This window comes from Pseudazoarcus sp. NS20 (genome assembly GCF_059703745.1).
Map to the genome: position 1 here is coordinate 1 of NZ_BAAKIY010000003.1, position 454479 is coordinate 454479.

Annotated in this window: 415 protein-coding genes, 10 tRNA genes, 2 rRNA genes, 1 other RNA gene and 2 pseudogenes (1 of these 430 only partly in view); 249 read left to right on the plus strand and 181 right to left on the minus strand. The window is 63.1% G+C overall.

The window, feature by feature from the left end:
- The 7 genes from AC6H0W_RS08680 to AC6H0W_RS08710 all read left to right on the plus strand — a co-directional run.
- Window positions 1–91: ribosomal RNA gene (locus tag AC6H0W_RS08680) — 23S ribosomal RNA — on the plus strand; the annotation flags it as partial.
- Between the two features lie 89 nt (window positions 92–180).
- Window positions 181–293 (plus strand): 5S ribosomal RNA (gene rrf, locus AC6H0W_RS08685).
- Between the two features lie 197 nt (window positions 294–490).
- Entirely contained in the window at window positions 491–859 is a 369-nt protein-coding gene (locus AC6H0W_RS08690) for a diacylglycerol kinase (protein ID WP_497577330.1), read from the plus strand.
- A gap of 68 nt (window positions 860–927) precedes the next feature.
- A complete protein-coding gene (locus AC6H0W_RS08695) occupies window positions 928–2142 on the plus strand; it encodes a glycosyltransferase family 4 protein (protein WP_497576771.1) in 1215 nt (404 codons plus the stop codon).
- On the plus strand, window positions 2139–2972 hold the full coding sequence (locus AC6H0W_RS08700; protein WP_497576772.1) for a UDP-2,3-diacylglucosamine diphosphatase: 834 nt from the start codon (window positions 2139–2141) through the stop codon (window positions 2970–2972). Before AC6H0W_RS08695 ends, AC6H0W_RS08700 begins: the two co-directional genes overlap by 4 nt.
- A 72-nt stretch (window positions 2973–3044) precedes the next feature.
- Entirely contained in the window at window positions 3045–4208 is a 1164-nt protein-coding gene (locus AC6H0W_RS08705) for a UbiH/UbiF family hydroxylase (RefSeq protein ID WP_497576773.1), read from the plus strand.
- A 13-nt stretch (window positions 4209–4221) separates the two neighbouring features.
- A complete protein-coding gene (locus AC6H0W_RS08710; protein ID WP_497576774.1) occupies window positions 4222–4935 on the plus strand; it encodes a DsbC family protein in 714 nt (237 codons plus the stop codon).
- A gap of 33 nt (window positions 4936–4968) precedes the next feature.
- On the opposite strand, the gene mltA is transcribed toward AC6H0W_RS08710, so the two are convergent.
- Entirely contained in the window at window positions 4969–6183 is a 1215-nt protein-coding gene (gene mltA, locus AC6H0W_RS08715) for a murein transglycosylase A (RefSeq protein ID WP_497576775.1), read from the minus strand.
- Between the two features lie 180 nt (window positions 6184–6363).
- Here mltA and AC6H0W_RS08720 point away from each other — a divergent pair, with 180 nt between their 5' ends.
- Both AC6H0W_RS08720 and AC6H0W_RS08725 read left to right on the plus strand, forming a co-directional pair.
- Complete coding sequence (locus tag AC6H0W_RS08720) at window positions 6364–7230, plus strand: ATP-binding protein (RefSeq protein ID WP_497576776.1); 867 nt, start codon at window positions 6364–6366, stop codon at window positions 7228–7230.
- Window positions 7199–8173, plus strand: a complete 975-nt coding sequence (locus AC6H0W_RS08725) for a Nudix family hydrolase (RefSeq protein WP_497576777.1) — start codon at window positions 7199–7201, stop codon at window positions 8171–8173. Before AC6H0W_RS08720 ends, AC6H0W_RS08725 begins: the two co-directional genes overlap by 32 nt.
- Here the strand turns inward: AC6H0W_RS08725 and AC6H0W_RS08730 are convergent.
- The 11 genes from AC6H0W_RS08730 to AC6H0W_RS08780 all read right to left on the minus strand — a co-directional run bounded on the left by AC6H0W_RS08730 (window position 8170) and on the right by AC6H0W_RS08780 (window position 18352).
- Entirely contained in the window at window positions 8170–8364 is a 195-nt protein-coding gene (locus AC6H0W_RS08730) for a DNA gyrase inhibitor YacG (RefSeq protein WP_497576778.1), read from the minus strand. The two genes, AC6H0W_RS08725 and AC6H0W_RS08730, sit on opposite strands and share 4 nt — an antisense overlap.
- 5 nt (window positions 8365–8369) lie before the next feature.
- Window positions 8370–9125, minus strand: a complete 756-nt coding sequence (gene zapD, locus AC6H0W_RS08735) for a cell division protein ZapD (protein WP_497576779.1) — start codon at window positions 9123–9125, stop codon at window positions 8370–8372.
- A gap of 97 nt (window positions 9126–9222) precedes the next feature.
- Window positions 9223–9840 carry a dephospho-CoA kinase gene (coaE, locus tag AC6H0W_RS08740; RefSeq protein ID WP_497576780.1) on the minus strand — a complete coding sequence of 206 codons (618 nt, stop codon included), beginning with the start codon at window positions 9838–9840 and terminating at the stop codon, window positions 9223–9225.
- Window positions 9837–10550, minus strand: coding sequence for an SPOR domain-containing protein (locus tag AC6H0W_RS08745; RefSeq protein WP_497576781.1), 714 nt, complete (start codon window positions 10548–10550; stop codon window positions 9837–9839). The genes coaE and AC6H0W_RS08745 overlap by 4 nt, the downstream gene beginning before the upstream one ends.
- 67 nt (window positions 10551–10617) lie before the next feature.
- Window positions 10618–11337 carry a type III pantothenate kinase gene (locus AC6H0W_RS08750; RefSeq protein ID WP_497576782.1) on the minus strand — a complete coding sequence of 240 codons (720 nt, stop codon included), beginning with the start codon at window positions 11335–11337 and terminating at the stop codon, window positions 10618–10620.
- Window positions 11334–12125 (minus strand): biotin--[acetyl-CoA-carboxylase] ligase, encoded by a 792-nt coding sequence (locus tag AC6H0W_RS08755; protein WP_497576783.1) that lies wholly within the window; start codon window positions 12123–12125, stop codon window positions 11334–11336. The genes AC6H0W_RS08750 and AC6H0W_RS08755 overlap by 4 nt, the downstream gene beginning before the upstream one ends.
- Window positions 12126–12199: 74 nt before the next feature.
- A complete protein-coding gene (gene ntrC / locus AC6H0W_RS08760) occupies window positions 12200–13627 on the minus strand; it encodes a nitrogen regulation protein NR(I) (RefSeq protein ID WP_497576784.1) in 1428 nt (475 codons plus the stop codon).
- 36 nt (window positions 13628–13663) lie between these two features.
- Window positions 13664–14734 carry a nitrogen regulation protein NR(II) gene (gene glnL / locus AC6H0W_RS08765; RefSeq protein ID WP_497576785.1) on the minus strand — a complete coding sequence of 357 codons (1071 nt, stop codon included), beginning with the start codon at window positions 14732–14734 and terminating at the stop codon, window positions 13664–13666.
- A 57-nt stretch (window positions 14735–14791) separates the two neighbouring features.
- Window positions 14792–15328 carry a DUF4124 domain-containing protein gene (locus AC6H0W_RS08770; protein WP_497576786.1) on the minus strand — a complete coding sequence of 179 codons (537 nt, stop codon included), beginning with the start codon at window positions 15326–15328 and terminating at the stop codon, window positions 14792–14794.
- Window positions 15329–15498: 170 nt separating this feature from the next.
- Window positions 15499–16908, minus strand: a complete 1410-nt coding sequence (gene glnA / locus AC6H0W_RS08775) for a type I glutamate--ammonia ligase (RefSeq protein WP_497576787.1) — start codon at window positions 16906–16908, stop codon at window positions 15499–15501.
- A 265-nt stretch (window positions 16909–17173) separates the two neighbouring features.
- Window positions 17174–18352 carry a cation diffusion facilitator family transporter gene (locus tag AC6H0W_RS08780; RefSeq protein WP_497576788.1) on the minus strand — a complete coding sequence of 393 codons (1179 nt, stop codon included), beginning with the start codon at window positions 18350–18352 and terminating at the stop codon, window positions 17174–17176.
- Between the two features lie 53 nt (window positions 18353–18405).
- On the opposite strand from AC6H0W_RS08780, the gene AC6H0W_RS08785 reads away from it, so the two are divergent.
- From AC6H0W_RS08785 to clsB, 4 genes are read left to right on the plus strand one after another with little or no spacing between them, the layout of a single operon-like run.
- Window positions 18406–18858: a rhodanese-like domain-containing protein gene (locus AC6H0W_RS08785; RefSeq protein ID WP_497576789.1), complete on the plus strand. Its 453-nt coding sequence runs from the start codon at window positions 18406–18408 to the stop codon at window positions 18856–18858.
- Between the two features lie 25 nt (window positions 18859–18883).
- Window positions 18884–19984, plus strand: coding sequence for a quinolinate synthase NadA (nadA, locus tag AC6H0W_RS08790; RefSeq protein ID WP_497576790.1), 1101 nt, complete (start codon window positions 18884–18886; stop codon window positions 19982–19984).
- Window positions 19985–20027: 43 nt separating this feature from the next.
- Window positions 20028–20774 (plus strand): endonuclease/exonuclease/phosphatase family protein, encoded by a 747-nt coding sequence (locus tag AC6H0W_RS08795; protein ID WP_497576791.1) that lies wholly within the window; start codon window positions 20028–20030, stop codon window positions 20772–20774.
- Window positions 20771–21928: a cardiolipin synthase ClsB gene (clsB, locus tag AC6H0W_RS08800; protein ID WP_497576792.1), complete on the plus strand. Its 1158-nt coding sequence runs from the start codon at window positions 20771–20773 to the stop codon at window positions 21926–21928. The genes AC6H0W_RS08795 and clsB overlap by 4 nt, the downstream gene beginning before the upstream one ends.
- A 14-nt stretch (window positions 21929–21942) precedes the next feature.
- Here clsB and AC6H0W_RS08805 read toward each other — a convergent pair whose 3' ends face one another.
- The gene (locus AC6H0W_RS08805; protein ID WP_497576793.1) at window positions 21943–22362 is read right to left on the minus strand and encodes a CoA-binding protein; all 420 of its coding nucleotides are present in this window, start codon (window positions 22360–22362) and stop codon (window positions 21943–21945) included.
- Window positions 22363–22388: 26 nt separating this feature from the next.
- Complete coding sequence (gene gluQRS / locus AC6H0W_RS08810; protein ID WP_497576794.1) at window positions 22389–23306, minus strand: tRNA glutamyl-Q(34) synthetase GluQRS; 918 nt, start codon at window positions 23304–23306, stop codon at window positions 22389–22391.
- Between the two features lie 204 nt (window positions 23307–23510).
- Between gluQRS and AC6H0W_RS08815 the strand changes: the two genes are divergently transcribed.
- The 5 genes from AC6H0W_RS08815 to AC6H0W_RS08835 all read left to right on the plus strand — a co-directional run bounded on the left by AC6H0W_RS08815 (window position 23511) and on the right by AC6H0W_RS08835 (window position 40034).
- Complete coding sequence (locus AC6H0W_RS08815) at window positions 23511–25130, plus strand: FecR family protein (RefSeq protein WP_497576795.1); 1620 nt, start codon at window positions 23511–23513, stop codon at window positions 25128–25130.
- Between the two features lie 26 nt (window positions 25131–25156).
- Window positions 25157–27076 (plus strand): CHASE2 domain-containing protein, encoded by a 1920-nt coding sequence (locus AC6H0W_RS08820; protein ID WP_497576796.1) that lies wholly within the window; start codon window positions 25157–25159, stop codon window positions 27074–27076.
- Window positions 27077–27089: 13 nt separating this feature from the next.
- Window positions 27090–27854, plus strand: a complete 765-nt coding sequence (locus AC6H0W_RS08825; protein WP_497576797.1) for a response regulator transcription factor — start codon at window positions 27090–27092, stop codon at window positions 27852–27854.
- A gap of 415 nt (window positions 27855–28269) precedes the next feature.
- Window positions 28270–35916, plus strand: a complete 7647-nt coding sequence (locus tag AC6H0W_RS08830) for a DUF7933 domain-containing protein (protein ID WP_497576798.1) — start codon at window positions 28270–28272, stop codon at window positions 35914–35916.
- The gene (locus AC6H0W_RS08835) at window positions 35913–40034 is read left to right on the plus strand and encodes an OmpA family protein (protein WP_497576799.1); all 4122 of its coding nucleotides are present in this window, start codon (window positions 35913–35915) and stop codon (window positions 40032–40034) included. The genes AC6H0W_RS08830 and AC6H0W_RS08835 overlap by 4 nt, the downstream gene beginning before the upstream one ends.
- Before the next feature lie 97 nt (window positions 40035–40131).
- On the opposite strand, the gene AC6H0W_RS08840 is transcribed toward AC6H0W_RS08835, so the two are convergent.
- The 9 genes from AC6H0W_RS08840 to AC6H0W_RS08880 all read right to left on the minus strand — a co-directional run bounded on the left by AC6H0W_RS08840 (window position 40132) and on the right by AC6H0W_RS08880 (window position 47463).
- Window positions 40132–40548, minus strand: a complete 417-nt coding sequence (locus AC6H0W_RS08840; protein WP_497576800.1) for a C40 family peptidase — start codon at window positions 40546–40548, stop codon at window positions 40132–40134.
- Between the two features lie 237 nt (window positions 40549–40785).
- Window positions 40786–41877 carry a redox-regulated ATPase YchF gene (ychF, locus tag AC6H0W_RS08845; protein WP_497576801.1) on the minus strand — a complete coding sequence of 364 codons (1092 nt, stop codon included), beginning with the start codon at window positions 41875–41877 and terminating at the stop codon, window positions 40786–40788.
- Window positions 41874–42482: an aminoacyl-tRNA hydrolase gene (pth, locus tag AC6H0W_RS08850; protein ID WP_497576802.1), complete on the minus strand. Its 609-nt coding sequence runs from the start codon at window positions 42480–42482 to the stop codon at window positions 41874–41876. The genes ychF and pth overlap by 4 nt, the downstream gene beginning before the upstream one ends.
- A 20-nt stretch (window positions 42483–42502) precedes the next feature.
- Window positions 42503–43117 (minus strand): 50S ribosomal protein L25/general stress protein Ctc, encoded by a 615-nt coding sequence (locus AC6H0W_RS08855; RefSeq protein WP_497576803.1) that lies wholly within the window; start codon window positions 43115–43117, stop codon window positions 42503–42505.
- An 81-nt stretch (window positions 43118–43198) separates the two neighbouring features.
- Entirely contained in the window at window positions 43199–44149 is a 951-nt protein-coding gene (locus AC6H0W_RS08860; RefSeq protein WP_497576804.1) for a ribose-phosphate pyrophosphokinase, read from the minus strand.
- Between the two features lie 83 nt (window positions 44150–44232).
- A tRNA-Gln gene (locus AC6H0W_RS08865) sits at window positions 44233–44309 on the minus strand.
- Between the two features lie 18 nt (window positions 44310–44327).
- Window positions 44328–45182 (minus strand): 4-(cytidine 5'-diphospho)-2-C-methyl-D-erythritol kinase, encoded by an 855-nt coding sequence (gene ispE / locus AC6H0W_RS08870; RefSeq protein WP_497576805.1) that lies wholly within the window; start codon window positions 45180–45182, stop codon window positions 44328–44330.
- On the minus strand, window positions 45164–45748 hold the full coding sequence (gene lolB, locus AC6H0W_RS08875) for a lipoprotein insertase outer membrane protein LolB (protein ID WP_497576806.1): 585 nt from the start codon (window positions 45746–45748) through the stop codon (window positions 45164–45166). The genes ispE and lolB overlap by 19 nt, the downstream gene beginning before the upstream one ends.
- On the minus strand, window positions 45745–47463 hold the full coding sequence (locus AC6H0W_RS08880; protein ID WP_497576807.1) for a tetratricopeptide repeat protein: 1719 nt from the start codon (window positions 47461–47463) through the stop codon (window positions 45745–45747). The genes lolB and AC6H0W_RS08880 overlap by 4 nt, the downstream gene beginning before the upstream one ends.
- A 114-nt stretch (window positions 47464–47577) precedes the next feature.
- Between AC6H0W_RS08880 and mutM the strand changes: the two genes are divergently transcribed.
- Together mutM and AC6H0W_RS08890 are read left to right on the plus strand one after the other, a co-directional pair.
- A complete protein-coding gene (gene mutM / locus AC6H0W_RS08885; RefSeq protein ID WP_497576808.1) occupies window positions 47578–48417 on the plus strand; it encodes a bifunctional DNA-formamidopyrimidine glycosylase/DNA-(apurinic or apyrimidinic site) lyase in 840 nt (279 codons plus the stop codon).
- A gap of 129 nt (window positions 48418–48546) precedes the next feature.
- Window positions 48547–50508 carry a dynamin family protein gene (locus AC6H0W_RS08890; protein ID WP_497576809.1) on the plus strand — a complete coding sequence of 654 codons (1962 nt, stop codon included), beginning with the start codon at window positions 48547–48549 and terminating at the stop codon, window positions 50506–50508.
- Window positions 50509–50514: 6 nt separating this feature from the next.
- Here the strand turns inward: AC6H0W_RS08890 and AC6H0W_RS08895 are convergent, their stop codons facing one another.
- Genes AC6H0W_RS08895 through AC6H0W_RS08915 form a run of 5 tightly spaced genes read right to left on the minus strand, consistent with a single transcriptional unit; the run spans window position 50515 to window position 54512 of the window.
- Window positions 50515–50769 carry a YfhL family 4Fe-4S dicluster ferredoxin gene (locus AC6H0W_RS08895; protein WP_497576810.1) on the minus strand — a complete coding sequence of 85 codons (255 nt, stop codon included), beginning with the start codon at window positions 50767–50769 and terminating at the stop codon, window positions 50515–50517.
- 17 nt (window positions 50770–50786) lie between these two features.
- Window positions 50787–51278, minus strand: a complete 492-nt coding sequence (gene coaD, locus AC6H0W_RS08900) for a pantetheine-phosphate adenylyltransferase (RefSeq protein ID WP_497576811.1) — start codon at window positions 51276–51278, stop codon at window positions 50787–50789.
- Window positions 51275–51814 (minus strand): 16S rRNA (guanine(966)-N(2))-methyltransferase RsmD, encoded by a 540-nt coding sequence (gene rsmD, locus AC6H0W_RS08905; RefSeq protein ID WP_497576812.1) that lies wholly within the window; start codon window positions 51812–51814, stop codon window positions 51275–51277. The genes coaD and rsmD overlap by 4 nt, the downstream gene beginning before the upstream one ends.
- A complete protein-coding gene (locus AC6H0W_RS08910; RefSeq protein ID WP_497576813.1) occupies window positions 51811–53151 on the minus strand; it encodes a M16 family metallopeptidase in 1341 nt (446 codons plus the stop codon). The genes rsmD and AC6H0W_RS08910 overlap by 4 nt, the downstream gene beginning before the upstream one ends.
- A complete protein-coding gene (locus AC6H0W_RS08915) occupies window positions 53148–54512 on the minus strand; it encodes a M16 family metallopeptidase (RefSeq protein ID WP_497576814.1) in 1365 nt (454 codons plus the stop codon). Before AC6H0W_RS08915 ends, AC6H0W_RS08910 begins: the two co-directional genes overlap by 4 nt.
- A gap of 139 nt (window positions 54513–54651) precedes the next feature.
- Here AC6H0W_RS08915 and ftsY point away from each other — a divergent pair, with 139 nt between their 5' ends.
- Genes ftsY through ftsX form a run of 3 tightly spaced genes read left to right on the plus strand, consistent with a single transcriptional unit; the run spans window position 54652 to window position 57310 of the window.
- A complete protein-coding gene (gene ftsY, locus AC6H0W_RS08920) occupies window positions 54652–55746 on the plus strand; it encodes a signal recognition particle-docking protein FtsY (RefSeq protein WP_497576815.1) in 1095 nt (364 codons plus the stop codon).
- Entirely contained in the window at window positions 55743–56411 is a 669-nt protein-coding gene (locus AC6H0W_RS08925) for a cell division ATP-binding protein FtsE (protein WP_497576816.1), read from the plus strand. The genes ftsY and AC6H0W_RS08925 overlap by 4 nt, the downstream gene beginning before the upstream one ends.
- Window positions 56408–57310 (plus strand): permease-like cell division protein FtsX, encoded by a 903-nt coding sequence (gene ftsX / locus AC6H0W_RS08930; RefSeq protein ID WP_497576817.1) that lies wholly within the window; start codon window positions 56408–56410, stop codon window positions 57308–57310. The genes AC6H0W_RS08925 and ftsX overlap by 4 nt, the downstream gene beginning before the upstream one ends.
- Window positions 57311–57337: 27 nt before the next feature.
- On the opposite strand, the gene AC6H0W_RS08935 is transcribed toward ftsX, so the two are convergent.
- Complete coding sequence (locus AC6H0W_RS08935; protein ID WP_497576818.1) at window positions 57338–58123, minus strand: ion transporter; 786 nt, start codon at window positions 58121–58123, stop codon at window positions 57338–57340.
- A gap of 200 nt (window positions 58124–58323) precedes the next feature.
- On the opposite strand from AC6H0W_RS08935, the gene tadA reads away from it, so the two are divergent.
- Genes tadA through AC6H0W_RS08950 form a run of 3 tightly spaced genes read left to right on the plus strand, consistent with a single transcriptional unit; the run spans window position 58324 to window position 59697 of the window.
- Entirely contained in the window at window positions 58324–58791 is a 468-nt protein-coding gene (tadA, locus tag AC6H0W_RS08940; protein ID WP_497576819.1) for a tRNA adenosine(34) deaminase TadA, read from the plus strand.
- Window positions 58791–59270, plus strand: a complete 480-nt coding sequence (locus AC6H0W_RS08945) for a L,D-transpeptidase family protein (protein ID WP_497576820.1) — start codon at window positions 58791–58793, stop codon at window positions 59268–59270. Before tadA ends, AC6H0W_RS08945 begins: the two co-directional genes overlap by 1 nt.
- Window positions 59263–59697 (plus strand): GNAT family N-acetyltransferase, encoded by a 435-nt coding sequence (locus AC6H0W_RS08950; protein WP_497576821.1) that lies wholly within the window; start codon window positions 59263–59265, stop codon window positions 59695–59697. Before AC6H0W_RS08945 ends, AC6H0W_RS08950 begins: the two co-directional genes overlap by 8 nt.
- A gap of 12 nt (window positions 59698–59709) precedes the next feature.
- Here AC6H0W_RS08950 and AC6H0W_RS08955 read toward each other — a convergent pair whose 3' ends face one another.
- Genes AC6H0W_RS08955 through ygfZ form a run of 3 tightly spaced genes read right to left on the minus strand, consistent with a single transcriptional unit; the run spans window position 59710 to window position 61816 of the window.
- Window positions 59710–60519 (minus strand): NRDE family protein, encoded by an 810-nt coding sequence (locus AC6H0W_RS08955; protein WP_497576822.1) that lies wholly within the window; start codon window positions 60517–60519, stop codon window positions 59710–59712.
- Window positions 60510–60809, minus strand: coding sequence for a DUF4936 family protein (locus AC6H0W_RS08960; RefSeq protein WP_497576823.1), 300 nt, complete (start codon window positions 60807–60809; stop codon window positions 60510–60512). Before AC6H0W_RS08960 ends, AC6H0W_RS08955 begins: the two co-directional genes overlap by 10 nt.
- Window positions 60806–61816, minus strand: a complete 1011-nt coding sequence (gene ygfZ / locus AC6H0W_RS08965; RefSeq protein WP_497576824.1) for a CAF17-like 4Fe-4S cluster assembly/insertion protein YgfZ — start codon at window positions 61814–61816, stop codon at window positions 60806–60808. Before ygfZ ends, AC6H0W_RS08960 begins: the two co-directional genes overlap by 4 nt.
- Window positions 61817–61909: 93 nt before the next feature.
- On the opposite strand from ygfZ, the gene mltG reads away from it, so the two are divergent.
- The 11 genes from mltG (at window position 61910) to AC6H0W_RS09020 (ending at window position 78171) form a co-directional block, all read left to right on the plus strand.
- Complete coding sequence (gene mltG / locus AC6H0W_RS08970; protein WP_497576825.1) at window positions 61910–62908, plus strand: endolytic transglycosylase MltG; 999 nt, start codon at window positions 61910–61912, stop codon at window positions 62906–62908.
- Window positions 62905–63531 carry a dTMP kinase gene (tmk, locus tag AC6H0W_RS08975; protein ID WP_497576826.1) on the plus strand — a complete coding sequence of 209 codons (627 nt, stop codon included), beginning with the start codon at window positions 62905–62907 and terminating at the stop codon, window positions 63529–63531. Before mltG ends, tmk begins: the two co-directional genes overlap by 4 nt.
- The gene (gene holB, locus AC6H0W_RS08980; protein WP_497576827.1) at window positions 63528–64547 is read left to right on the plus strand and encodes a DNA polymerase III subunit delta'; all 1020 of its coding nucleotides are present in this window, start codon (window positions 63528–63530) and stop codon (window positions 64545–64547) included. The genes tmk and holB overlap by 4 nt, the downstream gene beginning before the upstream one ends.
- Window positions 64544–64909, plus strand: a complete 366-nt coding sequence (locus AC6H0W_RS08985; RefSeq protein ID WP_497576828.1) for a PilZ domain-containing protein — start codon at window positions 64544–64546, stop codon at window positions 64907–64909. Before holB ends, AC6H0W_RS08985 begins: the two co-directional genes overlap by 4 nt.
- A gap of 22 nt (window positions 64910–64931) precedes the next feature.
- Entirely contained in the window at window positions 64932–65705 is a 774-nt protein-coding gene (locus AC6H0W_RS08990; RefSeq protein ID WP_497576830.1) for a TatD family hydrolase, read from the plus strand.
- A complete protein-coding gene (locus AC6H0W_RS08995) occupies window positions 65689–66366 on the plus strand; it encodes an ankyrin repeat domain-containing protein (protein ID WP_497576831.1) in 678 nt (225 codons plus the stop codon). Before AC6H0W_RS08990 ends, AC6H0W_RS08995 begins: the two co-directional genes overlap by 17 nt.
- Window positions 66367–66434: 68 nt before the next feature.
- On the plus strand, window positions 66435–67604 hold the full coding sequence (locus tag AC6H0W_RS09000) for a M20 aminoacylase family protein (RefSeq protein ID WP_497576832.1): 1170 nt from the start codon (window positions 66435–66437) through the stop codon (window positions 67602–67604).
- A 41-nt stretch (window positions 67605–67645) separates the two neighbouring features.
- Entirely contained in the window at window positions 67646–70144 is a 2499-nt protein-coding gene (locus tag AC6H0W_RS09005) for an ABC transporter permease (RefSeq protein ID WP_497576833.1), read from the plus strand.
- A 105-nt stretch (window positions 70145–70249) separates the two neighbouring features.
- Window positions 70250–73159 carry an HD domain-containing phosphohydrolase gene (locus AC6H0W_RS09010; RefSeq protein WP_497576834.1) on the plus strand — a complete coding sequence of 970 codons (2910 nt, stop codon included), beginning with the start codon at window positions 70250–70252 and terminating at the stop codon, window positions 73157–73159.
- Between the two features lie 183 nt (window positions 73160–73342).
- Window positions 73343–76744, plus strand: a complete 3402-nt coding sequence (gene amt, locus AC6H0W_RS09015) for an ammonium transporter (protein ID WP_497576835.1) — start codon at window positions 73343–73345, stop codon at window positions 76742–76744.
- Between the two features lie 53 nt (window positions 76745–76797).
- A complete protein-coding gene (locus AC6H0W_RS09020) occupies window positions 76798–78171 on the plus strand; it encodes a DNA recombination protein RmuC (protein ID WP_497576836.1) in 1374 nt (457 codons plus the stop codon).
- Between the two features lie 65 nt (window positions 78172–78236).
- On the opposite strand, the gene moaA is transcribed toward AC6H0W_RS09020, so the two are convergent.
- Complete coding sequence (gene moaA, locus AC6H0W_RS09025; protein ID WP_497577331.1) at window positions 78237–79313, minus strand: GTP 3',8-cyclase MoaA; 1077 nt, start codon at window positions 79311–79313, stop codon at window positions 78237–78239.
- Between the two features lie 182 nt (window positions 79314–79495).
- On the opposite strand from moaA, the gene AC6H0W_RS09030 reads away from it, so the two are divergent.
- Complete coding sequence (locus AC6H0W_RS09030) at window positions 79496–81919, plus strand: Lon protease family protein (RefSeq protein ID WP_497576837.1); 2424 nt, start codon at window positions 79496–79498, stop codon at window positions 81917–81919.
- Window positions 81920–81923: 4 nt separating this feature from the next.
- On the opposite strand, the gene infA is transcribed toward AC6H0W_RS09030, so the two are convergent.
- The 5 genes from infA to AC6H0W_RS09055 all read right to left on the minus strand — a co-directional run bounded on the left by infA (window position 81924) and on the right by AC6H0W_RS09055 (window position 87312).
- Window positions 81924–82193, minus strand: a complete 270-nt coding sequence (infA, locus tag AC6H0W_RS09035; RefSeq protein ID WP_497576838.1) for a translation initiation factor IF-1 — start codon at window positions 82191–82193, stop codon at window positions 81924–81926.
- Window positions 82194–82444: 251 nt separating this feature from the next.
- Window positions 82445–83455, minus strand: coding sequence for a lytic murein transglycosylase B (mltB, locus tag AC6H0W_RS09040; RefSeq protein WP_497576839.1), 1011 nt, complete (start codon window positions 83453–83455; stop codon window positions 82445–82447).
- Window positions 83452–85413 (minus strand): transglutaminase TgpA family protein, encoded by a 1962-nt coding sequence (locus AC6H0W_RS09045; protein WP_497576840.1) that lies wholly within the window; start codon window positions 85411–85413, stop codon window positions 83452–83454. Before AC6H0W_RS09045 ends, mltB begins: the two co-directional genes overlap by 4 nt.
- Entirely contained in the window at window positions 85400–86377 is a 978-nt protein-coding gene (locus AC6H0W_RS09050) for a DUF58 domain-containing protein (protein WP_497576841.1), read from the minus strand. Before AC6H0W_RS09050 ends, AC6H0W_RS09045 begins: the two co-directional genes overlap by 14 nt.
- Window positions 86374–87312, minus strand: coding sequence for an AAA family ATPase (locus AC6H0W_RS09055; protein WP_497577332.1), 939 nt, complete (start codon window positions 87310–87312; stop codon window positions 86374–86376). Before AC6H0W_RS09055 ends, AC6H0W_RS09050 begins: the two co-directional genes overlap by 4 nt.
- 50 nt (window positions 87313–87362) lie before the next feature.
- Between AC6H0W_RS09055 and AC6H0W_RS09060 the strand changes: the two genes are divergently transcribed.
- The 3 genes from AC6H0W_RS09060 to bamC all read left to right on the plus strand — a co-directional run bounded on the left by AC6H0W_RS09060 (window position 87363) and on the right by bamC (window position 90444).
- Window positions 87363–88286, plus strand: a complete 924-nt coding sequence (locus AC6H0W_RS09060) for a histone deacetylase family protein (protein WP_497576842.1) — start codon at window positions 87363–87365, stop codon at window positions 88284–88286.
- Between the two features lie 108 nt (window positions 88287–88394).
- The gene (gene dapA / locus AC6H0W_RS09065; protein WP_497576843.1) at window positions 88395–89273 is read left to right on the plus strand and encodes a 4-hydroxy-tetrahydrodipicolinate synthase; all 879 of its coding nucleotides are present in this window, start codon (window positions 88395–88397) and stop codon (window positions 89271–89273) included.
- Window positions 89274–89295: 22 nt separating this feature from the next.
- Window positions 89296–90444 (plus strand): NlpB/DapX family lipoprotein, encoded by a 1149-nt coding sequence (bamC, locus tag AC6H0W_RS09070; RefSeq protein WP_497576844.1) that lies wholly within the window; start codon window positions 89296–89298, stop codon window positions 90442–90444.
- Between the two features lie 121 nt (window positions 90445–90565).
- On the opposite strand, the gene AC6H0W_RS09075 is transcribed toward bamC, so the two are convergent.
- Entirely contained in the window at window positions 90566–91696 is a 1131-nt protein-coding gene (locus AC6H0W_RS09075) for a JmjC domain-containing protein (protein WP_497576845.1), read from the minus strand.
- Between the two features lie 50 nt (window positions 91697–91746).
- Between AC6H0W_RS09075 and rlmD the strand changes: the two genes are divergently transcribed.
- From rlmD to motD, 13 genes are all read left to right on the plus strand, one after another.
- The gene (gene rlmD / locus AC6H0W_RS09080) at window positions 91747–93123 is read left to right on the plus strand and encodes a 23S rRNA (uracil(1939)-C(5))-methyltransferase RlmD (RefSeq protein ID WP_497576846.1); all 1377 of its coding nucleotides are present in this window, start codon (window positions 91747–91749) and stop codon (window positions 93121–93123) included.
- 78 nt (window positions 93124–93201) lie between these two features.
- A tRNA-Ser gene (locus AC6H0W_RS09085) sits at window positions 93202–93291 on the plus strand.
- Window positions 93292–93460: 169 nt separating this feature from the next.
- Complete coding sequence (locus AC6H0W_RS09090; RefSeq protein WP_497576847.1) at window positions 93461–94090, plus strand: class I SAM-dependent methyltransferase; 630 nt, start codon at window positions 93461–93463, stop codon at window positions 94088–94090.
- Window positions 94091–94226: 136 nt separating this feature from the next.
- Entirely contained in the window at window positions 94227–94643 is a 417-nt protein-coding gene (locus AC6H0W_RS09095) for a DUF2721 domain-containing protein (protein ID WP_497576848.1), read from the plus strand.
- A 3-nt stretch (window positions 94644–94646) separates the two neighbouring features.
- Complete coding sequence (locus AC6H0W_RS09100; protein ID WP_497576849.1) at window positions 94647–95213, plus strand: pseudouridine synthase; 567 nt, start codon at window positions 94647–94649, stop codon at window positions 95211–95213.
- Between the two features lie 58 nt (window positions 95214–95271).
- Window positions 95272–95715 carry a DUF192 domain-containing protein gene (locus tag AC6H0W_RS09105; protein ID WP_497576850.1) on the plus strand — a complete coding sequence of 148 codons (444 nt, stop codon included), beginning with the start codon at window positions 95272–95274 and terminating at the stop codon, window positions 95713–95715.
- Window positions 95716–95880: 165 nt separating this feature from the next.
- Window positions 95881–97020, plus strand: a complete 1140-nt coding sequence (gene flhB, locus AC6H0W_RS09110; protein ID WP_497576851.1) for a flagellar biosynthesis protein FlhB — start codon at window positions 95881–95883, stop codon at window positions 97018–97020.
- 31 nt (window positions 97021–97051) lie between these two features.
- The gene (gene flhA, locus AC6H0W_RS09115; protein WP_497576852.1) at window positions 97052–99160 is read left to right on the plus strand and encodes a flagellar biosynthesis protein FlhA; all 2109 of its coding nucleotides are present in this window, start codon (window positions 97052–97054) and stop codon (window positions 99158–99160) included.
- 123 nt (window positions 99161–99283) lie between these two features.
- Complete coding sequence (gene flhF / locus AC6H0W_RS09120) at window positions 99284–100750, plus strand: flagellar biosynthesis GTPase FlhF (RefSeq protein ID WP_497576853.1); 1467 nt, start codon at window positions 99284–99286, stop codon at window positions 100748–100750.
- Window positions 100751–100831: 81 nt separating this feature from the next.
- On the plus strand, window positions 100832–101635 hold the full coding sequence (locus AC6H0W_RS09125) for a MinD/ParA family ATP-binding protein (protein WP_497576854.1): 804 nt from the start codon (window positions 100832–100834) through the stop codon (window positions 101633–101635).
- A gap of 124 nt (window positions 101636–101759) precedes the next feature.
- A complete protein-coding gene (locus AC6H0W_RS09130; RefSeq protein WP_497577333.1) occupies window positions 101760–102524 on the plus strand; it encodes an RNA polymerase sigma factor FliA in 765 nt (254 codons plus the stop codon).
- An 11-nt stretch (window positions 102525–102535) separates the two neighbouring features.
- Window positions 102536–103276 (plus strand): flagellar motor protein, encoded by a 741-nt coding sequence (locus AC6H0W_RS09135; protein ID WP_497576855.1) that lies wholly within the window; start codon window positions 102536–102538, stop codon window positions 103274–103276.
- Between the two features lie 7 nt (window positions 103277–103283).
- The gene (gene motD, locus AC6H0W_RS09140) at window positions 103284–104093 is read left to right on the plus strand and encodes a flagellar motor protein MotD (protein ID WP_497576856.1); all 810 of its coding nucleotides are present in this window, start codon (window positions 103284–103286) and stop codon (window positions 104091–104093) included.
- Window positions 104094–104167: 74 nt separating this feature from the next.
- Here the strand turns inward: motD and AC6H0W_RS09145 are convergent, their stop codons facing one another.
- Together AC6H0W_RS09145 and AC6H0W_RS09150 are read right to left on the minus strand one after the other, a co-directional pair.
- Complete coding sequence (locus tag AC6H0W_RS09145; protein ID WP_497576857.1) at window positions 104168–105265, minus strand: hypothetical protein; 1098 nt, start codon at window positions 105263–105265, stop codon at window positions 104168–104170.
- Window positions 105266–105666: 401 nt separating this feature from the next.
- Complete coding sequence (locus tag AC6H0W_RS09150) at window positions 105667–106827, minus strand: LLM class oxidoreductase (protein WP_497576858.1); 1161 nt, start codon at window positions 106825–106827, stop codon at window positions 105667–105669.
- A 169-nt stretch (window positions 106828–106996) separates the two neighbouring features.
- On the opposite strand from AC6H0W_RS09150, the gene AC6H0W_RS09155 reads away from it, so the two are divergent.
- The 5 genes from AC6H0W_RS09155 (at window position 106997) to AC6H0W_RS09175 (ending at window position 116444) form a co-directional block, all read left to right on the plus strand.
- Complete coding sequence (locus AC6H0W_RS09155) at window positions 106997–108094, plus strand: alkene reductase (RefSeq protein WP_497576859.1); 1098 nt, start codon at window positions 106997–106999, stop codon at window positions 108092–108094.
- Window positions 108095–108216: 122 nt separating this feature from the next.
- Window positions 108217–110244 (plus strand): hypothetical protein, encoded by a 2028-nt coding sequence (locus AC6H0W_RS09160; RefSeq protein ID WP_497576860.1) that lies wholly within the window; start codon window positions 108217–108219, stop codon window positions 110242–110244.
- A 354-nt stretch (window positions 110245–110598) separates the two neighbouring features.
- Complete coding sequence (locus tag AC6H0W_RS09165) at window positions 110599–111822, plus strand: ATP-grasp domain-containing protein (protein ID WP_497576861.1); 1224 nt, start codon at window positions 110599–110601, stop codon at window positions 111820–111822.
- A gap of 309 nt (window positions 111823–112131) precedes the next feature.
- Window positions 112132–115449, plus strand: a complete 3318-nt coding sequence (locus AC6H0W_RS09170) for a PAS domain S-box protein (protein ID WP_497576862.1) — start codon at window positions 112132–112134, stop codon at window positions 115447–115449.
- Complete coding sequence (locus AC6H0W_RS09175; protein ID WP_497576863.1) at window positions 115446–116444, plus strand: HD domain-containing phosphohydrolase; 999 nt, start codon at window positions 115446–115448, stop codon at window positions 116442–116444. Before AC6H0W_RS09170 ends, AC6H0W_RS09175 begins: the two co-directional genes overlap by 4 nt.
- 6 nt (window positions 116445–116450) lie before the next feature.
- Here AC6H0W_RS09175 and msrB read toward each other — a convergent pair whose 3' ends face one another.
- The 7 genes from msrB to gcl form a co-directional block, all read right to left on the minus strand.
- Window positions 116451–116939, minus strand: coding sequence for a peptide-methionine (R)-S-oxide reductase MsrB (msrB, locus tag AC6H0W_RS09180; protein WP_497576864.1), 489 nt, complete (start codon window positions 116937–116939; stop codon window positions 116451–116453).
- Between the two features lie 17 nt (window positions 116940–116956).
- A complete protein-coding gene (msrA, locus tag AC6H0W_RS09185; protein WP_497576865.1) occupies window positions 116957–117574 on the minus strand; it encodes a peptide-methionine (S)-S-oxide reductase MsrA in 618 nt (205 codons plus the stop codon).
- Window positions 117575–117725: 151 nt separating this feature from the next.
- Window positions 117726–118586, minus strand: coding sequence for an HDOD domain-containing protein (locus tag AC6H0W_RS09190; protein ID WP_497576866.1), 861 nt, complete (start codon window positions 118584–118586; stop codon window positions 117726–117728).
- Between the two features lie 44 nt (window positions 118587–118630).
- A complete protein-coding gene (locus tag AC6H0W_RS09195) occupies window positions 118631–119044 on the minus strand; it encodes a GlcG/HbpS family heme-binding protein (protein ID WP_497576867.1) in 414 nt (137 codons plus the stop codon).
- A 22-nt stretch (window positions 119045–119066) separates the two neighbouring features.
- Window positions 119067–120326 (minus strand): glycerate kinase type-2 family protein, encoded by a 1260-nt coding sequence (locus tag AC6H0W_RS09200; protein WP_497576868.1) that lies wholly within the window; start codon window positions 120324–120326, stop codon window positions 119067–119069.
- 118 nt (window positions 120327–120444) lie between these two features.
- A complete protein-coding gene (gene hyi / locus AC6H0W_RS09205; protein ID WP_497576869.1) occupies window positions 120445–121224 on the minus strand; it encodes a hydroxypyruvate isomerase in 780 nt (259 codons plus the stop codon).
- 133 nt (window positions 121225–121357) lie between these two features.
- Window positions 121358–123130: a glyoxylate carboligase gene (gene gcl, locus AC6H0W_RS09210; protein ID WP_497576870.1), complete on the minus strand. Its 1773-nt coding sequence runs from the start codon at window positions 123128–123130 to the stop codon at window positions 121358–121360.
- 127 nt (window positions 123131–123257) lie between these two features.
- On the opposite strand from gcl, the gene AC6H0W_RS09215 reads away from it, so the two are divergent.
- The 3 genes from AC6H0W_RS09215 (at window position 123258) to AC6H0W_RS09225 (ending at window position 126506) form a co-directional block, all read left to right on the plus strand.
- The gene (locus AC6H0W_RS09215) at window positions 123258–124178 is read left to right on the plus strand and encodes a LysR family transcriptional regulator (protein ID WP_497576871.1); all 921 of its coding nucleotides are present in this window, start codon (window positions 123258–123260) and stop codon (window positions 124176–124178) included.
- Window positions 124175–124381, plus strand: a complete 207-nt coding sequence (locus AC6H0W_RS09220; protein ID WP_497576872.1) for a hypothetical protein — start codon at window positions 124175–124177, stop codon at window positions 124379–124381. The genes AC6H0W_RS09215 and AC6H0W_RS09220 overlap by 4 nt, the downstream gene beginning before the upstream one ends.
- A gap of 76 nt (window positions 124382–124457) precedes the next feature.
- Complete coding sequence (locus AC6H0W_RS09225) at window positions 124458–126506, plus strand: cation:proton antiporter domain-containing protein (protein ID WP_497576873.1); 2049 nt, start codon at window positions 124458–124460, stop codon at window positions 126504–126506.
- On the opposite strand, the gene AC6H0W_RS09230 is transcribed toward AC6H0W_RS09225, so the two are convergent.
- Window positions 126495–126977 carry a tellurite resistance TerB family protein gene (locus AC6H0W_RS09230; protein ID WP_497576874.1) on the minus strand — a complete coding sequence of 161 codons (483 nt, stop codon included), beginning with the start codon at window positions 126975–126977 and terminating at the stop codon, window positions 126495–126497. The two genes, AC6H0W_RS09225 and AC6H0W_RS09230, sit on opposite strands and share 12 nt — an antisense overlap.
- A gap of 43 nt (window positions 126978–127020) precedes the next feature.
- Here AC6H0W_RS09230 and AC6H0W_RS09235 point away from each other — a divergent pair, with 43 nt between their 5' ends.
- The gene (locus AC6H0W_RS09235) at window positions 127021–127902 is read left to right on the plus strand and encodes a DMT family transporter (protein ID WP_497576875.1); all 882 of its coding nucleotides are present in this window, start codon (window positions 127021–127023) and stop codon (window positions 127900–127902) included.
- A gap of 74 nt (window positions 127903–127976) precedes the next feature.
- Here AC6H0W_RS09235 and AC6H0W_RS09240 read toward each other — a convergent pair.
- Window positions 127977–128053, minus strand: a tRNA-Met gene (locus tag AC6H0W_RS09240).
- A gap of 58 nt (window positions 128054–128111) precedes the next feature.
- Here AC6H0W_RS09240 and miaB point away from each other — a divergent pair.
- From miaB to AC6H0W_RS09285, 9 genes are all read left to right on the plus strand, one after another.
- Window positions 128112–129449: a tRNA (N6-isopentenyl adenosine(37)-C2)-methylthiotransferase MiaB gene (gene miaB / locus AC6H0W_RS09245; protein ID WP_497576876.1), complete on the plus strand. Its 1338-nt coding sequence runs from the start codon at window positions 128112–128114 to the stop codon at window positions 129447–129449.
- Entirely contained in the window at window positions 129449–130435 is a 987-nt protein-coding gene (locus AC6H0W_RS09250) for a PhoH family protein (protein ID WP_497576877.1), read from the plus strand. Before miaB ends, AC6H0W_RS09250 begins: the two co-directional genes overlap by 1 nt.
- An 8-nt stretch (window positions 130436–130443) precedes the next feature.
- Window positions 130444–130920 (plus strand): rRNA maturation RNase YbeY, encoded by a 477-nt coding sequence (gene ybeY, locus AC6H0W_RS09255; protein WP_497576878.1) that lies wholly within the window; start codon window positions 130444–130446, stop codon window positions 130918–130920.
- A 65-nt stretch (window positions 130921–130985) separates the two neighbouring features.
- Window positions 130986–131837: a CorC family transporter gene (locus AC6H0W_RS09260; protein ID WP_497576879.1), complete on the plus strand. Its 852-nt coding sequence runs from the start codon at window positions 130986–130988 to the stop codon at window positions 131835–131837.
- A 23-nt stretch (window positions 131838–131860) separates the two neighbouring features.
- The gene (gene lnt / locus AC6H0W_RS09265; protein ID WP_497577334.1) at window positions 131861–133339 is read left to right on the plus strand and encodes an apolipoprotein N-acyltransferase; all 1479 of its coding nucleotides are present in this window, start codon (window positions 131861–131863) and stop codon (window positions 133337–133339) included.
- Between the two features lie 92 nt (window positions 133340–133431).
- Window positions 133432–134358, plus strand: a complete 927-nt coding sequence (gene glyQ, locus AC6H0W_RS09270) for a glycine--tRNA ligase subunit alpha (protein WP_497576880.1) — start codon at window positions 133432–133434, stop codon at window positions 134356–134358.
- Window positions 134358–136460: a glycine--tRNA ligase subunit beta gene (glyS, locus tag AC6H0W_RS09275; RefSeq protein ID WP_497577335.1), complete on the plus strand. Its 2103-nt coding sequence runs from the start codon at window positions 134358–134360 to the stop codon at window positions 136458–136460. The genes glyQ and glyS overlap by 1 nt, the downstream gene beginning before the upstream one ends.
- Before the next feature lie 16 nt (window positions 136461–136476).
- Window positions 136477–137016 (plus strand): D-glycero-beta-D-manno-heptose 1,7-bisphosphate 7-phosphatase, encoded by a 540-nt coding sequence (gene gmhB, locus AC6H0W_RS09280; protein WP_497576881.1) that lies wholly within the window; start codon window positions 136477–136479, stop codon window positions 137014–137016.
- Entirely contained in the window at window positions 137013–137753 is a 741-nt protein-coding gene (locus AC6H0W_RS09285) for a lysophospholipid acyltransferase family protein (protein WP_497576882.1), read from the plus strand. Before gmhB ends, AC6H0W_RS09285 begins: the two co-directional genes overlap by 4 nt.
- 68 nt (window positions 137754–137821) lie before the next feature.
- On the opposite strand, the gene AC6H0W_RS09290 is transcribed toward AC6H0W_RS09285, so the two are convergent.
- The 6 genes from AC6H0W_RS09290 to AC6H0W_RS09315 all read right to left on the minus strand — a co-directional run bounded on the left by AC6H0W_RS09290 (window position 137822) and on the right by AC6H0W_RS09315 (window position 142044).
- Window positions 137822–138391 (minus strand): phasin family protein, encoded by a 570-nt coding sequence (locus AC6H0W_RS09290; RefSeq protein WP_497576883.1) that lies wholly within the window; start codon window positions 138389–138391, stop codon window positions 137822–137824.
- Window positions 138392–138649: 258 nt separating this feature from the next.
- On the minus strand, window positions 138650–139426 hold the full coding sequence (locus AC6H0W_RS09295) for an enoyl-CoA hydratase (RefSeq protein ID WP_497576884.1): 777 nt from the start codon (window positions 139424–139426) through the stop codon (window positions 138650–138652).
- A 15-nt stretch (window positions 139427–139441) separates the two neighbouring features.
- Window positions 139442–139975, minus strand: a complete 534-nt coding sequence (gene lptA / locus AC6H0W_RS09300; RefSeq protein ID WP_497576885.1) for a lipopolysaccharide transport periplasmic protein LptA — start codon at window positions 139973–139975, stop codon at window positions 139442–139444.
- A complete protein-coding gene (gene lptC / locus AC6H0W_RS09305) occupies window positions 139972–140541 on the minus strand; it encodes an LPS export ABC transporter periplasmic protein LptC (RefSeq protein WP_497576886.1) in 570 nt (189 codons plus the stop codon). Before lptC ends, lptA begins: the two co-directional genes overlap by 4 nt.
- Window positions 140542–140554: 13 nt before the next feature.
- Entirely contained in the window at window positions 140555–141079 is a 525-nt protein-coding gene (locus AC6H0W_RS09310; protein WP_497576887.1) for a KdsC family phosphatase, read from the minus strand.
- Window positions 141079–142044: a KpsF/GutQ family sugar-phosphate isomerase gene (locus tag AC6H0W_RS09315; protein ID WP_497576888.1), complete on the minus strand. Its 966-nt coding sequence runs from the start codon at window positions 142042–142044 to the stop codon at window positions 141079–141081. The genes AC6H0W_RS09310 and AC6H0W_RS09315 overlap by 1 nt, the downstream gene beginning before the upstream one ends.
- Before the next feature lie 194 nt (window positions 142045–142238).
- Here AC6H0W_RS09315 and AC6H0W_RS09320 point away from each other — a divergent pair, with 194 nt between their 5' ends.
- The 10 genes from AC6H0W_RS09320 (at window position 142239) to murA (ending at window position 149395) form a co-directional block, all read left to right on the plus strand.
- Window positions 142239–143057, plus strand: a complete 819-nt coding sequence (locus tag AC6H0W_RS09320; protein ID WP_497576889.1) for an ABC transporter ATP-binding protein — start codon at window positions 142239–142241, stop codon at window positions 143055–143057.
- Window positions 143054–143848 carry a lipid asymmetry maintenance ABC transporter permease subunit MlaE gene (mlaE, locus tag AC6H0W_RS09325; protein ID WP_497576890.1) on the plus strand — a complete coding sequence of 265 codons (795 nt, stop codon included), beginning with the start codon at window positions 143054–143056 and terminating at the stop codon, window positions 143846–143848. Before AC6H0W_RS09320 ends, mlaE begins: the two co-directional genes overlap by 4 nt.
- Complete coding sequence (gene mlaD, locus AC6H0W_RS09330; RefSeq protein WP_497576891.1) at window positions 143845–144309, plus strand: outer membrane lipid asymmetry maintenance protein MlaD; 465 nt, start codon at window positions 143845–143847, stop codon at window positions 144307–144309. Before mlaE ends, mlaD begins: the two co-directional genes overlap by 4 nt.
- A 76-nt stretch (window positions 144310–144385) precedes the next feature.
- On the plus strand, window positions 144386–145234 hold the full coding sequence (locus AC6H0W_RS09335; protein WP_497576892.1) for an MlaA family lipoprotein: 849 nt from the start codon (window positions 144386–144388) through the stop codon (window positions 145232–145234).
- A gap of 3 nt (window positions 145235–145237) precedes the next feature.
- Window positions 145238–145876, plus strand: coding sequence for an MlaC/ttg2D family ABC transporter substrate-binding protein (locus AC6H0W_RS09340; protein WP_497576893.1), 639 nt, complete (start codon window positions 145238–145240; stop codon window positions 145874–145876).
- Window positions 145873–146172 (plus strand): STAS domain-containing protein, encoded by a 300-nt coding sequence (locus AC6H0W_RS09345; protein WP_497576894.1) that lies wholly within the window; start codon window positions 145873–145875, stop codon window positions 146170–146172. Before AC6H0W_RS09340 ends, AC6H0W_RS09345 begins: the two co-directional genes overlap by 4 nt.
- Window positions 146172–147068, plus strand: coding sequence for an ABC transporter ATP-binding protein (locus AC6H0W_RS09350; protein WP_497576895.1), 897 nt, complete (start codon window positions 146172–146174; stop codon window positions 147066–147068). Before AC6H0W_RS09345 ends, AC6H0W_RS09350 begins: the two co-directional genes overlap by 1 nt.
- A 46-nt stretch (window positions 147069–147114) precedes the next feature.
- Complete coding sequence (locus AC6H0W_RS09355) at window positions 147115–147852, plus strand: ABC transporter permease (protein WP_497576896.1); 738 nt, start codon at window positions 147115–147117, stop codon at window positions 147850–147852.
- Window positions 147853–147877: 25 nt separating this feature from the next.
- Complete coding sequence (locus tag AC6H0W_RS09360; protein ID WP_497576897.1) at window positions 147878–148138, plus strand: BolA family protein; 261 nt, start codon at window positions 147878–147880, stop codon at window positions 148136–148138.
- A gap of 6 nt (window positions 148139–148144) precedes the next feature.
- The gene (gene murA, locus AC6H0W_RS09365) at window positions 148145–149395 is read left to right on the plus strand and encodes a UDP-N-acetylglucosamine 1-carboxyvinyltransferase (protein WP_497576898.1); all 1251 of its coding nucleotides are present in this window, start codon (window positions 148145–148147) and stop codon (window positions 149393–149395) included.
- Here murA and rnk read toward each other — a convergent pair whose 3' ends face one another.
- Entirely contained in the window at window positions 149396–149794 is a 399-nt protein-coding gene (rnk, locus tag AC6H0W_RS09370) for a nucleoside diphosphate kinase regulator (RefSeq protein WP_497576899.1), read from the minus strand.
- 141 nt (window positions 149795–149935) lie between these two features.
- Here rnk and hisG point away from each other — a divergent pair, with 141 nt between their 5' ends.
- Complete coding sequence (hisG, locus tag AC6H0W_RS09375; RefSeq protein WP_497576900.1) at window positions 149936–150592, plus strand: ATP phosphoribosyltransferase; 657 nt, start codon at window positions 149936–149938, stop codon at window positions 150590–150592.
- The gene (hisD, locus tag AC6H0W_RS09380; RefSeq protein ID WP_497576901.1) at window positions 150589–151887 is read left to right on the plus strand and encodes a histidinol dehydrogenase; all 1299 of its coding nucleotides are present in this window, start codon (window positions 150589–150591) and stop codon (window positions 151885–151887) included. The genes hisG and hisD overlap by 4 nt, the downstream gene beginning before the upstream one ends.
- 62 nt (window positions 151888–151949) lie before the next feature.
- Here hisD and hisC (AC6H0W_RS09385) read toward each other — a convergent pair whose 3' ends face one another.
- The gene (gene hisC, locus AC6H0W_RS09385; RefSeq protein WP_497576902.1) at window positions 151950–153020 is read right to left on the minus strand and encodes a histidinol-phosphate transaminase; all 1071 of its coding nucleotides are present in this window, start codon (window positions 153018–153020) and stop codon (window positions 151950–151952) included.
- Between the two features lie 145 nt (window positions 153021–153165).
- Here hisC (AC6H0W_RS09385) and hisB point away from each other — a divergent pair, with 145 nt between their 5' ends.
- From hisB to tatC, 10 genes are all read left to right on the plus strand, one after another.
- Window positions 153166–153753, plus strand: a complete 588-nt coding sequence (gene hisB, locus AC6H0W_RS09390; protein WP_497577336.1) for an imidazoleglycerol-phosphate dehydratase HisB — start codon at window positions 153166–153168, stop codon at window positions 153751–153753.
- Between the two features lie 39 nt (window positions 153754–153792).
- A complete protein-coding gene (gene hisH, locus AC6H0W_RS09395) occupies window positions 153793–154437 on the plus strand; it encodes an imidazole glycerol phosphate synthase subunit HisH (protein WP_497576903.1) in 645 nt (214 codons plus the stop codon).
- A gap of 43 nt (window positions 154438–154480) precedes the next feature.
- The gene (hisA, locus tag AC6H0W_RS09400; protein WP_497576904.1) at window positions 154481–155230 is read left to right on the plus strand and encodes a 1-(5-phosphoribosyl)-5-[(5-phosphoribosylamino)methylideneamino]imidazole-4-carboxamide isomerase; all 750 of its coding nucleotides are present in this window, start codon (window positions 154481–154483) and stop codon (window positions 155228–155230) included.
- Window positions 155230–155988 carry an imidazole glycerol phosphate synthase subunit HisF gene (gene hisF, locus AC6H0W_RS09405; RefSeq protein WP_497576905.1) on the plus strand — a complete coding sequence of 253 codons (759 nt, stop codon included), beginning with the start codon at window positions 155230–155232 and terminating at the stop codon, window positions 155986–155988. The genes hisA and hisF overlap by 1 nt, the downstream gene beginning before the upstream one ends.
- Window positions 155985–156374, plus strand: coding sequence for a phosphoribosyl-AMP cyclohydrolase (hisI, locus tag AC6H0W_RS09410; RefSeq protein ID WP_497576906.1), 390 nt, complete (start codon window positions 155985–155987; stop codon window positions 156372–156374). Before hisF ends, hisI begins: the two co-directional genes overlap by 4 nt.
- Entirely contained in the window at window positions 156371–156697 is a 327-nt protein-coding gene (locus AC6H0W_RS09415) for a phosphoribosyl-ATP diphosphatase (RefSeq protein ID WP_497576907.1), read from the plus strand. Before hisI ends, AC6H0W_RS09415 begins: the two co-directional genes overlap by 4 nt.
- A gap of 11 nt (window positions 156698–156708) precedes the next feature.
- Window positions 156709–157056 carry a histidine triad nucleotide-binding protein gene (locus AC6H0W_RS09420; RefSeq protein ID WP_497577337.1) on the plus strand — a complete coding sequence of 116 codons (348 nt, stop codon included), beginning with the start codon at window positions 156709–156711 and terminating at the stop codon, window positions 157054–157056.
- Between the two features lie 10 nt (window positions 157057–157066).
- Complete coding sequence (tatA, locus tag AC6H0W_RS09425; protein ID WP_497576908.1) at window positions 157067–157300, plus strand: Sec-independent protein translocase subunit TatA; 234 nt, start codon at window positions 157067–157069, stop codon at window positions 157298–157300.
- Window positions 157301–157380: 80 nt separating this feature from the next.
- Entirely contained in the window at window positions 157381–157857 is a 477-nt protein-coding gene (gene tatB, locus AC6H0W_RS09430) for a Sec-independent protein translocase protein TatB (protein ID WP_497577338.1), read from the plus strand.
- On the plus strand, window positions 157854–158678 hold the full coding sequence (gene tatC, locus AC6H0W_RS09435; protein ID WP_497577339.1) for a twin-arginine translocase subunit TatC: 825 nt from the start codon (window positions 157854–157856) through the stop codon (window positions 158676–158678). Before tatB ends, tatC begins: the two co-directional genes overlap by 4 nt.
- A 29-nt stretch (window positions 158679–158707) precedes the next feature.
- Here the strand turns inward: tatC and AC6H0W_RS09440 are convergent, their stop codons facing one another.
- Window positions 158708–159889 carry a trypsin-like peptidase domain-containing protein gene (locus AC6H0W_RS09440; RefSeq protein ID WP_497576909.1) on the minus strand — a complete coding sequence of 394 codons (1182 nt, stop codon included), beginning with the start codon at window positions 159887–159889 and terminating at the stop codon, window positions 158708–158710.
- Between the two features lie 98 nt (window positions 159890–159987).
- Here AC6H0W_RS09440 and AC6H0W_RS09445 point away from each other — a divergent pair, with 98 nt between their 5' ends.
- The 13 genes from AC6H0W_RS09445 to msrA (AC6H0W_RS09505) all read left to right on the plus strand — a co-directional run bounded on the left by AC6H0W_RS09445 (window position 159988) and on the right by msrA (AC6H0W_RS09505) (window position 174624).
- Window positions 159988–160737 carry a Nif3-like dinuclear metal center hexameric protein gene (locus AC6H0W_RS09445; protein ID WP_497576910.1) on the plus strand — a complete coding sequence of 250 codons (750 nt, stop codon included), beginning with the start codon at window positions 159988–159990 and terminating at the stop codon, window positions 160735–160737.
- Window positions 160738–160996: 259 nt separating this feature from the next.
- The gene (sucC, locus tag AC6H0W_RS09450; protein ID WP_497576911.1) at window positions 160997–162163 is read left to right on the plus strand and encodes an ADP-forming succinate--CoA ligase subunit beta; all 1167 of its coding nucleotides are present in this window, start codon (window positions 160997–160999) and stop codon (window positions 162161–162163) included.
- Window positions 162164–162175: 12 nt separating this feature from the next.
- Entirely contained in the window at window positions 162176–163069 is an 894-nt protein-coding gene (gene sucD, locus AC6H0W_RS09455) for a succinate--CoA ligase subunit alpha (RefSeq protein WP_497576912.1), read from the plus strand.
- 131 nt (window positions 163070–163200) lie between these two features.
- Complete coding sequence (locus AC6H0W_RS09460) at window positions 163201–163860, plus strand: FHA domain-containing protein (RefSeq protein WP_497576913.1); 660 nt, start codon at window positions 163201–163203, stop codon at window positions 163858–163860.
- 31 nt (window positions 163861–163891) lie between these two features.
- On the plus strand, window positions 163892–164656 hold the full coding sequence (locus AC6H0W_RS09465) for a 3',5'-cyclic-nucleotide phosphodiesterase (RefSeq protein WP_497576914.1): 765 nt from the start codon (window positions 163892–163894) through the stop codon (window positions 164654–164656).
- A 99-nt stretch (window positions 164657–164755) separates the two neighbouring features.
- Window positions 164756–165451, plus strand: coding sequence for a ribulose-phosphate 3-epimerase (gene rpe, locus AC6H0W_RS09470; protein WP_497576915.1), 696 nt, complete (start codon window positions 164756–164758; stop codon window positions 165449–165451).
- Window positions 165448–166119: a phosphoglycolate phosphatase gene (locus AC6H0W_RS09475; RefSeq protein ID WP_497576916.1), complete on the plus strand. Its 672-nt coding sequence runs from the start codon at window positions 165448–165450 to the stop codon at window positions 166117–166119. Before rpe ends, AC6H0W_RS09475 begins: the two co-directional genes overlap by 4 nt.
- A 204-nt stretch (window positions 166120–166323) precedes the next feature.
- Window positions 166324–167811 carry an anthranilate synthase component I gene (gene trpE, locus AC6H0W_RS09480; protein WP_497576917.1) on the plus strand — a complete coding sequence of 496 codons (1488 nt, stop codon included), beginning with the start codon at window positions 166324–166326 and terminating at the stop codon, window positions 167809–167811.
- Between the two features lie 115 nt (window positions 167812–167926).
- Window positions 167927–168502 carry an aminodeoxychorismate/anthranilate synthase component II gene (locus AC6H0W_RS09485; protein WP_497576918.1) on the plus strand — a complete coding sequence of 192 codons (576 nt, stop codon included), beginning with the start codon at window positions 167927–167929 and terminating at the stop codon, window positions 168500–168502.
- A gap of 38 nt (window positions 168503–168540) precedes the next feature.
- Window positions 168541–169584 (plus strand): anthranilate phosphoribosyltransferase, encoded by a 1044-nt coding sequence (trpD, locus tag AC6H0W_RS09490; protein ID WP_497576919.1) that lies wholly within the window; start codon window positions 168541–168543, stop codon window positions 169582–169584.
- Complete coding sequence (gene trpC / locus AC6H0W_RS09495; protein WP_497576920.1) at window positions 169581–170378, plus strand: indole-3-glycerol phosphate synthase TrpC; 798 nt, start codon at window positions 169581–169583, stop codon at window positions 170376–170378. The genes trpD and trpC overlap by 4 nt, the downstream gene beginning before the upstream one ends.
- Window positions 170375–174025, plus strand: coding sequence for a translocation/assembly module TamB domain-containing protein (locus AC6H0W_RS09500; RefSeq protein WP_497576921.1), 3651 nt, complete (start codon window positions 170375–170377; stop codon window positions 174023–174025). The genes trpC and AC6H0W_RS09500 overlap by 4 nt, the downstream gene beginning before the upstream one ends.
- Window positions 174026–174066: 41 nt before the next feature.
- Entirely contained in the window at window positions 174067–174624 is a 558-nt protein-coding gene (msrA, locus tag AC6H0W_RS09505; RefSeq protein ID WP_497576922.1) for a peptide-methionine (S)-S-oxide reductase MsrA, read from the plus strand.
- Here msrA (AC6H0W_RS09505) and AC6H0W_RS09510 read toward each other — a convergent pair whose 3' ends face one another.
- Both AC6H0W_RS09510 and recQ read right to left on the minus strand, forming a co-directional pair.
- A complete protein-coding gene (locus AC6H0W_RS09510) occupies window positions 174625–175968 on the minus strand; it encodes a sodium-dependent transporter (RefSeq protein WP_497576923.1) in 1344 nt (447 codons plus the stop codon).
- Window positions 175969–175998: 30 nt separating this feature from the next.
- Window positions 175999–177831: a DNA helicase RecQ gene (recQ, locus tag AC6H0W_RS09515; RefSeq protein ID WP_497576924.1), complete on the minus strand. Its 1833-nt coding sequence runs from the start codon at window positions 177829–177831 to the stop codon at window positions 175999–176001.
- A gap of 116 nt (window positions 177832–177947) precedes the next feature.
- On the opposite strand from recQ, the gene AC6H0W_RS09520 reads away from it, so the two are divergent.
- Window positions 177948–178226, plus strand: a complete 279-nt coding sequence (locus tag AC6H0W_RS09520) for a hypothetical protein (protein WP_497576925.1) — start codon at window positions 177948–177950, stop codon at window positions 178224–178226.
- Window positions 178227–178264: 38 nt separating this feature from the next.
- Here the strand turns inward: AC6H0W_RS09520 and rfaE2 are convergent, their stop codons facing one another.
- A complete protein-coding gene (gene rfaE2 / locus AC6H0W_RS09525) occupies window positions 178265–178750 on the minus strand; it encodes a D-glycero-beta-D-manno-heptose 1-phosphate adenylyltransferase (RefSeq protein WP_497576926.1) in 486 nt (161 codons plus the stop codon).
- A 66-nt stretch (window positions 178751–178816) separates the two neighbouring features.
- Complete coding sequence (locus tag AC6H0W_RS09530; RefSeq protein WP_497576927.1) at window positions 178817–179839, minus strand: MerR family transcriptional regulator; 1023 nt, start codon at window positions 179837–179839, stop codon at window positions 178817–178819.
- On the opposite strand from AC6H0W_RS09530, the gene AC6H0W_RS09535 reads away from it, so the two are divergent.
- The 14 genes from AC6H0W_RS09535 (at window position 179832) to AC6H0W_RS09600 (ending at window position 192222) form a co-directional block, all read left to right on the plus strand.
- Window positions 179832–180068, plus strand: a complete 237-nt coding sequence (locus AC6H0W_RS09535; RefSeq protein WP_497576928.1) for a hypothetical protein — start codon at window positions 179832–179834, stop codon at window positions 180066–180068. The genes AC6H0W_RS09530 and AC6H0W_RS09535 overlap by 8 nt on opposite strands.
- Before the next feature lie 119 nt (window positions 180069–180187).
- Complete coding sequence (locus tag AC6H0W_RS09540; RefSeq protein ID WP_497577340.1) at window positions 180188–181507, plus strand: NAD(P)/FAD-dependent oxidoreductase; 1320 nt, start codon at window positions 180188–180190, stop codon at window positions 181505–181507.
- Window positions 181504–182277: a DUF1365 domain-containing protein gene (locus AC6H0W_RS09545; RefSeq protein WP_497576929.1), complete on the plus strand. Its 774-nt coding sequence runs from the start codon at window positions 181504–181506 to the stop codon at window positions 182275–182277. Before AC6H0W_RS09540 ends, AC6H0W_RS09545 begins: the two co-directional genes overlap by 4 nt.
- An 83-nt stretch (window positions 182278–182360) precedes the next feature.
- Window positions 182361–183497, plus strand: coding sequence for a class I SAM-dependent methyltransferase (locus tag AC6H0W_RS09550; RefSeq protein WP_497576930.1), 1137 nt, complete (start codon window positions 182361–182363; stop codon window positions 183495–183497).
- Window positions 183490–184047 carry a chalcone isomerase family protein gene (locus tag AC6H0W_RS09555; RefSeq protein WP_497576931.1) on the plus strand — a complete coding sequence of 186 codons (558 nt, stop codon included), beginning with the start codon at window positions 183490–183492 and terminating at the stop codon, window positions 184045–184047. The genes AC6H0W_RS09550 and AC6H0W_RS09555 overlap by 8 nt, the downstream gene beginning before the upstream one ends.
- A 43-nt stretch (window positions 184048–184090) precedes the next feature.
- Entirely contained in the window at window positions 184091–185326 is a 1236-nt protein-coding gene (locus AC6H0W_RS09560; RefSeq protein WP_497576932.1) for an MFS transporter, read from the plus strand.
- Window positions 185323–185853 carry a DUF3833 domain-containing protein gene (locus AC6H0W_RS09565; protein ID WP_497576933.1) on the plus strand — a complete coding sequence of 177 codons (531 nt, stop codon included), beginning with the start codon at window positions 185323–185325 and terminating at the stop codon, window positions 185851–185853. The genes AC6H0W_RS09560 and AC6H0W_RS09565 overlap by 4 nt, the downstream gene beginning before the upstream one ends.
- Complete coding sequence (locus AC6H0W_RS09570; RefSeq protein WP_497576934.1) at window positions 185853–186626, plus strand: SDR family NAD(P)-dependent oxidoreductase; 774 nt, start codon at window positions 185853–185855, stop codon at window positions 186624–186626. Before AC6H0W_RS09565 ends, AC6H0W_RS09570 begins: the two co-directional genes overlap by 1 nt.
- Entirely contained in the window at window positions 186623–187048 is a 426-nt protein-coding gene (locus AC6H0W_RS09575; RefSeq protein WP_497576935.1) for a nuclear transport factor 2 family protein, read from the plus strand. The genes AC6H0W_RS09570 and AC6H0W_RS09575 overlap by 4 nt, the downstream gene beginning before the upstream one ends.
- Before the next feature lie 393 nt (window positions 187049–187441).
- A complete protein-coding gene (gene coxB / locus AC6H0W_RS09580; RefSeq protein ID WP_497577341.1) occupies window positions 187442–188572 on the plus strand; it encodes a cytochrome c oxidase subunit II in 1131 nt (376 codons plus the stop codon).
- Window positions 188573–188690: 118 nt separating this feature from the next.
- Entirely contained in the window at window positions 188691–190280 is a 1590-nt protein-coding gene (gene ctaD, locus AC6H0W_RS09585) for a cytochrome c oxidase subunit I (RefSeq protein WP_497576936.1), read from the plus strand.
- 171 nt (window positions 190281–190451) lie between these two features.
- On the plus strand, window positions 190452–191018 hold the full coding sequence (locus tag AC6H0W_RS09590) for a cytochrome c oxidase assembly protein (protein ID WP_497576937.1): 567 nt from the start codon (window positions 190452–190454) through the stop codon (window positions 191016–191018).
- 16 nt (window positions 191019–191034) lie between these two features.
- A complete protein-coding gene (locus AC6H0W_RS09595) occupies window positions 191035–191232 on the plus strand; it encodes a DUF2970 domain-containing protein (protein WP_497576938.1) in 198 nt (65 codons plus the stop codon).
- Between the two features lie 135 nt (window positions 191233–191367).
- Window positions 191368–192222: a cytochrome c oxidase subunit 3 gene (locus tag AC6H0W_RS09600; protein WP_497576939.1), complete on the plus strand. Its 855-nt coding sequence runs from the start codon at window positions 191368–191370 to the stop codon at window positions 192220–192222.
- On the opposite strand, the gene AC6H0W_RS09605 is transcribed toward AC6H0W_RS09600, so the two are convergent.
- Window positions 192217–192411: a twin transmembrane helix small protein gene (locus AC6H0W_RS09605; protein ID WP_497576940.1), complete on the minus strand. Its 195-nt coding sequence runs from the start codon at window positions 192409–192411 to the stop codon at window positions 192217–192219. The genes AC6H0W_RS09600 and AC6H0W_RS09605 overlap by 6 nt on opposite strands.
- Window positions 192412–192531: 120 nt before the next feature.
- Between AC6H0W_RS09605 and AC6H0W_RS09610 the strand changes: the two genes are divergently transcribed.
- From AC6H0W_RS09610 to AC6H0W_RS09630, 5 genes are read left to right on the plus strand one after another with little or no spacing between them, the layout of a single operon-like run.
- Window positions 192532–193221 (plus strand): SURF1 family protein, encoded by a 690-nt coding sequence (locus AC6H0W_RS09610; RefSeq protein WP_497577342.1) that lies wholly within the window; start codon window positions 192532–192534, stop codon window positions 193219–193221.
- On the plus strand, window positions 193211–193744 hold the full coding sequence (locus tag AC6H0W_RS09615; protein ID WP_497576941.1) for a redox-active disulfide-containing membrane protein: 534 nt from the start codon (window positions 193211–193213) through the stop codon (window positions 193742–193744). The genes AC6H0W_RS09610 and AC6H0W_RS09615 overlap by 11 nt, the downstream gene beginning before the upstream one ends.
- A gap of 1 nt (window position 193745) precedes the next feature.
- On the plus strand, window positions 193746–194780 hold the full coding sequence (locus AC6H0W_RS09620) for a COX15/CtaA family protein (protein WP_497576942.1): 1035 nt from the start codon (window positions 193746–193748) through the stop codon (window positions 194778–194780).
- On the plus strand, window positions 194746–195660 hold the full coding sequence (cyoE, locus tag AC6H0W_RS09625) for a heme o synthase (protein ID WP_497576943.1): 915 nt from the start codon (window positions 194746–194748) through the stop codon (window positions 195658–195660). The genes AC6H0W_RS09620 and cyoE overlap by 35 nt, the downstream gene beginning before the upstream one ends.
- Entirely contained in the window at window positions 195660–196259 is a 600-nt protein-coding gene (locus AC6H0W_RS09630; RefSeq protein WP_497576944.1) for an SCO family protein, read from the plus strand. Before cyoE ends, AC6H0W_RS09630 begins: the two co-directional genes overlap by 1 nt.
- Window positions 196260–196305: 46 nt before the next feature.
- On the opposite strand, the gene ssrA is transcribed toward AC6H0W_RS09630, so the two are convergent.
- The 5 genes from ssrA to AC6H0W_RS09655 all read right to left on the minus strand — a co-directional run bounded on the left by ssrA (window position 196306) and on the right by AC6H0W_RS09655 (window position 200307).
- Window positions 196306–196683: a transfer-messenger RNA gene (gene ssrA, locus AC6H0W_RS09635) on the minus strand.
- Window positions 196684–196723: 40 nt separating this feature from the next.
- Entirely contained in the window at window positions 196724–197407 is a 684-nt protein-coding gene (locus AC6H0W_RS09640; RefSeq protein WP_497576945.1) for an HAD family hydrolase, read from the minus strand.
- Complete coding sequence (ubiG, locus tag AC6H0W_RS09645) at window positions 197400–198101, minus strand: bifunctional 2-polyprenyl-6-hydroxyphenol methylase/3-demethylubiquinol 3-O-methyltransferase UbiG (protein ID WP_497576946.1); 702 nt, start codon at window positions 198099–198101, stop codon at window positions 197400–197402. The genes AC6H0W_RS09640 and ubiG overlap by 8 nt, the downstream gene beginning before the upstream one ends.
- A 95-nt stretch (window positions 198102–198196) precedes the next feature.
- Complete coding sequence (locus AC6H0W_RS09650) at window positions 198197–198907, minus strand: OmpA family protein (protein WP_497576947.1); 711 nt, start codon at window positions 198905–198907, stop codon at window positions 198197–198199.
- A 77-nt stretch (window positions 198908–198984) separates the two neighbouring features.
- A complete protein-coding gene (locus AC6H0W_RS09655; RefSeq protein ID WP_497576948.1) occupies window positions 198985–200307 on the minus strand; it encodes a TRZ/ATZ family hydrolase in 1323 nt (440 codons plus the stop codon).
- Between the two features lie 167 nt (window positions 200308–200474).
- On the opposite strand from AC6H0W_RS09655, the gene gyrA reads away from it, so the two are divergent.
- The 32 genes and pseudogenes from gyrA to AC6H0W_RS09815 all read left to right on the plus strand — a co-directional run bounded on the left by gyrA (window position 200475) and on the right by AC6H0W_RS09815 (window position 231364).
- Complete coding sequence (gyrA, locus tag AC6H0W_RS09660) at window positions 200475–203060, plus strand: DNA gyrase subunit A (RefSeq protein ID WP_497576949.1); 2586 nt, start codon at window positions 200475–200477, stop codon at window positions 203058–203060.
- A 19-nt stretch (window positions 203061–203079) separates the two neighbouring features.
- Window positions 203080–204180, plus strand: a complete 1101-nt coding sequence (gene serC, locus AC6H0W_RS09665; RefSeq protein WP_497576950.1) for a 3-phosphoserine/phosphohydroxythreonine transaminase — start codon at window positions 203080–203082, stop codon at window positions 204178–204180.
- Window positions 204181–204192: 12 nt separating this feature from the next.
- Window positions 204193–205257 (plus strand): prephenate dehydratase, encoded by a 1065-nt coding sequence (gene pheA, locus AC6H0W_RS09670; protein ID WP_497576951.1) that lies wholly within the window; start codon window positions 204193–204195, stop codon window positions 205255–205257.
- A gap of 7 nt (window positions 205258–205264) precedes the next feature.
- The gene (gene hisC, locus AC6H0W_RS09675) at window positions 205265–206401 is read left to right on the plus strand and encodes a histidinol-phosphate transaminase (protein ID WP_497576952.1); all 1137 of its coding nucleotides are present in this window, start codon (window positions 205265–205267) and stop codon (window positions 206399–206401) included.
- Complete coding sequence (locus tag AC6H0W_RS09680) at window positions 206401–207294, plus strand: prephenate dehydrogenase (RefSeq protein ID WP_497576953.1); 894 nt, start codon at window positions 206401–206403, stop codon at window positions 207292–207294. The genes hisC (AC6H0W_RS09675) and AC6H0W_RS09680 overlap by 1 nt, the downstream gene beginning before the upstream one ends.
- 2 nt (window positions 207295–207296) lie before the next feature.
- Window positions 207297–209246, plus strand: coding sequence for a bifunctional 3-phosphoshikimate 1-carboxyvinyltransferase/cytidylate kinase (locus AC6H0W_RS09685; RefSeq protein ID WP_497576954.1), 1950 nt, complete (start codon window positions 207297–207299; stop codon window positions 209244–209246).
- An 82-nt stretch (window positions 209247–209328) separates the two neighbouring features.
- On the plus strand, window positions 209329–211032 hold the full coding sequence (gene rpsA / locus AC6H0W_RS09690; protein WP_497576955.1) for a 30S ribosomal protein S1: 1704 nt from the start codon (window positions 209329–209331) through the stop codon (window positions 211030–211032).
- A gap of 13 nt (window positions 211033–211045) precedes the next feature.
- A complete protein-coding gene (locus AC6H0W_RS09695) occupies window positions 211046–211330 on the plus strand; it encodes an integration host factor subunit beta (protein ID WP_497576956.1) in 285 nt (94 codons plus the stop codon).
- A gap of 84 nt (window positions 211331–211414) precedes the next feature.
- Entirely contained in the window at window positions 211415–211681 is a 267-nt protein-coding gene (locus AC6H0W_RS09700; protein WP_497576957.1) for a LapA family protein, read from the plus strand.
- Between the two features lie 4 nt (window positions 211682–211685).
- Window positions 211686–212861 carry a lipopolysaccharide assembly protein LapB gene (gene lapB, locus AC6H0W_RS09705; protein WP_497576958.1) on the plus strand — a complete coding sequence of 392 codons (1176 nt, stop codon included), beginning with the start codon at window positions 211686–211688 and terminating at the stop codon, window positions 212859–212861.
- Between the two features lie 84 nt (window positions 212862–212945).
- Entirely contained in the window at window positions 212946–213836 is an 891-nt protein-coding gene (cysM, locus tag AC6H0W_RS09710; RefSeq protein WP_497576959.1) for a cysteine synthase CysM, read from the plus strand.
- 52 nt (window positions 213837–213888) lie between these two features.
- Entirely contained in the window at window positions 213889–215820 is a 1932-nt protein-coding gene (locus AC6H0W_RS09715) for a hypothetical protein (protein ID WP_497576960.1), read from the plus strand.
- Between the two features lie 19 nt (window positions 215821–215839).
- Entirely contained in the window at window positions 215840–216028 is a 189-nt protein-coding gene (locus AC6H0W_RS09720) for a hypothetical protein (RefSeq protein WP_497576961.1), read from the plus strand.
- Window positions 216025–216447: a YdbL family probable chaperone protein gene (locus AC6H0W_RS09725; RefSeq protein ID WP_497576962.1), complete on the plus strand. Its 423-nt coding sequence runs from the start codon at window positions 216025–216027 to the stop codon at window positions 216445–216447. The genes AC6H0W_RS09720 and AC6H0W_RS09725 overlap by 4 nt, the downstream gene beginning before the upstream one ends.
- Window positions 216444–217241, plus strand: coding sequence for a 3'-5' exonuclease (locus AC6H0W_RS09730; protein ID WP_497576963.1), 798 nt, complete (start codon window positions 216444–216446; stop codon window positions 217239–217241). Before AC6H0W_RS09725 ends, AC6H0W_RS09730 begins: the two co-directional genes overlap by 4 nt.
- Window positions 217242–217279: 38 nt before the next feature.
- Window positions 217280–217356, plus strand: a tRNA-Val gene (locus AC6H0W_RS09735).
- A gap of 159 nt (window positions 217357–217515) precedes the next feature.
- Entirely contained in the window at window positions 217516–219432 is a 1917-nt protein-coding gene (gene thrS, locus AC6H0W_RS09740; RefSeq protein ID WP_497576964.1) for a threonine--tRNA ligase, read from the plus strand.
- A 25-nt stretch (window positions 219433–219457) separates the two neighbouring features.
- Window positions 219458–219979 (plus strand): translation initiation factor IF-3, encoded by a 522-nt coding sequence (infC, locus tag AC6H0W_RS09745; protein ID WP_497577343.1) that lies wholly within the window; start codon window positions 219458–219460, stop codon window positions 219977–219979.
- A gap of 141 nt (window positions 219980–220120) precedes the next feature.
- A complete protein-coding gene (rpmI, locus tag AC6H0W_RS09750) occupies window positions 220121–220318 on the plus strand; it encodes a 50S ribosomal protein L35 (protein ID WP_497576965.1) in 198 nt (65 codons plus the stop codon).
- Window positions 220319–220330: 12 nt separating this feature from the next.
- Window positions 220331–220690 (plus strand): 50S ribosomal protein L20, encoded by a 360-nt coding sequence (rplT, locus tag AC6H0W_RS09755; protein WP_497576966.1) that lies wholly within the window; start codon window positions 220331–220333, stop codon window positions 220688–220690.
- A gap of 69 nt (window positions 220691–220759) precedes the next feature.
- Entirely contained in the window at window positions 220760–221791 is a 1032-nt protein-coding gene (gene pheS / locus AC6H0W_RS09760; RefSeq protein WP_497576967.1) for a phenylalanine--tRNA ligase subunit alpha, read from the plus strand.
- A gap of 21 nt (window positions 221792–221812) precedes the next feature.
- Complete coding sequence (gene pheT / locus AC6H0W_RS09765) at window positions 221813–224191, plus strand: phenylalanine--tRNA ligase subunit beta (RefSeq protein ID WP_497576968.1); 2379 nt, start codon at window positions 221813–221815, stop codon at window positions 224189–224191.
- Between the two features lie 5 nt (window positions 224192–224196).
- Complete coding sequence (locus tag AC6H0W_RS09770; protein WP_497576969.1) at window positions 224197–224508, plus strand: integration host factor subunit alpha; 312 nt, start codon at window positions 224197–224199, stop codon at window positions 224506–224508.
- Complete coding sequence (locus tag AC6H0W_RS09775) at window positions 224489–224869, plus strand: MerR family transcriptional regulator (protein ID WP_497576970.1); 381 nt, start codon at window positions 224489–224491, stop codon at window positions 224867–224869. Before AC6H0W_RS09770 ends, AC6H0W_RS09775 begins: the two co-directional genes overlap by 20 nt.
- Window positions 224870–224919: 50 nt before the next feature.
- Window positions 224920–224996, plus strand: a tRNA-Pro gene (locus tag AC6H0W_RS09780).
- Window positions 224997–225169: 173 nt separating this feature from the next.
- Entirely contained in the window at window positions 225170–225796 is a 627-nt protein-coding gene (locus AC6H0W_RS09785) for a formyltransferase family protein (protein ID WP_497576971.1), read from the plus strand.
- Window positions 225789–227411, plus strand: a complete 1623-nt coding sequence (locus AC6H0W_RS09790; RefSeq protein ID WP_497576972.1) for a transporter substrate-binding domain-containing protein — start codon at window positions 225789–225791, stop codon at window positions 227409–227411. Before AC6H0W_RS09785 ends, AC6H0W_RS09790 begins: the two co-directional genes overlap by 8 nt.
- Window positions 227408–228034 (plus strand): ABC transporter permease subunit, encoded by a 627-nt coding sequence (locus tag AC6H0W_RS09795; RefSeq protein ID WP_497576973.1) that lies wholly within the window; start codon window positions 227408–227410, stop codon window positions 228032–228034. Before AC6H0W_RS09790 ends, AC6H0W_RS09795 begins: the two co-directional genes overlap by 4 nt.
- A gap of 60 nt (window positions 228035–228094) precedes the next feature.
- Complete coding sequence (locus AC6H0W_RS09800) at window positions 228095–229477, plus strand: TAXI family TRAP transporter solute-binding subunit (protein WP_497576974.1); 1383 nt, start codon at window positions 228095–228097, stop codon at window positions 229475–229477.
- A 305-nt stretch (window positions 229478–229782) separates the two neighbouring features.
- Window positions 229783–230556: pseudogene (locus AC6H0W_RS09805) on the plus strand (PAS domain-containing protein); the annotation flags it as partial.
- Window positions 230557–230760: 204 nt separating this feature from the next.
- Window positions 230761–231084, plus strand: a pseudogene (locus AC6H0W_RS09810) (methyl-accepting chemotaxis protein); the annotation flags it as partial.
- Between the two features lie 76 nt (window positions 231085–231160).
- Window positions 231161–231364, plus strand: a complete 204-nt coding sequence (locus tag AC6H0W_RS09815) for a hypothetical protein (RefSeq protein WP_497576975.1) — start codon at window positions 231161–231163, stop codon at window positions 231362–231364.
- A 53-nt stretch (window positions 231365–231417) separates the two neighbouring features.
- Here AC6H0W_RS09815 and AC6H0W_RS09820 read toward each other — a convergent pair whose 3' ends face one another.
- Window positions 231418–232077, minus strand: coding sequence for a DUF2238 domain-containing protein (locus tag AC6H0W_RS09820; RefSeq protein WP_497576976.1), 660 nt, complete (start codon window positions 232075–232077; stop codon window positions 231418–231420).
- Between the two features lie 143 nt (window positions 232078–232220).
- Between AC6H0W_RS09820 and AC6H0W_RS09825 the strand changes: the two genes are divergently transcribed.
- Window positions 232221–232874 carry a TetR/AcrR family transcriptional regulator gene (locus AC6H0W_RS09825; protein WP_497576977.1) on the plus strand — a complete coding sequence of 218 codons (654 nt, stop codon included), beginning with the start codon at window positions 232221–232223 and terminating at the stop codon, window positions 232872–232874.
- Between the two features lie 63 nt (window positions 232875–232937).
- Here the strand turns inward: AC6H0W_RS09825 and AC6H0W_RS09830 are convergent.
- Window positions 232938–233013 (minus strand) — tRNA-Thr (locus tag AC6H0W_RS09830).
- A 23-nt stretch (window positions 233014–233036) separates the two neighbouring features.
- Window positions 233037–234569, minus strand: a complete 1533-nt coding sequence (locus tag AC6H0W_RS09835) for a fumarate hydratase (RefSeq protein WP_497576978.1) — start codon at window positions 234567–234569, stop codon at window positions 233037–233039.
- A gap of 209 nt (window positions 234570–234778) precedes the next feature.
- Here AC6H0W_RS09835 and acs point away from each other — a divergent pair, with 209 nt between their 5' ends.
- The 8 genes from acs (at window position 234779) to ggt (ending at window position 248907) form a co-directional block, all read left to right on the plus strand.
- A complete protein-coding gene (acs, locus tag AC6H0W_RS09840; RefSeq protein WP_497576979.1) occupies window positions 234779–236749 on the plus strand; it encodes an acetate--CoA ligase in 1971 nt (656 codons plus the stop codon).
- Between the two features lie 381 nt (window positions 236750–237130).
- Window positions 237131–239263 (plus strand): 3'-5' exonuclease, encoded by a 2133-nt coding sequence (locus AC6H0W_RS09845; protein WP_497576980.1) that lies wholly within the window; start codon window positions 237131–237133, stop codon window positions 239261–239263.
- Window positions 239263–241317: a sodium:solute symporter family protein gene (locus AC6H0W_RS09850; RefSeq protein WP_497576981.1), complete on the plus strand. Its 2055-nt coding sequence runs from the start codon at window positions 239263–239265 to the stop codon at window positions 241315–241317. The genes AC6H0W_RS09845 and AC6H0W_RS09850 overlap by 1 nt, the downstream gene beginning before the upstream one ends.
- Window positions 241318–241372: 55 nt before the next feature.
- Window positions 241373–241463, plus strand: a tRNA-Ser gene (locus AC6H0W_RS09855).
- A 487-nt stretch (window positions 241464–241950) separates the two neighbouring features.
- Window positions 241951–242922: a sensor histidine kinase gene (locus AC6H0W_RS09860; protein WP_497577344.1), complete on the plus strand. Its 972-nt coding sequence runs from the start codon at window positions 241951–241953 to the stop codon at window positions 242920–242922.
- Window positions 242919–243350 (plus strand): response regulator, encoded by a 432-nt coding sequence (locus tag AC6H0W_RS09865; protein ID WP_497576982.1) that lies wholly within the window; start codon window positions 242919–242921, stop codon window positions 243348–243350. Before AC6H0W_RS09860 ends, AC6H0W_RS09865 begins: the two co-directional genes overlap by 4 nt.
- Before the next feature lie 6 nt (window positions 243351–243356).
- Window positions 243357–247181 carry a two-component system response regulator gene (locus AC6H0W_RS09870; RefSeq protein WP_497576983.1) on the plus strand — a complete coding sequence of 1275 codons (3825 nt, stop codon included), beginning with the start codon at window positions 243357–243359 and terminating at the stop codon, window positions 247179–247181.
- The gene (gene ggt / locus AC6H0W_RS09875; RefSeq protein WP_497576984.1) at window positions 247174–248907 is read left to right on the plus strand and encodes a gamma-glutamyltransferase; all 1734 of its coding nucleotides are present in this window, start codon (window positions 247174–247176) and stop codon (window positions 248905–248907) included. The genes AC6H0W_RS09870 and ggt overlap by 8 nt, the downstream gene beginning before the upstream one ends.
- Here the strand turns inward: ggt and AC6H0W_RS09880 are convergent.
- Entirely contained in the window at window positions 248897–249526 is a 630-nt protein-coding gene (locus AC6H0W_RS09880) for a YbhB/YbcL family Raf kinase inhibitor-like protein (RefSeq protein WP_497576985.1), read from the minus strand. The genes ggt and AC6H0W_RS09880 overlap by 11 nt on opposite strands.
- Before the next feature lie 13 nt (window positions 249527–249539).
- Window positions 249540–251174, minus strand: a complete 1635-nt coding sequence (locus tag AC6H0W_RS09885; RefSeq protein WP_497576986.1) for an electron transfer flavoprotein-ubiquinone oxidoreductase — start codon at window positions 251172–251174, stop codon at window positions 249540–249542.
- Window positions 251175–251308: 134 nt separating this feature from the next.
- Here AC6H0W_RS09885 and AC6H0W_RS09890 point away from each other — a divergent pair, with 134 nt between their 5' ends.
- The gene (locus tag AC6H0W_RS09890) at window positions 251309–251866 is read left to right on the plus strand and encodes a hydrolase (protein ID WP_497576987.1); all 558 of its coding nucleotides are present in this window, start codon (window positions 251309–251311) and stop codon (window positions 251864–251866) included.
- 11 nt (window positions 251867–251877) lie between these two features.
- On the opposite strand, the gene AC6H0W_RS09895 is transcribed toward AC6H0W_RS09890, so the two are convergent.
- Window positions 251878–252372 (minus strand): SgcJ/EcaC family oxidoreductase, encoded by a 495-nt coding sequence (locus AC6H0W_RS09895; RefSeq protein ID WP_497576988.1) that lies wholly within the window; start codon window positions 252370–252372, stop codon window positions 251878–251880.
- A 281-nt stretch (window positions 252373–252653) separates the two neighbouring features.
- The gene (locus tag AC6H0W_RS09900) at window positions 252654–253445 is read right to left on the minus strand and encodes a hypothetical protein (protein ID WP_497576989.1); all 792 of its coding nucleotides are present in this window, start codon (window positions 253443–253445) and stop codon (window positions 252654–252656) included.
- Between the two features lie 141 nt (window positions 253446–253586).
- Between AC6H0W_RS09900 and pyrG the strand changes: the two genes are divergently transcribed.
- The 4 genes from pyrG to ftsB all read left to right on the plus strand — a co-directional run bounded on the left by pyrG (window position 253587) and on the right by ftsB (window position 257792).
- Window positions 253587–255224, plus strand: coding sequence for a CTP synthase (gene pyrG / locus AC6H0W_RS09905; protein ID WP_497576990.1), 1638 nt, complete (start codon window positions 253587–253589; stop codon window positions 255222–255224).
- Window positions 255224–256066, plus strand: coding sequence for a 3-deoxy-8-phosphooctulonate synthase (gene kdsA / locus AC6H0W_RS09910; RefSeq protein WP_497576991.1), 843 nt, complete (start codon window positions 255224–255226; stop codon window positions 256064–256066). Before pyrG ends, kdsA begins: the two co-directional genes overlap by 1 nt.
- Window positions 256067–256151: 85 nt before the next feature.
- Window positions 256152–257441 carry a phosphopyruvate hydratase gene (gene eno, locus AC6H0W_RS09915; RefSeq protein ID WP_497576992.1) on the plus strand — a complete coding sequence of 430 codons (1290 nt, stop codon included), beginning with the start codon at window positions 256152–256154 and terminating at the stop codon, window positions 257439–257441.
- 75 nt (window positions 257442–257516) lie between these two features.
- On the plus strand, window positions 257517–257792 hold the full coding sequence (gene ftsB / locus AC6H0W_RS09920; protein WP_497576993.1) for a cell division protein FtsB: 276 nt from the start codon (window positions 257517–257519) through the stop codon (window positions 257790–257792).
- A 17-nt stretch (window positions 257793–257809) separates the two neighbouring features.
- Here the strand turns inward: ftsB and dtd are convergent, their stop codons facing one another.
- The 4 genes from dtd to AC6H0W_RS09940 are packed head-to-tail and all read right to left on the minus strand — an operon-like array spanning window position 257810 to window position 259927.
- Window positions 257810–258247 (minus strand): D-aminoacyl-tRNA deacylase, encoded by a 438-nt coding sequence (gene dtd, locus AC6H0W_RS09925; RefSeq protein WP_497576994.1) that lies wholly within the window; start codon window positions 258245–258247, stop codon window positions 257810–257812.
- On the minus strand, window positions 258244–258564 hold the full coding sequence (locus tag AC6H0W_RS09930) for an MliC family protein (protein WP_497576995.1): 321 nt from the start codon (window positions 258562–258564) through the stop codon (window positions 258244–258246). Before AC6H0W_RS09930 ends, dtd begins: the two co-directional genes overlap by 4 nt.
- Window positions 258565–258585: 21 nt before the next feature.
- Window positions 258586–259329: an SIMPL domain-containing protein gene (locus AC6H0W_RS09935; protein WP_497576996.1), complete on the minus strand. Its 744-nt coding sequence runs from the start codon at window positions 259327–259329 to the stop codon at window positions 258586–258588.
- Window positions 259330–259384: 55 nt separating this feature from the next.
- Complete coding sequence (locus AC6H0W_RS09940; protein ID WP_497576997.1) at window positions 259385–259927, minus strand: gamma carbonic anhydrase family protein; 543 nt, start codon at window positions 259925–259927, stop codon at window positions 259385–259387.
- Between the two features lie 149 nt (window positions 259928–260076).
- Between AC6H0W_RS09940 and AC6H0W_RS09945 the strand changes: the two genes are divergently transcribed.
- The 4 genes from AC6H0W_RS09945 to AC6H0W_RS09960 all read left to right on the plus strand — a co-directional run bounded on the left by AC6H0W_RS09945 (window position 260077) and on the right by AC6H0W_RS09960 (window position 263347).
- The gene (locus AC6H0W_RS09945) at window positions 260077–260925 is read left to right on the plus strand and encodes a 23S rRNA (adenine(2030)-N(6))-methyltransferase RlmJ (RefSeq protein ID WP_497576998.1); all 849 of its coding nucleotides are present in this window, start codon (window positions 260077–260079) and stop codon (window positions 260923–260925) included.
- A 20-nt stretch (window positions 260926–260945) separates the two neighbouring features.
- Window positions 260946–261275 (plus strand): nucleotide pyrophosphohydrolase, encoded by a 330-nt coding sequence (locus AC6H0W_RS09950; RefSeq protein ID WP_497577345.1) that lies wholly within the window; start codon window positions 260946–260948, stop codon window positions 261273–261275.
- Between the two features lie 116 nt (window positions 261276–261391).
- Window positions 261392–262972 (plus strand): inorganic phosphate transporter, encoded by a 1581-nt coding sequence (locus tag AC6H0W_RS09955; RefSeq protein ID WP_497576999.1) that lies wholly within the window; start codon window positions 261392–261394, stop codon window positions 262970–262972.
- Window positions 262973–263017: 45 nt separating this feature from the next.
- A complete protein-coding gene (locus tag AC6H0W_RS09960; RefSeq protein WP_497577000.1) occupies window positions 263018–263347 on the plus strand; it encodes a DUF3301 domain-containing protein in 330 nt (109 codons plus the stop codon).
- 18 nt (window positions 263348–263365) lie between these two features.
- Here AC6H0W_RS09960 and folE read toward each other — a convergent pair whose 3' ends face one another.
- Both folE and AC6H0W_RS09970 read right to left on the minus strand, forming a co-directional pair.
- Window positions 263366–264001 (minus strand): GTP cyclohydrolase I FolE, encoded by a 636-nt coding sequence (gene folE / locus AC6H0W_RS09965; RefSeq protein ID WP_497577001.1) that lies wholly within the window; start codon window positions 263999–264001, stop codon window positions 263366–263368.
- 30 nt (window positions 264002–264031) lie between these two features.
- Complete coding sequence (locus AC6H0W_RS09970) at window positions 264032–265033, minus strand: serine/threonine protein kinase (protein ID WP_497577002.1); 1002 nt, start codon at window positions 265031–265033, stop codon at window positions 264032–264034.
- A gap of 195 nt (window positions 265034–265228) precedes the next feature.
- On the opposite strand from AC6H0W_RS09970, the gene AC6H0W_RS09975 reads away from it, so the two are divergent.
- From AC6H0W_RS09975 to paeA, 4 genes are all read left to right on the plus strand, one after another.
- On the plus strand, window positions 265229–265903 hold the full coding sequence (locus AC6H0W_RS09975) for a PA4824 family protein (protein WP_497577003.1): 675 nt from the start codon (window positions 265229–265231) through the stop codon (window positions 265901–265903).
- Between the two features lie 122 nt (window positions 265904–266025).
- A complete protein-coding gene (locus AC6H0W_RS09980) occupies window positions 266026–266802 on the plus strand; it encodes a hypothetical protein (protein ID WP_497577004.1) in 777 nt (258 codons plus the stop codon).
- A 10-nt stretch (window positions 266803–266812) separates the two neighbouring features.
- A complete protein-coding gene (locus tag AC6H0W_RS09985) occupies window positions 266813–267358 on the plus strand; it encodes a YaeQ family protein (RefSeq protein ID WP_497577005.1) in 546 nt (181 codons plus the stop codon).
- A gap of 108 nt (window positions 267359–267466) precedes the next feature.
- Window positions 267467–268777 carry a polyamine export protein PaeA gene (gene paeA, locus AC6H0W_RS09990; protein ID WP_497577006.1) on the plus strand — a complete coding sequence of 437 codons (1311 nt, stop codon included), beginning with the start codon at window positions 267467–267469 and terminating at the stop codon, window positions 268775–268777.
- Here paeA and AC6H0W_RS09995 read toward each other — a convergent pair.
- The 3 genes from AC6H0W_RS09995 to AC6H0W_RS10005 are packed head-to-tail and all read right to left on the minus strand — an operon-like array spanning window position 268761 to window position 270806.
- Window positions 268761–269366, minus strand: coding sequence for a DUF938 domain-containing protein (locus AC6H0W_RS09995; RefSeq protein ID WP_497577007.1), 606 nt, complete (start codon window positions 269364–269366; stop codon window positions 268761–268763). The two genes, paeA and AC6H0W_RS09995, sit on opposite strands and share 17 nt — an antisense overlap.
- Window positions 269367–269373: 7 nt before the next feature.
- Window positions 269374–270234, minus strand: coding sequence for a class I SAM-dependent methyltransferase (locus AC6H0W_RS10000; protein ID WP_497577008.1), 861 nt, complete (start codon window positions 270232–270234; stop codon window positions 269374–269376).
- Complete coding sequence (locus AC6H0W_RS10005; protein WP_497577009.1) at window positions 270231–270806, minus strand: DUF1415 domain-containing protein; 576 nt, start codon at window positions 270804–270806, stop codon at window positions 270231–270233. Before AC6H0W_RS10005 ends, AC6H0W_RS10000 begins: the two co-directional genes overlap by 4 nt.
- 86 nt (window positions 270807–270892) lie before the next feature.
- Between AC6H0W_RS10005 and ylqF the strand changes: the two genes are divergently transcribed.
- Window positions 270893–271801: a ribosome biogenesis GTPase YlqF gene (ylqF, locus tag AC6H0W_RS10010; RefSeq protein WP_497577010.1), complete on the plus strand. Its 909-nt coding sequence runs from the start codon at window positions 270893–270895 to the stop codon at window positions 271799–271801.
- A gap of 93 nt (window positions 271802–271894) precedes the next feature.
- On the opposite strand, the gene AC6H0W_RS10015 is transcribed toward ylqF, so the two are convergent.
- Window positions 271895–272911 carry a Fe(3+) ABC transporter substrate-binding protein gene (locus AC6H0W_RS10015; RefSeq protein WP_497577011.1) on the minus strand — a complete coding sequence of 339 codons (1017 nt, stop codon included), beginning with the start codon at window positions 272909–272911 and terminating at the stop codon, window positions 271895–271897.
- Between the two features lie 122 nt (window positions 272912–273033).
- On the opposite strand from AC6H0W_RS10015, the gene AC6H0W_RS10020 reads away from it, so the two are divergent.
- A complete protein-coding gene (locus AC6H0W_RS10020) occupies window positions 273034–273363 on the plus strand; it encodes a DUF2325 domain-containing protein (protein ID WP_497577012.1) in 330 nt (109 codons plus the stop codon).
- Between the two features lie 131 nt (window positions 273364–273494).
- On the plus strand, window positions 273495–275606 hold the full coding sequence (gene katE / locus AC6H0W_RS10025) for a catalase (protein ID WP_497577013.1): 2112 nt from the start codon (window positions 273495–273497) through the stop codon (window positions 275604–275606).
- A 45-nt stretch (window positions 275607–275651) separates the two neighbouring features.
- On the opposite strand, the gene AC6H0W_RS10030 is transcribed toward katE, so the two are convergent.
- The 4 genes from AC6H0W_RS10030 to AC6H0W_RS10045 are packed head-to-tail and all read right to left on the minus strand — an operon-like array spanning window position 275652 to window position 280067.
- The gene (locus AC6H0W_RS10030; protein WP_497577014.1) at window positions 275652–276239 is read right to left on the minus strand and encodes a 3'-5' exonuclease; all 588 of its coding nucleotides are present in this window, start codon (window positions 276237–276239) and stop codon (window positions 275652–275654) included.
- Entirely contained in the window at window positions 276236–278131 is a 1896-nt protein-coding gene (locus tag AC6H0W_RS10035; protein WP_497577015.1) for a DUF294 nucleotidyltransferase-like domain-containing protein, read from the minus strand. The genes AC6H0W_RS10030 and AC6H0W_RS10035 overlap by 4 nt, the downstream gene beginning before the upstream one ends.
- 24 nt (window positions 278132–278155) lie before the next feature.
- Complete coding sequence (locus AC6H0W_RS10040) at window positions 278156–279568, minus strand: PhoH family protein (RefSeq protein WP_497577016.1); 1413 nt, start codon at window positions 279566–279568, stop codon at window positions 278156–278158.
- A 40-nt stretch (window positions 279569–279608) separates the two neighbouring features.
- Entirely contained in the window at window positions 279609–280067 is a 459-nt protein-coding gene (locus AC6H0W_RS10045) for a peroxiredoxin (protein WP_497577017.1), read from the minus strand.
- A gap of 147 nt (window positions 280068–280214) precedes the next feature.
- Here AC6H0W_RS10045 and AC6H0W_RS10050 point away from each other — a divergent pair, with 147 nt between their 5' ends.
- The 6 genes from AC6H0W_RS10050 to thrC all read left to right on the plus strand — a co-directional run bounded on the left by AC6H0W_RS10050 (window position 280215) and on the right by thrC (window position 289416).
- Window positions 280215–281009: an undecaprenyl-diphosphate phosphatase gene (locus AC6H0W_RS10050; protein ID WP_497577018.1), complete on the plus strand. Its 795-nt coding sequence runs from the start codon at window positions 280215–280217 to the stop codon at window positions 281007–281009.
- A gap of 194 nt (window positions 281010–281203) precedes the next feature.
- Complete coding sequence (locus AC6H0W_RS10055) at window positions 281204–282505, plus strand: pyridoxal phosphate-dependent aminotransferase (RefSeq protein ID WP_497577019.1); 1302 nt, start codon at window positions 281204–281206, stop codon at window positions 282503–282505.
- 46 nt (window positions 282506–282551) lie between these two features.
- Window positions 282552–283862 (plus strand): homoserine dehydrogenase, encoded by a 1311-nt coding sequence (locus AC6H0W_RS10060; RefSeq protein ID WP_497577020.1) that lies wholly within the window; start codon window positions 282552–282554, stop codon window positions 283860–283862.
- 314 nt (window positions 283863–284176) lie between these two features.
- Window positions 284177–286762, plus strand: a complete 2586-nt coding sequence (locus AC6H0W_RS10065) for a putative bifunctional diguanylate cyclase/phosphodiesterase (protein WP_497577021.1) — start codon at window positions 284177–284179, stop codon at window positions 286760–286762.
- Between the two features lie 41 nt (window positions 286763–286803).
- A complete protein-coding gene (locus AC6H0W_RS10070) occupies window positions 286804–287889 on the plus strand; it encodes a DUF3080 family protein (protein WP_497577022.1) in 1086 nt (361 codons plus the stop codon).
- A 93-nt stretch (window positions 287890–287982) separates the two neighbouring features.
- A complete protein-coding gene (gene thrC / locus AC6H0W_RS10075; RefSeq protein WP_497577023.1) occupies window positions 287983–289416 on the plus strand; it encodes a threonine synthase in 1434 nt (477 codons plus the stop codon).
- A gap of 79 nt (window positions 289417–289495) precedes the next feature.
- Here thrC and nadC read toward each other — a convergent pair whose 3' ends face one another.
- Together nadC and AC6H0W_RS10085 are read right to left on the minus strand one after the other, a co-directional pair.
- Entirely contained in the window at window positions 289496–290344 is an 849-nt protein-coding gene (gene nadC, locus AC6H0W_RS10080; protein ID WP_497577024.1) for a carboxylating nicotinate-nucleotide diphosphorylase, read from the minus strand.
- 51 nt (window positions 290345–290395) lie between these two features.
- Window positions 290396–291913, minus strand: coding sequence for an NAD(P)H-hydrate dehydratase (locus tag AC6H0W_RS10085; RefSeq protein WP_497577025.1), 1518 nt, complete (start codon window positions 291911–291913; stop codon window positions 290396–290398).
- A gap of 212 nt (window positions 291914–292125) precedes the next feature.
- Here AC6H0W_RS10085 and tig point away from each other — a divergent pair, with 212 nt between their 5' ends.
- From tig to AC6H0W_RS10120, 7 genes are all read left to right on the plus strand, one after another.
- Window positions 292126–293433 (plus strand): trigger factor, encoded by a 1308-nt coding sequence (gene tig, locus AC6H0W_RS10090; RefSeq protein ID WP_497577026.1) that lies wholly within the window; start codon window positions 292126–292128, stop codon window positions 293431–293433.
- A gap of 23 nt (window positions 293434–293456) precedes the next feature.
- Window positions 293457–294092, plus strand: coding sequence for an ATP-dependent Clp endopeptidase proteolytic subunit ClpP (gene clpP, locus AC6H0W_RS10095; RefSeq protein WP_497577027.1), 636 nt, complete (start codon window positions 293457–293459; stop codon window positions 294090–294092).
- A gap of 17 nt (window positions 294093–294109) precedes the next feature.
- Window positions 294110–295378 (plus strand): ATP-dependent Clp protease ATP-binding subunit ClpX, encoded by a 1269-nt coding sequence (gene clpX / locus AC6H0W_RS10100; RefSeq protein WP_497577028.1) that lies wholly within the window; start codon window positions 294110–294112, stop codon window positions 295376–295378.
- 206 nt (window positions 295379–295584) lie between these two features.
- Window positions 295585–298002, plus strand: a complete 2418-nt coding sequence (gene lon, locus AC6H0W_RS10105; RefSeq protein ID WP_497577029.1) for an endopeptidase La — start codon at window positions 295585–295587, stop codon at window positions 298000–298002.
- Between the two features lie 204 nt (window positions 298003–298206).
- The gene (locus AC6H0W_RS10110; RefSeq protein ID WP_497577030.1) at window positions 298207–298479 is read left to right on the plus strand and encodes an HU family DNA-binding protein; all 273 of its coding nucleotides are present in this window, start codon (window positions 298207–298209) and stop codon (window positions 298477–298479) included.
- 40 nt (window positions 298480–298519) lie between these two features.
- Window positions 298520–298595, plus strand: a tRNA-Val gene (locus AC6H0W_RS10115).
- 106 nt (window positions 298596–298701) lie between these two features.
- Window positions 298702–298893 (plus strand): YjfB family protein, encoded by a 192-nt coding sequence (locus AC6H0W_RS10120; protein ID WP_497577031.1) that lies wholly within the window; start codon window positions 298702–298704, stop codon window positions 298891–298893.
- Window positions 298894–298901: 8 nt separating this feature from the next.
- Here AC6H0W_RS10120 and AC6H0W_RS10125 read toward each other — a convergent pair whose 3' ends face one another.
- The 3 genes from AC6H0W_RS10125 to AC6H0W_RS10135 are packed head-to-tail and all read right to left on the minus strand — an operon-like array spanning window position 298902 to window position 301107.
- A complete protein-coding gene (locus AC6H0W_RS10125) occupies window positions 298902–299432 on the minus strand; it encodes a lipocalin family protein (protein WP_497577032.1) in 531 nt (176 codons plus the stop codon).
- The gene (locus tag AC6H0W_RS10130) at window positions 299432–300967 is read right to left on the minus strand and encodes a cryptochrome/photolyase family protein (protein ID WP_497577033.1); all 1536 of its coding nucleotides are present in this window, start codon (window positions 300965–300967) and stop codon (window positions 299432–299434) included. Before AC6H0W_RS10130 ends, AC6H0W_RS10125 begins: the two co-directional genes overlap by 1 nt.
- Window positions 300964–301107: a DUF2256 domain-containing protein gene (locus tag AC6H0W_RS10135; RefSeq protein WP_497577034.1), complete on the minus strand. Its 144-nt coding sequence runs from the start codon at window positions 301105–301107 to the stop codon at window positions 300964–300966. Before AC6H0W_RS10135 ends, AC6H0W_RS10130 begins: the two co-directional genes overlap by 4 nt.
- A gap of 92 nt (window positions 301108–301199) precedes the next feature.
- On the opposite strand from AC6H0W_RS10135, the gene AC6H0W_RS10140 reads away from it, so the two are divergent.
- Window positions 301200–301274, plus strand: a tRNA-Val gene (locus AC6H0W_RS10140).
- Between the two features lie 74 nt (window positions 301275–301348).
- On the plus strand, window positions 301349–302743 hold the full coding sequence (gene gltX, locus AC6H0W_RS10145; protein ID WP_497577035.1) for a glutamate--tRNA ligase: 1395 nt from the start codon (window positions 301349–301351) through the stop codon (window positions 302741–302743).
- Between the two features lie 128 nt (window positions 302744–302871).
- Here gltX and mnmC read toward each other — a convergent pair whose 3' ends face one another.
- Window positions 302872–304764 (minus strand): bifunctional tRNA (5-methylaminomethyl-2-thiouridine)(34)-methyltransferase MnmC2/FAD-dependent 5-carboxymethylaminomethyl-2-thiouridine(34) oxidoreductase MnmC1, encoded by a 1893-nt coding sequence (gene mnmC / locus AC6H0W_RS10150; protein ID WP_497577036.1) that lies wholly within the window; start codon window positions 304762–304764, stop codon window positions 302872–302874.
- 95 nt (window positions 304765–304859) lie between these two features.
- A complete protein-coding gene (gene lysS, locus AC6H0W_RS10155) occupies window positions 304860–306365 on the minus strand; it encodes a lysine--tRNA ligase (RefSeq protein WP_497577037.1) in 1506 nt (501 codons plus the stop codon).
- A gap of 186 nt (window positions 306366–306551) precedes the next feature.
- Between lysS and AC6H0W_RS10160 the strand changes: the two genes are divergently transcribed.
- Complete coding sequence (locus tag AC6H0W_RS10160; RefSeq protein ID WP_497577038.1) at window positions 306552–307838, plus strand: methyl-accepting chemotaxis protein; 1287 nt, start codon at window positions 306552–306554, stop codon at window positions 307836–307838.
- A gap of 20 nt (window positions 307839–307858) precedes the next feature.
- Here the strand turns inward: AC6H0W_RS10160 and minE are convergent, their stop codons facing one another.
- From minE to AC6H0W_RS10200, 8 genes are all read right to left on the minus strand, one after another.
- Entirely contained in the window at window positions 307859–308125 is a 267-nt protein-coding gene (gene minE, locus AC6H0W_RS10165; RefSeq protein WP_497577039.1) for a cell division topological specificity factor MinE, read from the minus strand.
- Window position 308126: 1 nt separating this feature from the next.
- Complete coding sequence (gene minD, locus AC6H0W_RS10170; RefSeq protein ID WP_497577040.1) at window positions 308127–308942, minus strand: septum site-determining protein MinD; 816 nt, start codon at window positions 308940–308942, stop codon at window positions 308127–308129.
- A gap of 28 nt (window positions 308943–308970) precedes the next feature.
- Entirely contained in the window at window positions 308971–309747 is a 777-nt protein-coding gene (minC, locus tag AC6H0W_RS10175; RefSeq protein WP_497577041.1) for a septum site-determining protein MinC, read from the minus strand.
- An 89-nt stretch (window positions 309748–309836) separates the two neighbouring features.
- Window positions 309837–310706: an Hsp33 family molecular chaperone HslO gene (gene hslO, locus AC6H0W_RS10180; protein ID WP_497577042.1), complete on the minus strand. Its 870-nt coding sequence runs from the start codon at window positions 310704–310706 to the stop codon at window positions 309837–309839.
- A 2-nt stretch (window positions 310707–310708) separates the two neighbouring features.
- Window positions 310709–311074 (minus strand): ArsC family reductase, encoded by a 366-nt coding sequence (locus AC6H0W_RS10185; RefSeq protein WP_497577043.1) that lies wholly within the window; start codon window positions 311072–311074, stop codon window positions 310709–310711.
- Window positions 311075–311102: 28 nt separating this feature from the next.
- Window positions 311103–313460, minus strand: coding sequence for a Tex family protein (locus AC6H0W_RS10190; protein WP_497577044.1), 2358 nt, complete (start codon window positions 313458–313460; stop codon window positions 311103–311105).
- A 121-nt stretch (window positions 313461–313581) separates the two neighbouring features.
- Complete coding sequence (locus tag AC6H0W_RS10195; protein WP_497577045.1) at window positions 313582–314430, minus strand: D-hexose-6-phosphate mutarotase; 849 nt, start codon at window positions 314428–314430, stop codon at window positions 313582–313584.
- Window positions 314431–314541: 111 nt separating this feature from the next.
- Window positions 314542–317226 carry a bifunctional acetate--CoA ligase family protein/GNAT family N-acetyltransferase gene (locus AC6H0W_RS10200; RefSeq protein ID WP_497577046.1) on the minus strand — a complete coding sequence of 895 codons (2685 nt, stop codon included), beginning with the start codon at window positions 317224–317226 and terminating at the stop codon, window positions 314542–314544.
- A 179-nt stretch (window positions 317227–317405) separates the two neighbouring features.
- On the opposite strand from AC6H0W_RS10200, the gene AC6H0W_RS10205 reads away from it, so the two are divergent.
- The 3 genes from AC6H0W_RS10205 (at window position 317406) to AC6H0W_RS10215 (ending at window position 319914) form a co-directional block, all read left to right on the plus strand.
- A complete protein-coding gene (locus AC6H0W_RS10205) occupies window positions 317406–318863 on the plus strand; it encodes an NAD-dependent succinate-semialdehyde dehydrogenase (RefSeq protein WP_497577047.1) in 1458 nt (485 codons plus the stop codon).
- Window positions 318860–319417, plus strand: a complete 558-nt coding sequence (locus AC6H0W_RS10210; protein WP_497577048.1) for a class I SAM-dependent methyltransferase — start codon at window positions 318860–318862, stop codon at window positions 319415–319417. The genes AC6H0W_RS10205 and AC6H0W_RS10210 overlap by 4 nt, the downstream gene beginning before the upstream one ends.
- Before the next feature lie 155 nt (window positions 319418–319572).
- The gene (locus AC6H0W_RS10215; RefSeq protein ID WP_497577049.1) at window positions 319573–319914 is read left to right on the plus strand and encodes an HNH endonuclease signature motif containing protein; all 342 of its coding nucleotides are present in this window, start codon (window positions 319573–319575) and stop codon (window positions 319912–319914) included.
- A 62-nt stretch (window positions 319915–319976) separates the two neighbouring features.
- Here AC6H0W_RS10215 and mnmH read toward each other — a convergent pair whose 3' ends face one another.
- Window positions 319977–321020 carry a tRNA 2-selenouridine(34) synthase MnmH gene (gene mnmH, locus AC6H0W_RS10220; RefSeq protein ID WP_497577050.1) on the minus strand — a complete coding sequence of 348 codons (1044 nt, stop codon included), beginning with the start codon at window positions 321018–321020 and terminating at the stop codon, window positions 319977–319979.
- 86 nt (window positions 321021–321106) lie between these two features.
- Window positions 321107–321712, minus strand: coding sequence for an arylesterase (locus AC6H0W_RS10225; protein ID WP_497577051.1), 606 nt, complete (start codon window positions 321710–321712; stop codon window positions 321107–321109).
- Between AC6H0W_RS10225 and AC6H0W_RS10230 the strand changes: the two genes are divergently transcribed.
- Window positions 321696–322421 carry an ABC transporter ATP-binding protein gene (locus AC6H0W_RS10230; RefSeq protein ID WP_497577052.1) on the plus strand — a complete coding sequence of 242 codons (726 nt, stop codon included), beginning with the start codon at window positions 321696–321698 and terminating at the stop codon, window positions 322419–322421. The two genes, AC6H0W_RS10225 and AC6H0W_RS10230, sit on opposite strands and share 17 nt — an antisense overlap.
- Window positions 322422–322438: 17 nt before the next feature.
- Complete coding sequence (gene copM, locus AC6H0W_RS10235) at window positions 322439–322804, plus strand: CopM family metallochaperone (RefSeq protein ID WP_497577053.1); 366 nt, start codon at window positions 322439–322441, stop codon at window positions 322802–322804.
- Between the two features lie 106 nt (window positions 322805–322910).
- Here the strand turns inward: copM and AC6H0W_RS10240 are convergent, their stop codons facing one another.
- Genes AC6H0W_RS10240 through hpnC form a run of 5 tightly spaced genes read right to left on the minus strand, consistent with a single transcriptional unit; the run spans window position 322911 to window position 326725 of the window.
- Window positions 322911–323267, minus strand: a complete 357-nt coding sequence (locus AC6H0W_RS10240) for a YybH family protein (RefSeq protein ID WP_497577054.1) — start codon at window positions 323265–323267, stop codon at window positions 322911–322913.
- Between the two features lie 20 nt (window positions 323268–323287).
- On the minus strand, window positions 323288–323737 hold the full coding sequence (locus AC6H0W_RS10245) for an OsmC family protein (RefSeq protein ID WP_497577055.1): 450 nt from the start codon (window positions 323735–323737) through the stop codon (window positions 323288–323290).
- Window positions 323737–325080: a hydroxysqualene dehydroxylase HpnE gene (gene hpnE / locus AC6H0W_RS10250; protein ID WP_497577056.1), complete on the minus strand. Its 1344-nt coding sequence runs from the start codon at window positions 325078–325080 to the stop codon at window positions 323737–323739. The genes AC6H0W_RS10245 and hpnE overlap by 1 nt, the downstream gene beginning before the upstream one ends.
- Window positions 325065–325898: a presqualene diphosphate synthase HpnD gene (gene hpnD, locus AC6H0W_RS10255; protein ID WP_497577057.1), complete on the minus strand. Its 834-nt coding sequence runs from the start codon at window positions 325896–325898 to the stop codon at window positions 325065–325067. The genes hpnE and hpnD overlap by 16 nt, the downstream gene beginning before the upstream one ends.
- Window positions 325895–326725, minus strand: coding sequence for a squalene synthase HpnC (gene hpnC, locus AC6H0W_RS10260; protein ID WP_497577346.1), 831 nt, complete (start codon window positions 326723–326725; stop codon window positions 325895–325897). The genes hpnD and hpnC overlap by 4 nt, the downstream gene beginning before the upstream one ends.
- 185 nt (window positions 326726–326910) lie before the next feature.
- Between hpnC and AC6H0W_RS10265 the strand changes: the two genes are divergently transcribed.
- The 4 genes from AC6H0W_RS10265 to AC6H0W_RS10280 all read left to right on the plus strand — a co-directional run bounded on the left by AC6H0W_RS10265 (window position 326911) and on the right by AC6H0W_RS10280 (window position 328983).
- Window positions 326911–327297, plus strand: a complete 387-nt coding sequence (locus AC6H0W_RS10265; protein WP_497577058.1) for a SirB2 family protein — start codon at window positions 326911–326913, stop codon at window positions 327295–327297.
- A complete protein-coding gene (locus AC6H0W_RS10270; RefSeq protein ID WP_497577059.1) occupies window positions 327294–327845 on the plus strand; it encodes a hemerythrin domain-containing protein in 552 nt (183 codons plus the stop codon). Before AC6H0W_RS10265 ends, AC6H0W_RS10270 begins: the two co-directional genes overlap by 4 nt.
- A 61-nt stretch (window positions 327846–327906) precedes the next feature.
- Window positions 327907–328440, plus strand: coding sequence for a hypothetical protein (locus AC6H0W_RS10275; RefSeq protein WP_497577060.1), 534 nt, complete (start codon window positions 327907–327909; stop codon window positions 328438–328440).
- A 90-nt stretch (window positions 328441–328530) separates the two neighbouring features.
- The gene (locus tag AC6H0W_RS10280) at window positions 328531–328983 is read left to right on the plus strand and encodes a MarR family winged helix-turn-helix transcriptional regulator (RefSeq protein WP_497577061.1); all 453 of its coding nucleotides are present in this window, start codon (window positions 328531–328533) and stop codon (window positions 328981–328983) included.
- A gap of 136 nt (window positions 328984–329119) precedes the next feature.
- Here the strand turns inward: AC6H0W_RS10280 and AC6H0W_RS10285 are convergent, their stop codons facing one another.
- A complete protein-coding gene (locus tag AC6H0W_RS10285; RefSeq protein ID WP_497577062.1) occupies window positions 329120–329695 on the minus strand; it encodes a YIP1 family protein in 576 nt (191 codons plus the stop codon).
- Between the two features lie 364 nt (window positions 329696–330059).
- On the opposite strand from AC6H0W_RS10285, the gene AC6H0W_RS10290 reads away from it, so the two are divergent.
- A complete protein-coding gene (locus tag AC6H0W_RS10290) occupies window positions 330060–331214 on the plus strand; it encodes an NAD(P)/FAD-dependent oxidoreductase (protein ID WP_497577063.1) in 1155 nt (384 codons plus the stop codon).
- 264 nt (window positions 331215–331478) lie between these two features.
- Here AC6H0W_RS10290 and AC6H0W_RS10295 read toward each other — a convergent pair.
- The 4 genes from AC6H0W_RS10295 to AC6H0W_RS10310 all read right to left on the minus strand — a co-directional run bounded on the left by AC6H0W_RS10295 (window position 331479) and on the right by AC6H0W_RS10310 (window position 333794).
- Window positions 331479–331563 (minus strand) — tRNA-Leu (locus tag AC6H0W_RS10295).
- Between the two features lie 157 nt (window positions 331564–331720).
- Entirely contained in the window at window positions 331721–332167 is a 447-nt protein-coding gene (locus AC6H0W_RS10300; protein WP_497577064.1) for a DUF6306 domain-containing protein, read from the minus strand.
- A gap of 20 nt (window positions 332168–332187) precedes the next feature.
- Entirely contained in the window at window positions 332188–333342 is a 1155-nt protein-coding gene (locus tag AC6H0W_RS10305) for an HPP family protein (protein ID WP_497577065.1), read from the minus strand.
- Window positions 333339–333794, minus strand: a complete 456-nt coding sequence (locus AC6H0W_RS10310) for an RrF2 family transcriptional regulator (protein WP_497577066.1) — start codon at window positions 333792–333794, stop codon at window positions 333339–333341. Before AC6H0W_RS10310 ends, AC6H0W_RS10305 begins: the two co-directional genes overlap by 4 nt.
- A gap of 143 nt (window positions 333795–333937) precedes the next feature.
- On the opposite strand from AC6H0W_RS10310, the gene asd reads away from it, so the two are divergent.
- Window positions 333938–334807, plus strand: coding sequence for an archaetidylserine decarboxylase (gene asd, locus AC6H0W_RS10315; protein WP_497577067.1), 870 nt, complete (start codon window positions 333938–333940; stop codon window positions 334805–334807).
- 9 nt (window positions 334808–334816) lie between these two features.
- On the opposite strand, the gene AC6H0W_RS10320 is transcribed toward asd, so the two are convergent.
- The 6 genes from AC6H0W_RS10320 to AC6H0W_RS10345 form a co-directional block, all read right to left on the minus strand.
- Entirely contained in the window at window positions 334817–337012 is a 2196-nt protein-coding gene (locus AC6H0W_RS10320; RefSeq protein WP_497577068.1) for an EAL domain-containing response regulator, read from the minus strand.
- Window positions 337009–340263 (minus strand): response regulator, encoded by a 3255-nt coding sequence (locus tag AC6H0W_RS10325; RefSeq protein ID WP_497577069.1) that lies wholly within the window; start codon window positions 340261–340263, stop codon window positions 337009–337011. Before AC6H0W_RS10325 ends, AC6H0W_RS10320 begins: the two co-directional genes overlap by 4 nt.
- Before the next feature lie 174 nt (window positions 340264–340437).
- Complete coding sequence (locus AC6H0W_RS10330; RefSeq protein ID WP_497577070.1) at window positions 340438–341379, minus strand: GGDEF domain-containing protein; 942 nt, start codon at window positions 341377–341379, stop codon at window positions 340438–340440.
- Window positions 341380–341501: 122 nt separating this feature from the next.
- Window positions 341502–342314, minus strand: coding sequence for an SAM-dependent methyltransferase (locus AC6H0W_RS10335; protein ID WP_497577071.1), 813 nt, complete (start codon window positions 342312–342314; stop codon window positions 341502–341504).
- A gap of 117 nt (window positions 342315–342431) precedes the next feature.
- Window positions 342432–343178, minus strand: coding sequence for an SDR family oxidoreductase (locus AC6H0W_RS10340; protein ID WP_497577072.1), 747 nt, complete (start codon window positions 343176–343178; stop codon window positions 342432–342434).
- Window positions 343179–343198: 20 nt separating this feature from the next.
- Window positions 343199–343399, minus strand: coding sequence for a SlyX family protein (locus AC6H0W_RS10345; protein ID WP_497577073.1), 201 nt, complete (start codon window positions 343397–343399; stop codon window positions 343199–343201).
- Between the two features lie 101 nt (window positions 343400–343500).
- On the opposite strand from AC6H0W_RS10345, the gene AC6H0W_RS10350 reads away from it, so the two are divergent.
- Window positions 343501–345369, plus strand: a complete 1869-nt coding sequence (locus AC6H0W_RS10350) for an SLC13 family permease (RefSeq protein ID WP_497577074.1) — start codon at window positions 343501–343503, stop codon at window positions 345367–345369.
- Window positions 345370–345393: 24 nt separating this feature from the next.
- On the opposite strand, the gene AC6H0W_RS10355 is transcribed toward AC6H0W_RS10350, so the two are convergent.
- From AC6H0W_RS10355 to AC6H0W_RS10380, 6 genes are all read right to left on the minus strand, one after another.
- Entirely contained in the window at window positions 345394–346944 is a 1551-nt protein-coding gene (locus AC6H0W_RS10355; RefSeq protein WP_497577075.1) for an ABC transporter substrate-binding protein, read from the minus strand.
- A 259-nt stretch (window positions 346945–347203) separates the two neighbouring features.
- Window positions 347204–347698 carry a GNAT family N-acetyltransferase gene (locus AC6H0W_RS10360; protein WP_497577076.1) on the minus strand — a complete coding sequence of 165 codons (495 nt, stop codon included), beginning with the start codon at window positions 347696–347698 and terminating at the stop codon, window positions 347204–347206.
- Between the two features lie 108 nt (window positions 347699–347806).
- Window positions 347807–350704, minus strand: coding sequence for an adenosylcobalamin-dependent ribonucleoside-diphosphate reductase (locus AC6H0W_RS10365; RefSeq protein ID WP_497577077.1), 2898 nt, complete (start codon window positions 350702–350704; stop codon window positions 347807–347809).
- Between the two features lie 289 nt (window positions 350705–350993).
- Window positions 350994–351854, minus strand: a complete 861-nt coding sequence (locus tag AC6H0W_RS10370; protein ID WP_497577078.1) for a cation diffusion facilitator family transporter — start codon at window positions 351852–351854, stop codon at window positions 350994–350996.
- A 376-nt stretch (window positions 351855–352230) separates the two neighbouring features.
- A complete protein-coding gene (locus AC6H0W_RS10375; protein ID WP_497577079.1) occupies window positions 352231–353034 on the minus strand; it encodes a DUF2189 domain-containing protein in 804 nt (267 codons plus the stop codon).
- A gap of 72 nt (window positions 353035–353106) precedes the next feature.
- Complete coding sequence (locus AC6H0W_RS10380) at window positions 353107–353454, minus strand: YdcH family protein (protein ID WP_497577080.1); 348 nt, start codon at window positions 353452–353454, stop codon at window positions 353107–353109.
- A 41-nt stretch (window positions 353455–353495) separates the two neighbouring features.
- On the opposite strand from AC6H0W_RS10380, the gene AC6H0W_RS10385 reads away from it, so the two are divergent.
- From AC6H0W_RS10385 to htpG, 3 genes are all read left to right on the plus strand, one after another.
- On the plus strand, window positions 353496–353729 hold the full coding sequence (locus AC6H0W_RS10385; protein ID WP_497577081.1) for a DUF3567 family protein: 234 nt from the start codon (window positions 353496–353498) through the stop codon (window positions 353727–353729).
- Window positions 353730–353757: 28 nt separating this feature from the next.
- Entirely contained in the window at window positions 353758–354312 is a 555-nt protein-coding gene (gene greB / locus AC6H0W_RS10390) for a transcription elongation factor GreB (RefSeq protein ID WP_497577082.1), read from the plus strand.
- A 63-nt stretch (window positions 354313–354375) separates the two neighbouring features.
- Window positions 354376–356304, plus strand: coding sequence for a molecular chaperone HtpG (htpG, locus tag AC6H0W_RS10395; protein ID WP_497577083.1), 1929 nt, complete (start codon window positions 354376–354378; stop codon window positions 356302–356304).
- A gap of 50 nt (window positions 356305–356354) precedes the next feature.
- Here the strand turns inward: htpG and AC6H0W_RS10400 are convergent, their stop codons facing one another.
- Window positions 356355–357830: a chloride channel protein gene (locus AC6H0W_RS10400; protein ID WP_497577084.1), complete on the minus strand. Its 1476-nt coding sequence runs from the start codon at window positions 357828–357830 to the stop codon at window positions 356355–356357.
- A 140-nt stretch (window positions 357831–357970) separates the two neighbouring features.
- Here AC6H0W_RS10400 and AC6H0W_RS10405 point away from each other — a divergent pair, with 140 nt between their 5' ends.
- Window positions 357971–358489: a MarR family winged helix-turn-helix transcriptional regulator gene (locus AC6H0W_RS10405; RefSeq protein WP_497577085.1), complete on the plus strand. Its 519-nt coding sequence runs from the start codon at window positions 357971–357973 to the stop codon at window positions 358487–358489.
- Here the strand turns inward: AC6H0W_RS10405 and AC6H0W_RS10410 are convergent, their stop codons facing one another.
- The gene (locus AC6H0W_RS10410; RefSeq protein ID WP_497577086.1) at window positions 358490–359845 is read right to left on the minus strand and encodes an EAL and HDOD domain-containing protein; all 1356 of its coding nucleotides are present in this window, start codon (window positions 359843–359845) and stop codon (window positions 358490–358492) included.
- A 247-nt stretch (window positions 359846–360092) separates the two neighbouring features.
- Between AC6H0W_RS10410 and AC6H0W_RS10415 the strand changes: the two genes are divergently transcribed.
- Window positions 360093–360416 carry a c-type cytochrome gene (locus AC6H0W_RS10415; protein WP_497577087.1) on the plus strand — a complete coding sequence of 108 codons (324 nt, stop codon included), beginning with the start codon at window positions 360093–360095 and terminating at the stop codon, window positions 360414–360416.
- A gap of 43 nt (window positions 360417–360459) precedes the next feature.
- Complete coding sequence (locus AC6H0W_RS10420; protein ID WP_497577088.1) at window positions 360460–360747, plus strand: c-type cytochrome; 288 nt, start codon at window positions 360460–360462, stop codon at window positions 360745–360747.
- 51 nt (window positions 360748–360798) lie between these two features.
- On the opposite strand, the gene AC6H0W_RS10425 is transcribed toward AC6H0W_RS10420, so the two are convergent.
- From AC6H0W_RS10425 to AC6H0W_RS10445, 5 genes are all read right to left on the minus strand, one after another.
- Complete coding sequence (locus AC6H0W_RS10425) at window positions 360799–362640, minus strand: M48 family metallopeptidase (RefSeq protein WP_497577089.1); 1842 nt, start codon at window positions 362638–362640, stop codon at window positions 360799–360801.
- A gap of 7 nt (window positions 362641–362647) precedes the next feature.
- Complete coding sequence (locus AC6H0W_RS10430; RefSeq protein WP_497577090.1) at window positions 362648–363238, minus strand: LemA family protein; 591 nt, start codon at window positions 363236–363238, stop codon at window positions 362648–362650.
- A gap of 123 nt (window positions 363239–363361) precedes the next feature.
- Window positions 363362–363790 (minus strand): host attachment protein, encoded by a 429-nt coding sequence (locus tag AC6H0W_RS10435; RefSeq protein WP_497577091.1) that lies wholly within the window; start codon window positions 363788–363790, stop codon window positions 363362–363364.
- Between the two features lie 291 nt (window positions 363791–364081).
- Entirely contained in the window at window positions 364082–364864 is a 783-nt protein-coding gene (locus AC6H0W_RS10440) for a M90 family metallopeptidase (RefSeq protein WP_497577092.1), read from the minus strand.
- Complete coding sequence (locus AC6H0W_RS10445) at window positions 364857–365747, minus strand: DMT family transporter (RefSeq protein WP_497577093.1); 891 nt, start codon at window positions 365745–365747, stop codon at window positions 364857–364859. The genes AC6H0W_RS10440 and AC6H0W_RS10445 overlap by 8 nt, the downstream gene beginning before the upstream one ends.
- A 112-nt stretch (window positions 365748–365859) precedes the next feature.
- Between AC6H0W_RS10445 and AC6H0W_RS10450 the strand changes: the two genes are divergently transcribed.
- On the plus strand, window positions 365860–368064 hold the full coding sequence (locus AC6H0W_RS10450) for a RelA/SpoT family protein (RefSeq protein WP_497577094.1): 2205 nt from the start codon (window positions 365860–365862) through the stop codon (window positions 368062–368064).
- 60 nt (window positions 368065–368124) lie between these two features.
- Here AC6H0W_RS10450 and ppk1 read toward each other — a convergent pair whose 3' ends face one another.
- The gene (gene ppk1, locus AC6H0W_RS10455) at window positions 368125–370203 is read right to left on the minus strand and encodes a polyphosphate kinase 1 (RefSeq protein ID WP_497577095.1); all 2079 of its coding nucleotides are present in this window, start codon (window positions 370201–370203) and stop codon (window positions 368125–368127) included.
- A gap of 199 nt (window positions 370204–370402) precedes the next feature.
- Between ppk1 and ppx the strand changes: the two genes are divergently transcribed.
- Genes ppx through AC6H0W_RS10485 form a run of 6 tightly spaced genes read left to right on the plus strand, consistent with a single transcriptional unit; the run spans window position 370403 to window position 375872 of the window.
- Window positions 370403–371917, plus strand: coding sequence for an exopolyphosphatase (gene ppx, locus AC6H0W_RS10460; protein WP_497577096.1), 1515 nt, complete (start codon window positions 370403–370405; stop codon window positions 371915–371917).
- A 5-nt stretch (window positions 371918–371922) separates the two neighbouring features.
- A complete protein-coding gene (locus tag AC6H0W_RS10465; RefSeq protein WP_497577097.1) occupies window positions 371923–372684 on the plus strand; it encodes an enoyl-CoA hydratase-related protein in 762 nt (253 codons plus the stop codon).
- A 2-nt stretch (window positions 372685–372686) separates the two neighbouring features.
- On the plus strand, window positions 372687–373463 hold the full coding sequence (locus AC6H0W_RS10470) for a TatD family hydrolase (RefSeq protein ID WP_497577098.1): 777 nt from the start codon (window positions 372687–372689) through the stop codon (window positions 373461–373463).
- Window positions 373464–373509: 46 nt separating this feature from the next.
- On the plus strand, window positions 373510–374262 hold the full coding sequence (locus AC6H0W_RS10475; RefSeq protein ID WP_497577099.1) for an electron transfer flavoprotein subunit beta/FixA family protein: 753 nt from the start codon (window positions 373510–373512) through the stop codon (window positions 374260–374262).
- Window positions 374259–375197 carry an electron transfer flavoprotein subunit alpha/FixB family protein gene (locus AC6H0W_RS10480; protein WP_497577100.1) on the plus strand — a complete coding sequence of 313 codons (939 nt, stop codon included), beginning with the start codon at window positions 374259–374261 and terminating at the stop codon, window positions 375195–375197. Before AC6H0W_RS10475 ends, AC6H0W_RS10480 begins: the two co-directional genes overlap by 4 nt.
- Window positions 375198–375206: 9 nt before the next feature.
- On the plus strand, window positions 375207–375872 hold the full coding sequence (locus tag AC6H0W_RS10485; protein WP_497577101.1) for an energy-coupling factor ABC transporter permease: 666 nt from the start codon (window positions 375207–375209) through the stop codon (window positions 375870–375872).
- Window positions 375873–375928: 56 nt separating this feature from the next.
- Here the strand turns inward: AC6H0W_RS10485 and AC6H0W_RS10490 are convergent, their stop codons facing one another.
- Genes AC6H0W_RS10490 through ompR form a run of 6 tightly spaced genes read right to left on the minus strand, consistent with a single transcriptional unit; the run spans window position 375929 to window position 379953 of the window.
- Window positions 375929–376711, minus strand: coding sequence for a peptidylprolyl isomerase (locus tag AC6H0W_RS10490; protein WP_497577102.1), 783 nt, complete (start codon window positions 376709–376711; stop codon window positions 375929–375931).
- Between the two features lie 10 nt (window positions 376712–376721).
- Entirely contained in the window at window positions 376722–377003 is a 282-nt protein-coding gene (locus AC6H0W_RS10495) for a BolA family protein (RefSeq protein ID WP_497577103.1), read from the minus strand.
- Entirely contained in the window at window positions 377000–377299 is a 300-nt protein-coding gene (locus AC6H0W_RS10500) for a YciI family protein (protein WP_497577104.1), read from the minus strand. Before AC6H0W_RS10500 ends, AC6H0W_RS10495 begins: the two co-directional genes overlap by 4 nt.
- A gap of 56 nt (window positions 377300–377355) precedes the next feature.
- A complete protein-coding gene (locus AC6H0W_RS10505; RefSeq protein WP_497577105.1) occupies window positions 377356–377754 on the minus strand; it encodes a group II truncated hemoglobin in 399 nt (132 codons plus the stop codon).
- A gap of 32 nt (window positions 377755–377786) precedes the next feature.
- Window positions 377787–379166 (minus strand): ATP-binding protein, encoded by a 1380-nt coding sequence (locus AC6H0W_RS10510; protein WP_497577106.1) that lies wholly within the window; start codon window positions 379164–379166, stop codon window positions 377787–377789.
- A 43-nt stretch (window positions 379167–379209) separates the two neighbouring features.
- A complete protein-coding gene (gene ompR / locus AC6H0W_RS10515; RefSeq protein WP_497577107.1) occupies window positions 379210–379953 on the minus strand; it encodes an osmolarity response regulator transcription factor OmpR in 744 nt (247 codons plus the stop codon).
- A 212-nt stretch (window positions 379954–380165) separates the two neighbouring features.
- Between ompR and AC6H0W_RS10520 the strand changes: the two genes are divergently transcribed.
- The 6 genes from AC6H0W_RS10520 to radA all read left to right on the plus strand — a co-directional run bounded on the left by AC6H0W_RS10520 (window position 380166) and on the right by radA (window position 384885).
- On the plus strand, window positions 380166–380519 hold the full coding sequence (locus AC6H0W_RS10520) for a hypothetical protein (protein WP_497577108.1): 354 nt from the start codon (window positions 380166–380168) through the stop codon (window positions 380517–380519).
- 46 nt (window positions 380520–380565) lie between these two features.
- A complete protein-coding gene (tsaB, locus tag AC6H0W_RS10525) occupies window positions 380566–381249 on the plus strand; it encodes a tRNA (adenosine(37)-N6)-threonylcarbamoyltransferase complex dimerization subunit type 1 TsaB (RefSeq protein WP_497577109.1) in 684 nt (227 codons plus the stop codon).
- Entirely contained in the window at window positions 381246–381698 is a 453-nt protein-coding gene (gene rimI / locus AC6H0W_RS10530) for a ribosomal protein S18-alanine N-acetyltransferase (protein ID WP_497577110.1), read from the plus strand. The genes tsaB and rimI overlap by 4 nt, the downstream gene beginning before the upstream one ends.
- Window positions 381695–382495, plus strand: coding sequence for a uracil-DNA glycosylase (locus AC6H0W_RS10535; RefSeq protein WP_497577111.1), 801 nt, complete (start codon window positions 381695–381697; stop codon window positions 382493–382495). Before rimI ends, AC6H0W_RS10535 begins: the two co-directional genes overlap by 4 nt.
- A gap of 90 nt (window positions 382496–382585) precedes the next feature.
- On the plus strand, window positions 382586–383509 hold the full coding sequence (locus tag AC6H0W_RS10540) for a LysR family transcriptional regulator (protein WP_497577112.1): 924 nt from the start codon (window positions 382586–382588) through the stop codon (window positions 383507–383509).
- Window positions 383509–384885, plus strand: a complete 1377-nt coding sequence (gene radA, locus AC6H0W_RS10545) for a DNA repair protein RadA (protein WP_497577113.1) — start codon at window positions 383509–383511, stop codon at window positions 384883–384885. The genes AC6H0W_RS10540 and radA overlap by 1 nt, the downstream gene beginning before the upstream one ends.
- Window positions 384886–385611: 726 nt before the next feature.
- Here radA and AC6H0W_RS10550 read toward each other — a convergent pair.
- Both AC6H0W_RS10550 and AC6H0W_RS10555 read right to left on the minus strand, forming a co-directional pair.
- Complete coding sequence (locus AC6H0W_RS10550) at window positions 385612–386640, minus strand: TerC family protein (protein WP_497577114.1); 1029 nt, start codon at window positions 386638–386640, stop codon at window positions 385612–385614.
- Between the two features lie 243 nt (window positions 386641–386883).
- Window positions 386884–387621, minus strand: a complete 738-nt coding sequence (locus AC6H0W_RS10555; protein WP_497577115.1) for an S-methyl-5'-thioinosine phosphorylase — start codon at window positions 387619–387621, stop codon at window positions 386884–386886.
- Between the two features lie 143 nt (window positions 387622–387764).
- Here AC6H0W_RS10555 and typA point away from each other — a divergent pair, with 143 nt between their 5' ends.
- Together typA and AC6H0W_RS10565 are read left to right on the plus strand one after the other, a co-directional pair.
- A complete protein-coding gene (gene typA / locus AC6H0W_RS10560) occupies window positions 387765–389579 on the plus strand; it encodes a translational GTPase TypA (RefSeq protein WP_497577116.1) in 1815 nt (604 codons plus the stop codon).
- A gap of 76 nt (window positions 389580–389655) precedes the next feature.
- Window positions 389656–389988: an SMR family transporter gene (locus tag AC6H0W_RS10565; protein ID WP_497577117.1), complete on the plus strand. Its 333-nt coding sequence runs from the start codon at window positions 389656–389658 to the stop codon at window positions 389986–389988.
- Between the two features lie 3 nt (window positions 389989–389991).
- On the opposite strand, the gene galU is transcribed toward AC6H0W_RS10565, so the two are convergent.
- From galU to smc, 4 genes are all read right to left on the minus strand, one after another.
- Window positions 389992–390867, minus strand: a complete 876-nt coding sequence (galU, locus tag AC6H0W_RS10570) for a UTP--glucose-1-phosphate uridylyltransferase GalU (RefSeq protein WP_497577118.1) — start codon at window positions 390865–390867, stop codon at window positions 389992–389994.
- Window positions 390868–390891: 24 nt separating this feature from the next.
- Window positions 390892–393249: an NAD-dependent DNA ligase LigA gene (gene ligA, locus AC6H0W_RS10575; RefSeq protein ID WP_497577119.1), complete on the minus strand. Its 2358-nt coding sequence runs from the start codon at window positions 393247–393249 to the stop codon at window positions 390892–390894.
- Between the two features lie 11 nt (window positions 393250–393260).
- Window positions 393261–394415 carry a cell division protein ZipA gene (locus AC6H0W_RS10580; RefSeq protein WP_497577120.1) on the minus strand — a complete coding sequence of 385 codons (1155 nt, stop codon included), beginning with the start codon at window positions 394413–394415 and terminating at the stop codon, window positions 393261–393263.
- A 101-nt stretch (window positions 394416–394516) separates the two neighbouring features.
- On the minus strand, window positions 394517–398044 hold the full coding sequence (smc, locus tag AC6H0W_RS10585) for a chromosome segregation protein SMC (RefSeq protein ID WP_497577121.1): 3528 nt from the start codon (window positions 398042–398044) through the stop codon (window positions 394517–394519).
- A gap of 104 nt (window positions 398045–398148) precedes the next feature.
- On the opposite strand from smc, the gene dapC reads away from it, so the two are divergent.
- From dapC to prmB, 5 genes are all read left to right on the plus strand, one after another.
- Window positions 398149–399354: a succinyldiaminopimelate transaminase gene (gene dapC / locus AC6H0W_RS10590; RefSeq protein ID WP_497577122.1), complete on the plus strand. Its 1206-nt coding sequence runs from the start codon at window positions 398149–398151 to the stop codon at window positions 399352–399354.
- A 20-nt stretch (window positions 399355–399374) separates the two neighbouring features.
- A complete protein-coding gene (dapD, locus tag AC6H0W_RS10595) occupies window positions 399375–400199 on the plus strand; it encodes a 2,3,4,5-tetrahydropyridine-2,6-dicarboxylate N-succinyltransferase (RefSeq protein ID WP_497577123.1) in 825 nt (274 codons plus the stop codon).
- Window positions 400200–400267: 68 nt separating this feature from the next.
- Complete coding sequence (locus AC6H0W_RS10600; RefSeq protein ID WP_497577124.1) at window positions 400268–401428, plus strand: PilT/PilU family type 4a pilus ATPase; 1161 nt, start codon at window positions 400268–400270, stop codon at window positions 401426–401428.
- 53 nt (window positions 401429–401481) lie between these two features.
- Complete coding sequence (dapE, locus tag AC6H0W_RS10605; protein ID WP_497577125.1) at window positions 401482–402630, plus strand: succinyl-diaminopimelate desuccinylase; 1149 nt, start codon at window positions 401482–401484, stop codon at window positions 402628–402630.
- 1 nt (window position 402631) lies between these two features.
- The gene (gene prmB, locus AC6H0W_RS10610; RefSeq protein ID WP_497577126.1) at window positions 402632–403588 is read left to right on the plus strand and encodes a 50S ribosomal protein L3 N(5)-glutamine methyltransferase; all 957 of its coding nucleotides are present in this window, start codon (window positions 402632–402634) and stop codon (window positions 403586–403588) included.
- A 52-nt stretch (window positions 403589–403640) separates the two neighbouring features.
- Here prmB and iscX read toward each other — a convergent pair whose 3' ends face one another.
- The 11 genes from iscX to AC6H0W_RS10665 form a co-directional block, all read right to left on the minus strand.
- Entirely contained in the window at window positions 403641–403835 is a 195-nt protein-coding gene (gene iscX, locus AC6H0W_RS10615; protein ID WP_497577127.1) for a Fe-S cluster assembly protein IscX, read from the minus strand.
- The gene (gene fdx / locus AC6H0W_RS10620) at window positions 403835–404173 is read right to left on the minus strand and encodes an ISC system 2Fe-2S type ferredoxin (protein ID WP_497577128.1); all 339 of its coding nucleotides are present in this window, start codon (window positions 404171–404173) and stop codon (window positions 403835–403837) included. The genes iscX and fdx overlap by 1 nt, the downstream gene beginning before the upstream one ends.
- Window positions 404170–406038 (minus strand): Fe-S protein assembly chaperone HscA, encoded by a 1869-nt coding sequence (gene hscA, locus AC6H0W_RS10625; RefSeq protein WP_497577129.1) that lies wholly within the window; start codon window positions 406036–406038, stop codon window positions 404170–404172. Before hscA ends, fdx begins: the two co-directional genes overlap by 4 nt.
- On the minus strand, window positions 406038–406571 hold the full coding sequence (gene hscB / locus AC6H0W_RS10630) for a Fe-S protein assembly co-chaperone HscB (RefSeq protein WP_497577130.1): 534 nt from the start codon (window positions 406569–406571) through the stop codon (window positions 406038–406040). Before hscB ends, hscA begins: the two co-directional genes overlap by 1 nt.
- A 3-nt stretch (window positions 406572–406574) precedes the next feature.
- A complete protein-coding gene (gene iscA / locus AC6H0W_RS10635) occupies window positions 406575–406898 on the minus strand; it encodes an iron-sulfur cluster assembly protein IscA (protein ID WP_497577131.1) in 324 nt (107 codons plus the stop codon).
- A 17-nt stretch (window positions 406899–406915) separates the two neighbouring features.
- The gene (gene iscU / locus AC6H0W_RS10640) at window positions 406916–407299 is read right to left on the minus strand and encodes a Fe-S cluster assembly scaffold IscU (RefSeq protein ID WP_497577132.1); all 384 of its coding nucleotides are present in this window, start codon (window positions 407297–407299) and stop codon (window positions 406916–406918) included.
- A 28-nt stretch (window positions 407300–407327) separates the two neighbouring features.
- The gene (locus AC6H0W_RS10645) at window positions 407328–408539 is read right to left on the minus strand and encodes an IscS subfamily cysteine desulfurase (RefSeq protein WP_497577133.1); all 1212 of its coding nucleotides are present in this window, start codon (window positions 408537–408539) and stop codon (window positions 407328–407330) included.
- Between the two features lie 32 nt (window positions 408540–408571).
- Window positions 408572–409720 carry a cysteine desulfurase family protein gene (locus AC6H0W_RS10650; RefSeq protein ID WP_497577134.1) on the minus strand — a complete coding sequence of 383 codons (1149 nt, stop codon included), beginning with the start codon at window positions 409718–409720 and terminating at the stop codon, window positions 408572–408574.
- An 8-nt stretch (window positions 409721–409728) separates the two neighbouring features.
- Window positions 409729–410214, minus strand: coding sequence for a Fe-S cluster assembly transcription factor (locus tag AC6H0W_RS10655; RefSeq protein WP_497577135.1), 486 nt, complete (start codon window positions 410212–410214; stop codon window positions 409729–409731).
- A 98-nt stretch (window positions 410215–410312) separates the two neighbouring features.
- Window positions 410313–411122, minus strand: coding sequence for a serine O-acetyltransferase (gene cysE / locus AC6H0W_RS10660; RefSeq protein WP_497577347.1), 810 nt, complete (start codon window positions 411120–411122; stop codon window positions 410313–410315).
- Window positions 411123–411176: 54 nt separating this feature from the next.
- Window positions 411177–411905, minus strand: a complete 729-nt coding sequence (locus tag AC6H0W_RS10665) for an RNA methyltransferase (protein WP_497577136.1) — start codon at window positions 411903–411905, stop codon at window positions 411177–411179.
- A 137-nt stretch (window positions 411906–412042) separates the two neighbouring features.
- On the opposite strand from AC6H0W_RS10665, the gene AC6H0W_RS10670 reads away from it, so the two are divergent.
- Together AC6H0W_RS10670 and AC6H0W_RS10675 are read left to right on the plus strand one after the other, a co-directional pair.
- Window positions 412043–412831, plus strand: coding sequence for an inositol monophosphatase family protein (locus AC6H0W_RS10670; protein ID WP_497577137.1), 789 nt, complete (start codon window positions 412043–412045; stop codon window positions 412829–412831).
- A gap of 564 nt (window positions 412832–413395) precedes the next feature.
- The gene (locus AC6H0W_RS10675; RefSeq protein ID WP_497577138.1) at window positions 413396–414967 is read left to right on the plus strand and encodes a DNA cytosine methyltransferase; all 1572 of its coding nucleotides are present in this window, start codon (window positions 413396–413398) and stop codon (window positions 414965–414967) included.
- Here AC6H0W_RS10675 and AC6H0W_RS10680 read toward each other — a convergent pair.
- The 7 genes from AC6H0W_RS10680 to AC6H0W_RS10710 all read right to left on the minus strand — a co-directional run bounded on the left by AC6H0W_RS10680 (window position 414930) and on the right by AC6H0W_RS10710 (window position 425833).
- Window positions 414930–415391, minus strand: coding sequence for a very short patch repair endonuclease (locus AC6H0W_RS10680; protein ID WP_497577139.1), 462 nt, complete (start codon window positions 415389–415391; stop codon window positions 414930–414932). The genes AC6H0W_RS10675 and AC6H0W_RS10680 overlap by 38 nt on opposite strands.
- A 4-nt stretch (window positions 415392–415395) precedes the next feature.
- On the minus strand, window positions 415396–417174 hold the full coding sequence (locus tag AC6H0W_RS10685; protein WP_497577140.1) for an AIPR family protein: 1779 nt from the start codon (window positions 417172–417174) through the stop codon (window positions 415396–415398).
- On the minus strand, window positions 417171–418184 hold the full coding sequence (locus AC6H0W_RS10690; protein WP_497577141.1) for a PD-(D/E)XK motif protein: 1014 nt from the start codon (window positions 418182–418184) through the stop codon (window positions 417171–417173). Before AC6H0W_RS10690 ends, AC6H0W_RS10685 begins: the two co-directional genes overlap by 4 nt.
- A complete protein-coding gene (locus AC6H0W_RS10695; RefSeq protein ID WP_497577142.1) occupies window positions 418168–421077 on the minus strand; it encodes a Z1 domain-containing protein in 2910 nt (969 codons plus the stop codon). The genes AC6H0W_RS10690 and AC6H0W_RS10695 overlap by 17 nt, the downstream gene beginning before the upstream one ends.
- Entirely contained in the window at window positions 421074–422528 is a 1455-nt protein-coding gene (locus AC6H0W_RS10700) for an ATP-binding protein (protein WP_497577143.1), read from the minus strand. Before AC6H0W_RS10700 ends, AC6H0W_RS10695 begins: the two co-directional genes overlap by 4 nt.
- Window positions 422529–422670: 142 nt before the next feature.
- On the minus strand, window positions 422671–424935 hold the full coding sequence (locus tag AC6H0W_RS10705) for a sigma-70 family RNA polymerase sigma factor (protein ID WP_497577144.1): 2265 nt from the start codon (window positions 424933–424935) through the stop codon (window positions 422671–422673).
- A gap of 4 nt (window positions 424936–424939) precedes the next feature.
- Window positions 424940–425833, minus strand: coding sequence for a helix-turn-helix transcriptional regulator (locus AC6H0W_RS10710; RefSeq protein WP_497577145.1), 894 nt, complete (start codon window positions 425831–425833; stop codon window positions 424940–424942).
- A 264-nt stretch (window positions 425834–426097) separates the two neighbouring features.
- On the opposite strand from AC6H0W_RS10710, the gene mutS reads away from it, so the two are divergent.
- Together mutS and AC6H0W_RS10720 are read left to right on the plus strand one after the other, a co-directional pair.
- Entirely contained in the window at window positions 426098–428686 is a 2589-nt protein-coding gene (mutS, locus tag AC6H0W_RS10715) for a DNA mismatch repair protein MutS (protein ID WP_497577146.1), read from the plus strand.
- Between the two features lie 4 nt (window positions 428687–428690).
- The gene (locus AC6H0W_RS10720; RefSeq protein WP_497577147.1) at window positions 428691–429443 is read left to right on the plus strand and encodes a spermine/spermidine synthase domain-containing protein; all 753 of its coding nucleotides are present in this window, start codon (window positions 428691–428693) and stop codon (window positions 429441–429443) included.
- A gap of 1 nt (window position 429444) precedes the next feature.
- On the opposite strand, the gene dnaQ is transcribed toward AC6H0W_RS10720, so the two are convergent.
- The 3 genes from dnaQ to AC6H0W_RS10735 are packed head-to-tail and all read right to left on the minus strand — an operon-like array spanning window position 429445 to window position 431369.
- Complete coding sequence (dnaQ, locus tag AC6H0W_RS10725; protein WP_497577148.1) at window positions 429445–430164, minus strand: DNA polymerase III subunit epsilon; 720 nt, start codon at window positions 430162–430164, stop codon at window positions 429445–429447.
- Between the two features lie 13 nt (window positions 430165–430177).
- Window positions 430178–430621 carry a ribonuclease HI gene (gene rnhA, locus AC6H0W_RS10730; protein WP_497577149.1) on the minus strand — a complete coding sequence of 148 codons (444 nt, stop codon included), beginning with the start codon at window positions 430619–430621 and terminating at the stop codon, window positions 430178–430180.
- Window positions 430622–430631: 10 nt separating this feature from the next.
- Entirely contained in the window at window positions 430632–431369 is a 738-nt protein-coding gene (locus AC6H0W_RS10735; RefSeq protein WP_497577150.1) for a class I SAM-dependent methyltransferase, read from the minus strand.
- Between AC6H0W_RS10735 and gloB the strand changes: the two genes are divergently transcribed.
- Window positions 431368–432159, plus strand: coding sequence for a hydroxyacylglutathione hydrolase (gloB, locus tag AC6H0W_RS10740; RefSeq protein ID WP_497577151.1), 792 nt, complete (start codon window positions 431368–431370; stop codon window positions 432157–432159). The two genes, AC6H0W_RS10735 and gloB, sit on opposite strands and share 2 nt — an antisense overlap.
- 37 nt (window positions 432160–432196) lie before the next feature.
- On the opposite strand, the gene AC6H0W_RS10745 is transcribed toward gloB, so the two are convergent.
- The 3 genes from AC6H0W_RS10745 to AC6H0W_RS10755 form a co-directional block, all read right to left on the minus strand.
- On the minus strand, window positions 432197–433141 hold the full coding sequence (locus tag AC6H0W_RS10745) for a diguanylate cyclase (RefSeq protein ID WP_497577152.1): 945 nt from the start codon (window positions 433139–433141) through the stop codon (window positions 432197–432199).
- A gap of 184 nt (window positions 433142–433325) precedes the next feature.
- Window positions 433326–433805, minus strand: coding sequence for an FKBP-type peptidyl-prolyl cis-trans isomerase (locus tag AC6H0W_RS10750; RefSeq protein WP_497577153.1), 480 nt, complete (start codon window positions 433803–433805; stop codon window positions 433326–433328).
- 13 nt (window positions 433806–433818) lie between these two features.
- Window positions 433819–434364, minus strand: a complete 546-nt coding sequence (locus tag AC6H0W_RS10755; protein ID WP_497577154.1) for a peroxiredoxin — start codon at window positions 434362–434364, stop codon at window positions 433819–433821.
- Window positions 434365–434509: 145 nt separating this feature from the next.
- Between AC6H0W_RS10755 and lexA the strand changes: the two genes are divergently transcribed.
- Genes lexA through AC6H0W_RS10775 form a run of 4 tightly spaced genes read left to right on the plus strand, consistent with a single transcriptional unit; the run spans window position 434510 to window position 437786 of the window.
- The gene (gene lexA, locus AC6H0W_RS10760) at window positions 434510–435124 is read left to right on the plus strand and encodes a transcriptional repressor LexA (RefSeq protein ID WP_497577155.1); all 615 of its coding nucleotides are present in this window, start codon (window positions 434510–434512) and stop codon (window positions 435122–435124) included.
- Window positions 435125–435139: 15 nt separating this feature from the next.
- Entirely contained in the window at window positions 435140–435835 is a 696-nt protein-coding gene (gene imuA, locus AC6H0W_RS10765; protein ID WP_497577156.1) for a translesion DNA synthesis-associated protein ImuA, read from the plus strand.
- The gene (locus tag AC6H0W_RS10770) at window positions 435771–437201 is read left to right on the plus strand and encodes a Y-family DNA polymerase (protein ID WP_497577157.1); all 1431 of its coding nucleotides are present in this window, start codon (window positions 435771–435773) and stop codon (window positions 437199–437201) included. The genes imuA and AC6H0W_RS10770 overlap by 65 nt, the downstream gene beginning before the upstream one ends.
- Before the next feature lie 30 nt (window positions 437202–437231).
- On the plus strand, window positions 437232–437786 hold the full coding sequence (locus AC6H0W_RS10775; protein WP_497577158.1) for a hypothetical protein: 555 nt from the start codon (window positions 437232–437234) through the stop codon (window positions 437784–437786).
- Window positions 437787–438081: 295 nt separating this feature from the next.
- On the opposite strand, the gene AC6H0W_RS10780 is transcribed toward AC6H0W_RS10775, so the two are convergent.
- The 6 genes from AC6H0W_RS10780 to ada form a co-directional block, all read right to left on the minus strand.
- The gene (locus tag AC6H0W_RS10780) at window positions 438082–438798 is read right to left on the minus strand and encodes a DUF4145 domain-containing protein (protein ID WP_497577159.1); all 717 of its coding nucleotides are present in this window, start codon (window positions 438796–438798) and stop codon (window positions 438082–438084) included.
- A 114-nt stretch (window positions 438799–438912) separates the two neighbouring features.
- Window positions 438913–439395 (minus strand): hypothetical protein, encoded by a 483-nt coding sequence (locus AC6H0W_RS10785; RefSeq protein WP_497577160.1) that lies wholly within the window; start codon window positions 439393–439395, stop codon window positions 438913–438915.
- Between the two features lie 71 nt (window positions 439396–439466).
- Window positions 439467–440138 (minus strand): hypothetical protein, encoded by a 672-nt coding sequence (locus AC6H0W_RS10790; protein ID WP_497577161.1) that lies wholly within the window; start codon window positions 440136–440138, stop codon window positions 439467–439469.
- Between the two features lie 304 nt (window positions 440139–440442).
- The gene (locus AC6H0W_RS10795) at window positions 440443–441315 is read right to left on the minus strand and encodes a hypothetical protein (RefSeq protein ID WP_497577162.1); all 873 of its coding nucleotides are present in this window, start codon (window positions 441313–441315) and stop codon (window positions 440443–440445) included.
- A gap of 329 nt (window positions 441316–441644) precedes the next feature.
- The gene (locus AC6H0W_RS10800; RefSeq protein ID WP_497577163.1) at window positions 441645–443447 is read right to left on the minus strand and encodes a M61 family metallopeptidase; all 1803 of its coding nucleotides are present in this window, start codon (window positions 443445–443447) and stop codon (window positions 441645–441647) included.
- Complete coding sequence (gene ada, locus AC6H0W_RS10805) at window positions 443444–444553, minus strand: bifunctional DNA-binding transcriptional regulator/O6-methylguanine-DNA methyltransferase Ada (RefSeq protein ID WP_497577164.1); 1110 nt, start codon at window positions 444551–444553, stop codon at window positions 443444–443446. Before ada ends, AC6H0W_RS10800 begins: the two co-directional genes overlap by 4 nt.
- Window positions 444554–444718: 165 nt before the next feature.
- On the opposite strand from ada, the gene AC6H0W_RS10810 reads away from it, so the two are divergent.
- On the plus strand, window positions 444719–447913 hold the full coding sequence (locus AC6H0W_RS10810; protein ID WP_497577165.1) for an error-prone DNA polymerase: 3195 nt from the start codon (window positions 444719–444721) through the stop codon (window positions 447911–447913).
- A 15-nt stretch (window positions 447914–447928) separates the two neighbouring features.
- Here AC6H0W_RS10810 and AC6H0W_RS10815 read toward each other — a convergent pair whose 3' ends face one another.
- Both AC6H0W_RS10815 and AC6H0W_RS10820 read right to left on the minus strand, forming a co-directional pair.
- Entirely contained in the window at window positions 447929–450082 is a 2154-nt protein-coding gene (locus tag AC6H0W_RS10815; RefSeq protein ID WP_497577166.1) for an EAL domain-containing protein, read from the minus strand.
- Window positions 450083–450111: 29 nt separating this feature from the next.
- Window positions 450112–453054, minus strand: coding sequence for an ATP-binding protein (locus AC6H0W_RS10820; protein WP_497577167.1), 2943 nt, complete (start codon window positions 453052–453054; stop codon window positions 450112–450114).
- 105 nt (window positions 453055–453159) lie between these two features.
- On the opposite strand from AC6H0W_RS10820, the gene pabB reads away from it, so the two are divergent.
- Window positions 453160–454479: the 5' portion of an aminodeoxychorismate synthase component I gene (gene pabB, locus AC6H0W_RS10825; protein WP_497577168.1), read on the plus strand. 483 nt of this gene lie beyond the right edge of the window; only the first 1320 of its 1803 coding nucleotides appear in the window; the start codon lies at window positions 453160–453162; its stop codon lies off the right edge, out of view.

Here is a 454479-nt window from a genome sequence, read left to right on the forward strand (position 1 = left end):
TCGTTGAAGACCACAACGTTGATAGGTCGGGTGTGTAAGCGCAGTAATGTGCTCAGCTAACCGATACTAATTGCCCGTGAGGCTTGATCCTATAACCATGCATCAACACGCGAAGACAAAATACAGTCACGCACCCAATATACACACACTACACTCTCCCACTTTGTTACCCCGTCATAGTCTGACGACCATAGCAGCCTGGAACCACTCCTTCCCATCCCGAACAGGAACGTGAAACGGGCCCGCGCCGATGATAGTGCAGATACCTGTGTGAAAGTAGGTCATCGTCAGACTAACCCCATATGCAAAAAGCCCGCTACTAAAAGTAGCGGGCTTTTTTGCGTTTGTGCCTCTGCGCGTCTGTGCGGGTGAGAGAAAAGATCCGATCAATTGCACAACCGGATCAAGCTATAGGAGCACGCGAGAATCGTGTGTGCGTGAAGCTCAAAACTGGCATTATCCGAGGCTCTTTCGGAGCCTCTCTGCGATGATTGAAAGTCCTCACAAGGGCAAGTCCGGTCTGCGTCGGATCTGGAATGCCTTTCACTACTCACTCGATGGTCTGCGTGCCGCGCTACGCCATGAGGACGCGTTTCGTCAGGAGTTGATGCTGGCCATGGTTCTAGTGCCGCTCGGCTTGTGGTTAGGCGCGGGGGGGGTGGAAAAGGCGCTGCTGCTCGGTAGCGTATTCATGGTGTTGGTGGTTGAACTCATCAACTCCGCAATTGAAGCGACGGTTGATCGGATTTCCCTGGAAGATCACGCGCTTGCCAAACGGGCCAAGGATATTGGCAGTGCTGCCGTCTTTCTTGCGCTGATCACCTTGGGTTTGACCTGGATTCTGGTGCTCTTCTTCTGACCGGCCGTCATCTGTCGGTCATCTAGTCGTCACAGCCGTGTCTTTTGTGCAGCCTATGCTCCCGGGCCATGAACTCGGACAATCTGGCTGCAGAAGAACTCTGGACGTCCCCCGGCTTGCGTATCGCGCTGGTCACGGAAACCTACCCGCCCGAAATCAACGGTGTGGCGATGACCCTGAAGTGGATGGTCGAAGGTCTCGTCGAGCGGGGGCATCGGGTGCAATTGATCCGCCCTCGGCAGGCTTGCGATGAGTCCGCACAGGGCGGCAAGCCCTACACCGAGATGCTGGCAAGAGGTTGCAAGGTGCCGCGCTACGAAGGTCTGCACTTCGGCTTGCCGGCACGTACTTGGTTGCAGAAACATTGGCAGCGTCAGCGTCCCGATCTGGTGCATGTAGCGACGGAGGGGCCGTTGGGCTGGAGTGCGGTTTCGGCAGCGCGAAAGCTTCGCATCCCGGTCACTTCGGACTTTCATACCAATTTCGATCACTACAGCCGGCATTACGGCATCGGTTGGCTCCGAAAGCCGCTCTCGGCGTATCTGCGCAGTTTTCACAATCGCACGCTTCGAACCTTCGTGCCGACAGTAGCGCTGTGCAAAGACCTGAAGGGCCAAGGCTATCGTGACGTTGACGTGGTCGCACGCGGCGTCGACACGGTTTTGTTTGATCCAGCGCGTCGTGATCCGTTATTGCGTGCCGGGTGGAGAGCGACGGATGAATCGCCGGTCTTGCTGTACGTGGGAAGGCTGGCTGCCGAGAAAAACATCGGGCTTGCGTTACGTACGTTTGAAGCGATCAAGTTCTTTCGTCCGGATGCGCGCTGTGTGCTGGTCGGGGATGGCCCGTTGCGTCACGAGCTTGAGAGCGCACACCCTGACTGCGTTTTTGCAGGGATGCTTACCGGGGCGCAACTGGCAGCGCACTATGCTTCGGCGGACGTCTTCCTATTTCCGAGCCTCACCGAAACCTTCGGCAATGTCACGCTGGAGGCTATGGCCAGCGGCCTTGGCGTAGTGGCCTTTGAGTATGCAGCGGCGTCGGATCTCATCCAGTCTGGAGCGAATGGGTTGCTCGCGCCGTTCGGAGATGAAACGCGCTTCATTCAAGCTGCCGTGGATTTGATTCGGCATAGGACGTGCCTTCCGGAGTTCGCTGCCGCCGCGCGGGAAACTGCGCTGAAGCAGAGCTGGAGTGCGATCAATGATTGCTTCGCGGCCTCGCTGCTTGAGGTGTGGGAGGGCAATCAAGTGCACGCCTCAGTTCAGGAGGTGATGTCATGACCCGGGTGCGGGCGCTCTTCATCTCGGACGTGCATCTGGGCACGCGTGCGTGTCAGGCAGAGCGGTTGCTGGAGTTCTTGAGAGCGTACGAATCCGAATACATCTATCTGCTCGGTGACATCGTCGATTTCTGGGCAATGAACCGCAGCATCCAATGGACGCGTGCCCACAATACCGTCGTTCAAAAGCTGTTGCGCAAGGCGCGGCACGGAACCCAGGTGATCTTCATTCCGGGCAATCATGATGAAGTCCTGCGTGAGTACGCCGGGGTGTCGTTCGGGGATATCCGTGTCGAGAGTGAGTGGGTGCATGTGGCCGCAGACGGCCGCCGGTACTGGCTGATCCACGGCGATGAATATGATCAGGTGACACGCCATCACCGCTGGGTGGCGGTGCTGGGCGACGTGGCCTACAACGCGCTGGTGCGCATCAATCTGTTCATCTCCCGCTTGCGGCGCTTGTTCCGGATGCCTGGATACTGGTCGTTGGCGGGGTACGCCAAGCAGAAGGTGAAGAAGGCGGCCAGCTTCATTTTCGATTTCGAAGACGCCATCGTGCATGCGGCGCGCCAGCGTGGCATGGATGGGGTCATGTGCGGCCACATTCATTGGGCATCGGATCGTGACGTGGATGGCGTGCGCTATCTAAATTGCGGGGACTGGGTGGATACTTGCAGCGGTATCGTCGAGCACCTCGACGGGCGCATCGAGGTGGTGCGTTGGGAAGATATGGAGATCGCTGCGGAGGCACCGGAAGGCACGGCCGTGCCAGTGATGCCGATCGCTCAAGCGGCACGTGCCCGACCGGAAGAGGAGAAGTCGGCGGCCTGAGGCTAAGCGCGTCAGTGACTTCGCTGCGGTGCTGGGGCAGAATGGCTCGGTTTATCGCAGTGGTGTCCGAGCATGGATGTTGATGTCCTGATTGTGGGTGGGGGTCTGGCCGGGGCGAGCCTTGCAGTGGCCCTGCGCGACACTCGCCTGCGTATTGCACTCGTCGAGGCCCATGCGCCGGAGCGGCCGCAGGGTTGGGATCAGCGCATCTATGCGGTCAGCCCGGCGAGTCGCGGCTTTCTCCAGCGTATCGGAGCCTGGAACCATCTCGATGCATCGCGCATGGTCGCTGTCGAGGCCATGCAAATTCGGGGGGATGCCGGCGGCGAGTTGAATTTCTCGGCGTATGAGGCGGGCCTCGGTGAGCTGGCCTGGATTGTCGAATCCTCCCTGATGCACGTCGAGTTGTGGGAAACCGTGAGACGGCAACACAACGTGAAGTTGCTGTGCCCCGCACGCCCCGCCCAACTGGATGTCGATGACTCCGGTGCTGGTTTGCGCCTGGAAGATGGTCGAAAGTTGCGGGCACGCCTGGTCGTCGCTGCCGACGGCGCGAATTCATGGGTGCGGGAACAGGTCGGCATTCAGGCCAAGGTTTCGCCATATGGCGAGCTGGGCGTGGTGGCCAACTTCAGCTGCGAGAAGCCGCATCACAACATTGCCCGTCAGTGGTTTCGCGCCGACGGCGTGCTGGCGTGGTTGCCGCTGCCGGATAACCGTGTTTCGATCGTGTGGTCCACGCCGGAAGAGCATGCGCAGACCCTGCTGGCGCTGGAGCCCGAAGCGTTGAGCGCGCGCGTGGCAGAGGCGGGCGGGTACGGCCTCGGAGCCATGCAGCTGGAAACTGCGGCAGCGGCGTTTCCGTTGCGGCTGTTGCGTGTCGCGGAAACGGTTCGCCCCAGGTTGGCCTTGATCGGCGACGCCGCGCACGCCATTCACCCGTTGTCGGGACATGGCATCAATCTCGGGTTCAGCGATGCCGCTGCGTTGGCCGAGCGCCTCAAGGCCTTGCCGGAATGGCGTGACCCCGGGGAGCACGCCGTGCTGCGTGCGTATGCACGCGAGCGTGCCGAGGAGCCCGCCTTGTTGCAGGGCGTCACGCACGCGCTGAATCGCCTGTTCATGACCGATAATCCTGCCTTGCGATTCCTGCGCAACCGCGGCATGAACCTCACCGCGAGCGTACCGGTCTTAGCCAACGCGCTTGTCCGCTATGCGACAAACGGAAAATTCTGAAACGGAGAAATCGATGTTAACCACCATGCTGCGCACCGCGCTGTGCGTTTCGGCCCTGTTCGGGGTGTCGCTTGTCCATGCCAATGAAGACGCCGTGAAGAAGGGCATGAACGAGTTCATCGGTGCAGAAGCGGTGGAAGCCGTGAACAAGACATCGTATGCGGGCTTGTACGAAGTGGTGCTCAAGAGCGGGGAGTTGCTCTACACCGATGCCAAGGTAGGGTTCATCTTCGATGGCCGCATCATCGATACTGCCAAACGTTCAGACGTGACGCAGGAGCGTCGCAATCAGTTGTCAGCCATCGACTTTTCCAGCCTGCCGCTGAAAAACGCCATCAAGCAAGTGCGTGGCGACGGCAAGCGAATCATCGCCACTTTCGAGGACCCCAACTGCGGGTATTGCAAGCGCCTCGGGGCTGATCTGGCCATGATGGACAACGTCACCATCTACACCTTCCTGTACCCGGTGCTGGGCCAGGATTCGGACACCAAGTCGCGCAACATCTGGTGCGCGAAAGATCAAGCCAAGGCCTGGAACGACTGGATTCTCGATAACCGTGCTCCGCCCTCTGCAAAGTGTGATTCCAAGGCTGTTGACGAGAACATCGCGCTTGGCCGCAAGCTGCGTGTCGAGGGTACCCCGACCTTGTTCTTTGCCGATGGCCGTCGAGTCGGTGGTTACCTGAGGGGGAGCCAGATCGAAGAAGTGTTTGCCGAAGTGAAGTAAGCAAAAGGCCGGCGAAAGCCGGCCTTTTTGTTTTCAGGGCTTCATGCCCTCAGGTTTCATGCCTTTTGGCAGCAGCGCCCACATGCGACCTTGCTGACGCATGCGGCCGGCCTGTTCCCCGGCTTCAGGGCCACTGCCCCAGTAGAAGTCGGCGCGTACCGAACCGCGGATCGCACTGCCGGTATCCTGCGCCATCATCAGCCGCCGCAAGGGGCGTTCCGAGAGCGGGTGTGTGGTGTCGAGAAACACCGGCGCACCCAACGGAATGAAGCGCGGGTCGGCCGCGATGCTGCGGCCCGGCGTGAGCGGAACCCCCAGCGCGCCGATCGGGCCGTCCCCGGTGAGCGGCAATTCACGGAAAAACACATAGCTCGGGTTGGCATTGAGCAGTTCGTTGAGTCGAGCAGGGTTCTCCTGCGCCCACTGCTTGATTCCCTGCATCGAGGCTTGATGCAGCTCGAGCTCGCCACGATCGATCAGCCAGCGTCCGATCGAGGTGTATGGATGGCCATTCTGGTCGGCGTAGCCGATGCGCACGCGCGTGCCGTCGCCCAACTCCATCTGGCCGGAGCCTTGCACCTGCATGAAAAACAAGTCGAGCGCATCGGCCGCCCAGAACAGGGTTTCGGCAGGGAATGCATCCCCCATGGCCGAGATTTCGCCGCGCGTCCAATACGGCACCAGACGATTGCCGACCAGCCGCCCGCGCAGGCGCATGTGGCGCAATTCGGGCTGGTGCTCGCCGAGCGCCACGGAGATCATGTCGGCCGGCGGAGCATGGACAGGCCAGTTGTTCTTGGCCGAGCGTTGCCGGCTGCCCTGGATGACGGGTTCGTAGTAGCCGGTGACCATGCCCTCGCGGGTGCTGTCCGGGTTAACGGCTTTCCAGGGGACAAAGTGTTTTTCGAAGAACGCACGCACATTGCGATTGGAGGGCGAGCGGCCGAGGCTTTGGGCCGCACTGCAGACCTCCTGCCAGGCAGGGCGCTGCCCGATGGCAGAGCAGGTTTGCTGCAAGGCAGGCCACGCTTCCTGATGCTGATCGGCGCTCCAGCCCGGAAGCTCAGACCAGTCGCCGGGTTGGAGAGGTGGAGCGTCGGGTTTCTTGGGCTGCTCGGCGCCCGGACAGACGGGACAGACAGGGCAGGCCGGAGCGACCGGTGGTGCAGGGCATTGATTCGCGGATGCTGTGAAGACGGAGCCAAGCAGCAAGGCTGCCAGCAGGGCGCGCAGGGGGAGTGGATTCATGTGGGCTTCGGGTAAACTCGGTGAATCGTGCAGCGACAGTATACGGGGCACCCCGTGCCCGGGGGGCGAACATGTGGGTGATTATTCTCGAAGCAGCGATTGCGTTGATTCTGCTTCTGGTCATCGTGCTGGCGACTCTTCCCAGACGACGCAAAGACAAGCAACAGGACAAAGAAAACAATGAATGAACTCGCAAGTTTCCTAACGCGTGCCGAGCAACTGCTCGAGCGGGTCGAGCGTTTGCTGCCGTCCGCCACGCAGGAGCCGGACTGGAAATCCGCGGTGGCCTTTCGCTGGCGTCGTCGTGAAGGCCGTACCTGGTTGCAGCCGGTTACGCACCCGCATGGCATTCGCTTGAAGGACTTGTGCGACATCGACGAGCAGAAAGAGCGAATCGACCGCAATACCCGGCAGTTCGTCGAGGGGCGCTATGCCAACAACGTGCTGCTGACCGGAGCGCGTGGTACCGGCAAGTCGTCGCTGATCAAGGGGCTGTTGAATGCCTACTCGAAGAAGGGCCTGCGTCTGATCGAGATCGACAAGGATGATCTCATCGACCTGCCTGACCTCATCGAGATGGTGCAGGGGCGCCCGGAGCGCTTCATCGTGTTCTGCGATGACATGTCGTTCGAGGAGGCAGAAGCCGGCTACAAGGCACTGAAAAGCGTTCTCGACGGCTCGGTGGCAGCACTGCCTGACAATGTCCTGATCTACGCCACGTCGAACCGGCGTCACCTGATGCCTGAGTACCACGACGAAAACCTGCAAACCCGGCATGTCGGCGGAGAGATCCATCCGGGCGAGGCTGTCGAAGAGAAAGTGTCTCTGTCCGAGCGTTTCGGTATGTGGATTTCGTTCTATCCGTTCAGTCAGGACGAATACCTGAAGATCGTCGGGCACTGGCTCAAGACATACGGCCTGGATCGCAAGACTATCGAGGCCGCGCGTGGCGAAGCCTTGCAATGGGCGCTTCAGCGTGGCTCGCGCTCGGGGCGTGTCGCCTCGCAGTTTGCCCGTGACTACGCCGGCCGCGCCGGATTGGTGTGATGCCGTGGTGAAGCGTGTGGAAGTGGCTGCGGGCGTGATCGTTCGTGGCGATGGGGCGTTTCTGCTAGGGCGCCGTGCGCCGGGCACGTTTTACCCCGGCTATTGGGAGTTTCCCGGCGGCAAGGTCGAGGCCGGCGAGGATGCGGCGGCTGCGTTGGTGCGAGAGCTTGATGAAGAGCTTGGCATTCGCGTGCGCACGCTGGAGCCGTGGATCGTGCGGCGCCATGACTACGAACACGCGAGCGTGACCTTGCGCTTTTTCCGGGTGACGCAGTGGGAGGGCGAGCCTGACGGTCGCGTGCATGACGCGCTTTCCTGGCAGTTTGCGCAGACGAGCGAAGTGGGGCCGATGTTGCCCGCCAACGGGCCCGTGATGAAGGCCTTGAGCCTGCCTGCTTTCATGGGCATCACCCATGCGTTCGAGATCGGTGCTGCAGCGCAATTGACCGGGTTGGAACGGGCCTTGGAGGCAGGCTTGCGTCTAGTTCAGATTCGGGAGTCGGGCTTGGGGCGGGAGGCCGTGCTGTCGCTGGCCCGCGAGGTGCTCGCTCGGGCCAAGGCTTACGGTGCCATCGTTGTCCTCAACGGCACTGCCGAACTCGCGCGCGCAGCCGGCGTGCACGGCGTGCACCTGAAGAGTGTCGCGCTGGCCGGAATGACGTCGAGGCCGGATTTCGAATGGGTGGGCGCGTCGTGTCATGACCGCAGCGAGCTGGAGCGGGCGGCTGCGCTTGGCCTTGATTACGCCTTGCTGGGTCCGGTCAAGCCGACCCTGACGCACCCCGATGCGAAAGGCATGGGCTGGGCTCGTTTTGCTGAATTGGCGCACGATCTGCCGATGCCGGTGTTCGCTTTGGGAGGGCTGGGGCAAGCTGATCTGCAAGAGGCGCGTGCGCAGGGCGCACACGGCGTCGCTAGCATTCGTTCAGCCTGGCTTGTTTAGCTGTCGCGAGGGGGTTCGCTGTCGTCGGGCGGTGCGTCCGCCGCCACGCGATACTCTTCGGATGCCCAGGCGCCCAGATCGATCTGACGGCATCTCTGGGAACAGAACGGACGCCACGTGCTTCCAGGCCCCCATTCTACTGGTGTGCCGCATTGCGGGCATTTGACCGTCAGGTTTTTGCTTGCGCTCATGCGGGTCAGATGCTGCAGAAAGTCAGGGCGAAACGCACGTCACGTTCGGTGGGGCGGGGGCGTGCCAGGGTTTCGGGGCACAGGAAGCGAATGTTCAGCGCGAACTTGTTGGCGCTGATCTCGGGGACGACCTGATTTCCGCCCTCGACCGCGATGCGCACCAGCTGGGAGCTACGGCCCGTCATCGTGAGCTGATGGGAGCCATGGTGAGCCACCAGCGCCTCGGTGTGGCCACTGGCACGCAGAAGGCGCAGCACGATGGTGATGCCCTCGCGGATCGGCAGCATCGGGGTGGTCCATGTGGTCAGGTCATGGCGCCGAGCGGCGGCGTCGCGGCTCAACCAGTAGTGGTACGAAGGCAAGTCGAACTGGCAGACACCGCCAGGGATGGCAGCGCGGCTGCGGATGGCCATCAGCCATTCGTTTTCCCGCAGGTACTGGCCGATCTTGCCGGCCATGGCCTGCAACGAAGACGAGGCCTGCTCGATTTCGTATAGAGCGCCATTGAGGGCATCTTCGGAAATCTCGGGGTTGTTGCGGAAGCTCATCAGGATCTGGCGCTGACGCTCAAGCTCCTGCATGAGGTCGACCTTGAGTTCGGTGCGGCCGGCGACTTCGAGCACGTCGAACAACGTAAGCAGCGCGCAATGGTGCTCTGAGGCGCCATCGCTGCGGCAGAAGTGCGCCAGACGGGCGTACAGGTCTTCTAGCCGCAGCAAGGTGCGAATGCGTTCGTTCAACGGGTATTCGTAACTGATCACTGCTTCGTGCCCGATCCGTTGTTGGGCGGCATTGGCTTGCCGTATGCAATTAGCGGTCGATGATAGCACAGCGAAAACCCGCGCCCGCCGTGTGCCTTCAGCAGTTTGCTAACAAGATGTAGCGTGCGTGAAGGGCGTCGATCTGACGCCGTAGCGAGCCGATGTCATGGCTGTTGTCGACAACATCGTCGGCGGCCGCCAAGCGTGTTTCACGGCTGGCCTGAGTGGCCATGATGGCGCGCACCTGCGCCTCTTCGAGGCCGCTGCGCTCCATGACGCGCTGCAGTTGCAGGGCTTCCGGGCAGTCGATGACGCACACGCGGTCGCAGCGTTGTTGCCAGTGGCCCGATTCGATCAGCAACGGCACTGCCAGTACCACGTAGGGTGCGGTCGAAAGGCTGCAGCGGCGCGCGCTCTCGGCGCGGATCATGGGGTGGAGGATGGCCTCCAGCTGCTTGCGTGCGGCAGGGTCGCCAAACACGCGTTGGCGCATGGCGGCACGGTCGAGTGCGCCGACGTGGTTGATCACTTCGGCGCCGAAGACGGCACGGATAGGCTCGATGGCGGGGCCGCTCGCTGTCGTCAGCTCGTGCGCAATGGCATCGGTATCGATCACCTCGGCGCCAAGCTCGGCGAAGCGCTCGGCGGCCGCGCTCTTGCCGCTGCCGATTCCACCGGTCAAGCCGATGATGAAGGGGCGTTCGCGAGCGCTCACTGCGAGCAGGCGCGCCGGGCATCGGCGCCGAGGCTGGCTTCAATTCGCGCGGCGACGTCTTCCAGCGCCTCGGCCGGCCCGCGAAACTCGATTTCGTGGCGTGTAGGCGTACCTGGCACGACCTCGGCATTGCTGACGCCTTGCTCGCGCAGGCTGGCCAGACGTTGTCGTGCAGAGGATTCCGACGAATACAAACCCAGCGATATCGACCATTGGCTGGGGCCTTCGCTGCGCACCAGATACACATCCTGGATGTTGCGGCCCTGAAGGTTCTTGAGGCGTTGCTCGGCGGCACTCTGATTGGGGGCCGGCGGGATGCGAACGCGCCAATTGGTCGATTCCTCCAGCACTTCGTGAGTCAGGCGTACTTGCCCTTGTGTGGTTTCGGCCAGTGCGGTGGCTTGAGCAAGGCCTGCGGGCCCTTGAACGACGTAGGCGGCGCAGTGAGTCGTGGAGGCGTCGGGGGCTTGATGCGCGACAGGTTCGGGTGGTTCCGGCGTAACAGGAATGACCTGAGTGACCGGCGCCGGCGTCGGACTGACCCGCGCAGGCGCGTGCGCGCCTAAATCAAGCGCGTCGGGCCGGATCTGATTGGTGAGACGTTCCGGCTCTCCACGCATGCTGGAGCCGCCGAGCCAGCCCATGCGCCCTCCGGTGAAGGCGACGATATTGAGCAGCAACAGGACGATCAGCAGCGTTCGAAGCGACATGCGGGCACTTTAACGCAAGCGGTGCGGGTTGCGGAGCATGGGGCGGTGGGCATGATGATGCGCGGCCTCAAGAGGGATCGGAGGCGATGGCCAAACCTCGCAGCACGAGGTTTTCCACATGCCGATGCGGGATGCCAAGCAAGGGGGCGATGCGTGGAGCACTGCCGCCCGAGAGCAGACACAGCGCCTGGGGGTCGGACGTTGCACGCGTGAAAAAACGCTCGATGGCGCCTGCCTGGGCATACAGACAGCCGGTGACGATGGCGTCGACGGTCGAACGGGGTGGGTCGCTGGGGTCGCCGTCTGCGAGCGGCAAACGGGCGGTGTCGCGCGCCAGGGACTGGCGCATCAGATGTTCGCCGGGAAGGATCAGCCCGCCCTGGAACTGACCGGTGGCGTCAAGCAGATCCACTGTGGTGGCGGTTCCGGCGCAGACGACGACGCACGTTGCGGCGTGCATGCTGCGTGCACCGATCAGTGCCGCCCAGCGGTCAGCCCCAAGCTGCGCCGGGTCGGCGTACAGGTTGGTGACGCCGCAGCGGTAAGCGGAGGACGTAAGCCAGCTCAGGGTAACGCCACGCGCTTTCACGCATGTTTCCAGGCGGGCGCCCAATGCTTCGCCGGCGACATTGAGCCCGAGCGCGGACTGCAGCGCTGGGTGACGGTCGAGAATGCAGCCGAGGCTGTCGGCCTCGGCATGCTCGAGGGCGCCGTCGCCGATCCAGGCGCCGTCGTGCATCAAGGCCCATTTGATTCGCGTGTTGCCAGCGTCAATCAGCAGTTTCATGTCGAGACCCTGAGCGAGACATCGCCCGAAAGGATGCGTTTTTGCGCACCGCTTGAGGTGCGGAGTAACAGCGCTCCATCGTGATCAACCCCCTCGCATGTGCCTTCGCAGTCGGTGCCTTCGCCGCTGATCCGTACCGATCTTGCCGCAAATGCATCGTTGGCCTGCCACGCGTCGCGCATGCACGCAAAGCCACCGTCGGCGAAGTCTTGCAGGCGCGCGTGCAACCGCAAGAGTATGCGTGCGAGGATGGCCTCATCCGGGGGCGGTGTGTCCATGTGTGCGTGCAAGGCGGTGGCGGTGAAAGGCAGTTCGCCGGGCGCAGAGCGCAGATTGAGGCCGATGCCGATGATCACGCTGCGTGTGCGGTGCTGCCCGGAGGCCAGCTCGATCAAGATGCCCGCAAGCTTCGCGCCGTTCGCCAGAAGGTCGTTAGGCCACTTCAGGGCAATGCCCCGAGCGCCCAGCGATTGCAGCGCTTCCGCGACGGCCAGCCCGACGCTCAGCGACAGGCCGCTCAACGTTGGTGCGTGCTCGGGCGGCGTCCATCGGCATGAAAAAGTCAGCCCTTGGCCAGGCTGTGCAAGCCAGCTGCGGCCGCGTCGGCCACGGCCGGCGGTCTGCCGTTGCGCCAGCAAGACTTCCATCGCGTTCTTTACGGGCGGGCGGGCGCTCAGGCTGTCGTTGGTGGAGGCGCAGTGTTCGACGAAATCGAGCGTGAACTGCGTCGCGGCGTTGCCAAGGCAAGCCAGGGTACGTTCAATCGAAAGCGGTGGGTGTTCGGACAAACGTGCAGGCTCCCGGTGCGGAAGCCCGCATTATCTTGCAAGCCCAGGCGCCGGGCTAGCCGGCTCCGCGGTTTTCAGTCGCCGTGTTCCGCCTCGATAGGCGAGTGGCGCACGTCCTCGATGTCGAGATCCTGGATCTTGCGCGTGATGGTGTTGCGGCCGATACCCAACAATTGGGCGGCTTCGATCTTGCGCCCTCCGGTTGCGACCAGCGCGCGGCGGATCAGCGTGCGCTCGAAAACCTGTGAAAGCTGCTCGAACACTTCTCCGGGCGAACTGGCCAGCAGGCGGTCTACATCGCGCGACAGGCTGTCGGTCCAGTCGGTCGAGGGCTGCGAGGCCGGTTGATCGCGCAGTTCGGGGGGGAGGTCGGCGAGCTCGACGACCTGGCCGGGTGCCATGACAGTAAGCCAGTGGCAGACGTTCTCAAGCTGGCGCACATTGCCGGGGAAAGAATAGCTCTGCAGGTGCCGCAGAGCGCTTTCCGAGATGCGTTTGGCGTCGACGCTCAAATCTTGTGCGCTCTTCTGCAGGAAGTGGCGCACCAAAATGGGGATGTCCTCCATGCGCTCGCGCAGCGGCGGCAGACGCAAACGGATCACGTTTAGGCGGTGAAAGAGATCCTCGCGGAACAGCCCCTGCCGCACGCGCTCTTCCAGGTCCTGGTGAGTGGCAGCGATGACGCGTACGTTGGCGCGAATCGGCTGTTGCCCGCCGACGCGGTAGAAGTGGCCGTCCGACAGCACGCGCAGCAGGCGGGTCTGCAGTTCGGCCGGCATGTCGCCGATTTCATCGAGAAACAGCGTGCCGCCCTCGGCTTGCTCGAAACGCCCGCGGCGCTGTGCCGCCGCGCCGGTAAAGGCCCCGCGCTCGTGGCCGAAAAGCTCCGACTCGAGCAGGTCGCGTGGAATCGCGGCGGTGTTGATGGCGATGAAGGGCGCGTCGCGGCGCGGGCTGTGACGGTGCAGGGCGCGCGCAACGAGTTCTTTACCCGCGCCGGACTCGCCGTTGATCAGCACCGTGGCGTGCGATTGGGCGAGGCGGCCGATGGCGCGAAAGACCTCTTGCATGGCCGGCGCTTGCCCGAGGATTTCAGGGGCGACAGGGGATTCCACTTCGGCACCATTCTGGTGCGTGCTCTGTTCGAGTGCGCGTTGGACCAGCGCCACGGCCTGATCCACGTCGAACGGTTTGGGCAGGTATTCGAACGCACCACCCTGAAAGGCAGAGACCGCGCTGTCGAGATCGGAGTAGGCCGTCATGATGATGACGGGCACGCTGGGGTGCAGCGTCTTCACCCGCTGCAGCAGTTCCAGGCCAGAGCGGCCGGGCATGCGGATATCCGAAATCAACACGCTGGGCGGCGTCGGGACGTCTTCCAGCGCGGCGATCGCATCGGTTGCCGACGTGAAGCTCTCGTAGGCAATCTCTTCACGCGAGAGTGCTTTTTCCAGCACCCAGCGGATGGAGCGGTCATCATCAACGATCCAGACGGTATTCATAGTCTATGCACTATCCTGGTGCGCCTGGGCAAAGGCTCAGGCGCGGTTTGAAATCGGCAGGAGGATGGTGAAGCACGTATGGCCCGGGTGGCTCTGTACGTCGATCATCCCCTGATGCTGCTCCACGAAGCTCTGTGCTATGGACAGGCCCAGACCGCTGCCGCCCTCGCGTCCCGACACCAGCGGATAGAAGATCTTGTCGAGGATCTCGTCCGGTATGCCGGGGCCGTTGTCGATTACTTGCAATTCCAATGCCAGTTTGAAGCGGCGCTTGGCCAGCGTCACCTGACGTGCAACCCGCGTGCGCAGTTTGATCTCGCCTTCGCCCATCATGGCCTGCGCGGCGTTGCGGGTGATGTTGAGGATGGCCTGGATCAGCTGCTCCCGATCGGCGGTCAACTCCGGCAGGCTGGTGTCGTAATCGCGACGCACGGACACCTGCGGAAACTCGGCGAGGATGAGGCGGCGCACACGCTCCAGCACGTCATGCATGTTGATTTGCGCCGGACGCATGATGCTGTGCGCGGACAGCAGGCGATTCATCAGGTCTTGCAGGCGGTCGGCCTCGGCGATGATGACTTCGGTGTACTCGCGCAGCACCGGGTCGGTCAGCTCGCGCTCAAGCAACTGCGCAGAGCCGCGGATGCCACCGAGCGGGTTCTTGATTTCGTGGGCCAGGTTGCGGATGAGTTCGCGGTTGGCTTGTTGCTGCTGCAGCAGTTGCTCTTCGCGAGCCACGCGCAGTTGCGCGTCAATCGGGCGGAACTCGAGCAGCAGGGCGACGCCATCGGCATCGGCCGGAGTAACCGTGCAGTCCAGCCGCAAGGCTTCGCCGTCGGGGCGGGGGACTTTGATGTCCTGACCGGTATAGCTCCAGTTGAGCTTCAGCGCATTGTCGAGCGCGCCGTCGAGCGCCGCGGATTTGCCAAGCAGCTTGTGCAGCGGCATGCCGACGAGCTTGCGATGGCTGATGGCGAAGAGGTTTTCTGCGCCGGCATTGAGGTAACGGATGATGCGCCGGTCGTCGGTCAGCACGACAGCCGAAGAAAGCAGATCGAGGCCGGAAAACGGGCCATCGGGGCGTGGGCTTGATTGGGGGTTCGGCATGGTTCCTCGCCAGATGTTTTGCTCAGTCAAAGCAAAATCCAGGCCACGTGCCGAATTTCAGCGCAGACGGGACATCTCCCGCTTCAAGGCTTCGACGTTGCGTTGATGCAGTTCGACCTGGCCGATGTAGGGTTCGAGACGGGCATTGCGTTTCGCGGCATTGATGCCCGCTGCTCCGGTTACCTTGCCCTCGGCGTTTCTCGGAGGTGCGTTGCGCTCTTCCGGAGGGTAGAGGTCTTCCTGGGCTTTCAGCGCAGCCTGGGCGCTTTGCAGGCTGGCCTCTTCGCTCTTGAGTTCGGATTCGAGGATGGCGCGGCGGTCGTTGTCGCGCGAACGTTGCTGCTCTTGCGAGACGCTGGGGAAGCTGTTTGGCGTATTCGAGCCTGATGGTTTTGCCGCGGGCGTTGTGGGTGCGATCGGAGCGACAGACGAAACCGGCTGGTCGGTGCGCATGGATTGGCAGTTGCGTGCCTGCGCGCGGTCGTTGGTGTAGGTCACGCGGCCGCGATCGTCCACGCATTTGAACACCGTGCCCTGAGCGTAAGCCGGTGAGGTCAGCAGTATGCCCAGCAGGAGAAGGGTGGATCTGGTCATGTCGGGTCCGGATATATGCCGAGGTAAGCGTCGCGTGTGCCTTGAGGTATAGGCGACAAGGCTTGGATGTACCCCGGGCTCGCGTCGTTCCATGCATGCCGATTAAAACCCATAAAAAAGGGACGGGCAATGCCCGTCCCTTGTTGCTTACCGCCAGGAGCGCGAAAAGCTCACAGGCTGTAATACATGTCGAACTCGACCGGGTGGGTCGTGACGCGCAGGCGGTTGACGTCTTCGGACTTCAGTTCGATGTAGGCATCGATGAAGTCGTTGGAGAACACGCCGCCACGGGTCAGGAACTCGCGGTCCTTGTCCAGCTCGGCCAGCGCCTGATCCAGGCTGAAGCAGACGGTCGGGATCTTCGCGTCTTCTTCCGGCGGCAGGTCGTACAGGTTCTTGTCGGCCGGATCGCCCGGGTGGATCTTGTTCTGGATGCCGTCCAGGCCAGCCATCATCAGTGCTGCGAAGCACAGATACGGGTTGGCTGCGGGGTCCGGGAAGCGCGACTCGATACGACGGCCTTTCGGGTTGGCGACGTACGGAATGCGGATCGAAGCCGAGCGGTTACGTGCGGAGTAGGCCAGCTTGATCGGCGCTTCGTAGTGCGGTACCAGACGCTTGTACGAGTTGGTCGACGGGTTGGTGATGGCGTTCAGGGCCTTGGCGTGCTTGATGATGCCGCCGATGTAGTACAGGGCCGTTTCGGACAGGCCGGCGTAGCCGTTGCCCGCGAACAGGTTCTGACCGTCTTTCCAGATCGACTGGTGCACGTGCATGCCCGAACCGTTGTCGCCAACGATCGGCTTCGGCATGAAGGTGGCCGTCTTGCCGTACTGGTGGGCAACGTTGTGCACGACGTACTTGAGCGCTTGCGTCCAGTCGGCGCGCTGGGTCAGCGTGCTGAACTTGGTGCCGATTTCGCACTGACCGGCGTTGGCAACTTCGTGGTGATGCACTTCAACCGGGATGCCGACCGACTCAAGCGCCAGGCACATGGCGGCGCGCACGTCGTTGAGCGAATCAACCGGCGGGACCGGGAAGTAGCCGCCCTTGACCTTCGGACGGTGGCCGGTGTTGCCGCCTTCGAATTTCTCGGCGGTGGACCAGGCAGCCTCTTCCGAGATGACCTTGCTGTACACGCCGGACATGTCGACCGACCATTCAACGGCGTCGAAGACGAAGAATTCGGGTTCCGGGCCGAAATAGGCCGTGTCGCCGATGCCGGTGCTCTTCAGGTAGGCTTCGGCGCGCTTGGCGATCGAGCGCGGGTCGCGGTCGTAGCCTTTGCCATCGGACGGCTCGATGACGTCGCAGGTCAGTACCAGCGTGGTTTCGTCAAAGAACGGGTCGATGTAGGCGGAGCTGGCGTCCGGCATCAGGATCATGTCCGAAGCCTGAATGCCCTTCCAGCCGGCGATCGACGAGCCGTCGAACGGGTGGCCGTGCTCGAAGTGCTCTTCTTCGAATGCGGACACCGGCAGGCCGACGTGCTGCTCCTTGCCGCGGGTATCGGTGAAACGGAGGTCGACGAAGCGGACTTCGTTTTCCTGAATCAGCTTCATGACTTCTTGAGAATTCATATCCACTCCTGGTGAAAAGATGCGAATCAGTGGGCGCGTAAAACTTCCCCGGGTGCAACAAAGCAGTTTGCGTGCCAGATTCTAAGGTGAAGTGATTGCAATGCCCAGCGATCTCGGCGCAGACGGCGTTACCCGGCGGAGTCGATCTGCTGTGGCAGTTTTACGCAAGGCAGGATGCAGGTGTTACTTGTCCATGTCGGCACTGGCCCATGCGCGCCCGTACCACAAATGCACCAAAACGATGCAATATAACCAAAAGTGTGCATCAATGTGGTGCGCTCTGCACGAAAAAGGTGATTGAGCGGTACGCGGGATGCTCCTTCAGCCAGATTTCGGTGCGGCATTTCAGTGCGCGGTGATCCAGGCGTGCCCCGGTCGAAGCGTCGAGAAGAACCTCGACTTCCACTTTTCCGCCCAGGTAATGCAGCAAGATGCGCGGCTCGGCGACGGGGTGGTCTGCCAGCAGTTCGGCGAGGCTGCGGGTGACTTCGGCGCGATCGGGCAGTGTATCCGCGGGGGGCGGCAACCCATGATCGTCTTCCACGTCTACATGTACCAGCACGTCGCGCACCTCAGGGTGGACAGCGCGTATCGCCTTGTGGATTCGGTTGGCGATGCGGTGGCCCTCCGAAACGGAGATGCGCGGTGCCACCAATACATGTGTGTCGCACAGCACGCGGTCTGCCATGCGGCGAGTTCGCAGATCGTGGCTGTCGATGACGCCGGGCGTGGCAAGCACGGTCTTGCGGATGCGTGCCACGTCGTCTGCCGGCAGGCCGGTGTCGATCAGTTCGCGGACCGCACGCCACCCCAGGCCTGTGCCGACACGAACGATCAGGAAGCCCACGACTGCAGCAGCCAGTGGCTCGAGAAACGGATAGCCGGCCAGGCTTCCGGCAATGCCGATGGCCACCACCAGCGATGACGCCGCGTCCGAGCGCGCATGCCATGCGTTGGCCTCCAGCACGGGCGCGCGCAGACGCTTGCTGGCTTTCAGCGTGAAGCGGAACAGCAACTCCTTGGCAAGCAATGTGGCGACGGCCATGTACAGCGCGGCGGTATGCAGCGCCGGTGCCTGGTCCATATGCTGCAGACGGTTGCCCGAGGCCAGCAGAAAGCCTATGCCGACGGCGCACAGGGTGGCGCCGAGAAACAGCGTGGCGATGGTTTCGATGCGTGCGTGTCCGTAGGGGTGGTCGGCGTCGGCCGGGCTGGCGCCGTGTTTGCCCGCGAAGAGCACGAGCAAGTCGGTGAACAAGTCCGAAATGGTGTGGGCCGCATCGGCTACCAGGCTGAATGCGTTGGCCGCCAAGCCCACGACGATTTGCCCCAACGCGAGGCTGGCGTTGGTGAAGATCGCCACCAGTGCAGTGCGCCGGATGCCACGCGAGCGCTGCTCGGCCGGCGTGGTGGAGGAGCTGTCTTGAGGGGTGCTGCGGGCCATGCAGAACTCTTCCGCGTATAATCGTCGGTTTCGATTCTAGTCGGATCGTGACCATGGGCAAATTGAACGAAATCCTCGGTTTGGCACGTGAGCGTGCCGAGCGACTGGGGCTTCCGTATGCGGGAGCCTTGACGCCGTCCGAAGCGTGGGAAGTGCTGCAGCATGCCCCGGGCGCAAAACTGGTCGATGTGCGCACGCGCGCCGAGTGGGATTGGGTCGGGCGCGTGCCGGGTGCGGTCGAGATCGAGTGGCTGAGTTATCCAGGCAACACCCCGAATGCCGCCTTTGCGCAGCAGCTCGCGCGGGAGGTCGATTCCGAAGCTCTGGTGATGTTCATGTGTCGGTCCGGCGTTCGTTCCGACAAGGCCACGCGGGCTGCCGCCGAAGCGGGGTTCAGCGAGGCCTACAACGTTCTCGAAGGGTTCGAAGGCGATCGTGACGCCAACGGACAGCGCAACCGCGTCGGCGGTTGGCGCCACGCCGGCCTGCCCTGGACGCAGGGCTGATCAACGCGAGCAAAGCAATCACACCATGACGCAAGCCATCATCCGTTTCGACCGTTTCAACCAGCTGCAGGACGACGAAGCTCAACAGCGCATTCTTGCCGCACGGGCCCGCCTGGGTGATCGTGCCGTGCTGCTGTGTCATCACTACCAACGCGCCGATGTGTACCGCCACGCGGATCTCACCGGTGATTCGCTTCGCCTGTCCAAGCTCGCCTCACAGACTGATGCGGAATACATCGTGTTCTGCGGCGTGCACTTCATGGCCGAGGTGGCGGACATTTTGTCGAAGCCTCACCAGATGGCGATCCTGCCTGATCTGGCGGCCGGGTGTTCGATGGCCGACATGGCCAACCTCGCCAAGGTCGAGCGCTGCTGGCGCGAGCTCACCGAAGTGCTGGGCACGCCAGACGAGCTGATCACGCCGGTCACCTACATCAACTCGGCTGCCGACCTGAAAGCCTTCTGCGGCGAACATGGCGGCATCGTGTGCACATCCACCAACGCCCCCAAGATTCTCGATTGGGCGTTTGCTCGCCGCGAGAAGGTGCTGTTCTTCCCGGATCAGCATCTGGGCCGCTGGACAGGTCACAACAAGGGTATCCCGGCCGACGAAATGCTGGTGTGGGACCCCGACCTCGAATACGGCGGCCTGACGCCTGACGAAATCCGCAAGGCCAAAGTGCTGCTGTGGAAAGGCCACTGCTCGGTGCACCAGATGTTCCAGGAGAGTCACATCCGCCGCTGGCGCATGCAGCACCCGGACGGCTTCGTCATCTCGCACCCCGAGAGCAACCTTGATGTGTGCCTGAATTCCGATTACGTCGGTTCCACCGAGTACATCATCAACACCATCCACGCCGCACCGCAAGGCACGAAGTGGCTGGTGGGGACCGAGTTGAACCTCGTCAATCGCCTGGCCGAAGAGATGCGTCCGCAGGGCAAGACGGTGCAGTTCATGGCGCCGACCGTGTGCATGTGCTCGACCATGCAGCGCATTGATCCGCAACATCTGGCGTGGGCGCTGGAGAACCTTGCGGACGGTAACGTCGTCAACCGCATCAGCGTGCCCGAGCACGAAGCGGAACTGGCCCGCCTCGCGCTCGATCGTATGCTGGAGGCGTCCTGATCTACCCGTTCAGCGACTTCACCCTCGTTGCACGGAATCTGAAATGACGATCAAGGTCTGCACGTACAACATCCACAAGGGGTTTTCCCAGTTCAACCGTCGCATGGTCATCCACGAGTTGCGCGACCGCCTGCGCACTCTGGATGCCGACGTGGTTTTCCTGCAGGAAGTGCAGGGCATGAATCTGCGTCATGAGACGGTTCACGCCAACTGGCCGTCGGGCTCTCAGCACGAGTTTCTGGCGCACGATCACTGGCATCAGAGCGCCTATGGTCAGAATGCCCTGTATGACCACGGTCATCACGGCAACGCCATCCTGAGCCGCTTTGACATCGTTTCGTCGTACAACCAGGACGTCTCGGATCACCGTTTCGAGCGACGTGGTCTGCTGCATTGCGAAGTGGATCTGCCCGGCGGGCCGGAAACCGCGCATTGCTTCTGCGTGCATCTGGGGCTTACCGGCGGTGGCCGGCGCCGTCAGATGGAAGCCTTGGCCGATCGCGTGGAAAGCATCGTGCCGCCCGGCGCGCCGCTGATCATCGCCGGTGATTTCAACGACTGGCTCAACCGTGCCGAGCCGCTGCTGGCCTCACGCCTGAATCTGGTTGAAGTGTTCCGCAGTCAGGGCCGGCCGGCGCGCAGCTTCCCGTGCCGCATGCCCGTGCTGGCGCTGGATCGCATCTACGTGCGGGGCTTCGAGGTGAAATCGGCCGAGGTGCACTCCGGCGCGCTGTGGGGCCAGATTTCCGACCATGCACCGCTCACCGCCTCGCTGGAGCTGTCTGCGTGAATTCGCTGGTCAGCGGCAACGCACTGGTGCTGCTGGAGAACGGTGAAGCGTATTTCCCCGATGTGCTCGCGGCCATTCATGCGGCCACGCATCACGTGCACCTCGAAACCTACCTGTTCGAAAACGACACGATCGGGCGTCTGATGGCGGATGCCTTGCGCAGTGCCGCCTTGCGTGGCGTCACGGTGCGGGTCATGGTGGATGGTTTCGGCGCCCGGCCGTTCGTCGATCATTTCATGAGCGCTCTGGTGGCCGACGGGGTGCAGGTCCTGGTGTTCCGGCCCGAGGTGGGACGTTGGCGCATCCGCCGTCAGCGCCTGCGGCGCCTGCATCGCAAGATCGTCACGGTGGATGGGCGCATGGCCTGGGTCGGGGGCATCAACGTCATTGATGACATCGAAGAGGCCGGCCCTCCGCATCCGCGGTTCGATTACGCGGTGCGTGTCGAAGGCCCGCTGGTCGGCGACATCGAGCACGCCGTGAAGCGTTTGTGGTGGGTGGTGTCGTGGGCGCATCTGCGCCAACGCAACGCCGTGCCGCGGTTGACGGCGCAGCGGCCGAAGCCGGCGGGGCGCGTGCGTGCGGCATTTGTCGTGCGCGATACCTTGGGACACCGCCGCGATATCGAAGAGGCCTATCTCGAGGCCATCAACGGCGCGGCGGGTGAAATCGTGATCGCCTGCGCGTACTTCTTCCCCGGCGGTGCGTTCCGACAGGCGCTGGTGGATGCATCCAGGCGCGGGGTGAAAGTGATCCTGCTGCTGCAAGGCATTTCGGATCACCCGACGCTGGCCCATGCCACGCGCGCTTTGTACCCGTATTTTCTAGAGCACGGCATCCGCCTGTTCGAGTATCACCGCAGTTATCTGCACGCCAAAGTCGCGGTGGTGGATGGCCGCTGGGCGACGGTGGGGTCGAGCAACATCGACCCCTTCAGCTTGATGCTCGCGCGCGAAGCCAACGTGGTCGTCGAGGATGCCGAGTTTGCGTGCCGCCTGCGCGAGAGTCTTGCGCGCGCCATGGAGTCCGGCGCGCGCGAACTCAAGTCCGACGATTGGGAAAAACTGCCGCGGGTGCGGCGCATGGTTTCGTGGCTTGCCTACGCCTTCGTGCGCTGGGCGGTCGGGCTTGCCGGTTTTCGCGGCAAGCATTGATCCGACGGCCCGCTTCAGTCTTGCGCTGCGTCGAACAGGCGCGCGTATTCAACCTTCACGCACAGATCCATCACCACATCCAGCCCGCCGGCTTCAGCGATGCGGGCGGCTTCGTCGCTGACCAGACCCAGCTGGATCCACAGGCTCTTGGCGCCAATGGCCACAGCGTCTTCGGCGATCGGCGGAATGTCGTCCGGGCGGCGGAATACATTCACCATATCCACCGGCACCGGAATGTCACGCAGGCTGGCATAGCAGGTCAGGCCGTCGATCTCCGTGCACTGCGGATTCACCGGAATGATGGTGTAGCCATGGTTGCGCATGAACTGCGCCACGTAATGGCTGGGGCGGTCGGGCTTGTCGGACATTCCGACGACGGCGATGGTGCGCGTGCGCTGCAGCAGCGCGTGCAATTGCTGATCGGTGTTGAGCATGCTTGAGCCTGTTGTGAGTGGATGGATCATTGTGCCGTGAACGCAGCCGGGGCAGGGCCGACGGGCGAGCGCGGCACGGCTTCCAGGCGCCAGTGGGCGATGCCCCAGTCGTGCACTTGCGCGAGCGAGGCACGAGCCAGTTCGGGCGGTGGATTCTGCCCGAGAAAGCATAGCGCGGCATGCAGCGTCTGCTCGGCCGGGTAGGCGGCAATCGCACGTGCCAGCGTCTGCTTGGAGAGCTTCTCTCCCGCGGCATTGACGGCCACCGGGACGTGCGCATAGTGCGGCGTGGCAATGCCCAGCAGACGTTGCAGAAAGACCTGACGTGAAGTCGAGGCCAGCAGATCAGCGCCACGCACGATGTCGCTGACGTCGGCCTCGGCGTCGTCCACGACGACCGCAAGCTGATAGGCAAACAGCCCGTCGGCGCGCAGCACCACGAAGTCTCCGACATCACGCTGCATGTCCTCGCGCTGGGGCCCCTGAATCGCGTCATCGAACACGACCGAGCCGCTCACGCGCACGCGCCAAGCGCGCGCTTCGCGCCCCGCCGGCAGGCCATCGCGGCAGGTGCCGGGATATACGTGCGATCCATCCGCCGCCAGGGCTGAGTCGGCCAGTTCCTTGCGGCTGCACGCACAGGGAAACACCAGGTCGGCCGCTTTGAGTTGCTCGAACGCCGCGCGGTAGGCCTCGGTGCGGCGGCTTTGCCATACGGGAGGTTCGTCGGCTTCGAAGCCGAAGCGCGCCAGCGTGGCGAGGATTTCTTCGGCCGCGCCCGGCACGCTGCGCGTGGTGTCGACGTCGTCGATGCGCAGCAGCCACCGCCCGCCGCGCGCACGCGCGTCGAACCAACTCGCCGCTGCAGCCACCAGTGAGCCGAAGTGGAGCGGCCCCGTGGGGGAGGGGGCGAAGCGGCCGGTGAGAGGAGGCGTTGCCGTCATGCGTGAGTGAAGTGTGCGGGGCTGAGTAGCAGCAGTCTTATTTGTTTTGCATATAACGCGCGAGAAACCCGCCTCGAAGCGCAACTACGTCGCGATACGGTGCGTTTTGGTGAGGAAGTCGTGAGCTTCTCCTTGATAGGATCGGCGATTTGCCTGCGCTGGCGAAATGCGCGGGTGCAGCCCAAACCTTGCGGGAAGCCTGCTTTGAAGCCCTTCATTCGTTGTCTTGCGTTGATCATGCTGTCGTGCTGGTGCGCGATCGGCGTGGCAGCCGATTGGCAGTACGTCGTCAAATCCGGGGATACGCTGATCGGCATTGCCGACCAGTACCTTCAGCGACAGAGCCACTGGCGTCAATTGCAGACCTTGAATCAGGTCGAAAACCCCAAGCGGCTCCAGCCTGGTGAGCGTATACGAATTCCGCTGCATCTGCTGCGCGTGGAGGCTGCTTCGGCCATCGTGATCCATGTGCGAGGCAAGGCGACGCGCCATCTCGATGGCGCCACGCGTGAAGTCGCGGTGGGCGACACGCTGCATGCCGGAGAAGCTTTGATTACCGAGGCCGACAGCAACGTCAGTCTGCGTTTCGTCGATGGCTCACGGCTGTTGGTGGCCGAGCGCAGCCGGCTCGTCTTCTCGCGGCTCAACCAGTATCGCGGCACCGGCATGGCGGAGACCGTCATCCGCCTGGACGAGGGCGACGTGGAGAGCCGCGTCGAGCGCCAAAGCACGCCAGGCGGGCGTTACCGCATTGAGACGCAGGCGCTCAATCTGGGCGTGCGCGGCACGCGTTTCCATGTGGAGGTCGCCGAGGATGGCGTCGCGCGCAGCGGCGTGCTCGATGGCAGCGTGGCGGCTTCGGGCAGTCAGGCCGGCAGGCCGATCGTGCTCGGTGCCGGCTTCGGCACCGTGGCTCGGCCTGGGCGGGCGCCCGCGGCGCCGCTCAAACTGGCGCCGGCACCGGATCTGAGCGGACTGCCCGGAAAGATCGAGTATTTGCCGGTGCGTCTGGCATGGCCGCGTTCGGCCGAGGCGGTGAAATGGCGTGCCCAGATCTTCCCGATCGATGACGAAGACGCGCTGCTGCTGGATGCCGTGCTCGACGAGCCCTCCACACGCTGGGCGGATCTGCCCGACGGCCACTATCGACTGCGCGTGCGCGGCGTAATGGACAACGGTCTGGAGGGTCTCGAGAGCCTGCACGACTTTGAACTGGCCGCGCGCCCCGAGGCGCCGTTGGCGCTCGCGCCTCGTGCCGGGCAGCGGGTGCGGGGTGACGGCGTGACGATGCGCTGGGCGCGACCTCAAGGCGTGGTCGGCTACCGATTGCAGTTGGCCGATAATGCTCAATTCGCGCCTCTGCTGATGGATCAAGCGGATCTTGCCGAGGCCGAGAAGCGCCTGGACCTGCCCCCCGGAACATACTTCTGGCGACTGGCCAGCATCGACGCGACGGGCAAGCAAGGGCCGGTAGGCCCGACGCTTGCGTTCGAGCAGATGGAATTGCCGGAAAGTCCCGCCTTGTCCGAGCCTGAAATGCAGGACGATGCATTCGTGCTGCAATGGCATGCTGGCGAGCCCGGCCTGTCCTGGAGGGTGCAGGTTGCCCGCGATGCGGAATTCAACCGGCTGCTTGCCGATGAGCGGGTGACGGAGCCGAGCTATAGCCTCGATTTGCAGGGGCCCAGTGTCGTGCACGTGCGGGTTCAGGCCATCGACGCGGACGGCGTTGCGGGGCCGTTCGGGGTGCCGCAGCAGATCGACATGCCGTCTGATTTTCCGCAGTGGCTGTTGCTTGTCCTGCCTGCGCTGATGCTGCTGTGAACACGCCGGGAATGCTCCCCCGACGCATGTTGCGAAGCCCGCTGTTGATGCTGGCGGCGCCCGTCATGGTGGCGCTGCTGGCTGCCAGCAGCATGTTGTTCACGCGCATCGACGGGTGGTTGCAGGATTCGGTGCAGGAGCTGGTGCTGCCTCGTGCATCGTTCGATGATGTGTTGCTGGTGGCCATCGATGATGCCTCTCTCGTCGAACTCAAGCCTTATCTCGGCAACTGGCCCTATCCGCGCAGCATGTACGCCGCCTTGCTCGATTACCTGGGCGAACTGCAGGTGGGGACGGTGTTCTTCAACATCCGGTACGCCGACGACCGTGATGGCGATGAGCTTTTCAGTGAGGCGCTGCGCCGTAACCCGTCCGTAGTTCTGGGCGCCGCGGCCCGGCGCGAGACGGCTGCAATGAACGACATGCAGGATTTGCCCCTCGGGAATTTCTGGGCGCGTAGCGGTATGCCAGCCTTGCCCGCGATGGAGTGGGGAGGCTTCAGCCTGCCGGCCCCTGTGCTGCGGGGTGAGGCTTCGGCTACTTCAGCGCGGTTGGGGGTGTTGTCGGTGGAATATGACCCGGACGGTCTGTTGCGCCGAGTGCCGTTGCTGCACCGCATGCATGATCACTATCTGCCCTCCGTCGTGCTGGCGACGCTGCACGGCCGAGCCGAGGCTCCGCGATTGCAGCCGGCCGCAGGCGGTGTGCATGTGGATGACGTGTACTGGCCGGTAGACGATGACGGGACGATTCGCCTCGTTCTTCCACCCAATCTCGACGCTGTTCAGGTGCTTCCGTTCGCGGCGCTGGTGAAAGCCATGTTGGGCGAGCCGGCCACGGTGCTCAATCCCGCGTGGCTGCAAGGCAAGACGATTTTCGTCGGCAAGACGGCGTTGTTCGAAGACCGTGTGAATACCCCGCGCGGGGTCATCAGTGGCACGCACTACTGGGCACTTGCACACGGGGCTCTGAGCAACCGGCAGTTCCTCGCGCCGCCCTCGATGGTGTGGAACAACGTATTGCTGCTGTGCGGATTGTTGCCCTTCGGGCTGATTCCGCTGTGTCGCGAGTCTTCGCGAAACCACTGGTGCTGTGTCTTGATCGGCACCTTGGCAGCAGGTGCGATCGTGGTCGGCATGCATGTGGCGTTGATGTTCAATCAGCAGGCGAGCTGGGTGGCTGCTCCCTTGCTTGTGGTGCTCGTGTCGTCCCTGCTGGCGGTGTATTACCTGCTGCATCATCGTGTGCGCCGTGCTGTGGCGGCGGAGCAGGAGAGTGAGCAGCAGCGCGAACTCCTCGGCCTGGTTTCGCATGAACTCAAGTCCCCGCTGGCGGCCATCGACCTGACCTTGCAGAACCTTGCCCGTCTGGAGGGCGTGCCACCAGAAATTCACGCCCGCCACCTGCGTCTGCACAGGGCCAGCCGGCGGTTGCAGAGCCTGATCGACGAATATCTGGACGCCGAGCGATTGGCTGGCACCGAAGTCAAGACCGGCGAGCGTTTCGACCTGCGCGTGGTGGTGGGTGAAGCCGTTGAGATGGCAATCGAGCTGTCCGGCGCCGCGAACATCGTGACCGACCTGACCGCCGTGCCGGCGATGATGCGTGGTGACCGCAAGTTCGTGCTTACCGCAGTGAGCAACCTCATCGACAACGCCATAAAGTATTCGCCGCCGCACGCGCCCATTCATATCGACCTGGTGCGCGATGGCGCTGACTGGCTGCTCAGCGTTCACGACCAGGGCGACGGTATTTCCGACCAGGATCAATTGCGGATTTTCGAACCCTATTACCGTGTCGTGGGGGTGAGGCAGCCCGGCACCGGTCTGGGGCTGGCCTTGGTGCGTCAGATCGTCACGGCGCATGGCGGTAACGTAGGGGTTCGCAGCGCAGACGGGCTGGGGACGAGTTTCATGATCCGCGTCCCGATGGACGGGACGATTTGATGGGGGGCCGAGCATGAGTACGGATGAGCGTTCATTTGCGGAATCGGCCGATGGCGTGCCGGCACCGTCGAAGCCGGGGGCAGGCATTCGCGTATGCGTCGTCGAGGACGACGAGGATTTGCGCGAGGAACTGGTGGCGGGCCTGGGAGACTTCGGTTTCGAGGTGCGTGGCTTCCACGATTCACTGGGCTTGTATCGAGGCTTGCTGGCGGCGCCGTGCGAGCTGGTGGTTCTGGATGTCGGTCTGCCACATGAAGACGGCTTTGCGGTGGCGGCTTCGCTGCGCGAGTTTGCCAACGTTGGAATCATCTTTTTCACCGGCAGAGGTGCAACCGAGGATCGCGTGCGCGGCTTGATGGAGGGGGGGGATGCCTATCTCGTCAAACCGGTCGATCTGCGCGAGCTGGTTGCCACCCTGGTGAGTGTGCGTCGCCGCATGATGGGTACCTGCGAAGTGCTGCCGCCCGACGCGCCTGCGGCCGCCTCGGGCGGAAACTGGGCTCTGACGCCGGATGGCTGGTCGCTGCTGGCGCCGACCCGCGTGGTGGTTGCGCTGACCTCGATGGAGCGCAGCCTCATGCAGTACCTGTTCGAGCACGCCGGTGAGGTGGCCTCGCGCGCGAGTCTCGTGCAGGCACTCGGGCACAGGCTGGACTATTACGACAACCATCGTCTCGACGTATTGGTAAGCCGTTTGCGCCGCAAGGTGAAGAGCGAGGCCGGTTGCGTGTTACCCCTGCGCGCCGTGCGCGGACACGGGTTCATTCTTTCGCTTTAGCCTGGGGGAGTCCGCAGCCGCCCTGGTGTGTGTATCAGCCTTTTTGGTCATGCGGCTGTCGTGTTAGTGCGACAAATGCATGGCCTTTTTCATGCTCATCAGGCGCTCGTGTGACGTGATTTACGCCGTTCGGTGAGTTGGCGGTTGGTAATGAGAGGTTTGGCGAGGATTCGTCTGTGAACGTGACGGAACGGAATAGCACGAGTTCATAAACTCCGCGCTGCTTCCGGGGGCCGTCGCTTTCGCCACGTGCGGATCAAGACAAGCGTAAGGCGCCATCGGACGCCGTGACCAGCAGGTCACGGCGTTTTTTTTGTTTGTTCACGCCACGCGAGTCGCCATGAGACACGAACACCCTCCGTCCTCGAATCCGAACACGAGCAAGGGCTGCAGCCCAAGCGCGTGGCGAAGCTTGATGCAGACTGCGCGCGGCAAGCTGCCCGCAGCATTGCTGGCGATGACGTTGGGTACGGTCGCGCCGGCTGTCTTGGCCGAGGTTTCGCTGACCACTGCCTACACCGATGCCTCCACCGCATACTTCGGCGATGTGCGCAGGTTTCGCATCACCGTCACCAACTCGGCCGAGATTCCGGTTACCGACGGCGTTTTGAGCGTGCCGGGCGGCAGTTTCGTGCTGCCGTCGAACTTCGAGATCGCCACTCCGCCCAACCCGCAGAGCACATGCGGAGCACCGGTAGTGAATGCCGGCGGTCGCAACGTGCAGTTCAGTGGTGCGACCATTCCCCCAGCGAGCGGCGGCGTGAATGGCACCTGCTCGGTGGAAGTCGATGTACGCATCGCTGCCAGCCCGAGCTCCACGACTTCGTACACCTCGGCCGTGAATGCCGGTTGGTTCACCGGTAGCGAGGGTGCGACCCCCGTAAGCAATGCCGGCAATGCCGAAATCGGCCTGACCGTCGGGCCGATCGGAACCTTGTCGGTGACCAAGGCATTCAGCCCCGCGACCATTCGCATGGGTGATGCGAGCACCATCACCATCACCATCACCAACCCGGCGGGGCGGCCCAGGGCCGCGGTGATCAGCAGCCTGCTGGAGAACCTGCCGGGCAACGTCACAGCGACCGGCACGGTGACCGGCGGCACCTGCGGCGCCGGTACCGCCAGCGGCACCTCGGGCAACGCCGCGATCACGCTGGGTGTGGCGCGAACGCTGAACCCCGGAGAGTCATGCACGGTTACCTGGCAAGTGCGCGGCAATGCGGCCAACGGCAATACCTCGACGAACACCAACACCGTGCCCGCCAACTCGGTCGCGAACGACCGCAGCATGGGTCATGCCGCCGGCACGGCAAACATCACCGTGCAGTCGCCGGTGACTCTCGGCAAGAACTTCGAATTCGAGAGCGTGCGCCCGAACGAACCGGTGCGCATGCGCATCACGCTGCCCAACCGCTCGGGGGCTGACGCAACCGTGAGCTTCACCGACAACCTGCCCGCGGGCATGGTGGTGTCGACCCCCAGCGGATTGAACGTGCAGCAATGCGGGGCTGGGGCGGTGAGTGCGGTGCCGGGTGGCAATCTGGTGAGCTTGAGCAATGGCACGAGTGCCGCGGGCGAGACCTGCGCCGTCGAGGTCAATGTCGAGGCTGCAAACCCCAACACCGCTGCCGGAGAGATCGTTCCCTATACCAACACCATCCCGCACGCGGACTGGTCGCAGACGCTGCCGGGTGTTGGCAACATCGCCGGTCAGACTGCGTCGGCCAGTGATGACGTGACGGTGTTCAACGAGTTCACCATTCACAAGAGCTTCGTCGGGCCGCAGGGCCAGTCACTGAGTTCTGTCGGGCCGGTGCCCGGTGATCTGGTGCGTTTCCGCGTGGAGCTGCGCAACTACTCGGCGGCCCTGGTGGAGGGTGTCAGCGTTACCGACGTGTTGCCGCAAGCTGGCGGCGCGCAGTTGCGCGTGGCGACGGCGGCTTCGCCCGGCGGGGTGGATCCGACGACGACCTGCGCCGGTGTGCCGGGATTCCCTTCGGCCGGCGACAGTACGGCGGTGTTCACTGGGCTGACAGTGCCTGCAGGGGCTGGAGCGCAGAACGGGACGTGCCATGTGGAGTTTCATGCCCTGGTGCCAGCCGACTGGCCTGCGGGCACCAGCATCAGCAATGACCTGAGCACCCAACCCAATGCCGGCATCACCTGCACCTCGGGTAACTGCACGGTGCAAGTGGGTGGGCAGAGGCCGTCGGAGCTGGTGGCCTCGGCCGCCAGTGCCCAGCATTTGCGGGTTACCAAGGGATTCACGCCGACTCCGGTCACGCAGGGCCAGGCCTCGGTGATGACCATCACCTTGCTGAACAACGGCTTCTGGGATCTGAATGCCGTCAGCGTGGTGGACGCCTTGCCGCAGGACAACACGCCCGGCGGCACCGGGCAACTCGTCGTGGCGCCGATTCCGGGTGCCGCCACCACCTGCGGTGGCACGCCGGTGTATGCCTATCCTGACGGTCGCCGCGAATTCAATGTCAGCGGCCTGACCGTGCCGGCGCGCGGCGCCTGCCGGGTGTCGGTGAACGTGGTGGGTGCGCTGGCGGGAAGCTACCCCAACGTCATTCCTCCCGAAAATGTCGCAGCCACCGACGCGCGTGATGGCCGCGCGGTGGTGCCTGATCAAGCGGCCCAGGCCACGCTCGTGGTGACCCCGACCTTCAGTGTGGACAAAAGCTTCTCGCCGGCCACCGTGGCACCGACGGGTGGGCAGTCGCGCGTCACCATCACGGTAACCAACAACGGCACGGCAGCGCTGACCGGCATGAGCGTGACCGACCCGCTTGCCGGCACAGGCCTGGAAGTGGCACAGACCCCTGCAGCCAGCACCACCTGCGCAGGGCCGACGGTGATGACGGCTGCAGCCGGCACCACCGAGGCCCGGCTGGAGGGCGCGCAAGTGCCGGCCGGCACGTCGTGCACCTTCTCGTTCAATGTCGTCACGGATGGTTCGCTGGGCAACAGCCCGAGCGTGAACACCTTGCCGCCGGGCGCCGTGCGTGCGGACGGCGGCCTGGAGACGAACACGGCCACGGTTGCCCAACTCAACAAGCTGGGCGGGGCCGGCGTGCCCTTCGTGCAGAAGGGGTTTGCACCGAACACGCTGACCACCCTGGGCGAAACCTCGCTGCTGACCATCACCCTCAACAACAACGAGCCGGGTGCCGTGGCGCTGACCGGAGTGGGGCTGGTGGATGACATGCCGGAGGCCATCGAGGTGGCTACGCCGTTGCAGGCCAGCACGACCTGCCCGGGCGGCGTGGTCAGCGCGATTCCGGGCGGCAATCGCGTGGCTCTGTCGGATGCCAGCCTCGCCGCTGGCGGCAGTTGCGAGATTCGCGTGAATGTCAGCCTCAACCGTTCCGGCACGCACACCAACACCGTGCAACCGGGTTGGCTGACCAATGACCAGAACGTCACCAACACCAATACCTTCCCGGCCAACCTCGGTACCGTCGCGCGCGCCGGCGTCGACAAGTCGTTCTCGCCGGCCAGCGTGGCTCCGGGCGAGGCGTCGTTGATGACCATCCGCGTCATCAACCGCAGCTCGATTCGCCTCTCCAACCTGAACATTCTCGACGACCTGACGCTGGTGCCGGGTCTCGTTCCCGCCAGCCCGAACAATGCCAGCACCACATGTGGTGGTGTGCTCTCGGTGACGCCGACGCGCATCGAGCTGACCGGCGGTACGGTGCCTGCCAACTCGACTTGCCTGCTCAATGTGGAGATGACCGCTGCAGCGGCCGGCACCTACACCAACCGACTGCCCCCGGGCTCGGTGACGGTGGAAGAGGAGGTTCTGATTCCCCCGGGTGATCCGGTGACGGGCACCTTGGAAGTGCACGACCCGCTGACGATCGCCAAAAGCTTCGCCAACCCGTTGCGCCAGGTGAACGAATCCAACCGCATGACCATCACGGTGAGCAACCCGAATGCGTCTGCAGTCACCAATGTCAGCCTGACCGACAGCTATCCGCAAGGCATGTTCAACACCACCACCCCCAACCCGGTGGTGAGTTGCACCAGCGGTACCAATGGTGTGGTGAGCGCAGCGCCCTCGGGCAGCTTCGTGCGCCTCACCGGTGCCACGCTGGCGCCCAACGGTAGCTGCACCATCGAGGTGGATGTGCTCAGCAACACGTCGGGCACCTTCATCAACACCATCCCCGCAGCGGCTGTGAGCAGCACCGAAGGCGTGACCAATGCCAATCCGGCGCAGGATCAGTTCGTGGTGCCCGAGCCGCCGACGCTGGGCAAATCGTTCAACCCCGTGCAGATCGCAGCGGGTGGCTCCTCCGCCCTGAGCATCGTACTGGGCAACGAGAACGCCACGCCGATCACGCTCACGGCCCATCTCGATGATGACCTGCCCCAGACGCCCGGTGCCATGACCGCGACCGGCATCAACGCCGCTGCCACCACCTGCGCTGTCGGCTCGGTGTCGTTGCTCGATTCCGGTGCCGGCGCCAATACGCGCGTCCGTTATGCCAGCGGCGCGGCCATTCCGGCTGGCGGCTGCGTCATCGTTGTGAACGTCACGGCTACGGCGCCGGGGCAGTACAACAACCAGATCCCCGCCGGGGCTCTGGAGACCAACGTCGGCGCCAACCCCGAGCCGGGCAATGCGGTGCTGGCCATCAGCACCCAGCATGCGCTGAGCGGCACGGTGTACATGGATGACAACGACAACGGCTTGGTCGAGGCCGGTGAGCCGGGGATTTCCGGCCAGGTCGTCGAACTGTGGCGCCATGACGGTGCGCAATACGTGCTGCAGGAAAGTACCGTCACCGACAGTCTGGGCAACTACGCTTTTCTCGAGTTGCCGGACGGTCGTTACCAAGTGCGCCAGCCCAACCAGCCGCCCAACACGCTGAATGGCCGTACCACCGCCGGCAGTGCAGGCGGTACGGCCACGGCCGTTGCCACCGTGCCCAGTGCCATTACCGACATCGAGTTGAGCGGTGCGGGCGTCACGCCAATGCTGTCCACCGGCAACAACTTCGGTGAGCTGGCCTACGCCCGTATCGGCGGCAAGGTGTTCGTCGATACCAACAACGATGGTGTGCAGAACGGCACCGAAGAGCCGCTGCCGGGCGAAGTCATCCGCCTGCAACGACTCGATGGCGGCAGTTGGGTGGACGCCGGTGAAACCGTCACCGCCGCCGATGGCAGCTACGAGTTCCGCGACCTGGTGCCCGGCACCTATCGCGTGGTCCAGCCGGACCAACCGGCCGGCACCGCCAATGGTCAGACGATCCCGGGTACCGGCAGCACCACCGCCGGAACGCCTAGCAACCCGAACGCGCCGGGCCAGATGAGCCAGATCGAGGGCATCGTGCTGGGTTCGGGGCAGGCGTCCACTGGCAATGACTTTGCCGAAACGCCTTCCACGCGCACGGTGAGCGGCCGGGTCTTCCTGGACTATGACGACAACGATGTGCTCGACGGCTCCGATCACGGCATCGGCGGCCTTGAAGTCACGCTGAGCGGTAACGACATCAACGGCAACCCGGTGTCGCTCACCACCACCACCCAGCCGGACGGCAGCTACGCCTTCACCGGCGTGCCCGAAGGCAAGAACTACACCATCACCCAGCCAGGGCAGCCGAGCGGCGCAGCCAACAAGGATCCGGTGGCCGGCAGCACCGGTGGGGCGGTGAGCCACTCCGCGGCATCGAGCCAGATCACCGGCGTGGATCTGTCCGGTGTGCAGCGCGTGTCTTCGGAGAACAATTTCCCGAAGGTGCCGGACGCCAATGCGCCTGACCTGACGATCAGCAAATCGCATTCGCCGGCGACGTTCAGCGCTGGCTCGACCAGCGGCTACTACACCATCGTGCCCAGCAACGTGGGCCTGGCCGATACCAGCGGCACGATCACCGTGGTGGACACCTTGCCGGACAGCATTACGGCGCTGGATACGCCGACCGGTAACGGCTGGAACTGCGGTGTCGCCGGTCAGACCGTGACCTGCGTGACCGAGGCTGTGATCGCCGCCGGCCAGGCGGGTGAGACGATCACGCTGCGCGTGGCCGTGGCCGACGATGCCAGCGAAGAGATGCTGCTCAACACGGTCACCATCTCGGGCGGCGGCGAGCCGGACGATTTCACCAGCAACAACACGGCCGAAGACCCCACGCGCGTGCTCATCAACGCCAGCGCATCCGTGGCCGGCCGCGTCTGGCGCGACCGTGACCACGACCGGGTATTCACCCCCGGCGAACCGGTGGTGCCCGACTGGATGGTGGAACTGTGGCTCGATGGCGTGCGCGTTGCCACCACCACCACCGACGAGAACGGTGCCTACCTGTTCGACAACCTCGCGCCGGGGGATGGATACGAAATCCGTTTCCGCGAGCCGAGCACCGGCATGACGATGGGTCGCCCGGTGCCCAACGAGCAAGGGGCCGGCTTCACCCCCGGCGTGGTAGACCCGGTCACCAACCCCGGCGGCGCCGACAACACCCGTGGCTCGCTCAGCGGCTTCACGCTGCAGCCGGGCGCCAATGTCGTCGAGCAGAGCCTGCCGCTCGATCCGGCCGGTGTGGTGTATGACGCGGTGACGCGCGCGCCGGTGCAGGGTGCCGTGGTGGCCATCGACGGCCCCGCCGGTTTCGATCCCGCCACGCATCTGGTGGGCGGCTCTCCGGCACAGAGTTTCGTGACCGGTCCGTCGGGCTTCTATCAGTTCCTGCTCACGCCCACGGCGCCGGCCGGCACCTACAACCTGACGGTGACTTCGCCGCCGAGCTACGTGCCGGGCCCGTCCACGCTCATTCCAGTGTGCGATGCCACGGTTGCGGTGGGCGCCGTGCCCGATCCGGCTCTGGTGCAGATCAGCGACGAGGCTCCGGGCATCGGCGTGCCGCAGCATGACCCGCTGGCGTGCCAGGGCATCGTGGGTGGCGGTGCGCCGACGACGCAGTACTACTTCAGCTTCAACCTGGATCCGCTGAACTCGGCGGATGTGCTGAACAACCACATCCCGCTCGATCCGATCCTGGGTGGCGCCATCCGCATCGTGAAGACCTCGCCGCTGGTGAATGTCACCAAGGGTCAGGCCGTGCCGTACACCATCACGGCCACCAACACGCTGGCGGCCAGTCTGGCGGATTTGGACATCGTCGATCAGATTCCGGCGGGCTTCCGTTATCGCACTGGCAGTGCCTCGGTGCGGCAGGGTGGCTCGTCGGTGTTCGTTCCGACCGAACCGACGGTCGCCGGCCGCAGCATGACCTGGTCGGGCCAGGACTTCGCTGCGGGCGAGACCAAGACCTACCGCCTGGTGCTGATGGTGGGTGCCGGTGTGGGTGAGGGCGAGTACACCAACCTCGCCTGGGCCCACAACCCGCTGGCCGGAGCGCGTGTGTCGAACGTCGGTGAAGCCACGGTGCGCATCATTCCCGACCCGCTGTTCGACTGCTCCGAGATCATCGGCACGGTGTTCGATGACCGCAATGCCAACGGCTATCAGGACCAAGGCGAGCCCGGTATCCCCAATGCCCGCGTGGTGACCGCGCGTGGCTTGCTGGTGACCACCGATGCCGAAGGGCGCTTCCATGTGAAGTGCGCGGACATCCCCAACGCTGATCGCGGCAGCAACTTCGTCATGAAGCTCGACGAGCGCACGCTGCCCTCGGGCTTCCGCGTGACCAGCGAGAACCCGCGAGACGTGCGCGTGACGCGCGGCAAGATGGTCAAGCTGAACTTCGGCGCAACCATCCACAAGGTGGTTCGCATCGAGGTCGATGGGCGTGCCTTCGTGCAGGGTGAAGACGCTCTGCAGTCGGAATGGGCGAGCAGCCTGCAGCAACTGGTGCCGGCGCTGCTCGAACAGCCCAGCGTGGCACGCTTGGCCTACGTAGCGGATGCCGACGGTGAGGCCGTGGCCAAGCAAAGGCTCAAGGCGCTGGAGAAGGAACTGCTGCGCCTGTACCGCGAGCACGAGCGCGACAAGGAAAAGGACAAGGAGGATCGCAAGCGACCACCGTTGATCGTTGAACACGAAATCATGGGCGCTGTGCTGAGCGCCGAAGGAGCCCAGCAATGAAGCGCCCGGCGATGAACCTCAAACGCTCGGTGGCTGCAACGCTGGCCGCCCTCGGAACCCTCGCATCGGTCCAGGCTTTTGCCTCCGATGAGATGGATGGCAAGCGCGCCGACAACGGCCGCGTGGAAGTGCGCCCGGTGTCGGCGCCCGGCGAATGGCAACCGGTGACGGCGTATGAATTGCCGTCCAGCGTGTCGCACGGCGATGCGCAGGCCATGTTGTCGGCAACCTCGCCCGAGGCGCCGCCGCAGATGGACGAGATGCTGTCCGAAAGCGGCGTGGGCGCCTTGTTCGAGTCCGGCCAGGCCGACTTGCTGCCGGCCGCACGTGAGACGTTGGATGCGCTGGCCGAGGGCCTGCGTGGTCAGCCGTCGCTGCGCCTGCGCGTACTCGGCCATGCCGACACGCAGCGCCCCAGTGCGCGCACCCGCGCACGCTTCGGCAGCAACCAGGGCTTGTCGGAAGCGCGCGCACTGGTGGTGGCGCAGTATCTGCGCCAGCGCCTCGATCTGCCTGCGACGGCGGTTGAAGTGCGTGGCTACGGCGATGAGCGCCCGGTGGCCAGCAATGCCGACAAACAGGGCATGGCGCAAAACCGCCGTGTGGAAGTGGCCGCGTGGTTCACGCCGGTGGCTGCACCGGTAGCGGCCGGCCCCTGCGCAGCCCTCGGGCAGAGTGATTTGCCGTTCCGCGTAACGGTGGATGGCCAGCCGATGAATGTCGGCGAATCCGTCAATGAAGCGGACCGACAGCGCTGCGTCGACGTGGCCCTGGCGGGTGCCGACATTCAGGTGAAATATGACGGTCTGGCGGATAACCCGGCCCTCAACGTGTGGACCGAGCGCGAAGTGGCGCAGCAGGGCGACACGGTGCTTTTCGCCGGCTGGACCAACTATGCGGCCTGGGTTCGCAGGGCTGAAGTGCGGATCTTCGAGCATGACGCGTCGATCACGGCCAGCCCGCTGGCGGTGATGCCGCTGACCTGGGGTGAAGGGGCGGAGTGGACCGTGCCGAAGGGCTCCACCGAAGGCTACCGCTACCTGCTGCGTGTCTATGACGAGCAAGGCCGCTTCGACGAGACGGCGGTGAAAACGCTCAACGTGGTGGCGCGTTTGCGTCCGCACGACGATGTCGACCTCGCGCGGCGTGAAGCGCTGGTGGGCTGGGGAGAGAACGCGCTGTCCCTGCGCAACATCCCGGTACGCGGCGGCACCATCACCGTCAGCGGTCGTGATCTTGCGCCAGGCAGCACTGTGCGCGCACTGGGCATGACCGTGCCGCTGGGTGACAACGGCCGCTTCGTCGAACGCCAGATCCTGCCGACCGGCCCGCAGGGCGTGGAAGTGCAGGTGACCGGCCCGGACGGCGACGTGGCGAGCTTCCGTCGCAACGTGTCGATTCCCACCGACGACTGGTTCTATATCGCCATTGCCGATCTCACCGTGGGGCGCAACGTAGTGGATCACCGCGATCGCGCGGAAGCCGTGACGGGGGACGACCGCAATTACCGCAACGAAACCTACATCGACGGTCGCGGTGCGTTTTACCTTAAGGGCAAGATCAAGGGCGAATGGTTGCTGACGGCCTCCGCGGACACCCGCGAGCAGCCGCTGGAACACCTGTTCACCAACTTCACCTCGAAAGACCCGCGCTACCTGCTGCGCAACATCGACCCGGATGCCTACTACCCGGTGTATGGCGACGACAGTACCACCGTCGACGACGCACCCACACAGGGCAAGTTCTACGTGCGCCTTGACCGCGGTGATTCGCAGGTCATGTGGGGTAACTTCCAGACCGCGTGGACCGGCAGCGAGCTGGTGCAGTATTCGCGTGGCCTGTACGGTGCGCGCGGCCGTTACGTGTCGGAGACCGCCACGAGCTTCGGCGAGCGCCACACGCGTGCGGAAGTCTTCGCGGCCGACCCCGGCACGCTGGGCACACGCCAGGAATTCCGTGGCACGGGCGGCTCGCTGTACTACCTGCGCAATCAGGATGTCACGCAGGGTTCCGAACGGGTGTGGGTCGAGGTGCGTGACCGCGACTCCGGCCTGGTGATCGAACGGCGTCAGCTCACGCCGGCGCTCGACTACGACATCAACTACCTGCAAGGCCGCATCCTGCTCAGCCAGCCGCTGTCCTCCACCGGCAGCGCCAGCGGGGTGGTGCAGACTTCGGCGGTCAGCGGCAACCCACTGTACCTGGTGGTCACCTATGAGTACGTGCCGGGCTTCGAGCGCGTGACCAACCTCACCACCGGTCTGCGTGCGACGCACTGGGTGAATGACTGGATGCGCCTGGGCCTCACCGGCTTCCGCCAGGGCGAGGACGATACCCGCCAGACGTTGGGTGGCGTGGATGTGTTGCTGCGCGCGGGCGAGGGCAGTTCGCTGGCGGTCGAGCTGGCGCGTTCGAACGGTGCGGGCAGTCAGACGCTGCTGTCATCCGACGGGGGCTTCGGCTTCAACGAGCTCAACAGCGCCGGCGGGCAAGCTGACGCCAAGCGCATCGAGGGCCACCTTGATCTGGCCGATGTCACCGAAGATCAGCGCGGCCGTCTCAGCGGTTACTGGCAGCGCAAGGAAGCCGGCTTCAGCGGCCCCGGCCACATCGGGCTGGGCGCCGGCGGCGAGGGCATCACGCAGTCCGGCGTTGCGGCTAGCGTAGAAGTGAGCGAGCGTGGCGAAGTACAGGTGAAAGCCGATCACAGCGACAGCGATCTGCAATTGCGTTCCACCGCCGAGGCCAGCTACCGCCATCAGGTGGACGAAGAGTGGGCCGTCACCGGCGCGGTGCGCCACGACGAGCGCGACCTGCGCACGCAAGGCGTCATCATCAGCCGCGAGTTGTCGGAAGAGGGCGCACGCACCGACGTTGCCGTGCGGGTCGACTACCAGCCGCTGAAGGAAGATGGCGAGCCCGGCGAGCGTGAGGACTGGGAAGCTTACGGCTTCGTGCAGGGCACGGCTGCCAAGTCCGGCGAACGGCGCGACAACAACCGCGCCGGCCTGGGCGGGCGCTGGCAGGCCACCGACCGTATCGGCCTGCGTGCGGAGGCCTCCGGTGGTGACGGCGGCGCGGGCGGCTTGCTGGGGGCGGACTACCGCCTCTCGGACCGTAGCAACGCCTACATGAACTACGAACTGGAAACCGAAGGCACCGATTACGGCTGGCGTGGCCGCACCGGCAGCCTGGTGACCGGCGCGGACTACCGAGTCAGCGAGCAGACGCGGGTGTACGGCGAAAACCGCCGCGTGCATGGTGCCGGGCCGCAGGGCCTGACACAGGCCTTCGGCGTGGATCTGGCGCCGAACGACCGCTGGACGTACGGCGCCAAGATCGAGTTCGGCCGCATCAGCGAGCCGCTTTCAAGCGATGTGCGCCGCCGTGCCGTCGGACTGTCGATCGCGTACAAGGATGACCGCACCAAGTACGCGGGCAGCCTGGAGTTCCGCCAGGACAGCAACTCCAGTGGTACCGGCCGCACGTGGTTGATGCGCAACACCGTTGGTCATCAGGTCGACCCGGCATGGCGCCTGCTCGGCAAAGCCAACGTCTCGCGCAGCAGCGGTTCGCGCGGCATGTTCTGGGACGGCGATTTCCACGAGATCGTCATCGGCGCGGCCTACCGCCCGGTGGACAACGACCGCTGGAACACGCTGTTCAAGTACACCAACTTCCACAACGTGCCTTCGTCAGGGCAGTTGTCGGCCAGTGGCCGCGACGCCGACTACTCGCAGCGCAGCCAGGTGTTCTCCATCGACACCATCTGGGACGCCAAGCCGTGGCTGTCGCTTGGCGCCAAGTACGGCCTGCGCATCGGCGACATCAAGTTCACCAACCCGGACAGCGAGTGGTTCCGCAGCCGCGCAGACCTGATGGTGTTGCGCGCCGACTGGCACGTGGTGCGCGAATGGGATGCGGTGGTGGAGTGGCGCAACCTGCGCGCGAAAGAAGCCAAGGATGCACGTGCCGGCGCGCTGCTGGCGGTGTACCGCCACGTGGGTCAGAACGTGAAGATGGGCGTGGGCTACAACTTCACCACCTATTCGGATGATCTGACCGATCTGTCGTACCGCAGCAAGGGCTGGTTCTTCAACGTGCTGGCCACGTTCTGAGCCTGGCACGCCGTCGCGTGGCGGCATGATCGAAGGGCGACGAAGCCATATGGCTTCGTCGCCCTTCGTGTTTGGTGGCGCAGTGACGCGTGGGAGCTCAGGGGCGGCGGAAGCTCTGCGGCTGTCTCGACCAATAGTGGGACTGCAGGCTGTCGAGGCGCACCGTGCCGCCGGAGGACGGTGCATGCACGAAGCGCCCATCCCCCACGTAGATGCCCGCGTGCGTGGGGCGGCCGTGGCCGAACACCACCAGGTCGCCTGTGCGCAGTTCCTGCGGGCCGACCGGTTTGCCGAAGCGGCTCAGTTCGGCCACGGTACGCGGCGGCGCCACGCCGGTGTGGCTCAGATACACGTAGCCGATCAGCCCGCTGCAGTCGAAGCCGCTGGCAGGCGTGTTGCCGCCGTAGCGGTACGGCGTGCCCACCAAGCCCAGGGCGTGCATCGTGATGTCACGCGCTTGTTCTGCCGACAGGCGGGAATGCGTGGTGGCCTGCGATGGCGGTGACGACGGCATCGAGCTGCAGCCGGCGAGGAGTGCCGCGACAGAGACAAGCAAGCAGGGTAGGGCGATGGGGCGCATGGCGGTCGAGGGTATCACCGGTGCGTGGTTTGAGGACGGCCGTTGCGCTTTGAAACACGGCTGCGAGCGCGTTGGCCCATGGCAGCGTCAGCGCGCATAAAAAAGCCCCGCGATCAGGGATCGAGGGGCTTCTGCAATCTGCAGGCGTGGCGCCTGCAGCATTGTCATGGGTCAGACGTTGAACAGGAAGTTCAGCACGTCCCCGTCCTTGACCACGTAGTCCTTGCCTTCGGCGCGCATCTTGCCGGCTTCCTTGGCGCCCGATTCGCCCTTGAACTGGATGTAATCATCGAAGGCGATGGTCTGCGCGCGGATGAAGCCGCGTTCAAAGTCGGTGTGGATCACGCCGGCCGCCTGGGGGGCGGTGTCGCCGACGTGGATGGTCCATGCGCGCACTTCTTTCACGCCAGCGGTGAAATAGGTCTGCAGGCCGAGCAGCTTGTAGCCCGCGCGGATCAGGCGATCCAGGCCGGGCTCTTCGAGGCCCATGGACTCGAGGAAGTCTTTCTTGTCCGCGTCCTCGAGATCGGCGATTTCGGCTTCGATGGCGGCGCACAGCGACACCACCTCTGCACCCTCGGCAGCTGCGTGTTCGCGCACGGCATCCAGATGCGGGTTGTTCTGGAAGCCGTCTTCGGCCACGTTGGCGGCGTACAGCACCGGCTTGGCGGTGATCAGGCAGAAGGGCTTGATCGCGGCCCAATCCTCTTTCGACAGATCGAGCGCGCGCACCGGCTTGCCGGCGTCGAGTTGTGCCAGGCATTTTTCGAGCACGGCGACCAGCAGCTTGGCCTCTTTGTCACCCGAGGCGGCGGGGCGCTTGTAGCGGTTGATGGCCTTGTCGACGGTGGCGAGGTCAGCCAACGCAAGTTCGGTGTCAATGACCTCGATGTCGCGAATCGGGTTCACCGAGCCGGAAACGTGCACCACGTTGTCGTCGGCGAAGCAACGCACCACATGCACGATGGCGTCGGTTTCACGGATATTGGCCAAGAACTGGTTGCCCAGACCTTCGCCCTTGGATGCGCCCGCCACCAGACCTGCGATGTCGACAAACTCGACGATGGCCGGCTGGATTTTCTGCGGCTTGACGATTTCCGACAGGGCGGCGAGGCGCGGGTCGGGCACTTCGACGATGCCGACGTTCGGCTCGATGGTGCAGAACGGGTAATTGGCCGCTTCGATGCCGGCTTTGGTCAGCGCGTTGAAGAGGGTCGACTTGCCGACGTTGGGCAGGCCGACGATGCCGCATTTGAGGCTCATTGGGGTTCTTCCTTGTTCTTCGCCGGCTTCGGGCGGGTATTGAGTCGGGTGGTCGCGGCCGTCCAGTTGCCGTCGGCAATCAGCGGCCACGCACCCAGCGCGCGTTCGAGCGCAGCGTCGATTTCGGCCTGTTCCTCGCGGCGCGGCGGCTTGAGCACGAAGTTGGCCACTTCGTTGCGATCACCGGGGTGGCCGATGCCGATGCGCAGGCGCCAGTAATCGTTGGTGCCCAGATGGCTGGAGGTGTTTTTCAGGCCGTTGTGACCGCCCAGACCGCCACCGAATTTCAGCCGCAACTGGCCCGGCGGGATGTCGAGTTCGTCATGCACCACGAGGATTTCGTTCGGCTGGATGCGATAAAAGCGTGCCAATGCACCGACCGACTGGCCCGAGCGGTTCATGTAGGTCTGCGGCATCAGCAGCCACACGCTTGCGGCGCGGGCGTTGGCCGCGAAACCGTGAAAGCGGGATTCTGGAGAGAAGCGCACGCCCAGCTCATCCGCCAGGCGCTCACAAAACCAAAACCCGGCGTTGTGCCGGGTTTCGGTGTATTCGGCCCCGGGGTTACCGAGGCCGACGACGAGGCGCACAGGGGCGGAGCTCATCGTGTAGCGTGCTTTTCCGCTCAGGCCTCGGCCGCTTCGTCGCCGTCTTCGGCTGCGTCGTCGGCGCCCCCGCCGGTCTTCAGCGCGGTGGCGATCACCGGGTTGCTGTCACCGTGGTGGACGATCTCGACGCCTTTCGGCAGCTTGATGTCGGAAACGTGCAGGGACTGCTCGGACTCGAGGGCCGACAGGTCGACTTCGATGAATTCCGGCAGGTCTTTCGGCAGGCAGGCCACATCCACTTCGTTGATGACGTGGGTGACGATCTGACCGGCGAGCTTCACGGCGGGGCTGACTTCTGCGTTGATGAAGTGCAGCGGCACCTTGATGTGCAGCTTCTCGGAGGCGTTCACACGCTGGAAGTCGATGTGCAGCACTTGCTGCTTGTACGGGTGCCACTGGGTGTCACGCAGGATCACGGTCTGCTTCTTGCCTTCAACGACGACGTTGAGGATGGAAGAGTGGAACGCTTCCTTGCGCAGCAGGTGATACAGCTCGTTGTGGTCGAGCGTGATCGACTCGGCGTCCTTGTTGGCGCCGTAGATGATGCCCGGCAGCTGGCCGGCGCGACGCAGGCGGCGGCTCGCACCCGTGCCCTGATCCACGCGCTTGGTGGCCTTGAATTCGATGTTCATTGCAGTACTCCAGGTTGAAGGTGATCCGCCCGCGACCAGACGGATCGTAAAAGGCCCGCAGCAAACGCTGCAGGCCGAAAATCATTCCATGAACAGAGAGCTGACCGACTCTTCGTTGCTGATACGCAGCATGGTGTCGGCCAGCAGGGATGCAACCGAAACCTGGCGGATCTTCGGACACTCGCGCGCGTCTTCGCGCAGCGGAATGGTGTCGGTCACGACCAGTTCGTCCAGATCGGAGTCCATGATGCGCGCTGCCGCAGCGCCCGACAGTACGGCGTGCGTGCAGTAAGCCAGAACGCGACGGGCACCGTTTTCTTTCAGTGCAGTGGCGGCCTTGCACAGCGTGCCGGCGGTGTCGACGATGTCGTCCATGATCACGCAGGTGCGGTCCTTGACCTCACCGATGATGTTCATGACTTCAGCAACGTTGGCTTTCGGGCGGCGCTTGTCGATGATGGCCAGATCGCATTCCAGACGTTTGGCGAAGGCGCGTGCGCGCACCACACCGCCGACGTCCGGCGAAACCACCATCAGATCATCGTACTTTTGCTTGTCCAGATCGTTCAGCAGCACCGGCGCGGCGTAGACGTTGTCTACCGGCACGTCGAAGAAGCCCTGGATCTGGTCGGCATGCAGGTCCATGGTCAGCAGGCGTTGCACGCCCACGGCCTGCAGCATGTTGGCAACCACCTTGGCCGTGATCGGCACACGCGCCGAGCGCGGGCGACGATCCTGACGGGCATAGCCGAAATACGGGATGGCAGCGGTGATGCGGCCGGCCGACGCGCGCTTGAGCGCATCGACGAGCACCAGCATTTCCATCAGATTGTCGTTCGTCGGCTGACAGGTGGGTTGCAGGACGAAGACGTCCTTGCCCCGCACGTTCTCGAGCAGTTCGACGTTAACTTCACCGTCAGAAAACCTTCCAACGGTCGCCGAACCCAGAGTGATGCCCAGACGGCGAACGACGTCTGCAGCAAGTTTGGGATTGGCGTTGCCGGTGAAGACCATCAGGCTGCCACGGGGCATGACCGATTCTCCAGTGCCGAAATTGATAATCGCGGAGGCCGGAAGCGAGTCGGGCAGGCGCGTGGCCTGCCCGGTTCGTCGTCTGGCTGGGGAGGAAGGATTCGAACCCTCGAATGCCGGAATCAAAATCCGGTGCCTTAACCGACTTGGCGACTCCCCAAAAACCTGTTCACTTCATTCAATCGAGCCAGCCGTAGAGCGGATGCCGCGCCAGGCTTCGGGCCTTCCATGCACGCCACTGAGGCGGGCAGGCGGCAATGATATCCGAAGCCGCATTTTCGGAGTCAAGCTCTGCGAATATGCAGGCGCCCGACCCGGTCATGCGCGCGGGAGCTAACCGCTCCAGCCATTCGATCGCCGCAGCAATCTCCGGGTAATGACGACTGGCTACTGCCTGCAAGTCATTTCGGGTTGCGCGTAAAGCGAAGTCCGCAATTCTGATGCGTTCGGAGTTCCTCGTCAAGAGCGGCGAGCGGAAAATTTCTTCGGTCGCAGAATGAACCCCGGGAGAGACGACTACGTACCACCTTGGTGGTAGCTCGACGGCCGTCAAGGTTTCGCCGATTCCTTCCACGAAAGCATCGTGACCGCCAATGAAAAATGGCACGTCCGCGCCCAGTTGCAGGCCCAGTGCAGCAAGCGCCGCACGATCAAGATCGATGCCCCACAGGCGGTTCAGCGCGATGAGCGTGGTGGCGGCATCGGAAGAGCCGCCCCCCAGGCCGCCCCCCATTGGCAGTTGTTTGTGCAACGTGATGTCGGCGCCGAGGGTCGTGCCGCTGGCGGTTTGCAGCAAGCGCGCAGCACGCACGACGAGGTCGTTGTCTGGCGGTACGCCGCTCACGTTGTTGCAGCGGCGTATCTGCCCGTCGTCACGCAGGTCGAAGTCGAGTGTGTCGGACCAGTCGAGCAGGCGGAAAATCGACTGCAACAAGTGATAGCCGTCGGCGCGGCGGCCGACGACATGCAGGAAGAGATTGATCTTGGCCGGCGCAGGGCAGCCGGTCAGGCGTTTCAGTCGCGCGGCGTCCATTTGTCCACCACGATGCGCAGGCGCGCGTCGCCCCATTGGGCCAGCAGGCGGCGCGGGTTGGCTTGCGCGCTGTCGTCGGAATATTCGAGGTAGTCGATGATCCACCCGCTGTCCGAGATGCGCGTGGGCCGGCCGATTTCGTCGGTGCCCAGCACTTGTGCGCCCGGAGCGGGGATGGCCTGAATCCAGTCCGCCAGATGGTCGGCCGGCGCGTTCACGCCGAGCACGTGGGGCAGCAGCGTGGCGGTGTCCTTGGCGAGCATCCGCTGCCCGTCGGCCGTGCGCAGCATGGCGCCTTCGGTCGTTCCGATGACTTGCGCCACGATCTGGCCAAGGGGGCTGAGCACCACCCAGTCATCGCCCTGCGGGCGGTGTTCCCAGCGCAGGCGACCATTGGCGGCGCGTTCCCCGTCGCTTGCGGCGATGCGCCCTTCAAGGTCGAAGGCCTGGACGGCATGGCGCTCGACGAGCGGGGCCTGCTCGCGTTGCAAGGGGTGCAGCGCGCACCCCGAAGCGAGCAGGGCGAATGTCGCCAGCGCAGCGATGCGTTTGATGCCGGTGCTCATTGGCCGCGCAGTCGCTGCACGGTTTCAGTCAGCACCGCGTTGTCCGGGTGGGCGAGCAGGGCCTGAGCCCAGATGTCGATGGCTTCCTGTCGGCGGTCGAGCGCCCACAGCACTTCACCCAGGTGCGCAGCGATCTCGGGATCGCTGCGGATGCCGAAGGCGCGTTGCAGATAGGTCAGTGCGGCTTCGGCGTCGTTCTGGCGGAAGCGCACCCAGCCCATGCTGTCGAGGATGAACGGGTCATCCGGCGCGAGCTCAAGTGCGCGCACGATCAGATTCTCGGCTTCCTGCAGGCGTTCGCCGCGTTCGGCCAGGGTGTAGCCGAGGGCGTTGTAGGCGTGGGCATGATCCGGCTCGATCTCGATGACCATTCGCATGTAATGCTCCATGCGCGGCATCTGGTCGAGTGCTTCGGCGAGCATGCCGGCCTCGTACAGCATGTCGGGGTCGTCCGGGGTGTCGAGCAGGGCCTCTTCGACCACGCGCAGAGCCTCTTCCTTCTGACCGGCATTGCGAAGCAGCATGACTTCAGTAAAGACCAGACGGCGGCGGCCGTCCGGCTCGATGTCGACGCCGTGCAATTGGGCGCGGGCAGCTTCGAGGTTGCCGTCCTCGGCCAGCATGTGGGCGATGCGAATCTGCGCATCCAGATAATGCGGCCCGTTCTGCACCTGACGGTAAAGCTGCAGGGCGTCGCCGCGTCGGCCTTCGCGCTCGGCAATGGTCGCCAGATTGAACTGGATGCTGCCGCGCTCGGGGTGACCGCCGTTCAGCGCGCGTTCGAAGTGCGCCTTCGCCAAGGTGAAATCACCGGTTTGCGCGGCGATCACCGCGACGGCATAGACAAGATCGAGGTCGTTCGGCTCGAGCGCCAGCAGGCGGCGGAACTCGGTCAGCGCAGCGGGGTAATCCTGTGCGGAAACCAGGCTGCGCGCGTAGGCCACACCGGCGCCACGGCTGTCGGGATGGCGGGTCAAGTAATCACGCAGCAGGTCGACGGCGTCCTGCACGGCATTGAGCTGCACGAGCAGTTGCGACTTGAGAATGACGGCCGGCTCCCAGTCCGTTCGCAGGCGCAGGGCTTGTTCGATGGCGGCAAGCGCACTGAGGTCATCGCCGTCCGAAGCCTGTGCCTGGGCGCGGGCATAATGCGCCGGCGCGAGGTGCAGGTAGGGTTCGGTCAGGCGATGGATGATCTCGTTGACCAGCGGTCGGTCTTGAATGGGGCCCAGTGCGCGATTCAGGCCGAGCAGGTTCTGTTCGAGCCGCTCGCCGTCGGAATTGGCCAGAATGCGCGCCAGTTCGATCTGCACTTCATTCATCTGGTCGCCGCGTGCAGCAAGTATGCCGGCCAGCATGCGGCGGGCTTCTTGCGAGGCGGGTTCGACGTTGAGCCAGATGCGCGCTGCCAGTGCCGCTGTGTCCATGTCGCGGGAAACCAGGGCGATTTCCGTGGCACGCCGAGCGATGCGCGGGTCTTGCGTCTGCCGCGCGGCATGCAGATAGGCCTCGGCCGAAATCGGCAGATCCCCGCGACTGCCGGCGATCTCACCCAGCAGGATCAGGAACAGCACATCGGCCGTAAGCTCCTGAGAGGGCAGGGGTTCGTTGGTGGCGGCCGTCGTGCGCCCGCCCGGTGCGGCGTGGGCGGGAGACCCCGCCAGCGCCAGAGTGAGCGCCATGCTGGCGACGAACGGGGTGAGCTTGTGCTTCATAATCGGGTCCAGTAAGGCCGGGTCCGCGCTGCTCGCGAAGTGTCCGATGTTATGCAGTTTCGTGCTGCGCGGGCAAGCGTGCGATGGTGAATATGCTTGATTCAGGAAAGATCGATGCCCGAATTGCCGGAAGTTGAAACCACCCGCAGGGGTATCCAGCCAGTATTGACCGGCAGAGTCGCCAGCGGTTGCATCATTCGTAACGGGCGCTTGCGGCTGCCGGTGCCCGAGGATCTCGGCGCGTGCATTGCCGGCCGCAATTTGCTGGCAGTCGAGCGGCGCGCGAAGTACCTGCTGCTACGTTTCGGCAGCGGCACGATCGTCGTGCATCTGGGCATGTCGGGCAGTCTGCGCGTGGTGGATGCGCTGGCGCCGGTCGGCAAACATGATCACGTCGACCTGTTGTTCGGCGATACGGCGCTGCGTCTGCGCGATCCGCGTCGTTTCGGCCTGATGGTGTGGCATGGCGATGCGACGACGCAGCACCCCTTGCTGGCGCGCCTGGGCCTGGAGCCGTTGGAGCCCGAGTTCGACGGCGATTGGCTGTTCGAGGCGCTGCGCGGCGTGAGCACGCCGATCAAGCTGGCCATCATGGATGGCCATCGTCTGGTCGGCGTAGGCAACATCTATGCGTCGGAGAGCCTGTTTCGTGCGCGCATCCATCCGATGACGCCGGCCGGCAGTGTCAGCCGCGCGCGTTGCCATCGGCTCGCGCAGGCGATACGCGAGACCTTGCTGGCGGCCATCGAGGCCGGCGGAAGCACCTTGCGCGACTTCGTCGGAGGGGATGGCAAGTCCGGTTATTTCCAGCAGCAGTATTTCGTTTATGGCCGCGATGGCGAGACCTGTCATGTATGCGGCAACACGGTGCGGCGTTCAGTGATGGGGCAGCGTTCGACATTCTGGTGCGCGCGCTGCCAACCGCTGCGCAAGACCACGGCAAAAGCGAGCTGAGTGGCCGGCGTTGATCCGGTCGAGGCCGCCGCCGGTCGGCCGGCGTGAAGATGACATTGGCAGCTTCACGCACGGGCGCTATGCTCGTTGGAATTCAACCAGCGCCTGCCTTGAGGCCCGGAGAGTGCGATGAACAGCTTGGTCGATGAGTTTTCTGCGTACGGTAACTGGCGAGAGCATGGCGAGGCTGCGATCGGCAGGTTGCGCGCCTGGTTGAACCGCAACGAAGTGGGCGACGCGCAGACCGATTTGCGGCTGCAGCATGTGCTCATGCGCATGCAGGAGGACCGACTCACGATCGCCTTCGTCGCCGAGTTCTCGCGCGGCAAATCCGAGCTCATCAACGCGGTGTTCTTCTCTGGCTACGGCGATCGCATCCTGCCGTCGAGCGCGGGGCGCACCACCATGTGTCCGACCGAATTGTGCTGGGAGCCCAGTGCCAGCCCGCAGATCCGCTTGCTGCCCATCGAGACACGCCGCAGCGGTGAGGTGGTGGCGGGATTGCGCTTGCAGCCGGACGCCTGGCACGTCGAACCGCTTGATGCAACGTCGGCACAGAGCTTGCAGCAGGCTCTGACACGTGTCGGCGAAACCGTTCTGGTCAGTCCGGAAGAGGCGCAGGCGCTCGGCTTTCAGGTCGGCGCTGCCGGCGCCGAAGGCGTGCTGGTGCCCAATGCCGAGGGCAAGGTCGAGGTCTCCCGCTGGCGTCACGCCATCATCCAGTTTCCGCATCCTTTGCTCGAGCAGGGCTTGGTGGTGCTGGATACCCCGGGGCTCAATGCCATCGGTGCCGAGCCCGAGTTGACCATGTCCATGTTGCCCAATGCGCATGCGGTGGTCTTCGTGCTGGCGGCGGATACCGGTGTCACGCAGAGCGATCTGGCGGTGTGGCGCGAGTATGTCAGCGCTGGCCGTGGCAGTGCGCACGGATGCATGGTGGTGCTGAACAAGATCGACGGGCTGTGGGACGGCCTGCGTGATGAGGCTCGCATCGAGGCCGAGCTCTGCGAGCAGGTAGCCTCCGTCGCCCGCACCCTGGGCGTGCCGGCCGCGCGCGTTTTTCCGGTGTCGGCGCAAAAGGGCTTGGTGGGGCGCATCCAGGGTGATGAAGCGCTGGTGCAGCGCAGCCGCCTGGAAGCGTTCGAGCAGGCGCTCTCGTCCGAAGTCTTGCCCGCGCGTCAGCGCATCGTGCGCGAGAACAGCCTGGCCGAGGTGAATGAAGTCGTGCTGCAGTCGCGCGAGCTGCTCGGCGCGCGTCTTGCGGGCGTGCATGAGCAGTTGCGCGAACTGGCCGACCTGCGCGGCAAGAATCAAAGCGTCATCGAATACATGATGCGCAAGGTCGCCAGCGAGAAGGCGGAGTTCGAAGAGGGGCTGAAGAAGTATTACGCCGTGCGCTCGGTGTTCGCCACGCTCACCAACAACCTGTTGCAGCACATGGGGCTCGACGCCTTGCGCCAGGAGACGCGGCGCACGCGCGAGGCCATGCTGGAGTCGTCGTTCACCACTGGCCTGCGTGAGGCGATGGAAGGGTTTTTCGGGCGTTTGCGCGGCAATCTTGCGCAGTCTGATGCCGAGATCACCGAAATTTCATCGATGCTGGCGTCGATGTACAAGCGCTTCAGCGTCGAGCATGGTTTGCGCCTGGCACAGCCCGCGGGCTTTTCCACCAAGCGTTACCTGAGCGAAATCGATCGTCTTGAAGAGGTCTTCAATCGTCAGATCAACACCACGTTGACCTTGATGACGACCGAGAAGCACAAGCTCACGCAGAAATTCTTCGACACCGTCACGGTGCAGGCGCGACGTACCTTCGAGGTGGCAAACCGTGACGTCGATCAGTGGCTGCGCGCGGTGATGGCGCCGCTGGAGACGCAGGTGCGGGAGTATCAAATTCAGCTCAAGCGCCGGTTGGAAAGCATCAAGCGTATCCATCAGGCGACGGATACGCTTGAAGACCGGGTCGATGAGCTGCGCCATGCCGAAGACGGTTTGCAAGCTCAGCTTACTGAACTGGACGAGATGCTGGCCGACGTGGCGACGGCACTGGGCGCGGACGAGGCGGATGAACTTGCCGCCCGAGCGGCCTGATGTAGATCAGGCCGGGGTGTTGGTCAGACGAACGAACTTTTCCATCAGCTGATCTTTGGTTTCGACGACATCCGGGTTGAGCGGGATGCAGTCGACCGGACAGACCTGCTGGCACTGCGGCTCATCGAAGTGGCCGACGCACTCGGTGCATTTGCCCGGGTCGATCTCGTAGATTTCGTCGCCCTGGTAGATCGCCCCGTTGGGGCATTCCGGTTCGCACACATCACAGTTGATGCATTCATCGGTAATCATCAGCGCCATGCTGTAATCCTTTTCTCTTACTTGTCCGGCGTGAATTTGTGCTGCAGGCGCCGGGTGACCTGCGGCTGAACGAATTTCTCGATGTCGCCGCCCAGGCGCGCGATTTCGCGCACCATGGTGGCCGAGATGAACATGTACTCGTCGCCCGGCGTGAGGAACACCGTTTCGACTTCGGGATAAAGCTTGCGGTTCATGCCCGCCATCTGGAATTCGTATTCGAAGTCGGACACCGCGCGCAGGCCACGCAGGATCACGCGGGCGTCGTTGGCCTTGAGGAAGTTCATCAGCAGGCCCTCGAAGCCCATGACTTCGACGTTGGGGAAGGGCGCGCACACCTCACGGGCGATCTCGATGCGCTCTTCGAGTTCGAACAGCGGCATCTTGCCGCGAGAACGCGCGATGCCGACGATGAGGCGGTCGAACAGCCTGGACCCGCGACGCACGAGGTCTTCGTGACCGCGCGTGAAGGGGTCGAAAGTGCCGGGGTACACCGCAACGGTTTCCCTCATTCGCTGTTACCTCGCATCAGGTGAAAATGAACCTGGCCGGCGCGACCCTCGCGGATCGTCGTCCAACGGCCAAGTTGCTTGATTGGATGCTCGCTTTCGGCATACAGCCAGCCATCCGGCGCCAGCAGGCGCTCAAGGGCGGGTTCGACTTTTTCGAGCAGGCCCTTGTGGTAGGGCGGGTCGAGAAACACCAGATCGAACGTGCGCGTCGTCGAGAGTGCGAATTCTACCGCATCGCCGCGCAGCACCTCTACCTGCGCGGCATCAAGCCCTTGTGCAGTACTGCGCAGCGCTGCGGCTGCGCGCGGGTCACGCTCCACCAGCGTCACCGCTGCCGCGCCGCGTGAGGCGGCCTCGAAGCCAAGCACGCCGGTGCCGGCAAAGAGGTCGAGGCAGCGCCAGCCGTCGAGGTCCTGCCCCAGCCAGTTGAACAGCGTCTCGCGCACGCGATCGGGCGTGGGTCGCAGGCCGGGCAGCTTGGGCACGTCAATCATGCGGGAGCGCCACTGCCCGCCGACGATGCGAACGCGGCTCAAGGCTTGGCGGCCTCCGTGTCGCCATCGCCACCTGCCACGATGGTGACGAAATGGCTCGGCTGCACCCGGCGCGCGAAGGCGTCGCGAATGCCGTCGGCCGTGACCTTGGCAACGTGGTCGGTGTAGGTGTCGAGCCAGTCGAGCGGCAGGCCGTAGAAACCCACCATGGCGACCCAGTCGAGAATCTTGCTGTTCGAATCCAGACGCAGGCCGAAGCCGTTGATGAGGTTGGACTTGGCCGCCTCCAGCTCTTCCTCGGTGGGGCCTTTGGCGATGAAATCCTTCAGCACGTCGTCCACCACCTTGAGGGCGGCATCGGTCTGACTGCCGCGGGTTTGCAGCCCGATCTGGAAGGGGCCGGCCACGGCTTGCGGCGAGAAGTAGCTGTACACGCTGTAGGCGAAGCCGCGCGCATCGCGCACTTCGCGCGTCAAGCGCGACACCAGGCCGCTGCCGCCGAGGATGTGGTTGCCCACCAACAGCGTGTAGTAGTCCGCGTCTTCGCGTGCCATGCCGGGCATGCCCACCAGGATGTGCGCTTGCGAGGACGGATGGGCGATGCGTTCGACCGTACCTTGCGGTAGCGTCGGTGCGGCCAGCGGCGGCATCGGCTCGCCGGTGGGCAGTTCGCGCGTGAGCGTCTGGGCAATGCGTTCGGCCTCTGCGCGGGTCGCGTTGCCGACGATGGTGACGGTGGCGTTGCGGGCGGTGTAGTGCTTGCGGTGGAAGGCAAACAGCGCACTGCGGTTGATGGCGGCGATCGATTCGAAGCTCGCCTGCGTGCCATAGGGATGCTGTCCGAACACTTTGGCCTCGAAGGCCCGGTCGGCTAGTGTGCCGGGGCGGGTGAGTGCCTCGCGCAGGCCCGCGGTGGCGCGGGCTTTCTCCCGTGCCAATACGGCTTCCGGGTAGGTGGGGTGTGCAATCAGGCGGGCGGCCAAGGCGATGGCCGCATCGCGCTCGGCGGTGCTGGACAACGTGCGCACGGTGAAGCCGGCGCGGTCGCTGTCGGTGCCACCGCCGAAGTTCGCGCCGCTGTCGGCGCTGGCGTCGGAGATGGCTTGTTCGTCCATGCCCTCGGTGCCGGCTTCGAGCAGGCCGCGCGTCATGGAGGCCAGGCCGGCTTGCTCGCGTGGTTCGTAGGCCGAGCCGGCGGCGAAGTCGACGCGCACGTCGAGCATCGGCAGCGAGTCGCCCGGCACGAAGTACACGCGTGCTCCCGTGTCAGAAACCCAGTGCTGGATGGCCGGGCCGGCCAAGGCAAGCGGCGCGGCGGTGAGAAAGGCGAGGGTGGTCACGAGCCGCCCCATGGCGGCGGGCAGGCGGATGGCTGTCATTGCTTGCGCTCCAGCGGACGGGTGGCAGAGGTGGGAAGCGACTGCGGCTCGAGAATGGCTCGGGTCATCGTGGCGTCGCCGAAATAGCGTCCAGCGACGTCGCGCACTTCGTCCGCCGTCACGCGGCGGATACCCTCGAGCAGGGCTTCTTCGTCGCGCCAGGACAGGCCGGAGCCCTCCAGCACGCCGATTTCGATGGCCTGGCCCATCAGTGAATCGCGTTTGTACACCTCGGCGGCCAGCGTCTGCGTGAGCACGCGGCGCAATTCGGCCTGATCGATGCCTTCGCGTGCGATGCGCGCGATCTCCTCGCGCAGGGCGCTTTCCATCTCGGCGATGGTCCGGCCGGGGGCCGGGGTGGCACTGACGGTGAACATCGACGGGCCGCGTGCGATGCCGCCGTAGCTCGCATCCACGGCCACCGCGCTTTGTTCCTCGCGCACCATGCGGCGCGGCAGGCGCGCACCGTCGTAGCCGTCGAGTACGGCAGCGAGCACTTGCAGCGCATACACGTCGCGATCGGCGTTCACGTCGCGCAGCGTCGGCGCGTGCCACGCCAGGGTGACGGCCGGCAGTTCGGCCGGTGCCTGCACAGTGACCTGGCGTGTGCCGCGCTGCTGCGGTTCGCGCGAAATGCGGCGCTCGGGTAGCGGCTTGGCTGCAATCGGGCCGAAATGGCGGGCGGCCATTTCAAACACTTCGCGGTGGTCGACATCGCCCACCACCACCATGCGAGCGTTGTTGGGGGCGTACCACTGCTCATGCCAGCGGCGCGCGTCTTCGACGGTGTAATCCTCGATGTCGGTCATCCAGCCGATGATCGGGCGGCGATAGGGGTGAGCGGTGTAGGCCGTGGCCATCAGTTGCTCCCACACCAGCGCACGCGGGTTGTCGTCGGTGCGCATGCGGCGCTCTTCGGCGACGACATTGCGCTCCGGCAGGAAGACCTTGTCGTTGATGACCAGGTTGGCCATGCGGTCCGCCTCAAGCTCCATCATCTCGTCGAGATGGGCGGGCGGAATCTGCTGGAAGTACGCCGTGTAGTCGCGCGCGGTGAACGCGTTGTCACGGCCGCCCACGGCCGCAACGCGGCGATTGAATTCGCCCGGTGCGAGTTTCTCGGTGCCCTTGAACATCATGTGCTCGAGCATGTGGGCGATGCCCGAAACGCCATCCGGTTCGTCCATTGAGCCGATGCCGTACCACACCATGTTCACGACCGACGGGGCGCGTCGGTCCTCCTTGACGATGATGTGCATGCCGTTGGGCAGCGTGGTCTCGTACGGGTTGGCCAGCGCGGGCGCCGAAACGGCGAGGGCAGTCAGCGAGAGGGCGACCGCCGGCAGTGCGTTACGAAGCATTGGGGGGTTCCTGCATCTGTTAGAATCGAGCCTCGATTTGAGGCCTGCCTGAGCAGGCCACGAGACCGGTGCGGCGCAGCATCTTAGCGCCATCGTGGCCGGCGTGCCTGCCAACAGCCCCTACAGACTCGACTCCCTCATGTTTGGTTTCCTCAAGAAGTCGCCGCGACCGCAAGAGCCGGTCGCTCCCTCTCCGGAAAATGAGCCGGAGCAGCCCCAGGCTGTCGAAGAGACGCTTCCCGCGGTAGTTGAAAGTGCTCCGGCGCCGGCTCTCGAGCCCGTCGTCGAAGCCGTTCCGGCGCCGATGCCTGCCACGGCGCTCCGGCCGTCGTGGGGTGAGCGGCTCAAGGCGGGGCTGTCCCGCACGCGCGGCAACCTGGCGGGCATGTTCGGTCTGCGCAAGATCGACGAAGAGCTGCTCGAAGACCTCGAGTCGACCCTGCTCATGGCCGATTGCGGTGTCGATGCCACGCAGTACCTGATCGACGAATTGCGCCGTCGCTGGAAGCGCGACCACCTTGAAACCGCCGAGCAGTTGCAGGGCGTGCTGGCGGAGCTGCTGCGTGATCTGTTGAAGCCGCTCGAGGCACCGCTGGACGTGTCCGGAAAGTCTCCCTTCGTGATCATGATTGCCGGCGTCAACGGTGCCGGCAAAACCACCTCCATCGGCAAGCTGGCCAAGCACTTTCAGGCGCAGGGCAAGAGCGTGCTGCTGGCGGCCGGTGACACCTTCCGCGCAGCGGCGCGCGAACAACTGCTGACCTGGGGCGAGCGCAACCGCGTGACCGTGATCGCCCCCGAGCAAGGTGATTCCGCCGCGGTCATCTTCGACGCGGTGAACGCGGCGCGTGCGCGCGGCATCGACGTGGTGCTGGCCGACACCGCCGGCCGTCTGCCCACGCAGCTGCATCTGATGGAAGAAATTGCCAAAGTCCGCCGCGTCATTGCCAAGGCGCTGCCTGAAGCACCGCACGAAGTGCTGCTGGTGCTGGACGGCAACATCGGCCAGAACGCGCTGACGCAGGTGAAAGCCTTCGATGCCTCCATAGGTGTGACCGGCCTTGTGCTGACCAAGCTCGACGGCACGGCCAAGGGCGGCATCGTGGCCGCAATCGCGCGTCAGCACCCCAAGCCGCTGCGGTTCATCGGGGTGGGTGAGGGCATTGACGATCTGCAGCCGTTCCGCGTCGCGGAATTCGTCGAAGCGCTGTTCTCGCGTGGTCCCAAGGCATGATCGTCTTCAATGAGGTGGTCAAGCGCTACCCGGGCGATTACGTCGGTCTGAACGGCGTCAGCTTCACCATCCGCCATGGCGAGCTGGTGGTGTTGTCGGGGCATTCCGGCGCCGGCAAGAGCACGCTGCTGAAAATGATTCCAGCCATCGAGCGGCCTACTTCGGGCGTGGTCAGCATCAACGGGCAGGATGTCTCGCGGCTGCGCGCATCGGCCATTCCCTATCTGCGCCGCAATCTCGGCCTGGTGCTGCAGGAGAGCCGCCTGCTGTACGACCGCAACGTGTTCGACAACGTGATGTTGCCGTTGGTGATCACTGGTGGCCATCCGTCGCGCGATGCGGCCCGCCGGGTGGCGGCTGCGCTGGAGCGGGTGGGGCTGGCCGGACGCGAACGCGAAATGCCGGCGGGCCTATCTGGCGGTGAGCAACAACGCGTGGCGATTGCCCGTGCCATCGTCAACCGCCCGTCGATCCTGATTGCCGACGAGCCGACGGCTCACCTTGATGCAGCTTACGCGCGCGAGATCGCCGGCCTCTTCAAATCCTTCAACGAGGCCGGCGTGACCATCATCGTATCGACCCACGATGAGCGCTTGTTCATGGAATGGCGCCCACGCCGACTGGTGCTGGGCAAGGGGACGCTGTTGAGGGATCTGGCAGCATGAAGAACTGGCTTTATCTGCATTCACACGCCATCGGCATCGCAGTGCGTCGCCTCGTGCGTCAGCCGGTGGGCACCTTGCTATCGGCCCTGGTGGTGGGCATCGCGCTATCGCTGCCGGCAGCCGGCCATCTGCTGCTCGACAACATCGCTTCGCTGGCGCGCGGCGTATCCGGCTCGCCGGAAATCAGCATCTTCCTGGCGGGTGACGCCGAGCGGACCGACATCGCGGCCATGGACACACAGTTGGGCAGCGACGACGACATCGCCAGCTACGTGTTCGTCTCGCGTGACGATGCCATGCGCCAGCTCGAACGCAGCGGGTTGGGCGACGTGCTGGGGGGGCTGGCCGACAACCCGTTGCCCGATGCCTTCGTGGTCACGCCGGCTGCTGCCGATCCCGCGCTCTATCAAAGCCTGCTGGCGCGTTTCGGGGAGTGGAACAAGGTCGAGCATGTGCAGCTCGATTCGGCCTGGGTCGAGCGACTGCATGCACTGCTGCAACTGAGCAAGTCGGCCGTGCTGCTGTTGGCCTTGTTGCTGGGCCTGGCGCTGATCATCGTGACCTTCAACACCATCCGGCTGCAGATCCTCACGCAGCGCCACGAGATCGATGTGAGCCGTCTGCTCGGCGCCACCGACCCCTTCATCCGCCGCCCGTTCTACTGGTTCGGCAGCCTGCAGGGGCTGCTCGGCGGCGTGGTGGCGCTGATCACCGTATGGCTGGCGGTGCATGCGCTGGCGGGGCCGGTCGAAGGGCTGGCGGCCACCTACGGTGCGGTGTTCGCACTCACCGGCCCGGGGCTGCGCGACAGCCTCGCCTTGCTGGCTTTCGCCGCGTTGCTCGGCTGGTGCGGCAGCGAGATTTCAGTGCGCCGCCACTTGCGCGAGAAACTCAGCTAAGTCTGTATTCGGCACGGCGCTTGGGCTTCATCCGCGCTCTTTGCGCAGCGCTGCGACCTCGTCACGTAGCGCCCGCATCTGCGCCATCATCTCGTCGTGGTCTGCCTTGACTACGGCGCGCGTGTGCTCCCCCTCCGTATGATCAGTGGTGTTCATGGCGTCGACGATGATGGCGATGAACAGGTTGAGCACCGCGAATGTGGTGAGCAAAATGAACACCACGAAGAAGATCCACGCCAACGGGTACACCTCCATCACCGGCCGCACGATACCCATCGACCACGACTCGAGCGTCATCACCTGGAACAGTGTGTAGAACGACGCGCCGATGCTGCCGAACCATTCCGGGAAGCTGCTGGCGAAGAGCTTGGTGGACATCACCGCGCCCACGTAGAACACCAGCAGCAGCAGGGTCAGCACGGAAGTCATGCCGGGGATGGCCCTGAGCAGCGCGTTGACCACCTTGCGCATGGAAGGCACCACCGACACCAGTCGCAGCGCACGCAGGATACGCAGCGCACGCAGCACCGAAACGCCCTCACTGGTTGGCAGCAGGGTGATGGCAACCACCGCGAAGTCGAAATTGTTCCAGCCGCTGCGGAAGAAGTTGTGGCGATAGACGATCAGCTTGAGCGCCAACTCGACCACGAACACGCCCAGCGCGGCGCGATCCAGCACATACAGCAGGCCCCCTGCGGAGGCGACCACGGTGGATGAGGTTTCCAAGCCGAGCGTGATCGCGTTGATCACGATGACTGTGATGACGAAGTTCTGGAATGCGTTCGATTCAATGAAGCGTTGCAGGGCGTTCATGATGTCCGATGGGAGAGGTGTTGCGGAACGGGATGCGATTCTATGTCAGGCCGACGCGGAAATTTGCAAGAGCCGGGTGTACATGCTCCCGAGCGTGGCACGTCGGGCTCTTTGGTGCGTCGTAGAGGTGCTGTGGCAGGGTGTGCCAAGGCCATGATGCGCCGGACAGCCGCTACACTTATGGGCTCGGGAGGAATTCAATGAGCAGTGACGAAGACTTCATGCAACTCGCGCTGGAGCAGGCCCGGCTGGCGGGTGCCTGCGGTGAGGTGCCGGTGGGCGCGGTGGTGGTGCTGGACGGCGAGGTGGTCGGCTGCGGCTACAATCAGCCCATTCGCGGCCACGACCCCACGGCGCACGCGGAAGTCATGGCGCTGCGCGATGCGGGCGCGCGCCTGGGCAATTACCGCCTTCCGGGCTGCACGCTGTACGTCACGCTGGAACCATGCGCGATGTGCTCGGGCGCAATCATGCACGCACGCGTGGCGCGCGTGGTGTTCGGCGCGCGCGACCCCAAGACTGGGGTGGCCGGCAGCGTCATTGACCTGTACGCTGAAAAGCGCCTCAATCACCATGCACAGATCGTCGGTGGCGTACTGGCCGATGAATGCGGACAACTGCTGAGCAGCTTCTTCGCGGCGCGGCGCAACAAGACACTACTGGCCTGATGCAGATACAGATCAATCTTTCCGAGCAGACGTTGCGCCTCTTCGACGAGGGTGGCACGTGTCTGCGCACCTATTCCGTTTCAACCGCCGCCAACGGTCCCGGCGAGCAGGAAGGCAGTGGATGCACGCCGCGCGGGCGCCATGTGATTCGCGCCAAGATCGGCGGCGGCGCTCCGGCGGCCGCGGTGTTCCGCGGCCGACGGCCGACCGGCGAAGTGTGGTCGCCCGAACTGGCCGCAGCTTTTCCCGAGCGTGACTGGATTCTGTCGCGCATCCTGTGGCTGTCGGGGCTTGAGCCGGGGCGCAACCGGCTGGGGCTGGTGGATTCGATGCGCCGCTTCATCTACATCCACGGCACGCCGAATGATCAACCCATGGGCGTGCCGTTGTCGCATGGCTGCGTGCGCATGACCAACGCCGACGTGATCGAGCTGTACGACTTGGCGCCGGCCGGCACCGAAGTCACCATCGATGAGTGAAGCGTTTGCACTGCGCCTGACCGATTGGCGCAATGCCGAAGCCGTGGTGATGCCGCTGCGCGTTGCAGTGTTCGTGATCGAGCAGGGTGTACCGCCCGACATGGAGCAGGACGAGTTCGATGCGGTGTCGCTGCACGCGGTGTGCGAGACGCCGGAGGGGCGGGTGATCGGCACCGGCCGCCTGCTGCCCGATGGTCACATTGGCCGTCTGGCAGTCGCGCCAGACTGGCGTGGCCGGGGCTGTGGCGGTCAGATGCTGGATGCCCTGGTGTGCGAAGCGCAGCGTCGCGGTTTGTGCGAGGCGGTGCTGCACGCTCAGGTGCAGGCCGAGGCGTTTTACACCCGGCGCGGTTTCGTGCCGGAAGGCGCGGTGTTCGAAGAAGCGGGCATTTCGCACCGGCTGATGCGCCGGGCTATGACGCGCTGAGCGGCGGCCCGTTCAGGCCTTGCCGCTGTCGGCGTCGGCGTCAGTGTTCTCACGGTGCGGCGCGGTCAGCTGGAATTCCTGCGTCGTCTCGCCCGTTTGCTCGGCGTTGGCATTCCATGTCCATTCACGCACGCGGGCAGCTCCGTCCTTGCGAATCCATAGCAAGGTCGAAGAGCGTGTGCCGTAGCCGGGTGCTCGCACGAACACCGGCGACAACAACCGCTCCCATTCGAGGCTCACCCCGGTCGCAGGCAAACGATGGTCAGGCGCGGGGCGGTCATCACGCATCAGCGCGAGAAAGGCGTCTCCGGCCAAGGGGTTGGCCAGCGCGGCCTCGAAGCGCTGCCGCGCCAGTTCGACCTTGGGCCACGGCGTGTCGAGCAGGTGATTGGACAGCGCATACACCCCGGCGTCGAGCATGCGCGTGCGGTTTGCGGCGCTCTCGTAGATTCCCAGGCTTGTTCCGTCGCTGACGAACAGATTGAAGTCGGCGTAATGCTGGGCGACGCTCGCCGTGTGTGCCAGCACGGATTGCGTGCGCGCGATGCTGGTGAGGCTGTCGCGTACCAGAAGGCCGCGAGATGGCGCCTGATCGCGGCGCATGGCGGGATTGCGGTAGTTGGTCAGCGCCGCGAAGCGTCCGGTGCGCGTGATACCCATCCAGGTGCCGTGCGCAACGAGATCGCGACCAGCGAGCACGCTCGGTTCGTCGTCCCACCAATGCACGCCCGCCGTGGGGCGTTCGAAATGCTCATCGCGGTTGGCCGCGACCACCAGCGGATAGTCCGGGTGGGCGTGCCATGCGGCGATGATCAGGCACATACGAACCGTTCGGTGTGACGCGTCATGCCTTCCGAAATGAGCTCTTCCAGCTCATGCGCCGTGACTTGCTGCGCCAGCGCGTCCTCGAACGCCACCACATCGGTCACGCAGGGGTAGATTTCCATCAGCGTGGTGTCGTCGTTGCAGCTACGCATCAGCCGGCCATGGATGCCGGTCTTGGCGGCAAGCTTGGCTTGCATGGCCTGGACGCTGGCGACGGCCGTTACCGTATCTTCGACGCGGTAGTAGATGTAGATGTCGATGGGCAGGGGAGCGATGTGATCAGTCATGCGAGCGGGTACGGTAGTTGGAGAAACTGTACGGGAGTGCCTTGCGGCCCTCCCAGGCGTGCTTCGCCGGCTTCGGCACAGCCGGTCTGCATCACGGCCAGCGCTTCGAACCCGCCCTGCGGTGCGCGCGCCACATTCACCACCTTGCCGGCCGATTGCTCGCCGAATTCCGGGGTGAAAACGTCGTCGCCAATGCTCGGGCCGTGGTCGGCGGGCACATGAATGCGATACATGCGCTTCTTGAGTTTGCCCAGATACTGCGTGCGGGCAACGATTTCCTGTCCAGGGTAGCAGCCCTTGTTGAAGCTCACGCCGCCGATCAGCTCGAAGTTGAGCATCTGCGGCACGAACTCCTCCTGCGTGGAGGCGGTGATCAGCGGCAGCCCGGCACGAATCATGGCGAGATGCCAGGCTTCGCTGCCGCCGGCCTGGGCGCCGCTCGACCGCAGCCGCTGCCACAGGGCCGGAGCGTTGTCGGCTTCGGTGATCAGCACATAGTTGTCAGCGGGCAAATGCACGCAGCGCACGCCGTCAGCAATGCTTTGTCGCATGGCTTCACCCGGCACGGCGATGCCGGCGGCGGCAAGCACGGCGGCCGTGTCGGCCCCGCACAGGCCGATCAGCGCCACATTGGCGATGTTCAGTTTGGCCTTGCTGCGCAGCAGATACATCGACAAGCGTTTGTGGATCGCCGCCGTGATGTCTGCAGAGAGCACGATGCCGTAGCCGTCGAGGTCGCGATGGATCAGCATGCTCGCCAGCATGCGGCCCTTCGGCGTGTTGAAGCTGTTCCATGCGGCGCCGTCGGCAGTCAGGTGCTTGACGTCGTTGGAGAGCAGGTTCTGCAAAAACTCGGCGGCGTCCGGCCCGCTGCAATCAATGCGTGCGAGATGCACGAGGGGCACAGCGCGACACGCGTCCGCAGCGGCCGTGTCAGCGAAGCGCGCGGAAAGGTCGGTGATCTCGGCGCCCTCGTGTGAGAGGAATTCTGTCCAGGCTTGGGTCATGGCTCGGTCGAGTGGTGGAACTTCGATGAAGTATTATACGGGCCGCCGCTCAGCGCCAAGGCGTGCGGACTTTTGAGTTCATTCTAGGCCCTGATGAAAGCATTCCTGATCCGATTGTTCCTGCTGTGTGTGCTCAGCGTGGTGGCGGTGGCCGCTGCGGCGTGGTGGTACGTGCAACGCCCCTTGCCAATCACCACCTCGATCGATTTCGAAGTCGAGCGTGGCTTCACCATGCGGCAGGCCGCACGCGCGGCCGACGCGGCCGGTCTGCCCATTGACCCGGACGTGCTGTATTGGGTGGCGCGTCTGAGCGGCAAAGCCGGGCGGATTGTTGCAGGTGGTTACGAGATCACGCCGGACATGTCGTTGTGGGGCCTCATCGACAAGCTGCACCGCGGCGACGTCACCTATGCCGAACTGCGGCTGATCGACGGCTGGAATTTCCGGCAGGTGCGAGAGGCCCTGGAAAACCATCCGTGGGTCGAGCAGGACACCGTGGGGCTTTCCGAGGCCGACCTGCTGGCCGCGGCCGGCATTGACGAGGCGCATCCCGAGGGCTTGTTCTTCCCCGACACCTATCGCTTCCCGCGGTATTCCAACGCCACGACGGTGCTGCGCACGGCGTACACCGCGATGCAGCGCCATCTGAATGAAGCCTGGGCCGCGCGCGACCCGGATGTGCCGCTGCGCTCGCCGTATGAGGCCTTGATTCTCGCCTCGATCATCGAGAAGGAAACCGGCCGGCCGGACGAGCGCGGCCTAGTGGCCTCCGTTTTCACCAACCGCCTGCGCATCGGCATGCGCCTGCAGACCGACCCGACTGTGATCTACGGCTACGGCGAGTCCTTCGAAGGGCGTTTGCGCCGGCGTCATCTGGATACCGACCACGAGTACAACACCTACACGCGTGCCGGCCTGCCGCCGACGCCGATCGCCATGCCGGGGCTGGCGTCGCTGCAAGCGGCGGTGAGACCGGATGACTCCGAGTATTTCTATTTCGTTGCGCGCGGCGATGGCACCAGCCAGTTCTCGCGTACGCTGGCCGAGCACAATCGTGCGGTCAATATCCACATCAGGGGGCTGAGCCAGTGAGTGCAGCGACGCGCGGGCGTTTCATCACCTTCGAGGGCATCGACGGGGCGGGCAAAAGCACGCAGATTGCCGCTGTAGTCGCCTTGCTGCAGGCGCGTGGTTTGCGTGTCGAGCAGACGCGCGAGCCCGGTGGCACGCCCTTGGGCGAGCGCTTGCGCGAGCTCGTATTGCACGAGCCGATGAACCTCGAGACTGAAGCCATGCTGATGTTTGCCGGGCGCCGCGAGCACCTAGCCGCCCGCATCGTGCCGGCACTCGAAGCCGGCACCTGGGTGGTGTGTGACCGCTTCACCGACGCCACCTACGCCTATCAGGTAGGGGGGCGGGGCCTCGACCCGGCCAAGTTCGCCGCGCTCGAACAGTGGGTGCATCCGGGCCTGCAGCCCGACCTCACGCTGGTCTTCGATCTCGATCCGGCCGTTGCCGCTTCGCGCGTGGCATCTACCGGCGTGGCGCCTGACCGTTTCGAGCGCGAGCAGAGCGCGTTCTTCGCCCGCGTGCGTAATGCGTATCTGGAGCGGGCCAAGGCCGCGCCGCAACGCATTTGCGTGATCGCAGCCGATCGCTCGCCGGAAGCCATCCGTGCCGAGGTCGAGGCCGTCGTGGCGGAGCGCCTGCTGTGATCCACCCTTGGCTGAACGAAACCTGGCAGCGTCTGGTGGGGCTCGGTGAGCGCCTGCCGCACGCCTTGCTGTTCGTCGGCCCGCCGGGGGTGGGCAAGCGCGATCTGGCCGAAGCGCTTGCCGCGCGGCTGTTGTGCCGCGCGCCGCGTGCCGACGGCCACGCCTGCGGCGAATGTGCTGGCTGCATGCTGCGCCTGTCGGGCAACCACCCGGATCTGATGCGCGTCGAGCCGGCTGACGCCACCGCCGGGGAGGACGCCGAGCCGGACGCCAAGGGGCGCAAGTCATCGCAGATCGTCATCGACCAGATCCGAGAGGTGCAGGAGGCGCTGACCGTCACCGGCCACCAGAGCGCTCGCCGCGTGGTGATTGTTGACCCGGCCGAGGCCATGAATACCTTCACTGCCAATGCCTTGCTCAAGGTACTCGAAGAGCCGCCCGAAGGCTGCGCACTGATTCTGGTTTCGTCGGCGCCGCGCCGCCTGTTGCCGACCATTCGCAGCCGATGCCAGCAATGGCCGTTCGCACGCCCTGCGCTGGAATACGTGGCCGCGCGTGGCGTGGATGCCGATCTGCTGGCCGTGACCGGCGGCTTGCCGTTGGCCGCAGAGCGGCTGGCAGCAAAAGGCGTGGGCGACATGCTGGCGCGCTTCGTGCGCGACGTCTCGCGTTTGCCCGACAGTGATCCGCTGACGCTGGCCGGGCAATGGGAGAGCTGGCTGCGCAGCAAGGAGGCGCTGTCCGCGGGATTTGACATCGTGCTGCTCACCGACTGGATGCAGCGCTGGGTCAGCGACTTGTCGGCCATCAGTCTGGGTGGCCGTCTGCGCTTCTTCCCGGCCCATGAGAAACGCCTGCAGCAGCTTGCCGCGCGGGCCGGCATTGCGGCTTCTTCGAACTGCTACAATGAGTTCGCGCGCATCCGCCGGGTGGCGCAGCATCCGCTGAACATGCGGCTGATGCTCGAAGACATGCTATTGCGCTATGCGCGCGTCGTGAGCGGAGCAGGGTCATGAGCGACCAGGGAATTCCCGCGGGAGTACGCCCCAGCGTACTGTCGATGAACATCAACTCGAAGTCGGCGCTGTACGCGGCCTACATCCCGTTCTTCAACAATGGCGGCATCTTCGTGCCGACGCCTAAAAGCTACAAGCTCGGCGACGAGGTCTTCGTGCTGTTGCAGTTGATGGACGACCCCACCAAGCACGCTGTCGCCGCCACCGTCGGGTGGGTCACGCCGGCAGGTGCGCAGGGCGGCAAGATCCAGGGCGTCGGCCTGCACTTCGCCGGTGATGATGCCGGCAAGGGGCTGCGCAGCCGCATCGAGACCATTCTGGCCGGGCTATCCGGTTCCAACCGCCCGACTCACACCCTCTGACTCATTCCTTCTGCGGTACCCGATGTTCGTTGATTCCCATTGCCATCTCGATTTCCCCGAACTTGCCGAGCGCGAAGACGACATCGTCGCCGCCATGCAGGCCAACCAGGTGCGCCAAGCCTTGTGCATCTCGGTCACGCTGGAGAACTTCCCCCGCGTGCTCGCAGTGGCCGAGCGGCATGAGGGCTTCTACGCCACGGTGGGGGTGCATCCCGATAATCTCGACGTAGACGAGCCGGATGTGGCCCGCCTGGTGGAACTTGCCGATCATCCCAAGGTCGTGGCTATTGGTGAGACCGGTCTGGATTACCACTGGCACAAGGATGAGCCGGAGTGGCAACGTGAGCGTTTCCGCACCCATATCCGCGCTGCACGCGAGTGCGGCAAGCCCTTGGTGATTCATACCCGCTCGTCGGCGCCCGACACCTTGCGGTTGATGCGTGAGGAGAAGGCCGACGAGGTGAGCGGCGTGATGCACTGTTTCACCGAATCGCGCGAGGTGGCCGCGGCAGCACTCGATCTGGGCTTCTACATATCGTTCTCGGGCATCGTCACGTTCAAGAACGCGGTGGAACTCAAAGAGGTGGCCCGCATGGTGCCGATCGATCGCATGTTGATCGAGACGGATTCACCTTATCTGGCGCCGGTTCCGCATCGGGGGCGTACCAACGAGCCCGCCTGGGTGGTGCATGTGGCCGAAGAGATCGCACGTTTGCGCGATGAGCCGGTCGAACACATCGCCAATGCAACCCGTGACAACTTTTTCAGGCTTTTCAATCATGCAAAACCGCTCTAGTTCCCGTCGTTTCGGCCTCGTACTCGCCGCCAGCCTGCTGCTGGGCAGCGCCGATGCGCTGGCCGGCAGCTACGAAGAGTCGCTCGCGGCAGCGCAGCACGGCCGTACATCCCAACTCACCAATCTGCTTGACCGCGGCATCGACCTGAATACCGTGGATTCCTTCAACAACAGCCTGCTGATCATCGCCACGCGCGAGAATCATCCCGACGTCGTCGAGATGCTGGTGGAGCGTGGCGCTGATGTCTCGTATCGCAACGAGGCGGGCGATTCGGCGCTCATGCTGGCGTCCCTCAAGGGCAACCGCGGTATCGTCACACGCTTGCTCGAAGCCGGTGCCGAGATCGATCACGAAGGCTGGACGCCGCTGATGTATGCGGCGTTCGAAGGGCATCTGGAGATCGTCGATCAGCTCATCAAGGCGGGCGCCGACGTCAACGCGCCTGCGCCGAACAACGCCAACGCCATCATGTTCGCGGCGCGCAACGGGCACATCGATGTTGTCCGACGTCTGCTCGAGACGCGGGTGGACCTCACCCGCCGCACGGACCGCGGCTTCACCGCCGTGAGCTGGGCCGAGGACAACAACCACACCAATATTGCCGAGCTGCTGCGCACGGCAATGGCCGAGCGCGGCCAGAAGCTCTCTGGCGGGCGCTGAGGCTTTTCCTCTGACGGGGCCTGCCGGATGCCGGTGGGCGCCCGTTCAAACATTTCCGGAGTGTCCTGATGAGTGCTGTCGAAGCACTGCGTGGCAGCCATGCCCGCTATGTCGAAATTCGCCGTGACATCCATGCTCACCCCGAACTTGCGTATGCCGAGCACCGCACCGCCGACGTGGTGGCGCGCCACCTCGAATCGCTGGGTATAGAAACGCATCGCGGTATCGGTGGCACTGGCGTGGTCGGTGTCATCCGCCGCGGCACGGGCTCCCGCGCCATCGGCTTGCGGGCCGACATGGACGCCTTGCCCATGCAGGAGCGCAATGAGTTCGCCCACCGTTCCACGCACGAAGGCTGCATGCATGCCTGTGGGCACGACGGCCACACCACCATGCTGCTGGCGGCCGCCGAGGCGCTGGCCAAGGCGGAGTTCGACGGCACCGTGCATCTGGTCTTCCAGCCGGCCGAAGAAGGCATGGCTGGCGCCAAGGCGATGATCGACGACGGTATTTTCGAGCGTTTCCCGATGGAATCGATCTTCGGTCTGCACAACTGGCCGGGGATGGAGAGCGGCAGCTTCGCCGTGCACGCCGGCCCGGTGATGGCTGCGGCTGACCGTTTCGAAATCGAGGTCACCGGTATCGGCTGCCACGCCGCGATGCCGCATCTGGGCGTCGACCCGGTGGTGGCTTCTGCGGCGCTGGTGCAGGCCTTCCAGAGCATCGCTGCACGCACGGTCGACCCGTTGGATGCGGCGGTGGTGTCGACCACCATTTTCCGCGCCGGCAAGGCGCAGAACGTCATCCCGGATCGCGTTCAACTCGGTGGCACCGTGCGTACCTTCCGTGAAGAGGTGCGTGCCACGGTGCGCCGTCGCATGCAGGAAATCTGTGACGGCATCGGCGCTGCCCACGGCGTGAAGATCGCGCTGGATTATCAGGCCGGCTACCCGGCCACCGTGAATTCGCAGGCCGAAGCCGCCTTGTGCGCGGAGGTGGCCAGTGGGCTGGTCGGAGCCGACAAGGTCACCACCGAAATGCGCCCCAGCATGGGGGCCGAAGATTTCGCCTTCTTCCTGCAGCAGAAGCCGGGTTGTTATGTCTGGCTGGGCAACGGGCCGGGCGAGGGTGGTTGCCTACTGCACAACCCCAATTACGACTTCAATGACGATCTGATTCCGGTGGGCGGTGCCTACTGGGTGGAGCTGGTGCGTCGACTTCTGGCGCCGCACGCATGAACGGCCACATCGGCCGCAACGCGCGCAGGTACTGACCCGTCATGAAAACCCTGCGCCTTGCCCTTCGCATGATGCTGCGTAACCTGCGCGCAGGTGAATTGCACCTTCTCGGCCTGGCCATCGTCATCGCGGTGGCCAGCCTCACCAGTGTCGGTTTTCTGGCCGACCGCGTTTCGCACGGGCTCGACCGTGAGGCCAATCAACTGCTCGGCGGCGATTTGTTGCTGCGCGCGGACAGCCCGTGGGCGGACGAGGTACGTGAGGCCGCACACAGCCGTGGGCTCGAAGTCACCGACACGGTGCTGTTCACCAGCATGGTCAGCACCGAGGAAGAGGCCGAGCTGGCGGGCGTCAAGGTGGTGGGTGACGGCTATCCGCTGCGGGGCGTGATCCGCATTGCGCCCGGGCCGAATCAGACGGATGCCGTGGCCACCGGCATGCCTGCCCGAGGCGAGGTGTGGCTGGACGAGCGGCTCTATGCCACCTTGGGCGTGAGCACCGGTGATCTGGTCGGGCTTGGGATGCTCGAGTTCCGGGTGGCCGGCATGGTGACCTTCGAATCCGACCGTGGCGCCAATTTCTTCAGCCTGCTGCCGCGCGCCATCTTCAACCTTCAGGATCTGGCCGGCAGCGGCTTGATCGTGACCGGCAGCCGGGCGGTGTATCGCTTGCATGTAGCAGGCAACGCGCCCGATGTGGACGATTTCGAAGCCTGGGTGACGCCGCGCCTGGAGCGCGGGCAGCGCCTGGAAACCATCGAGAATGCTCGTCCGGAAGTGCGCTCTGCGCTGGATCAGGCACAGCGCTTCCTGCGGCTCGCGGCCTTGCTGGCGGTGATCCTCGCCGCCGTGGCCGTCGGCCTGTCGGCGCGCCGCTTCATGCGCCGCCATCTGGATGCGTGCGCGGTGATGCGCTGCCTGGGGGCGCGTCAGTCCAGCGTGCTGTCGATCTTCGTTGGCGAATTCGTTGTGTTCGGCGTGGTGGCCTCGCTGGCCGGTGCCGTATTGGGGTGGGTGGTGCAGGCTTCGCTCGGGGGCGTGCTGACCGGGTTGCTGCAGGTGCGGCTGCCCGCTCCGTCTTTGTTGCCGTTTGCGCATGGAATTGCGGTGGGTCTCGCGCTGCTGGTCGGCTTTGTGCTCCCGCAGTTGCTGCGCTTGCGCCGCGTGCCAACCTTGCGCGTGCTGCGCCGCGAGCTCGGCGGCATTGAGGCGGCCAGCGGTTCGGCCTGGTTGGCTGGCGCCGCGGTATTGCTCGGTCTGATCTTCTGGATCGCGGCCGATCTGCGGCTCGGTGTACTGGTGGCTCTGGGTTTCGTCGTGGCCTTCGGTGTATTCGCGCTGGCGGCATGGGGCGTGCTGCGTTTGCTCGGCAGACTGCGCGGCAGTGGTCGTTTGACGGGGGGCGGTTGGCGCTACGGGCTGGCTTCGTTGAACCGCCGCATGGGGGCGAGCGTGATTCAGGCCGCTTCGCTTGGCCTGGGGATCACGGCCTTGCTGCTGCTGACGCTGATACGCGGCGACCTGCTGGAAAACTGGCAGCAGAAGACCCCCGAGAATGCGCCCAATCGCTTCGTGATCAACATCCAGCCCGATCAGCAGGCCGGTGTCGTGCAGTATTTCGTCGACAACGGCATGCCCGAGCCGGAGATTCTGCCGATGATTCGTGGCCGCTTGGTGGCCATCAACGGCGAAGCGATCAATCCCGAAGTGTACGAGGATGATCGCGCCCAGCGTCTGGCCACGCGCGAGTTCAATCTCAGCTTCGCAAGCCGCCTGAACGAAGGCGTGTCGATTCCATCTGGCCGCTGGCATGGCGATTCGCGCGAGCCGCAGTGGTCGGTGGAGGAGGGCTTGATGCGCACGCTTGGCCTCGCAATGGGTGATGTACTGCGTTTCGACATCTCCGGGCGCATCGTCGAAGCGCCAATCACCAGCGTGCGCAAACTCGATTGGGATTCGATGCGCGTCAATTTCTTCGTGATCGCGGCCGAAGGCATGCTCGATGGCGACCCGGCGAGTCTTGTCACCTCTTTTCACTTGCCCGAAGCCAATGCGCATGCTTTCACGGCGGGCTTGGTGAATACCTTCCCGAACCTTTCCGTGATCGACGTGGCCGCAGTGCTGGCGCAAGTGCAGGAAGTGACCGGCAAGCTCTCGCTGATCGTGCAGTTCGTGTTCGGTTTTGCCTTGTTGGCGGGGCTTGTGGTGCTGCACGCTGCCTTGCAATCCACCCATGACGAGCGTGAGTACGAGCTCGCCATTCTACGCACGCTGGGGGCACGCAATGCCCAGTTGCGGCAGGCCTTGTTGGCCGAATTCGCGGTGCTCGGGGGTGTTGCGGGGGCGCTGGCCGGCATCGCGGCGAGCGTGATCGGCTGGGTGCTGGCGCAGTTCGTGTTCCGCATGACCTACGTTCCCGACCCCACCGCGGTGCTGCTGGCGACGCTGCTCGGGGCGCTTGGCGTACTGCTGGGCGGGTGGTTGGGTACGCGCGGTTTGCTCAAGCGCCCGCCGTTGATGAGTCTGCGCGCTCTGGCGTGACCACGCCTGCGTGTTTGCCGCTGGTGCAAGCACACGAATTTGGATAGTCTGACTGAAGTTTGCCATCGGCATCTTCAAGCAGTTTCCTGCAGTGGCGGGGTCGGCATGAGAAAAGCTCCACGTAGCTTCTTGCCTTACACCATCCATGTTCCATTGAACGTGGCGGTGATCGTCACGGTAACGGTGCTGGTGGCATGCATCGTCGGCGCGCTGAGCTTCAATGCCTACCGCAGTGCGCAGCAGCTGTTGTCCACCGCCACGGCCGATGCCATCCGGCAGGCCGCCACCTTGCTCGACGAGCGCATCGGCCGCATTTTCGAGCCGGCCGACAACCAGCTCCGCCTGCTTTCCTTCAGCGACATGGCAAAGGCCGAGACGCTCGACGAGCGCTTGGCCTTGCAACCGCTGGCGCGCGAGGTTCTGGCTGGCAACCCGCTCGTGCAGGCCGTGTACGCGGGCTATCCCAACGGTGATTTCGTGCTTTTCCGGCCCTTGCCGACGATTGCGCTGGCGGCCCGCTTTGACGCGCCGGCCAAGGCCGATCTGCTGGTGCAGACCATCACGCTTCGCGATGATCGGCGGCTCGGCGAGTATCGCTTTTATGCGGGAGACGGCTCCTTGCTGGAGCAGCGAAGCATGCCCGAGTACGACTACGATCCGCGCACCAGGCCGTGGTTCGCGCAGGCCTCAGGCAGCGACGGCACGGTGTTGACCGCGCCGTATCTGTTTTTCACCACGCGGGTGCCGGGCGTGACCCTGGCGCGCCGTGGCCCTGAAACCGGGGCCGTCGTCGGGCTGGATGCCGAGTTCGCTACGCTGGCCGAACAGGTCAACGAGCTGCGTCTGACGCCTTCCAGTGAATTGGCCATCGTCGACGGGGAGGGCACGGTGGTGGCCCACCACGATCCGATGTCGATGCTGATACCGGACGGTGGCGACAATTTCAGGCTGGCCAAGGTCAATGACCTGCCGCGGCCCTTGCTGGCGGCAGCGTTTCGCATGCCTGGTGGCGCCGTCATCGGCCAGACCGACGAATCTGTGGCGCGTGACTGGCACTTGCTGCGGGTGCCGCTGAGCGAGGTCGGATCGCTCGAGCTTTTTGCCTTGCTGGCGATTCCCGAGGACGAGATGTTTGCCGGCGCACGGCGCATCGTTGTCGATCAGTTGCTCGTGGCCTTGCTGATCTTTGCGGTAAGCGTTCCGTTCTGTCTGTGGCTCACCCGGCATTCGGTCAAGGCGCTGCGCACGCTGGCCGACGAGACGCGCGCGCTGGAGGCTTTCGACTTTCTCGAGCGTCCGCCGCTGCGCTCGCACATCGGTGAAATCGATCAGCTCGCGGTTGCCATGGACCGAATGCGCCAGACCATGTCGGATTTTCTCGATACCAGCGTCGCGCTCGGGGCCGAGCGTGACGTCGAGGCCTTGCTGGAAACCATTCTGCGCACCGTCATCGAAACCGCTCGCGCGCAGGGGGGTGCCATTTATCGGGCCAGGGTCGACGGCGGTTTCGAGCGCGTACGGGTGCGTGCGGGGGCGGACTTGCAGGCAGACTTGCCAATTTCGGTTGCGCTGGGCGATGGCAGCCTGATTGCCGACGCCCTCGAGCGGCGGCTGACGCGCATCCACGAGGTGGCCGGCAGCGTGCGGGTGGCCGTGCCATTGATCACGCGTGACGGGGCGCTGGTGGGCGCGATCGCCGTGTGGCTGTCGGCTCGGGCCGAGCGGGGCGGGCGGCGTGATTCGCGTGTCGGTTTCATCGAGGCCCTGGCTTCCACCGCCGCGGTGGCGATTGAAACGCGCGAGCTCATCGATGCGCAGAAGCAGCTGCTTGAATCCTTCATCGAGCTGATTGCTGCCGCCATCGACGCCAAGAGCCCCTACACCGGCGGACACTGCCAGCGGGTGCCGGCACTTGCCAAGATGCTCGCCGAGGCCGCCGATACGTCCTCCAGCGCCGAATGGCGCGACTTCAAACTGTCCGAGACTGACCGCGAGGCCTTGCACGTAGCCGCCTGGCTGCACGATTGCGGCAAGATCACGACCCCCGAGCACGTGGTGGACAAGGCCACCAAGCTTGAGGGCATCCATGATCGCATTCACGAGATTCGCATGCGCTTCGAGGTGCTCAAGCGTGATGCGCGCATCGCTGCGCTGGAGGCGCAATTGGGCGGGGAAGCGAGCGACAAGGTGGTGCAGACCCTTGACGAGGCGTTGCGCACGCTGGACGCGGAGTTCGCCTTCGTCGCGAGCTGCAACCTGGGGGGTGAAGAGATGGATGAGGCCGCGATGCAACGGCTGCGAGACATCGGTGCCCGCAGCTGGTTGCGCACGCTCGACGACCGCCTAGGTATTTCGCGTGATGAAGCCTTGTTGCGAGCGCCCTATCCCAGTCCGCCGCTTCCCACGCTTGAGCCGTTGCTGGCTGACAAGCCGTGGCACCGCATCGAGAGGCCGTCGAGTGAATGCTTCGACGCCGACAACCCATGGGGTTTCGCGATGGATGTGCCGGGCTGGAAATACGACCGTGGGGAACTGCACAACCTCACGATCCGGCGCGGCACGCTTACCGCCGAAGAGCGCTACATCATCAATGAGCACATGATCCAGACGATCAAGATGCTGTCGCGCCTGCCGTTCCCGCCGCAACTTGCGGCAGTGCCCGAAATCGCCGGTGGGCACCATGAGCGGATGGACGGCATGGGCTACCCGCGACGCCTCAAGCGCGAAGACATGAGCGTGCTGGCGCGGGTGATGGCCGTGGCCGATGTGTTCGAAGCGCTGACCGCGTCGGACCGCCCATACAAACCGCCAAAGACCTTGTCCGAGTCCATCGCCATCATGGCGCAGATGGTTGCGGGGCGGCATCTCGATGGAGAACTGTTCCGGCTCTTTCTCGAGTCGGATGTGTATCTGGCCTACGCCAAGCGCTTTCTCGATGCCTCGCAGATGGACGGCGTCGACATCGATGCAATGCTGGAAATTGCCGGTCTGACAAAACCTTCCGACGCCGCTTGAACGCTCAAGGCCGAGCACCGAATTGGTGCGTGTTTGGCTTGTGACGAACCTCCAAAGTGCTCATATTGGGCGCAAAGTGGCTGCAGCCATGGGTTTCCGCCATGGCATGTGGCTTGCTAATCCTTCCTCCGCATGAATGCAGTCCGTCCCGGCCGGTTGCCGGGCCTGCGTGGTGAGGGCGCAATGACGCAAGCCGAGTCGATCGACATTCTCTGGATACTGGTGTGTGCCGGCCTCGTCTTCGTGATGCAGGCCGGCTTTCTTTGTCTCGAGTCCGGGCTGACGCGCGCCAAGAACGCGATCAACGTGGCGGTCAAGAACATCGCGGATTTCGCGGTGGCGTCCATCCTCTTCTGGCTGTTCGGTTTTGGCCTGATGTTCGGGGACAGCGTCAGTGGAGTCTTCGGTACCGGCTATTTCGCCATCAACGGCGAACACAACGCCACCACCTGGCTGATGGCGTTCGTGCTCTTCCAGATGATGTTCTGCGCAACGGCCGCGACCATCGTGTCTGGCGCTGTTGCCGAGCGCATGCACTTCCCGGCGTACATCATTCTTTCGGCTGTGGTGGCGGGGCTGATCTACCCCGTATTCGGCCATTGGGCGTGGGGCGGAGCCTTGGGCAATGGCGGAGAAGGCTGGCTGGTGCAGATGGGGTTTGTCGATTTCGCCGGTTCCACCGTAGTTCATAGCCTGGGTGGCTGGGTGGCCCTGGCCGGGGTGATCATCCTGGGGCCGCGTGAAGGGCGCTTCGTGGCGGGGGAGGAGCCGCGCGTGATTCCCGCCGGCAACCTGCCGGTGGCCATGCTCGGCGGCCTGCTACTGTTCTTCGGGTGGTTCGGTTTCAATGGCGGCAGCACGCTCGGCATGACCGAGAACGTCCCGGCCATCATGGCGCACACCGCATTGGCAGCAGCAGCGGGCGTACTGGCCGGCATTCTGATTGGCTGGAAGCTGCACGGCTATTGTGAGGTCATGTATGCCCTGAACGGCGCGCTCGCCGGTCTGGTGGCCATCACCGCAAACGCCCACGTGGTGAGCGGGCTGGATGCCATCGTGATCGGCGCAATCGGCAGCGTGATCATGGTCGGGGCCAACGAGTGGTTGTTGGCGCGGCGCATCGACGACGCCGTGGGCGCCATTCCGGCTCACCTCGCCGCGGGTGCGTGGGGCACGCTGGCGGTGGCATTGTTCGGCGATCTCGACAGAATCGGCACCGGCCTGTCTCGGCTCGAGCAACTCGGGGTGCAGACCATAGGCGTCATCGCCTGCGGCGTGTGGGCTTTCGGCGTGGCGTGGCTGTTGCTGAAAGGCATGAGCCGCCTGCGGCCGCTGCGTGTCAGCCCGGAAGACGAGCGGGTGGGGCTCAACGTCTCCGAGCACGGCGCACGCACCGAGCTCGTGCTGCTCATGGAAACCATGGAAGAGCACAGCCGCACCGGAACCACGACCACGCGCGTGCCGGAGGAGCCCTTCACCGAAGTCGGTCAGATCGCCTCCGCATATAACCGCGTGATCGACGCGCTGGATGAGGCCACCGAGCAGACGCGCGCCATCATCCGTGATGTGCGCGACGGCATCATCACCTTCACGCGCGAGGGCGTGCTGACCAGTTTGAACCCGGGCGCGGAGAAGCTTTTCGGCGTTGCCGCGGCGGGCGTCATCGGTGGCCCGGTTCAAAAGCTGATGTCCCCCGAGAACGGCGCTCAGTCGTCGCGTCTGGAGCGCTTGTTCGTGCCGGGCGAGAAGCTTGAGCTGCGCTTCGGAGCGCCGCCCGAACGCCGCGTGCTGGAAGTCTCCATCAGCGAAAACCGTGTCGGTCACGTGGCTCAACTGACCGGCATGGTGCGTGACATCAGCGAGCGCAAGCAGGTCGAATCGCAACTGCACAAAGAGCGCGATCTGGCGCAGGTCACCCTGGCGTCCATCGGCGACGGCGTCATTACCACCGACGAAACCGGGTGCGTGCAGTACATGAACCCGGTGGCCGAGCGCCTGACCGGCTGGCGCTCGCATGAAGCGCGCGGCAACCCGGTCAGCATGGTGTACCGGCTGGTGGATGAAAAATCCGGCACGGCTTTGGAGAACCCGGTGCGCACCGCGCTTAACCGCGGGCAGGTCATGCCGCGGCTGGAGCATGCCCTGCTGCGTCGGCGCGACGGCGAGAACGTGCCGGTGCTCGATACGTCTGCACCCATCCGCTCGCGCGACGGCTTCCTCATCGGCGCGGTGCTGGTGTTCCATGACGTCACCGTCACCTTGAACCTCGCGCGCGAGTTGTCGCATCAAGCCAGCCATGACGCGCTCACCGGCGTGCCCAACCGGCGCGAGTTCGAGCGCCGGCTGTCGGAACTGCTGTCCCGTCCCTTCGAGGCGGGTGAAACCCATTTCCTGTGCTACCTCGATCTTGACCAGTTCAAGGTCGTCAATGACACCTGCGGCCACGTGGCAGGCGACGAATTACTGCGCCAGGTGACATCGCTCCTGCGCACCCATCTGCGCGCGTCGGACGTGCTGGCGCGGCTGGGCGGTGACGAATTCGGCCTGATCCTGCAAGGCTGCCCGCGTGAGCGCGCGATGGAGCTTGCCGAGACCTTCCGCGAGGCCATTCAGGAGTTCCGCTTCGGTTGGGAGACCAAGGTGTTCTCGATCGGCGTGTCGATTGGCGTGGTCGAACTCGACAGTCACGAGCGTGACATCGGCAGCGTGCTGTCTTCCGCCGATGCCGCCTGTTACGCGGCGAAAGAGGGCGGGCGTAACCGCGTGCATCTGTATCAGCCCGATGATGACCGCCTGCTCGAGCAGCACGGTCAGATGCAGTGGGTCACGCGCCTGCAGGCTGCGCTGGATCAGGACCGGCTACGGCTGTACGTGCAGCCCATCGTTCCGCTCAACGCGCCGGACCGTAACCGCATGCACTTCGAGATCCTCGTGCGCCTCGAAGAGAACGGCAAGATCATCCAGCCCGGCGCCTTCCTGCCGGCCGCCGAGCGCTACGGTCTGATGCCGCGCATCGACCAGTGGGTGGTGAACAACACGCTGGCGTGGCTGGGCGACCGCTATCGCCGCCATGGCCGGCTGGATGGCGTGTACTGCATCAACCTGTCAGGTGCGTCACTTTCCGACGAACGCTTCCGCCAGACTGTACGCACCACGCTGGAGCAATCCGGCCTGCCGGGTGGTTCGATCTGCTTCGAGATCACCGAGACGGCGGCAGTGGCCAACCTGTCAAAGGTGGTGCACTTCATCCGCGAGGTGAAGCAACTCGGCTGCGCCTTCTCGCTCGACGATTTCGGTTGCGGCCTGTCTTCGTTTGCCTACCTCAAGACGTTGCCGGTGGATTTCCTCAAGATCGACGGCAGCTTCATCAAGGACATCGAGCGCGACCCCATCGACATGGCGATGGTGCAGGCCATCAACACCATCGGCCACACCATGGGGCTGCAGACCATCGCCGAATTCGTCGAAACCGAAAGCGTCATGAATCGCCTCGTAGAGCTCGGCCTGGACTATGCCCAAGGCTATCTACTCGGTGAGCCACGCCCTCTGGGCGAGGGCGATCAGGTGCGCATGATGCCGCGTTGATCCGCGCGCACTGCGTACAATCCCTGCATCGCAACAGCAGGGAATGAACGCGGATGCCGTGGATTGAATGGGTGCGTGCGCACGCGCCGGAGCTCACGCTCGGCGCGGTCGCCGCCATGCTCTTGGTATTGGTGTGGCTCGCCGCGCGACTGCTGCGCAGCGAGCGCCGGCTGGCCGAAGTCATGGCCGAGTCGGTGGAAGTGCGCTTCGACGAGGCATCCGACCACTGGCACGCGGCGCTGGAGCGCCACAGCGAGCGCCTCGGCGCACGTGCCGACCTCAACGCCGAGCGCACACGCGAGACGCTTGAACGCGAGTTGCGTGTGCTGCGTGAATCCTTTCATGCCTTCGATTCGGCCATGCAGGCACGCCTGGCCGAGCAGCGCGAGCTCTCTGCGCAGCGCTTCGCCGAGGCGGCCGGCGCGTCGGCTTCGGCCCACGAACGTCTGCGTGCAGAGTTGCTGGAGCAGGTGTTGACCCGGTTGGCCGAGCAGGCGCGGGCTGAACGTGAGCTGTTGCAAGGCGGCCTTTCAGGCGTGTCGCGCACGCTCGACGAGCGCCTCGAATCCATCGCCGGCCACGTCAATCAGCGCCTCGACGAGGGCTTTCGCAAGACCAACGAGACCTTCACCAATGTCATGGCACGCCTCGCCACCATCGACGAGGCGCAGAAGAAGATCGACGGGCTTACCACCAGCGTCGTCAGTCTGCAGGATCTGCTCGGCGACAAGCGTGCGCGTGGCGCCTTTGGTGAAGTGCAGCTCGAAGGCCTGGTGCGCAACCTGCTGCCGCCCGACAGCTACCACTTTCAACACACGCTGCCCAACGGCACCCGCGTCGATTGCGCTCTGCGCCTGCCCGAGCCGACCGGAATGGTGTGCGTGGATGCCAAGTTCCCGCTTGAAAACTACCGTCGCATGCTCGATTCGGACGCCCCCGAGGTCGACCGCAAACTCGCGCAGACCGCCTTCCGCACCGACGTGAAACGCCATATCGAGGCCATCGCCAGCAAATACATCGAGCCGGGCGTGACCTCCGACGGCGCGGTGATGTTCGTGCCGGCCGAGGCGGTGTTCGCCGAGATCCACGCCTGGCACCCGGAACTGATCGCGTTCGCGTTGGCGCGTCGCGTGTGGGTGGTGTCCCCGACCACGTTGATGGCGGTGCTCAACACTGCTCGCGCCGTGCTCAAGGACGTCGAGACGCGCAAGCACATCCACATCATCAAGGACGCACTGGGCAAGCTCGCAAAGGATTTCCACCGCTTCGACGAGCGCATGAACGCGCTAGCCCGCCACATCGATCAGGCCAACCGCGACGTGCAGGACGTGCAGGTCAGCTCACGCAAGATCACCGCGCATTTCGAGAAGATCGAATCGACGCAACTCGATGAATTGCCGGGGCCTGCAGACGAAAGTAGGTCGTGATGAGCGGAACGAATTGCGACGCGGCGCTGTAATCGCCTGTAACGCAGGGCGCCGGCGGCCAGCGCTTAGCCGCCGATATACGACATCTCGATCTTGCGCTGCTTGGCGGTGTTGGCCGTGCGGATTTCCGAGTAACGATCGCTGCGCGCCAGCCACACGCGGGCGATCGCCTCATCCAGTTCGGCGTTGGAGGCACCGCTGCGCAGCAAGTCGCGCAGGTCGTGGCCGGATTGGGCGAACAGGCAGGTGAACAGCTTGCCTTCGGTGGACAGGCGGATGCGCGTACAGGTGGAGCAGAAGGCCTGCGTGACTGATGAAATGACGCCGATCTCGCCCGAGCCATCGGCATAACGCCAGCGCTCGGCGACTTCGCCGGTGTAGTTGGGGTCGGCCGCCTCCAGCGGGAACACGGCGGAGATGCGGTCGACGATCTCGCGCGAGGGGACCACGGTGGCCATGTCCCAGCCGTTCGAGCTGCCGACATCCATGAATTCGATGAAGCGCACGATGTGTCCGCTGCCGCGGAAGTGGCGGGCCATGTCGACCACGCCGTCATCGTTTTCGCCGCGTTTGACGACCATGTTGACCTTGATCGGGCCGAGGCCGACATCGGCCGCTGCAGCGATGCCTTCGAGCACGGATTCCACCGGGAAGTCAGCGTCGTTCATGCGGCGGAAGGTGGGGTCATCCAGTGAATCGAGGCTTACCGTGACGCGGTGCAGGCCGGCGTCTTTCAGTCGCCGCGCCATGCGCGGCAGCAGCACGCCGTTGGTGGTCAGCGTGATTTCGACATCGGGGATGCGCGCAAGCCGTTCGATGAGCTCATCGACGTTCTTGCGCAGCAGCGGCTCGCCGCCGGTGATGCGCAGTTTGCGCACGCCACGGTCGGCGAAAACGCGCGCGACGCGCTCGATCTCTTCGAACGACAGCAGGTCGTTGCGCGGCAGGAACTTGTAATCCTTGTCGAACACTTCGCGCGGCATGCAGTAGGTGCAGCGGAAGTTGCAGCGATCGGTCACCGAGATGCGCAGGTCGCGCACCTCCCGCCCCATGCGGTCGGCAAGCGGACCGGATGCGGGAATCGTGCCCTCGAATTCAGGCAGCGCATTCTGGAGCTCTGCGCGGATGGGGATGATCTTCATGTTCATTGGCTGATCGTGCACGCCCTTGTGCATGGGGATGGAGTGTCGGCAAGCTGCGGCGGTTCAATTTGCCGGGCGCGGCTGCGCTGTGGTCGGGCGTGTCATGCAACAATGCACATTGTAGCCTTGGCGTGCCGATCGCGGCCGGTGCGCGAGCAAGGAAACGAACCGAGGATGAATTGATGACGCACTCCCGCATTGCCGCGGAACGCCTGCGCACCCGCTGCGAACCCGAATCCCTTGAATTTGAGACCACCGCCGAGTTGGCTGACCTGCCCGACGGTCTGGAACAGGCGCGCGCCGATGAAGCGCTGCGCTTCGGCTTGGCCATGCAGCACCCCGGCTACAACGTGTACGTGCTGGGCGAGTCCGGCACCGGGCGGCACGCCATCGTCAACCGTTTGCTGGCCGAGCTTGCCGCCAAGGGTGACGTGCCGCTCGACCTTTGCTACGTCTACAACTTCGAAGACCCGCAGCGGCCGAATCTGCTGGCGCTGCCGCCGGGTTGGGGTGTCCAGCTGCGCAACGACATGCAGGCCTTCGTGCGCGATCTTGCGCCGGCCATCGATGCCGCGCTGGAGAGCGAAGCCCACGAGGAGCGCGTGGAAGCCCTGCAGGACGCCCATAAAGAGCGCGAGGAAGGTGCCTTGCAGGAGCTCGGTGAAGCCTGCGCGAAAGACAATCTCTCGCTGCTGACCACGCCGGAAGGTTTCGTGTTTGCGCCGACTGTGAATGGCGAGGCGATCTCGCCCGAGGTTTTCGAAGCCTTGCCCGAGGCCGAGCGCGACGCCATCGAAGAAAAGGTGGGGGACTGGAGCGACCGCCTCGCCGATCTGCTGGAAGAATTCCCCGGCTGGCGCAAGGGCCTGCGCGAAGCCGTATGCCGCGCCGAGCGCGACGCGCTGGCGCCTACCTTTGCTCACCTGTCGCGTGAGTTGCGCGAGCGCTACAAGGACATCGAAGCCGTACAGCACTTTCTGGATTCGGTGCAAAAGGATCTGCTCGATGGCGGCATCGAGTGGGGCAGCGGGCTGGATGATGAGGAAGAGGCCGAGGACAACACCGGGCGCTTCCAGCGTTATCTGGTGAAGCTGGTGGTCGACAATTCCGAGACCAAGGGCGCACCCATCGTCTATGAAGACAACCCGGGTTTCGGCAACCTGATCGGCCGCATCGAGCACCTCGTGCACATGGGCAATCAGGTGTCGAACTTCCAGATGATCCGTGCGGGCTCTCTGCACCGCGCCAACGGTGGCTATCTGATTCTCGACGCCGAGCGCCTGTTCGCACAGCCGTATGCATGGGACGGCCTCAAGCGCGCGCTGCGCAGCGGCGAAATCCGCATCGAGCCGCCGGCCGAGGCGCAAGGCTGGAGTGCGCCGATCACGCTCGAACCGCAGCCCGTGCCGTGCAAGGTCAAGGTGGTGCTGATCGGCAGTCGCGAGCTGTTCTACCTGCTCAATGATCACGACCCCGATTTTGCCGAGCTTTTCAAGGTAGCGGCGGATTTCGACGACCAGATGGCTCGTACGCCACAGAACGTGCGTTATTACGCTCACCTGCTGGCCATGCTCGGCCGCAATGCCAAGCTGATGCCGTTCCGCCGCGACGCCGTGGCGCGCCTGATCGAGCAGGGGGCAAGGCTGGCCGAAGATGCGGCCAAGCTGTCGTTGTACACGCGGCGTGTGGCCGATCTGATGCGTGAGGCCGATTTTCACGCGCGCGAGGCCGGCCTGGAGGCCGTCGGGCGCGAGCACGTGGATTGGGCAATCGCCGCGCGTGCGCGCCGCTTCGGCCGCTACGCCGAGCGTGTCATCGAATCCATCGTGGAAGGCTCCACGCTGATCTCCACCGACGGCGTGCGCGCCGGACAGGTGAATGGCCTCGTGGTGGTCGAGCTGGCCGGTGAGCATTTCGGCCACCCGGTGCGCATCACCGCCACGGCTCGCTTGGGCGATGGCGAGGTGACCGACATCGAGCGCGAGACCGAGCTGGGCGGCGCGATTCACACCAAGGGCGTGATGATCCTCACCGCCTTCCTGGCGGCGCGCTATGCGCGCAACCGCCCGCTGTCGGTGTCGGCCAGCCTGGTGTTCGAGCAGAGTTACGGGATGGTCGAGGGCGATTCGGCATCGATGGCCGAGCTGTGCGCCTTGCTTTCGGCGCTGTCCGACGTGCCGCTGAAGCAGAATCTGGCGATCACCGGGTCGGTGAACCAGTTCGGCGAGGCGCAGGTGATCGGTGGTGTGAACGAGAAGATCGAAGGCTTCTTCGATCTGTGCGCCATGCGCGGCCTGACCGGGGAGCAGGGGGTGTTGATTCCGGCGGCCAGCGTGCGTCACCTGATGCTGCGTGAAGACATCGTGGAGTCAGTGCGCCGCGGCACTTTCCACATCCACACCATCGAGACGGTGGACGACGCCATGACGCTGCTGACCGGCCTGGAGGCCGGTGAGCCGGATACCAAAGGGGTGCTTGCGAAAGGCACGATCAACCACAAGGTGGCGCTCGCTTTGGAAGCCATGGCCGCCTCGCAAAGCGCCTGGCAGAGTGGCCAGGGCGCAGACGGTCAGGACGTGCGCCGGGTCCGGCGCGGCAGCCGCTGAGAAATCAGCGGCGGCGTTTTTGCGGGGCTGCCCCGGTGGTGCCAGGGGGGCGGCCCGGCAGGTGACGGAAGGTGATGCGACCTTTCGTCAGGTCATACGGCGACATCTCGAGCGAGACGTTGTCGCCGGCGATGATGCGGATGTGGTGCTTGCGCATCTTGCCGCCCGAGTAGGCGATCAGGTTGTGACCGTTGTCCAGCGTGACGCGATAGCGTCCATCCGGCAGGACTTCGGTGACAGAGCCTTGCATTTCAATCAGTTCTTCCTTGGCCATGTAACTTCCTCATATGGTCTGCGGCCGTGGCTGCAGACGGATGGGCCTGCCCGCGCGAAATGCGTTCGGGGAAGCCCTGAATCGAGCCGCAAAGGCGGATCGAACCTTGTTTTCAGATGCGAGCGGAGCGCTGTGGAGCTGCTCCGAGAAGGGCGGGCCGGGGCTTTGCCGTGGTTTCGGCTGAAGGCGGCGCGAATGATGCAAGTCGGCAATTATAGCACGTGCGGGGTTTGCCAGCCTCGCACGTGTTCTCAGCGACTGGTGACGGCGAGATCGCCCACGCGGTTGCGCAGGGCTTCCGCCAGCTCGAACACCGCCATGGCGTAGAAGCTGCTGCGGTTGTAGCGAGTGATGACGTAAAAATTGCGGTAGCCGACCCAGTATTGCGTGTCGGCGTCAGGCGTCGGCAGATCGAATACCGTGGCGAGATCGGGGTGGAACTCGCCCGAAATCGGGCCGACGCCCTGGCGCGCGAGATCGGCCGTGGGGATCGAGGGCTCAATGCCGGCCTCGATCAAGGGCGTGGGGTCGAGGCCTGGCGGCAGGTAGATGCGCTTGGCCACCGGCTCGCCGGTGCGCCAGCCGTGCTGGGCGAAATAGTTGGCAATGCTGCCGATGGCGTCGACCGGGTCGCTGTCGAAATCGATGCGCCCGTCGCCGTCGAAATCCACCGCATAGGCGCGAATGCTGCTGGGCAGGAACTGCGGGTAGCCCAGCGCGCCGGCGTAGGAGCCGTAGTAGCTGAACGGGTCGCGGTTCTGCTCGCGGGCGAGCAGCAGCAGGTTCTCAAGTTCGCGGCGGAACAGCGGTGCGCGCGGCGGGTAGTCGAAGGCCAGCGTGGCCAGCGCTGAGAAGGTCTCGAAATTGCCGGTGAAGCGGCCGTAGTTGGTTTCGATGCCGACGATGGAGACGATGAACTCCGGTGCCACGCCGTATTGCTTGCTGGCGGCTTCGATGGCGGCGCGGTGTTCGCGCCAGAAGCTTGCCCCTTGTTCGATGCGGCTGTCGGTCAGGAAGCGCGAGCGGTAGTTTTCCCATGAGCGCTGCCCGCGCTGGGCAGGCGGGCGGATGAGTTCGATGACACGCTCGACGCGGTTGGCCTTGTCGAGCTGCGATTTCAGTTCCGCTTCCGTGAAACCGTGCTTTTCCTGCATTTCAAGCATGAAGCTGCGGGCCTCTTCGTGTTCGGCGTACGAAGCATGTGCGGCGACTGGCAGCAGGGCGCTCAAGGCGAGCAGGGCGAAGCGGAGGCGAAGCGTCATTGAGGGGAAAACTCCCGGATGCGTTGAGTCAGTTCGCGCGTGCGGGCCGGGGTGTCCGGCCCGCACGCGCCGTAGCGAAGTCGTGCGTAGCGGTGGGCGATGTCGCGGGCCGCTGCGGCACTCGCGGGCAGGGCCTGTGCGACGCGTTCAGCGTAATCGATGGGCCCTTCGGATGGCAAACGAGCCATCCCGCGCCGCGCCAGTTTGGCGCAGAACACGCGCCATTGGCGGTCCAGCGCATCACCCGACGGCCGTCTGAGCATTGCCCAGGTCAGCAAGGCCCCCATCAACATCAGCACTGCACCCGTCACCGCCAGCGCCAGTGTGCGCGTGTCGGCATTCTTGAGCCCCAGGCGCGCCATAAGTTCCAGTTGAAACTCTTGATCAAAGGCCAGCACGTTGCGGTTCCATGAGTTCGACAGCGCATCCCAGCGATCGCGCATGCTGCGCAGCCACTCCACGGCGCGCCCGTCGCGCATCAGCAAGGGGCGCGGGTCGCCCGCCGGCAGCGCCGATGCAAGGCCGCCTGCGACACGCGACGGCGCAGCCAGGGCGGTGGGGTCGACGCGTACCCAGCCGCGGCCATCGAGCCATACTTCGGCCCAGGCGTGGGCGTCGGACTGGCGTACCACCATGCTGCCGTCGAAGCTGTTGATGGTGCCGCCGAGGTAACCCGTGACCACCCGTGCCGGCACGCCGGCGGCCCGCATCATGAAGACGAAGGCCGAACTGAAGTGCTCGCAGAAGCCCAGTCGGGTGTCGAAGAGGAACTCATCGACGGGTTGGTCGCCCAGCACTGGGGGCGACAAGGTATAGGTCAGGCGGCTTTGCATCAGAAAGCTGGTGACGAGGTCGAGCGTCTGCTGGTCCGACGAGGTATTGGCGATCAGCTGGGCCACCATTGCACGGGTGCGCGGGCTCGATTCTTCCGGGATGCGCAGGGCCTGCCGCAGCGTGGCGGAATCCTCCGCGAGGCCGTATGGGGTCTCCGGGTAGGCGCTCAGTTGCAAGCGCGTGCGTTCGCGCAGCACCGTGTCCGAGCGCAACTGCAGATCGGTGGTGAAGCGCGTGTTCGGGCGCTCGACAGCACCGGGGAGGTCAAGCGCCAGCAGCCAGCGCCGGTCGTGTGCCTCGAGGGTGGCGATGTAGTCGTAGCGCCGCCCTTGCGGCTCGTAAGGCAGCTCGGATGCGAACTGCGTGCGCGCAGCACGCCATGTCAGGCCGTCGAACTCGGTCAGCACCGGGCCGCGCCAATAGCGTTGCGACGGTGGAGGCGGTTCACCATCGAACTGCGCGCGCAAGGCAATTTCATCCGACAGGCTTAGCTCGCCGATGGAGCCGGGTGCCATTTCTTCCGACAGGCCGGTGCGGGCGCTTTGTGCGTCTGCGGGCAAGCCCCACAGCTGGGGAATACGCGGGAAAAGCACGAACAGCACCAGCAGGAAGGGAATCGCCTGCAACATCAGCACGCCGCTGCTGCGCAGCGCCCGGGTGGGCAGGGCGGTCGGGTCTTCGATGAGGAACATCGTTCCGGTGGCCAATAGCACGCCCAGCAGGGTCAGCGCAGCCACCGGAAGTTCCTGGTTGTTGAAGAACAGCCCGAGTTGCAGGAACAGCGCCAACAGAACCGCCACGCGCAGGTCGCGTGCCGAACGCCCCTCAAGCAGTTTGAGGCACAGCAAGGCAGCCAGCATGGCAATGCCGGGGTCTTTGCCAAAGAAGTAGCCGAACTGCAGGCGCACGCCGCCGGCAATGGCTGCGGCGAGCAACAGGATCAGGACGCGAAACGCCCAGCCGCCTGGAGCGTGCCGCCGCCACGCGCGGCCGGCCTGCCATGCCAGCAGGGCTGCGCAGCACAGCGACACCCACAGCGGCACGTACGCCGCGTGCGGCGCAATCGTGACGACTGCGGTGATCAGCGCCAGCAGCGCTGCGGGGCGGGTGTCAGCGAGATTCATAGGGGCTCCGCGCCAGCGCGAGTCGGCTAAGGCAGTTGCGCAGATGATGCGGGCCGCAATCGGCCTCCAGGGTGCCTTCGGGGGTGCGCAGCGCGTAACGCAGCTTGCGCCCCTCGGCGGCGAGCACCCAGGCACTCAGGCGTGCAGCACGGGCGTCATCATCCAGCCCGTGCAGGCTGTGCCAGTCGAGCAGCAGGCTGGCGCCTTCCTGCGCGGCAAACTCCTTGGTCAGCAACGGGCCGCCGGAAGCTGCGATCTTCCATGCCACGTGACGGGGGGAGTCGGTGAGGCGGTGCGGGCGCAGTCCCGCGAAGTCGTCATCGCCGGATCGCTGTACCAGCGCGCCGTCCGGCCGTGTGGCGGTGCCGCCGGGTAGGGGCGGCGGCGTGCTTTCGGGCGTGGCATACACAAGGCACGCGAGCTCCGGGCGCAGTACGCTCCAGACGCGCACGAGACCGAGCGGCCACGTGGTGGCAATGCGGATGTGTTCGATCTTCATCCAGCCACGCTGCGTAGTGGGTATGCCGAGCACGAACGTGGCAGTGCTGGCGGGCTGGAGATCGCTGCGGGTTTCAGCACGCCCGCATCTCAGGCGCACGGCGGCGCGACGATGGTTGGCAGGGTTCTCGAGCAAAACGTGCAGTTGGGCAGGCTCACCGGCGAACACCGGGTCGATGCGCAGCGCCGCGACACGGAGTCCGAGCAGGTTGCGAAAGCCTTGGAAGGTGGCCGCAACGCCGATGCCGAAGAGCAGGAAGACCAGCGCATGACCCAGGCTCAGGCCGTAGTTGATGGCGCCGACGAGCAGCACCAGCAAGGCCAGCGCGAACGCCAGCCCGGCGCCGGAGGGCAGCACGTAGATGCGTCGTTGGGTCAGTTTGAACGGCAACGGGTGAGGGGAGTGGCCGCCCAGCCAGCCGGCCACGCGGTCGGGCATGCGTTCGAGGCGGTCGGCCAGCCTCATCCGCCTACGGCAACGGAGGCGAGCAGCCGGGTGATGAGGGCTGGCGGCGCGGTGCGGCCGTCGCTGGCCAGGTGCAGGCGATGGCCGGCGACATGCGGGAAGACCGCCTGCACGTCTTCGGGCAACACGTGGTCGCGCTCGTCGATCAGCGCCCAGGCGCGTGCTGCGGCCAGCAGGCCGAGGCCGGCACGGGGGCTCAGGCCGCCGGCCAGTTCGCTGTCGTTGCGGGTGGCGGAAAGCAAAGCCTGGACGTAGTCGATCAGCCGCGGGGAAACCGTGATTGCGCGCGCTGCGCGCTGCAAGGCGAGCAGATCGTCGGGGGTGATGGCGGGGGGCGTGCGTTCGAGCAGATCACGGCGGTTCTCGCCCATCAGCAGGGCTCGTTCGGCCTCGCGTCCGGGAAAGCCGAGGTGAATGCGCATCAGGAAGCGGTCAAGCTGGCTCTCGGGCAGCGGGAAGGTGCCGATCTGGCTGGCCGGGTTCTGTGTGGCGATGACGAAGAAGGGCTCGGGCAGCAGGTGCGTTTCGCCGTCGGCCGTGACCTGGTGTTCTTCCATGGCCTCCAGCAGCGCGCTTTGCGTCTTGGGCGTGGCGCGATTGACCTCGTCGGCGAGAATCAACTGAGCGAACAGCGGGCCGGGGTGAAAGCGAAAGGTGCTGGTTTCGCGGTCGAAGATGGATACCCCGGTGATGTCGGCGGGCAGCAGATCGCTGGTGAATTGCACACGGCTGAAATGCAGTCCGATCAGGCGGGCGAAAACATGGGCGAGGGTGGTTTTTCCTACACCGGGGAGGTCTTCGATCAGCAAATGCCCGCGGGCGATGAGGCAGGCCAACGTTAGCCGCAGGGGCTGCGGCTTGCCGAGAATGATGTCGTTGGCGGCGGTGAGCAGGCGACGGATGCTCTCGGCGGGCGATTGGCTGTGGGTCTGCATGGCGCGATAATAGACCACCTAAGGTCCAGAACGGTTCAGGAGCAACACGCATGGCGGTAGCATTCATCTCTCACCCGGATTGCGCGCTCCATGAGGTGGGCGCTCATCACCCGGAGTGTCCAGCCCGCCTGAGCGCCATCAATGATCGGCTGATCGCTTCGGGCATCGACGCCTACCTGGATTTCCACGAAGCTCCGGCCGCCAACGACGAACAGATCCTGCGTGCCCACAACGCGTCCTACCTCGCCGAACTGCGTGCCGGCGTGCCTGCGCAGGGGGTGTTCCATCTGGATGCCGACACCGTGCTCGGGCCGCATTCGCTGCAGGCCGCCGTGCATGCGGCCGGCGCCGGCGTGCTGGCCACCGATCTGGTCATCGGCGGGGGTGCCGACAGCGCGTTCTGTGCCGTGCGCCCGCCGGGGCATCACGCCACCCGCTCCCGCGCGATGGGCTTCTGCCTGCTCAACAACATCGCCATCGCCGCGCTGCATGCCTTGGAGGCGCACGGCCTGCAGCGCGTGGCAGTGGTGGATTTCGACGTGCATCACGGCAACGGCACTGAAGACATTCTCGGGGACGAGCCCCGCGTGATGATGGCGAGCATTTTCCAGCACCCGTTCTACCCGTACAGCGGCACCGAAGGCGTGCCCGGGCACTGGGTCAACGTGCCGGTCAAGGCCGGGCTGCGCGGAGCGGAGTTTCGCGACATCGTCAGCACTCGGTGGTTGCCGGCGCTTGAAGCCTTCGCGCCCGAGATGCTGTTCATCTCGGCCGGTTTCGACGCGCACTACGAAGACGACATGGCGTCCTGCGGTCTGGTGGAGGCCGACTATGCGTGGGTGACCGAGCAGTTGCGTGCCTTCGCCGTGCGCCACTGCCAGGGGCGAATTGTTTCGATGCTTGAAGGCGGCTATGCCTTGTCGGCGCTCGGGCGGGCTGCCGTGGCGCATGTGCGGGCACTGGCTGATCTTTAGTCGCCAGCGGTGTTTGCCCGCATCGCGCGGTGAAAAGTCGGATGGCGGGGCTGGTCGTGTCGTTTGCTTCAGGTAGAATCGCGACTTTGGTCCACGCTCTGGCACTTCATGATTACCGGTTCCCTGGTCGCAATCGTCACCCCCATGCTTGAAGACGGCCGTCTCGATTTCGAGCGGCTCAAGTCGCTTGTCGACTGGCACATCGAACAGGGCACGGACGGCATCGTCATCGTCGGCACCTCCGGCGAGTCGCCCACCGTCGACATGGATGAGCACTGTGAGCTGATTCGCGTCACCGTGGAGCACGCCGCCGGGCGTATTCCGGTGATTGCCGGCACCGGCGCCAATTCCACCACCGAAGCCATCGAGCTGGCCCAGTACGCCGCCAAGGTCGGCGCTGTCGCGCACCTTTCCGTGGTGCCGTACTACAACAAGCCCACGCAGGAAGGCCTGTACCGTCACTTCCGCAGCATTGCGGAAGCCGTCGAGCTGCCGATGATCCTGTACAACGTGCCGGGTCGCACGGTGGCCGACATGGCCAACGACACGACGCTGCGTCTGGCTGAAATTCCGAACATCATCGGTATCAAGGACGCCTCCGGCAGCATCGACCGCGCCTGCGACCTGATCGAGCGTGCGCCGAGTGAATTCGCGCTGTATACCGGCGATGACATGACCACCGCGGCCTTCCTGCTGTTGGGTGGGCATGGCGCAATCTCGGTCACGGCCAACGTCGCGCCACGTCTGATGCATGAAATGTGCACTGCGGCGCTGGCGTCCGATGCCGCGACCGCGCGCGACCTCAACCGGCAGTTGTTGTGGTTGCACCGTAACCTGTTCTGCGAGGCTAACCCGATCCCGGTAAAGTGGGCCGTGCAGCAGATGGGGCTGATCGAGGGCGGTATCCGCCTTCCGCTGACGCCGCTTTCCGACGCTTTCCACGAGCGCGTGCGCGAATCCATGCGCCGCGCCGGAATCAAGCTCTGACACGCTAGGAATTTTCACGCTCATGAACGCAAAGCTTCTCAGCTCGGTATCGGTTCTGGCGCTGGTGGTCGGCCTTTCCGGTTGTTCTTCCACCAACGGCCTGATGGAAGGCAAGAAAATCGACTACAAGAGTGCTCGCCCGGTAGGCAACACGCTTGAAGTGCCGCCCGACCTCACCGCGCCCACGCGTGATGATCGCTACGCCGTGCCGGATGTCTCGCCGCGCGGTGTCGCCACGTTCTCGGCCTACCAGGGTGATCGCGATGCCGCAGCGGTTTCGCGCAACGAGGAAGTGCTCTCGCCGGTCGACAACATGCGCATCGAGCGCGCCGGCTCGCAGCGCTGGCTGGTGATCCGTGGCAACCCGGATGACCTGTGGCCGCAGATCCGCGAGTTCTGGGGTGAAGTCGGCTTCATCCTCAACGTCGATCAACCCACCATCGGCATCATGGAGACCGACTGGGCCGAAGATCGCGCGCAGATCCCGCAGGATTTCATCCGTCGCACCATCGGGCGGGTTTTCGACAGCGTGTTCTCCACCGGCACGCGTGACAAGTTCCGCACGCGCCTCGAGGCAGGCTCGGAGCCGGGCACGGTCGAGATCTTCATCAGCCACCGTGGTGCCGAAGAGGTGTATTCCAATACCCAGCAAGACAGCACCATGTGGCAGCCGCGCGAGCCGAACCCCGAGCTCGAAGTCGAAATGCTGCGTCGCCTGATGGTCTATCTGGGCGCCGAAGAAACGCGTGCCACGGCGGTATTGCAGGCCGAGCAGGTTGCTCCGCGCGCTACCTTGGGTCTGCCCGATGGCCGCATGGGTGTGGCGATGGATGAGTCCTTCGATCGGGCCTGGCGTCGTGTCGGTCTGGCGCTTGACCGTATCGGCTTCACCGTTGAAGACCGTGACCGCTCGCAAGGCCTGTTCTACGTGCGCTACATCGATCCCGACGCGGAGGCACGCGCCAAGCAGGGCCAGAAGCAAGGCTTCTTCTCCCGCATGCTGTCGTTCGGTGGCTCGAAGAAAGCGGCCGAGGACGGGTCCGAGTACCGCATTCTGGTCGAGGGCGACAGCAGCGCATCGCGCGTTACCGTGCTGTCCCGCGAGGGGGGTACCGAAACCGGTGCCACGGCGCGCAACATCCTCACGCTGCTGCAAGAGCAGCTGCGCTGAGCTCACGAGCGCAGTCAAAAAAGGCGCCCCGAGGGGCGCCTTTTTTTGTCGTTGGGCCGTCCGAGACAAAAATCCCTCCCTCAGGCGGGCACCGCGACGCAGTGACAAGCGCGGGGGCTTTTCAGGTGTCGGGAAAGTCCGGTTGGCCCAGTCCGTCGCAGTACAGACGGTGGAGCAGGGTCAGTGTGTCGTCCGACAGGCCGGCTCCGGCTTCGAGGCGGCGTGCATGTGCCAGAGCGGACAGCGTGGCGATGTCCGCTCCGCAGGTTTCCAGCGCTTCGCCATTGAGGTGGAATTCGCCATCGCGCAGCAGCAAAAGCGCACCGGGATCGAGCATGAAGCCATTCTTGGCGACTGCCGTTGCGAAACGCTTGGCGGACAGCGGCTCATCAGGTGGCACGAAGAACACCGAGGGTTTGGGCTCGCTCAGGTAGTGCCCGAGAAAGGCGGCGACATCGTCCCGACTCCAGCGGATGCCGTTGAGCATCTCGGTGACCTTGTCGACCATGGCGTCGCTGATTTCCGCCGAGTTGGTTTGCAGCGTCAGATCGGGGTCGGTGTACATGCCGGGCAGGTCGATGCGCTCACTCATCCAGCCGAGAAACTCGCTGCCCAGCTCCTGCGCTTTGGGCGCGCGGAAGCCGATGGAGTAGGTGGTGCATTCACCGATGGCCGTGCCTTCGTGCGCATAGCGCGGGGGCAGGTAGAGCATGTCGCCGGGCTCCAGCACCCACTCTTCGGTGGGCTTGAAGTCGGCAATCAGTTTGAGCGGGGCGCCTTCGACCAGCTTGTGCTCGGTCTGGTCGCCGATGCGCCACAGGCGCTTGCCCGTACCTTGCAGCAGGAATACGTCGTAGCTGTCAAAATGCGCGCCGATACCGCCCTGGTCGGTGGCGTAGCTCACCATCAGATCGTCCAGACGCGCCTGGGGGATGAAGTCGAAGCGGTGCAACAACTCGTCGGCCTCGCGTACCCACAGGTTGAGGCCCTGCACCAGCACCGTCCAGGGTTGCTTGCGCCCCTTCAGCGCCGACGCTTTCTGCGGGCCACGCGTGACCTGCCAGCCCTTGGCTGCGTCGTTGCGGATCAGGCGCGATTCCACGTCGTCGTCACAGGCGAGCTCGAACAGCTCTTCGAGCTCGACGACGCCGTTGAAACCCGGGATGGCCTGACGGATGAGCAGCGGCTTCTTCTGCCAGTACTCGGCGAGGAATTGTTGGGGCGTGATGCCCCCGAGAAGTTGGGTAGTCATGGCCGAATTATCCCCGATCCGCCGTGTTCGAGGCGCGGCGAGCCAGTAAAATGTCCGGCTGCGCGACGCGCCCTGCGGTGTCGTTGCGGCGCGCACACCTCAACTCATCTGCGGAACCAAGCATGCAAGTAGCCACCATCGAGTCGCTGGATCACGAAGGCCGAGGCGTGACCCACGTGGATGGCAAGGCCGTGTTCATCGAGGGTGCGTTGCCGGGCGAGCAGGTGGAGTACGCCGTGCATCGCTCGCGCCCGAGTTACGAGTTGGCTGATCTCGTTCGCGTCATTACGCCGAGTGCGCAGCGCGTGCAGCCGCGTTGCCCGCTTTACGGCACCTGTGGCGGCTGTTCGATGCAGCATCTGGATTCGACGGCACAGGCCGCGGTGAAGCAGCGCGTGCTCGAGGACGCGCTGTGGCACGTCGGCAAGGTGCGCGCCGAGAGTATCTTCCCGGCCATTCATGGGCCGAGTTGGGGGTATCGCTTCCGCGCCCGTATCGGTGTCCGTCATGTGCCGAACAAGGGCGGCGTGCTGGTGGGGTTTCGCGAACGCAACAGCAGTCATCTGGTGAACATGTCGAGCTGCGACGTGTTGCCGCCACACGTCTCAAGGCTGTTGCCCAAGCTGCGCGAGCTGATCGGGAACCTGTCGATTCCCGACCGCATTCCACAGATCGAACTGGCCATGGGGGATGACGACGTTACGGTTTTCGTCTTTCGCCACCTCGAACCGCTCAACGCGACGGACATCTCCAGGCTCACCAACTTCGGCAAGGGCTTTGGCGTGCAGGTGGCGCTGCAACCCAAAGGGCCGGACAGCATTCACCGCGTGTATCCCAAAGATGCGCCGGGGCTCACTTACGGCCTGCCGGAATTCGACGTGAAGCTGCATTTCCGGCCGACCGATTTCACGCAGGTGAACGTGCAGCTCAACCAGTTGCTGATGCGCCGGGCCATGCAACTGCTCGACCCGCAACCGGGCGAGCGTATCGCCGACCTGTTCTGTGGGCTCGGCAACTTCAGCTTGCCGATTGCGCGCAGCGGTGCGCGAGTGATGGGCATCGAAGGCAGCGACACGCTGGTTGCGCGTGCCTTTGAGAACGCCCGCGCCAACGGCCTTGAGGCCAACAGCGAATTCCACGCGGCCAACCTGTTCGAGGTCACCGACGACAGCCTGGCGGCGCTGGGCACCTTCGACAAGATGCTCATCGACCCGCCGCGCGATGGCGCGATTGCGGTGGTCAAGGCCTTCGGCGCCGACGCCCCGCAGCGCATCGTGTATGTGTCCTGCAACCCGGCCACCCTGGCGCGCGACGCAGCAGTGCTGGTGCGCGAGAAGGGCTATGTGTTGCGTGGCGCCGGCATCGCCAACATGTTCCCGCAGACTTCGCACGTCGAATCCATCGCATTGTTTGAACGCAAGGCCTGACGCGGGCCGGGGCGACGCGGTATACTCCGCGGCGCGCCTGCAACGGCGCGGGCCATGCGGCCCGATCCAAGTCAAAACGGAAGCGTGGCAGAGTGGTTGAATGCAACGGTCTTGAAAACCGTCAGGGGTTTGCGCCCCTCGTGAGTTCGAATCTCACCGCTTCCGCCAATCAATCCGGCTGTCAGCACGGCCGGTCAGCAGCAAACCATCCAAAGCCGCGTACCCTCGCGGCTTTGTGGTTTTCAGGCCCTCAGCAGGCCTTGGTGCGGTGGTCTTGCTCCATTCTGCGCTGCGTTGCGCGAGACGGGCGTTTCATTCGGGGATATCCAAGGGCTTCATGGCACAGAACGTCGAACCAACGTCCCTGGTCGTCGATTTCGTCGGCGGCGCAGTGGGGCATCGCTTTCGCTCGGGTGAGGGGCGTGGACAGCCGCTGGCGAAGGCCGCGGGGTTCGCGAGTGGCGTCACGCCGGATGTGGTCGATGCAACTGCCGGCCTGGGGCGTGACGCCTTCTTTCTGGCGTCGCTGGGTGCGCGCGTGACCTTGATCGAGCGCTCCGCGCAGATGTACGCGCTGCTGCTCGAAGGGCTTGAGCGCGCACGCGCCGAGGGCGGACGCCATGCCGAAACCGTGGCGCGCATGACCTTGTTGCATGGCGATTCGTGCCTGTTGCTGCCGGAGCTGAAACCGCAGGTGGTGCTGGTGGACCCGATGCACCCACCGCGCGGCAACACCGCGCTGGTAAAGAAGGAAATGCGCCAGATTCGCGAGATCGTCGGTGTGGATGCGGATTCGACGCAACTGATGCAGGTGGCCCTGGAGGCGGCGCAATGCCGCGTGGTGTTGAAGTGGCCCTTGCGTGCCGAGCCCATGGCCGGAGTGCGCAAGCCCTCGCATCAGATCATCGGCAAAAGCACGCGCTACGACGTTTTCGTGAAGGCCAAGATCGCGCCAGACGCAAAGTAGGTCGCGCCGCGGTGTCTTGAAGCGCAAGCGTGCTCACCGGATGGTCGGGACGCCGCGTTATCATCACCGCACCCGCTGCAGCAAATCGCGTGCCGTCACGCCACACGCTGCAGCCGTCCGAACCCGAGAGAGCCGCATGGACATCACCACCCCTGCCTTGTTGTTCCCCGCAATCTCCTTGCTGATGCTGGCGTACACCAACCGCTTTCTGACCCTGGCGACGGTGATTCGCGGCCTGCATGCCTCGCGCGACCCGCACGCGCCCATCGTGTTGCGGCAGATTCCGGGGCTGAAGCACCGCATCGTGTTGATCAAGTACATGCAGGGCTTCGGCGTGCTGAGCTTTCTGCTGTGCGCGCTGTCGATGTTCGGCCTGTATCTGAACGAGGTTCAGGCGGGCAAATGGATGTTCGGCGCGAGTCTGCTGGCTCTGGTGATCTCGTTGCTTATGTCGCTGGCCGAGGTGCTGATCTCGACCAATGCGCTGTCCATCGTGGTGGAAGACATCGAGGCCGAAGTGTCTTCCGACACGGGCGCAGAGCCGCGGGCCTGAGCCGTGACGCGTGTCGTGGTCTTCAACAAGCCGTATGGCGTGATCTGTCAGTTTTCCGGCGACGGTGCGCGCCCGACGCTGAAGGATTTCATTCCGGTGCAGGGGGTGTATGCCGCCGGGCGTCTGGACACCGACAGCGAAGGTTTGCTGGTGCTCACCGACGACGGCAGCCTGCAGCATCGCATTGCCGACCCGGGCACCAAGCAGCCTAAAACCTATCTGGTGCAGGTTGAGGGCGAGCCCGACGAGGTCGCGCTGGCCGCCTTGCGCGCGGGCGGACTCGATCTGGGCGACTTCCGCACGCAGCGCTGTGAAGCGCGCAGCGTGCCCGAGCCGGATTGGCTGTGGCCGCGTGACCCGCCGGTGCGCTTCCGCAAGAGCGTGCCGACGTCATGGGTCGAGATCGTGTTGCGCGAGGGCAAGAACCGGCAGGTGCGGCGCATGACGGCCAAGGTGGGTTTCCCGACCTTGCGGCTGGTGCGCACGGCCATCGGCCCGTGGTCGCTCGACGGACTGTCGCCGGGGCAGTGGCGCGAGGCGTCCGCCGCCGGCTTGCGCGGGCCGAAGTGAGCGCCAGGCGCCGCTGCGTGCGTTTAGAATCCAACCAGCCACTTGTTCCGGACTAACGATGACTTTCCGCCGCTTTTTCGTTCTGCTGTCGTTTGTGTTTTTCGTGCCGGTTGCGTTCGCGCAGCAGATGCCGCTGGTGCAGCTCACCGCCGGCATGTACCGCATCACGGCCGAACTGGCCAGTACGCCGGATACGCGGCAGGTGGGGCTGATGCACCGGCAGAGCATGGCGGAGAACCGCGGCATGGTGTTTGCCTTCGAGTTCGACGCCACGCATTGCATGTGGATGCGCAATACGCTGATTCCGCTGTCGGTGGCCTTTCTGGATGCCGATGGCACCATCATCAACATCGAAGACATGCAGCCGCAGACAGAGACCAACCATTGCGCGGCCAAGCCGGCGCGCTATGCGCTGGAAATGAACCTGGGCTGGTTTGCGCAGCGCGGCATCGCCGCCGGAGACCACATCGGCGGCGCCAGCAGCCTGCGCCCGGCGCGCTGAGCGCCTCGTTGCGCTGAGCATCCCTCCGCGCGTTCCGGCACAAGTGCCGAATTAGGGCAAAAACCCCGTCTTTATCCACCGGCAAATCTTGCCGCCCCCTCACCATAATTGCCGCACGTGGTCGTCTGTCCGCAGTTTTGCGGGGCGATCCACGCTGGAGCGGCAATGGCCGATGAAAGCGATCTAGAGAAGACAGAACAACCAACCGGACGGCGAATAGAGCAGGCCCGGGAGGAAGGGCAGGTTCCGCAGTCGCGCGAGCTGTCGACGTTCTTCGTGCTGATCGCGGGCGTCACCGGCCTGTGGATGATGGGCGGATGGGTCAGTCAGCGCATCACCGATACCTTGCGGCACGGCTTTTCGTTCGAGCGTGCGGCGGTGTTCGACACGGTCTTGATGCTGCGCACCTTCAATCTGGTCTTCACCGAGGTGCTGATCACCATGCTGCCGCTGTTTGCGGTGCTGATGGTGGCGGCGCTGGCAGCGCCGATCGCGCTTGGCGGCTTCGTGTTCTCCAGCAAGGTACTGGCGCTGAAACCAGAGCGCATGAACCCGCTCAAGGGGCTGGGCCGCATGTTCTCGGTGCATGGCCTGGCCGAGTTGGTGAAGTCGGTGCTCAAGACGGTGGTCATCGGCTCGCTCGCCGTCTTCGCTGTGTGGCGCGAGCGCGAGCACGTGTTTGCGCTGATGAATCGCTCGCTGCAGCAAGCCATTCCCGAGTTCTTTCAAACGCTGTTGTTTGCCTCGCTCATTATCGTTTTGGGGCTGGCCATCATCGCCATGATGGATGTGCCCTTCCAGCTATGGCAGTACCACCGCCGCCTGCGCATGACGCGCGACGAAGTGAAGCGCGAAAACAAGGAGCAGGAGGGCGACCCGCATCTCAAAGCGCGCATCCGCAGCATCCAGCGCGAGATGGCACGCCGCCGCATGATGGCCGAGGTGCCCAAGGCCGACGTGGTGGTGACCAACCCGACGCACTTTTCGGTGGCGCTGAAATACGACAGCGGCAAGATGGGCGCGCCGGTGGTGGTCGCCAAGGGGGTGGGTGCGGTGGCACTGAAGATTCGCGAGATTGCCGCCGAGCACGATGTGCCGCTGCTCGAGGCGCCGCCGCTGGCGCGCGCGCTCAACGCCCATTGCGAGCTGGGCCAGGCCGTGCCGGCGCAGCTCTACACCGCCGTGGCCGAGGTCATGGCCTACGTCTATCAACTCAACACGTGGTTGTCACGCGGCGGGCGCAAGCCCGTCGTGCCGACCGATCTGGACGTGCCGGAAGGCATGGACCCGGGCGCGGTTGCCTGAGCATGGCGAGCCTGCCGAACGAGGCCGATGAATGAATAACGCACTGAACCTGCGCGCCATCGCGCGACCGGAAAACCTGGCTCTGCTGGGGGCGCCGATCTTCATCATCATGGTGTTGTCGATGATGGTGCTGCCGCTGCCGCCGTTCGCGCTGGACCTGTTCTTCACCTTCAACATCGCACTGGCGGTAATGGTGTTGCTGGTGGCGATGTACACCAAGAAGCCGCTGGATTTCTCGGTGTTCCCCACGGTGTTGCTGGTCACCACGCTGCTGCGGCTGGCGCTCAACGTGGCGTCCACCCGCATCGTGCTGCTTGAGGGGCACAACGGCCCGGACGCCGCCGGCAAGGTCATCGAGGCCTTTGGCTACTTCCTGGTGGGGGGCAACACAGCCATCGGTCTGGTGGTGTTCGGGATTCTGGTGCTGATCAACTTCGTGGTGATCACCAAGGGCGCCGGCCGTATCGCCGAAGTGAGCGCGCGCTTTGCCCTGGACGCCATGCCGGGCAAACAGATGGCCATCGACGCCGACCTCAACGCCGGCCTGATCAACGAGGACGAAGCCAAGCGCCGCCGCAAGGAAGTGTCGCAGGAGTCCGATTTCTTCGGCGCCATGGACGGTGCCTCGAAGTTCGTGCGCGGCGACGCCATCGCCGGCATCCTGATTCTGCTCATCAACATCATCGGCGGTCTGGTGGTGGGCGTGGTGCAGCACGACATGAGCATGGGTGCCGCAGTCGAGACCTACACGCTGCTGACCATCGGCGACGGCCTGGTGGCGCAGATTCCGGCACTCATCGTGTCGGTGGCAGCGGGCTTGGTGGTGTCGCGCGTGGGCGGTGACGATTCGGAAGACATCGGCGGCCAGGTGATCGGCCAGGTGTTCGCCAAGCCGCAGGTGATGATGTTGAGCGGCGGCATCATCGGCGTGCTGGGCCTGATTCCGGGCATGCCCAACCTGGTGTTCATCCTGATTGCGTCTGGCCTCTTCGGTCTGGCATGGCATCGCCAGCAGAGTCTGGAGCGCGCGAGTCTGGCGGCCGAGGAGAGCGCAGCTTCCGCCGAGCCGCAACCCGCTGCTGCGCAGGAAGCGCAAGAGGCGAGCTGGAACGACGTGCAGCCGGTGGACGTGCTGGGGCTGGAAGTCGGCTACCGCCTGATACCGCTGGTGGACAAGGGGCAGGGCGGCGAGCTGCTCAAGCGCATTCGTGGCCTGCGCAAGAAGTTTGCGCAAGAGGTGGGCTTTCTGCCTGCGTCGGTGCATATCCGCGACAACCTCGAACTCAAGCCCAACGCCTACCGCATTTCGCTCAAGGGCGTCGAAGTCGGCGCGGGCGAAGCGTGGCCGGGGCAGTATCTGGCGATCAACCCAGGCCATGTTGCCGGGCCGCTGGCGGGGCGCGAGACGCGCGACCCGGCGTTCGATCTGCCGGCCGTCTGGATCGATCCGGCGCAGCGCGAACAGGCGCATGCGCTGGGCTACACAGTGGTGGATGCCGGCACGGTAGTGGCGACCCACCTCAATCACCTGATTCTCAATCACGCTGCCGAACTGCTCGGCCGGCAGGAAACCCAGCAGCTCATCGACCACATCGCCAAGGATTCGCCGAAGCTGGTCGAAGACCTGGTGCCGGGTCAGTTGCCCTTGTCGGTGGTGCAGCGCGTGCTGCAGCAACTGCTCGAAGAGGGCGTCAACATCCGCGACATGCGCAGCATCATCGAGGTGCTGGCCGAGAGCGCGCCGCGCATCCAGGATCCGGTCGAGCTCACCGCCCGAGTGCGCGAGACGCTGGGCCGCTCGATTTTGCAGAGCTTGTTCCCCGGCAACGGCGAGGTGCAGGTCATCGCCCTCGAGCCGACACTCGAGCGCATCCTCACGCAAGCCATGGGCGCGCAAGCAGGCAATGGCGGCGCCATCGAGCCGGGGCTGGCCGACAGCATGCTGCGCCAGACCGCCGATGCCGCGCAGCGCATGGAAGATGCTGGCGTGCCGCCGGTGCTGCTGGTGCCGCCGCAACTGCGTCTGCTGTTGTCGCGCTTCCTGCGCCGTGCGGTGCCGTCGCTAAAAGTCATCGCCAATACCGAAGTGCCGGAGTCGCGCACCGTGCGCGTTACCTCGATGGTGGGCGGAGCGGCCTGAGCCGGCATTTGAAGAACGGATTAAGCGGGAACATTCCCGTTTATTCCGCCGTCGCCCAAGCCGGGTGGGCGGGAATAATGGGCTCATGCTGCGCTACAGGCGCGGACTGTCTGGAGAACCGGAATGAACGTCAAGCGCTACTTTGCCGCCACTGCCCGCGAGGCGCTGCGCGCCCTCAAGGCTGAATTGGGCGCCGACGCCATCGTGCTGTCGAACCGCGCCGTTGAAGGTGGCGTGGAGATCCTCGCGTTGCCGGCGGATGCGGTGGGTGCAGTGACCACGCCGCCGCGCAAGGAAGAGGCGCCGGCTCCGGTTGCATCGTTTGCCGACGAAGACGAGGATTGCCGCGTGAGTCTGGGTGGCCCGCGCACGCAGCCAGCCGCCCAGCCGGCCCCGCAGCGCATCCGCCCCTTCGAGCCGCCGCGCATGGAAACCCCCGATTACCTGATCCGCAAGCGTGGCTACGAGAATGTCGAGGCTCCGGCTCAGCCGTCGCAGCGCCCCGCAGCCCAGCCGCGCGCCGAAGCCGCGTCGGCTCGTGCGGAAGCGCGCACGCCTGAGCAGGCGCTGACGACCGAGCCCCCGATTGCCCGCGCGCCCGAGCCCAAGGCGCAGGCGCCGCGCGCCGCTGAAGATCCGCGCATTGCCGAACTGCAGCAAGCCAACGCCCGCCTGATGGCCGAGCTGGGCGGCATCCGCGGCATGATCGAACGCCAGCTTGCAGCCTTCGCCTGGGGCGACACGCGCCGCAACGCGCCGGGGCGTGCCGAAGTGCTGGGTGAATTGCTCGATGCCGGTTTTGCCACGCGCCTCGCACGCAAGCTGGTGGAGTCGGTGGATGAAGCGCACAGCGCTGACGAGGCTCGCCTTGCCGTGCGCAACACGCTGGCGCGCGATCTGCGCGCGATGTCGTCGGACGCCGACCTGATCGACCGCGGCGGGGTGTTCGCGCTGGTCGGCCCGACCGGCGTCGGCAAGACCACCACCACAGCCAAGATCGCTGCGCGCTGCGTGGTACGCCACGGCGCCGACAAGATCGCGCTGATCACCACCGACGGCTACCGCATCGGGGCGCAGGAGCAACTGCGCATCTACGGCCGCATTCTGGGTGTGCCGGTGTTTCCGGTGCGCGACGCGTCCGACCTGCGCCAGACCATTGCCGAGCTGCGCGGCAAGCACATGGTGTTGATCGACACGGTGGGCATGAGCCAGCGCGACGAGATGGTGGTCAAGCAAGCCGCCATGCTGTCGGGCGCGGGCAACGTGCACCGCCTGTTGCTGCTCAATGCCACGGCCAGCGGCGAGACCCTGGATGACGTGATCGAGGCCTATCGCGGGTCGGATCTGGCCGGCTGCGTGATGACCAAGGTGGACGAAGCCGTGTCGCTGGCGCCGGCCGTAGGCGCCGCCATCTCGCACGGGCTGGAAGTGTTTTACGTCACCAATGGCCAGCGCGTGCCGGAAGACCTGCATCTGCCCAACCGTGCTTACCTGCTGCACCGCAGCCTCAATGCCCGCGTGCGTGACAGCTCGTGGAAGCTCGATGCCGATGAGGCGGCCCTGAAATTCGCAGCCGGCGCGGGAGCCTGACATGAACTGCAGCATGCTCGCCACGCGTCTGAAAGCGCCGTGGATGGCCTGCGCTTTCGCGCGTGAATCGGGAGGACAGGCATGATCGACCATCACGAAGATCAGGCGGCCGGTCTGCGCAGACTTTTCCGCCGTGCCCCGCCCACGGTGGTGGCGCTGTATGCCACCGGGCGCGACCGCGCCGTCACCGCCGTGCGCACGGCGTTCCGCCTGGCAGCGCGTGCCGAGCGCGTATTGATTCTGGATGAGGCGCGTGGTGAGCAATCGCTGGTCGGTGCGCTCGGCTTGGACGAGGGCGTGGATCTGCTCGGCGTGTTGGGTGCCCAGGTGGATGTGCGCACGCTTGTGCAGCCGGTGCCCGGTCTGGTTGGCCGCGTGCCGGTCAGCGCGGCGGCGCTGGCCTTGCCTCTGCTCGATGAAGAGCGGCGTACCAGTCTGATCGAAGCGCTGCGTTCGCTGTATCGCCATGCCGGCTTCGTGCTGGTGCACGCCAGTGCCGAAGAGGCGGCTGACCCGTCGCCGTTCGTGGTGGCCGCGCCGCGCCGCCTGTTGGTGGCCGAGGCCAGTCGCACTGGTGCCCTGGAAGCCTATGCCGTCATCAAGGGGCTGGCCGGCGCCGGCGCCGGCTCGATGCATGTGGCGGTTTCGGGGGCGCGCACGCGCGAAGAGGCCGCGGCGTTCTTCAACAGTCTCGATACGCTGGTGCGCAATCACGTCGGCGTGCCTTTGGCGTGGCTGGGTGAAGTCGGGCGTGACGATCTGGCCGGCGGGCTATCGGCCGAGGCCGGGCAGTCGTCCCCCCGCGAGCCGGAGGCGGCTTTTCTGCGCAGGCTTGCGGCACTGAGTGGCGGACGCCTGGTCGCGTCACGTCGCGCCGCGAGCTGAGGAATCATTGCGCATGTTCATCCTCACTCGAAAAGTCGAAGCTGCAGCAGGCCATTCCCGCTCGGGTGGCGTGCATAATGTCGGCAAAGGGCGAGTGGCGTCCCGCAATACCCGGGCACTGTGGATGTACGATTCAGAAGGCAACCCTGACAAGGCACACCTCGTCGAGCTGTACGCACCGCTGGTCAAGCGCATCGCCTATCACCTGATGGCGAAGCTGCCGGCCAGCGTGCATGTCGACGATGTCATGCAGAACGGCATGATCGGTCTGCTCGACGCCGTCTCGCGCTACGAAGACGGCCTCGGTGCGCAGTTCGAAACCTACGCGGCCCAGCGCATCCGCGGCGCCATGCTCGATGGCCTGCGCGAAGACGACTGGATGCCGCGCAGCCTGCGCCGCGACATGCGACGTGTCGAATCGGCCGTGCAAAAGCTCGAACAGACCCTCGGGCGTCCCCCCTCCGAAACCGAACTGGCCGAAGCGGTCGGCGTGCCGCTCAACGAATACCAGCAGATCCTGCAGGATGCACGCGGTCACCAACTGGTGTATTTCGAGGATTTCAGCGGCGCCGAGGATGAAGACTTTCTCGACCGCCACATCGTCGCCGAAGACACCAACCCGCTGGGCCTGATCGAAGATGCCGATCTGCGTCGCACGCTGGTGCAGGCCATCGAAGACTTGCCCGAGCGCGAGCAGCTGGTGATGAGCCTGTATTACGAAGAAGATCTCAACCTGCGCGAAATCGGCGAGGTGCTGGGTGTCACCGAATCACGCGTATGTCAGTTGCACAGTCAGGCGGTGGCGCGACTGCGCTCGCGCGTGTTCTCCGATGGCGCGCCTGCGGCCGCGCCCAAACGCCGTGGCCGTCCGCCGCGCGTTAAATCCTGAGCGGTGACTTCATGGATCGGATAAGCGTTTTCGGTCTGATTCTGGGCATTGCCGCCATCGTGGCCGGGCAGATGCTCGAAGGCGGTCACGTCACTTCGCTGCTGCAGCCCACGGCGTTGATGATCGTCATCGGTGGCACCCTCGGCGCAGTGATGCTGCAAAGCCCGCTGCGCGTGTTTGTGGACGGTATGCGCATGACGCGCTGGGTGTTCGTGCCGCCGCCCGACCGTGGTGAACAGCTCATTGGTCTGGTGACGCACTGGGGGGCTACGGCGCGACGCGACGGATTGCTGGCGCTCGAGCCTCGCATCCAGGAGCAGCGCGACCCGTTTTTGCAGCGCGGGCTGCAGTTTCTGGTCGATGGCATCGAGCCGGATCGCCTGCGTGAGCTGATGCATGTGGAGATCGACGCCTCTGAAGCGCAGATGAAGCTCGGCGCCCGTGTGTGGGAATCCGCCGGTGGCTATTCCCCGACCATCGGCATCCTCGGCGCCGTGCTGGGGCTGATTCACGTCATGGAAAACCTCACCGAGCCCTCACGCCTCGGGGCCGGCATTGCGGTGGCCTTCGTCGCCACGATCTACGGCGTGGGCTTCGCCAACCTGGTCTTCCTGCCGTTCGCCAAGAAACTGCAGGCGCACATCGCGCGCATCTCCGCCGAGCGCGAGATGATCGTCGATGCGCTGGTGGGCATCGGCAACGGTGAAAACCCGCGCATCATCGAAGCCCGCATGCGCGGCTATCTGGTGTGACGCCGGCATGCCGCGCCGCCGACGCCGCGAGGAACACCACGAGAATCACGAGCGTTGGCTGGTTTCGTACGCGGATTTCATCACGCTGCTGTTCGCCTTTTTCGTCGTCATGTATGCGCTGTCGTCGGTCAACGAAGGCAAGTACCGCATTCTTTCGGATTCGCTGCTGACGGCGTTTCGCAGTGTCACGGTGAATCAGGAGAGCGAGCAGCTGGCGGTGGCGCCCATTGTGGTGCCGATTCGCCCGGCGCCGCCGGTCAGCCAGACGGAGCGCAATGCCAGCGGGCAGGGCGATCAGATGGTGCATATCCGCCGCATGAGCGAGAGCATCCGCCGCTCGCTCGAGCCCCTGACCCGCACCGGCCAAGTGAATATCTCGGAGGGGGCGCACGGCATCACGGTCGAGATCAACGCCAGTCTGCTGTTCTCGTCAGGTGAATCGGCGCTGCAGATCGGTGCGCAGTCGCCGTTGCGTGCGATTGCGCAGGTGTTCGCAGCGGGTGATTTTCCGGTGGTGGTCGAAGGGCATACCGACAACACACCGATCAGCACGGCACGCTTCCCGTCGAACTGGGAGCTTTCTTCCGCTCGTGCTTCATCCATCGTGCGCGTGTTTGCCGACGCGGGCATTCCGCCGGCACGCCTGTCCGCCGTCGGATATGCCGATCAGCGCCCGATTGCCGAAAACCTCACCGAAGAGGGGCGCGCACGCAACCGCCGCGTGACGATCCGCCTCGACGCCATGTACAACGATCCGCCGCCGCTGGCGCCGGGCAACATCCGCCAGAGCGACCCGCTTCACACCTTGCTGCCCTGAGCAAATGTCTTTGGCTCTCAGCCCTAGCCAGTTGCGCCGTGTTGCGTCGCGGCCGATACGCGGCGCATATAGCGTTACTGCATTTCGATGGACTGCTTCACGAGCTGCAACTCCATGATCTCGCGCGCGACTTCGCCGAGCACGCGCTTGCGCAATTCGTCCATCGACTCGCCGACGTCGCTGCGGCAGCGTGCGGCGAGGTCGTGGTTTGCGTGGAAACCAGTCAGGTAGCTCCCGTATCCGTACTGCATGCGTGGGCCGTCGCAGCGACGCTCTTCGCTTTTGACCGAGCCTTGCACGGTGCCTCGGTGCGTCTGCACTCCACCCGTATGCACGGTCACCACGTAGCTGTACTCAATCTCCCGTCCGCCGTGAACGATGTCTACGACATAGGTTGAATGCGGCGAAAACCGACGATGAGCGTAGAACGGGTCGATGTCGTAAGCCGGATAAAGCAGCGTCTGCGCGCGTTGCGGGAGACTGCGTTCCTCGTGGCGGATGCGCTTGACGGTGACCGTCTGCAACCGCGGGTCGGGCTCTTCAGACCACTCGATGCCGGGAGTCTGCGGGGCGATCATGCCGAGCAGGTCGGCCCGCATGAAGTGATCGGCGCCCTCGACGACAAGCACGGCATGCGTCGTCAACTCTGAGCGGCGACGGGCGGCAAAGGTCTGCGCGATCGGTGCGACGAGATCGATCTCGCTGCGGCGCACGTTCATCTGCGGCAGCAGGGCGACGAGTTCGCGACCCTCGGCGCTGTCGGCCCCGACGTGCTGCACGTACTGAACGAAACCGCGAAGCGGCCGGCCCCCGCCATTGACGAGTTGTTCAACGGTGCGCGCGACGACAAGGCGATGCGGTTCGCCGTGCTGCAGCATCGGCAATTCGTCGAGGGGGTCATCGAGCGTGAAGGGCAGCGCACCGCTGCGGTTGGCTTCAACGATCGCGCGCTCGGACTGCGCTTCGAGCGCGGCGACGCGCGCTGCGGGCAGCACGTCAGCGGCACGCAGCTTGCGCAGCGTTGCAAGGTGATGGGGGGCCGCTCTGGGAGTCGCGAGCACGGTGGCGCCAGGCTCCAGATACGATGCGAGCACTTCGGACGCCTGCGGGCGGGCGGCGAACAGCTCGCGCAGCCGTGCGTCGCCGGTCGCGCGCTCCAGCGCAGCGACCATCTGTCGTCCGGCCAGGGCCGTATCGTTGCGGTCGAGTGCGCGACTTGCTTCTGCGACGTGCCAAGTCGCTTGCGCGCTTGGGTCACTCGGATATCCGCCAAACGACGCGCAGGCGGCAAGCGTTGCGCACAGCAGAACAATGAGGGCGAAGTGGAGCGGGGAACGGCACGAGGTGGTCATCGGCATGCGGGCTGTCCGGCTGGCACGCGACGGCGGTCGCGCGGTGTGCATCATCGGCGGTGTCGAGCTCGCGCCATCATCTTGAAGACTCTGGCGCGGCGGCGAATTTCATCCACGATACCCCCAAGCGCAACATCCGTGGGGGCACCTCCGGCGAAGCGCTGCCTGCCGGGTGAGCAAAGCGGTTTCCGCGCGTTCGCTCAATGACTTGCGTTGCTTGCTCAGGGCCTGTCCCCAAGCCTATCCACAGGATCTGTGGATAGTGGGTCGCAGCGAGACGAGTGACTTGGAAAATGCGGCAGCACCTCTTGGGCGACCTCTTCCATGACCTCGTCAGCCGGCCGTTGGCCGCGTTTGAAGCCGAGGGCAACATGATTGACTCCGACCCCGCGCAGTCGTTCGAGCAATTCAATCATCAGATTGCGGCCCAGGCGGTAGCCCGAGCGAATCGGTTCGAGCTCGGCGTTGGGGTCTTCCGCGAGGTCGATGTGCAGGGGTTGGGCGAAGGGCTTGAAATCCGCGCCACTTTGCTCGACCGCGTCACGCCAGTTCTGCATGACGATGCTCTGCGTGTTCGGGCTGTTGGAATACATGATCCATGCGTCGCAGTTGGCGGCGATCCACGGCGGGTCCTGTCGGCAATGGCCGGTGATGCCGATGGGAATGCGTTTGTACAGCGGCTTTGGGATCAGGTCGGCCTTGGCCAGCGTGCCCAGAGGTGAATTGATGTTGGGGTAGCTCTCGTACAGCAGGCGGTTGAAGTAACCCAGCGTCTCGCGAAAGATCTCGCCGCGCTTTTCGATGTCGAGCCCGAAGGCGGGGAACTCCACCGCCCGGTCGCCCGAGGCGATACCCAGAAACAAGCGGCCGCCCGACAGCTGATCGACCGAAGCGGCGGCCTTGGCGAGCGTGATCGGGTGGTTGAGCGGAAACACGATGGAGCCGGTGGCCAGCGTGATGTTGCGCGTGTGCCCGGTGATCAGCCCCAGCCACACCCACGGGTCGTAGATCTGCCCGGTGTCGCCGAAGCTCGGGTCGCGCAGCGGCACGTCGCGCGTCCATAGGGCGGCATAGCCCAGCTCGTCGGCGCGCTTGGCCAGCTCCAACTGACGGCTCATGTCGGGCAGGTCGTCGGTGTAGTTGTCGATCGCGAAAAACAGCCCGAGCGTGAGTTTGTCGCGCGCGAACATGCGGCGGTAGCCCGGTGAGTCGGGCGGCACGTACGGCTCCGGCGGCGCCTCGGCAGCGGGCTTGCGGAATGACCCCGCTGCCTTCTTAGGCGCCACGAAAGGTTTGCGTCCGAGGTGGTCGTCGGGGGAGGGGCCGAGAATCAGCTTGCGCAATTGCTTGCGCCAAGGCGCTGCGGGGCGGTCGGAGGACAATCGGGACTCCTGTCGGGTGAGGACGCCGAAGGACGATTCTAGCCTGCCCGAGGCGCACGCTGCGCCATCATGAAGGTGTGCCGGGCTGGCCAGTCCTGTGGTGCGAGAACGTTTGCGACAGTGGCGGCTCCAAGCCAATCCTTCCGAACACCCCGTTGCAAAGGATCCCATGACCACCTTGTTCGACCCCATCCGCATCGGTGACATCGAGCTCGCCAACCGCATCGTGATGGCACCGCTGACGCGCAACCGCGCCCACAATCAAACGCCCGACGACCAGACCGTGGAGTATTACCGCCAACGCGCCACCGCCGGCCTGATCATCACCGAGGCTACCCAGATCAGCCCGATGGGTCAGGGCTACCTCGACACGCCGGGCATCTACAGCGCCGAGCAGGTGGCGGCGTGGAGAAAAGTCACCGATGCCGTGCATGCCGCCAGCGGGCGCATCGTGATCCAGTTGTGGCATGTCGGCCGCATTTCACACTCCTCGCTGCTGCCGGACGGCGCCCAGCCAGTGTCGTCGACCGCCCGCCGCCCGAATGCCAAGACCTTCACCGCCGAAGGTTTCGTGGATACGTCTGCGCCGCGTGCGCTGCGCGACGATGAACTCCCCGCGCTGGTGGAGGACTACCGCCGTGCCGCACGCAATGCCGTGGCGGCGGGTTTCGACGGCATCGAAGTCCACGCCGCGAACACCTATCTGCTCGAACAGTTTCTGCGCGACAGCGTGAACGACCGCAGCGGCCCGTACGGCGGCAGCATCGAGAACCGTGCGCGTCTTCTGATCGAGATCATGCAGGCCGTATGCAGCGAGATCGGCGCAGGGCGCGTCGGCATCCGGCTGAGCCCGCTGACGACGTTCAACGACACCCCGCTCGACAGCGCTCCGCAGGCGCTTTATGGCTATGTGGTGGAGCAGCTCTCGCCGCTCGGGCTGGCTTACACTCATGTCATTGAGGGCGAGACCGGCGGAGCGCGTGAGCCCGAGGGGGCTCCGCAATTCGACTATGCGGCACTGCGCAACGCCTTCCCCGGCGCCTGGCTGGTGAATAACGGTTATGACCGGGGCACGGCCATGCAGGCGGTTGGTAGCGGCGCTGCAGATCTGGTGGCTTTCGGTGTGCCGTTTCTCGCCAACCCGGATCTGGTGCGCCGCCTGCGTGAAGGAGCCGGTCTTAATCAGCCGGATACCCGCACCTTCTACGGCGGCGGGGCCAAGGGCTACATCGATTACCCCACGCTGGACCAGATCAGGCAGGCTTGAGTGGCGGGCCGGGCGACGGCTCGGACTGCGCTGGTGTATCCTCGGGACGGAAGACGCCTTTGCCGTGTTCCGTCCTTGAGGCGGCACACGGCGTACATTTCTCCGCCCGACTTCTCATCTGGATGCCCCAAGACTCCGCTTCAACCGCTACCCCTGACCGTCTCAATACCTTGCTCGACCGCTTCGAGCGCTGTTTCAAGCGCCTCGGACAGGCGAGCGATTTTGCGCGCCCCGCCCATGCCGCAGAGGTGCTGGATGCGGCGCGTCCCTTGTTGTGTCTGCCGGGCGGGGTGGCCGCGTTGTACGAGCGGGCAGGGGCTTTGCAGGTGGCGGGGGTATTCGCCGGAAGTGATTGGGAGTATCCCGAGCGCCTGCAGCCGCAACTCGTTCCCGGGACGCTGAAGTTCGCCGAAGTGCGCGTGGTGACGCTGGAGTGCCTGAGCCTGCTGCGTTGGCTGGCGATTGCCGAGGGCCGCGCCACACACCCGGGCATTGCGGCCGAGCAGGCTGTGCACTTCCTGCGCGAGGTGCTGGCGGTCAATCTGGATTTCGTTTTTGATCGCGCCACCGAGCTGTCGCGCGAGCGCCGCACCGAGGGGGCACGCCAGGTGTTTGCTTTTTTGGCGGAGCACATCGGCTATGACTCCATGCTCGAACAACTGGTCGAGGAAGTCTGGCGCATCATGCGTCAGCGGCCGGTCAAGGTCGATGGCGTCAAGACCATGATCACCAAACTGGCGGTGTATCTGGACGACCCGCAAACCGGCGTGAATGGCTTGCGCGGGGCGGACCGATTGATCAGTGCGCTGTTCGGGCCGACCCAGGGCACGCATTACGACCCCGGTGTGGAGGCGTACCGCGAGGCGCTGGCGCACATGGACGTGCAGACGCTCAAGCAGGAGGCCAGCGGGTTTGCGCGGGCAATGGCGGACACCGGCCTGGTGTCGGTGTACCACCCGGTGCTGATGCGCTGGTTGCTCGAACAGCAGCCCGACCTGATTCCGGTGGCTTTGGGCCTGAGCACCACCGGCACCGAGAGCTATCTGAACTTCAACGAACTCGTTCGCGAACTCATTGACCGCACGGCTCACCCCGAGACCTGTCAGGCGATCTACGGCCTGTCGTGCCTGCTCGAACGCGGCATCCTGTTCTCCCCGCCGCTGGTGCCGGCACTGTGGCGCCAGATCCGTCTGCCTTTGCACGCGCGCACCGCCGAGATGCTGACCCGTGTGTTCGGCCCCGGGCTGTCGCCCGAAGCGCACCTGCTGGCAGGTTTGCTCAATGTGCTCGGGCAGCCGTTCGGCGTGGGGCAGGGGCATAACCCCACGTGCCAGGCCGCACGCGCCATTTCGATGTGGGCATGGAACGACCCGGATTACCTGATGCAACTGGTGGCCTGGGCAGCACGTGACGGCGCCATCACCATGCATTTCGAGGGGCAGCCGCTCGATTCGTCGCTGCTGCCCGCGGGGCTGGTGGATGTGCTCAACCTCGATCTCGACCCGGTTTCCCTGCTGCTGGTGCCACATCTGGACCGCATCTATTTCGGCATGGGGCGCCTCGCGGCAGGGCGTGGTGAAGACCCGCACAAATGGGTCAACCCCGAGTTTCACGGTTGGTGGGTGGTGCGTGGTTTTGCCATCGCGGTGGACGTCGCCAGCGGGCTGCTCGAACGCTACGACGAATTCGTGCGTGATTTTCACGCCTCGTACCACCCGCACTACAACGGCAATCACGTACAGATCCACCCGCAGCCGGCCGGTGTGGCGGTGACCGATTCGGGCGGGCGCTTTGTCGGCTGGCATGCCATTACGCTGATTCGTACTGCGCCCGATCTGCGCGGCGAGATGCGCGCCTATTTCTACAACCCCAACAACGACGGCGGGCAGGACTGGGGTTGTGGCGTGGTGGTGTCCACCGAAGGCAACGGGGAGCACTTCGGCGAATCCTCGCTGCCGTTCGCGCAACTGGCCTCGCGCGTGTACATCTTCCACTTCGACCCGCAGGACCACGGCAACCCCACGGTGGTGCCCGAGGAGGCCGTTGCCAATGTGCGTGCGATGGCCGTCGAAAGCTGGGCGCGCGAGCGCGTACCCGCTGCATCGAACGCCGATTCGGCAGCGACGGGCGGGGCGACCGGAGCGCTCTGACCCGCGCAGGTTTGGGGCCGTCGGGTTGACAGCCCCTTGGTATGGCGGGCATGGTGGGGCCTCGAAGCGGGGGTTGGACCACCTCGCGCGCAGCAGGCTGCGCGCACCCGCGACGTTCTCAGTCCGTTGATCACGGACGTCTGGTATTTCCCGGCCGCGGCCGATCGCTTTGCCCCTCGCAGTGTTGCTGCACCCTCGCAATGCTCCATCGCCGCGCGTCCCCTTCGTCGTCACGCAGTGCTGTGTGACGACGGCAAATTGCATCGACTTGATGCACGTCGTCTGCCTCGCGCAAATGCGAACGTCCGTTCCATTGCCCGATTTGCAGTGCGGCACTCCGCAAAGGAATCGCTGATGGAAAAGAATCCCGAGAAAGGCTATGTGGCATTGCTGGGCTGGAGCCTGAATGCCGTGGATGCACTGGAGCGTTTCGACCGCCGCTACGTGGTGGTTGCGCCGCCGTGGGCCGAGGCCTATTGCAAGGAGCATGGCATCCCCTACATGTCGTGGGATTTCGAACGCATCAACGACCGCTCGATGGAAATAGCGCAGAAGCTCAAGGACGAGGGCGTGGATGTGGCGATCCCTCTGTTCGAGGAAACCGTGGAATGGGCCGGAGCGATCAATTCGGTGTTGATGAACAACCCGCGCCTGTTCGGGCAATCGATCCTGTTCCGGGACAAGGCGTTGATGAAGCGCCGCGCCCAGTTGGGTGGCATACGCGTGGGCATCTTCGAAGAGGCGCACGACAAGAGCGACGTGGTGCGCTTCCTCAAGCGTGTCAATCAGACCTTGCTCAAGCTCGACGGCGACCCCAACGACCCCATCCACCTCAAGGCCTTCGACAAGGCGGGGTGCCTGGGGCACCGCGTGATCCGCACGCCGGACGAGATCGATGCGATTCCCGACGAGGAATTCCCGGTGCTGATGGAAAGCCATCTGGATGGCTGGGAGTTCGCCGTCGAGGCGTGGGTGCATGGCGGCAAGATCATGTTCCTCAACCTGTCGGAATACGTGACGCTGGGCTACTCGGTATTCGTGCCCGGTACGCCCGAACTTGAGAAGCTGCGGCCGTTGGTGGAGAAACAGATCGAGAAGCTCATCAAGACCTTCGAGATCGATTTCGGCTTCATCCACCCCGAGTACTTCGTGACCAGCGACAACGAGATGTACTTGGGTGAAGTGGCGTACCGTCCGCCGGGTTTCAAGGTCTTCGAGCTGCTTGAACGAGCGTACGGCTTCAACGCCTATCAGGGGCTGGTGCTGGCCTTTGACCCGAAGACCACGCAGGACGAGATCAAGGCTTTCTTCCCGCGCGAAGTGGTCGACGCCAAGGGGCATGCGGGTTGTTTCGGCGTGTACCCGCGCCGCCGCGTAGTGAGCAAGCTCGAGATTCCCCCGGAAACCGAGGATCACGCCTATTTCGAGTCGCACGAACTCACGCCGCCGCTGGAAGAGATCGTAACCAAGCGCACGGCTTTCGGCACGCACTGGGGGCTGGTGTATTTCTTCGGTCCGGATCCCCACGTGCTGCGTGACTTGCTCAAGCATCAGGAGTCGTTGGACTACTACGTTTGAGACGCTCGCATCGAGTCTGCAGAACCGCCCGCTGGGCGGTTTTTTCGTATGTGGATGCGGTGCGCTGTGCAAATCCGCACGCACGCCCCGAGGATCGCGGCGCACGCCAAATCAGCTGAGGTAGCATGAGCTTAACCGCCGTGTTACTTGGGTTTGTTTGGTGATTCAACCAAATTTCGGGGCGAATGCCTCCGTTGATGATGCGTGGCGAGTCGAGTCGAGATGAGGCCGGAAAGCTCATGCATCGGTGTATGAACTAGGTCAGTGCGTTGCCTGCTTCGCGCAGGCGTTAAAGGTGCGGCGGCATCCATGTTGAATTTCACCATTTTCGGCCTTGACGGCGTCGATCCGGCGCTCGTGCTGCACACGCATCACCACCATGGCCTGATGCTGTTGTCGCTGGTGATTGCAGTGGTGGCATCCACCATGGCCTTGCAGGTGGGCGGGGTGGCGCGCAAGGCCCGGCAGCCGTTCGCAAGGCGTTTTGCGCTGTTCTCCGGCGCGTTGGCGCTGGCGGGGGGCGTTTGGGCAATGCATTTCGTCGGCATGCTTGCGCTTGATGCCGGAATCGAGATCCGCTATGACCCCGGCTTGACAGCGCTCTCCATCCTTCCAGCCTTTTTCGCTGCGTGGATCGCGCTGCAACTGCTCTCCAGCTCCAGCGTGAGCCGTCGGCAACTCGTGGTGGGCGGCACCTACGTGGGCGTCGGCATCGGCGCCATGCACTACTGCGGCATGGCGGCCATGCAGATGGATGCCGAGATGCGGCTCGATTCGCTGTGGTTTCTGGCTTCGCTGGTGGTCGCGGTGGTGTTCGCCATCGCCGCGCTGCGCATCCGTTTTGGCTTGATGGGTCACAATTTCATCAGCGAAGGGCCTGCGGTCCTCTTGGGTGGCACGGTGCTGGGTCTGGCGATTGCGTCCATGCACTACACCGGCATGGCGGCAGCGGTGTTCATCGGCACGCCGGACGTTGCCGAAGTGGGTGTCGGCAATACCGGACTTGGAATCGGAATCGCGGGCGTCAGTCTGGTACTGGTCTTCTTGGTCGGGGTTTCGAATGCCTTGATTCGGGTGCACGCCTTGTATCGCCGTGCGCAAGACAACGAGTCGCGCTTGCGCGCCGTGGTGGATACCGCCATCGACGGCATCATCACCATCGACGAGCGTGGCCGAATCGTGGGCTTCAATGCGGCGGCGGAGCGGATGTTCGGCTGGCGCGCCGCCGAGGTGGCGGGACGCAACGTCAGCATGTTGATGCCCGACCCGGACGCCAGCGCGCATGATTCTTATCTGAACAACTATCGCAACGGCGGAGCCCCGCGCATCATCGGCGTGGGCCGAGAGGTGAGCGGTTTGCGCAAGGACGGCAGCGCGATGCGTCTGCGCCTTGCCATCGGCGAGGCGCGCATCGCCGACGGGCGCATGTTCGTCGGCTACGTTACCGACATTACCGCGCGCAAGGCCATGGAAGAATCCTTGCGCGAGCGCGAGCAGCAGTACGCCTCGCTGATTCGCAACATCCCGGGGGCGGCTTTCCGATGTCTGCCGAGCCGGCAGTGGGAAGTGCTGTTCGTCAGCGACGCCATCGAGCAGATCAGTGGTTGGCCGGCCAGTGCCTTCGGCGCCAACGGCATGGATCTGGCGGCCATCATTCACGAGGACGACCGCGAGCAGGTCTTCGAGGAGGTCATGGCGGCGCTCGACGCGCGCAAGGGCTACGTCATCGAATACCGCGTGCAGTGCCGTGACGGCAGCTTGCGTTGGGTGTGGGAGAGCGGTGGCGGCATTGTGGATGAGCAGGGCGCAATACGCTGGATCGATGGCGTGATCGTCGACATCAGCGCGCGCCGCGGCATGGAGATGGATCTGCGCGAGGCCAAGGATCGTGCCGAGCAAGCGGCCGAGGCGCGCAGTGCGTTTCTGGCCAACATGAGTCACGAAATCCGCACGCCGATGAACGCCATCATCGGTTTCAGCGAAATCCTGCTCGACACGTCGCTCGGCAAGGAGCAGCGGCGCTACCTCACCACCGTGCACGGCTCGGCGCGTTCGCTGCTGGGGCTGCTCAATGACATCCTCGATACCGCCAAGCTCGAACGCGGTGCGGTGCTGCTGGAAACCCAGGATTTCTCGCTGCGCGACCTGTGCAGTCAGATGCTCGAGATGTTCGCCTTGCAAGTGCGGCGCAAGGGCATCGAGATGGTGCTCGTTTACTCCGCGGCGGGCGAGTTCTTTCGCGGTGACGTGCTGCGTGTGCGCCAGGTGCTGACCAATCTGCTTGGCAACGCCGTGAAGTTCACCGAGCAAGGGCAGGTTACCTTGCGCGTTACGGAGGAGCGCGGCGGCGTGATGCTGTCGATTCGCGATACCGGCATCGGTATTCCGCCAGAGCGGCTGGCGGCCATTTTCGAGCCCTTCACGCAGGCAGATGCCTCGATGAGCCGTCGTTTCGGCGGCACCGGGCTGGGCACCACCATTGCCCGTCAGCTCGTCGACCTGATGGGCGGTGAATTGCGCGCGGAAAGCATCGAGGGGGCAGGGACCACGTTCCGTGTGTGGCTTCCGTTGGCCCCGGGGCATGGTGTGCTTACCGCCTCGGCTGCGGCGCTCAATCTGCCGCCGCTCAGCGTTCTGATCGCTGACGACGTGACCGAGAACCTCGAATTGATGAAAGTCACGCTGGGGGCGGCCGGCCACCGCGTGCACTGCGCCTTGAACGGTGAAGAAGCGTTCACCCTGTATTGCCGTGGCAAATACGACCTCGTGCTGATGGACGTGCAGATGCCCGAGGTCGACGGTCTGCAAGCCACCCGCATGATCCGCGATTATGAACGCGTCTCAGGGCGGCCTCCGACTCCGGTGATCGCCCTCACGGCCACCGTGATGGAGCGCGACCGAGAGGCGGCTACGGAGGCCGGCATGAACGGCTTTGCCACCAAGCCGGTGGAGTGGCCCTTGCTGCAGCGTGAAATGGCCAGGGTATTGGGCTTCGTCGACGCGCAGCCTTGCAGCATCAGCGCTCATGCGTCCTCGCACGCCGACGAGCCGGTGGATTGGTCCGAGGGTGAGCGTCGCTGGGGTGATGCGCAGGTGTTCCAGCGTGCCCTGCAGCGCTTTGTCGAGCATGCCTCGGGGAGCCTCGAGACCTTGCGCAATGCCGTTGCCTCCGACGACTTCGGCGCCGCCGCTGCCACCGCGCACCGCTTGCGTGGCGCCGCGGGCAATCTGGCCATGCCGAACGTGAGCAGAACTGCCGCCGAGCTCGAGCGGCTGCTGGGCAGCCGGGCCCCGATCGCCCCGGTGCTTGATGCGCTGACTGCGCTCGATACGGATTTCGCAGCGGTGAAGGCCGTGATCGGCCGTCATGTGGAGCCCGCGGCTTCTCCGGAGACGCAGGTTTTCGAGCATGCCGACGAGTTTGCCGAGCGCGTCCGCGCGTTGCTGAGCTTGTTGCGTCATGGACGAGTGGACGAGGCCATGGTGGCCTCGCTTGCAGAGGTGATGCAGCCCGGCAGCTATCGCCGGATGCGTGAATCGATTGACCAGTTTGATCTGGAGCTCGCGGCGCTTTGCCTCGAGACCGAACTGGAGCGCCTGTGTGGTGAAACGGGAGAAGCAGGATGAGTGCGCTTGAAGCCGCCGATCGGCGGCCGTTGCTGATGCTGGTGGATGACGAGCCTTCGAACCTGCATGTGTTGCGCGAGATACTGCAACAGGATTACCGCTTGCTCTTCGCACGTGACGGCGAGCGCGCGCTCAAGCTGGCCGAGAGCGAGCGGCCCGATCTGATCCTGCTCGATGTGATGATGCCGGGACTGACGGGCTACGACGTGTGCGCGGCGCTGAAGGCCTCGACGCGAACGGCGATGATTCCCGTGCTGTTCGTGACTGCGCTGGGCGACAGCCTCGACGAAGCGCGCGGTTTTGACGTCGGTGCGGTCGACTACCTGACCAAGCCGGTCAGTCCGTCGGTGGTGCGCGCACGGGTGCGCACTCACCTGCGTCTGGTGAGTGTCGAGATATTGCGCGAGACGCGCCTGCAGATCGTGCAATGCCTGGGCGTTGCGGCCGAGTTCAAGGACAACGAAACCGGCATGCACGTGATCCGCATGAGCCATTATTCGCAGATCATCGCCCTCGGGGCAGGGCTGGCTGAATCGGAGGCCGAGAATCTGCTGCACGCCGCGCCCATGCACGACGTCGGCAAGATCGGCATTCCAGACGCCATCCTCCGCAAGCCCGGACGCCTGGACCCGGACGAGTGGAAGGTGATGGCGAGCCACGCGGAGATCGGCGTTCGCATTCTCGGCGAGCACGATTCCGACCTTCTGCAGATGGCCAGTCGCATTGCGTTGAGCCACCACGAGAAATGGGATGGCAGCGGTTATCCGCACGGTATCTCCGGTGAAGAGATTCCCATCGAGGCGCGCATCGTGGCGATTGCCGACGTGTTCGACGCGCTCACCAGCGAGCGCCCCTACAAGAAGGCCTGGTCCATCGACGATGCCGTTAAGCTGATTCGTGACGAAAGCGGCAAGCACTTCGACCCGCGGCTGGTCGAGGTCTTCCTGGAGAAATTGCCCGAGATCCTCGTGATCCGCAGCCGCTGGATGGATTGAACGTGCTCAGCCGGCGTCGGGCACGAAGCGCAGCGCCACGCCGTTGTTGCACCAACGCTCGCCGGTCGGCTTGGGCCCGTCCTTGAAGACGTGGCCGTGGTGGCCTCCGCAGCGTGCGCAATGGTATTCGGTGCGCGGAATGATCAGCTTGAAGTCACGTTTGGTCTTGAACGCGCCCGGAAGGTGCGTGTAGAAGCTTGGCCAGCCGGTGCCCGAGTCGTACTTCATCTCGGACGTGAACAGCGCCAGACCGCAGGCCACGCACTCGTAGGTGCCCTTGCGCTTTTCATTGTTGAGCGGGCTCGAATGCGGGCGTTCCGTTCCCTCTCGGCGCAGTACGTCGAATTGCTCTTTGGTCAGCAGGCGCTGCCACTCTTCTTCACTGCGTTGCAGCGTTGCGGTTTCGGCTGCGTTCGTGTCTTTGGCCGCCAGTGCGGGTGTCAGCGGGGCGGCAGCCAGCGTGGCCAGACTGCCGAGAAAAGTGCGTCGTTGCATGGTCGTTTCTCCGTCGGTCAGGGTTTGCTGCCCCACAATTCCTGCAGGCGCTTGTCACGGCCGCAGGAGTGGCGGTAGTACTTGTAGCGGATCGGATTGCGCAGGTAGTAGTCCTGGTGATATTCCTCCGCCGCATAGAACGTACTCGCGGCCACCACCGGGGTGGCAATGTCGGCCGCGAACGGTTTGTTCTTTTGCAGCTCGGCCTTGGAGCGTTCGGCCACTTCGCGTTGCGCTTCGTCGTGATAGAACAGCGTCGGCCGGTATTGCAGCCCGCGGTCGCAGAACTGGCCGCGATCATCGGTCGGGTCGATGTTCTTCCAGAACACCTCCACCAGTTTTTCAAAGCTCACCTTGCTCGGGTCGTACACCACCTGCACGGCCTCGGTGTGGCCGGTGCGCCCGCTCGATACCTGCTCGTAGGTGGGGTTGGGGGTGCGACCGTCGGTGTAGCCCGAGGTCGTCGAGAGCACGCCATCGAGTGCATCGAAGGGGGGCTCCATGCACCAGAAGCATCCGCCGGCGAACGTGGCGACGGCCTGGCCGTCGGTGCGTTCCGGCGCAGCATGCGCGGAGAGCGGAGCGAGCGCCAACAACGTGGCGCACAACAGATAGCGGAAAATCGTGGTGTGCATGATTGAATCCTCCGACGCGTTTGAGTGGTGTGCCTGAAGCGAGTTCGCGCGCAGACGTGTGAGGCTTGGACGTGGTGAGCGCCCATTCCTTACGGCGGGGATTCAATTTTTTGCGGCGATCTGCCGGCAGCGCGTTGCGGGGTGTTGAGGTTCAGCCGCAGAGGGAGGCAATCAACTGACGGCGGCTGGTCTGGGCCGAGTCGATCATGCTCTGCAGGGCGCTGCTATCCACCTGACTGGTGGCCATGGCTTCGGTCAGCGAAGGTGCGTTGCGGCCGAGCAGGTTGTCGAAGGGGTTGGGCGATTCGCTGAGAATGCGCGATACCTGAAGCGTCTCGGCGAGGTCGCGCGGCGGCCAGGCGGCGATCTGGCGTGGCGGCTCGCGGAACGCCACGAGAATGCTTTCCGGCAGCCCGAATACTTCGAGAATGGCACGGCCGACCGGGGCGTTCCAGGTGCTGACGAACTCGGCGAAGCGGTCCATGTCCTGCTCCAGCGCCGGGTACTCGGTGGCGCGGGCAAGCAGGAAGAAATGGCCGATGTCGACCATCATGCCGGCGAACATCGCACCGTCGGGGTTGGCTGAGCGCGTCTCGCGTGCGATGACGCTCGACCAGCAGGCCACGTCCACCGTGTGCATCCACAGGCCGGTGGCGATGAGCTTTAGGGTGTGCGAGCGGAAATCCTGCGCGACCTGTTCGGCCGCCACGGCAAAGGCCAGGCTGCGCAGGGAGTCGAGGCCGATGCGGCGCACAGCGTCGCCGATGTTGGTGACAGCGGCACCGTACGGATTCATCACCACCGCATTGGCCAGTCGGACTGCCTTGGCGGAGAGTACGGGCTCGGCGCGTGCGATGGCAGCGATGTCGTCGAGCGACGAATCCGGGTCGTCGGCGACCGTCTTGATACGCAGCGACAGGTCGAGCACGGTGGGGAAGTTGAGGCGCCCCTCGACCATTTCCTGTTCGATACGCTCACCGAACGCTTTCAGCTGCGCGTCGAAGTCGGTCATTTTTTGCTCCGCGTGGCGGTTGAATGGCGCAAAGGCCGAAGGTCTCAGAGGGTGCAGCTGGCGCCGATGGCCGCGACGCCCGCGCGGGCGATCTGCGCATCTTCGAAAGCCTTCACGCCCGATACGCCGACCGCGCCGAGGATCTCGCCGTCGACGACGATCATCTCACCGCCTTCAATGCACTGGATGGGCAGGTGCAGGCCGGCATAGCGTCCGCCATTGACCATGTCTTCCAGTGCCTTGCTCGGGCGGCGCGCGAAGACACTGGCGCGCGCCTTCTCGGGCGCGACTTCAACGCTCATAAGCTGGGCGCCATCAAGGCGCTGCAACCACATCAGGTGGCCCCCTTCGTCGCATACGGCAATCACGACGTTCCAGTTGTTGCGCAGGGCTTCGGCTTCAGCGGCTGCGGCAATCTTGCGGGCGTCGTCGAGGGTCAGGACCTTGCGTGTGCGCATCGGAGGGCTCCTTGGTGAGGGGTCAGGGCAGCAGTATGGCGCGGAAGTCGTTCACGTTGGTGAGGGTGGGGCCGGTGATCACCGCGTCGCCGAGAGCCTCGAAGAAACCGTGGCCGTCGTTGTTCGCCAGTGAGTCACGCGGACGGATGCCGGCGGCCCAGGCGCGTTGCAGCGTGTCCGGGGTGGCGATGGCGCCTGCGGTCTCTTCAAGCCCGTCCACGCCGTCGGTGTCGCCGGCCAGCGCCCACACGCCTTCCTTGCCATTGAGCTCGATGGCAAGCGACAGCAGGAATTCGACGTTGCGGCCACCACGGCCGTCGCCCTTGACGGTGACAGTGGTTTCACCGCCCGACAGCAACACGCAGGGGCGCGCAAAGGGCTGATTGCGCGTGGCGATCTGGTGCGTGATGCCGGCGAACACCTTGCCGACATCCTTGGCTTCGCCCTCGATGGTGTCGCCCAGCAGCACCGGCGTTACGCCTGCGGCCTTGGCCACTTCCGCGGCTGCTTCGAGGGCCATTTGCGGCGTGGCGATCATGTGCGTTTCGAGGCCGGCCAGACGCGGGTCGTTGGGTTTGATGCTCTCGCCTTCATCCGATTCCATGAAGGCGCGCGCAGCGGCGGGCAGTTGGATGCCGTAGCGGCGCAGGATGTCGAGCGCGTCCTGACGCGTGGTGGGGTCGCCGACGGTCGGGCCCGAGGCGATGTCCATCGGGTTGTCGCCCGGCACATCGGAGATCAGCAGGTTCACGACACGCGCGGGGTGGCAGGCTGCGGCCAGACGGCCGCCCTTGATGCGCGAGAGGTGACGGCGCACGCAGTTCATCTCGGCGATGTTGGCGCCCGAGCGCAGCAGATCGCGGCTGATCGCCTGCTTGTCTTCCAGCGTGATGCCTTTGCCCGGCAGCGGCAGCAGGGCAGAGCCACCGCCCGAGATCAGGCAGATCACCATGTCGTCTTCGGTCAGCCCCTGAACCGTCTGCAGAATGCGTTCGGCGGCATCCAGCCCGGCTTGGTCGGGCACCGGGTGGGCGGCTTCGAGAATCTCGATCTTCTCGCACGGCACGGCATAGCCGTAGCGCGTCACGACCACGCCCGACAGTTCTCCGGGCCAGTGCTTCTCCAGCGCGCGCGCCATTTCGGCGGAGGCTTTGCCGGCACCGATGACGATGGTGCGGCCCTTGGGCGGGGCCGGCATGAAGCGCGGAATGCAGTGTTCCGGCTGGGCGGCGAGGATGGCGGCGTCAAACATCTGGCGCAGCAACTGACGGGGAGCGGACATGTTGCGAATTCCTGTTTGCGTATGACGTGCGACACGCGCCGGCCTGGGGCGCGGCGCGTGTCGGGATTGTTGCACGGCATTCCCGGCACGTGTGCGCGGAAATGCCGTCAGGGCAGTATTACTTGGTCAGCGCTTCGCGCCAGCCGAGGCCAGCCGAGGTGTTGCCGGCCGGCTTGTACTCGCAACCGATCCAGCCATCGAAGCCGGTGCCGTCGATGTACTTGAACAGGAACGGGTAGTTGATCTCGCCCGTGCCCGGCTCGTTGCGGCCAGGGTTGTCGGCCAACTGGATGTGCGCGATGCGCGGCAGGTTGGTCTTGATGGTGTTGGCCAGTTCGCCTTCCATGCGCTGGGCGTGGTAGATGTCGTACTGGATGAACAGGTTGTCGGAACCGACTTCGTCGATGATCGCGGCGGCCTGAGCGGTGTAGTTCAGGAAGAAGCCCGGGATGTCGAAAGTGTTGATCGGCTCGATCAGCAGCGGGATGCCGGCAGCCTTGAGCTTGTCGGCAGCGTACTTGAGGTTCGACACGAAGGTGGCGTGCGCCTGCTCTTTGCTGACACCGGCCGGAATCTTGCCGGCGAGGCAGTTGATGCGCTCGGTGCCCAGCACCTTGGCGTATTCGATGGCGGTGTCGACGCCTTTCTTGAATTCTTCGACACGGCTCGGATCGACGGCGATGCCGCGCTCGCCTGCAGCCCAGTCACCGGCCGGCAGGTTGTGCAGCACCTGGGTCAGGCCGAATTCCTTCAGCTTGGCGGCCAGGTCGGCGGCCGGGTAGGCGTAGGGGAAGAGGTACTCGACGCCCTTGAAGCCGTCGTCGGCAGCGGCCTTGAAGCGATCCATGAAATCGACTTCGTTGTAGAGCATGGTGAGGTTAGCGGCGAATTTCGGCATTGCGGTTCTCCGTGTGCGTGTTCGTTGCAGGAAAGTCAAAAGGATGGATCACCGTTGTTACGCGGAGTCCATCCTCTCGTCGCCCGTGCCAGCACGGGCGAAACGCCCCGCCGGAGCGGGGCGCAGGGTGCTATCAGGCGTTGGCGGTCGGCGCGTCTTCGGCCTTCTCGGCAACCGGCTCGAACTCGTTGACTGCGTCGATTTCGAGACCCATCGGGATGTTGGTGACGCGCTCGAGGATGACCTCGATGACGACCGGCACCTGGAACTCGGCCATCCACTTGCGGGCCTGTTCCACGGCCGGGCCGAATTCCTTCGGCTCGCGAACGCGGATGGCCTTGACGCCCAGACCTTCAACCACGGCAACGTGATCAACACCGTAGCCAGCCAGTTCCGGGGCGTTGATGTTGTCGAAGGACAGCTGCACGCAGAAGTCCATCTCGAAGCCACGCTGCGCCTGACGGATCAGGCCGAGGTAGGAGTTGTTCACCAGCACGTGGATGTACGGCAGCTTGAACTGCGCAGCCACGGCCAGCTCTTCGATCAGGAACTGGAAGTCGTAGTCGCCGGAGATGGCGACGACTTCACGGCTGGCGTCGGCAGCAACCACGCCGATGGCGGCCGGGATGGTCCAGCCCAGCGGGCCGGCCTGGCCGCAGTTGATCCAGTTGCGTGCCTTGTACACGTGCAGGTGCTGAGCGGCAGCGATCTGCGACAGACCGATGGTGGTCACGTAGCAGGTTTCTTTGCCGAAGACCTTGTTCATTTCTTCGTATACGCGCTGCGGCTTCATCGGCACGTCGTCGAAGTGGGTCTTGCGCTGCATGGCCACGTCCAGCTTGCGGTCCAGGCATTCCTTGGCCCATGCGGAGCGGTCTTTCAGCTTGCCGGCGGCCTTCATTTCCTTGGCGACAGCGATGAACTGCTGCAGCGCGGCCTTGGCGCACGACGGGATGCCCAGATCCGGGCCGAACACGCGACCGATCTGGGTCGGCTCGACGTCGACGTGGATGAACTTGCGGCCCTTGGTGAAGACCGGGATGGAGCCGGTGTGACGGTTGGCCCAACGGTTGCCGATACCGAACACGAAGTCCGAAGCCAGCATCGTGGCGTTGCCGTAGCGGTGCGAGGTCTGCAGGCCCACCATGCCGGCCATCAGCTTGTGGTCGTCGGGAATGGTGCCCCAGCCCATCAGCGTCGGCACGACCGGCACGCCGGTCAGCTCGGCGAACTCGACCAGCAGGTCGGCCGCGTCGGCGTTGATCACGCCACCGCCGGAAACGATCAGCGGACGCTCGGCTTCGTTGAGCATGGCGATGGCTTTTTCAGCCTGGGCGCGCGAGCAAGCGGGCTTGTAGACCGGCAGCGACTCGTAGGTGTCGATGTCGAATTCGATTTCGGCCATCTGCACGTCGATCGGCAGATCGATCAGCACCGGACCCGGACGGCCCGAACGCATGATGTGGAAAGCCTGCTGGAACACGCGCGGCACCAGAGCGGCTTCACGCACGGTGACGGCCCACTTGGTGACCGGCTTGGCGATGGATTCGATATCCACGGCCTGGAAGTCTTCCTTGTACAGACGGGCCAGCGGGGCTTGGCCGGTGATGCACAGGATCGGCAGCGAGTCGGCGGAAGCCGAGTACAGGCCGGTGATCATGTCGGTGCCGGCGGGGCCGGAGGTGCCGATGCACACACCGATGTTGCCCGGGTTGGCGCGGGTGTAGCCCTCGGCCATGTGCGAAGCGGCTTCGACGTGACGGCCGAGGATGTGGCGGATGCTGCCATCCTTGCGCATGGCGGAATACAGGGGGTTGATTGCTGCGCCGGGAATACCGAACGCGGTGTCGATGCCTTCCTTGCGCATAACGGCAATAGCGGCATCTACGGCTCTCATGCGGGCCATGACGAACTCCTTGATGGAAATGTTGGAAAACGGGCGAAAATACTGACGAATGGCAGCAAGGATAAGGGCTTGGGTAGCGCCCCGCAACTGCCGCATAATTCAAGACTGTCGATATCAGGAGTATCGAGTGGACCGCTATACCGAGTTTCGAAGCTTCGTTCTGGTCGCCGAAAAAGGCACCTTCGCCGCCGCTGCGCTGGTCGAGGGGGTGACGCCGGTCGTGATGGGGCGCCGGCTGGATGCGCTGGAGCGCCGGCTGGGTGTGAAACTCATGCACCGCTCCACCCGTGGCCTGTCGCTGACTGACCTGGGCGAACAGTTCCTGGAGCGTGCGCGCACTTTGCTGCGCGAGTTCGACGAGGCCGAGGCCAGCATCACGGCCGACCGGAAGACGGTACGTGGTCACCTGGTGGTATCGGCCCCGGCCGCCTTCGGTCGGCGCCACGTTGCGCCCCACGCGCCGGCCTTCCGCGCGCTGCACCCTGATCTGAAGCTTTCGTTCAACCTGACTGACAGTGTGGTGGATCTGGTGCGCGAGGGTTACGACATGGCGATCCGCATCGGCGAGGTGACCGATCCTAACTACGTGGCCATGCGTTTGTTCCCCAACCGCCGGGTGATCTGCGCCACGCCTGAATACTTTGCTCGCCACGGCGAGCCGAAGGCGGTGGAAGACCTCGCGCACCATAATTGCCTGGCTTTCAACCTGCAGGGCGGCCAGCAGCGCGGTTGGACCTTCCTGCGTGACGGCAAGTTGGTGGCGGTGAAGGTTTCCGGGGATCTTGACTGCAACGACGGTGAGCTGTTGTTCAACTGGGTCAAGCAGGGGCTGGGCGTCGGCTGGCGTTCGATGTGGGAAATCCAGGCCGAGCTCAAGCGCGGCGAGCTGGTGACCGTGCTCGACAAGTACGCCATGCCCAATTACGACATTCAGGCCGTTTACCCGCAGCAGCGTTATCTGCCTGCCAAGGTCAGGCTGTTCATTGAGCATCTGCGCGAAATCTACAACGCGCCGGGTTATTGGGAAGGGGAGGCGGCGCTGCCATGATCCGGCTCTCACGCATCGTGCGCCCGCGCCATCCACTGTTCTGGGTGCTGGTTGCCTTGCAGGCTTTGTCCACCGTGTTTCTTAACGTGCTGGTGCGTTACGAGCCCGGTACGGGCGTAACCCTGGTGCTGAGCGCTCTGGTGATCGCGAATGCCACGGCGAGCGCCTTGATCATCTGGCGCCTGCTGCGCGAAGCGCCCTGAACGTACGAAGCGTACGACGACGTAATGGCTTGTCGGGTATCCTCCGCCGGCTGTGCTGCCCCGGACTGAATGAAGAATGCCCGCCGTCCTCCCCGTAGAAAACCCGGTTGTCGTCTTTGCCATCGTCGCGCTGCTGATCCTGCTGGCGCCGGTGGTGATGGCGCGCTGGCGGCTTCCCGGCACCGTCGGGCTGCTGCTGGCCGGCGCGCTGCTGGGGCCGCATGCCTTCGGCGTGCTGGCGCGCGATCAGTCCTTCGTGCTGTTCGGTACGGTGGGGCTGCTGTACATCATGTTTACCGCGGCGCTGGAAATCGATCTGGCGGTGCTCAAGCGCTACCGTGCGCACAGCCTGGTGTTTGGCTTGCTGACCTTTGCCATTCCGCAGGGGGTCGGGCTGCTGGTGGCGCGCTACATTCTCGGTTTTGACTGGATGGCGGCCATCTTGCTGGCCAGCCTGTTTGCTTCGCACACGCTGATTGCCTATCCGGTGGCGAGCCGTCTGGGGCTGGCCCGCAATCAGGCGGTGACGACGGCCGTAGGCGGCACGATCGTCACCGATACCCTGGCGCTGCTGGTGCTGGCGGTCATCGCCGGTGCAACGCGCGGCACGGTGGATGAGGGCTTCTGGCTGCGCCTTGGCGGCGCGCTGACGCTGTATTTCGCGGCCATTCTGATCGGTCTGCCAATGCTCGGCCGCTGGTTCTTCCGCAAGGTGCGGCACGACGGAGTGGCCGAGTTCGTGTTCGTGCTGGCCGCGGTGTTCGGTTGTGCCAGCCTGGCGCACCTGTTCGGCTCCGAGCCTGTCGTTGGCGCCTTTCTGGCCGGGCTTGCGCTGAACCGGCTGATTCCGCAGAACGGCGCGCTGATGAATCGCATCCGTTTCACCGGTGACGCCATCTTCATCCCGTTTTTTTTGCTGTGGGTGGGCATGCTGCTCGACGTCAGCGTGTTCGCCGCCGATCTGCGCGCATGGGCGATTGCGATCGGCATGGTCGGCACCGTGACGCTCACCAAGTGGCTGGCCGCGCAAGCCACTCGTCCGTTGCTGGGGTACGGCGAGGCGCAGGCCAAGGTGGTGTTCGGCCTCAGCGTGGCGCAGGCGGCAGGCACCTTGGCGGCGACGATGGTCGGTTACCAGATCGGTTTGTTCGACGATGCGGTGGTCAATGGCGCGATCCTGATGATTCTGCTGACGTGCATCATTGCCCCGTGGCAGGTGCATCGTCACGGGCGCGAGCTGGCGCTGGCTGCCGAGAATGAGACCGAAGCGCTGGAGGTGCCTTCGCAACGCGTGCTGGTAGCGCTGTCCGACCGTACGCCGGCCGACCCCTTGATCGAGCTTGCTTTGCTGGTGCGTGACCCGTCTGCCCAGCAACCGATCTTTCCCGTGACCGTCGTCGAGGACGGATCGAGCGTCAGCCGCCGTATCCGCCGCGCCGAGTCAAAGCTGGCCGCGGCGGTCGACCTCATCTCTGCGGCGGACGTCGGCGCCCGGCCGTTGACGCGAATCGACCTCAACCTGGCCTCGGGCATCTTGCGGGCGCGGCGCGAACTGCGCGGCACCGACATCATCATGGGCTGGAGTGCCCGCACCATCACGCGAGATTTCTTTTTCGGCTCGGTGCTGGAGAGCATGCTCGACGAGCGTGCCTACACGCTGATGCTGGCCCGCCTGACGGTGCCATTGGCGAGTTGCGGTCGGGTGCTGTTCGTCGTGCCCCCCAGCGCCGAGCACGAGCCGGGCTTTGCCGCTGCCGTGCGCACGGTTAGGCGTTTGTCGCATCAGCTCGGTGCAGGTCTGTGCGTGGTCGCGGAAGAGGGCGGCGAGGCGGTGGTGCGGCGGCGCATGCGCGCCGCTGGCGCCTTGCTCGATGTGCAGTATCAGAGCCTGCCGCGCTGGTCGGGTGTCATGCGTGCGATCGGTGCCGAGTTGCGGGTCGACGATGTGGTGGTGTTGTACGGCGTGCGTGTCGGGGGCGTGGCGTGGCGCCCGGCTATCGGCAGTCTGCGTACTCGCCTGGCGGCACACTTCCCGGCTCACAACTTCATCGTGGTGTATCCACCGGCCGAGGACGACAGCACCTTGCTGAGCAGCGAGACCGATGCCGTGCCTTCAGCGCCCTGAGGTCGGGCCGGAATCCGCTGCGCGCTGGGCGCGCATCTTGGCGGCGATGTAGTCGCCGTGTGACAGGTAGAGCAGGTCGGCGATCTTGCGCATCAGATGGTGCTCATGCGCGCAAAGTTTGCCGTCGGCCAGCGCCACCTGCCACATGTACTCGATGATGCGCACGCGGCGCGAGATGTCGCAGCGGCGGTTGATTTCGGAAGTGAAGCGCTGAAAGTCGTATGCTGCGTCCGACGCGCCGTAGGCCAGTTCCATCAATTGGGCGACTTCGTCATCGCTCAGGCCGAAGGTCTCGCTGAGCGCCGTGATCACCGTCTTGCGTTCGGCCTCGTCGATCTCGTGATCGGCCCGCATCACCTCCACCAGCAGCACCGCCGTGGCCAATTGCAGGCTGTGCTCGCCTGCGGTGCTGGGCAGATTCATGCCGGGGTTGAGGGCGTTGTCGAATAAATCCTTCAGGGTTTTCAGCATGTTGAGTCGTGATTCGGTCAGTGATTAATCAAATGAGCGTGCAATGAACGAGTCTCGTCGCCTGTGGCCGGCCGTTGCGGCCCTGATCGTGTTGTCGATGATCTGGGGCTACAACTGGGTCGTCATGAAGAAAGTGCTGCATTTCGTCGACCCCGTGGACTTTACCGCGCTGCGAGTATTGTTCGGCGCCTTGTCGCTGTTTGCATTGATGGCCTTTCGTCGCTCTTCGTTCCGTCTGGAAGCGCCGGGGCCGACGATTCTGCTCGGGTTGCTGCAGTGCGGGGCATTCAGCACCCTGATCCAGCTTGCGTTGGTCAATGGCGGGGCGGGCAAGACGTCGGTGCTGGTGTATGTCATGCCGTTCTGGCTTCTGCCGTTGGCCTGGCTGATGCTGGGTGAGCGGGTGCGCGGAGTACAGTGGGTAGCCATCGCGTTGGCTGCGGTCGGACTGGTCTTCGTGCTCGAGCCGTGGTCGCTGGCGTCAAGTTACGTGAGCAGCGCTCTGGCCTTGCTGGCGAGTCTGCTGTGGGCGATCAGTGCCATCGTGGCCAAGCGGCTGCGCGCCAGTCGCAAGCTCGACCTCATCGCACTCACGGCCTGGCAGATGCTGTTCGGTTCTGTGCTGGTATGCGCGGTGGCGCTGGTGTTGCCCTCGCGCGAGATCGAGCCTTCCGCCTACTTTTTTGGCGCTCTGGCCTTCAATGCGTTGCTCGCCACAGGCCTGGCGTGGCTGTTGTGGTTGTTTGTTCTTGACCGCCTGCCGGCGGGGGTGGCCGGTCTTTCGTCGCTGGCGGTGCCGGTGGTCGGCGTACTGGCTGCGTGGATCGAACTCGGCGAACGCCCCAGCCCGGCCGAAGGCGCTGGCATGCTGCTCATCGCCGCGGCACTCGGTTTGTTGAGTTTGCTGGCCTTGCGCCGCCGCTGAAGGCGCCGTGCCGCTTGGTTGCGAGAGTAAAGAAAAAGCCGCAAATCCTTGCAGATTTGCGGCTTCGAAAATACTGGTGGTGATGGGCAGAATCGAACTGCCGACCTATGGGTTATGAATCCATCGCTCTAACCGTCTGAGCTACATCACCATCAAGCCTGCTAATATAGCCGCTCTCGAAACTCAGCGTCAAGCGGCACAATCAACTGATGAAAAAGCTCTACATTCGCACCTTCGGTTGTCAGATGAACGAGTACGACTCGGACAAGATGGCCGATGTGCTCGGCGCCGGCGAAGGCCTGGTAAAAACCGATACTCCCGAAGACGCGGATGTGATCCTGTTCAACACCTGTTCGGTGCGTGAAAAGGCGCAGGAGCGGGTGTTTCACGATCTGGGTCGGGTACGTTTGCTCAAGCAGGAGCGGCCGGACCTGATCATCGGTGTGGGTGGCTGCGTGGCCAGCCAGGAAGGCGAAGCGATTGTTGCGCGTGCGCCGTACGTGGACGTCGTGTTTGGCCCGCAGACGTTGCACCGCCTGCCGCAGTTGATTGCCGAGCGCCGCCGCAGCGGGCGCTCGCAGGTGGATATTTCCTTCCCCGAGATCGAGAAGTTCGACCACCTGCCGCCGGCTCGCGTGGAGGGCGCGAGCGCCTTCGTGTCGATCATGGAGGGGTGCTCGAAGTACTGCACGTTCTGCGTGGTGCCCTATACGCGTGGCGAAGAAGTATCGCGTCCGCTCGACGACATCCTCGCCGAGGTGGCGGGACTGGCGCAGCAGGGCGTGAAGGAAGTGACGCTGCTGGGGCAGAACGTGAATGCCTGGCGCGGCCCGATGGCGGCGGGCAGCGACGAGATGGGTGATTTCGCCTTCCTGCTCGAATGCGTTGCCGAGATTCCGGGCATCGAGCGCATGCGCTACACCACCTCACACCCGCGCGAGATGACCCAGCGCGTGGTCGATGCTTACGCAAAAATTCCCAAGCTGGTAAGCCATCTGCATTTGCCGGTGCAGTCCGGTTCGGACCGCGTGCTGGCGGCGATGAAGCGCGGCTACACGGTGCTCGAGTACAAGGCGCTGATCCGTAAGCTGCGCGCGGTGCGTCCGGATCTGTCGCTGTCGTCGGATTTCATCGTCGGCTTTCCGGGCGAGACGGAAGAGGATTTCGATAAGACCATGAAGCTCATTGAAGACGTCGGTTTCGATGCGTCGTTCAGCTTCGTGTACAGCGCACGCCCCGGCACGCCCGCGGCCGATCTTGAAGATACGGTGCCTCAGGCCACCAAGCTGAAGTGGCTGGCGCGCCTGCAGAAGCGCATCGAAGAGCAGGCGCAGGTCATCAGCGAGGCGATGGTCGGCAGCGTGCAGCGCATTCTGGTGGAAGGGCCGGCCAAGAAAGGCGTGGGTGAGCTTGCCGGGCGTACCGGTAACAACCGTGTGGTTAACTTTCCGGGCAACGAACGCCTCATCGGCCAGTTCGTGGATGTGACGATCACCGCGGCCTTGCCGCACAGTCTGCGCGGCGAGATCGTCGTGCGGGAGTCTTGATGACAGATTTCGTGGAAGTGGTGTTCGAGCCGGTCGACAATCTTCGGTTGGCCAACCTGTGTGGCTCGCTGGATGAAAATCTGCGGCAGATCGCATCGGCGTTCGACGTGAGCATTTCGCGGCGCGGCGAGCGTTTCAACGTGAGCGGCGCCAGGGCGCCGTTGGCGGCGCAGGCCTTGCGCAGGTTTTACGATGCGGCGGACGAGCACCTGTCGCTCGACGACATTCAGTTGGGGCTGGTCGAAGTGTCGGCGCGCCGCGAGCCGCAAGCGCAGCCTCCGCTCACGCCCAAGCTGCTGACGCGCAAGGCCGAGCTGCAGGGGCGCACGCCGCGTCAGGTCGAGTACCTCAACAACATCCAGGGCCACGACATCACCTTCGGTATCGGCCCGGCCGGCACCGGCAAAACCTATCTCGCCGTGGCCAGTGCCGTGGATGCCTTTGAGCGCGAGTTGGTCGAGCGCATCATCCTCACCCGGCCGGCGGTCGAGGCGGGCGAGCGGCTGGGCTTCCTGCCGGGTGATCTGGCACAGAAGGTAGATCCCTACCTGCGGCCGCTATACGACGCGCTGTATGACCTGATGGGCTTCGACCGCGTGGCCAAGCTCTTCGAGCGCGGCAGCATCGAGATCGCTCCGCTGGCGTTCATGCGCGGCCGTACGCTCAATCACGCCTTCATCATTCTCGACGAAGCGCAGAACACCACGCCCGAGCAGATGAAGATGTTCCTCACGCGAATCGGCATAGGCGGGCGTGCAGTCGTTACCGGCGACGTCACGCAGGTCGACCTGCCGCGTGGGCAGAAGAGCGGGCTGCGCGAAGCCTGCGACATTCTGGCCGGTGTGCGCGGCATTGCCTTCACCCAGTTCGGGCGTGAAGACGTGGTGCGTCACCCGCTGGTGGCACGCATCGTCGAGGCCTACGACCGGGTGCAGGCCGAGCGCGAGGCGGCCGAGAAGGCGCGTCGCGACGCGCCGGCAGAATGAGCGTTGACATGTCCGTGCAATCCGGCCGCCCCACACTCCACCTCAACGTGCAGCGTGCCTTGAAACTTGCCGAGCGGGCGCATGCCCCGCGTGCGCCCGATCTTCGCCGCTGGGCGCGGGCCGCGCTGCGCGAACGTGATATTGAAGTGGCCGTCCGTCTGGTCGGCGAGGACGAAGGGCGCGAGCTCAATCGCGAGTACCGCGGCCGCGACTACCCCACCAACGTGCTGACCTTTGTGTATGGCGACGAGATGCCGCTTGAAGGCATGCCGCTGTATGGCGATCTGGTGCTGTGCGTACCGGTGGTGGTGCGCGAAGCGGCGGAGCAGGGCAAGGCCGTTGAAGCTCACTTCGCCCACCTGATGGTGCATGGTATGCTGCATTTACAGGGTTTCGACCACGAAGAGCCGGCGGAAGCGGAAGTCATGGAAGCACTTGAAACCGAGATTCTCGCCGGGCTGGGCATCGCAGACCCGTATGCATGATGTGGTGAAGGCCGAGGATTTGGGTTCGACGGACCCAAATCCTCGTTTTTCACCTGTACAGGAAAATGGACAGTTCCTCAGACAAACCCTCCTTACTGGAGCGACTTTCGGCCCTTCTTTCGCGCGAGCCGGAAGATCGCGATGACCTTCTCGCGCGACTGCGCTCCGCTTGCGATCGCAACCTGATCGATCCGGACGCGCTTTCCATCATCGAAGGCGCCCTGCAAATGACCGACATGCAGGTGCGCGAAGTGATGATTCCAAGAGCCCAGATGGACGTGATCCATCTCGACGACCCGATTGAAAAGATCGCCGGCTTCGTCGTCGATACCGCGCACTCGCGTTTCCCTGCCGTCGGCGACAACAAGGACGACGTGGTCGGCATCCTGCTCGCCAAGGATCTGCTGCATTACTATGCCGGGCGCGAGTTCGACCTGCGCGGCATGCTGCGGCCGGCCGTCTTCGTGCCCGAATCCAAGCGCCTCAACATTCTGCTGCGTGAATTCCGCGTCAGCCGCAATCACATGGCCATCGTGGTGGATGAGTACGGCGGCGTGGCCGGGCTGGTGACCATCGAGGATGTGCTCGAGCAGATCGTCGGTGACATCGAGGACGAATACGATTTCGATGAAGTGGCCGACAGCATCCGTCTCGACCAGAGCGGCCGATATCGCGTCAAGGCCACCACCGAGATCGTCGATTTCAACCATGCTTTCGAGACAAGCTTTTCGGATGACGAGGTCGATACCATCGGTGGTCTGGTGATTCGCCATCTTGGCCGTCTGCCCACGCGCGGCGAAGTCATCGAGCTCGAGGGCGTGCGCATTCAGGTCATGCGGGCGGACAGCCGTCGCGTGTACACCCTTCTGGTTGAACCCGTCCCGACGCCGGAGCCCTCCGCGTCCGACGCGGAGTGACGGCGGTCGTGCCTCCCCGGCGCATGCCGGGGCGTCTTGTGGCGTGCGCGCTGGCTTTGTGCGCTGGCGCGTTGTCGGTCTTCGGCTTCGCTCCCTTTGAAGTGTTTCCGGTAGCTGTGCTGTGCATGGCGGCGTTGGCTTATCTGCTGGCGCAGGCCGAGCGCACGCGCGACGGCTTCTGGCTGGGTTTCGCCTGGGGGCTGGGTGCTTTTCTGGCCGGCATCTCATGGTTGTTCGTGGCTTTGAACCGCTACGGCGGCATGCCGGTGCCGCTGGCCGCGCTGGCCATTTTTCTTTTCAGCGCCTATCTCGCGGTGTATCCCGCCTTGGCGGGCGCCGTGTTCGTGCGTCTGCGCACCGCCGGCGTGCTCACGCGCGCCGCCTTGTTCGCTGCCCTGTGGGTGGCGGCGGAGGGGCTGCGTGGCTGGGTGTTCACCGGTTTCCCGTGGCTGTCGATCGGCTATTCGCAGACGCCGCCGAGCCCTCTGGCGGGCTGGATGCCGGTGCTTGGCGTGTACGGCGTGGGCGGTGTGCTGGCCTTCGTCGCGGCCTTGCTGGTGTTCACGCCGTGGCGCGCGATGGTGGCTGCGCGGGTCAGTGCCGTCGTGATCGTCGCCGTGCTGGTGGCGGGTGTCGGCCTCGGCCGCGTGTCATGGACGCATCCCGAGGGTGAGCCTTACCGCGTGGCACTGGTGCAGACCAATATTGCACAGGAGCTGAAATGGGAAGCGAGCCACGTAGACGAGTGGCTTGAGCTGAACATGAACATGTCCGACGTGCCGGACGCCGATCTGGTGGTCTTGCCGGAGTCCACGCTGCCCATGCTGGCCGAGCATCTGCCCGCGGAGTATGTGGAACGCCTGGCTTCAAGGGCTTTCGATGCAGGCGCTGATCTGCTGTTCGGCATCTTTCTGCGAGATCAGGCGGGCCAGGTCTTCAATGCCACGGCAAGTCTCGGAGCGTCGCCGTCGCAGTCGTATGCAAAGCGGCATCTGGTGCCGTTCGGCGAGTATTCGCCTCCGTTTTTTGGCTGGTTCTACGCGTTGGCGAACATCCCCATGTCGGACCAGACGCCGGGCCCGGCCGCTCAGCCGCCGCTGCAATTGGGCGCGCAGCGTGTGGCGGTGAACATCTGCTACGAGGATCTTTTCGGGCGCGAATTGCTGCATGCGGTGCCCGAAGCAACGCTGATGCTCAATGTGTCCAACCTGGCGTGGTACGGCCGCTCGCTGGCGCAGCCGCAGCACCTGCAGATTGCGCGGGTACGCGCCCTGGAAGCCGGGCGGCCGATGCTGCGCTCCACCAACACCGGCATGACGGCGGTGATCCAGCCCGATGGCTCGGTCACCGGTGTGCTGCCGCAGTTCGAGCGCGGCGTGTTGCACGCCGAGGTGTTGGGCTATACCGGCCTGACACCCTATGCCCGCTGGGGCGATGCGCTGGCGTTCGTGCTGGCGGGGCTGGGCGTGCTGATCGCTTTCGTCGTGCGCCGTCGCGCCTGAACGCGCGATTTGCGTCGCGACCGCGCTGCAAGCTTCGACCCGCCGCTCGAAAGCCAGTAAAATCCCCGCTTTTGTTTGGCCTCCACCGGACCATGTCAGTGAGCAAACCGACTTTTCAGCAGATCATCCAGACGCTCGGCCAGTTCTGGGGCGAGCGCGGCTGTGCCTTGTTGCAGCCCCTCGACCTTGAAGTCGGCGCCGGCACCTCGCACCCCGCCACTTGCCTGCGCGCGCTCGGCCCGGAGCCCTGGAACGCGGCCTACGTGCAGCCTTCGCGCCGCCCCAAGGATGGCCGCTACGGCGAAAACCCCAACCGTCTGCAGCATTACTACCAGTATCAGGTCGTGCTCAAGCCGTCGCCGCCGAACATCCAGGAGCTGTATCTGGACAGCCTGCGCGCCCTCGGCATCGACCCGATGGAGCACGACATCCGCTTCGTCGAAGACGACTGGGAAAACCCCACGCTGGGCGCCTGGGGCCTGGGCTGGGAGGTCTGGCTCGACGGCATGGAGGTGACGCAGTTCACCTACTTCCAGCAGGTCGGCGGCCTGGATTGCAAGCCGGTGCTGGGTGAAATCACGTACGGCATCGAGCGCCTCGCCATGTACCTTCAGGGCGTGGAGAACGTCTATGATCTGGTGTGGACCGTGTACCCCGACGGCATGCCGGTGACCTACGGCGATGTCTATCACCAGAACGAAGTCGAGCAGTCGCGCTACAACTTCGAGCACGCGAATGTGGATTTCCTGTTCTCGCTGTTCGGCAACTACGAATCCGAAGCCAAGCGCCTGATCGAAACCGGGCTGGCGCTGCCGGCCTACGAAATGGTGCTCAAGGCCGGCCACACCTTCAACATGCTGGACGCGCGTGGCGCCATTTCGGTGACCGAACGCGCGGCCTACATCGGCCGCATCCGCAACCTCTCGCGTGCCGTGGCGCAGGCGTATTACGAATCACGCGAGGCGCTCGGTTTCCCGATGCTGGCCCGCAGTCAGGCGCTGCGTGGGGAGGCAGCATGATGTCGAACGCTCATCTGCTCATCGAACTGGTTACCGAAGAACTGCCGCCGAAGGCTCTGCCGCGGCTGGGCGAGGCCTTTGCCAACGCCATCGTCGAAGGTCTGCGCTCGCGCGGGCTGGCTGCGGCCGAGGGCGACTTCCGCGGTTTTGCCGCGCCGCGCCGTCTGGCCGTGTTGGTGCGTGATGTCGCGGCTCAGGCCGCCGCACAGGAAGTCACCGAGAAGATCATGCCGGTGCAGGTTGCCCTCGACGCCGACGGCAAACCCACACAGGCACTGCTGAAGAAACTCGCGGCGCGAGGCATCGGCGAAGAGGCCGTCGCCGGTTTCGAACGCCGCATGGATGGCAAGGCCGAGGCGCTGTTCTACACCCGTACCGAGGCCGGAGCATCGCTCGACGCCGTGCTGGCCGAGATCGTCAGTGCCGCCTTGCGTTCGTTGCCGATTCCGAAAGTCATGCGTTGGGGCGCGAACGAAGTGCAGTTCGTGCGGCCGGTGCACCGTCTGGTGATGCTGCATGGTGAGCGGGTGGTGCCGGGCAGCGTGCTCGGCCTGGAGTCGGGCCGCACCAGCATGGGCCACCGCTTCATGAGCCGTGGCGCCATCGACATCGCCAGCGCCGAGGCGTGGGAGCCCACGCTGCTGGCCGAAGGCAAGGTGGTGCCGCATTTTGGCGAGCGCCGTGCCGACATCGAGCGTCAGTTGAGCGAGGCGGCTGCGCGCGAGAAGGCGTCGCTGGGCGAATACGCCGATCTGCTCGATGAAGTCACCGCACTGGTCGAGCACCCCAGCGTGTATGTGGGCGAGTTCGAGGCGGAGTTCCTGTCCGTGCCGCAGGAATGCCTGATCCTCACGATGCGTGCCAACCAGAAGTATTTCCCGTTGTTCGACGCATCGGGCAAGCTGCTCAACCGCTTCCTGATCGTGTCCAACATGCGGGTCAGCGACCCGTCGAAGATCGTCACCGGCAACCAGCGTGTGGTGCGCCCGCGTCTGGCCGACGCGCGCTTCTTCTTCGAGCAGGACAGCAAGAAGCCGCTTGCCTCGCGCGCAGAGGGGCTGGCGAAGGTCGTCTATCACAACAAGCTTGGCTCGCAGGGTGAGCGCGCTCGGCGTGTCGAGGCCATCGCCCGCGCCATCGCCGGCAAACTCGGCGTCGATACGGCTCAGGTGGAGCAGGCGGCACGCCTTGCCAAGGCGGATCTGCTCACCGATATGGTCGGCGAATTCCCCGAGTTGCAAGGCACCATGGGGCGCTACTACGCGCTGCAGGAAGGCCTGCCCGCCGGTGTGGCCGACGCCATCGAAGATCATTACAAGCCGCGTTTTGCCGGCGACGAACTGCCGCGTAACGACATCGGTCTGGTGCTCGCACTGGCCGATAAACTCGAAACCTTGGTGGGCCTGTTCGGCATTGGGCAGTTGCCGACTGGCGACAAGGACCCGTTCGCGCTGCGGCGTCACGCGCTGGGCGTGATCCGTATGCTGGTGGAAAAAGATCTGGCGCTCGATCTGCCGGATCTGCTCGCCGAAGCCTTTGCCGTGCTGGCCAATGACGGCTCGCAGCGTGCCTTGAGTGCCGAGGCGCCCGCCGCGTTGAGCGGCTTCATCTATGACCGCCTCGCTGGCGCCTTGCGCGAGCAGGGCTACAGCGCTCAGGAAGTGGAGGCCGTGCTGGCGCTGCAGCCGCGTCGCCTCGCGGATGTGGGGCAGCGGCTTGCCGCGGTGCGCGCTTTCGCGGCGCTGCCTGAAGCGCCGGCGCTGGCCGCCGCCAACAAGCGTGTCGGCAACATCCTCAAGAAGGTCGAAGGGGGTGTGCAAGCGCGGGTCGACGCCGCGTTGTTCCAGGAGCCGGCCGAGCAGAGTCTTGGCAGCGTGCTGGGCAGCGTGGGCGCACAGGCCGATGCCGCCTTCGAGCAAGGCGACTACACTGCTTCATTGCAGGCACTGGCTGCGCTGAAGGAGCCGGTCGATGCCTTCTTCGACGGGGTGATGGTGAATGCCGAAGACCCGGCGCTGCGCAATAATCGCCTGGGTTTGCTGGCATCCCTGCATCAGGCCATGAACCGCGTGGCCGATCTTTCGCGCCTGTCGGTTCAGTGATTTCCGGAGCCATCCGATGAAGCTGATCATTCTCGACCGGGACGGCGTCATCAACTATGACTCCGACCTGTTCATCAAGTCGCCGGATGAATGGAAGCCGATTCCAGGGTCGCTCGAAGCCATCGCGCGCCTCAACCAGTACGGCTGGCGTGTGGTGGTGGCGTCGAACCAGTCCGGCGTGGGGCGTGGTCTGTTCGGCATGGATACGCTCAACGCCATCCACGACAAGATGGTGAAAAGCCTTTCTGCCGTCGGTGGCCGGCTCGACGCCATCTTCTTCTGTCCGCACGCAGCCGATTCGACCTGTGACTGCCGCAAGCCCAAGCCGGGCATGTACCGCGACATCGGCGAACGTCTGAACTTCGATCTCACCACTGTTCCGGTGGTGGGTGACAGCCTGCGTGACCTGGAGGCCGCCGTGGCCGTGGGCGCAACGCCGTATCTGGTGCTCACGGGCAAGGGCGGGCGCACGCTGGACGAGGGCGCTCTGCCGGCGGGCACGCGCATCTTCCCGGATCTGGCCGCTGTCGTGGCCGAACTTACGGCGGACAAATGAACGCTCTTCGCTCTTTGCTGTTCGCGCTCGGGCTGGTGGTCACCATCCCGCCATACGCCTTGTTTTCGTTTCTGACGTTTCCCTTCAGCGCGCTGACGCGGTACCGCATCATTGGCTCCTGGACGCGCATTGCGGTGTGGATGGCGCGTTACATTCTGGGCATCCGTTATCGCGTCATCGGGCGTGAAAACCTGCCGAGCGAGCCTGCCGTGATTCTCGCCAAGCATCAGTCGGCATGGGAAACGCTGGCGTTCCAGAGCATTTTCCCGCCGCTGTGTTTTGTGCTGAAGCGCGAACTGCTGCGCATCCCTTTTTTCGGCTGGGGGCTTGCCCAGATGCCTGTGGTGGCGATTGATCGTGCTGCCGGCAAGGATGCCTTGGCACAAGTGGTGGAGCAGGGCGGAGCACGCTTGAGAGAAGGCTTCTGGGTGGTGGTGTTCCCCGAGGGAACACGCATGCCCATCGGGAAATCGGCTCGCTACAAGATCGGTGGCGCGTGGTTGGCAACGCACGTTGGCTCGAAGGTGGTTCCGGTCGCCCACAACGCCGGCGAGTTCTGGCCCAAGAATGCCTTGATCAAACGTCCTGGCGAGATCGTGGTGAGCATCGGGCCGGCGATCGACGCTGCCGGGCGCACGCCGGAAGACGTCAACGCCGAGGTGCATGCCTGGGTCGAGGCCGAGATGCGCAGGCTGTTTCCGCATCATTACCGTACAGATGCGCCGACTGGTGAGTGAGAATTGGATGGACGAAAACAAAAAACCCCGCCTTGGCGGGGTTTTTTGTTGAGTGCAGCCTTCGAAGATCAGGCGGCTGCTTTTTTTGCGGCTGCCGGAGCCTTGCTTGCCGCGCCAACGGCTTTGACCGTGGCGTCGGTGGCGGCGCTCACATTGGCTTCGGTCAGCTCGGTCACTTGCTTGGCAACCTTGTTGACGCTGTCGTAGGCGCTGTTGGCCGCGGCGAGAGCCGACTTCATGGCCGCGAAGGCCACGTCCGAGCCCGCCGGTGCAGACTGGGCGGCTTTGTCGATCAAGCCCGAGAAGGTCTTGTTCAGCTCGGCCACTTGCGCTTCGAACAGCTTGGTCATCTGCTCCTGGTTGCCGGAGGCGATGTCGTAGAGGCTACGGTTGTAGGAAACCGCTTTCTCCAGCATCGGCTTGCTCAGGCTGCTCTGAATGGCGAACAGCTCTTGAGGGTCTTTGGCGCTGGTGAGCGAACGCGTGCTGGTAATGCTGTCTTCGACCAGGCCGCGCGCCAGGCTGAGGTTCAGCGCGGTGATTTTCTCGGCGTTGGCAAACGCGGCGTTGGCCACGCTGACCAGTGCCTCGAGATTGGCTTTGTTGGCAGCCGCGATTTGTTCGGGAGTCGCAAACATGGTGAGTCTCCTTGACATCAATGAAATCCGAGGGCCGCGGGGCACGGTCGTTTGTGCGTTGCAGCATGGTCTCTAGTATAGAGTTGTCATCGACGATGTCAAGCAAAAATATTGCAGTGCACAAAATCCGGTGTGCCGTGTCGATCCGGAGATTAAAGTCATTTAAAACAATCTTTTGAGTTCGGCATCCATCGGTCGAAGCATTGCGCGAGGAGTGAGTTTGGTGCTGCGCAGAGGCGAAATGTGTGGGCGAAGGCCTCAGCGGTGCCGGAAGCGCGCTTTGCGCTTTTCCAGAAAAGCCGTCATGCCTTCCTTTTGATCATCCAGCGCGAAGGCTGCGTGGAAGTTGCGCCGCTCGAACAGCAAGCCTTCGCTGAGGGAACCCTCGAACGCCCGATTGATCGACTCCTTGATCATCATGAGCACCGGCAGCGAATAGCCGGCCATGGTTTCAGCAATCTTCAAGGCTTCGTCGAGTACCGACTCGTCCGGCACCACGCGTGATACCAGACCTGCGCGCTCGGCCTCTTGAGCACCCATGCTGCGAGCGGTCAGGCACAGATCCATGGCCTTGGCTTTGCCGACGGCTCGCGGCAGGCGCTGCGTGCCACCCGCGCCCGGTGGGATGCCCAGACGCACCTCGGGTTGGCCGAACGTTGCGTTCTCGCCCGCCACGATGATGTCGCACATCATTGCCAACTCGCAGCCGCCACCCAAGGCGTAGCCACGCACCGCAGCGATGACCGGTTTGCGGCAGCTGCGGATGCGTTCCCAGTTGCGCGTGATGTAGTCACCGCGATAGGTGTCCATCCACGACAGGCCGACCATTGCCGAGATGTCCGCGCCGGCGGCAAAGGCCTTGTCGGAGCCGGTCAGGAGAATGGAAACGATGCCGTCGTCTGCTTCGAAGCGATCCAGTGCGTCGCTCAGTTCGTCCATCAGCGTGTCGCTGAGGGTGTTGAGTGCAGCGGGGCGGTCAAGCGTGACGAGGCCGCAAGAGCCTCGTTGTTCGGTACGGATGCAGGTGTAGGTCACCGGCCGCGCACGAGATCAGTTGCTGCCGGTTTTCGGTTGGATGGTCATGCGGATGCGCGACTCATCCTGGCCAGCGGAACCCTTGGCGGGCGCTCGAAACGCCGTGTAATTCTCGGTGCGGGCGTCGTACTCGACCACATCGCCGGTCAGCACGTCGTTGCCGGCCTGCACGCGGGCTCGGCCGAACAGCTTGGCGGTCTCGTTGCGGCTGTCGTACTCGATGCGCTCGGCCTGGCCGTCGATGAAGTCCTTGGTGGCTTCGCGCCGTTGGCGGAAGGTCGCAAGCTGTTTGGCGGTGCCGGTGACCACCCCGGTCTGGAAGCCGTCTGCGGCCTGAATCACCACCATCCTGTTGCCGCGCAGTACCAAGGTGCCCTGCGTGAGGACCACATTGCCGATGAAGGTGTGGGTTCTGCTGCGCTCATCGACCGTGACCTTGTCCGCTTCGATGTTGATCGGCTGCTCACGGTCTGCATTTTGGGCGAGGGCGTTCAACGAATGGCTGGAAAGTACGGCACAGAAAAGCAGCGGAATGAGAGGCTTGATCATGGTCGGTTCCGGGGTGAGCTGGGCAGTTGCACGCGTGCTGCACCGACAAGATCCAGGGTGCCTGCGATGTTGTCGGCACGCATGCCATCACCGTGAGCGGTGATGTTACCGCGTTTGAGTACGACGGGTGAGTCGGTCGAGGCCTGCTGCGAATCGGGTCGCAGAGTGAGTGTTTCACTCTCGATCGTCACATCGTCGCTGCCGCGGCTGGAGCTTCGAACCACAACCTTGCCGCGCAGCTCGACGACCTCGCTCTTGGACGTCGTTTCGCCGTGCTGGGCCACCGCAGTAGTGAGGCCGTTGGCACTGTGGTAACGGAAATTCGGCTTGGCGAATTCAGTGACGTCCGAGGCCGGGAAGTGGGTGATTCGCTCCGCGTCGAGCTCATAGGAGAGCTTTCCGGCTTGATCGAAGCTGACGACGCGGACGCTTTCCCCGATGAAGTCGGGGTCGGTGCGCTCAATGCGCTGCACTTCCTCGGGCGCGCGCGTCAGGCGCTCCAGCCAGATCGTGACGGCAGCCAGCATGGCGAGTGCGATGATGGGGTAAAGGCGATCGACGTTCATTGTGGAAAGAGTCTCAGCGCAGATAGGCTGCGTGCATGCCTTCGAGTTTGCCCTGTGCCAGCAGCAGCAGGTCACAGACTTCTCGAGCGGCGCCTCGGCCGGCCGGGCGGGTGCCGGTGAAAACCACGTGTTCCTTCACGAAATCATGGCCATCCACGGGGGTGGCCGAGAAGCCGCAAAGCCGCAAAATCGGAAGGTCCACGACATCGTCCCCCATATAGCCCGCTTGTTGGGTATGGAGTTTGCGCTCGTTCAATATTGACTGCATCAAACTGCGCTTGTCGGAAACGCCCATGTGCAATTCGCGGATGCCCAGATTGGCCGCGCGCAGTTCCAGCGCGCGCGAGCTGCGTCCGCTGATGATCACGACTTCGATGTCGGCTTCCATCAACATGCGCAGGCCGTGGCCATCGAGGCTGGAAAAGGCCTTGATCTCATCACCGTTCGGGGTGAAGTAGAGGCTTCCATCGGTCAGTACGCCGTCTACATCGAAGCCCATCAGGCGGACTTGCGCGGCGCGTTCGAGTGCGTTTTTCATCAAATGACTTTGGCCTGCATGAGGTCGTGCGTGTTCAGGGCCCCGGCGAGGGTGTCATCGGCGCCCACGACCAGCAATTGGCTGATGCGCAGGCGCTCCATCATTTCCGCCGCCTCAACCGCCAGGGCTTCCGGCCGGATGCGCTGAGGGTCGCGCGTCATGACCTCGCCGATGCTGGCGTTACGGATGTCAGCGCCGCGTTCGAGTGCGCGACGTAAGTCGCCATCGGTGAAAATGCCTTCGATCAAGCCGCTTGCTTGCGTGACGACGGTCATGCCGAGTCCGCCGCGAGTCATTGCCAGCAGCGCCTCGACTACCGGAGCATCAGGCCGCACCTGGGGGACATGCTCCGCGCTGCGCATGACATCGCGCACATGCGTCAGCAGGCGCCGGCCGAGTGCGCCGCCGGGGTGCGCGTTGGCGAAATCCGAAGCGCTGAAGCCTCGTGCTTCAAGCAGCGCGACGGCCAACGCATCGCCCAAGGCCAGCGCGGCAGTAGTGCTGGCGGTGGGGGCAAGATTCAGCGGGCAGGCTTCTTCCGCAACGGCCGCGTCGAGATGAACATCGGCTTCGCGTGCGAGCACCGAGTCGGGGCGTCCCGTCATCGCGATCAGGCTTGCACCGCGGCGCTTTACCTGCGGCACGATGGTGAGAATTTCTTCGCTGCTGCCGGAGTTGGAAAGCGCGATCACGACGTCTTCGGGGGTGATCATGCCGAGATCGCCGTGCGCGGCCTCTGCCGCGTGAACGAAGTACGCCGGGGTGCCGGTGCTGGCCAGCGTGGCGGCAATCTTGCGCCCGACGTGCCCGGACTTTCCGATGCCGGTCACCACCACGCGCCCGGTGCGGGCCAGAATGAGCGCTACCGCACGCTCGAAGTCGAGATCGATGCGGTCGATCAAGGCCGCTACGGCGTCTGCTTCGATGCGCAAAACGCGTTTTGCAATGTCGCGGGCGCTGCTCATGTCATTCGGTTTCCGGCGTTTCGGAGCGGGTTGCAGAGTATACCAGAGCGTTCTGCTGGCGATTTCCTCGCAGCCAGCGGCCGGAGCGGCTCGTCAAGCGTGCCTCGGGGCCTTGCCGTGTTGTGCCAATGCGACGTTCCGGGGCGGGTTGTGTGGTAGATTTGCACCCCTCTGACTCCCCCCGGTTTCAAGCTTTGGCCCTTAATCAGGATTCCCCTCTTGTCGAGTTGCAGGATGTCCGTTTCGCCTATGGCGATCGCGAGATCCTCAAAGGCGTGAACCTCACGGTGCCGCGCGGCAAGGTCGTCGCCATCATGGGTGGCAGCGGCTGTGGCAAGACCACGCTGCTTCGCCTGATCGGCGGCCAACTGCGAGCCAGCGCCGGATCCGTCGTCGTCGATGGCGAGAATCTGGGCAATGTCGGACGAGATCGCATGTACGCCATGCGCCGCCGCATGGGCATGCTGTTCCAGTTCGGGGCGCTCTTCACCGACATGTCAGTGTTCGAGAACGTGGCTTTCCCCATGCGCGAACACACCGATCTGCCTGCGGAGCTCATCGAAAGCCTGGTGTTGATGAAGCTCAATGCGGTCGGTTTGCGCGGCGCGGCGCGGTTGCAGCCTTCCGAGCTTTCCGGGGGGATGGCGCGCCGTGTGGCCTTGGCGCGCACGATTGCACTCGATCCGATGCTGGTGCTGTACGACGAGCCGTTTGCGGGTCTGGATCCGATCTCGTTGGGCATCATCGGGCAATTGATTCGCAAGTTGAATGATGCGTTGGGCGCCAGCACCGTCATGGTCACCCATGACGTGCACGAATCGTTGTCAATCGTGGACTACGTTTATTTCGTTTCGGACGGCGGCATCGTCGCCGAAGGTACACCCGACGAGATTCGTGCATCCAAGGACCCCTTCGTGCATCAGTTCATTCACGCCGAGGCCGACGGGCCGGTGCCGTTCCACATGTCGGCTCCGCCGATCGGCGAAGCTCTGCTGGGAGGGCGCAGCGCATGAGCGGTCCGGTATCTGCCGTGCGTCGCATCGGCAACATGGTCACCGAAGGGGTGTGGCGTCTGGGGTTTGCGACGCGCTTCCTGTTCCTGATTCTGTTGTATTCCGGCCAGTCCCTGCGTCGGCTGCATTTGACGATTCGCGAGATCTACTTCAGCGGTGTGTTGTCGCTGCTGATCATCGTCGTCTCCGGCCTCTTCGTAGGCCTGGTGCTTGGCCTGCAGGGGTACGAGACGCTGCAGCGCTTCGGCTCTGGCGACGCGCTGGGTGTGCTGGTGGCCTTGTCGCTCACGCGTGAGTTGGGGCCGGTGGTGGCAGGGCTGTTGTTTGCCAGCCGGGCAGGCTCTGCAGTGACGGCCGAAGTGGGACTGATGAAAACCACCGAGCAGTTGAAAGCCATGGACATGATGGCAGTGAACCCGATCGCGCGCGTGGTTGCGCCGCGCTTCTGGGGCGGCGTGATTACAATGCCCTTGCTGGCAGCCATTTTCACCGCGATGGGTATTTTGGGAGGGTGGTTGATCGGCGTCGTGGTGATCGGCGTTGATTCCGGGGCCTTCTGGTCGCAGATGCAGGCAGCGGTCGATTTCCGCTATGACATCCTGAACGGTGTCATCAAGAGCGTCGTGTTCGGCGTGGCGGTGTCATTGATTGCGGTGTTCGAGGGCTACGACTGCCATCCCACTGCCGAAGGTATTTCGCGCGCCATCACGCGCACCGTGGTGAGTTCGGCACTGGCCATTCTCGCCATCGATTTCATATTGACTTCATTCATGTTCCGGGGGGCGTCATGAGCCGTACCACGCTTGACCTGTGGGTCGGGATTTTCGTCGTCATCGGCGTTGGCGCGCTGTTCTTTCTGGCGCTGCGCGTAGGTAATGTTTCGAGCGTCGACCTCTCCGAGGCGTATACCGTACGCGGCCAGTTCGACAACATCGGTGGCCTCAAGGTGCGTGCGCCGGTTAAAAGTGCCGGCGTAACGGTAGGGCGCGTCAATACCATCCGTTTTGATACGCACAGCTACCGTGCCGTGGTTGAAATGAGCATTTCGCGTGATTTCGATTTCCCGAAAGACACCATCGGCTCGATTCTGACCTCCGGTCTGCTGGGTGAGCAGTACATTGGCCTGGATGCGGGCGGCGATGTCGAGAATCTCGAAAATGGCGACACCTTGCAGATCACGCAGTCGGCCATCGTGTTGGAAAAACTGATCGGGCAGTTCCTGTTCGATCGCGCAGGAGCGGGCGCCGAGTAAGTCGTCCGGGCGTGTTCCCCGCGCTGTGTGACAGGGTGGGGTCAGATCAATCATCAAGAAAAACAGAGAAACCATCATGGCCACGCAATCCTTTACTCGCGTATTCGTGCTGCTGTTGGCATTTGCGATGCTCGTGCTGACGGGGTGTGCATCGAATCCGCGCAACCCTGATGACCCGCTCGAGGGCTACAACCGGGCAATGTTCAGCTTCAACGATGGCGTTGATCGGGCAATCCTCCGGCCTACGGCCAAGGCATACGAGACGGTGGTGCCGCAAATGGTGCGCACTGGCATCGGCAACGTGTTCAGCAATATCGGTGATGTCTGGATCGGCATCAATAACCTGCTGCAGGGCAAAGTGGGTGACGGCATGTCCGACCTGATGCGCTTCGCCGTAAACTCGACCTTCGGCATTCTCGGCATTTTCGATGTCGCGACCGAGATGGGCATGCACAAGAATGACGAGGACTTCGGTCAGACGCTCGCGGTCTGGGGGGTTGGCGAAGGCCCGTATTTCGTGATGCCGCTGCTCGGGCCTCGCACCATCCGTGATGCGGCAGCGACTCCGGTCGACATGTATGGCAGCGGCTGGTCCCAGGTCGACCATGTGCGCACGCGCAATGCCATTCTGGCGGTCCGCGTGATTCATACGCGCTCCCTGCTGCTGCGGGCAGACCGCGCTGTAGAAGGGCAGATCGACAAGTACGCGTTCGTGCGTGACGCTTATCTTCAGTCGCGCCGCTACAAGGTCTACGACGGCAATCCGCCGGTCGAATACGAAGATTTCGACGCCAAGAGCAGTCGCTCGCGCGACCTGTTGTATCAGACTGACGCAGATATTGTGGCGATCGCTGCGGTCGGGCGGATGGAATTTGTTGATCCGGTCGCGGTCGATGGTGCGTCCGATACTGTTTTCACGAGGTAATTCATGAAGAAGTTTTTGCTCGCACTTTGCCTGACGGTCGGCTCGACGCTGGCCACTGCATCGGTTCCGACTGACAAGCCCGACGAGCTGGTCAAGGCGCTGACGGAGGAGGTGCTCTCCATCCTGCGCTCCGACGACAATCTCAAAAAGGGTGACGTCAGCCGCGCGGTCGACAGCATTGAGCAAGTCGTCCTGCCGCATTTCAACCTGCGCCGCATGACCATGCTGGCCGTGGGTCGCGACTGGCGTGACACCACCGAGGCTCAGCAAAAGCGCCTGGTGGATGCTTTCTATGAAATGCTTGTTCGCACCTATTCGAATGCCCTGACCGAGTTTCGCAATCAGACCGTTGCCTATCGCCCGCTGCGCATGAGCCCGGAAGATCGTACGGCGCGCGTGCAGACCGAGGTGCGGCAGCCCGGCGGCCAGCCCATCCCGGTCGATTACGTCCTGGAGAAGGACGGCGATGCCTGGAAAGTGTTCGATGTCGTGGTGGCTGGCGTGAGTCTTGTCACCAACTACCGCAGCACCTTCGCCCAAGAGATTCGCTCGGGTGGCATCGACGGCTTGATCAATGCGCTGGAGACGCGCGGCTCGGACATCGCCAAGCGTGCCGAGCAGAACGCGAGCAAAGCCCAGTGAGTGTTCAGGCAGAGCAGGTCCTCGTGCTGGAAGGCGCTTTGACCATGGAGACGGTAGCCTCTCGGGTCGCCGAGGGTCGGCGCCTGGCGAGTTCTGGGAACCTGCTGCTTGATCTCTCGGCCGTTACCGATTCGGATTCGGCGGCACTGGCCTTGATGCTCGATTGGATCAGGACCGCACGAGCCGCGGGTCATGACGTGGCTGTGCAGGGCATGCCGGCAGGCATCTCGAGTCTGGCCGAGTTGTACGGGGTAGCCGAACTACTGCCTTTGAATGAGGCTGCTGCGAGCGTTTGATGCCGGTTTCTGCAATCAATATCCAGGAGGTCACCAAGCAGTATGGTGGCCTCCATGCACTTTCAGGCGTCAGTCTGGAAGTGGAGCAAGGCGAGTTCTTCGGCTTGCTCGGGCCCAATGGTGCGGGCAAGACCACCTTGATCTCGGTTTTGGCCGGCCTGGTTCGTCCCACATCGGGCAGCTTGGCCATCATGGGCTACGACGTTGTGCGCGATTACCGGGAGGCGCGCATGCGCTTGGGCGTTGTACCCCAGGAACTGGTGTTCGACCCCTTCTTTTCGGTGCGCGAACTGCTGCGTATCCAGTCGGGTTATTTCGGTATTGCCAACAACGATGCCTGGATCGACGAGATCCTGCACCATCTCGACCTGTTGCCGAAGGCGGATGCGAACATGCGCACCCTGTCGGGCGGGATGAAGCGGCGGGTGCTGGTGGCTCAGGCGCTGGTTCATCGTCCGCCCGTCATCGTGCTGGACGAACCCACGGCCGGCGTGGACGTCGAGTTGCGCCAGGGCCTTTGGGAGTTCATTCGCAAACTCAATCGCGATGGTCACACCATCGTGTTGACCACGCATTACCTCGAAGAGGCCGAGACGTTGTGCGAGCGCATCGCGATGCTCAAGGGCGGGCGCATCGTCGCCCTGGATCGCACACGTGATCTGCTTGAGCGCTTCGCCACGCACACCTTGTCGGTACGCATGCCGGATGCGCAGATCGGCATCGCGATGGGCGGCAGTGCCACGGAAGACGGCTGGGTGAATTTTGGCTTCGACTCATACGCCGAAGTCGAGCCCTTGCTGACGCGTCTGCGCGAGGCAGGTGCTCGGGTCGAAGAGATGCGCATCGGTGAGCCGGATCTCGAGGACGTGTTCGTGGAGGTGATGCAGCGTGCCTGAATTCGCCCCCCGCCCGCCGGTTTCACGCTGGACGGGTTTCCGCACCTTGCTCTACAAGGAAGTGCTGCGCTTCTGGAAGGTTTCTTTCCAGACTGTGGCCGCCCCGGTGCTGAGTTCGGTGCTGTTCCTGCTGATTTTTTCGCACGTGCTGGACCGGCATGTGACGGTCTACGGCGACGTCGGTTACACGACCTTCCTCGTGCCGGGGTTGGTGATGATGTCGCTGCTGCAGAACGCCTTTGCCAACACTTCGTCTTCGCTGATCCAGAGCAAGATCACCGGCAACATCGTGTTCGTGCTGCTCCCGCCGATCTCGTATCTGGAGTTCTACGCCGCCTACGTGGTGGCGGCAATGCTGCGCGGCCTGTTGGTCGGTGCGGGTGTCTGGCTGGTATCCATACCCTTCGTCGATCTGCCGCTGCAACAGCCTCTGTGGGTGCTCACCTTTGCGCTGGCTGGCGGGGCCATTCTCGGCTCGCTCGGCATCATCGCGGGCGTGGTTGCCGAGAAGTTCGACCAGCTCGCAGCGTTTCAAAACTTTTTGATCATGCCGCTGACCATGCTTTCCGGCGTATTCTATTCAATCAATTCGTTGCCCTCGCTGTGGCAGGATGTCTCCCATGCGAACCCGTTCTTCTTCATGATCGACGGCTTCCGCTACGGTTTTTTCGGCCAGTCGGATGTTTCTCCCTGGCTCAGTCTCCTGGTGGTCGGTATCAGTCTTGCGATGCTCGCGACGCTTACGCTCGCGTTGCTGGCGCGTGGCTATAAATTACGCAGTTAACAGAGCAATAAGGGAAGTGCAGAGAATGTTTCAAGCGTCGGAAGTCGAGCGGTTGATCGCAGCAGGGCTGGACTGTGAGTTCGTCGAAGTGAAGGGTGAGGATGGCGTGCATTTCAGCGCTATCGTCGTGAGCCCGCTGTTCGAGGGCGTGTCATTGCCGGATCAGCACCGGATGGTGAAGGCAGCCTTGGGTAACCGCATCGACAGTGGCGAAATCCACGCTCTTGGTCTGAAGACCTACACGCCGGCGCGGTGGGTCACCGTGCGCTCGACGCTGGGCTACTGAGTTTCCATGGACAAGCTCCGAATCGAAGGCGGTACGCGCCTCAGCGGTGAAGTAGACATCTCCGGCGCCAAGAATGCAGCCTTGCCGATCCTGTGCGCGGCTTTGCTCACGCGTGATCCGCTGGTGCTGCACAACGTTCCGCGTCTGAATGACATCGATACCCTGTTGCGCTTGCTGGGGAGCATGGGCGTGAAGTCCGAGCGCGATGGCGATGTGGTCACGCTGGATGCTTCGGAGATATCCGAAGCGGTCGCGCCGTACGAGATGGTCAAGACCATGCGCGCCTCGATCCTGGTGCTGGGGCCGTTGGTGGCTCGCTGTGGCGAGGCGCGGGTTTCGTTGCCCGGGGGCTGTGCAATCGGAGCTCGCCCTGTCGATCAGCATATCCGCGGCCTGCAAGCCATGGGGGCGGAAGTCACGGTGGAGCATGGCTATGTGCACGCGGTGGCAAAGCGCCTCAAGGGTGTGAGCTTGGTGACCGATATGGTGACTGTGACCGGCACTGCCAACCTGATGATGGCTGCCACGCTTGCGGAAGGCGAGACGGTCATCGAGAACGCCGCGCGTGAGCCTGAAATCGTCGATCTGGCCAATTGCCTGATTGCGATGGGCGCACGTATTCGTGGCGCCGGTACCGACGTGATCCACGTGCAGGGGGTCGAGCGTCTGCACGGCACCACGCATTCGGTGATGCCGGATCGTATTGAAACCGGCACCTATCTGTGTGCGATTGCCGCAACCGGTGGGGAGGGGCGGCTTACCCGTACCTCGGCAAGCTACCTCGATGCAGTGGTCGACAAACTCATCGAAGCGGGTTGCAGCGTTACCGCGGAAGAGAATGCCATTCACTTGCGAGCGCCGGTACGACTACGTTCGATTGATCTGCGCACTGCGCCGTATCCTGCATTCCCGACCGACATGCAGGCGCAGTTCATGGCCATCAACACGATTGCCGAAGGCAGCGCCGTCATTCGCGAGACGATCTTCGAGAACCGCTTCATGCATGCGGTGGAGTTGCAGCGTCTGGGTGCGGACATTGCCATCGATGGCAATACGGCGGTGGTGCGTGGTGTGCGTAAGCTGGAGGGTGCGACGGTCATGGCGACCGATTTGCGCGCTTCGGCGAGTCTGGTGATTGCCGGCCTGGTGGCCGAGGACGAAACCACGATCGAGCGTATCTATCACCTCGACCGTGGTTATGAGCGCCTCGAAGCCAAGCTCGGGGCTCTGGGCGCGCGCGTCTGCAGGGTCAAATAATCAGGCGGCGTTCTCGGCTGGTTGCGACACAACCTCGAGCACTTCGAGCCGTACGGTGTGACCGTCGACGGTGGGCCAGTCGATGCTCTGACCTGTAGACAAGCCGAGCAGCGCGCTGCCCGCCGGCGTGAATACCGAAATGCCGTTTTCGCCATGGCTGCGGTCGCCCGGCCACGTCAAGGTCAGCTCGCGTTCGCGTTTGGCGGGCAACTCGCGGATGCGCACGCAGCTGTTCATCGTGACCACATCCGTCGGCATGTCACCCGGCTCGCGGATTTCGGCCCGCTCGAGTTCAGCGCGTAGCCCGTCCAGATCGGCGCGCTGGCGTGCGGCCGGTGTAGCGAGCAGGCCCTCCAGGCGGTCGAGGTCGGGCGAGGAAACGATGATTTCGGGCTTCATGTCCTGATTTCCGTTAAACAAGAGTCGTAAAAGGAAAATGGCCGATTCGCGCCATAGCGCGGCTCAGCCATTTCGAAGGCAGGTTAACACTTCGCCTCGCGGGTTACAATCCTGCCCTTACTGATCGTCGAGGCTTTGTCTGTGTCCAGCATCACCATCGCCCTGTCCAAGGGGCGAATCTTCGAGGAAACCTTGCCGTTGCTTGCCGCTGCAGGCATCGAGCCGACGGATAATCCCGAGAGTTCGCGCAAACTGATCATCGGCACCAACCGCCCGGAAGTGCGGCTGGTGATTGTGCGTGCCACCGATACCCCGACCTACGTACAGCATGGTGCGGCGGATCTGGGGATTGCCGGCAAGGATGTGCTGATCGAACACGGCGGGGACGGCCTGTATCAGCCGCTCGATCTCGAAATCGCGCGCTGCAGGCTGAGTGTGGCGACCCGTGAGGGCTTCGATTACGCCGCAGCCTCGCGCCCCGGTGGCCGCATCCGTGTGGCCACCAAGTACATCGAGAGTGCCAAGGCCCACTTTGCGGAGAAGGGCGTGCACGTCGACCTGATCAAGCTGTATGGCTCGATGGAGCTGGCGCCGCTGGTCGGCCTGGCTGATGCCATCGTCGATCTGGTGTCCACCGGCGGCACTTTGCGCGCCAACGGTCTGGCGGAGGTCGAGCACATTCGCGACATCAGCTCGCGTCTGGTGGTCAATCAAGCCTCGCTGAAACTCAAGCACGCCTTGATTCAACCGATGCTCGAAGCTTTTTCCGGCGCCATCGTCAAAGGGAGAGAGGCATGAGCATTCGCCGCATGGACAGCCGCACTCCGGGGTTTTTGGCGGAGCTCGACGCACTGCTTGCTTTCGAAGGCGGGGCAGACGCGCGTATCAACGACGCTGTCGGCGAGATCCTCGCGGCGGTGCGCAACACGGGTGACGATGCCGTCATCGAGTACACCCGTCGGTTCGATCGTCTGGAGGTGTCCAGCATGGCCGAGCTCGAGTTGCCGCACGCCGAGCTCAAGGCAGCGCTCGACGGTCTTTCCGTCGAGCAGCGCGAGGCGCTGCGTGAGGCTGCGGATCGGGTTCGCCGCTATCACGAACGTCAGACGGCCGAGTCCTGGGAGTACACCGAGGAAGATGGCACGCGTCTTGGCCAGAAGGTGACGCCGCTGGATCGCGTGGGCCTGTATGTGCCGGGAGGGCGGGCTTCGTACCCGAGCTCGGTGCTGATGAATGCCATCCCGGCCAAGGTTGCCGGCGTCAAAGAACTGATCATGGTGGTGCCGACACCCGGTGGCGAGAAGAACCCCTTGGTGCTCGCCGCGGCCGCGATCACCGGGGTGGATCGGGTGTTCACCATCGGCGGAGCCCAGGCCGTGGCAGCGCTGGCGTATGGCACACAGACTTTGCCGCAAGTGGACAAGATTGTCGGCCCAGGCAACGCTTATGTGGCCGAAGCCAAGCGCCGCGTGTTCGGTACAGTCGGCATCGACATGGTGGCCGGGCCGTCCGAAGTGCTGATCATTTCGGATGGCAGCGGCAACCCCGACTGGGTGGCGATGGATCTCTTCGCGCAGGCGGAGCACGACGAGCTGGCGCAGTCCATCCTGCTGTGCACCGACGCTGACTTCATCGAGTCGGTTGCGGCCAGCATCGAGCGTTTGTTGCCGAGCATGCCGCGGCGTGAAACCATCGCGACTTCGCTGAAGAACCGCGGTGCCTTGATCAAGGTGGAGTCGCTCGAGCAAGCGTGTTCGATCGCCAACCGCATTGCCCCCGAACACCTTGAGCTTTCACTTGAGGATGCCGCGCAATGGATCGACCACATTCGCCATGCCGGTGCGATCTTCGTCGGTCACTGGTCGGTGGAAGCGCTGGGTGATTACTGCGCAGGCCCCAACCACGTTCTGCCGACCATGCGCAGCGCGCGTTTTTCGTCGCCGCTGGGGGTGTATGACTTCCAGAAGCGCACCAGCATCATCGAAATTTCGGAAGCCGGTGCGCAAAAGCTGGGCAAGGTCGCTTCCATCCTCGCGCATGGCGAGGGGCTGCAGGCCCACGCACGCTCGGCCGAGATGCGTTTGCGCAACTGATTGATGGGCGTGTCGAAGGCGGGCCGGGCAGGGGAGATCCTCTTGCCCGGCCCGTTTTGCATTCAGCCGAGAATTTCGCGCAGCGCAGACACCAGGGTCGTGCACTGCTCGTTCGTGCCAACGGTGATGCGCAGGTAATGCTCAAGGCGCGGCTTGGCGAAGTGGCGCACCAGAATGGCGCGATCCCGCAGCGCCTTGGCCAGCGCTGCCGCGTCGTGCTGCGGATGGTGGGCGAAGACGAAGTTGGTGGCGGACGGCATTACCTCGAAGCCCAGTTCGCCCAGCTCGACCGTAAGCCGGTCGCGGCTGCCGATGACGCGCCGGCAGGTGTCCTGGAAATAGGCCTCGTCCTCGACCGAGGCAATGGCCCCGGCCAGGGCGATGCGGTCGATGGGGTACGAGTTGAAGCAGTTCTTGACGCGCTCAAGGCCGTCGATCAGGTCACGGTGCCCCATCGCGTAGCCCACGCGCAGGCCGGCCAGTGCGCGCGACTTCGAGAAGGTTTGCACAACCAGCAGGTTGGGGTGCCGATCGATCAGCGTTACAGCACTCTCGCCACCGAAGTCCACGTAGGCTTCGTCCACCACGACCACGCATTGCGGGTTGGCGGCAACGATGCGCTCGACGTCCTTCAACGGCAGTGGTCGGCCAGTGGGTGCATTGGGGTTGGCGAAAATGATGGCGCCCGCGCGCGCGTCTTCGCGCGGCAGATAATCCTCGGCGACGATGCGGTAATCCTCGTCGAGCGGGATGGCCTCGTAGTCGATGCCGTAAAGGCCGCAATACACTGGGTAGAAGCTGTAGGTGATGTCCGGCATCCACAGCGCTCGATCGTGCTTGAGCAGGCCCTGGAAAACATGTGCGAGCACTTCGTCGGAACCGTTGCCGATGAAAAGCTGCTCCGGCTTGAGCCCGAAGCGTGCGGCGAGTGCTTCGCACAGCCCTTGGCCGCGCGGGTCAGGGTACAGCCGCAGTGCGTCACCTGCAGCCAAGTGGATCGCTTCGAGCGTCTTTGGGGAAGGGCCGTACGGGCTTTCGTTGGTGTTCAGCTTGATCAGGTTTTCGACGCGGGGTTGCTCGCCCGGAACGTAGGGGTCAAGTCCGTGGACGATGGGGCTCCAGTAGCGGCTCATCTGGCTTCCAGTTTTGGGGCTTTGATTCGGGGTTTCTCGCGGCACGAATGCCACGACGGCTTGCTGCCTGATTGCGTCGCGATGGTATCATGGCGTGTCCATGGCACTGCCATGGCACCCTATTCACAACCCCGAACGGATACTCATGCGGCAGGCTGAAGTCACCCGCGACACGCTCGAAACCCGTATTACCGTCAAGATCAATCTGGACGGCAGCGGCACTTCGAGCTTCGCGACCGGCGTACCCTTTCTCGATCACATGCTCGACCAGATCTCGCGCCATGGCGTGATCGATCTCGACGTGAAGGCAGAGGGCGACGTCCACATCGATGATCACCATACCGTTGAGGATGTCGGTATCACGCTGGGGCAAGCTTTTGCCAAGGCGCTGGGCGACAAGAAGGGCATCCGTCGCTACGGCCACTCGTATGTGCCGCTGGACGAGGCGCTGTCGCGCGTGGTGGTCGATTTCTCCGGCCGTCCGGGGCTGCATTATTTCGTCGATTACACGCGTGCCCGCATTGGCAGTTTCGATGTGGATCTGGCGCGCGAATTCTTCCAGGGTTTCGTCAACCACGCGGCGGTCACCTTGCACATCGATAATCTGCGTGGCGACAATGCGCATCACCAGTGCGAAACCATCTTCAAGGCATTCGGCCGCGCCTTGCGCATGGCCGCCGAGCGCGATGAGCGCATTGCCGGCAGCGTGCCTTCGACCAAGGGTGCTCTCTGACTCTTGCCGTTCTCCGTTCAAGTTGCGAGTGAATTCCCGATGACGGATATCGCCATCATCGACTACGGCATGGGCAACCTGCGTTCGGTTGCCAAGGCCGTCGAACATGTTGCACCCGGCTGTACCATTGCCGTGACCTCCGACCCCCGAGTGGTGGCTGCCGCTTCGCGCGTGATTTTCCCCGGCCAGGGCGCGATGCCCGACTGCATGCGCGAGCTCGAAGCGCGCGGCGTGCGGGAGGCTGTGGTGTCGGCTGCTGCGAGCAAGCCCTTTCTGGGGATCTGCATCGGTGAGCAGATGCTGTTCGAGCACAGTGAAGAGGGCGATGTGCCCGGGCTCGGGATCCTGTCCGGCCGTGTCGTGCGCTTCCCTGAAGCGGCGAGCATGAAGACCGCTGATGGTGGCCACCTGAAGGTGCCGCACATGGGCTGGAATGAGGTTCATCAAGCCGATCCGGGCCACCCCATGTGGGACGGCATCGACGATGGCGAGCGCTTTTACTTCGTGCACAGCTACTACGTCGCGCCGTCGGGTGATTCATTGAGTGCTGCTGAAACCACTTATGGCCTTCGGTTTACCAGTGCCGTGGGGCGGGATAATATTTTTGCGGCGCAGTTCCACCCCGAGAAGAGCGCGCGCGCCGGTCTGCAACTGCTTTCAAACTTCGTCCGCTGGAATCCCTGAGCGCGGGCTTTTTCGAACCACTTTTCCTTAGCAAGACACTCCCATGCTGCTGATTCCCGCCATCGACCTCAAGGACGGCCACTGTGTGCGCCTCAAGCAGGGCGAAATGGACGACGCCACCGTCTTCTCCGATGACCCCGCGGCCATGGCCCGCCATTGGGTCGATCTCGGCGCCCGTCGCCTGCATCTGGTCGACCTGAACGGCGCCTTCGCCGGCAAGCCGAAGAACGAGGCGGCCATTCGCGCCATCGTCAAGGAAGTGGGCGATGATCTGCCGGTACAACTGGGTGGCGGCATTCGTGATCTCGATACCATCGAGGCCTATCTGGACAGCGGCATCAGTTACGTCATCATCGGCACGGCCGCGGTGAAGAATCCCGGGTTCCTGCACGACGCCTGCACGGCCTTCCCCGGGCATGTCATCGTCGGGCTCGACGCCAAGGACGGCAAGGTCGCGACCGATGGCTGGTCGAAGATCACCGGTCACGATGTCATCGACCTTGCCAAGAAGTACGAAGATTACGGCGTGGAAGGCGTGATCTACACCGATATCGGGCGTGACGGCATGCTCTCCGGCGTGAACATCGAGGCCACCGTGCGCCTCGCGCAGGCACTGCGCATTCCGGTCATCGCCAGCGGTGGCATCACCGACCTGTCGGATATCGACCGTCTTTGCGCCGTCGAAGAAGAGGGCGTCATGGGCGCCATTACCGGCCGGGCCATTTACGAAGGTACGCTGGATTTCGCCGCAGCTCAGGCCCGCGCCGATGAGCTCAACGGCGGCGACGCCTGATGCTTGCCAAGCGCATCATCCCCTGCCTCGACGTCAATGCCGGACGCGTCGTGAAGGGCGTGAATTTCGTCGAGCTGCGTGATGCCGGCGACCCCATTGAGATCGCCCGCCGCTACGACGAGCAAGGTGCCGACGAACTGACCTTTCTCGACATCACCGCAAGTTCGGACGCGCGCGACATCATCCTGCACGTGGTTGAAGAGGTCGCCAATCAGGTATTCATTCCGCTGACCGTGGGCGGTGGTGTGCGCAGTGTCGAGGATGTGCGCCGCCTGCTCAATGCCGGTGCCGACAAGGTCAGCATGAACACCGCGGCGGTGACCAACCCGCAGCTCGTTGCCGAAGCATCGGGCAAGGTGGGCAGTCAGTGCATCGTCGTGGCCATCGATGCCAAGGCGGTCGGGCCGGGGCGCTGGAACGTTTTCACTCACGGCGGTCGTAACGATACCGGCTTGGATGCCGTCGAGTGGGCCAAGCAAGTGGTTGCGCTCGGCGCGGGGGAAATCCTGCTGACCAGCATGGACCGTGATGGCACCAAGTCCGGCTTCGATCTTCAATTGACCCGCGCCGTCTCCGATGCGGTGTCGGTACCGGTGATTGCCAGCGGTGGGGTCGGGAACCTCGACCACCTCGCCGATGGCGTGTCGCTCGGTCATGCCGACGCCGTGTTGGCCGCCAGCATTTTCCACTTCGGGCAGCACACCGTGCGCGAAGCCAAGGAGTTGATGCGGGCGCGCGGCATAGAGGTGCGACTGTGAGTGAAGCGTGGCTTGAGCAAGTGCAGTGGGATGAAAACGGCTTGGTGCCGGTGATCGCCCAGGAAGCATCGAGTGGCGATGTGCTGATGTTCGCCTGGATGAACCGCGAGGCGCTGTTGCGCACGGCTGAATTGGGCGAAGCCGTCTATTGGTCACGTTCGCGTAGCAAGCTGTGGCACAAGGGTGAAGAGTCTGGCCATACGCAGCGCGTGATCGACATGCGCATCGACTGCGACAACGACGTGGTCTTGCTGAAGATTGAGCAGGTGGGTGGTATTGCCTGCCACACCGGACGCCATAGTTGCTTCTTCCAGCGCCGCATGCAGGATGGTCGCTGGGAAGCGGTTGAGCCGGTGCTCAAGTCGCCGAAGGATATCTACAAATGATCGACCTTGAAGTGCTGCGCCGCGTCTCGGCCACGTTGGAAGTCCGCAAGGCGGCGAGCCCCGACGCCTCCTACGTCTCCAGCCTGTACGCCAAGGGCAACGATGCGATCTGCAAGAAGGTCGCTGAAGAGGCTGCGGAAACCATCATGGCGGCGAAGGATGCCGACCGCTTGCATCTCGTGCATGAGGTTGCAGATCTGTGGTTTCATTCGCTGGTGCTGCTGTCGCACCACGGGCTCGGTGTAGATGACGTGGCTGCGGAGTTTCGCCGTCGCGAAGGCATTTCGGGCATTGAGGAAAAGAATTCCCGCAACAAGGCATGAGGCAGATGAAGGTGAGCGACTGCATTTTCTGCAAGATCGTCGCGGGCGACATCCCGGCGAAGAAGTTGTACGAAGACGACGATTGTGTCGCGTTTCACGACATCAATCCGGCGGCGCCGGTGCATTTTCTGGTGATTCCGAAACAGCACATTCCGACCATGCTCGACGTCGAGCCCGAGCATGCGGCGGTGATGGGCAAGATCATGACTGTCGCGGCGCAGCTTGCCCGCGAACAGGGATTGAACGACGGTTTCCGCACCATCATCAACGCGGGAAAGGTCGGCAGGCAGGAGGTGTATCATCTCCACGTCCATGTACTTGGTGGTCCGGACGTGTTGCCGGCCATGTTGAAGCATTGAGGAGAGCGTAATGGGTTCTTTCAGCATCTGGCACTGGCTGGTCGTCCTGGTGATCGTCCTGCTGGTTTTCGGTACCAAGAAGCTGCGCAACGTCGGGTCTGATCTCGGTGGCGCAGTGAAAGGCTTCAAGGACGGCATGAAAGAGGCTGACAAGCCTGCCGACGATACGACGCAAAGCCGTATCGCCGATGCCGACACCCTTGATGCCGAAGTCAAGGAAAAGTCCGACAAGGTCAATTCCTGAGCGCTTCCGCGCCGTAGCCGCGCTGTAGCGCGGCTTTTGGCGTGGTCGTTGCCTTCACCGGTTTCACGGAACTCCAGCCAATGTTTGATTTCGGTTTTTCCGAGATGCTCCTTGTCGCGGTCGTGGCCCTCATCGTCGTGGGCCCGAAGCGTCTTCCGACGGTGGCGCGCACGATCGGGCACTTGCTCGGACGCATGCAACGCTATGTAGCCGAGGTGAAATCAGACGTGTCGCGAGAGATGCAGCTTGATGAACTGAAGAAGCTGCAGCAGCAGGTGCAAGAGCAGGCCCGCGATCTCGAGTCTTCGATCCGCAAGCAGGCGGACGGTATCGAGTCGAGCGTGCGTGATACCGCTCAGGACGTTGAGCAGGCGGTGGCGCCGAATGATTCGATTGCGCCGCCGATGAATCCCCCTCCGATGGCGCCGGTGAGCGATGCCGAGGTGCGCACGCCGCAGCCGCTGCCGGCCGAACCGGAAGATGAATCCCAGCTGAAACTTGGTCTGGGTGAGGGTGCACAGGCTGAGCCGCAGCGTTCGCCAGAGTCAAAGGGCTGAACGCCGTGGAAGAAACCTTCATTTCTCATCTGGTCGAACTGCGTGATCGGCTGTTGCGCGCCATCATCGCGATCATCGTATTGTTCGTGGTCTTGATGCCATGGGCTGGCGACATCTACGACATCCTCGCGATGCCCATGATGAACACGCTGCCCGAAGGCACGAACATGATCGCCACGGGCGTCGTCACGCCCTTCTTCGTGCCAGTCAAGGTCACGTTGATGGTGGCTTTCCTGCTCGCCTTGCCCTATGTACTGCACCAAGCCTGGGCTTTCATTGCGCCGGGTCTGTATTCCCACGAAAAGCGCATCGGTCTGCCGCTCGTGATCGGCACCACGCTGCTGTTCCTTGCGGGCATGGCGTTTTGCTACTTTTTCGTATTCCAGACGGTCTTCAAGTTCATTTACGAGTTCGCGCCCAAGAGCATCATGGTGGCGCCGGACATCGAGCAGTACCTGTCTTTCGTGATGACTTTGTTCATCGCCTTCGGCTTGACCTTCGAGGTGCCGGTAGTGGTGATCCTGCTGGCCAAGGTGGGTGTGGTAGACGTGCAAAAACTGCGCGAAGCCCGCCCGTATGTAATCGTCGGCGCCTTCGTCATTGCTGCGATCATCACGCCGCCCGACGTCATCTCGCAGTTCATGCTGGCCGTGCCGATGATCACGCTGTACGAGGTGGGCATTCTGCTGGTTCGCATGATGAGCAAGCGAAAGGTCGAGCAGGAAGATGTGGGGGGGGCTGAAGGCGCTTATGTCGCTCCCGATGAATCGGACCTTGATCGCGAGCTGGATCAGATCGAGCAGTCAGAGCGCAAGCCCTGATGCAGGCAAGCCGCTGATGCCGTGAGCGTTCAGCGGCTGCCGTTCTGAGGTGTGGGGCGGCGTCCGATCTCCACCGTCATCTGCAATTCCTGGCGATCGCGCCACAAATTTACCGTGGCCCGTTGCCCCGGGCGCAGCGCGGCTACGCTCTCGAGCACTTCGCGTGCGCTCCGAATCGGGCGGCCTTCAACGCTGATCAGCACATCACCCGGTCGTAGCCCGTCACGTTCGGCCGGGCCACCGCGCAGCACGCCGGCAATGAGCGCGCCTCCGCCCCCCGGCAAGCCGAACGATTCGCCCAGCTCGGCCGAAACCTCCTGAATTTCAACGCCGATCCAACCCCGCGTTACCTGACCGTCTGCAACGATCTGGCGAAAGACGTCTAGCGCCAGCGACGCCGGAATGGCGAATCCGATGCCAAGTGATCCGCCCGAGTTGGAGTAGATCGCGGTGTTCATGCCGACGAGGTTTCCCTGGCTATCTACCAGGGCGCCGCCGGAGTTGCCGGGGTTGATCGCAGCATCGGTCTGGATGTAGTTCTCGAAGGTATTGATGCCCAGACGAGAGCGGCCGAGGCCTGAAACGATGCCCATGGTGACGGTCTGGCCGACTCCGAAGGGGTTGCCGATGGCCAGAACAACATCACCGACCCGGAGGGATTCGTTGGGGGCGAAGGTGATCGGCTGGAGTTCGCCCGTGCCGTTGATGCGCAGCACGGCCAGGTCCGATTCGGGATCTCGTCCCACGACTTCGGCCGGGAACTTGCGGCCATCGTTGAGGGCAACTTCGATCTTGTCTGCACCCTCGATGACATGGTTGTTGGTCAGGATGAAACCGTCGGCACTGACGATGACGCCGGAGCCCAGCCCCGAAGATTCTTCACGCGGGCCATTGTCTTGCGGCATGCCGAAAAAGCGTCGGAACAGGGGGTCGTTCAGCAGCGGGTGAGCTTGCTGGGCGGGCGCAGCACTGCGAGTGAAGATATGCACCACCGCCGGCATCGAGATCGCGGCCGCGTCGGCATATGAATTGCGTAGTGCCGGTGGGGTGGCTGCCTCGGCCAGTTCGCCGGCAGAGAGGGCTTCGCGCACGGTGACCACGGTGGCCTGGGTGACAGGGCCAAGCCAGTCGGGCTTGAGCGTGCTCAGCACGAACAGGGCTGCGACAGTAACCGTTACAGCCTGCGCAAAAATCAACCAGAGGCGATGCATGCAGTGCGATCCGCAGAGTGTGTGCAGATGTTGGTCGCTTCCGGCCGCTTCGCCTCCCTCCGGTATCATCGGGAAAGACGTTTTGGCGTGGAGGAAAAATGCGACTGAACGAACTGCGGGAATATGTGGACGGACTGCTCGAAATTTCGAGCTACCGCGATTATTGCCCAAACGGATTGCAAGTGGAAGGACGCCCGGACGTGCTCTCCGTGCTGTGCGGTGTCACGGCGAGCCAGGCTTTGCTGGATGAGGCGGTGAAGGGGGAGTATGACGCGATATTCGTCCATCACGGCTACTTCTGGCGCGGCGAGGACGGTCGAGTGACGGGCATTCGCAAGCAGCGCCTGGCGACGCTTCTCAAGCACGACATCAGCTTGTTTGGTTATCACCTGCCGTTGGATGCACATCCTGAGCTTGGTAACAACGCACAGCTTGCGCAGATGGCGGGTTGGGTGCCGGATGGAGCTCGCTTCGGAGAGCAGAGGCTGGGGTGGCTGGGTGCGCCGGAGCAGGAATGCTCGGCCGGAGCGCTGGCGAAGAGTCTTGCGCTGGCCTTGAATCGTGAGCCTCAGCTGGTGGGTGACGAGAACCGCGCAGTGAAGCGCATCGCGTGGTGCACGGGTGCCGCTCAGGGTTTTTTCGAGCAAGCAATCGAGGCGGGAGCCGACGTGTTCGTTTCCGGGGAAATTTCGGAGCCTACCGTTCATCTGGCGCGCGAATCAGGCGTGCCTTACGTCTCGGCGGGCCACCATGCCACAGAGCGCTACGGCATCCAAGCCTTGGGGGAGTATCTGGCGCAAAAACTGGAGTTGCGCGTCGATTTCGTGGATATCGACAATCCGGTGTGAGCCACCGGGGTGTAATGGTGCACCGCGCAAAGTGGTGTACGGGATTTCCACAACGCGACAACGAGTTATACTGCCGGGTTCTTGGCATCAGAGCTCCTGACCGGGGGGCGAGCACGAGATCGGGTAGTGCCTACCAGGCGAGACCTCTGGAAGACATCGGTACAAGGTAGATGTCGTCCGCCATACAACCAAAAAATTTGATCGTCCCATCAACCGTTCGCGGCCCGTCAGAGGTCGCAACTTCGATCGAAGGGCAACCATGAAAATTCATGAGTACCAGGCAAAAGAAGTTCTGAGGAAGTTCGGCATCGTCACGCCGAAAGGCGTTCCGTGTTTCTCCGTCGATGAAGCCGTCAAAGCGGCCGAGAGCCTCGGTGGCAAGATCTGGGTCGTCAAGGCGCAGATTCACGCCGGTGGCCGTGGCAAGGGCGGTGGCGTCAAGCTCGCCAAGTCGCTCGACGAAGTGCGTAGCCACGCCGATTCCATCCTCGGCATGCAGCTCGTTACGCACCAGACCGGCCCCGAAGGCCAGAAGGTCCGTCGTCTTATGGTCGAGGAAGGCGCTGACATCCAGCACGAGTACTACGTCGCTGCGCTGACCGACCGTGCCACGCAGAAGGTCGTTCTGATGGCCTCGTCGGAAGGCGGCATGGACATCGAGGAAGTCGCCGAAAAGACTCCCGAGAAGATCATCAAGGTGTTCGTCGATGCGCTGACCGGTCTGACCGACGCCCAAGCCGGCGAACTCGCCGACGGCATCGGCATGCCGGCAGAAGCCCGTGCCAACGCCATCGACGCGTTCAAGAAGCTGTACACCTGCTACATGGAAACCGACGCTTCGTTGGCCGAGATCAACCCGCTGATCCGCGAGGGCAACGGCACGGTCAAGGCGCTCGACGCCAAGTTCGATTTCGACTCCAACGCGTTGTTCCGTCACGAAGACATCGTCGCCTACCGCGATACCGATGAAGAAGACGAGCAGGAAATCGAAGCTTCCAAATACGACCTCGCCTACATCAGCCTCGATGGCGATATCGGCTGCATGGTGAACGGTGCCGGTCTGGCCATGGCCACCATGGACACCATCAAGCTGTTCGGCGGCGAGCCGGCCAACTTCCTCGACGTCGGCGGCGGTGCCACGACCGAGAAGGTTACGGCGGCTTTCACGATCATGCTCAAGAACCCGAAGGTCAAGGGCATTCTGGTGAACATCTTCGGTGGCATCATGCGCTGCGACACGATCGCCAACGGTGTCGTTACCGCTGCTCGCGAAGTCAAGCTCAGCGTGCCGCTGGTCGTGCGCATGAAGGGCACGAACGAAGAAGTCGGCAAGAAGATCCTGGCTGAATCCGGCCTGCCGATCATTGCTGCGGACACCATGGCTGAAGCTGCGACCGCGATTGTCAACGCGGTCAAGGGCAAGTAAAGGAGCAAGCGAATGTCGATTCTCATCAACAAGGACACCAAGGTCATTACCCAGGGCATGACTGGCAAGACCGGTCAGTTCCACACCGAGAAGTGCATCGAGTACGCGAACGGCAAGAACTGCTTCGTTGCCGGCGTGAACCCGAAGAAAGCCGGTGAGTCGCTCCTGGATGTGCCCATCTTCGCAACTGTTGCCGATGCCAAGTCGGCTACCGGTGCCACGGCTTCGGTGATCTACGTGCCGCCCGCAGGCGCGGCTGCCGCCATTCAGGAAGCCGTTGATGCCGATCTCGATCTCGTGATCTGCATCACCGAAGGCATTCCGGTTCGCGACATGCTCGAACTGCGCACCCGCATGCGTGCCAAGGAAGCAGCCGGTGGCAAGCGCACCCTGCTGATCGGGCCGAACTGCTCGGGCGTGATTACGCCGGAAGAAATCAAGATCGGCATCATGCCTGGCCACATCCACAAGAAAGGCCGGATCGGTGTTGTGTCGCGCTCCGGCACGCTGACCTATGAATCCGCCTCGCAGCTGTCCGACGTCGGTCTGGGTCAGTCCACCGTGGTGAACATCGGTGGTGACCCGATCAACGGTCTGAAGCACATCGACGTGATGAAGATGTTCAACGACGATCCGGATACCGACGCCGTCATCATGATCGGCGAGATCGGTGGCCCGGACGAGGCTACGGCCGCTCGTTGGTGCAAGGACAACATGAAGAAGCCGGTTGTCGGCTTCATCGCCGGTGTGACCGCACCCGCAGGCAAGCGCATGGGCCACGCCGGTGCGCTGATCTCGGGCGGCGAAGACACCGCTGATGCCAAGCTCGCCATCATGGAAGAGTCTGGCTTCAAGATCACGCGTGATCCGTCCGTCATGGGCAAGCTGCTGAAGTCGCTGCTGTAAGAGCAACTTCCGCATGAAAAAGCGCCGGCTTCGTCCGGCGCTTTTTTGTTTACGGGCCCTCTACGCGCAGTTCGGTCGTATCCGGCTAGAATCGCAACCATGAACTATTTCATGAATCGTCCTCGATACGCATGAGCGTAGTCCCCCGTCTGATACTAAGCATGGATGGTCTCGTGTTGCGCGAGATCGTGCTCGATCGCGAGCGTCTGAGCATCGGGCGCAAAGGCGTCAATGAGATCCAGATCGAGGATCTCGCGATCAGTGGTGAGCATGCCCGCATCACCACCATTCTCGGTGATTCGTTTCTCGAAGATCTCGATAGCACCAACGGAACGAACGTAAATGGCAAACCTGTCACACGCAGGGCTCTGTTGGATGGTGACGTCATTACCTTGGGCAAGTATCGTCTCAAATTCCTGGCAGCCAAGATGACGCAGGAAGAGGAGGCGCAGCGCTTGCGTGCCTCGACGGTCGTGCCGTTGGGCGAGCGTGCGGATTCGGCGCCTCAGCAGCACGAGCAGCCCAGGTCGCGCACCGCCGTGGTCAAGGTGTTGAGCGGCCCTCATGCGGGGCGTGAAGTCGTATTGACCAAGGCGCGCACGATGCTCGGCAGTCCCGGAGGGCAGGTGGCGGCGATCACGCGCAAGCCGGGTGGCTTCCACCTGGTTGCCGTGGAGGGAGAGCGCCCTCGGATCAATGGCCAGGTCATTGCGGAAGAGGGGCTGGACTTGGGCGAACGGGCGGTGTTCGAGCTGTCCGGAATTTGCATGGAGTTCGATTTGCGCGGCTGATCTCGCCTCGAAGTCGAACCAAGGGGCGAACATGAAGCTGGCAGTGCTCGGCTGCAGTGGCGGGATCGGTGGGGGCGAACGTCGCACGACGTCGTTTCTGGTCGACGACGACATCCTGCTCGATTGCGGTACGGGGGTGGGCGATTTGCCGCTCGAGGCATTGGTGCGCATCGATCACGTGTTCTTGACCCACGCGCATTTCGATCACATTGCGTTCTTGCCTTTGCTGGCGGACTCGGTGGCCGAGTGGCGCAACGCCCCGGTCACCGTTCATGCCTTGCCTGGCACTTTGGAAGCCTTGCGCAGGCATGTCTTCAACACCACGATGTGGCCTGATTTCACGGTGTTGCCAGAGGGTAACCCGATGCTGCGTTTCAAGGCTGTCGAGGTCGGTGACTGCGTCGAGTTGAATGGGCGTCGCATCCAGGCATTGCCGGCCTTTCACAGTGTGCCGGCGCTGGCATGGTGTCTCGACAGCGGGGCGGGCAAGTTGGTGTTCAGTGGCGATACGCGGTTTGATCCGGGTTTCGTGGCGGCGCTGAATGCACTCGGCCCCTTGCAGCATCTGTTGATCGAAACGGCCTTCACCGATGAGCAGCGAGACCTCGCCGAGGCGTCCAGTCATCTGCATCCACAATCGTTGATCTGCTTGCTGAGCGGAATTCGCAGCAATCCGCAGGTCCATATCAGCCATCTCAAACCGGGGCAGGAATTTCGCGTGACCGAGCAGATCGAAGCCGGCGCCGGTCGCCTGCGTCCATCGATGTTGTTGCGTGGTGAAGTGCTGGAGTTCTGAGCGTCGCGGGTCTGGGCGCCTGGCTGCGGTAGAATCGCGCCTTTGCAATGCCCGTTTCGGGCTGCCCGCGCCGTTACCAGACCGCTCCAGGAGTTTTCGATGTTCCGCATCGCCCCCAGTATTCTTTCCGCCGACTTCGCTCGCCTTGGTGAAGAAGTTCGTGACGTCGTCGCGTCCGGAGCCGACTGGATACATTTCGACGTGATGGACAACCACTATGTGCCCAACCTCACGGTAGGCCCGCTGGTGTGCGAGGCCATTCGTCCGCACACAACGGCGCCGATCGATGTGCACCTGATGGTGCGTCCGGTGGACCGCATCATTCCCGACTTTGCCAAAGCCGGCGCAAACATCATCACCTTTCATCCCGAGGCTTCAGATCACGTCGATCGCAGTCTGGCGTTGATCCGCGAGCACGGCTGCCAGGCTGGACTGGTGTTCAACCCGGGCACGCCGCTGCATTACCTCGATCACGTCATGGATCGCATCGACGTGGTGCTGCTGATGAGTGTGAACCCCGGGTTCGGTGGGCAGAAGTTCATCCCCGGCACGCTCGACAAGCTGCGCCAGACGCGCGCACGGCTGGATGCCTATGAGCAGCAAAGCGGTCGGCGCATCCTGCTGGAGGTCGATGGTGGCGTGAAGATCGACAACATCGCCGAGATCGCCAAGGCGGGCGCGGATACCTTCGTTGCGGGTTCTGCGGTGTTTGGCGCTGCTTCGACTGCTGATCCCAACCGATACGACAGCGTGATTTCCAGTTTGCGCGCCGAGCTCGCCAAGGCCGCAGCGTGAGCGCAGGGCGCTTTGATGTCGAGGCGGTGTTGTTCGACCTCGACGGCACTCTGATCGATACCGTGGATGACATTGCGTTGGCAGCCAATCGCATGCTCGCAGAGCTGGGTCGGCCGGTGCGCGAGGTGGCACAGATCCGCACCTTTGTCGGCAAGGGCATTCCCAATCTTGTCACGCGCTGCATGACTGAAGGCGCCACGGCGTCGCAAGACCAGATCGCGGCGGCGGTCGCGGTATTCCTGCGCCATTACGCCGACGTCAATGGCTTGCATGCCACGGTATACCCGACGGTGCGCGAGACGCTTGCCACACTGAGGAAAATGGGCATCAAGCTCGCCTGCGTCACCAACAAGGCCGAGGCGTACACCTTGGCTTTGCTCGAGCGTGTCGGGCTCGCCGACTTTTTCGATGTGGTCGTGAGTGGTGACACCTTGCCGGTGAAAAAGCCCGACCCGGCGATGCTGCACCATGCTTGCGAAGCCCTCGGCGTGCGCCGCGCATTGATGGTGGGTGATTCGGCGAATGACGCTCTGGCGGCGCGAGCGGCAGGCATGCCGGTGCTGCTGGTGACCTACGGTTACAGCGAGGGTGTGCCGGTGGACACCATCGAATGCGATGGGCTACTATCGAACGCATCCGAGGCGCTTGACCGCATTCAGCGGCACTGAAAGCGCAGCGGTTTTTTTGACCACTCTCCGATTTCGATCATCGTGACTCTCAATCAACGGGTACTCCACGGGGAACACGCCTTTCACGCCGCAGCGCAATGCCGCTGGCGGGGCTGGCGCTGGCCTTCCGGCCTCTGATACTCGCTTCAATCGCGGGCGTTTGCCTGCGGCCCCGTTCTGATACACCGTGTTTGTGGAGTCCCCATGCTTGAGCAGGAATTCAATCGACTCGCCGCCGAGGGTTACAACCGTATTCCGGTTACGCTCGAAACCTTCGCCGATCTCGATACACCGCTTTCGATCTACCTGAAACTGGCCAACGCGCCTCATACCTATCTGCTTGAATCCGTGCAGGGTGGAGAGCGTTTCGGTCGTTATTCCATCATCGGCCTAGCGGCGACCAAGCGCATCGAAGTGCGTGGCCGCTCGCTGCAAGTCATCGGCGGTAGCGAAGTGGTCGATGCGCATGAAGACATCGACCCGCTGCAATACATCACTGAGTTCATGGCCGCCATTCACGTGCCGCCCCGTGACGGTTTGCCGCGGTTTGCCGGCGGCCTGGTGGGCTGCTTCGGCTACGACACGGTGCGCTACATCGAGCCGCGCCTGGGCCCGTGCTCCAAGCCCGACGCGCTCGATACGCCGGATATCGTGCTTCTGCTGTCCGAAGAAATCGCCATCGTCGACAACCTGTCGGGCAAGCTCACCCTGGTGGTTTATGCCGACCCGACGAGCGAGGGCGCATACGCAGCAGCGCGCACTCGCATTGCGCAGTTGCTCGCACGCCTGCGAGAGCCGGTGACGATTCCGTCGGAAATGGCGACCACATCGCAACCTGCCGTATCGAGTTTTGGCGAAGAGGGCTTCAAGGATGCCGTGCGCCGCACCAAGCAATACATCGTCGATGGCGATGTGATGCAGGTCGTGCTGTCGCAGCGCATGAGCAAGCCGTATTCGGCCAGCCCGTTGGCGCTGTACCGCGCCATTCGCTCGCTCAACCCGTCGCCGTACATGTTCTATTTCGATCTGGGCGACTTCCACGTGGTCGGGGCCTCGCCGGAAATTCTGGTGCGGTTGGATGATGAGCCGGGTGGAAGCCGCGTGACCGTCCGCCCGATTGCAGGCACGCGCCGACGTGGTGCCACACCCGAGGAAGACCTCGCACTCGAACGTGAACTGCTGTCCGACCAGAAAGAGCTCGCCGAGCATCTGCAGCTGCTCGATCTGGGGCGTAACGACGCCGGCAGGGTGGCCGAGATCGGTACCGTCAAGGTGACCGAGCGCTTCACCATCGAGCGTTATTCGCACGTGATGCACATCGTCTCCAACGTCGAAGGTGCGCTGCGCAAGGATCTCAATGCGATGGCCGTGCTGCGCGCGACCTTCCCGGCGGGCACGGTTTCGGGCGCGCCCAAGGTGCGTGCGATGGAAATCATCGACGAGATGGAGCCGGTCAAACGCGGCATCTACTCCGGTTCGGTGGGTTACCTGGGTTTTCATGGCGAAATGGATCTGGCCATCGCGATCCGCACGGCGGTCATCAAGGATGGTCAGATTCACGTGCAGGCCGGTGCCGGCATCGTGGCCGATTCCAATCCCGATGCCGAATGGCAGGAAACGCAGAGCAAGGCGCGCGCCATGCTCAGGGCGGCCGAGATGGCCGAGGCAGGGCTCGACACGCAGGCGGACTGATCATGACTGCGAGTTGCCCCACACAGATTTCCCCCGTATTGACGCCACAGCATGCAATGGCGAGCGCTCTCGCTTGCCTGCGTTCGTGCCTGCTTAGTTTCCAAGGAGCTTGATCATGCTGCTGATGATCGACAACTACGACAGCTTCACCTACAACCTCGTGCAGTACTTTGGCGAGCTGGGCGCGAACGTGCGGGTGTTTCGCAATGACGAGATCGATCTGGCCGGCATCGCCCAGCTGGCTCCCGAGCAACTGGTGATTTCGCCGGGGCCGTGTTCGCCGGCGGAGGCCGGTGTCTCGGTCGCGGCGATTCGCGAGTTCGCAGGCAAGATTCCGTTGCTCGGCGTATGCCTGGGGCATCAGAGCATCGGCGCTGCTTTTGGCGGCAAGATCGTGCATGCGCAGCAACTGATGCACGGCAAGACCTCGCCTGTGCACCACCACGGCCTGGGCGTTTTTCGTGGCCTGCCCAATCCGCTGACCTGCACACGCTATCACTCGCTCGCGATCGAGCGAGCCAGCTTGCCCGACTGCCTCGAGATCACGGCATGGACGGATGACGGCGAGATCATGGGCGTTCGTCACAAGACACTGGCCGTCGAAGGGGTGCAGTTTCACCCCGAATCGATCCTGACCGAGCAGGGCCATGCGCTACTGAAGAATTTTCTGGATGAACACGTTCCGGCCTGATGGCCCGGCTGGAATGTTTTCCTCACCGGAGTGAGACCATGAGCATTACCGCGCAGGAAGCCCTGCAACGCACCATCGATCACCGCGAAATCTTTTACGACGAGATGCTGTCGCTGATGCGCCAGATCATGGCCGGCGAAATTTCGCCGGTGATGACCGCCGCCATTCTCACCGGCCTGCGCGTCAAGAAAGAAACCATCGGTGAAATCACCGCTGCCGCGACGGTGATGCGCGAGATGTCGACCAAAGTCGTGGTGCCGGCGCCGCACGAGCATTTTCTCGACGTGGTGGGTACCGGCGGTGATGGCTCGCAGACCTTCAATATCTCGACGGCCACGATCTTCGTCGCTGCAGCAGCCGGTGCGCGCGTAGCCAAGCACGGCGGACGCAGCGTTTCGTCCAAATCCGGCGCGGCCGACGTTCTGGAGGCGCTTGGCGCCAATCTGGCGCTGTCACCTGAGCAGGTCGCAGCGTGTGTCGAAGCGACCGGTGTGGGCTTCATGTTCGCGCCGAATCACCACAGCGCCATGAAGAACGTTGCGCCGGTGCGCCGCGAGATGGGCGTACGCACCATCTTCAATATCCTCGGCCCGCTGACCAACCCGGCGGGGGCGCCAAACACGCTGATGGGCGTGTTCCATGCCGATCTGGTGGGCATTCAGGTGCGCGTGATGCAGCGTCTGGGCGCGAATCACGTGCTCGTCGTGCATGGGCTGGACGGCATGGATGAGGTCAGTCTCGGCTCCGCCACGCGCGTGGGCGAGCTGAAGAACGGTGAGGTCACCGAGTACGAGATTCACCCCGAGGATTTCGGCATTGCCATGTCGGGCACGCGCAACATCCAGGTGGCGGACGCCGATGCGTCGCGCGAGATGTTGCTCGGGGCGCTCGACAACCGGGAGGGCCCCGCGCGCGAGATCGTCGTCTTCAATGCCGGCGTGGCCCTGTATACGGCCAACCTGGTGCCGGACATCGGCGCAGGTATCAAGCGCGCGCGCGAAGTGCTGGTCAGTGGCGCTGCCCGCGCCAAGCTTGACTCCTTCGTGCGCTTCACCCAGTCGTGCGCAAAGGCCAAAGCATGAGCGACATTCTCGAACGCATTCTGGCCGTCAAACGCGAGGAGGTGGCGCACGGCAAGCAAGTCATTTCGCTCGCCAAGCAGCGCGACCTGGCCGCCTCTGCCGTGCCCGTGCGCGGCTTTGTGGCCTCGATGAGGGCGCGTATCGAGGCAGGGGATTCCGCGGTGATCGCCGAGATCAAGAAGGCGAGCCCGTCCAAGGGCGTGATTCGTGCCGATTTTCATCCGGCGGAAATCGCGGCGAATTATGAGGCCGCCGGTGCGGCGTGCCTGTCGGTGTTGACCGATCGCGATTTCTTCCAGGGTGCCACCGAGTATTTGCAACAGGCACGCGCGGCTTGTGCCTTGCCGGTGCTGCGCAAGGATTTCCTGGTGGATGTGTGGCAGGTGTATGAGGCGCGTGCCATGGGTGCCGACGCCATTCTGTTGATCGCGGCAGCGCTCGATCTGGATCAAATGCGCGAGTTCGAATCGATCGCGCATGATCTTGGCATGGGTGTGCTGGTGGAAGTTCACGATGGCGCGGAACTTGAGCTGGCCCTACAACTGTCTACCCCGCTCATTGGCATCAACAACCGCAATCTGCGCACTTTCGACGTGACTCTGCAAACCACTCTCGAATTGCTCGACCGTATCCCGGACGAGCGCATCGTCGTCACGGAATCCGGCATTCTCGCGCCGGGCGACGTTGCGCAGATGCGTTCGCACGACGTGCATGCCTTTCTCGTGGGCGAGGCCTTCATGCGCGCTGATGATCCCGGCACGGCGCTGCGCGCGCTGTTCGGCCGGGGTGAATGACGGTCGCCAAACGCTCAACCCCCTCCATCAGCGTACGGCGTGTTCTCGTCGGCACGCTGCTTGCCCTCATCGCGTTGCCGGTGGTGTTCGGCGCTTGGCTGCTGACGACGCAGTCGGGTGCGTTGCTGGCGCTTGATCTGGCACGTCGTACAACGGGCATCGCGCTGCAGGTGGATGGCCTCACCGGGCGCCTGATCGGCCCTCTGTCGTTCGAGCGTCTGTCCGTCGATATGCCTGACTTGCGGGTGGAAACCGGCCCGGTCGGCATCGACTGGAGCCCGTTGAGCCTGATCCGCGGCCGCGTGCAGATCGATTCGCTCACGGTCGAGACGGTAAGCGTGGCCATGCGCCCAACCGAGCCCAGCGAGCCTGAGCCGCTGGAAATGCCCAATATCCAGTTGCCCATGTATGTGCAGGGCGAGCTTGCGGTGGGTAGTGTCGTCATCGTGCCGTGGGATGAGCAGGACGAGCGCAGCCCCCTTGGTTTTTCGGGCATCCGCGCGGGCCTGTCCGGCGAATCGGGTGTTCAGCGCATTGACCGCTTCGAGATCACTACGCCATGGGCCGAGGCCGGTCTTTCCGCAAGCTTCGACACCAACCCTTTCCCGCACGCGTTGTTGGCGCAAGGCACTGTCAGTGCCCAAGTCGACGGACGCGACTTCCGTGCGGCATTCGACGTCGATGGCGATCTGGGGCGGCTGAATGCACGGCTCAATGGTGAAGGTGCCGAACTGACCGGCAGCGCCGAGGCTGTGCTCACCCCGTTTGACGCTTTCCCCTTGCACACGCTGCAACTTGCGCTAGACGGGCTGGATCCGTCGGCCTTTGCCGCTGGCGCCCCGACTGCCACCCTCGGTCTGAATGCGCAACTGGCCACGGGTAGCGATGGCGTGCTGGGCGGCGATGTGCAGGTGCGCAATGCGCGGCCATTGCGCGTGGATGAAAACGGCGTGCCGGTCCAAGCGCTGAGCACTCGCGTCAGAGCTTCCGAAGAGTTCGTCGAGCTCGAAGAGCTTGAGGTGCAGTTGTTTGGCGGCGGCACGTTGACCGGTACGCTGTCGGCGCAATTGCATGAAGCCGGGCAATTGCCGTCGGTGGTGGCTGCGCTGGCGGCTACGGCCATCGACCCGTCCAAGCTGCATGCCGAGGCACCGCAGGGCAGCGTCCAGCTCGACCTGAATGCCGATTTCCGTGACGACGATCAACTCCAATTGGCGTGGACGTTCGGCAAGAGCCGGTTGTATGGCATGGCGCTGGCGGGCAAGGGGCGGGTGCGGGCGGACGGCATGCATGTGCCCGACGCGGATGTCGATGTCTCGCTCGGCCCGAGCCGTCTGACCGCGCGCGGTGCATGGGGTAAGGCCGGCGACGCACTGAATCTGACGCTGGTGGCACGCCGCATCGAGCAACTCCGCCTTGGTATCTCCGGCAATGCCGATGTGAAAGCCACGCTGCGTGGTACGCCGGATGCTCCGGCCGGGCAATTCACCGCACGCGCCGAAAGCCTGCGCCTGCAGGATGGTGTTGGCGCGCAACGCATTACGGCCGAGGGCTCGTTGGCGACGGGTATCGGTGATCCACTCAAGCTTGTCGTCGAGGTGACTGGGGTTGGCGACAGGGAGTCACGATGGGTTGAGCAGGCGCGGGCGCAACTCTCCGGTTCACGCCTAGCCCACACCTTCTCGCTGGATGCTGCGACGCCGGAAGGTGATCGTCTGCAGGTGGGGCTCGAAGGCGGTCAGCCCAAGGACGGCGCGCTGGCATGGAGAGGCGAACTGCAGCGTTTTCAGCTCAATGGTCGCTTGCCGTTGCGGCTTGAAGCCCCCGTTTCGCTGACGGCTTCGCCACAGCGCGCGGCCTTGGCGGCAGCGCGTTTCGTAGCCGGCAAGGAAGGTCGCGTTGTGCTGGATGAAACCAGCTGGTCGCCCGAGCGAATCCGTGCAGTGGGTCACCTCACCGGGCTGGCCATCATTGAAGAGGTTTCCGGCACTCCAAGCCGCTGGGCCGACCCGCTTACCCTTGGCGCTGAGTGGGAGATCGAACTGACCAGTCAGGCCGAGGGCCAATTGCGGGTGTATCGCGAGTCGGGCGACATCACCATCCCGGGCGAGTTGAGCACGCGCGTCGGGTTGCAGCACCTCGAAGCGGTGATCGTGGCGTCCGGTGAGCGATTGGCGGCATCGCTCGACGCCAGCGGTACCGAGATGGGCACGCTCAGCGGCTCGGCCACTGCCTTGCTTGAACGAGATTCTGAAGCGGGTTGGCGTCTCGCGCCCAACGGTGATCTGCTCGGTTCGGTGCAATTCGACATGCCGTCCATTTCCTGGTTGTCGCGTCTGATGCAGCAGGAGACGGTGCTTGACGGCGCATTGAGTGCGCAATTTTCCGTAGTGGGGACCCCGGCAGAGCCGCAAGCCAGCGGACGTATCACCGGTGAAGGCTTGTCCATGACGCTCGTGGAGCATGGCGCGCAGTTGTCAGGCGGCGAATTGCTCGCTGAGTTTGATCGTGATCGGCTGTATTTGCGCCGCTTGGAATTCGTATCCGCCAATCGGGTGCGCCCGCCCGATCGACGTGTGCCGTTCGAGGCCCTGACTCGCGAGCCCGGCAGGCTGACTGCGTCCGGCGAAGTGGCTCTCGACAGCGGTGAAGGACGGTTCTCGTTCGAAGCCGATCGCCTGCCGATCCTGCAGCGCACGGATCGCTGGTTGTTGATGTCGGGTTCGGGTTCCGCTGTCAGTACGTGGACCTCGCTGTCGCTGGAAGCCTTTTTCCGCGCCGATGCGGGCTACATTGAGTTTTCCGAATCGCCGCCGCCGAGCCTGTCTGAAGACGTCGTCATTCTGGGCACCGAGGAGCCGGCGGGCGAAGGCTTGCAAGTCAGTGCCGCGGTAACCGTGTCGCTGGGCGATGCCCTGTATTTGTCCGCTCTTGGTCTGGATACGCGTCTGGCCGGGGATCTGCAACTGCGCTTGCGGCCCGGTGATGCCCTCTCGGCGACGGGCACCATCTCTACTGAAGGTGGGGTGTATCGCGGGTATGGTCAGAGTTTGTCGATCGACCGTGGCGTCATCAACTTCCAGGGGGCGCTCGATAATCCGGGGCTTAACGTCGTGGCTCTACGCAAGGGGTTGGCGGTGGAGGCGGGTGTGGCCGTCACCGGCAGCGCGCGTCGTCCGGTGGTCAGGCTGGTGTCGGAGCCCGAAGTGCCCGACCCCGACAAGCTTTCATGGATCGTGCTGGGCCGGGGGCCGACTGCAGGGGGCGGTGCCGATTTGAGTCTGCTGCTGCCTGCGGCACAGGCCTTGCTGGGAGGGCCGGGCGGCGGCATGACCGAGCAGCTTCAACGCAGTCTCGGGCTCGACGAGTTCGGTATCGGCCAGTCCACGTCAGGCATCGGTCGCGTGCAGACCAGCCGAGTGGTTGGAAGCGGGACCACCGTGACTGGTGAGAGCGACCTGAGCGGCCAGGTGCTGACTTTGGGGCGCCGGGTAGGTGAAGATTTGAATGTTTCCTTCGAGCAAAGTCTCAGCGGAGCCGAAAGTCTGGTTTTCCTGACGTATCAACTTACACGACGAATTGCGGTGGTAGCCCGTGGCGGCAGCGATAATGCCGCGGACCTGTATTACACAATCACCTTCCGCTAGATACAGAGATGTGCAGGCCGGAGGTCAAAGGGAGAACTGCAATGAGCAATGCAACGGAAGCCGGTCGCATCCAGATGGCCATCTTGGGCGGGGGGTGCTTCTGGTGTACCGACGCGGTGTTTCGCGAAGTGGAGGGGGTGAGCAAGGTCGAGCCGGGCTACTGTGGCGGCAAGACCGAGCACCCGACGTATCGCGAGATCTGCGAAGGCGACAGCGGCCACGCCGAGGTCGTGCGCATCAGCTTCGACCCGGATGTGGTCTCATACCGTGATCTGCTCGAAATCTTCTTCGCCACCCACGACCCTACAACGCTCAACCGTCAGGGCAATGACGTGGGTACCCAGTACCGTTCGGCGATCTTCCCGATGAGCGAAGATCAACTGCATGACGCGGCGGCGATCATGGCCGAGCTGGAGGCCGAAGGCGTGTTTCCCTCGTCTGTGGTGACGAGCATCGAACTGCCGGCGCCGTTCTGGCCGGCGGAGGATTATCACTTCGACTTCTTCGCCAACAATCCGGATCAGCCGTATTGCCAGTATGTCGTGGCGCCGAAGCTGGCGAAGTTCCGCGCCAAATTCGCCGACCGTCGCAAGCGTTGATCAAAGGCTTGCGACGAACACCACCAACACGCCCAGCGGCGTGCCATAGCGCGTCATCACCTCCCACAGACCAAAGCGTGCCGGGCTCAGTCCGAGCTCTTTGCGCACGCTTTGGCGCTCCAGACACCAGGCCATGAACACGATCGCGCCGAGGCCGGTGAGGGGCAGCAGGAATTTGCTGGTGAAGTAGTCCAGCAAATCGAAAATGTTCAGGCCGCCAAGTTGCACGCCTTGCCACAGGTTGAACGACAGCAGCGCGGCGATACCCAGCAGCCACGTTGCCACACCAATCGTGATGGTGGCTTGGGGACGGTTGAGTCGTGTGCGTTCTTCAGTGAATTCGACCACTGGTTCGATCAGCGAGATGGCCGAGGTCAGCGCGGCAAAGGACAGCAAAAGGAAGAACGCGGTGGCGAGCAGATCCCCGCCGGCGATGGCCCCAAAGCCAACGGGCAGGGTGATGAACAGCAGTCCGGGGCCGGAGTCGGGGGCCAGACCGTGGGAAAACACCACGGGGAAGATCACGAAGCCCGCTGCCAGCGCAAAGACCGTGTCGAGCACGATGACGCTTCGCGCAGTGGAAAGCAGATCGACCTCGCGGCCAAGGTACGACCCGTAGGCCATCATGATCCCCATGCCCAGCGACAGCGTGAAGAAAGCATGCCCCAGTGCGGCGATGACTACATCTGTGTCGAGCTTGCTCCAGTCCGGGTGGAACATGTAGCGGATGGTCGGGGCAAAGCCCTCGGTGCTCATGCCATGCGCCACCAGCCCGATGAGCAGCACCGCCAATGCGGGCATCAGCAACTTCGCGGCACGCTCGATGCCTCGGGTAACGCCGAAGGCGACGATCCCCACGGTCAGCGCCATGAACACCGTGTGCCAGCCCAGCAGCGTTGCCACGGATGCCAGCATGCCCTCGAAGTTCGCTTGTGACGCGGCGGGCGCGAGGCCCGTGAAACTGCCGCTGGCTGCGCCGAAGATATACGCCAGCGACCAGCCGCCAATGACGCTGTAGAACGAAAGAATCAGAAAAGCGGCGATGACGCCCGCCACGCCGACGGCTACCCATGCGCGAGAGCGCCCGTTGACGTGTGCAAGATGGCTCATGGTGCTGACCGGGTTGCGCTGCCCGCGACGCCCCAGCAGCCACTCGGCCGTGAGAATGGGCAGGCCGATGATCAGGATGCACAGCAGATACACCAGCACGAACGCTGCACCGCCGCTCTGGCCCACCATGTAGGGAAACTTCCAGATGTTTCCGAGGCCGACGGCGGAGCCGGTAGCGGCGAGGATGAATCCTATGCGGGAGCTCCATTGTGCGTGTGCGGTGATCGCGGACATCGCTTCGGCCTTATGGAAGTGGAGTCAGGGTCAGGTGGTGGATTCGACGATATCGAGAATCGCGCTTCCGTAGGCTTCGAGTTTGCGGTCGCCAATGCCTGAGATCGAGCCCAGCGCCGACAGCGATTCGGGCCGCGCAATGGCGATTTCGCGCAGCGTTGCGTCCTGGAAGATCACGTAGGCCGGCACGTTGCGTTCGCGCGCGGTCTCCGCCCGCCATGCGCGTAGGCGGTCGAACAAGGTTTGTGGCACGCCGTCGGGAATGTCCAGCACGCGGCGGCGGGTTGAGCGGGCGCGCTTCTTTTCGGGAGGAATACGCAGTTCGAAGCCAGCTTCGCCACGCAACACCGGCCGGGCGTCATCGGTCAAGATCAGCGCGTTGTGGCGGTCATGGTCGACGGCCAGCAAGCCACGGGCAACCAGCTGGCGGAACAGCGTGCGCCAGGTCTTCTCGTCGAGTTCAGCGCCGATTCCGAAGGTGCTGACTGCGTGATGTTCCCATTCGGCGACCTTCTCGGTGCGCTCGCCGCGCAGCACGTCGATCAGGTGGCCGGCGCCAAAACGTTGCCCTGTGCGGAACACGCAGGACAGCGCCTTGCGCGCCGATTCGGTGGCATCCCAGGTACGCGGCGGGCTCAGGCAGTTGTCGCAGTTGCCGCAGGGGGCGGAATCCTCGCCGAAATGCGCCAGCAGATGCTGCCGTCGGCAGGTCACGGATTCGACCAGCCCCACGAGGGCATCCAGCCTTGCCCGGGCACGTCGTTTGAAGTCTTCGCCGCCTTCCGACTCGTCGATCATGCGGCGTTGCTGCACGACATCCTGTGCCCCCCAGGCCATCCAGGTTTCGGCCGGCAAACCATCGCGGCCGGCGCGGCCGGTCTCCTGGTAATAGCCCTCGATGGAGCGGGGCAGATCGAGGTGGGCGACAAAACGCACGTCGGGTTTGTCGACCCCCATGCCGAAGGCAATGGTCGCCACCATCACGATGCCGTCCTCTCGCAGAAAGCGCGTCTGGTTGGCGGCACGCACTTCGGTGCCCAGGCCGGCGTGATAGGGCATTGCATCGATGCCCTGTTCGGCGAGCCAAGCGGCGGTTTCTTCCACCTTGCGACGCGACAGGCAATACACGATGCCCGATTCGCCTTGATGGTCGTTGCGGATGAAGTGCAGCAACTGGTTGCGTGGGTTGTCCTTGTCGTCGATGCGATAGCGGATGTTCGGGCGGTCGAAGCTGGAAATGAAGCGCCGTGCTTCGCCAAGCTGCAGGCGCGCGACGATCTCCTCGCGGGTTTCCGGGTCGGCCGTTGCCGTCAGTGCGATGCGGGGTACGCCGGGAAAACGCTCGTGGAGCACCGAGAGCTGGAGGTACTCGGGGCGAAAGTCATGCCCCCACTGGGATACGCAATGCGCTTCGTCGATGGCGAACAGCGCGATGCGCTCCTCGCGATGCATGCGCTCGAACGTGCCCAGCATGCGGCCGCTCAGCAGGCGTTCGGGTGCCACGTACAGCAAATTCAGCTCGCCAGCCAACAGTTGCTGGCTGACCTGATTCATTTCGTCCAGCGACTGGCTCGAGTTGAGGTAAGCCGCTGCAACGCCGGCCTCCTGCAAGGCGCTGACCTGATCCTGCATCAACGCGATCAACGGCGACACCACGATGGCCGTGCCCGTGCGCAGCAGGGCGGGTACCTGGTAGCACAGCGATTTGCCGCCGCCGGTCGGCATCAGGACAAGTGCATCCCCGCCGTGGCTCACATGTTCAATGATTGACTGCTGAGCGCCGCGAAAGGCGGTGTAGCCGAACACGTGTTCGAGGATGTGAAGCGGGGAGGGGGGCGTGCTGGATATCATATAGGGCGCCATTTTACGCCCTTCGTGAGATTGCACCGGCGTACATCTTGTCCATTGTTGACGACATGACGGAGTTGGAAGATAGTGCCCCGTAAGTTGCGATTAAGTTACTCAAGAGTCATGGAAGCATGGATTCCAAACGCACAACCGACGCCACCGCCTTTTTCGCTGCCTACCCGCACCTCGCACGAATCGACGAGATGTGGGGCACCGCGCAATGCCGCAAGCTGCTGCTGGAGCTGCTGAGCGATTCGCGTGACGGTGCGCGCAAGGGCTTCGAGCCAGAGCACGCTTCGACGATCTTCCGCATGCTCAACGAGCATGACGAGAAGTTCAATCATCTCGACAACCCGGACACCGTGACTTGGTGGCAGGACAACCCCGGTGGCGGTGGCGGCCTTCGGTGAGCCGCGTTCGCTCCAGTCAGACTTGTGCAGGGCCGCTTTCAGGCGGCCCTGATCTTTTTCAGCAAGGCCGTGGTCGAGCGCTCATGCTCGAACGGGATGGAGTGCACCTGCCCACCCCATGCAAGCACTTCGGGGGCGCCGACGATATCTGTGGGGGCCCAGTCTCCTCCTTTTGCCAGCACTTCAGGTCGCAGTTCGAGGATGCGCTGGATCGGGGTGTCCTCGTCGAACCAGGTGACCAGATCCACGCACTCCAGTGACGCCATCAGCGCCATCCGGTCTTCGAGCACATTCACCGGACGATCATCGCCTTTCCCCAGGCGCTTTACCGAGGCATCGGTGTTCAACGCGACGACCAAGGATCGGCCGAGCGACTTGGCGCGGGCAAGGTAGGTCACGTGGCCGCGATGAAGAATGTCGAAACAGCCGTTGGTAAACACCAGCGGCCGTGCCAAAGACGCCGCCTGCAGCGCAAGATCGGACGGGGAGCAGAGTTTGCGTTCGAATGACGGGGGGGCAGACATGGCGGGCATAGAAGGTTGAGCAGCCGGCAGTGTAACGGCAGCAAGCTCGGCGCGCGATGCTGCTGGTCAATGCATCGCGGGCACGCCCGCTTCGTCACGCCACTCACGCATTGCCACTACCGTGTCGTCGAGGGAGCTGAACATACGAATTCCCTCGAGTTGAGGCGGTTTTTTCGGGAAAGCGCTGCCGCCAGCCCAAAGCGATACCGGGCTGGGCAGACGGCTGCGCAGTGAGTTCAACCCCTCAATGGCCTGTCGTAGCGGGTAAGCGCTGCTGAACGACAATGCGACGATGTCGAAGCGTCCCTCGGCAGCTGCTTTGCAGATTCCGTTCAGCGGCGTTTGAGTACCCAGCGACACGCAGCTGGCGCCTTCGGGCACCAGCATGGCTTCAACCATCAACAGCCCCAAGCCGTGCAGTTCGTCGGGGAAGGTCGTGAGCAACACGCGGGGGCGGGCTGCGGTGTCCGGTTGCGAGCTGATGATTGCATTTCGCAGCACATTCTGTACTTGTTCGGCGTACATGTGCTCTTGCGGCACATCAATATCGCCCCGCATCCATGCGTTGCCGATGGTGACGTTCAGAATACTCAGCGTCTCCGAAACGAAGCGCTGCAGGCCGAGTTTAAGCAAGAGTTGTTGCATCGTTGCGCGCAATTCGAGATGACGATGCATGCGCACCAGTTCGAGAAAAGCGGCTTCATCGATGTTCAGGGCCGGCGGCTCAGTCCGCGGGGCGTTCTGTTCCAGTTGGCGCAACAGTTCATCCATCGATGCGTGGATGAGCCCTGCGGGGCGGCGGCCTTGGTCGAGCAGTCGACGGATGGCCCGCAACTTCTCGACGTCGAGACTGCTGTACAGGCGGTTGCCATGTTCGTCGCGCACTGGCGCGGGAAAGCCGTAACGACGTTCCCATACCCTCAGGGTGTCCTTCGGGAGGCCCGTATCGCGCTCAACCGCTGCGATGTTAAGCAGTGTTGGTTGTTCTGTTTCGTTCTTCATTTTGTCCTGGACAAACGCTTGACTTATGTTTCCAGTGCCCATATCTTGGCGGCATGTACCCGATTTGTCCAGGACAAAAATGACCACCCTGAAAACTTCGAATCTGCGGTCAATGCTGGTGCTTGCTCTAGGGATACTGCTCAGTAGCGCTGCTCTGTGGCTTTCCGAAGGCTCCGCTGGAGCTTCGGAAGGCAACTCGCCTGCTGTTGCTTCCTACGAAAGTGTACAGGACAGAACTGAAGTCTTGGATTTGGACACCCAGATATTTCTGCATCGTCATGGCCTTGGCGCCATGAACGCTCAAGGTTCTCGTTGAAGTGGTGCAGCCATGGCCGGGCGACAACCGCCGACTCGCTGGTTTCGGCGGTCATGGAGAGGCCTTTCAGGGTGAGTGCATCGACGTGAAGTGTTCGTTGCGGGAGAGCAATCGTGGACATGGGTGAGATCGGCCGCAGCGGCGTTGCAGGTCAGCGCATCGCGGTCATCGGGTCGGGTATAGCGGGGCTGGCTTCTGCCTGGCTGTTGTCTCGCCAAGCACGCGTCACGCTTTTTGAGGCGGGAGATTACTTCGGCGGGCATTCAAATACTGTCGAAGCCGAGGTGGACGGTGCCAAGTTCGGCGTCGATACCGGCTTTCTCGTGTTCAACGAGCGAACCTACCCGAACCTGTGTGCCTTGTTCGATGCGTTGGAGGTTCCGATAGCGCGTTCGGAGATGTCGTTCAGCGTGAGCTTGCAGTCACCTGATGTAGAGTGGGCCGGCTCCGATCTGAGTACCGTATTCGCGCAGCTTGGCAATCTTGTGCGGCCGGCGATGTGGCGAATGCTGACGGACATCCTGCGCTTCAATCGTAAAGCCACCGCTATGGCCATCGGCGCTGACGCGCCGGACATGACGCTCGGCGAGTATTTGCGTAGAGCTCGCTACAGCGAAGAATTCCGTGATTGGTATTTGCTGCCCATGGCGGCCTCGATCTGGTCTTGCCCGACGCAGGCGATGCAAGACTACCCCTTGAAAACCTTCGTCCGGTTTTGCCACAACCACGGCCTGCTCCAGGTCTTCAATCGACCGCAATGGCTGACGGTGGCCGGAGGTTCGCGCGAGTATGTGCGACGCATGCTGCAAGGCATCCCGGATGCACGATTGAATCAGCCGGTCGACCGCGTGATACGTGATGCCGACGGAGTGTGGCTATTCTCGAAAGGCGAGCGAGAGCGTTTCGATCAGGTGATTTTCGCGTGCCACTCCGATCAGGCGCTTTCGATTCTGGGGGACGGGGCCACACAAGCCGAGCGCGAAGTTCTGGGGGCCGTGCGCTATCAGCGCAACAAAGCCGTCTTGCACACGGACATCAGCCTGCTGCCGCGGCGCCGTAGCGTCTGGTCGGCGTGGAATTACCTTTCCGGCAAAGGGCTCCACGGCGAGCGCCCGGTTTCCGTGAGCTATCTGCTCAATCTCCTGCAACCCTTGCCCTGTCACTCGCCGGTAGTGGTTTCACTAAACCCGTTTGATGAGCCCGCAGAAGCCAATCGCATCGCGAGCTTTGAGTACGCTCACCCGGTTTTCGATCCAGCCGCCATCGCGGCTCAGCAGGTCCTCCCGGCGTTGCAAGGCAAGCATCACAGTTGGTTTGCCGGCGCCTGGACTGGTTACGGTTTCCATGAAGACGGTTTGAAGTCCGCTCTGCGGGTGGCAGAGGCGCTCGGTGTCGCTGCGCCGTGGGCCCCTCAGCATGCACCCACGGTGAGCGCATGACGTCCGCACTGCAGCCGAGCGTGTTCTTCGGTGCCGTGATGCACGAGCGCCGGCTTCCGGCCGTAAATCGATTCGTTTATCGGATGGCGTGGCTACGCATGCCGTTGTCGAAGCTCGACACGTGTGCGAACGCCTTGCTGGGCATTGATCGGAGAGCTGTCTTCTCTCTGCGCAGCGCAGACTACGGCCCTCGTGACGGTTCTGCCTTGCTGCCCTGGATTCGCGGGCTGCTGGCCTCGCATGGGCTGGCTTCTCAAACGGGCGGTGAGGTGGTTCTTCAAACCATGCCGCGCCTGTTCGGATACGTCTTCAACCCCGTGAGCTTCTGGTTCTGCCACGACCCGGCAGGGGAGCTCCGTGTGGTGTTGGCTGAGGTCAACAACACCTTTGGCGAGCGGCATAACTACTTGATTCATCACCCGGACGTCCGGCCGATCCAAAACGGTGACGAGTTGTTTGCGCGCAAGGTTTTTCACGTGTCTCCCTTCTTCGATGTCAGCGGTGAGTACCGCTTCGGCTTTGGATCACGCGAGGCCTTGCGGTATGTGACGATCGATTACTTCGTCGACGGCGAATTGCAGCTTGCAACCCGCATCGCCGGTGCCGGTCAGCCGCTCGAAATATCAGCCATGCGCAAGTGGCTGTTCCGTTTTCCCTTGATGACCTTGGGCGTGATCGCCCGTATACATTGGCAAGCGCTGCGCTTGTGGTTCAAGAAAGTGCCGTTCTTCCGCAAACCCCGGCTCCCCTTTGAGGAAACCACGCGATGAGTTCTAACGAACAGATTATCGGTGCGCAGCGTTCGGCTGCGCCCGCACTCTCTGCCCCATCGGCGACCCGGCTCGCTCTACAAATGCTCGAAGCTCTCCAAGGCGGGGCCTTGATCATTGAATTGCCGGGAGGCCAGCAAGTGCGTGTAGGGCAGGGGGGCGTGGTATCGCACCTGCGTGTGCGTGACCACGCCGTATTCGGTGCCGTGTTGGCTCGTGGCGACATCGGTCTTGCCGAGGCCTGGATGGATGAGCTGTGGGAATGCGACGACCTTGCTGCCACGCTTGGTTTGCTGGCCTCCAACCGGGAAGTGCTGCAGCGCGCCATCTACGGAAACCCGTTGCGCTTGCTGGCTGCGCGGATGTGGCACTTGCTGCGAGCCAATACCCGAAGCGGCTCCCGTCGCAATATCGAGGCGCATTACGACCTCGGCAACAGCTTTTATTCGCTGTGGCTCGACGAGACGATGACCTACTCCGCTGCAGTTTTCGAATCGCAGGATGAGCGGCTTGCAGAGGCGCAGCACCGCAAGTACCGCAGGATTCTGGGTCGGCTGGGGGCGCGTCCGGGGCAGACCATTCTCGAAATCGGCTGTGGTTGGGGAGGGTTCGCCGAAATCGCGGCACATGAATACGGTTGCCATGTGCACGGTCTGACGCTTTCGCCCGCGCAGCAGGAATATGCTGAGCAGCGTGCGCAGTGGTCTGGCTTTCTGGATCGAGCATGCTTTGAGTTGCGAGATTACCGCGATATCAAAGGGCAGTACGACCACGTCGTTTCGATCGAAATGATAGAAGCGGTGGGCGAGGGCTACTGGCCGTTGTTCTTCGCGCGAGTTGCCGATTTGCTGAAGCCGGGCGGGCGTTGCGTCATTCAATCCATCACGATTGCGGACGAGCTCTTCGCCAAGTATCGCCGCGGCACTGACTTCATCCAGCGATACATCTTTCCTGGAGGCATGTTGCCTTCGCCCGCGCAGATCCAGCGTCATGCCGCTGCTGCCGGGTTGATCGACGGCGGCGACTTCGCCTTTGGTCGTGATTACGCACGCACCCTGCGGCAGTGGCATGCTGCATTCAACGCCCACGAGCCGGAAGTACGTGAGCAGGGGTATTCAATGCGCTTCATTCGCATGTGGCGCTTCTACCTGGCGTACTGCGAGGCCGGATTCATGGCCGGCGACATCGATGTGCATCAGTACGAGTTCGTGCGTGCTTGAGTCGGTGCTGCGCCGAGCGGGGGTGTCGTTCGTCTTGGCGCTGTCGTGCGTCTGGGCTGGCGCGTCGGCGTCGTGGACGGCATCGCGCCTTGAGCCATTGAGCACCGCGAGCTGGCAAGTGCTCGGTGAGGCCGAAATGCGCTGGCTGGGCTTTCGTCTTTATGACGCAGCGTTGTGGGTGCCCTCGGGGCAAGCGTGGTCGAGCAGCGCGCCCTTCGCTTTGGAGATCCGCTACGCGCGTGCCATCAAGTCGCAACGCCTGGTGGATGCAAGCCTGGATGAAATGGAGCGCCTGGGGCTCGCAAGTGCCGAGCAGCGCTTGGCCTGGAGGCCGCTTCTTGCTGCCGCTTTCCCCGATGTGGAGCCTGACGACGTCATCGTCGGCATGCGTGACGTTCGTGGTCACGTGAGTTTCTTTCACCGGGGGCTGCCGACGGCCGTCATCGATGATCCGGCTTTCGCCGCTGCCTTTTTCGCGATTTGGCTCGATGAGCGAACGCGCGAACCTGCGATGAGAGCTCGCCTGCTGGGCGATTCCAGTGTGCCCTGACCGAGAGCAGGGCGGGTCAGACTCACCCCTGTTCGGGGTGTTGATGTACGGATTTCTAGGCTTGCCATTGGCATTCGCGGCGCTGCCGATATACGTACATGCCCCGAGTCTTTATGCAGGTTCGCTGGGTGTGCCGCTTGCGACGGTCGGGTTCGTGCTGCTGCTGGTGCGTGTTGCCGACGCAGTCACCGATCCCCTGTTGGGCGGCGTGAGTGACCGCTACGCGCACCGGCGCGTTTTCATCTTGCTGTCCTTGCCGCTGCTCGCATCGGGCATGGTGACGCTGCTGGCCCCTCCGGGTGATGCGGGTGCTGTCTGGTTGGGCGCGTCGTTGCTCATCGTCAGCCTGGGGTTCTCGCTGGCGACAATCAATTACAACGCATGGGGCGCCGAGGCGGCGAAAAACCCGCGTGACAGCATGCGCCTCGTGGCCGCGCGCGAAGCATGTGCGCTGATCGGGGTCGTGCTCGCCGCGGTTTTGCCCAGTGTGCTGTCTGCAGACGAGCTTGCAGGCTTGAGGCGCACGCTCTGGGTGTTCGTTCCGGTGCTTGCCTTGTGTGCGGGGCTCACATTGCACTATGGGCCAAAGCCGGTTGCTGCGCCTGACCGCGATAGGGCCATGTTCAGCGGACTGCTCGCCGCCTGGCATCACAAGCCGTTTCGCCAGTTGCTGGCGGTGTTTGCGGTAAGCGGTGTGGCGGCGGCCATTCCGGCTTCGACCGTGCTTTTCTTTGTTGCGGATGTGCTGGGTGCCAAGGCCTGGGCCGGAGCTTTTCTGGCGCTGTACTTCATCGCAGGAGCCTGCAGCATGCCTCTGTGGGTACGCGCTGCCGCAAGTGTTGGCAAGGTTCGAGCGTGGTTGGCCTCCATGCTGTTGTCGGTCATGGTGTTTGCCTGGGCGGTTTCGTTGGCCGGTGGTGATCTTGTGGCGTACGGCGTGATCTGCGTGCTCTCGGGCATTGCGCTGGGCGCCGATTTGGCGCTGCCGCCAGCCATGCTGGCTGACTTGTTGAAGCGGGATTTTCCACACGGTCATGCCCGTGCAGGGGCGTGGTTCGGTTGGTGGAACTTCGTCACCAAGGCAAACCTGGCTATCGCGGCAGGCATCGCTTTGCCGCTTCTGGGGGTGTTCGGGTACGCGCCGGGTGCAACGGACGCTGGGGCGTTGATCGCTTTGGCCGTCGTCTATGCAGGCTTGCCTTGCGTGGCAAAACTGGTGGCCGCGGCTTTGGTGTGGCGCATGCAACATCAACTTGATTTTGAAGGGCGATTGAAATGAAGAAATTCTTGTGCATGCTGGCCGGAATGGTGGGGCTTTCGGGGTGTGGGTCTGTGGACGTTCAGCGGTATGTGGACCAACAGCCGCGGCTTGATCTGCGCGAATACTTCGATGGGACGCTGGATGCTCACGGGATTTTCCAGGGTCGATCCGGTGAGATCGTCAAGCGTTTTCACGTATTGATCGAGGCCTCGTGGAATGGTGACGTAGGCACTCTGGATGAGTTCTTCACCTACTCGGATGGCACGACGCAGCGCAGGGTATGGACGATCACTCGCCACGGCGACGGACGTTACACGGGCACTGCCGACGACGTGGTCGGTGAGGCGCAGGGAGAAGCGGCGGGCAACGCGCTTCGCTGGCGGTACGTGCTGGCATTGCCGGTGGGCGACAAGGTGTACAACGTTGATTTCGACGACTGGATGTTCTTGATGGACGAGCGTGTGATGTTGAACCGCTCGCGCATGAGCAAGTTCGGGGTATCTCTGGGCGAAGTCACGCTCTCCTTCTACAAGCGGGGTTCATGATGTCCATGAACCAGCCGATCAAGGAGTGGGGCGGGCGCCGTGTGTGGATCGTCGGTGCCTCCAGTGGCATTGGTGCCGCGTTGGCCGAAGCGCTCGCGGCGCGTGGAGCCCGGCTTGCTCTTTCCGCTCGAAGCCGTGAGGGGCTCGAGAACGTCGCGGCACGCTGTCAAGGGGCCGTGGTGGTTCCCATGGATGTAACCATCAGTGCCGATCACGCGCGTGCTGAAGCCGAAGTGGCTGAGGCGCTGGGCGGCATTGATGTGGCCATCTTCAACGCTGGCACGTATGTTCCGATGCGCGCGTGGGAGCTTGAGCCGGCGTTGATTCAGGCTACTGTGGATACCAATCTCACCGGCATCATGGAAGGGGTTGCCGCCGTTACAGGGCGCATGCTTGAACGTGGTGAAGGCACTATCGCCATCGTCGGGAGTGTTGCAGGGTACAAAGGTCTGCCCAAGGCGGCAGTGTACGGGCCAACCAAAGCAGCGCTGATCAACTTTGCCGAGGTGCTGTATCTCGATCTGGCACCGCATGGCATTGATGTCTTTCTCGTCAATCCCGGCTTCGTCGATACGCCGCTTACCGCGAACAACGATTTCCGTATGCCGGCGCTCATTTCGGCTGACGAAGCGGCTCAGTCAATCGTTGAAGGCTTTGCCTCCGGCAGGTTCGAGATTCACTTCCCCAAGCGTTTCACCCTTGCCCTCAAGCTGATGTCGCGCTTGCCGCGTTGTGTGTATTTCTGGTTGGTGCGAAAAGGAACGGGCTTGTGAGTGAGCGTCTCGATCGAATCGTCGAATTTTACGAACACCTGACACGCGATCGAATTGCGGATGTACGGGTTCTTTATTCCGACGATGCGCTGTTCAAGGATCCATTCAATGACGTGGTGGGGCACACCGCGATCGAGCGCATTTTTCATCACATGTTCGATCAGTTGGAGCACCCCGTCTTCCGGGTGTCAAAGCAACTGGAGGAGGGGGCCGATGCGCTGCTCGAATGGAGCTTCAGCTTTTCGCTGTCGGGACGAGCAATTAAGGTCTCGGGAGCCAGCATGTTGCGTTTCGCAGAAGATGGGCGTGTTCAGACGCATCGGGACTATTGGGATCCTGCCGAAGAGCTGTATTCGAAACTGCCCGGAATCGGCATCGTGTTCCGCTGGCTGCAGCGACGAATGTCAGCTGCTGCCCAATGAATCTCGATGATCGTGTCTGGTGGCTGCTTCCAGAACGTCTCACAACGTGACTAAAGTTTGATCTGGATCATGGACTTGCCAAAAAAATCGTCTTGCCGCGCTGAAAGCGCTTGTGGCACACTCCGACCCAGCATTCGGAAAAGCGCGCCACTACAAGATCTAAAACGATACAAGAGCGCGCAAACCGATCCATCGCGTCAGGAAGTTGGGGAACGACCTGGAAAGGCGGAATGTGGCTTGGGGGTCGTAACTCGGTAGTAGCTTCTCGGTGAATGTGCTCGTCGCAAGACGAGGGCTGACCGCGCAGGATCGGTTTTTTCCGTCGAATGCGTTGATGTTTACACGGGGGACGGGGGCATGAGTCTTTTCGGTCGCTTCACAGCGTCGGGTCTTATGCTTGGGGGGGCGCAATCTGCGTTTGCTCAGGCACGATTCAATCTACAGGAGCCGGTCACACCGGTTGCGACGCAGATCTACGATCTGCACACCTTGATGTTGATCATCTGTCTGGTGATCTTCGTGCTGGTGTTTGGCGTGATGTTCTATTCCATCTTCGCCCACCGCAAATCCAAAGGCGCGGTCGCCGCGCATTTCCACGAAAACACCACGGTCGAAATCCTCTGGACCATCATCCCGGTGTTCATCCTGGTCGGCATGGCCTGGCCGGCGACCAAAACCATCATCGACATGCGTGACTCGTCCGAGGCGGACATCACCATCAAGGCGACCGGTTATCAGTGGAAATGGGGCTACGACTATGTCGTGGGCGACGGCGAAGGCATCAGTTTCGTCTCCACGCTGACTACACCGCGCAGCCAGATCGAGAACCGTGAAGCCAAGGGCGAGCACTACCTGCTCGAAGTCGATAACCCGGTCGTCGTGCCCGTCAACAAGAAGGTGCGGGTGCTGCTCACCGCCAATGACGTGATTCATGCGTGGTGGGTGCCAGCTCTGGGCGTCAAGCAGGACGCCATCCCCGGTTTCATTCGCGATGCCTGGTTCCGTGCCGAGCGCGAAGGCGTGTATCGCGGAGTCTGTGCCGAACTGTGCGGGCGCGATCACGCATACATGCCGATCGAAGTGCATGTCGTTTCCGAGCAGCAATACGCTGAATGGGTATCCTCTCAGGCGCCTGTGCAGGTGGCGGCAGCGGGTGATGCCGCAGCTGCAACGCCCGCACCGGTTGACGGCGCAGCGCCGGAAGAGGTCAGCGCAGCGCCGGCCGAGGCCGTCAAGCCGGCTGCCGGCGGGGGTGACCTGTATGCCGCCAACTGCGGCGCATGCCATCAACCAACCGGTGCCGGATTGCCCCCGGCTTTCCCTGCGCTGGCCGGATCCAAAGTGGTCGTCGGAGACGCAGTGGCGTTGCTCGAGGTGCTGTTGAAAGGCCGGCCTGGTACCGCGATGGCTCCCTTCGGACATTTGTCCGACACCGACATTGCCGCGATCGCCACGCATGTACGTACTAGCTGGGGCAACTCAGCGGAGGCCGTCACGCCGGAGGCGGTGGCCGCTGCCCGATAACGCACGCAGACGCAATCGAGCGGGCGTGTCGGACGACGCGCTTCACCGAACCCAGACATCGAGATAGCTCGACCCTTGCCGGAAGCAGTGCAGGGCAGGGTCAAGAGAAGGAGGCAGCATGGCGGCGGTTACCCCAGAGCACGCGGACGATCATCATCACGATCATCACGGCCCGACCGGCCTGATGAGGTGGATCACTACCACCAACCATAAAGACATCGGCACGATGTACCTGATTTTCAGCTTCGTCATGTTCCTAGCAGGGGGCGTGATGGCGCTGACGATTCGTGCCGAGTTGTTCCAGCCCGGCCTGCAGGTCGTGCAGCCCGAATTCTTCAACCAGCTCACGACCTTGCATGGCCTGGTGATGGTGTTCGGCGCGATCATGCCGGCCTTCGTGGGCTTCGCGAACTGGCAGCTTCCCTTGATGATCGGCGCCAGCGACATGGCGTTCGCGCGCATGAACAACTGGAGCTTCTGGTTGCTCCCGCCCGCGGCGTTGCTGCTGATCGGCTCGTTCTTCGTGCCCGGCGGAGCCACGGCAGCGGGCTGGACGCTCTATCCGCCGCTGTCCATCCAGATGGGCATGGGGATGGATATGGCCATCTTCGCCATCCACATCATGGGTATCAGCTCGATCATGGGTGCCATCAACATCGTGGTGACCATCCTCAACATGCGCGCCCCTGGCATGACCATGATGAAACTGCCGCTCTTCGCCTGGACGTGGCTGATCACGGCGTATCTCCTGATCGCCGTCATGCCGGTTCTGGCGGGCGCGGTCACCATGCTGCTGACGGACCGTCATTTCGGCACCAGCTTCTTCAGCGCGGTGGGCGGTGGTGACCCGGTGCTGTATCAGCACATTTTCTGGTTCTTCGGACACCCGGAGGTGTACATCATGATCCTGCCGGCCTTCGGTATCGTCAGCATGATCATCCCGACCTTCGCCCGCAAGCCGCTCTTCGGCTATGCGTCGATGGTCTACGCTACCTCGTCGATTGCGATCCTTTCGTTCATCGTGTGGGCGCACCACATGTTCACCACTGGCATGCCAACCGCAGGCCAGTTGTATTTCATGTACGCGACGATGCTCATTGCCGTACCAACGGGTGTGAAGGTGTTCAACTGGATCGCCACCATGTGGCGCGGGTCGCTCACCTTCGAAACACCCATGCTGTGGTCGGTGGGCTTCATCTTCGTGTTCACGATGGGCGGCTTTACCGGTCTGATCTGCGCCATCGCTCCGGTGGACATCCAGATCCATGACACCTACTACATCGTCGCTCACTTCCACTACGTACTGGTGGCCGGCAGTCTGTTCGCCTTGTTCGCGGGTGCGTATTACTGGTTGCCGAAGTGGACGGGGCGCATGCCGGACGAGCGCATCGGCAAGTTGCATTTCTGGGCATCGTTGATCTTCTTCAACATCACCTTCTTCCCGATGCACTTCCTGGGGCTGGCTGGCATGCCGCGCCGCGTGCCGGACTACGCGTTGCAGTTCGCCGATTTCAACATGCTTGCTTCGATCGGCGCCTTCGGCTTCGGTTTGAGCCAGTTGATCTTCCTGTGGGTGGTGATCAAGGCCGCCAGTGGTGGTGGAGAGAAGGCGACTGCAAAGTGCTGGGAAGGTGCCGAGGGGCTGGAATGGACCGTGCCGTCGCCGGCGCCGCACCATACCTTTGAAGTGCCGCCGGTCGTGAAGTGAACAGCGTGCGGCCTTGGAGGTGTTTCCTCCGAAGCCGCGCCGCGCGGAAATTGCCAGGATGACTAGCATGAACCATGACCGTAGAGCGAAGAACATCCGTCTGGGCTTGATGCTGGCGGGGGTGGCGCTGTTCTTCTTCCTGTATGCCTTGTTCAAGTTCAGGCTCGGCTGATGGACGAAATCAAGCTTGAAAATCGGCGGATGATGCGTCGGCTGTTGGTGGCCACGGTGGTTATGTTTGGCTTTGGTTTTTTGCTCGTTCCGTTCTACGAGAAGATCTGCGAAGTCACTGGCATCAACAACATCCTGCAGGCCGATGCGGCTCCTAGGAACACGCAGGTCGATCGCTCGCGTCTGGTCACCATCGAGTTCGACGCGAACACTCACCAGGATTTGCCGTGGCGCTTCCGCCCGCAGCAGAACGTGATGCGGGTACATCCTGGCGAGTTGGTGACGGTTGCCTATGAGGTCGTGAATACTCGCCAGCATCCGGTTACCGGGCAAGCCGTGCCGAGCTACGGTCCGCAGCTAGCTGCACGCTATTTCATGAAGATGGATTGTTTCTGCTTTACGCAGCAGACCCTGCAGGCTGGCGAGGCCCGCACGATGCCGGTTGCGTTCCTGATTGATCCTGACCTGCCTCATGACGTAAATACGATCGTGCTTTCCTACACCTTCTTCGGCATTGCTGGCCGTACGGCGCAAGCAACGGGAGATGCGAAAGAAGGGGTGATGTGATGCTTCGGGAGCTGGAATGAACGAACCGCGCGCCGGTTTTTGGGCGACGATCCGAGCCGTGCTTTGGTCATTCGTGGGTATTCGCAGACGCAGTGCATACCACGACGACGCCCGTTCGCTTGATCCGCGGGCAGTGGTTGTCGCGGGCGTGATCGCAGGGGTGATCTTCGTGCTCACGATTCTGTTCGTAGTGAGGTTGGTGCTGCCAGGCTGAATGAGGGCTGGGTAGGGTTGGAGAGAGAGGCGGGGAACATGGCCCCGGACCGAAAACAAGGCTTCGTCAGAAAGCACAACAACAAGCGGTAAGCGCATCGCGATGACGACGCGCGACATTCATGGGGGGTAGTCGATGAGTCACGCACTGGAAAAGTATTTTGTTCCCGAGCCGTCGAAGTTTCCGATATACGGCTCTGTCGCTTTGCTGCTGTTCGGCACGGGTGCGGTCGGCTGGCTGAACAAGGTCAGTGCAGGTCCGGTCTTGCTGTTCGGCGGTTTGGCGATCCTGATTTACATGCTGTTCGGTTGGTTCGGGCAGGTGGTGCGCGAGTCCCAGTCCGGCCAGTACAGCAAGCAGGTCGATCGCTCATTCCGCTGGTCGATGGGCTGGTTCATTTTCTCTGAGGTGATGTTCTTTGCGGCCTTCTTCGGCGCGCTGTTCTACGCGCGCGTGCTGAGCGTGCCGTGGCTGTCTTCCGGCGACAATGAACTCTATCTGTGGCAAGGCTTCCAGGCGGCTTGGCCGACAGACGGGCCCAATCCCCATGCAGAGGGTTTCACCCCGATGGGGGCGTGGGGCATTCCGGCATTCAACACCGCTTTGTTGCTGCTTTCAGGGGTGACACTGACGTGGGCGCATCATGGCCTGCTCAAAGGCAATCGTGGTCAGCTCAAAACCGGCCTGCTGATGACGATCGCGCTAGGGCTTACCTTTCTGGGCTTTCAGGTGTACGAATATTTCCACGCTCATGCCGATCTCAACCTGCGCATGTCGAGTGGTATTTACGGGTCGACCTTCTACTTGCTGACGGGCTTTCACGGCCTGCATGTGACGATCGGGGCGATCATGTTGATCGTCATGTATTTCCGCTCGACGGCGGGGCATTTCACCCCGGATAACCATTTCGCTTTCGAAGCTGCAGCGTGGTACTGGCACTTCGTCGACGTTGTGTGGCTCGGTTTGTTCGTGGTGGTGTATTGGCTATAGCTTGGTGGTGAGGAGCCCTGATGCGAAACCTCCCATGAGCATCAGGAACAGGACGAGAGACAGGGCCACCCGCAGCCCGAGGGCCTTGACGGTGCGGGTGCCTTGTCCCTTGTCACGCATCAGAAAGAACAGTGCTGAGCCCAAGCTTGCAACAATCAGCACAAGAAACAGGATGACGATGAACTTCATGTTTGCGACCCCTGAAAAGTCCCGGCGTACTGAGATATTCGCAGACGATGCGGGTATTGTCGTCCGAATGTTCCCTTTATTGAATTCTGAAGCGGCGCACTGATGCGATTACTGGGCAGCATGCACCCGGTTCCCGTCGTGGCGGGGGTCATCGTGGCTGTAATTGCCATTCAGCTGGGCAACTGGCAGTTACGGCGAGCGTCTGAAAAGCACGAAATCGGTCTCCGCATCGCGCAGTTTGCAGGCTCTCCCGCTGAACGACTGGCATCGGCTCACGCCCCAGCGCCAGCGGAGTGGTCGCGAGTGAGTATGCAGGGTGAGTGGCTGGAGGCTGCCGTGATGCTGCACGACAACCGTGTGCATGAACGGCGTCCTGGCTATCACGTGTTGATGCCCTTGCGCTTGGCGGATGGCTCGGCTGTTCTGGTCAATCGTGGGTGGGTCGCCGCCGGGCTGGATCGCAGTGAAGTCCCCGCGGTGCGCACTTCGACGGGCGTGGTCGAGGTCAGCGGGCGCGTCATGGTGCCGGAGCACGATCCATTCTCTCTGGGTGACAGTCCGCGCGACGGAGTACGCTGGCAATACATTGATCCCTCAGCCTATGCCGAGTGGTCTGGGGTTTCGGTCCCTGCCTGGGTGATTCAGCAAACTTCACCGGAAGAAGATGGATTGTTACGGGAGTGGCCTGCGCCCGCGCTTGGCGAGGACACTCACAAGGGATACGCCCTGCAATGGTTTTCGCTCGCGGTGCTGGCTGCCGCTCTGACCGGGGTTTACGTGTTCAGGAGTATTCGAAAGCATGCAACGTAGCGCCAAATTCACTCTTGCCGCGATCATTCTGGTCTGCACCCTGCCGGTGGTGGCGTCCTACACCACGTATTACTTCTGGCAGCCCGATGACACCATGAACTACGGCGAGTTGCTGGAGCCTGTGGCTTTGCCGGAGGTGAATGCGCCGGAACTCTCCCTGCGCGGGCACTGGACCATGATCTACACGAGCGGACCGCAGTGCTCCGTGGATTGCGAACAGGCCTTGTACGCCATGCGCCAGAGCTGGCTCGCGCAAGGCGAGGACATGCGGCGCGTCGAGAGGCTCTTGTTGATCAATGGCACTAAAGTGCCTTCAGCGGACGGATTGCAAGCGCAGCGCGGTCTCAAGGTGGCGCAAACCCCTGAAGAGTGGCTGCAGGCATTGCCTGATGCGCAGGCGGCGGGGCATATCTATCTGGTCGATCCGCTGGGAAATGCGATGCTGCGTTTTCCGGCCGACCCGGATGTGAAGCGGATGATCAAGGATCTCCAACGCTTGCTGAAGTACTCACGCCTGGGCTGACATGAATCTCTACCGCAAGCTGATCCTCTTCACACTCATTCTTACCTCCATCGTCGTGGTGGTGGGGGCGTATGTCCGCTTGGCAGATGCCGGGTTGGGCTGTCCCGATTGGCCCGGCTGCTATGGAAAACTGACGCCGACACAAGCTGCCGAACAGATCCGCGAGGCGCATTCGGCTGACCCTCACGGGCCGGTCAGCATGCCCAAGGCGTGGAAGGAAATGATCCACCGCTACATCGCTTCCGCCGTCGGCCTGCTGATCATCCTGATTGCGGCCGTGGCATGGAAACGCCGGGGTGAGGATGGCGCGGCTCCCGGGGTATCCACGGCATTGATAGGAGTCGTGATTTTTCAAGGCATGCTCGGCATGTGGACCGTCACCCTGTTACTGAAACCCGCCATCGTCACCGCGCATCTGATCGGAGGCATGACCACCCTGGCCATGCTTGCCTGGCTATGGGTTCATGCCAGCCCTGCGCGGTACGTGCAGATCGGTGCTGGCCTGCGCAGCTTGGCGCGGATATCGTTTGTGGTGTTGGCTGTGCAGATCGTGCTGGGTGGCTGGGTCAGTACCAACTACGCTGCACTGGCCTGCATGGACTTCCCGACATGTCATGGCAGCCTGTGGCCTGAGGCTGATTATGCGAACGCTTTCCACGTGGTGCGGGAGCTGGGCATGACCGCCGAAGGCGAGTTGCTGTCACATGAAGCCTTGACGGCGATTCACTGGATGCATCGTCTAGGTGCCTTGGTGGCCAGTGTGGCACTTCTGGCCCTGGCCTTGGGCCTTCGCCGTGCGGGGCTGAGCCGCCTTGGAAGCGCGCTGATCGCTGCTCTCCTTTTGCAAGTCATGCTGGGGATCGCCAACGTGCTGCTTAGCCTGCCATTGCTATTGGCCGCGGCCCACAATGCCGGTGCGGCTTTGCTGGTGGTGATCATGGTCTGCATCAATTACCGCGTCGGTCAGAGCGCGGGCGTACTACATCAAGGGGGATACAACCATGAGCGTGCACGACATCAGAACTCTTTCGCTTGACCGCCTCGCGTCAAGCCGGCGTCTGCGCGCTTTCTATGTGCTGACCAAGCCTCGCGTGAATACCCTGATCGTGTTCTGCGCGATCATCGGCATGTTTCTGGCGATACCCGACGGTTTGCCGGACCCTGTCATCGTGTTGGCAGCGACCATCGGCATTGCCTGTGTGGCCGGAGCAGCTGCAGCCATGAACTGCTTGCTCGAAGCCGGCATTGACGCGCGGATGGCGCGCACGCGGGCTCGTCCGAGCTCCACCGGCGAACTGAGTAGCGTCGAAACATTGTTGTTCGGCAGCGCGCTGGGAGGCGCAGGGCTGCTCACGCTGTACATGTGGGTCAATCCACTGACGATGTGGCTGACCTTGGCAACCTTTGTCGGCTATGCGGTGATCTACACCGTGATGCTCAAGCCTAGAACGCCGCAAAATATCGTCATTGGAGGGGCCTCGGGGGCAATGCCGCCGGTTTTGGGCTGGGCGGCGGTGACGGGCGAAGTGAGCGCCGATGCGTTGATCCTGTTCCTCATCATCTTTGCGTGGACGCCGCCGCATTTCTGGGCACTGGCCTTGTACCGTACCGAAGACTACGCTCGCTCAGGCTTGCCGATGCTGCCGGTCACGCACGGGCCGGAGTACACCCGTTTGTCGGTGCTGCTGTACACCCTGATCCTGTTCGGCGTGACTCTGCTGCCGTTTGCGACTCGCATGAGCGGATGGTTGTATCTGGTGTCAGCGGTCGCGCTGGGTGGGCTGTTCATTGCCCATGCATGGAAGCTCTATAAAGATTACAGTGACGCTTTCGCGCGCAAGACCTTTCGGTTCTCGATCCTGTATCTCTTCCTTCTGTTCGCTGCGCTGCTCGTTGATCACTACCTAAGATTCTGATGCTCCCTAATCGTCCGCTTCGTTTTGCTGTTTTCGTATTGTTGATCGCTCTGTTGGCGGCTTGCAGTTCGGAGCAGGCCCCGCAGTTCCGCAACACCGATATCACCGGCGCCGGATATGCCAAGGATTTTGCGCTGACTGACCACACCGGCGCAAAGCGCACCTTGGCTGACTATCGCGGGAAAGTGGTGACCGTGTTTTTCGGCTTTACCCAGTGCCCGGATATCTGTCCCAGCGCGCTCTCCACGATGAGTGACGTCATGAAGGCCCTGGGGCCGGATGCGGATCGTGTCCAGGTTCTGTTCATCACGGTCGACCCGGAGCGAGACACGCAGGAGTTGCTGGCGAACTACGTCCCGGCCTTCGATGCGCGTTTCGTCGGTCTTTTCGGCAGCCTTGAAGAAACAGAAGCGGTTGCCAAGGAGTTCCGCATCTTCTACGCCAAGAGTGGCGACACAAACGGGCCAAATTACAGTGTCGACCATTCGGCTGGCACGTATGTGTTCGACCCGGAAGGGCGTCTGCGCCTGTACGTCCGTCACGCCGAGTCTGCCGACAGCATAGCGGCAGATTTGCGCCTGCTCCTGGATGGAAAGTGAGTCCCGAAAAATGAAAAACCCTGGCATTTCGCCAGGGTTTTTTTGTTGGTGGAGCCGGGGGGAATCGAACCCCCGTCCGCAAGCCCTCTACAGACAGATCTACATACTTAGCCAACCTATTTGGATTTAACCCCTGACTTAGCCGATTGGCAGGCCGGAAAGAGGCGAGTTACCTTACCTTTAGCTGCGGGGCCAAGTAACCCGGCCCTGCTCGCGATTCTCTGTAAATGACACTGCAGCGACCCAACTTTCGTCAGATCACCCGGCCCAGAGACCTGCCGGTGCAGCGCTAACCGGGATTAAGCGGCTAGAGCGAAACGCTCGTCGTTGGCGTTTGTTAATTTCCAGATGGATTTACGAGGTACCCTGGTCCTCGGTATGCACTGCGCTGCTTCGCGACCCACGTCGAAGCCAAGTCGGCCCCAAGAGTGTCAGTCCGGTAGTTGGAGGCTGCCAGACAAATTTCAAGTCTGCATGCTATCACGGACACTGTTTTCGAGCCCGATGATATGAAGGAGCCCCGTGGGGTGGTCGATGACCATGTCCGCGCCCCACGCTGTGATTGGCTCGTCTACGCCGAGGTAGCCATAACTCACCGCAATGGTGCGCATCTTTGCAGCGCGGCCTGCCACGATGTCGCGCAGGTCGTCGCCGACATACACGCAGCGTCTGGGATCAACGCCGGCTTGCTCGCATCCCAGCAACAATGGGTCGGGCGCAGGTTTGGGGCGCGCAGCGGAATCGCCGCCGATGATGCAGCATGCTCGGGCTTCCAGCTGCAGTGCAGCCACCAAGGGTTTGGCCAGACGGCTGTGCTTGTTGGTGACGATGCCCCACGGAATGCCGGCATCTTCCAAGGCATCCAGCACCGCGGGCATGCCTTCAAACAGGCGTGTGTGCTTGCAAAGGGCGTCAGCGTAATAGCCTAGGAAGCGTTCGGCGAGTGCAGGGTAAGCATCGTCTTCAGGTTTCAGTCCGAAGGCTGCGCGCAACATGCCGCGCGCGCCGGATGACACGAAAGGGCGCAACTCGGCTAGATCCAGTGGCGACAGATCGTGATCCTGACGAACTCGGTTGATGGCGCCGGCCAAATCCGGAGCGGTGTCCGCCAAGGTGCCGTCGAGGTCGAAGAAGACGCCTTCAACCATGGCGTTGAGTATGCGCTAGATAGTTCACGTCGGTGTCACGCCCCAGCGAATAAACGCGGGTGAACGGGTTGTAACTCATGCCGATGACCTGCTGCACATCCAGCCCGGCATGGCGGCAATCACGCGCAAGCTCCGACGGTTTGATGAATTTGGAGTATTCGTGGGTGCCTTTGGGCAAAAGCTTGAGTACGTACTCGGCACCGAGAATCGCAAAAACATAAGACTTCGGGTTGCGATTCAGCGTTGAGAAAAATACGTGCCCCCCCGGCTTTACCAGACGTGCGCAGGCCGCGATGGTGCTGCCTGGGTTTGGGACGTGCTCAAGCATTTCCATGCAGGTGACAACATCGAAAGAGGCCGGTTGGCGAGCCGCCAAGTCTTCGGCGCTAATCAGCTCGTAGTTGACCGTGTTGCCACTCTCGAGCAAGTGAAGCTTTGCCACGCCAAGTGCCTTGTCCGACAGGTCGATTCCGGTTACTGAAGCACCCAGTGCGCTCATGCTTTCGGAGAGAATCCCGCCGCCGCAACCGACATCGAGAACGGCTTTACCTGAAATGGAGGCGAGCGAGTCAATCCATTGCAAGCGCAGGGGGTTGATCTCGTGAAGCGGCTTGAACTCGGAGGAAGCGTCCCACCAGCGGTGAGCCAGCTCACTGAATTTCTGAAGTTCTGCGGGGTCGGCATTAGCGTTCATGCTGTGTCCTTCTATGGTTCGCTATTCAACGAGATCAAATAAAAAGCCCTGCCGAAGCAGGGCTTTTGACTGCTCGCTGTCAGACAGCGGACAGATTACTTGGTGCCGATGACTTCAACTTCGACACGACGGTCCGGCTGCAGGCACGAGATCAGTGCCGAACGCTCGCGGATGTTGTTGCAAGCGGTACCGGTGACCGGCTGGCCTTTGCCCTTGCCTTCGGTGTAGATGCGCTTGGCGTCAATACCTTTCGACACCAGGTAGTTCTTCACCGACATGGCGCGACGCTCGGACAGGCTCTTGTTGTAGCTTTCCGAGCCGATACGGTCGGTGTGGCCAACAGCCAGGATCACTTCCAGGTTCAGCGAACGGGCCTGAGCGGCGAGGCCGTCAAGAGCCGTGCGGCCAGCCGGACGCAGGTTGGCGCTGTCGAAGTCGAACAGGGTGTCAGCAGACAGCTTGATCTTCTCGGCCGAAGCGGCGGGGGCCGGCGGCGGGGTTTGCTGGGCAACCGTGCACTTCTCAGCCGGGATGATGTCCTTGTCGCATGCGCAACCCACCGGGAACTGACCAGCGGAAGCCGTCTCAATGGCGGCCGGGCTCCAGAAACCGGTTCTCCAGCACAGGCCAGCGCCGCTGGTAGCGACCGCATTGCGGCTGTCGATCACGTAAGGAACGACACCTTTATCATCGGTGGTGTTGGTAATAACGATGTCCTTGGACTGGGCAAAACCCGTGTTTGCAACCATGCCGAGTGCGGCGATCGCAGCCAGCCCAAGCATTTTACTTTTGAGTTGAATGCTCATTATTGTGTCGTCCGTATTTATTGAGGGTTGTGAAACGAAATCGTTAATCGCAGTGCTAAAAGCGATCCAACTAGCGATTACGATTCTAGTCTAGTCTGCCACATCCGAGCCATCTCAATCAATTGACTGTTGTTTGATTGCAGCACTTGTGTCCCATTTTCAACACGCGGCTGGCCGGCGACCCAAACATGTGAAACGTGTTTGCGGTCTAAAGCGTAAACGAGATGCGAGACGATGTCATAACAAGGTTGTGTCTCGATTTGACTGAACTTCATAGCGCACAAATCCGCCCATTTTCCGGGGCGGATCGACCCGGTTACTTCTCCGATGCCCAAAGCTTCGGCGCCTGAAAGGGTGGCCATGCGCAGCGCCGTATGAGCGGGTATCGAGGTGGCGTCCCCTGTAAAGACTTTCGAGAGAAGTGCGGCATGGCGCATTTCTTGAAACATATCGAGGCGGTTGTTGCTTGCGGCGCCGTCCGTTCCCAGTGCAATCCGAATGCCGCTTTCGAGCATGCGTTGTATCGGAGCGATGCCGCTGGCCAGTTTCATGTTGGACGTCGGGCAATGCGCGATGGAACATCCGTAGCGTGCAAGTAGCTCGATGTCCATGGCGTCCAGGTGAACCGCATGAACTCCCAGGAAATTGCTTCCCAATAGTCCGAGGTCGGCGAGGCGTTTGAGCGGGCGTCTGCCGTGGCGCGCGACGGACTCGTCCACTTCCTGCTTTGTTTCGTGGACGTGAATATGGAGCCCGCAGTCAAGTTCGGCGGCGAGGCTTGCCGCGCGGCTTAATGTTTCGTCAGAGGTCGTGTAAGGGGCGTGCGGAGCAATGTTGAAATGCAGCCGCGGGTTTTGCTGCCAACGGTCGCGTGCGGCGAGCCCCTTGCGGAAGTATTCATCCGTGCTGGCGGCGTATGGGGTGGGGAAGTCGAGCACGGTAACGCCGAGTACCGCGCGCATGCCTGCGGCGTCGAACGCTTCGGCGGCGGCGTCCGGGTGAAAGTACATATCGTTGCAGGTCGTGATGCCGCCGGCGAGCATTTCTGCTGCCGCAAGCAAAGTACCGTCGCGCACGAAGCTTTCGTTGACGTGTTTGCTCTCGGTCGGCCAGATGGCTTCCTGCAGCCAGCGCATCAGCGGAAGGTCGTCGGCAATCCCGCGCATCAAGGTCATCGCGGCGTGCGTGTGTGCATTCACGAGGCCGGGGATCAGGGCGTGGTCCGGCAGTTCGACGATTTCGGCGGCCAAGAACTGACGGGCGGCCAACTCGCGGGGCAGTACGTCGCGGATCAGACCTTTGTTTACTACTACGGCATGGTGTTCAAGCACGGAATCGTTTTCGTCGATCGGAATCGCCCAGCGTGCATTGATGATCAGGTCGGCGGATTCGCGATGCATGTTTACTGGCTCCGTGGCGTGGGTCGGTCATCGTGCTAGCCCGCATGATACCCGTGGGAGAGCGCCCCGACTTCGGCGCAGCAGGGAGGCGTCGAGGGTGGTGGTCCGCGTGGTAAGATGGCGCGTTATTCTGAACTGCGGTAAATGCCGCCTGGACCAGAGCCGAGATGACCACGTTCGCTAAAGAAACCCTGCCGATCAGTCTCGAAGAGGAGATGCGTCATTCCTACCTCGATTACGCGATGAGCGTGATCGTAGGGCGTGCATTGCCGGATGCCAGGGACGGGCTCAAGCCTGTGCATCGCCGTGTGCTGTTTGCAATGCACGAGTTGTCGAACGATTGGAACAAGCCGTACAAGAAATCGGCGCGTATCGTTGGTGACGTGATCGGTAAGTACCACCCGCACGGCGACTCCGCTGTATACGACACCATCGTGCGCATGGCGCAGGATTTCTCGCTGCGTTACATGCTGGTGGACGGGCAGGGTAACTTCGGCTCGGTGGACGGCGACAACGCCGCGGCGATGCGATATACCGAAATCCGCATGGCGCGCATCGGCCACGAGTTGCTGGCCGATATCGACAAGGAGACCGTCGACTTCGGGCCGAACTATGATGGCTCCGAGCGAGAGCCGCTGATCCTTCCGTCGCGCATTCCCAACCTGCTGATCAACGGTTCGTCCGGCATCGCGGTGGGTATGGCCACAAACATCCCGCCGCACAACTTCACCGAAGTCGTCGATGCCTGCCTGCACTTGCTGGCCAACCCGGAGGCTTCCATCGATGATCTGATCGAGATCATCAAAGCGCCGGATTTCCCGACGGCCGCATTGATCTACGGCCTCTCGGGCGTGCATGACGGTTACCGCACCGGCCGTGGCCGCGTGGTGATGCGTGCGCGCACCCACTTCGAAGATCTGGAAAAGGGCAACCGTCAGGCCATCATCGTCGACGAGTTGCCGTATCAAGTTAACAAGCGCACCTTGCTCGAGCGCATCGCCGAGCTTGTTAACGAGAAGAAAATCGAAGGCATCAGCGAGATTCGCGACGAGTCGGACAAGTCCGGCATGCGCGTGGTCATCGAGCTCAAGCGCGGCGAAATGCCTGAAGTGGTGCTGAACAATCTGTTCAAGCAGACACAGTTGCAAGACACCTTCGGCATGAACATGGTGGCGCTGGTCGACGGCAAGCCGCGCACGCTGAATCTGCGCGACATGCTTGATTGCTTTCTGTCGCATCGCCGTGAAGTGGTCACGCGCCGCACGATCTTCGAACTGCGCAAGGCGCGCGAGCGTGGTCACACGCTTGAAGGTCTGGCCGTCGCGCTGTCGAACGTCGATGAGGTCATTGCACTGATCAAGGCGGCGCCCACGCCGGCGGAAGCCAAGCGTGAGTTGCTGGCGCGCATCTGGCGCAGCCCGCTGGTCGAGGAAATGCTTGCCCGTGCCACCGCCGACAGCTATCGGCCGGAAGGGCTCGCGCCCGAATTCGGCTTGTCGGAGCAGGGCTATCGCCTGTCGGAAGTCCAGGCGCAGGCCATTCTGGAACTGCGCTTGCAGCGCCTGACCGGCCTCGAGCAAGACAAGATCGTTGGCGAATACCGCGAAGTGATGGATTTGATTGCCGATCTGCTCGACATCCTCGCGCGGCCCGAGCGTATCTCCACCATCATCGGCGAAGAGTTGGCGGTGGTGAAGAACCAGTACGGTGACCCGCGTCGCTCCGAAATCGTCATGAGCACGTCGGACATCAGCATCGAAGATCTGATTGCGCCGGAAGACATGGTGGTCACTCTGTCGCATGGCGGCTACATTAAGCGTCAGCCGCTGGCCGACTACCGCGCGCAGCGTCGCGGCGGCCGTGGCAAGCAGGCCACCGGCATGAAAGACGACGATTTCATCGATCGTCTGTTCGTCGCCAACACTCATGACTACATGCTGTGCTTCTCTAACCGTGGCCGTGTCTATTGGCTCAAGGTGTACGAGGTGCCAGAAGGGGCGCGCAACGCACGTGGCAAGCCCATCGTTAACCTCTTCCCGCTGATGGAAGGCGAGAAGATCACCGCGGTGTTGCCGGTTCAGACCTTCGATGACGATCATTTCGTCTTCATGGCCACGGCGCAAGGTACGGTCAAGAAAACCGCTCTCACAGCGTTCTCCAACCCGCGCAAGGCCGGCATCATCGCCGTCGGGCTGGACGATGGCGATCACCTGGTCGGCGTGGCCATTACCAACGGCGAATCGGACGTGATGCTGTTCTCCGACGCGGGCAAGGCCGTGCGTTTCCCCGAGAGCGACGTCCGCCCGATGGGCCGTGAAGCGCGCGGCGTGCGTGGCATGAACATCGACGACAGCCAGCGCGTGATCGCTATGCTGGTGGCGCAGGATGAAGAGCAGTGCGTGCTGACGGCCACCGAGAACGGCTACGGCAAGCGCACGCCGGTGGGTGAGTACACGCGCCACGGCCGTGGCACCAAAGGCATGATCGCCATTCAGTCTTCCGAGCGTAACGGCAAGCTGGTTGGCGCATGTCTGGTGTATCCGACGGACGAAGTCATGCTCATCTCGACCGGTGGTGTGCTGATCCGCACGCGGGTTGCCGACATTCGCGAGTTGGGGCGCGCCACGCAGGGTGTGACCTTGATCAACCTCGACGACGGCACCTTCCTTGCCGGCATCGAGCAGGTGGTGGAGTCCGACCCGGAAGACACGCTGGGCGAGGGTGACGATGCAGCCGACGAGGCTGCGGAATAATGCTTCCGAGGTGAGCGGCATGAGCCGTGTGTTCAACTTCAGCGCCGGGCCTGCGGCGCTGCCGGAAGAGGTGCTTCAACAGGCTGCTGACGAGATGCTCGACTGGCATGGTGCCGGTTGCGGCGTCATGGAAATGAGCCATCGCGGCAAGCACTTCTCCGGCATTGCCGAGCGTGCCGAAGCGGATATGCGCAGCCTGTTGGCCGTGCCCGAAAACTACCGCGTGCTGTTCTTGCAGGGCGGGGCCACGCAGCAGTTCTCGCAGATTCCGATGAATCTCCTGGCCGGTGGCTCGGCCGATTACATCGTGACCGGCACGTGGTCGCAGAAGGCCATTGAGGCGGCGGCTGCCATTGCCCCCCATTTGGGTGGCTCGGTACGGTGTGCGGGCTCGACGGAGTCTTCCGGTTTCAAGCGCGTGCCATGTGCCTCGGAGCTCGACCTCGATCCGGGCGCTTCGTACGTGCATGTCTGCACGAATGAGACCATTCACGGCGTGGAATATCTTGACCCGGCCGAGCTGCCGGCGGGGCGCGCGCCGCTGGTGGCCGATCTTTCGTCGCACATTCTTTCCCGGCCTGTCGATGTCTCTCGTTTCGGCATGCTGTATGCCGGTGCCCAGAAGAACATCGGCCCATCCGGGCTGGTCTTGGCCATCGTGCGCGACGATCTGCTGGACCGCGCCTGGGCGGGTACGCCGAATGTGCTGCGCTATCGGGCCATGGCCGACAACGACTCCATGCTCAACACCCCGCCGACCTACGCGATCTACGTTGCGGGGTTGGTCTTCCAGTGGTTGCAGCGGCAGGGCGGGTTGGCCACGATGGAGGCCGTTAACGTGGCCAAAGCCACGTTGTTGTACGACTTTATCGACGCCTCCGGCCTGTATCGCAACGAAGTGGAGCGCGCTAGTCGCTCGCGCATGAACGTTCCGTTCCTGCTGGCCGATACGCGACTCGAGGCGGATTTTCTGGCGCAGGCCGAAGCTGCCGGCCTGAGCCAGTTGAAAGGACACAAATCGGTCGGCGGCATGCGTGCCTCGATCTATAACGCCATGCCGCTTGCGGGCGTCGAAACGCTCGTGGCATTCATGAGCGAATTCGAACGCACGCGCGGCTGACCGGAGTTCTGCATGAGTGACGAACTGCACAAACTGAGAGAAGAGATCGACCGGATCGATCGCACGATTCTCGATCTGCTCTCGGAGCGCGCGCGCAATGCCCAGCGCATCGGCGAAGTGAAGCAAGGCAACCTGTACCGCCCGGACCGCGAGGCGCAGGTGCTGCGCCGCATCGCCGAGGCCAATCCCGGCCCCTTGCCTGATCTATCCGTTCAGCGCGTGTTCCGCGAGGTTATGTCGGCTTGTCTGGCGCTGGAACAGCCACTGCGCATTGTGTATCTCGGCCCGGCAGGCACTTTTTCGGAGAGCGCGGCGCGCAAGCATTTCGGCAACGCCCCGATGTTTCAACCGCAGCCGACCATCGAAGAGTCCTTTCGCATGGTCGAGGCAGGCAACGCCGAGTATTGCGTCGTGCCGGTGGAAAACTCCACCGAAGGCGTCGTGGGCGGCACGCTTGATCTGTTGCTGGCCAGCCGCCTCAAAGTGTGTGGCGAGGTCAGCCTGCGTATCCATCAGCATCTGATGACGCGCGCGGAGCAGATTTCGGACGTGAAAAAGGTCTATTCGCACTCGCAGTCGCTCGCGCAGTGTCACGAGTGGCTCAACCGCAATCTTGCGGGGGTGGAGCGCATCCCCGTCACCAGCAATGCCGAGGCCGCGCGCCTGGCTTCCGAGCAGGATGGCGCAGCAGCCATTGCCGGTGAAGCTGCGGCGCAGTTGTACGGTCTGAACGTGCTCGGCGCGAACATCGAGGATGACCCGCGCAACACCACGCGCTTTCTAGTGCTTGGGCAGCATGACGCCGGGGTGTCGGGGCGTGACAAGACTTCACTGGTGTGTTCTGCCCCCAATCGCCCGGGCGCCGTGCACCAGCTTCTCGAGCCGCTGGCGCGTCACGGTGTGAGCATGACCAAGCTGCAATCCCGCCCGGCCCGCAACGGCATGTGGGAATACATGTTCTACGTTGATATCGAAGGTCACCAAGCGGATGCCGCAGTTGCTGCCGCGCTAAGTGAGTTGCAGGAGCGCGCGTCGTTCGTGAAGGTGCTCGGTTCCTACCCGGTTGCGGCGATTTGAGGGGCCAATGAACGATCACTCCAGACTTTCTGCCGTCGCCGAGCGGGCACCTGCGCACATTCGTGCCATCTCACCGTATCAGCCGGGCAAGCCGATCTCCGAGCTGGCGCGCGAGATGGGCCTGGCCGAAGCGGACATCGTCAAGCTCGCCTCCAACGAGAACCCCTTGGGTATGAGTGAAGCGGCGCGTCAGGCGGCCGTCGATGCGCTGGCAGACACGGCCCGCTACCCTGACGGCAACGGTTTCGCGCTCAAAGCTGCGCTATCGGCCAAGTTGGGGGTCGCAGTCGACCAGATCGTGCTTGGCAATGGCTCCAACGACGTGTTGGAGCTCGCTGCGCGGGCTTTGCTGTCCCCCGCCACTTCCGCGGTGTACTCGCAGTACGCCTTTGCGGTGTATCCGCTGGCCACCAATGCGGCCGGTGCGCGTGGCATTGAAGTGCCGGCGCGCGACTTCGGGCATGACCTCGATGCCATGGCGGCCGCCGTGACAACGGATACGCGCATTGTCTTCATCGCCAACCCGAACAACCCCACCGGCAACTTCATTGCCGGCGAGCTCATCGAGGCTTTCCTGCAGCGTGTTCCGGCCAATGTGCTGGTCGTGCTGGATGAGGCGTACACCGAGTATCTCGACGCAGAGCAGCGCTACGACAGCATCGCCTGGGTTGAGCGTTTCCCGAACCTGCTGGTGTCGCGCACGTTTTCCAAAGCCTATGGGCTGGCGGGTTTGCGCGTCGGTTATGGCGTCGCTCAGGCGTCGATTGTCGATCTGCTCAACCGCGTGCGTCAGCCCTTCAACGTATCGAGCGCAGCCTTGGCGGCAGCCACGGCCGCATTGAGCGACACTGATTTCCTTGCGCGCAGCGCTCAGGTCAATCGCGCCGGAATGCAGCAACTCACGGATGCATTCGCGGGCTTCGGTCTGAAGTGGATTCCCTCTGCCGGCAATTTTGTGGCGGTGCGCGTGGGGGGCGCTGCTGCGGTGAACCAATCCTTGCTCAGGCAGGGCGTGATCGTGCGTCCGGTGGCGGGCTATGGCATGCCCGAGTGGCTGCGTGTCTCCATCGGCTTGCCGGAGGAAAACGCACGCTTCATCGAGGCGCTTGAGGTGGCGCTGTCCGAAGCGCGGAGCGCTGCCTGATGCCCGCTATCCAGAAACTGGTGATTTGCGGTGTAGGCCTGATCGGCGGGTCGTTTGCGATGGCGTTGCGCAAAGCCGGCATGGTCAAGCGTGTGGTCGGCATCGGCCGCACGCGTGCTCCGCTGGAGCGGGCCGTGCAGCTGGGTGTGATCGATGAGATCGCTACCGATTGGGCCGAGGCACTCGACGGTGCCGATTTCGTGTTACTGGCCGCACCGGTGGGGCAGATGGACCGCGTCATGGCCGACATGGCGCCGCATCTTGCCGAAGATACCGTGGTCACCGACGCCGGCAGCACCAAGCGTGATGTCATCGAAGCGGTGTACCGCAACCTTGGCGCGTGCCTGGCCAACGTGGTGCCGGCGCATCCGATTGCCGGAGCCGAAAAGAGTGGCGTGGAGGCGGCGTTCGACTCCCTCTACGAAGGCAAGAAAGTGATTCTCACGCCGCTGCCCGAGAACGAGCCCGCTGCGGTGCTGCGTGCGCGTGAAGTGTGGGAAGCCTGTGGCGCCATCGTGCATGAGGTGCCGCCGCACGATCACGACCGCATTTTTGCGGCCGTCAGCCACCTTCCGCATCTTCTGGCGTTCGGCCTGGTGCGGGATCTGGCCGAGCGCGCCAACGCCGAGCAGCTGTTCCATTTTGCGGCCAGCGGTTTCCGTGACTTCACCCGCATCGCCGGCAGCAGCCCCGAGATGTGGCGCGATATCTGCATCGCCAACCGTCAGCCTTTGCTGGCAGAACTCGATCAATACCTGGCTGAGCTGGCCTACCTGCGCGCGCTGCTGCTGTCGGCCGACGGCGAGCGGCTGGAGCAGCACTTTGCGGCCGCGCGAGATGCGCGCAACGCATGGGCGAACGGCCACCAGACAGACCCAAGCACTCCGGAGTAGGCATGGAGTTTCTAGATCTTCCCCCGTTGCTGGGCGCACGCGGCACCGTCCGCCTGCCCGGCTCGAAAAGCATTTCCAACCGCTCATTGCTGCTTGCCGCGCTGGCGGACGGCGAGACCGAGATCCGCGATCTGCTGGCGTCGGATGACGTTGACCGCATGCTGGAGGCGCTGACGGCGCTCGGCGTCGCATGGTCGCGTGGCGACGATGGCAGCTACCGCGTGACGGGCGTGGGCGGCCCATTTCCGGTTAAGTCGGGCGATCTCTTCCTCGGCAACGCCGGCACCGCATTTCGCCCGCTCACCGCGGCGCTTGCGTTGTCAGGGGGCGAGTACCGCCTGTCGGGCGTGCCGCGCATGCACGAGCGGCCGATAGGCGATCTCGTGGATGGCCTGCACCAGATCGGCGCCGGCATCGACTATCTGGGCAATGAAGGTTTTCCGCCGCTGTCCATTCACCCCGGAGCGATCCAGGCCGGCGGTGTCGTACGGGTGCGTGGCGATGTTTCGAGCCAATTTCTGACCGCATTGCTGATGGCCCTGCCGATCACCGGCAAAGAAACCACCATCGAAGTGGTCGGCGAGCTGATCTCCAAGCCTTACATCGAGATCACGCTGGCCTTGATGGCGCGTTTCGGCGTGCAGGTTGTGCGGGATGGCTGGCAGCGCTTCGTGGTGCCGGGCAATGCTCGTTACCTCAGCCCCGGCGTGCTGTTCGTGGAAGGGGATGCATCCGCGGCATCCTATTTTCTGGCCGCTGGCGCGATTGGCGGCGGCCCGGTACGCGTTGAAGGCGTCGGCCTCGACAGCATTCAGGGCGACGTGCGCTTTGCCGAGGCGCTGGAGTCGCTCGGTGCGCATATTCGCCACGGTGAAAACTGGATCGAAGCGAGTGCGCCGCAGAGCGGTCGTTTGAAGGCATTCGACCTCGATCTCAACCACATTCCCGATGCGGCAATGACGCTCGCGGTGGCCGCGTTGTTTGCCGATGGGCCGTGCCGCTTGCGCAACATCGCCAGCTGGCGCGTGAAGGAAACCGATCGCATTGCCGCCATGGCCATCGAGTTGGCCAAAGTCGGAGCCGTGGTCGAGGAGGGTGCTGATTACCTGTGCGTGACGCCGCCCGAGCGGCTGCAGCCGGCTGCCATCGACACCTACGACGACCACCGCATGGCAATGTGTTTCTCGCTGGTCACCTTGGGCGATTGCCGTCAGCGCATCAACGACCCGAAATGCGTGAACAAGACCTTCCCCGGCTACTTCGACGTCTTCGGCGAAATCGTCGAGCCCGTTCCGGTACTCGCCATCGACGGGCCGTCCGCCTCGGGCAAGGGAACGGTGGCGGCGCGTGTCGCGGCTGAACTGGGCTGGAACTACTTGGACAGCGGTTCGCTGTATCGTCTGGTTGCGTTGGCGGCGCTGCGGGCAGATGTGGGCTTCGAAGACGAGGCTGCGCTGGAGCCGATCGCACGGGCCTTGCCGGTGCAGTACGACGAGGGGCGCATCCTGCTGGGCGGCGATGACGTGACGGACCGCATCCGCCATGAAGATTGCTCGGTCGGTGCATCGCGCGTGGCCGCCTTGCCGGCGGTTCGCGAAGCCTTGCTGGATCGCCAGCGCGACTTCCGTCATGGGCCGGGTCTGGTGGCGGAAGGGCGGGACATCGGCTCGGTGGTGTTTCCGGACGCGCAGAGCAAATTCTTCCTCACGGCTTCGGCTGCGGCGAGAGCGCAAAGGCGCTATAAGCAGTTGATCGACAAAGGTTCGGAAGCTATACTTCACGACCTCCAGAACGATCTTGAGGAGCGCGACCGCCGCGATGCGGCACGTAGCGTGGCTCCTTTGAGGCAGCTTCCCGACGCGGTGCTCGTTGATACGACCGATATGGCGATCGACGAGGCCGTTTCATTTGTTCTGAAGAACATGCGCAGGGCTCGCCCCGCACACGGTTGACCCAGCACCGCCCGGTGTTTGGTCTTTTTGCAATCTGACAGGCGTCGCGGCCGTTTCCGCGATATTTGGAATCTCAACCTTTATGACTACTGCCACCTCCGTCTCCAGCTCCATGGAGAGTTTTGCCGATCTGTTCGAAGAAAGCCTTGCCCGCCAGGAAATGCGCGCTGGTGAGGTCATCACTGCTGAAGTGGTGAATATCGATCACAACTTCGTGGTCGTGAACGCCGGCCTCAAGTCCGAGAGCTATGTGCCCATCGACGAGTTCCGCAATGACCGCGGTGAGCTCGAGGTGAACATCGGCGACTTCGTGCACGTCGCAATCGACGCCCTGGAAGACGGTTACGGCGAAACCCGCCTGTCCCGCGAGAAGGCCAAGCGCATCGCCGCCTGGAACGACCTCGAGAAAGCCCTGAACGAAGGCACCCTGGTGAAGGGCGTCGTGTCGGGCCGCGTCAAAGGTGGTCTGACCGTCATGACCAACAGCATCCGCGCGTTCCTGCCGGGTTCGCTGGTCGACATGCGTCCGGTCAAGGACACCACGCCGTACGAAGGCAAGGAATTCGAATTCAAGGTCATCAAGCTCGACCGCAAGCGCAACAACGTGGTTGTGTCGCGTCGCGCCGTGCTCGAAGAGACCATGGGTGAAGAGCGTCAGAAGCTGCTCGAAAACCTGCAGGAAGGCTCCATCGTCAAGGGTATCGTCAAGAACATCACCGACTACGGTGCCTTCGTCGACCTGGGCGGCATCGACGGCCTGCTGCACATCACCGATCTGGCCTGGCGTCGCGTGCGTCACCCGTCGGAAGTGCTTAACGTTGGCGACGAGATCGAAGCCAAGGTCCTCAAGTTCGACCAGGAGCGTCAGCGCGTTTCGCTCGGCCTCAAGCAGCTGGGTGACGATCCGTGGGTCGGCATCGCCCGTCGCTACCCGCAGAGCACCCGCCTGTTCGGCAAGGTCACCAACATCACCGACTACGGCGCATTCGTCGAAGTCGAGCAGGGTATCGAAGGCCTGGTGCACGTCTCTGAAATGGACTGGACCAACAAGAACATCCACCCGACCAAGGTTGTCCAGCTGGGCGATGAAGTCGAAGTGATGATTCTCGAAATCGACGAAGACCGTCGCCGCATCTCGCTGGGCATGAAGCAGTGCATGTCCAACCCGTGGGACGATTTCGCCCTGAATCACAAGAAAGGCGACAAAGTCAAAGGCCAGATCAAGTCGATCACCGATTTCGGTGTGTTCATCGGCCTTGACGGCGGCATTGATGGTCTGGTGCACCTGTCCGACCTGTCGTGGAGCGAGTCCGGTGAAGACGCCGTGCGCCGCTTCAAGAAAGGTGACGAAGTCGAAGCCATCGTGCTGGCCATCGACGTCGAGCGTGAGCGCATCTCGCTGGGCGTGAAGCAGATGGAAGGTGACCCCTTCACCAACTTCATCGCCACCCACGAGAAGAACTCGCTGGTGACCGGTACGGTCAAGAGCGTCGATGCTCGCGGTGCAGTGGTTCAGCTGAACGAAGAAGTCGAAGGTTACCTGCGTGCTTCCGAAGCCGCGGCTCACCGCATCGACGACCTGACCACGGTCTACAAGGAAGGTGACTCGGTCGAGGCTCTGATCATCAACGTTGATCGCAAGACGCGTTCGATCAACCTGTCGATCCGCGCCAAGGACCAGGCTGAAACCAGCGACGCCATCAACAAGCTGTCGGCTGACGCCGCGAGCGGCACCACCAACCTTGGTGCGCTGCTCAAAGCCAAGCTGAACGAGCAGAAGCAGTAATCCGCGGTCTGTCATGACCAAATCGGAACTGATTGCGAGGCTGGCGGCCCGGTTCCCCCAGCTCGTCGCGAAGGATGCCGATTACGCGGTCAAGATGGTTCTCGATGCGATGACCGACGCGCTTGCGCGCGGTGATCGTATCGAGATCCGCGGTTTCGGCAGTTTCGCGCTGAATTACAGGCCGCCCCGCGTAGGGCGCAATCCGAAATCCGGTGATCGCGTGCAGGTGCCCGAAAAGCATGTGCCGCATTTCAAAGCGGGTAAGGAATTGCGAGAACGGGTTGATATCACGGCCTGAGCATGCAAGCATCGGCATTGGCCGATGATTCCCTGAAAGGGCGGCGTAGGCCGCCTTTTTTTTGACCTCGAGGAAGACATTTCGATGCGCATTTTTATGTGGGCTCTTCGCCTTCTGCTGTTCTTTCTCCTGTTCGGGTTCGCCGTCAAGAATGATCAGTTGGTCGATCTCTATTTCTTCTTTGGAAGCGAATGGAGCCTGCCGCTGGTGTTCGTCATTCTGGCTGCATTCGCTGCGGGTGCGGTGTTGGGGGTGACGGCGACGTTTGCCTCTTTGCTCGGCAAGCAGCGCGAGATCGGCCGGTTGCGCCGGGAAGTGGCTCGTCTTGAGCGTGATCGCAAAGCGGATTGAATAGATGGAAATCGAGTTCTGGTGGCTGCTCGCGCTGCCACTTTTCTTCGCGATCGGCTGGTTGGCCGCGCGTATCGACATCCGGCAGGTGGTTCGCGAGTCGCGGGCGCTGCCACGTGCTTACCTCAATGGCTTGAACTTCCTCGTCAACGAGGATCAAGACAAGGCCATTGCCGCGCTCACCGAGGCGGTGCGTATCGAGCCCGGGGCGCTGCAACTGCATTTCGCTCTGGGGGCGTTGTATCGTCGTCGTGGCGAGACTGAACAGGCTATCCGGGTGCATCAGGGCCTGGTCGAGCGTGACGACATTTCCGAAGAGCGGCGCCTCGATGCCATGGCAGCCTTGGCCGAAGATTACCTGCGCGCCGGTCTGCTTGATCGTGCAGAGGGTATTTATCTGCGCTTGCGGGGTACACGCCATAACGAGACGGCGACGCACAACTTGCTGGACATTTATCAGCAGGAGAAAGAGTGGCTAAAGGCGGTGGACATCGCTCGTAGCCTGAGCGGCCATGAAGGCGTGCAATGGCGCAAGGAGATTGCCAACTTCTACTGTGAGCTTGCCGACGATGCGCTGGCCGGCTCACAGCATGACGAAGCGCGTGGTTATCTCGAAGAGGCTCTGGCGATGAATCGCAGCTGCGTTCGCGCCAGCATTCTGCTCGGCGATCTGCTGTTGGTCGAGGGGCGGGTCGAGGAGGCCATAGAGGCGTGGCGTCGCATCGAAAAGCAGGATCCGGTTTACCTGTCGCTGGTTGCCGAGCGCGTGATGGGGGCGCACGTTCGCCTCGACCGTCACGAGCAAGGGCACACATTGTTGCGTGCGTGGTTGGAGCGCGACCCCACGCTGGACCTGATGGATCAGGTCTACAAGTGGGAATTGGAGCGTCACGGCGCCAAGGCGGCTTATGACCTCGTGCGTGAGCAGTTGCGTCTCAACCCGACGGTGCTTGGCTTGGAGAAGCTGCTTGAAGCGGCACAGCAGCAGGTTGCGGATGAACAGCGCGAAGATCTCGAGTTCGTGCGCCAGTTGATTCATGGTCACACCCGCCGCGTGGCGCGTTACCGCTGTGGTGGTTGCGGTTTCAAATCGCGTCTGTTCCAGTGGCGTTGCCCGGCATGTGGTGGCTGGGAAACCTATCCGCCGCGCCGTACCGAGGAATTCGACCTCGCGCCCTGAAGTCATGAAGATATTGCCCGCGCCCACTTCCGGACGCGTTTCGGCGCGCATATCCTGCGCTGCATTGATCACAGCAAGGCTGACATGAACTACAAAACGCTCGAAGACTACGTTGGCCAGACGCCGCTGGTGCGCCTCAAGCGCCTGACGGCCGGACGCAACAACGTCATTCTCGCCAAGCTCGAAGGCAACAATCCGGCCGGGTCGGTGAAGGATCGCCCGGCCTTGTCGATGATCGTGCGCGCGGAGAAGCGTGGCGACATCAAGCCCGGTGACACCCTGATCGAAGCCACCAGCGGTAACACCGGCATCGCGTTGGCCATGGCGGCCGCCATGCGTGGCTACAAGATGATTCTGGTGATGCCCGAGAACCAGAGCGTGGAGCGCCGCCAGTCGATGCGTGCCTTCGGCGCCGAGCTCGTGCTGACCGCCAAGGAAGGTGGCATGGAAATGGCGCGTGATGTGGCAGAACGCATGCGCGATGAAGGTCGCGGCATCATCCTCGACCAGTTTGCCAATCCGGATAACCCGTTGGCGCACTACGAAGGTACGGGCCCGGAAATCTGGGAGCAGACCGGCGGCAAGATCACTCACTTCATCAGCAGCATGGGCACCACCGGCACCATCATGGGTGTCTCGCGTTTTCTGAAGGAGAAAAATCCGGCGGTGCAGATCATCGGTTGCCAGCCGGACGACGGTGCGCAGATCCCGGGTATCCGCAAATGGCCGGAAGCCTATCTTCCGCGCATCTATGACAAGAGCGGCGTTGATCGCCTCGAGTACGTGGGGCAGGCCGAGGCCGAGGAATTGACGCGTCGCCTTGCCAGCGAAGAGGGTGTCTTCGCCGGCATTTCGTCGGGTGGCGCTTTGGCCGTCGCCTTGCGTGTGGCGGCTCAAGTCGAAAATGCCGTCATCGTCTCGATCGTTTGCGACCGCGGCGATCGCTATCTGTCCACGGGTGTTTTCCCGGGCTGAGCAAATGCGCGGCTGCTGGCGCTGGGTGGCGCTTGCAGTGCTGATCGGGTGCGTGCCCGCATCCGTTCTGGCGGCTGCGCTACGCTTTGAAGTGGGCGCTCTTGAGCATCCCTCGTTGAAGCTGCAAGGCCTGTCAATGGTCGTGGCCGATGATGGTGCCAGCGCCGACATTGCTCTCGATCACCTTGCGGTAGCCGGCAACGAATGGCGTGATGTGCGCCTGCACTGCCCGGACTTTCGCGTGGCCTTGCCGAATGTGCACTGCGCCGGTGCCCGCCTCGAAGTCGCCGGGTTGAGGGAACGGATCGATCTCGAATTCGAATTCGACTTCGACGTGCTGTCGCGCGGCGGCGATCTGCGTGTGCATACGGCCTCCGGCGAAGCCTTGCGTGTTCAGCACAGCGACGGCGCGCTCTCCGCGCAACTCGTCGGCTTGCCGCTCTCCCTGCTTGCGCAGTGGTTGCCGGCGCTTGCCGCCTATTCTCCGCAAGGTGTCTTCGACGGGCAGTTGGATATCGCTCCGGATGGCTCGCAGCGGCTGAACGGTGTGGTGGCCGGCGGGGCATTCGGCAGTGCAGATGGTTTGCAGGCGGCCGAGGGCTTGAAGATCAAGGTCGATGTGCACAGCCGCATGCGCGGCGATGCCCGGGATTTTTCCGGTCGCCTTGAATGGGACGAAGGCGAGGCTTACTTCCATCCTTTCTATCTCACTGCCAGGGCGGGGCTCTCTTTCGCCGGGCAGTTGCGCGACGCCGCGCTGGAGTTCAGCCGCTTCGCGCTGGACGTTGATGGCGCAGAAGCGGTGGAAGCGCGTGCCACCATCTCATTGCCGGATGGCACGCCGCGGCGCTTCGCGATAGCCCTTGCTTCGGCCGACCTGGGCGTCCTCGGCCCGCGCTTCATTGCGCCACTGATCGCTCCATCTCGCGCGGCGTCACTGGGCTTCGATGGCCGCCTCAGTGCCGGCATCGTGTTCGATCATGGAGCGCTTCAGTCTGTGGACGCGGTGCTGGACGGGGTCCATTTCTCCGACAGCGGTACTTCGGTCGAGGTGGGCCCGGTTTCGGGTTTGCTTCCCTGGCATGTGGCCGAGCGCACGCAGGCCAGCCTGAAGGTCGAAGGCGGGCGATGGCAAGCCTTGCAGCTCGGTGCGTTTGAAGTCGAGGCCGGTCTATCTGGGGAGTCGCTGGATATCCAACGGCTTGAAGTACCCGTGCTCGATGGCCGTCTGGTGTTGAGTGATCTCGCGTTGAACCGCTCCCCAGCCGGCTGGACGGGGAGCGGTGGGGCGGTGGTTGAGCCGGTGTCGATGCCGCTGCTCAGCAAAGCCGTGGGTCTGCCGGAAATGGCCGGCGTGTTGTCGGCCTCGTTACCGGGCTTGCGCGTCTCCCCGGGAGAGATGGCCCTGGATGGCGCCTTGGTCATCTCGGTCTTCGATGGCTATTTGCGTCTCACTGATCTCAAGGCCATCGAGCCCTTCTCCGTGTCATCACGGCTGTACTCCAACCTCACCGCGCGCAACCTCGATTTGGCGCAACTCACGCGCACGTTTTCGTTCGGCGGCATGACGGGGTTCATCGACATCGACGTGGCGGATCTCGAGTTGGTCGGGTGGCGGCCGGTACGCTTCGACGCCTGCGTGGCGAGCAGTCCGGGGCGGTACGCCAAGCGCATCAGCCAGCGCGCGGTAGAAAACATCGGAGCCTTGGCCGGGCCCGGTGCCGGGCTGGCCTTACAGCGCAGTTTTTTGCGTTTTCTGGACGATTTCGGCTACCGCGAGATCGGGTTCACCTGTCGTCTGGAGGGTGGCGTATGCGTGATGGGCGGCATCGGCTCGGAGACCACGGGCAGCTTCGATATCGTGCGCGGGGGCGGCATCCCGGCGCTGAATATCATCGGCTACAATCGGCGCGTGGATTGGGACGAGCTGATCGGGCGCATTCAGCGCGTGATCGAATCCAATGCGGCGCCCGTCATACGTTGAAATCAACCGGGGAACATACGTGCGAGCACTCAAGCGCTTGTGGCTGCCATCCGTCCTTGTGCTGACGGTTACCGGCTGCGTCACCATCAACATCTATTTTCCGGCGGCAGCGGCCGAGAACGCAGCCGACCGAATCATCGACGAAGTCTGGCAACTGCAGAGCGGCCCCGCCGCAACGCCGGCTCCCGCCAATGGAGGTGCTCAATGAGTTTCCGCGTATTGCTTCAGGCGCTGTGCGCCTTGATGTTCGTTTCCTTCATGTCGGTGGCCACGGCACAGGGCAATCTCGAGATCAACACTCCCGCGATCAGTGCATTGCAGAAAGCCATGCAGCAGCGCCACAACGAGCTTGCGCCGCTCTACGATGCGGGCGCGGTCGGGCTGGCACGCGATGGCAACGTGGCCCTGCGCGACGCTTCCAGCGTGCCTCTAGCCCAGCGTTCGCGGGTGAATACCCTGATCGCTTTGGAGAACGCCGATCGCGCCTCGCTGTACCGTGAAATAGCGCGTGCCAACGGTCACCCCGAATGGGAGGCCGACATTCGTGCCACCTTCGCGCAACGCTGGATCGACCGCGCCCAACGTGGCTGGTGGGTCGAGGGTGCTCAAGGCTGGACGCGCAAGTGACGCCGGTACTCGTTTTCGACATCGAGACCATCCCCGATGTGGCTGGCATTCGCGATCTGCATGATCTGCCTGCCGACCTCGAGGACGCCGAGGTTGCGGAGTTCGCGTTCCAGCAGCGCCGCGTTGCCACCGGGTCGGATTTTCTCCCCCACCACCTGCAGCGCGTGGCGGCGATTTCCTGCGTGCTGCGCGATGCGCAGAGCTTCCGCGTGTTCTCCCTGGCCGAGCCCGAGTGCGGCGAGGGGCAGATCATCCAGCGCTTCTTTGACGGCATCGAGCGCTTCACGCCGCAGATCGTCTCGTGGAACGGTGGTGGCTTCGATCTGCCGGTGCTGCATTACCGCGGGCTGATTCATGGCGTCTCATCCCCGCGATACTGGGATCAAGGGGAGGGCGATTATCATGACTCCCGCGAATTCAAGTGGAACAACTACATCAGCCGCTACCACGCACGGCACACCGATCTGATGGATTTGCTGGCCATGTACCAGCCGCGGGCGTCAGTGCGTCTGGATGAAATGGCCAAGCTGATGGGTTTCCCCGGCAAACTCGGCATGGAGGGCTCGGCGGTGTGGCAGGCGTGGCTAGAGGGGCGGCACGACGAGATTCGTGATTATTGCGAAACCGACGTCGTGAACACCTATCTGGTTTTCCTGGGCTTTCAGCGCATGCGCGGGGAGCGGGATGCGGCAGCGCATGCCGCGGAGCTTGAATTCGTGCGCGAGTCGCTCGAAAAGATCGATGCGCCGCACTGGAAAGCCTTTCTGGAAGCGTGGCCGAGCAAAAAACTTTGACAAGAACGAATGGGCCGCTATAATTCGCGGCTCTTAGCAGGCGCGTAGCTCAGTTGGTTAGAGCACCACCTTGACATGGTGGGGGTCGTTGGTTCGAATCCAATCGCGCCTACCAACACCCTGGAACCATGTCGATGTCCCGAACTACTACTACCGCAGTCGTGAATGTCTAGTTCGGGCTCAGCAGTGTTCCAATGAAAAAAGTGCGGCTCGACCGCACTTTTTTTTTGCCCGTGATCTTTGCATCCCAGCCAGTCCGCACGAGGCCATAGAAATGCCCAATATCACTCTCCCAGACGGTTCCGTACGAAGTTTTGATCAGCCGGTGACGGTTGGCGAAGTGGCAGCCTCGATCGGCGCTGGTCTGGCCAAGGCCGCGCTGGCCGGCAAGATCGAAGGGCGTGAAGTCGATCTGTCGCACCGCATCGAGTCCGACGCGAGCCTCGCGATCATCACCGAGAAGAGCGAAGAGGGTCTTGAGGTCATCCGCCATTCGACGGCTCACTTGCTGGCGCATGCGGTCAAGCAGTTGTTCCCGGATGCCCAAGTCACCATCGGTCCGGTGATCGACAACGGCTTCTATTACGATTTCTCGTACAAGCGCCCCTTTACGCCGGAAGATCTGGAAAAGATCGAAAAGCGCATGGCGGAGCTCGCCAAGGCCTCGATTCCCGTCTCGCGCGAAGTCTGGGAGCGTGACAAGGCGGTCGAATTCTTCAAAGGTGAGGGCGAGCTGTACAAGGCCGAGATCATTGCTTCGATCCCGGCCGATCAGGATGTCTCGCTGTATCGCCAAGGCGATTTCATCGATCTGTGTCGCGGCCCGCACGTGCCGAGCACCGGCAAGCTGAAAGTCTTCAAGCTGACCAAAGTGGCGGGAGCCTACTGGCGCGGCGACTCGAAAAACGAGATGCTGCAGCGTATTTACGGCACGGCTTGGGCCAGCAAGGAAGATTTGGCCAATTATCTGCACATGCTGGAAGAGGCTGAAAAGCGCGACCACCGCAAGCTCGGTCGTCAGCTTGATCTTTTCCACATTCAGGAAGAGGCGCCGGGCATGGTGTTCTGGCACCCCAAAGGCTGGACCTTGTGGCAGCAGGTCGAGCAGTACATGCGCCGTACGATCAGCGCCGAAGGGTATCAAGAGGTGCGCACCCCGCAGGTGGTGGATCGCTCGCTGTGGGAGAAGTCCGGCCACTGGGGCATGTATTCCGATCTGATGTTCACGACGCAGTCGGAAAAGCGCGATTACGCGATAAAGCCGATGAACTGCCCGTGCCACATCGAGATATTCAACCAGGGGCTGAAGAGCTACCGTGATCTGCCGCTGCGCATGGCCGAGTTCGGCTCGTGCCACCGCAATGAGCCGTCTGGTTCCCTGCACGGCATCATGCGCGTGCGCAACTTCGTGCAGGACGATGCGCACATTTTCTGTACCGACGAGCAGGTGCAGAGCGAGGCGGCTGAATTCATTCGCCTGTTGCAGAAGGTCTATGTCGATTTCGGCTTCACTGACGTGCAGGTGAAGTTGTCTACCCGCCCGGAAAAACGTGTCGGGACCGACGAGCAGTGGGATCAAGCAGAGGCGGCGTTGGCCGCAGCGCTGGATGCGCAGGAGCTTGCCTATGACCTGCAGCCGGGCGAAGGCGCGTTTTATGGCCCGAAGATCGAGTTCTCGTTGAAAGACAGCATCGGTCGCGTGTGGCAGTGCGGCACCTTGCAGCTCGACTTCAACTTGCCGGTTCGTCTGGGCGCGGAGTACGTGACCGAGGACAACAGCAAGAAGCATCCGGTGATGCTGCACCGCGCGATCCTCGGCTCGCTCGAGCGCTTCATCGGTATTCTTATCGAGAACCACGCGGGCGCATTGCCGCTTTGGCTTTCACCTTTGCATGCAGTGGTGCTCAATATTTCGGATGGTCAGGCGGAATACGTCAAGGAAGTCGTGAAACGCCTGAGCGCCGCGGGTTTCCGGGTCGAAGGCGATTTGCGTAACGAGAAGATAAACTATAAAATTCGCGAGCACAGCGCACTCAAGCTGCCTTATCAGATCGTCGTAGGCGAGAAAGAAAAAGCAGAAGGGCTTGTTTCGGTGCGTGCGCGAGGTGGCCTCGATCTTGGTCAGATGTCCCTAGATTCGTTGATCGAACGCTGGCAACGCGAAGTTCAAGCGAAAGCCGGTAAGGCCTGATATTGCTATTTTGGAGATTTGAACCATCGCTCAAGACAAGAAGCAGCGCGTAAACGAAGAAATCAACGCGCAACAAATCCGGCTGGTATCGGATGACGGTGAACAGCTCGGTATCGTTTCCCTTGAGGCGGCCCTGAAAGTGGCCGACGAAGTGGGTCTTGACCTGGTCGAGATCGCCCCCATGGCGGATCCCCCGGTGTGCAAGGTCATGGACTTCGGAAAGTTCAAGTACCAAGAGCAGAAGAAGGCACACGAAGCCCGTCTGAAGCAGAAGCAGGTGCAGGTCAAGGAAGTCAAGATTCGTCCGGGTACTGACGAAAACGACTACCAGATCAAACTGCGCAACCTGAAGCGTTTTCTTGACGAAGGCGACAAGTGCAAGGTCACGCTGCGTTTTCGCGGCCGTGAAATGGCCCACCAGGAAATCGGCATGCGTCAGTTGGAGCGCATTCGCGCCGATCTGGATGAGTTGGGTCTGGTCGAGCAGATGCCCAAGATGGAAGGGCGTCAGATGATCATGGTGATCGCGCCGCGCAAGCCGCGCTGATCACGAAGAATTCCACCTCCCTGTCAAAAACAGGGAAGGGAATACCGGTTGCGAAAGCAGCTGGAAAACAAGTGGTGTCGGGTCTCAAATATGCCGTAGTACGGCGTTACCCGACGGCATCCAAAAACAGGAGTTGTTGTAATGCCGAAGATGAAAACCAAGAGCGGGGCCGCCAAACGGTTCAAGGTCCGCTCGAGTGGCGGGATCAAGCGGTCGCAAGCGTTCAAGCGCCACATCCTTACCAAGAAAACCACGAAGAGCAAGCGTCAGCTGCGCGGCATGACTGAAGTTCATGATTCCGATGCAAAGCTGGTTCGCGCCATGCTTCCGTACGCTTGATAGGAGACCGCCATGCCCCGAGTTAAACGTGGTGTAACCGCCCGCGCCCGTCACAAGAAAGTCCTCGCTCTCGCAAAAGGCTATCGCGGCCGCCGCAAGAACGTATATCGCATCGCCAAACAGGCGGTGATGAAAGCCGGTCAATATGCTTATCGTGACCGTCGTCAGCGCAAGCGTCAGTTCCGTGTTCTCTGGATCGCCCGTATCAACGCCGCTGCGCGTGAGCTGGGTCTGACCTACAGCACTTTCATGCACGGCCTGAAGAAAGCCGAAGTGGAAGTGGACCGTAAGGTTCTGGCCGACCTGGCCGTGTTCGACAAGGCTGCTTTTGCAGCACTCGCCGACCAAGCCCGGGCCAAACTCGCCGCCTGATCCAGCGCGGCGCAAAAAAAGGAGGCCTGGCCTCCTTTTTTTTTCTGTACGGACGACATCTTCACGCACATGGACAATCTGGACTCACTCGTCGAAACGGCCGTAGCGGAGTTCGCAGCCGTCACCGACCCCAATCAGCTTGAGCAGGCCAAGGCCCGTTATCTGGGCAAGACCGGCTCGTTGACCGAACGCCTCAAGTCGCTCGGCAAACTGCCGGCGGATGAGCGCCGTGTTGCCGGTGCTGAAATCAACCGTGCCAAGCAAGCCGTCGAAGCGGCGCTGGAGGCTCGACGCGATGCCTTGCGCACTGCGCGTCTCGAAGCTCAGCTCGCCGCCGAAGCTCTGGATGTCACGTTGCCGGCACGCGGTACCTCTCTGGGGGGGCTGCACCCTGTGACGCGTACTCAGGAACGCGTCGAGAACCTGTTCCGCTCGATTGGTTTCGTGGTGGCGGACGGTCCGGAAATCGAGACCGACTGGCACAACTTCACGTCGCTCAATACGCCGGACAACCACCCCGCACGTTCGATGCACGACACCTTCTATCTGGAAGGGCGGGGCGACGTGCTGCTGCGCACGCACACCAGCCCGGTGCAGATTCGCGCGATGCTTACACATGTAGAGCGTCACGCTGGTGAGGCTGGCATGCCCGACTTGCGCGTGATTGCGCCCGGTCGTGTCTATCGCGTCGATTCCGATGCCACCCATTCGCCGATGTTCCATCAGGTCGAGGGGTTGTGGGTGGGCGAAAACGTGAGCTTTGCCGACCTCAAGGGCGTGATCGCGGACTTCCTGCGCAGCTTCTTCGAGACCGATGAGCTGCAGGTACGTTTCCGTCCGTCGTTCTTCCCCTTTACCGAGCCCAGTGCCGAGATCGATGTGGCCTTCATGAGCGGCGCGCTCGAAGGCCGTTGGCTCGAGATCGCCGGTTGCGGAATGGTTCATCCGAACGTGTTGGCCAGCGGTGGCATCGACGCCGAGCGCTACACCGGCTTTGCCTTCGGCATGGGGCTGGATCGCCTGACCATGCTGCGTTACGGCGTGAACGACCTGCGCCTGTTCTTCGAGAACGATCTGCGCTTTCTGGGGCAGTTCCGGTAATTCAATTTCGTCGAGAGCGACATGCAATTTTCCGAACAATGGCTGCGCGAGTTCGTTGATCCGCCGCTCGACACCGAGGCACTGGGCCATCTGCTGACGATGGCCGGCCTGGAGGTCGAAGAGTGTGATCCGGTCGCGCCCGAATTCAGCGGTGTGGTGGTGGCCACCATCGTCGCTGCAGAGAAGCACCCCGATGCCGACAAGCTCAAGGTCTGCAAGGTGGACGACGGCAGCGGGCAATTGCTGCAGATCGTATGCGGCGCCCCAAATGCCGCGGTTGGCCTGAAGGCTCCGCTGGCACGCGTTGGCGCAAAACTTCCGGGTTTCGAGATCAAGGCGGCCAAGCTGCGCGGTGTCGAATCATTCGGCATGCTGTGCTCGGGCCGTGAGCTGGGTATTCCGGATGCCAGTGATGGCCTGCTGGTGCTCGACGAGGCATTCACGCCCGGCACCGACGTGCGCGATGCCTTGAGCCTCGACGACCGCATGTTCACCATCAAGCTCACGCCCAACCGTGCCGACTGCTTGAGCCTCAGTGGCGTTGCGCGTGAAGTGGCTGCGCTGACCGGGGCTCCGCTGCGTCTGCCGGAGGCCGCAGCGGTGGCTGCGAGCATTTCAGACGTGCGCGAGGTCGTGCTGGACGCGCCGGAAGCCTGCCCGCGTTATTTCGGTCGCGTGGTCAAAGGCGTTGATGCACGCGTCCGTACACCGGACTGGATGCGCCGTCATCTCGAGCGTTGCGGCATCCGTTCGATCAGCGTTTTGGTAGACATCACCAACTTCGTGATGCTCGAACTTGGCCAGCCTTTGCACGCCTTTGACAATGCCAAGTTACAAGGCGCCATTCACGTGCGCATGCCGCAGGCTGGCGAATCGCTTTTGCTGCTCAATGAGCAGACAGTCGAGCTCGCCAGCGACACGCTGGTGATCGCCGATGAACGTCGCGCTTTGGCATTGGCGGGCATCATGGGCGGGGAAGAGAGCGGCATTACGCTCGAAACCACCGATTTGTTCCTCGAAAGCGCTTTCTTCACGCCGGATGCAATCGTCGGGCGGTCGCGGGCATACGGGTTTTCGTCTGACGCTTCGCACCGTTTCGAGCGTGGCGTCGACTTCGAATTGCCGGCTCGCGCCATTGAGCGGGCCACGCGTCTGATTCTTGATCTGTGTGGCGGAGAGGCCGGGCCGGTGACCGAGGCCGTGTCGGCGCAACATTTGCCGCAACGCACACCGGTGAAGATGCGTCTTGAGCGCGCGCGTCGCCTACTCGGTATCGACCTCGACGACGCCACCATGATCGCTCTGCTCGAGCGTGCCCACCTGCAAGTGAGCGCCGAAGGCAGCAGCGTTGCAGTGGTGCCGCCGAGCTTCCGTTTCGATATCGAGATCGAGGCCGATCTGATTGAAGAAATCGTGCGCTTGAACGGCTACGAGAACATCCCCGCCAAGGTGCCTCAAGGCCCGTTGTCGATGCTCGTTCAACCTGAATCGCAGCGCACCGCCTGGGCACTGCGTCGCCTCCTGGCAGCGCGGGACTTCCAGGAAGTGATCAACTATGCCTTCATCGAAGAAGCGTGGGAGCGCGATTTCTGCGGCAATACGGCGCCGGTCAAGCTGGCCAACCCGATTGCCAGCCAGATGAACGTGATGCGCACGAGCCTGATTCCCGGCTTGGTCGCAACGCTGTCGACCAACCTGAACCGTCAGATGCAGCGGGTGCGCGTGTTCGAACTCGGGCGCTGCTTTTTGCCGGATGTTGCAGGAGAGCCGGTGGCGGGGTACGACCAGCCGATGCGCATCGCTGCGCTGGCCGCAGGGCAGGCGCAGCCGGAGCAGTGGGGTGTGGCATCGCGCCGGGTCGATTTCTTCGACCTGAAGAGCGATGTCGAGGCACTTCTGGCGCCGCGTCGTGCGGAGTTCGTGCCGGCGGCTCATCCTGCCTTGCACCCTGGCCGTTCGGCCGAGATCCGTGTCCAGGGCGAACGGGTTGGCGTGATCGGTGAATTGCATCCCTTGTGGGTGGAGCGTTACGACCTGGGTGCGGCACCCATCGTTTTCGAACTCGATCTCGCGGCAGCGCTCGGTGCCGACATTCCCCTCTATGCCGAGCTTTCGCGTTTCCCGACGGTGTCGCGTGACATTGCCTTGATCGCCGATCAAGGCGTGCCCGTGGGCGATCTGCTGTCGGCCATGAAGCGTGCTGCTCCGACCATTGTGCGCAGCGTCGAACTCTTCGACGTGTACCAGGGCAAGGGTGTGGAAGAAGGGAAAAGGAGTCTTGCATTCAGGGTGTTGATGCAAGATACTCAACGAACACTTGAAGATCAGGAAGTCGAGTCAGCCATCTCTGCCATCGTGCGCGAGGCAGACACTTCCTTCGGCGCACGACTGCGCGGGTAAGGAAAATGAGCGCGACACTCACCAAGGCCGAACTGGCCGAATTGCTGTTCGAACGTGTAGGTCTCAACAAGCGTGAGGCCAAGGACATGGTCGAGAGCTTCTTCGAAGAAATCCGTCTGGCGCTGGAGCGCGGCGAGCCCGTGAAGCTCTCCGGCTTCGGCAACTTCCAGTTGCGTGACAAGCCGCAGCGCCCGGGCCGTAACCCCAAGACCGGTGAAGAGATTCCCATCTCTGCCCGCCGCGTCGTGACTTTCCATGCCAGTCAGAAACTCAAGGCTGCTGTGGAGCTCTTGAGCAATGCAGAACAGCCCACCTGAAATCGATCAGGAGCCGCTTCCGCCGATTCCGGCGAAGCGCTATTTCACGATCGGCGAGGTCAGTGACCTGTGCCGAGTGAAGGCGCACGTGCTGCGCTATTGGGAGCAGGAGTTCACGCAGCTCAAGCCGGTGAAGCGGCGCGGCAACCGCCGCTATTACCAGCATCACGAGGTGCTGTTGATTCGGCGAATTCGCGATCTGCTTTATCGGGAGGGCTTCACCATCTCCGGTGCGCGAAATCGTCTGGGCGAGAGTGCAATTCACGAGCAGGAAGAGGCTTCCGAAGCCGATCAGCTGCGCGCATGCGTGCGTGAAGTGCGTGACGAGATCGAAGATCTGCTGAAGTTTCTTCGCAACTGATAATTGGGCTGGAAAAGCTTTCAGCCGCTGCTATAATGCGCAGCTTGTGTCGGGGCGTAGCGCAGCCTGGTAGCGCACTTGCATGGGGTGCAAGGGGTCGCGAGTTCGAATCCCGCCGCCCCGACCAAAATCAATCGCAGTGATGAAAAGCCGATCCGCAGGGTCGGCTTTTTGTTTTTGGCGAAAACCTCACACGGTCAAGCCGCATTCGCTTCGCATGCCGCGCGTAACACGCTAAAGTCAATCTTTGTCGCATTTTGAAACGTGTGGCCAAGCCGGTACGTTCATCGGAGACAGTGCGTGTTGCGGGTGGCGGTTTTCGGAAGTTTCTATCGTGGCTACCACGTTCTGCACGAACTGCTCTATGGAGCGTTGTCGCAGCAGCTTGTGGTGGTCGGCGTCGCGACGGACGACCCTGCTCAGCCATATGTGAGCGCCGCTCGGCGCGTCTGGCAGTATCCGCATTCGGTCTCGGAGCGCTCGATGGTGGCGCGGCTGGCGCGCGAGCACGAACTGGAGCCGTGGACCGGGCGTGTGAAGTCGGCCGAGTTCTACGATGTATTCGAAAATGCGTGGCGACCGGATGTAGTCGTCATGGCTACGTTCGGTCAGAAGATCGACGCGCGGCTGTATCAGTATCCTCGCCACGGTTTTTTCAACCTGCACCCGTGCAAGGACGACGGCTGGCCGTCGCGTTACGTGGGCGGCAACCCCTTCCAGCAACTGCTCGACGAAGGCTCTGAATACTGCGTGATTGCGCTGCATGCGGTCGATGATGGCTTCGATACCGGCGAACTCGTTGCGCTGTCCGAGCGCATTGCGATCCCGCCCGGCGTGGGCGTGGTCGATCTGCACAAGATGACGGCGCCGGTGGCAGCCGCCTTGGCCGTGCGCGAGCTTGAACGCCGGATGCCGCTGCGTGACTGAGGTGCGAGCTCTTCATCGTGCTCTTCAGGCATTGCTCTTGGTGGTTTGCGTGCTGTGGGGGCAAGCCTTTGCGGAGTTCTCCCCCAGCCCCACCTTGGAGCGAATTCGCGCGCAGGGCGTCATCTCGATCGGCGTGAAAACTGATTTCCCGCCGTTCGGCATGCTCGACAGCTACGGGCTGCCGATGGGCTTCGAAGTCGATCTGGCGCGGCAACTGGCTACTGAGTTGGGTGTCGAAGCGCGTCTGGTGGGGGTCACCACCGAAAATCGTTTTCAGCGCCTCGAGCAGGGCGCGGTGGATGTAATCATCGCCACGGCGGCCGATACCAGCGAGCGGCGTCAGGTCGCGACTGTCATCGAGCCGAATTACTACGGCGGTGGCGTCGGTGTTTTCCTGCGGCCTGGCGTGTTCTTCGAGGATTGGCAGTCCATGCGTGGCTTCCAGTTGTGCGCCTTGCAGGGCAGTTACTTCAACAAGCCGATCACCCAGCGCTATCTGGTCAAACTGCAGATGTACCGCAGCGTGCGCGATGCATTGTTGGCCCTGCGCGATGGTCGCTGCGCGGGCTTTCTGTATACCGATGTGGCCATCCAGCAGTACCTCAAAGACCCCGATCTGACCGGATACACGGCACCGTTGCCGTCGGCGTTGATCATTCCGTGGGCGCTGAGCGTTTCACGCAGTGAGGCCGGCACCGAACTGGAGCGTGTCGTGGGGGATGCGGTAGCACGCTGGCATCGCGACGGCGTGCTGATCGAGCGTGAGGCTGCATGGGATATCCAGCCCAGTCGCTTTCTGGTCGAGGCAAGCGCGCTGTGGCGCACCCAGACACCCGATGGGCGTTACGTGTGCGAACGGGATGAGGGTGGCCAGTGGCCCGCGGTCTGCCGCAACGCAGCGTTTGTCACATCGGCCGATGTCGATGGCTTGCAGGGCCTGGGCTTGTGGGTGCGCGAGACCTTCGGCCTGGATTTCTCCTTCGTGTATGACCCGTTCGATCGCGAACGTTACTTGATCGGCATCTTGTGGACGCTGCTGCTGTGTGCCGCAACCATTGTGGGGAGCCTGGCCTTCGCGTTCTTCGGTGCTGTGGTCGTGGCGGCTCGCATTCCGGTGTTAAGCAGCGTCATCAAGGCCTTCGGCAATTTCGGCCGCATGACGCCGATGCTGTTGCAGATGTACCTCATTTTCTTCTGGCTGGGCAGTTGGGTCTGGAGCACATTTGCCTTCAGCCTGCCGCCATTCTTGATTGCGATCGTGTGTCTGGCGCTGTATCACGGCTCGATCATCGCGTTCGCCTTCATCGACGCGGCTGAACACATTCACGACAATCATCCCGATTTCCGCTTCACCCCGGCGTTCTTTCCCGAACTGCTGGCGGAAGCCTCGGTGGGGGTGCGAAACACCTTGACCAATCTGGTGAAGGCGACCTCGATTGCCTCCGCAATCGCGGTGCCGGAATTGTTGTCGGCGACCATCGCCATCATCGCCGACCGGGGCAACGTCTTTCTGATGATGAATGCGCTGCTGGTGGCCTTTTACCTGATGACGGCCTTCTGGATTTACGTGTTCGATCGTTTCGAGTTGCGTTTGCGACAGCGGAGGCTCGCGTGATCGCCGACAGCTTCGAAGTCTTGTGGACATGGACGCCGTTCTTGCTCACCGGTCTGTACTGGAACGTCATCATCGCGCTGTTGGCGACCTTGCTGGGCACAGCGGTGGGCGCCGCGCTGGCGATGCTGCAGTTCTCGAACTCCCGCGTGGTGACGCGTTGCGTGGCATTCGTGATCTCGTTCTTTCGCAACGTGCCAAGCCTGGTGCTGCTGTTCTACGCGGCCACATTGATTCCGAATCAGATCGAGTTGGGTAGCACGCTGATCAGTGTGCCGGACTGGCTCAAGGCGTCGATTGCGCTGGCTGGCTCTCCCATCGGATTCACGGCGCTCAATCTGCATACATCGGTCGTGCATTGGCAGGCGGGGCGAAAGCGCTCGGCGATGCTGTTCATTCCGAACTGGCTGGGCGGCTTCCTCATTACCTTGCTTGCGTCGAGCACGGCTTCGCTGGTCGGCGTGAATGAATTGGTGGGTAAATGCAACACCGTGATTGCCGCCACCGGCACGACCTACATGTTCGCGATATACGTTTACGCGCTCTGCATGTTTTTTGTGCTGTGCTACCCGATCAGTCTGGCGCTCGGGCGCCTCAAGTTGAACATGACCCGGCGCTATTCTTGAAGCCGTTGATGGAGTGAAATCAAGTTGATCAGGCGAAGCCCGAAGGTCGGGAAGTACTTCATGCTCAGCGTGCGCGACGAATTGATCGCGCTGCTGATGTTCTGTCGTTACCAGTGGTATGTGCTGCTTGCCGTGTTGCTGGCAGTCCTGATTGCGGCCTACCTGATTTCGCCGATGCCGCCTTCACACATCCGCATTGCCTCGGGGCAGTCGAATTCGACTCTGGAAGTGATTGCCTACAAGTACGGCGAATACTTCGAGCGCCATGGCGTACGGGTGGAGTACCTCTCCACACGCGGCGCTTCCGATAACCTCCAGGCACTGCGCGACGGCAAGGTGGACGTGGCGTTTTCGCAGGGCGGCTTGCCGGTGGCTCGTGACGAAGCGTTGGTTTCACTGGGTAGTGTGGGTTACCAGCCTTTGTGGTTCTTCTACACCGGGCCGGAGTTCGAAGGCGATGATTTCGTCGAGTTTCTGGCAGACAAACGCATTTCGATTGGCTTGCCGGGTAGCGGAACACGCCCCGTCGCGGATGCCTTGCTCGATGTGGTGCCCGACATGCAACGCGGCCGTATCGGCTTGGTTGAGCTTCCGGCCGCGGAAAGTGCGCTTCGCCTGCTGCGCGGTGACATCGACGGCATGTTCCTGCTCGCGGGCATGGAGTCCGGAAACGCCCAGGCCTTGCTGCGTCACCCCGACATCAACCTGTTGAACTTCCCTGTGGCAGACGCGCTGGCGCGCTACATCGACTACATGGAAGTCGTGCGCTTGCCGCGCGGCGGCTTGAGCCTGTCGCCGCCTCGGCCGGTGCTGGACGTCAACATGGTCGCCACGACAACCACTCTGCTGGCGAGGGAGACGCTGCACCCCGCGTTGCAGTATCTGTTCATGCGTGCCACTGCCGAATTTTCACTCAATGACCGAGCGTACTTCGAGCGCCCGGGTGGTTTCCCGGCATTTACCGAGCACAGCGTGCCGCGCAGCGAAGTCGCCGAGCGCTACCTTCAGCAAGGTCCTCCCTTGCTCGAAAACTATGCCCCCTATTGGGTGGCGAGCTTTTTCGACCGCGCCTGGTTTGCGATCCTTGCACTGATTGCAGTGTTGTACCCATTGCTGCGCATGATTCCGGGCTATCGCAAGACGGCTTTCGATATTGCCGCGAGCTACAAGTACGCCGAAATCTTCAAGCTGACGGCGGCGGTCGAGCATTTCAGCTCCCCGGATGAGCTGCCGGCCTATCGAGCGGACTACGAGCGCATGGAGCGGGAGGTTCGAGAGCTGTGGATTCCGAAAGGTTGCCATCAAGCTTTCTATTTCCTGCTTGGGGCGCTGGAAATCCTTGAGGACAAATTGCGCATGGCCGAAGGAGGGGGGCGCCCTGAGCCCTCAAAGCCGACGGTGGCCTTTCGGAAGAGTGGCGGCGGTCGGCACAGCAATGTGTGATCCAACCTCAGCCGATCGTTACGGAGGACGCCGGGGTGCCTTCCTGGTGCAATAGGCCCTTTCCGGTTGAATTCCATGATGTGCTCCAGGCCTTTTCCACAAAGCCATCGAATCGTGATTGGGGCCGGTGTGGCGTTCAAAGGCAGGAGGCTTCTAATCCATCGCATCACGAGTGTGACTTAGTGGGCATTGTGCATAATCAGTAATTAAACTTTTAATTATATTCTGTCTCCTAACGCCGAATTGCTGACCGTAGCAGGCTGCCAAGCTTGTCAGGGTCGGCACGAAATCAGCCGAAGGAAAACATGTTCAGTCGCAGACTCAAGCACGTCGTTCAGGATCAACTCAATCAATTGAGTGAGCAAAAAGCCATCATCGATGCGATAGATCGCTCGACGGCGCGTATCGAATTTTCACCCGACGGAACGGTGCTCTTTGCTAACGACATCTTCCTTGCCGCGATGCAATACCGTCGCGAGCAAGTAATTGGGCAGCATCACCGAATGTTTTGTAGCGAGGCTATCTCGAAATCACCGGAGTACGCAGAACAGTGGAATAGGCTGAGGCGCGGCGAGGTGGTGTCCGGTCGCTTCCTGCGGCAAAACGGCCAAGGTAACCCCATCTGGCTCGAAGCGACCTATAACCCGGTGCTTGGCGCCGAAGGTGGGGTGCTGAAAGTCGTAAAATTGGCTACCGATATCACCAACCAGGTATTGGCTGGCAATGAGCGGCGCAGCATATTGCAAGCGATTGATCGTTCAATGGCTGCGATCGAATTCGATCTGGAAGGTCGCATTCTTGCCGCCAACGACAATTTTCTTGCTGTGACCGGGTATTCGCGCGACCAGGTCATCGGACGGCATCACAGCATGTTCTGCGAGTCAGAGTACGCCTCTTCCGCGGAGTATCGCCAGTTCTGGCAGGGGCTTGGTTCCGGTGAGTATGTTTCGGGGCAGTTCCGCAGGGTCGCACGGGGAGGTCGGGTCGTTTGGCTCGAGGCAAGTTATAACCCGGTGCTTGATTCGGCCGGGCGCCCCTACAAGTGCATCAAGTTTGCCACCGATATCACGGCTCGGATCGAAGCCGTGGAGCAAGAGGTGCGCAATGCTGCGACGGCCGTCGAGATCGCGCGCGGCAATGCGCGTCTGTCAGAGCGTGGTGCTGAAATCATCGTGCGCGCGACCGGTCAGATGAGCGCCATCGCCGGCAGTGCGGATCTGGCGAGTGAAACCATTGAACAGCTCGGCGCAGAAACAGCCCAGATTACCTCCATCGTAAAGACCATCCGCGAGATTGCCGACCAGACCAACCTGCTTGCTCTCAACGCTGCCATTGAGGCGGCGCGGGCGGGGGAGCAGGGGCGAGGGTTTGCCGTGGTTGCAGACGAAGTTCGTAAGCTTGCCGAAAGGACGTCTCAGGCAACCACTGAGATCACCGGGATGATCGCCGCCGTTCAGGCTGGCACGGCGTCGGCCATCGGCAGCATGAACCAGATGCGCCAGACAGCGACGGCCAGCGTCGGCCTGTCCAACGAGGCGGGTGTGGCCATTCAGGAAATCCGCAATGGTGCGGCCGAAGTGGTGACTGTAGTCGAGCGGTTTTCTGAGCTTCTGCAAAGCGCGTAGCTGATTTGAAGCGGGGCACGTGCTAACGTGTGCGCCCCTTACACAGTTGCCTCCAGCCATGACGTACGAAGAGCATTTGGACGAAGTAACCACCTTGATCACCGAGAAGTACGACGTCACGGACGATGATGCAATCTCGATGGTGATGCGGGCTCAGGCCGATGATTTCTTTAGCGGTCACGATGACGACCCGTCCATCTGCACACTCGACCGTGCCCATCAGGATGCGAGAGCGGTGTTTGACAAGTACGGCAAGGCTTGATGGTTTGAGCCTTTTCGCCGTGGCTTGCTCATCCCTCTGACGGAAGAGTCGAGCTAGCCAGTCTCTCCATGCGGGAGCTTCAGCTGTTGTAACTGCAGATTGTGCCAGCGGCCCAGCAACAGTTGGGCTGTCAGCGCACCGAGCAGGGCAATGAACATGTCCCACTGCGCATCCCAGACATCTCCTTGGGTGCCCAGAAATTCCACCGAGCCGTCTCCCCAAAACACTGCCGTAAGCCATTCGAGCACTTCGTAGGCTGCACTGATTCCCAGGCAACTGAGAGTGACGATGGCGAACAGCCATTTGCCCGGACGCAGCGGCGAGGTGCGCAGCAGCAGTTCCCGTGCCACGATCGCCGGAGTTGCGCCTTGAAAGAAATGTCCGATCCGGTCGTAAGGGTTGCGCTCCAGTCCGAACCACTCTTGTAGCTCGAAACCTAGCGGAACGCGCGCGTAGGTGTAGTGGCCTCCGAGAATGAGGATCAGTGCAAACAGCGTGATCATGGAGTAGGCGAGAGTGCTTAGTTCGAACCGCCGTGCGGTAACGAGCAACAGCGGTATCACGATAACGACAGGCAAGACCTCTGCCCACCAGGTGCCACGCTCGTAAGGGGAGATTGCTGACCATGCCAAGGCTGAGAGCACGACCAGCAGCATTAGGAGGCGGATTCGAGGACGCTTCGTCATGCGGAAAGAGTGCCATTGCTGTGACATCAGCCGATTCCAGTTCCCAAAATTACACGTTGAGTGTGAAAAAAGTCACAATGTTGCGCGTTGCATCTTGAAGCGATTCCGGTTCGCATCGTCGCGAGGCTTGGCCGAGAATCGGTTTGGAAAGGTCCACCAGAGTGCTTGCAATGACAAACGACACGCCCACGCGCATCAAACGCCGCCGAACGATCCAAGGTGCCCAGACACGAGAAGCCATTCTCGATGGCGCAGCCCAAGTGCTCTCGACCTTGGGGCTTGCCGGATTTTCCATCCCGCAGGTGGCTTCCGCTGTCGGGATTGCGCCCGGCAACCTCACGTACTACTTCCCGACGAGGGAGGAACTCATCCGAGCAATGTCAGACCGCTTGCTTGAGAAGTATGCGCGCCGGTTCGATGAGTTGTGCATCGATCTTGCGTTGCGTGAAGACGTAGGTCTCAATGAGATGGTCGATTGGCTGCTGGATGATGCGGTCTCCGAAAATACGGTCCACATGTTTCCCGAACTCTGGGCTATGGCCAACCACAGTGATTTCGTGGCGCGGAGCTTGGAGGATATTTACGAAGGTGCCGTGAATGCCTTGGTGCGAGCCCTTGGGGTGGACCCGGCGGATGTGGATGCCGAAGATTTGAAAGCTTGCGCCTATCTTCTGGAGTGTGTCTCTGAAGGCACTACAGCCATCTTCGGTCGTAGTGGGGCGAAGGCCCCGCGTTACCTTGCAATGAAGAAGCAAGCCAAACGCGTGATGGTTGCCACGCTGCAAGAGGCGCTGCGCAAGCATGAGGTTGCAGCTGTGTCTTGAGGTGCAACTGCAAAGTGCCAAAAACAAAAACGCCAACCTGTCGGTTGGCGTTTTTGTTTTGCGTGGTGCCGCTTGTCGGATTCGAACTGACGACCTACCGCTTACAAGGCGGTTGCTCTACCAACTGAGCTAAAGCGGCGAGGGGCGGATTATAGCCTGAGCTCAGGCAAGCGCCACCGGAATGCCGGCAATCTTCGCAGCCCATTCTTTCGGGCCGGTTTCGTGCACGCTGGTGCCTTTGGCGTCTACGGCCACGGTGACGGGCATGTCGATCACATCGAACTCGTAGATCGCCTCCATTCCGAGGTCTTCGAAGCCGACGATCTTGGCGGTCTTGATGGCCTTCGATACCAGATAGGCAGCACCGCCCACAGCCATGAGGTAGGCGGACTGGCTGTCGCGGATGGCTTCGATGGCGGTGGGGCCGCGTTCGGCTTTGCCGACCATGGCGATCAGCCCGGTTTGTTCCAGCATCATGCGCGTGAACTTGTCCATGCGCGTGGCGGTGGTGGGGCCGGCCGGGCCTACGGCTTCGTCGCGCACGGGGTCAACCGGCCCGACGTAGTAGATGATTCGGTTGGTGAAGTCGACCGGCAGTTTTTCGCCCTTGGCCAGCATATCCTGGATGCGTTTGTGGGCGGCGTCGCGGCCGGTGAGCATCTTGCCGTTGAGCAGCAGCACCTGACCGGGCTTCCACGAAGCCACCTCCGCTTTGGTGAGGGTGTCGAGATTCACGCGCGTGGCCACTTTGGTATCGGCCTGCCACGTGACGGCGGGCCAGTCTTCCAGCCTTGGCGCTTGCAGTTTGGCCGGGCCAGATCCATCCAGTTCGAAGTGCACATGGCGGGTAGCCGCACAGTTGGGGATCATTGCAACCGGCAGGCTGGCGGCGTGGGTGGGGTAGTCCAGAACCTTGACGTCCAACACTGTGGTGAGGCCACCCAGACCTTGGGCGCCGATGCCGAGGGCGTTTACCTTGTCCATCAGTTCGAGGCGCAACTCTTCGGCGCGCGTGAGTTCGCCGCTGGCTGCGGCTTTTTCGCGCACCTCGTGGATGTTACAGGGCGCCATCAGCGACTCTTTGGCCAGCAGCATGGCCTTTTCTGGCGTGCCGCCAATGCCGATGCCGAGGATGCCCGGGGGGCACCAGCCGGCGCCCATGGTCGGCAATGTCTTGAGCACCCACTCGACGATGGAGTCGGACGGGTTGAGCATCACCAGCTTGGATTTGTTCTCGGAGCCGCCGCCTTTGGCGGCACAGGTGAGCTCCACGTGGTCACCCGGCACCATTTCGACATGCACTACGGCCGGCGTGTTGTCCTTCGAATTGCGGCGTTTGCCGGCCGGGTCGAGCAGCACGGAGGCGCGCAGCTTGTTGTCCGGGTGGTTGTAGGCGCGGCGCACGCCCTCGTCGATCATTTCCTGCAGGCTCAGGGTGGCGTCCCAGCGCACGTTCATGCCGATCTTGATGAACACCACCGCGATTCCCGTGTCCTGGCAGATGGGGCGGTGGCCCTCGGCGCACATGCGTGAGTTCGTGAGGATCTGCGCGATGGCATCTTTCGCCGCAGGGTTTTCCTCTCGCTCCCAGGCTTTGCCGAGTGCCGTGATGTAGTCGAGCGGGTGGTAGTAGCTGATGTACTGGAATGCGTCGGCGACCGACTGGATGAGGTCGTCCTGGCGGATCACGGTCATGGCCTTTCTCCGGGCTGGTATGGCAGTTCGGGATTCTACCAGCGGCTGGCTGCGGGGTATGATTGAGTACGGGTCCGGCGCAGGTAGGCAAAAGTAAGTCTTGTGTAAGATGCATGACTTCTAATTGTTCTCATGACGCACAGGCTGAAAGCCGCGCCGACAAAGGCTTGCGGTGTCAGCACAAGAAAAGAAAACGAGGAGACGAAAACATGTCGAGCGAACATCAAGCCCGGGTCTATCAGCCGTCCCCCGAAGCGGTGGGGCGCGCTACGGTATCGGGTATGGACGCTTACCGAGCGTTGTGCGAAGAAGCGGAGCGCGATTACACGGGCTTCTGGGCACGGCAAGCGCGCGAGCTGATCGACTGGAACAAGCCTTTCGATCAGGTGCTTGATGAAAGCAATGCGCCGTTCTTTAAGTGGTTTGCTGACGGCAAGCTGAACGTTTCGTATAACTGCCTGGATCGCAACGTCGAGCGGGGCGACGGTGACAAGCTTGCCATTCTGTTCGAGAGCGACGACGGCAAGGTTTCGCGTTTCACCTACGCCGAGTTGCTCAAGCGAGTGTGCCGCTTCGCCAATGCGCTGCGCGGCATGGGCGTGAAGAAGGGCGACCGGGTGGTCATCTACATGCCGATGTCGGTCGAAGGCATTGTCGCCATGCAGGCCTGCGCTCGCATCGGGGCCACTCATTCCGTGGTGTTCGGGGGCTTTTCCGCGCATGCGTTGCGTGATCGCATTCAGGATGCCGGCGCGGTCGCGCTGATCACGTCCGATGGCCAGTTCCGCGGCGGCAAGACACTGCCGTTGAAGTCGATTGCCGATGAAGCGCTCGATTCCGAAGCAGCGAAGTCGGTAAAGAACGTCATCGTGCTCAAGCGCACCGGCATGGACGTCAAGATGGTCGAAGGCCGTGACCGCTGGATGCACGATGTCGTGGAAGGCTTGGCGGACACTTGCGAACCCGAATGGGTAGAGGCAGAGCACCCGCTGTTCATCCTCTACACCTCGGGCTCCACCGGAAAGCCGAAAGGCGTGCAGCATTCCTCGGGCGGCTATCTGCTGCAGGCGACCATGTCGATGCGCTACACCTTCGATATCAAGCCCGAGGACATCTTCTGGTGCACGGCCGATATCGGTTGGGTGACGGGCCACACCTACGTTGCCTATGGCCCGCTTGCCTGCGGTGCGACGCAGATCGTGTTTGAAGGCGTGCCCACGTACCCGGATGCCGGGCGTTTCTGGCGCATGGTGCAGGACCACAAGGTCAGCATCTTCTACACGGCTCCGACTGCCATCCGCTCGCTGATCAAGGCGGCGGAGAACAACCCGGATGCACATCCGAAGAAATACGATCTATCGAGTTTGCGCATCCTCGGTACCGTGGGCGAGCCGATCAACCCGGCAGCCTGGGAGTGGTATTACGAGAATGTCGGCGGCAGCCGCTGCCCGATCGTTGATACCTTCTGGCAGACCGAAACCGGTGCGCACATGATCACCCCACTGCCGGGCGCGACGCCGATGGTACCGGGCTCCTGCACGCTACCATTCCCCGGCATTCAGGCTGCGGTGGTCGATGAGACCGGCACGGAGGTGCCCAACGGGCAAGGCGGCATCCTGGTGGTGAAAAAGCCGTGGCCGTCGATGATCCGCACCATTTGGGGTGACCCGGACCGCTTCCGGAAAACGTATTTCCCGGATGACTTCAAGGGCAAGCTGTATCTGGCCGGCGACGGTGCCATTCGCGACAAGGACACCGGCTACTTCACGATCACGGGCCGTATAGACGACGTGCTCAATGTCTCAGGCCATCGAATGGGGACGATGGAGATCGAATCTGCTTTGGTGGCGAATGATCATGTTGCCGAAGCGGCTGTGGTGAGCAAGCCAGATGACGTTACGGGCGAGGCCATCGTGGCCTTCGTGGTGCTCAAAGGGGCTCGCCCGACCGGTGATGAAGCGAAGGCCATGGTCAAGACCTTGCAGACTTGGGTCGGTAAGGAAATCGGGCCGATTGCGCGGCCCAAAGACATCCGGTTTGGCGACAACCTGCCCAAGACACGTTCGGGCAAGATCATGCGGCGATTGTTAAGACAGCTTGCGAAGGGCGAGGAAATCACGCAGGATACAAGCACGCTCGAGAATCCTGCGATCTTGGATCAACTCAAAGTAGTTGTCTGAGAGCGCACAAAGTTTGATGGAGGAGGCTGGGCACAAGGGCGCGAGATGATGGAGACGGCGTCTGAACGGCGAGGTTTCCGGTGCAACGGAGGGTCAGTGCGGCGTGTGTCGCAAAGGGCCGACGGGAGGGCAGCGGAAACCCTGAGCGGTTCTACGGCGGATTACCAGAACAGAGTCGCCCGCCCAGGTTGGGGGGAAAGCGCGCGAAAGCGCGCTTTTTTTTTGCGAAGTTTTCGCACTCGCTGGCCGGATTCGATGGATCAGCACGACCAAAGTGCATGAGGCGACAGTGTTCATATACGCAACTCCGGAAAGTAGCTCAGCAGGCAGCACCTTGCCCATGCGGCAAGCGCTGCGGATGCGGCGTGGTGGGAGCGCGTAATGAGCACATGGGCACGCTTGGTTCTGGTGTTGGGTCTGGCGGGTGTGCTCGTATTCGGTTCGGTCGGGTTGGCTGCATGGGTGTTGTGGGCGATTGCCGACGAGCCCGCGCGTGCTGCCTTGATGATGGGTGCCGAGGGGCGTGTGGCTCCGACGGTGGCAGCCCTGGCGCTGGCGTACGTGGCCTTGGTGATGGTGTTGCGGTCTGTGCTCAACGCGCATTTTCAGCGTGCTCGCAAGATCGGCGAGCACATCTGCACCATGAACGAGGCCAACCCCGACCTGCGGCTTGAGCCGGATGTGCCGAGCGAATTTCAGGCCATCGTGCAAGGCGTCAACGCGCTTGCGGACAGCCGCGAAAGCTTGCGGGCCAGCATCGCCTCCCAGGTCGATGCCGCCAAGGCGGCGCTTAAGAGCGAGCGTAACCGGCTGGCGGCCTTGATGAGCGAATTGACCCAGAGTGTGGTGGTCTGCAATCGCGATGGCCGCATCCTGCTTTACAACGCCCGGGCTCGAAAGCAATTCCGCGCGTTGTCCGACGCGCCGGAGGTGGCCGACGGTCGAGAGCTGATCGGGCTGGGGCGGTCGATCTATTCGGTACTGGATCGCAGCGTGGTGCAGCATGCGCGCGAAGTCATCGAGCGCCAGATGCGCCGCGGCTCGAGTTCCGCAATGGCGAGCTTCATCAGTGCTCGGGGCGGCAGTCTGTTGCGTGTTCGGGTATCGCGCGTGCCGCCTGGGCAAGACGAGGGTGAGTCGGGGGCGGGCGGCTTCATTCTGCTCTTCGACGATATTTCGAATGATTTTCGGCGTGATCGGCGCTGTGACGAGTTGGTGCTGTCACTCAGCGATGAACAGCGCCCGGCCTTGAGGCGTGTCCAGGCGGCGCTCGATGCACTGGAGCGCAATGTAGACCCAGCGCAACTGGCTGAGGCGCGCGCAGGCCTGGATGAGCTCGCACGACGCATCGAGGATGCCAGCAGCGAGTTCGGCAAGACCGTGCGAGGCCGTTGGCTTTTGGAGAGCATGCGCAGCGAGGAGGTGTTGTCGGCTGCGAAGGTGCGTATCGAGCAGCACGTCGGAGTCTCCGTCGAGCTTGAACCGCATGAGGGCAACTGGCTCTGCGTAGACAGCTTTTCCTTGCTGCACGCCATGGTGTTTCTGGCGGCACGAGTGGTGGATGTGTCGTCTGCGCGTAAATTGATCCTGAATGTCGAGCACGGCGAGAAGCAGTGCTGCATCGACATGAGTTGGGGCGGCACCGCAGCCAGTACCGAGACGCTGATGGCGTGGCAGATCGAGCCGATTGACGTAGGGGGTTTCGATAGCCCGCTGAGCGTGCGTGATGTCATGCAGCGGCACGGCGGGGAAGTGCAGGTGTTGCGCGACAAGGGCCGTCAGCGGGCTGCATTGCGTTTCGTGTTGCCACAGAGCGAGGGCGAAGACGCGCAAACCGATGTACATGGTGACAGCCGGCCCGAGTATTACGATTTTGACCTTTTCAAATGGTCGAGCCCCTCAGGCGTGCTCGACGACGTGCCCCTCGGCGCCCTCAGTTACACGGTGTTCGATACGGAGACGACCGGCCTCGACCCGACAGGAGGGGACGAGATCATCCAGATCGGCGCCACGCGCATCGTTAACGGCAAGCTTCGACGGGGTGAATCGTTCAAGCAACTGGTCGACCCCAGGCGCGGCATGAGCGCCGAATCGATTGCGATTCATCACATCCAGCCAGAGGACTTGCGCGATCAGCCAACGATCTCCGACGTGTTGCCCGCATTTCGTGCGTATGCGGCGGATTCGGTGCTTCTGGCACACAACGCGGCGTTCGACATGCGCTTTCTGGAGTTGAAGGAGCAGAGCACCGGGGTGGTGTTCGACCTGCCGGTGCTCGACACGCTGCTGCTCTCTGCTTGGTTGCATCCCAACCAGGAATCGCATCGTCTCGAGGCCATTGCCGAACGGCTTGGAGTGCCGGTGGTGGATCGGCATTGCGCCCTGGGCGACGCCATGATGACGGCCGAGGTGTTCCTGCGCATGTTGCCGCTGCTCTCCGAGCGGGGCATACGTACGTTGGGTGAAGCCCGCGCCGCCAGCCAGAAGACCTACTTTTCCAGGCTTAAATACTGATGCCGGACGGATCGAAGCCGTTCGCGCGCCGGCTCGTACGCAACTACGTGCTGTATGCCTTCACCTTCGTTGCCTTGCTCGGTGCGCTGGCAATCGGCGAGCAGTTCGGTCTTTCGCAAAGCACCATCGGGCTGGTTTTTCTGTGTGCGACTGTCGGCATGTATGCCGGTATCGGCGTGGCCAGTCGCACGTCCGACCTGAACGAGTATTACGTTGCCGGGCGTCGAGTGCCGCCCGTCTTCAACGGCATGGCAACAGCGGCGGACTGGATGAGCGCAGCCTCGTTCATCGGCCTGGCGGGGACGCTGTACTTCTCCGGTTTCGAGGGGCTCGCCTTCGTGACAGGCTGGACGGGCGGTTTCGTGCTGGTGGCGCTGCTGCTGGCGCCTTATCTGCGCCGTTTCGGGCAATACACCATTCCGGATTTTCTCGGAGCGCGCTACGAAGGTAATGCGGCGCGCGTCGTCGGTGTGGTCGCTACGGTGCTGGCGAGCTTCGTCTATCTGGTGGCGCAGATCTATGGCGTGGGGCTGGTGACCAGCCGGTTCGTCAGCGTCGAGTTCGAAATCGGGCTGTTCATCGGGCTGGCAGGCATTCTGGTGTGTTCCTTTCTGGGCGGCATGCGCGCGGTCACGTGGACGCAGGTAGCTCAATATCTGGTGCTGATCGTGGCCTACCTGGTGCCTGTCATCATGTTGTCGTACAAGACCACCGGCGTTCCGGTGCCGCAGTTGATGTACGGGCCTGTGATGCAGCAATTGTCCGAGCGTGAAGGCGAATTGCTGTGGGATTGGCGCGAGGCCGAGGCGCGTGAGCGCTACCGCCTGCGTGCCGAGGAGTACAAGATCCGCATCGAGGGCTTGCCTGCCTCCCTCGCTCTGGAGCGGCAGGAGCGTGTGGCCGAACTCAACGCCTTGTTGGCTCGCGACGCGCCGGCCCGCGAAATCGTGCAACTCGAACGAGCGCTGCGCGACATCCCGACAACCCCCGAGGCCGCGCGCGAGCAGTGGGGGGACGAGCTCGACGAGGCGTTGCGGCGATCGGCTGTACCTGCCCGCTTTGCGGAAGCCCATCCGGGGGTGACCCCCGAACAGTCGGCGGTGTCCCGCAACAACTTCATTGCGCTGGTCTTCGTGCTGATGATGGGTACAGCCGCCTTGCCGCACATCCTTACGCGCTACTACACCACGCCGGGCGTGACGCAGACACGCAGTTCGGTGTTCTGGACATTGTTCTTCATCTTGCTGCTGTATCTCGCTGCGCCCGCGTATGCCGTGTTCGCAAGATGGGAGGTCTACAGCAATCTGATCGGCACCGAGATTGCAGCCCTGCCGTCCTGGGTGGCTTCATGGGGGCGGGTAGGGCTTATCAGTTTCGAAGACATGAACGGCGACGGCATTCTCCAATTGGCCGAGTTGAGCCTGAACACTGACGCCATCGTGCTTGCAACGCCAGAGATTGCCGGCTTGCCCTACGTGGTGGCGGGGCTGGTCGCCGCCGGCGGCCTGGCTGCAGCGCTGTCGACCGCTGATGGCCTGCTGCTGACCATCTCCAACGCCCTGTCGCACGACCTTTATTACAAGGCTCTCAACCCCGAAGCGCCGCATCACCGGCGGCTGCTCATGTCGAAATCGGCTTTGCTGGTGGTGGCGGTTGCGGCAGCCTGGGTTGCCTCGCTGCGACCCGACAACATTCTGTTCATGGTCGGAATGGCCTTCTCGCTGGCGGCTTCAGCATTGTTTCCTGCGCTGGTGCTGGGCATCTTCTGGCGACGAGCCAACCGCGCAGGCGCCGTGGCCGGCATGATTTCTGGCCTGCTCCTCACGCTGTATTACGTGATCCGTACTCATCCGTTCTTCGGCGGTGAGTTGTCGGCAGCCTGGTTCGGGATCAACCCGATCTCCGCGGGCGCCTTCGGTGTCGTGCTCGGGTTCGTGGTGACAGTCGCCGTCAGCCTGCTCACCGCACCGCCCTCGCGCGAGACGCAACGTCTGGTGGATTTTCTCCGAACGCCGGACGATGGGCAGGGCGAGTCGCAACGCGTAGAAGCCTGATTCGCGCAAAGGGGTTTATCCACGCGTGAGTTCTGCTAGAATGCGCGGCTTCCGTGGAGAGGTGGATGAGCGGTTTAAGTCGCACGCCTGGAAAGCGTGTTCAGGGTAATACCCTGACGCGGGTTCGAATCCCGCCCTCTCCGCCATGGAATTCCCCTTGAAAAGCACGCCCTCTGTGGCGTGCTTTTTTTTGCTTTTTTTTTCGCACTGCTCGCGATTGCCGCTTTCTTGAGCGAACACAGCGAGTGCTTTGCGCTCATTCACTTAGCGCATTCATCCACGAGTTGCCCACAGGCTTGCGCACGGAACATGGGGATAAGAATCCGCTGCGGGCGTGATTGTTGTGTGCTTGTGATCTGCCCTTGGAGTTCATCGACTTGCGAAACCATGGGGGCAGGAGCCGAAAGTGTGGCTCATTCGGCGCGCCTGAGTCACGGGTAGCGCTCGCGCGGCATCGATAGGGCAGCGCATGCCCGAAAAGCGTGAATTAATTCACGCTACGGCGCTGTGCCATACAGGCAGGCATTGCGGGTTGATCTCGCTTGCTTACTATCGAATATTGGCGTGACATGAGCGTGGTGTGCATGAGGCACGCCTGCATGCAGACAAAGCGGAGGACGAAGTTTGTCCGATATGCACTGCAAACCGGGGCGCGAAGCGACGCGAATCGTCGCGGGCTACGCCGTGTTCAGCCTGTTCTGGATTCTGGCGTCGGATCGTCTGATCCTTGGCATCGCCGACGCCGACCCTCAGCTTGTGTCCGCATTGCAGTCGTGGAAAGGGATGGTGTACATCCTCATCGTCTCCATGGCCTTGTACTTCATCATCCGTCGGGTGTTGGATCGGCAGGCTGAATCGGAAGGTGCCTTGGCTGCGCTCAATGCCGACCTCGAGAGCCGGGTGGCCGAGCGAACGGCTCAGCTTGAGGCGGCCAACCGCGAGCTTGAATCCTTCTCCTATTCCGTTTCGCACGACCTGAAAGCGCCGTTGCGCGGGGTGGATGGTTACAGCCAGATCCTGCTGCTTGATTACGCTGACCGTCTGGACGATGAAGGGCGCGAGTTGCTGGGCAACGTGCGCAACGGCGTTAGCCAGATGCATGGCCTGATCGAAGACATGCTGGCGTATTCGCGTATCGAACGACGTGCGCTCGAAGTGCATGCCATGCCGCTCGACAGCATTGCTGCGCAGCTCATCGGGCAGCGTGAAACCGACCCGGGTGCGCATTCCGTGATCATCCGCTGTGAGCTCCAAGGCATCGTCGCCCGCATTGATCGTGATGGCTTCGCATTGGCCTTGCGCAACCTGCTCGAGAACGCCATCAAATTCAGCCGTGGCCGCGACCGGCCGAGCATTGATATCGGTGCGCAGGAGAGCGATGATCACGTGCTGCTGTTCGTGCGTGACAACGGCATCGGCTTTGACATGCAATACCATGAACGCATATTCGACATTTTTCAGCGGTTGCACAGGGCAGAGGATTACCCCGGTACCGGCGTGGGGCTTGCGCTGGTGAAGAAGGCCGTCATTCGCATGGGTGGCCGTGTGTGGGCCGAAAGCGCGCCGGGCGCGGGAGCAACGTTCTTCATGGAGCTACCGAAGTGACGACGGAATTACTGCCGCAACCGATACTGCTGGTCGAAGACAACCCGGTGGACCTCGATTTGACTCAACGGGCGTTCCGGCGTCGCCGTTTCGGTAACCCCGTGGAAGTGGCGCGTGACGGCGAAGAGGCCTTGGCCTTCATCGGCCGCTGGGATGCCGGTGAGCCCCTGCCTGCCGTGATACTGCTCGACATCAAGCTACCCAAGATCAATGGGCTGGAGGTGCTGCGGCAGCTCAAGGCGCACGAGCGCTATCGCTTCATCCCTGTGGTGATGCTGACTTCATCGAGCGAGAACACCGATCTGCGCACGGCCTACGAAATAGGCGCTAATTCGTACATCGTCAAACCCGTGGATTTCGGCAAGTTCATGGAGGTGGCCGAGCAGATCGAACTGTTCTGGTGCGTCCTCAACCGGGCGCCGAGGTAGCCCGCCATGCGCGTCCTGTATGTCGAAGACTCAAGCAGTGACGCCGACTTGGCCAAACGGATGTTTGCGCGCAATGCGCCGCACATCACGCTCGAAATAGCCCCATCGCTGGCGGGCGCGCGTGCCTGTCTCGGGCAGGCCGCATTCGATGTGGTGTTGCTTGATCTGGGATTGCCCGACGGCGGCGGCATCGAGCTGCTCAGCGAACTGCATGAATGCAAGCCTTCGCCCGCGGTGGTGGTGCTGACCGGCTCGGGTGAGCAGGACGCGGCATTGGCGGCTTTGAAGGCCGGCGCCGATGATTACGTCACCAAGCGCGACGATTACCTTGTTGGTCTCCCTGCCGCGCTCACCTCCGCATTGGCGCGGCATCGCGAGCACAGCCTGCGCCGTACCCGACGCATGCGCGTGCTGTACGCCGAGCCGAACGCTTTTGATGTCGATCTGGCGCGTCGTCACTTTACCCGTCACGCGCCGCACATTCGTCTGGAAACGGTTGCACTTGCCGCCGATGTGCTGTCACGCATGTCGGCAGAGCATGTGGATTGCCATGACGCGATCGTGGTGGATTACCGGCTTCCCGGCATCGACGGGCTGGAGCTGGTGCGCATCCTGCGAAGTCAGTTTCGCGTCGAGAAGCCGATCGTGCTGCTGACCGGGCACGGCAGTGGCGAAGTCGCCGCCAAGGCTTTGCGTCTGGGAGTGGATGACTATCTTCCCAAGCGCGACGGCTATCTGTTCGAACTGGTGGCTACGCTCGAAAAGTTGCAGGTCCAGCTCGAATTGAAGCGCGAGCGTGCAGAACTGTTGGTCAGCGAAAAGCGCTTCCGCGACCTGTTCGAGCACACCCCGGCGGTGGCGGTTCAGGTGTTCGGGCCCGACTGCAAGGTGTTGTTCTGGAACCGTTCGAGCGAAGCGCTGTATGGCTACAGCGCTGATGAGGCTGCGGGTCGCGACATCGCCGACCTGATCGTGCCGGAGCACGCGCGCGAGGGCTTTCGCAAGGCCGTGAGGCAGTGGGCCGACGATGGCGCAGCCGTGCCGGCTGCCGAGCTCGTGCTGAGTCACCGTGACGGGCGCGAGCTGCATGTCTTCTCCAGCCTCGTGATGCAGATCGGCGCCAACGGCGAGAAAGAAGTCTATTGCGTCGACATCGACATGAGCGAGCGCACCGGCAAGCGGCGCCTGCAACAGGCACGTGGAGAGGTGCTTGATTTGATCGCCGCCGACGAGCCGCTTGAACGCACGCTGTCTGCGGTCGTGGGGCAGGTGGAATGGCTGCTTGGCAGCGCATGGCGCGTTGATCTGCTGTGTTTCGAGTACGCCAATGATCCGCTGCTCAATTTCCGGCGCGCCGGGCTCGGTCCCTTGGCTGCGGAGGTGGTCAGTCGGTGTGCCGATTCGGCGGGGCCGCCGTTGTACCGTTTGCCGGCCGTGGCGGGCGAGGAATATTCGCTAGCTCCGTGTGCAAGCTTGCGAGACGAGGCCGGCAAAGCCATCGGTGTGCTGCTGGCGCATAGCGCTTCACCCAGCGCAGAGGCGGGCCGGCGCGACGAGGTGTTGCTCGAGTTCGCGGGGCTGGCGGCCTTGGCGCTGCAGAAGTGGCGCATCGCCCATGCAGTGCATCAGCGTGAAGATGCCTTGAGGATGGCGGCTCATGCCGCGCTCGAGTTGCTCAGGCAGGACAACCTCGAGGACGCATTAGACCGGGTACTGGAATCCCTCGGGCGTCATATCGGGGGCGACTCCACCTACATCTTCGAGGTCCATCCGCATTCGCTCAGCGGCAAGCCTGCCGCCAGTATTCGTCACCGCTGGGAGTGCGAGAGCATCGACTTCAGTACGCCCGATGCCGAAGTGACCGACCTGGAGATTGACGAGATTCACCTCGGGCGATGGCTCGCCGCCTTGCAGCATGGACAGGTCATCGCCTGCGACATTGATGATTTGTCCGACGAAGAGCGCGGTTTTTTCGCAGACAAGCAGATTGCCAGCATCATGCTGCTGCCTTTGCTCAGCCGTGGTCGGCTATGGGGCTGCGTGGGCATCGAGACGGCCCTGCGGCGCAGGCGCTGGACTGCGGCGGAGGAGAGCGTGCTGAAGATCGTGGCGGCGAGCATTTCAGCCGCGCTGGAGCGCAAGGATGCGCTCGACAGTTTGCGCCGCGCGGCAGCGGTGTTCGAGAGCACGCGCGACGGCGTGGTCATCACCGATCTCGAAGGCAATATTCTGGCGGTCAACCGTGCCTACTGCGAGATCACCGGCTACGCCGATGCCGAAGTGGTCGGGCGCACGACTGCCATTGTGCGCTCCGACCGTCACCCGCCCGAGTTCTACTCGGCTATGTGGAATGCGCTGCGCGAGCACGGCTATTGGCAGGGCGAAGTATGGAACCGCCGCAAAAGCGGTGAAGTGTGCCCGCAATGGGTGAGCATCAGCACCGTGGCGGACGATCACGGCTTGCCGGCACAGTATGTCGGGGTGATGACCGACATCAGCCAGCTCAAGCACTCCGAAGCCGAATTGCAACGTCTGGCGCATTTCGACCCATTGACCGGTTTGCCCAACCGGGTGCTGGTGAATCTGCGGCTGGAGCATGCCATCGAGCAGGCGCGGCGCAAGCAGCTTGGCATCGCCGTGCTCTTTCTTGATCTGGATCGCTTCAAGGACGTGAACGACAGTTTCGGCCACCCGGTGGGTGACGAATTGCTGGTGTTGATTGCAGAGCGGCTCAGGAAGCGCGTGCGCAGCGAAGACACGCTGGCGCGACTGGGAGGTGATGAATTCCTGATGGTCATGGAGGATGTGACTTCGCCCGACGATGCCGCAGTGGTGGCGCGTGCGCTGATTCGCCTGCTCAAAGACCCCTTCGCGCTGTCGGGCGGGCATGAAGTGTACGTCGGCCTCAGTGTAGGCATCAGTTGTTATCCGCAGGACGGCACGACCACCACCGAGCTGATCCAGCATGCCGATGCGGCGCTCTACAGCGCCAAGGCGGACGGACGCAGCACTTATCACTTCTTTACCGCCGAACTGAGTCTGGCCGCGCAGCAACGTGTGGAGCTGGAAACGCGCATGCGCAGGGGGCTCGAGCGCGGCGAGTTCGAATTGCACTATCAGCCGCAGATCGATTTACGCAGTGGCCAGATCGTCGGCTGCGAGGCCTTGCTGCGCTGGCGAGACCCCGAGCGTGGTCTGATTCCGCCGGGTGATTTCATTCCGATTGCCGAAGACAACGGCCTTATCGTGCCCTTGGGCGAGTGGGTGTTGCGGCAGGCCTGCGAGCAGGCCATGCGCTGGGACGCCATGGGCTTGCCGCCACTTACCATGGCAGTGAATCTGTCCGGGCGCCAGTTGTGGCAAACCGATCTGCCGGCGCGCGTGGCGGCGATCATGGCCGAAACCGGCATGCCCGCCGAGCGCCTTGAGCTGGAGCTTACCGAGAGCACCATCATGGGTCACGAGGTGATCGCCGGTGAGCGTCTGCGCGCGCTCAAGAGCCTCGGAGTGACGCTGGCCATTGATGATTTCGGCACGGGGTATTCTTCACTTGCCTACCTCAAGCGCTTCCCGATCGACGTGCTGAAGATTGATCGGGAGTTCGTCCGCGATTTACCCTCAGACATCGGCGACATGGAGATCGCCGCAGCCATTGTCGCCATGGCGCGAACCTTGCGCATGCGGGTGGTAGCCGAAGGTGTCGAAACGGGGGAGCAATTGGATTTTCTGAAAAACCAGTCCTGTGATTTGTGCCAGGGTTATCTCTTCAGCCCGCCGGTGGCGGCCGAGGCGTTTGCCGAATTGCTGGATGCAGAGACGGCGGGTGGTTAAACGCGGTCTTGCTTGTCTGTGCGCCGCCGGCTTGCTGGCGCTGACGCACGCTGTAGTCGCCTATGCGGATCGTGCAGCCCCTGAAGCGGCTACCGGCTTTGCGCAGGTTTCCGTCGCCCGCGCGGCGACGATGGTCGTGACGGCCAATCCACATGCAACCGAAGCTGCCGTTGCCATCCTGAGCGAAGGGGGTACGGCGGTGGATGCCGCCATTGCGGCCGTGCTGGTGCTCAACGTCGTCGAGCCGCAATCTGCAGGCATTGGCGGCGGGGCCTTCATGCTGCATTTCGATTCGGCCCAGCAGCAGGTCGTGGCGTGGGATGGCCGCGAGACGGCGCCTGCTGCTGCCACCGAGGCCTTGTTCCTGCAAAACGGCAAACCCATGCCGTTCTTCGAGGCCGTCGTGGGTGGCCGGGCCGTGGGCGCCCCCGGTTTGTTGCGCATGCTCGAAGCGGCGCATCGCGAGGGCGGGCGATTGGCGTGGGCACGACTGTTCGAGCCGGCCGTCACGCTTGCGGAGCATGGCTTTGCCGTGTCGCCGCGTCTGCATGCGCTGCTCGACGGTGATCGGTTCTTGCGCAGTGATGCCCAGGCACGCGCGCTGTTCTATCAAGCCGACGGGCGCGCCGTTCCGGCCGGGCATGTGCTGCGTAATGCTGATCTGGCCGTGGTGTTGAGGCGTGTGGCGGCTGAGGGCGCAGATGTGCTTTACACCGGTGATCTGGCGCGCGACATCGTCGCGGCAGGGCGTTCGGAGCCTGCGCCGGGCGTGCTGGAAGCAGATGATCTCGCCAGCTATCGCCCGCTGCGGCGTGAGGCCTTGTGCGGCCCCTACCGCAGCTATCGCGTTTGCGGCATGCCTCCGCCCAGCGCGGCCGGAGGTACGGTGCTGGCGATGCTGGGCATGCTGGAAGGCTTCGACATGGCGCGGGCTGACGCCGTGCACACGGCGCATCTGTTTGCCGAAGCCGGCCGCCTGGCGCATGCCGACCGGGATGTCTGGTATGGCGATCCAGCCTCGATGAGCATGCCGGTCGCCGCGTTGACCGACGCCGAGTACCTGGCCCAGCGCTCACGGCTGATCGACCCTGCACGCAGTATGGGCCGCGCAAGGGCAGGGCGACCCTCGGCGGCGCAGGTGCCGCAAGCGCATGCGCCCGAGCGGCCGGCCACCACGCATGTCTCCATTGTGGATGCCGCTGGCAATGCCGTGGCACTCACGGCGTCCATTGAAAACGTCTTCGGTTCGCGCCGCATGGTGCACGGCTTTTTGCTCAACAATCAGCTCACGGATTTCGCCTTTTCGCCCGAGCGGGAGCAAGGCGTGCCACACCCCAATCGCGTGGTGCCGGGCCACCGCCCGGTCAGTTCGATGGCGCCCACGCTGGTGTTCGATGAGAGCGGGCAACTGCATGCCGTGCTGGGTTCGCCCGGCGGCAGCCGCATCATCAATTACGTTGCGGCAAGTCTGGTGGGGCTGCTGGACAAGCAGATGGATCTGGCCACGCTGTTGAATGGGCCGCACTTCGGCAGTCGAAACGGGCCGACCGAAGTCGAGGACACGCCGGCCGGGCGTGAGTTGGGCAAGCGCTTGCGCGCGTTCGGCCATGAGCCGGTGGTACAGCCAATGACCAGCGGCCTGGCGGTGATCGTGCGCGACGCGAACGGCTGGCAAGGCGCAGCCGACCCGCGTCGCGAGGGTGTCGCTGCCGGTCTCAGCCCCTGAGCTTGGGGTTCAGCGTGTAGGTGCCGGTGATGCTGGCTTCGGCCAGCACATGGCCGGCGATGGCAGCACGCACGTCGGCACCGGTAAAGCGCTCTTCGACCGCGCAGCGCGGCACGTCCAGTGCGTACAGCGTGAACACGTAGTGGTGCAGCAACTCATCATTCCACGGAGGGCAGGGGCCGTCGTAGCCGTGGTAGTCGCCGCCCATGTCCTTGTCGCCGGCAAACCAGTTGGTGTAGTCGTTGATGCCCTGGCGCGTGCCGTCGGGGCCGGCCGGGCCGTCCTTGCCGCCCGGCGTGACCTCGGACGAAAAGCTGCCGGCCGCAATCTCACGCGTCTGTGCCGGCACATCCACCAGCACCCAGTGGAAGAAATCCACGCGCGGCAGGTCGGCCGGCACGCTGCGATCGCCCTTGTTCACGTCATCGCCGCGGCTCGGCACGTCGGGGTCGTGGCACAGCAGCACGAAGGATTGCGTGCCGGCGGGCACGTCGCTCCACGCCAGATGCGGGTTGCGGTTGGCGCCCAGGCACACGTGGCCTTCAGCGGCCGGGATGCAGAAGGCAAAGTCGCCGTGAATCTCGGCGCCGTCGGTGATGCTCTGACTGGTCAGTTTCATGCGGTCTCCTTGGTTACATGCCTGAGTAAATGGGGCCTTCGCCCCCTTGTGGCGGCACCCATTCAATGTTCTGGGTGGGGTCCTTGATGTCGCAGGTCTTGCAGTGCACACAGTTCTGCGCGTTGATTTGCAGTCGGGGCGTGCTGTCTTGCTCCACGATTTCATACACGCCGGCCGGGCAATAGCGCTGCTCGGGTGCAGCGTAGCGCGCCAGATTGACGTCCAGCGCCGTCGCCGGGTTCTTCAGAAGCAGATGGCAGGGTTGTTCTTCAGCGTGATTGGTGTTCGACAGATACACCGACGACAGCAGATCGAAGCTGACCTGAGCATCCGGTGAAGGGTAGGCGATACGAGGGCAGTGCGCTGCGTCACGCAGCGTCGCATGGTCTGCGCGATTGCGTAACGTCCACGGCGCTCGCCCGCGCAGCACGAGTTGATCGACGCCGAACGCCACGGCGCCGGAATGCAGTCCGAGTTTCATCAGCGGCTTGAAGTTGCGCGTGCGATGCAGTTCGGCGCGTAAAGGGCTGCGCTCGAAGGCCGCAGGGTAGGCCGTCAGCTCGTCGCCGCTGCGACCTGAGCGCAGTGCATCGAATGTGGCGTCGGCTGCCAACACGCCGGATTCGATGGCCGCGTGTATGCCCTTGATGCGCGCGGCATTGAGGTAGCCAGCGTCGTCGCCGATGAGCGCGCCGCCGGGGAAGACCGTCTTGGGCAGGGATTGCAGCCCCCCGGCCGCCAGTGCGCGCGCACCGTAGGCAATGCGTTTGCCGCCTTCAAAGATCGGGCGCAGCGCAGGGTGGGTCTTGAAGCGCTGAAACTCGTGAAACGGTGACAGCCACGGGTTGGGGTAGTCCAGCCCGGTGACGAAGCCGGTGGCGATCAGGCCGCCGTTCAGGTGATAGATGAAGCCGCCGCCGTAGGTGTCGGCCGGCAGCGGCCAGCCCGCAGTGTGCGTGATGCGGCCGGCTTGGTGATGCTCGGGCGGCACCTCCCACAGCTCCTTGATGCCCAGGCCATAGATTTGCGGGTCGGCGTTGCGGCGCAAATCGAAACGGGCTTCGAGGCGCTTGCCAAGGTGCCCGCGGCACCCTTCGGCGAACAGCGTGTAACGCGCCAGCAACTCCATGCCGGGCGCGTAGCCGGGGCCGGGCGAGCCGTCGCGCAGACGCCCCATGTCGCCGGTGACGACACCGCGCACGGCGCCGTCTTCTCCATATACAACGTCCTCCGCCGCAAAGCCGGGGTAGATCTCCACGCCCAGAGCCTCGGCTTCTTCTGCCAGCCATTTGACGAGGTGACCGAGTCGCACGATTACATTGCCGTCGTTACCGAAGCAGGCGGGCAGCAAGGCGTGCGGAACGCGTCTGGCGGTGCGTTCGCCGAGGAACAGGAATTCGTTTTCACCCGCCGGGGTGAGGCTTGGTGCGCGGGCTTGCCAGCCGGGCAACAGGGCGTCCAGCGCCCGCGGGTCCATGACCGCGCCGGACAGGCTGTGCGCGCCGGGCTCGGGTGCTTTCTCCAGCACGCACACCGACAACACTTGGCCGGCGTACCTGGCTTGCTGCGCCAGACGAATGGCGGCACCCAGACCGGCCGGGCCGGCGCCGACGATCAGCACATCGAATTCCATGCGTTCGCGTTGCATTGCTTCCTCTGATCCTCACGACTTGATCGCCGTGGCAGTGTACTGCGCACATCAGCAGGTGTACAGCGTGCAAACCTCGGGGTAGCGTCTGCTCAACACCCCACAGCGGGCGCGCGGCACGAGAGGAGCAACCCATGCATGACAATGGCTATCTGATGCGGCGCGCGGTGTCCGTGCTGCTGGTGATCGATGTGCAGGAACGGCTCGCCCCCGCCATTCATGACGGCGCGCAGCTTGTCGAACGATGCGCGTGGTTGTTGAAACTGGCTGCTCGCCTTGGCGTGCCGGCGCTGGTGACCGAGCACTGTTCCGACAAGATCGGCGCGAGTGTGCCGGCGATTCGGGAGGCTGCAGGGCACGCGCGCACGCTGCAAAAGCGCAGCTTCTCGGCAGTACGGGACGGTTGCCTCAGTGACTCGGCCCTGGATGCCGCGGAAGACGTGATCGTGTGTGGCAGCGAAACCCATGTCTGCGTGCAGCAAACGGCGCTGGATCTGGCTCATGCCGGCAAACGGGTGTTTCTGGTGGCCGATGCCACCGCATCGCGGCGCCCACTCGACCGCGAGCTCGCACTGACGCGCATGCGTGCTCACGGAGTCGTGGTGGTCAGCAGCGAAATGGTGGCGTTTGAGTGGCTTGGCAGTGGCGATGATCCGCGCTTTCGCGAGATCAATCGCGCATTTCTGCGCTAGCCGCGCGGCGCTTACAGCGCTTTCTCGGGCATCAGCGAAGAGTGATGCTCGGTGATCAACCAACGGCCGTCGGCTTGCTGCTCGTACACGAAGGTGTAGCGCGCCTGCGCGCTGGAGCCGTCGCTGAAGCGGAAGGTGTAGATGCCGGAATTGATGGCGACGTCATCGAAAACGCGGACATTCGACTGATCGAGATTGCCTACCGGCTGCAGGGCGAGGAAATGTTCGAAGTAGTCGATGCGCTCTTCATCTGTGTGGCGGACGCGGTTCGAGACCGTCGGCAGCAGCACGGCATCCGACGTGTAGTTGGCTGCCACTTCGGCCGGATTCCCGGTCGCAAGGCTGGCATTCCATTGATCGAACAAGGCGAGGATCTCGGATTCTTGAACCGTGCTTGCGCTCAGTTGTGCGGCTTGGCGTTCGGTGCTGTGGTGGCCTGCAGTGGAGCACCCGCCCAGGGTGATAACGGCTGCGGAGACAATCAGGAGTTTCTGACGAAGTTTCATTTCCTTGGCATGTGTTGATTGATGGGAGCGGGAACCTTAGGCGTGTTGAATCACGCTATGCAAGGCGCCTAAATGCTCGGAAAGATGACAATGGCGTGATCGGGTCTGACTAACTGCATGTTCGAGCGGTGAATCTCACCTCAGGCTCACGATGTGTAACTCTTGATTGCGTTAGTTTGATCTGCAAAGGTTTGAATTAAATCAAAAAACACTTATTGGAACTTGTTTTCTCCCGCCTAATTCAATCGAGAGTTGTGGTAGTGGAAGTGGGTTTCGATGGCTTACAGGCGTAGCCGAGGGCGTCGCCGCGATAGCATGCGCAGCAGAAACAAGACGGCCACGCCCATGAGGACGTGTTTGAGCGTATGGCCGCTGATGGCGCCGCCAAGTGCCGCGTGAACGGGATGGTCGAGGCGGTTACCGGCCATCCCCAGACAAAACGATAGATAAGCGCACCAGTACCATTGCTGACCGTCGTATGGGGAGTGGGTGAGAAGCAGCAACGGCGTCAGTACGAAGACGAATGCGTAGAGCAGCAGGTACAGGCGCAGGTCTCCGTATCCTGCAATTTGCCCTTGATACCACCACAGCACGCACACCGGCCCCAGTGCGATCCAGGGCAGCAGTGAAATCACCGCGAGTTTGCCGGGGGCGGTGCGTTCGGTGATTAGCCATGCGATCAGCGCAGTAAAGGCCAGGCCGATGGGCAGTCGATCAAACAGCAGACGATGGTTGTCGGGCGCGAGGTGATACCACGTCGAGCCGCAAGCCGCTGCCGCAATGGCCAGAAAGAACACGAAAGCGAAGCTGCGTTCTGCGACGGTGGAAAACTGCCGCCATGCCTCTCTGCGCGAAACCATCCAGCAACCGGCCAAGGCCGGCAAGAGGATGGTCAGATTGCTTATTACATCCGCGAAATTGGCGATGCCGAAAAGGGTTCTTGTGTCGGCGAACTGATGAAAGGCGGTGTCTTGAGGTACGGGCGCGGTGAAGTGGTGGGCGAGCAGCGCGGCGGTGACGTAAAGCGGGAGCAACAACCATGGGGCGAGGCGTGTGAGCAGTGGATTCGACACGTGCAGCAGGTCTCCTTCTGTAGTTCTTTCAGACTAACAGTCGAGGCGGCATTGGAAAGAGCGGGGTGCGCGCAAGGCGTGCAATCTTTCTCAGGCAGGGGTACATCGGTTATGATTCTGCTTTCCCGCACCTCTCGTCCCATGACCAAATACGTATTCGTTACCGGTGGTGTCGTGTCCTCGCTGGGCAAGGGCATAGCCGCCGCTTCGCTCGGCGCGATCCTCGAATCGCGCGGCATCCGCGTCACCCATCTCAAGCTCGACCCCTACATCAACGTCGACCCGGGCACCATGAGCCCGTTCCAGCACGGCGAGGTCTTCGTGACCGAAGACGGTGCCGAAACCGACCTCGATCTGGGCCACTATGAGCGCTTCACCAGCGCCAAGATGAGCAAGCGCAACAACTTCACGACCGGCCAGATCTACGAATCGGTCATCAAGAAGGAACGGCGCGGTGAGTACCTCGGCAAGACCGTGCAGGTCATTCCGCACATTACCGACGAGATCAAGCAGTACCTCAAGCGCGGCGCCGAAGGTGCCGACGTCGCGATCGTCGAGATCGGCGGCACCGTAGGTGACATCGAATCGCTGCCGTTCCTCGAAGCCATCCGCCAGATGGGCATTGAAGAAGGGCGCAACCGCACCTGCTTCATCCACCTCACGCTGCTGCCGTACATCCCGACCGCGGGCGAGTTGAAAACCAAGCCCACCCAGCATTCGGTGAAAGAGCTGCGCGAGATCGGCATCCAGCCGGACATCCTGCTGTGCCGCGCGGACCGCCCGATTCCGGTGGATGAGCGCCGCAAGATCGCGCTGTTCTGCAACGTCATGCCGGAAGCGGTCATCGAGTGTCTCGACGCCGATTCCATCTACAAGATTCCGAGCATGCTGCACGGTCAGATGCTTGACCAGATCGTCTGTCACAAACTCGACATCCTGGCGCGCGCCGCCGATCTGTCGGTGTGGGAGCGTCTGGTGCATGCGCTGGAGAACCCCAAGCGCAGCGTGGACGTTGCCTTCGTGGGTAAATACGTCGATCTCACCGAGTCCTACAAGTCGCTGATCGAAGCGCTCAACCACGCCGGCATGCACACCGAGTCGAGGGTGAAGATCCACTACATCGATTCCGAAGACATCGAGCGCGACGGCTGCGGCGTGCTCGACGGCATGGATGCCATTCTGGTTCCGGGCGGCTTCGGCAAGCGCGGTACCGAAGGCAAGATCGCCGCGATTCGCCATGCTCGTGAGAACAAGGTCCCGTATCTGGGCATCTGCCTCGGCATGCAGCTGGCGGTGGTCGAGTTTGCGCGCAACGTCGCGGGCCTCACCGGCGCGCACTCCACCGAGTTCGATCCGGCCTCGCCGTATCCGGTCATTGGCCTGATCACCGAGTGGCAGGATCGCACCGGCAAAGTCGAGAAGCGCACCGAGCAATCCGATCTGGGCGGCACCATGCGCCTGGGGGGGCAACTGTGCCACCTCACGGAGGGGTCTCTGGCACGCGAAATCTATGGTGCGGCGGAAATAATCGAGCGTCATCGCCACCGTTACGAAGTAAACAACCGCCTGCTGCCCGATCTCGAGTCCAAGGGCTTGCGTCTGGGTGGCCGTGCCGGCGGCACCGATCTGTGCGAAATGATCGAATTGCCGGATCACCCGTGGTTCGTGGGGTGCCAGTTCCATCCTGAATTCACGTCCAACCCGCGAGCCGGACATCCGTTGTTCACCGCCTATCTGAAAGCGGCCATCGCCGCGAAAGAAGGCAAGGCAGGGAAGTAATGAAACTGTGTGGATTCGAGGTCGGTCTCGACCAGCCGCTGTTCCTGATTTCGGGCCCGTGCGTCATCGAGTCGCGCGAAATGGCTCTGGAAACGGCGGCCGCGCTGAAGGAAATCACCAGCGAGCTGGGCATTCCCTTCATCTACAAGTCGTCCTACGACAAGGCCAACCGCAGCTCGGGCAGTTCGTTCCGCGGTCTGGGCATGCAGAAGGGCCTCGATATCCTCGTGGAAGTGCGCGAGACGCTGGGCGTGCCGGTGCTGACCGATGTGCACAGCATTGAAGAAGTGCCGGCAGTCGCCGCCGCAGTCGACGTGCTGCAGACGCCGGCCTTCCTGTGCCGCCAGACCGATTTCATCCGCGCCGTGGCCACCTGCGGCAAGCCGGTGAACATCAAGAAGGGCCAGTTCCTCGCGCCGGGTGACATGAAGAATGTCGTCGACAAGGCCCGCGAAGCCAATGGCGGCGCAGACGGCATCATGGTGTGCGAGCGCGGCGTCTCGTTCGGCTACAACAACCTCGTCACCGACATGCGCGGCTTGGCGATCATGCGTGAAACCGGCTGTCCGGTGGTGTTCGACGCCACGCATTCGGTGCAGCTGCCGGGCGGGCAGGGCACATCGTCCGGTGGTCAGCGCGAGTTCGTGCCGGTGTTGGCGCGTGCGGCGGTGGCTGTCGGGGTGGCCGGTCTGTTCATGGAATCGCACCCGAATCCCGAAAAAGCCCTGTCCGATGGCCCGAATGCCTGGCCGTTGGGGCAGATGAAAGCGCTGCTTTCCCAACTCGTCGAAATCGATGCGCTGGTCAAGAAACACGGCTTCATCGGCGCCGTAGGCGCCTGAGTGACATGTGGGCGTCACGCCTGGCTGCGATGATCGCCCCGCGCGCCCGCCAAGAATGAATCAAAACTGTCTGAGGAAAATCTGAATGAGTGCAATTATCGACGTCATCGCCCGCGAGATTCTTGATTCGCGCGGCAACCCCACGGTTGAAGCCGACGTACTGCTCGAATCCGGCGTGATGGGCCGCGCGGCCGTGCCCTCGGGAGCCTCCACCGGCTCGCGTGAAGCCATCGAACTGCGCGACGGCGATGCCGCGCGTTACCTCGGCAAGGGCGTGCTGCGCGCCGTCGAGAACGTGAACACCGAAATCTCCGAAGCGCTGATCGGCCTCGATGCCGAAGAGCAGACCTTCATCGACCGTACGCTGATCGAGCTCGACGGCACCGAGAACAAGTCCCGCCTCGGCGCCAACGCCATGCTGGCGGTGTCGATGGCTGTTGCCAAGGCCGCCGCCGAAGAAGCCGGCCTGCCGCTGTTCCGCTACTTCGGCGGTTCGGGCCCGATGTCCATGCCGGTGCCGATGATGAACGTCATCAACGGCGGTGAGCACGCCAACAACAGCCTCGACATCCAGGAATGCATGATCATGCCGGTGAGCATGGGCAGCTTCCGCGAGGCACTGCGTTGCGGCGCCGAGATCTTCCATCACCTCAAGAAGATCACCGACAAGAAAGGCTACCCGACCACCGTGGGTGACGAAGGTGGCTTCGCTCCCAACGTTTCGGGCACCGAAGAGGCGCTGAACCTGATCCAGGAAGCCATCGTGGCGGCCGGCTACGAGCCTGGCAAAGACGTGTTGCTGGCACTGGACTGCGCCGCCTCCGAGTTCTACAAGGACGGCAAGTACGTGCTGGCCGGTGAAGGCAAGACGCTGGATGCTGCCGGCTTCACCGACTATCTGGCTGACCTGTGCGAGCGCTTCCCGATCGTGTCGATCGAAGACGGCATGGCCGAAAACGACTGGGCGGGCTGGAAGCTGCTGACCGAGCGTCTGGGCAAGAAGGTCCAGCTCGTGGGTGACGATCTGTTCGTCACCAACACGGCCATCCTGTCGCAGGGCATCGAGCAGGGCGTGGCCAACTCGATCCTCATCAAGATCAACCAGATCGGCACCCTCACCGAAACCTTCGCGGCCGTCGAAATGGCCAAGCGCGCAGGCTATACCGCGGTGATTTCGCACCGTTCGGGTGAAACCGAAGATTCCACCATCGCCGACATTGCGGTGGGTCTGTCGGCCATGCAGATCAAGACCGGCTCGCTGTCGCGTTCCGACCGCATCTCGAAGTACAACCAGCTGCTGCGCATCGAAGAAGATCTGGGCGATTCGGTCGATTACCCGGGTCGTTCGGCGTTCTACAACCTGCGCCTGCGCTGAGTGAATCCGAACGGTTGTTGAAGAAACGGCCGGCGTCATGTGACGCCGGCCTTTGCACAGGTCGCTTCCCTGAAAATGCGCTGGCCGATCATCGTTCTGGCTGCCCTGGCGGTGGTGCTGCAATACCCGCTGTGGGTCGGCAAGGGTGGGTGGTTTCGCGCGTGGGAAGTGGATGCCAGGCTGGCCGAGCAGCGTGAGGTCAACCGCAAGCTGGAGCAGCGCAACGCTGCGCTGGCGGCTGAGGTGGAAGATCTGAAGTCTGGCAACGAAGCCATCGAAGAGCGCGCCCGGTTCGATCTCGGACTGACGCGTAAAGGCGAGATTTTCGTGCAGGTTCCGGCAAAGCCTTGAGACGGCTGTCGACCGCCTCAGGCTTCGAGGCGAAACGTCACGGGGCCTTGATTCACCAGTGCTACCGCCATGTTCGCACCGAAACGTCCGGTCGCAACAGGTGTGCTCGTGCTGCGTGCCTTCGTCACCAGATACTCAAAAAGCTCTTTTGCGTGAGTCGGTTCGGCTGCGCTGGAGAAGCTTGGCCGTGTTCCGCGCTGCGTGTCTGCTGCAAGCGTGAACTGCGGAACCAGCAGCAAGCTGCCGCCACTGTCGCGCAGCGAGCGATTCATGCGGTCGTCTTCGTCGGGAAAGACGCGATATGTGAGAAGCCGCTCAAGCAGGCGATCTGCATTGCTTGAGGCGTCGGCGCGCGTAACGCCGATCAATGCAAGAAGACCGTTTCCGATGCGCCCTATGGACTCACCGGAAACGGTCACTTCAGCGTGTGAAACGCGCTGGATGAGGGCGATCACGCCGGAGCGATGACGCAGCTTTGCGCTTGCTCGTAGCCCGGGAAGCTGATGACTGCGTTGGAGGCTCCCGCCTGCAACACCATTCTGCCATCGCTCCAAGTGTGTTCCGGTTTGACTGCCGCCAGCGCAAACACGCCGCTGCCGTGCCGCAGACGTACATGATCGGGCATGAATTCAACGGCGAAACGGTCACCGTTGTCACAGATGAAGTCGCGCGTGTCCGGCGTTTCGCTGCTGGTCCAGGCCGTGCTCGCAAGCAGCGCGCCGCCGGTGAGGGCTGCACAAGCGGCGACGAGGCGAATGCGTGATGCGGTCATGTTCATTCCAAGAAGCCTGCTTCAATCGATCAGTTCAATGGTGCCGCTGACCGTTACGGTGATTTCGCTCTGGCCGCCTTGCAGCGGGGCGGACTCGTCTTTTGCCATCATGGCGCTGCCGCGCATCATCGGATACACGGGCATGGAGCCGCCGTGCTGCACCGACAGATGCTGGATGCGATAGCGCTTGCCCAGCGTATTGGAGAGCACCTCGGCGCGTTCCTCGAAAGCGCGGATGGCATCGACCGCCGCGACGTCGGCGGCCTTTGCACGGGTTTCCGGTGCGGGCTGCATGTTCAGGCTCGAGATCACGAGCTTTTTCTGCAGCTCGGCGATGAGTGCCGAGAGAGCGGGAATATCGCGGCCTTCCAGTTGGATCGTGGAGCGCATGCGCCAGCCTTCGATGCTGTTGCCATCACGGTCGTGCATCGGGTAGGTGGTGCTGCCAGTGGTCGAGGTCATGACCGAGGTATACGGCTTGGCAGTTTCCAGAGCCTCGGCAATGGCGCGGTTGACCTTGGAAGACAGCGCTGAGGGGTTTTTGTCCGTTGCCTCGAAATACAGTTGGGCGCGGCCTAGATCGTTCTCGGCTTTGGTACCCGCCTCGGCGGCAAGGTCGATGGTGGTGGGTTTTGGTGCATCGGCCAGGGCCGGCAGCGAGAAGGCGATGAACGCCGCAGCGATCAGGGAGGTGGCGATGTTCTGTTTCATTGGAAATTCCGCATAAGGTCTGGATTTTCGAAGTGTAACGCGCGTCCAGAACAACGGGATTCCTGCGCTGTAATGCGATGTAAGTCGGGTTACAAAGCCGACGCAATGCTCACGACTTGCGCGGCAGAGGGCCGATGTGACGCAGTTCGGAAGTGTACAGGCGCACGTTGTCGACGTAGTGCTCGGCGTTGTGCTCGATGCGCTCGAGCTCTTCGTCGGTGACTTCGCGGATGATGCGGCCCGGCGAGCCGACCACCAGTGAGCGGTCGGGGATGACCTTGCCTTCGGGAATCAACGCATTGGCACCGATGATGCAGCCCTTGCCGATCACCGCATTGTTGAGGATCACCGCGTTGATGCCGATCAGCGTGGAATCCCCGACGGTACAGCCGTGCAGCATGACCTTGTGGCCGAGCGAGACGCGTCGTCCGATGGTCAGCGGCACGCCGAAGTCGCAGTGCAGGATGCTGCCGTCCTGGATGTTGGTGTCGTCGCCGATGGTGATCAGGTCGTTGTCGCTGCGCACGACCACGTTGTACCAGAAGCTCACGTTGCGGCCGGCGCGGACCTGGCCGATGACCGTGGCGTTGTCGGCCATCCAGCATCCTTCGCCGAACTGGGGCGTCTTGTCGCCGAGCGCATAGACGGGCATTGCAGTACTCCCTGTGGTGCCCGCGCGTAACGTGTCGCGCGGGGCGTTTTATTGTGCAGGGCGCAATGATATCAACTGCGCTTTCCCTTGTGGCGCGGCGCCTCTTCGCCGGTGTTAGCATTGATGCCTTTCTTCGGCCCCGTTTCACGATGCTCAGCTACCGTCACGCCTTTCACGCCGGCAATCACGCCGACGTGCTCAAACACTTCGTTCTGCTCGAAGTGCTGCGCTACTGCTCGCGCAAGGACAAGCCGTGGTGGTACATCGACACCCATGCGGGCGCCGGCTGCTACGCGTTGACGAGCGAGCAGGCCGAGAAGACCGGTGAGCATCGCATGGGCATCGGCCAGTTGTGGGACGACCCGGACGTGCCGGAGGCGTTTGCGCATTACCTTGATGCGGTGCGGCAGTTCAACCCGCACGGCGGGCTGAATTTCTATCCCGGTTCGCCTGCTTTGGCGATGACCCAATTACGCGAGCAGGATCGCATGCGCCTGTTCGAGTTGCATCCGGCGGATTCCGAACTGCTTGGTCAGACGTTTGCGCGTGACGCCGACCGGGTGGTCGTGCGCAAGGCCGACGGTCTGGCCTGCCTGCGCGGTTTGCTGCCGCCTCCGACGCGCCGTGCGGTGGTGCTGATCGACCCGTCCTACGAGGTCAAGCAGGACTACAAACAGGTGGTGCAGGTGCTTGGCGACGCCATGCGCCGCTTTGCCGAGGGCATCTACATACTCTGGTATCCGCTGTTGGCTCGCCCGGAGGCGCGTGCCTTGCCCGAAGCCTTGCATGACCTGGGCGCCGAAAGCTGGCTGGATGTGCGCATGGCCGTGCGTTCTCCCGGCCGCGCCGGCGCGCCGGGCATGTTCGGCAGCGGCTTGTTCATCATCAATCCGCCCTGGGTGCTGCCTCAGTTGCTCGAGACCAACCTGCCGTGGCTGGTCAAGGCGCTGGCCGAAGATGAAGGCGCGGGCTTCGATGTGGAGCACCACATCCCGTGAGCGATGACAGCTTGATCCGCATGCGTGACGCCCTGCGCACCTTTGCAGCCGAGCGTGACTGGAACCAGTTTCACACCCCCAAGAATCTGGCGATGGCGCTTACCGGAGAAGTCGGTGAGCTGGTAGAGCATTTTCAGTGGCTGAGTGCCGAGCAGTCGGCGGCACTGCAGCCAGGCGTGCGTGACGAAGTGGCGCTGGAGATGGCCGACGTGCTGTTGTATCTGGTGCGCATGGCCGATGTGCTGGAAATCGATCTGGAACAGGCAGCCATGCGCAAGATCGACATCAATGCCGGACGTTATCCGGCGGCCCGAGCGCGCGGGAGCGCCACCAAGTACGACAAGCTTTGAGCGCAGCGAACGCGGCGATCAGGTATTTTTCGGAGGCCGTGAATGCGGCCTTTGTCGTTTTCGTTACATGCACATTTCTGCAACAATACGCGCTTTCGTAAACCGGCAGGGCGCGCGTGGAACTCAAGCACATCGACGAGTTGGAGAAGGCAACCAAGAAGGGCCGCGTGGAGCTTTTCCGGCTGGGTATTGCCTTGCTGTTCATCATCGGGGTGATGGTGTTCGTGCTGATTCGTGGAGAGGCGCACGGAAGCATGTTCGTGGTGGTCGCTGCCATGATCGGTGGCTACATGGCGATGAACATCGGCGCCAACGACGTGGCCAACAACGTCGGTCCGGCAGTCGGATCGCGCGCGCTGACATTGGGCGGCGCGCTGGTGATCGCCGCAGTGTTCGAGGCGGCGGGCGCGATCATCGCCGGTGGTGAGGTCGTCGGCACCATCCGCAACGGCATCATCGACCCCAGTCAGATCGCCGATGCCGACACCTTCCTGTGGGTCATGATGGCTGCACTGCTGGCTGCTGCTGTCTGGCTCAACATAGCGACGATGCTGGGCGCGCCGGTGTCTACCACCCACTCGATCGTCGGCGCCGTCCTCGGTGCAGGCGTGGCATCCAGCGGCTTGGGCATCGCCAACTGGGGTACGGTGGCGCAGATCGTCGCGAGTTGGGTGGTGTCCCCGCTGATGGGCGGGCTGGTTGCTGCCGGTTTCCTTTATCTGATCAAACGCAGCATCACCTACAAGTCCGATCTCGTTTCAGCAGCGCGCACCATGGTGCCGTATCTGATCGCCATCATGGCGTTCGCCTTTGGCTCGTACCTGATGGAGAAGGGTTTCTCCAAACTGATCAAGGTCAGTTTCGGAACTTCGCTATTGATCGGTGCCGTGGTGGCCGTGGTCGTCTATTTTCTGGTCCGGGCGCGCGTGCACGCGCGCAGCGACGAAATCGAGAATTCCAAGGACGGCGTCAACAAACTGTTCACGGCACCCCTTATCTGTGCGGCAGCGCTGCTGTCGTTCGCGCATGGTTCGAATGACGTGGCCAACGCGGTGGGGCCGCTGGCAGCGATCGTCGAGGTCGTGTCATCGGGCAGTAGCGAAATTTCGACCACTGCGCCGATTCCGATGTGGGTAATGGTGGTAGGGGGTATCGGCTTGGCGGTAGGGCTGTGGTTATTCGGGCCGAAAGTCATCCGCACGGTGGGCTCGGAGATCACCGAGCTCGATCAGATGCGGGCTTACTGCATTGCCATGGCGGCAACCATTACCGTAATCATCGCCAGCGCAATGGGTATTCCGGTGTCTACCACGCATATTGCGGTAGGTGGGGTTTTTGGCGTGGGCTTCCTGCGTGAGTATTTGAAGAGCAACTACGCGCGCATGGTCGACGACATCAAGCAGCATCACCCGGAAGGCGATCAGGAGGCCATCGAGACGTTCCTGCGCCGCTTTGATGATGCATCCGTTGAAGAGAAAGGTCGCCTGCTGCGTGAGCTCAAGAAAGCGCAGAAGAAGCGCGTCGACCCGGCCAACTTCTCGAAGACCGAGCGCAAGGGTTTGCGCAAGGTGTATCGCCAGGAACTGGTCAAGCGTTCGCAGATCCTGCGCATCGCTTCTGCCTGGGTGATTACCGTGCCGGCTTCGGCGCTGATGGCGGCGATGTTCTTCTTCATGATCCGCGGTATGCTCCTCTAAGCCTGTCTCCTACACGGGCAGTCACCAGCTTGGCGGAACCTCTCGATGCTGTTTGAAACCGTTGCATTCATTGCACTTTGTGCGCTGGGCTGGTTCTGGCTCGACGGCATCAAGGTGCGCGAGATCGGCATCGAAGCCGCGCGCCGTGCGTGCGAGCGCGAAGGCGTTCAGTTGCTCGATGACACCGTGGCGTTTCGCTCTTTGCGCCCTGCACGTAACGATGCGGGGCGCATGAGCCTGCGCCGTGTCTATGACTTCGAATATTCGGGTTCGGGGGACGACCGTCAGCGCGGCAGCGTGGTGTTGCTTGGGCGTGAGGTGGTGCTGCTGGACGTGGGTGCCCGCCCGCGTACCCTGCATGTAGTGATCAACTGAAGCGGTTTTTGGCCGAGATCAGGACTGCGCGCGCAAGGCGTGCAGAAATTCGTTGCGGAATTGATCCGAAGTCTCGAACTCGCCGCTGAACGCCTGAGTGATGACGCGTTCATCACCACGGCGGTCTTCTCCCATCAGCAGACACAATTGCTCCGCTTCGATGATGCAGGCTGCGCCGCGCGTATGGCCGTGGCGCATCAGCGCATCGGCGATGTCGCGCGTAAGCCATTCCTGGTAGGTGAAGCGGTGGGCGAGGGCATCGACCATGCGGGCGATGCGCCCGAAGCCGTGCAGGCGTCCGCCAGGCAGGTAGGCTACGTGCGCGACGCCGCGGAAGGGCACAAGGTGGTGCGGACATACGCCGTGCACCGAGATGCCGCGAATCACTACCATGTCGCGCCGCATGTCGTCGAAGCCATCGCCCAGCGCTTCAGCGGGGTCGAGCTCGTAGCCGCCGAGCAGGCGCTTCTGCCACAGCTCGCGCACGCGTTGCGCAGTGCGGCCGGTGTGCGCGCCGTCGGCAGCAATGCCGCACGCTTCGAGCAGGGCAACCACGGCTTTTTCGAACGCTTCCGGGTCGAAGCGGCCGTGGCGGGCGATGCCGGGCTCGGTATGGCTGTGGGGCGGGTGATCGTGATCGCAATCGTGGCTCATGCGGCGCTCGTCGGTTAGTTCAGGTCTGCATTATGGCAGCGCCCACAGCGGCGGCTCGTCCATCAGTGCGATCTGTTCGCGCAACTCAAGAATACGGTCTTGCCAGTAGTGCTGACCGCCGAACCAGGAGAACGCCGCCGGAAAGGCCGGATCGTTCCAGCGTCGGGCGATCCACGCGGAGTAGTGCAGCAGGCGCAGCGTGCGCAGGGCTTCCACCAAATGCAGTTCGCGCGGCGAGAAGTCGTGAAAATCCTCGTAGCCGGCAAGCACGTCGGCCAGTTGCAGGCTCATTTCTTCACGCGAGCCGGACAGCAGCATCCACAGATCCTGCACGGCCGGGCCCATGCGGCTGTCGTCGAAATCGACGAATTGCGGGCCGGGTGGCTCGGCGTATTCGTTCCACAGCACGTTGCCCACGTGGCAATCGCCGTGCAGGCGCAACGTGGCGTAGTCGCCGGCACGGTCGAAGCAGCGGCGCACGCCGTCCAGCGCCATTGCGCTGGTGGAGCTCCATGCCTCCCGCAAATCGGCCGGAATGAAGTCGTGCGCGAGCAGCCAGTCCCGCGGCTCGACGCCGAAGTTGAAGATGTCGATGCTCGGGCGGTGTGCGAAATCGGTGATGGCGCCCACGGCATGGATGCGGCCGAGAAAACGGCCCATCCATTCGCGTGTGTCGGCATCACCCAGCTCCGGGGCACGGCCCCCGACACGCTCGAACAAGGCAAAGCGCAGCTCGGCAAAGTGATGCAGGGTGCGTCCGCCGATGTTCAGCGGCGGAATGACGGGGATTTCGCGTTCCGCCAGCTCCGTGGTGAAAGCATGTTCTTCCAGGATGGCCTGATCGCTCCAGCGGCCCGGCCGATAAAACTTCACGACGCGCATCGGGCCGTCGTCGAGCCCGATCTGATACACGCGGTTCTCGTAACTGTTGAGCGCCAGCAGCCGGCCGTCTGGAGCGAGGCCGACGCTCTCGAGCGCGCTCAACATGTGGTCGGGCGTGAGTTCTGAGAAGGGCGCTGCGTGATCGGCCACGTGGATGCTCGAAGACTTCGGGCGTTCATTGTGTCAGGTCGGCGGCCGTACAAAAACCATGCATGGCCGATGGACTTCGTTGGGCGCGCAAGACAGGCTGTTGTGAATTCGCCACCGCGCGACGCGAGTTACGTTGGCAGCGCGATAATCGGCGCCGCACATCCGTGCGGCCTTCACCTCAGAGAGGCATTGAGCATGAACGTATTTGGCAAGACGCTGGTGCTGCTTTCAGCAATCGTTTCGCTCTCTGCCCATGCAGAACGACCGATGAATGTGGATGACGCGAGCACGCTCGACAAGGGCGGCGCAAAGCTGGAGTTCGGCTGGTTTCGCGACGATCGCGCCAAGGGGCTGGACGGCGCCGCCGGCTTTTCGCCCGTGGAGAACCTTGAGGTCGAGATCGGCTTGGCACGCATGCGTGATTCTTCGCCCTCTCCGGACGAGACCGTGCATACCCATGGATTGGCGCTCAAATGGGTGCCGTGGCAGAACGATACGGGCTGGTCGGCCGGCCTGAAATACGAGTACGGCCGTGACCGGCTTGAGGGCATATCGACCCGCACGCATGCGCTCACCGGTCTGCTGACGTGGGCCTTCGAGGGCGGTGCCAAACTCCACATCAACCTGGGTCGTGAGTTCGTGCGCGAGCGCGGCTACAGTGACCACGCCAATACTTGGGGCGTGGGCGGCGATGTGCCGCTGACGCAGCGCTTCGACCTGATTGTCGAGACTTTCGGTGTCAGTCACTCGGGTCCGGACAGGGCGGTGGGGGTTCGTTACCGCATAGCCGACGGGCTCAAGGTTTCGGCCGCCGTGGGACGTGGCAACAACCGCAGTTTTGCCAATGCAGGCATTGCGTGGGAATTCTGATGCGTGTCGGAGAGGCCGCGGCAGGCGGCTGAAAAGGTGCAGCACACGCGCCAAGGCGGGTTAGCGGATTTGCTGCTGCCGGTGTGCTGAAGCACAATCGCGCCTTTTCACGGATTGGATCGATGACCGCAACCGCTTCCACGCCTCATCCTGCCGTGCCGCCGGATGCCTTGGCCGCGCTTGCGCCGCGCGATGTGCAGCAGCGTGCGGCGCGCATGGCGCAGGATGCCTTCACGCAGGTGTTCCGGCTCAGCGCCGAGGGTGACGAGCTTGCCGCTACCGAGGGCGTCAGTGCCTTGCACACGGCCTTGTCTAACTGGGTGCATGCCGGTGAGGGCGACGAGGCGCGCGCACTGCGGCTGGCCATGATCGTTTCCGGCTTGGACCAGTGGGGCGTGGCGTACAGCCGCGCCTTCGGCCTGCAGGCCATCCCGGCCCTGTCAGCGCTGCTGGGCAGTTTGCGCACGGGACTGGACGCTGCGGCCGATGCGCATTTCCTGCGTCAGTTCGAAGCCATCGATGCCAGCGAAGGCAATGCGGTGGATTTCAAGATCGATTTGCGCCGCAGTGTGCATCTGGCCTTGTGGCACGCAATGATCGCGTGCGAAGAAAGCGACGAGGCCGAGCGCATCGCCCAGACGCTGGGAGGTTTGATGGTGGGTCTGGTGCAATCGATGCCGGAGCTGGGTTGGCGCCTGGTGGCCGATGCGCTGTCGCACATCCAGATCCAGTGTCTGGCCAACAGTCTTGCCACCGACGGGCTGGCGCGCGAAACCAACGAAGCCTTGTTTGCTGCGCTGGCGCGCGAGCTACCGCGCGAGCAGCGCGATCTGGCATTTGCACATTCGGCCGACGCAGTCCGCACCTGGATGCAGTCCGGCCGCGGCAACCTGCATTGAAGAGAGTCCCATGGCACTGAAAGCCACCATCCACAAAGCCGAGCTGACCATCTCCGACATGGATCGCGGCTACTACGCCACGCACGCACTGACACTGGCGCGTCACCCGTCGGAAACCGAAGAGCGCCTGATGGTGCGGCTGGTGGCCTTCGCCCTGTTCGCCGAAGAGCGCCTGGAGTTCGGCAACGGGCTGTGTGTGGATGACGAGCCCGATCTATGGGTGCGTGATCTGACCGGCGACGTGTTGCGCTGGATCGACCTCGGCCAGCCGGACGAAAAGTGGGTACGCAAGGCTTGCGGCCGTGCTGATGACGTGGTGGTGCTGAGCTACGGCCGCGCCGCCGACATCTGGTGGAGCGGCGTTGCCAACAAGCTCGGCCGGCAGGACAAGCTCACGGTGCTGAACCTTGACCCTGAAGTGGCGCCGGCGCTGGCCGAACTGTGTGAGCGCAGCATGCGTCTGCAATGCACCATCCAGGACGGCGAATTGTGGGTGACCGATGGCGAGCGCACCGTGCACGTCGTGCCACAAACGCTGATGGGCGGGCAGGGCTGAGGCTTGCGCTTGCGCGCATCGCGCCAAGGAAGGCACTCCGCTGCAGCGCCTCACGGATAGAATGAAGGGGTTGCCGGCGCTCGATGTCGGTGTCGTGGAGTCCGCGTCGTGGAGATCGCGAGCCAGTTGCTGTTGATCGGGGTGCTCATCGTGGTGAGCGCCTGGTTGTCCATTTCGGAGATTGCGTTGGCCGCATCGCGCAAGATCCGCCTGCGCATGCTCGCCCAGCAGGGCAGTGCCGCCGCCGAAGAGGTGCTGCGGCTGCAGGAGAACCCCGGCCACTTCTTCACCGTGGTGCAGATCGGCCTCAACGCCGTGGCCATTCTCGGCGGTATCGTCGGCGAGTCGGCCCTGTCGCCGGCTTTCGCCGATCTGATCGGCTGGTTCTACACCGGCGACATGCTCGCATCCATCAGCTCGGTGCTGGCCTTTGCCACCATCACCTCGGCCTTCGTGCTGTTCGCCGATCTGGTGCCCAAGCGTCTTGCGATGACCGCACCCGAGCGCGTGGCCGTCATCATCGTCGGGCCGATGCGCTTCATGGTGCGCCTGTTCATGCCGTTGGTGTGGGTGTTCGACGGGCTGGCCAATCGGCTGTTCCGCTTGTTCGGTCTGACCGGCGTGCGGCCCGAGGACATCACCTCGGAAGAGATTCTGGCCATGGCTGATGCCGGCGCGCAGGCCGGCGCCCTGCTGCGGCAGGAGCACCAGATCATCGCCAACGTGTTCGAACTCGACGAGCGTACCGTCACTTCGGCCATGACCGCCCGCGACAGCGTGGTGTTCCTGACGCTGGACGAGAGCGAAGAGCACATCCGCGAAAAGCTCGTGCAATCGCCGCACGGCAAGTTCCCGGTGTGTGAGGATTCCATCGACAGTGTGGTGGGCTACGTCGAGGCCAAAGACCTCTTCGCCCGCGTGCTGGCCGGCAAGAAGCTGTCGCTCATCGCCGACCCGCAGATGCACGAAGTTCTGGTGTTGCCCGACACGCTCACGCTCTTTGAGGCGCTGGAGCGTTTCCGCACCGCGCGCGAGGACTTCGCGCTGATCGTCAACGAATACGCGCTCATCGTCGGCCTGCTCACCCTGCAGGATGTCATGAACACGGTGATGGGCGATCTGGGCGGCACGGCCGGCGAAGAGCTGATCGTCAAACGCGACGAGGTTTCGTGGCTGATCGACGGCGTCACGCCGCTCGAGGACGTCATGACCGCACTGGGCATCGGCGCATTCGAAGACGCCGAAAACTACGAAACCATTGCCGGTTTCATGATGTACCGGCTACGCAAGGTACCGAAGCGCACCGACAAGGTGGAGTTTGCCGGCTACCGCTTCGAGGTCGTCGATATCGACAACTACCGCATCGACCAATTGCTGGTGACACGGGTCGGGGCTGCCTCCGTCACGCCGGAGGGGTAATCCGACGCCACACCAGGCAGCGGTTGTTCGCCGGCATGGCGTGGTCTGCGACGAATTGCAGACCGGCCTGGTTGGCCAGCACATCCACCGCCTCGAAATCACGAATGCCGCGATGCGGCACAGCCGCCTGCAGCGAGGCCTCAAAGGCCGCATTGCTGTCGCTGGTGTGGCGCCCCTCGTAACGGAACGGGCCATAGATGGCCAGCACTGCGTCCTCGGTCAGTACCGTGGGCAACTGCGCGAAGAAGCGCTCGACCTCCGCCCAACTCATGATGTGCAGCGTGTTCGCCGAGAACACGGCGTCAAACGTCTGCACCGGCCAGCGGCCGGTGACGTCGAGCGTCAGCGTGTCCGGCGTGTTGGGCAGACGCGCGCTGGCAAGCCATGCCCGGATGCCCGGCAGGTTTTCTTCGCGATCCGAGGTTTGCCACACGAGATGCGGCATGGCGGAGGCGAAATGCACGGCATGCTGGCCGGTGCCGCTGCCCACTTCGAGGACGCGTTTGCGGTCAAGGAAGTGCTGCTTCAGCACAGCAAGAATCGGTTCTTGGTTGCGTTCGCAGGCCGGGGAGTAGGGCAGGTTATTCATCGGCGGCTCAATACACGAAACGCTCGCGCAGATCGGCGAGGTTGAGTTCGTCAAGGATGGCCTCGGCGCGTTCGCGCGCGTTGCCACGTGGTTTTCCGGTGGCGCGCGCCACGATCAGCTCGTTCTTCATGGAATGTTCCCAGCCGATCAGCTCGGTCACCGAGAGTGAGTAGCCGTGCGCTTCGAGCAGCAGGCAGCGCAGCACGTTGGTGATCTGGCTGCCGAACTCGCGGGTGTGTATCGGGTGGCGCCAGATTTCAGACAGGGGCGTGCGTCCGAAGCTTTCGTTCTTGTGCTGGCGCATCACCGATGCGACCTCAGCTTGGCAGCACGGCACCAGCACGATGAAGCGCGCCTTGCGGGCGAGGGCGAAGCGGATGGCGTCGTCGGTGGCGGTGTTGCAGGCATGCAGGGCGGTGACGATGTCGGCCTGCGCGGGAAGTTCGGGCGAGGTGATCGACTGCTCGACGGTCAGGTCGAGGAAGGACATGCGCGAAAAGCCCAGACGCTCGGCCAGCGCGCGCGAGCTGGCCACCAGCTCGGGGCGGCTTTCGATGCCGTAGACGTGGCCCGCCTCGCGTGACTTGAGGAACAGGTCATAGAGGATGAAACCCAGATACGACTTGCCTGCACCGTGGTCGACCAGCGACAGGTCGCCGCGCGCTTCGAACACCTCATTCATCAACGGCTCGATGAACTGGTACAGGTGATACACCTGCTTGAGCTTGCGGCGTGAATCCTGGTTGAGCTTGCTGTCGCGCGTCAGGATGTGCAACTGCTGCAGCAGTTCGATCGATTGGCCTGGGCGGACATCGGGCGGTAGCGTAGGCGTGGCCACAGGGCCGGCCGGGCGTTTCGGCTTGCTCACGGCGTGTCCTTCGCGGGAGCGATGCCCAGTGCGTCCCAGCCGCTCTGGCCGAGCTTTTCCATGGTTTCGATGTTGCGCTCGAAGATCGAATCGGGGTCGTGCGGGTAGTGCTCCAGCGCGCCTTCGATGCTCGCTTCACGCAGCAGGTGCAGCGTGGGGTAGGGGGCGCGGTTGGTGTAGTTGCCGAGATCGTCCGGCTCGGTGTCGGCGAACTGGAACTGCGGGTGAAAGCTCGCAACCTGCAGCACGCCCTCAAGCTCGTGCTCTTCGACGGCCTCTTCGGCGATGCCCACCACTTCGTTGAACACTTCGAAGTCTTCGAACAGCGTGGGGTGGATCAGCAGCGTGGTATCCACCTCTGCCGGGTCGGCGGCGGCGAGGAAATCGATCTCGTCGTCGAGCTGTTCCAGGAAGGCGTCGAGGTGGCGTGCATCGCTGACTTTGATGCGCACGCGGTTGGCGACGTACACCGATTTGGCGAAGGGGCACAGGTTGAGGCCGATGACGGCCTTTTCGAGCCAGTGGCGCATTGCGGTGATGATCGCATCGTGATGTGGGGTGGGCGAGTTCATCGCGACATTTTACGTGTGATGCAGCCGATTCGCCCTGCGCGTCGTGATCGGGGATAATCGCGGCTTTTCCGCAAGAGCAGCTTCTGATGCCGATCCAGTGGTTTCCCGGTCACATGACCTCGGCGCGCAAGAAGGCCTCCGAGACGATGGCACGCACCGACGTGGTCATCGAGGTCGTCGATGCGCGCATTCCGGAGGCGAGCTGCAACCCGATGATCGGCGAGCTGCGCCGCTTTCGTCAGCGCCCGTGCCTGAAGATCCTCAACAAGGCCGACCTCGCCGACCCGGTAGCCACCAAGGCGTGGCTGGCGTACTTCAACGCGCAGGAAGGCGTCACGGCGGTGGCGCTGTCGTGCAAGAACCCCGGTGACGTGGCGCGCGTGCCGGCCATGTGCCAGAAGCTCGCGCCGCATCGCAGCGACGGTACCAAGCTGCTGCGCATCATGATCATGGGGATCCCGAACGTCGGCAAATCGACGTTGATGAACGCTCTGCTCAAGCGCAAGGTGGCCAAGGTCGGAGACGAGCCGGCGGTCACCAAGTCACAGCAGACGCTGGATTTCGGTGATCACATGACGCTGACCGACACGCCCGGCATGATGTGGCCGAAGATCGATCACGATTCCGACGGTTTCATGCTCGCCGCCTGCCATGCCATTGGCCGCAATGCGGTCATTGACGAAGAGGTTGCCGAGTTTCTGGCTGGCGTGTTGCTGGCACGCTACCCACAGAGTCTCGCCGAGCGTTACAAGATCGACGTGGCCAAGGCCGATGCCTGGGCAGTGGTGGAGGAAGTGGGGCGTCGGCGTGGCTGTCTGGTGAAAGGCGGCGGCATGGATGTGGAGAAGGCCGCACAGATCCTGCTCAACGATTTTCGCAGCGGTACGTTGGGTCGCATCAGCCTTGAGTCACCCGACACGCGTGGCGCCATGCTCGCCGCTTCGGCTGCAGCGGCCGCCGAGCGGGCGGCGCAGGACGAATCCCTCAAGGAGTGAGTCTGCGCAGGCCTGTCGCGTAAAGCGTGCGCAGCGATCCACAACAAAAAAGCCAGCCCGAGGGCTGGCTTTTTGCTGGCTGCTGATCTCGGATCAGCGATAGCCGGCGCGGTCGTAGATCTTCTGTGCTTCCGGAACGTTCTTGGCCAGTTCGCCGATCGGCATGTTGTCGGCCTTGAATTTGCCCAGCTTTTCGAGGGCCGGGTTGTCCACCTTGGCAGTCGGCACGGTCGGCCATTCGTTGTTGCCGTCGGCAAAGTAGGTCTGGGCTTCGTCAGAGGCCAGGTACTCGAGGAACTTCGTGGCGGCTTCCTTGTTCGGGGCGGTTTTCACGATGCCGGCGCCCGAGACGTTCACGTGGGTGCCCCAGGTTTTCTGGTTCGGCCACACGAACTTCACCGATTCGACGGCCTTCTGGTCTTCGGGCTTGGTGGAGTTCATCAAACGCGCGAAGTAGTAGCTGTTGGCGATTGCAACACCGCATTCGCCGGCGGCTACGCCACGGATCTGGTCGGTGTCACCACCGCGCGGCGGGCGGGCGAAGTTGGCGACGATGCCTTTGGCCCACTCTTCGGTCTTTTCGGCTCCGATGTGCTTGATCAGCGCGGCGCCCAGCGACAGGTTGTAGGGGTGGCTGCCCGAGCGCGTGCACACCTTGCCCTTGAGCTTCGGATCGGCCAGGCCCTCGTAGGTCTGTACGTCTTCGGCTTTCACCAGGTCCGGGTTGTAAATGATGACGCGTGCGCGGGTGGAAAAGGCAATCCACGTGTCCGTACGCATGTGTGCCGGAACGCGCTCGTTGATCTTTTCGGACTTGTACGGAGCGAACACCCCTTGAGCGTCGGCGGCGCCGAGGCGTGACGCATCAACGGTGATGAAGATGTCGGCCGGGCTGTTGGCGCCCTCATTGCGCATGCGTTCCATCAGCTCGTCTTCTTTGGCCTCGATACGGTTGACCTTGATGCCGGTCTGGCGAGTGAATTCGGCGTACAGGGCTTCATCGGTCTGGTAGTGACGCGCCGAGTAGATGTTCAGCTCCTTGTCGGCAGCCATCGCGGAGGAGGCGCCGAGGGCGGCGAGCAGCGAAACCAGAATTGCACGTTTGTTCATCGTCGGTGACCTTGTTGGTAGTGGTAACAGGTGTGCGAATGGTAACGATATGAATTCCCAATTGCAAACTGTTCGTATTTACTCTACTGTGACTGCGAATCATTCTCATCGAGGCAAAATAGATGAACGCACTGCTCGTCGGCGCCGATCGTCTCGGCAACATTCCTACCGTACTCGACCGCTTCGGTATCCGCATTGCACAACACGTCAGCGGACGTGACAGCAGTCATCAGCGCCGCAGCTCGCCTTTGCCCACCGGCATCGAAATCGTCATCCTGTTTACCGACTTCCTCGGCCACAACGTCATGAAGCGTTTCCGCGAAATGGCCAGCCGCGAGGGCGTGACGGTGGTGTGTTGCCGCCGCTCGGTGTGTGCGCTGGAGCAGGCCTTGGGGCGCAGTATCCCGGCCGCGCGATGTGACGGCTGCAAGGCCGAGTGCAAGCGTCACTGAGTCGGATCAGGGCCTGCAAAAGGCCTTTCTGCATCCTTTGTCTTGCGTCACGGGCATGGTGATTGCCTCGTCTTTCCTCCGAGTTTCAGGGCTTCGTGCCCTTTGGAGTAACCGCGACGAGGAGATTGGCCATGAAGCAGGCAAAGAAGCATGAGGACGCATCCGCACGGGCGAAGTTGCACGATCAAGAGCCGGGCCGCGCGCCCGGCGGGGAAACGCACCAGCAGGCAGGCGAGGATGTGCCGGCGCTCACCACGGCACATGGCGTGCCGGTGGCGGACAATCAAAACACTCTGCGCGCCGGGGCACGCGGCCCCGCGCTGATGGAAGATTTTCACTTCCGCGAGAAGCTTTTTCATTTTGACCACGAACGCATTCCCGAGCGCGTGGTGCACGCACGCGGCTATGGCGTGCATGGCTATTTCGAGAACTATGAGTCGCTCGCCGACCTGACCCGCGCCGACCTGTTTCAGCGGGCGGGAGAGAAGACCCCCGTTTTTGTTCGCTTTTCGACGGTAGCGGGTAACAAGGGCTCGTCCGATCTCGCGCGCGACGTGCGCGGCTTTGCCGTCAAGCTCTACACCAAGGAAGGCAACTGGGATCTGGTCGGCAACAACATCCCGGTGTTCTTCATCCAGGACGCCATCAAGTTCCCCGACATCATCCACGCCGCGAAGCAGGAGCCCGACCGCGGCTTCCCGCAGGCGCAAACGGCGCACGACAACTTCTGGGATTTCATTTCGCTGACGCCGGAGTCGATGCACATGGTGATGTGGATCATGTCCGACCGAACGATTCCGCGCTCATACCGTTTCATGGAAGGTTTCGGCGTGCATACCTTCCGGCTGGTGAATGCCGAAGGCAAATCGCACTTCGTGAAATTCCACTGGAAGCCCAAGCTGGGAGTGCAGTCGGTGGTGTGGAACGAGGCCGTTAAGATCAACGGCGCCGACCCTGATTTTCACCGGCGCGACTTGTGGAATGCCATTCAGGCAGGCGCCTTCCCGGAGTGGGAGCTGGGCCTCCAGGTGTTCGATGAGGCATTCGCGGAAAGCTTCGACTTCGATGTGCTTGACCCGACCAAGCTGATTCCCGAGGAGGTTCTGCCGGTGCGTCGCGTCGGGCGCATGGTGCTCGACCGCGCGGTCGACAACTTTTTCGCCGAGACTGAGCAGGTCGCCTTCTGCACGCAGAATATCGTGCCGGGCATCGACTTCAGTGACGATCCGCTGCTGCAGGGGCGCAACTTCTCGTACCTCGACACCCAGCTCAAGCGCTTGGGTGGGCCGAATTTCACGCACTTGCCGATCAACGCGCCGAAGTGCCCGTTCCACAACTTCATGCAGGACGGCCACATGGCCTTCCACAACCCGGTGGGGCGCGCCAATTACGAGCCGAATTCATGGGGCGGAGAGCAAGGCGGGCCGCGTGAGACGCCCAAGGGCTTTCGCTCGCATCCGCAGGAGGTCAGCGGCCCCAAGGTGCGGGAGCGCCCGGACACCTTTGCCGACCACTACAGTCAGGCGCGCCAGTTCTACATCAGCCAGACCAAGGTCGAGCAGTCGCACATCGTCGCTGCGCTCACCTTCGAACTGAGCAAAGTGAAGACTCCCGTCATCCGCGAGCGCATGGTTTCGCATCTGCTCGACATCGATGAGGCGCTGGCGAAGAAGGTGGCGGAAGGGCTGCGCATCGAAAACTTGCCCACCCCGGCTGAGTCGGCCATCAAGCCGCGCACCGATCTGCCCGAGTCGCCCGCACTGAGCATTCTGCGTAATGGCCCGCAAAGCTTTGCCGGGCGAAAGTTGGGTGTGCTCCTGACCGACGGTGCCGATGCGGCTCTGGTGGCCGACCTGCGCGCGGCGGTGGCCGAAGCGGGCGGTGTGATGGAGACCGTTGCACCGCAGGTGGGTGGCATCACCGCTTCGGACGGCAGCTTCATCGCTGCGGATGAGCAGCTTGATGGCGCGCCGTCGGTGTTGTTCGATGCGGTGGCGGTTCTGCCGTCGAAGGCCGGCGTGAGCGGGCTGCTGGCCAAGCCGCCTGCGCGCGACTTCGTAGCCGACGCCTTTGCGCATTACAAGTTCGTGGCGTGGTCGGGTCCCGCACGGGAGCTGTTCGACAAGGCCGGGCTCGCGCGAGAACTCGACGAAGGCTTCTTTGCGCTGGACGACGGTGCCTCTGCCAGGCAGTTCGTCGATGCATGTGGTTCTTTGCGCTTCTGGGACCGGGACGGAGCTTGAGATCACAGCGTGGGCGGGCACTTGCTGGCCGCCCACGCTGTGATCTCAGCGTGTCGTGACGGCGCGGAGGCTGGCTTCCAGGTCGGCCAACGCGTGGGTCGAGCGGCGCCCGTTGGCGGTGGCGCGCGATTGCAGCGTGAGCAGCAGGCGTGCGATCACCCATGCGTCGCCGAGGGCGTGATGGCGTTGGAACGTGTCGAGCCCCAGGCGATCCATCCACTGCGACAAGCGTGCGGGCTTGGCGTGCACTTCGCCGAACAGCGCGGGCAGCAGCCAGTAGAGGTCGAGCCACAGCCATTGCGGCACATGGCCGAGGTGCTGGCGCATGGCGCGTTCGACCAAACCGCGGTTGAGTTCGGCGTTGAACACCACCACCGGATCGAGGCCGATGAATTGCTCAAGTGCGCCGAGTACTCCTGCCGGGTTGTCGGTGAGCGGCGAGAAGAACGAAGCGCGCGGGTCGATCGAGCCGTTTTCCACTGCGATGGCGGCGACGGCCAGCAGATCATCCTCCGGGCTGACGCCGCTGGCGCGCGTGTTGAGCACCACATAGCGGGTTTCGGCATGAGTGCGGTCGAGCGGGGCAGCGGTGGCTTCGCCGCGTGCGCCGATGAGGCGGCGGAGCCAGCTCACAGCTGGTAATCCAGCTTGAGTTGCAGCTGCAGCTTGCGCGCCTGGCGGAAGGCCTCTTTCAGAATGCGGCGGTCGAGCTCGTTCAGGTCGTCCGGGCGCACGCAATTGTCGCCGGGAGCGTCATGCTCGGTTTCGAGATGCTGGGCGCGCAGGCGCAACAACTGGATGAAGTGGAAGCCGTCGAGCATGGCCGAGACTTCGTCTTGCCGCACGCCCATGCGCGCCGCCGATTGGCGTAGGCGCTGGGCGGTGCTGCTGGCGCCCACGCCGTAGCGCAGGGCGAAGATGCGGGCTGCGTCTACGAACAGACGGGCCCCGGATTTCTTGAGGTCGATCAGGCCGTCGGCATCCGCGGTGAAGTCACGGAAGCGCCCGAGCGGTGGTGTCACCTTGAGGGCGTTCTCGGCCATCAAGCGCAGGAAGTTGCCGTGCTTGCGGACATGCTGGTGCAGGCTCTCGCGCAGCGTTTCGCCATGGCGCGGGTCGCCGGCCAGCACGCGGAAATCGAAGTAGATGGATGCATTGAGCAGTGCCTGCGGTTCGGGGCCGCGTACCCACCGCTCGAAGCGTTGCTTCCACTCGTCCAGCGTCAGACACAGCTCCGGGTTGCTGGCCATGATGTTGCCCCTGCACAGCGGGAAGCCGCAGTCGGCAAGGTGCTGATTGACGTCTGCGGCGAAGGCCAGCAGGCGGGCGCGCGTCGCTTCGACCTGAGCGGACGCTGCGATGAACAGCAGCCCGTTGTCCTGATCGCTCGACAGCGTCTGCTCGTGCCGTCCTTCGGAGCCGAAGGCGAACCACGCGTAGTCGATGCCGTGCAGATCGTGGCGGGCGTGATCGAGCGCAATGATGCGGCAGGTGAGGGCGTCGTTGAGCGCCGAGACGAACTGCGTCAGTTGCTCGGCTGCGACGCCTTGCGCGATAAGGTTGAGGGCCAGTTGCCGGATGTCGCGTGCGGCACGTTGCAGCGTGCCGATGTTGGCGGCACCGTCGATGCTGGCGCGAATCTGGCGCAGGCTGATGCGCTGCAGTGAAAACAGATCGCGTTCCGACACCACTCCGATTGCCCGCCCGGTGTCGTCGGTCACCACCAGATGCTGGATGCCGTATGTGGCCATTTCCAACGCGGCATCGTAGGCAGTGGCTGCGCCGCGCACGCAGCGTGGCGAGGCCGTCATGCATGCCGAGACGGGCGCGGCCAGGTCGGCCCCGGCCAGCACGATGCGCGGAATGATGTCGCTTTGCGTCAGGATGCCCAACGGCCGCTGTGCGGCGTCAGCCACCACCATGCAGCCGATGTGCTTTTCCGACATGCGTTCGAGCACCGTGCGCAGCGGCGCATCGGGCGGCACGCTGACCAGTTCGTGCGCGAGCAGACGCGCCACCGCCGTGGTCATGGTGTGCTGCTCGGCGGCACGCTGGGTGAAGGTGGCCTGCAACTTCTGGCGCGACTGCCCGACCAGGCTGGCGAGAAACTGTGTGCAGAACAGGTGGAATTCCGGGCTGCGCCGCATCAGTTCACGGAAATCATCCGCCGCCAGCGAATACAGATAGCTGTCTTCGAGCGCGCTGTAGGTGTTGGTGGTGGCGCGGCGACCGGACAGGGCGCCGATGGGGAAGCATTCGCCTGCGCCAAGCGTGAGCGTGGCGTATTCGGTGTCCGCCAGCGTGCCGTGCTGCTCGGCGCGCACGCTGCCGCGTTCGATGATGAGGAACTCGCGCGGCAGGCCCATACCGGGGGTAAGGATGTCAGCGCCGGCAGGGTAATGGATGAGTCGCAGTCGTTCGCCGATGAACTGAAGGGCGTCCGGTTGCATGCCGTCGAACGGCGCAAAGCGTCGGAGGAAGTCGATGTTGGCGTGGCTCAGCAGCTGCGTTGCGGACGTTTCCATCGCTTCCTCCGGTGCAGTGTGCGGCTACAAGACCTCGGCCGCGTGGTCGGCCAGCCTTGAGCGCTCGCCGCGTTGCAGGGTGATGTGGCCAGAATGCGGCCAGCCCTTGAAGCGATCCACCACGAAGGTCAGGCCCGAGCTGCCCTCCGTGAGGTAGGGCGTGTCGATCTGCGCGATGTTGCCCAGACACACCACCTTGGTGCCGGGGCCGGCGCGCGTGATGAGGGTCTTCATCTGCTTGGGCGTGAGGTTCTGCGCTTCATCAATGATCAGGAACTTGTTGATGAAGGTGCGCCCGCGCATGAAGTTCAGGCTCTTGATCTTGATGCGGCTACGGATCAGGTCGCGCGTGGCGGCGCGGCCCCATTCGCCCCCCTCGCCGGTGGTGCCGTTGAGCACGTCGAGGTTGTCTTCGAGTGCGCCCATCCACGGAGCCATCTTTTCTTCCTCGGTGCCCGGCAGGAAGCCGATGTCTTCGCCCACCGGCACCGTTACGCGCGTCATGATGATTTCGGAGAAGCGTTTTGTTTCAAGCACCTGGGTGAGTGCCGCGGCGAGCGTCAGCAAGGTCTTGCCGGTACCGGCCTGACCGAGCAGGGTGACGAAATCGATCTCCGGGTCCATCAGCAGGTTGAGTGCGAAGTTCTGCTCTCGGTTGCGTGCGGTGATGCCCCACACGCTGTTCTTGCTGTGGCTGTAGTCGGTGAGTGTCTCCAGCGTGACGGTATTGCCACGCCGTTCGCGCACCCAGGTCTGCAGCGGGTTGTCACCGTCCTGGTAGAGAAACTCGTTCGTCAGCAGGTCGCCGGCGAGCGGGCCGGTCAGGCGGTAGCGTGTGTGGCTCTCTTCCTTCCAAGACTCCATGCCCTTGCCGTGCGTGTCCCAGAAGTCGGCCGGGAACTCGCGTGCCCCGGTGTACAGCAGGTCGCTGTCTTCCAGCACCTTGTCGTTGAAGTAATCCTGCGCATCGAGACCCAGCGCGCGGGCCTTGATGCGCATGTTGATGTCCTTCGACACCAGGATCACCGGCCGGCCCTTGAAGCGCTCGGCCAGATGCATCACCACGCCGAGAATCTGGTTGTCACCCTTGAAGGTGGGCAGGGCTTCGGGCAACTCGAAGTGGATGGCATCGGCCTGCAGGAACAGCTTGCCGCTGGCCAGGCCATGCGAGGGCTCGTCCAGATCGATGCCTTCGCGGATGCCGGCCTCGGACGAAGACACGATTTCGTCCATGGTGCGGCTGGCCTGACGCGCGTTGCGCGCCACTTCGGACATGCCTTTCTTGTTCGAATCCAGCTCTTCCAGCGTCATCATGGGCACGTAGATGTCGTGCTCTTCAAAGCGGAAGAGGCTGGTGGGGTCGTGCATCAGCACGTTGGTGTCGAGGACGAACAGCTTGGTCTTGCTGGCGGACTTGCGAGTGGCGCGTCGTGTCATGTTCGTGGTCTCTCGGGCTGTGCCCAGTGGGTGAGTCGGATTACAGCGACTTGACGGCGGACATGACTTCCGCCGCGTGACCGGGCACCTTCACACCGCGCCACGCCTGCGCGATGTTGCCCTGTGCGTCGATCAGAAACGTGCTGCGTTCGACGCCACGTACCTGTTTGCCGTACATGTTTTTCATTTTCATGACACCGAAGGCTTCGCAGGCGATTTCTTCCGGGTCGGAGATCAGTTCGAAGGGCAGTTCAAGCTTGGCCTTGAAGTTCTCGTGTGACTTGAGGCTGTCGCGCGAGATGCCGAAGATCTTGCAGCCGCTGGCGGCGAAGCTCTCGTGCAAGTCGCGGAAATCCTTGGTTTCGTTGGTGCAGCCGGGGGTGTTGTCCTTGGGGTAGAAATACAGCACGACTTTGCTGCCGCGCAGTGCCGAAAGGCTGACGTTGCCGTCGCCGGTGGCAGGGAGGGAAAAGTCGGGCGCTGGGGTGGTTTCGCTCATCGCAACTCCGTTTTCTTGTTGTGTGTGGCACCAGCGTAGCGGACATTTGCCAGCGTTGACAATCGTTGATACCGGCGTCGTTCGGGCCGCCACAAGCGCCGTTGCGATGGGCTATCATGCTCGGCTGATTCTGCTTGCGGAGTAGTGGTGGATTACTTGCAGACCATCGTTCTGGCGCTGATCCAGGGCGTTACCGAATTCCTGCCGATCTCCAGTTCGGCGCACCTCATTCTTGTTCCGGTGATTGTCGGCTGGCCCGATCAGGGGCTGGCCTTCGACGTTGCTGTTCATCTCGGTACGCTGGTGGCGGTGGTGGCTTACTTCCGTCGCGAACTGGTGCGCATGACCGCGGCTGGCATCGGCTCTCTTGCCGGCCGCTGGTCACCGGATGCCAAGCTCGCCTGGGCGGTGGTTTTGGGTACTTTGCCGGTGGTGTTTTTCGGCCTGATCGGCAAATCGTTCATCGAATCTTCCCTGCGTGGCCCCATCGTCATCGGGGTGACGGCCATCGTCTTCGGCCTGGTGCTGTGGTGGGCCGATGTCAAAGGCAGCCGGAACCGCGACGAATTCAGCATCAGTTGGCGCGACGCCGCCATCGTCGGCGTGGCGCAGGCGCTGGCGCTGATCCCCGGCACTTCGCGTTCCGGGATCACCATCACTGCGGGCCTCATGCTCGGCCTCACCCGCGAGGCGGCTGCGCGCTTTTCATTCCTGCTGTCGATCCCGACGTTGTTGGCCTCGAACGTGTTGATCGGGCGTGACCTGGTGCAGTCGGAGGTGCCTGTGGAGTGGGGCACCTTGCTGTTGGGGACGGTGGTGGCAGGTGTTGCAGCCTATGCCTGCATCGGGCTCTTCATCCGTCTGCTGGCCCGCACCGGCATGCTGCCCTACGTGATCTATCGCGTGCTGCTCGGCATCGTCCTGCTGTGGGTGTTCCTGTAAGCGGGCCTCGTCTCGAAAGGCCCGAGTCTGGCAGCGTGGTGGTGCAAGGAAATGGCCACCATGGTGCCCGGAAATTGCCGGAAAGCCGCGCATTCGGTACCATTCAACCCTTTTCCGCATGTCGGATCCGGCCTTTCGCGCCCGGACGGTCGAGTGACCTTTAGCGCGACTTCATTCCTACAGGAACGGGCAAGATGACTGTGACCAGCAAACGCACGCTTGCGCCGGTTTCGCCCGTGGCGGCGGTGCCGGACGAGGGTAATCCGGCTGCACGTACCATCCGCAAGTCGGCCAAGCTGGCCGATGTCTGCTACGACATCCGCGGCCCTGTGATGGTGCGCGCGCGTCAGATGGAAGACGAAGGCCACCGCATCATCAAGCTGAACATCGGCAACCTCGCCTCATTCGGCTTCAATGCTCCCGAAGAAATCCAGATGGACATGATCCGCAACCTGCCCAATTCGGCTGGTTATTCGGACTCCAAGGGTATTTTTTCGGCGCGCAAGGCCGTGATGCATTACACCCAGCAGAAAAACATCAAGGGTGTGGAGATCGAGGACATCTATCTCGGCAACGGCGTGTCCGAGCTGATCGTGATGGCCATGAACGCGCTGCTCAATGCCGGCGACGAAGTGCTGGTGCCGGCGCCGGATTATCCGTTGTGGACGGCTGCGGTGAGCCTTTCGGGCGGTCGGCCGGTGCATTACCTGTGCGACGAGGGCAACGACTGGATGCCCGATATCGCCGACATGCGCGCCAAGATCACGCCCAACACGCGTGCCATCGTTGTCATCAACCCGAACAACCCCACCGGTGCGCTGTACCCCGATGCGGTGCTCAAGGAGATCATCGCCCTTGCCCGCGAGTTCGACCTGATCCTGTACGCAGACGAGGTCTACGACAAGGTGCTGTACGACGGCGCGGTGCATACCTCGCTGGCTGCGCTGTCGGAAGACGTGCTGACCATCATCTTCAACGGTCTGTCGAAGAACTACCGCTCCTGCGGTTACCGCGCCGGCTGGATGGTGGTGTGCGGCGACAAGCGCCGGGCGGGTGATTACATCGAAGGCCTCAATATGCTCGCCTCGATGCGTCTATGCGCCAACGTGCCGGGTCAGTACGCCATCCAGACGGCGCTGGGTGGCTACCAGAGCATTGACGACCTGGTGGCCGAGGGTGGCCGCATGCGTCGCCAGAGGGATCTCGCCTACGAGTTGATCACGGCGATTCCCGGTGTCACCTGCGTCAAGCCCAAGGCCACGCTGTACATGTTCCCGCGGCTAGACCCGAAGGTGTATCCCATTGAGGATGACCAGGCCTTCATCACCGAGCTGCTTGAAGAAGAGCGTGTGTTGCTGGTGCAGGGCACTGGTTTCAACTGGCCCGAACCCGATCACTTCCGCGTGGTCTTCCTGCCGCACGAAGACGATCTGCAGGACGCGGTCGGCCGCATTGCGCGCTTCCTCGAACTGTATCGCAAGCGTCACGGCACCTGAGCGCGCCTCGCGCGGCGCTGCATTTCCACTCTTTTTTCGGTAGAACATGAAACCAATCAACGTAGGACTTCTCGGCATCGGCACCGTCGGCGGTGGCACCTTCAACGTACTCAAGCGCAACGAAGAAGAAATTTCCCGCCGCGCAGGCCGCCCGATTCGCATCAGCGTCGTCGCCGACAAGAACCTCGAGCTCGCGCGCCGCGTGGCGGGTGACGACGTGCGCGTCACGGACGATGCCTTCTCGGTGGTCTCCGACCCGGAGGTGGATATCGTCGTCGAGTTGATTGGCGGCTATGGCATCGCCCGCGAGCTGATCATCAATGCCATCTCCAATGGCAAGCACGTAGTCACGGCCAACAAGGCGCTGCTGGCCATGCATGGCAACGAGATCTTCGAGGCTGCCCAGCGCAAGGGCGTGATGATCGCCTTCGAGGCGGCTGTGGCCGGTGGCATCCCGATCATCAAGGCGTTGCGCGAAGGTCTGTCGGCCAACCGCATCGAATGGTTCGCCGGCATCATCAACGGCACCACCAACTTCATCTTGTCCGAGATGCGCGACAAGGGGCTCGCTTTCGATGAGGTGCTGCGTGAGGCGCAAGCACTGGGTTATGCCGAAGCCGACCCTACTTTCGACATCGAAGGCATCGATGCCGCGCACAAGGCATCCATCATGAGCGCCATCGCGTTCGGCGTGCCGATGCAGTTCGGCGCCGCGCACGTCGAGGGCATTTCCACCCTGGACAGCGTCGATATCGGCTATGCCGGCCAGCTCGGTTACCGCATCAAGCTGCTGGGCATCGCCAAGATGCGCCCGGAAGGCGTTGAACTGCGCGTGCACCCCACGCTGGTGCCGAAAGACCGCCTGATCGCCAATGTTGAAGGCGCCATGAATGCCGTGCTGGTGCATTGCGACGCTGTCGGCCCGACGCTTTATTACGGCAAGGGCGCTGGTGCCGAGCCCACCGCCAGCGCGGTGATTGCCGACCTCGTCGACGTCACCCGCCTGCACACGGCAGACCCGGAGCACCGCGTGCCGCACCTGGCCTTCCAGGCGGATCAGGTGCACGACGTGAAGGTGCTGCCGATCGAGGACATCATCACCTCGTATTACCTGCGCCTGCGCGTAGACGACAAACCAGGCGTGCTCGCCGACATCACTCGTATTCTGGCCGACAGCGACATCTCCATCGAAGCCATGATCCAGAAACAGGCCGAGGAGGGCGAATCGCGCACCGACATCATCATGCTCACGCACCGCACGGTGGAGCGAAACGCCAATGCGGCGATTCGCAGCATTGAGGCGTTGCCGGTGGTGCGCGGCAAGGTCACGCGCTTGCGTATGGAAAGCCTGCAGTAACAGACCGTGCTTTGCAGCAACCCGAAAGCCGCGGCTCGTCCGCGGCTTTTGTTTTTCACTGCGGTTGCCGGGTGGGCGAGCCTTGCAGTAAGGCTGGGGGTCTTTCGATCAGGGGCACCGCCAAGTGCGCGAACGGGGCCACGCATTCTCAGGTTTTTCTGTAACAACTGCGTTTGTATCGTATTGTTCGGTTTGTCCAGGACAGAGCCAAACGTATGATCCGTGCCGAACACGCGCCCCTGCGTCTCAAGCCAATGGCGAAAACGCCTGTTCGAAGAGTCTCGCCGCCTGCAATTTTCTGGCTTTCCGTTGCGTTGTTGCTGTTGATCGCGGTGTTGGGGCTGTTTCTCACGGTGACCTATCGTCAGGCGGTGGCGACGGCACAGGCCAACACAAGCAATCTCGTGCAGGTGATCGAGTCGGGTCTTGCGGACGGCTTCGATCGCATCGACAGTGCCCTCGATTTCGTTGCCAGCGAGCTTCCGGAGGGCAGTCTCGAGCGTGCCGCCACAGAGTACGAACAGGTTCGCATCGAGCGCAGCTTGCAGCATCTGGCAAGCAGCTTCGAGAAGATCTTCGCTCTCAACATCTTCGGAGCGGATGGTGTCTTGCTTTATTCCTCCGGGGCTGGACGCGACGAGGCGGATATCGGGAACCTCCCGTATTTTCAGCAGTTGCTCAGCGACCCCTCGCTAGAAACCATGTTCTCGCCCGTCCGAGTGGTGGGTACGACGTCGCGGAGTTCGCTTGTTCAGGCGCGTGCCTTGCGCAAGGAGGATGGGCGTTTCCTGGGTGTGGTGAGCGCAGTTGTGGATATTGATGCCGTGGGCGAGTTGCTGCGCAGCGTCGATGTCGGCCCCGGTGGCGTGGTGCTGCTGCGTCGCACGGAAGACTCGACTTTGGTACAGCGCTTCCCCACCATGGGAAAGGCCGAGTTCAATCGGCCCTTGCCGGCGGATAACCCCGTCCGGCTGCGCGTCGCGGCAGGTGAGCGAGAAGGGACCCTGCGCTATACCGCGAGCACAGATGGGACGGATCGTCTCGGCACCTTCAAGGTGCTCGATCGATCCCCTTTCTACGTTCAGGTGGCACAGGCCGAGGCTCATTACCTGGCCGGCTGGTGGAACATCGTGCGCGGAACTGCGGCGATTGGCGTGATCGTGCTGTGCGGCTTCGCGTTTGCGGTTACCCGTTTGCGCCATGACGAGCTTGCCTTGCAGCGCATTGCGCACTTCGACGAGCTTACCGATCTGCCCAATCGCGCACTGCTGGCAGACAGACTGGCGCAGGCTATGTACCGAGCCCGGCGCAACCGGCGTCAGCTCGCGGTGGTGTACCTGGATCTGGATTGGTTCAAGGGCGTCAACGACACATACGGGCGCGAGGTTGGTGATCGGCTGCTGGTCGAGGTATCACAGCGCATGAAGTGCTGCCTGCGCGCGGGTGACACGGTGGCGCGGCTGGGGGGCGACGAGTTCGTCGTGGTGCTTTCCGATGTACGCACGCCGGCCATCTGCATGAGTCTGGTGCGCCGCCTGATCGCGGCGGTGGATCGGCCGGTGGAGGTGGAGGGCTTCGACGTGAATGTGTCGAGCAGCGTCGGCATCACCTTCTACCCCCAGCGCGAGCCGGTCGAAGCCGAGCAATTGCTCAGGCAGGCGGATCACGCCATGTACCAGGCCAAACTGGCCGGCCGCAGCCGATTCCACGTTTTCGATATCGAGCAGCATCAGTTGTTGCGCGGCCAGCACGAATGCATACAGCGCGTCGCCGAGGCGCTGCACAACGACGAATTGGTGCTGTATTACCAGCCCAAGGTAAACATGCGCACCGGCCAGGTCATCGGTGTGGAGGCCTTGTTGCGCTGGCAGCATCCTGAAGAGGGCCTCCTCCCGCCCTCTGCCTTCCTGCCTGCCATCGAGCAGCATCGGCTCGACGTGGAGGTGGGTGAATGGGTCATCAAGCAGGCACTGGTGCAATCCGAACGTTGGCTGACCAACGGCATTCGTCTGCCTGTGAGCGTCAACGTCTCGGCGCATTTCTTGCAGCACGCCTCGTTCGTCCAGCGACTCGAGAGCATATTGAGCCAGCATCCGAATTTGCCGGCCGGATGGCTCGAGCTGGAGGTGCTCGAGAGCAGCGCCTTGTCCGACGTGACGCGCGCTTCCGCGGTGCTGAACGCTTGCACCCGCTTGGGCGTGCGTGTGGCGCTGGATGACTTCGGCACGGGCTATTCATCGTTGGCGTACCTCAAGCGCCTGCCGACAAGCGTGCTCAAGATCGACCAAGGCTTCGTGCGCGACATGCTGCACGACCCGGACGATCTGTCGATTCTGGAGGGTGTGCTGGGTCTTGCACGGGCGTTCCGGCGCGAGGTGATCGCCGAGGGCGTGGAAACCCTTGAGCACGGCGTGCTGCTGTTGCGGCTGGGCTGCGAACTGGCGCAGGGCTATGGCATCGCGCGGCCGATGCCGGGCGAGGCCGTGGCTGCTTGGTTGTCCGAGTGGAAGCCTGACCGCGTATGGGTGAATGCGCAGACCCTTGATGTCACCCGGCTGGCTTTGCTGCGCGCGAGCATCGAACAGCGCGCCTGGGTCGAACGCCTTGCCGCATGGTTCGCAGATCCTCAGGGCGCTGCGCCTGACGTGGCGCAGGGCTCCCGATGTTGTGAGTGGATGGAGCATTGGGCGCTGGCGCTGGGTGGCCACGCCTCTGAAGCGCTTCAGGCGCATCGTCGCCTTCACGGATTGGCGGCTGAGGTGCTTGGCTCCGCGGGCGATGAGCTGCATGTGGCGCGCAGCCTGGATGAAGTCATTGCGCTCGACATTCAATTGCGTGAGGCCATGGATGCATGGCTAGAAGGCGCTTTGCCAGAGCCCGCCGAGCCGATTGCCAGCTAGCTGGTTGAACCGTGCCTGCGGGCGCGCAGTCCACCCGCCGTATGTTTTCCCTCTTTGCACGCATGCCTCGCTGCCGCACGCTTTCGCTGACTTTCTGGTGCTTGCTGGCCCTGACGGCGTGCGACCCCTTCGCCTCGCCCGATACTTTGTTCGAGGAGTACATCGAGCGCACTTCACGCGTGCTGGATGAGCCTTTCGAATTGACGGTCGTCCCTACCCTTGAGCAATTGCCGCGGCGGCGTGAGCGGGTGCGCGAGATTCCCGCTTTGGACGTGAGCATGCTCGACTTTCTGGGTTTATACGGCTGCGAGTTGCAGCACGTGGTGGGCGAGCGCAATTCGATCATGGGGCGTGTGATGCACCCGGCCTCGGTGTTCGATTACGAAGTGCGTTTCTTGCGGGCAGCGCAGGAATGTCAGCAAACCATTGACAACGAGCGCCTCGCAGCACGGCTTGGCGAAGTCGTCGAAGCCAAGCGCGCGCAAATTGCCGATGCGGCATGGAACGCCGTGTGGGGCAGCAGCGAAATCGAAGCTTTCCTGACGCGTTCGCGTGGCGCACTCGCCGTGCACCCGGACCGCGATACCGCCAGCACCATGGCCACGGATCTGCGTGCGGTGGCCGACATCACGGCGCGGGTGGAAGCAGGGCGGCTGGACGTTGACGTGAAGGCGCTGGACGGCGTCTATCAACGCTGGCCGTCACGACCGCTTGCGGGGCAGACGCTGCGCGGCGCGATGCTGGCGATCACCCGGCTGGACGACGCTTCACGCATCCTCGAAGCGCGCCTGCAGGATCGCCCGATCTGCCCGCGGCCAGACGTGCGCCCACGTGCCGCGGACAACATGCTGGGCATGTTCATGCGCGTGTATGTGGGCGAGGTTCAGCCGTATCTTGCCGAGCTGCAACGCTCACGTCGCGAACTGATGCCGCCGTTGCAGGCATTGGCGGCCATCGGAGGCGGGCGAAATGAAGCGGTTCGAAGCTACGCCGAGCGCAATTTCGCCGAGGCCCATGAGGAGAGCATCTGGCGGCGTTTCGACCAAGCCGTGGCACGCCACACGCGAGGCTGGCAGGAGTTGCTGGGACAATGCGGCATGCGCCCGGGCCAAGATAGCGCCGGATGAAGAGTCTCGCCGCCCGGCCATGAATTGGACAGCAACTGCGGCGGGCGGGATAATCCGGCCCTTGTCTGGCATTCCCGAAAATCGAGGATCTACGTGAAATATCTGTCCACGCGCGGCCAGGCGGCCGGCCCCGAATTCTGCGACATCCTGCTCGGCGGGCTGGCCCCGGACGGCGGCCTGTATCTGCCGGAATCCTACCCGCAGATCACGCGCGCCGAGCTCGACGCGTGGCGCCAGCTCTCGTACGCCGAGCTGGCCTTCCAGATCCTTTCCAAGTTCATCACCGACGTTCCGCCCGCCGATCTCAAGGCCATCTGCGACAAGACCTACACCGCAGACGTGTATCGCTACGTGCGCGATGGCGGCAATGCGGGCGACGTCACGCCGGTTTCGTGGCTCAAGCCCGGTCGGCTTGGTTTGCTGGAGCTGTCCAATGGCCCGACGCTGGCCTTCAAGGACATGGCCATGCAACTGCTCGGCAACCTGTTCGAATACGTGCTGGCCAAGCGCGGTGAAGAGATCAATATCCTCGGCGCCACCTCGGGCGACACCGGCTCTGCGGCGGAGTACGCCATGCGGGGCAAGAAGGGCGTGCGTGTGTTCATGCTGTCACCGCACGGCCGCATGAGCGCCTTCCAGCGAGCGCAGATGTATTCGCTGGCCGACCCCAACATCTTCAACATCGCCGTCAAAGGCATGTTCGACGACGCGCAGGACATCGTGAAGGCGGTCTCCAACGATGCCCCCTTCAAGTCCAGAAACCGCATCGGTGCGGTGAATTCGATCAACTGGGCGCGCGTGGCCGCGCAGGTGGTGTACTACTTCAAGGGCTATTTCGCCGCCACGCAGAGCAACGACGAGCAAGTCGCCTTCTGCGTGCCGTCGGGCAACTTCGGCAACATCTGCGCCGGCCACATCGCGCGCCAGATGGGCTTGCCAATCGGTCGCCTTGTCCTTGCCACCAACGAAAACAACGTGCTCGACGAGTTCTTCCGCACCGGCGTATATCGCCCGCGCGCAACGGCCGAAACGCACATCACCTCCAGCCCGTCGATGGACATCTCGAAGGCCTCGAACTTCGAGCGCTTCGTGTTCGATCTGGTCGGGCGCGACCCCAAGGTGGTGGCCGAACTGTGGGGCAAGGTCGATGCCGGCGGTGCCTTCGATCTGAACGACACCCCTTACATCAAGCGCATGCCCGATTTCGCCTTCGTGTCCGGCAGCAGCTCGCATGCCGACCGACTGGCCACCATCCGAAAGGTGTGGGAAGAGTACGGCGTGATGATCGACACGCATACGGCAGACGGCGTGAAGGTGGCGCTGGAGAACATGTCCGACGACATGCCGATGGTGGTGCTGGAAACCGCTCAGCCGGTGAAGTTCGCCGAAATCATACGCGAAGCGCTTGGGCGTGACCCGATCCGTCCGGATGGTTTCGAGGGCATGGAAGACCTGCCGCAGCACGTCGAGGTCATGGAACCGGATGTGGCCGCAGTGAAGGAGTTCATCGTTCGACACAGCGCGTGAGCGCTGGCGTCCGAATGCACAACGGCCACCTTGCGGTGGCCGTTCTTTTTTTTGCTTGTCGCCAAGCGCCTTGGGGCGATTACTCTTCCACGTGTCGCAGCGACAGATCGATGGCCTGAACGTCCTTGGTCAGTCCGCCGATGGAGATGCGGTGCACGCCGGTGTCGGCAATGGCCCGCACACGCTTCAGATTCACGCCGCCGGAGGCTTCCAGTTCGGCACGGTCGTTGGTGACGTCGACCGCACGGCGCATGGTGGCGAGGTCCATGTTGTCGAGCAGGATCATCTTCACGTCGGCGGCCAAGGCGGTTTCGAGCTGTTCGAGGGTTTCCACCTCGACTTCGATGAACACATCGGGGGCGGCCAGCTCGCGTGCCCGCGCTACTGCGGCTTCGATGCCGCCCGCCGCGATGATGTGGTTTTCCTTGATCAGAATGCCGTCGTACAGCCCGACGCGGTGATTGCTGCCACCGCCCGTAGCGACGGCGTACTTCTGGGCGAGCCGCAAGCCGGGCAAGGTCTTGCGGGTGTCCACGATCTTTGCGCGGGTGCCGGCCACGGCATCCACGTAGCGGCGCGTCACCGTGGCCGTGCCCGCGAGCAGTTGCACGAAGTTGAGCGCGGTGCGTTCGGCCGTGAGCAGTACGCGCGCATTGGCGACGATGTCGCACAAGGCTTGGCCGGGTGCCAGCAGGTCGCCGTCCTTGACGTCCCATAACACCGTGGCGGTGGGGTCGAGCGCCGCGAAGGTGGCGTCAAACCATGCCGAGCCGCACATCACGGCCGCTTCGCGGGTGATGACACGGCCGCGCGCGTCGGTGCCGAGCGGAATCAGGCGGGCGGTGAGATCACCGGTGCCGACATCCTCGGCCAGCGCCGCGGCGACGCTGCGTTGAATCTCGATGCGAAGTTGCAGGGCGTTGAGCATGGCAGGGCCTGTGACGATGGGCGGACGATTCTAGCATCGGCCGCGATGGGTTCAGTACGGCTCGGGGGGCGGCGAAGCAGCTTCGAGAATCCAGTGGTTGAAGCGGGCTCGCGCGGCGTCGATGGCTTCGCCCGCGGTGAGCCCTATGGGCCCGACGCCGGCTTCGGCCAGATGGTCGGCCGCCATGCCATGCAGGTGCACCGCCGCGATCAATGCCGCTTCGGCAGGCCAATGCTGCGCAACCAGTGCAGTGATCATGCCGGTGAGCACGTCGCCCATGCCGGCGGTGGCCATGCCGGGGTTGCCGGTGCAGTTGATGAACCAGCGGCCGTCGGGCAGGGCGATGATCGTGCCGCAGCCCTTGAGCGCGACCAGCGCCTGAAAGCGCGAAGCCAATTGCAGGGCCGCACCGATGCGGTCTTTCTGCACCGCCGCGGTGTCGCAGCCGAGCAAGCGGCCGGCTTCGGCGGGATGGGGCGTGAAGATGGTGGGCGACTGGCGCGCGGCGCAAATCTGTTCCAGCCGGTAGTCGTCGGCGATGAGGTTCAGCGCATCGGCATCGAGCACAAGCGGAATCGACAAGGGCAGCACGCGTTCGACCATGCGGCGCGATTCATCCGAAAGCCCCAGCCCCGTTCCCACGGCACACACGTCGGCGTTGTCGACGACGATGCCCGGTGCGCGCAGCATCAGTTCGGGCTGCATCGGGTCTACCGTCGGAGCGTCGCGGTCCATCATGCCCACCAGAATCCGTCCCGCGCCAAGCTTGAGCGCGGCGCGGCCGGCGAGCAGCGCCGCACCATTCATGCCGCTGGCACCGCCCAGAACGCCGGCGTCGCCGAAGGTGCCCTTGTGCGTGTTGTACGGGCGTGGCACCAGATGGTCGCGGAACAGCGAGGCCCGGATGCGCATGCCCTGCGGCGCGAGGTGCTGTTCGGGGTCGATGTCCAGACGGTTCACGGTGACGATGCCGGCATGGTCGGGGCCGTCGAGCGTGAGAAGCCCGGCCTTCAGCGCAAGAAAGCTCAAGGTGTGGGTGGCGCGGAAGGCATAGCCATGCACGCGCCCGGTGTCTGCATCCAGGCCGCTTGGAATGTCGATGGCCAGGCGCGGCCCGGGCAGGGCATTGAGGCGTGCCAGCCAGTAGGCGTAGTGCCCGTCCACCGCGCGCTTCAGGCCGATGCCGAACAAGGCATCCACCACCAGTGCCCAGCCTTCGGGTGGGGCGGCGGGGAGATCGGCAAGGGTCATTCCGCCGGCCTCATGCCACGCGTCGTAGGCTGCGCGGGCATCGGCGGGAAGCTTCTCTGCCTCGCCCGCAAACGCGACCACGACAGGGCGGCGTGCCTGCAGCAGTCGGCGCGCCATGACGAAGCCGTCGCCCCCGTTGTTGCCCGGGCCGCAGGCAATCAGGATGGTGCCGGGGCGATCCATGGTCAGCCGCACGGCCTCTTCGGCAGCGTTGCGCCCGGCGCGCTCCATCAGACTCGGGTCGGCCTTGGCGCGAGCGCGCGTCTCGATGCTGCGTATGCCGGCGACGGTGTAGATCGGTTCGGGTGGGGCGAACATGGTGTCTCCGCTGCGTTGTTGCTTCGATTGTAAGGCGGTTGCCGGGCGAGGTCTGTTCCTTGCTTGAGCCGGTGGGCCGGTGGCGGCCGTGTGATAGTATTGGCGGTTTGCAAAAACATGGTGTTCTGGCCAGAACCCCCATATTCAGCCGGGTTTTACCCCGGCGGGTGGCGCGAATGCCTGAATCTTTTGACCTTGTCGGGAAGCAATTGATGGAAAACAATCAGGAAACTTCGAGCGCGCTGGAGCGCCGCATTGACATGACCGTGGCGCTGGCCGACATCGAAAAAGATGTCGAAGCTCGCCTCAAGCGGATTTCCCGCACGGCCAAGATGGCCGGCTTCCGCCCGGGCAAGATCCCGATGAAGATCGTGGCCCAGACCTACGGTGGCCAGGCTCGTTCGGACGCGATCGGCGCGCTGGTCGAAAAGGCCTTCAGCGAGAAAGTGCGCGAGCAAGAACTGCGCATCGCCGGTCAGCCGAGCATCGAGCCGGGTGACGCCACGGCCGACGGCATGCTGTCGTTCACCGCGATTTTCGAGGTTTATCCCGATGTCGAGCCGGGCTCGCTCGCCGAGCAGACGCTTGAGCGCCCGGCCTTCACGGTGGGTGATGCCGAAGTCGACAAGACCATCGACGTGTTGCGCAAGCAGCGCACCACCTACGAAGCCGCCGATCGCGCCGCTGCAGAGGGTGATCGTGTGGTGATCGACTTCGCCGGCCGCAAGGATGGCGAACTGTTCGAAGGCGGTCAGGCCGACGACTTCCCGTTCGTGATCGGTGCCGGTTCGATGCTCAAGGATTTCGAGGAGGCCGTGAAAGGCCTGTCGGCGGGCGAAACCAAGAAGTTCGAAATGACCTTCCCGGACGACTACCACGCTGAAGCGCTGGCAGGTCAGAAGGTTGAGTTCGAGATCACTCTGAAAGGCGTTGAAGCCCCGGTATTGCCGGAGATCGACACCGAGTTCGCAAAGGCGCTGGGCGTTGCCGACGGCGACGTCACCAAGCTGCGCGACGAGGTGCGCCAGAATCTCGAGCGCGAGGTGAAGCGTCGTGTTCAGGCTCGCGTGAAAGAGCAGGTGATGGATGCGCTGCTGGCCGTCACGCCGATCGAAGTGCCGAAGGCGCTGGTCGAGAACGAGTCCGGCCTGCTGGCCGACAACGCTCGTCGCGACATGGAAATGCGCGGCATGAACCTGAAAGACATCCCGGTGCAGTCGTCGTGGTTCACCGAGCAGGCCGAGCGCCGCGTCAAGCTGGGCCTGATCATGGCCGAGATCGTCAAGGCCAATGAGCTCTTCGCCAAGCCTGAGCAGGTCAAGACCGTCATCGAAGAGATGGCTCAGAGCTACGAAGACCCGAGCGAACTGGTACGTTGGTATTACTCGCAACCCGAGCGCCTGTCGCAGGTCGAAGCGGTCGTGATCGAAGACAACGTCGTGGAATGGGCGCTGGGTCAGGCCAAAACCTCCGACAAGCCCATTTCCTTCGATGAACTGATGGGCAATACTGCTGCCTGACAAGCACTCAACACGGGATAACGATGAGCAAAGCCAGCGAAATGCACAGCAACTGGGAACCCCAAGCCCTCGGCATGGTGCCGATGGTGGTGGAGCAGAGCGGGCGCGGTGAGCGCGCCTACGACATCTATTCGCGCCTTCTGAAAGAGCGCGTGGTGTTTCTGGTCGGGCCGGTGAACGACGTGACGGCCAACCTCATCGTTGCCCAGTTGTTGTTTCTTGAGTCCGAGAACCCGGACAAGGACATTTATTTCTACATCAACTCGCCGGGCGGTTCGGTGACGGCTGGCATGGCGATTTACGACACCATGCAGTTCATCAAGCCGGACGTGTCGACGCTGTGTATCGGCCAGGCTGCAAGCATGGGCTCGTTCCTGCTCGCCGCCGGAGCCAAGGGCAAGCGCTTCTGCCTGCCGAACTCGCGCGTAATGATTCACCAGCCGCTGGGTGGTTTCCAGGGGCAGGCGTCGGACATCGAAATCCATGCCCGCGAGATCCTGTACATCCGTGAGCGCCTCAATGGCATGTTGGCCAAACACACCGGCCAGCCGATCGAGCAGATCGAGAAAGACACGGATCGCGACAATTTCATGAGCGCCGAGTCGGCGGTCGAATATGGTCTGGTTGATCGTGTGCTGACTTCGCGCGCTGACGTCTGAACTGCTGAGAGAACGAAATGACGGACAAGAAGACGGGTAACGACAAGCTGCTTTACTGCTCTTTCTGCGGCAAGAGCCAGCACGAGGTGCGCAAGCTGATTGCCGGCCCGTCCGTTTTCATCTGCGATGAATGCATCGAACTGTGCAACGACATCATCCGCGACGAGATGCTCCAAGGCGGCAGCACCGAGGAAGGCAAAGGCAGTCTGCCGACCCCGCAGGAAATCAGCCGTATTCTCGATCAGTATGTGATCGGTCAAAACAAGGCCAAGCGCAACCTGTCGGTGGCGGTGTACAACCACTACAAGCGCCTGCGCCACATCTCGAAAGAGAAGGATGAAGTCGAGCTGTCGAAGAGCAACATCCTGCTGATCGGGCCGACCGGCTCGGGCAAGACGCTGCTGGCCCAGACGCTGGCGCGCCTGCTCAACGTGCCGTTCGTCATGGCCGATGCCACCACGCTGACCGAGGCCGGTTACGTGGGTGAGGACGTCGAGAACATCATCCAGAAGCTGCTGCAGAAGTGCGATTACGACGTGGACAAGGCCCAACAGGGCATCGTCTATATCGACGAGATCGACAAGATTTCACGCAAGTCCGACAACCCGTCGATCACGCGTGACGTGTCGGGCGAGGGCGTGCAGCAGGCGCTGCTGAAACTGGTGGAAGGCACGCAGGCTTCGATTCCGCCGCAGGGCGGGCGCAAGCACCCCAACCAGGATTTCATCCAGGTCGACACCACCAACATCCTGTTCATCTGCGGTGGCGCTTTCGACGGCCTTGAAAAGGTCATCCGTCAGCGCACCGAGCAGGTTGGCATCGGTTTCGGTGCCGAGGTGAAGAGCCGTGACGGGCGTGCCGCGTCCGAGTTTTTCGGCCAGGTCGAGCCGGAAGATCTGGTGAAGTTCGGTCTGATTCCGGAATTCGTCGGTCGCTTGCCGGTGGTGGCGACGCTGGAAGAGCTCGACGAAGAAGCGCTCATCCAGATCCTCATCGAGCCGAAAAACGCCCTCGTCAAGCAGTATCAGAAGCTCTTCTCCATGGAAGGCGTCGAGCTCGAAATCCGCCCCGCCGCGCTGCATGCCGTGGCCCGCAAGGCCATCGCCCGCCGCACCGGTGCGCGCGGTCTGCGCTCCATCCTCGAAGCTTCGTTGCTCGACATCATGTACGACCTGCCGCAACTCGAAGGCGTGGAAAAGGTCGTTATCGATGAAGGCACCATCAGTGAAGGCTCCCAGCCTCTGCTGATCTACGCCGAGCAGCCGAAAGTCTCCGGCTCCAACTGATTGCTTGGTGTCTCCGCTCGTGCCGTTCGGCTTGCGATGCAGGCCGGACGGCGCGTAAGCTGAACCTGCGCCCCTTCAGTCTTTCCAGGCGTTGCCGTCAATGTTGGAAAGGCAATGAGAAGGCGCGCTGTTCACGCGCCCGATACGCTTGAATTTCCGGCTCCCGTCCCCAGATGGGTCATACCGCTCCCCAGAGGTCATCAAACATGGCTAGCCACTCCGAAGTATCCGCCGAACAGACCGTCCTGCCGCTGCTCCCGCTGCGCGACGTGGTTGTTTTCCCGCACATGGTCATTCCGCTGTTCGTCGGTCGCCCGAAGTCCATCAAGGCGCTCGAGCAGGCGATGGAGTCCGACAAGAGCATTTTGCTGGTTGCCCAGCGTTCGGCCGCCAAGGATGAGCCCTCTGCCGAAGATCTGTACGACGTCGGCTGCGTCGCCAATGTGCTGCAGATGCTGAAGCTGCCTGACGGCACCATCAAGGTGTTGGTCGAAGGCGTTCATCGCGCCCATGTGCTGTCCGTTGAAGAGCAGGAAGAGGTCTTCGTCGCGCGTGTCACGCCGGTGCTGGTTGCCGAGGCGGGTGATCACGAAGTCGAGGCCATGCGCCGGGCCATCATTGGCCAGTTCGACCAGTACGTGAAGCTCAACAAGAAGATTCCGGGCGAGATTCTGGCTTCGCTCAACGGCATCGAAGACGCCGGCCGTCTTGCCGATACCATCGCTGCCCACCTGCCGCTCAAGCTCGAGCAGAAGCAGGAGGTGCTGGAGATTTTCGAGACCGACGCACGTCTGGAGAAACTGCTGTCGCAGATCGAAAGCGAGCTCGACATCCTGCAAGTCGAAAAGCGCATCCGTGGCCGCGTGAAGCGCCAGATGGAGAAGAGCCAGCGCGAGTACTACCTGAACGAACAGGTCAAGGCCATCCAGAAGGAGCTTGGCGAAGGCGAGGAGGGTGCCGACCTCGAGGAAATGGACAAGAAAATCCATTCCGTCGGCATGCCCAAGGAAGCGCTTGCCAAGGCTGAAGGCGAATTCAAGAAGCTGCGTCTGATGTCACCGATGTCGGCCGAAGCCACTGTGGTACGCAACTTCATCGAAACCCTGGTCGGTCTGCCGTGGAAGAAGAAGTCGCGCGTCAGCAAGGATCTGTCGAACGCCGAGAAGGTGCTCGATCAGGATCACTATGGCCTTGAGAAGGTTAAAGAGCGCATCGTCGAATACCTTGCCGTGCAGCAGCGTGTGGACAAGGTCAAGGCGCCGATCCTGTGCCTCGTCGGTCCTCCGGGTGTCGGCAAGACCTCGCTCGGTCAGTCGATTGCCAAGGCCACCAACCGCAAGTTCATCCGCATGGCGCTGGGCGGTGTACGGGACGAGGCGGAAATCCGCGGCCACCGCCGCACCTACATCGGCTCCATGCCGGGCAAGATCATGCAGAACATGATCAAGGTCGGCGTGAAGAACCCGCTGTTCCTGCTCGACGAAGTCGACAAGCTGGGGCAGGACTTCCGTGGTGATCCGAGTTCGGCGCTCCTTGAAGTGCTTGACCCCGAGCAGAACCACACTTTCCAGGATCACTACATCGAAGTCGATTACGACCTTTCCGACGTGATGTTCGTGGCCACTGCGAACACGCTGAACATCCCGGCGCCACTGCTTGATCGCATGGAAGTCATTCGTCTGTCCGGCTACACCGAAGACGAGAAGACGAACATCGCGATGCGTTATCTCGTGCCCAAGCAGATGAAGAACAACGGCCTGAAGTCGGGAGAGGTGTTGATTGCCGAAGATGCGGTGCGTGACATCTGCCGTTATTACACGCGTGAGGCCGGGGTCCGCAGCCTCGAACGCGAAATCTCGAAAGTCTGCCGCAAGGTCGTGAAGGCCCTGGTGCTCTCGAAGAGCGCCGAGCGGATCGAAGTGACTGCCGCCAATCTCGACAAGTACCTCGGCGTGCGCCAGTACTCTTTCGGGATCGCAGAAAAAGAGAACCAGATCGGTCAGGTAACGGGTCTGGCCTGGACCGAAGTCGGTGGTGAGCTGCTGACCATCGAGTCGGCCGTGATGCCCGGCAAGGGGCTCATCCAGCGCACGGGGTCGATCGGCGACGTGATGAAGGAATCCGTCGAGGCCGCGCGCTCGGTCGTGCGCAGCCGTGCCCGCAAGCTCGGGATCAAGGATGAGGTATTCGAGAAGAGCGATATCCACATCCACTTCCCGGAAGGTGCCACGCCCAAGGATGGCCCCTCTGCCGGTGCTGCCATCACGACGGCGCTGGTTTCGTCCTTGACGGGTATTCCCGTGCGCTCGGACGTCGCCATGACCGGCGAGATCACGCTGCGTGGAGAGGTGTTGCCGATCGGTGGCTTGAAAGAAAAGCTGCTGGCCGCGGTGCGCGGTGGCATCACCAAGGCCCTGATCCCGGAGGAGAACGTGAAAGACCTCGCGGACATCCCCGAGAACATCAAGAACACGATAGAAATCGTGCCGGTGCGTTGGTTCGATGCGGTGATGGAACATGCGCTGGAGCGCCAGCCAGAGCCACTCTCCGAGGCGGAAGCTACCCCGGTGGCGGGTAAAGGGGCCGAAGGTGATGCAGGCGCAGCCGGCCTGCGTGCGCACTGACCTGAAGACAATTTGCTGTTGAAATCAAGCAATGCCGCGCCTTGAGCGCGGCATTGCTTGTTGACACGCCAGAATTCGCCACGCTATAAAAACCATGCAGCACCGAGGAGACAGCCCGCATACATACAATCACGGCGGGACCGTGCATGGCGGGATCGTTCAATATCGCAGCAAGTGATGTTCAACGCCAAGAGGGGGTTCTAAGTGAATAAGTCCGAACTGGTCGACGCAATCGCTTCAAGTGCAGATCTTTCCAAGGCAGCGGCTGGCAGGGCGCTCGATGCAACCATCGAGGCCGTGCGCAAGGCGCTCAAGAAGAACGACACCGTGACACTCGTAGGGTTTGGCACGTTTTACGTCGGTGAGCGTGCCGCACGAAATGGCCGCAACCCCCGAACCGGAAAGAGCATCAAGATCAAGGCTGCAAGGATTCCGAAATTCCGTGCTGGTAAAGGGCTCAAGGATGCAGTAAAGTAGCGCCCCTTGCCGCTGTAACCGTCCGGTTACGGTCAGCAGCGGGTGCTTAGCTCAGTTGGTAGAGCGTCGCCCTTACAAGGCGAATGTCGGCGGTTCGACCCCGTCAGCACCCACCAGTACTCCACAAAGCCCGGGTTCATCCCGGGCTTTGTTCATTTCGGGCTAAAGTTTTTTCGTCGGCTGCCGTTAGGGAAGTTGTCTTCCATCTTTTCGGCGGTGCAAATGGACGTTTCATCCATCGCGGCGTACGCCTCGGCCAACGCCCAACTCAAAGTTCAGGCCGATGCCTCGGTGCTGATGCTTCGCAAGGCGCTCGACATGCAGCAGCAGAACGCCGCATTGCTGTTGCAGGCTCTGCCCGATGTGCCGGCCACGGACGGCAGCGTCGGCACCATCGTCAATACCCGCGCCTGAACCAGGCCTCAAGGGGTGCCGTGCGTCGAGCGCTCAATGCGCGACGCGTCAAACCCCTGCGCTTCAAGCCGCGCAATCAAGGCCTTGAGCCGCTCAGGATCGACTTCGGGGGTGCGCGACAGTATCCACAGATATTCGCGCGACGGCTCGCTGACCGCGGCCAGCGTGTAGTCCGCATCCAGATCGATCACCCAGTAATCGCCCCACACCAGTGGCACCCAGGACAGCCATGCCGGTGCGAAGCGAACCTCGAGAATCGGCGACCCCTTTTCCCCCACCAACCGTCCTACTCCGACGGCGGTGTCGAAACTTCCATCGCCTGTGCGGCAGCGATTGACTACCTGCACTCGGCCATCTTCCCTCATGGCGTATTTGGCCGTCGTGTCAGCGACGCATTGTTTCTGGAAACGGTTGGGGTACTTTGCCAATTCGTACCACTGCCCCAGATAGCGCTCCAGGTCGAGGTGTTCGATTGGCTGTGGCGGGGCTGCGTGAGCGCTGCCGATGAGGAGCAGAATCAGGGCGAAGCGGGTGATCATCAAATATTCTCCAGATTGGCTAGAAGGTGCTCGGCGTACTGGTGCAGGCTGTCGCGCTCTTCGGCGGAAAAACGCCCGAGTTGTCGATACACCATGCTGAGCCGATGGTTGCCGGAAAGTTTGTCGGCATTGCGTTCGAAGAAATCCCAGTACAGCGCGTTGTAGGGGCATGCGCCCGGCCCGGTGCGGCGCTTCTGATCATACGAGCAGCCTTTGCAATAGTCGCTCATCCGATGAATGTAGGCACCGCTCGAGACGTAAGGCTTGGTTGCGAGCAGCCCGCCATCCGCGTACTGGCTCATGCCGAGCGTGTTCGGGAGCTCGACCCATTCGAAGGCGTCGACATACACCCCGAGGTACCAGCCGTGTACGGCCTTGGGAGCCAGCCCGGCCAGCAGTGCGAAATTGCCGATGACCATCAGGCGCTGAATGTGATGCGCATAGGCGGTGTCGAGAGATTGTCCAATGGAGCGGGAAAGACAGTTCATGCGGGTACGCCCGCTCCAGAACCACTTCGGAAGAGGGCGTTGGTGCCCGAAGTGATTGTTGGATTCATAGCCCGGCATACGCGCCCAGTACACGCCGCGCACGTATTCGCGCCACCCCAGAATTTGCCGGATGAAGCCCTCGACGGCTGCCAGCGGGGCCCGCCCGGCACGCCATTGCGCTTCGGCGCGGAGGATGACCTCACGCGGGTGGAGCATCTTGACGTTCAGCGCGAATGACAGCAACGAGTGAAACAGCCGATTGGCCGAGGTATGCATCGCGTCCTGATGATTGCCGAAGTGGGGCAGGCCGTCACGTACGAAGTGTTCGAGTTGTTCCAGCGCCTCCGAGCGGTCGATTGGCCAGCGAAGCGCTTCTGCACAGGACTGGCCGAAGCTGCGCACGCCTGCGGCCTGGATGGACGACCACAGCGCCCGGTGATCATGGCTCGGCCGCCTGTCTTCGGGTTCAGGGGGTGTGCCGCGCCACGGCTTGCGATTCTCGACATCGAAATTCCAGCGGCCGCCGGATGGCTGGTCGCCATCCATCAGGACGCGGTGCGTGCGGCGCATTTGCCGGTAGAAATGCTCCATCAGCCATTGCCCACGATCGCCGAAAAGCCTGGCTGCTTCGCTGCGCGTCGTGAGGAAGTGCTCCGAGTCCACTCGCCGAACCTGCACGCCTCGTTCGTGCAAGCTGGCTCCGAAGCGCGTGAGCTGATCTTCCAGGCGCCATTCGTCGGGCTGCTGCCATTCGAAGCAGGTGGCGCCGGTTCGTTCAAGCAGCCATGCAATGTTGGCGGGGATGTCATGCCGATTGTGTTCGGCGTCGATGCTCAGGTACTCAACGCGATGCCCGGCCGAACGCAGCGACTCTGCGAAGCGCCGCATGGCCGCAAAGATCGCGAGAATCTTCTGGGCGTGATGGAGAACGTAGTCGGTCTCCTGTCGCACCTCCATGAGAACGTAGGTTGTGGATTCATCCGTTGGTGCAAACCATGAGTGCTGCGGATTCAACTGGTCGCCGAGCACGAGTCGCAGGGTTTTCATCGGGCTGCCCTTGCCGAGCGGCGACAGCGTTCCGAGCAATAACGTACTTCGTCCCAATCGCGCGCCCACTTTCGACGCCACGTAAAGGAGAGGCCGCAATGCAGGCAGAATTTAGTCGGGAGTTCTGATTTTTTTCGCATCGGCTTTTGATGATGGGCGCCCTATCCGGTTCCCATCGCGCGATGTGTTGACGTGGCCTTCGCTCGCACATAGAATTCCGCTTCTTCTTCCGGGGCGGTTAGCTCAGCGGTAGAGCACTGCCTTCACACGGCAGGGGTCACTGGTTCGATCCCAGTACCGCCCACCAACAGGAAACCCCGCGCATCGGCACGGGGTTTTTTGTTTTCCGGAACCCGATCGCGCAAGTCTGGAGCCAGTCCGATGTCTGCCGTACGTACCCGTTTCGCCCCCAGCCCCACCGGTTTTCTGCACATCGGCGGTGCACGCACTGCGCTGTTCTGCTGGGCGTATGCGCGGCGTCATGGTGGCCAGTTCGTGCTGCGCATCGAGGACACCGACCTCGAGCGTTCCACGCCTGAAGCAGTCCAGGCCATTCTGGATGGTATGCGCTGGCTGGGGCTTGATGCCGACGAAGGGCCGTTCTATCAGACCAAGCGTTTCGACCGCTACAAGCAGGTCATCAGCGAAATGCTGGAGGCCGGCACGGCGTATTACTGCTACACCACGCCGGCCGAGCTGGACGCCCTGCGCGAAGCGCAGCGTGAGCGTGGCGAGAAACCGCGCTATGACGGCCGCTGGCGCCCGGAAGAGGGCAAAGCGCTGCCGCCGCCGCCGGAAGGCGTGAAGCCCGTCGTGCGCTTCCGTAACCCGCGCGAGGGCGTGGTGGCATGGGACGATCTGGTGAAAGGGCGCATAGAGTTCGCCAACGAGGAGCTCGACGACCTCATCATCGCGCGTGGCGATGGCACACCGACCTACAACTTCTGCGTGGTGGTGGACGACCTCGACATGCGTATCACCCAGGTGATCCGTGGCGATGACCACGTCAACAACACGCCGCGCCAGATCAACATCCTCAAGGCGCTGGGCGCCGAGGTGCCGCAGTACGCGCACCTGTCGATGATTCTGGGTGACGACGGCACCAAGCTGTCGAAGCGTCACGGCGCGGTCAGCGTGATGCAGTACGACGCCGATGGCTACCTGCCGGAGGCCGTCATCAACTACCTCGCGCGTCTGGGCTGGAGCCATGGTGACGATGAAATCTTCTCGCGCGAGCAGTTCGTCGAGTGGTTCGACCTGGATCACATCACGCCTTCGGCGGCTCAGTTCAATACCGAAAAACTCAATTGGCTTAACGCGCACTACATCAAGCAGGCAGACGTCGGCTATCTCGCGGGTGAAGTGGCAGCGCGCTTAGCCCGTCGGGGCGTCGATCCGGAAGCTGGTCCCAAGCTCGAAGAAGTGGTTGCCTTGTATCGCGAGCGCGCCGCCACATTGAACGAGCTGGCCGACGCGGCCGAGTTGTACTGCATCGAGGTGCATCCGGCAGCCGATGTGCTGGAAAAGCATCTTACGGACACCGCGCGCGCTGCTCTGGCAAGCCTCGCGCAACGCTTCGAGGCGGCCGACTGGAGCGCCGAAGCGCTATCGGCTGCCATCAAGGACACCATGGGCGAGCATGGCCTGAAGATGCCGCAGGTGGCGATTCCCTTGCGTGTAGCCACGCTCGGCGTGCCGCAGACGCCGGCCATCGACGCAGTACTGGTGGTGCTCGGTCGCGAGCGCACGCTTGCGCGTCTGCGTCGCTATCTCTGACGGTAATCACCGTTTGACCGCTTGAAGGCTGTAGTGCGAGCTCCGCGCCGCTAACGGCGCCGGATGCTGACTGAGGCGCGTGCCGCCGGCAAGGCGGGGCGCCATTCACCGGCGCTGCCGACGTGCTCTTATTCTTCGGCCGAGCGTGGCGTGCCGGGCGGGCGCAAGACGTAGCGCGCTGGGTCCATGGCATCGACCAGTTCGCGCTCAAGTGGCAGGGGTTCGTGTTCAAGCTGGCTTGCGAGCATTTCGGCCACCAGCGCCGACCACACCAGCCCGCGCGCACCAAACCCGGATACCGCGTACAAGTCACGATGGCGTGGCACCGTCGCGAGGGTGCCGCCATGCGGCCGCGAGGCGTCGGGAATGGCGCCGACGATGGGCAGTCGATCCGGCGAGGCGGGGCGAAACCCGACCCGCCCACCGACCACTTCAGCGGAAAAGCCGGGGAGCATGGCAGCCAGCTTGCCAAGATTTTCGGCGTGATCGGTCTCGCGCAGTTCGCACTCTTCGTCATCCACCGAGAAGGTCGCCCCAGCGGAACGCAAGCCGTCTATCGACGGGCTGACGTAGCCGCCGCGACACACCATCACATCCGGCACTGAGCCAGGCGCTGCCTTGAGCAGGCTGACCTGACCGCGTGCCGATACGACGGGGAGCGCAGAAGCCTGCGCGATATGCGTGATTGCTGCACCGTTGGCGAGAATCGCCACGGGTGCTCGGGCAATCTCGTCGCCCTCGGCGTCACGGGCGATCCATTCGCTGCCGGAGTCCTCCAGCGCCCAGACTGCGCGCCCGTAGTGCGTTTCGAGCCGTTCGGGCGAGGCGTCCAGGTTGGCTTCGCACAGGCTGGGCGGGCTGACCCAGGCGCCATCGGGAAACCACCAGCCTCCGATGGCCAGCGGCCACTTCGCGATGCGTGAGGCTTCGTCACGTTCGACGAAGCACAATATCTCGGGCGGGGCTTGCAGCGCAGCGACTACTTCGCGTTGCTTGCTCTGCTGCTTTTCGTCGCGAGCCAAATGCAGCACGCCGCAGGCGTCCCAGCGTACCGCGAGACCCTGTGCCGAAAGCCGTTCCAGGTGGCGCAAGCCATACAGGGCGGCGGCGCGGGTGATGCGGCTCATGCGGTTGTCGTCGCGGCTGGGCAATGCGCGCAGTACACCCGCATGGTTGCCGGAGGCGCCTTGTGCGGGGCCGTCCGCAGCATCGATCAGCGTGATGCGCCATCCGCGCTCGCACAGGCGGTTGGCAATGGTGCTGCCAGCCAAGCCCGCACCGATTACCAGCGCGTGCCGCTGCGGCGCAGTTACGGCCTCTCCTGCGCTGAATCGCCCGAACAGCATCTGGCTCTTGGCCGCGAAGCCTCGTCGTCGAACGCAGTCGAAGCCGTTTTCGATCAGGGCACGCCGCAACGCACCGCGTGCAGACCAGGTGGCCAGCGTGGCGCCGGGCGCTGCAAGGCGGGCGAGGGTGCCGAGCAGTTCGTCGGACCACATCTCCGGGTTTTGTGCCGCCGAGAAGCCGTCGAGGTAGAAAGCGTCTGCTCGCGCATCGAGCTGCGACAGCAGCTCGCCCGCATCGCCGAACAGCAGCGTCAGCGTGACACGCCCGCCGTCCAGGTGCAGGCGATGAAAGCCCGGCACAAGCGCAGGCCAGAGTGCGAGCAGTTCGCCCGACAGCGCTGCAAGGTCTTTATGCGCAGCATGTGCCTGGGTGAGGTCTTCGCGCGAAAAGGGGTGAAGCTCGGCTGACACGAAGTGCAGGCGCTCGCAGCGCGCCGGGTCGGCGCGCCAGGCGGCCCAGGTGGCAAGAAAATTCAGACCGAGACCGAAGCCGGTCTCGACGATCGTGAACGTGTCACGACCCTGCCAGCGCCCCGGCAATTCGTTGCCGGCCACGAAAACCGTGCGGGCCTGCTCCAGCCCGCCGCAGTTGGAGTGGTAGATGTCCTGGTAGGTCTCGGACCATGGCGTGCCGTCGTCACGCAGGACGAGGCGGGCAGGCGTGAGGCTGGGCATGTCGGACGAAAGCGACCCGAGGGCGTGTGCTTGTTTGCGCAGCCGGCACGGCCAAAAGCGCAAAGGTGGGCACGCCCCTCAGGCCAGCCCCGGGTTCAGTCGGCCTGTGGCCGCATCTGCGGGAACAGGATGACATCGCGGATCGACGCGGAGTCGGTCAGCAGCATCACCAGACGGTCGATGCCGATGCCGCAGCCGGCCGTCGGGGGCAGGCCGTACTCAAGTGCGCGCACGAAGTCGGCATCGAAGTACATGGCTTCTTCGTCACCGGCTTCCTTGGCCTTGACCTGCTCGAGGAAGCGTGCGGCCTGGTCTTCGGCGTCGTTCAGCTCGGAGAAGCCGTTGGCGATCTCGCGGCCGACGATGAACAGCTCGAAGCGCTCGGTGATCTCGGGGTTGGCATCGTTGCGGCGTGCCAGCGGCGAGACTTCGGCCGGGTAGTCGATGATGAAGGTGGGCTCCCACAGCTGCGCTTCGGCGCATTCTTCGAACAGCGCAAGCTGCAACGCGCCGAGGCCGGCGTGGGCATGCGGCTCGACCTTGTACTCGCCGAGTTTCGCGCGCAGCCAGGCGGCGTCGTTCAACTGCGCATCGGTAAAGCCGGGGTTGTACTTGTGGATAGCCTCGACGATGGTCAGACGTGCGAAGGGGCGCGACAGGTCGAGTTCCTTGCCCTGATAGACGAAGGTCTCGGTACCCAGCGCTTCGCGTGCGGAATGACGGATCAGGCCTTCGGTGAAGTCCATCAGCGTGCGGTAATTCGCGTACGCCTCGTAGAACTCCATCATGGTGAATTCAGGGTTGTGGCGCGGCGAGAGGCCTTCGTTGCGGAAGTTGCGGTTGATCTCGAACACACGCTCGAAGCCGCCCACCACCAGGCGCTTCAGATACAGCTCGGGCGCGATGCGCAGGAACATTTCCATGTCGAGCGCGTTGTGATGCGTGACGAAAGGCTTTGCCGCCGCACCGCCGGGGATGGGGTGCATCATCGGCGTTTCGACTTCGAGGAAGTTGTGGTTCGTCATGTAGTTGCGGATCGACTGCACCATGCGGCTGCGTGCCACGAAGGTGAAGCGCGTCTGCTCGCTCATGATCAGATCCACGTAGCGCTGACGGTATTTCTGCTCCACGTCGGACAGCCCGTGGAACTTGTCCGGCAGCGGGCGAATGCTCTTGGTAAGCAGGCGGATTTCGGAGCAGTTCACGGTGAGCTCACCGGTACGCGTCTTGAACAGCGTGCCCACCACACCGACGATGTCGCCGATGTCCCAGTGGCGGAAGTCGGCGTACAGATCTTCGCCCACGGCGTCACGCGCAACGTAGCATTGGATGCGGCCGGAAACGTCCTGGATGGTGATGAAGCTGGCCTTGCCCATGACGCGCTTGAGCATGATGCGGCCAGCCACCTTGACCTCGATCGGCGTCGCCTCCAGCTCTGCAGCCTCCTTCTCGCCGTAGGCTTCGTCGAGCTTGGATGCGAGGTTCTCGCGCGAGAAGTCGTTCGGGAAGGCGCGACCGGACTGGCGCCACGCGGCGAGCTTTTCGCGGCGCTCGGCGATGATGTGGTTTTCGTCCTGCTGCGGGGCGGTCTGATCGGTCATGTTGGCTGCTTGCAAAAGTGGTTCGGCACGGGCCGAAAGACCGCGGATTTTCGCATGGCGAGACGCGGGGCGGCAAATGGCAGCAAAAAATCCGCTAAGAAGTTCTGATCTTGATCAAGTTCCGGTGGCCGGATGCCGTAGATCATGCAGGCGCCCGAATGTGTCGGGGCGTGCTTCGGAGGGTCGATGGCCACATTGCTGCAGCTGTACGAAAGCGTAGAGAAAGCGTTCTGGAATTCACTGAGCAAGAAGCTCTGCAGTTTCCTCTTTCTGTTCCTGATCAATCTGGCGTACCTCGGGGTCTACATCGGCATCCGCGACCGCGTGAACCAGCATGCGACGGACGGTGGCCTGTCGGCCGAAGTGCTGGCCGACATCTCGGCGGTGCTCGACGGTGGCTGGATGATCATGCTGGCGCTGACCGTACTGGCGCTGGCGATGAATGTCGGACAGATTCTGTATCTGCGACATCTCATCGTGCGCCCGGTGCGCCACATCACGCGGATATTCGACGAGATTGCACGCGGGGACGCTGATTTCTCGCGCGAGCTGCCGCTCGAGACGCATGACGAGCTGCGCGAACTCGCGCAGAGCTACAACGGTTTCGCCGCCAAGATGCGCAAGCTCATCGGCGAGGTACGTTCGATGAGCACCACCATCGTCGCCGAGACAGACGACGTACGCGCCCGTGTTGCCACTTCATCCGGCGATGCCGGTCGGCAGCAAACAGCCACCAGTGCGGTGTTCGTTTCGAGCGGAGAGGCACGCGATGCCATTGCCAGCGTGTCGGCCGGAGCCGGTCAGATTTCCGCGTCCACGCAGAGCAACCTTGCCGCGGCGCGCGAGGCGCTGGGCGGCATGCGTGACATCGCACGCCGCGTGGGCACCACCAGCGAGAAAGTGGGGGGCTTCAACCGCCTGGTGGATGAACTCAGCACCCGCTCCGGAAGCGTGCGGAAAATCGCCTCTTTGATCCGGGAGATCGCCGAACAGACCAACCTGCTGGCGCTCAATGCGGCCATCGAGGCGGCGCGAGCAGGGGAGGCAGGGCGTGGTTTTGCAGTGGTTGCGGATGAGGTGCGCAAGCTCGCCGAGCGTGTGAACATGGCCACCGTGGATATCGAGAGCAACGTCAGTGACATGATCGGCCGCGTCAATGAGACGCGCGAGGGCAACGAGGTGATTCGTGCCGATGTGGCAGAAATTCTGGCCGTGGTGGGCGAGTCGGAGCAGCAATTCGCGGCGATGGTCGATGACTTTGCCGAGACCGGGGCCGAGCTCGACCGCATTGCGGTGGCCATCGGACAACTCTCGACCACAAATGCCGATGTGCACGAACATGTCGCGGAGATCCGCGATATCTCTGAACAGGTGGTGGATCACATGGCAGGGGCCGAATCGGGCATGAAACGTCTTGCCGAATCGACAGCCGCCGTGCAGCAGCTCGTTGCGCGTTTCCGCATCGAGCGCTGACGGCGGCAGCGGTCAGAACGTCAGGACGACTTCTGTTCAGGCAGGACGATGTTTACTTCGAGCACGTCGCAGTTGTCCTGCTTGTCGAGGTGAACCTTGATGTCATCGAGGTTCACCGACACGTACTTGGAAATCACTTCAAGCAGCTCGCGCTGAAGCGTCGGCAGAAAGTCCGGCGCAACGCCGGCGCCGCCGCTGCGCTCGTGCGCGATCAGCACCGACAGACGGTTCTTGGCGATCGAGGCGGTTTTCTTTTTCTCGCCGAAAAGTTTGGCCAGGAAGGACATGTCACTTGCCTCCGAACAGGCGTTGCATGATGCCCGGCTTGACGTAATCGACGAAGCGCAGCGGGCGCTCCTCACCCAGGAAGCGGGCCACCACGTCGGTGTAGGCCTCGGCCACGTCGGTGCCTTTGAGGTGAATGGCCGGCGTGCCCTGGTTGGAGGCGTGCAGCACGGATTCGGACTCGGGGATCACGCCGATCAGCGGCACGCGCAGCAGTTCCTGTACATCCTTGTACGACAGCATTTCGCCATCTTCCACGCGCTTGGGCGAGTAGCGCGTGACCAGCAGGTGCTCCTTGATCGGCTCCTTGCCTTCGGCGGCGCGGCGCGACTTGGACTGCAGAATGCCCAGGATGCGGTCGGAGTCACGTACCGACGACACTTCCGGGTTGGTGGTGACGATGGCCTCGTCGGCGAAAGTCAGCGCCAGCACGGCGCCACGCTCAATGCCGGCGGGCGAGTCGCACACCACGAAGTCGAAGCCCATGTGCTCGAGATCCTTGATCACCGCTTCCACCCCTTCGTCGGTCAGCGCGTCCTTGTCACGCGTCTGCGAGGCGGGGAGGATGAACAGGTTCTCGCAGTTCTTGTCCTTGATCAGCGCCTGGTTGAGCTTGGCTTCGCCGTTGATGACGTTCACCAGGTCATACACCACGCGACGTTCGCAGCCCATGATCAGATCGAGGTTGCGCAGGCCGACGTCGAAGTCGATGACTGCGGTCTTGAAGCCGCGCAGGGCCAGGCCAGAGGCAAATGCGGCGCTGGTGGTGGTTTTGCCCACACCACCTTTGCCAGACGTTACGACGACGACTCGAGTCACGTTGATTCCTTTCTGAGGTCGGGCTGCATCAATCGAGTTGCAGCGGTTCGATAGTCAAAGTGTTTCCCTTGTCCCCGGAGAGTCGAACGAGCGCCGGTTTGCCTGCTATCGCGGCCGGCAGGCCTTGATCGAAGGTACGGTAGGTGCCCGCAATCGAGACGATCTCGGGGCCGAAATTGGTTGCCATGATACGCGCACGGTCGTTGCCTTGGGCGCCGGCAAGTGCCCGGCCACGTAAGGGTCCGTAACAGTGAATGCTGCCGTCCGCGATGACCTCTGCGCCATTGCTCATGCCGGCCAGCAAGACCAGGTCGGCACCGCGCGCATACACCTGCTGACCCGAGCGCACCGGGCGGTCGATGAACATCGTGTTGGCGGCAGCAGCCGGTTTGGCGGCCGGTGCCGGTGCCGGAGCGGGCTGAGGGCGCGGGGCCGGCTCCGGCCGGGCCGCCCGTTGCGGGGCCGCGGGCTGATTGTTCAAAGCACCGTCGAGCATGGCCAGGCCGACCTGGCGGGCGGCAGCGGCGTGTTCTTCGGGAAGATGGCACACGCCGATGGGCTGGAGCTGAAAGCGGCGGAACAGGCTCATCAGGCCCGACCAGTCGATGCGATCGGGCGCATTGGCGAGGTCGGAAAAGTCCAGGATGGCCGCTTCGCCGGAGAAGAAGTCGGGGCGGCCGCCGAGCATCTTGTGCAATTCGTCGGCGAGCAGATCCGGGCGCGTTTCACGCAACACCGCCACCGTCGCCCCGATCGATGCATTGCGGAATTCGATGGTGCGGCGAGGGGAGGATGTTTTGGTCATGGGAAGCGGGGCGCGTAAAAGCTTGCGAGTCTAATGAGCGGGGGGAAATCGGGCAAGCAGGCCCCGATTTCAGCGGAGTTTTGCGTGTTTCAGTGCAGCGTCGGCGGTTGTTCGTCGCCGTCGAACAAGGCCTCGACCGCTGCGGCGTCGTAGCGGTAGGTGTGATTCACCAGATCGTCATGCACCACGACTTCGCCGTGCTCTTCGAGAATGGCATCCAACTCGTCACGGCCCAGACCGCGCAGCATGTCATCCACCTTGGCCGGGTCACGCGGCCAGTCGTGCATGACCGGGCGCGGTTCGAACACGCGCACTTCCTCTTCGGCGAACAGGCGGCCCAGCAGTTCTTCGGCGTCGAGCTCGAGCAGCTCGTCGGGTTTGACGGTGGAGGCGAGATGATTCACGCGGTCCCAGCCATCGGCGTCGCGTTTGTCGGCGTCCGGCAGCTTCTGCAGGAACAATCCGGCTGCAACCCTGCCGTCGCACATCAGCCACAGCGTGGCGGGCTGTTGTTCGGATTGCGTCAGGTAGTGCTCGAACACCTCAGCGATGTCGGCGCCTTCCAGCGGCACGAGGCTGCGATACGGCTCGCTCAGGCCGGGCATGTCGAGTGAGAGCTGCATGCGGCCGTTGCCGATGAGCTCGCCCAAGTCCTGGCCTTGCGCGTCGTCGTCCACCTTGGCCATCGCACGCAGATTGAGCGTTTCCGGGCAATCCACCACCAGCAGGCGCAGCGCGGCATCGCCGTGGATCTGGAAGGTGAGGCGGCCGGGCTGCTTCAGATTGCCGGCGACGATCACCGACACGGCCGCCATCTCGCCGAGAATGCGCGCGACGGCCGGCGGGTAATCGCGTCCGTGTTGCAAGGCTTGCCAGACGTCGTCCAGACGGACCACGGCGCCACGGATGTCGAGCTTTTCCAGCAAAAAACGGCGCACCCAAGAGTCATTCGAGCGCATGTTCAGCCTCCGTTGCCGGACAGCGCCGCGTCGTAGCGCAGCGGGTCGAAGCCGATCAGCAACTCGCCGTCGCCGGTGTCGAGCACCGGGCGGCGAATCACGCTGGTGTGCTCGCTCATCAGTGCGATGGCGCCGGCTTCGTCGGCCACCGATTGCTGCTTGGGCGTGAGCTTGCGCCAAGTGGTGCCGCGCGTGTTCACCAGCGCCTGCCAGCCGTCAGTGCGGGCGCACCAGTCAGCCAGCGTGGCGGCATCGATGCCGACTTTCTTGTAATCGTGGAACTCATAGGCGATGCCGGCCTCGTCGAGCCAGGCAAAAGCCTTCTTCATGGTGTCGCAGTTCTTGATGCCGTAGATGCGGACCGTCATCGCATTTTCCTTGTGTTGGCCGCTGATTTTACTTGTTGCTGCGCAATGCGCGAGCCAGCGCATCGGCCATGGCGCCTTCGGGCTTGCGCTCGTTGCGGCGCGAGTCGTTGCCGCGACGTGCCTCCGGGCGCGCTTGCGCAGCAGATTTGCTCTGGGCGTCGTTTCTCTGCGGCCGGCGCTCTGTGCGCTCGCTGCGGTTGGCGGGCGCTGCCGGGGCGGGCGCTTCGGACAGCTTCATTGTCAGCGCGATGCGCTTGCGCTCGAGGTCGACTTCCAGCACTTTGACCTTCACCACGTCGCCGGCCTTGACCACGCTGTGCGGGTCGCGCACGAAACGCTCGGACAGCATCGAGACGTGCACCAGTCCGTCCTGATGCACGCCGACGTCCACGAAGGCGCCGAAGTTGGTGACGTTGGTGACCACGCCTTCGAGCAGCATGCCGGGCTCCAGGTCGGACACCTTCTCGATGCCGTCACGGAATTTGGCGGTGCGGAATTCGGGGCGCGGGTCGCGGCCGGGCTTTTCGAGTTCGGCGAGGATGTCGCGCACCGTCGGCTCGCCGAAACGCTCGTCGATGAATTCGGCGGGTTTGAGCTCGCGCAGGCGCTGTGTGTTGCCCATCACCTCGCGCACGCTCGCCTGCACGCGGGCAAGAATGCGTTCGACCACCGGATAGGCTTCCGGGTGCACGGCCGAGGCGTCGAGCGGGTCGTCGCCCTCGCGGATGCGCAGGAAGCCTGCTGCCTGTTCGAAGGTCTTGGGGCCGAGGCGCGGCACGTCGAGCAGTGCCTTGCGCGAACGGAACGGGCCGTTGGCGTTGCGGTGCGCCACAAGGTTTTCGGCGAGCGCCGGGTTGAGGCCCGAGATGCGCGCCAGCAAGGCCGCCGAGGCGGTGTTGAGATCGACGCCGACCGCGTTCACGCAGTCTTCCACCACCGCGTCGAGCATCTTGGCCAGGCGGCTCTGGTTCACGTCGTGCTGGTACTGGCCCACGCCGATGGATTTGGGGTCGATCTTGACCAGTTCCGCCAGCGGGTCTTGCAGACGGCGGGCAATCGACACCGCGCCGCGCAGCGACACGTCAAGGTCGGGGAATTCCCGTGCGGCCAGCTCGGAGGCTGAATACACCGATGCGCCGGCCTCGGACACCATGATGCGCGTGACGGCCAGCTCGGGCTGACGCTGCATCAGCTCGGCCACGAGTTGGTCGGTTTCGCGCGAGGCCGTGCCGTTGCCGATGGCGATCAGCTCCACACCGTGCGCCTTGATCAGCGCGGTGAGGGCCGCAATGGCCGGCTCGCGGTGGCGGCGCGGCTCGAAGGGATAGACCGTGTCGGTGGCCACCACCTTGCCGGTGGCGTCCACCACGGCCACTTTCACGCCGGTGCGGATGCCGGGGTCCAAGCCCATGGTGGGGCGGCTGCCGGCGGGCGCGGCGAGCAGCAGATCCTTCAGGTTGCGGGCGAAAACGCGAATGGCTTCCTCTTCGCTGCGTTCGCGCAGGGCGCTGACGAGCTCGAGCTCGAGGTGCAGCGACACTTTCACGCTCCACGCCCAGCGCACCGTGTCGGCCAGCCAGCGGTCGGCTGCGCGGCCCTGGTTGCGCACGTCGAAGCGTGCGGCGATGCGCCCCTCGCAGGGATGCGGCGCGCCTTCTTCGTGCGGCACGTCGAGCGACACGCGCAGCACGCCCTCGTTGCGGCCACGCAGCAGCGCCAGCGCGCGGTGAGAGGGCATCTTGTCGAGCGGCTCGCGGTGATCGAACCAGTCACGGAACTTGGCGCCTTCGTTCTCCTTGCCCTCGACCACGCGGGCCACCACATCGGCGTGGTCGTTGAGGAAGTCGCGCAGCTCGGTGAGCAGCGTGGCGTCTTCGCCGAAGCGCTCGACCAGAATCTGGCGCGCGCCGTCGAGCACGCTCTTGGCATCCTCGAAGCCGGCTTCCGGGTTGAGGTAGGCGGCGGCTTCGTCTTCCGGCACGCGCTGAGGCTCGTTCAGCAGCAGCTCGGCCAAAGGCTCGATGCCGGCTTCACGCGCAATCTGAGCCTTGGTGCGGCGCTTGGGCTTGTACGGCAGGTACAGGTCTTCGAGGCGTTGCTTCGTTTCGGCGGCTTCGATCTCGGCGCGCAGCGGCGCATCGAGCTTGCCTTGCTCTTCGATGGAAGCCAGCACGGTGGCGCGGCGGTCTTCCAGCTCGCGCAGATAGCCCAGACGCTCTTCGAGCTGGCGCAGCTGCGTGTCGTCTAGGCCTCCGGTGACTTCCTTACGGTAGCGCGCAATGAAGGGCACGGTCGCGCCTTCGTCGATGAGTTTCACCGTGGCAATGACCTGACGCGGCTCGACGCCGAGTTCGCTGGCGATGCGATGTTCGATGGAGGGAAGCATATAGGTGTGATCGGAAAATGTAGGTCGCGTTGAGCCGCAGGCAAAATGCGACGACAGCGGTTGTAACGGGCGTGGGTGTCGCAATTCGCTGCGCTCATCGCGACCTACGTGGTCAGGTGCGTTACAGCTTCACCAGCGTCTGACGGCCGAACCAGGATTCGTCGGCGTCCAGCATGATCTTGCTGCGCGCCGCGGCGGCTTCCACGCAGATGAAGTGGCGGAAGGCGTTGGCCGGCAGATCGGCGAACTGCTTGATGCTCTCTTCCCAAGGGTTCCACACCACCACATCGGGGAAACCTTCGCAATGGATGCCGATGGAGCGGTTTCCGTCGCGCAGCAGCAAGGCACGGTCGACGTCGTGATAGACGCGATTCACTTCGTTTTCGACGATGACCACGTCGCCGCTGTCGCGCTTGATGCGGTTGTCGTCGGTGGCGTCGCGGTATTCGAAGCCGTTCAGGCCCTCGAGGCGGATGTTCTCGACCTCGCGCACGGCAAGGTAAGTATGCAGCGCCGCCGTGAAGGCAAACGGCGAATGCCCTGTGTTGGTGACTTCGAACTCGATGTCCATGCGCTCGCCGCCGATGGCGACGGTTAGCTCGGCTTCGAACATGCCGGGCCACATGGCGCGGGTGGTTTCGTCGTCGGTGAGCTTCAGCGTGGCGATCGCGAAATCGTCACCGCCGCGCTGCTCGGCCAGCGTCCACATCGAATTGCGCGCGAAACCGTGCGCCTGCAGCTTGCCGAGCTTGGAGAACTGCGGAAAGCACACGGGCACGCCGCCACGAATGCTGGTCTTGCCGTCGTGCACGGCGGTTTCCGACAGATAGAGCTGGTCGAGTCCGTTGGCCGGGGCCCATGACAGCACCTGGCCGCCGAGCAGTGAGATGACGGCACGTGCGCCGTCGCCCGACAGCACGGTGATGACCGGCTGCCCTTTGAACTGGTTTTGCTGGATGCTGAACGGCATGGCTTCTCTTTGATTCACGTTTGAGCACGCAGGGCGCGCATGATACACGGCGGGCGCGATGCGCCGCGGGCTGGCCGCCGTGCGAGTGCGATCGGCTGTGGCATTCGCCGATTACGCGGTTGTGCGCAGGTCCAGGCTGCCTTGCTTGATAGCAGGGTCGTCCGGGTCGGTGTGCAAGGCAAAACCGAGCTTTTCGACGAAGTGCAGCATGCGTTCGTTGCTGGCGAGGAAAACTCCATCCATGCGCACGAAACCACGTTTGCGTGCGGTGTCGATCAGCAGCTCCATCAAGCGCCGCGCCACCCCGCGGTGTTGCCAGGCATCGGCCACCACCACCGCGAACTCACAGGATTCGCGATCCGGGTTGGCGGCGTAGCGACACACCCCGATCTGCGTTTCGCGGCCGTCCTCCTGCGTGGTGGCGACGAAGGCCATTTCGCGGTCGTAGTCGATCTGCGTGAGGCGGATGACCATCGCCGGCGACAGCTCGCGCACGGTGTTCATGAAGCGTTGGTAACGCGTTTCCGACGACAGCGCGCGCACGAATTCGGTGGTCAGCACGGCGTCTTCCGGGCGGATCGGCCGCAAGGTCACTTTCGTACCGCCGGGCAATACCCATTCCGTCAGCAGGTGCGAAGGGTAAGGGTGAATCGCCATGTGCTCGTAGCGGCCTTCCGAGGGGCCGGCCGGTGACAGCACCAGGCGTGCATCCAGGGCGACAGCGCCGTTTTCATCGACCAGCAACGGGTCGATGTCGAGTGCGCGGATCTGCGGCAGCTCGCACACCATTTCGGATACGCGCAGCAGCACGTCTTCGAGTGCCTCCTGATTGGCGCCCGGCCGCACGCTGGAGGCTTCCAGCAGCGGCGCCACGGGGGCCGATTGCATCAGGTCGCGCGCCAGGAAATCGTTGAGCGGGGGCAGCGCATGAGCGCGTGCGCCGCCGGCACGTCGCCCCCCGGCGCCCAGCCCGATGAGCGGGCCGAAGACGGCGTCGGTGGTGGAGCTGACAGCCAGTTCGCGGCCGTTGCTGCGCGTGACCATGGGTTCGATGGCGACGCCGAGAAGGCGCGCCGCCGGGCTGCTGCCACGCACCGCCTCCTTGATGCCGCGGTAGGCGTTGCGCACCGCGTCGAGGCTGGCCACGCCCAGGCGCACGCCGCCGGCGTCGGTCTTGGAGGGCAGGTCGGGCGAATCGATCTTCATCGCCACCGGCAGGCCGATGGCCTGGGCCAGTTCAACGGCCTCGTCTTCGGTGGTGGCGACGCGCGTCGGCGCGACGGGGATGCCGAAGGCCGCGAGACAGGCCTTGGACTCGGTTTCGGTCAGCACCGAGCGCGATTCGGCCAGCGCGGCAGCGATGATGCGCGAGGCGCTCGCGATGTCCGGTGCGTCAAGGTGCGACAGCGGGCCTGGAACCTGCATCAGCAGCTTCTGGTTGCGGTAGTACGCCGAGATGTGGCTGAACAGCTCGACGGCCGGCTCGGGCGTCGGGAAAGTAGGGATGCCGGCCTTGTGAAAGGCGTCGCGGCTGTCGCGCACGTGTTGATCGCCCACCCAGCATGTCACCAGCGGCTTGCTGGCATATTTGCCAAGTTCGGCCACGGCGCGAGCGATGTGCGTCGGACGGGTGGTGGCTTGCGGTGACAGCATCACCAGCACGCCATCCACGTGCGGGCCGTCGAGCACGGCCTGCAGCGCTTCGCGGTAGGTGTCGGCGTCGGCGATGCGGCCCAGGTCGATGGGGTTGCCGCCGTTCCAGCGTTCGCCGAGCAGTGCACTGAGTTTCTCACGCGTTGCAGGGGCGAAGTCGGCCAGCGGGATTTCCAGGTCGGCGGCGCGGTCAGCCGCCATGAAACCCAGCCCGCCGCCGTTGGTGATGATGGCCAGCCGGTTGCCGCGCGGCCGGAAGTCCGCGAACAGCCCGCCCGCGGCGGCGAACAACTGGTTGAGGTTGTACAGACGCACCACGCCGCAACGCCGGATGGCCGCGTCGAAGGCCGCGTCACTGCCCGGCAGCGTGCCGACCAGATCGTGAATCGCCGACGCCACCTGCGGATGGCGGCCGGCCTTGAGCAACAGCACCGGCTTCATGCGCGCCGCGGCGCGCAGCGCAGTCATGAAGCGACGCGGGTCACGGATGCGTTCAATGTAGAGAAAGATGCTCTCGGTGCGCGGGTCGGCAATCAGATAGTCGAGGGCGTCACCGAAATCGATGTCGAGGCTGGCGCCCACCGTGGCGACTGCCGAGAAGCCGATGCCGTTGGGTGTGGCCCAGTCGAGCACCGCCGTGACCAGCGCGCCCGACTGCGACAGCAGGCCGATGGAGCCATTGCGCGGCATGGTGTGCGCAATGCTGGCGTTCAGGCCGATCTCGGGGCGGATCACGCCCAGCGCGTTCGGCCCGAGCAGGCGGATGCCGTGACGACGTGCGGCCTCGCGCAGCGCGCGTGCGGCTTCCTTGCGTTGCTCGGGCGGATCGACGAAGCCCGCGGGCAGGACGGCGATGCGCACGCCGACAGCGGCGCAGTCGGCCAGCAAGGCGGGCACTTCTTCAATCGGCGTGCCGAGAATGGCAAGGTCGATGGGGCCTTTGGCCTGACTCAGCGAGCGCACGCAACTCACGCCGTGCACGCTGCTGGTGTCGCTGGAAACCACGGTGATCGGGCCGCGGAAACGGCTTTCACGCAAGTTGCGGACGGCGATGTGGGCGATCGAGTTCTCGTCGAAGCTCGGGCCGATCACCGCGATGGCGCGGGGTTGAAACAGGGGGGCGAGGTAATGGGTCTCGTTCATGCGTGGGCAGTGCGCGAGGCGCATGGTGCAATGCGGCGAACCATGATAGCCGACTCGTCCGCCCCGCGTCGCGCGGCTGCAGCATCCGGGTGTGTTTGCATTTGCAAGCGGGGCCTCCGTTCGGGAGGGAAGAGCCCCTAGAATGAAGCTTCGCATTGCTTCGATGAGATGGATCAACGATGACTAAAGCTAAACAGACCGCACTTTTCCGCGAACAGGCTTTTGTCGATGGCGCATGGGTCGATGCCGACAACGGCCAGCGCTTCGACGTGCAGGACCCGGCCACGCGTCTGCGCATCGGCAGCGTGCCGGATCTGGGGGCGGCGGAAACCGAGCGTGCCGTGGCCGCGGCCGATGCCGCGCTGCCGGCGTGGCGCGCCACGCTTGCCAAGGACCGCGCCGCGCTGCTGCGCGAGTGGTTCCGCCTGATCGTCGAAGCCACCGACGAACTCGCCGCCATCATGACTGCCGAGCAGGGCAAGCCGTTGTTCGAAGCGCGCGGCGAAATCGGCTATGCCGCCTCCTTCGTCGAGTGGTTCGCCGAAGAGGCGCGTCGTATCGACGGTGAAATCATCCCCACACCGGCCGCCGACCGCCGTCTGCTGGTGATCAAACAGCCGGTGGGCGTGTGCGCCGCTATCACGCCGTGGAATTTCCCGGCGGCCATGATTACCCGCAAGGTGGCACCAGCCTTGGCCGCGGGGTGCACGGTGGTGGTGAAGCCGGCCGAACAGACGCCGTTCTCGGCCCTTGCGCTGGCCGCGTTGGCGGAAAAGGCCGGCTTTCCCAAAGGCGTGTTCAACGTCGTCACGGGGGATTCAAAAGTCATCGGCGGGGTGCTCACGTCCAGCCCCACGGTGCGCAAGCTCTCCTTCACCGGCTCGACGGCGGTCGGCCGTCTGCTGATGGAACAGTGCGCGCCGACCCTCAAGCGCCTGTCGCTGGAGCTGGGTGGCAATGCGCCGTTCATCGTCTTCGACGACGCGGACATCGATCTGGCCGTGAAGGGCGCGATCTCTTCGAAATTCCGCAACACCGGCCAGACCTGCGTGTGCGCCAACCGCATGTACGTGCAGGCCGGCATCTACGACGAATTTGCGCGGCGCCTGGCCGAGGCCGTGCGCAAGCTCAAGGTGGGCGCCGGCACCGAAGAGGGCGTGCATATCGGCCCGCTGATCAATGATGCGGCCATCGAAAAGGTCGAGTCGCACGTCACCGATGCGCTGTCGCACGGCGCCAAGGCCGTGCTGGGCGGGCAACGCCACGAGCGTGGTGGCACCTTCTTCGAGCCCACCGTGCTCACCGAGGTGACGCCTGCCATGCGCGTGGCGCGTGAGGAGACCTTCGGCCCGGTGGCGCCGTTGTTCCGCTTCGAGTCGGAAGACGAGGTAGTGCGCATGGCCAACGACACCGAATACGGCCTTGCGGCGTACTTCTTCACGCGGGATGTCGGCCGCGTGTTCCGCGTGTCCGAAGCGCTCGAATTCGGCATGGTGTCGGTCAATACCGGTGTGTTTTCCAGCGAGGTCTTTCCGTTCGGCGGCATCAAGCAGTCCGGCGTCGGCCGCGAGGGAGCACACGCCGGGATCGACGAGTATCTCGAACTCAAGTCGCTGTGCATCGGAGGTGTGGCATGAGCGCCGGCGGTCACGCCGCGCAAGCGGCCCCGTCGGCTTGGGTGGCGCGTTTTATCCCGCTGGTGCCGCGAGGCGCCTCGGTGCTGGACGTGGCGTGCGGAGGCGGGCGGCATGCGCGCCTCTTCGCGGCGCAAGGCTGTGAGGTGGAAGCCGTGGATCGCGATGCCGCGGCCTTGGAGCTACTGCAGGGCGTGAAGGGCATTAATCCTGTTACGGCCGATCTGGAGCAGGATGCCTGGCCGTATGTGGGCCGCGGCTTTGATGCGGTGGTGGTCACCAATTACCTGTACCGCCCGCATTTCAACGCGCTGCTGGCCAGCGTGAGGTCGGGCGGCATCCTGATCTACGAAACCTTCATGGTCGGCAATGAGCGCTTTGGCAAGCCGTCGAACCCCGACTTCCTGCTGAGCGCCAACGAATTGCTCCAACGGCTGGAGGGAGGATTCGATGTTGTCGCATTCGAGCAAGGGGAAGTCAGCCAACCGAAACCGGCGGTGCTGCAACGCATCTGCGCGCAACGCCACGGTGGAAGCACGCCCGTAAGCTTGCTTTGAAGGTTGCCGGGGCCTCGCTATCCACTGTGAGAGCAGCCCCGGCGGCGGGGGCAACCCCCGAAGCGCAAGCGGCGAAATTTGTTATACACTTCGGCCGCTTGCGCTTTTTTTTACCCAAAAACATCACACTTTGATATTTATTTCGAGGAGCTGACATGCATCGTCGCGCGCACGGAACGACCATTCTCAACAAGGCCTTTGACCCGGCGACGGTCGATGCGGTGTGGGCGCTGGCCGCCATCGTTCCCGGTTCGGACCCCGCCAAGCGCCGCAAGGATGTGTATGGGGCGTGGATTGAGCGGGACCAGTACGGCGTGTGTGTTGAGGGCGGCACGGGCTGGGAGATTGATCACGTTCGCGCAGTGCTCAACGGTGGCAGCGACAACCTGAACAACCTGCAGCCGCTGCAATGGCAGAACAACCGTGCCAAAGGCAACCTGTCACCGCGCCAATGGGCGCCGGTTGTCAGCACCCTTGAAGAGGCTCTGGCCGCCTGATCTGGCGCTGCCGCGGTGGGAAGAGGCTCGCGTGGCAGGTGGCCGTGCGGGCCTCCTGCCGTTTATAGGCGGGCGATCTGTCGAGCTACAGCCACGATGCCGGCCGGGCTGAGGTCGTCGGCTTCGATCTGGCGTGCGCCAGGGAACTGCGCGTAATTGTGATTCTGTGAGCGGCGGTAGAGCGGGTCGTAATGCTTGTCGATGAACTCGGCAAACAATTCGGGCAAAGCGTGCGCTGCTGCCAGCTCTTTCCAGTGATCGAGCGTCGCATTGCTCTGCAGGCCGCGCAGGCAGTCGATACGGTTTTGCAGGCGGGTGACGTCGTCGCCCAGATAGGCGTAGTCACGCACCAGAAAATCCAGCCGGGCCTCACGTGAAGCTTCGATGTTGATGCAGGGTGCTGCACGCATCGCGAAAATCAAGGTTTCGGGCACATGCAGACGCCCGATCTTGCGGCTCTCGGCCTCGACATACACAGGCCGTTTCGGGTCGAGCGCTGACAGCTCCTGGAATATCCGGGTCTCGAAGAGTTTTTGCGGAGGTTGCTCGCGGTCGGGCAGGGCACCCAGCACCGAACCCTTGTGGGCGGCCAGATCTTCCAGGTCGACAACCTGTTCGCCCAGTGCCGCCAGCGCTTCGAGCACGCGGGTCTTGCCGCTGCCGGTGGGGCCGCTGACGATGCGGATGTCGAGCTTCTTCGGCAAATCGGCCATCTCGGCGATGACGTGGCGGCGCCAGTTCTTGTACCCGCCTTCAAGCTGGCAGGCGTCCCAGCCAACCATGCGCAGCCAGGTCACGAAGGCGCCGCTGCGTTGCCCGCCGCGCCAGCAGTACACCAGCGGGCGCCAGTTCTTGGGCTTGTCGGCAAACGCCTCACGCAGATGGCGGGCGATATTCTCGGCCACCATGGCACCGCCGATGCGGCGGGCTTCAAACGCGGATTGCTGCTTGTAGATGGTGCCGACGATGGCGCGTTGCTCGTTGTCCAGCACCGGGCATGACACCGCATCGGGGATGCGGTCGTCGTCGAATTCGGCCGGGCTGCGCGCGTCGATGATGGCGTCGAAGCGGCCGATGTCGGCGATGGTGGCGGTGCCTTTTTTCATGTGGATGACGCGAGGGGCATGGGAGCCGGATTGTCGCACGCCAAGCTGCGCCGCCGCGACGCGCGCAGCCTGACGGGCAGGCCGCCTTACTTGAGCATGGGTTCGAGTTTCGCCCACACCGTATCGAGGATGCGGTGCTGAGCTTCGGCGGTGGGGTGAATGCCGTCAGCCAGGAACATCTCGGGCTGGTCGGCGAAGCCGTCGAGCAGGAAGGGCAGCAGTACGGCGTCGGTGCGTTCGGCCACATCGTTGAAGGTCTGTGCGAAGCGCCGCGTGTAGGCCGGGCCGTAGTTCGGCGGCATTTCCATACCGATCAACAGTACCTCGGCGCCGGCCTGTTGCGCCGCTGTTATCATCGCTTCGATGTTTTCGCCCATGAGTTGCGGGCGCAGGCCACGCAAGCCGTCATTGGCACCCAGCTCGAGAATGAACAGATCCGGCGAATGGCGCTTGAGCGCCTCGGGCAGGCGCGAACGCCCGCCGGCCGTGGTTTCGCCGCTCACGCTGCCATTGACGACCTTGTGCGGGAACCCTTTCTCCGCAAGCCGCGTCTGCAACAGCACCGGCCACGCTTCGCGCTGTGCAAGCTGGTAGCCGGCCGACAGGCTGTCCCCCCACACTAGGATGGTGGCGGCCTGGGTGGCCCCCGATACGATGACGAACAGGAATGTCGCGATGGATCGAAGCAGCATCGAAATGAATTCTCCGGTGGTTGAAGTGCGCGGGCTGGCCAAGCATGTTCCCGTATCGGGTGACGACGGCGTGCTGCGTATTCTCGACGATATCGCCTTTTCGGTCGGCAGCGGCGAGTCGGTGGCCATCGTCGGCGCGTCCGGGTCGGGCAAGTCCACGTTGCTGGGATTGCTTGCCGGGCTGGATGTTCCGAGCAGTGGCGCGATTGTGCTGGCCGGCACGTCGATGTTCGAGCTGGACGAAGATGCACGGGCGGCCTTGCGCGCGCAGAACATCGGCTTCGTGTTCCAGTCGTTTCAGTTGCTGCCGGCGCTGACCGCGCTGGAGAACGTCATGTTGCCGCTGGAACTCGCCGGCGCGGCCGATCCGCGCGCGGTGGCCACGCAATGGCTGGAGCGTGTCGGCCTGAGTGCGCGGCGCAATCATTACCCCAAGCACCTCTCGGGTGGCGAGCAGCAGCGCGTGGCACTCGCGCGCGCCTTCGCACCGGAGCCCAAACTGCTGCTGGCCGACGAGCCTACCGGCAACCTCGACATGGCCACCGGCGCTTCGATCATCGAGCTCATGTTCGCGCTCAACCGTGAATCGGGCACCACCCTGGTGCTGGTCACGCACGACGAGGCGCTGGCAGCGCGCTGCTCGCGTGTGCTGCGCATGAATGCTGGACAGCTGACGGAAGAACGTGTCGCGCACGCGGCATCCTGTTGATCAACGGAGTCTCACCCATGAACAAGCTTGTTTTGAGTTTTGCCGCTGCTGCGTTGTTTTCACTGTCCGCTCACGCCCAGCATGCCGGCCACCACGGGCAGCATGACAGTGCGTCGGCCGCAGCCGAGTCGCCTTCGACCGCGGCCTATCGTGCGGCCAGTGACCGCATGCATGCCGACATGAACATCAAGTACACCGGCGATGCCGACGTGGATTTCATGAAAGGCATGATTCCGCACCATGAGGCGGCGGTGGAGATGGCGCGCATCGCATTGAAGTACGGCAAGGATGCCGAGGTGCGCGCCCTGGCGCAGGAGGTGATCAAGGCGCAGGAGGCCGAGATCGACATGATGCGCAAATGGTTGGCCGAGCGCGGCCACTGAGCAAGTTACACAGCGGGTTGAGGCGCATGCCCGGCCCGCAAGTCATGTGCTGACGAAGCTCGCGGCGCCCCTGTTCGGGGGCGTCACGAGCCTGTCGATAGGCCGCTCAGTCTTCCGATGTGAGCGGCTCGATTTTGAGTTGGTCGAGCTTCCACAGCCAGGTACCGTCGGCTTGACGGTGGGCGATTTCAGTCGAGATATTGCCGTTGGTTTGACGAGAGGTCGTCATGGCCATGTCGCCATGCACGATGGGCTTCAACTGGCTGACCGGCGGGAATTCACGCTTCTTCGACAACATGCGCGTGTAGAAGGCGCGGATTTCCTCGTGGCCGCTGGCAACCGGCTCGCCCACGGCCAGCACGGCGTCGGCTTCATACAGTGCGACCAGACCTTCCACGTCGCCCGCGTTGGCGCGTTCGATGAAGAGGCGAGCGAGGTCTTCGGGGTTGTGGGCTTTTTCCATGTGTATTCCTCCTGAGTGGGTCAGCGCAGCGTGCGTCCGGTGCCGTCGCTGACCGTGACGTTTACTGGGACGCCGGCCTGCACGCTCTCGGATATGGTGCAGAACTGCTCGAATTGCGCCAGCGCCCGCTCTACGTGTTGCAGCGTGGCGGTGTCGGCGCCGAGTTGCAGATGCACGTCGATGCTCCCGATGCGGAGCCGTCCGGCATCGTTGCGCACGACATCACACTCGGCGCTGGCACGGATGCCGCCGCTGTCCTGACGGTACTTGTTGAGCGCGAAGAACAGGCTGGCCGACAGGCAGTAGGCCACGCTGGCCGCAAGCAGTTGCTCGGGTGCGGGGCCTTCGCCGTCACCAATCGGTGCTGGCTCATCGACTGTCAGAGACGGGAAGGCCGCGCCGAAATCCACCTCGAAACGATAGCTGCCGGTCTGCGTGATCTCGACGCGGGGCTTGTTGGGTGTATCCATCAGGTGCTCGCTTGCCGCAGTACTGCGTTTGCTGCCGCGCAGCCCGAGCGCACAGCCGATTCCAGCGTAGCCGGGTACGGCGAATCCAGATAGTCCCCTGCAAGCCACAGGCCGCGCACCGGTGTCTGCATGCCCGGACGCTGCAGCCCCGGCGTGCACGCGAAGGTCGCGCGCTTTTCGGTAATCGTCATGGTCCACACTGGCGCCGGGACGCGGCGCACGAGCTGCTGTTCGAGCTGACGCAGGATCGCCAGCTCCAGCTCTTCGCGCGTCATCTCGCCGTGCGGCCCGCTGGCGCTGATCACGCAGGCAACAAGCCCCGGCTCGCCGCCCAGCATGCCGCGATCAAACGCCCACTGCGCGGGGCCGTGGGACAAACCGATCATCACTTCGGGCAGGCGGAAGCCTTCGCCGAGCGCGAGATACACGGTGGTGATGGGCTCGTGGCGCAAGGCGTCGATCTGTGTGGCGAGCGCTTCGCACGCGCCCGTTGAGCGCAGCAAGCTGCCCGCGTGGTAAGGCGCGGTGGCGAGCACCACCTGGTCGTAGCGGTTGCGCGGCGAGGGGTCGCCGACCAGCATGAAGCCTTCCTCACCGCGAAGGATGCCGGTGATGGTGATGCCGGTTTCGAGCCGGCCGCGTCGCGTCGCGAGGTAGCGGGCGGCTTGCACCGGAAACAGCTCGGTGAGGTCGATGCGCGGGATGAGCAATTCGCTGGCCGACGCACTCGCCGCCAAGCTGTCTTGCAGCACGCGCGCAAACACCTGTGCCGACGCCTGATCCGCGTGGGTGTTGAGCGCGGCGACGCACAGTGGCACCCACATCAGATCGATGAGGCGCTGCGTCTGCGCCGTGTCGCGCAGCAAGTCAGCAACCGTGATGTCGGTTTCGAAGCGGAAGTTGCGGCGCTTGAGGTGCTGCATCATCCGCAGCATGGCGCGCCGGTCGGCCCAGCTCAGCCCTTGCGCGCGCAGCAGGCCGACGGCGAGGTGCAAGGGCGCCGGCAGCCTTGCCGCCTGCAGCCGCATCTCGCCCGGTGTGGCCAGCGTGAGCGGCATGCGCAGCATGGATTTCGGCGACTGACCGGTGATGCGCATCAGCCGCGCCAGTTCCACGTACGCGCCGATCAGGATGTGCTGGCCGTTGTCGACCCGGTAACCGTCCTTGCTCACCACACGGGCACGCCCGCCCAGCGTCTGCGAGCGCTCGAACAGCGTCACCTGAGCGCCCGCGCGGGTGAGCTCGACGGCGCAGGCCACGCCGGCGTAACCACCGCCGATGATGGCGATCTTGCGCGGGGCCCCGGCCTTGCGCTGCATCGGGGTGTTCAATTCTTCCACCATGCGGCCAGCGCCAGCTTGAGCTTGAGCATCGTTGGCAGGCGCGGCGGCGTGCCGAGCACGTCATAGCCGCCGGCGATGATTTCATCGAGCAGGCGATGGTAGATCGCCGCCATGATCAGGCCGGGGCGCTGGCTGCGGCGATCCGCCTCGGGCAGTTCGCCCAGCGCACGTTCGTAGAAGGCCTGCGCGCGCTGCGCCTGGAAGGCCAGCAACTCGCTCATCTGCGGGGTGCGCCGCGCGTGCAGGATGTCGTCCTCCGGCACGCCGAAGCGCGCCAGTTCGTCTTGCGGCAGGTAGATGCGGTTGCGCCGCGCGTCGTCGCCGACATCGCGCAGGATGTTGGTGAGCTGAAACGCCAGCCCAAGGTCGTGCGCGTAGCGCAGGGTGTGGCGGTCGGTGTAGCCGAAGATCTCGGCCGACAGCAGGCCGACGACGCTTGCTACGCGGTAGCAGTAGAGCTGCAACTGGCTGAAATCGGCGTAGCGGTTTTGCTCGAGGTCCATCTCCATGCCGTCGATGATCTCCAGCAACTGCTCCTCGGGCAGACGGAATTCACCGACCACATCGGCCAGCGCCTGACCCACGGGGTGCTGCGGCGCGCCGGCGTACACGCGGCCGATTTCGGCTCGCCACTCATCGAGTTGAAGGCGGGCGAGGGCGGTGTCCGAGGTTTCATCCACCACGTCGTCTACCTCACGGCAGAAGGCGTACAGCGCCATGATGGCGCGTCGGCGCGGCGCCGGCAGGCACAGGAAGCCGTAATAGAAGCTCGAGCCGCTGGCTGCGGTGCGTTGGCGGCAGTAGTCGTGCGGGTTCATGTGGCGGCCTGCGTCAAAGCGCGCCACGCAAGCAGCGGCGTGTCGAGCTTGCTGATGGTCGGGCGGGCGCGGAATACGTCGTACTGCACGGCCTCGATGCGTTCGAGAATGCGCAGGCCGCCGGCGACGATGAGGCGCAGCTCCCAACCGATGCGGCCTGACAGGCTGCGTGCCAGCGGCGCGCCGCGCAGCATCATGTCGCGCGCACGCTGCACCTGAAACGCCATGAGGCGGCGCCATGCGTCGCTGTCCGTGCCGTTCGCAAGCTGGTCTTCGGTGACCCCGAAGCGTGCGAGTTCATCTTGCGGCAGGTAGATGCGCGGTTTGCTGATGTCGATGGCGACGTCCTGCCAGAAGTTGATGAGTTGCAATGCGCTGCAGATGTTGTCCGAGCGGTTGAGCGACACCGCATCACACACTCCGTACAAGTGGAGCAGCAGGCGTCCCACCGGGTTGGCTGAGCGACGGCAATAGTCGAGCAGCTCGTCATAGGTGGCGTAGCGCGTCTTGACGACGTCCTGCGCGAAGGCGCTGATCAGATCGCGAAAGGGCTGCAGCGGCAGGTCGAAGGCGCGCACATTGCGCTCGAGGCGTTCGAACATCGGGCGCAACTCATCGTCGTTGGCCGGCAGGCGGAATTCGATGGCGTCAATGCCGGCGTGATACGCCGCAAGCTGGGCCAGCCGTGTGTCGCTGTCGGCATCGCCCTCGTCGGCCACGTCGTCGGCGCCGCGCGCGAAGGCATAGATGGCTTCCACCGGCTCGCGCAGGCGCTTTGGCAGCAGCAGGGAAGCGACAGGAAAGTTCTCGTAGTGATCGACCGGCATGGCGCGGCGAGTATACGCGAAGCACACCGGCCCCGGCCCCGTTGCGGGCTGGCGCACAGTGCCGGTGTGGGTTTCATGCCGCAATGCTTTTGCCCGGCGGCCTGTGTTAGCGTGCATGCGGTTGTGCTGACAGGGCGGGCATCCCTCTGGCTTGCGGCACACGACACACATCAAGGAGATCGCTCGTGTACTTCGGAATCAAGCATCTGCACATGCTGCTGGCAGTCATCAGCATTCTCGGCTTCATCGTGCGGGGTATCTGGATGATGAGCGGCAGCACGCTGCTGGGTAATCGTCTGGTTCGCGTGCTGCCGCACGTGATCGACACCTTGCTGCTGCTCTCCGCCCTAGCCCTGGCCGCCATGGCGACGCAGTACCCGTTCTTCACCGCCGGCTGGGCGATGGCCAAGGTGCTCGGGCTGGTGCTGTACATCGGGCTCGGCGTGATCGCACTGCGTCGCGGCCGCACCAAGCCGATCCGCATCGCGGCATTCATCGGTGCGGTGGCGGTGTTCGCCTGGATCGCCTCGGTGGCCTTCAGCAAGAGCCCGACGGGCTTTCTGCCGCTGTGAGTTCGGGCAATTCACTGCTGCCGCCGGGGGCGCCCAGCCTGGACGAGCCGCTGGAGATGCTGGCGGCCTGTCATGAGCGCATCCGCGCTCAGCTGGGCACCCTGGCGCGTCTGGCGCAGTGGTTGCCGCAACACGGTGCCGACGAGCAGGCCACGCGTGCGGCACGTTCGGTGATGCGCTACTTCGATCTGGCGGCGGTCAATCATCATGACGACGAAGAGCGTGACCTCTTGCCGGCCATGCTGGACGGGGCCGATGCTGCCGAGCGCCCGTGCCTGGAAGCCCTCGCCGAGCGGGTGGTGGCCGAGCACGACGAACTCAGAATGAGGTGGCAGGTGCTGCGTGAGGTGCTCGCGGAAGTGGGCGAGGGCCGAAAGGCCGTACTGGACGAAGCCAAGGTGCTGCAGTTTGCGGCGCTGTATGAAACCCATATCCGTCTGGAAGAGGACGAGCTTCTGCCGTGGGCGGAGCGCTTGCTGGGTGAGGACGCGGTAACCCGCATCAGCCTGAGCATGACCGACCGGCGCCGCGCACCTCCGCAAGGCTGATCCTCCGCTTCGATTGGTATGAAATCTGCTGGGTATGCGGGACTGTTTCAGGAGTCCGGCAATGATTTCCATCCAGCCCTTCGTGGCGCAGACCACCGTCACGTCCCCGACGCGGCGCGAAACACCTCAGGATGCCGGCGTCGCGGCGCCTCCACCCGTGTCCACTCTGCCCCCGCTGAGAGTGCTTCAAGGAGCCGACATTGCCGCGGCCACGGCAGATTTTGCCGCCGACCTCAACTATCTTTTCCGTCGCAACGGTATTTCCGTGCCGCCGGAAGTGATGCTTGGCAGTGATTCCACGGGGCACGTGAAGGTGAGTGGAGAGCACCCTGACAAGGCGCGTATCGAAGCGCTGTTCGAGGCGGACTTTGATCTGCGCAACCGCTACGGTGAAATTGCTTCGGCGCACATGCTGCAGCGCGCTGTCGAAAACTATGACGATTTCGTGGCGCAGTATCAGCGTCTGCAGGGTAATCCTGCCGCACAGGAGGCCTTGGTGCAGGCCCGCATCGCGCGCAATTCCGCACCGTTTGCGTTGGCCGTCGATGCAAACGGGGCTGAGGGGGTGTTCAGCGGGCTGAGTCTCAGAGCCTGACGGAAGCCTGACATGTCAGGGATGTCCGGGGGGTGCTTCCCGGTGTCCCGATAGGTTATGCTTATATCACTCCATGATCAGGTTCTGAAAATGAAGGACAAGTCGATTCCGCTGGCGGAAATCCAGGCGCTGGCGGAATTCCGCTATCAGCTGCGTCGCTTTCTGCGCTTCTCCGAGGTGCTGGTGCGCGATTACGGCATCACCGCCCTGCAGTATCAGATGATGCTGCAACTCAAAGGCTTCCCCGGACGGGAGTGGGCCAACGTCGGCGAGCTGGCCGAGCGCCTGCAGTCGCATCACCACGGCGTGGTGTCGTTGGTATCGCGCTGCGAAAAGCTCGAACTGGTCGAGCGCCGTACCGGGCGGGATGATGCACGCAACGTCGAGATTCACCTCACTGCCAAGGGTGACGAGCTGGTGACTCATCTGGCGCGGCTGCACCGCGACGAGCTGCTGGCACGCCGTGACGTGTTCGCCGTTCCGACGATTGCCGACCTTGAGGCGGGCACGATCCTGCGCCGCGGTGAAAGCATCAAGAACTGATCGAGGTCAGCTGCGTGCAGTGGCACAGCATGCCTGTTGCTGCACTACCAAACGAAAAAGCCGCGCGAAATTTCGCGCGGCTTTTTTTAATCTTGCTGACGGATGGTGCCTGTGCCGTGAAAACCGGCCTGGAGATTCAGGCGAGTACGACGACCGGAAACAGGACGATGCCGAGCAGGGCGATCCAGGTGAGCATGCCATAGCCGATCACGCGCATTGAAACCTGGCGCGGGCAGACCACATGCTGGGCAGCGAGAACGCTGCGAATGCCATGACGGATCAGCACGGCCGATGCGATGAAGCCAATCAGCGGCAGGCCGGCGGCGACAAGCAGGTTGGAGCTGAGCAGACCCAGCGAGGAGATCCACAGCGGCAGAGGGGCGATGGCAGCGACCAGAAAGGCGCCGTTCATGTCGCTCACACCGCCTTTGGCGCGCACCGAGGCATCGATCACCCAGGTCATCAGGAAGATTGCGAGCAATTCGGCAATCAGGAACACCGCGGCCACGAGTTCCCAGATACCGGCCTCGACCGTCGGGAAATGCGTTGCACCGACGGTGTTGGCTGCCAGCAGCAGCATGGCCGGAGGGAGCAGGGCGAAGGGAAGCGCGAGGTTGGCGAAAGTGCGCGTCATGGTCGGGCGGTCAGCCATGAGCGTCTTCCAGCCGGAGCGAGGGGAGGCGAGCAATGCGGGAATTCGGGTCAGATTCATGGTGCTTCTCTTTCAGGCCCGAAGGGCATGCCGGGCAGCATGCAAACCGGGCGACAGTTGGTGACAAGCGGCAGTCCCAAAGGCCTTGTGCCTATACCCTTGGTCGTACTGCGAACCTCACTTTCACGAGCGCGGTGAAGCCTATCGGAAAGGCTTTCAAGTGCCATTGACCTTGATCAAGGATGTTTATATTCAAGGTTTTGCATGCGTCCAGTTCGCCGTACTCAAGGAGCCTGCGGGCAGCACGCGTGCATCGAAGCCGGCTGCGGCCTAACATGTCGAGCCATTTCTGCCGCACGGCGCTGAGCGCGCCGCGCTGCCGACGTGGAAGTCAGGCATTTGAAACAGCATGGAGTTCCGTCGCATGGCACGTACCGTACTCATCATTGGCACCGGCATGGCCGGCTACAGCGTCGCGCGCGAGCTGCGCAAACTCGACAAGGAGTCGAGGCTTGTCCTCATCAGCCGCGATGGCGCGGATTCCTATTCCAAGCCGATGCTGTCGAACGCCTTGTCCGGCAACAAGACGCCGGCCAGTCTGGTGATGAAGTCCAGCACCACCATGGCGGAGGACCTGGTGGCCGAGATCCATGCGCGCAGCGAGGTAAGCAGCCTTGATGTGAGCGCCCGCAAGGCTGTGTTGTCCGATGGCGGCGTGGTGCGATGGGATGAGCTCGTGTTGGCTCTAGGGGCGGACCCGATTCGTCTGCCGCTAGAAGGGGACGGCGCGGACGAGGTGCTTTCGGTCAATGATCTCGACGACTTTGCTGCATTCACCCAGCGCTTGGTGGATGCCAAGCATGTCGTGCTGCTGGGTGGTGGCCTGATCGGCTGCGAGTTTGCCAACGACGTGCTGGCGCGCTCGATTCGGCCCACTGTGGTCGATGTTGCTGATCGGCCGCTCGGACGTCTGCTGCCGCCCGAAGCGGCAGGCTTCTTCACCCGCCACATGGAGGCCGCTGGCGTGCTGTTTCGCCTCCAGGCAGGCGTGAAGACGGTGCATAAGGCCGACGGCTGCCTGCGGGTGCGCCTGGACGACGGCAGCACACTCAAGGCCGATGTGGTGATGTCGGCAATCGGTCTGCGTCCGCGCACTGCGCTGGCCGAAGCGGCGGGCTGCAAGGTCGAACGTGGCGTTGTGGTCGACCGCTTCCTGCGCACCAGCGTGCCGCACATTCATGCAGTGGGCGACTGCGCCGAAGTGGCGGGGCTCAATCTGCCCTTCGTCATGCCGATCATGCATCAGGCACGGGCACTTGCAGCCACGCTCACCGGTACGCCGACCGAGGTGATCTACCCGGCCATGCCGGTGATGGTGAAAACCCCGGCTTGTCCAACGGTGGTGTGCCCGCCGTCACCGAAAGCCGAAGGCGCGTGGCGTGTCGAAGAGGATGAAGAAGGCGTCAGCGCCTTGTTCGAATCGGCCGATGGACGCCTGCTCGGGTTCGCGCTGCTGGGGAAGGCCACGGCGCGCCGTCAGGAGTTGGCGGCGCAGATGCCGAAACCGTTCGACGCCTGACGAGTCGAGGCGCCCCGAGCAGTTCGGGCCCTACAAAAAAATGGGGCGGCCATGAGGCCGCCCCGAACTATCCTTCCCATGGAGGCTGGCGACCGGGGGTGGGGAATGGGCCGCAGCGGGAAGGAGAGAGAGAAGTTACGACCGGAGGCTGGCGCTAGAGTTCAGAGCGCGAAACCGCCTTCATGGCCGATTCGCAGCGGATTATCTATTACTTTGGACATAGTGCGCAAGAGACCGGCATCTTGTGCAGAGAGAAGATATTGATGGTGCGCCGAAAGGGACTCGAACCCCCACGCCTTGCGGCACTGGAACCTAAATCCAGCGTGTCTACCAATTTCACCACCGGCGCGCGGCGCGAAGGATAGCACGAGCCTGCAGCGTCGTCCGCTGCACGGCTCTGCCAGCGCTCTGGCGTACCTTCGATTTGGCGCGAAGCTCCCGGAGGGGGCGCCCGCTACACGCGCGAAAGCGCGCTGCCGCGTGCTGTGAAAACCGCCGTGCCGTGCTCAGAGCTGCTCGATCAGATTCTCGGTACGGGTGATGTTGTCGCGGTGGGTTTCGTACATTTCCTGCAGCCCTTCACGCATGTGGGCGTAGGGAATGCGCGGCAAGGCCTTGCCGACCTCGCGCGCTACCCAGCCCTGACCGCGGTTGAGGAATGCCAGGCGCTCAGCTTTGCCTTCGACAGCCAGCGCCTTCTCCGCGAACGAACCGGTGTTCGGGCTGATTTCGGCGCCGAGTTCCTTCAGGTAGCCGAACATCAAGCGACAGTATTTGCCCTCGTCGCGGCGCGAAGCGACGATCAATTCGACCGCCGACGGGTCTTCGGTGAAGTCCTTCTCGTATTCGGTGAGCACCTTCACGCCGGCACGTTCGCATTCGAGCAGGGTATTGAACAGCTCGACCAACTCGGCATCGGTGAGCGGCGTGTTGTCGTTGGCTTCTTCGGTCATGACATTCTCCTGAATGGGTTTCAGTGCTGTGTGTCGCTGCCGTGATACAGGGCGGCAACCAGATCGGATTGCGTCACCATGCCGACCAGCCGCTGCTCTGCATCGATCACGGGAATGTGGTGTCGCCCACCGTCCGAGAGTTTGGGTACCAGCGTGGCGATGTGGTCGTTCTGCTCAGCGGTTTCCATGGCCCGCGACATGACCGTGCCGACGGTGTTCCGAGCTTGCCGGTCGTGCTGCAGGGGGGCGGAGACGGGTTCGTCGCTCTGTTCAAAATAGTGGGTGCCGGCACGCTTGAGCAGATCCACCAGCGTCACGATGCCGACCACGTGGCTCTCGCGGTCCACCACCGGCAAAGCCTTGACGTGACGGGAACTCATCAGGGCCCAGGCTTCCTCGAGCGAGGTGTCGGAAGTTGCCGTGACAAGGTCGCGTGACATGATGTCACCACACAGGATTTCCCCCATGCGCCGACGCCATGAAGCGAGCTCGGTCTGCTTCAGGATGATCTGCAATTCGCTCGGACTGACGTCGAGCACCTGCTTGTAGCGCTGCAGCACTCCCTCCAGATCTTCCTGCGTAAAGCCCAAGCGCTCGCCGGGCGGCCGGTCGGTACTGGGGTGTGCTTCGGGTTTTGGGCTGGCCGGCAAAGGGGGATAGCGGCGCCCGGTCAGATTGTTGTAGAGCAAGCCGACGGCGAGCAGCATCAACGACTCCAGCCCGACGGGGACCAGCGCCCAGTAATAGCCTTGCTGCAGCACCGCGTCACCCCCCAGTACGGTGGCCAGCGCCACCGCGCCACCCGGCGGGTGCAGGCTGCGGGTGAGGAACATCAGGGCTATGGCGCCGCCGACGCCGACGGCCGCGGCCACCGCGACGTCGTCGAACAGCATCAAGGCGGTCACACCGACCAACGCAGAAAGCGTGTTGCCCCCCACGATTGGCCACGGCTGCGCCAAGGGACCGTTCGGCACGGCGAACAGCAACACCGCAGAGGCGCCCAGCGGTGCAATCAGCATCGGCAGCTGCGGTGTATTGCCGATCAGCCAGAAGCTGCTGATGCCGGTCACGAAAATGCCGATCAAAGCGCCGACACAGGCGCGAATGCGCTCGACCCGGTCGGCCTGAAGCCGCGCAGGTTTGAAGGCGAGCAGCCAGTTTTGCAGGGCTTTCATGCAGGGCTCTTGTTCAACGGCGTTGCCTGACGCAGGCGTTGCAGCAGAGCCTGCGTGGGCGGGCCCACAAGATCAGGCAACGAGTGCTTGTTCATGTGTGCATAGAAGGCTTCGCGCCCTTCGTCGAGCACATGTTTGAGTTGGCAATTGCCACGCAAGGGGCAGGGCGGCTCGCTGCAGTTTACGAGCGACGCATGGCCCTCCAGTTCACGCAGGACGTCGCCCAACAGCAAGGGCTCGTCGAGCTCGGCGAGGCGGATGCCGCCGTTGCGCCCGGGGCGCGAAGACACCCAGCCCTGGCCGGACAGGCGGGTGACGATCTTGTTCAGGTGGTTCACCGGAATATCAAAGCGCTTGGCAATGCTTTCGGTGGTAACGCGCTCGTCTTCGTCCAGTGCGTGGAGATACATCAGAACGCGCAATCCGTAGTCGGTGAAGCGATTGAGCTGCATGGGCGGGCTCGGTGATTTGAGTGATTCAAAGACTAGCACGTATAAATGGCATTTGAAATGCGCCAATTGGGCGTCAGGAACCTGGGGCCGGGCTCGGGGGACGGATATAATCGCCGTCCCATTTAGTTTTACCGGAGCTGTCCGTGTCCGACCGCCTTGCCGTGCTGCCGCAGTACCTGTTGCCCAAACAAGCCCTCACGCAGTTGATGGGGCGGCTTGCGGGCTTGCGAGGCGGCGCAGCCACCACCACCGTGATCAACTGGTTCGTGCGACGTTACGGGGTGAACATGAGCGAGGCCGTCGAGCCGGATACCGCTCGCTACGAGAGCTTCAACGAGTTCTTTACGCGCCCGTTGCGTGACGATGCGCGCCCGCTGGCCGATGCGGATTTCCTGTGTCCGGTGGACGGTGCCATCAGCCAGTGCGGGCCGTTGGACGGCGAGCGGCTGATTCAGGCCAAGGGACATGGCTACACCGCCACCGCCTTGCTCGGCGGCGACCGCGAACTGGCTGCACGTTTTCACGACGGCATGTTCGCCACGCTGTACCTCAGCCCGCGCGACTATCACCGCATCCACATGCCGTGCGCGGGCATCCTGCGCCGCATGATCCACGTACCGGGTGAATTGTTTTCGGTGAATCCCCTCACGGCGCGCGCCGTGCCGGGCCTGTTTGCCCGCAACGAGCGCGTAGTGTGCATTTTCGATGGCGAAAACGGTCCGTTTGCCATGGTGCTGGTCGGGGCCACCATCGTGGGCAGCATGGCCACCGTCTGGCATGGGGTGGTCAATCCGCCGCGACCGGGCGTGGTGCGTGAATGGTCGTACAGTGCCGGCGAAGTCACGCTGGCGCGCGGCGATGAGATGGGGCGCTTTCTGCTGGGCTCTACCGTGGTAATGCTCTTCCCGCGCGACACCATGGTGTTTGCCGCTGACTGGGGGCCGGAGCGCGTCATCCGCATGGGCGAGGCCATGGGCCACGCCGTGCCGCTGCAGTTGCAGAGCGGGTTCTGAGGCGGCCCGTCAGGGCTCGATCAGCAGCGGCTGGAATTCGCCGAGGAACTGCGACATACGCTCTGCGGGGTACGGCGGGCTGATCAGATAGCCTTGAATGATGTCGCACTGCAATTCTCGCAGCCGCAGGGCTTGTTCGAGCGTTTCAACGCCTTCCGCCACCACATTCAATCCGAGACTGTGCCCCAGGGCGATGACTGCCTTGACGATGGAGGCATTGCCTTCGTTGCGGGTCATGCCGGCGACGAAGGACATGTCCACCTTGAGCGTATCCACATCGAGTTGCTGCAGGTAGCCGAGCGACGAATAGCCTGTTCCGAAGTCGTCGATGGCGATATGCAAGCCAAGCGCCTTGAGCTGGCTGACCGTGTCGAAGGAATGCGCGCGGTCGGTGATCACGGCTGTTTCGGTCAGCTCGAGCTCGAAGCGCTCGGCGGGCACGCCGCTTTGCGCCAAGGCATGGCGCCACGCTGCAGGCAGTTGGCCGCGCGCGAGCTCGACCGCAGAGATGTTCACGGCGACACGCGGCACATTCATGCCGGCGTCGAGCCAGAGCCGGATCTGACGGCAGGCCTCATTCATCACCCAGGCGCCGATCGGCACGATCATGCCATTCTCTTCGGCGAAGGAAATGAATTCGCCGGGTGAAATCATGCCGCGCTCGGGATGCTCCCAGCGCACCAGGGCTTCGATGCCGGCGACCTTTCCGGTACGCACATCCACTTGAGGCTGATAGTGCAGACGCAGATCACCGCGCTCGATGGCCTGCCGCAGATCGGCTTCGAGCGTGAGGCGCTGATGCGCACGCACCGACATCTCCGGCGAGAAATAACGCATCATGCCGCGCCCTTGCACTTTGGCTTGATGCAGCGCGGCGTTGGCGTTGCTCTGCAGCGTCTCGGCATCGTGGCCATCACCGGGGTACAGGGCGATGCCGATGCTCGCATTGGCGTAAATGGTTTTGCCGGCGACGTTGAACGGCATGCTCAGTGCGTCGAGCATCTGCTGGGCACGCAGATCGGATGATGGCGTGCCTTCGGGCAGTTCCAGCAGCAGGTCAAACTCATCGCCACCCACACGCGCCAGTGTGTCGCCCTCGGGCAGCAAGGAGCCCAAGCGACGTGCCACCTCGATCAGCAACTGATCGCCGATGCTGTGGCCCAGGCTCTCGTTGATGGTAGTGAAATTATCGAGGTCGAGCAGCAGCAGTGCGAAGGGCACCTGGCTGCGGTCGGCATTACGCACGGCGTGCTGCAGCAACTCGGCAAACAGCACGCGGTTGGGCAGGCCCGTGAGCGAATCACGGTGCACCAGCGTGCGGTATTTCTCTTCACTCACCCGCAGCATGGTGGTGCGCTGCGACAGCAGATCTTCGAGAAAGCGCCGAAGTTGCGACAGCTCGAGGTGATGGCGAATGCGGGCCCGTACCTCATCGATGTCGAAGGGCTTGGTGATGTAATCGGCTGCGCCGAGCTCGAAGCCGCGAACCTTCTGCTGTGAATTGTCGATGACCGTGACGAAGATCACCGGTATGCGCGCACCGGTGGCGGTAGCCTTGATGCGCCGGCACACCTCGTAGCCATCCATGTCCGGCATCACGACGTCGAGCAGCATGATGTCGGGTGGAGTCGGGCCGGAGATGGCTTCAAGCGCCTTGGCTCCGTTGCTGGCGACAGTCACCCGATATTGGTCGCGCAAGGCTTCGAGCAATTCATGCACATTCTCCGGGACATCGTCGACGACCAGCAGTGAGGGCGCATGTTTGCGTTCGTTGGAAGCGGCGATATCGAACATCACCGGGTTGCGGCGAATGTCGTGCAATTCGAGGTGGTTGCGCACACGTATGCGCAGAAGATCGGGGTTGACCGGCTTGGTGAGGTAATCGACTGCGCCCATCGCAATGCCGCGCGCTTCATCCGTTGCCTCGTTGAGGGCCGACACGAAAATCACCGGAATGTTTGCGGTCTGCGGGTCGAGCTTCAGTGCCGACAGGGTCGAATAGCCGTCCATGCCAGGCATGCGGATGTCGAGCAGGATGAGATCCGGGTGCGGATAGCGGCGGGCCAACTCCAGTGCCTTTTCACCCGACGTGGCCGCAAGAATGGCGTAGTCATCACGCAGGACGCTCATCAGGGCGTGCAGGTTCTCGTGCACGTCGTCGACGATCAGGATGCGTTGGCGATGATCTGGAGAGGAGGGCGTCATGGGTTCTGCGGGTCGGGAATGTTGGCTTGGCGAAGATCGGCCAGCAGCGAGAGTGCGCCGTCGATATCGAACACGTCAACGCGTTCGCTGAGGGATTTGACCTGATCGGCGAGCACCGTGTCAGCCAGCCCGGCGCGCAACTCGGCGAGCAGCGGCTCGGCTGCGCCGAGATCGTGTTCAAGCGCATGGGCCAGGCGGTCGAGCAGGGCAATGCGCTGCGCCTCGTCGAGCGGCTGCGCGGACGGCTCGTGTGAGGTATCTGGCCGGGCAGCGGCGAGCAGGTCGATCTCTACGAGAGTGGCGTCGAGTAGCGCACGCGCCTCGTTCAACACGCCTGGATCCGGTTGCCGGTCGTTTCTGAGTTGTTGGTCGACTTCGCTGATCAGTTCATGCAGACGCACGGCCCCGATGTTGCCGCTGACGCCCTTGAAGGCATGGCAGAAGGCCTCGGCATGACGCGGCCCGCGCGTCTCGATCAGCGTCTGCAGCTCATTTACTGCGCCCGCGTAGTGCTCGCGGAAGCGGCGCAGTTGGCGCAGGTAGGCATCGGGCTTGCCTCCGATGCGGCGGATGCCGTCGTGGGCATCCAGCGTTGTCAGCCGAGCGAAATCGTCCGGGATGGTGCTGCCTCCGCGTGGCAGGGCCGCATGGGGGCGGGCGCCGGAGGGCGGGCGAACCCAGTGTGCGAGCACGGCCATCAGCCGGTCGGGCGAGATGGGTTTGGTGATGTGGTCGTTCATGCCGGCACGGCTGGAGGCGTCGGCATCGCTGCTCATCGCCAGGGCCGTCATGGCAATGATGGGCAGTTCGGCGAGGTGCTCGAAGCCTGCTTGCTGGCCAAGTGCGCGGATCCGGCGCGAGGCCTCCAGACCGTCCATGACCGGCATCTGGATATCCATCAGCACGGCGTCGAAGCCGGGCTGGCGCAGCCGTTCGACGGCCTCGGCACCGTTGACGGCTTCTTCGACCTCAATGCCTTCGCTGCGCAGCAACTCGATGGCGAATTCGCGATTGATCTCGTTATCTTCGACCAGCAGCACGCGTGCGCCAGCGAGGTTGCCCGAGGTTGTAAGTTCAGGCAGCCGCGGGAGGCCGTCTGGTTGCTCTCGCCCCAAGATGCGCCCACGCCCCAATACGCTGAGGATAGTGTCGAGCAGGGTCGACGGCGAGACGGGTTTGATCAGGAAGCCATCCGCGCCGGCCTGCTCCGAGAGGCGCACGACTTCCTCGCGCCCGTAGGCAGTGACCATGACGATCTTCGGTGCATGCTTGATCGACATGTCGGCGCGGATGCGGCGTGTGGCCTCATCCCCGTGCATGGCGGGCATGCGCCAATCCATCAGCACGAGATCCCAGGGGGGGTAGGGGTTCTCCTGCAGCATCGCGATGGCTTCTGCACCGCTGTGAGCACTGCTGACGTCCAGTTGGAAAAAACGCAGCATCTCGGCGAGGATTTCACGCGAAACATCGTTGTCATCAACGACCAGAACACGGATGCCTCTCAACAACGGCCCGACCTGTTCGAGCAGTTCCGTCTGGCGGGCTTGCGCCTGCACGGCCACGCCGAGTTGCACCGTGAAGCTCATGGTGGTGCCTTTGCCGGGGGAAGATTCCTCCACCCAGATGCGCCCCCCCATCATCTCGGCGAGGCTGCGGCAGATCGCCAGACCAAGACCCGTGCCGCCGAAACGACGAGTGGTGCTCTGATCGGCCTGGGAGAATTTCTCGAACAGACGTGCCTGTGTTTCGGGCGTCATGCCGATGCCTGAATCACGCACGCTGATCTTGATGGTGATGGCTTCGCCTTGTGTCTCGACGGCCTGAAACGCCAGCTCGACCTCACCCTTGTCGGTGAACTTCACTGCGTTGCCACACAGATTGAGCAAAATCTGGCCGAGGCGCAGCGGGTCACCGATCAGGCGTGGAGGAATCGCCGGGTCATAACGGATGAGGAATTCGATGCCTTTGTGCTCGGTCTGATAACTCACCGCGTCGGCGAGTTGTTCCAGCACGCTGTCGAGGCCGAACTCGATCTGCTCCAGCTCGAGCTTTCCGGCCTCGATCTTCGAGATGTCGAGAATGTCGTTGATGATGCCCAGCAGCGAATGGGCCGCACCCTGCGCCTTGTTGAGGTGATTGCGAAGCTGCGGGGGGAGGTCGCCCTTGAGGGCGAGATAAAGCATGCCGAGGATGGCATTCATCGGCGTGCGTATCTCGTGGCTCATGTTGGCCAGGAAATCGCTTTTCACACGGCTGGCGCGTTCGGCCTCTTCCTTGGCAAGGCGCAGTTCCACCGTGCGTTGCTCGACCTGGCGTTCAAGATTGGCGCGTTCGAATTCCAGCTCGGCTGCGCTGTCGCGCAATTGACGGGTGCGCACATCGACCTGACGGCGCAGCAACATACTGGCCGCCACCAGCAGCAGGAGGCCGCCCACCAGTCCCGTGAGCGACATCTGTACCCAGCGTGGCATCAATACTTCCGGCGGTGCTGCCATGGCATTTTGCAAAGCCTTGAAGTACACCGAATTGCCATCACGACGCCAGCGCACCAAATGATGGTCGATGCGGGCGAGCAGTTCCGGCTCGGCGCCTTTGCGGGCAGCGAAGTACAGCGTCGAGGGCAGAAAGACGATGGGCGTTTCCACCAGGCGATAGTTCGCACCATTGCGTGCGGCAAAGAAGCTGTTGGTGATCACCGCATCGGCATCGCCACGTTCGACGGCCTCGTAGCCTTGCTCCAGCGAATCTACGATCACCGGCCGGAAATCGATGCCTGAACCCACCAGCAACTGCTGCAGGAAGCCGAATTGCACGCTGCCGCGCAGCAGGGCCACGCGGGCATCCTGCAGGTCGGAGAGCCCATTGATGTTGCGGAAGGGGTGAGCGTAGATCTGTGACCAGCTGTTGACGACCGAGGTGCGATGAAAGTCCAGGCGCGTAGCGCGTTCAGCCGTGAAGGCCACATCCGGCATCAAGTCGAGTTCGCCGTTCTCCAGCATCTCGAGGCAGCGCTGCCAGGCGCAAGGTACATAGTTCAGACGCCAGCCTTCGCTCTTGGCGATTGCCTCGAGTATCTCGACGAACAGGCCACCTGGTTGGCCATTGTCGTTGGTGTAAACCTTCGGAGGGTTTTCGTACAGCCCGACGCGCAGGCTGCGGCTTGTGGAAGGGGCAAAAGGGGCCTCCCAGGCCGACATGACAAGGGCCACCGCCAACATCACGACGAAGAGTGCTGCGATGCCTTTCTTCATGCCGAACCGCCTGCGGCCAGTGTCATTTTCATACTCGAAGGGCGTATTCCAGATGCCTGCAATTCGCATGCATCATGCCGTGAAACAACGCTCAAGGCCAATTTCAGACATTCAACGGCACCGGAAAAAATTCACGCGGCATCGGAATGAGCGCCGTATTGCCCATCTGCGCAATTACAGCGTGCACTGAGCCTGGTTGCGGCCAGCCTGCTTGGCTTTGTACAACAGTTTGTCGACTTGATCTAGGAAGCATTCCAAAACGTCATGCCCCTCCGGAACGATTGTGCCCAGACCAAGGCTGATCGTGACATGCGGGGCTACCGTGGAACCTCGATGCGCAATGGCCTGGTCGATCACTGCAGTGCGCAGTCGCTCTGCGACCTTGAGTGCCGCCTCGCGATCGGTTTCGGGTAGCACCACCAGAAACTCCTCGCCACCGAAGCGACCGAAGAAATCGCGCGGGCGCATGGCGGCATTGGCGAGCGCCCGAGCCACTTTGCGCAGACAGTCATCGCCGGCAAGGTGGCCGTACAGGTCGTTGTATTCCTTGAAGTAATCGATATCCAGAAGAATGACGCTAAGCGGTTGCGCCGCACGCCGTGCACTGGACCACTCGCGCGTCAGCACCGTATCGACCATGCGACGGTTGGCAACGCCGGTGAGACCGTCCTTGAACGACAGCTCTTCGAGCTCGCGTTGCAACGCGAGGATGCGGTCTTCGCTGCGCTTGCGCTCGCTGATGTCGAACATGAAGCCGATGAGCGCCTTGACCGAGCCGTCCGGATTGCGCTCGACGTGCACCACATCGCGAATCCACACGTACTCGCCATCGCTACGCAAGGCGCGGTAGTCGGCCTCATGGTCGACGCCTGCGTGCGATTGCGCCACGCAGTAGTTGACGACCCATTCCCGGTCTTCCGCATGCATGCGGCTGGCCCAGTCCTCGACGCTCGTCCAGCTCTCGCGCTTCCAACCGAGCAAATGTTCGATCTGCGGCCCGATGTAGGTAAAGCACAAGGTTTTCCAATCGATGCGCCAAGGGATGGCTTTGGTCGATTCGAGCAGGGTCTGATAGACCGCGCTGTCGTCGTGCATGGGGTGGGCCGGTTCGCTCATGATGGTTCCGTGACGGGCACGCTCACCGCAAAGTCACGGTGCGCTGGCGAGTATACGCAACTCCGCCTAGGCTTCCACAGCCCTCGCTTCGAACGGGCTGCAGAGCCACCGGCCGACATCGCTCACTGGCGGGTGGCGGCCCATTTCTCGACGGTGCCAGGGCCTGCCAGCGCCGTGATGGTGTTCCCATCCACCGTGCCGATGTAATGCTTGCCGCGTGCGCTGAAACGGATTTCATCCCCTCGCAGTGCTGCGAAGGTCATACGGTGGGCATTGCCTTCGATTTCGTACTCGCCATCAATGCGCTGGTAGGTTTGGCTGAAGGTGACGAGTTGCTCCGAGCCGTCGGCATGGCGGATTTGCCACGCGCCCTCGACCTTGGCCGGAACGATCCACATGAACGCCTGCAACCCGCGCGTCTGAACGGTGGCATCGGGCTGCCAGTTGCCCATCGTGAAGGCGTGAGACACCACGCGCGTTCCCGGTTTCAGGGTGTCGAGGATGATGGGGCGCAAGCGCACGTTGATGGTATTGAGCAGATACATGGTCAACACTGTAGCTTCCGAAAAATCCATCTCGAACAGGTCGCCCTGGATGAATTCGACATGGTCGGAAACGCCGGCCTCACGGGCGTTTTCGTTGGCCTCGCGAACTCGTTCGGGGTCGATGTCGACGCCGATGGCACCCCGCACGCCCCAGTCACGAACGGCCTGGATGACGATTCGCCCGTCGCCGGATCCGAGGTCGATGAGTTTGTCGTCCGGTTGCACGTCGGCCAGTTCGAGCATGCGATGAACCGTGTCATAAGCAGTGGGCACGTAAGGCACATCCAGCTGCACGTTCTGTGCGCAAGCCGAGCTGCCCAGCAGCAACGCGGCGACCAGCAGCGCCGATGGGCCGCGCAGCATGGCTTGGCTGGTGGAACGAATCGTCATTGAACTCTCTCCCTCAATGGAACAATCGATGGCCGCTTGCTGGAAGGCGGAGCGCGATGGGCGTTCCGGTTCGCATGCCCCTCTTTACAAGCGATACGTGCTTGTGCGGGCGCAGTTTCAGCGACCTCCGGCCAGTTCGATGAAGCTGCCGGTGGTATACGAGGCCTCGTCGGACAGCAGCCAGACGATTGCATTGGCAACCTCTTCCGGCGTGCCGCCACGGCCCATCGGCAATGTGGGGCCGATGCGGTCCACTCGGCCCGGCTCGCCACCACTGGCATGAATGTCGGTATGGATCACGCCGGGGCGCACGGCATTCACGCGGATGCCCTCGGCGGCTACCTCGCGCGACAGCCCGAGCGTAAGCGTATCGATGGCACCTTTGCTGGCAGCGTAGTCAACGTACTCGCCGGGCGCGCCAAGGCGCGAAGCCATAGACGACACATTCACGATGGCGCCGCCATGGCCGCCGTGCCGTGTGGACATGCGGCGAATCGCTTCGCGCGCGCACAGCACCGGGCCGACCACGTTAGTTGAAAGAATGCGTTGCAGGCGCTCGGCCGTCAGGTCTTCCACGCGGCATTGGCGTTCCAGCATGCCGGCATTGTTCACGAGTGCGCTGAGGCGTCCGGGCAAGGCGTCGATCTGCTTGAACAGCGTCACGACTTCGTCCTCGCGCGACACGTCGGCACGCATCGCAACGGCGCAACCGCCGGCTTTCTCGATCTGCGTCACGACCTCGTTGGCGGCGGCTTCATCATGTCGGTAATTCACGCACACCACGTAGCCGTGTCGTGCGGCAAGCCGTGCCGTGGCAGCGCCAATGCCGCGTCCGCCACCGGTGATTAAGATAATCGACTGCATGACGCCTCCTTGCCGGCCGCCTACCAGTGCGGCGGAATCTCGTCCTCCGGGCGTGACGGGCCGGAGGGTTGAACGGCCTTGATCTGCTGCGCGAGCTGGCGAATGTGCTCGCGCAACAAATCAAGCTCCTGCTGCTGGCGCCAGACGGTCCGGTTCAATTCGTCGATCTGGTCCTCGGCGGCCATCAGCTTGGTTTCGATGTTCTCGATTCGGTGTTCCATGTTCATGCAATCCCTCGTGTTGCCGCAATGCTACGGCAAACCACCACACAGTCGGTGAGTGGCGCTACTGTGGCGACATTCACAATTCCGGAGTGCGCTACATGACCGCCGACCAGACTCTGATTCTGGCCATTCTCGTTGCCACCGTCGGCATGTTTCTGTGGGGGCGCTGGCGCCATGACATGGTCGCCGTGGCAGCCTTGCTGGCCTGCGTCGTCGGCGGGCTGGTTGCTCCGGCGGCGGCCTTCGAAGGTTTCGGACACCCGGCCGTCGTGACGGTTGCCTGCGTGCTGGTACTGAGCCGGGCCTTGCAGGTTTCCGGCGCGGTGGATGCGCTGACGCGGCGAGTCTTGCCGGTAGGGGCCGGACCGACCTTCAGCATTGCCGCCCTGGCCTTGTTGGCGGCGGTGCTGTCGGCGTTTATGAACAACGTCGGCGCACTGGCTTTGCTGATGCCGGTGGCCATTCAGATCGCCGCGCGTCTGGAGCTGCCGCCGGGCAAGCTGCTGATGCCGCTGGCGTTCGCATCGATTCTGGGCGGCACGACGACGCTGATCGGCACGCCGCCAAACCTCATCGTGTCGGGATTTCGTGCCAATCAGCCGGACATGAGCGGTTTCAGCATGTTCGACTTTGCGCTGGTCGGCGTGCCGCTGACCTTGCTGGGTGTAGCCTTCATTGCCTTGCTCGGCTGGCGCCTGGTGCCGAGTCGCGAACGCGCCGGCGCAGATGGCTTCGACACCGGTAAATACTTCACCGAAGCGCGCGTGCCCGAGGGCAGCAAAGCCGACGGCATGCGCCTGAGCGAAGTCGAAGCGGAGCTGGATGCGGCGGATGCTCAGATTGTCGGCCTGATCCGCAACGAGGTGCGTCTGACCGCGCCGAGCGGCACGCGCATGGTGCGCGCCGATGACATCCTGATCATCGAGGCGGAAGCCGAAGGTCTGGCCGATGCCTTGTCGCGGCTCGGACTCACGCTTGAGGAAGCGGTCGAGCCGGAAGAGGAAGGTGGCGACGAAGACTCGGAAGCCAAGCTCGAAGACCAGGCAGCGCAAGGGCGTGTCAAGCAGGAGAACGAAGAGAAAGCCGAGAAAGAGGAGCCTGCGCGCAGCGAGGAGGTCGTGCTGTCAGAGCTGGTAGTGCGTCAGGAGTCGAATCTGATCGGGCGCAGCGCAAGCGACATCCAGTTGCGCTCTCGCTACGGCATCAATCTGCTGGCCGTTTCGCGCGACGGGCGCAGTTCGCGTGCGCGGCTGCGCAGTATGAGCCTGCGCCAGAGCGATGTGCTTCTGATGCAGGGCGCGCCGGAGACCATTGCCGAGTTTGCTGGGGATTTCGGCTGCGTGCCGCTGGCCAACCGCGAATTGCGTATCCCGGACCGGCGCAAGGCCATCATCTCATCGGTCATCATGCTGGCGGCGGTGATGGTCGCTGCGATCGGCTGGATGCCTGCGGCAGTGGCCTTTGCGGGTGGCGTGCTGGCGACCATGGCATTCCGCACCGTCTCGCCCAGCAAGGCCTATGAAGCGGTGGATTGGCCCGTCGTGGTGCTTCTGGGCGCGTTGCTGCCCGTAGCCGGCGCCATGCAGAGCACCGGGGCGGCCGACCTCATCGCGCGCGTGTTGCTCGATGGCCTCGCGCGCGGGGATGCCGTGATCGGTCTGGTGGTGATTCTCGTCACCACCATCGTACTGACCGACCTCATGAACAACGCCGCCACGGCCGCGGTGATGGCGCCGATTGCGCTGGGGGCTTCGACGCAACTGGGGGTGAATCCCGACACCTTCTTGATGGCAGTGGCGATCGGGGCGTCCTGCGCATTTCTGACGCCCATCGGCCATCAGAACAACACCTTGATCCTGGGGCCCGGCGGCTTTCGTTTCGGGGACTACTGGCGCATGGGGCTGCCGATGGATGCCATCGTGATCGCCGTGGGTGTGCCGATGCTGTTGTGGATGTGGCCGCTGTGATGCGTGCCGGAAGAGGCAGAAGGGTCAGCGCATATCCAGGTGTGTGGGGCTGACTTCCGGCCACTCGCACACCTTGTTGCGCCCGCCGGCCTTGGCGTCGTAGAGCATCTGGTCTGCCTTGCGTGACAAGGCTTCCATGTCTTCACCGGGCTGGAAATAGGCAAGGCCGATACTGGCCGTGATCGAGAAGCACACGCCTTCATATTCGATGCACATGTCTTCGATCGCCTGGCGCAGACGTTCGGCGAGTTGGCGAGCGTTCTCGGGATGGGTGTTGAGGCAGGCCAGGGCGAATTCCTCGCCGCCGATGCGTGCAGCGATGTCGCTGCCACGCACGTGGGCGAGGAGCGTGGTGGCGGTTCGACGCAGGGCTTCGTCCCCGGCGGGGTGGCCGAAGCGGTCATTGACGGTTTTGAAATGATCGACGTCAATGGCCAGCAGCGCTAAAGGCACATCTTCGCGCTCGGCGCGCGCCAGATCGCGCCGCAGCGCTTCGTGAAAATAGCGCCGATTGGGCAGGCCGGTGAGGGCGTCGGTGCGCGCCTCGGCTTCGGCCCGCTGGCGCGCATTCTCCAGTTCGAACGTGCGCGAACGAACCTGCGCGCGCAGCCGCAGGATGTGCGTCATCAACAGCAAGGCGATGATGGCGGCCAGCGTGGCGGTGATCTCGAGGCGGTAGCGGCGTACCGCATCGAGAAAGCGGGGCGTCTCGTCCGGGCGATACAGAAAGCCGCGCATGTCCACCGCTTGGGTGGTTTGCCCACGCGACCGGAAGGTCGCCTCGATGCGCTTCCAGCGCTCTTCATTCATGTAGCCGATCGGCACCACGTTGGGCAGGATCAGGCGTATTGCCTCCCGCGCCTCGAACAGCAAATGTTCGCGCGAGCGTGCTTGCGTGTTGTAGTGCGCAAGAATCACATCGACGACTGCCTCCGGGTGCTCCACGGCATACCGCCACCCTTTGAGGGTTGCCTCCCGAAAGTGTCGCACGCCTTCCGGGTCTGATTTGAGCAAACTCTCGGTGGTGATCAGGATGTCGCCGTAGAAGTCCACGCCGTAGTCGCTGGGAGCGAACTTGCGGTAGGCAATACCTTCAAGCTCTAGTCGATACGGCTCGTTGGTGGTGTAGGCGTTGTAGGCGTCGGTGCGGCCATACATCAGGGCGCGCACGTCGGGGTCGGCCGGCATCAGGGTGAAGTCTTCGCCACGCAGGCCCACGGCCTCCAGCATCGACATCAGTTCGGCATTCAGATAGCCGCCCAACAGCATCACGCGCTTGCCGCGCAGGTCGGTCAGTTCGCGAATGCCCGAAGCTTCGGTGGCCAGCAGGACGTTTGGGGATTGCTGAAAGATGGCTGCCAGAGCCACCAGCGGCACGCCGGTCGAACGGTAGAGCAGCACGCCTGAATCCGCCACCGCATATTCGGCCCGCCCTCCGATCAACTGTTCGACCGGTGCCGCACCGGGGTGATACTCGAGCAAGCTGACGTCGAAGCCGGCGTCGCGATAGAAGCCTTGATGTACCGCAGCGTAGTAACCGGCGAATTGAAACTGATGCGTCCATTTGAACTGCACGCGCACGGGCTGCAAGGGAGCGTTTTCGGGTGCAGCAGCCGTCGCATTGAATGCCGCCCCCAGAGCAAGGCATGCACTGAGCAGAACGTGGCGAACAGTGAATCGACTGGGCATCGGAGGAGGCGCATGAGCGTTTTGCGCTCAGCCTACTATGCCCCAGGGTCATCCAATAGCGTGATCTGACTAACGGCGTGGAATTGTGGTCAAAGTCCTGCATTCGGGCATCGACAAGCTGCAAGTCAAGCGCCGTGAATGAATTTCAATCTGCTCGGTCGGGCAACTCCATACTCATGACACTGGCCTTGTTTCCGTAGGCGATGTCCGTTGCTTGCGGGCTCGCCACAAAACCCATCCTTGACCAGAAACCCCCGGAGGCTTGAACGGATACCAACAAGGCCTCGCGTTTGCCTTTGGCGATGGCCCGCTCAAGAACCTGCTGCACCATCCTGCGGCCCACCCCACGGCCCGCGAGCTTCCGCGAGATCGACAGGTCATGCACGAAGAGCACGTCACCACCGCTGCCCGGCGGGAGAGCGCAGTGCAATTTGGGCGGCTGGCGCGAATGCCACGCATGCGCGAGCAGATACGCCGCTACGCCATGCTCCGCATCGCGATACACAAAGCAGAACTCAGGCGAATGCAGCCACTTGCTGCGCATCACCTCAAGTGACTCGGGTTCGATGGCGCTGTATACCTCGCGCTGAATACGCAGGATGTCAGGCCAAAGCTCATCAGTGATGGCAGAAATGGACATCTGGAGTGTCGAGTTCGCTTGAGCAAATCAGAACAAAGTAAAAAAGGCGCACTCCACGGGGGAGTGCGCCTTTCAGCGCCTTGCCTTGTGAGGCCGTGCGGCGGAAGATCAGCCGCAGGTGCCTACAGCGCCGCACGCCGTGCAGAAGTCGCAGCCATCCTTACGGATCACCGAGTGGTTGCCGCACTCGCTGCACAGGCCACCTTGCATCACTTCGGGGTCGCTGCCCTTGTGCGGGGCTTCCAGAATGCCCATTTCGCGCGTCGGGAAGCCTTCCTCGTTGAGCACGCCGAGCATGGCGTAACGGTGGATGATCAGGCGGGCCATGTAGGCCACGGTGCTCGGGAAGTTCTGCTGACGGCGCGTGCCCGGCACGAAGGCCATGAAGTCACCCAGCGGTTCCGGATAGCTCAAGAGCTTGCGCAGCTTCATGCCGATCCAGGCCGGATCCATCACGCGCATGTCGAGGGCGAGGATGCGGGTCAGGCCATCGAGGGCGCGCGGGTAGTTGCCGGACAGCCATACCGAGTACGGGCGGGTGACGCCGTCGGGCAGCGTGATTTCCTTCAGGCCCAGCACGAAGTCTTCGCCGGTGGCGGGGTTGCTGATGTCGACCGTCCAGGACAGCGTGCCGTCGGTGCCGGTTTTCGGCTCCTGCAGGCTGAACAGGGTGTCGAGCACCGGCGTCGGGGCGTCGCCATCGAGCGCCTTGAGCCTCTCGCAGCGGTAGCGCACGACCTGCGCAAAGGCTGACACCACGCCGGGGAACATTTTCTTCTCGCCGTGCGGCGGGAAGGGCATCTCGAAGGATTTCTCTCCGATGGTCTGAGCCAGCGTTTCGAGCTTGAGCTTGAGCCAGCCACGGTCGTTGGCACGCATGTCCATCGACAGCGTTTTGGCGACTGCGCCGAGGCCGCGCGGCTGGTCAGCGCCGTTCACCCACACTTCGAACGGGAAGGAATCCACCCCCTTGGCGTCGTTGGTGAAGTTGCCTTCGGCGTCACGCTCGATGTGGCCGACGAACAGCGCGAACTCGCCCTGCGGGCTGTTGAGCATGTAGGTCCAGGCCATGTTGCCGTCCGGCATGTCGGGGCGGCCGGGCCAGCGCAGGCTGGACAGCACCGGCGCCGGCAGGCTCTTGATCGACAGCCGGCGGTTGGCATCGGTGATTTCGACGTCCTGCGGCTGTTTCTGCTCTTCGGTCGGGGTGACCGACAGCACCGAGCCCAGCACGCTGTTCGGGCGGTAGGTGGCCAGACCCTTGAGGCCGGCTTTCCAGGCGCTCATGTAGAGGTCTTCGAAGTCGGCGTAGGGGTAGTCGGCCGGCACGTTCACCGTCTTGGAGATCGATGTATCCACGTAGGGCGCGACGGCTGCGACGATGTTCTTGTGCGCTTCGGCCGAGATTTCGAGTGCGGTGACGAAGTAGGGCGGCAGCTTGGTGACGTCACCGCCGCCATGCTTGTAAAGGCGCCATGCGTAGTCTTCGACTGCGTATTCCTTGAAGGTGCCGTCAGCCATGCGCTTGCGGCGCGTGTAGGTGTAGGAGAAGGGCGGCTCGATACCGTTGGAGGCGTTGTCGGCAAAGGCCAGCGAGATCGTGCCGGTGGGCGCGATCGACAGCAGGTGCGAGTTGCGGATGCCGTGCTTGCGGATCTTGTCTTTGACGTCGGCCGGCAGGCGCGAAGCGAAGTTGCCGCCCGACAGGTACATGTCGGAATTGAACAGCGGGAAGGGGCCACGCTCGACGGCCAGTTCGACCGAAGCCAGATAGGCACGGTTGCGCATGTACTCGGCGATCTTGGTTGCCATGGCGCAGGCTTCAGGCGTGTCGTAGCGCAGGCACAGCATGATCAGCGCGTCACCCAGGCCGGTGAAGCCGAGGCCCACGCGGCGTTTGTTCTGCGCTTCACGGTGCTGTTCTTCGAGCGGCCAATGGGTAGCTTCGAGCACGTTGTCGAGCATGCGCGTGGAAACATCCACGACTTTGCCGAAGGCTTCGAAATCGAAGCTGGCCTTGTCGGTGAACGGGTTCTTCACGAACGGGGTGAGGTTGATCGAGCCCAGGCAGCAGCAGCCGTACGGCGGCAGCGGCTGTTCGGCGCACGGGTTGGTGGCCTCAATGGTCTCGCAGTAATACAGGTTGTTGTCCTGGTTCATGCGGTCCAGGAACAGGATGCCAGGCTCGGCGTGGTCGTAGGTCGAGCGCATGACCTGGTCCCACAGGTCGCGTGCACGCACCTTGCGGTACACCCACATGCCGTCGTCGCGCTGATAGGCGCCTTCTTCGCGCAACTCGGCGGTCGGCTCGGCTTTGTGCACCAGCTCGACGTCGGTGTCCTTCTCGACCGCCTTCATGAACGGGTCGGTGACGCCCAGCGAGATGTTGAAATTGGTGAGGTCGCCGTGGTCCTTGGCGTGGATGAAGTCTTCGATATCCGGGTGGTCGCAACGCAGTACGCCCATCTGCGCGCCACGACGGGCACCCGCGGACTCCACGGTTTCGCACGAGCGGTCGAACACACGCATGTACGACACGGGGCCGGAGGCGTTGGACTGCGTGCCCTTGACCATCGCGCCTTTCGGGCGGATGGAGGAGAAGTCATAGCCCACACCGCCACCGCGGCGCATGGTTTCAGCGGCTTGCGCCAGCGCGGTGTAGATGCCCGGGCGGTCATCCACGCTTTCGGTGACGGAGTCACCAACCGGCTGCACAAAGCAGTTGATCAACGTGGCTGCGAGCTTGGTGCCCGCTGCACTGTTGATGCGCCCGGCCGGCACGAAGCCGTTTTCCTGAGCTTCGAGAAACTTGGCTTCCCAGTGAGCGCGCTTGTCTTCCTTCTCGACCGCGGCAAGGGCGCGCGCCACGCGGGCACGAACCTCGGCGATGCTGGCTTCGCCATTCTTGGCGTACTTCTCAACCAGTACCTCGGCGCAGATTTCCTGTTCTTTCAGGGTGCTGGCGTCGGCACGGATTGCGGTGGGGGCGGAGTTCTTGGCGCTCATGATTTCGGGAGGGCTCCATGTTTTTTGCGGGACAGTGCGAAGCATAGCCCGTGAATGCGGATTCTGCAAAAAATTAAAAACTTAATAAAACAGCAACTTACGGTTTTTATCGGTATGCACCAGAGTGGGTTGCAACTATATCTAGTAGCTCGTTTTCGGTGCAAATCAGTCAGGAAGGCAGCAAATTCAAGGTGATCCGAGCAGATTTCGGTTCCCCGCCCAACCTCCGCTGCCGGAAGAAAAATTTGCAGAAAGATGTTCCGAGGTGTGTCGGCAGCGCAACGCTTCCTCAATCGCCCGACTTCGCGGGTGGCGTAAAGCGGATGACCTGCCGTGGGGGCATCTCCGGCTGCAAAGTGACGTGACCGATCTCGAAGCGCTCACGCAGCAATGCCTGCAGCCGTGCGAGCACTTCGGGCCACTGATCATTGCGCAGCAGGACAACATGCGCGGACAACGCAACTTCGCGGGAGTCGAGGCTCCAGATGTGCAGATCATGCACAGATGTCACGCCCTCGACAGCCGCCATGCTGTTGCCCACCTCGCTCAGCGAAAGATGGCCGGGAACGCCGTCGAGCAGGGCATGCACCGCCTGCCGCAGCAGCCGGACGGTGGCGGCCAGGATCAAGCCGCAGATCAGCACGGAAAGCAGGGCGTCAATCGGCGTCCAGCCGGTCACGTAGATGACGATGCCCGCGCTCAGCGCAGCCACCGACCCCAGCAGATCACCCATCACGTGCAACAGCGCTGCGCGCGTGTTGAGCGTGGACTCACCGCGCGACAGCAACCAGGCTACGACAATGTTGATCAGCAGCCCGATGGCCGCCACGATCATTACGGCAATGCCTTGAATCGGTTGCGGGTTGGCGAGCCGGTCCACTGCATGCCATACGATGAGGCCCACCACGGCGAGCATCGTCAGCCCGTTGATGAAACCCGCCAGCGTTTCGATACGGCGCAGGCCGTAACTATGGGTTTCGCTTGCAGGCAGGCCGGACAAGCGAGCCGCGGCCGCGGCCAGAGCCAGCGCCATACTGTCCGTAACCATGTGGCCTGCGTCGGACAGCAAGGCCAGCGAACCCGACCACCAGCCCGCCAAGGCTTCCACTGCGGCAAAGCCCAAGGTCAGCAGCAGCGCGAAGGTGAGCACCTTTGCGGAAGTGTTCCGACCGTGATGATGCGCGTGATCGTGATGGAGGTGGCCGTGGCTGTGCAGATGTTCGTGGTGGTGCGCCATTGGGTGATGTGCTCGTTACAGAGTGCGCCGGATGAATGAGGCGGGTGAGGCTACATCATGCGCAGCATCCGTTGGAACATTCAATGGGACGAAGCTGTGGCTGTCGCGTACGTTTGGACCGGTGAGGGTGTGCATCTCGGCGGACAAAGGAAGTCACCACTGTGGCGGGGCCCGAGTGAGCCTCCTCGGGCCCCGCGTGTGCAAGCGTTGGCCCGCCTCCGAAACGACTGCTGGAGGCCTCGGCAACCATCGCCTCCGACCATCAGCCGCCAGTCCCCGGAATTGCCCTTCAGGCTGGCAGTGGCGGACTGTCGAGCGGCTCGATCAAGTCGCGATAGGCATGCCAGGTGGCGTGGCCGACGATGGGCATCAGTACGACCAGCCCAAGATGGAAGGTCAGGAAGCCTACCAGCGCAAAGCTGACGATGATCGCAGCCCACACGATCATGGCCATCGGGTTCATCAGCAAGGCCCCGACGCTGCCCAGCATCGACGAGATGGCATCCTGATTGCGATCGAGCATCAGCGGAAGTGAAGTGACGCTGAAGGCGAAGGCCACGGTGGCGAAAATCAGCCCGATACCGGTATAGACCAGCAGGAACTGCAGGTTCTCGGCGACCAGAAGCTGTTTGAGGAAGCCCGTGAGGTTCGGCATCTCACCTGTATAGAACAGCGCGAAGATGACCAAAGATGCGCGCGCCCAGACGATGAAGACGATGCCCAGTACCACCGCGAACATGCCGATGTTGCCGGCGTTGCGCTTCCACACCACCAGTGTGGGCAGCAGGGCGCAGCCCTCGTTGCGCTCGTGACGACGGCTGATCTCGTACAGCCCCATTGCCAGGAACGGTCCGAGCAGCAAGAAGCCTGAGGTGACCGCCATCGCGTACTCATACGCGTGCTCGAACACCAGGGTCATCAGCAAGCCCATGCCGGCAAAACAGAAGCCGTAGAACAGGCTCGGAACCGGACAGCTTTTCAGGTCGCCGAAGCCGCGCGCGATCCAGCGAAGCGGTGCGGTGGCGGGTATGTTGCGTGGGCGTGGAAAAGGCAGGCCCTCATCCCCTTCGGACGCATTGCCGTTTTGCGACATCTCTCCCCTCCTGTTGGCGTCGAACCATTTTTGTTTTTTGTGTTCTTCTACCTTACCGGGCTCGGCGTACGCTCAGGCGAGGTCGCCTGGTTCGACGATGCGTTCGAAGGCCGTGATGCGGTCCTTCAATGCGAGCTTTCTTTTCTTGAGGCGCCGTATCAGCAGCACATCGTCCACCGGAGTCTCGCTCAGCCGCATTATCGCGGCGTCGAGATCGCGATGTTCATCGCGCAACGTTTCAAGCTGAACACGCAGTACGTCGAGTTCTTCTGATTCTGGCTCGCTCATGCTGCGTTGATCCGGCTGGCCTTGATGGCTGCTATGGTAGGCGTGCGCCATGCGGATGACAACACGCTTGTCAGTCTTGCGCGGTGGGCTTGAAATCTGTGCGGGAGGAACCATCTGTAGCAAGGCAAGCAAGGCAGTAGTACCCCTCTGACCACGGCGAAAGGAGTACGAAGATGATGCGTATCGTGTGCAACAGCCCTGAACTGTATGTGGTCGATTACCCTGCAATCGATGCTGTCGAGGTCATCGACAAGCGTGTCGGCAAAGGCGTACTGATACGCGACGAAGCGGCGCAGCGCTTCCGTATCGAACTTGAGGAGTGGGCAGAGTCGGCCGACCCTGACACGCTCGAATCCTTTATCGGCCACTATGGTGCGCTGATGACGCAGAACGCGATCTATCATTGATGCCCCATTCATCACCCAGCAGCAGGGCATGAGCAAGGCATTCACCAAAGAAGGCGACGGCGACGAGGACGATCAGGACGTTCCCGCTGCCGTGCGCCTCCCCCCAGGCAGCAAGAATTACGTCACCCGTCGCGGCTACGACGCACTCCGCGCGGAGCTCGAAGAGCTCGTCAAGCGTGAGCGCCCCAAGCTTGTGGAAATCGTCGCATGGGCGGCCGGCAACGGCGACCGCTCCGAAAACGGGGACTACATCTACGGCAAGAAGCGCCTGCGCGAGATCGACCGGCGCATCCGCTTCCTGATCAAGCGCGTGGAAAACGCCGAAGTCGTCGACCCCGAGATGCAGGCAGGCAATGACCAGGTGTTCTTCGGCGCCACGGTTACCATCGAGGACGTGGCCGGCGGCAACGAGCAGACCTGGCAGATCGTCGGCGTGGATGAGGCCGATGCGGGTAACGGCCGCATCAGCTGGATAGCGCCGTTGTCGCGGGCGCTGCTCAAGGCGCGCGAGGGCGACGTGGTGCGTTTCATGAGCCCGGCCGGGGTGCGTGAAATCGAAGTTCTCGAGGTGCGTTACGTCTAGGGCTTGAAATCGGTGGCGCAGCGCCCATATCGACCCGGTCAATCAACAACCGGAGTCGCAGGGATGTCCCAGACCGCCACCGCGCAAACCCATGCCTTCCAGGCCGAGGTGAAGCAGCTGCTTCACCTCATGATCCATTCGCTGTATTCCAACCGCGAGATCTTCCTGCGTGAGCTGATCTCGAATGCTTCGGACGCCTGCGACAAGCTGCGTTTCGAAGGGCTCGACAACGGCGCGTTGTTCGAGGATGACGCCGAGCTGAAGATCCGCATTGCCTACGACAAAGCCGCACGCACCATCAGCGTGACTGACAACGGTATCGGCATGAGCGCCGAAGAAGTGGTGGCGCACCTGGGCACCATCGCAAAGTCGGGCACCAAGGAGTTCTTCGGCAAGCTCACCGGCGACCGTCAGAAGGACGCCAACCTCATCGGCCAGTTCGGCGTGGGTTTCTACTCGGCTTTCATCGTGGCCGACAAGGTCACCGTAGACACGCGCCGCGCCGGCCTGCCGGCCGATGCCGGTGTGCGCTGGGAGTGCTCGATGACCGGTGAGAATGCCGGCGAGTACACCACCGAGCAGATCGACAAGCCCGCCCGCGGCACCACCATCACGCTGCACCTGCGCGAAGACCAGGACGACCTGCTGTCGGGCTGGCAGTTGCGCAGCCTCATCCGCAAGTATTCCGATCACATCGTCCAGCCGATCGTGATGAAGAAGGAAGAGTGGAATCAGGAGAAGGGCGAGCAGGTCGTCACCGACGAAGACGAAACGGTCAATCAGGCCAGCGCGCTGTGGGCACGCTCCAAGAGCGACATCAGCGACGACGACTACAAGGCCTTCTACAAGCACGTCGGCCACGACTACGACGAGCCGCTGGCGTGGACGCACAACCGCGTCGAAGGGCGTCACGAGTACACGCAGTTGCTGTACGTGCCCAAGCACGCGCCGTTCGACCTGTGGGATCGCAACGCCAGCCATGGCGTGAAGCTTTACGTCAAACGCGTGTTCATCATGGATGACGCTGAAAAGCTGCTGCCGACCTATCTGCGTTTCGTGCGCGGGGTGGTGGATTCCTCCGACCTGCCGCTCAACGTGTCGCGCGAGATCCTGCAAGAGAGCAAGGACATCGACACCATCCGCGCCGGCAGCACAAAGCGCGTGCTGAGCCTGCTCGAAGACCTTGCCACCAGCGACGAAGCATCGGACAAGGAGAAGTACGCCGGCTTCTGGAAGGAATTCGGCAAGGTCCTGAAAGAGGGTGTGGGCGAAGACTTCGCCAACAAAGAGAAGATCGCCGGCCTGCTGCGCTTTGCGTCCACGCATGCAGACAACGCCGAAGAGGTCGTTTCGCTCGCCGACTACATCGCCCGCATGAAAGAAGGGCAAGACAAGATCTACTACGTCACCGCCGAGAGCTTCAACGCCGCCAAGAACAGCCCGCACCTGGAAATCTTCCGCAAGAAGGGCATCGAAGTGCTGTTGTTGTCCGACCGTGTGGATGAGTGGGTGACCGGTAACCTCACCGAATTCGACGGCAAGCCGCTGGTTTCAGTCGCCAAAGGCGGCCTGGACTTGGGCGAACTGGAGAACGAGGAAGAGAAGAAGGAAGCCGAGAAAGCCGCCGATGAATTCAAGGACTTGCTCGAGAAGATGCAAGGCAGCCTTGGTGAGCGCGTGAAGGAAGTGCGTGTGACGCACCGCCTTACCGACTCGCCGGCGTGCCTCGTCGCCGACGAGAACGACGTCAGCATGAACCTTGCGCGTATCCTGAAATCGGCTGGCCAGAGCGCACCTGCGTCCAGGCCTATTCTCGAGATCAACCCCGCCCACCCGGCGGTACTGCGCCTGCGCCATGAGGAGGCCAGCTTCGATGACTGGGCGGCCGTGTTGTTCGATCAGGCCTTGCTCGCCGAGGGTGGGACGCTGGACGATCCGGCAAGCTTCGTGAAGCGCATCAACCAGCTGATGCTTGCAATGAGCGCGAACTGAGCCTAAAGCACTGAATGAAATGGCCGCACATCGGAGGATGTGCGGCCATTTCATTTGTGGGGCGGCTCGCTTCCGGCTATTGGTGGCGAAGCGTCCGGCGGCGTCTGCGAGGATGTGAGCGGCACGGGGTCTTCCGGGATCGGTGCCGGTGGTGTGGGCGGCGGCGGGTGTTCGCGCTGCACTTCGTCTTCGGTGCGCCGCAGCAGCGGATAGGCCAGCGCCTGATACAGCGGCACTGGCGAGACGGTGCGCGCAATCGCGTGGGCAATCACCGAGGTGGCCATCAAGGGCAGCAGCATGTGGTGATTGGCCGTCATTTCCATGACGATCACGAAGGACGTGATCGGCGTCTGGGTCATCGCGGCCAGAAACGCCACCATGCCCAGCGCGAGGATGGCCGACGCCTGCTCGGGCGGCAGAAACCACGCCACGTTGGCCCCCAGGCCAGCACCCACGGCCACGGCCGGCGCGAAAATGCCGCCGGGGATACGGCTGACGAACACCAGCCAAATCACGAACATCTTGGCGAGCAGGAAGTACATCGGCAACGAAGCTTCACCTTCCAGCGCGGCCTTGGTCTCGTCGTAGCCCGTTCCGTAGGTGAGGCCGCCCGTGGCAAGGCCCACCAATGCCGTGGCCAGCCCGCAGCCCGCGGCAAACAGGATCGGGCGGCCAGCAGCGAATTGACCAAGACCTCCGGGCAGACCCCGTGAGGAGGCAATCAGCACCCGGCTGAAGAGCCCGCCGAAGAGCCCGCCGAAGGTGCCACACAGAATGATCGGCCACACGCCGTCCGGCCACTGCAGGGTGGCAGGCGTGCTGCCGAAATAGGTGTAGCCGCCCAGCACCGCCACCGACATCAGGCCGGCAAAGATGACGCTGGTCAGCGTGGTGTTGTTCGCCTGGAAAGCGCGGTAGCGACACATCTCCTCGATGGCGAACATGATCCCGCCGAGTGGCGTGTTGAACGCCGCCGCAACACCGGCGCCGCTGCCAGCCACGATCAGGTCGCGGCTCGACGCGATGCGGTTCTTGCGCCGACGTCCGTACAAGGAATGCATGATCGACGCGCCGATCTGCACCGACGGCCCTTCGCGGCCCACCGAGGCGCCACACAGCAGGGCGCCCAGCGTCAGAAACACCTTGGCGATGGCGATGCGGATCGACAGCAGTTTGCGGCGAATGCCGCGGTTGTCGGTGAGCGATGCGGCGATGGCCTGAGGAATGCCGCTGCCCAAGGTACCGGGAATGAAAGTGCGCGCTATCCACACCAGAAGGGCGAAGCCGGCAGGGGCAATGATCAGGCTCAGCCACGGAGAGGCGGTCATCACTTCGCGATGTACCGCAATGGCGACTTCGGCGCCGATGGCAAACAGGATACAGATCAGGCCGGCAAACAAGGCGCCTGACACGAGGAGCAGGCGTTGTCGCCAACGGTGCAGCGACAGCCAGGGCATCGCATAGCGTAAGCCGCCGCGCCTGAAGTGGCGCCACGCACGGGTGGATGTGATGCGGAGCTGTTTCATCTCGACGGGTGTTCCGGCGTATGCGCTTGGATGCGGCTTCGATGCGCGGGGGCAGCTTAAGCGTTACGATACGCGACATGCTTCACGGCGCAATGCGCCGGCTGCTTTTCCCGCCCGATTTACTGTCTGGAGTGTCATTCATGCCACGCAAGAGCGCCGCCACGAGCGCCCCGTCTGATTCCCAGGTGCCGGCCGCGGTTACGCCGCTGTCGGTTTTGCAGCGTTTTCGCGTGCTGATTCGCACGGCGCAACGTCATTCGCAGTGGATCGAACGCCAGAGCGGTGTCACCGGCGCACAACTGTGGGCCATGCAGGAACTGGCAGACCGCGCAGGTCTGCGCGTGGGCGAGCTGGCAAACATGATGGCGCTGCACCAATCGACCGCATCGAACATGATCGACCGCCTGGAAACGGCCGGGCTGGTGCGCAAGGAGCGTACTTCTGCCGATCAACGCGTGGTGCGCCTGTATCTGACCGACAAGGGCTTCGACCTGCTTGCGCAGGCGCCGTCGCCCGCACGCGGCGTGCTGCAGGAGGCCTTGCGTTCGCTCGAAGGCGAAGACCTCTCGCGCCTGCAGACAGACCTCGACGTATTGCTGCGTCAGATCAAGGCCATGGACGACGGCTTCGGCATGCAACCCTTGCCATTTACAGAGTGATCACGGATTGACGTCGAGCGCCCACCACAAGGCCTGCATGTAAGCCTCCGCAGCGGCTTCGGCGCTGACTCCGCAGGCCGCAGCGAGGGCGCCGATTCGGTCGTTGCGGCCTTCTTCCCAGGCGATTGCGAGATCAAGCAGCGGTGCATGCGGGCCGCTGCCATCCAACACGGCGCGGCGCATGTCCCCATCGACCGCGAGCGCATCCAGCGCGCTGCGCAGGTCGGTCTGCATCACCACATCGATCAACGACAACAAGCCGACGATGAACAAGGCCTCGCCGTCAGCGTCCCGGCTCTTGCCCAGCAACTCCATCATGCGGGCGCGTATCAATGCCGCCTCGAGCGCCGCAGCCGCCCGACCGCCTCCGGCCTCGCGTGCCAGCAAGGCCATCATCACCCAGCGGGTGAGGCGGCTCCGGCCCACGTGCTGCAGTGCATCCTCGATGCTGCGCACCGGCTGCCCCGAAGCGTGCACTGCCGAGTTGACATAGCGCAGCATCTGAAGGGCAATCGACGGGGATTGCTTCAGAAGCGTGACGATGTGCTCGTTGGCGGCGTCGCCGCGAAGGGCATCAAGCAACTTCCGTGCATTGCCGCTCTCGGCATCGATCTGCCGGGCCTTCCAGTCCTCTCGCCGCGTGATGAACGGGCCGTGGAACCAGCTTGCTCCCTGCGCATGAAAGAACCGGAAGTCGTCGAGGCTATCCACGTTCAGCACCAGCACGCTGATCTGTGGGTGCTGGTTTTTGAGGGTGGCGAACAGATGTCGGACTCTGTCGGGCTCGCTGCGTTGGCTGTCGATGACGATCAGATCCGTCTCGCTGCGCAGGAACGGCGGAACATCTTCAACTCGGCAAGCGTTCAGGCCGATGCGATAACCGGCTAGGCGCAAGGTGCGCAGGCGCGGCAGCAACGCATCCGGTTCGTACATGGGGTCACTGGCAATGTGATCCAGCACCAGCACGGTTTTCGAGGCTGGAAGTTGCTGCACGCTGTCGTGCTCGAGAAAGCTGTCGGGTAAAGACACGACGGCCGAGCGGTGACCCAGCAAGCGCGGCACGTCTGCTTGTACCAGACTGCCGGTGAGCACTTCCGCATACACGTGGTGAACGATGCGACTGCTGCTGCGAATGCGGTTTCGTGTGCTCTCGCGCAATACGAAGCGATAACCCGCAATGCGCTGATCCCGACCGAGCAATGCCTCGCGGCACAACAGCGCGGTCGTTCGCGGAGCATCTTCGGCGCCCGGACCATGCGGCTTGTTGAGCGGGGCGTGCCGATCGAGCTCTTCGATGCCTTTGTCGGGCTCCGCCGGTGAGTGCCGTCCGAAAAACTGCATCAGTCGCTTCAACATGATGAGTGCGCTCACAAGGCCACCGAGATGGAGAGCTTCGGAAAACAGGTCGGCGCCAGGTTGAAAGCGCGTGTGCATGAGTCCCCCGCGCAGATCAGCCATGAGCGCGGAACACAAAAAACAAAGGTTTGCAATCGTTCTTGCACGCGACGTATCATCCTGACGTATCAAGGGCTTTTAAAAGCTCATACATAAAAATTATAAAGCTTTACCTAGAACCATAACCGCAAGAGAGAGGGGGAGCCGTATGGTGGGGAAGCACGTATTGATTGCCGTCGGAGTTGCGTTGGCGTGTGGTTCTGCCGGCGCGGTTGAGGGGAATGCCGAGGCCGCGAAAGACAAGCTTTCGATGTGCCAGGGCTGTCACGGCATCCCCGGTTACCGAACGGCGTTTCCGGAGGTGTACCCGGTGCCCTTGCTGGGCGGGCAGCATGCGCAATACATCGTCAAGGCGCTGCAGGCCTATCGTGATGGCACCCGTAGCCATCCCAGCATGGTGGCGATCGCACGCAGTCTGAGCGATCAGGACATGGCTGACCTCGCAGCCTATTTCGCCCAACCGGAGAAGTGAGACGATGCCTACTTTCGCCCGACTTTCCTGCCTTGCGGCCCTGATGTGCGTTCTCTCCGTGTCGGCTCACGCCGGTGACGCCGCCCGCGGCAAGACGCTTTCCACCACCTGTGCGGCCTGTCACGGCGCGGATGGCAACAGCCCGGTGCCCGATTTTCCGAAAATCGGGGGGCAGATTCCCGAATACTTGTACCGGGCTTTGCTCGACTATCAGCAAGGCACCCGCGAAGACCCGATCATGGCAGGTCAGGTCGCCAATCTGAGCAAGCAGGACATGCGTGATCTGGCTGCATTCTATGGCTCGCAAAGCGGACTGAGCCTCAAACGCTGAGATAGAATGCCATCGACAAAAACCGCACTCTGCGCAGGCAGGTGCGGTTTTTTATTCGGCGTTTCCGATGCTGAGGGGCAGGGGGCAATCAAGCGCCTGACAAACCGCTCGCAACAGCTCGAGCTCGACTGGTGCCACGCGCCCGTCATGCAGCACGGCCGTTGCACACGCTTCCACCAGCCGCCTGCGAAACGGAGGGTGCGTGCCGGCCAGACTTCCCAGAATGGCGTCGAGTTGGGTGCTGGAGAAACCACTGGCGTGTTCTTCGTAGCGCCAATGCCCTTCAAAGCCGGTGCGCGTGATCGCCGCATCGAAGGCTGCCGCCGCCGTCGCCACATCATCACTGCCGGCGCGGGCAAGCAGTGCCAGCAAGGTGGCTGCACCGGAGCGCAATTCCGCGGGGCTTGCCGGGCGCGGTCGGTTCCCAGCTTCGGGTTGAAGCACCGCACGCAGCAAGCGTCTGACGACGTACTCGAACGGCGAAGTGCGTCCGTCGGCACGGATCAATTCGTCGGTCAGCGCAATCAATTCACGGCGCTCCGGCCGGGGTAATTCGCCCAGCGCCGGCAACGCCAGATCCAGCAACGGCAGCCGCTTGCCAGCCTCGAGCGTGCTGATGGTCGGGAACTGCTGCGCGCTGGCTTCGCCCGATTCGCTGCCCAGACGCTCGCTAACGAGCGTGATTTGGCGTGCGCGAATGCCGGGATCTTTCGACAGCAGCAGGGCGCACAGAACGATGCGCGCGCCATGGCCGGTGTGCACTTGTTCCATGACACTGCTCGGCAAACCCTCGATCAGCGCGCGCCCGCTGTCGACGTCTCGCGGCGTTACCGTGCCGACGGACGCACCGACCAGAGACGAGGTCAATCCGTTTCCGGTGTCGGCTGCCATGCGCACGGCGTCGGCCCGATCCTTCATACGCTTGCGCGGACGGTAAAGCGGGTCGATACGCCGTATGCGCTCGTCCAGCGGAGGATGCGTGGCGAGCAGCCTCGAAAAGCGCGCACTGGTGCCGAAGAACATGTGGCTGGCTTCTTCGGCCTGGGGGTGCTGCACGTTCGAGCCAATGGCTTCGATGCGGGCGAGGGCGCCTGCGATGCCGAACGGGTTGCGCGTGAATTGCACGGCCGAGGCATCGGCGAGGAACTCACGCTGGCGCGATACGCCCGCCTTGATCATCTTGCCGCACAGGGTGCCGACATAGCCGGCAGCGACCAGCATGGCGCCGCCGATGGCAATGGCCCCGGCGTTGCGATCGCCACCGCGTGCGCCGCGCATCAAGGTGCGTCCGGCCAGGGTGAGCAGCAAAATGCCGTGCAGCACGCCAAGCAGGCGCAGATTGAGTCGCATGTCACCGTTCAGGATATGACTGAATTCGTGCGCCACCACGCCTTGCAGCTCATCGCGCGTGAGTTGTTCGAGCGTGCCACGGGTGACAGCCACGACGGCTTCGTTCGGGTTGGCGCCAGCAGCGAAGGCATTGATGCCGTTTTCGTCGTCCAGCACATACACGGGAGGCGCCGGAATGCCCGATGCGATGGCCATTTCTTCGACTACGTTGATGAGTCGGCGCTCCAGCGGATGCGTAGTGGAGCGCGCCACCAGCCGCCCGCCGAGTTCCTCCGCCACGCGCGCACCGCCCTGGCGAGCGAGAACCACCGATTTGTACAGCGAACCCGCCAGAATCAGGCCGCCGACGCCAAGTACCACCACCACAAGCAGTTGGACATTCCACGGCGATTCTTCGCCCAGCGCTTCACCAGTGAAATGGAAAATGGCCAAGGCGACGGTGACATACACCGTGCCGATGACGCCGAGCACCGCAAGCGCGAACCACAGCACCAGCCAGCGGCTGATGCGACGTGCGTGATCCTGTGCGGAGAAGAAGTCCACGGCGGCCTCAGGCGCCGAAGTTCACCTTGACGCTCTCACGCGCCTCTACGTTTTCCATCTGCCATTGCTGAGCCGCACGGAAGCCGAAGGTGTTGGCCACGATGCCGTCCGGGAAGGTTTCGCGCTTGGTGTTGTAGGACATCACCGAGTCGTTGTAGGCCTGACGCGCGAATGCGATGCGGTTTTCAGTGCTGGCGAGTTCTTCCTGTAACTGGGCCATGTTCTGATTGGCCTTGAGGTCAGGGTAGGCTTCTGCCAGCGCGAAGAAGCGGCCCAGCGCGCCGCCCAGTGCGGCCTCCGCACCGATCAGTGCGCGCATTGCACCGCCGTCGGCGGGGTCGCCCTCCGCTTGACTGGCTGCCGCTTTCGCAGCGTTTCGAGCCTGGATGACGGATTCGAGAGTTTCGCGCTCGTGCTGCATGTAGGCCTTGGCCGTTTCGACCAGATTGGGAATCAGGTCATAGCGGCGCTGAAGCTGCACGTCGATCTGGGAGAACGCATTGCGCACACGATTACGCAGTGCAACGAGCCCGTTGTAGATCGAGATCACATACACGACCAGCGCAACGAGAACGGCAAGAACGATCCAGGTGGTCATCGAGGCATTTCCTTGAAAGCGTGGCCAAGATCGAATCGTACCCCGGAAATCATGGCATCGTGCGCCGCGCGTAAACGCAAAAGCGGGGCCGAAGCCCCGCTTGCTGCCGTGCAATTCGTCGCATCAGACGAACATGCAGGTCTCCAGACGTTCGCGGATCTGAGGCTCCGGTGACTTGGTGTAGTCCTTCTCGAAACGGTCGGTGATGAGCTGCGCGGTCGGGTTGTCGATGACCCCGTTCAACAGGCCCATGAAGGCCGGCGGCGCAAAGACGATGGCCCGCCCGTAGGCGTTCTTGGTTCGGCCATGGTAGAGCTCGTGCGCCAGTTCCTGCGCGAACATCTTGGCCTCGTGAGCCTTAGGTTCGGTCTGGGGTTGGGCTGCGCCGTGACCGTTCATGCTGCCCGGTCGGTCGGTGACAAGCTCGGAGTTCTTGAGTCGGCTTTCGGGATGGATCAGCTCTTTGACCAGCTTGATTCCTTTGTTCGGGCCAAGATGTTCATACAGCCGTGCCAAACTGGCATTCGCTACCAGTATCCAGGTGATCGCCATAGAGGGTCCTCCGATGGGTTGCTGTGTCGGTCCGAAGCAGCCTGCCGGGGCCGGGCGTGACAGGGGGAGCGTCGTACGCCCGCTCCCCCGTGTCGTTCTGCACGCTTGGCCACCGGCCGGTGCAGGGTGCGCTAACCGCGCTCAGGCTCCTTTCGGACCTCCTGTGCTGCCCTGGAAGGGACAGCGATTTCAGCTTAGACCGGCGGTTAACGGGGCGCAAAGGCAGTCGATTCCGCATCGCGGGATATGACAGCGCCGCCCGCTCTGGGAGCGGATAAACAAATTTGTAACTCAGCCCGACGGGGTCCCGAGACGCTCCTCACCGGCCGCCGGGTCTGCGCCGAAGAGCCGGCCAAGCTGCGTGTACACCGCGGGGTGCGCTCTACGCAGGGCGGACGGCGTTTCGAAGAATGCCTCGCTCGCCACGGCAAAGAACTCCGCGGGGTGTTCCGCCGCGTAGGGGTCGAGCGTGGACGGCAAGCCCATGTCGAGCGTTCGGCAGAGCGTTTCGTAGGCCTGCGAAAAGTCGCGAGCCCATTGCTCGCGCGACATGTCGGGCGGGAGAGGCGGGAAGCCGTCGGCACCGCCGTCGAGCATGTCGAGCTTGTGCGCGAATTCATGGATCACCACATTGGTATGACCCAGATGTTCGCCGTCTTCGTCCCACGACAACAGTACCGGCCCGTCCTGCCAGGCTTCACCGAGCACTTCGTCGTTGAACTCATGCACCACGCCGTATTCGTCCATCTCGTGGCGTGCGATGAGGATTTCGCCGGGGTACACGACGATGCCGACCCAGTCACGATAGGCCGACAGCCCGATGCGCAGTACAGGCAGGCAAGCCTGCAGCGCGATGGTGAGCATCATCTCGTCGGTGATTTCCAGCCCTTGCGCACCATGAAACTGCTTGCCGCCGAGAAAGCCGCGGGCGTGGTTGCGCAGGCGTGCGCGCTGCGGCATGTCGAGATAGGCGAGAAAAGGCAGCCGCGCCTCGACACGTTGCCACAGCGCCTCGTCAATGTCGGGGGCGGTCTGGTCCGAGTGGCCCAGCCAGCGGCGCAAGTGTTCAAACACGGCGGTAGCGGGTGGTCAGAAAAATGCCGGCGAGGATGAGGCCCATGCCTGCGAAGTGAAACCAGTACGGGCGCTCGCCCAGAAAAGCAGCGGCCAGCAGCGTGCCGAATACCGGCATCAGGTGGATGAACAGCGAACCTTGATTGGGCCCCACCGCAGCCACGCCGGCGTTGTAGAAAACATGCCCAAGAAAGCCGGGGAATATGCCCACGTACACGATTGCGCCGAGTGCCGGCGCCGACATCTGGATGAACTGCCCGCTGGCCAATTCCCAGGCATACAGCGGCACCAATGCCGTGAGTCCGACAACGGCACACACGGCGAACAGCAGCATTGGATGGATCGGCGGACGCCAGTGCAGTCCCACGGTGTATAGCCCCCACACCAGCACTGCGGCCAGCAACCACAAATCCCCGCGGTTAAGCGACAGCGCGAGCAGGGTGTCGAGATCGCCGCGCGCCACGATCAGCCCCACGCCCAGCAGCGACACCACCACGCCCACGGCTTCCATACGCGCCAATCTGCGCCCGAGCAGCACGAAGGCCAGCGCAATCGTTGCGATCGGAATGAAAGAGTTGAGGATGGATGCGTTCGTTGCGGTGGTCGAATGCAGTCCGACATACACCAGAGTATTGAACCCGCCCACGCCCAGCAGGCCGAGCACCACCAGCACTTTCCAATGCTTCCTCACCAGCGGCCATTGAGTGCGCAGGTGCGGCAGCGCCAGAGGGAGCACGCACATCAAGGCAATCGTCCAGCGCCAGAATGCCAGCGCGAAGGGCGGCACGGCCTCGTGTATGCCGCGTCCGACCACCATGTTGCCGGACCAGAATACGGCGGTCAGCGTCAGCAGCAGATAGGGATTGGTGAGGAACTTGGGCATCGGCACAGGGTGACTCGAGGGCGCCGAATCATCGCACATTGCGCCGCAGCACGCACGGCACTGCCCGCGCACGGCAGGCTCGTACGCAGGCGCTTGTGGGATAATCGCGCCCATGGTTTCCGTCACACATGCCGTCTCTGCAGACTCCGAGGCGCCACCGTTCGAATTGCTTGTCGAGGGGCTTGAACCTGAGGCACGGCGCGATATCGACGAAGCGCTGGCCTTCGCTCGCGACATTTATTCGGACGAAGTGCTGGGCACTGGCGAGTCGGTATGGACACACGCCCTGGGCATGGCATTGATCGTCAGCTCCTTGCGCCTGGATGCCGAAGCGCGCATCGCCGCCATTCTTTTTGCCATACCGGTGTACCGTGCCGGCAGCCTCGAGAAAGCAGCCGAGCGATTCGGGGATTCCGTGGCTGGCATCGTCGAGGGGCTGCGCAAGCTCAACGGCTTGCGTGTGCTTACCCGCGTGCAGGGCAAGGGCGACGCCCAGGAAGCACGCGCGCAGACCGAATCTCTGCGCAAGATGCTGTTGGCCATGGCAGCCGACATCCGCGTAGTGCTGCTGCGTCTGGCTTCGCGTACGCAGACGCTGCGTTACTACGCCGAACGCAAATCCGAAGCGCAGGCCGAGCTTGCGCGCGAGTCGCTCGACATCTATGCGCCACTGGCCAATCGTTTAGGGGTAGGGCAACTCAAATGGGAGCTGGAAGACCTTTCCTTCCGCTTTCTGGAGCCAGCCACGTACAAGCAGATCGCGCGCAAACTCGATGAGCGGCGCGCCGAGCGCGAAGCCTTCATTGAGGAGGCCATTGCACTGCTCCGCACCGAACTTGCGGCTGCTGGCATCGACGCCGAGGTGTATGGCCGCCCCAAACACATCTACAGCATCTACAACAAGATGCGCTCGAAAAAGCTCAGCTTCGAGCAGGTCTACGACATTCGCGCCGTGCGCGTGCTGGTGCGCAAGGTCAATCATTGCTACAAGGTGCTCGATATCGTGAATCGGCTGTGGGAGCCGATTCCCGAGGAGTACGACGACTACATCAGCAAACCCAAGGGCAACAACTATCAGTCGCTGCACACTGCCGTGCGGGCGGCCGACGGGCGTGCGCTGGAAGTCCAGATCCGTACCCACGACATGCACCGCCATGCCGAATTCGGCGTGGCCGCGCACTGGCGGTACAAGGAAGGTGCGGGCGCGGGCGGAGAGGAATACGACGAGAAAATCGCGTTGCTGCGCAGCCTGCTGTCGTGGCGCGACGAGATTGCCGATTCGGCCGACTGGGTGGAACAGTCGCGCCGGGCTTCGCTGGACGACACCATCTACCTGCTGACGCCCCAAGGCCGAGTGATCGATTTGGCTCAGGGCGCAACGCCGGTGGATTTCGCCTACCGCCTGCACACCGATCTGGGCCATCGCTGCCGCGGCGCCAAGGTCGACGGGCATCTCGTGCCACTCAATACCCAACTCAAGAGCGGGCAGACGGTCGAGATCGTGGCCGCCAAGGAAGGCGGGCCGTCGCGCGACTGGCTCAACACGCAGCTTGGCTACATCGCCACCAGCCGAGCCCGTAGCAAGATCAAGCAGTATTTCAGCCAGCTCGAAGAGTCCGAAATGCTGGCGCGCGGCCGCAGCTTCGTCATCAAGGAGCTGCAGCGCGAAGGGCAGACCCAGGCGAATATCGACGACCTGGCCGAGCAACTCGGCTTCAAGGGCGCGAATGCCTTGTTCGTGGCCGCGGGGCGTGGCGAAGTCGGGGTGCGCTCCATCCACAACGCGCTGCGCGGCGGGCCGAGCGACGCCGACGATGCAGGCGAGCCGGGCATCGTCGTCGGGCGCAGCCGCTCGGGCGATTCGAGCGGCAAGGTGCTCATCGTCGGTGTCGGCAAACTGATGACCTCGCTCGGCCGCTGCTGCAAGCCGGCGCCGCCGGATGCCATTCAGGGATTCATCACGCGCGGGCGCGGGGTGTCGATCCACCGCGTGGATTGCCCGTCCTTCCAGAATCTGGCCAAACACGAGCCCGAGCGGGTTGTCGAGGCAGAGTGGGGCGATGACGCATTCAAGCCGGCGCAATCGCTCTTCCCGGTGGATGTTCAGGTCGAGGCGCAGGATCGCCAAGGCTTGCTGCGGGATATTTCGGACGTGCTGTCACGCGAGAAGGTCAACGTCACTGCGGTAAATACGCTGACCAAAAAGGGGCGTGCCTACATGTGCTTCACTTTCGAGGTCGGTGGCGTGGCGCAGATCCAGCACGCCATTCAGCTCGTGCGCGAGGTCAATGGCGTCATCGACGCACGGCGTAAATAACGTCGCTCTGAATCGGCCGCAGACTTTGAAAGTCTGCGGCCGATTCGCGTACCGCGTCGGTCAGTTCGCCAGTTCCTGCAGCAGCATCTGCTGCGCCGAACGGCGTGTGCCGCGCCCGCTGCGGCGGCGGTAACGACCGTCCGACAGCATCTCCCAGGCCTGACTGTTATCCGCCATGTAGGCGCGCAGCCCTTCGCGGATGACGCGCCTGCGCAGCTTCGGATCTAGGATCGGGAAGGCCACTTCGATGCGACGGAAGAAGTTTCGATCCATCCAGTCAGCACTCGACAGATACACCTTGTCCTCGCCCCCCGCATGGAAGTGGAAGATGCGGTGATGCTCGAGAAAACGCCCGACGATGGAGCGCACGCGGATGTTCTCCGACAGCCCCGGCACGCCGGGTTTGAGCGCGCACGGCCCACGAATGATCAGATCAATGGGCACGCCGGCCTGTGACGCCGCATACAGCGCCTCGATGGTTTCCGATTCAAGCAGGGCGTTCATCTTGGCCATGATGCGGCTTTTCTTGCCGGCACGCGCCGCCTCGGCTTCGGCGTTGATGGCCGCTACGACGTTCGGTTGTAAAGCAAACGGCGCCTGCCACAAGTGCTTCAGCTCGCTGGCCTTGCCCAGACCGGTCAATTGCTTGAAGACCTCGGCCACGTCGGCACCGATTTCCTCGTTGCAGGTGAGCAGCCCGAAGTCGGTGTAGAAACGTGTCGTGCGCGGGTGATAGTTGCCGGTACCAAGGTGCACGTAGCGCACCAGCCGGCCGGCTTCGCGGCGTACCACCATCAGCATCTTGGCGTGGGTCTTGTAGCCGACCACGCCATACACCACGTGCGCGCCGACCTGCTCGAGACGGTTGGCCAGCATGATGTTGGCCTCTTCGTCGAAGCGCGCCATCAGTTCCATCACCACGGTGACTTCCTTGCCCTTCTGCGAAGCACGCGCGAGCAATTCCATGAGCACGGATTCGGCGCCGGTGCGATACACCGTCATCTTGATGGCCAGCACCTGCGGGTCGTCGACGGCCTCACGCAGAATCTGCACCACCGGCTCGAAGCTCTGGAAGGGGTGGTGCAGCAGAATGTCCTGCTTGCGGATGGTGGCGAAAATGTCGCGCTTGGTGTCGAAGCCCCGCGGCGCGCCGGGCGTGAACGGCGGATAGCTCAGATCGGGCCGGTTGACCCAGTCCGGCACCTGCATCAGGCGCACGAGGTTGACGATGCCGGGCGTGCGATACACGTCAGCGCGCTGCAGGCGGAATTGCTGCAGCAGGAAGTTTTCCATGTCTTCCGAGCAGGTGTCGGCGATCTCAAGGCGCACCGCGTCGCCGAAATGGCGCTGCTGCAGCTCACCCTTGAGCGAAGCCATCAGGCTTTCGACCTCTTCTTCATCCACGAAAAGATCGGAGTTGCGCGTGAGGCGGAACTGGTAGCAGCCGAGCACGCGCATGCCGGTAAACAGCTTGTCGACGTGCGCGTGCATGACCGAAGACAGGAACACGAAGGTGTATTCGTGCTGGCAGATCTCGCGCGGCAGGCGGATCACGCGGGGCAGGGCGCGCGGCGCCTGCACGATGGCCGAATCCGAATCGCGCCCGAATGCGTCACGCCCTTCAAGCTCGATGGCAAAGTTCAGGCTCTTGTTGAGCACGCGCGGGAAGGGGTGAGCCTGGTCTAGCCCGATGGGCGTCAGCACCGGGCTAACTTCGCGGTCGAAATACTCTTCGATCCACCGGCCTTGCTCGTCGGTCCATTCGCCGCGGCGCAGGAACACCACGCCCTCGGCTTCAAGCGCCGGCAGGATGTCGTCGTTGAGAAGCTCGTATTGCTGGGCGATCAGCGCATGTACCTCGTGACTGACCTTGTCGAGCAGTTCACTGGGCGTAAGGCCATCGCTGCCCGGTGTGCGGATGCCAAGCCTGATCTGCTCCTTGATGCCGGAAACGCGGATCTCGAAAAATTCGTCGAGGTTGCTCGAAACGATGCACAGAAAACGCAGACGTTCGAGCAGCGGCACGTTGCGATCGGCCGCCTGCGACAGTACGCGTCGCTGAAACCGCAGCAGCGAGATCTCGCGGTTGATGAAGTGCTCGATCGGGTAGTTGTTCTGTTGTCGTTGTGGCAGTTTCATCGTCGTTCCGGAGGGCGCCAAATCGCGCGGGCGACCTATGCTGAAGTGGCCGCATTACGTTTTGATGACAAGTAGCGAAGGCCGTTGCACAGCTTACCCCAGTCGTGCTTTTGCGGGGCGCAAGGCAGACGCGGAAGGGGCCGGCAAGGTAGAATCCGCCCCACTTGCACTGCACGCCAACCGCGTCCATCCCATCATCATGCATGAACTGATCGCCGCGATCGACTTGGGTTCCAACAGCTTCCGGCTTCAGGTCGGGAAGATCGTCAACGACCAGATCTATCCGCTTGATGGCCTCAAAGAGCCCGTGCGTCTTGCGGCCGGCCTGACGGCCGATCGCACGCTGGACGATGCTGCGCTCGAACGCGCATTGGCCGCGTTGAGTCGTTTCAACGAGCGCTTGAGGGGCTTCCCGCCCGGTTCGGTGCGTGCCGTGGCCACCAACACGCTACGCGTGGCCAAGAACGCCCGCAGCTTCCTGAATCAGGCCGAGCGTGTGCTGGGCGTGCCGATCGAGGTCATTTCCGGGCGCGAGGAAGCACGTCTGATTTACGTGGGGGTGGCGCACACTCTGCCCGACCCGCATCGTCAGCAGTTGGTGGTGGATATCGGCGGTGGTTCGACCGAGTTCATCATCGGCAAAAGCTTCGAGCCGCTGTTGCTCGAATCGCTCTACATGGGCTGCGTGAGCTACAGCCTCAATTACTTCCCCGACGGCCTGATCGACAAGAACACGCTGCGCGACGCCGAGTTTGCCGCGCGGCGCGAGCTACAAGCCATTGCCCGTGCTTATCGCGATACCGGCTGGGAGGTGGCGGTGGGCTCAAGTGGCTCGGCCAAGGCACTGGCCGACGTGCTCGAACAGAACGGTTGGTCGGACGGCGGCATCACCGCAGCCGGTCTGGACAAACTGAGAGCGGCACTGCTGAAGGCCGGCCGCCTCGATCGCGTGGATCTGGCCGGCCTGAAAGACGATCGCCTGCCGGTGATTCTCGGCGGCTTCTCGATCATGTCGGCGGTGTTTCACGAGTTCGGCATCGAACACATGGTCTTCTCCGAAGGCGCGCTACGGCAGGGCGTGCTGTACGACTTGCTGGGGCGGTACCACCACCACGACCTGAGGGATGCCACAGTTGAAGCCTTCATCGGCCGCTATCAGATCGACCGCGCGCAGGCCGAAGCCGTGACCGAAACAGCCTGTCAGCTGCTCGAAGGCGTACTGCCCGATGCCGCCGATGCTGACCACCCCGATCGGCGCTTTCTGGCGTGGGCGTCACAACTGCACGAGATCGGAATTTCGGTGGCGCATTCGAGTTATCACAAGCACAGCGCCTACATTCTGGGCAACGCCGACATGCCGGGTTTCTCGCGCATGGATCAGGCGCGACTGGCGCGCATCGTGCTGGCCCAGCGTGGCAAGCTCGCGCGCATTGCCGCCATGGACGATGACGACCCGGACTGGTTGCTGGTGGTGTGCCTGCGCATCGCGTGCATCGTGCATCGTTCGCGCGACAGCCGCGAGGTGCCGCCCATCGGCCTTGAACGCACCGCTCGAGGGTTTGCCATAAACGTTGCCGGCGATTGGCTGGCCAATCGACCACTCACGCTGGCTGCGCTGGAAGAAGAACAGCGTCAATGGCTTTCGGTAGGGCGCGGGCTCGCGGTGAGATCACGCAATGACCCGGCCTCGCGCCGCCGCGGCAAGTCGGCTTGAAGCTCATGAATAACGCCGCATTCATCCACCTCGACGTTTCCGGGCCGCTCGCGCGGGTGATCATCGACCGTGCCGATGCGCTCAATGCGCTGGATTCGGCGATGCTGAAGACGCTGATCGCAGCCCTGGATGAAGTTGCACAGTCCGACTCGGTACGTGTCGTGATTCTCGAATCGGCCGGCGAAGCGTTTTGTGCAGGCTTCGATCTGGCCGAGCTGGGCGCGGGGGATACCGAAGCCCATCGCACCGCGTTCCGCCTGTTCAATCGCTGTGCGCGCCGCCTGCAGAAGATCCCTCAGCCCGTCATCGCGCGCGTGCAAGGGCTGGCCACGGCCGGCGGTTGTCAGTTGGTGTCGATGTGCGATCTGGCGGTAGCCTCGTCCGCGGCACGGTTTGCCACTTCAAGCATCGGCCTGGGGCTGTTTGGCGCCGCTCCAGCGGTCGGGTTGTCGCGCAATCTGGGGCGCAAGGCAGCGTTCGGCATGCTCTTCGGCGGAGACTTCATTGATGCCCATGAGGCCATGCGGCTCGGTTTGGTGAATGGCGTCGTCGCACCGGCCGAGCTCGACGCGGAAGTCGCACGACTGGCGCAGCAGATCTGCGCCCATCCGCCCGCAGCGGTGCGTGCCGGCAAGCAGTTCTTCGTGCGTCAGTTGGAAATGGGCATCGATGCGGCGCATCAACTGGCCGCCGAAGTGATGGCCGACAACCTTGCCGACGACGAAGCGCGCCGGCGTATCCGCGGGTTTGTATCCCGCGAGGGGTGACGATGCCATTCGACGGACTCATCGATACGCACTGCCATCTTGATGCGTCCGAGTTCGGTGATGGAGTTTCCGCCGTGCTCGACCGCGCACGCGCGGCGGGTGTTTCGGGGTTCATCGTGCCGGCCGTCGAAGCGGGCAACTTCGAAAGCGTCGCGACGCTGTCGGCGCGCCACCCGGATGTTCGTCACGCGCTGGGGATCCACCCGCTGTACGTGAATGGTGCGCACGCATCGGATCTGGAGCTGCTCGAGCACCGTCTCGGCACAGGCGGCGCCATCGCCGTGGGTGAGATCGGCCTGGATCACTACGTCAGCGATGTGCCTCCCGAATTGCAGCGCGAGTACTTCGTCGAGCAACTCAAGCTTGCGCGTCGCTTCAATCTGCCGGTGATCCTTCATGTGCGCCGTGCCGTAGACGCCGTGCTCAAGGAGTTGCGCCGTATCGAGGTGCCCGGGGGCATTGCCCATGCATTCAACGGCAGCCGCCAACAGGCCGACATCTTTCTGGCAATGGGTTTCAAACTCGGCTTTGGCGGTTCGGCCACGTTCTCCGGCTCGACACGCATTCGAGCACTGGCGGCGGAACTGCCTGAGGACGCGCTGGTGCTCGAAACCGATTCTCCAGACATTCGCCCGGCGTGGGCGCAGGGCGTCCCCAACGAGCCAGCCAATCTGGCGCAAATCGCCGGCGTCATTGCCGACCTGCGTGCAACCGACGTCGCCTCCCTGGCTCGCCAGACGGCACGCAATGCACGTAGCGTGTTTCCCGCGCTGACGTGAGCTTGCGCCGTCCGGGATAATCGCCCCAACGACAGGAGGCAGACACATGAAAATTCTGGTCGCAGTCAAACGAGTGATTGATTACAACGTCAAGGTGCGTGTGCGCGGCGACGGCTCGGGCGTTGATCTTGATGGCGTCAAGATGTCCATGAACCCCTTTGATGAAATCGCCGTGGAGGAGGCCGTGCGCCTGCGTGAGGCCGGAATCGCCAGCGAAGTCGTGGCGGTGAGCTGCGGCCCGCAGGCCTGCCAGGAAACCCTGCGTACCGCGCTCGCGCTGGGCGCTGATCGCGCGGTGCTGGTCGAGACAACTCAGGCACTGCAACCCTTGGCCGTGGCCAAGCTGCTGGCCGAACTCTCGCGCCGAGAGGTGCCGGGGCTGGTGATTTGCGGCAAGCAAGCCATCGACGACGATGCCAACCAGACCGGCCAGATGCTCGCTGCGCTGATGGGGTGGCCACAGGCCACGTTTGCATCCCGCCTGGTGTTGAGCGAGGGTCGCGCGGAAGTCACGCGTGAGGTGGATGGCGGGCTGGAGACGCTGTCGGTGTCGCTGCCTGCAGTCGTCAGCACCGATCTGCGCCTGAACGAACCGCGCTTCGCGACACTGCCCAATATCATGAAAGCCCGCAAAAAGCCGATCGATAGCTTCAGCCCTGAAGCGCTGGGCGTGGATGTATCGCCACGCTTGAAAACACTGCGCGTCAGCGAGCCGCCGAAACGCCGCATGGGAGAGCGAGTGCCCGATGTGGCTACGCTGGTGGCGCGGCTACGCAGCGAAGCAAAGGTGATCGCATGAGTATTCTGGTCATTGCAGAACACGACAATGCCGCACTGCGTCCGGCCACCGCCGCCACCATCGCCGCCGCATTGAGCATTGATGTCAGCGTGGACGTGCTCGTCGCCGGCTCGGCGTGCCAGACTGCGGCCAACGAGGCGGCAGCGCTGCAAGGCGTGGCGCGCGTCTTGCAGGTCGATGCGCCGCATTACGAGCACCCTTTAGCCGAAAACCTTGCCGCGCTGGTCGTTGCGCATGCCTCTGCCTACAGCCACATCCTGGCTCCGGCTTCGACATTCGGAAAGAACCTGCTGCCGCGTGTGGCGGCACTGCTCGACGTGGCGCAGGTGAGCGACGTCTGCGCCATTGAGGCGGCCGACACCTTCGTGCACCCGGTATACGCCGGCAACGCTCTCGAAACCGTGCAATGCACGGATGCCGTCAAGGTGTTGTCCATCCGTGCGACGGCGTTTCCGGGGGTGGGGCAGGCGGCCACACCCGCCCCCGTGCAATCGCTGGAGTGCGGGCCGGACCTGGCGCTCTCCAGCTTCGTCTCGCGCACGCTGGCCACGTCGGACCGGCCGGAGCTGGGGGCGTCGAAAGTGGTCGTGTCAGGCGGCCGCGGCTTGGGCAGTGCCGAGCACTTCGCCGAAGTGCTGACGCCGCTAGCCGATGCCTTGGGCGCTGCGCTTGGCGCCTCGCGCGCGGCGGTCGATGCCGGCTTCGCCCCGAACGATTGGCAGGTCGGGCAGACCGGCAAGGTCGTGGCGCCGGACCTGTACATCGCAGTCGCTATTTCCGGGGCCATTCAGCACCTTGCCGGCATGAAGGAGTCCAAGGTGATCGTAGCCATCAACAAGGATCCGGATGCGGCCATCTTCCAGGTCGCGGATTACGGATTGGTGGCAGACCTGTTCGATGCCGTTCCCGAGTTGGTGGCGGCCCTGAAACACTGAGTCGTTTGCATGAATCTTCCGTTCGATCTGTTTTCCATGCCGTGGCACGTGCTGGCCGTCATCGTCAGCCTGGTCGCGCTTTTTGCCGCGTGGCAGCGGGTGGATTGGGGTGCGCTGATGCACTCCGGCCCGCGCTTGAATGCCTTGCTTGGCTTCGCGGTCATCATGACGCTGCTGTGGAGCCTGCGTGCAGGCGTGCTGCCGGGGTTGAACCTGCACCTGCTCGGTGCAATGGCCGCGTGCCTGATGTTCGGGCCGAGTCTGGCAATGTTCGCGCTTGCCCTGGTATTGACCGGCATCACGCTCAATGGCGCGGTCGAGTGGGCAGCGTGGCCGCTCAATTTCGTGGTGATGGGTGTGATGCCGGTGCTGTTTGCGCAAGCCGCACGCCGCATGGTGGAGCGCTGGCTGCCGAGCCATTTTTTCGTGTACGTCTTCGCCATGGCGTTTGCGGGGTCGGCGTTGGTGATGCTGGCCACCGGCCTGTTCGCCACCACCTTGTTGTTCGCCGCCGGCGCGTACTCATGGGCGCAGCTCTCCAGCGAGTATTTGCCGTACTTTCTGCTGCTGGCGTTTTCCGAGGCCTGGATCAGCGGGGCCGTGACCACGATGATGGTGGTGTACCGCCCGGAGTGGGTCGCTACATTCGATGATGTGCGCTATCTGAGACGCTGAAACGAAAACGGCGCTCCACCAGAGCGCCGTCTGTAAGTGCTGTAGAGCCGTGTTGCTTACTTGATCGAGGCCTTGGCACGCAGCTCCTGCATGTGGTCATCGACACGTTTCTGCTCCAGGAACTCGCGAATCTGCGGCTTCAACTCATCGAGTGACGGCGGTTCGACATCACGCAGGTCGTCGAGCTTGATCACGTGGAAGCCGAAGTCGCTCTTCACCGGGCTCTTGCTGTACTCGCCTTTCTTGAGCGCAGACAGCGCCTCGCCGAACGGCTGCACGTACTGATCCGCCGTGCTCCAACCCAGTTCGCCGCCCTTGTCGCGCGAGCCGGGGTCTTTCGAGGCCTTGGCCAGCTTGGCGAAATCTTCGCCCGTGCGCAGGCTGTCGATGATCTTCTGCGCTTCCGCTTCGGTTTCAACCAGGATGTGACGCGGCTTATACTCGGTGCCACTCATCTGCGGCTTGACCTTCTCGTACTCGGCGCGAATCTGAGCGTCCGTCACCGGATTCTTGGCGAGGTAATCCTGCAGATAGGCGCGAATCAGAATGGCCTGACGAGCCAGGCTGAGTTGGGTCTGGATATCACCTTTTTTCTCGACGCCGCTCGACTCGGCCGCCTGACCCAGCACTTCACGGCGGATCAGCTCTTCGCGGATGGCATCACGCAGTTCGGGCGTGTCGGGAACGCCTTGTGCCTTCTGCTCGTTCATGATGACGTCCATGCGCGAGGCGGGAATCGTCTTGCCATTCACCGTCGCCACCGGGCTGGCTGCAATCGCGGCCTGGCAGAGAAGGGCGGTCGCAAGGGCCACGGCAAGGCGGTGGGGGGTGAGTTTCATCTGCTTTCCTTCAGCGGGTGGGTGAATGATCGGCCTCATCGGCCGTGAGAGCCTTGATGGCAAGAGCGTGAATGGGGCCTTGCATCATGTCGCCCAATGCATCGTAGATCATGCGATGGCGTGCCAGTGTGCCATGGCCACGAAAACAATCCGAAATCAGGCGCACGCGGTAATGCCCACCACCGCTGCGAGCCCCGGCATGACCCGCATGCAGATGGCTTTCGTCTTCGATTTCGAGTGAGAGCGGCGCGAGCGCTGCAAGACGCTCGCGAATCTGTTCAACACGGCTCAAGGCAGAACCTTTTTGTACGGACGAGCAGAGGTACGAACGAACACGCCGGCCGCGACGTACGGGTCGTCCGCCAACCAGGCTTCAGCCTCCTGCAGCGAGCCGAATTCGGCGATCACCAGGCTGCCTGTGAATCCGGCAGGGCCGGGGTCGGGCGAATCAATGGCGGGCATCGGCCCGGCGACGAACAGGCGGCCGGCATCGCGCAGGGCTTCAAGGCGGGCAAGGTGTGCCGGACGCGCTGCCATGCGCGCGGCAAGCGAATCGGGGGCGTCTTCACCGATGAGAACGTAGAGCATTGTGTGTCCTGTGAGCGGGCGTTCGGAGACGCCGAAAAGCGTTCGATTGTACCTGATCAGCTTTGTTGCGTCGGCGTGTCGGGGCGGTTTCGCATGTGCTCCGCGATGCCGGTAAAGGCCTTCGCCAACTGGGCTCTGAGCGCCTCGTCGGCGACGGTGTCAGCCAGCGCGCGGTGCATGCACGCCATCCAGGCTTCGGCATCGGGTGAAGCGATGCTGAACGGCATGTGGCGTGCCCGCAGGAAGGGGTGGCCAAAGCGCTCGATGTAAAGGTTCGGACCGCCGAGCCAGCCCGACAGGAACATGTAGAGTTTCTCGGTGGAATCGGCGAGGTCGACCGGGTGCATGGCACGAATCGTCTGCGCTTCCGGCAAGGTGTCCATGTACTGATAAAAGCGCGAAGTCAGCGCGCGCACGGCAGGCTCTCCGCCGATGAGTTGGTAAGGCGTCGTCAAACAGGGCTCCGGGGGAGATGGTGTCGTTCAAATCAAGCCGTTTGGGTCGGCGGATCGGACATCATCTTATCGCGCTTGCGGCGTTCCGACGACGCTCTGAGCGGTAGCGACAGCACCGCGCGCAATCCACCTCCGTCACGCGGCAGCAGATCAAGCCGCCCGTTGTGGCTGCGCATGACCCGGTCGATGATGGCCAACCCCAAACCCGCGCCCTTGGCGTCCGAGCGCGCGGCATCCAGACGCGTGAAGGGCCTGCGCAGGCGTTCCACTTCGGAGGGCGGGATGCCCGGGCCGCGATCCGCCACCTCGATGAAGGCCTGCTTGCCCTCGCGGCCGACACGCACGTGAATCGGGCTGTGTTCGGCATAGCGCAGGGCATTGTCGATCAGATTGGAAACCGCGCGGCGCAAAGGCAGCGTGCGAGCAGTGGCCTGAAGCGACGCCGGAGCATCAAGATGCACTTCGACTCCGCGCAAGCGATGCGGCTCGATGATGCTTTCGACCATGGCAACCAGATCCAGGGGCTCCAGCGGCGTCGTGGGCTCACCACGACCGAAGTCGAGGAACTGCCCGATGATGCGGTCCATCTCTTCGATATCCGAAATCATCGGCATCGTGTCCTCTTCCGAGGCGCCGGTCATTTCGATACCGAGCCGAAGACGGGCGAGCGGCGTACGCAGATCGTGCGAAACGCCGGCAAGAATCAACGCGCGCTCGGCCTCGTTGCGGGTCAAGTCCCCAGCCATCTGGTTGAAGGCGTGCGTGACGATGGCCAGTTCAAGGGGGCCGTCTTCGGGGAGTCTCGGTGGTTGCCGGCCGCTGCCGACCAGTTGCGCCGCACGAGCCAGACTGCGCAGTGGCGTCGAAATGCGCGTCACGATCAGGAATGCGCCAAGCAGTGCAACCGAAAAAGCCGCGATGACCCAGGCCAGCCAATCCTGACTTTCGGAGCCGGTGAGGCGCTCTTCAGGCAGGCGCACCCAGAAATACTCGGTGTCCTCGGAATCCAGACGAAAGCTTATCCAGAACCCGTCCAGAGTCTTCCAGCGCGATGCCAACTGAGTGTGCTCGCCGAGCTGACGTTTTATCTCCTCCGTCAGCAGACGCATGGGGCGCGTATCAGGCAGCGGCGCGACCTCATCGCCGCTCTCGGCGGGGTAGATGCGGATACCCTCAAGCGCGGCGAGGTCGATCAACAGATCGGTGCGCCGCGATACCTCGGCATTGATCAGGGCTGTGCGTGTCAGGTTGACCACGCTGGCGCCCATCTGCGCGAGATCGCGCGCGCGCGAAGGCTCGTGAAAATGGCGGAATATCGCCGACCACACTGCCAATGACAGGATGAGGATCAACGTGATCAGCAAAAACGTCTGCCACAGCAATGAACGAGGCAGCCAACGGCTGCCTTTCATGTGCTGCGGCGGAGTGCCGACAGAAACCGCCGAAGAGGCGGCTTCAGGCTTCTTCGGCTTCACCGGAACGGGTGTCATCAGGCACAAATACGTATCCGAAACCCCATACCGTTTGCAGATAACGCGGTTTGGAAGGGTCTTCTTCAACGAGTTTGCGCAGGCGGCTGATCTGCACATCGATGGCGCGGTCGAACACGCCGTACTCGCGGCCGCGAGCCAGCTCCATCAGCTTGTCGCGTGAGAGGGGCTGGCGCGGGTGCTGCAGCAACACCTTCAGCAACGAGAATTCACCCGTGGTCAGAGCAACGTCCTCATCATCGCGGGTGAGTGAGCGAGTACCGAGATTGACCACGATGTTGCCAAAACGCACCACTTCGTCTTCGAGAGTGGGCGCACCAGGCAAGGTCGTGGGCTGCCGGCGCAACACGGCATGCACGCGAGCAACCAGCTCGCGCGGGTTGAAAGGCTTCGGCAGATAGTCATCGGCGCCCATTTCCAGCCCGATGATGCGATCCACTTCATCGCCTTTTGCGGTGAGCATGACGATGGGTACGGTATTTTCAGCAGCACGCAGACGCCGGCAGATGGTGAGCCCATCTTCGCCCGGCAGCATGAGATCGAGCACGATCAGGTCGTAGTGCTCACGGTGCAACGCACGATCCATGCTCGGCGCGTCACCGACACCCTTGACGGAGAATCCTTGCTCCATCAGGTAGCGGGACAGCAGTTCGCGCAGGCGAGCATCGTCGTCGACGATAAGGACCTTATAGCGGGTTTTTCCGTTCATTGTCCGATCCAGTCGGTAATAAGGTGCCGCAATGGTAGCGGCATTCAAGCGTTTCGCGGCAATTGCCAGCCGTAACGCTTCGTAAGCCGTCGAGGAAGGCGCAATAGGTGCTTACAATGCCCACTCCGACGACGTGGTTGAAGTGCTGCACAAGACGTCCATTCGCGGTATGTTTCACCCCGACGTTGTGCACCATGAGAGTAAACCTGATCATGCAGAAAGTCAGCCAACCCCGTAAGTCGCGGTTTCGGCTTGCTCATTCCCTACGAATTTGCACGGGAATTTTTGGATTCGCGTTGTACGTAGGGGTAAATGCTGGCGGTACTTTTCCCGCCGTTTCGCAAACCGGCTCATCGCAAAGCATCAGAGCTACGGAGTCGACCGGTTTCGAACATCGCGCGATGTCCGACGAGCGCTCTAGTCTGAAGCGTACCCTGGGCTCTGGTGCGCAGCTGTCCGGTTCGGAGCAGCGCTCGTTTCGCTCGAGCGAAGAACGCCGTGCTTTGATGCAAGACCTGCGCAACACAACGCGTGACATGAGCGACGAGGGCGACGCGCCGAATTAAGCGCAGCTGTTCGGGCAAGTGGCATGTGGCGGTAGAATCCACCGCCATGAAGCTTCTAGCTGTCGAAACCTCCTGCGAACAGGCCTCCATCGCCTTGCTGATCCATGGTCATGTGGTCAGCCGCGAGTTGAACGGCCATTCGAACCATTCCGAAAATCTCCTTCCCTGCATTCAGTCTCTGCTGAGTGACGCTGGATTGACCCCGCACGGTCTCGATGCAATTGCCTTCGGTAGCGGTCCAGGGGCTTTTACCGGCCTGCGTCTGGCTTGCGGTGTCGCACAAGGAATGGCGATGGGCGCTGGCATCGGCGTGCTGCCGGTGAGCAGTCTGGCCGCGCTGGCCATGCAGAGCGGAGGCGGTCGCGTGCTCACTCTGACCGATGCCCGCATGGGCGAAATCTACGCCGCCGGCTTTGAAGCGTTCGCCGACCGAGTACACGAAGTGATGCCTCCTCGCTGCCTTCCGCCCGCTCAGTTCGCTGCCGAGGGCGTTTGGCATGTCGTTGGTTCAGCCTTGAACGCCTACCCCGATTTGTTCGCGGAAGGTTCCGCGCAGGCGCTCTCGCGCAACCCGTCTCTGGTTCCCCGCGCCCATGAAATTGCACACCTCGCGGCTGGAGATTACGCTGCCGGCAAAGCCATCGCGCCTGAGCTTGCCTCGCCGCTGTATGTGCGCGACAAAGTCGCGCTCACCACCGCCGAACGCTTGGCACGCGGGGGCAGGGCATGACCCCGGATCCGACTCTGCATGCAATGACCGAAAGAGATCTCGACTGGGTCGTTGAAAACGAGGTCGAGTTGCATGCATTTCCGTGGACGCGCGGTAATTTTTCCGATTCGTTGGGGGCAGGCTATCTCGCCCATGTGCTGAGGCAAAACGGTGAGCGAGTCGCCTACGCTGTCATGATGCTCGTTCTGGACGAAGCTCACCTATTGAACTTGAGCGTCGTACGAAGCCGGCAAGGCCAAGGCCTCGGTCGCACCATGCTCAAGGAGTTGTTTGCGGTGGCTCGCCAGCATGGCGCTGTTCAACTCTTCCTGGAAGTCCGTCCATCCAATCTCGCGGCGCGCGCCCTGTACCTTTCGAGCGGATGTGAACCGGTAGGCAGACGCAACCGGTATTACCCGGCTGCCGATGGAGGGCGCGAGGATGCCATTTTGATGAGGGCAGCCCTGTGAGCCTCTGGCGTGATTCGGTACTGCGTGAAATGGGTCTGGGGCCCCTCTGGCGCTTGCGCAGCCGCGAGGTCGTCGAGTACGAAGAGGCGCCCATCCCGTCACCCGCACCAATGAGCTTAGCGCCTGCGCGCGCGCCGCTCATTTCGAAGCAGCCATCTCCCCCTTCTGCGGACGTGCCTGCAGAAAAGCCGTCTGAAGACCATGCTGCTCGCAACACCCGCATTGCCAGACTGGACTGGGATGCACTCGAATCCGATATTTCGGAATGCCGTGCATGCGGGTTGTGCGCCGGGCGTCAGCGTGCGGTGCCGGGCATGGGTGATCGCTCGGCCCGCGTGATGCTCGTGGGGGAGGGGCCGGGGGCAGAAGAGGACAAGCAGGGGCTGCCATTTGTCGGCGCGGCAGGGAAGTTGCTCGACGCTATGCTCGGCTCGATCGGCTTGTCACGCGAATCCGGCGTCTATATTGCGAATACAGTGAAATGCCGCCCGCCGCGCAACCGCACCCCGGAAGCCGTCGAAATGGCGGCTTGCCGTCCTTATCTCGAGCGGCAAATCGAGCTCGTTCGCCCTGAGCTCCTTGTCGCCTTGGGTAGGCCCGCAGCTCAAGTCTTGCTGGGCAACGAGGAAGTGCGCATCAGTGCTGCACGAGGCAGATTGTTCCGCCACGGCGATTTTCCGGTGGTGGTGACCTACCATCCAGCATATTTGCTGCGCAATCAGTTCGACAAAGCCAAAACGTGGGAAGACCTTTGCGCCATCCGCGGCAAACTGAGTGAAAGTACCGATAACGAGTAGGTTTTGGGTTGCAATCGTGCGCCAGGCTTGACTTGCCCCAAAGCTGAATTGTTATTAATATGACCCATAAGCGAACTTTATGGGTGGATCGTGGCGGATCGGAGACTACAAGTATTTGCGGCAGTTGCGAAGCACGGTTCCTTCACCAGGGCCGCTGAGCACCTTTTCATGACCCAGCCCGCGGTTACCTTCCAGATCAAGCAGCTTGAAGAGCACTTCAATTCGCGCTTGCTGGAGCGCGGCCACGGCAAGGTCACGCTCACTCCGGCGGGGGAGATCGTCCAGTCCTTTGCCGAACGCATCCTCGATCTGAGTGAAGAGATGGAGCTGCGCGTCGCTGAGCTCACTGACGAACTCTCCGGTCCACTCAATATCGGCACCAGCATGACCATTGCTGGTTACTGGCTGCCGGCAATCATCGATGAATTCAAGCAACTCTACCCACGCGTCATCCCGCGTGTTGTCGTGGGCAACTCGTTGCTCACGGAAGAGCGTGTGGCGGCACGCGAACTCGACCTCGGTTTCGTCGAGATTGCAGCCGATGATCCGAATATTCAGAGACTTACCGCTGCCCGTGACGAAATCATGGTGCTGTGCAGACCGGACCATCCGATTGCCAAGCTCAAAGTGGCACGAGCTGAGGACCTAGCTGATTACCCCTTGATCAACCGCGATATCGGTAACTCGGTACGCGAGTTGACCGAGAAGTTTTTCGAAGACGGTGGGGTGGATGTCTCGAAGCTCGAGATTTGCGCTGAGCTGGGAAGCCTGGCCAGCGTCAAACAACTTGTAGTTCGCGGCCTTGGCTACGCATTCGCGTCCAACGCGGCCATCCAGCGTGAGTTGAAAGAGGGCACGCTTGCGGCTGTGCGTCTTGAGCCTCAGCTTCACAACTCGCTTGAAGTCATCATGCCTCGCGACAAGTTCTGCTCCCGCCTGATCCGCACTTTTGCCGATCACGCCGTTGCTTCGCTCGAACGCCGAGCTGCCGAAATCGCCCGAGAGAAAGCCTGATGGCACGTTCTCGCACCGTGTTCGTATGCAGCGAATGCGGTGGTCAAGCGCCTCAATGGCAAGGCCAATGTCCGCAATGCAAGGCATGGAACACGCTTTCCGAAACCGTGGCAGAGCAGGGCGGGACAGCCGCTTCCGGCCGGTTTGCAGCACTTGCAGGCGCGGTGGGCGAGCTACGGCCGTTGTCCTCACTCGAGGCGCGTGAAGAGCCGCGCATCTCCAGCGGAATCGCCGAATTCGACCGCGTTCTGGGCGGTGGACTGGTAGCCGGCGGCGTCGTATTGATCGGCGGCGACCCAGGCATCGGCAAATCCACATTGTTGTTGCAAGCGCTCAGCGAAATCGCAGCCGCTCATCCCACCATCTATGTGAGTGGCGAGGAGTCTGGCGAACAGGTGGCTCTGCGCGCGAAACGCCTGCAGCTCGAAGCGGACGATGTGCGGCTGTTGCCGGAAATCAAGCTCGAACGCATTCTTGCTACGCTTGCGGCCGAAAAGCCGCGCATTGCAGTCATCGACTCCATCCAGACGCTTTATTCGGAGGCGCTGCAATCGGCGCCGGGATCCGTAGCGCAGGTTCGTGAATGCGCAGCGCAGCTGACGCGCTTCGCCAAAACCTCTGGTGTCAGCCTGATCATCGTGGGCCACGTCACCAAAGACGGGGCTCTGGCCGGCCCGCGTGTGCTCGAACACATCGTCGACACGGTGCTGTACTTCGAAGGTGACACACATTCGAGCTTCCGTCTCGTGCGAGCTATCAAGAACCGCTTCGGGGCCGTGAACGAGCTGGGCGTATTCGCCATGACCGATCGCGGCCTGCGTGAGGTGACCAATCCTTCGGCGATCTTTCTGTCGCAGCACGAACGACAAGTGCCCGGCAGCTGCGTGCTGGTCACGCAAGAGGGCACTCGCCCTTTGCTGGTGGAGATCCAGGCTCTGGTGGATGGGGCGCACAACCCGAATCCGCGCCGTCTTACGGTCGGTCTTGAGCAGAACAGGCTGGCCATGCTGCTGGCCGTTCTGCATCGCCACGCCGGCGTGGTGTGCTTCGATCAGGACGTCTTCGTGAACGCTGTTGGGGGCGTCAAGATCGCGGAGCCGGCAGCCGATCTTGCCGTGTTGCTGTCGATTGTTTCTTCCATGAAAACAAAAGCCTTACCGCGTGAACTTGCAGTATTTGGTGAAGTTGGTCTGGCGGGTGAGATCCGCCCTGCACCACGTGGCCAAGAGCGTCTTCGCGAAGCGGCCAAGCTTGGTTTCACGACGGCCATCGTGCCCAAAGCCAACGCGCCCAAGCAGAAGATCAAAGGCATCGAAGTCATTGCCGTCGACCGCATAGACGAAGCCCTCGAGCGCGCCAGCGAACTCTCCGCTTAAGACGCCACAGCAAAACTGTACCGGCATAGCTCATGCCAATCGCGTTACCATGCATGCAAAAAAGGGTAACGCATGAATCGTACTTTCTTGCTGGCGCTGCTTTTCGCAGCGACTTCACCCGCACTGGCACAGGTGTATCGCTGCGATACACCTCAGGGCACGGCCTATCAGCCAACACCTTGCGCGGATCCATCGCAGCAGCGAACGCTCAAGGACAATCTCTCGGTCATTCAAGGCGGGAGTTACCCGTCGAGCGAGCCGCTTCAAGTCGAGCAGGGGCAAAGTCTTCGACTGCTTCGGGGGAATGCCGTCGCGCCGTCGGAGCCTGCGCGGTGCAATCACTTGCGGCGCCGCATCGGCGAAATCGATCGCCAGGCAAGGGTTCGGTCAACGCAGCGCTTGACCGACGAACGCAGGGCCGCCAGAAAGCAATTCTACGAGCTCCGATGCCAGAACTTCCCGCCTGGGTATTGATGCGATGGGGCCCGCGCACGGAGACGCCACGCACAGTCGGTTTGATCGACGTTGTGCTGCAAGTTCAGGGCAAGCTCGAAGCTCGTGATATCCGAAGTGCAGGGCAAACAGGAATGGATGGGATTGTTCGTACTCATATTTTGTACTTAACATAATACAAATTATGGCGTTTCTAGATAGTTAAACCCTGCTTTTCTGGCGCTCAGATCCGCGAAGCTCCGGTTGGTATCCGGGGCTTCGTGCGGCGCCGACTTAGCGCTGTTCTTCCTTTGGATTCTTTCGCTTCTTGACGCTGAACGGATAAGCGCCTCGCGGTCGTGCATCGCTTGCGGGCGCAATCAGTACGGACAGGATCATGGTCACGCCAAGGATCAGCACCGTGGCACTCAACGACCACACGACCGGAATCTTGTAGAGATCAATCAACAGCATTTTGGTGCCGATGAGCACCAGAACGATCGCCAGGCCGTATGGCAGCAAGTGGAAACGCTCATGCACGCTTGCCAGCAGGAAGTACATGGCACGCAAGCCGAGGATGGCAAACACGTTCGAAGTGAGCACGATGAACGGATCGAGCGTGATGGCGAAAATGGCCGGGATGGAATCGACTGCGAAAATCACATCGACGATGCCGATCAGCGCAACGACGACCAAAAGTGGCGTGGCCACCCTCTGCCCTTCCATGCGGGTGAAGAACTTTTCGCCATCGTAGTTGGGCGAGATGCGGATGCGACGCTTCACCCACTTCAAGGCCGGATTCTCTTCAAGATCAGGCTCTTGCCCGGCAGCCCACCACATCTTGATGCCGGTAAAAACCAGAAACGCGCCGAAGACGTAAAGAATCCAGTGGAACTGCGCAATCATCCAGGCGCCAACCAGGATTAGCACCCCACGTAGCAGAAGAGCTCCGAGAATGCCGATCATCAGCACCCTCTTCTGGAACTCCTGCGGTACTGCGAAGTAGGTGAACAACATCAGAAAGACGAAGATGTTGTCGACCGCGAGCGCCTTCTCCACCAGATAGCCCGTGATGAATTCGAGCGCTTTGGCGTTGGCGAGCGTACGGGCTGCTTCGTCACTCCCCAAGCCACCCAGCTGCCACCACAACAAGCCGACGAAGACGAAACTGGTAGCCACCCACACAAGCGACCAAATGGCCGCTTCACGCATCGACACCTTGTGCGCGCCCTGCCGGTTCAGCGCAAAGAAGTCGATCAGCAAAGCGATCACGACGAAGATCGCGAACAACGACCACAGAAGAGGGGTTCCGATGGAGAGCATGGCAAGACCTTGAAAAATTACGGGCACGACAATTCGATTGCACGAGCCTGTTACGGTCTTGCCAACCACGCGTGGCGTGGGCTGCAATGCCGGAGAGCGTTTTGGCGCTCCCGTGCTGACGACATTGCAGAGGTCTTGCGACCCCGGCTACTCCCCGAAAGAGGTGCTCTGATTACAGCAGCGCGTGGTTCGCTGCGTCAATCAGGGTTTGTGCTGATATGGTCCAGGCATGCAGCCTTGCATTCAGCGACGGCAGGAGTGTTCCAGTACCGCGCGAACGCGCGCCATGGCGTCTTGCAGCACGCACTCTATATCCTTGAAGGCGATACCCGACGCGCTATCTCCCCGACCCGCTGCGTAGTTTGCCACCACGTTGATGGCGGCATAGGGCAGGTTCAGTTCGCGTGCCAGAGCAGCTTCCGGCATACCTGTCATCCCTACCACATCGGCCCCGTCGCGCTCCAGGCGTGCGATCTCCGCAGCGGTTTCCAGCCTGGGGCCTTGGGTGGCGGCGTAAACTGCGCCGTCGAGCATGCTCTCCCCTGCCCGCTCGGCCGCCTCCAGAATGCGTTTGCGCAGTATGGCATCGTACGGATGGGTGAAGTCGATGTGATGGACTGGCTCGTCAGGGCGGTCGAAGTAGGTGCCTACGCGCCCCCACGTGTAATCGATGATCTGATGGGGAACCACCAGTGCACCTGGTACGAGATCGGAACGAATGCCGCCCACGGATGCAACCGACAGCACCTCGGTGGCACCGGCGTCGCGCAGTGCCCACAGATTCGCGCGGTAGTTCACCATGTGCGGCGGGATGGTATGACCATGCCCGTGACGGGCCAGGAAGAGCACCGGCTGCCCACACAACTCACCGAAAACAACCGGGCTGGAAGGTTCGCCGTACGGCGTGCGCACGATTTCGCGGCGTGTGATGTCGAGTGATGACAGGCGGGACAAGCCGCTGCCGCCGATGATGGCAAGCATTCGATTCTCCAGGCAGAAACGCGGCCGATTCTAGCACGCAGGCCCGCAGCCCCTGCCCTGCAGCCCCTTCTCGCGAAATGCGTCACGGAATTGACGTTGGCTCATGCTAGAATCGTCGGTTTTTCAGACACTTCCAGGTTCCCATGTCACGCGCCATCCGCAACATCGCCATCATTGCCCACGTCGACCACGGCAAAACCACTCTCGTCGACCAGCTTCTGCGCCAATCCGGCACCTTCGCCGCCCACCAGGCGGTGGCCGAACGGGTCATGGACTCCGGCGATATCGAGAAAGAGCGTGGCATCACCATTCTCTCCAAGAACTGTGCGATCCAGTACGGCGAAACCCACATCAACATTGTCGACACCCCGGGGCACGCGGACTTCGGTGGTGAGGTAGAGCGCGTGCTGTCGATGGTCGACAGCGTACTGCTGCTCGTCGATGCGCAGGAAGGTCCGATGCCGCAGACGCGCTTCGTGACGCGCAAGGCGCTGGCGCTGGGCCTCAAGCCGATCGTCGTGGTGAACAAGATCGACCGTCCGGGGGCGCGTCCGGACTGGGTCATCGATCAGACCTTCGACCTGTTCGACAAGCTGGGTGCCACCGAAGAGCAGCTCGACTTCCCGGTGATTTTCGCCTCTGGCCTGAACGGTTTTGCGATGGAAAAGCTTGGTGACGAGCGCACCGACATGCGCCCGCTGTTCGAGGCCATCCTCAAGCACGTACCGGCACCGGAAGTGGACGCCGAAGGCCCGCTGCAACTGCAGATCTGCTCGCTCGACTATTCGACCTACATGGGTCAGATGGGTATCGGCCGCATCAAGCGTGGTCGCATCCGTCCGAACCAGGAAGTGGTCGTGATGTACGGCGAAGAAAACCGCGGCAAGGGCAAGGTCAGCCAGATCCTGACCTTCAAGGGCCTTGAGCGCTCGCCGGCCGACTCCGCCGAAGCCGGTGACATCGTGCTGGTGGCCGGTATCGACCAGGTCAACATCGGCGTGACGTTCTGCGACCCGGAACAACTCGAAGGCATGAAGCCGATCGCCGTCGATGAGCCGACGCTGACGATGAACTTCATGGTTAATACCTCTCCCCTCGCCGGCCGTGAAGGCAAATTCGTCACCAGCCGCCAGATCCGCGAGCGTCTCGAGAAAGAACTGCTCAAGAACGTGGCCCTGCGCGTGAACTACACCGATGACTCGGATGTGTTCGAAGTTTCCGGCCGTGGCGAACTGCACCTCACCATCCTGCTCGAGAACATGCGTCGCGAAGGTTTCGAGATGGCCGTTGGTCGTCCGCGCGTGGTGTTCAAGGACATCGACGGCGTGAAGTCCGAGCCGTACGAAATGCTGACGGTGGATGTCGAGGAAGACCACCAAGGCAGCGTCATGGAAGAGCTGGGCCGTCGTCGCGGCGAGCTGCAGGACATGCAGCCGGACGGCAAGGGTCGTGTGCGTCTCGAGTACCGCATTCCGGCCCGCGGCCTGATCGGTTTCCAGGGTGAATTCCTGACCATGACGCGTGGTACGGGTCTGGCCAGCCACGTGTTCGACGATTACGGCCCGATGGCTGGCGCCATGAGCGAGCGTCGCAACGGCGTGCTGATCTCGCAGAACGACGGTGCGGCCGTGGCCTTTGCGCTGTGGAACCTGCAAGATCGCGGCCGCATGTTCGTCAGCCCCGGCGAGGCGCTGTACGAAGGCATGATCATCGGCATTCACAGCCGTGATAACGATCTGGTGGTGAACCCGATCAAGGGCAAGCAGCTCACCAACGTGCGTGCTTCAGGCACCGACGAAGCCGTGCGCCTGGTGCCGCCGATTTCGCTCACGCTCGAATCCGCCATCGAGTTCATTGCCGATGACGAAATTGTCGAGATCACGCCGAAGAACATTCGCCTGCGCAAGCGTCACCTGAAGGAAAGCGATCGCAAGCGCGCTTCCAAAGCCGAGGCCTAAGGCCTTTCAGCTCGCCGAGCTGTACGCAAGAATGGCGCCGCAAGGCGCCATTTTCTTTTTCAGCCTGAGGTGTTCGATGAACAACTGGATCTTTCTCGGCGTGGCCATCCTGTTCGAGGTGGTAGCCACTTCTGCGCTCAAGGCGGCTGCAGGCTTCACTCGCCTGTGGCCGTCCGTCATCGTGGTGATCGGCTACGCCGGTGCCTTCTACTTTCTGGCGCTGACGCTGCGCACCATTCCGGTCGGTGTTGCTTATGCCGTATGGTCCGGCGTCGGCGTGGTGTTGATCGGGCTCATCGGCTGGTTGGTATTCGGGCAGGTACTCGACAAGGCAGCCCTGCTCGGCATGGCGCTGATCGTTTCAGGGGTGGCGGTCATCCACCCCTTCTCGAACAGCGCCACTCATTGAGCCTCAGCCGCGGCTGGCAAGGTAGGCGCTGAACTCGTCTTTCACTTCGGGGTGACGCAGGGCCAGCTCGACCGAAGCTTTGAGATAGCCGATTTTCGAGCCGCAGTCGTAACGCGTGCCCTTGAACTCATACGACAGCACGGCCTCTTCCTTGAGCAGAGCGGCAATCGCGTCGGTCAGTTGCAGCTCGCCGCCTGCGCCGGGCTTGAGGGCACGAATGTGCTCGAACACGTGCGGGGTGAGAATGTAGCGGCCAACCACGGCTTGGGTGCTGGGTGCTTCTTCGGGCTTCGGTTTCTCGATGATGCCGGACACCCGCATGATCGGGCCATCCTTGCTTTCGGTGCTGACGATGCCGTACTGACGCGTGTTCTCGAGCGGAACACTCATGGTGCCGAGCACCGAGCAGCGGTGATAGTTGTACACCTCGACCATCTGTTGCATCACGGGTTTGCCGCCGGGGTTGTCCAGCAAGTCATCGGCGAGCATGACGGCAAAGGCTTCGTCATCGTCGATCACGTGCGATGCGCACAGTACGGCGTGCCCCAGGCCCAGTGCCTCGGCCTGACGGATGTAGATGCAGTTCACGTTGTCCGGCACGGTGTGACGCACGATTTCGAGCAATTCCTTCTTGCCCCGCGCCTCCAACTCGGTCTCCAGCTCATAGGCCTTGTCGAAGTGGTCTTCGATGGCACGCTTGGTGCGGCCGGTGATGAAGATCAACTCGGTGATACCTGCCGCAACGGCCTCTTCCACCGCGTACTGAATCAAAGGCTTGTCTACAACCGGCAGCATTTCCTTGGGGCTGGCCTTGGTCGCGGGGAGAAAGCGCGTACCCATGCCGGCAACCGGAAACACCGCCTTGGTGATCTTCTTCATGTCTCTTCCTTTTTGTTCTCTGCGTCAGACGTTGGTTGCGACGAGGGCACGCAGAGCATCCTCGTCGAGTATCGTGATACCCAGTTCTTCTGCCTTCGTGAGCTTCGAGCCCGCCTCGGCGCCCGCGACGACGTAATCGGTCTTCTTGGAGACGGAGCCGGTGACTTTGCCACCCTGCTCTTCGATCAGCGCCTTGGCCTCGTCGCGCGTCATCGACGGCAAACTGCCAGTGAGCACGAACGTCTTGCCGGCAAAAGGTGAAGACGCGTCGTTCTCAGGGGTCTGTGGCTGCCCGATGGCGATGCCAAGGTACGCGAGTTCGTTGAACAGGGCTGTTGCGAGAGGTGAGCGGATGCGCTCAAGCGCAGCAGCGGCGCGCTTGACGGGTTGCCCCGTTTCATCCGCGAGGCGGCCTGGCGTCCAGGCTTCGTCCAGAAGATCGATGAGTTCGGGGTGGAATTCGGCGATCTTCTGCTCGCTGCCCTTGCCCAGGCCATCACTTCTGGCCGTTACGCTGCCATCCACCGAGCTGACTTCCACAGGCTGCAGACGAGCGATCACCTCCGCAGCCGAGATGATGCGCGGAGCCAAGGAAATCGAGGGCCGGCGGATGCCGCGCTCAGCGTCCAGCAAAGCCTTGATCACCAGCCGGTTCTCGTCGTCTTCGAAGAAGCGGCGCACGTTGAGCGCCGTAGCCAACCCGATGTCGGGCACCATCTGCAGCGTCGTCAGACTGGCGCGCTCCAGCGCGTCGATGGAACCGTAAAAGCGCGCGAGTTCGCGCGCCGAGGTTTCACCGATGCCGGGAATACCCAGACCAAACACCAGACGTTCGAGCGATACATCGCGGCTTTGCTGGATGGCGGCATACAGATTGTTGGCTGAAACCTCGGCGAAGCCGTCCAGCGTGCGCAGGCGCTCCGGCGCGAGCACATACAGATCGGCCGGGCTCTTCACCCAGCCGCGGTCTACCAACTGCTCGACGATCTTCTCGCCCAGGCCTTCGATATCCACCGCGCGGCGGCTGGCGAAATGCAGCAGCGCCTGTTTGCGCTGCGCGCTGCAATGCAGGCCACCTGAACATTTGATGACGGCCTCACCTTCGCTGCGCACGGTGGTCGAACCGCACACCGGGCAACAGGGGTAGCGCTCGATGAGGTGAAAGCGCGGCAAATCGCCCTTGCGCCGTTCGAGCACCGGACCGACCACTTCGGGGATGACGTCCCCTGCCCTGCGCACGATCACGTAGTCACCGATGCGCACGTCTTTACGGTCGATCTCGCCCTGGTTGTGCAGCGTGGCATTTGTGACGGTCACGCCGCCAACGAACACCGGCGCCAGCCGCGCCACCGGCGTGAGCGCCCCGGTGCGCCCTACCTGCACTTCGATGTCGAGAAGCTCAGTGATCTCTTCCTGCGCCGGATACTTGTGCGCTACTGCCCAGCGCGGCTCGCGCGTCACGAAACCGAGCTCTTCCTGCAGGCCGAAGTCATCGACCTTGTAGACCACGCCGTCGATGTCGTAGGGAAGTGAATCGCGCAGTTCGGCGATCTTCGCGTGGAAGGCGATCAAGCCCTCGGCGCCGTCCGAAAGCACGCGATGCTCGCACACCGGAAAGCCCATTTCGGCCACCCAATCGAGCATGCCGGACTGCGTCTGCGGCAGATCGAAGCCCTGGTATTCACCGATGCCATAGGCGAAGAACGACAGCGGCCGCTTGTCGGCGATACGCGGGTCGAGCTGACGTACCGCGCCTGCCGCGGTGTTGCGCGGGTTGATGAATTCCTTCTCACCGGCTGCGCGCTGGCGCTCGTTGAGCTTGAGGAAGTCATCCCGCCGCATGTAGATCTCGCCGCGCACTTCCAGCACTGCGGGTGCTGCACCGCGCAGCCGCAAGGGAATCTGCCGAATGGTGCGGATGTTGTGCGTGACGTCTTCGCCCGTGGTGCCGTCGCCGCGCGTGGCGGCACAGACCAGCAGACCGCTCTCGTAGCGCAGGTTGATGGCCAGCCCGTCGAACTTGAGCTCCGCCAGATAGCGCACGGGCGGCTCGATGGGCAGCAGCTTGAGCGCATTGCGCACCCGCGCATCGAAGGCACGCGCACCGTTTTCAGTGATGTCCGTTTCGGTGCGGATCGACAGCATCGGCACGGCGTGACGCACCGGCTTGAGATCCGGCGCAGGCGTACCGCCCACACGCTGCGTGGGCGAATCAGGGCTCAGCAGTTCCGGGTGAGCGAACTCGATTTCCTGCAGTTCGCGGAAGGCGCGGTCGTACTCGGCATCCGGTACGGTCGGATCGTCGAGTACGTAATACGCGTGGTTCCACGCCTCAAGGCGCTCGCGCAATTCAAGCGCGCGAGCCGCGGCATCAGCACTCATTCAGGCACCGCTCAAGCAGAGAACAGGCGGGTGGCCAGGCGGCTGCCGGGCGGAATGCCGCCCTCCTCCATCTGCGCATGAATGCGCTGAATCTGGCGACGGATGACGGAGGCTTCTTCATGGCCGAACGGCGCGCGGTTGTCGTCGACGATTTCGCCGTCGAGCGATTCGGCCATGACTTCGGCGATGCGCATCATCGAGTCGAACACACTGGCGCCGTTGGCAACCAGCGGCACATCGAGCAGGAAGGTCATGCCGTGGGTGTACAACTCGTCCATGCTGCTGACGTCGAATAATTCCGTTTCGTGGTTGCTCAGCATGAACAAGGGGCGGCCTTCAGCGTCGCTCGAATGAAAACTGCCGTCGTCGGCCAGATGCATGCCGCAGGACTCAGCCAAGGTGCGAATGCGTGCGCCGGGGAACGGAGCGCGCGGCGCCACCAGATTGATGCCCACCTGAACGTCGACACTCGCGCACAGCGCGTCGGTGTCCGCGGCATTGGCCAGCGCCGCAGCGCGCGAGGGCACATTGGCCGGCACGGCAAGAAACTGGTCGGCTACACGCTGCACGCCCTCGGTGAAGCTGCGGAATTCGTTTTCGTCGATGGCGCCGCGGCGGTCGACCATCTGCAGCGCCACGCACAGCCAGTGGAAATCGCCCACGCTGTGCGGGGTCAGCGCATGCCAGTGGTTGTCGGCATCGTCGAAGCCGAACCAGCGCACGGCCTTGGAGAGGTCACGCAGTTGTTCGCTCTGCGTGCTCCACAGGCGACCGATGTCGAGCGGCTCGATGGCCTCGATGCTGATGATGCAATCAACGGTCGGGTCCAGCTCTTTGGGCATCGGCGGCAAGGCATGGCGTCCGCTCGGATGCACATCCTCATGGAAGACGGGCTCCGGCGTATCGGCAACGACTGGCGCCGCATCGTCGAAATCGGGTTCGATTTCGCGAATGATCTCGTCACGCTGATCGGGCTCGTCATCGTCGAGGCTCGGCTCCATGCGGTTACGTGGGGCGGCACCAAGCAGCACGTCAGGATGGTCGGAACGGAAGGTGGTTTCCGCGAGCTTCCGGTGCTTGCGTTCCTGCCACTTGTTGTAGGCGAGGATGCCCACCACGGCGGCAACGCCAAGCGCGATCAGACCAATCTGCAGTTCGCTGTCCATCTTTGTTCCTGTGTTCCTGCCCGAATATCGAGCGGGTCATTTCACCCGGAGGGCGTGTTGCTGTTACCGGCGCAGGCGGCTGCGCCCCGAATCATTGCTCGTCATGCGGCGGCCGTTTCGGCCAGGCGCAGCGCAGCTTCCATATCCACCTCGACCACCCGCGAAACGCCCTGTTCCTGCATGGTTACGCCAACCAGCTGCTCGGCGATCTCCATCGTCAGCTTGCTGTGACTGATGAACACGAACTGCGTCTGCGCAGACATGCGCCGCACCATGTTGCAGTAACGCTCGGTGTTCGCATCGTCCAGTGGCGCATCGACTTCGTCAAGCATGCAAAACGGCGCCGGGTTGAGCTGAAACATCGAGAATACCAGCGCGATCGCGGTCAGCGCCTTTTCCCCGCCCGACAGCAGATGTATCGAGCTGTTTTTCTTGCCCGGCGGCTGGGCCACGATCTGGATGCCGGCATCCAGAATCTCTTCGCCAGTCATCACCAGCGCAGCCTGGCCACCGCCGAACAACTGCGGGAACAACTCGCTGAAGTGGCGATTGACGGTTTCGTAGGTCTGGCGCAGTTGTTCGCGCGTTTCGCGGTCGATGCGGCGGATGGCGTCTTCGAGCGTGCCGATGGCCTCGGTGAGATCGTCGTTCTGCGCGTCAAGGTAGCCACGCCGCTCTTCGGCCGCCGTGACTTCGTCGAGCGCAGCCAGGTTGACCGGACCGAGCTCTTCGATTTCGCGTGCAAGGCGTGACACCTCGCGCGTCAGCGTGCCCTCGCGCAGATCTTCCGTCAGATGCGGGCGCAGTGTGTCGATGTCGGCGCGCGCCTCGCTCAAGCGTTCGTCGAACTGCTGAGCTGCCAGCAAGGCGGCCTGCACGGCCAGGCGCAATTCCCCGATGCGCTCTCGCAGCGGCGCCGCGGCGTGTTCGCAGCGCAGGCGTTGCTCCTCGATCTCACGCAAACGGGCGGTGGCGTCTTCCTGCGCGTCGCGGCAGGCGGCCAAAGCGGCTTCGCGGCTGCTGCGAAGCTCCAGCGCGGCCTGCAAGGCGGCATCACAGCGCGATACGTCGGTGGCCTCGAGGGTTTCCTCGTGCGAGGCTGTTTCAGCCGTGATGCGCGCGATCTGTTCGACTGCAAGCGCAGCGGCACGTGCCGCCTCTTCCAGTTTGGCGGCGCATTCGCGCTGCGAAAAACGCGCCTCCTGCTCGTCACGCGCGGCGGTTTGCTCGAGCGCGCGGATCTCGCGCAGGCTGTGCTCGTGCTCGCGCAGCATCTCGACGGCCAGTTGCAAGCGCTCATGCTGAATTTCGGCAAGCTCGGCGCAGCGCGCATGCTCGGCATCGGCACGCATCACGTGCTCGCGCTCGGCCTCTTCAAGGTGCGCCAGATCGGCGATATCCCGGGTGATCTGCGTACGACGCTCTTCGGCACGCTCGCCGGCCTGCACCAGCTTGAGAAGTTCAACCTGCGCTGCATGCAGTTGCTGCTGCAGCGTCTGCACATCGCGCCGAGCGGCGTTGAGAGACTCCTGCAGTTCGCTGGCGCGCTCCTCACGCTGGCTGACCGCTTCGCGTGCGCCGTCGGCGGCCTGCTGCAGGGTTTCGAGCTGCGCGTCGAGGGTATCGATCTCGCGTTGGCGCTCCAGCACGCCGTGGGTGCGGTCATCCGGCACGTGGCTGATCAGCGTGCTTCGAGTCAGGCAACGCCCCTCGCGGTCGACCAAGGTGCAGCCGGCCGGCAGGCTGCTGCGTCGAGGCAGCCACGCCTGCAGCGAATCCACCGCAAACACTCCACTTAGCCAATTCCCCAGCAAAGCAGAGATACGCTGATCGGCGCTGCGCACGATATCAGCCAGTGGAAGCATGCCGGGTTCCAGCGCCGGGACGACACTGACGCCCGGAGCATCGCCGAAGCTCAAGGCGAGCGTGCCCGGCGGAATGTCGCCAAGCACCGTCTCTGCGTGTTCGGCCTGGGTGTCCGTCAGCGCCGCGAGGCGCTCGCGCAACACCGCTTCGGAGGCGCGCTCCCAACCACTTTCAACCGTCACATGGCGCCACAAGGGCTCCAGCGAACTCAGGCCATGTTTCTGCAGCCAGTCGCCCAGCTTGCCGCTGGTTTGCACGCGTGCTTGCAGTTGAGCCAGCGCTTCACGGCGTGCGCGTTGCTCGGTCAGGGCGCGGCGCGAGCCTTGTTCATGCTCCATGGCCTGCTTCAAGGCCGCCTGGGCATCGGGCCAGCGGGCCTGATGCTCGGCCAAGGCGTGTTGGGTGTCGGCCAGACGCTGCTCGAACTCTTCCACAATGGCCTGATTGCGCGCGATGGTGGTCTCATCCGGCCCTTCGATGCGCCCCGACTCCTCGTCGAGGCGGCCACGACGCTGCGCCAGATTATCGAGCGCGCGTCGCGCGTTGGCGCGATTGGTCTCTTCCACGCGCAGTTTCTGTTCGGTCTGGGCCAGCTCGCGGCGCGCTTCGGATACCGCGGCATCAGCTGCTGAACGGGCCGCTTCGGCCTCCGGCAGGCGATCGGCGATCTCGGCATGACGCGCGGCGGCGTGTTCGGCGCGCACCTCGGCGTTCTCCAGCAGCTCGCGCCAGCGCACGTCGTCTTGCGCAGCCGTGCGCTCGCGCGACTGCCAGTCGGCCAGCGAAACAGCCAACTCGGTGAGTCGCTGCTCCAGACGCTTGCGCGTGTCATTGAGGTGACGCAGCTCGCTTTCGAGGCGACTCGCCTCGGCCGAGGCCGCGAACAACGCAGCCTGCCCTTCCTGCGTGGCTTCGGAGCACTCCTGATGCCGCGCGCGCGCGGCCTCTACGGCGGCTTCGAGCTCGGTCAGACGTGCGCTGTCGCTTTCCAGACGGCCTGAAGTGGCAGCAAGCTCCTCTTCCATGCGCCGCTGCTCGTTGCGCGCCTGAGTGAGCTTGAGCAGCCACAGCAACTGTTGGCGCTGTTCGTGTGCGCTGTGCAGATCACGGTAGAGCCCAGCGATTCGCGCCTGCTCGCGCAGGTGTTCGATGCGCTCGCCCAGTTCGCCGCGGATGTCTTCCAGGCGCGCGAGGTTGTCACGCGCGTCGGACAGGCGGCCTTCGGTTTCCTTGCGGCGTTCGCGGTATTTGGTGACGCCGGCGGCCTCTTCGAGAAAGCCGCGGATGTCTTCAGGGCGGGCTTCGATGATGCGCGAGATCATGCCCTGTTCGATGATGGCGTAGGCGCGCGGGCCCAAACCAGTACCGAGGAACAGATCGATGACGTCCTTGCGGCGCACCTGCGTGTTGTTGATGTGGTAGCTGGATTCACCGCTGCGGTCGAGCACGCGCTTGACGGCGATCTCGGCATAACGCGACCAGTGCCCGGCGGCACGCCCTTCGGAGTTGTCGAACACCAGTTCGACGCTGGCACGCTGCACCGGCTTGCGGGTGGTCGAGCCGTTGAAGATGACGTCGTGCATCGACTCGCCACGCAGCGCACTGGCACGCATTTCGCCTAGAACCCAGCGCACGGCGTCGATGATGTTGGATTTGCCGCAGCCGTTGGGCCCGACGATGCCGACCAGGTTGCCGGGCGCGGTCACCGTCGTCGGATCAACGAAGGTCTTGAATCCGGCGAGTTTGAGCTTGGCGAGGCGCACGTTTTTCGGCTGTTGGAGCGGGGTCCGGGGTAGCGCGCCATGATACCATTCAACGCCCGTCGCGCCGCGCGCGGCGCCTGCTCAAAATGCCTTTGCCATCCAGCGTGAATCCGAATCTAGCCCGCCTCCATCCGTACCCCTTCGAAAAACTGCGTGAATTGCTCGACGGCGCCACGCCACCGGCTGGCCTCGCGCCCATTCGCCTGTCCATCGGCGAGCCGCGCCATGCCACGCCGGACTTCATCCGCCAGGCTTTGGCCGACAACCTCGACGGCCTCGCCACCTACCCCACCACCCAAGGCAGCGACGCGCTGCGCAACGCAATTGCAGCGTGGATGGGGCGTCGTTACGGGCTGGACGGCATCAACGCGCAGACTCAGGTATTGCCCGTCACCGGCACGCGCGAGGCCTTGTTCGCCTTCGCGCAGTGCGTGATCGATGGCAGCCGACCAGGCGCCAAGGTGCTGGCACCCAACCCGTTCTATCAGATCTACGAAGGCGCAGCGCTGCTCGCCGGCGCCGAAGCGCTGTTCATCAACAACTGCGCCGAAAACGCCTTTGCATCGGATTTCGCCAGCGTGGCCGAGTCGGTGTGGCGCGATGTGCAGTTGGTATATGTGTGCTCACCCGGCAACCCCACCGGGCGTGTGATGAGTGTGGCCGAATGGGCCGAACTGTTCGAACTGTCCGACCGCTTCGGCTTCGTGATCGCTTCGGACGAGTGCTATTCCGAGATCTATTTCGATGACGCGGCCCGCCCGGTGGGCGCCCTGCAGGCCGCCGCCGAGCTTGGCCGCAGCGACTTCCGCAACATCGTGATGTTCTCCAGCCTGTCGAAGCGCTCCAACGTGCCGGGGCTGCGCTCCGGTTTCGTGGCGGGCGATGCGGCGCTGGTACGCGCCTTTCACGCCTACCGCACCTATCACGGCTGCGCCATGAGCCCTGCCGTGCAAGCCGCCTCCGTGGCCGCCTGGAACGACGAAGCCCACGTGGAAGAGAACCGCCGCCTGTACCGCGAGAAGTTCGCCACAGTCACGCCGATTCTGGCGCCGCATCTGGGCGTCAGCGTGCCCGATGCGGGCTTCTACCTGTGGGCCGATGTACGCAAGTGCGCACCGATCACCGACACCGAGTTCGCTCGCCGGCTGGTCGCCGAATATAATGTCACGGTCCTGCCGGGCAGCTTCCTCGCCCGCGAATCCGGCGGCATCAACCCTGGCGCGGGTTTCATCCGCATCGCGCTGGTGGCCGAAACCGCCGAATGCATCGAAGGCGCCGAGCGTATCGCCGCTCTGTGCCGCTCCCTGTAAAACAAGAAACGGAACTCCCCATGTCCTCAGCACTGCAGAAGATCATCGATGACGCGTTCGAAGCGCGCGCCAGCCTCTCCCCCTCCTCCGCCCCGGCCGAAATCCGCAATGCGGTGAATGAAGTGCTGGCCGGGCTCGACGCCGGCACGCTGCGCGTTGCCGAAAAGAAAGACGGCGAATGGGTGGTGAACCAGTGGGTCAAGAAGGCCGTGCTGATCTCCTTCCGTCTGGCCGACAACGAAGTCATGCCGGGTGCTGCCACCCAGTACTTCGACAAGGTGCCGACCAAGTTCGCCGACTACACGCCGGAACAGTTCCGCGAAGGCGGCTTCCGCGTGGTGCCGCCCGCTGTGGCACGCCGTGGCTCGTTCATTGGCAAGAACGTGGTGATGATGCCCTCGTACGTGAACATCGGCGCCTACGTGGATGAAGGCACGATGGTCGATACTTGGGCCACCGTCGGGTCCTGCGCCCAGATCGGCAAGAATGTGCACCTGTCGGGTGGCGTTGGCATCGGCGGCGTGCTCGAGCCGATCCAGGCCGGCCCGGTGATCATCGAAGACAACTGCTTCATCGGCGCGCGCTCGGAAATCGTCGAAGGCGTGGTGGTGGAAGAAAACTCGGTGATCTCGATGGGTGTGTACATCGGCATGAGCACCCGCATCTATGATCGCGAGACCGGCGAGGTGCATTACGGCCGCGTGCCGGCCGGCTCGGTGGTGGTACCGGGCAACCTGCCGTCGGCTGATGGAAAATACAGCCTGTACTGCGCCGTGATCGTGAAGAAGGTCGATGCCCAGACGCGTTCGAAAACCGCCATCAACGAACTGCTGCGCGGCGCCTGAGCGCCCTGTAGCCCGCATTGCATGAACCCGCAGGGGCTGCCCCCTGCCCCTGCAGGAGTGTGCCAGCGATGATTTTCGACAAGCTGTTCCAGTTGATGTCCGAGAAACGCGCCTCGGACATTTTCATCAGTGCGGGTGCCCCGATCCACATCAAGGTTCAGGGCCACACCATGCCGATCAACCAGCAGATCATGGACCCCACCATGATCCGCAAGATGGTCGAAGAGCTGGTCACCCCGGAACAGCTTGCGAACTTCGACAAGGATCGCGAGCTCAACGTGTCGCGCGGCGCGCGCAACATCGGCAACTTCCGTATCAACGTGTTCTGGCAGCGCAACAGCATGGCTGTGGTGGTGCGCTTCATCCAGGGCGACATCCCGGGCATCGACACGCTCGGCCTGCCCGCGGTGCTGGGCGAGATGGTGCTGGAAAAGCGCGGGCTGATCCTGGTGGTCGGCTCTACCGGCTCAGGCAAGTCGACCACGCTGGCGTCGATGATCGATCACCGCAACCGCAGCCAGGCCGGGCACATCCTCACCGTCGAAGACCCCATCGAATACCTGTTCACCCACAAGAAATCGGTGGTGAACCAGCGTGAGGTGGGCATCGACACGCATTCCTGGAACGACGCCCTGCGCAACGCCATGCGGCAAGCGCCCGATTGCATCCTGATCGGCGAAATCCGCGACCGCGAAACCATGCAGGCCGCCTTGGCCTATTCGCAAACCGGGCACCTGTGTCTGGCAACACTGCACGCCAACAACGCTTATCACGCGCTCAACCGCATCGTTAACTTCTTCCCGCTGGAAAACCGCTCGCTGCTGTATCTCGACCTTGCCGTGGCCTTGAGATGCATCGTGTCGCAGCGGCTGGTGCGCAAGCCCGACGGGCAGCGCGTGCCGACGGTGGAGGTGCTGATGAACACCCGCCACATCGCCGAACTGATCGAAGCCGGCAACATCAGCGATATCAAGGAAGCGATGGAGCAAAGCCTGTCGGCCGGATCGCAGACTTTCGAACAGGATCTGTACCGCATGGTTCGCGACAAGGTCATCAGCCTCGACGAAGCGCTGGCCAACGCCGATTCGCCGAGCAACCTGCACTGGATCATCAACAACGCCCAGAACCGCGAAAGCCCCCACAATCCGGCGCGCAGCAGTGCGGCACCTGCACCTGACAATGCCTTCAGCGGCTTCCAGCTGAATACCGACGATCAGCCTTCGAATTGAGGCACCTCGCCCAGCATAGGTTTGCCGGGCGAGCTTTCAACCAACAGAGTTCTATGTCCGCATCTGCAGCCTCCCCTACTCTCGATCTTGCCTGCGACCTGATTGCACGCAATTCCGTAACGCCGGAAGACGCCGGCTGCCTGCCCGTGATCGCCGACCGTTTGGCACCGCTGGGCTTCCGCCTTGAGCGCATCGACGTGGGTGGCGTCAGCAACCTGTGGGCGAGACGCGGCACCGCGTCGCCCGTGCTGTGCTTTGCCGGCCACACTGATGTGGTGCCCACCGGCCCACTGGAAAAGTGGCACTCCAACCCCTTCCAACCCGAAATTCGCGACGGCAAGCTGTACGGCCGTGGCGCAGCCGACATGAAGACCTCCTTGGCGGCCTTCGTAACCGCCATCGAGGCATTTGTGGCTGAGCACCCCGACCACACGGGTTCGATCGCGCTACTGCTTACTTCGGATGAAGAAGGCATCGCCACGCACGGCACCGTCAAGGTCGTCGAAGCCTTGGGGGCGCGCGGCGAGACGCTCGATTACTGCATCGTCGGCGAGCCCACTTCGGTCAAGACGCTGGGTGACATGATCAAGAACGGCCGGCGCGGCTCGCTGTCGGGCACGATGCGCGTCAAGGGCAAGCAGGGTCATGTGGCCTACCCGCATCTGGCCGTGAACCCCATTCACAGCTTTGCGCCGGCACTTGCCGAACTCGCCGCCACGCATTGGGACGACGGCAACGAGTTCTTCCCGCCGACCACCTTCCAGGTGTCGAACGTCCACGCCGGGACCGGCGCCAACAACGTGATTCCGGGCGAATGCGAAGTGCTCTTCAACTTCCGCTTTGCATCCGTGACTACGGCGGACGAGCTCAAGACGCGCGTGATCGAGATACTCGACCGCCACGGCGTCGAATACGCCATCGACTGGCACCTGTCGGGCAAGCCCTACCTCACCGGCCGCGGCGATCTGGTCGCAGCACTGTCCGGCGCGATCCGCGACGTGGTGGGCCTTGAAACCGAACTGTCGACCACTGGTGGAACCTCGGACGGCCGCTTCATCGCCGACATCTGCCGCGAAGTCGTGGAATTCGGCCCGATCAACGCCACCATCCATCAACTCAACGAGTGCGTGCCGGTCGACTCCATCGAACCGCTGTCGGCCATTTACGCCCGCACCCTGAAGAACCTGCTTGCGAAGCCCTGAGATGCACAATCACGACTGCGAAGAAAATTGCGACCATCCCGAGCATGATCATGAGCATGTTCACGAACACGGCCCGCTGGCCGAGCTGGTGACGCTGCGCGACTGGTTGCGCTACGCCGTCACGCGCTTCAACCGTGGCGGCCTGCATTTCGGCCACGGCTGCACCGACGCCTACGACGAAGCCGTTTGGCTGCTGCTGCACACTCTGGCTTTGCCGCTCGACCGCCTTGAACCGTTCCTCGACGCCTGCATCACCGCTGAAGAGCGTGAGCAGCTCTTCGAGGCCATCGAGCGTCGCGCGAACGAGCGCATTCCGACCGCCTACTTGGTCAATGAAGCCTGGCTGGGCGACTTCCGCTTTTACGTCGATTCGCGCGTTATCGTGCCGCGCTCGTTTTTCGCTGAATTGCTCGGCGACGGCCTTTCGCCGTGGCTGCCCGAGCACGGCGAAGTGCATAGCACGCTGGATCTGTGCACTGGCTCGGGCTGCCTCGCCATCGTGATGGGTCACGTCTTCCCCAATGCCTACGTGGTCGGGGCTGACCTGTCGGACGATGCCCTCGCGGTTGCGCGTCGCAACGTCGAGGACTACGGCATGGGCGATCAGGTCGAGCTGGTCAAGAGCGATGTGTTTTCCGGCCTCGCCGGGCGTCGTTTCGACCTCATCGTGTCAAACCCGCCCTACGTCACGCAGGAGTCGATGGACGCCCTGCCCGCCGAGTACCTGCACGAGCCGCGCATGGCGCTGGCCGCCGGTGAAGACGGTCTCGATGTCGTGCGCCGCATCATTGCCGGGGCACGCGAGCACCTCACCGACGAAGGGGTGCTGGCCATTGAGGTCGGGCACAACCGTGATCTGGTGGAAGCCGCCTTCCCCGATCTACCGATGGTGTGGTTGCCCACCTCCGGTGGCGACGACATGGTCTTTCTGGTGCAGGCGCAAGACCTGCCCGAATAAGAAAACGGCGCCTCAGGGCGCCGTTTCTTTTTTTCGACCAAGCGCAGCCGGCTCAGTCCATCTCGTCGATCCAAGCTTGCTGGATGCCTTCGAGAATGCGCTCGCCGCAGCGCTTGGGATCGTCATCGAACTCCGGCAAGGCCACGACCCAGCTCATCAGATCGACGAAGTTGATCTTCAACGGATCAACGTCAGGGTGACGGTCAGCCAACTGGATGGCGATTTCCTGCACGTCGGTCCATTTCATCAGTGATGCTCCCGGGCCATGTTGATGGTGTAGCGCGGAATCTCGACCACCAGCGGCGTGTCGCCCACCTGCGCCTGGCACGACAACCGCGATTGCGGCTCCAGGCCCCAGGCCTTGTCGAGCAGGTCTTCTTCGAGTTCTGTGGCTTCGTTGAGCGAATTGAAGCCTTCGCGCACGACCACATGACAGGTGGTGCACGCGCAGGACTTCTCGCAGGCGTGCTCGATGTCGATGTCGTTGGCCAGCAGGCTGTCGCAGATGGTGGTGCCGGGCGCGGCTTCGATGACGGTGCCGTCCGGGCACAGTTCGGCATGCGGCAGGACGATGATCTGGGTCATAGGGTGATCTCGTTTACGTTGCGGCCGGCCAGCGCCGACCGGATGCTTTGGTCCATGCGGCGCGCGGCGAATTCGTCCGTCACGCGCCCCAGCGTTTCAATGCCGGCCTTGATGGCGCGGTGATCGGTGCCGTCGCGCAGCGTTTGCAAGGCGTCGACAGCCGCTTCGATTTCGGCTCGTTCGTCGTCGGACAACAGCTTGCCGTCCACCCACAAGGCGTGTTGCACGGCCTCAATGACGCGGTCGGCTTCGACGATCTGCTCGCGCAGCGCACGGGCGTTCATGTCGTCGCCGGCGTGCTCCATGCCGGCACGCAGCATGTCGGCAACCTCGTCGTCGGACAGCCCGTACGAAGGCTTCACGGCCACGCTGGCTTCGACGCCGGAGGACAACTCCTGTGCCGACACGGCCAACAAGCCGTCGGCGTCGACCTGGAAGCTCACGCGAATGCGCGCCGCGCCGGCCGTCATCGGCGGAATGCCGCGCAGTTCGAAACGTGCCAGCGAACGGCAGTCGGCCACCAACTCGCGTTCGCCCTGCACCACGTGAATGGCCATGGCGGTCTGGCCGTCCTTGAAGGTGGTGAATTCCTGTGCGCGGGCGATCGGCAAGGTGGCGTTGCGCGGCACGATGCGCTCCACCAAATCGCCCATGGTTTCGATACCGAGCGACAGCGGAATCACGTCGAGCAGCAGCCAGTCGTCGTCTTCGTGACGGTTGCCGGCCAATACGTTGGCCTGGATGGCCGCGCCCATGGCCACCACACGGTCAGGATCGAGGTTGTTGAGCGGCTCGCGCGCGAAGTAATCGGCCACGGCACGCTGGATCTGCGGCATGCGCGTGGCGCCGCCGACCATAACGACACCCTTGATATCTTCCGGCAGCAAATCGGCATCGCGCAGCGCCTTGCGCACCGGCGCAAGCGTGCGTTTGACCAGTGCTGCCGTGACGCGCTCGAAATCCTCGCGCGTGACGCTGATGTCGATCGACTCGCCATTGCTCAGCGTTGCGCGCACGTTGGCCTGCGCAGCATCCGTCAGCGCTTCCTTGGCACTGCGTGCGGCGTCGAGCAAGCGGCGTACGTCGTGCTCGTCGGTGAGCTGAATACCGGCCTGCTCGCACACCCAGGCGTACAGCGCATGATCGAAGTCGTCGCCACCCAGCGCACTGTCACCGTTGGTCGCCAGCACTTCGAAGATGCCGCGCGAGAGCTTGAGGATGGAGATGTCGAAGGTGCCACCACCCAGGTCGTACACTGCGTAGGTGCCTTCCGAGGCGTTGTCGAGGCCATAGGCTACGGCGGCGGCCGTGGGCTCATTGAGCAGGCGCAGCACGTTGAGGCCAGCGAGTTGGGCGGCGTCTTTGGTAGCCTGGCGTTGTGCGTCGTCGAAGTAGGCCGGCACGGTGATGACCACGCCGGTCAGCTCGCCGCCCAGGCTTTCTTCCGCACGGCGCGCCAGCGATCGCAGAATCTCGGCGGAAACTTCGACGGGGCTTTTGACGCCCTGTGCCGTGCGGATGCGCACCATGCCTTCGCTGTCGACGAAGTCATAGGGCATGGCGCCGGCATGCGTCACATCAGCGCGCCCGCGGCCCATGAATCGCTTGACTGAAATGATGGTGTTGCGCGGGTCTTCGGCTGCGCTGAGCGCCGCTTCCTGACCGACTTCCACGCGGCCATCGGCGTGGTAACGCACGACGGACGGCAGGATCACCCTGCCCTGTTCGTCGGGCAGGCAGTCGGTGGAGCCGCTGCGCACGCTCGCGACCAGCGAATTGGTGGTGCCGAGGTCGATGCCCGCCGCAAGACGATGCTTGTGCGGCTCGGCCGCAAAGCCGGGCTCGGCAATCTGAAGTAAAGCCATTAGTTGTCCAGCGCCTCGAGGGCGTCGTCAATTTCGTGTCGGAGCTTCTCGAGGAACATCAGGCGGCGCGCGATTTCGGCCGCGTCGCTCCAGGCCTGCTGCTCGTCGATGCAGCCTTCGAGCTCGCCAAGCAGTTCGCGCGTCTGATTGCGCAAGCGTTGGTGCAGGTGCTCCAGCTCGCCCGCGTCGGCAGCGCTTTCCGCTTCTTCGACCGCTTCGCGCCACTCCATCTGTTCCATCAGGAAGGCCGGCGACATGGCGGTGTTGGTTTCGGCGCCGACGTCGATGCCGGCCAGCTCGATCAGGTAGCGCGCACGCGGCAGTGGCGCCTTCAGCGTGCGGAAGGCCTCGTTGACGCGCGTGGCCCATTGCATTGCCCGACGCCGGTCGGCATCGGGCAAATGGGCATGGCGGTCGGGGTGAACACGCGTGTGAAGCTCGTGATAGGCCGCTTCCAGCGCCGCTTCCTCAATGCGGAAACGGCGTGGCAGCCCGAACAGCGCGAAGAAATCCTGCTGCAGGTCGGCGCTCATTGCTCAGACGTTGAAGCTCTCGCCACAACCACACGCGTCTTTGACGTTGGGGTTGTTGAACTTGAAGCCTTCGTTGAGCCCTTCACGCACGAAATCCAGCTCGGTGCCCTCAAGATACGGAAGGCTCTTGGGATCGACGATGACATTCACGCCGTGGCTCTCGAACACGAGATCCTCGGGTTGCTGCTCGTCGACGAACTCCAGCTTGTAGGCCATCCCCGAGCAGCCGCTCGTGCGCACACCGAGGCGGATGCCCAGGCCCTTGCCGCGCTTCGCGAGGTAGTTGCCGACGTGCTTGGCGGCTTTTTCGCTAAGGGTTACACCCATGATGCTGGCCTCCGCGTTCAGGATTCTTTCTTCTTCTTGTAGTCGGCCACAGCCGCCTTGATGGCGTCTTCGGCAAGAATCGAGCAGTGAATCTTGACCGGCGGCAGCGCCAGTTCTTCGGCGATGGCGGTGTTCTTGATCTCGAGTGCCTGATCGACCGTCTTGCCCTTGACCCACTCGGTCACGAGCGAGCTCGAGGCGATGGCCGAACCACAGCCGTAAGTCTTGAACTTGGCGTCTTCGATGATGCCGTCCGCGCCGACCTTGATCTGCAATTTCATCACGTCGCCACAGGCGGGCGCGCCGACCATGCCGGTACCTACGCCGTCATCGTCCTTGCCGAACGAACCGACGTTACGCGGGTTCTCGTAGTGGTCCAGAAGCTTTTCGCTGTATGCCATGGTAGATCTCCTTCAGTTGCCGGCCAGCTCAGTGAGCCGCCCATTGTACGGTATCGAGGTCGATGCCTTCCTGCACCATCTCCCACAGCGGGGAGAGTTCGCGCAGTTTGCCGATGCGCTTGCGCAGCAGATCGATGGTGAAATCGATTTCCTCGACGGTGGTGAAACGGCCGATCGTGAAGCGGATCGAGCTGTGGGCGAGTTCGTCGTTGCGGCCCAGTGCGCGCAGCACGTAGGACGGCTCCAGGCTGGCCGAGGTGCAGGCCGAGCCGGACGAAACGGCCACGTCCTTGATCGCCATGATCAGGGATTCGCCTTCGACATACGCGAAGGAGATGTTGAGGTTGTGCGGCACGCGGTGGTCGATGTCGCCGTTCACATACACGGCCTCCATGTCGCTGAAGCCGTTCATCAGGCGGTCACGCAACGAGCGGATGCGCTCGGCTTCGCTGTCCATTTCTTCGCGAGCGATGCGGAAGGCTTCGCCCATGCCGACGATCTGGTGCGTGGCCAGCGTGCCCGACCGCAGGCCGCGCTCATGACCACCGCCGTGCATCTGGGCTTCCAGGCGCACGCGCGGCTTGCGACGCACGTACAGCGCGCCGATGCCTTTCGGGCCGTAGGTCTTGTGTGCCGAGAACGACATCAGGTCGACCTTCAGCGTGTTCAGGTCGATGGCGACCTTGCCGGTAGCCTGCGCGGCATCGACGTGGAAGACGATGCCCTTCTCGCGACAGAGCTCACCGATTTCGGCGATGGGTTGCACCACGCCGATTTCGTTGTTCACCATCATCACCGAGATCACGATGGTGTCCGGGCGGATGGCCGCCTTGAGCACCTCGAGATCGACCAGGCCGTTTTCCTGCACGTCGAGGTAGGTGGCTTCAAAGCCCTGGCGCTCGAGTTCGCGCACGGTGTCCAGCACGGCCTTGTGCTCGGTCTTGAGCGTGATGATGTGCTTGCCCTTGCCCTTGTAGAACTGCGCCGCACCCTTGATGGCGAGGTTGTTCGACTCGGTGGCGCCGGAGGTCCACACGATTTCACGCGGGTCGGCACCGACCAGCGCAGCGACTTCGCCACGCGCGTCTTCAACGGCTTTCTCTGCTTCCCAGCCGTAGGCGTGCGAACGGCTCGCCGGGTTGCCGAACTGCTCGGTCAACCACGGGATCATCTTCGCCGCAACGCGCGGATCAACCGGCGTGGTGGCCGAGTAGTCGAGATAGATCGGGAACTTCAGCATCGCGTTTCTCCGTAAAACCGGTGTTGTCGTGTTCAAACCGCCATCGCGGTCAGGTTTTTCAATTCATGTACTTGCCGGGCGAACCCGACGGTGAAGCGTTCGATATCATCCGCGCCGGTGCTGCGGCCAAGGCTCAGACGCACTGCGTTGCGGGCGATGTCAGCCTCCACGCCCATGGCCGTCAGCGTGTGCGACGGCTCGGGATTGGCACTCGAGCAGGCCGAGCCACTGGCGCAGGCAAAGCCCGCGCGGTCCAGCTTGGCCACCAGGGTTTCGCCGTCGATACCTTCGATGGCAAAGAAGCTGGTGTTCGGCAGGCGCTCGGCATCGCGCGAAAAAATGCGCGCACCCAAGCCGGCCAGCGCCACTTCGAGTTGATCGCGCAGCGCCGCCAGACGGCGCGCTTCGCTTTCCCTGCGTTGCAAGGCCAGCTCGCTGGCCACGCCGAACCCCACGATGGCGGCAATGTTCTCGGTGCCCGAGCGCAAGCCGCGCTCGTGGCCACCGCCGGCAATCAGCGGCGCGAGTTCGACCCGTTTGTCGAGAATCAGTGCGCCGGTGCCCAGCGGGCCACCGATCTTGTGCGCCGACACGGTCATGCCATGCACGCCCAGGCGGCGGAAATTCACGTCGATCTTGCCCAGTCCCTGCACCGCATCGGTGTGGAACCAGGCGCCCACCCTGCCCGCCTCTGCGGCCAGATGCGCAATGTCCTGCAGCACGCCGGTTTCGTTGTTGGCGAGCATCACCGACACCAGCGCCGGGCGCGCGGCCAGCACGTCGGCCCAATCTGCAGCGTCGATTCGGCCGGCGGCATCCACGGCGATTTCACGCATCGTCCAGCCAGCGCGCAGCAACTGTTTAGCCGGCTCACGCACACACGGATGCTCGATGCCGCTGATTGCGATCAAGCCCGGCTTGCGGCATGCCGCGGCGCCCTTGATGAACAGGTTGTTGGCCTCGGAGCCGCCACTGGTGAACACCACCTCGGTGGCATGCGCACCGACGGCCGCAGCGACTTGCGCGCGGGCCTCGTCGATGGCGGCACGCGCCTGGCGACCGTACTCGTGCCGGCTCGAGGCGTTGCCGAAGCGCGTGCCGATCCAAGGCAGCATGGCTTCGCGCACCGCGGGGTCGAGCGGCGTTGTGGCGTTCCAGTCGAGGTAGGTCGGGGCAAACATGGCGTGGCTCAGACGGCCGCGGCCTCGCGCAGCGAAATTGTCGCGCGACGGCGCACGTCCTTGATGACGTTCACTTCGGGGTCGGCCTTGACCTCGTGATTCACCAACGCAGCAAGCGTGACCGAATCGAGGTACTCGTACATGCGCTTGTTGAGGTTGGTCCACAGGTCGTGCGTCATGCACGGACCGCGCTCTTCATGACAGTTCTGCTTGCCGCCGCACTGCGTGGCATCAAGCGGCTCATCCACCGCAACGATGATGTCGGCCACCGTGATGGTGCCCACGTCGCGTGCCAGACGATAGCCGCCGCCCGGGCCGCGCACGCTGGAAACCAGCTTGTAACGACGCAGCTTGCCAAAGAGCTGCTCAAGGTAAGACAGCGAAATTTTCTGCCGCTCGGCAATGCCCGCCAGGGTGACGGGCCCTTCGCCTTCACGCGATGCAAGATCGATCATCGCAGTCACTGCGAAGCGGCCTTTTGTGGTCAGTCTCATGGTGGGTCCTCGTGCTGGAAATCCGGTCGGGGAAATACCTGAATATTTCGGTCAACTATACGTTTCCCGACAAAAACGGTCAACTTCTTGCGCCCGCTTCAATCCACCATTTTCGATAGACGCTGCGCATCGAAATCATCGTCTTTTTCAATCGTTTCATCGATCTGGATACCCGCCTTCTGCAAGCGCTCGACCAGCAGGTGAAAGCGCTTGTCGGTCTCCACGGTGTGGTCGAGCAAGGCGTGCAGCGCCTTGGCCAGCGGGTCGTCCATGCCGCGCGTAACGCCGTAGGCCGAGAAACCGATCTGCTCGGCCTTCTTCTCGCGCTCGACATCGCGCTCGACATCGCGCTCGTCGCGCTCTTCCTTGCGTTCGCTGTCGAGGATGCGCGCCGGGTTGCCCACGGCGGTGGCACCGGCCGGCACCGGGCGGATCACCACCGCATTCGAGCCGATCTTGGCGCCATCGCCCACTTCAAAGCCGCCCAGCACCTTCGCGCCCGCGCCAACGACAACGCCGTTGCCGAGCGTCGGATGGCGCTTCTCACCGCGATACAGCGAGGTGCCGCCAAGCGTCACGGCCTGATAGATGGTGCAATCGTCCCCCACCACGGCGGTCTCCCCGATCACCACGCCCATGCCGTGGTCGATGAAGACGCGGCGGCCGATGACGGCACCCGGGTGAATCTCGATGCCGGTGAAGAAACGCCCCAGATGGCTGACGAAGCGGCCCAGCCAATACAACTCGCGCGTCCACGCCCAGTGCGCAACACGGTGCATCGCCAGGGCATGCACGCCGGGGTAACACGTCAGCACCTCCCAGGTCGAACGCGCGGCGGGGTCGCGCTCGCGGACGCTGGCGAGGTCTTCACGCAAACGGCTGAACATGGACGGTGTCTCCCGGTAAATCGCTCATGCCGCCATAGCTGCGGCCGAGCGCGCTGATTTCAATAGCCGAGTATTTTAATCAGGTTTGCGATGCAATGCAGCCACGATGCCGCGCAGGATGTTGATCTCGTCGCGCTCGAGGCGGATGCGGCCAAACAGACGGCGCAGGCGCGGCAGCAGGCGGCGCGAGGTGGCCGGGTCATAAAAGCCCGAATCGCGCATGGCGTCTTCGAGGTGACCGTAGAAGCCCTCTACGTCTTCAAAACGCGCAGCGTCTTCGGGCGGCGCATGCGGGGCTGATTCGTCCAGCGCGGCCATGCGCACTTCGTAGCACAGCAATTGCACGGCGGCCGCGAGGTTCAGCGACGAATACGCCGGATTAGCGGGAATCGTCACCGGCATGCCGCACAGCGCTACTTCGTCGTTGGTGAGGCCGCTCGATTCGGTGCCGAAGACCAGCGCCACCTCGCCGCCCTGTGCGTAGCGCACCAGTTCCGGCGCCGCCTGGCGCGGCATCTGCAGTGCCAGCGACAACTCGCGTCGGCGTGCAGTCAGCGCTGCCGAGAACACGGTGCCTTGCAGCGCATCGGCAAGCGTCGGCACCACCACAGCGGCATTCAGCACGTCGAGCGCACCGGAGGCACGCGCATCGGCGACCGGGTCGGGAAAGGAATCCGGTGCCACCAGCACGAGCTTCGAGAGCCCCATGGTCTTCATGGCGCGGGCCGTAGCACCGATGTTGCCGGGGTGGCTGGTGCGCGTGAGGACCACACGGATGCGGTCAAGAACGGAAGTGTCGTGCATCGAATGCCTGATTCAGGTCTCACGGTGCCGTTTTCGGGCCCGTAAGGAGGGGGTTTGCGGTTAGAATGCGCGGCTATTCAAGATCATCATTTCTGTGGTTTCCGATGGCGAAACCGCAGCAACCGAGAACCCGTTCCATGCATCCGACCCTGAACATCGCCGTCAAGGCAGCCCGCCGCGCCGCGAGCGTGATCAACCGCGCCTCGACTCAACTTGATCTGATCACCGTGCAATCGAAATCGCCCAATGATTTCGTCACCGAGGTGGATCGCGCGGCCGAACTTGCGATCATCGAAGTGCTGCGCGACGCCTATCCGGAGCACGCGATTCTAGCAGAGGAGTCGGGCCGCTCTGGCGACAGCGAGTACTGCTGGATCATCGACCCGCTCGACGGCACGACCAACTTCATCCACGGTTTTCCGCAGTACGCCATCTCGATCGCGCTGGCGCGCAACAACATGCTCGAGCAAGCCGTGGTCTATGATCCGGTGCGCAACGAGATGTTCACCGCCTCCAAAGGCGGCGGCGCTTTCCTGAACGATCGTCGCATCCGCGTCTCGCGCCGCATCAAGCTGATGGATTCGCTGATCGGAACTGGCTTTCCGTATCGCCAGAATGACAACATCGAGGCCTACATCGGCGCCTTCCGCGAGCTGACTCAGAAGACCTCGGGCATCCGCCGCCCGGGCGCCGCTGCGCTGGATCTAGCCTACGTGGCCTGCGGCCGCCTTGACGGCTTCTGGGAAGCCGGCCTGAGCCCGTGGGACATGGCTGCCGGTGCGCTGCTGATTCTCGAGGCCGGCGGTTTGGTGTCGGACTTCGCCGGTGACAGCGCCTACCTTGACACCGGCCGCATGGTGGCCGGCACGCCCAAGGTCTTTGCCCAACTGCTGCCGATCGTGCAAACGCACATGGGCACCAAATAAGTGCTCCATCCGCCTTGACCCAAACCACCGCCGTACCCGCTTTCGACGAAGCCTCCATCGCCGGCCACACGCCCTTGATGCTCCATCGTCACATTGTGATTTATTGAATTTTATTGTTCATGTGATTGTGAAAACCTTGATTAGCAAAGCCAATGGGAAGCCTTAACGACAGCACGTGACTGCAAATTGCGGAAATCGCTGCTTCCGGGCTTGTCCGTAGCTTTGAGAAAAGTCGCATTTGACACTCGAACACTGGGTCGAAATCCTGCTGAAACGTTCCCCACCATAAGAGCGCGCAGCAGACACTCAGGTTTGGTTTCCGTAAGAAGCATGGGTTCGAGAAAATGATAGTAACGTGCGAAAGTGCTGTTAATATTTACAGTTGTATGCGAAAAGGTTATCTTGTGGAGAATTGCTCTCTAAGCGCTCCGGGCATCGCTCCCCTTTTCTAGGAGTTAGCATCCGCGCGCGTAACACTGGGCCATCGGCGATTCCGTTCGCATTTCATGGCGCGAGAGTCGCGCTGTTTTCTTTCGTACGACGGAAATACAAAAACAACAACGTATGTCCGAGCGCAGACCTATTCCGGTAATCGACCTCTTCGCGGGCCCCGGCGGCCTCGGAGAAGGCTTCTCGTCGATCTTGGATGTTGACCGCATCCCCTACTTCTCTCTGAAAGTCTCGGCGGAGAAGGACGCGACGGCTCATAGAACACTGTCGCTACGTTCGCTTTACCGGAAGTTTCCAAAAGGTAAGGCTCCGGACTGCTACTACGATCATATTCGTGGGAACATCACTCGCGAGACCCTTTTCGCCCATCCCGACGCCGCCGAGGCTGGACGAGAGGCGCTGGAGGAGTCGCGCAACTTCGAACTCGGGAAGGACGACCCGGAGGATCTCGACCGTCGCATTCAGGCCGCTCTAGACGGTGCCGACGACTGGGTTCTGATAGGCGGTCCTCCGTGCCAAGCCTACTCGCTCGCCGGCCGCTCGCGACGCGCGCGCGAGTCGCTGGAGAAGTTCGAGAGCGACGAGAAGCACTTCTTATACCGGGAATACCTTCGGATCATCCGCAGGCACAAGCCAGCCGTCTTTGTGATGGAGAACGTGAAGGGAATGCTCTCGTCGCAGCACGGCGGCTCCCCCATCTTCGACCAAATCGTGGCCGACCTCTCCAAGCCGGGGGACGGCCTCGAATATCAGATTCGATCTCTCGTTAAACCGGGCTTCGCCGGGGAGATAGACCCGCACGACTTCGTCATCGAGGCGGAGCGTTACGGCGTTCCGCAGGGCCGACACCGGGTCATCCTGTTCGGGATTCGCGCGGACGTCGCGCGCTCGGTTCCCGAGCTGTCCTCGAAGCCGGAGGAATTCGTTCTGGGCAGCGAGAACATGAAGGTGTCCGTCGGCGAGGCTCTCTCCGGTCTTCCGTCTCTCAGGAGCAGGCTGTCGAAGGAACCTGACGGCCACGACAGGTGGCTCTCGGCTATCAGCCAGACGGTCGAGGAGCTTCGGTTCTATCGCTCGGAGACTTTGGAACCTGTCCTCGTGGAGATCAATCGAGCCGTCGAGGCCGCGCGTAGGCACGTATCCGTCGGGGGCCCCTTCCTGTCCTTCGACACCTCCCAGCATGAGATGCGCGACAGGCTCGCGGAGTGGTATATCGACGGGCGTCTGGGCGGCGTAATTCAGCACGAGACGCGCTCGCACATGCGCTCCGACCTTCACCGCTACCTCTTCGCCGCCGCCTACGGACGAGCGAAAGGCATTTCGCCCAAGATCGCCGACTTCCCTACCCCTCTGCTACCGAAGCACGACAACGTGTTGTCCGAGAAGGTGCCGTTCGCCGACCGCTTCCGGGTTCAATTGGAGGGTTCTTGGTCGTCCACCGTGGTCGCGCACATCGCCAAGGACGGGCACTACTTCATCCATCCCGATCCGTCTCAGTGCCGAAGCCTGACCGTGCGCGAGGCCGCCCGTCTTCAGACATTCCAGGACAACTACTTCTTCGCAGGCAACCGTACGGAGCAATACACGCAGGTAGGGAACGCGGTTCCGCCTCGCCTCGCTCGCAAGATCGCCGGCGTGGTGTTGAAGTTCATGGACGCCTGGAATCGGAGCAGAACTCCCCACTGACCTCCGAGCCGTCGATCCAGCGACGAAGTAGCTCGGGCAGAGCCTCCCTCGCTTCGACCGACCGCGTCGCGCACTCCCAGACCACCAGAACCCGCCACCCTGCGGAGAGCAGACCCTCCGTCGCTCGCGCATCCCGCTCGACGTTAGCCGCGAGCTTGGCCTCCCAGAACTCCCTGCGCGAGGCGGGGGTCTTCGCGTAGCGACAGCCCCGATGAGCGTGCCAGAAGCAGCCGTGCACGAACACTGCGACTCTACGCCCGGGCAGCACGACGTCGGGACGTACCGGCAGATCCTTGCGGTGCAGACGAAACCGGAAACCAGCGGCGAACAAGGCCTTTCGGACGATGATTTCCGGCTTCGTGTTTCTTCCTCCGATGCCGGACATCATCCGGCTTCTCGTCGCCGGGTCGACGACGTCGACCATCGACTCAGCCCCGGGGAGCTTCGGGAACGTCCACGGACGGCGGGGAGAACGGACGGGCGAACATCGCCTCTCTGCACTCGGGCCGCTTGGCCCACTCGGAAATCATCTTGCCGTTCGCGGTCTCGTGTAGGCGCTCGTTCACCTCCCGCGCCCATATCTCGACCTGCTCTAGGAACTGGTACGAAACGCCTTGGTTGCGCCAGACCTTCTCGAGATCGAACGCGTCGCGATAGGAGAGCGCGACGACGGCAACCGTGTAGGCGGCGACGTTCGCCAGGAAGGCGGAGACGAGCGGCCGCGCGGTCTTGTGGACGGCCTTGAACACGAGAGCCTTGGCCACCAGCGCCTTGAAGAAGGTCGGGTCCGGCACGAAGGGCGCTCCCGCAGCCTCAGCCTCGGCAATGCCCGTCATGAAGCGGTCGAAGCACTTCTGCGTTCCAAGGCTGACGACGTCGGGTCTGGCGTCCCAGGCCATCAGGTATTTCGCCAACTCCGTCTTGGTTATCTTGCGAGAGGCCGGCACGGATTCCTTCAGGGCTTTCAGGCGGGCCGGGGTCGTGCCCTCGCGCGACAGAAGGGTGTTGTAGCTGCCCGCCGCCCGCTCGTAGAACCAGCGTCCGACCCCGTCGGGGCAGTAGACCGTCAGGGAGAGTCGTTCGACGTCCACGTGGAAGGGCTTGTTCGCCGACAAGTCGGACTGCCGCACGGCGTTCTGGGAGTTCGCGTAGCGTGAGATGTCGGAGACCAGAGCCTCCTCCTTCGCCGGGTCCTCCTCCTTCATGACGATGATTTTCGCGGGCACGCGGACCTTGCTCAGGTCTGTATCGGGATACTTCTTCTTCGCGAAAAAGAGAGAGGCAGTGGTCTGTCCCCCGTTCACAATCTGCATTCCCCGAAGCCAGACGATGCCGGGAGAGCCGTCCTCGGCCCGCGAGAGGCTCATCTCGTCGGCGACCAAGACGATGCCGTTATTGAAGGCCATGAACCGCTCGGGAGCGGAGCGCAGCGTACTCTGAATACCGGCGTTCACGCCCTTGGCCTTGACACTCAGGAACGAGCGCACGTTGGCTTCCAGCAGCCTGGGACCGAACTTCTCGTAGATGTGGCGCAGAGCCTCGCCGGGGACGGCGGTGAGCGCGTAGTCGTAATCCCCCGTCTCGCCCGGCACGAAGACGCATGGAAGCGGCGAGCCGGAGACCTCGTTAAAATCGATGACGAGCTCGTCGCGGGGCTTGCCCTCGGAGCGATGCCGGAAGAGCCGTTCGATGTCCATGACTTCGAGGCGTACGGACTTACCTCCGATTTCGCGAGTCTTGAAACTTTTGGATTTCGTTATTCCGTCTGTGAGCACGAAAATACGAACCTGTTGAAGCTCGTCGTACTTCTCGTGAATGATAGTCGCCAGAGAGCGTGCTTCGTGAGAGTCGTCCAACTCCTTTTCAAGTCTCCCGTTTGCGCATAGTTCAAGAAAGCGAACGCATTGCTGGGCGCTCGTTTTCAGGTCTTGCTCGGAGACAGGAGTGATCGTATCGACGCCTTTAAAAAGGCTGACAAACAAATCAAGCTGCTCGATATCTTCCGACATCGCATAGCCGCTCAGTTTCAGATTCGTTCTGCCGACCGTCGCCTGGTAGTGGCAACCGACCGGATCGGAAGTCATGCCGACGTCGACGAGGTGCTGCATGACCACCTCGCAGAACACCTCCTCAGAGAAGGACGCCCCTTCGCCCATCTGGGTCGCGATGTCGGCGCGCATCTCCGCGAGAAAGTCGTCTATCGTCATTGGGTCTCTCCTAGTTGCGAGAGGACCACGTCGAAGTCGCGCAGAAAGTCTCCGGCGTGGTCCAGATTGATTTCGTAGAGGGCGCGAGTCACGGCGGCCGGGACTACTCCGGGCGTCAGTCGAGGAAAGCCCTCCGATACGGAGAGAAACCGTCTCTCCTTCGGCTCGAACCTTCGGGAGTACTGGCCGGCGTGCGCGTCGGCATAGCCTGCGATCATGAGTCGCTCGCGCAGGATTTCAATCACCCCGGATTCATTCGCGAGTCGATGCTCGACCTCGGCGACCATCTCAGGAAGAGTCGCTCCTCCCTCGGTTCTGGCGAACCTGACGGCGGCGAGAAACAAGGGGGACGCGACGGCGTCGTCTAACTGTTCCAGCGAGCCGATCTTCACCGGGAACCCCGACGAGGACATGGTCGCCTTAACCTCGACAGCCCCCTGCCCGAGGAGGAAGTCCTGCGGCGCGTCGTCCGGTCCGACCCATCCTCTAAGTACGCTCTCGGGAGAAACTCCTGCATCTAGAAACTGCGCCATGAAGTAGAGTTCTCCGACGAGACCAAGCTCCGCCTCCGGACTGAGAGGCCCTGCTCCGCGCGACATGAACTGCTGCCAAGCTCGCACCCGTCCCAGAAAAGTTTTCAAAAGTCTGGACTCCGAAGCCCCTTCCTCCGCCGCGTCATCTATCGTACCAACGACGTCGCAGGCCATGCAGGCGAATAGCTCCGAGCTTCCGGCCGCCTGACGAGTAAGAGCCAATCGGAGCCCGTCATGGCCGTTCAAATCCGCTCTCTCGACCAAGAACCCCTTGCCCTCCGGCAACCGCTCGGAGCGTGGCAGACTCGCCGTCGGGAAGCAGAAAAGCACCGCCTCCGCGTTGTCAGGCGAACGCCGCCCCACCTGCACCTCGACGGGGCCGGCCGACGGAAGAGAGATGGCCTGCCAGCCGGGAGCTTCGTCGTCGCAGAAGAGCGACGACCAAGCCAGAACGAACTCTTTACTCGGACGGGCCATATTCCTGCATCCAATAGAGGAGATTGACTTCGTACTCCACCTTGATCGCCCTCTCACTTGCAGGGAACGCGATGGCAAACGCCATGATTGGTTTGCTCCATCCGGGGACGATCAGCCTCTCGGTCTTCTTGTCCTTGTAGAAGTAAGGCGAGAGGGGGTAAAGCAGAAGAAGCCCACGGTCGGCATCACCGCCGAGTTTCCCGCGCGTCTCGCGGATGCCTTTACCGCTAGGAAAGCTAGGCTGATTGACGCGTCCACGAGCGGGTTCGGGTTTCCAAGCGGCGCGGGTCAAATCTAAGGCTTCGCGCCAGATGTCGTCGTCGATGTCGATCCCTTCGTCCTTCGGATCCGTCAGCACGCCGATAGCGAAGTTCTTCGGATCCTGTCGCTCGACCTCTTCCGGATCCTCCGTTTTGCGGATGAAATAGCTGTTCGAAGTAGAACCGCCGGGGAAAACGTGCTCGTCGCCCGCCCCGTTGCCGCCCCCCAGCAGCGCGACGCTCCATTTCTCGAGTTGTCCGGTATCCACCATCTTCGAGATGAACTCGGACAGAACGGCAGACTTCGCGCTTGTAGCGTTCGGATGCGTGGCGTACGCCCCTAGAAACGCCAGAACTTTGGACGCGTCCACGTTTCGCCAGAGACGAGAACAGGGCCATGAGTCAAGCTCCCCGTCGCGTTCGTATTTGATGTTCTCCTCCCACTGACTTCCAAGCGACGCGACCAGCGCGTCCGTGGCGTCGAGATTCTGCTGCTGTATCGTGGCGTCGCGATGAAAGAGGATGGTCTGTGGTCTCGTCGCGCTGTAAGTAAGGGAGAGCGTCTGGGCGTTGCGCATCTTTAAAGGCGACGTGACGGTCAGCACTTCATGCGACATCACTTTGAGTCCGTATTGCTCGGGGGTCAGATTCGCCTCGGCCATGAAGTCGAACTCTTCTCGCAGTTCCTCCGAAGCGTCTGCGATATGGCCGAACCACCTAACCAGATCCGGAGATGTATAGAGCCGACACAAGTCGAGATAGCCAGGACGATAGCCGAACCAGCGCCCCATCTGCATGAGCGTGTCGTACATCTTGGTCGTGCGCACGAAATAGCTGACGCAAAGGCCTTCGAGCGTAAGTCCCCGCGCGAGCTTGTCTCCTCCGACCGCGATCACTTTCTGCGCCGCACCGGGTTTCGCATAGTCCAGCGCGTCCTTGGCCGTTCCGTTGATTGAGCGAACCTCTATATCCTCGAGAACATCCGGAAGAACCGTGAGAACCTGATTCCAGGCAGGCATCGCCTGGGGACGCTCCTCTTCCGGCGAGAGTTCCGTGACCTGATCGCGAACGGGTAGGAAGTCGTCCTCCCAAAGTTCGCGCAACTGAGCCAACGTTTCCTCCGCACCTATCCCGCGCGTGATTCGCTGCCGCATGCGGCGCACGGTTTTCTCCACCTGCTCGCGCACGTGCCTCTGGACATCCACGAAGCGGGTGACGTGAATCAGCATGGAACTGTGCTGATTTCCCTGGCCTCGCAGTTCGCGGGCAGCGCATGCCAGGACGAACGAGCAGATAGCCTCTCGCAAAGACGGCGGAATCTCTTCCTCGCCGCCGTAAGTGGGCTGATGCGTCTTCTTATGCTTTGGTGGCATCCAACCCGAATCCGACTGCTGGTCGTAGTGGTCATGAATATCCCTTGCGAGGGGAAGAGCCCCGACTCGACCTTCGGGCGTCATCCTGCCGAACATCCTGGCCGGTCCGACATAGTTGGACGGAGCAGCCAGATTGATGATGAAGGAGCGAGGAAAGAGGTCCGCGCCCTCCTTGAGGGTGGCCCCTTTGTGATGGATGAAGATATTGGCGAAAGGGGTGGCGGTATAGCCGACATAGGCCTTTCTGGTGAAAGCGTGAAGGATCTGCCGAATTAGACTGTTGATGGTCTTCGGCTGATGCTCCTCATCCGGAGTGCCGTCGTCCTTGAATATCTGCTCTCCCGTATCAACCGAGGCGTTATCGGCCTCGTCGTCGATCATTAGGAGCGGTAGCTTCGTGACGAGCTTTCTGCCGTCGCTCGCGTCTGTGCTGTCCGCTACCCGGGTGCTAATCCATTGCAGCAGAGCGGTGAGAACGGTTTTCTGTTTCTTGACGACGAAAAGCCATGGGCGCTCCTCGGGAGATATCCCGTGAAAGTGCTTTGCGATGGCTTTGCTGAAATCACCGTTCTCGGCGCGCGTGGTAGCTGAGTTCGTCTTCAAATCCTCGCCGAACTCCGCTACTCCAATCGGCATGCCCGGGTCGCGATCGACGGTAGTCTCGTAGCCGAGAAAACTCTCTTCCAGTCGCATCTGCGTTTGCGATCGTAAGTTGTTGTGCATCCCAGCGAGAACGATGATGATTTTGTAGCCTGCGTCGGCAGCCTTGCAGATGAGTCCCGAATAGTTGCTGGTCTTACCGGATTGAACATGGCCGACGACCAAACCACGGCGGTCCCACGGATCCGTTCTTTTAGGGTCCTCAAGGAGTTTAAGGATGTCCTCGGTGGCCTCGTCGATGCCATCGACCACGACGTCCGATAGCTTGGCCTCCAAATAGTCCCGATACCTACGCCAGTAGTGCCAGTCTCGTTTTCGAGACGCAAAGAGCCATTCCACGTGATCCGTATCGTTTTTCATCGTGGTGGACTTGCCGATTTTGTGGCTGAAACGCTGAATCAGTACCGCGACGGCCTGGTTCTGATCGACCAAGTGCGGGGAGTCGCCGGCGAACATCATTGTCGCCCGACTAACCTTCTCCGCTATAAACGCGGGAGTTATCTTGGACTTGTCCTTCTCTGCCTTCACTAGCCGCTGAGCGGTGGCGACCACATTTTCCAGTAGCTCTGACCGTACTGCCGCGTCTCCCGTCTCGTTCATTCACTTCTCCCTAGATTTTCGATCAGCGAGGGGTATTTCTGGAATGGCTCGGTCCTCAGCATCGCCTTTCGCGCCTCTTCGACAGTCAGACCTTTGCGCGTGAGCAGGTCTTCGAAGAGGACGGTTGCGACTTCTATGACGGCCTCGTTCGGCTCTCCCTCGAATCCTGTTCTCGGGGTGTCTTTGTTCTCCGCGGTATCGAGCCAGATGCGTTGGACCGGCACGGTCTCCTCCACCACGCGAAGCATCGCCCTCACGAGTTCCTTACGCTCTCCACAGGCCTCGATGACGGCGGCCACGGCGGGATGTCCCTCATGAATCCGATATCTGACGCCGCTGCGCAGATGCTCGACCCGCCATGCCTGCTCAATCGGAGCGCCGCCGAGACCCGGCGTGGGCGATCCTCTGAACGCGAAGACCTTGCGCGCCTTCTCTCGAGTCGTCTCCGCCAGCCCCGTCAGCCATGAGCGGGCGTAGACTGGAGGACGTGCCGTCGACTTCCTCACGTCTATCTTCCAGTCGGCGTCGGCGGAGTTCGGAATATCCACCCTGATCCGGGCCAGACGATGCGACTCCTCCCTATTCCACGCCCTGCCCTTACCGAGGCCGAGCCATCCTCCAGCCAGCAGGAGGCGCTTGTTTCGGTAGACGTAGAAGCCCTGCTGGGACGTCCAGCCTTCCGGCCCCCCGGCTCGTTGAAACTCGTCATCCAAAAGTTTGTCTTTGTGGGGAAGCACGTGGCATTGAACTTGAAGAACACCGGACGGGGTGCTCTTTTTTTCGACCGGGGACTCCATGGCTTTCGCTGGATGACCGGTCATGAAAGGATCCCAAGGGGAAACCGGTCTGTCGTTTATTAACAGACGAAAATCCGGTCGAGGGCTTTCGATTAGGCGATGAAAAATCATCGCTAGACGACACTCGACGTCGTCGACCAAATCCGCGAAGTGGTCAAGAGTAGAACCCGCCGTAACCACGCGATCCATACACTCCCAAAGGACGAGGGTCCCCGAGCGCAGGGCCGAAAGAGGCTCCAGAAAGCGCTCGGAGCCCTCGGCGGGACCCTCGAACATGCGCCATCCACCCTCCGGGTCCGAGGCTATGGCGTCGAGGTCCCAGCGCAGACAGACCAGCGGCCCTCCCTCGCGCTTCGAGGCGACGGTGAGACTGCGACACTGCGAGAAGGAGGCCGTCTTCAGGCCGAGTCCGAAGCGTCCGAGGTCGGTCGGAGCCCGTTCGTCGAGCGGATTGATGGTCCCCAGCGTCATCGCGGCTTCGAGCTCGGGGTCGCTCATGCCGCGACCGTCGTCGAGAATTGAGATCCGACTGGCCTGTCCCTCCCAGTCGAAGCGCAGACGAACCTCGGAGGCACCGGCGGATATCGAGTTGTCCACGACGTCGGCCAGAGCGGCGGCGGTCGAGTATCCGAGACCCCGCAGGGCCTCCATCATCGCGCCGGCCTTCGGCGGGGCGTGTCTTGTTCCCTGAGTCATTTGGCGAATACGTCCTTCTGGATCTTGCGGAAGCCCGAGACTAGAAGCCTGCGGCCGAACGCCCTGACGTTCGGGGGAGAGGCGAACGGAGCGACGATTCTCAACTCGCCGCCCTCGGCGCGTATCCCTCTCCCATGAAGGGCCACAGAACATCCCGCTTGTTCGGAAGAGACAGTCTGCGCATCGTCTTCGCCTCGATCTGACGGATGCGCTCGCGCGTCACGCCGAAATGCTGACCGACCTCCTCGAGAGTCATCGCGTCGTCGTCCATGAGGCCGAAGCGCAGAAGAATGACCTCCCGTGCCCTTTCGTCGAGGTCTCCCAGCATTCCGAGAAGGGTCCCGCGCAGCGAGGCGCTCTCCGCGACGTCCGCCGGGTCCGAAGTCCTTTCGTCGATGAGACCTTCCGCCATCGACAGGCCCGAGTCCGGATCGACTTCGTTCAGGGAGACCGCATCCTCGAACATGGCGAGGAGCATTTGGGTCTTGGCGAGTGGCATGCCGATTCGTCGCGCGGTCTCCGAATCCGTCTCGGGGCGACCGAGGCGGGCCCCTGCGGAATCCCGCTCGCGCAGAATCTTCCGAGCCGTCTCCTGAATGTGGACGGGCGCCCTGACGACTCGCCCCGTGTCGGCGATCGACCTCGATACCTGCTGACGAATCCACCAGGTCGCGTAGGTGGAGAAGCGGAATCCTCTGCGCCAGTCGTAGCGCTCGACCGCCTTCATGAGGCCGATATTGGCCTCCTGGACGAGATCGTCGAACGGAATGCCCGACCAGAGATGCTTCTTGGCGATGGACAGGGCGAGCCGGAGGTTGCAGAGAATCATGCGCTCCCGAGCCTTTGCCTGGCGAGAGAGAGCCTCGACGAAGTCGCGCCCGGCTCGGCCCGCGCCGGCCTGGTCGGCCAGTTCCATGAGGAAGCCGCGCGTCAGTCGAGCCTCCTCCAAGGCCTCCGCAGCCCTGCTAGCGTCGCCCCGACAGGCTCTCACGGCGGCGACGGCGTTCACGAAGAAGGCGGCCTCCTCGTCGAGTTCGGACTCGTCCTCCTCGTCCTCCGCCGTACCAACCGATCGCGAGACGGGGTCCTCGTCGGACGAAGGCTCCGGACCAGCCGTGAAGGACTCGGCGTCGGCCTCTCCCGAGGCGACCCGGTCGGCGGCGTCGAATACGGCGGACAGACCCTCGGGCCACGAGGCGAGAGCGGAAAGCGCCGTTCGACCGGCCTCCTCCATCTCCCTTCCTAGGGCGATCTCCTCCTCGGCGTCGAGAAGGTCTCCTCGAATGCCCTTCGCGAAGAACCTGAACGGGTCGTTGCGTCCGGAGGCGAGGTCCTCGGCGAACTCGGCGGCCTCCGTCAGAAGACGGTCCTCCTCCATGGAGGCCTCCGACAGGAAGGGTTCCTCGTCCGAGCCGGTCCATTCGACGACGGCCGCCCCGAGTTCTCCCGCCACGAACGCAAGAAGCCTCTCGGCCTCCTCGTTGCGGGTGCCGTCCGCGTTCGAGCAGACGTCGATGAGATGCTCCTCCGAGACCATTCCCTCGCGCAGAGCGGCAAGCAGCAGCTCTCTGACGGTCCCGCCGCCCTCGTCCCGGACTAGCGGAGCGGCTCTGACCGGGAGATGAAGATCGACGTCCCCCCAGTCCTCGTCGCGGTCGACGACTTTGTGGCGTCCGATGGCCTCGTGAACCTGTCTGGCCGCCTCGGCGACGGTCTCGTCGCCCTCCGGGGCGGATACCTCCTCCTCGGCCTCCCAGTCGTCGGCGAGGACGTCTTCTTGAGGCGCGTCGTCCAGCGCGAGTACGTTTGGTTTCCCCCAGGACGGGGGTTCGGTGACCGGCTCTTTCGAAATCTCGGGCGTGCCGACGGAAGACTCCACGAACTCCGTCGGCTGGGGGACGTCGTCGGCCTGAGCGACGGTCTCGGCAACCTCTTCGGAAACGGGAGGAGCTTCGGCCTGGGGCGTTTCGACCGTGGGAGGCGGTGCCTCAAGATCGCCGTCTGGAACGCTCTCGACCTCCTCGACGGTCGGCTTGGCGCTCTCGGCGACGGGTTCAGACGAAGGTTCCGGCGCGGGGAGACGCGCGACCGCCTCCGCCAGAACGGCGATGGTCTCGGAGCAGCCGCCTTTGAGGGCGTGAGCCAGCGCGTCCATTCCACACGGGTCGGCGAGCGTCGGGTTTGCCCCGGCATCCAGAAGCAGCCTGACCGCTCCCTTCCTGCGCTTGCCCGCCGCCAAGATCAAAGGTGTCGCGCCCGAGCCGTCCCGTGCGTCGAGGTCGTCGCCTCGGCGAATGTGCAGCTTGATAGCCGTCTCGACGCCCGAGATTGCAGCGAGGCGCAGCAGCGGGTTGAGCTTCCTCACGGGACTATCCACGGCCATTCTCCTCCGGAAGATAGCCCGGGGCGATGGAAGCGCTGTCGACGTCATCCAGCGCGGAGCGATTCCGCAGCCAGAGGCGATACTCTGGACCTCGCAGTGAATGGCTCTCGGAGCAGTCGACGCTCCATCGTCTCAGGACGTAGCCCGCTAAGGCGGCCTTTACCCGGATGCGCAGGACCCCGTCCGTCATTGGATAGTCTAGGGCGGCGAGTTCGGAGCGCGGAAAGTCGGGATGAGGAACGACCTCCATCTCGACCTCGCGTGACCACTGGACGTCGCACTCGACCGACTCTTCCGGCAACGGACTCTCGGACAGAACGCGAACGCCTCTTACGCGAGTCAGGACAAAGTCTCGAAACGAAGAGGTTCTCCGATCGAATGCCCGGACGTGCCACCGCAGACCGTTGTCGGCGAGAGCGAGCGGGACGATCTCGCGCTCGGTCACTCCGCTGAAAGAAGAGACGTAGGAAACGGACAGAACGCGCCTTCCGGCGACGGCCCGCGTAACCGCCGCAAGGACCTCGATGGCAGGACGGTTTATCGGAGCGGGATACTCGCAGGGGATCAGAGCGCTCGCCGAGCCTCCCAGTCCGTCCCCGAAGCCCTTCGACAGAGCCGACAGGGCGCGGTCTAGGGCGTGCTCGAACAGGGGCCTGAAATCTTCGGTCACGCGATAGGTCTTGGAGCTTCCGTCGAAGCGTATGTTGTTCGGGGCGATCGTTCGATAGCGTGCGAGATCCCGCGTCGCCACGGCCGGTGCCACGTCGAACCTTCCGGAGAGGTCCGCGCGAGACACCTCGCCCAAGAAGAAAAGTCTGAAATCTACGTAGGCGAGCCGCTCACGCTGCGCTCCACTCACCTCTTCAAGGTTCGTTTCCAACGAATTCTTCTCATAGCTCTATCATGACAATCGATTCTACAGACGTACCTAAAAACTGTATAGATCCTGATCTTTTTGATTAGGACAAGAGGTCGCGCGAAGTTCCTCGCGCATTACAATGCACTATTAAGAACGACGAAAAACACCCACCTTCGCCGGATTGCCGGAAACTAGGGGACGAGAAGAAAGCTGGTAACCCGCTGCGCGAGTCAGGCCCCGCCAACGGAACGGCGAATCAAAGATACGTCAAATTATTGAATTGATATGAAAATAGAACAAAAACTGTCGGAGGATGGCGAGTTCAAGAACCACACGCCGATGATGCAGCAGTACCTGCGCCTGAAGGCGCAGTACCCCGACCTGATGCTGTTCTATCGCATGGGGGACTTCTACGAGCTGTTCTTCGACGATGCCGAAAAAGCCGCGCGCCTGCTCGACATCACGTTGACCACGCGTGGCAAGTCCAGCGGCCAGCCGATCAAGATGGCCGGCGTGCCTTTCCACGCCGTCGAGCAGTATCTGGCGCGGCTGGTGAAAATGGGCGAATCGGTGGTGATCGCCGAACAGGTCGGCGAGCCCGGTGCCACCAAAGGGCCGATGGAGCGTGCGGTGAGCCGCATCGTCACGCCCGGCACGCTCACCGACGCGGCTCTGCTGGATGACCGGCGCGACGCGCTGCTCCTGGCGTTGAGCCTGCAGCGCGGCACGCTGGGGCTCGCGTGGCTCAACCTCGCCAACGGTGACCTGCGCGCCATGGAGTGCCCGGCCGAACAACTGCAGAGCCAATTCGAACGCCTGCGCCCGGCCGAAGTGCTGATTCCCGACGGGCTCAGCCTGCCGTTCCTCAATAGCCTCAACCCGCCCCCGCGTCGCCTGCCCGAATGGCAGTTCGACGCCGGCAACGGCGCACGCCTGCTCACCGGCCATTTCGGCACGCAAGACCTCGCCGGCTTTGGCGCGGAAGAGCTCGATACCGGCCTGGCCGCGTTGGCCGCCTTGTTCGAATACGCTCGCGGCACACAGCGGCAGACGCTTGAGCACGTCACCACGCTACACGTCGAGCGCGAGTCGGCCTATCTGCGCCTGGATGCCGCCACGCGCCGCAACCTCGAACTCACCGAAACCCTGCGCGGCGAGGCTTCGCCCACGCTGCTGTCACTGCTCGATTGTTGCGCCACCAGCATGGGCTCGCGCTGGCTGCGCCACGCGCTGCACCACCCCTTGCGTGATCGCGCGCTGGCCGCTCAACGCCACGCCGCCGTTGCGGAACTGATCGGCGAAGGCGACGGACGCCGCCTTGGCGACGTGCGCACGGCACTCAAAGGCATCGCGGACGTAGACCGCATCACCGCCCGCGTGGCGCTGCGCAGTGCGCGCCCGCGCGATCTGTCGGCCCTGCGCGATGCGCTGGCCGCGCTGCCAGCTTTGCAGGCCGCCATTGGCGATACAGATTCCGAACTGCTCGCCGGCATTCGCAGCCACCTCGACCGACCGGACGGCGCCTTCGAGCTGCTCGCCCGCGCCATCGACACCGAGCCGGCCGCCATGGTGCGCGACGGCAGCGTGATCGCGCCGGGCTTTGACGCCGAGCTGGACGAGCTGCGCGGCATCCAGAGCAACTGCGGTGAATTCCTGATGACGCTGGAAGCGCGCGAGCGTGAGCGCAGCGGCATTGCCGGGCTCAAGGTCGAATACAACCGCGTGCATGGCTTCTACATCGAAGTCAGCCGCGCCAACGCCGAAAAGGTGCCGGACGACTATCGCCGTCGCCAGACACTGAAGAACGCCGAGCGTTACATCACGCCCGAGCTCAAAGCCTTCGAAGACAAGGCGCTGTCGGCGCAGGACCGCGCGCTGGCACGCGAAAAGATGTTGTACGAAGAGGTGCTCGAAGCACTGGCCGGCGAGATCCCCGCGCTGCAGCGCATCGCGCGTGCGCTGGCCCTGCTCGATGGCCTCGGCGCTTTCGGCGAAATCGCCCTGCGCTACAACTACAGCCGCCCGGTGTTCGTCGATCAGCCTGGGCTGGAGATCGAGCGTGGTCGCCATCCGGTGGTCGAGCGCGAGGTCGAGAACTTCATCGCCAACGACTGCCGCCTCGGCCCCACGCGCCGCATGCTGATGATCACCGGCCCGAACATGGGCGGTAAATCAACCTTCATGCGCCAGGTGGCGCTGATTGCCCTGCTGGCGCACGTGGGCGCCTTCGTGCCGGCTGCCGCAGCGCGCATCGGCCCGACCGACGCCATTTTCACGCGCATCGGCGCTTCGGACGACCTCGCTTCCGGCCGCTCCACCTTCATGGTCGAAATGACCGAGGCCGCGGCCATCCTGCATGGCGCAACCGAGCACAGCCTGGTGCTGATGGACGAAATCGGCCGCGGCACGTCCACGTTCGACGGCCTCGCGCTGGCGTTCTCGATTGCGCGCCATCTGCTTGCCAACAACTGCTGCCAGACGCTGTTCGCCACCCACTATTTCGAACTGACGCGTCTCAACACCGACTTCCCGGAGTGCGTGAACGTGCACCTGGATGCGGTCGAGCACGGCCATCGCATCGTGTTCCTGCACGCCGTGGAAGAAGGCCCCGCAAGCCAGAGCTACGGGATCGAGGTGGCTGCATTGGCCGGCGTGCCGGCGCCGGTGATCCGCGAAGCGCGCAAGCGCCTGCGTGCGCTGGAAAACCGTGAGATCGGCGGCGGCCCGCAATCCGATCTGTTTGCCGATCTGCCCGATGACGAGCCCGAGGCGCTGTCCCACCCTGCCCTCACCGCGCTCGACGAGATCGACCCCGACAGCCTGACCCCGCGCGACGCGCTGGAGCGGCTGTACCTGCTCAAGCGCCTGCTCTGACACCGTGGCCACACATATCGACGTAAGCGAACAAGCCGGCGTGCGTTACCTGCACTTCGGCTCAGACTGGATTCAGGGTGCGATGCGCATCCGCGACCCCAACGCGCTGGAGCTGCAATACACGCGCGAAATGATGGCCGGGCTGTTGCTGCACGACGAAGACTGGCCACGCAATGCGCTGGCCATCGGCCTGGGCCCCGGCTCCATCGCCAAGTTCATCCATCACCATTGCCCGCAGACGCGGTTGACCGTGGTCGAGATCGAGCCGCGCGTGGTGGCCGCCGCACGGCATTTCTTTGCCCTGCCCCAACCCGACATACGGCTCACCATCGAAATCGGTGACGGTGCCGAGTACGTGCAGCAAGGTGAGCGCCTGTTCGACTACGTACTGGTCGATGGCTACGACGCCAAGGCGCGCAGTGGCCCGCTCGACACGCCAGCCTTCTACGCGGCGGTGAAAGCGCGCCTGAGCAGTCGCGGGCTGATGGCCGTGAATCTGTTCGGCAGTGCGCGTGGCTTCGACGCCAGTCTGGCGCGCATCTGCGACGTGTTCGAAGACCGTGTGCTGGCCTTTCCGTCTTGCGACAGCGGCAACGTCATCGTCTTTGCCGCAGCGGGTGAAGTGGTTGAATTGCCGTTGCCCGATGTGCGCGAACGCGCAAAGGCATTGAAAGTGCGCACCGGCCTCGACTTACTGCCCACCATCTCGCGTCTCGAGCAGGCCGGCCAGGTGCCGGGCGGCACCCTGATTCTCTGACTCAGGCTTTCGCCTCAGCTTCCGTCGGCATCCACAAGCAACGCCCACCCGAAGCCTTGGCGACCTCGCCCAGCACGCGCTCGTGCGCTTCCAGCTCGCTGCCTTCGGCACGGATCACTTTCAGCGGCGGGCGCTCGATCAGCACGGCACCCGAATCAGCCCCACGTGCCGGGCCGGCGTCATCCAGCCCGATGATCAGGCTTTCCTGACCACGCGTCATCGCCAGATAGACCTCGGCCAGAATCTCGGCATCCAGCAAGGCGCCGTGCAGGGTGCGGTGGCCGTTGTCGATTTCGTAGCGGTCGCACAAGGCGTCGAGCGAGGCTTTCTTGCCAGGGTTCTGTTCCTTGGCCATGCGCAGCGTGTCGGTGACGCCCGAGCAGATCACCGCGAGCTTCTGGCGCCCCAGCAGAGACAACTCGTTGTCGAGAAAGCCGACGTCGAACGGCGCGTTGTGGATCACCAGCTCGGCCCCGCGCACGAACTCTTCGAAGTCGTCTGCAATGTCGGCGAACTTCGGCTTGTCGGCGAGAAAATCCAGGCTGATGCCGTGCACCGCTTCGGCCTCGGCATCGATCTCGCGCTCGGGGTTCAGATACACGTGGTAGTGCCGGCCGGTAAGGCTGCGGTTGATCATCTCCACGCAGCCGATCTCGACGATGCGGTGGCCGGTGCGCCAGTCGAGGCCGGTGGTTTCGGTATCGAGCAGAACTTGTCTCATGGCGGCAGCTTCCTCAGTTGCGGCGCACGGCTTCGACGCCGCGCCGGGCCAGTGCGTCGGCCCGCTCGTTCTCGACGTGGCCGGCGTGGCCCTTCACCCAGATCCATTGGATCTTGTGCGCACTCGCCGCGCGGTCAAGCTCTTGCCACAGGTCCGCGTTCTTCACCGGCTCTTTCGCGGCCGTCTTCCAGCCACGTGCTTTCCAGCCGTGAATCCACTCCGAGATGCCTTTCTGCACGTACTGGCTATCGGTATGCACGCGGGCCGATACCGGGCGCTTGAGCAGCTCCAGCGCACGAATCACGGCCAGCAGCTCCATGCGGTTATTCGTGGTGTGGGCCTCACCGCCCCAGATTTCCTTCTCGTGCGGGCCCGAGCGCAAAATCGCGCCCCAGCCGCCGGGGCCGGGGTTACCGCTGCATGCGCCGTCGGTGAAAATGTCGATACTGTCCTGCATCAGATTCCTGTCATGTCCGGTTCGTCGGGCTGAGGCGGCGATGGTGGCGGGCGATGGGCACGAAGGCTTTTGCCGGGGCCTTCTTGCCGCGCCAGCGCGGCGTGATCACGCGCATGCCCTGCACCCGCTTGATGCCGTGCAGCAGAAAGAACCCGCCGCATACCGGCCACCAGCGCTGCCCTGCCCGTTCGAGAAATTGCCAGCGTTGCTGCCATTTGGCAGAGGCCGTCGGCGGCGCGAAACTGCCGAAGCCGGCTGCCGGCGTTTCGAAGCCGAGCAGTGTAAGCCAGTCGCGCAGGCGCGGAACCGAAAAGTAATGCCCGCGCCACGGATGGTGGCCGCGCCGTCCGGCACACATGCGCCGCATGCCGTACAGGCTGAAGGGGTTGAAGGCGGTGATCACCAGGCTGCCTTCCGGCACCAGCACGCGCTCCACCTCACGCAAGATCTGGTGCGGATGGCGGGAAAATTCAAGCACATGCGGCAGCACCACCAGATCCAGGCTGGAGGTGGCAAAAGGCAGCTCGGTGGCCTGGGCCAGAATGTCCGCTGGCAAGCGGCTGTCGCAGCTGACGCGGTGCGCAATGCGGCTGGCACGCAGCAGGTCGTGCGCTGGCAAGCCCAACTGCAATGCGTTATAACCGAACACATCGGCCACCACGGCGTCGATGCTCTCCTGCTCCTGCCTGAGCAGGTAAGCGCCTTGGGGCCCCGCGAACCACTCCGACAGGCTTGCACTCGACGACATGAATTTTCCCGCTTCGACCCACGGCGACCTTGCCGTTCTTCCGTTACCTGCCTTCAGCGACAACTACATCTGGGTTCTGCAACGCGGCAAGCAAGTTGCCGTGGTGGACCCGGGCGACGCGAGTGTTGTCGAACGCTGGCTGAGCGATAACGGGCTCGACCTTACCGCAATTCTGATCACGCATCATCACAGCGATCACACCGGCGGCATCCTCGCCCTCACCGCGCAGCGCGACATCCCCGTGTACGGCCCGGCAGCACACGACATTGCCGGCGTGACCGTGGGTGTAGCCGAGGGTGATTCGGTTGAACTGGCGGAGATCGGCCAGCGCTTCGAGGTACTCGAAGTGCCCGGCCACACCACCACGCACATTGCCTTCCTCGGCAACGGCATGCTGTTTCCGGGCGACACGCTGTTTTCGGCCGGCTGTGGCCGCTTGCTGGGCGGCACGGCCGAGCAGTTGCACCGCTCGCTCGAACGCCTGAAAACACTGCCGGGCAATACGCGCGTTTACTGTACGCACGAATACACGATGGCCAACCTGCGCTTCGCACGCGCGGCCGAACCGAAAAACGCCGAGCGCGACGCATGGATGAAAACCTGCGAAGCCCTGCGCGCAAAAGACCAGCCGACACTGCCCAGCACCATCGCACGCGAATGTGCGATCAACCCCTTCCTGCGGGCCGACCACGCCGAGGTCATCGCCAGCGTCGCCGCCGAAACGGGCTCGCGCCCACGCACCACGCAAGAGTGCTTCACGCGTCTGCGTGCCTGGAAAGACAACTTCTGAAGAAGCGCCGCCCTGCAAGGCGGGCTGCGGCAAGGCCTCAGTCGGCCTCTACGACGCGATTGCGACCGGCGCTTTTGGCCTTGTACAACGCCTCGTCCGCAATGGTCAGGAGCACTTCGTAGCCCTCCTTGTCGGCACGCTCGGGAATCGCCGTGGCCACGCCGATGCTGATGCTGAGAAACGGCGACACCGACGAAAACTCATGCGGAATCGCCGCTTCGCGCACTGCCTCCAGCAGGCTGCGGGCGACCGCTACGGCCCCTTCCGCCCCGGTCTCCGGCAGGATCACCGCAAACTCTTCACCACCGTAGCGCGCCAGCAGATCGGGAGGGCGCCGCAGCGTGGCGGCCATCAGCCGTGCCAGGTCACGCAGGCACTCGTCGCCTGCCACGTGGCCGTAACCGTCATTGAAGGCCTTGAATTCGTCCACGTCGATGAACAGCAATGACAGCGGATGCCCTCCCCGCGCGGCACGGCGCCATTCGTGACGAAGGGTTTCGTCGAAGCGACGACGGTTGGCCACCCCGGTGAGACCGTCGATGGCATTGAGGCGCTCGAGTTCGCGGTTGGCCTGGTCGAGCTTTTCGGTGAGTTGCACCAACGCCGAGCGCATGCTGGCAATGCGACGCATGGCCGTGACCTTGGCGCGCAACACGGTTTCGGAGATGGGTTTGATCAGATAGTCATCGCCACCGGCGGCAATGCCGTGCGCAAGGTCTTCATCGTTGGCGCGCGCCGACAGGAAGATGATGGGCGTCCATTCGATGCCGGTCTGCGTCGCACGGATGCGCCGCGCCACTTCGAAGCCGTCCAGATCCGGCATGATCACGTCGAGCAACACCAGATCGGGCTTTTCGGACATGAACGCACGCAACCCATCCTCGCCATTGCGTGCGAGGATGCTGGTAAGGCCCATCTTGCCGAGCATCTGACAGATCAGCGTAGCGCTTGTGACTGCGTCCTCTACGACAAGTACCTTCATCCGGTCGACCGCCTTTTAGGTAGGCATACAAATTAACTCCTCATTTTGCCATGTCAGCGGCAGCACACTGACAACACGGTGAGCAAGCGTGACAAAAGCCACAGCCTTGCCCTGACCTCGTCTCTTATTTGCTTTTCCAATGAGAAAGGCCGCTTGCGCGGCCTTTCTCATTCAGCGGTGCGACTCAGTGGTGATGACCACCAGGGCCATGCACGTGGCCGTGCGACAGCTCTTCGGCCGTTGCCTGGCGCACTTCGGCCACTTTGCCGTCGAACACCAACGAGGTGCCGGCCAGCGGGTGGTTGCCGTCAACCACGACCTTGCCGTCCTGGATGTCGGTGATGCGATAGACCATGTCTTCCTCGCCGTCGTCACCGACGCGCTCGAAGGCCATGCCCACTTCGATGTTGTCGGGGAACTGACCCACCTCTTCGATCATGACGAGCTCTTCGTCGTAATCGCCGAAGGCATCTTCCGGCTGCAGCTTGAGCAGGAAGCTCTCGCCGACGCTCTTGCCGTGCAGGGCTTCTTCGATGGCCGGGAAAATGCCGTCGTAGCCACCGTGCAGGTACACCAGCGGGTTCTTGCCGTCGTCGATGAGGTTGCCGTCGCTGTCCTTGACCGTGTAGTGCAGGGTGACGACGGAGTTCTTGGTAATTTGCATGTGCGGGTTCCGTTCAGAGTTTGCTGAGGGTTTGCAGGACTTCGGCAACGTGGCCACGCGGCGCAACGTTGCGAAAGATGTGGCGGACGACACCCTGCTTGTCGATGATGAAGGTTGTCCGCGTCACGCCGGTGCGGACCATGCCGTCGACCTCGCGTGACTCCCATACACCGTAGCGTCTGCAGATATCGATGTCCTCATCGGACAGCAGGCGCACCGACAGACCGTGCAGGTCGCGGAACTCGGCGTGCGTCAGGCAATCGTCCGGGCTGACCCCGATCACGCTGCAATCGCAGCGCTCGAAATCATCCACGTGATCGCTGAATTCCACGGCCTGGCGTGTACAGCCCGGCGTGTTGTCACGCGGATAAAAATACAGCACCACGTTGCGCTTGCCGCGCACCTCCGCGAGATCGAAGACCTCCATGTCGGCATCCGGCAAAGCGAAATCCGGGGCGAGCTCACCGATAACGGGTGCACGCCCTTCCTGACGTGGGCGCGATTCTAGCCCGGAACGGGCACGAACTCTAGGCGTGTGAAGCGCGGTCTGGACCGGCATGACAACCTCCTGCGGCTCTGGGTGTACCTGTGGAATAGACCAGCAGGCGGCCACGCTCAAGTATGGGAAACCACAAGCAGCGCTTGCATGCGCCCGATGACTGTTTAAAATTACAGTTGTTCGTACAGCCCTGATGCAGCCCTTCATGCCCCCTTCCGACCGCGCCCTCACCCCGCGCCAGCAAGAGATTCTGGCCTTCATCCGCGACACGCTGGAGCACAGCGGCCGCCCGCCCACGCGCGCCGAGTTGTGCGCCGCCTTCGGCTTCCGCTCGCCCAACGCCGCCGAAACCCACTTGCGCGCGCTCGCCGCCAAAGGCGCCATCTCGCTCGAAGAAGGCCGTGCGCGCGGCATTCGCCTCACCGAAGGCGCCGGGTTGCCACTGATCGGCCGCGTCGCAGCCGGCTCGCCGCTCTTGGCTATCGAGCACGTGGAGTCGCGCCACGCCATCGACCCCGCGCTGTTCTCGCCGCGCGCCGATTATCTGCTGCGCGTGCGCGGCCTGAGCATGCGCGACGCCGGCATTCTCGATGGCGATCTGCTGGTGGTGCATGCCACGCCGGAGGCGCGTGGCGGGCAAATCGTGGTGGCGCGCGTGAATGACGAAGTCACCGTAAAAACCTTCCGCCGCCGCGGCGCCATCGTGCAGTTGCTGCCCTCCAACCCCGACTTTCCGCCCATCGTGGTCGACACCCGCCGCGATGCGTTGGCCATCGAAGGCGTGATGGTCGGCCTGATCCGCAACGGCAAGCCGGCCTGAGGCCAAGGGGCATGCATGGCCATCGCGCTGGAAGCACTGCCTGCCGGGCTGGTCTGGAGCGGCGAGCATTTCGCCCGCCCGGCACAAGCCGGCCTGCCCACCGGCTTTGACGCCCTCGACGCCCAGTTGCCCGGCGCCGGCTGGCCTCGCGGCACCCTCATCGAACTGCTGTGCGACACCCCCGGCATCGGCGAAGTCGAGTTGCTGCTGCCGCTGCTCAAACGAGCCGTCGCCCCCACCCTGAATCTGTGGGTCGCCCCGCCCTGGCAGCCCTATGCGCCCGCGCTGATCGCGCGCGGCATGCCGCCCGAGCACATGCTGGTGCTGCGCCCCGAATCCCGCGCCGCCGCGCTGTGGGCCACGCGTCAGGCGCTGGTGTCTGCGGCCTGTCACGCCGTGCTGGCGTGGCTTGAGCGGCCGGACATGGCCGCCCTGCGCCGCCTGCAACTCGCGGCAGAGGAATCCGGCACGCCGCTGTTTCTCTTCCGCCCCGCAGCGGCGGCGCGCCAGCCCTCGCCGGCCGGCTTGCGGCTGGGCCTGTCGGCACGCGGCCGCACGCTCTGCGTGAGCATCCTCAAGCGCCGTGGCCCGGCCGCGGCCGAGCCCGTGCGGCTGCCGCTCGAACACCCCTGGAGTCTTGTCGATCATGCTGTGGATCGCCCTCGCCTGCCCCGACCTGCCGGTGCAGGTCTTCACGCGCGGCGCGGCTGAAACCCAAGCGCTGGCCGTAGCCGACCCCACCCCGCCGGCCCGCATCATCGCCGCCAACGCGGCCGCGCGTGACGCTGGCATCGCCCCCGGCGAGCGGGTTTCGGCAGCCCGTGCGCGCCTGCCCGAGCTGATCCTGCGTGACCGCAACCCGGCCCTCGAAACCGCCACCTTGAGCGAGCTGGCCGCTTGGGCCGGGCGCTTCACGCCGGCGCTGTGCGTGGTGCCGCCAAACGCCCTGCTGCTCGAAGTCTCGGCCAGCCTGCGCCTGTTCGGCGGGCAGCAACGCCTGCTGCAGCAACTGCGCAGCGGGCTGGGCGAACTCGGCATTCAGGCCGGCATTGCCGCCGCGCCCACGCCCCTGGCGGCGCACTGGCTGGCCCTGGCCCGGCCCGACACCTTTCTGCAAGAGCACAAAGGCTGGCAGAGCACGCTGGATGCCCTGCCCTTGCAGGTGGTGCGTGCCGGCACCACGGTGTCGGAAGCGTCGGTGGATCTGCTCCACGGTGTCGGCATCCACACTCTGGGCCAAGCCCGCCGCCTGCCGCGTGAAGGGCTGGCGCGCCGTCAGGGCAAAGCGCTGCTCGATGCACTGGCCCGCGCACGCGGCGAAACCCCCGACCCACGCCCCCGCCATGTGCCGCCCGAGCACTACGCGGCGCACATTCCCCTGCCCGTGCCCACGCCGAACATCGAACCGCTGATCTTCGTCACCAGCCGCCTGATTACGGGCCTCGCCGCCTGGCTCGACAGCCTGCAGGCGGCGTGTGATCGCTTCGAACTGCTGCTGGAGCACGAGGGCGCAGCCGCCACCCGCATCGAAATCATCAGCGGCGAGCCTTCGCGCGATGCCGCCCGCTTGATGCTGCTGGCGCGTGAGCATTTATCGGTGCTGAAGCTGGCCGAGCCGGTGGAGTCGCTGCGCATCGCCGCCGATGCGCCGGTGGCACGCGCCGGACACACGCCAGACCTGTTCGGTGACGCGGGCCAGGTGCGCGAAAACGTCACCCTGCTGCTCGACCGCCTGCGCGCACGCCTGGGCGATGCCGCGTTGTTCCAGCCCGCGCCGTGGCCCGACCACCGCCCCGAGCGCGCCGCACGCAACCAATCCCTCAACACCAAGCCAGCAAACGCCCCCGTGTGCGCCGCCCAGCGCCCCACCTGGCTGCTCGACACCCCGCGCGCCTTATCGTCGCTGCACGGCCTGCGCATGGTGGCCGGGCCAGAGCGCATCGAAACCGGCTGGTGGGATGGCGCCGACGTGCGCCGTGAATACTTCGTTGCGCGCACCCGCGAAGACGCGCTGTGGTGGGTGTTTCGCGACCTCAACGCCGCCGGCGATTGGTATGTGCACGGCTATTTTGGATAGACTGCGCGCACCTATCTGCGTGTGCCCACCATGTTTCCCTTCCCCACCCGCCGCCCCGACGAAATCGAAGGCGACTTCCGCCGCCGTCAGGCCTTTCGCCACCTGATCGTGTTTCTGATCCTGCTGCCGCTGACCATTGCCGCCTTCCGCAACATCGGCCCGCTGTGGGCGTTCATCGACCCACTGGAAGGCTTCCAGCTGCAGGTGGCCACCACCCTGCTGGGCGCCGTGCTGGCCGCTTTCCCCCTTCTCACGGTCATCGCTGGGCTGGTCGCCATGTGGCACGGCGTAGAAAGCATCGAACGCCCCCGCAGCCGCCACACCCCGCTGCTCGACCGCCTCATCACCGCCGCCGGCCTGCTGGTGTGGTTCGCGCCCACGCTGGGCCTCATCGGCATGGCCGGCCGGGCGATTGCTGAAGGCGCGATCAGCTTCCGCCGCCCGGCGCGCGAATACCTACTGGCGACTGACCCGATTGCGTTTTGGCAGAGTATTGGTTTTTTTCTGATTGTTGCGGCTGCGCTGGCTTGGCCGGCAGTGCATTACTGGAAACGAAAATTTGCCGCGTACAAACGACGCCATTAAGGCTCACCACCAAAGTTTAGGATGAAATCTGGCCTGCCTTGTTATAGCGTTTGAGCAGGGGCTACGCGACTTATTACGCAGCGTCAAGCGAGCGTAGGTAATCAAATTGGGCGCCAGGCAGGAATCAAAGCACACGTCAAGAAAAAAGAAATAGCAGAAGCGAATAGCCGGCTAGCTGCGACACGAAAACGAACGCAACTGTGCGACAAGACGCCATTGAAGCAGTGCCATGAGAACAGAAAGGATCGAGTTCATAGTCTCAAAGAAACATAGACCTGGCCCTAATTCACGCGCCTTATCTCGTCTCGGCCGGCAGGCTATCAAGCAGTCGCATGATGAGCTTGGCACAAGAAGGGCTATAGACCTGCTGGAGCAGATAATCCAAGTCTTCGTGAAAAACCAATACTTCCGAGTGATCAGCTTCATAGAGCGCTCGCAACCCCGGTAGAATACCTTCAGTTTCGAGACCAAGTTCCCAGTCATGGGCTGCCGCATTCCGTATAACTCTTATATGGTCACACCTGCTGCGTTCTTCTTGATCAATGATGCCGTCAGCAAAGGCCCGCTTTATTCTGCTACCGAAGGTCTTAGGCGGCTTAGCGACTGCTTCCCCGGCAGCTGAAGCACGCAACGCCTCAGCTTCCAGTAAATTATCTAGGAGCCCGTCAAGGAATGACGCCCAGACAATAACAACGCCACGAAATGACTGCTTAGCATTCTCGATGTTTGCGCAGTTAATAAATCTATCCAGCCCCTTAAGGTCAGCAGGAAACTTTTCTTGCTGCACAGGTTCTTCGGACAAGTTCCGTGGTTTCGGTGGGGTAATCTCCCCAAACTCGCCGGAGAGGCACCTTGCAAAAACCTCTCTTCCGCGCGATTCCGAATCATACGGTGATGCCGTAAAAGGAACCTCTTGTACGAGAGTATTGGTTTTGATCCAGCAGTTAATCGCGGTGCGACTCTCATCGACCCATTGCGGATTTTTGACTGACAATATTTTTGTATTGATCACAACTTTGCCTCTTAAAGCCGTCAATTAATGACGAGGTTGAGGCCTATATTTCAAATCGGTCTAGAATATAGATTTGCCCCCACTTACTCTTGACGGAATGGTTAGCATTCAGCTTCAAGGACTTCTGTGAAAAATTAGTGCGACCAGGCCGGTTACGGTACCGACCAAGCCGGTGATCGCCGACACCCAAACTACCCATTGCGCTCGAATTTCATGCCGTGCCATCTGCTCGCCACGTATTTCTTCACGCAGTAAAGCTATGCCTTGATTCGTGAGATACCAACTCCCTGTGTAACGTCCTTCGTACCAATGCTCTGACTCGCTTCTGTCTTCGTTGTAGCGATGAGGTACAGAAGCTCGTAGGTTTCGGGCCTTCTTAAGAAGTTGCTTTGTAACGAAAGCGTCCTCTTCCTCATCATGCAGAGCAATTTCAAAGCGCCGGTCAGATTCGAGCGAATGAACCTTTGCAGTGTCCTTCGCTCTTCTAGCGGCAGAAATATCCTGTGCGTAGGCGCGATCTAGCAGTACTCGTCGCCATCCAAGTTTCTTACTGGTAGGCAACGGCATCTTTATGATCAAACGAAGGAAGCGTGACATTGGCAATAATCCGAAGGGCGCTAACATGGGAGACAAGGGGAACGGAACCCGCCTGCAGGTGGCACTGAGAGTTAGCAGTCATTTTCCTTCGCCACTTTTTTGCTCGCAGCATGCCGAACGATGAGAACAAGACGGTCAAGTTGCTGTGAAACCAGCAGAAAGTGAATGGCTATGAGATACAGGCCGATTAGTGCGCCGAAGGCCCACTCGATTCCCGGCGGGGCAAGCCTCGGATCGGTCAGAACCTTTTCGGCCGAGAAGTAGCCTGTGACGGCAAGAGGAAGCATGCCAACCTTTTCGATAGCCCCAACTAGAAAAGCAATTCTATTTTTCAGTTGATCTGCAATAAGAGCTAAGCGGTCACGGGCATACTCAAGATGGTGCCTCTCGAAATCTCTTGCCAGAGAAGATATTCGATCAATATCATTATTAAACCGCTCCGTCGCAGGAGAAGCCAATGACTTCTCGGAGTGCCTCAGCATTTTTGTCACTGGAAATACGACAGCTAATTGATATATTGCGCTACTGATCATTGCGACGACGAGCAAAACTAATGATGTATAGGCAGCCCACTTCTCCGGCCATATATGTGTTATGCCTGCAAATACGAGGCCGAAGCACAAAGCGATGGCAGAAATCATGAAAATCACAAACTGGGTTTTATTCTCCCAAGGCTTCAGCGAAAGAGGCTTTCCATCTCCTTCTAAAATTGAAGAAAGAATGTCTTTTGGTGTAACTATCATGTCAAGGATAACTATAATTTAAAGTTTAGATCTACATCTTCTATCAATCTAAAATATATATACAACCTCAATTCTTGCACAAACGCCTAATCAACCGAGTGCCCACTCACTCAATCGTCACCACCCCGAATATCGGCAGAAACAGAATCTGAATAGCTTGTGGCGCGCTTACATATACTGCGCGACACAAAAATCTTCTTGCCCATAAAGCCGTCTATTATAATTTTTTTTAGAAGTCATAGACTAAGAGCTTCAACGCCCGAGTTAAACAGTGCCGCGAAGCGTTGTCGGCTTGAATGAATTGTCAGTCACGCAGCCGTGAAACGCTCTGAAGGAGATCATGTGATGCGGCCTTTAGCACTTGAAGGCAGATTTTGGCAGTGTGCTCACGCGGCGAAAACCCGGAAGATAATTGTTCAAAAGGATGAATATAGTTCCGAAAATCTCTGAGAGCATGACTGAACTTGTGGGTGTCGTGCTCGATTAGCTGAAGCTCTCGGGCTACGTCAATAAAACTATTAAGGGTCCAACCTTGAAAAGGACGAACCTTTCCAGCTGCGTCTTTCGGTGCAGCAGTTGCACTGTTGAATATTCGAGGGTTGCAAGTGGCAACGCCAAGGAGCACGCCCTCAAGCGTGCTGCCAGCGAGAATAATCACCGCAAGAGGTGACCCGGATGAAAAACACTTCTCTATCTCTTTGACTCTTTGCTCCAGCACGACAAGAACGGAGGGCTCTAGTCCTAGCCGATCAAAGCGAACGTCAGAGAAGTCGCGTCGCAAGAAGTCATTTTCTCGCTGTTCTAGGGAGGGTGATTCCTCCACCTCAACGCGCTCAAGCCTCCGAAACTTAAGGTCCGCTCCATCGCGATCAATACGCCATTTGTCAAAAGCCAAGTATTGATTGAAGTCGCTCAAAAGTTCATCAAGATCCCCCATTCGACCAACAAAATTGATTGGAGCAAACGTCCGCTTAATGCATTCATCAATTTTTGGCGTTCCATTGATCTTTTCCAAGCGATCATCAGTGAACACCCAGCGCGAAGGGAAACCCGGTCCGTACGAATCGTTGAAGCCGAGAGAATTGAAAAATTGAATGATCTTCGGACCGGAGCGGTACTCCGTCCTTTCGTTGATCATGTCCCGAAGCGACTCGAGCGTTTTCTGAGAAAGCAACATGAGCCGATGTACTCCCTTGCGCACCTAACTTTTTTATAGCAAGACTGCCCGATGACATTTCTGCCTGCCATCACACCCTAGCAGGGTTGATAGGCTGAAAAGTGCGTTCCGTGCATCTTGCAGTTCTAGCCACTCATAAAATACCGTGAAAACCATCATTCTCAATTTCCGTGCGATCGGGACTCGCTTGATCGATCGCACGAACACATAAGACTGAAAGCCTCTATGAGGACGTTCGGAACTATGTGTTATTCGTCTCACATGTTAAGACAAACTAATTACTTTTACGGCAGTCTCAATGTGACAACCTCCCTGAAATCATCGTTAATTCAACTACCTAGCCAAGAATTCCGAAGCTTTCTTACGGCTAAAGCTGGCTTGGCCTGTAATACAAGCTGCACAGCATTCGCCGGCGCTGCCGCCAACTTGACCTCAAACTCCATCAGCTCGTCACGCCGAAAGGCGTGAATGCGGACTTTGTCGCCGGCTTTGCGGCGGCTCAGCATGGCGTCGAGGTCGCTGCCGGTGACTTTGAGGCCATCGAGTGCAATGAGCACGTCGCCAGCCGAGAGGCCGGCGGCTTGTGCGGGGCCGTCGTCGAACACGGCGGCGATTTTTGCGTCTTTGCCGGAGGCCATGCGTACGCCCAGCGTGGGGGTGTTTGAGGCTGGGCTGGCTTTGTAGTCGACGCCGAAGGGTTTGAGCAGGCGGGCGGGCGGGAGGTCGGCGGTGCCGTTGACGCTGCGTTTGAGGGTGTCGGTGATGCGTTTGGCGGCGTCCGGGGAGATGGCTGAGGCCACTTCGAAGACGGCGTCGAACATGCCCTCCTCTGCCACGCCGACGCCGGTCTGGCCGTATTTCTGCCACAGCAGGCGCATGACGTCGTCGAGGCTGACTTTGCCGCCGCTGGCTTCGCGCAGTTGCAGGTCGAGCGCCAAAGCGATGAGCGAGCCTTTGGCGTAGTAGCTCACCACGGCGTTGGTGGCGTTTTCGTCCTGGCGGTAGAACTTGGTCCAGGCGTCGAAGGACGATTCGGCCACGCTTTGCTTGAGCCGGCCGCTGCCGCGCAGCACGCGCGAGATGGTGGCGGAAATCAGTTCCAGATACTCAGCGGGGGTGATGACGCCGCAGCGCACCATCGCCAGATCGTCGTAATACGAGGTGATGCCCTCGAAGGCCCACAGCAATTGGGTGTAGTTCTCGCTCTTCAGGTCGTAGGGCGTGAAGGCGGCGGGCTTGATGCGCTTGATGTTCCAGGTGTGGAAATACTCGTGGCTGCACAGGCCGAGGAAGGTGCGGTAATCCTTGGTCTGGCCGACCATGCCGGGGTACGGCAGGTTGTTGCGGCTGGCCAGCAGCGCGGTGGAGGCGCGATGCTCCAGCCCGCCGTAGCCGTCACCGACGATCATGGTGAGGAACACGTAGCGGTCTACCGGCGCCGGTTTGCCAAAGAGCTTGATCTGCCAGTCGCAGATCTTTTCGAGGTCGGTGGTGAGGCGTTTGAGGTCGCAATCGTGGCGGCCGGTGATGACGAAATCGTGTTTGGCGCCGCCGGCCTTGAAGCGGGTGTGAGTGAAATCGCCCATTTCCACGGGGTGATCCACCAACTCGTCGTAGTTTTCGGCGCGGTACAGGCCGAAGCCGAATTCCCTGGCGGCGCCCTTCTCGCCCTTGGCCGGCGCCAGCGCGGTGGCCACCCGCCACTTGGCGTAGGCCTTGCCCTTGGGCGGGCGGATGTCGACGAGGCACGGCTGCTGCTCTTGCCCGCCCACGGCCAGGAACACGCTGGTGCCGTTGAAGAAGGCGTGAGTCTGATCCAGATGCGCGGCACGCACCGAAAGATCCCACGCGTACACGTCGTAGGTCACGCTGAGCGTGCGCCCGGCAGGCACCGGCGCGGCGCGCCAGGTGTGCTTGTCGAGCTTGGTGACGCGCACCGGCTTGCCGCCCGCCTCGGCTTCCAGCGTGACGATGTTGCGGGCGAACTCGCGGATCATGTAGCTGCCGGGAATCCACGCCGGCAGGCTGAATTGCTGGCCGGCGGGGTCGGGCTGGGTGACGCTGCAGGTGACGCGAAACAGATGGGCTTCGGGGTGATGCGGGGTGATGGTGTAGCGGATTTGCGTCGTCATGATGATCCTGCGGGCGGTTCGAGGGATGGGTCATTGTAGCGAAGCGCGTCTTCGCGTTCGCGCGTGAGTAGGCTTTGCTTGCGCTCCACGCCCCAGCGGTAGCCCGACAGGCCGCCGTCGCTGCGCACCACGCGGTGGCACGGGATCGCCACGGCCAGCACGTTGGCGCCGCAGGCGCTGCCCACGGCGCGCACGGCATCCGGTGCGCCGATGCGGCGCGCCAGTTCGGCGTAGCTCACCGTGTTGCCGGGCGGAATGTCGCGCAGCACCTGCCACACGCGTTGCTGAAAAGCCGTGCCGCGAATGTCGAGCGGCAGATGCGTGCCGCGCCCCGGCGCCTCCACCAGGCCGACGATCTGCGCCACGCGCTGCTCGAAGGCGGCATCGGCGCCGATCAACGTGGCCTGCGGAAAACGCTCTTGCAGCTCGCGTACCAGGCTTTCGGCATCGTCGCCCAGCGAGATGGCGCAGACGCCCCGCTCGCTTTCCGCCACCAGAATCGCGCCCAGCGAACACTGCCCCACGGCAAAGCGCACCTGGGCATCCGCCCCGCCTGCGCGAAAAGCCTGCGGCGTCATGCCCAACACCGCGCCGGCCTGCTCGTAAAAGCGCCCGCTGGAGCCATAGCCGGCGTCATGAAAAGCATTGGTGACCGAGGCGGCATGCGCCAGCGCCTCGCGCACGCGGCCGGCGCGCTGTGCCGCAAGGTAGGCGCGCGGCGTGAGGCCGGTGACCGATTTGAAAACGCGGTGCAGATGCGCCAGGCTGAGGCCGGCAAGGCGGCCAAGCTCGGCCAGCGTGGGCGCACGCTCTGCCTGCTCGATGTGGCGGCACAGCTCGGCCACCATGGCCGCCTGACGCTCGGCCAGCGGCGGCAGATCGGGCCGGCAGCGCTGGCAGGGGCGAAAGCCGGCTTGCTCGGCCTCGGCCGGGCTGGCGTGAAAGCGCACGTTTTCCGGCCGTGGCGTGCGTGCGCCGCAACTCGGGCGGCAATACACGCCGGTGCTGGCCACCGAATACCAGAAGCGCCCGTCGGCCGCCGGGTCGCGCGCCAGCACGCGCTGCCAGCGCGGGTCGCCCAGGGTGTTTGCCGCCGATGCCTTCATGCCCAACTCCGTTGCCTTGCGTAGCGCCATCGTGCCGCGTGCCTGCGCGGCCGGCACTCCGCAGCGTGCTTTTGAATTCGATGGTAGCGCGAAGTCTTCGGGCTACGGCAATCTCGCTATACTGTATATAAGAACAGTCATCGAATTTCCCACAGCTTGCACCCGATGTCGCCCCCGATCGCCCCTGCCGAGCTTCACTGCCTGAGCAACTTCAGCTTTTTGCGCGGCGCCTCGCACCCCGAAGAGCTGGTGCTGCGCGCGGCCGAGCTGGGCTACGGCGCGCTGGCGCTAACCGACGAATGCTCGTTCGCCGGCATCGTGCGCGCGCACCGCGAGATCAAGCGTCACGAGCTGCCGCTCAAGCTCATCATAGGCACCGAGCTGCAGCTGGCCGACGGCCCGCGCGTGGTGGTGCTGGTGCGTGAGCGCACCGGCTACGCGGCGCTGTCGCGGCTCATTACCACGGGCCGTACCGCAGCGGCCAAGGGCGAATACCTGGTGCGGCGCAGCGACATGGCCGGCGGCGTGCCGGGCTGCTTTGCGCTGCTGGTGCCGCCGGATGAATGGCCGCTGGACGAAGCCGCCGTGCAGGCCGATGCGCTGTGGCTGCAGAGCGTGTTAGGTAATGATGCACGGCTCGCCATTGGCCTGGCCGACGGGCCGGACGACGCAGCACGGCTGGCTGCCCTGCTGCGCATTGCCGAAGCCACCGGCGTGCCGGCGCTCGCCGCCAGCGGGGTGTTGATGCACTCGCCTGAACGCAGACGCCTGGCCGACGTGCTCACCGCCACCCGCCTGCGCTGTGCGCTGGAAGAAGCCGGGCTGGCGCTGGCGCCCAATGCCAGCCGGCACCTGCAAAGTGCCGATGCCCTGCAGCGGCGCTACCCCCTGCCCTTGCTCGAAGCCGCGTGCGCGGTAGCGGCCGACTGCCACTTCAACCTCGACGAGTTGCGCTACGAATACCCCGACGGTTTGGCGCCGGAAGGCCATAGCGCCACGACGTGGCTGCGCAAGCTGGTGGAAGACGGCCTGCAGTGGCGCTATGGCATCAAGCAGCGCAGCGATGCGGCGTTGGCGCGCATTCGTGGCCTCATCGAGTACGAATTGGCGCTGATCACCGAGCTTGGCTACGAGGCGTATTTTCTGACCGTGCATGACATCGTGCGCTACGCACGCGAGCAGAAAATTCTCTGCCAGGGGCGCGGCTCGGCGGCAAACTCGGCGGTGTGCTGGGCGCTGGGCATCACCGAGGTCGACCCCGAACTCGGCACCATGCTGTTCGAGCGCTTCATCTCGCGCGAGCGCAACGAGCCACCCGACATCGACGTGGATTTCGAGCACGAGCGGCGCGAAGAGGTCATCCAGTACATCTACGGCAAATACGGGCGCAAGCGCGCGGCCCTGGCCGCCACGGTGATCCGCTACCAAGTGCGCGGCGCGCTGCGCGATGTGGGGCGTGCGCTGGGCTTTCCGCTGCATCTGCTGGACCGCCTGTCGAGCGAGCATCAGTGGTTCGACGGCCGCACGGCCAAGCCCGAGCGCCTTGCCGCCGCCGGCCTCAACCCGGATGCGCCCAACGTGCGCCTGCTGCTGGAACTCACCGGCGAGCTGGTGGGCTTTCCGCGCCATCTGTCGCAGCACGTGGGCGGCTTCGTGATTGCACGCGGGCGGCTGGACGAGCTGGTGCCCATCGAGAACGCCGCCATGGCCGACCGCAGCGTGATCCAGTGGGACAAGGACGACCTGGATGCCGTGGGCCTGCTCAAGATCGACGTGCTGGCGCTGGGCATGCTGTCGTGCCTGCGCCGCACGCTGGCGCAAGTATCCGAATGGCACGGCTGGCAACTCGATTTGGGAAATATCCAGCGCGAAGTCAAAAGCGTGTACGAAATGCTGTCGGAGGGCGATTCCGTGGGCGTTTTTCAGGTCGAATCGCGTGCGCAGATGACCATGCTGCCGCGCCTCAAACCTGAAAATTTCTACGACCTGGTGGTGGAAGTGGCCATCGTGCGCCCCGGCCCGATTCAGGGCGGCATGGTGCACCCGTATCTCAAGGCACGCGAGCAGAAAGCGCGCCAGCAGCCGATCACCTACCCCACGTCGGCCCATGCGCAGGTGGATGCAGGCGTGCGCGGCGTGCTGGAGCGCACGCTGGGCATACCGATCTTTCAGGAGCAGGTGATGCAGCTTGCCGTGGTGGCGGCCGGCTTTTCGCCTGGCGATGCCGACCAGTTGCGCCGCTCGATGGGTGCGTGGCGGCGCAAGGGCGAGCTGGAGCAATACCGCCTGCGCTTGCTTCAAGGCATGGCCGCGCGCGGGTTTGAACCGGAGTTTGCCCAGCGCCTGTGCGACCAGATCGAAGGCTTCGGCAGTTACGGCTTTCCCGAGTCGCACGCGGCCAGCTTTGCGCTGCTGGTGTATTTCTCGGCGTGGCTCAAGCGCTTCGAGCCAGCGGCCTTTCTGTGCGGCCTGCTCAACAGCCAGCCGATGGGCTTTTACGCGCCGTCGCAGTTGATTCAGGATGCGCAGCGCCATGGTGTGGAGGTGCGCGGGCCGGATGTATGCGTCAGCGAATGGGATTGCACGCTGGAAGGTGAGCCGGCCGACGCCCCGGCGCCAAGTCCTTCGTGCCCCGCCCTGCCCGTTCGGCCCGACCCGGCCGCACGTCTGGGGCTGCGGCTGGTGAAAGGCGTGTCGCAAGCCGCCGTGAACCGCCTGATCGCCGCACGCGGCGCCCGGCCGTTTGTGTCGGTGGATGATCTGGCCGTGCGTGCGCGGCTCGACCCGGCCGAGCTGGGCAAGCTGGCCGCAGCAGGGGCACTCGCTTCGCTGGCCGGGCATCGCAGGCAGGCGCTGTGGCAGGCCTCGGCCTTGCAGCACGGCGACGGCGTGCTGGCGCAGGCGCCGGTGCTGGAGCAACAGGCCGAGCTGGCTGCGCCGAGCGAAGGCGAAGCCATCGTGGCCGATTACGCACGCCTCGGCTTCACGCTGGGGCGGCACCCGCTGGCCTTGCTGCGTCAGCGCCTGGCCGAGTTGCGTTTCGTGACCGCTGCAGACGTGATGGCCAGCGCCGACCGGCAACTCATGCGCGCCGCGGGCATCGTCACCTGCCGGCAGCGGCCGGGCAGCGCCAAAGGCACGATGTTCATCACCCTGGAGGACGAAACCGGGGTGGTGAACGTGATCGTCAGCGTGGAGTTGCTGGAGCGGCAGCGCCGCGAACTGCTCGGCGCGCGCCTGCTGGGCGTGTATGGGCAGATCCGGCGGGAGGCCAAGGTGGTGCATCTGGTGGCCGGGCGTGTGGTGGATCACTCCGCCCTGCTCGGCCGGCTGAACACCCGCAGCCGCGATTTTCACTGAGCCCGCAGCAATGCTTCAGGCGCGCAGCTTGCGGGCTTCGTAAATGGCTTCGTCGGCGCGGCTCAGCATGCGCTGGTAGCTGTAGTGGTCACCCGCACTGCAGGTGGTGATGCCGCAACTGAAGCTCAGGCTGAAGCGGTTGCCAGCAACGCCTGCCGCGGCCTTCACGTGCTCACGCAAGCGCACGAGCAAGGCCTGTGCGCCGGCCGCGTCGGTGTCGCTGAGCAGAGCCACGAACTCGTCCCCGCCGAAACGCCCGACCAGATCGGAGCCCCGCAGCGCCTCGCGCACGATGCGCGCGAAGGCGGCCAGCATGCGTTCGCCCTCGCCCGCGGTGTCGTTGATGTCCCAGAAGCCATCCAGATCGAACAGCATCAAGGCGGCGTTACGCTCGTACTTGTTGCACAGCGCAAGCAATTCACTGGCGCGGTGCTCGAAGGCATCGCGGTTGAGCAGCCCGGTGATGGGGTCATTGGTGCTGCGCGGGTCGATCTGCAACTCGCTCTCGACCATGCCGGCCAGATCACGCAGCACTTCTTCGTCGCGCGGGGTGAATTCGCGCTGCGCGTGGTCCATCACGCACAGCGTGCCGATGCGCGCGCCATCGGGCATCACCAACGGGCAGCCGGCAAAGAAGCGCAGGCCGTCGTCACCGGTGACCAGCGGGTTCTCGCGGAACAAGGCGTCGGCGCGCGCATCGGGCACGACGAACACCCTGTCGTCCTGAATGGCGTGCGTGCAGAAGGCGTGCTCGCGCGGCACTTCGGAGATTTCCACGCCCTGCACCGACTTGATCCACTCGCGCTCGGCGTCGATCAGGCCGACCAGTGCCATCGGCATGTCGAGCAAGCGGCGCGCCAGGCGTGTGACGCGGTCGAAACGCTCTTCGGCCGGGGTGTCGAGCACGCCCAGGCCATGCAGGCTGCGCAAACGCGCCTGTTCGTCGATGCGGCAGCGCTCGGCCACCCACTGCAGCATGCCGTTGCCGTCGAGCGGCGGGCTGATCAGATAGCCTTGCACCAGATCGCAACCGATCTCGCGCAGGAAGCGCAGCGTGTCTTCGTCTTCCACGCCCTCGGCGGTGGATTCGAGCCCGAGGCTGCGCCCCAGATCGACCACCGAGCGCGTGACCGAGCGCGACTCTTGCGAGGTGCTGCTGGTCATGACGAAGGATTTGTCGATCTTGATCTCGGAAAACGGCAGCCGCACCAGTTGCAGCATGGAAGAGTAGCCGGTGCCGAAGTCGTCGATGGCGAGCTGGAAGCCTTTGATGCGCAGCCGCGTGAGAAAGCCCAGTGATGCAGCCTGATTGGCCATTGCGCTCGACTCGGTGAGCTCGAGCACGATGCGGTCGGGCTCGATGCCGAGCGCGCGCATGTGACTCAGCAAGCGCTCGAAAAGCGCCTCGTTGGAGAGCGACAACGGCGAGATGTTGATCGACAGACGCAGGCGCTCGAACCAGTGGCGCGACAGCAAGGTGCGCGTCTTCAGACCCTTGCCTGACAGCAGGTTGGCGAACCAGTTGAGCGCCTTGCGGGCGATCTGCTCGGTCAGAGCGTCAATGAGCTCGTTGGACTCGGCCAGCGGAATGAATTCGTCGGGCATCACCAGCCCGTAGCGCGGGTGTTGCCAACGCGCCAGGGTCTCGAAGCCGGCGATGGCGCCGGAGCGGCATTCGATGCGCGGCTGGTAGGTGGGGATCAGTTGATGCAGCCGCAGGGCCTCGGTGAGATCGGCCAGGCCGAGCCTGGATTCACGGCTGGCCGCGGCTTCGGTGCGCTGTGGCTGATCTTCGCCGCTTTGCCGAAGCAGCAGCGAGCGCAACTCGGCCGGGCGAAAGGGTTTGTGCAGCACACCGAGAATGCGCAGGCCGTTTTCCGCGGCGGCGCGCCGAGCCGCGTCGAGCACGCGCAGGCCCGAGCCGCTGGTGATGATGATGCCCGCCCCGCATCCGGCCTCGGCCAGCCCCTCCATGACCTGCACGCCGTCCATGCCCGGCATGATCAGATCAATGGCAATGCAATCGGGCTTGAATTCGCGTAGCGCGGCGAAGAACTCATCGGCATCGGCGGTGAGGCGCACGCGATAGCCGGCTGCCTCGGCAATGCCTTCCATGGTGTGCCCCACCATGGGCTCGTCGTCGAGGATGATCAGTGTGGGTTGAGGCATCGTGCGTGAGCGTAGTCCCGATCAGCGTTTCAGTTTGACAGCAGCTCGCGCAGTTTGCGCGCGAGGTCTTCCGTGCGAAAAGGCTTCCCGAGCAGGCAGATGTCCACTTCGACACGCTCGTCATGCAAAAACGCGTTTTCGGTGTATCCCGAAACATACAGCACCTTGATGCGCGGACAACGCATTCGCGCACTTTCGGCCACCTCAGGCCCGCTCGCGCCGTCCCGCAGCCGCACGTCGGTCACCAGCACGTCGCAGGTACCGCCGTTGTCGAGATACTCCATCGCCTGCGCACCGTCGGCGCAGGCCGTGACGGTGTAGCCCAGTTGTTGCAGGCAGGCGTCGGTGTGAATGCGCACGAGATCGTCATCGTCCACCAGCAGAACGTGCTGACCGCGCCCCGCGAGATGGGCCTGAATGCGGGGCGAATCCACCACGGCCGCATGCGGCGCGCTGCCGGCAGCACTGTCGAAGGCGCGCGGCAGATAAATGCGCAGCGTGCTGCCCGCACCGGGGCTGCTGACAATCTGCACCTGCCCGCCCGATTGTTTGGCAAAGCCATACACCATCGACAGGCCCAGGCCCGAGCCTTTGCCTGACGGTTTGGTGGTGAAGAAGGGTTCGAAGGCGCGCGACACTACTTCAGGCGGCATGCCCTCCCCGGTGTCCGACACTTCGACCACGACATAGTCGCCGGCGGGGAGATCGAAGAGCGCCGCGTTCTGTCCGGTGATGGTGACGTTGGCGCTGGCAATGCCCAGCACGCCGCCGTCCGGCATGGCATCGCGGGCGTTGATGGCGAGGTTGAGGATGGCGTTCTGCAGTTCGTGCGGGTCGACCACTGCCTGCCACACGTCGTCCGGCAATCGAAGCTGAATCTTGATGCCGTGCCCCAGCGTGCGCCGCAACAACTCATCGAACTCGCTCAGCAAACGGTTGACGTCGGTGGGCACGGGGTCGAGCGGCTGACGCCGGGCAAAGGCCAGCAAACGGTGCGTCAGCTCGGCGGCGCGCTCGCCAGCCACTCGAATGAGGTCGATCTGTCTGCGCGCAGCCGGCGCCAGATTGGCGCTGTCTGCCCACTCCAGTGCGGCGTTGGCGTTGCCGAGAATCACGGTCAGCAGATTATTGAAGTCGTGCGCCACGCCACCGGTGAGCTTTCCAATCGCATCCATCTTCTGAGAATGGCGCAACTGTTCTTCTATTTCAATACGTTGCGTTATATCTTGAAAGTAAATTGTCAACCCTTGCTCGTAGGGGTAGGCACGTACCGAAAACCAACTTTTGAGCGGCGGAAAGTAGAACTCGGCGGTGACCGGTCGGCTCTCCTCGCGCGCTTGGCGATACACCGGAAACGCCGGGGACTCGGTGCTTTCGGGAAAGGCGTCCCACATGTTCTGCCCGAGCAGTTCGTCGCTTGAGCGCTGCAGCAGCCGCTCGGCCTCGGCGTTGAGGTAAGTGAAACGCCATTCGGCATCCACCGCCGCTACGCCATCCGAAATTGAACTGAAGACGGTTTCGAGCTTGAGCGCCGCCGCTTCGCGGTGCTGCACCGCGCGAAGGTTTTCCAGCGCAACCGCCGTGAAGTTGGCGAGCTGGGTGATCTCGGCTACATCCACTTCGCTGAACCTTCGCCCTGGCTGCGCCAGCAGCCGCATCACGGCCAGAGGCACGCCCGACTGCCCCACCATGGGGGCAGCAAGGCACTCGCCGGCGCCGCTTTCCGCTGTCGGCAAAACAAAGGCCTGAGTGCCGCGGCGCACCGCTTCCTCAAGCGATTGGGCACTGACCAAGGCTGCGGCAGATCCGTGCTCATCCGGCGCAAATGAATGCACGTATCCGCCGGGGGCGTCGGGCTGGATCACGCTGCTCACCGCATGGAGCGCCCCCACTTGCTCTCGGGCAAGGTGCGTGACCCGCACACGCAGCTCGTCTTCATCGCGCGCGCGGGCGAGTTCGGTCGAAGCTTCGGCGAGGCGTGACAGCCGCCGAATGCGCTCTTCTTCCCAAGACCTGCTGCGCGCGAGTTGCCGGGTGAAAAGCGCTCCAGCCAACATGAACAGTGCGATGACCGCCGCGGTGATGAGCGACAGGTATAGCAAGCGCTCACGCCACGGTGCCAACACCTCGTCCGTGCTGAAGCCGACCAGCACCATGACGCCGCGGTCACCCACAAGGTCATAACTAACGATGCGCTCGACCGTGTCGGCGGCGAAGCGTGTCACGAAATAGCCTTCTTGCCCCTGCGCCAGCCGTGCCAGTAGATTCGCGTCGATGAGCGGCTTGCCAAGCTTGTCCGGCTCGGACGGACTGCGCACCACCAAGCGACCGTCGGTCTGGATCAGCGCCACCAAGCCATGTTCGCCGATACGCAAGGTGTCGTAGAACTCCAGAAGGTGCTCCACCGACAGCACGGCGGCCAACACGCCTCCGAACCTGCCGTCTGGCGCATCGATGCGTTTGGAGATCGTCACGCCCCAGCGCTGGGAGCCGTCGTTCAATGGGTCTTGCTGCGGGGGTGAAATGAGAAGACCGCTGTCCGGGTTGCTCAGGTGGGACAGGAAGTGCGACGCATCGGCGAAGCTGCGATCGGGAATCAGCGCCGAGCCGGATGAGCCGATGAGCCGGCCCTGGGAATCGAGCGCATAGAAGGCGTAGGTGGTGGCAGAGGCGACCTGCCGTTCGAGCAACAGCTCGTACAAGGTCTGCGAGGAAAGCGTTTCCAGCCCGCCCTGCGAGGCGACCTCGCGAGACAGCGTGATCAAGCCCAGATCGAGCGCAACCAGTGTCTGGCGCGTGTGCTCGGCCAACGCGTCGCTGAGGTTGATGACCTCTTCGTAGGCGCCTTTGAGCACCTCGCGGCGGTCCACCAATGCATACACTGCAATCAACAAACACAAGCCGACCACGGCCAATGCATTGAAGACGAAGGAGGCCCGGCCGGGAGATCTGACGTTCTCGATCTGCGTCATCGTGTCTCCGGGACAAGAGCAGTCGGGGGATTGCAGCGCTGCGCGATTGTGTGGCGGGCGCTTCGATCTGTCCAGCATCGCGCCCGAAGGGGCGGATCGGCTACCATGCGCATCCCCCACCCGTCGTTTCCGCCTCGCCCCATGTCGGTCGCCTCCGCTCCGTTCGCACTGTTTGACGACAACCTTGCCGGTGCGGGCGACCTCTGGCTGGACGAGCTTCGCGACACCATCGTGTGCCGCTCGGCGGCTGAAATCGACACGGCGTTCGCGGCCATTGAGCGCGCCCGCAGCGACGGCCACTGGATCGCCCTCGCGGCGAATTACGAACTCGGTCATGCCTTCGAGGCGCGTCTGCCCGCGCGCAACGGGGTGCTGTTCACCGCCTGGGTTTTCGAGCGTGCGCAGCACCTCACGCCACAGCAAACCGCCGCGCAATTGGAAGCACGCCTGAATGGGCTCGATGAGCATGCCGGGCTGGCCGTGGTGGGCGGCGTGCACGCAGGCATCGAGCGCAAAACCTACATGGCCAACGTCGAGCGCATACGCGAATGGATTGCCGCCGGCGATTGCTATCAGGTGAATTACACCTTCGCCCTGCACGGCCAATGCATGGGCGAAGCGTTGGCGTTGTACGCCGCGCTGCGCGAGCGTCAGCCGGTGCGCTACGGTGCCTTCGTGCAGCATGCCGACGGCGCGCTGCTGTCACGCTCGCCCGAGCTGTTCGTCGAACGCAGCGGCGACCGCCTGGTGTGCCGGCCGATGAAAGGCACGGCGGCGCGCGACGCCGACCCGCAAGAGGTGCTGGGCTCGGACAAGAATCGCGCGGAAAACGTGATGATCGTCGACCTTATCCGCAATGATTTGGGCCGTCTTGTGCCGCCAGGCGGCGTGCGCGTGGACAGCCTGTTCGATTTCGAGTCCTACCCCAGTTTGTGGCAGATGACCTCTACGGTGTCAGCCGGGCCGGTTACCGCCGACTTGCCGAGCATCTTCCGAGCGCTGTTCCCCTGCGGCTCCATCACCGGCGCGCCGAAAATTCGGGCCATGCAGATCATTCATGAGCTTGAGAACGAGCCCCGTGGCGTGTATTGCGGCGCCCTGGGCTGGATCGCGCCGGACGGCGATTTCCGCTTCAGCGTGCCCATCCGCACGCTGGAGATGCAGCGCGACGGGCGTTTTCGCTGCAGTCTGGGCAGCGGCATCGTGGCCGACTCCGACCCGCAGCGGGAATGGGAAGAGTGCGTGCTGAAAGGCGAATTCCTCACCGGCCTCAAACCGCGCTTCGGCCTGATCGAGACCCTTCGCTGCGAAGCCGACGCCACCCGCCCCTACCCCTTGCTCGACCGCCACATGCAGCGGCTGAGCGCATCCGCCGAGCATTTCGGCATGGCGTGCGACGAGGCGACCATTCGCGCCGCGCTGCAT

What these genes read in the sequence shown, in the direction of transcription:
- hisA (WP_497576904.1), top strand. Translation starts at nt 154,481, where the DNA reads ATGCTGCTGATTCCCGCCATCGACCTCAAGGACGGCCACTGTGTGCGC.
- AC6H0W_RS10195 (WP_497577045.1), bottom strand. Translation starts at nt 314,430, where the DNA reads ATGCCGTTCAGCATCCAGCAAAACCAGTTCAAAGGGCAGCCGGTCATC.
- AC6H0W_RS10600 (WP_497577124.1), top strand. Translation starts at nt 400,268, where the DNA reads ATGATTTTCGACAAGCTGTTCCAGTTGATGTCCGAGAAACGCGCCTCG.
- AC6H0W_RS09960 (WP_497577000.1), top strand. Translation starts at nt 263,018, where the DNA reads ATGCTGTTTGAAACCGTTGCATTCATTGCACTTTGTGCGCTGGGCTGG.
- AC6H0W_RS08835 (WP_497576799.1), top strand. Translation starts at nt 35,913, where the DNA reads ATGAAGCGCCCGGCGATGAACCTCAAACGCTCGGTGGCTGCAACGCTG.
- hisD (WP_497576901.1), top strand. Translation starts at nt 150,589, where the DNA reads ATGAGCATTCGCCGCATGGACAGCCGCACTCCGGGGTTTTTGGCGGAG.
- AC6H0W_RS10700 (WP_497577143.1), bottom strand. Translation starts at nt 422,528, where the DNA reads ATGATGGAGGCCCTGCGGGGTCTCGGATACTCGACCGCCGCCGCTCTG.
- typA (WP_497577116.1), top strand. Translation starts at nt 387,765, where the DNA reads ATGTCACGCGCCATCCGCAACATCGCCATCATTGCCCACGTCGACCAC.
- AC6H0W_RS10785 (WP_497577160.1), bottom strand. Translation starts at nt 439,395, where the DNA reads ATGTCACGCTTCCTTCGTTTGATCATAAAGATGCCGTTGCCTACCAGT.
- greB (WP_497577082.1), top strand. Translation starts at nt 353,758, where the DNA reads ATGAGCAAGGCATTCACCAAAGAAGGCGACGGCGACGAGGACGATCAG.
- AC6H0W_RS10520 (WP_497577108.1), top strand. Translation starts at nt 380,166, where the DNA reads ATGCAGAAAGTCAGCCAACCCCGTAAGTCGCGGTTTCGGCTTGCTCAT.
- mnmH (WP_497577050.1), bottom strand. Translation starts at nt 321,020, where the DNA reads ATGAAAAAAGGCACCGCCACCATCGCCGACATCGGCCGCTTCGACGCC.
- flhB (WP_497576851.1), top strand. Translation starts at nt 95,881, where the DNA reads ATGGCCGATGAAAGCGATCTAGAGAAGACAGAACAACCAACCGGACGG.
- eno (WP_497576992.1), top strand. Translation starts at nt 256,152, where the DNA reads ATGAGTGCAATTATCGACGTCATCGCCCGCGAGATTCTTGATTCGCGC.
- AC6H0W_RS10695 (WP_497577142.1), bottom strand. Translation starts at nt 421,077, where the DNA reads ATGAACGAGACGGGAGACGCGGCAGTACGGTCAGAGCTACTGGAAAAT.
- msrA (WP_497576922.1), top strand. Translation starts at nt 174,067, where the DNA reads ATGAGCAATGCAACGGAAGCCGGTCGCATCCAGATGGCCATCTTGGGC.
- pheA (WP_497576951.1), top strand. Translation starts at nt 204,193, where the DNA reads ATGAGTGACGAACTGCACAAACTGAGAGAAGAGATCGACCGGATCGAT.
- AC6H0W_RS10305 (WP_497577065.1), bottom strand. Translation starts at nt 333,342, where the DNA reads ATGAAAGCCCTGCAAAACTGGCTGCTCGCCTTCAAACCTGCGCGGCTT.
- AC6H0W_RS09045 (WP_497576840.1), bottom strand. Translation starts at nt 85,413, where the DNA reads ATGAATCTCGCTGACACCCGCCCCGCAGCGCTGCTGGCGCTGATCACC.
- AC6H0W_RS09055 (WP_497577332.1), bottom strand. Translation starts at nt 87,312, where the DNA reads ATGCAGACCCACAGCCAATCGCCCGCCGAGAGCATCCGTCGCCTGCTC.
- AC6H0W_RS10775 (WP_497577158.1), top strand. Translation starts at nt 437,232, where the DNA reads ATGTTTCCCTTCCCCACCCGCCGCCCCGACGAAATCGAAGGCGACTTC.
- AC6H0W_RS09940 (WP_497576997.1), bottom strand. Translation starts at nt 259,927, where the DNA reads ATGCCCGTCTATGCGCTCGGCGACAAGACGCCCCAGTTCGGCGAAGGA.
- AC6H0W_RS08745 (WP_497576781.1), bottom strand. Translation starts at nt 10,550, where the DNA reads ATGTCGCTTCGAACGCTGCTGATCGTCCTGTTGCTGCTCAATATCGTC.
- AC6H0W_RS09640 (WP_497576945.1), bottom strand. Translation starts at nt 197,407, where the DNA reads ATGGTTGAAGGCGTCTTCTTCGACCTCGACGGCACCTTGGCGGACACC.
- thrS (WP_497576964.1), top strand. Translation starts at nt 217,516, where the DNA reads ATGCCCAATATCACTCTCCCAGACGGTTCCGTACGAAGTTTTGATCAG.
- hscA (WP_497577129.1), bottom strand. Translation starts at nt 406,038, where the DNA reads ATGGCTTTACTTCAGATTGCCGAGCCCGGCTTTGCGGCCGAGCCGCAC.
- amt (WP_497576835.1), top strand. Translation starts at nt 73,343, where the DNA reads ATGACGCAAGCCGAGTCGATCGACATTCTCTGGATACTGGTGTGTGCC.
- AC6H0W_RS10655 (WP_497577135.1), bottom strand. Translation starts at nt 410,214, where the DNA reads ATGAGACTGACCACAAAAGGCCGCTTCGCAGTGACTGCGATGATCGAT.
- AC6H0W_RS09595 (WP_497576938.1), top strand. Translation starts at nt 191,035, where the DNA reads ATGAACGAACCGCGCGCCGGTTTTTGGGCGACGATCCGAGCCGTGCTT.
- AC6H0W_RS10550 (WP_497577114.1), bottom strand. Translation starts at nt 386,640, where the DNA reads ATGCTCTCCATCGGAACCCCTCTTCTGTGGTCGTTGTTCGCGATCTTC.
- coaD (WP_497576811.1), bottom strand. Translation starts at nt 51,278, where the DNA reads ATGAGGGAAACCGTTGCGGTGTACCCCGGCACTTTCGACCCCTTCACG.
- coxB (WP_497577341.1), top strand. Translation starts at nt 187,442, where the DNA reads ATGCTTGGGGGGGCGCAATCTGCGTTTGCTCAGGCACGATTCAATCTA.
- rpe (WP_497576915.1), top strand. Translation starts at nt 164,756, where the DNA reads ATGTTCCGCATCGCCCCCAGTATTCTTTCCGCCGACTTCGCTCGCCTT.
- ubiG (WP_497576946.1), bottom strand. Translation starts at nt 198,101, where the DNA reads ATGAACGCTAATGCCGACCCCGCAGAACTTCAGAAATTCAGTGAGCTG.
- AC6H0W_RS09945 (WP_497576998.1), top strand. Translation starts at nt 260,077, where the DNA reads ATGCTCAGCTACCGTCACGCCTTTCACGCCGGCAATCACGCCGACGTG.
- AC6H0W_RS09260 (WP_497576879.1), top strand. Translation starts at nt 130,986, where the DNA reads ATGGACAGTTCCTCAGACAAACCCTCCTTACTGGAGCGACTTTCGGCC.
- AC6H0W_RS10135 (WP_497577034.1), bottom strand. Translation starts at nt 301,107, where the DNA reads ATGCGAAAAAAATCAGAACTCCCGACTAAATTCTGCCTGCATTGCGGC.
- AC6H0W_RS09235 (WP_497576875.1), top strand. Translation starts at nt 127,021, where the DNA reads ATGAACGAGTCTCGTCGCCTGTGGCCGGCCGTTGCGGCCCTGATCGTG.
- AC6H0W_RS09770 (WP_497576969.1), top strand. Translation starts at nt 224,197, where the DNA reads ATGAGCGCGACACTCACCAAGGCCGAACTGGCCGAATTGCTGTTCGAA.
- AC6H0W_RS09980 (WP_497577004.1), top strand. Translation starts at nt 266,026, where the DNA reads ATGACCGCAACCGCTTCCACGCCTCATCCTGCCGTGCCGCCGGATGCC.
- AC6H0W_RS09145 (WP_497576857.1), bottom strand. Translation starts at nt 105,265, where the DNA reads ATGGTCGCTGCGCTGGAGCGCGCGACCGGCGACGCACGGCTGCGCGAG.
- AC6H0W_RS10565 (WP_497577117.1), top strand. Translation starts at nt 389,656, where the DNA reads ATGAACAACTGGATCTTTCTCGGCGTGGCCATCCTGTTCGAGGTGGTA.
- AC6H0W_RS09005 (WP_497576833.1), top strand. Translation starts at nt 67,646, where the DNA reads ATGAAAACCCTGCGCCTTGCCCTTCGCATGATGCTGCGTAACCTGCGC.
- iscX (WP_497577127.1), bottom strand. Translation starts at nt 403,835, where the DNA reads ATGAAATGGACCGACGTGCAGGAAATCGCCATCCAGTTGGCTGACCGT.
- AC6H0W_RS09030 (WP_497576837.1), top strand. Translation starts at nt 79,496, where the DNA reads ATGACGCACTCCCGCATTGCCGCGGAACGCCTGCGCACCCGCTGCGAA.
- clpP (WP_497577027.1), top strand. Translation starts at nt 293,457, where the DNA reads ATGAGCAAAGCCAGCGAAATGCACAGCAACTGGGAACCCCAAGCCCTC.
- AC6H0W_RS09170 (WP_497576862.1), top strand. Translation starts at nt 112,132, where the DNA reads ATGTTGAATTTCACCATTTTCGGCCTTGACGGCGTCGATCCGGCGCTC.
- AC6H0W_RS09655 (WP_497576948.1), bottom strand. Translation starts at nt 200,307, where the DNA reads ATGCATCGCGAATCCGCCGACCTGATCATCAATGCACGCTGGGCGATT.
- rpmI (WP_497576965.1), top strand. Translation starts at nt 220,121, where the DNA reads ATGCCGAAGATGAAAACCAAGAGCGGGGCCGCCAAACGGTTCAAGGTC.
- hscB (WP_497577130.1), bottom strand. Translation starts at nt 406,571, where the DNA reads ATGAGCGCCGACCTGCAGCAGGATTTCTTCGCGCTGTTCGGGCTGCCA.
- AC6H0W_RS10045 (WP_497577017.1), bottom strand. Translation starts at nt 280,067, where the DNA reads ATGAGCGAAACCACCCCAGCGCCCGACTTTTCCCTCCCTGCCACCGGC.
- AC6H0W_RS09050 (WP_497576841.1), bottom strand. Translation starts at nt 86,377, where the DNA reads ATGAGGCTGGCCGACCGCCTCGAACGCATGCCCGACCGCGTGGCCGGC.
- pheT (WP_497576968.1), top strand. Translation starts at nt 221,813, where the DNA reads ATGCAATTTTCCGAACAATGGCTGCGCGAGTTCGTTGATCCGCCGCTC.
- AC6H0W_RS09615 (WP_497576941.1), top strand. Translation starts at nt 193,211, where the DNA reads ATGCAACGTAGCGCCAAATTCACTCTTGCCGCGATCATTCTGGTCTGC.
- gltX (WP_497577035.1), top strand. Translation starts at nt 301,349, where the DNA reads ATGTCTGCCGTACGTACCCGTTTCGCCCCCAGCCCCACCGGTTTTCTG.
- AC6H0W_RS09315 (WP_497576888.1), bottom strand. Translation starts at nt 142,044, where the DNA reads ATGAGCAGCGCCCGCGACATTGCAAAACGCGTTTTGCGCATCGAAGCA.
- AC6H0W_RS10475 (WP_497577099.1), top strand. Translation starts at nt 373,510, where the DNA reads ATGAAAATTCTGGTCGCAGTCAAACGAGTGATTGATTACAACGTCAAG.
- AC6H0W_RS08785 (WP_497576789.1), top strand. Translation starts at nt 18,406, where the DNA reads ATGGGCAAATTGAACGAAATCCTCGGTTTGGCACGTGAGCGTGCCGAG.
- glyS (WP_497577335.1), top strand. Translation starts at nt 134,358, where the DNA reads ATGTCGAACGCTCATCTGCTCATCGAACTGGTTACCGAAGAACTGCCG.
- trpC (WP_497576920.1), top strand. Translation starts at nt 169,581, where the DNA reads ATGAGCGACATTCTCGAACGCATTCTGGCCGTCAAACGCGAGGAGGTG.
- rfaE2 (WP_497576926.1), bottom strand. Translation starts at nt 178,750, where the DNA reads ATGTCTGCCCCCCCGTCATTCGAACGCAAACTCTGCTCCCCGTCCGAT.
- AC6H0W_RS09350 (WP_497576895.1), top strand. Translation starts at nt 146,172, where the DNA reads ATGCCGGTTTCTGCAATCAATATCCAGGAGGTCACCAAGCAGTATGGT.
- AC6H0W_RS10005 (WP_497577009.1), bottom strand. Translation starts at nt 270,806, where the DNA reads ATGAACTCGCCCACCCCACATCACGATGCGATCATCACCGCAATGCGC.
- AC6H0W_RS10130 (WP_497577033.1), bottom strand. Translation starts at nt 300,967, where the DNA reads ATGAAAACCCTGCGACTCGTGCTCGGCGACCAGTTGAATCCGCAGCAC.
- AC6H0W_RS10285 (WP_497577062.1), bottom strand. Translation starts at nt 329,695, where the DNA reads ATGAATCTGACCCGAATTCCCGCATTGCTCGCCTCCCCTCGCTCCGGC.
- AC6H0W_RS09895 (WP_497576988.1), bottom strand. Translation starts at nt 252,372, where the DNA reads ATGAAACTTCGTCAGAAACTCCTGATTGTCTCCGCAGCCGTTATCACC.
- AC6H0W_RS08935 (WP_497576818.1), bottom strand. Translation starts at nt 58,123, where the DNA reads ATGAACGCCCTGCAACGCTTCATTGAATCGAACGCATTCCAGAACTTC.
- tadA (WP_497576819.1), top strand. Translation starts at nt 58,324, where the DNA reads ATGAGCAGTGACGAAGACTTCATGCAACTCGCGCTGGAGCAGGCCCGG.
- AC6H0W_RS10800 (WP_497577163.1), bottom strand. Translation starts at nt 443,447, where the DNA reads ATGACGACGCAAATCCGCTACACCATCACCCCGCATCACCCCGAAGCC.
- AC6H0W_RS09230 (WP_497576874.1), bottom strand. Translation starts at nt 126,977, where the DNA reads ATGCTGAAAACCCTGAAGGATTTATTCGACAACGCCCTCAACCCCGGC.
- AC6H0W_RS09560 (WP_497576932.1), top strand. Translation starts at nt 184,091, where the DNA reads ATGTACGGATTTCTAGGCTTGCCATTGGCATTCGCGGCGCTGCCGATA.
- gcl (WP_497576870.1), bottom strand. Translation starts at nt 123,130, where the DNA reads ATGGCCCGCATGAGAGCCGTAGATGCCGCTATTGCCGTTATGCGCAAG.
- dapD (WP_497577123.1), top strand. Translation starts at nt 399,375, where the DNA reads ATGTCCTCAGCACTGCAGAAGATCATCGATGACGCGTTCGAAGCGCGC.
- ftsX (WP_497576817.1), top strand. Translation starts at nt 56,408, where the DNA reads ATGAAGAACTGGCTTTATCTGCATTCACACGCCATCGGCATCGCAGTG.
- mlaD (WP_497576891.1), top strand. Translation starts at nt 143,845, where the DNA reads ATGAGCCGTACCACGCTTGACCTGTGGGTCGGGATTTTCGTCGTCATC.
- AC6H0W_RS10320 (WP_497577068.1), bottom strand. Translation starts at nt 337,012, where the DNA reads ATGACGCCCTCCTCTCCAGATCATCGCCAACGCATCCTGATCGTCGAC.
- AC6H0W_RS09600 (WP_497576939.1), top strand. Translation starts at nt 191,368, where the DNA reads ATGAGTCACGCACTGGAAAAGTATTTTGTTCCCGAGCCGTCGAAGTTT.
- AC6H0W_RS10490 (WP_497577102.1), bottom strand. Translation starts at nt 376,711, where the DNA reads ATGAAACTCACCCCCCACCGCCTTGCCGTGGCCCTTGCGACCGCCCTT.
- AC6H0W_RS10750 (WP_497577153.1), bottom strand. Translation starts at nt 433,805, where the DNA reads ATGCAAATTACCAAGAACTCCGTCGTCACCCTGCACTACACGGTCAAG.
- AC6H0W_RS09095 (WP_497576848.1), top strand. Translation starts at nt 94,227, where the DNA reads ATGGACATCACCACCCCTGCCTTGTTGTTCCCCGCAATCTCCTTGCTG.
- AC6H0W_RS09465 (WP_497576914.1), top strand. Translation starts at nt 163,892, where the DNA reads ATGAAGCTGGCAGTGCTCGGCTGCAGTGGCGGGATCGGTGGGGGCGAA.
- AC6H0W_RS09165 (WP_497576861.1), top strand. Translation starts at nt 110,599, where the DNA reads ATGGAAAAGAATCCCGAGAAAGGCTATGTGGCATTGCTGGGCTGGAGC.
- ylqF (WP_497577010.1), top strand. Translation starts at nt 270,893, where the DNA reads ATGCCGATCCAGTGGTTTCCCGGTCACATGACCTCGGCGCGCAAGAAG.
- AC6H0W_RS09340 (WP_497576893.1), top strand. Translation starts at nt 145,238, where the DNA reads ATGAAGAAGTTTTTGCTCGCACTTTGCCTGACGGTCGGCTCGACGCTG.
- AC6H0W_RS09630 (WP_497576944.1), top strand. Translation starts at nt 195,660, where the DNA reads ATGCTCCCTAATCGTCCGCTTCGTTTTGCTGTTTTCGTATTGTTGATC.
- AC6H0W_RS08955 (WP_497576822.1), bottom strand. Translation starts at nt 60,519, where the DNA reads ATGTGCCTGATCATCGCCGCATGGCACGCCCACCCGGACTATCCGCTG.
- AC6H0W_RS08805 (WP_497576793.1), bottom strand. Translation starts at nt 22,362, where the DNA reads ATGCTCAACACCGATCAGCAATTGCACGCGCTGCTGCAGCGCACGCGC.
- flhF (WP_497576853.1), top strand. Translation starts at nt 99,284, where the DNA reads ATGAACGTCAAGCGCTACTTTGCCGCCACTGCCCGCGAGGCGCTGCGC.
- AC6H0W_RS10215 (WP_497577049.1), top strand. Translation starts at nt 319,573, where the DNA reads ATGCATCGTCGCGCGCACGGAACGACCATTCTCAACAAGGCCTTTGAC.
- AC6H0W_RS09700 (WP_497576957.1), top strand. Translation starts at nt 211,415, where the DNA reads ATGCGCATTTTTATGTGGGCTCTTCGCCTTCTGCTGTTCTTTCTCCTG.
- AC6H0W_RS09860 (WP_497577344.1), top strand. Translation starts at nt 241,951, where the DNA reads ATGCACTGCAAACCGGGGCGCGAAGCGACGCGAATCGTCGCGGGCTAC.
- cysM (WP_497576959.1), top strand. Translation starts at nt 212,946, where the DNA reads ATGAACTACAAAACGCTCGAAGACTACGTTGGCCAGACGCCGCTGGTG.
- AC6H0W_RS10670 (WP_497577137.1), top strand. Translation starts at nt 412,043, where the DNA reads ATGCATCCGACCCTGAACATCGCCGTCAAGGCAGCCCGCCGCGCCGCG.
- trpE (WP_497576917.1), top strand. Translation starts at nt 166,324, where the DNA reads ATGCTTGAGCAGGAATTCAATCGACTCGCCGCCGAGGGTTACAACCGT.
- AC6H0W_RS08830 (WP_497576798.1), top strand. Translation starts at nt 28,270, where the DNA reads ATGCAGACTGCGCGCGGCAAGCTGCCCGCAGCATTGCTGGCGATGACG.
- ligA (WP_497577119.1), bottom strand. Translation starts at nt 393,249, where the DNA reads ATGAGTGCTGATGCCGCGGCTCGCGCGCTTGAATTGCGCGAGCGCCTT.
- minC (WP_497577041.1), bottom strand. Translation starts at nt 309,747, where the DNA reads ATGACCAAAACATCCTCCCCTCGCCGCACCATCGAATTCCGCAATGCA.
- AC6H0W_RS09090 (WP_497576847.1), top strand. Translation starts at nt 93,461, where the DNA reads ATGGCACAGAACGTCGAACCAACGTCCCTGGTCGTCGATTTCGTCGGC.
- AC6H0W_RS10790 (WP_497577161.1), bottom strand. Translation starts at nt 440,138, where the DNA reads ATGATAGTTACACCAAAAGACATTCTTTCTTCAATTTTAGAAGGAGAT.
- AC6H0W_RS10035 (WP_497577015.1), bottom strand. Translation starts at nt 278,131, where the DNA reads ATGGAAACGTCCGCAACGCAGCTGCTGAGCCACGCCAACATCGACTTC.
- AC6H0W_RS09285 (WP_497576882.1), top strand. Translation starts at nt 137,013, where the DNA reads ATGAACGCTCTTCGCTCTTTGCTGTTCGCGCTCGGGCTGGTGGTCACC.
- AC6H0W_RS10120 (WP_497577031.1), top strand. Translation starts at nt 298,702, where the DNA reads ATGGACGTTTCATCCATCGCGGCGTACGCCTCGGCCAACGCCCAACTC.
- flhA (WP_497576852.1), top strand. Translation starts at nt 97,052, where the DNA reads ATGAATAACGCACTGAACCTGCGCGCCATCGCGCGACCGGAAAACCTG.
- AC6H0W_RS09995 (WP_497577007.1), bottom strand. Translation starts at nt 269,366, where the DNA reads ATGAATAACCTGCCCTACTCCCCGGCCTGCGAACGCAACCAAGAACCG.
- AC6H0W_RS08705 (WP_497576773.1), top strand. Translation starts at nt 3,045, where the DNA reads ATGGATGTTGATGTCCTGATTGTGGGTGGGGGTCTGGCCGGGGCGAGC.
- AC6H0W_RS10385 (WP_497577081.1), top strand. Translation starts at nt 353,496, where the DNA reads ATGATGCGTATCGTGTGCAACAGCCCTGAACTGTATGTGGTCGATTAC.
- AC6H0W_RS10400 (WP_497577084.1), bottom strand. Translation starts at nt 357,830, where the DNA reads ATGAAACAGCTCCGCATCACATCCACCCGTGCGTGGCGCCACTTCAGG.
- AC6H0W_RS08695 (WP_497576771.1), top strand. Translation starts at nt 928, where the DNA reads ATGAACTCGGACAATCTGGCTGCAGAAGAACTCTGGACGTCCCCCGGC.
- AC6H0W_RS08700 (WP_497576772.1), top strand. Translation starts at nt 2,139, where the DNA reads ATGACCCGGGTGCGGGCGCTCTTCATCTCGGACGTGCATCTGGGCACG.
- nadA (WP_497576790.1), top strand. Translation starts at nt 18,884, where the DNA reads ATGACGCAAGCCATCATCCGTTTCGACCGTTTCAACCAGCTGCAGGAC.
- AC6H0W_RS09550 (WP_497576930.1), top strand. Translation starts at nt 182,361, where the DNA reads ATGCTCGAAGCTCTCCAAGGCGGGGCCTTGATCATTGAATTGCCGGGA.
- AC6H0W_RS10650 (WP_497577134.1), bottom strand. Translation starts at nt 409,720, where the DNA reads ATGTTTGCCCCGACCTACCTCGACTGGAACGCCACAACGCCGCTCGAC.
- hpnD (WP_497577057.1), bottom strand. Translation starts at nt 325,898, where the DNA reads ATGAACCCGCACGACTACTGCCGCCAACGCACCGCAGCCAGCGGCTCG.
- AC6H0W_RS09155 (WP_497576859.1), top strand. Translation starts at nt 106,997, where the DNA reads ATGACCACCTTGTTCGACCCCATCCGCATCGGTGACATCGAGCTCGCC.
- AC6H0W_RS09200 (WP_497576868.1), bottom strand. Translation starts at nt 120,326, where the DNA reads ATGTCCGCTCCCCGTCAGTTGCTGCGCCAGATGTTTGACGCCGCCATC.
- hisF (WP_497576905.1), top strand. Translation starts at nt 155,230, where the DNA reads ATGCTTGCCAAGCGCATCATCCCCTGCCTCGACGTCAATGCCGGACGC.
- AC6H0W_RS09950 (WP_497577345.1), top strand. Translation starts at nt 260,946, where the DNA reads ATGCGTGACGCCCTGCGCACCTTTGCAGCCGAGCGTGACTGGAACCAG.
- sucC (WP_497576911.1), top strand. Translation starts at nt 160,997, where the DNA reads ATGAAAATTCATGAGTACCAGGCAAAAGAAGTTCTGAGGAAGTTCGGC.
- AC6H0W_RS08840 (WP_497576800.1), bottom strand. Translation starts at nt 40,548, where the DNA reads ATGCCGTCGTCACCGCCATCGCAGGCCACCACGCATTCCCGCCTGTCG.
- lapB (WP_497576958.1), top strand. Translation starts at nt 211,686, where the DNA reads ATGGAAATCGAGTTCTGGTGGCTGCTCGCGCTGCCACTTTTCTTCGCG.
- hpnC (WP_497577346.1), bottom strand. Translation starts at nt 326,725, where the DNA reads ATGCCGGTCGATCACTACGAGAACTTTCCTGTCGCTTCCCTGCTGCTG.
- ychF (WP_497576801.1), bottom strand. Translation starts at nt 41,877, where the DNA reads ATGAGCCTCAAATGCGGCATCGTCGGCCTGCCCAACGTCGGCAAGTCG.
- iscU (WP_497577132.1), bottom strand. Translation starts at nt 407,299, where the DNA reads ATGGCATACAGCGAAAAGCTTCTGGACCACTACGAGAACCCGCGTAAC.
- AC6H0W_RS10820 (WP_497577167.1), bottom strand. Translation starts at nt 453,054, where the DNA reads ATGACGCAGATCGAGAACGTCAGATCTCCCGGCCGGGCCTCCTTCGTC.
- AC6H0W_RS10465 (WP_497577097.1), top strand. Translation starts at nt 371,923, where the DNA reads ATGAATAACGCCGCATTCATCCACCTCGACGTTTCCGGGCCGCTCGCG.
- ntrC (WP_497576784.1), bottom strand. Translation starts at nt 13,627, where the DNA reads ATGAATACCGTCTGGATCGTTGATGATGACCGCTCCATCCGCTGGGTG.
- cyoE (WP_497576943.1), top strand. Translation starts at nt 194,746, where the DNA reads ATGAGCGTGCACGACATCAGAACTCTTTCGCTTGACCGCCTCGCGTCA.
- clpX (WP_497577028.1), top strand. Translation starts at nt 294,110, where the DNA reads ATGACGGACAAGAAGACGGGTAACGACAAGCTGCTTTACTGCTCTTTC.
- AC6H0W_RS09870 (WP_497576983.1), top strand. Translation starts at nt 243,357, where the DNA reads ATGCGCGTCCTGTATGTCGAAGACTCAAGCAGTGACGCCGACTTGGCC.
- mnmC (WP_497577036.1), bottom strand. Translation starts at nt 304,764, where the DNA reads ATGCCCAGCCTCACGCCTGCCCGCCTCGTCCTGCGTGACGACGGCACG.
- dapE (WP_497577125.1), top strand. Translation starts at nt 401,482, where the DNA reads ATGTCCGCATCTGCAGCCTCCCCTACTCTCGATCTTGCCTGCGACCTG.
- gloB (WP_497577151.1), top strand. Translation starts at nt 431,368, where the DNA reads ATGAATTTTCCCGCTTCGACCCACGGCGACCTTGCCGTTCTTCCGTTA.
- AC6H0W_RS09510 (WP_497576923.1), bottom strand. Translation starts at nt 175,968, where the DNA reads ATGTCCGCGATCACCGCACACGCACAATGGAGCTCCCGCATAGGATTC.
- kdsA (WP_497576991.1), top strand. Translation starts at nt 255,224, where the DNA reads ATGAAACTGTGTGGATTCGAGGTCGGTCTCGACCAGCCGCTGTTCCTG.
- AC6H0W_RS08895 (WP_497576810.1), bottom strand. Translation starts at nt 50,769, where the DNA reads ATGGCGCTGATGATTACCGATGAATGCATCAACTGTGATGTGTGCGAA.
- AC6H0W_RS09335 (WP_497576892.1), top strand. Translation starts at nt 144,386, where the DNA reads ATGGCCACGCAATCCTTTACTCGCGTATTCGTGCTGCTGTTGGCATTT.
- AC6H0W_RS08910 (WP_497576813.1), bottom strand. Translation starts at nt 53,151, where the DNA reads ATGACAGCCATCCGCCTGCCCGCCGCCATGGGGCGGCTCGTGACCACC.
- AC6H0W_RS10185 (WP_497577043.1), bottom strand. Translation starts at nt 311,074, where the DNA reads ATGACGGTCCGCATCTACGGCATCAAGAACTGCGACACCATGAAGAAG.
- mltB (WP_497576839.1), bottom strand. Translation starts at nt 83,455, where the DNA reads ATGACGCTTCGCCTCCGCTTCGCCCTGCTCGCCTTGAGCGCCCTGCTG.
- rnk (WP_497576899.1), bottom strand. Translation starts at nt 149,794, where the DNA reads ATGAAGCCCGAAATCATCGTTTCCTCGCCCGACCTCGACCGCCTGGAG.
- AC6H0W_RS09725 (WP_497576962.1), top strand. Translation starts at nt 216,025, where the DNA reads ATGAGTTTCCGCGTATTGCTTCAGGCGCTGTGCGCCTTGATGTTCGTT.
- AC6H0W_RS10070 (WP_497577022.1), top strand. Translation starts at nt 286,804, where the DNA reads ATGTTTTCCCTCTTTGCACGCATGCCTCGCTGCCGCACGCTTTCGCTG.
- AC6H0W_RS09135 (WP_497576855.1), top strand. Translation starts at nt 102,536, where the DNA reads ATGGATCGGATAAGCGTTTTCGGTCTGATTCTGGGCATTGCCGCCATC.
- AC6H0W_RS09190 (WP_497576866.1), bottom strand. Translation starts at nt 118,586, where the DNA reads ATGACCGACTTCGACGCGCAGCTGAAAGCGTTCGGTGAGCGTATCGAA.
- pheS (WP_497576967.1), top strand. Translation starts at nt 220,760, where the DNA reads ATGGACAATCTGGACTCACTCGTCGAAACGGCCGTAGCGGAGTTCGCA.
- tig (WP_497577026.1), top strand. Translation starts at nt 292,126, where the DNA reads ATGGAAAACAATCAGGAAACTTCGAGCGCGCTGGAGCGCCGCATTGAC.
- AC6H0W_RS08860 (WP_497576804.1), bottom strand. Translation starts at nt 44,149, where the DNA reads ATGCCCCGTGGCAGCCTGATGGTCTTCACCGGCAACGCCAATCCCAAA.
- AC6H0W_RS08925 (WP_497576816.1), top strand. Translation starts at nt 55,743, where the DNA reads ATGATCGTCTTCAATGAGGTGGTCAAGCGCTACCCGGGCGATTACGTC.
- AC6H0W_RS10015 (WP_497577011.1), bottom strand. Translation starts at nt 272,911, where the DNA reads ATGAACAAACGTGCAATTCTGGTTTCGCTGCTCGCCGCCCTCGGCGCC.
- dapA (WP_497576843.1), top strand. Translation starts at nt 88,395, where the DNA reads ATGATTACCGGTTCCCTGGTCGCAATCGTCACCCCCATGCTTGAAGAC.
- AC6H0W_RS09845 (WP_497576980.1), top strand. Translation starts at nt 237,131, where the DNA reads ATGAGCACATGGGCACGCTTGGTTCTGGTGTTGGGTCTGGCGGGTGTG.
- AC6H0W_RS10680 (WP_497577139.1), bottom strand. Translation starts at nt 415,391, where the DNA reads ATGGTCGACGTCGTCGACCCGGCGACGAGAAGCCGGATGATGTCCGGC.
- moaA (WP_497577331.1), bottom strand. Translation starts at nt 79,313, where the DNA reads ATGAAGATCATCCCCATCCGCGCAGAGCTCCAGAATGCGCTGCCTGAA.
- lptA (WP_497576885.1), bottom strand. Translation starts at nt 139,975, where the DNA reads ATGATCAAGCCTCTCATTCCGCTGCTTTTCTGTGCCGTACTTTCCAGC.
- murA (WP_497576898.1), top strand. Translation starts at nt 148,145, where the DNA reads ATGGACAAGCTCCGAATCGAAGGCGGTACGCGCCTCAGCGGTGAAGTA.
- ppk1 (WP_497577095.1), bottom strand. Translation starts at nt 370,203, where the DNA reads ATGAAACTGCCACAACGACAACAGAACAACTACCCGATCGAGCACTTC.
- trpD (WP_497576919.1), top strand. Translation starts at nt 168,541, where the DNA reads ATGAGCATTACCGCGCAGGAAGCCCTGCAACGCACCATCGATCACCGC.
- infA (WP_497576838.1), bottom strand. Translation starts at nt 82,193, where the DNA reads ATGGCCAAGGAAGAACTGATTGAAATGCAAGGCTCTGTCACCGAAGTC.
- AC6H0W_RS10685 (WP_497577140.1), bottom strand. Translation starts at nt 417,174, where the DNA reads ATGACGATAGACGACTTTCTCGCGGAGATGCGCGCCGACATCGCGACC.
- iscA (WP_497577131.1), bottom strand. Translation starts at nt 406,898, where the DNA reads ATGGGTGTAACCCTTAGCGAAAAAGCCGCCAAGCACGTCGGCAACTAC.
- AC6H0W_RS08780 (WP_497576788.1), bottom strand. Translation starts at nt 18,352, where the DNA reads ATGGCCCGCAGCACCCCTCAAGACAGCTCCTCCACCACGCCGGCCGAG.
- hisH (WP_497576903.1), top strand. Translation starts at nt 153,793, where the DNA reads ATGACGGATATCGCCATCATCGACTACGGCATGGGCAACCTGCGTTCG.
- rpsA (WP_497576955.1), top strand. Translation starts at nt 209,329, where the DNA reads ATGACTACTGCCACCTCCGTCTCCAGCTCCATGGAGAGTTTTGCCGAT.
- AC6H0W_RS10410 (WP_497577086.1), bottom strand. Translation starts at nt 359,845, where the DNA reads ATGTTGAAGCGACTGATGCAGTTTTTCGGACGGCACTCACCGGCGGAG.
- ompR (WP_497577107.1), bottom strand. Translation starts at nt 379,953, where the DNA reads ATGAACGGAAAAACCCGCTATAAGGTCCTTATCGTCGACGACGATGCT.
- hpnE (WP_497577056.1), bottom strand. Translation starts at nt 325,080, where the DNA reads ATGGTGGAAGAATTGAACACCCCGATGCAGCGCAAGGCCGGGGCCCCG.
- AC6H0W_RS09540 (WP_497577340.1), top strand. Translation starts at nt 180,188, where the DNA reads ATGGGTGAGATCGGCCGCAGCGGCGTTGCAGGTCAGCGCATCGCGGTC.
- AC6H0W_RS10415 (WP_497577087.1), top strand. Translation starts at nt 360,093, where the DNA reads ATGGTGGGGAAGCACGTATTGATTGCCGTCGGAGTTGCGTTGGCGTGT.
- AC6H0W_RS09130 (WP_497577333.1), top strand. Translation starts at nt 101,760, where the DNA reads ATGTACGATTCAGAAGGCAACCCTGACAAGGCACACCTCGTCGAGCTG.
- AC6H0W_RS09360 (WP_497576897.1), top strand. Translation starts at nt 147,878, where the DNA reads ATGTTTCAAGCGTCGGAAGTCGAGCGGTTGATCGCAGCAGGGCTGGAC.
- AC6H0W_RS08855 (WP_497576803.1), bottom strand. Translation starts at nt 43,117, where the DNA reads ATGAACATCGAATTCAAGGCCACCAAGCGCGTGGATCAGGGCACGGGT.
- nadC (WP_497577024.1), bottom strand. Translation starts at nt 290,344, where the DNA reads ATGCTCAACGCCCTGCAACTTCGCATCGAGATTCAACGCAGCGTCGCC.
- AC6H0W_RS08950 (WP_497576821.1), top strand. Translation starts at nt 59,263, where the DNA reads ATGAGTGAAGCGTTTGCACTGCGCCTGACCGATTGGCGCAATGCCGAA.
- AC6H0W_RS10810 (WP_497577165.1), top strand. Translation starts at nt 444,719, where the DNA reads ATGTCGCCCCCGATCGCCCCTGCCGAGCTTCACTGCCTGAGCAACTTC.
- AC6H0W_RS09440 (WP_497576909.1), bottom strand. Translation starts at nt 159,889, where the DNA reads ATGCATCGCCTCTGGTTGATTTTTGCGCAGGCTGTAACGGTTACTGTC.
- rlmD (WP_497576846.1), top strand. Translation starts at nt 91,747, where the DNA reads ATGTCCGGCTGCGCGACGCGCCCTGCGGTGTCGTTGCGGCGCGCACAC.
- ybeY (WP_497576878.1), top strand. Translation starts at nt 130,444, where the DNA reads ATGTCCGTGCAATCCGGCCGCCCCACACTCCACCTCAACGTGCAGCGT.
- AC6H0W_RS09815 (WP_497576975.1), top strand. Translation starts at nt 231,161, where the DNA reads ATGACGTACGAAGAGCATTTGGACGAAGTAACCACCTTGATCACCGAG.
- rimI (WP_497577110.1), top strand. Translation starts at nt 381,246, where the DNA reads ATGACCCCGGATCCGACTCTGCATGCAATGACCGAAAGAGATCTCGAC.
- AC6H0W_RS10510 (WP_497577106.1), bottom strand. Translation starts at nt 379,166, where the DNA reads ATGAAAGGCAGCCGTTGGCTGCCTCGTTCATTGCTGTGGCAGACGTTT.
- AC6H0W_RS08720 (WP_497576776.1), top strand. Translation starts at nt 6,364, where the DNA reads ATGAATGAACTCGCAAGTTTCCTAACGCGTGCCGAGCAACTGCTCGAG.
- AC6H0W_RS09225 (WP_497576873.1), top strand. Translation starts at nt 124,458, where the DNA reads ATGCCCGCCGTCCTCCCCGTAGAAAACCCGGTTGTCGTCTTTGCCATC.
- folE (WP_497577001.1), bottom strand. Translation starts at nt 264,001, where the DNA reads ATGAGCCACGATTGCGATCACGATCACCCGCCCCACAGCCATACCGAG.
- hslO (WP_497577042.1), bottom strand. Translation starts at nt 310,706, where the DNA reads ATGCGCTCGAATGACTCTTGGGTGCGCCGTTTTTTGCTGGAAAAGCTC.
- AC6H0W_RS10335 (WP_497577071.1), bottom strand. Translation starts at nt 342,314, where the DNA reads ATGACGATTCGTTCCACCAGCCAAGCCATGCTGCGCGGCCCATCGGCG.
- AC6H0W_RS10055 (WP_497577019.1), top strand. Translation starts at nt 281,204, where the DNA reads ATGACTGTGACCAGCAAACGCACGCTTGCGCCGGTTTCGCCCGTGGCG.
- AC6H0W_RS08750 (WP_497576782.1), bottom strand. Translation starts at nt 11,337, where the DNA reads ATGAAACTGCTGATTGACGCTGGCAACACGCGAATCAAATGGGCCTTG.
- AC6H0W_RS10485 (WP_497577101.1), top strand. Translation starts at nt 375,207, where the DNA reads ATGAATCTTCCGTTCGATCTGTTTTCCATGCCGTGGCACGTGCTGGCC.
- imuA (WP_497577156.1), top strand. Translation starts at nt 435,140, where the DNA reads ATGGCCATCGCGCTGGAAGCACTGCCTGCCGGGCTGGTCTGGAGCGGC.
- AC6H0W_RS09820 (WP_497576976.1), bottom strand. Translation starts at nt 232,077, where the DNA reads ATGTCACAGCAATGGCACTCTTTCCGCATGACGAAGCGTCCTCGAATC.
- AC6H0W_RS08995 (WP_497576831.1), top strand. Translation starts at nt 65,689, where the DNA reads ATGCAAAACCGCTCTAGTTCCCGTCGTTTCGGCCTCGTACTCGCCGCC.
- AC6H0W_RS10125 (WP_497577032.1), bottom strand. Translation starts at nt 299,432, where the DNA reads ATGATCACCCGCTTCGCCCTGATTCTGCTCCTCATCGGCAGCGCTCAC.
- AC6H0W_RS09890 (WP_497576987.1), top strand. Translation starts at nt 251,309, where the DNA reads ATGCATGACAATGGCTATCTGATGCGGCGCGCGGTGTCCGTGCTGCTG.
- AC6H0W_RS10445 (WP_497577093.1), bottom strand. Translation starts at nt 365,747, where the DNA reads ATGCCCAAGTTCCTCACCAATCCCTATCTGCTGCTGACGCTGACCGCC.
- AC6H0W_RS09545 (WP_497576929.1), top strand. Translation starts at nt 181,504, where the DNA reads ATGACGTCCGCACTGCAGCCGAGCGTGTTCTTCGGTGCCGTGATGCAC.
- AC6H0W_RS10345 (WP_497577073.1), bottom strand. Translation starts at nt 343,399, where the DNA reads ATGGAACACCGAATCGAGAACATCGAAACCAAGCTGATGGCCGCCGAG.
- AC6H0W_RS10330 (WP_497577070.1), bottom strand. Translation starts at nt 341,379, where the DNA reads ATGAGCGAACCGGCCCACCCCATGCACGACGACAGCGCGGTCTATCAG.
- AC6H0W_RS08960 (WP_497576823.1), bottom strand. Translation starts at nt 60,809, where the DNA reads ATGACTGATCACATCGCTCCCCTGCCCATCGACATCTACATCTACTAC.
- AC6H0W_RS09605 (WP_497576940.1), bottom strand. Translation starts at nt 192,411, where the DNA reads ATGAAGTTCATCGTCATCCTGTTTCTTGTGCTGATTGTTGCAAGCTTG.
- radA (WP_497577113.1), top strand. Translation starts at nt 383,509, where the DNA reads ATGGCACGTTCTCGCACCGTGTTCGTATGCAGCGAATGCGGTGGTCAA.
- AC6H0W_RS09825 (WP_497576977.1), top strand. Translation starts at nt 232,221, where the DNA reads ATGACAAACGACACGCCCACGCGCATCAAACGCCGCCGAACGATCCAA.
- AC6H0W_RS10290 (WP_497577063.1), top strand. Translation starts at nt 330,060, where the DNA reads ATGGCACGTACCGTACTCATCATTGGCACCGGCATGGCCGGCTACAGC.
- mutM (WP_497576808.1), top strand. Translation starts at nt 47,578, where the DNA reads ATGCCCGAATTGCCGGAAGTTGAAACCACCCGCAGGGGTATCCAGCCA.
- gmhB (WP_497576881.1), top strand. Translation starts at nt 136,477, where the DNA reads ATGAAGCTGATCATTCTCGACCGGGACGGCGTCATCAACTATGACTCC.
- glnA (WP_497576787.1), bottom strand. Translation starts at nt 16,908, where the DNA reads ATGAATTCTCAAGAAGTCATGAAGCTGATTCAGGAAAACGAAGTCCGC.
- msrB (WP_497576864.1), bottom strand. Translation starts at nt 116,939, where the DNA reads ATGCAACGACGCACTTTTCTCGGCAGTCTGGCCACGCTGGCTGCCGCC.
- AC6H0W_RS09415 (WP_497576907.1), top strand. Translation starts at nt 156,371, where the DNA reads ATGATCGACCTTGAAGTGCTGCGCCGCGTCTCGGCCACGTTGGAAGTC.
- AC6H0W_RS10275 (WP_497577060.1), top strand. Translation starts at nt 327,907, where the DNA reads ATGATTTCCATCCAGCCCTTCGTGGCGCAGACCACCGTCACGTCCCCG.
- AC6H0W_RS09930 (WP_497576995.1), bottom strand. Translation starts at nt 258,564, where the DNA reads ATGACCGCATCACGCATTCGCCTCGTCGCCGCTTGTGCAGCCCTCACC.
- AC6H0W_RS10500 (WP_497577104.1), bottom strand. Translation starts at nt 377,299, where the DNA reads ATGCTCTACGTTCTCATCGGTGAAGACGCCCCCGATTCGCTTGCCGCG.
- AC6H0W_RS09565 (WP_497576933.1), top strand. Translation starts at nt 185,323, where the DNA reads ATGAAGAAATTCTTGTGCATGCTGGCCGGAATGGTGGGGCTTTCGGGG.
- AC6H0W_RS08730 (WP_497576778.1), bottom strand. Translation starts at nt 8,364, where the DNA reads ATGAGCGCAAGCAAAAACCTGACGGTCAAATGCCCGCAATGCGGCACA.
- mltA (WP_497576775.1), bottom strand. Translation starts at nt 6,183, where the DNA reads ATGAATCCACTCCCCCTGCGCGCCCTGCTGGCAGCCTTGCTGCTTGGC.
- hisC (WP_497576902.1), bottom strand. Translation starts at nt 153,020, where the DNA reads ATGAGCCGCTACTGGAGCCCCATCGTCCACGGACTTGACCCCTACGTT.
- tsaB (WP_497577109.1), top strand. Translation starts at nt 380,566, where the DNA reads ATGAAGCTTCTAGCTGTCGAAACCTCCTGCGAACAGGCCTCCATCGCC.
- hyi (WP_497576869.1), bottom strand. Translation starts at nt 121,224, where the DNA reads ATGCCGAAATTCGCCGCTAACCTCACCATGCTCTACAACGAAGTCGAT.
- AC6H0W_RS09010 (WP_497576834.1), top strand. Translation starts at nt 70,250, where the DNA reads ATGAGAAAAGCTCCACGTAGCTTCTTGCCTTACACCATCCATGTTCCA.
- AC6H0W_RS08825 (WP_497576797.1), top strand. Translation starts at nt 27,090, where the DNA reads ATGAGTACGGATGAGCGTTCATTTGCGGAATCGGCCGATGGCGTGCCG.
- AC6H0W_RS09195 (WP_497576867.1), bottom strand. Translation starts at nt 119,044, where the DNA reads ATGCGCACACGCAAGGTCCTGACCCTCGACGACGCCCGCAAGATTGCC.
- AC6H0W_RS10665 (WP_497577136.1), bottom strand. Translation starts at nt 411,905, where the DNA reads ATGCACGACACTTCCGTTCTTGACCGCATCCGTGTGGTCCTCACGCGC.
- AC6H0W_RS10300 (WP_497577064.1), bottom strand. Translation starts at nt 332,167, where the DNA reads ATGACCGAAGAAGCCAACGACAACACGCCGCTCACCGATGCCGAGTTG.
- msrA (WP_497576865.1), bottom strand. Translation starts at nt 117,574, where the DNA reads ATGCACACCACGATTTTCCGCTATCTGTTGTGCGCCACGTTGTTGGCG.
- AC6H0W_RS09535 (WP_497576928.1), top strand. Translation starts at nt 179,832, where the DNA reads ATGACCACCCTGAAAACTTCGAATCTGCGGTCAATGCTGGTGCTTGCT.
- copM (WP_497577053.1), top strand. Translation starts at nt 322,439, where the DNA reads ATGAACAAGCTTGTTTTGAGTTTTGCCGCTGCTGCGTTGTTTTCACTG.
- lolB (WP_497576806.1), bottom strand. Translation starts at nt 45,748, where the DNA reads ATGAGCACCGGCATCAAACGCATCGCTGCGCTGGCGACATTCGCCCTG.
- AC6H0W_RS08770 (WP_497576786.1), bottom strand. Translation starts at nt 15,328, where the DNA reads ATGACCAGATCCACCCTTCTCCTGCTGGGCATACTGCTGACCTCACCG.
- AC6H0W_RS09160 (WP_497576860.1), top strand. Translation starts at nt 108,217, where the DNA reads ATGCCCCAAGACTCCGCTTCAACCGCTACCCCTGACCGTCTCAATACC.
- AC6H0W_RS09590 (WP_497576937.1), top strand. Translation starts at nt 190,452, where the DNA reads ATGGACGAAATCAAGCTTGAAAATCGGCGGATGATGCGTCGGCTGTTG.
- hisC (WP_497576952.1), top strand. Translation starts at nt 205,265, where the DNA reads ATGAACGATCACTCCAGACTTTCTGCCGTCGCCGAGCGGGCACCTGCG.
- mutS (WP_497577146.1), top strand. Translation starts at nt 426,098, where the DNA reads ATGAAAATAGAACAAAAACTGTCGGAGGATGGCGAGTTCAAGAACCAC.
- glnL (WP_497576785.1), bottom strand. Translation starts at nt 14,734, where the DNA reads ATGCCGAACCCCCAATCAAGCCCACGCCCCGATGGCCCGTTTTCCGGC.
- AC6H0W_RS10745 (WP_497577152.1), bottom strand. Translation starts at nt 433,141, where the DNA reads ATGAAGGTACTTGTCGTAGAGGACGCAGTCACAAGCGCTACGCTGATC.
- AC6H0W_RS09250 (WP_497576877.1), top strand. Translation starts at nt 129,449, where the DNA reads ATGACAGATTTCGTGGAAGTGGTGTTCGAGCCGGTCGACAATCTTCGG.
- AC6H0W_RS10815 (WP_497577166.1), bottom strand. Translation starts at nt 450,082, where the DNA reads ATGCCTCAACCCACACTGATCATCCTCGACGACGAGCCCATGGTGGGG.
- AC6H0W_RS10470 (WP_497577098.1), top strand. Translation starts at nt 372,687, where the DNA reads ATGCCATTCGACGGACTCATCGATACGCACTGCCATCTTGATGCGTCC.
- ftsB (WP_497576993.1), top strand. Translation starts at nt 257,517, where the DNA reads ATGCGCTGGCCGATCATCGTTCTGGCTGCCCTGGCGGTGGTGCTGCAA.
- AC6H0W_RS10555 (WP_497577115.1), bottom strand. Translation starts at nt 387,621, where the DNA reads ATGCTTGCCATCATCGGCGGCAGCGGCTTGTCCCGCCTGTCATCACTC.
- fdx (WP_497577128.1), bottom strand. Translation starts at nt 404,173, where the DNA reads ATGACCCAGATCATCGTCCTGCCGCATGCCGAACTGTGCCCGGACGGC.
- AC6H0W_RS09520 (WP_497576925.1), top strand. Translation starts at nt 177,948, where the DNA reads ATGGATTCCAAACGCACAACCGACGCCACCGCCTTTTTCGCTGCCTAC.
- AC6H0W_RS09500 (WP_497576921.1), top strand. Translation starts at nt 170,375, where the DNA reads ATGACGGTCGCCAAACGCTCAACCCCCTCCATCAGCGTACGGCGTGTT.
- gyrA (WP_497576949.1), top strand. Translation starts at nt 200,475, where the DNA reads ATGACCACGTTCGCTAAAGAAACCCTGCCGATCAGTCTCGAAGAGGAG.
- ispE (WP_497576805.1), bottom strand. Translation starts at nt 45,182, where the DNA reads ATGGACGCCGCGCGACTGAAACGCCTGACCGGCTGCCCTGCGCCGGCC.
- AC6H0W_RS09975 (WP_497577003.1), top strand. Translation starts at nt 265,229, where the DNA reads ATGAACGTATTTGGCAAGACGCTGGTGCTGCTTTCAGCAATCGTTTCG.
- ygfZ (WP_497576824.1), bottom strand. Translation starts at nt 61,816, where the DNA reads ATGACCCAAGCCTGGACAGAATTCCTCTCACACGAGGGCGCCGAGATC.
- AC6H0W_RS10210 (WP_497577048.1), top strand. Translation starts at nt 318,860, where the DNA reads ATGAGCGCCGGCGGTCACGCCGCGCAAGCGGCCCCGTCGGCTTGGGTG.
- AC6H0W_RS10365 (WP_497577077.1), bottom strand. Translation starts at nt 350,704, where the DNA reads ATGAGCGCCAAGAACTCCGCCCCCACCGCAATCCGTGCCGACGCCAGC.
- ftsY (WP_497576815.1), top strand. Translation starts at nt 54,652, where the DNA reads ATGTTTGGTTTCCTCAAGAAGTCGCCGCGACCGCAAGAGCCGGTCGCT.
- AC6H0W_RS10340 (WP_497577072.1), bottom strand. Translation starts at nt 343,178, where the DNA reads ATGCAGTCGATTATCTTAATCACCGGTGGCGGACGCGGCATTGGCGCT.
- bamC (WP_497576844.1), top strand. Translation starts at nt 89,296, where the DNA reads ATGAACGCAAAGCTTCTCAGCTCGGTATCGGTTCTGGCGCTGGTGGTC.
- gluQRS (WP_497576794.1), bottom strand. Translation starts at nt 23,306, where the DNA reads ATGACGGCAACGCCTCCTCTCACCGGCCGCTTCGCCCCCTCCCCCACG.
- AC6H0W_RS08880 (WP_497576807.1), bottom strand. Translation starts at nt 47,463, where the DNA reads ATGAAGCACAAGCTCACCCCGTTCGTCGCCAGCATGGCGCTCACTCTG.
- mltG (WP_497576825.1), top strand. Translation starts at nt 61,910, where the DNA reads ATGAAAGCATTCCTGATCCGATTGTTCCTGCTGTGTGTGCTCAGCGTG.
- AC6H0W_RS08990 (WP_497576830.1), top strand. Translation starts at nt 64,932, where the DNA reads ATGTTCGTTGATTCCCATTGCCATCTCGATTTCCCCGAACTTGCCGAG.
- rnhA (WP_497577149.1), bottom strand. Translation starts at nt 430,621, where the DNA reads ATGCAGGACAGTATCGACATTTTCACCGACGGCGCATGCAGCGGTAAC.
- recQ (WP_497576924.1), bottom strand. Translation starts at nt 177,831, where the DNA reads ATGGCGCCCTATATGATATCCAGCACGCCCCCCTCCCCGCTTCACATC.
- AC6H0W_RS09290 (WP_497576883.1), bottom strand. Translation starts at nt 138,391, where the DNA reads ATGTTTGCGACTCCCGAACAAATCGCGGCTGCCAACAAAGCCAATCTC.
- ada (WP_497577164.1), bottom strand. Translation starts at nt 444,553, where the DNA reads ATGAAGGCATCGGCGGCAAACACCCTGGGCGACCCGCGCTGGCAGCGC.
- lysS (WP_497577037.1), bottom strand. Translation starts at nt 306,365, where the DNA reads ATGACCGATCAGACCGCCCCGCAGCAGGACGAAAACCACATCATCGCC.
- AC6H0W_RS09125 (WP_497576854.1), top strand. Translation starts at nt 100,832, where the DNA reads ATGATCGACCATCACGAAGATCAGGCGGCCGGTCTGCGCAGACTTTTC.
- AC6H0W_RS10280 (WP_497577061.1), top strand. Translation starts at nt 328,531, where the DNA reads ATGAAGGACAAGTCGATTCCGCTGGCGGAAATCCAGGCGCTGGCGGAA.
- AC6H0W_RS09685 (WP_497576954.1), top strand. Translation starts at nt 207,297, where the DNA reads ATGGAGTTTCTAGATCTTCCCCCGTTGCTGGGCGCACGCGGCACCGTC.
- AC6H0W_RS08915 (WP_497576814.1), bottom strand. Translation starts at nt 54,512, where the DNA reads ATGCTTCGTAACGCACTGCCGGCGGTCGCCCTCTCGCTGACTGCCCTC.
- glyQ (WP_497576880.1), top strand. Translation starts at nt 133,432, where the DNA reads ATGTCAGTGAGCAAACCGACTTTTCAGCAGATCATCCAGACGCTCGGC.
- AC6H0W_RS10310 (WP_497577066.1), bottom strand. Translation starts at nt 333,794, where the DNA reads ATGCAGCTCAATCGCTTCACCGACTACGGATTGCGCGTTCTGATGTAT.
- AC6H0W_RS08890 (WP_497576809.1), top strand. Translation starts at nt 48,547, where the DNA reads ATGAACAGCTTGGTCGATGAGTTTTCTGCGTACGGTAACTGGCGAGAG.
- pyrG (WP_497576990.1), top strand. Translation starts at nt 253,587, where the DNA reads ATGACCAAATACGTATTCGTTACCGGTGGTGTCGTGTCCTCGCTGGGC.
- AC6H0W_RS09885 (WP_497576986.1), bottom strand. Translation starts at nt 251,174, where the DNA reads ATGCAACGCGAACGCATGGAATTCGATGTGCTGATCGTCGGCGCCGGC.
- motD (WP_497576856.1), top strand. Translation starts at nt 103,284, where the DNA reads ATGCCGCGCCGCCGACGCCGCGAGGAACACCACGAGAATCACGAGCGT.
- AC6H0W_RS10225 (WP_497577051.1), bottom strand. Translation starts at nt 321,712, where the DNA reads ATGCTGCTTCGATCCATCGCGACATTCCTGTTCGTCATCGTATCGGGG.
- AC6H0W_RS10245 (WP_497577055.1), bottom strand. Translation starts at nt 323,737, where the DNA reads ATGGATACACCCAACAAGCCCCGCGTCGAGATCACGCAGACCGGCAGC.
- galU (WP_497577118.1), bottom strand. Translation starts at nt 390,867, where the DNA reads ATGAAGAAGATCACCAAGGCGGTGTTTCCGGTTGCCGGCATGGGTACG.
- AC6H0W_RS09075 (WP_497576845.1), bottom strand. Translation starts at nt 91,696, where the DNA reads ATGACTACCCAACTTCTCGGGGGCATCACGCCCCAACAATTCCTCGCC.
- hisB (WP_497577336.1), top strand. Translation starts at nt 153,166, where the DNA reads ATGCGGCAGGCTGAAGTCACCCGCGACACGCTCGAAACCCGTATTACC.
- AC6H0W_RS10735 (WP_497577150.1), bottom strand. Translation starts at nt 431,369, where the DNA reads ATGTCGTCGAGTGCAAGCCTGTCGGAGTGGTTCGCGGGGCCCCAAGGC.
- AC6H0W_RS10405 (WP_497577085.1), top strand. Translation starts at nt 357,971, where the DNA reads ATGCCACGCAAGAGCGCCGCCACGAGCGCCCCGTCTGATTCCCAGGTG.
- AC6H0W_RS09800 (WP_497576974.1), top strand. Translation starts at nt 228,095, where the DNA reads ATGCTCAGCGTGCGCGACGAATTGATCGCGCTGCTGATGTTCTGTCGT.
- AC6H0W_RS08820 (WP_497576796.1), top strand. Translation starts at nt 25,157, where the DNA reads ATGTTGCGAAGCCCGCTGTTGATGCTGGCGGCGCCCGTCATGGTGGCG.
- minE (WP_497577039.1), bottom strand. Translation starts at nt 308,125, where the DNA reads ATGTCCTTCCTGGCCAAACTTTTCGGCGAGAAAAAGAAAACCGCCTCG.
- AC6H0W_RS09000 (WP_497576832.1), top strand. Translation starts at nt 66,435, where the DNA reads ATGAGTGCTGTCGAAGCACTGCGTGGCAGCCATGCCCGCTATGTCGAA.
- AC6H0W_RS09020 (WP_497576836.1), top strand. Translation starts at nt 76,798, where the DNA reads ATGCCGTGGATTGAATGGGTGCGTGCGCACGCGCCGGAGCTCACGCTC.
- lptC (WP_497576886.1), bottom strand. Translation starts at nt 140,541, where the DNA reads ATGAACGTCGATCGCCTTTACCCCATCATCGCACTCGCCATGCTGGCT.
- miaB (WP_497576876.1), top strand. Translation starts at nt 128,112, where the DNA reads ATGAAAAAGCTCTACATTCGCACCTTCGGTTGTCAGATGAACGAGTAC.
- AC6H0W_RS09610 (WP_497577342.1), top strand. Translation starts at nt 192,532, where the DNA reads ATGCACCCGGTTCCCGTCGTGGCGGGGGTCATCGTGGCTGTAATTGCC.
- AC6H0W_RS10795 (WP_497577162.1), bottom strand. Translation starts at nt 441,315, where the DNA reads ATGTTGCTTTCTCAGAAAACGCTCGAGTCGCTTCGGGACATGATCAAC.
- AC6H0W_RS10160 (WP_497577038.1), top strand. Translation starts at nt 306,552, where the DNA reads ATGGCCACATTGCTGCAGCTGTACGAAAGCGTAGAGAAAGCGTTCTGG.
- AC6H0W_RS10040 (WP_497577016.1), bottom strand. Translation starts at nt 279,568, where the DNA reads ATGACACGACGCGCCACTCGCAAGTCCGCCAGCAAGACCAAGCTGTTC.
- AC6H0W_RS10770 (WP_497577157.1), top strand. Translation starts at nt 435,771, where the DNA reads ATGCTGTGGATCGCCCTCGCCTGCCCCGACCTGCCGGTGCAGGTCTTC.
- AC6H0W_RS10230 (WP_497577052.1), top strand. Translation starts at nt 321,696, where the DNA reads ATGGATCGAAGCAGCATCGAAATGAATTCTCCGGTGGTTGAAGTGCGC.
- AC6H0W_RS09310 (WP_497576887.1), bottom strand. Translation starts at nt 141,079, where the DNA reads ATGAAAAACGCACTCGAACGCGCCGCGCAAGTCCGCCTGATGGGCTTC.
- AC6H0W_RS10350 (WP_497577074.1), top strand. Translation starts at nt 343,501, where the DNA reads ATGACCGCCGACCAGACTCTGATTCTGGCCATTCTCGTTGCCACCGTC.
- AC6H0W_RS10580 (WP_497577120.1), bottom strand. Translation starts at nt 394,415, where the DNA reads ATGGACAGCGAACTGCAGATTGGTCTGATCGCGCTTGGCGTTGCCGCC.
- serC (WP_497576950.1), top strand. Translation starts at nt 203,080, where the DNA reads ATGAGCCGTGTGTTCAACTTCAGCGCCGGGCCTGCGGCGCTGCCGGAA.
- AC6H0W_RS10085 (WP_497577025.1), bottom strand. Translation starts at nt 291,913, where the DNA reads ATGTTCGCCCCACCCGAACCGATCTACACCGTCGCCGGCATACGCAGC.
- AC6H0W_RS10375 (WP_497577079.1), bottom strand. Translation starts at nt 353,034, where the DNA reads ATGTCGCAAAACGGCAATGCGTCCGAAGGGGATGAGGGCCTGCCTTTT.
- tatB (WP_497577338.1), top strand. Translation starts at nt 157,381, where the DNA reads ATGTTTGATTTCGGTTTTTCCGAGATGCTCCTTGTCGCGGTCGTGGCC.
- pth (WP_497576802.1), bottom strand. Translation starts at nt 42,482, where the DNA reads ATGAGCTCCGCCCCTGTGCGCCTCGTCGTCGGCCTCGGTAACCCCGGG.
- lon (WP_497577029.1), top strand. Translation starts at nt 295,585, where the DNA reads ATGGCTAGCCACTCCGAAGTATCCGCCGAACAGACCGTCCTGCCGCTG.
- AC6H0W_RS10435 (WP_497577091.1), bottom strand. Translation starts at nt 363,790, where the DNA reads ATGGCGATCACCTGGATACTGGTAGCGAATGCCAGTTTGGCACGGCTG.
- AC6H0W_RS10060 (WP_497577020.1), top strand. Translation starts at nt 282,552, where the DNA reads ATGAAACCAATCAACGTAGGACTTCTCGGCATCGGCACCGTCGGCGGT.
- prmB (WP_497577126.1), top strand. Translation starts at nt 402,632, where the DNA reads ATGCACAATCACGACTGCGAAGAAAATTGCGACCATCCCGAGCATGAT.
- AC6H0W_RS09680 (WP_497576953.1), top strand. Translation starts at nt 206,401, where the DNA reads ATGCCCGCTATCCAGAAACTGGTGATTTGCGGTGTAGGCCTGATCGGC.
- AC6H0W_RS10420 (WP_497577088.1), top strand. Translation starts at nt 360,460, where the DNA reads ATGTGCGTTCTCTCCGTGTCGGCTCACGCCGGTGACGCCGCCCGCGGC.
- AC6H0W_RS10020 (WP_497577012.1), top strand. Translation starts at nt 273,034, where the DNA reads ATGAACGCACTGCTCGTCGGCGCCGATCGTCTCGGCAACATTCCTACC.
- AC6H0W_RS09460 (WP_497576913.1), top strand. Translation starts at nt 163,201, where the DNA reads ATGAGCGTAGTCCCCCGTCTGATACTAAGCATGGATGGTCTCGTGTTG.
- AC6H0W_RS09620 (WP_497576942.1), top strand. Translation starts at nt 193,746, where the DNA reads ATGAATCTCTACCGCAAGCTGATCCTCTTCACACTCATTCTTACCTCC.
- AC6H0W_RS09775 (WP_497576970.1), top strand. Translation starts at nt 224,489, where the DNA reads ATGCAGAACAGCCCACCTGAAATCGATCAGGAGCCGCTTCCGCCGATT.
- rplT (WP_497576966.1), top strand. Translation starts at nt 220,331, where the DNA reads ATGCCCCGAGTTAAACGTGGTGTAACCGCCCGCGCCCGTCACAAGAAA.
- katE (WP_497577013.1), top strand. Translation starts at nt 273,495, where the DNA reads ATGAAGCAGGCAAAGAAGCATGAGGACGCATCCGCACGGGCGAAGTTG.
- AC6H0W_RS09445 (WP_497576910.1), top strand. Translation starts at nt 159,988, where the DNA reads ATGCGACTGAACGAACTGCGGGAATATGTGGACGGACTGCTCGAAATT.
- AC6H0W_RS10190 (WP_497577044.1), bottom strand. Translation starts at nt 313,460, where the DNA reads ATGCTTCCCTCCATCGAACATCGCATCGCCAGCGAACTCGGCGTCGAG.
- AC6H0W_RS09570 (WP_497576934.1), top strand. Translation starts at nt 185,853, where the DNA reads ATGTCCATGAACCAGCCGATCAAGGAGTGGGGCGGGCGCCGTGTGTGG.
- mlaE (WP_497576890.1), top strand. Translation starts at nt 143,054, where the DNA reads ATGAGCGGTCCGGTATCTGCCGTGCGTCGCATCGGCAACATGGTCACC.
- AC6H0W_RS09835 (WP_497576978.1), bottom strand. Translation starts at nt 234,569, where the DNA reads ATGACCGTGATCCGCCAGGACGACCTCATCCAGTCGGTCGCCGACGCA.
- ppx (WP_497577096.1), top strand. Translation starts at nt 370,403, where the DNA reads ATGCATGAACTGATCGCCGCGATCGACTTGGGTTCCAACAGCTTCCGG.
- AC6H0W_RS08985 (WP_497576828.1), top strand. Translation starts at nt 64,544, where the DNA reads ATGAGCGACCAGGGAATTCCCGCGGGAGTACGCCCCAGCGTACTGTCG.
- acs (WP_497576979.1), top strand. Translation starts at nt 234,779, where the DNA reads ATGTCGAGCGAACATCAAGCCCGGGTCTATCAGCCGTCCCCCGAAGCG.
- AC6H0W_RS10240 (WP_497577054.1), bottom strand. Translation starts at nt 323,267, where the DNA reads ATGGAAAAAGCCCACAACCCCGAAGACCTCGCTCGCCTCTTCATCGAA.
- AC6H0W_RS10360 (WP_497577076.1), bottom strand. Translation starts at nt 347,698, where the DNA reads ATGTCCATTTCTGCCATCACTGATGAGCTTTGGCCTGACATCCTGCGT.
- AC6H0W_RS10200 (WP_497577046.1), bottom strand. Translation starts at nt 317,226, where the DNA reads ATGAACGAGACCCATTACCTCGCCCCCCTGTTTCAACCCCGCGCCATC.
- lnt (WP_497577334.1), top strand. Translation starts at nt 131,861, where the DNA reads ATGCCGGGGCGTCTTGTGGCGTGCGCGCTGGCTTTGTGCGCTGGCGCG.
- AC6H0W_RS08795 (WP_497576791.1), top strand. Translation starts at nt 20,028, where the DNA reads ATGACGATCAAGGTCTGCACGTACAACATCCACAAGGGGTTTTCCCAG.
- AC6H0W_RS10450 (WP_497577094.1), top strand. Translation starts at nt 365,860, where the DNA reads ATGGTTTCCGTCACACATGCCGTCTCTGCAGACTCCGAGGCGCCACCG.
- AC6H0W_RS09175 (WP_497576863.1), top strand. Translation starts at nt 115,446, where the DNA reads ATGAGTGCGCTTGAAGCCGCCGATCGGCGGCCGTTGCTGATGCTGGTG.
- lexA (WP_497577155.1), top strand. Translation starts at nt 434,510, where the DNA reads ATGCCCCCTTCCGACCGCGCCCTCACCCCGCGCCAGCAAGAGATTCTG.
- AC6H0W_RS08710 (WP_497576774.1), top strand. Translation starts at nt 4,222, where the DNA reads ATGTTAACCACCATGCTGCGCACCGCGCTGTGCGTTTCGGCCCTGTTC.
- AC6H0W_RS09220 (WP_497576872.1), top strand. Translation starts at nt 124,175, where the DNA reads ATGATCCGGCTCTCACGCATCGTGCGCCCGCGCCATCCACTGTTCTGG.
- AC6H0W_RS09060 (WP_497576842.1), top strand. Translation starts at nt 87,363, where the DNA reads ATGGCGGTAGCATTCATCTCTCACCCGGATTGCGCGCTCCATGAGGTG.
- ctaD (WP_497576936.1), top strand. Translation starts at nt 188,691, where the DNA reads ATGGCGGCGGTTACCCCAGAGCACGCGGACGATCATCATCACGATCAT.
- AC6H0W_RS10645 (WP_497577133.1), bottom strand. Translation starts at nt 408,539, where the DNA reads ATGCTGAAGTTCCCGATCTATCTCGACTACTCGGCCACCACGCCGGTT.
- AC6H0W_RS09985 (WP_497577005.1), top strand. Translation starts at nt 266,813, where the DNA reads ATGGCACTGAAAGCCACCATCCACAAAGCCGAGCTGACCATCTCCGAC.
- AC6H0W_RS10675 (WP_497577138.1), top strand. Translation starts at nt 413,396, where the DNA reads ATGTCCGAGCGCAGACCTATTCCGGTAATCGACCTCTTCGCGGGCCCC.
- AC6H0W_RS09485 (WP_497576918.1), top strand. Translation starts at nt 167,927, where the DNA reads ATGCTGCTGATGATCGACAACTACGACAGCTTCACCTACAACCTCGTG.
- AC6H0W_RS09850 (WP_497576981.1), top strand. Translation starts at nt 239,263, where the DNA reads ATGCCGGACGGATCGAAGCCGTTCGCGCGCCGGCTCGTACGCAACTAC.
- AC6H0W_RS10205 (WP_497577047.1), top strand. Translation starts at nt 317,406, where the DNA reads ATGACTAAAGCTAAACAGACCGCACTTTTCCGCGAACAGGCTTTTGTC.
- AC6H0W_RS08945 (WP_497576820.1), top strand. Translation starts at nt 58,791, where the DNA reads ATGCAGATACAGATCAATCTTTCCGAGCAGACGTTGCGCCTCTTCGAC.
- AC6H0W_RS09650 (WP_497576947.1), bottom strand. Translation starts at nt 198,907, where the DNA reads ATGAGCATTCAACTCAAAAGTAAAATGCTTGGGCTGGCTGCGATCGCC.
- AC6H0W_RS09105 (WP_497576850.1), top strand. Translation starts at nt 95,272, where the DNA reads ATGACTTTCCGCCGCTTTTTCGTTCTGCTGTCGTTTGTGTTTTTCGTG.
- AC6H0W_RS09880 (WP_497576985.1), bottom strand. Translation starts at nt 249,526, where the DNA reads ATGAAACTGACCAGTCAGAGCATCACCGACGGCGCCGAGATTCACGGC.
- htpG (WP_497577083.1), top strand. Translation starts at nt 354,376, where the DNA reads ATGTCCCAGACCGCCACCGCGCAAACCCATGCCTTCCAGGCCGAGGTG.
- tatA (WP_497576908.1), top strand. Translation starts at nt 157,067, where the DNA reads ATGGGTTCTTTCAGCATCTGGCACTGGCTGGTCGTCCTGGTGATCGTC.
- sucD (WP_497576912.1), top strand. Translation starts at nt 162,176, where the DNA reads ATGTCGATTCTCATCAACAAGGACACCAAGGTCATTACCCAGGGCATG.
- AC6H0W_RS10690 (WP_497577141.1), bottom strand. Translation starts at nt 418,184, where the DNA reads ATGGCCCGTCCGAGTAAAGAGTTCGTTCTGGCTTGGTCGTCGCTCTTC.
- AC6H0W_RS10325 (WP_497577069.1), bottom strand. Translation starts at nt 340,263, where the DNA reads ATGAAGAAAGGCATCGCAGCACTCTTCGTCGTGATGTTGGCGGTGGCC.
- AC6H0W_RS10480 (WP_497577100.1), top strand. Translation starts at nt 374,259, where the DNA reads ATGAGTATTCTGGTCATTGCAGAACACGACAATGCCGCACTGCGTCCG.
- AC6H0W_RS10430 (WP_497577090.1), bottom strand. Translation starts at nt 363,238, where the DNA reads ATGACCACCTGGATCGTTCTTGCCGTTCTCGTTGCGCTGGTCGTGTAT.
- AC6H0W_RS09695 (WP_497576956.1), top strand. Translation starts at nt 211,046, where the DNA reads ATGACCAAATCGGAACTGATTGCGAGGCTGGCGGCCCGGTTCCCCCAG.
- AC6H0W_RS10755 (WP_497577154.1), bottom strand. Translation starts at nt 434,364, where the DNA reads ATGCCGGTCCAGACCGCGCTTCACACGCCTAGAGTTCGTGCCCGTTCC.
- dnaQ (WP_497577148.1), bottom strand. Translation starts at nt 430,164, where the DNA reads ATGAGACAAGTTCTGCTCGATACCGAAACCACCGGCCTCGACTGGCGC.